This window comes from Mucilaginibacter sp. Bleaf8, assembly GCF_018390515.1.
In the GTDB taxonomy this organism is placed as follows: Bacteria; Bacteroidota; Bacteroidia; order Sphingobacteriales; family Sphingobacteriaceae; genus Mucilaginibacter.
In genome coordinates, this window is sequence record NZ_JAHBBK010000001.1 from 346,030 (window position 1) to 807,402 (window position 461,373).

The 461,373-nt window shown below is 43.1% G+C and carries 412 protein-coding genes, 4 tRNA genes, 2 other RNA genes and 3 riboswitches (2 of these 421 cut by a window edge); of the genes, 195 read left to right on the plus strand and 223 right to left on the minus strand.

All coding sequences use genetic code 11. From position 1 onward, the window contains the following. Nucleotides 1–612 carry the 5' portion of an HAD family hydrolase gene (locus KHS38_RS01420; protein ID WP_213486323.1) on the minus strand. It extends 33 nt beyond the left edge of the window, so the window shows 612 of its 645 coding nt (coding positions 1–612); the start codon lies at nucleotides 610–612; the stop codon falls past the left edge of the window. A gap of 159 nt (nucleotides 613–771) precedes the next feature. On the opposite strand from KHS38_RS01420, the gene KHS38_RS01425 reads away from it, so the two are divergent. Next, nucleotides 772–2,001, plus strand: a complete 1,230-nt coding sequence (locus tag KHS38_RS01425) for a metallophosphoesterase (protein WP_213486325.1) — start codon at nucleotides 772–774, stop codon at nucleotides 1,999–2,001. Between the two features lie 56 nt (nucleotides 2,002–2,057). On the opposite strand, the gene KHS38_RS01430 is transcribed toward KHS38_RS01425, so the two are convergent. The 9 genes from KHS38_RS01430 to spt form a co-directional block, all read right to left on the minus strand. Then, a complete protein-coding gene (locus KHS38_RS01430) occupies nucleotides 2,058–2,789 on the minus strand; it encodes a hypothetical protein (protein ID WP_213486327.1) in 732 nt (243 codons plus the stop codon). Nucleotides 2,790–2,894: 105 nt separating this feature from the next. Continuing rightward, nucleotides 2,895–3,833: a phosphatase PAP2 family protein gene (locus KHS38_RS01435; protein WP_213486329.1), complete on the minus strand. Its 939-nt coding sequence runs from the start codon at nucleotides 3,831–3,833 to the stop codon at nucleotides 2,895–2,897. A gap of 3 nt (nucleotides 3,834–3,836) precedes the next feature. Then, a complete protein-coding gene (locus KHS38_RS01440; protein ID WP_213486331.1) occupies nucleotides 3,837–4,460 on the minus strand; it encodes a sterol desaturase family protein in 624 nt (207 codons plus the stop codon). 6 nt (nucleotides 4,461–4,466) lie between these two features. Then, nucleotides 4,467–5,057 (minus strand): DUF4833 domain-containing protein, encoded by a 591-nt coding sequence (locus KHS38_RS01445; protein ID WP_213486333.1) that lies wholly within the window; start codon nucleotides 5,055–5,057, stop codon nucleotides 4,467–4,469. Further along, nucleotides 5,057–5,797, minus strand: a complete 741-nt coding sequence (locus KHS38_RS01450) for a CDP-alcohol phosphatidyltransferase family protein (protein ID WP_249665243.1) — start codon at nucleotides 5,795–5,797, stop codon at nucleotides 5,057–5,059. The genes KHS38_RS01445 and KHS38_RS01450 overlap by 1 nt, the downstream gene beginning before the upstream one ends. Nucleotides 5,798–5,819: 22 nt before the next feature. After that, complete coding sequence (locus KHS38_RS01455) at nucleotides 5,820–8,372, minus strand: DUF5686 and carboxypeptidase-like regulatory domain-containing protein (RefSeq protein ID WP_249665244.1); 2,553 nt, start codon at nucleotides 8,370–8,372, stop codon at nucleotides 5,820–5,822. Between the two features lie 280 nt (nucleotides 8,373–8,652). Then, on the minus strand, nucleotides 8,653–9,978 hold the full coding sequence (locus KHS38_RS01460; RefSeq protein ID WP_249665245.1) for an inositol-3-phosphate synthase: 1,326 nt from the start codon (nucleotides 9,976–9,978) through the stop codon (nucleotides 8,653–8,655). Nucleotides 9,979–10,184: 206 nt separating this feature from the next. After that, nucleotides 10,185–11,306: a GNAT family N-acetyltransferase gene (locus KHS38_RS01465; protein WP_213486335.1), complete on the minus strand. Its 1,122-nt coding sequence runs from the start codon at nucleotides 11,304–11,306 to the stop codon at nucleotides 10,185–10,187. Then, complete coding sequence (spt, locus tag KHS38_RS01470; RefSeq protein ID WP_213486337.1) at nucleotides 11,303–12,508, minus strand: serine palmitoyltransferase; 1,206 nt, start codon at nucleotides 12,506–12,508, stop codon at nucleotides 11,303–11,305. Before spt ends, KHS38_RS01465 begins: the two co-directional genes overlap by 4 nt. Nucleotides 12,509–12,834: 326 nt before the next feature. On the opposite strand from spt, the gene KHS38_RS01475 reads away from it, so the two are divergent. The 5 genes from KHS38_RS01475 to KHS38_RS01495 all read left to right on the plus strand — a co-directional run bounded on the left by KHS38_RS01475 (nucleotide 12,835) and on the right by KHS38_RS01495 (nucleotide 20,401). Continuing rightward, a complete protein-coding gene (locus KHS38_RS01475) occupies nucleotides 12,835–14,286 on the plus strand; it encodes a TolC family protein (protein WP_213486338.1) in 1,452 nt (483 codons plus the stop codon). A 16-nt stretch (nucleotides 14,287–14,302) separates the two neighbouring features. Further along, nucleotides 14,303–15,511: an efflux RND transporter periplasmic adaptor subunit gene (locus KHS38_RS01480; RefSeq protein ID WP_213486340.1), complete on the plus strand. Its 1,209-nt coding sequence runs from the start codon at nucleotides 14,303–14,305 to the stop codon at nucleotides 15,509–15,511. Between the two features lie 41 nt (nucleotides 15,512–15,552). Then, nucleotides 15,553–18,732: an efflux RND transporter permease subunit gene (locus tag KHS38_RS01485; RefSeq protein ID WP_213486342.1), complete on the plus strand. Its 3,180-nt coding sequence runs from the start codon at nucleotides 15,553–15,555 to the stop codon at nucleotides 18,730–18,732. 353 nt (nucleotides 18,733–19,085) lie between these two features. Then, nucleotides 19,086–19,673, plus strand: coding sequence for a hypothetical protein (locus tag KHS38_RS01490; RefSeq protein WP_213486344.1), 588 nt, complete (start codon nucleotides 19,086–19,088; stop codon nucleotides 19,671–19,673). Nucleotides 19,674–19,867: 194 nt separating this feature from the next. After that, nucleotides 19,868–20,401 carry a hypothetical protein gene (locus KHS38_RS01495; RefSeq protein ID WP_213486346.1) on the plus strand — a complete coding sequence of 178 codons (534 nt, stop codon included), beginning with the start codon at nucleotides 19,868–19,870 and terminating at the stop codon, nucleotides 20,399–20,401. A gap of 45 nt (nucleotides 20,402–20,446) precedes the next feature. Here the strand turns inward: KHS38_RS01495 and KHS38_RS01500 are convergent, their stop codons facing one another. Beyond that, entirely contained in the window at nucleotides 20,447–21,640 is a 1,194-nt protein-coding gene (locus tag KHS38_RS01500) for a pyridoxal phosphate-dependent aminotransferase (protein WP_213486347.1), read from the minus strand. An 88-nt stretch (nucleotides 21,641–21,728) separates the two neighbouring features. Between KHS38_RS01500 and KHS38_RS01505 the strand changes: the two genes are divergently transcribed. Genes KHS38_RS01505 through KHS38_RS01520 form a run of 4 tightly spaced genes read left to right on the plus strand, consistent with a single transcriptional unit; the run spans nucleotide 21,729 to nucleotide 25,028 of the window. Beyond that, nucleotides 21,729–22,706: a cation diffusion facilitator family transporter gene (locus tag KHS38_RS01505; RefSeq protein WP_249665246.1), complete on the plus strand. Its 978-nt coding sequence runs from the start codon at nucleotides 21,729–21,731 to the stop codon at nucleotides 22,704–22,706. Continuing rightward, nucleotides 22,706–23,146 carry an NUDIX domain-containing protein gene (locus KHS38_RS01510; RefSeq protein WP_213486351.1) on the plus strand — a complete coding sequence of 147 codons (441 nt, stop codon included), beginning with the start codon at nucleotides 22,706–22,708 and terminating at the stop codon, nucleotides 23,144–23,146. The genes KHS38_RS01505 and KHS38_RS01510 overlap by 1 nt, the downstream gene beginning before the upstream one ends. Next, nucleotides 23,143–24,408: an adenosylmethionine--8-amino-7-oxononanoate transaminase gene (gene bioA / locus KHS38_RS01515; protein ID WP_213486353.1), complete on the plus strand. Its 1,266-nt coding sequence runs from the start codon at nucleotides 23,143–23,145 to the stop codon at nucleotides 24,406–24,408. The genes KHS38_RS01510 and bioA overlap by 4 nt, the downstream gene beginning before the upstream one ends. Nucleotides 24,409–24,410: 2 nt before the next feature. After that, a complete protein-coding gene (locus KHS38_RS01520; RefSeq protein WP_213486354.1) occupies nucleotides 24,411–25,028 on the plus strand; it encodes a hypothetical protein in 618 nt (205 codons plus the stop codon). 78 nt (nucleotides 25,029–25,106) lie between these two features. Here KHS38_RS01520 and KHS38_RS01525 read toward each other — a convergent pair whose 3' ends face one another. From KHS38_RS01525 to KHS38_RS01535, 3 genes are all read right to left on the minus strand, one after another. Continuing rightward, nucleotides 25,107–25,751 (minus strand): DUF4412 domain-containing protein, encoded by a 645-nt coding sequence (locus tag KHS38_RS01525; protein WP_213486356.1) that lies wholly within the window; start codon nucleotides 25,749–25,751, stop codon nucleotides 25,107–25,109. Between the two features lie 48 nt (nucleotides 25,752–25,799). Further along, entirely contained in the window at nucleotides 25,800–27,905 is a 2,106-nt protein-coding gene (locus KHS38_RS01530; RefSeq protein ID WP_213486358.1) for a ComEC/Rec2 family competence protein, read from the minus strand. Between the two features lie 79 nt (nucleotides 27,906–27,984). After that, entirely contained in the window at nucleotides 27,985–28,320 is a 336-nt protein-coding gene (locus tag KHS38_RS01535) for a MerR family transcriptional regulator (protein ID WP_213486359.1), read from the minus strand. A gap of 98 nt (nucleotides 28,321–28,418) precedes the next feature. On the opposite strand from KHS38_RS01535, the gene KHS38_RS01540 reads away from it, so the two are divergent. Next, nucleotides 28,419–29,402, plus strand: a complete 984-nt coding sequence (locus tag KHS38_RS01540) for a D-alanine--D-alanine ligase (RefSeq protein ID WP_213486361.1) — start codon at nucleotides 28,419–28,421, stop codon at nucleotides 29,400–29,402. 65 nt (nucleotides 29,403–29,467) lie between these two features. On the opposite strand, the gene KHS38_RS01545 is transcribed toward KHS38_RS01540, so the two are convergent. Then, nucleotides 29,468–29,887, minus strand: coding sequence for an acyl-CoA thioesterase (locus KHS38_RS01545; protein ID WP_213486363.1), 420 nt, complete (start codon nucleotides 29,885–29,887; stop codon nucleotides 29,468–29,470). A 111-nt stretch (nucleotides 29,888–29,998) separates the two neighbouring features. Between KHS38_RS01545 and KHS38_RS01550 the strand changes: the two genes are divergently transcribed. The 7 genes from KHS38_RS01550 (at nucleotide 29,999) to KHS38_RS01580 (ending at nucleotide 37,040) form a co-directional block, all read left to right on the plus strand. Further along, nucleotides 29,999–30,952 carry an adenylyltransferase/cytidyltransferase family protein gene (locus tag KHS38_RS01550; protein ID WP_213486365.1) on the plus strand — a complete coding sequence of 318 codons (954 nt, stop codon included), beginning with the start codon at nucleotides 29,999–30,001 and terminating at the stop codon, nucleotides 30,950–30,952. Nucleotides 30,953–31,052: 100 nt separating this feature from the next. Continuing rightward, nucleotides 31,053–31,331, plus strand: coding sequence for a 30S ribosomal protein S15 (gene rpsO / locus KHS38_RS01555; protein ID WP_213486367.1), 279 nt, complete (start codon nucleotides 31,053–31,055; stop codon nucleotides 31,329–31,331). A 123-nt stretch (nucleotides 31,332–31,454) separates the two neighbouring features. After that, entirely contained in the window at nucleotides 31,455–33,611 is a 2,157-nt protein-coding gene (gene pnp, locus KHS38_RS01560; protein ID WP_213486368.1) for a polyribonucleotide nucleotidyltransferase, read from the plus strand. A 175-nt stretch (nucleotides 33,612–33,786) separates the two neighbouring features. After that, complete coding sequence (locus tag KHS38_RS01565) at nucleotides 33,787–34,065, plus strand: hypothetical protein (protein ID WP_213486370.1); 279 nt, start codon at nucleotides 33,787–33,789, stop codon at nucleotides 34,063–34,065. Nucleotides 34,066–34,143: 78 nt separating this feature from the next. Continuing rightward, nucleotides 34,144–34,809, plus strand: a complete 666-nt coding sequence (gene rpe / locus KHS38_RS01570) for a ribulose-phosphate 3-epimerase (RefSeq protein ID WP_213486372.1) — start codon at nucleotides 34,144–34,146, stop codon at nucleotides 34,807–34,809. 138 nt (nucleotides 34,810–34,947) lie between these two features. Further along, nucleotides 34,948–36,015, plus strand: a complete 1,068-nt coding sequence (gene serC, locus KHS38_RS01575; RefSeq protein WP_213486373.1) for a 3-phosphoserine/phosphohydroxythreonine transaminase — start codon at nucleotides 34,948–34,950, stop codon at nucleotides 36,013–36,015. 74 nt (nucleotides 36,016–36,089) lie between these two features. Continuing rightward, nucleotides 36,090–37,040, plus strand: coding sequence for a D-2-hydroxyacid dehydrogenase (locus tag KHS38_RS01580; RefSeq protein ID WP_213486375.1), 951 nt, complete (start codon nucleotides 36,090–36,092; stop codon nucleotides 37,038–37,040). 91 nt (nucleotides 37,041–37,131) lie between these two features. Here KHS38_RS01580 and KHS38_RS01585 read toward each other — a convergent pair whose 3' ends face one another. From KHS38_RS01585 to KHS38_RS01600, 4 genes are all read right to left on the minus strand, one after another. Continuing rightward, complete coding sequence (locus tag KHS38_RS01585; RefSeq protein ID WP_213486377.1) at nucleotides 37,132–38,526, minus strand: MBL fold metallo-hydrolase; 1,395 nt, start codon at nucleotides 38,524–38,526, stop codon at nucleotides 37,132–37,134. A gap of 82 nt (nucleotides 38,527–38,608) precedes the next feature. Beyond that, nucleotides 38,609–40,471, minus strand: a complete 1,863-nt coding sequence (locus KHS38_RS01590) for an ABC transporter ATP-binding protein (RefSeq protein WP_213486379.1) — start codon at nucleotides 40,469–40,471, stop codon at nucleotides 38,609–38,611. Between the two features lie 25 nt (nucleotides 40,472–40,496). Continuing rightward, nucleotides 40,497–41,018: a hypothetical protein gene (locus KHS38_RS01595; RefSeq protein WP_213486380.1), complete on the minus strand. Its 522-nt coding sequence runs from the start codon at nucleotides 41,016–41,018 to the stop codon at nucleotides 40,497–40,499. A 15-nt stretch (nucleotides 41,019–41,033) separates the two neighbouring features. Further along, a complete protein-coding gene (locus KHS38_RS01600; protein WP_213486382.1) occupies nucleotides 41,034–41,810 on the minus strand; it encodes an SAM hydrolase/SAM-dependent halogenase family protein in 777 nt (258 codons plus the stop codon). Nucleotides 41,811–41,912: 102 nt separating this feature from the next. Between KHS38_RS01600 and KHS38_RS01605 the strand changes: the two genes are divergently transcribed. The 4 genes from KHS38_RS01605 to KHS38_RS01620 all read left to right on the plus strand — a co-directional run bounded on the left by KHS38_RS01605 (nucleotide 41,913) and on the right by KHS38_RS01620 (nucleotide 45,346). After that, nucleotides 41,913–42,878 (plus strand): PhoH family protein, encoded by a 966-nt coding sequence (locus KHS38_RS01605; RefSeq protein WP_213486383.1) that lies wholly within the window; start codon nucleotides 41,913–41,915, stop codon nucleotides 42,876–42,878. 145 nt (nucleotides 42,879–43,023) lie between these two features. Beyond that, complete coding sequence (locus KHS38_RS01610; RefSeq protein ID WP_213486384.1) at nucleotides 43,024–43,968, plus strand: phosphoribosylaminoimidazolesuccinocarboxamide synthase; 945 nt, start codon at nucleotides 43,024–43,026, stop codon at nucleotides 43,966–43,968. A 51-nt stretch (nucleotides 43,969–44,019) separates the two neighbouring features. Then, complete coding sequence (locus KHS38_RS01615; RefSeq protein WP_213486385.1) at nucleotides 44,020–44,397, plus strand: STAS domain-containing protein; 378 nt, start codon at nucleotides 44,020–44,022, stop codon at nucleotides 44,395–44,397. Between the two features lie 22 nt (nucleotides 44,398–44,419). Then, complete coding sequence (locus KHS38_RS01620; RefSeq protein WP_213486386.1) at nucleotides 44,420–45,346, plus strand: ribonuclease Z; 927 nt, start codon at nucleotides 44,420–44,422, stop codon at nucleotides 45,344–45,346. Here the strand turns inward: KHS38_RS01620 and KHS38_RS01625 are convergent. Next, the gene (locus KHS38_RS01625; protein ID WP_213486387.1) at nucleotides 45,343–46,290 is read right to left on the minus strand and encodes an MlaD family protein; all 948 of its coding nucleotides are present in this window, start codon (nucleotides 46,288–46,290) and stop codon (nucleotides 45,343–45,345) included. The two genes, KHS38_RS01620 and KHS38_RS01625, sit on opposite strands and share 4 nt — an antisense overlap. Before the next feature lie 22 nt (nucleotides 46,291–46,312). Continuing rightward, nucleotides 46,313–47,263, minus strand: coding sequence for an N-acetylmuramoyl-L-alanine amidase family protein (locus KHS38_RS01630; protein ID WP_213486388.1), 951 nt, complete (start codon nucleotides 47,261–47,263; stop codon nucleotides 46,313–46,315). 53 nt (nucleotides 47,264–47,316) lie between these two features. Between KHS38_RS01630 and KHS38_RS01635 the strand changes: the two genes are divergently transcribed. From KHS38_RS01635 to KHS38_RS01645, 3 genes are all read left to right on the plus strand, one after another. Further along, a complete protein-coding gene (locus KHS38_RS01635) occupies nucleotides 47,317–49,986 on the plus strand; it encodes a putative LPS assembly protein LptD (protein ID WP_349627904.1) in 2,670 nt (889 codons plus the stop codon). Then, a complete protein-coding gene (locus KHS38_RS01640) occupies nucleotides 49,987–51,228 on the plus strand; it encodes a competence/damage-inducible protein A (protein ID WP_213486390.1) in 1,242 nt (413 codons plus the stop codon). Nucleotides 51,229–51,296: 68 nt separating this feature from the next. After that, nucleotides 51,297–52,664, plus strand: a complete 1,368-nt coding sequence (locus KHS38_RS01645) for a dihydrolipoamide acetyltransferase family protein (protein ID WP_213486391.1) — start codon at nucleotides 51,297–51,299, stop codon at nucleotides 52,662–52,664. Between the two features lie 16 nt (nucleotides 52,665–52,680). Here the strand turns inward: KHS38_RS01645 and KHS38_RS01650 are convergent, their stop codons facing one another. The 7 genes from KHS38_RS01650 to KHS38_RS01680 form a co-directional block, all read right to left on the minus strand. Continuing rightward, a complete protein-coding gene (locus tag KHS38_RS01650) occupies nucleotides 52,681–53,475 on the minus strand; it encodes a polysaccharide deacetylase family protein (RefSeq protein ID WP_213486392.1) in 795 nt (264 codons plus the stop codon). Then, a complete protein-coding gene (locus tag KHS38_RS01655) occupies nucleotides 53,456–54,409 on the minus strand; it encodes a glycosyltransferase family 2 protein (protein ID WP_213486395.1) in 954 nt (317 codons plus the stop codon). The genes KHS38_RS01650 and KHS38_RS01655 overlap by 20 nt, the downstream gene beginning before the upstream one ends. Continuing rightward, nucleotides 54,409–55,575, minus strand: a complete 1,167-nt coding sequence (locus tag KHS38_RS01660) for a glycosyltransferase family 87 protein (protein ID WP_213486397.1) — start codon at nucleotides 55,573–55,575, stop codon at nucleotides 54,409–54,411. The genes KHS38_RS01655 and KHS38_RS01660 overlap by 1 nt, the downstream gene beginning before the upstream one ends. Nucleotides 55,576–55,730: 155 nt before the next feature. Beyond that, nucleotides 55,731–56,942 (minus strand): homoserine dehydrogenase, encoded by a 1,212-nt coding sequence (locus KHS38_RS01665; RefSeq protein ID WP_213486399.1) that lies wholly within the window; start codon nucleotides 56,940–56,942, stop codon nucleotides 55,731–55,733. Further along, nucleotides 56,939–57,997 carry a homoserine O-acetyltransferase family protein gene (locus KHS38_RS01670; RefSeq protein ID WP_213486401.1) on the minus strand — a complete coding sequence of 353 codons (1,059 nt, stop codon included), beginning with the start codon at nucleotides 57,995–57,997 and terminating at the stop codon, nucleotides 56,939–56,941. The genes KHS38_RS01665 and KHS38_RS01670 overlap by 4 nt, the downstream gene beginning before the upstream one ends. Before the next feature lie 89 nt (nucleotides 57,998–58,086). Beyond that, nucleotides 58,087–59,412, minus strand: coding sequence for an O-acetylhomoserine aminocarboxypropyltransferase/cysteine synthase family protein (locus KHS38_RS01675; protein WP_213486403.1), 1,326 nt, complete (start codon nucleotides 59,410–59,412; stop codon nucleotides 58,087–58,089). A gap of 233 nt (nucleotides 59,413–59,645) precedes the next feature. Beyond that, a riboswitch (SAM riboswitch) is annotated at nucleotides 59,646–59,761 on the minus strand. Nucleotides 59,762–59,866: 105 nt separating this feature from the next. After that, on the minus strand, nucleotides 59,867–60,988 hold the full coding sequence (locus tag KHS38_RS01680; protein ID WP_213486405.1) for a trans-sulfuration enzyme family protein: 1,122 nt from the start codon (nucleotides 60,986–60,988) through the stop codon (nucleotides 59,867–59,869). Nucleotides 60,989–61,230: 242 nt separating this feature from the next. On the opposite strand from KHS38_RS01680, the gene mqnE reads away from it, so the two are divergent. The 13 genes from mqnE to KHS38_RS01745 all read left to right on the plus strand — a co-directional run bounded on the left by mqnE (nucleotide 61,231) and on the right by KHS38_RS01745 (nucleotide 76,061). Beyond that, entirely contained in the window at nucleotides 61,231–62,424 is a 1,194-nt protein-coding gene (gene mqnE / locus KHS38_RS01685; RefSeq protein ID WP_213486407.1) for an aminofutalosine synthase MqnE, read from the plus strand. Between the two features lie 20 nt (nucleotides 62,425–62,444). Beyond that, on the plus strand, nucleotides 62,445–63,065 hold the full coding sequence (locus KHS38_RS01690; RefSeq protein WP_213486409.1) for a histidine phosphatase family protein: 621 nt from the start codon (nucleotides 62,445–62,447) through the stop codon (nucleotides 63,063–63,065). Between the two features lie 2 nt (nucleotides 63,066–63,067). Continuing rightward, on the plus strand, nucleotides 63,068–63,811 hold the full coding sequence (locus KHS38_RS01695) for a menaquinone biosynthetic enzyme MqnA/MqnD family protein (protein WP_213486411.1): 744 nt from the start codon (nucleotides 63,068–63,070) through the stop codon (nucleotides 63,809–63,811). Between the two features lie 303 nt (nucleotides 63,812–64,114). After that, nucleotides 64,115–64,615, plus strand: a complete 501-nt coding sequence (locus tag KHS38_RS01700) for a hypothetical protein (protein WP_213486413.1) — start codon at nucleotides 64,115–64,117, stop codon at nucleotides 64,613–64,615. A 152-nt stretch (nucleotides 64,616–64,767) separates the two neighbouring features. Further along, complete coding sequence (locus tag KHS38_RS01705) at nucleotides 64,768–66,963, plus strand: bifunctional alpha,alpha-trehalose-phosphate synthase (UDP-forming)/trehalose-phosphatase (protein WP_213486415.1); 2,196 nt, start codon at nucleotides 64,768–64,770, stop codon at nucleotides 66,961–66,963. Nucleotides 66,964–67,087: 124 nt separating this feature from the next. Continuing rightward, nucleotides 67,088–67,723: a peroxiredoxin gene (locus tag KHS38_RS01710; RefSeq protein ID WP_213486418.1), complete on the plus strand. Its 636-nt coding sequence runs from the start codon at nucleotides 67,088–67,090 to the stop codon at nucleotides 67,721–67,723. Nucleotides 67,724–67,858: 135 nt separating this feature from the next. Then, nucleotides 67,859–68,056: a cold-shock protein gene (locus tag KHS38_RS01715; protein WP_213486419.1), complete on the plus strand. Its 198-nt coding sequence runs from the start codon at nucleotides 67,859–67,861 to the stop codon at nucleotides 68,054–68,056. 85 nt (nucleotides 68,057–68,141) lie between these two features. Next, complete coding sequence (locus KHS38_RS01720; RefSeq protein ID WP_213486426.1) at nucleotides 68,142–69,425, plus strand: MFS transporter; 1,284 nt, start codon at nucleotides 68,142–68,144, stop codon at nucleotides 69,423–69,425. Between the two features lie 45 nt (nucleotides 69,426–69,470). Further along, nucleotides 69,471–70,382 carry an oxygen-dependent coproporphyrinogen oxidase gene (gene hemF / locus KHS38_RS01725; RefSeq protein WP_213486428.1) on the plus strand — a complete coding sequence of 304 codons (912 nt, stop codon included), beginning with the start codon at nucleotides 69,471–69,473 and terminating at the stop codon, nucleotides 70,380–70,382. A 146-nt stretch (nucleotides 70,383–70,528) separates the two neighbouring features. Then, nucleotides 70,529–70,933, plus strand: coding sequence for a hypothetical protein (locus KHS38_RS01730; RefSeq protein ID WP_213486434.1), 405 nt, complete (start codon nucleotides 70,529–70,531; stop codon nucleotides 70,931–70,933). Nucleotides 70,934–71,110: 177 nt separating this feature from the next. After that, nucleotides 71,111–73,681, plus strand: coding sequence for a DNA gyrase subunit A (gyrA, locus tag KHS38_RS01735; RefSeq protein WP_213486435.1), 2,571 nt, complete (start codon nucleotides 71,111–71,113; stop codon nucleotides 73,679–73,681). Between the two features lie 3 nt (nucleotides 73,682–73,684). Beyond that, a complete protein-coding gene (locus tag KHS38_RS01740; protein WP_213486437.1) occupies nucleotides 73,685–74,803 on the plus strand; it encodes a tetratricopeptide repeat protein in 1,119 nt (372 codons plus the stop codon). A gap of 7 nt (nucleotides 74,804–74,810) precedes the next feature. Beyond that, the gene (locus tag KHS38_RS01745) at nucleotides 74,811–76,061 is read left to right on the plus strand and encodes a tetratricopeptide repeat protein (RefSeq protein WP_213486438.1); all 1,251 of its coding nucleotides are present in this window, start codon (nucleotides 74,811–74,813) and stop codon (nucleotides 76,059–76,061) included. Between the two features lie 185 nt (nucleotides 76,062–76,246). Here the strand turns inward: KHS38_RS01745 and KHS38_RS01750 are convergent, their stop codons facing one another. Together KHS38_RS01750 and KHS38_RS01755 are read right to left on the minus strand one after the other, a co-directional pair. Beyond that, the gene (locus KHS38_RS01750; protein ID WP_213486440.1) at nucleotides 76,247–76,777 is read right to left on the minus strand and encodes a DUF4142 domain-containing protein; all 531 of its coding nucleotides are present in this window, start codon (nucleotides 76,775–76,777) and stop codon (nucleotides 76,247–76,249) included. A gap of 104 nt (nucleotides 76,778–76,881) precedes the next feature. After that, nucleotides 76,882–79,479 carry a phosphoenolpyruvate carboxylase gene (locus KHS38_RS01755; protein ID WP_213486442.1) on the minus strand — a complete coding sequence of 866 codons (2,598 nt, stop codon included), beginning with the start codon at nucleotides 79,477–79,479 and terminating at the stop codon, nucleotides 76,882–76,884. A 156-nt stretch (nucleotides 79,480–79,635) separates the two neighbouring features. On the opposite strand from KHS38_RS01755, the gene KHS38_RS01760 reads away from it, so the two are divergent. After that, on the plus strand, nucleotides 79,636–81,816 hold the full coding sequence (locus KHS38_RS01760) for an FUSC family protein (protein WP_213486444.1): 2,181 nt from the start codon (nucleotides 79,636–79,638) through the stop codon (nucleotides 81,814–81,816). Nucleotides 81,817–81,818: 2 nt separating this feature from the next. Here the strand turns inward: KHS38_RS01760 and KHS38_RS01765 are convergent, their stop codons facing one another. The 4 genes from KHS38_RS01765 to KHS38_RS01780 all read right to left on the minus strand — a co-directional run bounded on the left by KHS38_RS01765 (nucleotide 81,819) and on the right by KHS38_RS01780 (nucleotide 86,476). Beyond that, nucleotides 81,819–83,018, minus strand: coding sequence for a tetratricopeptide repeat protein (locus tag KHS38_RS01765; RefSeq protein ID WP_213486445.1), 1,200 nt, complete (start codon nucleotides 83,016–83,018; stop codon nucleotides 81,819–81,821). A gap of 4 nt (nucleotides 83,019–83,022) precedes the next feature. Then, nucleotides 83,023–84,309: an ATP-binding protein gene (locus KHS38_RS01770; RefSeq protein WP_213486448.1), complete on the minus strand. Its 1,287-nt coding sequence runs from the start codon at nucleotides 84,307–84,309 to the stop codon at nucleotides 83,023–83,025. A gap of 122 nt (nucleotides 84,310–84,431) precedes the next feature. Continuing rightward, nucleotides 84,432–85,187 (minus strand): TIGR03915 family putative DNA repair protein, encoded by a 756-nt coding sequence (locus KHS38_RS01775; protein ID WP_213486449.1) that lies wholly within the window; start codon nucleotides 85,185–85,187, stop codon nucleotides 84,432–84,434. A 2-nt stretch (nucleotides 85,188–85,189) separates the two neighbouring features. Next, nucleotides 85,190–86,476, minus strand: coding sequence for a putative DNA modification/repair radical SAM protein (locus KHS38_RS01780; RefSeq protein WP_249665247.1), 1,287 nt, complete (start codon nucleotides 86,474–86,476; stop codon nucleotides 85,190–85,192). 64 nt (nucleotides 86,477–86,540) lie between these two features. On the opposite strand from KHS38_RS01780, the gene KHS38_RS01785 reads away from it, so the two are divergent. Beyond that, a complete protein-coding gene (locus tag KHS38_RS01785) occupies nucleotides 86,541–86,954 on the plus strand; it encodes an organic hydroperoxide resistance protein (RefSeq protein ID WP_213486451.1) in 414 nt (137 codons plus the stop codon). A gap of 89 nt (nucleotides 86,955–87,043) precedes the next feature. Here KHS38_RS01785 and bioB read toward each other — a convergent pair whose 3' ends face one another. The 6 genes from bioB to ribD all read right to left on the minus strand — a co-directional run bounded on the left by bioB (nucleotide 87,044) and on the right by ribD (nucleotide 92,437). Continuing rightward, nucleotides 87,044–88,054 (minus strand): biotin synthase BioB, encoded by a 1,011-nt coding sequence (gene bioB / locus KHS38_RS01790; RefSeq protein WP_213486453.1) that lies wholly within the window; start codon nucleotides 88,052–88,054, stop codon nucleotides 87,044–87,046. Nucleotides 88,055–88,084: 30 nt separating this feature from the next. Then, entirely contained in the window at nucleotides 88,085–89,434 is a 1,350-nt protein-coding gene (mgtE, locus tag KHS38_RS01795; protein WP_213486459.1) for a magnesium transporter, read from the minus strand. Between the two features lie 95 nt (nucleotides 89,435–89,529). Further along, nucleotides 89,530–89,808, minus strand: coding sequence for a hypothetical protein (locus KHS38_RS01800; RefSeq protein ID WP_213486460.1), 279 nt, complete (start codon nucleotides 89,806–89,808; stop codon nucleotides 89,530–89,532). Nucleotides 89,809–89,902: 94 nt separating this feature from the next. Next, a complete protein-coding gene (locus KHS38_RS01805) occupies nucleotides 89,903–90,517 on the minus strand; it encodes an IMPACT family protein (RefSeq protein WP_213486462.1) in 615 nt (204 codons plus the stop codon). Continuing rightward, nucleotides 90,507–91,382: an EamA family transporter gene (locus KHS38_RS01810; RefSeq protein ID WP_213486464.1), complete on the minus strand. Its 876-nt coding sequence runs from the start codon at nucleotides 91,380–91,382 to the stop codon at nucleotides 90,507–90,509. The genes KHS38_RS01805 and KHS38_RS01810 overlap by 11 nt, the downstream gene beginning before the upstream one ends. Then, nucleotides 91,382–92,437: a bifunctional diaminohydroxyphosphoribosylaminopyrimidine deaminase/5-amino-6-(5-phosphoribosylamino)uracil reductase RibD gene (ribD, locus tag KHS38_RS01815; protein WP_213486466.1), complete on the minus strand. Its 1,056-nt coding sequence runs from the start codon at nucleotides 92,435–92,437 to the stop codon at nucleotides 91,382–91,384. The genes KHS38_RS01810 and ribD overlap by 1 nt, the downstream gene beginning before the upstream one ends. Before the next feature lie 34 nt (nucleotides 92,438–92,471). Here ribD and prmC point away from each other — a divergent pair, with 34 nt between their 5' ends. Then, on the plus strand, nucleotides 92,472–93,338 hold the full coding sequence (prmC, locus tag KHS38_RS01820) for a peptide chain release factor N(5)-glutamine methyltransferase (protein WP_213486467.1): 867 nt from the start codon (nucleotides 92,472–92,474) through the stop codon (nucleotides 93,336–93,338). A gap of 5 nt (nucleotides 93,339–93,343) precedes the next feature. On the opposite strand, the gene xerD is transcribed toward prmC, so the two are convergent. Next, nucleotides 93,344–94,243 carry a site-specific tyrosine recombinase XerD gene (xerD, locus tag KHS38_RS01825; RefSeq protein ID WP_213486469.1) on the minus strand — a complete coding sequence of 300 codons (900 nt, stop codon included), beginning with the start codon at nucleotides 94,241–94,243 and terminating at the stop codon, nucleotides 93,344–93,346. A gap of 39 nt (nucleotides 94,244–94,282) precedes the next feature. Here xerD and aroQ point away from each other — a divergent pair, with 39 nt between their 5' ends. Then, nucleotides 94,283–94,702 carry a type II 3-dehydroquinate dehydratase gene (gene aroQ, locus KHS38_RS01830; RefSeq protein ID WP_213488160.1) on the plus strand — a complete coding sequence of 140 codons (420 nt, stop codon included), beginning with the start codon at nucleotides 94,283–94,285 and terminating at the stop codon, nucleotides 94,700–94,702. Between the two features lie 70 nt (nucleotides 94,703–94,772). Further along, nucleotides 94,773–97,250, plus strand: coding sequence for a mechanosensitive ion channel family protein (locus tag KHS38_RS01835; protein WP_213486475.1), 2,478 nt, complete (start codon nucleotides 94,773–94,775; stop codon nucleotides 97,248–97,250). Here the strand turns inward: KHS38_RS01835 and KHS38_RS01840 are convergent. Beyond that, nucleotides 97,219–98,280 (minus strand): glycosyltransferase family 2 protein, encoded by a 1,062-nt coding sequence (locus KHS38_RS01840; protein WP_213486476.1) that lies wholly within the window; start codon nucleotides 98,278–98,280, stop codon nucleotides 97,219–97,221. The genes KHS38_RS01835 and KHS38_RS01840 overlap by 32 nt on opposite strands. Continuing rightward, nucleotides 98,277–99,164, minus strand: a complete 888-nt coding sequence (locus KHS38_RS01845; RefSeq protein ID WP_213486477.1) for a lysophospholipid acyltransferase family protein — start codon at nucleotides 99,162–99,164, stop codon at nucleotides 98,277–98,279. Before KHS38_RS01845 ends, KHS38_RS01840 begins: the two co-directional genes overlap by 4 nt. 42 nt (nucleotides 99,165–99,206) lie before the next feature. Between KHS38_RS01845 and KHS38_RS01850 the strand changes: the two genes are divergently transcribed. Together KHS38_RS01850 and corA are read left to right on the plus strand one after the other, a co-directional pair. Beyond that, complete coding sequence (locus tag KHS38_RS01850; RefSeq protein WP_213486479.1) at nucleotides 99,207–99,815, plus strand: WbqC family protein; 609 nt, start codon at nucleotides 99,207–99,209, stop codon at nucleotides 99,813–99,815. Next, nucleotides 99,816–100,943: a magnesium/cobalt transporter CorA gene (gene corA, locus KHS38_RS01855; RefSeq protein WP_213486481.1), complete on the plus strand. Its 1,128-nt coding sequence runs from the start codon at nucleotides 99,816–99,818 to the stop codon at nucleotides 100,941–100,943. It begins immediately after the preceding gene. Between the two features lie 19 nt (nucleotides 100,944–100,962). Here the strand turns inward: corA and KHS38_RS01860 are convergent, their stop codons facing one another. Both KHS38_RS01860 and KHS38_RS01865 read right to left on the minus strand, forming a co-directional pair. Next, on the minus strand, nucleotides 100,963–101,202 hold the full coding sequence (locus KHS38_RS01860; protein ID WP_349627905.1) for a DUF3820 family protein: 240 nt from the start codon (nucleotides 101,200–101,202) through the stop codon (nucleotides 100,963–100,965). Nucleotides 101,203–101,227: 25 nt separating this feature from the next. After that, entirely contained in the window at nucleotides 101,228–102,163 is a 936-nt protein-coding gene (locus KHS38_RS01865; RefSeq protein WP_213486488.1) for an MBL fold metallo-hydrolase, read from the minus strand. Between the two features lie 440 nt (nucleotides 102,164–102,603). Between KHS38_RS01865 and KHS38_RS01870 the strand changes: the two genes are divergently transcribed. Both KHS38_RS01870 and KHS38_RS01875 read left to right on the plus strand, forming a co-directional pair. Next, nucleotides 102,604–102,858 carry a hypothetical protein gene (locus KHS38_RS01870; RefSeq protein ID WP_213486490.1) on the plus strand — a complete coding sequence of 85 codons (255 nt, stop codon included), beginning with the start codon at nucleotides 102,604–102,606 and terminating at the stop codon, nucleotides 102,856–102,858. Next, on the plus strand, nucleotides 102,858–103,808 hold the full coding sequence (locus KHS38_RS01875) for an aldo/keto reductase (RefSeq protein WP_213486492.1): 951 nt from the start codon (nucleotides 102,858–102,860) through the stop codon (nucleotides 103,806–103,808). The genes KHS38_RS01870 and KHS38_RS01875 overlap by 1 nt, the downstream gene beginning before the upstream one ends. 75 nt (nucleotides 103,809–103,883) lie before the next feature. On the opposite strand, the gene KHS38_RS01880 is transcribed toward KHS38_RS01875, so the two are convergent. After that, nucleotides 103,884–104,672 (minus strand): hypothetical protein, encoded by a 789-nt coding sequence (locus KHS38_RS01880; RefSeq protein ID WP_213486494.1) that lies wholly within the window; start codon nucleotides 104,670–104,672, stop codon nucleotides 103,884–103,886. A 196-nt stretch (nucleotides 104,673–104,868) separates the two neighbouring features. Between KHS38_RS01880 and KHS38_RS01885 the strand changes: the two genes are divergently transcribed. Both KHS38_RS01885 and KHS38_RS01890 read left to right on the plus strand, forming a co-directional pair. Beyond that, nucleotides 104,869–106,164: a PQQ-dependent sugar dehydrogenase gene (locus KHS38_RS01885; protein WP_213486496.1), complete on the plus strand. Its 1,296-nt coding sequence runs from the start codon at nucleotides 104,869–104,871 to the stop codon at nucleotides 106,162–106,164. A 96-nt stretch (nucleotides 106,165–106,260) separates the two neighbouring features. Beyond that, entirely contained in the window at nucleotides 106,261–106,608 is a 348-nt protein-coding gene (locus tag KHS38_RS01890; protein ID WP_249665248.1) for a c-type cytochrome, read from the plus strand. 29 nt (nucleotides 106,609–106,637) lie between these two features. Here the strand turns inward: KHS38_RS01890 and KHS38_RS01895 are convergent, their stop codons facing one another. The 5 genes from KHS38_RS01895 to KHS38_RS01915 form a co-directional block, all read right to left on the minus strand. Next, on the minus strand, nucleotides 106,638–107,159 hold the full coding sequence (locus KHS38_RS01895) for a hypothetical protein (RefSeq protein ID WP_213486500.1): 522 nt from the start codon (nucleotides 107,157–107,159) through the stop codon (nucleotides 106,638–106,640). 326 nt (nucleotides 107,160–107,485) lie between these two features. Then, nucleotides 107,486–107,779 carry a hypothetical protein gene (locus KHS38_RS01900; RefSeq protein ID WP_213486502.1) on the minus strand — a complete coding sequence of 98 codons (294 nt, stop codon included), beginning with the start codon at nucleotides 107,777–107,779 and terminating at the stop codon, nucleotides 107,486–107,488. 44 nt (nucleotides 107,780–107,823) lie between these two features. After that, nucleotides 107,824–108,573, minus strand: coding sequence for an ABC transporter ATP-binding protein (locus KHS38_RS01905; RefSeq protein WP_213486504.1), 750 nt, complete (start codon nucleotides 108,571–108,573; stop codon nucleotides 107,824–107,826). Next, on the minus strand, nucleotides 108,566–109,366 hold the full coding sequence (locus KHS38_RS01910; RefSeq protein ID WP_249665249.1) for an ABC transporter permease subunit: 801 nt from the start codon (nucleotides 109,364–109,366) through the stop codon (nucleotides 108,566–108,568). The genes KHS38_RS01905 and KHS38_RS01910 overlap by 8 nt, the downstream gene beginning before the upstream one ends. Before the next feature lie 71 nt (nucleotides 109,367–109,437). Continuing rightward, nucleotides 109,438–110,409 (minus strand): ABC transporter substrate-binding protein, encoded by a 972-nt coding sequence (locus KHS38_RS01915; RefSeq protein ID WP_213486508.1) that lies wholly within the window; start codon nucleotides 110,407–110,409, stop codon nucleotides 109,438–109,440. Nucleotides 110,410–110,500: 91 nt separating this feature from the next. Here KHS38_RS01915 and KHS38_RS01920 point away from each other — a divergent pair, with 91 nt between their 5' ends. From KHS38_RS01920 to KHS38_RS01930, 3 genes are all read left to right on the plus strand, one after another. Further along, nucleotides 110,501–111,643 carry a methionine aminotransferase gene (locus KHS38_RS01920; RefSeq protein ID WP_213486510.1) on the plus strand — a complete coding sequence of 381 codons (1,143 nt, stop codon included), beginning with the start codon at nucleotides 110,501–110,503 and terminating at the stop codon, nucleotides 111,641–111,643. Nucleotides 111,644–111,694: 51 nt separating this feature from the next. Beyond that, nucleotides 111,695–112,477 (plus strand): amidohydrolase, encoded by a 783-nt coding sequence (locus tag KHS38_RS01925; protein ID WP_213486511.1) that lies wholly within the window; start codon nucleotides 111,695–111,697, stop codon nucleotides 112,475–112,477. A gap of 164 nt (nucleotides 112,478–112,641) precedes the next feature. Beyond that, nucleotides 112,642–115,680, plus strand: a complete 3,039-nt coding sequence (locus KHS38_RS01930; protein ID WP_213486512.1) for a GH92 family glycosyl hydrolase — start codon at nucleotides 112,642–112,644, stop codon at nucleotides 115,678–115,680. 27 nt (nucleotides 115,681–115,707) lie between these two features. On the opposite strand, the gene KHS38_RS01935 is transcribed toward KHS38_RS01930, so the two are convergent. Next, nucleotides 115,708–116,589 carry a polyphosphate kinase 2 family protein gene (locus tag KHS38_RS01935; RefSeq protein WP_213486513.1) on the minus strand — a complete coding sequence of 294 codons (882 nt, stop codon included), beginning with the start codon at nucleotides 116,587–116,589 and terminating at the stop codon, nucleotides 115,708–115,710. Between the two features lie 102 nt (nucleotides 116,590–116,691). Between KHS38_RS01935 and KHS38_RS01940 the strand changes: the two genes are divergently transcribed. From KHS38_RS01940 to KHS38_RS01950, 3 genes are all read left to right on the plus strand, one after another. Beyond that, a complete protein-coding gene (locus tag KHS38_RS01940; protein WP_213486514.1) occupies nucleotides 116,692–119,046 on the plus strand; it encodes a penicillin-binding protein 1A in 2,355 nt (784 codons plus the stop codon). Between the two features lie 64 nt (nucleotides 119,047–119,110). After that, complete coding sequence (locus KHS38_RS01945) at nucleotides 119,111–122,311, plus strand: DPP IV N-terminal domain-containing protein (protein WP_213486515.1); 3,201 nt, start codon at nucleotides 119,111–119,113, stop codon at nucleotides 122,309–122,311. A gap of 109 nt (nucleotides 122,312–122,420) precedes the next feature. Then, nucleotides 122,421–123,047 carry a fasciclin domain-containing protein gene (locus KHS38_RS01950; protein ID WP_213486516.1) on the plus strand — a complete coding sequence of 209 codons (627 nt, stop codon included), beginning with the start codon at nucleotides 122,421–122,423 and terminating at the stop codon, nucleotides 123,045–123,047. 207 nt (nucleotides 123,048–123,254) lie between these two features. Here KHS38_RS01950 and KHS38_RS01955 read toward each other — a convergent pair whose 3' ends face one another. After that, nucleotides 123,255–123,611 carry a GIY-YIG nuclease family protein gene (locus KHS38_RS01955; RefSeq protein WP_213486518.1) on the minus strand — a complete coding sequence of 119 codons (357 nt, stop codon included), beginning with the start codon at nucleotides 123,609–123,611 and terminating at the stop codon, nucleotides 123,255–123,257. An 85-nt stretch (nucleotides 123,612–123,696) separates the two neighbouring features. Here KHS38_RS01955 and KHS38_RS01960 point away from each other — a divergent pair, with 85 nt between their 5' ends. From KHS38_RS01960 to bioD, 4 genes are all read left to right on the plus strand, one after another. Beyond that, nucleotides 123,697–124,473 (plus strand): XRE family transcriptional regulator, encoded by a 777-nt coding sequence (locus tag KHS38_RS01960; protein WP_213486520.1) that lies wholly within the window; start codon nucleotides 123,697–123,699, stop codon nucleotides 124,471–124,473. A gap of 62 nt (nucleotides 124,474–124,535) precedes the next feature. Then, nucleotides 124,536–124,913: a DUF4890 domain-containing protein gene (locus KHS38_RS01965; RefSeq protein ID WP_213486522.1), complete on the plus strand. Its 378-nt coding sequence runs from the start codon at nucleotides 124,536–124,538 to the stop codon at nucleotides 124,911–124,913. A gap of 8 nt (nucleotides 124,914–124,921) precedes the next feature. After that, entirely contained in the window at nucleotides 124,922–126,088 is a 1,167-nt protein-coding gene (locus KHS38_RS01970) for an aminotransferase class I/II-fold pyridoxal phosphate-dependent enzyme (RefSeq protein WP_213486524.1), read from the plus strand. After that, the gene (gene bioD / locus KHS38_RS01975; protein WP_213486526.1) at nucleotides 126,078–126,695 is read left to right on the plus strand and encodes a dethiobiotin synthase; all 618 of its coding nucleotides are present in this window, start codon (nucleotides 126,078–126,080) and stop codon (nucleotides 126,693–126,695) included. Before KHS38_RS01970 ends, bioD begins: the two co-directional genes overlap by 11 nt. 57 nt (nucleotides 126,696–126,752) lie before the next feature. Here bioD and argS read toward each other — a convergent pair whose 3' ends face one another. Beyond that, nucleotides 126,753–128,519, minus strand: a complete 1,767-nt coding sequence (gene argS / locus KHS38_RS01980; RefSeq protein WP_213486528.1) for an arginine--tRNA ligase — start codon at nucleotides 128,517–128,519, stop codon at nucleotides 126,753–126,755. An 87-nt stretch (nucleotides 128,520–128,606) separates the two neighbouring features. Here argS and KHS38_RS01985 point away from each other — a divergent pair, with 87 nt between their 5' ends. From KHS38_RS01985 to KHS38_RS02010, 6 genes are all read left to right on the plus strand, one after another. Continuing rightward, the gene (locus KHS38_RS01985) at nucleotides 128,607–130,052 is read left to right on the plus strand and encodes an arginine deiminase family protein (protein WP_213486530.1); all 1,446 of its coding nucleotides are present in this window, start codon (nucleotides 128,607–128,609) and stop codon (nucleotides 130,050–130,052) included. Nucleotides 130,053–130,113: 61 nt separating this feature from the next. Then, nucleotides 130,114–131,028: a citrulline utilization hydrolase CtlX gene (gene ctlX / locus KHS38_RS01990; RefSeq protein ID WP_249665250.1), complete on the plus strand. Its 915-nt coding sequence runs from the start codon at nucleotides 130,114–130,116 to the stop codon at nucleotides 131,026–131,028. A 209-nt stretch (nucleotides 131,029–131,237) separates the two neighbouring features. Continuing rightward, nucleotides 131,238–132,632 carry an arginine decarboxylase gene (locus tag KHS38_RS01995; RefSeq protein WP_213486532.1) on the plus strand — a complete coding sequence of 465 codons (1,395 nt, stop codon included), beginning with the start codon at nucleotides 131,238–131,240 and terminating at the stop codon, nucleotides 132,630–132,632. Between the two features lie 65 nt (nucleotides 132,633–132,697). Then, complete coding sequence (locus KHS38_RS02000) at nucleotides 132,698–133,549, plus strand: AraC family transcriptional regulator (RefSeq protein ID WP_213486534.1); 852 nt, start codon at nucleotides 132,698–132,700, stop codon at nucleotides 133,547–133,549. Between the two features lie 79 nt (nucleotides 133,550–133,628). Next, the gene (locus tag KHS38_RS02005) at nucleotides 133,629–134,342 is read left to right on the plus strand and encodes a siderophore-interacting protein (RefSeq protein WP_213486536.1); all 714 of its coding nucleotides are present in this window, start codon (nucleotides 133,629–133,631) and stop codon (nucleotides 134,340–134,342) included. A 16-nt stretch (nucleotides 134,343–134,358) separates the two neighbouring features. Next, nucleotides 134,359–134,652, plus strand: a complete 294-nt coding sequence (locus tag KHS38_RS02010) for a DUF3861 domain-containing protein (RefSeq protein ID WP_213486538.1) — start codon at nucleotides 134,359–134,361, stop codon at nucleotides 134,650–134,652. A gap of 43 nt (nucleotides 134,653–134,695) precedes the next feature. On the opposite strand, the gene KHS38_RS02015 is transcribed toward KHS38_RS02010, so the two are convergent. Continuing rightward, a complete protein-coding gene (locus tag KHS38_RS02015) occupies nucleotides 134,696–135,418 on the minus strand; it encodes an RluA family pseudouridine synthase (RefSeq protein ID WP_213486540.1) in 723 nt (240 codons plus the stop codon). A 138-nt stretch (nucleotides 135,419–135,556) separates the two neighbouring features. Here KHS38_RS02015 and KHS38_RS02020 point away from each other — a divergent pair, with 138 nt between their 5' ends. Beyond that, on the plus strand, nucleotides 135,557–135,922 hold the full coding sequence (locus tag KHS38_RS02020) for a hypothetical protein (protein ID WP_213486542.1): 366 nt from the start codon (nucleotides 135,557–135,559) through the stop codon (nucleotides 135,920–135,922). Nucleotides 135,923–135,994: 72 nt separating this feature from the next. Here KHS38_RS02020 and KHS38_RS02025 read toward each other — a convergent pair whose 3' ends face one another. The 6 genes from KHS38_RS02025 to KHS38_RS02050 form a co-directional block, all read right to left on the minus strand. Beyond that, nucleotides 135,995–136,684: a response regulator transcription factor gene (locus KHS38_RS02025; protein ID WP_213486544.1), complete on the minus strand. Its 690-nt coding sequence runs from the start codon at nucleotides 136,682–136,684 to the stop codon at nucleotides 135,995–135,997. A gap of 87 nt (nucleotides 136,685–136,771) precedes the next feature. Beyond that, complete coding sequence (locus tag KHS38_RS02030) at nucleotides 136,772–137,890, minus strand: TlpA disulfide reductase family protein (RefSeq protein ID WP_213486546.1); 1,119 nt, start codon at nucleotides 137,888–137,890, stop codon at nucleotides 136,772–136,774. Next, nucleotides 137,890–139,359, minus strand: a complete 1,470-nt coding sequence (gene gatB / locus KHS38_RS02035) for an Asp-tRNA(Asn)/Glu-tRNA(Gln) amidotransferase subunit GatB (protein ID WP_213486547.1) — start codon at nucleotides 139,357–139,359, stop codon at nucleotides 137,890–137,892. The genes KHS38_RS02030 and gatB overlap by 1 nt, the downstream gene beginning before the upstream one ends. A 229-nt stretch (nucleotides 139,360–139,588) precedes the next feature. Further along, nucleotides 139,589–142,258: an alanine--tRNA ligase gene (gene alaS, locus KHS38_RS02040; RefSeq protein WP_213486549.1), complete on the minus strand. Its 2,670-nt coding sequence runs from the start codon at nucleotides 142,256–142,258 to the stop codon at nucleotides 139,589–139,591. 148 nt (nucleotides 142,259–142,406) lie between these two features. Further along, nucleotides 142,407–142,994, minus strand: coding sequence for a DUF6580 family putative transport protein (locus KHS38_RS02045; RefSeq protein WP_213486551.1), 588 nt, complete (start codon nucleotides 142,992–142,994; stop codon nucleotides 142,407–142,409). 35 nt (nucleotides 142,995–143,029) lie between these two features. After that, on the minus strand, nucleotides 143,030–144,922 hold the full coding sequence (locus KHS38_RS02050) for a TonB-dependent receptor plug domain-containing protein (RefSeq protein ID WP_213486553.1): 1,893 nt from the start codon (nucleotides 144,920–144,922) through the stop codon (nucleotides 143,030–143,032). A 112-nt stretch (nucleotides 144,923–145,034) separates the two neighbouring features. After that, nucleotides 145,035–145,228: riboswitch (cobalamin riboswitch) on the minus strand. 124 nt (nucleotides 145,229–145,352) lie between these two features. Between KHS38_RS02050 and KHS38_RS02055 the strand changes: the two genes are divergently transcribed. Further along, entirely contained in the window at nucleotides 145,353–146,111 is a 759-nt protein-coding gene (locus tag KHS38_RS02055; RefSeq protein ID WP_213486555.1) for an SRPBCC family protein, read from the plus strand. A gap of 139 nt (nucleotides 146,112–146,250) precedes the next feature. On the opposite strand, the gene KHS38_RS02060 is transcribed toward KHS38_RS02055, so the two are convergent. Next, nucleotides 146,251–147,105 (minus strand): pirin family protein, encoded by an 855-nt coding sequence (locus KHS38_RS02060; protein WP_213486567.1) that lies wholly within the window; start codon nucleotides 147,103–147,105, stop codon nucleotides 146,251–146,253. Between the two features lie 157 nt (nucleotides 147,106–147,262). On the opposite strand from KHS38_RS02060, the gene KHS38_RS02065 reads away from it, so the two are divergent. The 3 genes from KHS38_RS02065 (at nucleotide 147,263) to KHS38_RS02075 (ending at nucleotide 151,673) form a co-directional block, all read left to right on the plus strand. Further along, a complete protein-coding gene (locus KHS38_RS02065) occupies nucleotides 147,263–149,587 on the plus strand; it encodes a TonB-dependent receptor (protein ID WP_213486568.1) in 2,325 nt (774 codons plus the stop codon). Between the two features lie 9 nt (nucleotides 149,588–149,596). Further along, nucleotides 149,597–150,412: a DUF4249 domain-containing protein gene (locus KHS38_RS02070; RefSeq protein ID WP_213486569.1), complete on the plus strand. Its 816-nt coding sequence runs from the start codon at nucleotides 149,597–149,599 to the stop codon at nucleotides 150,410–150,412. Between the two features lie 103 nt (nucleotides 150,413–150,515). Continuing rightward, the gene (locus tag KHS38_RS02075; RefSeq protein ID WP_213486570.1) at nucleotides 150,516–151,673 is read left to right on the plus strand and encodes an MFS transporter; all 1,158 of its coding nucleotides are present in this window, start codon (nucleotides 150,516–150,518) and stop codon (nucleotides 151,671–151,673) included. Here the strand turns inward: KHS38_RS02075 and KHS38_RS02080 are convergent. Both KHS38_RS02080 and KHS38_RS02085 read right to left on the minus strand, forming a co-directional pair. Further along, nucleotides 151,670–151,948 (minus strand): hypothetical protein, encoded by a 279-nt coding sequence (locus tag KHS38_RS02080; protein WP_213486571.1) that lies wholly within the window; start codon nucleotides 151,946–151,948, stop codon nucleotides 151,670–151,672. The genes KHS38_RS02075 and KHS38_RS02080 overlap by 4 nt on opposite strands. A gap of 144 nt (nucleotides 151,949–152,092) precedes the next feature. Next, nucleotides 152,093–153,274 (minus strand): aldose epimerase family protein, encoded by a 1,182-nt coding sequence (locus KHS38_RS02085; protein ID WP_249665251.1) that lies wholly within the window; start codon nucleotides 153,272–153,274, stop codon nucleotides 152,093–152,095. A gap of 355 nt (nucleotides 153,275–153,629) precedes the next feature. Here KHS38_RS02085 and KHS38_RS02090 point away from each other — a divergent pair, with 355 nt between their 5' ends. The 4 genes from KHS38_RS02090 to KHS38_RS02105 all read left to right on the plus strand — a co-directional run bounded on the left by KHS38_RS02090 (nucleotide 153,630) and on the right by KHS38_RS02105 (nucleotide 157,053). After that, nucleotides 153,630–154,439, plus strand: a complete 810-nt coding sequence (locus KHS38_RS02090; protein ID WP_213486572.1) for an MlaE family ABC transporter permease — start codon at nucleotides 153,630–153,632, stop codon at nucleotides 154,437–154,439. Between the two features lie 10 nt (nucleotides 154,440–154,449). Further along, entirely contained in the window at nucleotides 154,450–155,223 is a 774-nt protein-coding gene (locus tag KHS38_RS02095) for an ABC transporter ATP-binding protein (RefSeq protein WP_213486573.1), read from the plus strand. A gap of 2 nt (nucleotides 155,224–155,225) precedes the next feature. Beyond that, nucleotides 155,226–156,221, plus strand: a complete 996-nt coding sequence (locus KHS38_RS02100) for an MlaD family protein (RefSeq protein ID WP_213486575.1) — start codon at nucleotides 155,226–155,228, stop codon at nucleotides 156,219–156,221. 64 nt (nucleotides 156,222–156,285) lie between these two features. Beyond that, nucleotides 156,286–157,053: an SDR family NAD(P)-dependent oxidoreductase gene (locus KHS38_RS02105; protein WP_213486576.1), complete on the plus strand. Its 768-nt coding sequence runs from the start codon at nucleotides 156,286–156,288 to the stop codon at nucleotides 157,051–157,053. Here KHS38_RS02105 and KHS38_RS02110 read toward each other — a convergent pair whose 3' ends face one another. After that, nucleotides 157,054–158,991 carry a RecQ family ATP-dependent DNA helicase gene (locus KHS38_RS02110; RefSeq protein WP_349627906.1) on the minus strand — a complete coding sequence of 646 codons (1,938 nt, stop codon included), beginning with the start codon at nucleotides 158,989–158,991 and terminating at the stop codon, nucleotides 157,054–157,056. It lies immediately after the preceding gene. A 198-nt stretch (nucleotides 158,992–159,189) separates the two neighbouring features. On the opposite strand from KHS38_RS02110, the gene KHS38_RS02115 reads away from it, so the two are divergent. The 8 genes from KHS38_RS02115 (at nucleotide 159,190) to KHS38_RS02150 (ending at nucleotide 164,073) form a co-directional block, all read left to right on the plus strand. Beyond that, nucleotides 159,190–159,987: a PASTA domain-containing protein gene (locus KHS38_RS02115; protein ID WP_213486578.1), complete on the plus strand. Its 798-nt coding sequence runs from the start codon at nucleotides 159,190–159,192 to the stop codon at nucleotides 159,985–159,987. After that, entirely contained in the window at nucleotides 159,962–160,282 is a 321-nt protein-coding gene (locus tag KHS38_RS02120) for a rhodanese-like domain-containing protein (protein WP_213486580.1), read from the plus strand. Before KHS38_RS02115 ends, KHS38_RS02120 begins: the two co-directional genes overlap by 26 nt. A 17-nt stretch (nucleotides 160,283–160,299) precedes the next feature. Further along, complete coding sequence (gene mltG, locus KHS38_RS02125) at nucleotides 160,300–161,355, plus strand: endolytic transglycosylase MltG (RefSeq protein ID WP_213486581.1); 1,056 nt, start codon at nucleotides 160,300–160,302, stop codon at nucleotides 161,353–161,355. After that, nucleotides 161,355–161,762 (plus strand): acyl-CoA thioesterase, encoded by a 408-nt coding sequence (locus tag KHS38_RS02130; RefSeq protein WP_213486583.1) that lies wholly within the window; start codon nucleotides 161,355–161,357, stop codon nucleotides 161,760–161,762. The genes mltG and KHS38_RS02130 overlap by 1 nt, the downstream gene beginning before the upstream one ends. Before the next feature lie 9 nt (nucleotides 161,763–161,771). Beyond that, nucleotides 161,772–162,749, plus strand: coding sequence for a YihY/virulence factor BrkB family protein (locus KHS38_RS02135; RefSeq protein WP_213486590.1), 978 nt, complete (start codon nucleotides 161,772–161,774; stop codon nucleotides 162,747–162,749). A gap of 105 nt (nucleotides 162,750–162,854) precedes the next feature. Continuing rightward, nucleotides 162,855–162,942: transfer RNA gene (locus KHS38_RS02140), tRNA-Ser, on the plus strand. 306 nt (nucleotides 162,943–163,248) lie between these two features. Beyond that, nucleotides 163,249–163,443: a cold-shock protein gene (locus KHS38_RS02145; RefSeq protein WP_213486596.1), complete on the plus strand. Its 195-nt coding sequence runs from the start codon at nucleotides 163,249–163,251 to the stop codon at nucleotides 163,441–163,443. Between the two features lie 174 nt (nucleotides 163,444–163,617). Continuing rightward, nucleotides 163,618–164,073, plus strand: a complete 456-nt coding sequence (locus tag KHS38_RS02150; RefSeq protein ID WP_213486598.1) for a cold-shock protein — start codon at nucleotides 163,618–163,620, stop codon at nucleotides 164,071–164,073. A 307-nt stretch (nucleotides 164,074–164,380) separates the two neighbouring features. Here the strand turns inward: KHS38_RS02150 and KHS38_RS02155 are convergent, their stop codons facing one another. Beyond that, on the minus strand, nucleotides 164,381–164,620 hold the full coding sequence (locus KHS38_RS02155; protein ID WP_213486600.1) for a hypothetical protein: 240 nt from the start codon (nucleotides 164,618–164,620) through the stop codon (nucleotides 164,381–164,383). 386 nt (nucleotides 164,621–165,006) lie between these two features. Here KHS38_RS02155 and KHS38_RS02160 point away from each other — a divergent pair, with 386 nt between their 5' ends. Next, nucleotides 165,007–165,168 (plus strand): hypothetical protein, encoded by a 162-nt coding sequence (locus KHS38_RS02160; protein ID WP_213486602.1) that lies wholly within the window; start codon nucleotides 165,007–165,009, stop codon nucleotides 165,166–165,168. Nucleotides 165,169–165,449: 281 nt separating this feature from the next. Here the strand turns inward: KHS38_RS02160 and KHS38_RS02165 are convergent, their stop codons facing one another. The 8 genes from KHS38_RS02165 to KHS38_RS02200 all read right to left on the minus strand — a co-directional run bounded on the left by KHS38_RS02165 (nucleotide 165,450) and on the right by KHS38_RS02200 (nucleotide 178,538). Further along, complete coding sequence (locus tag KHS38_RS02165; RefSeq protein ID WP_213486604.1) at nucleotides 165,450–166,445, minus strand: LamG domain-containing protein; 996 nt, start codon at nucleotides 166,443–166,445, stop codon at nucleotides 165,450–165,452. 83 nt (nucleotides 166,446–166,528) lie between these two features. Continuing rightward, nucleotides 166,529–167,989 (minus strand): RagB/SusD family nutrient uptake outer membrane protein, encoded by a 1,461-nt coding sequence (locus tag KHS38_RS02170; RefSeq protein ID WP_213486611.1) that lies wholly within the window; start codon nucleotides 167,987–167,989, stop codon nucleotides 166,529–166,531. A gap of 3 nt (nucleotides 167,990–167,992) precedes the next feature. Beyond that, nucleotides 167,993–171,184 (minus strand): SusC/RagA family TonB-linked outer membrane protein, encoded by a 3,192-nt coding sequence (locus KHS38_RS02175; RefSeq protein WP_213486613.1) that lies wholly within the window; start codon nucleotides 171,182–171,184, stop codon nucleotides 167,993–167,995. Between the two features lie 200 nt (nucleotides 171,185–171,384). Next, nucleotides 171,385–172,794, minus strand: coding sequence for an efflux transporter outer membrane subunit (locus KHS38_RS02180; protein WP_213486614.1), 1,410 nt, complete (start codon nucleotides 172,792–172,794; stop codon nucleotides 171,385–171,387). Between the two features lie 39 nt (nucleotides 172,795–172,833). Continuing rightward, a complete protein-coding gene (locus KHS38_RS02185; protein WP_213486616.1) occupies nucleotides 172,834–175,989 on the minus strand; it encodes an efflux RND transporter permease subunit in 3,156 nt (1,051 codons plus the stop codon). A 69-nt stretch (nucleotides 175,990–176,058) separates the two neighbouring features. After that, on the minus strand, nucleotides 176,059–177,231 hold the full coding sequence (locus KHS38_RS02190) for an efflux RND transporter periplasmic adaptor subunit (protein WP_213486618.1): 1,173 nt from the start codon (nucleotides 177,229–177,231) through the stop codon (nucleotides 176,059–176,061). A gap of 96 nt (nucleotides 177,232–177,327) precedes the next feature. Beyond that, nucleotides 177,328–177,915 (minus strand): TetR/AcrR family transcriptional regulator, encoded by a 588-nt coding sequence (locus KHS38_RS02195; RefSeq protein ID WP_213486620.1) that lies wholly within the window; start codon nucleotides 177,913–177,915, stop codon nucleotides 177,328–177,330. Nucleotides 177,916–178,100: 185 nt separating this feature from the next. Then, nucleotides 178,101–178,538, minus strand: a complete 438-nt coding sequence (locus tag KHS38_RS02200; RefSeq protein WP_213486621.1) for a DoxX family protein — start codon at nucleotides 178,536–178,538, stop codon at nucleotides 178,101–178,103. 178 nt (nucleotides 178,539–178,716) lie between these two features. Between KHS38_RS02200 and xseA the strand changes: the two genes are divergently transcribed. Next, entirely contained in the window at nucleotides 178,717–180,141 is a 1,425-nt protein-coding gene (xseA, locus tag KHS38_RS02205; RefSeq protein WP_213486623.1) for an exodeoxyribonuclease VII large subunit, read from the plus strand. Then, nucleotides 180,134–180,340 carry an exodeoxyribonuclease VII small subunit gene (xseB, locus tag KHS38_RS02210; protein WP_213486624.1) on the plus strand — a complete coding sequence of 69 codons (207 nt, stop codon included), beginning with the start codon at nucleotides 180,134–180,136 and terminating at the stop codon, nucleotides 180,338–180,340. Before xseA ends, xseB begins: the two co-directional genes overlap by 8 nt. Nucleotides 180,341–180,346: 6 nt before the next feature. Here xseB and KHS38_RS02215 read toward each other — a convergent pair whose 3' ends face one another. Together KHS38_RS02215 and xth are read right to left on the minus strand one after the other, a co-directional pair. Next, nucleotides 180,347–183,766 (minus strand): DEAD/DEAH box helicase, encoded by a 3,420-nt coding sequence (locus KHS38_RS02215; RefSeq protein ID WP_349627907.1) that lies wholly within the window; start codon nucleotides 183,764–183,766, stop codon nucleotides 180,347–180,349. Between the two features lie 37 nt (nucleotides 183,767–183,803). Further along, complete coding sequence (gene xth, locus KHS38_RS02220) at nucleotides 183,804–184,577, minus strand: exodeoxyribonuclease III (protein WP_213486626.1); 774 nt, start codon at nucleotides 184,575–184,577, stop codon at nucleotides 183,804–183,806. A gap of 101 nt (nucleotides 184,578–184,678) precedes the next feature. On the opposite strand from xth, the gene KHS38_RS02225 reads away from it, so the two are divergent. Together KHS38_RS02225 and KHS38_RS02230 are read left to right on the plus strand one after the other, a co-directional pair. Then, nucleotides 184,679–185,206 (plus strand): 2'-5' RNA ligase family protein, encoded by a 528-nt coding sequence (locus KHS38_RS02225; RefSeq protein ID WP_213486627.1) that lies wholly within the window; start codon nucleotides 184,679–184,681, stop codon nucleotides 185,204–185,206. A gap of 157 nt (nucleotides 185,207–185,363) precedes the next feature. Beyond that, entirely contained in the window at nucleotides 185,364–186,371 is a 1,008-nt protein-coding gene (locus KHS38_RS02230; RefSeq protein ID WP_213486629.1) for an SDR family oxidoreductase, read from the plus strand. Between the two features lie 63 nt (nucleotides 186,372–186,434). On the opposite strand, the gene KHS38_RS02235 is transcribed toward KHS38_RS02230, so the two are convergent. From KHS38_RS02235 to KHS38_RS02275, 9 genes are all read right to left on the minus strand, one after another. Beyond that, nucleotides 186,435–186,509, minus strand: a tRNA-Cys gene (locus tag KHS38_RS02235). A gap of 13 nt (nucleotides 186,510–186,522) precedes the next feature. After that, nucleotides 186,523–187,104 (minus strand): peroxiredoxin family protein, encoded by a 582-nt coding sequence (locus KHS38_RS02240; protein ID WP_213486630.1) that lies wholly within the window; start codon nucleotides 187,102–187,104, stop codon nucleotides 186,523–186,525. Between the two features lie 18 nt (nucleotides 187,105–187,122). After that, complete coding sequence (locus KHS38_RS02245; RefSeq protein WP_213486634.1) at nucleotides 187,123–188,259, minus strand: cysteine desulfurase family protein; 1,137 nt, start codon at nucleotides 188,257–188,259, stop codon at nucleotides 187,123–187,125. Between the two features lie 91 nt (nucleotides 188,260–188,350). Beyond that, nucleotides 188,351–188,470, minus strand: a riboswitch (SAM riboswitch). Between the two features lie 80 nt (nucleotides 188,471–188,550). Further along, nucleotides 188,551–189,045, minus strand: coding sequence for a hypothetical protein (locus KHS38_RS02250; protein WP_213486636.1), 495 nt, complete (start codon nucleotides 189,043–189,045; stop codon nucleotides 188,551–188,553). Continuing rightward, the gene (gene xrtN, locus KHS38_RS02255; protein ID WP_213486638.1) at nucleotides 189,035–190,399 is read right to left on the minus strand and encodes an exosortase N; all 1,365 of its coding nucleotides are present in this window, start codon (nucleotides 190,397–190,399) and stop codon (nucleotides 189,035–189,037) included. The genes KHS38_RS02250 and xrtN overlap by 11 nt, the downstream gene beginning before the upstream one ends. Beyond that, a complete protein-coding gene (locus KHS38_RS02260; RefSeq protein ID WP_213486644.1) occupies nucleotides 190,389–192,905 on the minus strand; it encodes an XrtN-dependent VIT domain-containing protein in 2,517 nt (838 codons plus the stop codon). Before KHS38_RS02260 ends, xrtN begins: the two co-directional genes overlap by 11 nt. Before the next feature lie 43 nt (nucleotides 192,906–192,948). After that, on the minus strand, nucleotides 192,949–193,251 hold the full coding sequence (locus KHS38_RS02265; protein WP_213486646.1) for a winged helix-turn-helix domain-containing protein: 303 nt from the start codon (nucleotides 193,249–193,251) through the stop codon (nucleotides 192,949–192,951). Then, nucleotides 193,235–193,855, minus strand: a complete 621-nt coding sequence (locus KHS38_RS02270; protein WP_213486647.1) for a hypothetical protein — start codon at nucleotides 193,853–193,855, stop codon at nucleotides 193,235–193,237. The genes KHS38_RS02265 and KHS38_RS02270 overlap by 17 nt, the downstream gene beginning before the upstream one ends. 67 nt (nucleotides 193,856–193,922) lie before the next feature. Then, entirely contained in the window at nucleotides 193,923–194,642 is a 720-nt protein-coding gene (locus KHS38_RS02275) for a DUF92 domain-containing protein (protein WP_213486649.1), read from the minus strand. A 78-nt stretch (nucleotides 194,643–194,720) separates the two neighbouring features. On the opposite strand from KHS38_RS02275, the gene KHS38_RS02280 reads away from it, so the two are divergent. Together KHS38_RS02280 and KHS38_RS02285 are read left to right on the plus strand one after the other, a co-directional pair. Next, nucleotides 194,721–195,413, plus strand: a complete 693-nt coding sequence (locus KHS38_RS02280) for a class I SAM-dependent methyltransferase (RefSeq protein ID WP_213486651.1) — start codon at nucleotides 194,721–194,723, stop codon at nucleotides 195,411–195,413. Nucleotides 195,414–195,526: 113 nt separating this feature from the next. Then, nucleotides 195,527–197,962 (plus strand): S9 family peptidase, encoded by a 2,436-nt coding sequence (locus KHS38_RS02285; protein ID WP_213486652.1) that lies wholly within the window; start codon nucleotides 195,527–195,529, stop codon nucleotides 197,960–197,962. 61 nt (nucleotides 197,963–198,023) lie between these two features. On the opposite strand, the gene KHS38_RS02290 is transcribed toward KHS38_RS02285, so the two are convergent. Beyond that, nucleotides 198,024–198,992, minus strand: coding sequence for an SMP-30/gluconolactonase/LRE family protein (locus KHS38_RS02290; protein WP_249665253.1), 969 nt, complete (start codon nucleotides 198,990–198,992; stop codon nucleotides 198,024–198,026). Between the two features lie 73 nt (nucleotides 198,993–199,065). Here KHS38_RS02290 and KHS38_RS02295 point away from each other — a divergent pair, with 73 nt between their 5' ends. The 3 genes from KHS38_RS02295 (at nucleotide 199,066) to KHS38_RS02305 (ending at nucleotide 202,245) form a co-directional block, all read left to right on the plus strand. Beyond that, a complete protein-coding gene (locus tag KHS38_RS02295) occupies nucleotides 199,066–199,527 on the plus strand; it encodes a DUF4268 domain-containing protein (RefSeq protein WP_213486654.1) in 462 nt (153 codons plus the stop codon). A 131-nt stretch (nucleotides 199,528–199,658) separates the two neighbouring features. After that, nucleotides 199,659–200,624, plus strand: coding sequence for a glycosyltransferase family 2 protein (locus tag KHS38_RS02300; protein WP_213486655.1), 966 nt, complete (start codon nucleotides 199,659–199,661; stop codon nucleotides 200,622–200,624). A 19-nt stretch (nucleotides 200,625–200,643) separates the two neighbouring features. Beyond that, nucleotides 200,644–202,245 (plus strand): ArnT family glycosyltransferase, encoded by a 1,602-nt coding sequence (locus KHS38_RS02305; protein ID WP_213486657.1) that lies wholly within the window; start codon nucleotides 200,644–200,646, stop codon nucleotides 202,243–202,245. Between the two features lie 41 nt (nucleotides 202,246–202,286). On the opposite strand, the gene KHS38_RS02310 is transcribed toward KHS38_RS02305, so the two are convergent. After that, nucleotides 202,287–202,496: a hypothetical protein gene (locus KHS38_RS02310; protein ID WP_213486659.1), complete on the minus strand. Its 210-nt coding sequence runs from the start codon at nucleotides 202,494–202,496 to the stop codon at nucleotides 202,287–202,289. A 225-nt stretch (nucleotides 202,497–202,721) separates the two neighbouring features. On the opposite strand from KHS38_RS02310, the gene KHS38_RS02315 reads away from it, so the two are divergent. The 5 genes from KHS38_RS02315 to KHS38_RS02335 all read left to right on the plus strand — a co-directional run bounded on the left by KHS38_RS02315 (nucleotide 202,722) and on the right by KHS38_RS02335 (nucleotide 206,390). After that, a complete protein-coding gene (locus tag KHS38_RS02315) occupies nucleotides 202,722–203,189 on the plus strand; it encodes a GNAT family N-acetyltransferase (protein WP_213486661.1) in 468 nt (155 codons plus the stop codon). Nucleotides 203,190–203,194: 5 nt separating this feature from the next. Then, on the plus strand, nucleotides 203,195–203,818 hold the full coding sequence (locus KHS38_RS02320; RefSeq protein ID WP_213486663.1) for an RNA-binding domain-containing protein: 624 nt from the start codon (nucleotides 203,195–203,197) through the stop codon (nucleotides 203,816–203,818). Between the two features lie 54 nt (nucleotides 203,819–203,872). After that, the gene (locus KHS38_RS02325) at nucleotides 203,873–205,228 is read left to right on the plus strand and encodes an MATE family efflux transporter (RefSeq protein WP_213486668.1); all 1,356 of its coding nucleotides are present in this window, start codon (nucleotides 203,873–203,875) and stop codon (nucleotides 205,226–205,228) included. Nucleotides 205,229–205,293: 65 nt separating this feature from the next. After that, nucleotides 205,294–206,205, plus strand: a complete 912-nt coding sequence (locus KHS38_RS02330) for an L-dopachrome tautomerase-related protein (protein ID WP_213486670.1) — start codon at nucleotides 205,294–205,296, stop codon at nucleotides 206,203–206,205. After that, nucleotides 206,202–206,390, plus strand: a complete 189-nt coding sequence (locus KHS38_RS02335; protein ID WP_213486672.1) for a hypothetical protein — start codon at nucleotides 206,202–206,204, stop codon at nucleotides 206,388–206,390. The genes KHS38_RS02330 and KHS38_RS02335 overlap by 4 nt, the downstream gene beginning before the upstream one ends. A 76-nt stretch (nucleotides 206,391–206,466) precedes the next feature. Here the strand turns inward: KHS38_RS02335 and rplT are convergent, their stop codons facing one another. The 7 genes from rplT to KHS38_RS02370 form a co-directional block, all read right to left on the minus strand. Next, complete coding sequence (gene rplT / locus KHS38_RS02340) at nucleotides 206,467–206,811, minus strand: 50S ribosomal protein L20 (protein ID WP_213486674.1); 345 nt, start codon at nucleotides 206,809–206,811, stop codon at nucleotides 206,467–206,469. 78 nt (nucleotides 206,812–206,889) lie between these two features. Continuing rightward, nucleotides 206,890–207,090, minus strand: coding sequence for a 50S ribosomal protein L35 (gene rpmI / locus KHS38_RS02345; protein WP_213486676.1), 201 nt, complete (start codon nucleotides 207,088–207,090; stop codon nucleotides 206,890–206,892). 74 nt (nucleotides 207,091–207,164) lie between these two features. Continuing rightward, complete coding sequence (gene infC / locus KHS38_RS02350) at nucleotides 207,165–207,734, minus strand: translation initiation factor IF-3 (RefSeq protein WP_213486678.1); 570 nt, start codon at nucleotides 207,732–207,734, stop codon at nucleotides 207,165–207,167. 1 nt (nucleotide 207,735) lies between these two features. Then, nucleotides 207,736–209,661 (minus strand): threonine--tRNA ligase, encoded by a 1,926-nt coding sequence (gene thrS / locus KHS38_RS02355; protein WP_213486679.1) that lies wholly within the window; start codon nucleotides 209,659–209,661, stop codon nucleotides 207,736–207,738. Nucleotides 209,662–210,075: 414 nt separating this feature from the next. Next, nucleotides 210,076–210,804, minus strand: coding sequence for a (Fe-S)-binding protein (locus tag KHS38_RS02360; protein ID WP_213486681.1), 729 nt, complete (start codon nucleotides 210,802–210,804; stop codon nucleotides 210,076–210,078). A gap of 15 nt (nucleotides 210,805–210,819) precedes the next feature. Further along, the gene (locus KHS38_RS02365) at nucleotides 210,820–212,142 is read right to left on the minus strand and encodes an MFS transporter (RefSeq protein WP_213486683.1); all 1,323 of its coding nucleotides are present in this window, start codon (nucleotides 212,140–212,142) and stop codon (nucleotides 210,820–210,822) included. Nucleotides 212,143–212,303: 161 nt separating this feature from the next. Further along, nucleotides 212,304–213,185, minus strand: a complete 882-nt coding sequence (locus KHS38_RS02370; protein ID WP_213486685.1) for an SDR family oxidoreductase — start codon at nucleotides 213,183–213,185, stop codon at nucleotides 212,304–212,306. Nucleotides 213,186–213,415: 230 nt separating this feature from the next. On the opposite strand from KHS38_RS02370, the gene KHS38_RS02375 reads away from it, so the two are divergent. Further along, complete coding sequence (locus KHS38_RS02375) at nucleotides 213,416–214,996, plus strand: ATP-binding protein (protein ID WP_213486687.1); 1,581 nt, start codon at nucleotides 213,416–213,418, stop codon at nucleotides 214,994–214,996. A 13-nt stretch (nucleotides 214,997–215,009) separates the two neighbouring features. After that, entirely contained in the window at nucleotides 215,010–215,432 is a 423-nt protein-coding gene (locus tag KHS38_RS02380; RefSeq protein WP_213486689.1) for a secondary thiamine-phosphate synthase enzyme YjbQ, read from the plus strand. A gap of 8 nt (nucleotides 215,433–215,440) precedes the next feature. On the opposite strand, the gene KHS38_RS02385 is transcribed toward KHS38_RS02380, so the two are convergent. The 3 genes from KHS38_RS02385 to KHS38_RS02395 are packed head-to-tail and all read right to left on the minus strand — an operon-like array spanning nucleotide 215,441 to nucleotide 217,346. Continuing rightward, complete coding sequence (locus tag KHS38_RS02385) at nucleotides 215,441–215,743, minus strand: GNAT family N-acetyltransferase (protein WP_213486690.1); 303 nt, start codon at nucleotides 215,741–215,743, stop codon at nucleotides 215,441–215,443. Nucleotides 215,744–215,768: 25 nt separating this feature from the next. Further along, nucleotides 215,769–216,407, minus strand: coding sequence for an alpha/beta hydrolase (locus KHS38_RS02390; RefSeq protein ID WP_213486692.1), 639 nt, complete (start codon nucleotides 216,405–216,407; stop codon nucleotides 215,769–215,771). Nucleotides 216,408–216,410: 3 nt separating this feature from the next. Beyond that, entirely contained in the window at nucleotides 216,411–217,346 is a 936-nt protein-coding gene (locus tag KHS38_RS02395; protein WP_213486693.1) for a ring-cleaving dioxygenase, read from the minus strand. Between the two features lie 280 nt (nucleotides 217,347–217,626). Between KHS38_RS02395 and KHS38_RS02400 the strand changes: the two genes are divergently transcribed. The 4 genes from KHS38_RS02400 (at nucleotide 217,627) to KHS38_RS02415 (ending at nucleotide 221,998) form a co-directional block, all read left to right on the plus strand. Further along, the gene (locus KHS38_RS02400) at nucleotides 217,627–219,522 is read left to right on the plus strand and encodes a glycoside hydrolase (RefSeq protein WP_213486695.1); all 1,896 of its coding nucleotides are present in this window, start codon (nucleotides 217,627–217,629) and stop codon (nucleotides 219,520–219,522) included. A 51-nt stretch (nucleotides 219,523–219,573) separates the two neighbouring features. Next, nucleotides 219,574–219,798, plus strand: coding sequence for a hypothetical protein (locus KHS38_RS02405; RefSeq protein ID WP_213486697.1), 225 nt, complete (start codon nucleotides 219,574–219,576; stop codon nucleotides 219,796–219,798). Between the two features lie 333 nt (nucleotides 219,799–220,131). Then, nucleotides 220,132–221,631: an MFS transporter gene (locus tag KHS38_RS02410; RefSeq protein WP_213486699.1), complete on the plus strand. Its 1,500-nt coding sequence runs from the start codon at nucleotides 220,132–220,134 to the stop codon at nucleotides 221,629–221,631. Nucleotides 221,632–221,788: 157 nt separating this feature from the next. Continuing rightward, nucleotides 221,789–221,998 (plus strand): hypothetical protein, encoded by a 210-nt coding sequence (locus KHS38_RS02415; RefSeq protein ID WP_213486701.1) that lies wholly within the window; start codon nucleotides 221,789–221,791, stop codon nucleotides 221,996–221,998. Between the two features lie 137 nt (nucleotides 221,999–222,135). Here the strand turns inward: KHS38_RS02415 and KHS38_RS02420 are convergent, their stop codons facing one another. Then, nucleotides 222,136–222,846, minus strand: coding sequence for a PAS domain S-box protein (locus tag KHS38_RS02420; protein ID WP_213486703.1), 711 nt, complete (start codon nucleotides 222,844–222,846; stop codon nucleotides 222,136–222,138). A 338-nt stretch (nucleotides 222,847–223,184) separates the two neighbouring features. Between KHS38_RS02420 and KHS38_RS02425 the strand changes: the two genes are divergently transcribed. The 4 genes from KHS38_RS02425 to KHS38_RS02440 are packed head-to-tail and all read left to right on the plus strand — an operon-like array spanning nucleotide 223,185 to nucleotide 225,821. Then, nucleotides 223,185–223,709: a hypothetical protein gene (locus KHS38_RS02425; protein WP_213486704.1), complete on the plus strand. Its 525-nt coding sequence runs from the start codon at nucleotides 223,185–223,187 to the stop codon at nucleotides 223,707–223,709. Next, entirely contained in the window at nucleotides 223,709–224,380 is a 672-nt protein-coding gene (locus KHS38_RS02430) for a hypothetical protein (protein WP_213486706.1), read from the plus strand. Before KHS38_RS02425 ends, KHS38_RS02430 begins: the two co-directional genes overlap by 1 nt. Further along, nucleotides 224,361–225,164, plus strand: coding sequence for a sensor histidine kinase (locus KHS38_RS02435; protein WP_213486708.1), 804 nt, complete (start codon nucleotides 224,361–224,363; stop codon nucleotides 225,162–225,164). The genes KHS38_RS02430 and KHS38_RS02435 overlap by 20 nt, the downstream gene beginning before the upstream one ends. A gap of 3 nt (nucleotides 225,165–225,167) precedes the next feature. Next, entirely contained in the window at nucleotides 225,168–225,821 is a 654-nt protein-coding gene (locus KHS38_RS02440; protein ID WP_213486709.1) for a response regulator transcription factor, read from the plus strand. A gap of 6 nt (nucleotides 225,822–225,827) precedes the next feature. Here KHS38_RS02440 and queD read toward each other — a convergent pair whose 3' ends face one another. After that, nucleotides 225,828–226,181 (minus strand): 6-carboxytetrahydropterin synthase QueD, encoded by a 354-nt coding sequence (gene queD, locus KHS38_RS02445; protein ID WP_213486711.1) that lies wholly within the window; start codon nucleotides 226,179–226,181, stop codon nucleotides 225,828–225,830. Between the two features lie 208 nt (nucleotides 226,182–226,389). On the opposite strand from queD, the gene hemA reads away from it, so the two are divergent. Further along, complete coding sequence (gene hemA, locus KHS38_RS02450; RefSeq protein ID WP_213486713.1) at nucleotides 226,390–227,628, plus strand: glutamyl-tRNA reductase; 1,239 nt, start codon at nucleotides 226,390–226,392, stop codon at nucleotides 227,626–227,628. 27 nt (nucleotides 227,629–227,655) lie between these two features. Here hemA and KHS38_RS02455 read toward each other — a convergent pair whose 3' ends face one another. From KHS38_RS02455 to KHS38_RS02540, 18 genes are all read right to left on the minus strand, one after another. Further along, on the minus strand, nucleotides 227,656–228,429 hold the full coding sequence (locus KHS38_RS02455; protein WP_213486714.1) for a 3-keto-disaccharide hydrolase: 774 nt from the start codon (nucleotides 228,427–228,429) through the stop codon (nucleotides 227,656–227,658). 23 nt (nucleotides 228,430–228,452) lie between these two features. After that, the gene (locus KHS38_RS02460; protein ID WP_249665254.1) at nucleotides 228,453–229,328 is read right to left on the minus strand and encodes a sugar phosphate isomerase/epimerase family protein; all 876 of its coding nucleotides are present in this window, start codon (nucleotides 229,326–229,328) and stop codon (nucleotides 228,453–228,455) included. A gap of 16 nt (nucleotides 229,329–229,344) precedes the next feature. Then, nucleotides 229,345–230,235: a hydroxypyruvate isomerase family protein gene (locus tag KHS38_RS02465; protein WP_213486716.1), complete on the minus strand. Its 891-nt coding sequence runs from the start codon at nucleotides 230,233–230,235 to the stop codon at nucleotides 229,345–229,347. 5 nt (nucleotides 230,236–230,240) lie between these two features. Beyond that, nucleotides 230,241–231,494 carry a nucleoside permease gene (locus KHS38_RS02470; protein WP_213486718.1) on the minus strand — a complete coding sequence of 418 codons (1,254 nt, stop codon included), beginning with the start codon at nucleotides 231,492–231,494 and terminating at the stop codon, nucleotides 230,241–230,243. Nucleotides 231,495–231,516: 22 nt separating this feature from the next. Continuing rightward, nucleotides 231,517–231,951, minus strand: coding sequence for a c-type cytochrome (locus KHS38_RS02475; protein ID WP_213486720.1), 435 nt, complete (start codon nucleotides 231,949–231,951; stop codon nucleotides 231,517–231,519). 21 nt (nucleotides 231,952–231,972) lie between these two features. Then, nucleotides 231,973–233,025: a sugar phosphate isomerase/epimerase family protein gene (locus tag KHS38_RS02480; protein WP_213486722.1), complete on the minus strand. Its 1,053-nt coding sequence runs from the start codon at nucleotides 233,023–233,025 to the stop codon at nucleotides 231,973–231,975. Between the two features lie 8 nt (nucleotides 233,026–233,033). Further along, a complete protein-coding gene (locus tag KHS38_RS02485; RefSeq protein ID WP_249665255.1) occupies nucleotides 233,034–234,185 on the minus strand; it encodes a Gfo/Idh/MocA family protein in 1,152 nt (383 codons plus the stop codon). 14 nt (nucleotides 234,186–234,199) lie between these two features. Beyond that, on the minus strand, nucleotides 234,200–234,769 hold the full coding sequence (locus KHS38_RS02490) for a gluconate 2-dehydrogenase subunit 3 family protein (RefSeq protein ID WP_213486728.1): 570 nt from the start codon (nucleotides 234,767–234,769) through the stop codon (nucleotides 234,200–234,202). 44 nt (nucleotides 234,770–234,813) lie between these two features. Next, complete coding sequence (locus KHS38_RS02495) at nucleotides 234,814–236,262, minus strand: Gfo/Idh/MocA family protein (protein ID WP_213486730.1); 1,449 nt, start codon at nucleotides 236,260–236,262, stop codon at nucleotides 234,814–234,816. 27 nt (nucleotides 236,263–236,289) lie between these two features. Next, nucleotides 236,290–237,969 carry a GMC oxidoreductase gene (locus tag KHS38_RS02500; protein WP_213486732.1) on the minus strand — a complete coding sequence of 560 codons (1,680 nt, stop codon included), beginning with the start codon at nucleotides 237,967–237,969 and terminating at the stop codon, nucleotides 236,290–236,292. 222 nt (nucleotides 237,970–238,191) lie between these two features. Beyond that, nucleotides 238,192–240,597, minus strand: coding sequence for a glycoside hydrolase family 31 protein (locus KHS38_RS02505; protein ID WP_213486737.1), 2,406 nt, complete (start codon nucleotides 240,595–240,597; stop codon nucleotides 238,192–238,194). A gap of 73 nt (nucleotides 240,598–240,670) precedes the next feature. Continuing rightward, a complete protein-coding gene (locus KHS38_RS02510) occupies nucleotides 240,671–243,070 on the minus strand; it encodes a glycosyl hydrolase family 95 catalytic domain-containing protein (protein WP_213486738.1) in 2,400 nt (799 codons plus the stop codon). Between the two features lie 6 nt (nucleotides 243,071–243,076). Then, complete coding sequence (gene galB, locus KHS38_RS02515) at nucleotides 243,077–245,500, minus strand: beta-galactosidase GalB (RefSeq protein ID WP_213486739.1); 2,424 nt, start codon at nucleotides 245,498–245,500, stop codon at nucleotides 243,077–243,079. Between the two features lie 53 nt (nucleotides 245,501–245,553). Beyond that, entirely contained in the window at nucleotides 245,554–246,375 is an 822-nt protein-coding gene (locus tag KHS38_RS02520; protein WP_213486740.1) for a hypothetical protein, read from the minus strand. Nucleotides 246,376–246,395: 20 nt separating this feature from the next. Continuing rightward, a complete protein-coding gene (locus tag KHS38_RS02525; RefSeq protein WP_213486741.1) occupies nucleotides 246,396–247,955 on the minus strand; it encodes a RagB/SusD family nutrient uptake outer membrane protein in 1,560 nt (519 codons plus the stop codon). Between the two features lie 13 nt (nucleotides 247,956–247,968). Continuing rightward, complete coding sequence (locus tag KHS38_RS02530; RefSeq protein ID WP_213486742.1) at nucleotides 247,969–251,058, minus strand: SusC/RagA family TonB-linked outer membrane protein; 3,090 nt, start codon at nucleotides 251,056–251,058, stop codon at nucleotides 247,969–247,971. Between the two features lie 387 nt (nucleotides 251,059–251,445). After that, nucleotides 251,446–255,516 carry a hybrid sensor histidine kinase/response regulator gene (locus tag KHS38_RS02535; RefSeq protein ID WP_249665256.1) on the minus strand — a complete coding sequence of 1,357 codons (4,071 nt, stop codon included), beginning with the start codon at nucleotides 255,514–255,516 and terminating at the stop codon, nucleotides 251,446–251,448. Between the two features lie 248 nt (nucleotides 255,517–255,764). Continuing rightward, on the minus strand, nucleotides 255,765–256,406 hold the full coding sequence (locus KHS38_RS02540) for a redoxin domain-containing protein (protein WP_213486744.1): 642 nt from the start codon (nucleotides 256,404–256,406) through the stop codon (nucleotides 255,765–255,767). Nucleotides 256,407–256,858: 452 nt separating this feature from the next. On the opposite strand from KHS38_RS02540, the gene KHS38_RS02545 reads away from it, so the two are divergent. Continuing rightward, complete coding sequence (locus KHS38_RS02545) at nucleotides 256,859–258,673, plus strand: glycoside hydrolase family 15 protein (RefSeq protein ID WP_213486747.1); 1,815 nt, start codon at nucleotides 256,859–256,861, stop codon at nucleotides 258,671–258,673. Nucleotides 258,674–258,747: 74 nt separating this feature from the next. On the opposite strand, the gene KHS38_RS02550 is transcribed toward KHS38_RS02545, so the two are convergent. Together KHS38_RS02550 and KHS38_RS02555 are read right to left on the minus strand one after the other, a co-directional pair. Then, nucleotides 258,748–260,538, minus strand: coding sequence for a DUF885 domain-containing protein (locus KHS38_RS02550; RefSeq protein WP_213486749.1), 1,791 nt, complete (start codon nucleotides 260,536–260,538; stop codon nucleotides 258,748–258,750). A 53-nt stretch (nucleotides 260,539–260,591) separates the two neighbouring features. Continuing rightward, nucleotides 260,592–261,059, minus strand: coding sequence for a DinB family protein (locus KHS38_RS02555; protein ID WP_213486751.1), 468 nt, complete (start codon nucleotides 261,057–261,059; stop codon nucleotides 260,592–260,594). 419 nt (nucleotides 261,060–261,478) lie between these two features. Between KHS38_RS02555 and KHS38_RS02560 the strand changes: the two genes are divergently transcribed. The 7 genes from KHS38_RS02560 to KHS38_RS02590 all read left to right on the plus strand — a co-directional run bounded on the left by KHS38_RS02560 (nucleotide 261,479) and on the right by KHS38_RS02590 (nucleotide 268,955). Next, nucleotides 261,479–263,581: a glycoside hydrolase family 97 protein gene (locus tag KHS38_RS02560; protein ID WP_213486753.1), complete on the plus strand. Its 2,103-nt coding sequence runs from the start codon at nucleotides 261,479–261,481 to the stop codon at nucleotides 263,579–263,581. A gap of 108 nt (nucleotides 263,582–263,689) precedes the next feature. Next, on the plus strand, nucleotides 263,690–264,376 hold the full coding sequence (locus KHS38_RS02565; RefSeq protein ID WP_213486755.1) for an NUDIX hydrolase: 687 nt from the start codon (nucleotides 263,690–263,692) through the stop codon (nucleotides 264,374–264,376). Between the two features lie 71 nt (nucleotides 264,377–264,447). Next, nucleotides 264,448–265,341: an NUDIX domain-containing protein gene (locus KHS38_RS02570; protein ID WP_213486757.1), complete on the plus strand. Its 894-nt coding sequence runs from the start codon at nucleotides 264,448–264,450 to the stop codon at nucleotides 265,339–265,341. 8 nt (nucleotides 265,342–265,349) lie between these two features. Then, a complete protein-coding gene (locus KHS38_RS02575) occupies nucleotides 265,350–266,768 on the plus strand; it encodes a nicotinate phosphoribosyltransferase (RefSeq protein ID WP_213486759.1) in 1,419 nt (472 codons plus the stop codon). Nucleotides 266,769–266,778: 10 nt separating this feature from the next. Next, entirely contained in the window at nucleotides 266,779–267,684 is a 906-nt protein-coding gene (locus tag KHS38_RS02580; RefSeq protein WP_213486761.1) for a ribose-phosphate diphosphokinase, read from the plus strand. A 46-nt stretch (nucleotides 267,685–267,730) separates the two neighbouring features. Next, nucleotides 267,731–268,381, plus strand: coding sequence for a hypothetical protein (locus KHS38_RS02585; protein WP_213486763.1), 651 nt, complete (start codon nucleotides 267,731–267,733; stop codon nucleotides 268,379–268,381). 85 nt (nucleotides 268,382–268,466) lie between these two features. Then, nucleotides 268,467–268,955, plus strand: coding sequence for a GNAT family N-acetyltransferase (locus KHS38_RS02590; protein ID WP_213486765.1), 489 nt, complete (start codon nucleotides 268,467–268,469; stop codon nucleotides 268,953–268,955). Between the two features lie 40 nt (nucleotides 268,956–268,995). On the opposite strand, the gene KHS38_RS02595 is transcribed toward KHS38_RS02590, so the two are convergent. The 4 genes from KHS38_RS02595 to KHS38_RS02610 all read right to left on the minus strand — a co-directional run bounded on the left by KHS38_RS02595 (nucleotide 268,996) and on the right by KHS38_RS02610 (nucleotide 270,977). Beyond that, nucleotides 268,996–269,247 (minus strand): hypothetical protein, encoded by a 252-nt coding sequence (locus tag KHS38_RS02595; RefSeq protein WP_213486767.1) that lies wholly within the window; start codon nucleotides 269,245–269,247, stop codon nucleotides 268,996–268,998. 85 nt (nucleotides 269,248–269,332) lie between these two features. Continuing rightward, entirely contained in the window at nucleotides 269,333–270,250 is a 918-nt protein-coding gene (locus KHS38_RS02600; RefSeq protein WP_213486768.1) for a bestrophin family protein, read from the minus strand. 145 nt (nucleotides 270,251–270,395) lie between these two features. Further along, a tRNA-Phe gene (locus KHS38_RS02605) sits at nucleotides 270,396–270,468 on the minus strand. 424 nt (nucleotides 270,469–270,892) lie between these two features. Then, nucleotides 270,893–270,977 (minus strand) — tRNA-Ser (locus KHS38_RS02610). 236 nt (nucleotides 270,978–271,213) lie between these two features. Between KHS38_RS02610 and KHS38_RS02615 the strand changes: the two genes are divergently transcribed. From KHS38_RS02615 to KHS38_RS02635, 5 genes are all read left to right on the plus strand, one after another. After that, on the plus strand, nucleotides 271,214–271,783 hold the full coding sequence (locus tag KHS38_RS02615) for a PhnA domain-containing protein (RefSeq protein ID WP_213486770.1): 570 nt from the start codon (nucleotides 271,214–271,216) through the stop codon (nucleotides 271,781–271,783). Between the two features lie 690 nt (nucleotides 271,784–272,473). Next, nucleotides 272,474–273,556 (plus strand): efflux RND transporter periplasmic adaptor subunit, encoded by a 1,083-nt coding sequence (locus KHS38_RS02620; protein ID WP_213486772.1) that lies wholly within the window; start codon nucleotides 272,474–272,476, stop codon nucleotides 273,554–273,556. A gap of 25 nt (nucleotides 273,557–273,581) precedes the next feature. After that, nucleotides 273,582–276,749 (plus strand): efflux RND transporter permease subunit, encoded by a 3,168-nt coding sequence (locus KHS38_RS02625; RefSeq protein WP_213486774.1) that lies wholly within the window; start codon nucleotides 273,582–273,584, stop codon nucleotides 276,747–276,749. Next, nucleotides 276,742–278,175 carry a TolC family protein gene (locus tag KHS38_RS02630; protein ID WP_213486776.1) on the plus strand — a complete coding sequence of 478 codons (1,434 nt, stop codon included), beginning with the start codon at nucleotides 276,742–276,744 and terminating at the stop codon, nucleotides 278,173–278,175. The genes KHS38_RS02625 and KHS38_RS02630 overlap by 8 nt, the downstream gene beginning before the upstream one ends. Before the next feature lie 198 nt (nucleotides 278,176–278,373). After that, on the plus strand, nucleotides 278,374–279,654 hold the full coding sequence (locus tag KHS38_RS02635) for an ATP-binding protein (RefSeq protein WP_213486778.1): 1,281 nt from the start codon (nucleotides 278,374–278,376) through the stop codon (nucleotides 279,652–279,654). Nucleotides 279,655–279,959: 305 nt separating this feature from the next. Here KHS38_RS02635 and KHS38_RS02640 read toward each other — a convergent pair whose 3' ends face one another. From KHS38_RS02640 to dinB, 3 genes are all read right to left on the minus strand, one after another. Continuing rightward, on the minus strand, nucleotides 279,960–280,955 hold the full coding sequence (locus tag KHS38_RS02640) for an SDR family oxidoreductase (protein WP_213486779.1): 996 nt from the start codon (nucleotides 280,953–280,955) through the stop codon (nucleotides 279,960–279,962). Between the two features lie 165 nt (nucleotides 280,956–281,120). Beyond that, nucleotides 281,121–282,002, minus strand: coding sequence for a manganese catalase family protein (locus KHS38_RS02645; protein WP_213486780.1), 882 nt, complete (start codon nucleotides 282,000–282,002; stop codon nucleotides 281,121–281,123). Nucleotides 282,003–282,214: 212 nt separating this feature from the next. Beyond that, nucleotides 282,215–283,396: a DNA polymerase IV gene (dinB, locus tag KHS38_RS02650; protein WP_213486783.1), complete on the minus strand. Its 1,182-nt coding sequence runs from the start codon at nucleotides 283,394–283,396 to the stop codon at nucleotides 282,215–282,217. 61 nt (nucleotides 283,397–283,457) lie between these two features. Here dinB and KHS38_RS02655 point away from each other — a divergent pair, with 61 nt between their 5' ends. From KHS38_RS02655 to KHS38_RS02670, 4 genes are all read left to right on the plus strand, one after another. After that, on the plus strand, nucleotides 283,458–283,997 hold the full coding sequence (locus KHS38_RS02655; protein ID WP_213486784.1) for a 2'-5' RNA ligase family protein: 540 nt from the start codon (nucleotides 283,458–283,460) through the stop codon (nucleotides 283,995–283,997). Nucleotides 283,998–284,156: 159 nt separating this feature from the next. Then, an RNA gene (ffs, locus tag KHS38_RS02660) (signal recognition particle sRNA small type) lies at nucleotides 284,157–284,255 on the plus strand. 171 nt (nucleotides 284,256–284,426) lie between these two features. After that, nucleotides 284,427–284,708, plus strand: a complete 282-nt coding sequence (locus tag KHS38_RS02665) for a GNAT family N-acetyltransferase (protein WP_213486786.1) — start codon at nucleotides 284,427–284,429, stop codon at nucleotides 284,706–284,708. Nucleotides 284,709–284,729: 21 nt separating this feature from the next. Further along, nucleotides 284,730–285,722: a YpdA family putative bacillithiol disulfide reductase gene (locus KHS38_RS02670; RefSeq protein WP_213486788.1), complete on the plus strand. Its 993-nt coding sequence runs from the start codon at nucleotides 284,730–284,732 to the stop codon at nucleotides 285,720–285,722. A 9-nt stretch (nucleotides 285,723–285,731) separates the two neighbouring features. On the opposite strand, the gene KHS38_RS02675 is transcribed toward KHS38_RS02670, so the two are convergent. The 7 genes from KHS38_RS02675 to msrC form a co-directional block, all read right to left on the minus strand. Further along, nucleotides 285,732–286,634 (minus strand): histone deacetylase family protein, encoded by a 903-nt coding sequence (locus tag KHS38_RS02675; RefSeq protein ID WP_213486793.1) that lies wholly within the window; start codon nucleotides 286,632–286,634, stop codon nucleotides 285,732–285,734. Nucleotides 286,635–286,651: 17 nt separating this feature from the next. Further along, nucleotides 286,652–287,509, minus strand: a complete 858-nt coding sequence (locus KHS38_RS02680; RefSeq protein WP_213486795.1) for a bestrophin family protein — start codon at nucleotides 287,507–287,509, stop codon at nucleotides 286,652–286,654. A 5-nt stretch (nucleotides 287,510–287,514) separates the two neighbouring features. Next, nucleotides 287,515–288,792: a kynureninase gene (gene kynU, locus KHS38_RS02685; protein WP_213486797.1), complete on the minus strand. Its 1,278-nt coding sequence runs from the start codon at nucleotides 288,790–288,792 to the stop codon at nucleotides 287,515–287,517. Between the two features lie 43 nt (nucleotides 288,793–288,835). Then, a complete protein-coding gene (locus KHS38_RS02690; RefSeq protein WP_213486798.1) occupies nucleotides 288,836–289,342 on the minus strand; it encodes a pyridoxamine 5'-phosphate oxidase family protein in 507 nt (168 codons plus the stop codon). Nucleotides 289,343–289,403: 61 nt separating this feature from the next. Beyond that, on the minus strand, nucleotides 289,404–290,006 hold the full coding sequence (locus KHS38_RS02695; RefSeq protein WP_213486800.1) for a DNA-3-methyladenine glycosylase: 603 nt from the start codon (nucleotides 290,004–290,006) through the stop codon (nucleotides 289,404–289,406). After that, complete coding sequence (locus tag KHS38_RS02700) at nucleotides 289,993–290,652, minus strand: alpha/beta hydrolase (protein ID WP_213486802.1); 660 nt, start codon at nucleotides 290,650–290,652, stop codon at nucleotides 289,993–289,995. Before KHS38_RS02700 ends, KHS38_RS02695 begins: the two co-directional genes overlap by 14 nt. Beyond that, complete coding sequence (gene msrC / locus KHS38_RS02705; RefSeq protein ID WP_213486804.1) at nucleotides 290,652–291,128, minus strand: free L-methionine (R)-S-oxide reductase MsrC; 477 nt, start codon at nucleotides 291,126–291,128, stop codon at nucleotides 290,652–290,654. Before msrC ends, KHS38_RS02700 begins: the two co-directional genes overlap by 1 nt. Before the next feature lie 79 nt (nucleotides 291,129–291,207). On the opposite strand from msrC, the gene KHS38_RS02710 reads away from it, so the two are divergent. Then, nucleotides 291,208–291,909: a DUF3291 domain-containing protein gene (locus KHS38_RS02710; RefSeq protein ID WP_213486806.1), complete on the plus strand. Its 702-nt coding sequence runs from the start codon at nucleotides 291,208–291,210 to the stop codon at nucleotides 291,907–291,909. A gap of 5 nt (nucleotides 291,910–291,914) precedes the next feature. Further along, the gene (locus KHS38_RS02715) at nucleotides 291,915–292,163 is read left to right on the plus strand and encodes a hypothetical protein (RefSeq protein ID WP_213486813.1); all 249 of its coding nucleotides are present in this window, start codon (nucleotides 291,915–291,917) and stop codon (nucleotides 292,161–292,163) included. On the opposite strand, the gene KHS38_RS02720 is transcribed toward KHS38_RS02715, so the two are convergent. From KHS38_RS02720 to KHS38_RS02735, 4 genes are all read right to left on the minus strand, one after another. Further along, a complete protein-coding gene (locus KHS38_RS02720) occupies nucleotides 292,164–293,030 on the minus strand; it encodes a DMT family transporter (RefSeq protein WP_213486814.1) in 867 nt (288 codons plus the stop codon). A 91-nt stretch (nucleotides 293,031–293,121) separates the two neighbouring features. Next, nucleotides 293,122–294,720: an MFS transporter gene (locus tag KHS38_RS02725; RefSeq protein ID WP_213486815.1), complete on the minus strand. Its 1,599-nt coding sequence runs from the start codon at nucleotides 294,718–294,720 to the stop codon at nucleotides 293,122–293,124. Beyond that, entirely contained in the window at nucleotides 294,710–295,792 is a 1,083-nt protein-coding gene (locus KHS38_RS02730; RefSeq protein WP_213486817.1) for an HlyD family secretion protein, read from the minus strand. The genes KHS38_RS02725 and KHS38_RS02730 overlap by 11 nt, the downstream gene beginning before the upstream one ends. Before the next feature lie 4 nt (nucleotides 295,793–295,796). Further along, nucleotides 295,797–297,086, minus strand: a complete 1,290-nt coding sequence (locus KHS38_RS02735) for a TolC family protein (protein ID WP_249665257.1) — start codon at nucleotides 297,084–297,086, stop codon at nucleotides 295,797–295,799. Between the two features lie 145 nt (nucleotides 297,087–297,231). Between KHS38_RS02735 and KHS38_RS02740 the strand changes: the two genes are divergently transcribed. Then, nucleotides 297,232–298,044 (plus strand): helix-turn-helix domain-containing protein, encoded by an 813-nt coding sequence (locus KHS38_RS02740; protein ID WP_213486819.1) that lies wholly within the window; start codon nucleotides 297,232–297,234, stop codon nucleotides 298,042–298,044. A 65-nt stretch (nucleotides 298,045–298,109) separates the two neighbouring features. Here KHS38_RS02740 and glgB read toward each other — a convergent pair whose 3' ends face one another. From glgB to KHS38_RS02755, 3 genes are read right to left on the minus strand one after another with little or no spacing between them, the layout of a single operon-like run. Next, nucleotides 298,110–300,068, minus strand: coding sequence for a 1,4-alpha-glucan branching protein GlgB (gene glgB / locus KHS38_RS02745; RefSeq protein WP_213486820.1), 1,959 nt, complete (start codon nucleotides 300,066–300,068; stop codon nucleotides 298,110–298,112). A gap of 7 nt (nucleotides 300,069–300,075) precedes the next feature. Further along, complete coding sequence (gene treS / locus KHS38_RS02750) at nucleotides 300,076–303,417, minus strand: maltose alpha-D-glucosyltransferase (protein ID WP_213486824.1); 3,342 nt, start codon at nucleotides 303,415–303,417, stop codon at nucleotides 300,076–300,078. Between the two features lie 3 nt (nucleotides 303,418–303,420). After that, nucleotides 303,421–305,373 carry an alpha-1,4-glucan--maltose-1-phosphate maltosyltransferase gene (locus KHS38_RS02755; RefSeq protein ID WP_213486825.1) on the minus strand — a complete coding sequence of 651 codons (1,953 nt, stop codon included), beginning with the start codon at nucleotides 305,371–305,373 and terminating at the stop codon, nucleotides 303,421–303,423. Between the two features lie 248 nt (nucleotides 305,374–305,621). Between KHS38_RS02755 and KHS38_RS02760 the strand changes: the two genes are divergently transcribed. The 8 genes from KHS38_RS02760 (at nucleotide 305,622) to hemN (ending at nucleotide 312,887) form a co-directional block, all read left to right on the plus strand. Further along, nucleotides 305,622–306,473: an SDR family NAD(P)-dependent oxidoreductase gene (locus tag KHS38_RS02760; protein ID WP_213486826.1), complete on the plus strand. Its 852-nt coding sequence runs from the start codon at nucleotides 305,622–305,624 to the stop codon at nucleotides 306,471–306,473. Next, nucleotides 306,463–306,711: an Atu4866 domain-containing protein gene (locus tag KHS38_RS02765; protein ID WP_213486827.1), complete on the plus strand. Its 249-nt coding sequence runs from the start codon at nucleotides 306,463–306,465 to the stop codon at nucleotides 306,709–306,711. The genes KHS38_RS02760 and KHS38_RS02765 overlap by 11 nt, the downstream gene beginning before the upstream one ends. Before the next feature lie 38 nt (nucleotides 306,712–306,749). Next, nucleotides 306,750–306,959, plus strand: coding sequence for a hypothetical protein (locus KHS38_RS02770; RefSeq protein WP_213486829.1), 210 nt, complete (start codon nucleotides 306,750–306,752; stop codon nucleotides 306,957–306,959). A 71-nt stretch (nucleotides 306,960–307,030) separates the two neighbouring features. Continuing rightward, a complete protein-coding gene (locus KHS38_RS02775) occupies nucleotides 307,031–307,930 on the plus strand; it encodes a helix-turn-helix domain-containing protein (RefSeq protein ID WP_213486831.1) in 900 nt (299 codons plus the stop codon). A gap of 219 nt (nucleotides 307,931–308,149) precedes the next feature. After that, a complete protein-coding gene (locus KHS38_RS02780; protein ID WP_213486832.1) occupies nucleotides 308,150–309,340 on the plus strand; it encodes a PAS domain-containing sensor histidine kinase in 1,191 nt (396 codons plus the stop codon). Then, nucleotides 309,337–310,389 carry a response regulator gene (locus tag KHS38_RS02785; protein ID WP_213486834.1) on the plus strand — a complete coding sequence of 351 codons (1,053 nt, stop codon included), beginning with the start codon at nucleotides 309,337–309,339 and terminating at the stop codon, nucleotides 310,387–310,389. Before KHS38_RS02780 ends, KHS38_RS02785 begins: the two co-directional genes overlap by 4 nt. 87 nt (nucleotides 310,390–310,476) lie before the next feature. Continuing rightward, nucleotides 310,477–311,508: a 2-hydroxyacid dehydrogenase gene (locus tag KHS38_RS02790; protein ID WP_213486836.1), complete on the plus strand. Its 1,032-nt coding sequence runs from the start codon at nucleotides 310,477–310,479 to the stop codon at nucleotides 311,506–311,508. A gap of 11 nt (nucleotides 311,509–311,519) precedes the next feature. After that, nucleotides 311,520–312,887: an oxygen-independent coproporphyrinogen III oxidase gene (gene hemN / locus KHS38_RS02795; protein WP_213486838.1), complete on the plus strand. Its 1,368-nt coding sequence runs from the start codon at nucleotides 311,520–311,522 to the stop codon at nucleotides 312,885–312,887. A 339-nt stretch (nucleotides 312,888–313,226) separates the two neighbouring features. On the opposite strand, the gene KHS38_RS02800 is transcribed toward hemN, so the two are convergent. After that, on the minus strand, nucleotides 313,227–315,023 hold the full coding sequence (locus KHS38_RS02800) for a hypothetical protein (protein ID WP_213486839.1): 1,797 nt from the start codon (nucleotides 315,021–315,023) through the stop codon (nucleotides 313,227–313,229). 72 nt (nucleotides 315,024–315,095) lie between these two features. Beyond that, on the minus strand, nucleotides 315,096–315,449 hold the full coding sequence (locus KHS38_RS02805) for a hypothetical protein (RefSeq protein ID WP_213486840.1): 354 nt from the start codon (nucleotides 315,447–315,449) through the stop codon (nucleotides 315,096–315,098). A 137-nt stretch (nucleotides 315,450–315,586) separates the two neighbouring features. Between KHS38_RS02805 and glgP the strand changes: the two genes are divergently transcribed. Then, a complete protein-coding gene (gene glgP / locus KHS38_RS02810; protein ID WP_213486843.1) occupies nucleotides 315,587–317,239 on the plus strand; it encodes an alpha-glucan family phosphorylase in 1,653 nt (550 codons plus the stop codon). Nucleotides 317,240–317,253: 14 nt separating this feature from the next. On the opposite strand, the gene KHS38_RS02815 is transcribed toward glgP, so the two are convergent. From KHS38_RS02815 to KHS38_RS02850, 8 genes are all read right to left on the minus strand, one after another. Next, nucleotides 317,254–317,940 (minus strand): sulfite exporter TauE/SafE family protein, encoded by a 687-nt coding sequence (locus KHS38_RS02815; RefSeq protein WP_213486850.1) that lies wholly within the window; start codon nucleotides 317,938–317,940, stop codon nucleotides 317,254–317,256. Further along, nucleotides 317,937–318,359, minus strand: coding sequence for a FixH family protein (locus KHS38_RS02820; protein ID WP_213486852.1), 423 nt, complete (start codon nucleotides 318,357–318,359; stop codon nucleotides 317,937–317,939). The genes KHS38_RS02815 and KHS38_RS02820 overlap by 4 nt, the downstream gene beginning before the upstream one ends. 10 nt (nucleotides 318,360–318,369) lie before the next feature. Then, nucleotides 318,370–319,752 (minus strand): cytochrome c oxidase accessory protein CcoG, encoded by a 1,383-nt coding sequence (ccoG, locus tag KHS38_RS02825; RefSeq protein WP_213486854.1) that lies wholly within the window; start codon nucleotides 319,750–319,752, stop codon nucleotides 318,370–318,372. A gap of 37 nt (nucleotides 319,753–319,789) precedes the next feature. Beyond that, nucleotides 319,790–320,701, minus strand: coding sequence for a cbb3-type cytochrome c oxidase N-terminal domain-containing protein (locus KHS38_RS02830; protein ID WP_213486856.1), 912 nt, complete (start codon nucleotides 320,699–320,701; stop codon nucleotides 319,790–319,792). After that, nucleotides 320,701–320,889: a hypothetical protein gene (locus KHS38_RS02835; protein WP_213486857.1), complete on the minus strand. Its 189-nt coding sequence runs from the start codon at nucleotides 320,887–320,889 to the stop codon at nucleotides 320,701–320,703. Before KHS38_RS02835 ends, KHS38_RS02830 begins: the two co-directional genes overlap by 1 nt. A 2-nt stretch (nucleotides 320,890–320,891) precedes the next feature. Continuing rightward, nucleotides 320,892–323,024 (minus strand): cytochrome-c oxidase, cbb3-type subunit I, encoded by a 2,133-nt coding sequence (ccoN, locus tag KHS38_RS02840; RefSeq protein WP_213486859.1) that lies wholly within the window; start codon nucleotides 323,022–323,024, stop codon nucleotides 320,892–320,894. Between the two features lie 97 nt (nucleotides 323,025–323,121). Next, complete coding sequence (gene ccoS / locus KHS38_RS02845; protein ID WP_213486862.1) at nucleotides 323,122–323,283, minus strand: cbb3-type cytochrome oxidase assembly protein CcoS; 162 nt, start codon at nucleotides 323,281–323,283, stop codon at nucleotides 323,122–323,124. Then, the gene (locus tag KHS38_RS02850; protein WP_213486864.1) at nucleotides 323,280–325,667 is read right to left on the minus strand and encodes a heavy metal translocating P-type ATPase; all 2,388 of its coding nucleotides are present in this window, start codon (nucleotides 325,665–325,667) and stop codon (nucleotides 323,280–323,282) included. The genes ccoS and KHS38_RS02850 overlap by 4 nt, the downstream gene beginning before the upstream one ends. A 259-nt stretch (nucleotides 325,668–325,926) precedes the next feature. Here KHS38_RS02850 and KHS38_RS02855 point away from each other — a divergent pair, with 259 nt between their 5' ends. The 3 genes from KHS38_RS02855 to KHS38_RS02865 all read left to right on the plus strand — a co-directional run bounded on the left by KHS38_RS02855 (nucleotide 325,927) and on the right by KHS38_RS02865 (nucleotide 328,095). Next, complete coding sequence (locus KHS38_RS02855) at nucleotides 325,927–326,142, plus strand: hypothetical protein (protein WP_213486866.1); 216 nt, start codon at nucleotides 325,927–325,929, stop codon at nucleotides 326,140–326,142. A gap of 49 nt (nucleotides 326,143–326,191) precedes the next feature. After that, nucleotides 326,192–326,582: RNase P RNA component class A (gene rnpB, locus KHS38_RS02860), an RNA gene on the plus strand. A 127-nt stretch (nucleotides 326,583–326,709) separates the two neighbouring features. After that, entirely contained in the window at nucleotides 326,710–328,095 is a 1,386-nt protein-coding gene (locus KHS38_RS02865; RefSeq protein ID WP_213486868.1) for a sigma-54-dependent transcriptional regulator, read from the plus strand. A gap of 69 nt (nucleotides 328,096–328,164) precedes the next feature. On the opposite strand, the gene KHS38_RS02870 is transcribed toward KHS38_RS02865, so the two are convergent. Next, nucleotides 328,165–328,878: a hypothetical protein gene (locus KHS38_RS02870; protein ID WP_213486870.1), complete on the minus strand. Its 714-nt coding sequence runs from the start codon at nucleotides 328,876–328,878 to the stop codon at nucleotides 328,165–328,167. Nucleotides 328,879–329,121: 243 nt separating this feature from the next. Between KHS38_RS02870 and KHS38_RS02875 the strand changes: the two genes are divergently transcribed. The 3 genes from KHS38_RS02875 (at nucleotide 329,122) to KHS38_RS02885 (ending at nucleotide 331,505) form a co-directional block, all read left to right on the plus strand. Beyond that, nucleotides 329,122–330,405 (plus strand): DNA polymerase Y family protein, encoded by a 1,284-nt coding sequence (locus KHS38_RS02875; RefSeq protein ID WP_213486871.1) that lies wholly within the window; start codon nucleotides 329,122–329,124, stop codon nucleotides 330,403–330,405. Between the two features lie 5 nt (nucleotides 330,406–330,410). Beyond that, nucleotides 330,411–331,040 (plus strand): hypothetical protein, encoded by a 630-nt coding sequence (locus KHS38_RS02880; RefSeq protein ID WP_213486873.1) that lies wholly within the window; start codon nucleotides 330,411–330,413, stop codon nucleotides 331,038–331,040. A 165-nt stretch (nucleotides 331,041–331,205) separates the two neighbouring features. Then, the gene (locus KHS38_RS02885; protein WP_213486875.1) at nucleotides 331,206–331,505 is read left to right on the plus strand and encodes a GIY-YIG nuclease family protein; all 300 of its coding nucleotides are present in this window, start codon (nucleotides 331,206–331,208) and stop codon (nucleotides 331,503–331,505) included. A 75-nt stretch (nucleotides 331,506–331,580) separates the two neighbouring features. Here the strand turns inward: KHS38_RS02885 and KHS38_RS02890 are convergent, their stop codons facing one another. Both KHS38_RS02890 and KHS38_RS02895 read right to left on the minus strand, forming a co-directional pair. Then, nucleotides 331,581–331,892, minus strand: coding sequence for a hypothetical protein (locus KHS38_RS02890; RefSeq protein ID WP_213486877.1), 312 nt, complete (start codon nucleotides 331,890–331,892; stop codon nucleotides 331,581–331,583). 27 nt (nucleotides 331,893–331,919) lie between these two features. Further along, nucleotides 331,920–332,804, minus strand: coding sequence for a fructosamine kinase family protein (locus KHS38_RS02895; protein ID WP_213486879.1), 885 nt, complete (start codon nucleotides 332,802–332,804; stop codon nucleotides 331,920–331,922). A gap of 71 nt (nucleotides 332,805–332,875) precedes the next feature. Here KHS38_RS02895 and lepA point away from each other — a divergent pair, with 71 nt between their 5' ends. Both lepA and KHS38_RS02905 read left to right on the plus strand, forming a co-directional pair. Further along, nucleotides 332,876–334,663: a translation elongation factor 4 gene (lepA, locus tag KHS38_RS02900; protein ID WP_213486881.1), complete on the plus strand. Its 1,788-nt coding sequence runs from the start codon at nucleotides 332,876–332,878 to the stop codon at nucleotides 334,661–334,663. 73 nt (nucleotides 334,664–334,736) lie between these two features. Beyond that, nucleotides 334,737–335,633 carry a bifunctional 5,10-methylenetetrahydrofolate dehydrogenase/5,10-methenyltetrahydrofolate cyclohydrolase gene (locus KHS38_RS02905; protein ID WP_213486883.1) on the plus strand — a complete coding sequence of 299 codons (897 nt, stop codon included), beginning with the start codon at nucleotides 334,737–334,739 and terminating at the stop codon, nucleotides 335,631–335,633. Nucleotides 335,634–335,693: 60 nt separating this feature from the next. Here the strand turns inward: KHS38_RS02905 and KHS38_RS02910 are convergent, their stop codons facing one another. Genes KHS38_RS02910 through KHS38_RS02920 form a run of 3 tightly spaced genes read right to left on the minus strand, consistent with a single transcriptional unit; the run spans nucleotide 335,694 to nucleotide 337,280 of the window. Beyond that, nucleotides 335,694–336,170: an OsmC family protein gene (locus KHS38_RS02910; RefSeq protein ID WP_213486885.1), complete on the minus strand. Its 477-nt coding sequence runs from the start codon at nucleotides 336,168–336,170 to the stop codon at nucleotides 335,694–335,696. A 7-nt stretch (nucleotides 336,171–336,177) separates the two neighbouring features. Beyond that, nucleotides 336,178–336,516, minus strand: coding sequence for a Rieske (2Fe-2S) protein (locus tag KHS38_RS02915; RefSeq protein ID WP_213486886.1), 339 nt, complete (start codon nucleotides 336,514–336,516; stop codon nucleotides 336,178–336,180). Continuing rightward, the gene (locus tag KHS38_RS02920; protein ID WP_213486888.1) at nucleotides 336,516–337,280 is read right to left on the minus strand and encodes a hypothetical protein; all 765 of its coding nucleotides are present in this window, start codon (nucleotides 337,278–337,280) and stop codon (nucleotides 336,516–336,518) included. The genes KHS38_RS02915 and KHS38_RS02920 overlap by 1 nt, the downstream gene beginning before the upstream one ends. Nucleotides 337,281–337,381: 101 nt before the next feature. On the opposite strand from KHS38_RS02920, the gene KHS38_RS02925 reads away from it, so the two are divergent. Then, nucleotides 337,382–338,005, plus strand: a complete 624-nt coding sequence (locus KHS38_RS02925) for a 7-carboxy-7-deazaguanine synthase QueE (RefSeq protein ID WP_213486890.1) — start codon at nucleotides 337,382–337,384, stop codon at nucleotides 338,003–338,005. 34 nt (nucleotides 338,006–338,039) lie between these two features. Continuing rightward, nucleotides 338,040–339,938 carry an OmpA family protein gene (locus KHS38_RS02930; RefSeq protein WP_213486892.1) on the plus strand — a complete coding sequence of 633 codons (1,899 nt, stop codon included), beginning with the start codon at nucleotides 338,040–338,042 and terminating at the stop codon, nucleotides 339,936–339,938. A 74-nt stretch (nucleotides 339,939–340,012) separates the two neighbouring features. Here KHS38_RS02930 and recQ read toward each other — a convergent pair whose 3' ends face one another. Continuing rightward, nucleotides 340,013–342,205 carry a DNA helicase RecQ gene (recQ, locus tag KHS38_RS02935; RefSeq protein ID WP_213488169.1) on the minus strand — a complete coding sequence of 731 codons (2,193 nt, stop codon included), beginning with the start codon at nucleotides 342,203–342,205 and terminating at the stop codon, nucleotides 340,013–340,015. Nucleotides 342,206–342,454: 249 nt separating this feature from the next. On the opposite strand from recQ, the gene KHS38_RS02940 reads away from it, so the two are divergent. Then, complete coding sequence (locus KHS38_RS02940) at nucleotides 342,455–343,540, plus strand: mannose-1-phosphate guanylyltransferase (RefSeq protein WP_213486894.1); 1,086 nt, start codon at nucleotides 342,455–342,457, stop codon at nucleotides 343,538–343,540. 62 nt (nucleotides 343,541–343,602) lie between these two features. On the opposite strand, the gene rlmB is transcribed toward KHS38_RS02940, so the two are convergent. Then, the gene (gene rlmB / locus KHS38_RS02945) at nucleotides 343,603–344,376 is read right to left on the minus strand and encodes a 23S rRNA (guanosine(2251)-2'-O)-methyltransferase RlmB (protein ID WP_213486896.1); all 774 of its coding nucleotides are present in this window, start codon (nucleotides 344,374–344,376) and stop codon (nucleotides 343,603–343,605) included. A gap of 193 nt (nucleotides 344,377–344,569) precedes the next feature. On the opposite strand from rlmB, the gene dnaB reads away from it, so the two are divergent. Then, nucleotides 344,570–346,132, plus strand: coding sequence for a replicative DNA helicase (gene dnaB / locus KHS38_RS02950; RefSeq protein ID WP_213486898.1), 1,563 nt, complete (start codon nucleotides 344,570–344,572; stop codon nucleotides 346,130–346,132). A gap of 3 nt (nucleotides 346,133–346,135) precedes the next feature. Here dnaB and chrA read toward each other — a convergent pair whose 3' ends face one another. Together chrA and KHS38_RS02960 are read right to left on the minus strand one after the other, a co-directional pair. After that, nucleotides 346,136–347,335 carry a chromate efflux transporter gene (gene chrA / locus KHS38_RS02955; RefSeq protein ID WP_213486905.1) on the minus strand — a complete coding sequence of 400 codons (1,200 nt, stop codon included), beginning with the start codon at nucleotides 347,333–347,335 and terminating at the stop codon, nucleotides 346,136–346,138. Nucleotides 347,336–347,374: 39 nt separating this feature from the next. Beyond that, complete coding sequence (locus KHS38_RS02960; RefSeq protein WP_213486907.1) at nucleotides 347,375–347,719, minus strand: tetratricopeptide repeat protein; 345 nt, start codon at nucleotides 347,717–347,719, stop codon at nucleotides 347,375–347,377. Nucleotides 347,720–348,021: 302 nt separating this feature from the next. Here KHS38_RS02960 and KHS38_RS02965 point away from each other — a divergent pair, with 302 nt between their 5' ends. From KHS38_RS02965 to KHS38_RS02975, 3 genes are all read left to right on the plus strand, one after another. Next, complete coding sequence (locus KHS38_RS02965; RefSeq protein ID WP_213486911.1) at nucleotides 348,022–348,621, plus strand: bifunctional nuclease family protein; 600 nt, start codon at nucleotides 348,022–348,024, stop codon at nucleotides 348,619–348,621. A gap of 200 nt (nucleotides 348,622–348,821) precedes the next feature. Then, nucleotides 348,822–350,081, plus strand: a complete 1,260-nt coding sequence (locus tag KHS38_RS02970; protein ID WP_213486912.1) for a nucleoside permease — start codon at nucleotides 348,822–348,824, stop codon at nucleotides 350,079–350,081. Nucleotides 350,082–350,169: 88 nt separating this feature from the next. Further along, nucleotides 350,170–351,225 (plus strand): DUF3667 domain-containing protein, encoded by a 1,056-nt coding sequence (locus tag KHS38_RS02975; protein ID WP_213486913.1) that lies wholly within the window; start codon nucleotides 350,170–350,172, stop codon nucleotides 351,223–351,225. A gap of 71 nt (nucleotides 351,226–351,296) precedes the next feature. Here KHS38_RS02975 and KHS38_RS02980 read toward each other — a convergent pair whose 3' ends face one another. The 9 genes from KHS38_RS02980 to KHS38_RS03020 form a co-directional block, all read right to left on the minus strand. Continuing rightward, nucleotides 351,297–352,463: a zinc-dependent alcohol dehydrogenase gene (locus tag KHS38_RS02980; protein WP_213486914.1), complete on the minus strand. Its 1,167-nt coding sequence runs from the start codon at nucleotides 352,461–352,463 to the stop codon at nucleotides 351,297–351,299. A gap of 169 nt (nucleotides 352,464–352,632) precedes the next feature. Beyond that, entirely contained in the window at nucleotides 352,633–353,235 is a 603-nt protein-coding gene (locus KHS38_RS02985; protein WP_213486916.1) for a porin family protein, read from the minus strand. Nucleotides 353,236–353,322: 87 nt separating this feature from the next. Beyond that, a complete protein-coding gene (locus KHS38_RS02990; RefSeq protein ID WP_249665259.1) occupies nucleotides 353,323–354,816 on the minus strand; it encodes a TolC family protein in 1,494 nt (497 codons plus the stop codon). Further along, on the minus strand, nucleotides 354,758–355,435 hold the full coding sequence (locus KHS38_RS02995; RefSeq protein ID WP_213486918.1) for an ABC transporter ATP-binding protein: 678 nt from the start codon (nucleotides 355,433–355,435) through the stop codon (nucleotides 354,758–354,760). The genes KHS38_RS02990 and KHS38_RS02995 overlap by 59 nt, the downstream gene beginning before the upstream one ends. Before the next feature lie 244 nt (nucleotides 355,436–355,679). After that, nucleotides 355,680–358,103: an ABC transporter permease gene (locus KHS38_RS03000; protein ID WP_213486920.1), complete on the minus strand. Its 2,424-nt coding sequence runs from the start codon at nucleotides 358,101–358,103 to the stop codon at nucleotides 355,680–355,682. A 49-nt stretch (nucleotides 358,104–358,152) separates the two neighbouring features. After that, nucleotides 358,153–358,416, minus strand: coding sequence for an ABC transporter permease (locus KHS38_RS03005; RefSeq protein ID WP_213486922.1), 264 nt, complete (start codon nucleotides 358,414–358,416; stop codon nucleotides 358,153–358,155). Nucleotides 358,417–358,450: 34 nt separating this feature from the next. Further along, nucleotides 358,451–358,960, minus strand: a complete 510-nt coding sequence (locus KHS38_RS03010; protein ID WP_213486924.1) for a hypothetical protein — start codon at nucleotides 358,958–358,960, stop codon at nucleotides 358,451–358,453. Nucleotides 358,961–358,993: 33 nt separating this feature from the next. Then, nucleotides 358,994–359,671, minus strand: coding sequence for an ABC transporter ATP-binding protein (locus tag KHS38_RS03015; RefSeq protein ID WP_213486926.1), 678 nt, complete (start codon nucleotides 359,669–359,671; stop codon nucleotides 358,994–358,996). 130 nt (nucleotides 359,672–359,801) lie between these two features. After that, entirely contained in the window at nucleotides 359,802–361,055 is a 1,254-nt protein-coding gene (locus KHS38_RS03020) for an efflux RND transporter periplasmic adaptor subunit (protein WP_213486928.1), read from the minus strand. 308 nt (nucleotides 361,056–361,363) lie between these two features. Between KHS38_RS03020 and KHS38_RS03025 the strand changes: the two genes are divergently transcribed. The 4 genes from KHS38_RS03025 to KHS38_RS03040 all read left to right on the plus strand — a co-directional run bounded on the left by KHS38_RS03025 (nucleotide 361,364) and on the right by KHS38_RS03040 (nucleotide 366,800). Next, on the plus strand, nucleotides 361,364–362,719 hold the full coding sequence (locus KHS38_RS03025; protein WP_213486930.1) for a sigma-54-dependent transcriptional regulator: 1,356 nt from the start codon (nucleotides 361,364–361,366) through the stop codon (nucleotides 362,717–362,719). Continuing rightward, nucleotides 362,709–364,055: a sensor histidine kinase gene (locus KHS38_RS03030; RefSeq protein ID WP_213486932.1), complete on the plus strand. Its 1,347-nt coding sequence runs from the start codon at nucleotides 362,709–362,711 to the stop codon at nucleotides 364,053–364,055. Before KHS38_RS03025 ends, KHS38_RS03030 begins: the two co-directional genes overlap by 11 nt. A 146-nt stretch (nucleotides 364,056–364,201) precedes the next feature. Continuing rightward, nucleotides 364,202–366,088 (plus strand): molecular chaperone HtpG, encoded by a 1,887-nt coding sequence (htpG, locus tag KHS38_RS03035; RefSeq protein WP_213486934.1) that lies wholly within the window; start codon nucleotides 364,202–364,204, stop codon nucleotides 366,086–366,088. A 151-nt stretch (nucleotides 366,089–366,239) separates the two neighbouring features. Next, nucleotides 366,240–366,800 (plus strand): DUF4251 domain-containing protein, encoded by a 561-nt coding sequence (locus tag KHS38_RS03040; protein ID WP_213486936.1) that lies wholly within the window; start codon nucleotides 366,240–366,242, stop codon nucleotides 366,798–366,800. 102 nt (nucleotides 366,801–366,902) lie between these two features. Here KHS38_RS03040 and KHS38_RS03045 read toward each other — a convergent pair whose 3' ends face one another. The 8 genes from KHS38_RS03045 to KHS38_RS03080 form a co-directional block, all read right to left on the minus strand. Continuing rightward, entirely contained in the window at nucleotides 366,903–367,484 is a 582-nt protein-coding gene (locus KHS38_RS03045; RefSeq protein WP_213486938.1) for a Maf family protein, read from the minus strand. 92 nt (nucleotides 367,485–367,576) lie between these two features. Beyond that, nucleotides 367,577–368,089 (minus strand): KdsC family phosphatase, encoded by a 513-nt coding sequence (locus KHS38_RS03050; protein ID WP_213486940.1) that lies wholly within the window; start codon nucleotides 368,087–368,089, stop codon nucleotides 367,577–367,579. Between the two features lie 66 nt (nucleotides 368,090–368,155). Further along, nucleotides 368,156–368,401, minus strand: a complete 246-nt coding sequence (gene iscX, locus KHS38_RS03055) for a Fe-S cluster assembly protein IscX (RefSeq protein ID WP_213486942.1) — start codon at nucleotides 368,399–368,401, stop codon at nucleotides 368,156–368,158. Nucleotides 368,402–368,495: 94 nt separating this feature from the next. Beyond that, nucleotides 368,496–368,828 carry a 2Fe-2S iron-sulfur cluster-binding protein gene (locus tag KHS38_RS03060; protein ID WP_213486945.1) on the minus strand — a complete coding sequence of 111 codons (333 nt, stop codon included), beginning with the start codon at nucleotides 368,826–368,828 and terminating at the stop codon, nucleotides 368,496–368,498. Between the two features lie 19 nt (nucleotides 368,829–368,847). Then, complete coding sequence (locus KHS38_RS03065; protein ID WP_213486946.1) at nucleotides 368,848–369,630, minus strand: Rossmann-like and DUF2520 domain-containing protein; 783 nt, start codon at nucleotides 369,628–369,630, stop codon at nucleotides 368,848–368,850. Nucleotides 369,631–369,632: 2 nt separating this feature from the next. Beyond that, the gene (locus tag KHS38_RS03070; RefSeq protein WP_249665260.1) at nucleotides 369,633–370,322 is read right to left on the minus strand and encodes a phytanoyl-CoA dioxygenase family protein; all 690 of its coding nucleotides are present in this window, start codon (nucleotides 370,320–370,322) and stop codon (nucleotides 369,633–369,635) included. A 38-nt stretch (nucleotides 370,323–370,360) separates the two neighbouring features. Further along, the gene (gene ccsA, locus KHS38_RS03075; RefSeq protein WP_213486948.1) at nucleotides 370,361–372,826 is read right to left on the minus strand and encodes a cytochrome c biogenesis protein CcsA; all 2,466 of its coding nucleotides are present in this window, start codon (nucleotides 372,824–372,826) and stop codon (nucleotides 370,361–370,363) included. A gap of 16 nt (nucleotides 372,827–372,842) precedes the next feature. Further along, nucleotides 372,843–373,253: a cytochrome c maturation protein CcmE domain-containing protein gene (locus tag KHS38_RS03080; RefSeq protein WP_213486950.1), complete on the minus strand. Its 411-nt coding sequence runs from the start codon at nucleotides 373,251–373,253 to the stop codon at nucleotides 372,843–372,845. Nucleotides 373,254–373,442: 189 nt separating this feature from the next. On the opposite strand from KHS38_RS03080, the gene KHS38_RS03085 reads away from it, so the two are divergent. Further along, on the plus strand, nucleotides 373,443–373,991 hold the full coding sequence (locus tag KHS38_RS03085) for a TIGR02594 family protein (RefSeq protein ID WP_213486952.1): 549 nt from the start codon (nucleotides 373,443–373,445) through the stop codon (nucleotides 373,989–373,991). A 131-nt stretch (nucleotides 373,992–374,122) separates the two neighbouring features. Here the strand turns inward: KHS38_RS03085 and KHS38_RS03090 are convergent, their stop codons facing one another. The 13 genes from KHS38_RS03090 to KHS38_RS03150 form a co-directional block, all read right to left on the minus strand. Next, nucleotides 374,123–375,556 (minus strand): Glu/Leu/Phe/Val family dehydrogenase, encoded by a 1,434-nt coding sequence (locus tag KHS38_RS03090; protein WP_213486954.1) that lies wholly within the window; start codon nucleotides 375,554–375,556, stop codon nucleotides 374,123–374,125. Between the two features lie 93 nt (nucleotides 375,557–375,649). Further along, nucleotides 375,650–375,850: a CcmD family protein gene (locus KHS38_RS03095; protein WP_213486956.1), complete on the minus strand. Its 201-nt coding sequence runs from the start codon at nucleotides 375,848–375,850 to the stop codon at nucleotides 375,650–375,652. Between the two features lie 8 nt (nucleotides 375,851–375,858). After that, nucleotides 375,859–376,530 (minus strand): cytochrome c biogenesis protein CcsA, encoded by a 672-nt coding sequence (gene ccsA, locus KHS38_RS03100; RefSeq protein ID WP_249665321.1) that lies wholly within the window; start codon nucleotides 376,528–376,530, stop codon nucleotides 375,859–375,861. 180 nt (nucleotides 376,531–376,710) lie between these two features. Then, nucleotides 376,711–377,898, minus strand: coding sequence for a carboxypeptidase-like regulatory domain-containing protein (locus KHS38_RS03105; protein WP_213486959.1), 1,188 nt, complete (start codon nucleotides 377,896–377,898; stop codon nucleotides 376,711–376,713). A 48-nt stretch (nucleotides 377,899–377,946) separates the two neighbouring features. Next, complete coding sequence (locus tag KHS38_RS03110; protein WP_213486960.1) at nucleotides 377,947–378,630, minus strand: heme exporter protein CcmB; 684 nt, start codon at nucleotides 378,628–378,630, stop codon at nucleotides 377,947–377,949. Nucleotides 378,631–378,717: 87 nt separating this feature from the next. Next, nucleotides 378,718–380,655: a hybrid sensor histidine kinase/response regulator gene (locus KHS38_RS03115; protein WP_213486962.1), complete on the minus strand. Its 1,938-nt coding sequence runs from the start codon at nucleotides 380,653–380,655 to the stop codon at nucleotides 378,718–378,720. 31 nt (nucleotides 380,656–380,686) lie between these two features. Next, nucleotides 380,687–381,274, minus strand: a complete 588-nt coding sequence (locus tag KHS38_RS03120; protein WP_213486965.1) for a chemotaxis protein CheB — start codon at nucleotides 381,272–381,274, stop codon at nucleotides 380,687–380,689. Next, nucleotides 381,264–382,097, minus strand: a complete 834-nt coding sequence (locus tag KHS38_RS03125; protein WP_213486967.1) for a CheR family methyltransferase — start codon at nucleotides 382,095–382,097, stop codon at nucleotides 381,264–381,266. Before KHS38_RS03125 ends, KHS38_RS03120 begins: the two co-directional genes overlap by 11 nt. Nucleotides 382,098–382,101: 4 nt before the next feature. Further along, nucleotides 382,102–385,566 carry a response regulator gene (locus KHS38_RS03130; protein ID WP_213486969.1) on the minus strand — a complete coding sequence of 1,155 codons (3,465 nt, stop codon included), beginning with the start codon at nucleotides 385,564–385,566 and terminating at the stop codon, nucleotides 382,102–382,104. Between the two features lie 320 nt (nucleotides 385,567–385,886). Further along, nucleotides 385,887–386,297, minus strand: a complete 411-nt coding sequence (locus KHS38_RS03135) for a hypothetical protein (RefSeq protein ID WP_213486971.1) — start codon at nucleotides 386,295–386,297, stop codon at nucleotides 385,887–385,889. Between the two features lie 8 nt (nucleotides 386,298–386,305). Further along, nucleotides 386,306–386,635 (minus strand): gliding motility protein GldC, encoded by a 330-nt coding sequence (gene gldC / locus KHS38_RS03140; RefSeq protein WP_213486973.1) that lies wholly within the window; start codon nucleotides 386,633–386,635, stop codon nucleotides 386,306–386,308. A gap of 13 nt (nucleotides 386,636–386,648) precedes the next feature. Beyond that, the gene (locus tag KHS38_RS03145) at nucleotides 386,649–386,918 is read right to left on the minus strand and encodes a hypothetical protein (RefSeq protein ID WP_213486975.1); all 270 of its coding nucleotides are present in this window, start codon (nucleotides 386,916–386,918) and stop codon (nucleotides 386,649–386,651) included. A gap of 3 nt (nucleotides 386,919–386,921) precedes the next feature. Further along, nucleotides 386,922–388,265 carry a DEAD/DEAH box helicase gene (locus KHS38_RS03150; protein ID WP_213486977.1) on the minus strand — a complete coding sequence of 448 codons (1,344 nt, stop codon included), beginning with the start codon at nucleotides 388,263–388,265 and terminating at the stop codon, nucleotides 386,922–386,924. A 153-nt stretch (nucleotides 388,266–388,418) separates the two neighbouring features. Between KHS38_RS03150 and KHS38_RS03155 the strand changes: the two genes are divergently transcribed. Further along, nucleotides 388,419–389,753 (plus strand): dihydroorotase, encoded by a 1,335-nt coding sequence (locus KHS38_RS03155; protein ID WP_213486979.1) that lies wholly within the window; start codon nucleotides 388,419–388,421, stop codon nucleotides 389,751–389,753. Between the two features lie 27 nt (nucleotides 389,754–389,780). Here the strand turns inward: KHS38_RS03155 and KHS38_RS03160 are convergent, their stop codons facing one another. Continuing rightward, nucleotides 389,781–392,609, minus strand: a complete 2,829-nt coding sequence (locus tag KHS38_RS03160) for a TolB-like translocation protein (protein WP_213486981.1) — start codon at nucleotides 392,607–392,609, stop codon at nucleotides 389,781–389,783. A gap of 113 nt (nucleotides 392,610–392,722) precedes the next feature. Here KHS38_RS03160 and hscA point away from each other — a divergent pair, with 113 nt between their 5' ends. Then, a complete protein-coding gene (gene hscA / locus KHS38_RS03165; protein ID WP_213486984.1) occupies nucleotides 392,723–394,579 on the plus strand; it encodes a Fe-S protein assembly chaperone HscA in 1,857 nt (618 codons plus the stop codon). A 30-nt stretch (nucleotides 394,580–394,609) separates the two neighbouring features. On the opposite strand, the gene KHS38_RS03170 is transcribed toward hscA, so the two are convergent. After that, nucleotides 394,610–394,906, minus strand: coding sequence for a hypothetical protein (locus KHS38_RS03170; protein ID WP_213486986.1), 297 nt, complete (start codon nucleotides 394,904–394,906; stop codon nucleotides 394,610–394,612). A 93-nt stretch (nucleotides 394,907–394,999) separates the two neighbouring features. On the opposite strand from KHS38_RS03170, the gene KHS38_RS03175 reads away from it, so the two are divergent. Next, on the plus strand, nucleotides 395,000–396,148 hold the full coding sequence (locus KHS38_RS03175; protein WP_213486988.1) for a tetratricopeptide repeat protein: 1,149 nt from the start codon (nucleotides 395,000–395,002) through the stop codon (nucleotides 396,146–396,148). Here the strand turns inward: KHS38_RS03175 and KHS38_RS03180 are convergent. Next, nucleotides 396,145–396,729: a riboflavin synthase gene (locus tag KHS38_RS03180; protein WP_213486990.1), complete on the minus strand. Its 585-nt coding sequence runs from the start codon at nucleotides 396,727–396,729 to the stop codon at nucleotides 396,145–396,147. The two genes, KHS38_RS03175 and KHS38_RS03180, sit on opposite strands and share 4 nt — an antisense overlap. A gap of 167 nt (nucleotides 396,730–396,896) precedes the next feature. After that, the gene (locus KHS38_RS03185; protein WP_213486992.1) at nucleotides 396,897–398,516 is read right to left on the minus strand and encodes a carboxylesterase/lipase family protein; all 1,620 of its coding nucleotides are present in this window, start codon (nucleotides 398,514–398,516) and stop codon (nucleotides 396,897–396,899) included. Between the two features lie 377 nt (nucleotides 398,517–398,893). Between KHS38_RS03185 and KHS38_RS03190 the strand changes: the two genes are divergently transcribed. Next, nucleotides 398,894–400,429 carry a SulP family inorganic anion transporter gene (locus tag KHS38_RS03190; protein ID WP_213486994.1) on the plus strand — a complete coding sequence of 512 codons (1,536 nt, stop codon included), beginning with the start codon at nucleotides 398,894–398,896 and terminating at the stop codon, nucleotides 400,427–400,429. Nucleotides 400,430–400,462: 33 nt separating this feature from the next. After that, nucleotides 400,463–400,933, plus strand: coding sequence for an NUDIX hydrolase (locus KHS38_RS03195; RefSeq protein WP_213486996.1), 471 nt, complete (start codon nucleotides 400,463–400,465; stop codon nucleotides 400,931–400,933). 21 nt (nucleotides 400,934–400,954) lie between these two features. Here the strand turns inward: KHS38_RS03195 and KHS38_RS03200 are convergent, their stop codons facing one another. Continuing rightward, entirely contained in the window at nucleotides 400,955–401,374 is a 420-nt protein-coding gene (locus KHS38_RS03200) for a c-type cytochrome (protein WP_213486998.1), read from the minus strand. Between the two features lie 162 nt (nucleotides 401,375–401,536). Then, complete coding sequence (locus tag KHS38_RS03205; RefSeq protein WP_213486999.1) at nucleotides 401,537–402,379, minus strand: SDR family NAD(P)-dependent oxidoreductase; 843 nt, start codon at nucleotides 402,377–402,379, stop codon at nucleotides 401,537–401,539. A gap of 261 nt (nucleotides 402,380–402,640) precedes the next feature. Here KHS38_RS03205 and KHS38_RS03210 point away from each other — a divergent pair, with 261 nt between their 5' ends. Together KHS38_RS03210 and KHS38_RS03215 are read left to right on the plus strand one after the other, a co-directional pair. Next, on the plus strand, nucleotides 402,641–403,003 hold the full coding sequence (locus KHS38_RS03210) for a BlaI/MecI/CopY family transcriptional regulator (protein WP_213487000.1): 363 nt from the start codon (nucleotides 402,641–402,643) through the stop codon (nucleotides 403,001–403,003). A 5-nt stretch (nucleotides 403,004–403,008) separates the two neighbouring features. Further along, nucleotides 403,009–404,613 (plus strand): M56 family metallopeptidase, encoded by a 1,605-nt coding sequence (locus KHS38_RS03215; RefSeq protein WP_213487001.1) that lies wholly within the window; start codon nucleotides 403,009–403,011, stop codon nucleotides 404,611–404,613. A 25-nt stretch (nucleotides 404,614–404,638) separates the two neighbouring features. Here the strand turns inward: KHS38_RS03215 and KHS38_RS03220 are convergent, their stop codons facing one another. Continuing rightward, entirely contained in the window at nucleotides 404,639–405,724 is a 1,086-nt protein-coding gene (locus tag KHS38_RS03220; RefSeq protein ID WP_213487002.1) for a DNA topoisomerase IB, read from the minus strand. Between the two features lie 110 nt (nucleotides 405,725–405,834). Here KHS38_RS03220 and KHS38_RS03225 point away from each other — a divergent pair, with 110 nt between their 5' ends. Beyond that, nucleotides 405,835–406,863: an aldo/keto reductase gene (locus tag KHS38_RS03225; protein ID WP_213487007.1), complete on the plus strand. Its 1,029-nt coding sequence runs from the start codon at nucleotides 405,835–405,837 to the stop codon at nucleotides 406,861–406,863. 48 nt (nucleotides 406,864–406,911) lie between these two features. Here the strand turns inward: KHS38_RS03225 and KHS38_RS03230 are convergent, their stop codons facing one another. Next, on the minus strand, nucleotides 406,912–407,928 hold the full coding sequence (locus KHS38_RS03230) for a threonine aldolase family protein (protein WP_249665261.1): 1,017 nt from the start codon (nucleotides 407,926–407,928) through the stop codon (nucleotides 406,912–406,914). A 51-nt stretch (nucleotides 407,929–407,979) separates the two neighbouring features. Here KHS38_RS03230 and KHS38_RS03235 point away from each other — a divergent pair, with 51 nt between their 5' ends. Both KHS38_RS03235 and KHS38_RS03240 read left to right on the plus strand, forming a co-directional pair. Further along, entirely contained in the window at nucleotides 407,980–408,630 is a 651-nt protein-coding gene (locus tag KHS38_RS03235; RefSeq protein WP_213487009.1) for a hypothetical protein, read from the plus strand. 56 nt (nucleotides 408,631–408,686) lie between these two features. Further along, nucleotides 408,687–409,373, plus strand: coding sequence for a hypothetical protein (locus KHS38_RS03240; RefSeq protein ID WP_213487011.1), 687 nt, complete (start codon nucleotides 408,687–408,689; stop codon nucleotides 409,371–409,373). A gap of 19 nt (nucleotides 409,374–409,392) precedes the next feature. On the opposite strand, the gene KHS38_RS03245 is transcribed toward KHS38_RS03240, so the two are convergent. Beyond that, the gene (locus KHS38_RS03245) at nucleotides 409,393–410,607 is read right to left on the minus strand and encodes a glycosyltransferase family 87 protein (protein WP_213487019.1); all 1,215 of its coding nucleotides are present in this window, start codon (nucleotides 410,605–410,607) and stop codon (nucleotides 409,393–409,395) included. A 50-nt stretch (nucleotides 410,608–410,657) separates the two neighbouring features. Next, nucleotides 410,658–411,872: a BaiN/RdsA family NAD(P)/FAD-dependent oxidoreductase gene (locus KHS38_RS03250; RefSeq protein WP_213487021.1), complete on the minus strand. Its 1,215-nt coding sequence runs from the start codon at nucleotides 411,870–411,872 to the stop codon at nucleotides 410,658–410,660. Between KHS38_RS03250 and KHS38_RS03255 the strand changes: the two genes are divergently transcribed. Further along, nucleotides 411,871–412,479 carry an NADH-quinone oxidoreductase subunit A gene (locus tag KHS38_RS03255; RefSeq protein WP_213487023.1) on the plus strand — a complete coding sequence of 203 codons (609 nt, stop codon included), beginning with the start codon at nucleotides 411,871–411,873 and terminating at the stop codon, nucleotides 412,477–412,479. The two genes, KHS38_RS03250 and KHS38_RS03255, sit on opposite strands and share 2 nt — an antisense overlap. Further along, a complete protein-coding gene (locus KHS38_RS03260; RefSeq protein WP_213487024.1) occupies nucleotides 412,476–412,958 on the plus strand; it encodes an NADH-quinone oxidoreductase subunit B in 483 nt (160 codons plus the stop codon). The genes KHS38_RS03255 and KHS38_RS03260 overlap by 4 nt, the downstream gene beginning before the upstream one ends. A 9-nt stretch (nucleotides 412,959–412,967) precedes the next feature. On the opposite strand, the gene KHS38_RS03265 is transcribed toward KHS38_RS03260, so the two are convergent. Both KHS38_RS03265 and KHS38_RS03270 read right to left on the minus strand, forming a co-directional pair. After that, entirely contained in the window at nucleotides 412,968–413,882 is a 915-nt protein-coding gene (locus tag KHS38_RS03265) for an alpha/beta hydrolase fold domain-containing protein (RefSeq protein ID WP_213487025.1), read from the minus strand. 124 nt (nucleotides 413,883–414,006) lie between these two features. Further along, nucleotides 414,007–415,467 carry an NADP-dependent isocitrate dehydrogenase gene (locus KHS38_RS03270; RefSeq protein ID WP_213487027.1) on the minus strand — a complete coding sequence of 487 codons (1,461 nt, stop codon included), beginning with the start codon at nucleotides 415,465–415,467 and terminating at the stop codon, nucleotides 414,007–414,009. A gap of 120 nt (nucleotides 415,468–415,587) precedes the next feature. Here KHS38_RS03270 and KHS38_RS03275 point away from each other — a divergent pair, with 120 nt between their 5' ends. Together KHS38_RS03275 and purE are read left to right on the plus strand one after the other, a co-directional pair. Beyond that, nucleotides 415,588–416,727: a 5-(carboxyamino)imidazole ribonucleotide synthase gene (locus KHS38_RS03275; RefSeq protein WP_213487029.1), complete on the plus strand. Its 1,140-nt coding sequence runs from the start codon at nucleotides 415,588–415,590 to the stop codon at nucleotides 416,725–416,727. 100 nt (nucleotides 416,728–416,827) lie between these two features. Beyond that, nucleotides 416,828–417,346 carry a 5-(carboxyamino)imidazole ribonucleotide mutase gene (purE, locus tag KHS38_RS03280; RefSeq protein ID WP_213487031.1) on the plus strand — a complete coding sequence of 173 codons (519 nt, stop codon included), beginning with the start codon at nucleotides 416,828–416,830 and terminating at the stop codon, nucleotides 417,344–417,346. A 91-nt stretch (nucleotides 417,347–417,437) separates the two neighbouring features. Here purE and KHS38_RS03285 read toward each other — a convergent pair whose 3' ends face one another. After that, a complete protein-coding gene (locus KHS38_RS03285; RefSeq protein ID WP_213487033.1) occupies nucleotides 417,438–418,001 on the minus strand; it encodes a YqgE/AlgH family protein in 564 nt (187 codons plus the stop codon). A 117-nt stretch (nucleotides 418,002–418,118) separates the two neighbouring features. Here KHS38_RS03285 and pdxH point away from each other — a divergent pair, with 117 nt between their 5' ends. Genes pdxH through KHS38_RS03300 form a run of 3 tightly spaced genes read left to right on the plus strand, consistent with a single transcriptional unit; the run spans nucleotide 418,119 to nucleotide 420,477 of the window. Beyond that, complete coding sequence (pdxH, locus tag KHS38_RS03290; RefSeq protein WP_213487035.1) at nucleotides 418,119–418,766, plus strand: pyridoxamine 5'-phosphate oxidase; 648 nt, start codon at nucleotides 418,119–418,121, stop codon at nucleotides 418,764–418,766. After that, a complete protein-coding gene (locus KHS38_RS03295; RefSeq protein ID WP_213487037.1) occupies nucleotides 418,763–419,290 on the plus strand; it encodes an NADH-quinone oxidoreductase subunit C in 528 nt (175 codons plus the stop codon). The genes pdxH and KHS38_RS03295 overlap by 4 nt, the downstream gene beginning before the upstream one ends. 2 nt (nucleotides 419,291–419,292) lie before the next feature. Then, nucleotides 419,293–420,477 carry an NADH-quinone oxidoreductase subunit D gene (locus tag KHS38_RS03300; protein WP_213487039.1) on the plus strand — a complete coding sequence of 395 codons (1,185 nt, stop codon included), beginning with the start codon at nucleotides 419,293–419,295 and terminating at the stop codon, nucleotides 420,475–420,477. A gap of 149 nt (nucleotides 420,478–420,626) precedes the next feature. Here KHS38_RS03300 and KHS38_RS03305 read toward each other — a convergent pair whose 3' ends face one another. Together KHS38_RS03305 and KHS38_RS03310 are read right to left on the minus strand one after the other, a co-directional pair. Next, nucleotides 420,627–421,733, minus strand: coding sequence for a S1 family peptidase (locus KHS38_RS03305; protein WP_213487041.1), 1,107 nt, complete (start codon nucleotides 421,731–421,733; stop codon nucleotides 420,627–420,629). Between the two features lie 17 nt (nucleotides 421,734–421,750). Continuing rightward, complete coding sequence (locus tag KHS38_RS03310; protein WP_213487043.1) at nucleotides 421,751–422,317, minus strand: RNA polymerase sigma factor; 567 nt, start codon at nucleotides 422,315–422,317, stop codon at nucleotides 421,751–421,753. Between the two features lie 124 nt (nucleotides 422,318–422,441). On the opposite strand from KHS38_RS03310, the gene KHS38_RS03315 reads away from it, so the two are divergent. From KHS38_RS03315 to KHS38_RS03330, 4 genes are all read left to right on the plus strand, one after another. Beyond that, complete coding sequence (locus KHS38_RS03315) at nucleotides 422,442–422,633, plus strand: hypothetical protein (RefSeq protein WP_213487045.1); 192 nt, start codon at nucleotides 422,442–422,444, stop codon at nucleotides 422,631–422,633. Nucleotides 422,634–422,666: 33 nt separating this feature from the next. Further along, nucleotides 422,667–422,882: a hypothetical protein gene (locus KHS38_RS03320; RefSeq protein WP_213487047.1), complete on the plus strand. Its 216-nt coding sequence runs from the start codon at nucleotides 422,667–422,669 to the stop codon at nucleotides 422,880–422,882. Between the two features lie 53 nt (nucleotides 422,883–422,935). After that, on the plus strand, nucleotides 422,936–423,217 hold the full coding sequence (locus tag KHS38_RS03325; protein WP_213487049.1) for a hypothetical protein: 282 nt from the start codon (nucleotides 422,936–422,938) through the stop codon (nucleotides 423,215–423,217). 119 nt (nucleotides 423,218–423,336) lie between these two features. Continuing rightward, a complete protein-coding gene (locus KHS38_RS03330) occupies nucleotides 423,337–423,558 on the plus strand; it encodes a hypothetical protein (protein ID WP_213487051.1) in 222 nt (73 codons plus the stop codon). Nucleotides 423,559–423,629: 71 nt separating this feature from the next. Here KHS38_RS03330 and KHS38_RS03335 read toward each other — a convergent pair whose 3' ends face one another. The 4 genes from KHS38_RS03335 to KHS38_RS03350 all read right to left on the minus strand — a co-directional run bounded on the left by KHS38_RS03335 (nucleotide 423,630) and on the right by KHS38_RS03350 (nucleotide 425,425). Next, nucleotides 423,630–423,941 (minus strand): hypothetical protein, encoded by a 312-nt coding sequence (locus tag KHS38_RS03335; RefSeq protein WP_213487053.1) that lies wholly within the window; start codon nucleotides 423,939–423,941, stop codon nucleotides 423,630–423,632. A gap of 166 nt (nucleotides 423,942–424,107) precedes the next feature. Continuing rightward, nucleotides 424,108–424,572 carry a PA2169 family four-helix-bundle protein gene (locus KHS38_RS03340; RefSeq protein ID WP_213487055.1) on the minus strand — a complete coding sequence of 155 codons (465 nt, stop codon included), beginning with the start codon at nucleotides 424,570–424,572 and terminating at the stop codon, nucleotides 424,108–424,110. A 75-nt stretch (nucleotides 424,573–424,647) separates the two neighbouring features. Further along, nucleotides 424,648–424,821, minus strand: coding sequence for a hypothetical protein (locus tag KHS38_RS03345; RefSeq protein WP_213487058.1), 174 nt, complete (start codon nucleotides 424,819–424,821; stop codon nucleotides 424,648–424,650). Between the two features lie 118 nt (nucleotides 424,822–424,939). After that, nucleotides 424,940–425,425 (minus strand): hypothetical protein, encoded by a 486-nt coding sequence (locus KHS38_RS03350; protein ID WP_213487060.1) that lies wholly within the window; start codon nucleotides 425,423–425,425, stop codon nucleotides 424,940–424,942. A 121-nt stretch (nucleotides 425,426–425,546) separates the two neighbouring features. On the opposite strand from KHS38_RS03350, the gene KHS38_RS03355 reads away from it, so the two are divergent. Together KHS38_RS03355 and mqnC are read left to right on the plus strand one after the other, a co-directional pair. Further along, a complete protein-coding gene (locus KHS38_RS03355) occupies nucleotides 425,547–427,016 on the plus strand; it encodes an ATP-binding cassette domain-containing protein (RefSeq protein WP_249665262.1) in 1,470 nt (489 codons plus the stop codon). A gap of 83 nt (nucleotides 427,017–427,099) precedes the next feature. Then, nucleotides 427,100–428,224 carry a cyclic dehypoxanthinyl futalosine synthase gene (mqnC, locus tag KHS38_RS03360; RefSeq protein ID WP_213487063.1) on the plus strand — a complete coding sequence of 375 codons (1,125 nt, stop codon included), beginning with the start codon at nucleotides 427,100–427,102 and terminating at the stop codon, nucleotides 428,222–428,224. A gap of 66 nt (nucleotides 428,225–428,290) precedes the next feature. Here mqnC and KHS38_RS03365 read toward each other — a convergent pair whose 3' ends face one another. Further along, nucleotides 428,291–429,121, minus strand: coding sequence for a ferritin-like domain-containing protein (locus KHS38_RS03365; protein WP_213487065.1), 831 nt, complete (start codon nucleotides 429,119–429,121; stop codon nucleotides 428,291–428,293). Between the two features lie 24 nt (nucleotides 429,122–429,145). Continuing rightward, nucleotides 429,146–429,838: a ferritin-like domain-containing protein gene (locus tag KHS38_RS03370; protein ID WP_213487067.1), complete on the minus strand. Its 693-nt coding sequence runs from the start codon at nucleotides 429,836–429,838 to the stop codon at nucleotides 429,146–429,148. Nucleotides 429,839–429,954: 116 nt separating this feature from the next. On the opposite strand from KHS38_RS03370, the gene scpB reads away from it, so the two are divergent. The 3 genes from scpB to KHS38_RS03385 all read left to right on the plus strand — a co-directional run bounded on the left by scpB (nucleotide 429,955) and on the right by KHS38_RS03385 (nucleotide 432,031). Continuing rightward, nucleotides 429,955–430,515: an SMC-Scp complex subunit ScpB gene (gene scpB, locus KHS38_RS03375; RefSeq protein ID WP_213487073.1), complete on the plus strand. Its 561-nt coding sequence runs from the start codon at nucleotides 429,955–429,957 to the stop codon at nucleotides 430,513–430,515. Between the two features lie 130 nt (nucleotides 430,516–430,645). Then, nucleotides 430,646–430,837, plus strand: a complete 192-nt coding sequence (locus tag KHS38_RS03380) for a hypothetical protein (RefSeq protein WP_213487074.1) — start codon at nucleotides 430,646–430,648, stop codon at nucleotides 430,835–430,837. 72 nt (nucleotides 430,838–430,909) lie between these two features. Continuing rightward, nucleotides 430,910–432,031, plus strand: a complete 1,122-nt coding sequence (locus tag KHS38_RS03385) for a GNAT family N-acetyltransferase (protein ID WP_213488174.1) — start codon at nucleotides 430,910–430,912, stop codon at nucleotides 432,029–432,031. A 41-nt stretch (nucleotides 432,032–432,072) separates the two neighbouring features. Here the strand turns inward: KHS38_RS03385 and KHS38_RS03390 are convergent, their stop codons facing one another. Further along, nucleotides 432,073–432,414, minus strand: coding sequence for a helix-turn-helix domain-containing protein (locus tag KHS38_RS03390; RefSeq protein WP_213487076.1), 342 nt, complete (start codon nucleotides 432,412–432,414; stop codon nucleotides 432,073–432,075). 65 nt (nucleotides 432,415–432,479) lie between these two features. Continuing rightward, entirely contained in the window at nucleotides 432,480–433,844 is a 1,365-nt protein-coding gene (locus KHS38_RS03395; protein WP_213487078.1) for a UDP-N-acetylmuramate--L-alanine ligase, read from the minus strand. A 196-nt stretch (nucleotides 433,845–434,040) separates the two neighbouring features. On the opposite strand from KHS38_RS03395, the gene KHS38_RS03400 reads away from it, so the two are divergent. Together KHS38_RS03400 and KHS38_RS03405 are read left to right on the plus strand one after the other, a co-directional pair. Beyond that, nucleotides 434,041–434,448, plus strand: a complete 408-nt coding sequence (locus KHS38_RS03400; protein ID WP_213487080.1) for an RrF2 family transcriptional regulator — start codon at nucleotides 434,041–434,043, stop codon at nucleotides 434,446–434,448. A 44-nt stretch (nucleotides 434,449–434,492) separates the two neighbouring features. Further along, complete coding sequence (locus KHS38_RS03405; RefSeq protein ID WP_213487081.1) at nucleotides 434,493–435,137, plus strand: NAD(P)-dependent oxidoreductase; 645 nt, start codon at nucleotides 434,493–434,495, stop codon at nucleotides 435,135–435,137. 88 nt (nucleotides 435,138–435,225) lie between these two features. On the opposite strand, the gene prmA is transcribed toward KHS38_RS03405, so the two are convergent. The 4 genes from prmA to KHS38_RS03425 form a co-directional block, all read right to left on the minus strand. Further along, nucleotides 435,226–436,065 (minus strand): 50S ribosomal protein L11 methyltransferase, encoded by an 840-nt coding sequence (gene prmA, locus KHS38_RS03410; RefSeq protein WP_213487082.1) that lies wholly within the window; start codon nucleotides 436,063–436,065, stop codon nucleotides 435,226–435,228. 81 nt (nucleotides 436,066–436,146) lie between these two features. Continuing rightward, complete coding sequence (tpiA, locus tag KHS38_RS03415) at nucleotides 436,147–436,911, minus strand: triose-phosphate isomerase (protein WP_213487083.1); 765 nt, start codon at nucleotides 436,909–436,911, stop codon at nucleotides 436,147–436,149. Between the two features lie 5 nt (nucleotides 436,912–436,916). Then, a complete protein-coding gene (locus tag KHS38_RS03420) occupies nucleotides 436,917–438,101 on the minus strand; it encodes a GlmU family protein (protein WP_213487084.1) in 1,185 nt (394 codons plus the stop codon). Between the two features lie 68 nt (nucleotides 438,102–438,169). Then, nucleotides 438,170–438,418, minus strand: coding sequence for a type B 50S ribosomal protein L31 (locus KHS38_RS03425; protein ID WP_213487085.1), 249 nt, complete (start codon nucleotides 438,416–438,418; stop codon nucleotides 438,170–438,172). Between the two features lie 358 nt (nucleotides 438,419–438,776). Between KHS38_RS03425 and KHS38_RS03430 the strand changes: the two genes are divergently transcribed. The 4 genes from KHS38_RS03430 (at nucleotide 438,777) to KHS38_RS03445 (ending at nucleotide 443,147) form a co-directional block, all read left to right on the plus strand. Next, nucleotides 438,777–439,988 (plus strand): IscS subfamily cysteine desulfurase, encoded by a 1,212-nt coding sequence (locus KHS38_RS03430; protein WP_213487087.1) that lies wholly within the window; start codon nucleotides 438,777–438,779, stop codon nucleotides 439,986–439,988. A gap of 134 nt (nucleotides 439,989–440,122) precedes the next feature. After that, nucleotides 440,123–440,536, plus strand: coding sequence for a Fe-S cluster assembly scaffold IscU (iscU, locus tag KHS38_RS03435; protein ID WP_169609941.1), 414 nt, complete (start codon nucleotides 440,123–440,125; stop codon nucleotides 440,534–440,536). A 162-nt stretch (nucleotides 440,537–440,698) separates the two neighbouring features. Next, the gene (locus KHS38_RS03440) at nucleotides 440,699–441,025 is read left to right on the plus strand and encodes a HesB/IscA family protein (RefSeq protein ID WP_213487089.1); all 327 of its coding nucleotides are present in this window, start codon (nucleotides 440,699–440,701) and stop codon (nucleotides 441,023–441,025) included. A 208-nt stretch (nucleotides 441,026–441,233) separates the two neighbouring features. Further along, the gene (locus KHS38_RS03445; RefSeq protein ID WP_213487090.1) at nucleotides 441,234–443,147 is read left to right on the plus strand and encodes an AMP-dependent synthetase/ligase; all 1,914 of its coding nucleotides are present in this window, start codon (nucleotides 441,234–441,236) and stop codon (nucleotides 443,145–443,147) included. A gap of 104 nt (nucleotides 443,148–443,251) precedes the next feature. On the opposite strand, the gene KHS38_RS03450 is transcribed toward KHS38_RS03445, so the two are convergent. After that, a complete protein-coding gene (locus tag KHS38_RS03450) occupies nucleotides 443,252–443,605 on the minus strand; it encodes a hypothetical protein (protein WP_213487091.1) in 354 nt (117 codons plus the stop codon). A gap of 176 nt (nucleotides 443,606–443,781) precedes the next feature. Here KHS38_RS03450 and lysS point away from each other — a divergent pair, with 176 nt between their 5' ends. After that, the gene (gene lysS, locus KHS38_RS03455; RefSeq protein WP_213487092.1) at nucleotides 443,782–445,506 is read left to right on the plus strand and encodes a lysine--tRNA ligase; all 1,725 of its coding nucleotides are present in this window, start codon (nucleotides 443,782–443,784) and stop codon (nucleotides 445,504–445,506) included. Nucleotides 445,507–445,577: 71 nt separating this feature from the next. Here the strand turns inward: lysS and mutS are convergent, their stop codons facing one another. Further along, nucleotides 445,578–448,193: a DNA mismatch repair protein MutS gene (mutS, locus tag KHS38_RS03460; protein WP_213487093.1), complete on the minus strand. Its 2,616-nt coding sequence runs from the start codon at nucleotides 448,191–448,193 to the stop codon at nucleotides 445,578–445,580. Between the two features lie 289 nt (nucleotides 448,194–448,482). Here mutS and KHS38_RS03465 point away from each other — a divergent pair, with 289 nt between their 5' ends. After that, a complete protein-coding gene (locus KHS38_RS03465) occupies nucleotides 448,483–448,992 on the plus strand; it encodes a DinB family protein (RefSeq protein WP_213487094.1) in 510 nt (169 codons plus the stop codon). Between the two features lie 113 nt (nucleotides 448,993–449,105). Here KHS38_RS03465 and KHS38_RS03470 read toward each other — a convergent pair whose 3' ends face one another. Beyond that, nucleotides 449,106–450,389 (minus strand): MFS transporter, encoded by a 1,284-nt coding sequence (locus KHS38_RS03470; protein ID WP_213487095.1) that lies wholly within the window; start codon nucleotides 450,387–450,389, stop codon nucleotides 449,106–449,108. Between the two features lie 383 nt (nucleotides 450,390–450,772). Here KHS38_RS03470 and rpsA point away from each other — a divergent pair, with 383 nt between their 5' ends. The 3 genes from rpsA to KHS38_RS03485 all read left to right on the plus strand — a co-directional run bounded on the left by rpsA (nucleotide 450,773) and on the right by KHS38_RS03485 (nucleotide 454,545). Next, complete coding sequence (rpsA, locus tag KHS38_RS03475; protein WP_213487097.1) at nucleotides 450,773–452,719, plus strand: 30S ribosomal protein S1; 1,947 nt, start codon at nucleotides 450,773–450,775, stop codon at nucleotides 452,717–452,719. A 282-nt stretch (nucleotides 452,720–453,001) separates the two neighbouring features. Continuing rightward, complete coding sequence (pyrR, locus tag KHS38_RS03480) at nucleotides 453,002–453,544, plus strand: bifunctional pyr operon transcriptional regulator/uracil phosphoribosyltransferase PyrR (protein WP_213487099.1); 543 nt, start codon at nucleotides 453,002–453,004, stop codon at nucleotides 453,542–453,544. 74 nt (nucleotides 453,545–453,618) lie between these two features. Next, complete coding sequence (locus KHS38_RS03485; protein WP_213487101.1) at nucleotides 453,619–454,545, plus strand: aspartate carbamoyltransferase catalytic subunit; 927 nt, start codon at nucleotides 453,619–453,621, stop codon at nucleotides 454,543–454,545. Nucleotides 454,546–454,705: 160 nt separating this feature from the next. Here the strand turns inward: KHS38_RS03485 and KHS38_RS03490 are convergent, their stop codons facing one another. Genes KHS38_RS03490 through KHS38_RS03500 form a run of 3 tightly spaced genes read right to left on the minus strand, consistent with a single transcriptional unit; the run spans nucleotide 454,706 to nucleotide 460,617 of the window. Then, nucleotides 454,706–455,860 (minus strand): efflux RND transporter periplasmic adaptor subunit, encoded by a 1,155-nt coding sequence (locus KHS38_RS03490; RefSeq protein WP_213487103.1) that lies wholly within the window; start codon nucleotides 455,858–455,860, stop codon nucleotides 454,706–454,708. A gap of 52 nt (nucleotides 455,861–455,912) precedes the next feature. After that, the gene (locus KHS38_RS03495; protein ID WP_213487105.1) at nucleotides 455,913–459,176 is read right to left on the minus strand and encodes an efflux RND transporter permease subunit; all 3,264 of its coding nucleotides are present in this window, start codon (nucleotides 459,174–459,176) and stop codon (nucleotides 455,913–455,915) included. A 25-nt stretch (nucleotides 459,177–459,201) separates the two neighbouring features. Continuing rightward, nucleotides 459,202–460,617, minus strand: a complete 1,416-nt coding sequence (locus KHS38_RS03500; RefSeq protein ID WP_213487107.1) for a TolC family protein — start codon at nucleotides 460,615–460,617, stop codon at nucleotides 459,202–459,204. Between the two features lie 90 nt (nucleotides 460,618–460,707). Here KHS38_RS03500 and KHS38_RS03505 point away from each other — a divergent pair, with 90 nt between their 5' ends. Next, nucleotides 460,708–461,373 carry the 5' portion of a LysR family transcriptional regulator gene (locus tag KHS38_RS03505; RefSeq protein ID WP_213487109.1) on the plus strand. The gene runs 261 nt beyond the window's last position, so 666 of the gene's 927 nt are visible here — the first part of the coding sequence; it begins with the start codon at nucleotides 460,708–460,710; its stop codon lies beyond the right edge, outside the window.

Sequence of the window (461,373 nt, forward strand, 5' to 3'; positions counted from 1 at the left end):
AATGTCTGCTATCTGGCTGCCGTCTGTTTTGCCGAAGCCATAAGCAGCATATATCATCGGAACGCCCGCTTTGGTGCTTGAATCAAGGTCACCTTGCGTATCACCAACATATACGGGGTTTTGTAAGTTGTGGTCCTTTATAATGTCTATAATATTTAAGTATTTAGGCTGAGTTTTAGTACCATAGCACTGGTGGCCTGCGAAAGTGCTTTCCAGATTATTAAGGGTTAGAAATAACTCGATATAACCACATTGGCAGTTGCTTACAACAAACAATTTATAGCGGCTGGCCAAGTCTTGTAAGGTAGCCTTCAGATCAGGGTACAGTTCGCCACCGTAAGCGTTCAGCATCTCCAATTCGTACTTAGCGCAATGGGATTTAAATTCCTCACGCACCTCAGGAGTGAGGTAAGGAAAGAGTTTTTCAAATATGGCGTCGTAGGCCATACCGGCTATGCCGCGCACATCGTCGGCGGTAATATCGTTGGTAATATAATCAACTTCGTTTTTTGCTTTTTGCCACGCGTTGGCTACGGTCACAGTTGAGTCCCAAAGCGTGCCGTCAAGATCAAATATAATGCTGTCGAATTTATGTTTCAGGTCTTGTTGCATATGTCTGTTTTACAGCGGCAAAAGTAAAATATTATTTAACCAGGAGGTGTTTCAATTCAATAAAGTGACAGCCCTGCAACAAAATTGCACTTCTGTAGTTTTAAATTGCACACCTCACTCAATCTGTACTTTATGCGCCACGGTGGTATATTTAAATTTATGCTGATACTTATGGGTATCAGTTTTTTGCTTGATTGGTATGTTTATCATGGATTAAAAACCTTAGTTACTGATAAAAGCACGCTGACCAAAAATATTGTATTGTGGGGATACCTTCTTATTTCCATCATTGTAACACTTTTATTATTCACAGTAACTTCGGGATCGGTGAGTACACGAGGCATGTCGCCACGTGATATGTGGATCCTGAGTATTTTTCTTGGGCTGCTGGTAACCAAAGTTGTATTCGTACAGGTATTATTTATAGGTGATATCAGCAGGCTAATCATAGGTGCCGTCAATCTTTTAAGGGATAAGCCAGGAGTGGAGGGCTACATACCTGGCCGGAGGAAGTTTGTGAGTACAACAGCACTTGCGTTAGCAGCAGTTCCATTTGGTTCGTTTTTGTATGCGATATTTAAAGGCAAATACGATTATAAGGTACACCGTCAAACTTTGTATTTTGAGGACCTTCCGGAAGCTTTCGATGGCTTTACCATCACACAATTATCTGATATACATTCGGGCAGCTTTGACAATGCTGATGCCGTTGCTAAGGGTATTAAACTGGCTAATGACCAGAAGTCAGATCTTTTTGTTTTCACCGGCGATTTAGTAAATAACGGCGCGTGGGAGATAGAACCATATATTCATCTGTTCAGTCAGCTTAAAGCGCCCTATGGCCAGTTCTCTATTTTAGGAAATCATGATTATGGTGATTACATTGAATGGAATAGCCGACAGGAAAAGGCCGCTAATTTAGATAAGCTAAAAACGCATCACAAAGATTTAGGTTACCGGTTGTTATTAGACGAAAATGTGGAACTTACTAAAGACGGGCAAAAAATCGTCCTAATTGGTGTACAAAACTGGGGAAGGGGTTTTATCCAAGTCGGTGACCTCGACAAGGCATTAAAGGGAGTTGAACACAATGATTTCAAAGTACTGTTATCTCATGATCCTACACACTGGGAAGACGTTATAAGATATCATCCAAGTAATATTCATATAACTTTATCAGGCCATACACATGGTGCACAGTTTGGCGTTGAAACTGATTCTGTTCGTTGGAGCCCGGTAAAATACCGGTATCTGGATTGGGCTGGACTGGCATCACAAAATAATCGCTATCTGTATGTCAATAGAGGGTTTGGCTTTTTGGCCTTCTCTGGCAGGTTAGGCATATGGCCCGAGATTACCGTTATAACATTAAAGAAGAAATTGGCATAAATAAAAAAAGCTACCCTAAATAAGGTAGCTTTTTCTGTTTAATATATCTATTATTATTAAAGAGATACGATAGCAGGTTCAGCAGTAATTTGGGTGTTGCTTACTGAATAGAATTTCTTTTTGCTAGTTGGAGACTTACTTTTCTTAACTGCTGGCTTAGCTAAGGTAACAGTTGGATAGGCGCTGGCCTTAAGTAAGTTATTGTTAATAAATATATTCTCATCATCGGCTACCTTAGTAGATGCATATAATCGTGTAAAAGCTGGTTTTATTTTGGTGTCCTGCTCTAACAAATTGTTTAATACGGTTAAACGCAAGGCTTCTTTCAAATCCTTTTTAGCCAGATTATAATCTTTTATATCCATTTTAATGCCTGCCAAATCAACCAAAGTAGAAATGATGTATTTGGTATCCTTCTGCTGGCGAGCCAGGTAATTGGCTTGTAAAACAAACCATTTTGCTTGTGCGAATTTGTTTTGTGAACGGTATGCCTTAGCTAAGTCGCTATAGCTGTTTCTTAAACCTGTAGTATCTGATATTTTAGAATATAAGTGCAGCGCCAGCATTGTGTAGTTAATGGCGTTCTCTGAATAAATGCGCTTGGTGTACCGGTTAGGGGCGCTATCAAAATTCATGTAGCAACCGGCAAGCCTGGTATAAATATCAGCTTTGGCCGAATCGATAGTAGTAACCTGCAGCTTTTGTTTCAGGCTGTCAATTGAATCAGCATAGGCGAAATTTAAAAAGCTGATAGCGAATAATATATAAAGTGTAGCTGTTTTTTTCATATACAAAGCTGTACTTAATATGTACTTCTCTGTTAAAACAAATAGCGTGCCGTTTACTTAAAGTAATTCTTTAAGTATCAAAGTCGGGCAAAAATGATTAATTATTTAGCGGATGATAGCTTCGTATCGGAGCAATGCTTCGCGTAAAAAGCGCCACTTGGTACTTAGGTAGTTGAATAACAGAATACCTATAGCAGCGCAGGTAATGCCGGCCATTACATCCATCACATAATGATGGCTGGTATAAACCGCAGCAAACCAAATTCCCACCATCACAATAGCGAAAAACGCATTAATTAAACCAAGGCGGTTTTTGATGCCGTAGTAAAATACAATAAGCGGGTAACTGGAATGAAGCGAGGGCATAGCCGCAAATACATTTGAGCCTTTAGCGTAAATAGACTTAAACACAGTTACCCCAAAAAATGCATCAAAGCGAGCTAAGCCTGCAGTATTGCCCGGGGTATGCGCATGAAAGGTAAAGCCATTAAAATGTACATACCATGGCGGTGCTGCCGGATAGGTATAGTACACCACAAACCCTAACAGATTGACCAGCACAAACGTAAGCGAGAAACGCAAAAACTGATTACGGTTGGTAAAAAATAAATAAGCAGCAAAGGCTAATGGAACAGGTATCCAGCATAGATAAAAGATACCGGTCAGTACATCCAAAAAGGACAGGTGATGTATCCACCAGTACTCATTAGGCGTCAATAAGAGATTACCGCTCTTAATGCCGAACAGGTGCTTTTCGGTGTTATAAAGGTCTGCAATATGTACCGGATTATAATTGTAATTTGGAAATGCCTTCATGTAATCGAAGATGATCCAGTATACAATGAATATGGAAAACCCCAGTATAAACTTACGGGTGATGCCTGAGGAGAAATAAAGAGAACAGAATATGCCTACCAGTACCAGTTGATCTGATTTGTAGCCCACCAAAAAGTACGAAACAATCAGGTATGCAACAGAAACCAGAACAACCGTTAGTGCAGATTTTAAAGTAACTGGCGTGCCTTTACTGAGGGCGATGCTCATTGGTTACTTCTTATTTAGAAAATCGGAATTGAATACTTTATCCCAGATAGGAGAGCTTACACCATAACCCTTGGAAGGATCGGAGTAGTGATGCAACATATGGTGCTGTTTAATTCTTTTCCATAAACCTCCTTTAAAATTAAAGTGGTGAATGGCATAATGCGTCATATCATACACCAGGTAACCCAACAAAAAGCCAGGGAAGAAGGCGTAGATATAAGTGGCCGGTAATACCGCATTAAAAGCAATATATAAAATCAAAGCCATTGGTATGCTGGCCGATGGCGGCATAACCAGGCGCTTTGCATCACTTGGGTAATCATGATGTACACCATGAAAAATGAAGTGTATGCGCAATGCCCATTCCGCTTTGGGCACAAAGTGAAATACATAGCGATGCAGTATGTATTCAGCAAAAGTCCAAAAAAGTAAACCAGCTGCAAACATACCGGCAACACCAGCGATAGTCAAAGTACTTTTGGCAACAGCGAGATAAACCAGGTAACTGATTATCGGCACATATACAAATAAAGGAACAGTAAAATGGACTTTAGACAGGGCCTCCAAAAGATCACTCTTAAACATCCTTACGGATTCTTTGGAGTTTGAAACATAATTCTTTTTCATCACTAATCAGGGTTTGAAACGTTCAACAACTTCTTTATTTGTTGTCGGGTCAGTTCCTTTTATTTCCACAAAACGTACATTGGGAACCCAGAACGATCCTCCTTCAATTCTAACAAAAATACGGTTAATTATTATTTGCTTCTGTGAAATTGTTGCGAAGATATGATATTTTCCGTCGTTACCCTTCATCAAGGTAAGCGGTAATTTTTTGTATGACACAAATCTGATATCATACCGGCCATTACCCAGGCTTTTTGACGTTAAACCGTAGGCAAACTTGCGCTGAATAAAACCTAACTCTTCATGTTTGCCGTTCTCAGTGTACCTGATCCAGTAGGGATGTATCGGTTCATCTTCATCAGGCAGGCCGTTGTTATCCAGTTTTAATTCGTATACTATGGTATTTGCGTTAGGTGTGCGTTGCACGTAAAATAACCTGCTTACATTAGCAGGCAACGCCGGATAAGGGTTACCTGGTAACTGGTAGAAGTTTTTAACCGTATCAGCAGGCGCATTGGCATTCACCGTATTTGCTGCTGACGCATTAAAGCTTAAAGTAAGTAAAAGTGCTAAGCCAGCTAAGGGCATCAATTTCATTAGTTGGAATTATTTTTTGTTTCAGATGCAGAAAGAGATTTTTTTGCATCCATGAGGCGATTAAAAGCTGTGATATTGGTTAATACGGCCAGTATGGTAATTGGTACTGTAAAAAGCGACATGGTTTCAAACACATGAAACGGAATACCGGGAATGTACAGCTTGTAATTTCCACCGATATAATTAGACGAAATGCCACACAGCAACGCACATAGGCCAATGGTAACTACGCGTTCCGGGCGCTGCATCAAACCACCTTTACATTCAACTCCCAAGCCTTCGGCACGGGCGCGCACATAGCTTACCATCATGGAACCGATTAAAGCTATAAATGCAAAAATTGAGCTTAAAAAGTAGTGTTGCGCAACCAGGTAATAACAGATGCCTAAAAACATGATGAGCTCGCTATAGCGATCCAATACGGAATCATACAGAGCGCCGAATACCGATTTCATGTTACCTAAGCGGGCCACCTGTCCATCAAGCATGTCGAACAAGCCAGCAAACAAAATTAAACCGCCAGCCCAGGCCACAGATGAAAGGTCGCCGCGTTGCTTGTCTTCGGCTCCAAAAATGAAAATGATTGCAACACCAACGTTCAGCATAAAGCCAATAGAGGTAACTGCATTGGGTGTAAGCCCGATTTTGATCAACAGTTTTACAAACGGGTCGATCACTTTATAAATTCCTAACTGCAAACTGGTGCGTAAAGATGTAGTTTGCTGCGCCATTTTTTCCATGTGTTTAAGGGTACAAAAGTAATTAAAAAACAAAACTTACCCGAGTGCGGACACCCCATTCTGCAACATTCGGGTGGTCCAGATAATTAAAGCGTCTTACGAGGTCGACCCGTAGTACTTTAAAAATATTTTCGATACCTACACTACCTTCCACATAAGGCTTGTTACCTAATGCGTAGGTGATAGGATCTCCATTCAACTCTTTCGGAAAGTCATATAACGAAGGGTGTAAATCGGGATTATTTTCATCACGGATACCACCCCAAAGTGCTTTTACAGATAACGTTTCACGCCATTTCAGTTTCTTGAATAACGGAATACGATTAAAGAAATAACCGTTAAAGTGCTGGTCTACATTAATGCTTGCATAGTGATCGCTCACAAACTCCAGGAAGTTCATCAGATTGTATGACAACAAATCGTAAGCATAGGTTTGGTTAGCACGATGAATAGTTAGCAGTGGATAGGGGACGCTGCCAAAAATGTTTCCACCTTCGGCTGTGATGTCCACAAAGCCCAATTGCTTTAAAGTGGTGTGCTTATAGACATTAAGCATCAGGTTCTGATAGCTATTCTCGCCACCTAAAACATTTTTTAAGCCGGCTGTATAGTTCAAAGTAATAACCGGGTACTTGGTATAAAACTGTACACGGTATATCTTACCCTGATAAAACTCTTCATGCGGAGCATAACGCAGTTGTACGGTAGCTTGCGTGGTCGTCAGATTGTCGATTACGTTCGGTGCGTTATTAACCTGATTAATAAAATATAATGAACCGGCAGGCGATTGTGTCCACTTTCTGAAACCTAAGGTGTAAGAGAAATGGCTGGGAAACTCGTGCACATAATCAATCCTGTAAAAGTCATTATACAGGTATTTATCATTATTGCCACGCTTAAAGGAAAGCAGGAAATTGTCTTCGCGTACAAACTGCAGTTCCTGACCAGGAATCCGGGTATCGCGCTGGAAACTCGCTCGAATATATTCTTGCGGAAAACGATATATCTGTTTGTCTTTTAAAGAATAAGTGCCGCTGAAAAACATCTTCCATTTCTCGTCCTTAAATCCGTAAGCGCCGTAAGTTTCAAACATCAAACGCTTACTGAACTGTGGCGTCGTGCGTCCACCTAAACGCAACCTGAAACCTTCAATAGGGTTGAAGCTATAAAAGGTGTTAGCCGGTCCCAATTCAATCGGTCCGAAGCCTTTGTAGCCAGCTAACAATAAAGACGCAATATCAATTGTGCGCTTGAATGATTTCATGCGCGACAAACTATCCACGTTAGCGTAAACCTTTGATTGTGCCTGGTTAAGTGTATCCAGGCGGTTTTCCTGCCAGAACTTTTCACTGCGGTGCTTTACCTCTTCCGATGCAATGGCCAGTTCGCCCTCATAAGTAGTGTCAGGACGGGGCTGATTTACCTTATAACTTTTAAAGGTAACTGTGCGCTGCCCAAATACACCGCCTTTTTTATTTTTTGAGATCCCAAAATCGGCAAGGGTATTATTACGGCTTAGATGAAATCGCCCGTCTGGATTTTGCTCAAACTCCAGGTTAATATTTAATTCTTTAACCCAGTTTAAATTGATCTTACGATTCAGGGTCAGATCGGCCTTTTGTACGGCATAGTTTCCGTCCAGCGTAATAAATATGCTGCCCTCGTACAACATATCGTATACGTTGCGGGGGGTGAAGCTAAGTTCGACGAGCTTTGTGTTGTTAAAAACTATCGTGTCTGTAATAAAGAATTTATAAACGTTAGGGGCATTATCGGAGATGGGACTCAAAAATTCGTTGGTGAATAATACGGCACTATTAGCGTAAATATCAACATCGGCATATAAGTGCTTAAAGTAAACACCAATGCCTTCGCTGTCGACAAATGATCCGAAGTTTACGCCCTTTTCGCCTAATACCGTCGTTTTTTTCTTCTCAGGACTTTTGCGATAATAAACCTGCGAAAGTTTTTCATTTAAATAAATCGGTAACAGATTCTTGCCCGGAACGGTGGTCGTGTCGCGGTTATCTAACAGGAATTTATATTTCCTGAAAAATTTCTTGTCTGCAATGGTAGCTGAAACATTCATGAGCGACAAGGCCATGCGCTCATACTGCCTGTATTCTACAAAATTATAGCTTTCCGGACGGTTCTTTTCCTTATTGGCTATTACTTTACGAATAAGTTCAACAGCCGGGTTATCCTTATTCGTGTATCTCTTTTTTTTGGATGAGCGTACCAGAACATCGCTAAGCTGCCTGTTATCGGGTGCAAGGCGAATGGTTACTTCTTGTTCTACACCCGGCTTTACCGTTATTGTAGCAGCCTTATAGCCAACAAAGCTGGCTTGTACCTGCGTATAAGGTTTATCGCCACGTAGGGTAAAACGTCCGTTTGCATCAGTACTGATACCAATTGAACTTCCCGGAAACCCCACAGATACATAGGGCAGCGGTTGCCTGTTTGATGCATCAGTAACGGTGCCGCTAACAATTGTGTTTTGGGCCGATGCCAAAGTGGCATACAGCATAACCAGTATCAGGGCAAGGATGGTTCTAATAGGATTGAAGTACATAATGTTATAAGGCCGGTAACAAATGTTAACTAAGCAATTTAATGTATTTGTTAATATTTTGCACTTTATGCTGTAAATATTGCAATGTAAGACAAATATGTCTGTAAAATGTTACACTTTAACCTGCTATTTACCATCACCTCAAAATTAAGAAAAAAGCCTTAGGAGATATATCTTTCTAAAGTCAAAACCGCTGCCAATCAACGGCTTTTCAAATACAAGTCATAAAAAAAGGCCGTCAAAGATTAACGGCCTTTCTCTTTTGATATTATAAATGGGCTTACAGCACATCTACTAAGTCCTGGTAGTAATCCAGTCCTAAGTGAGTGATTAAATCTTCACCCATCATGTGGCGTAATGTGTTTTGCAGTTTCATCAATTGCTTGAATATATCGTGCTCCGGACGCAGACCTTGTGCTGTTTGAGGCGATTTCAGGTAGAATGATAACCATTCTTGAATACCGCTCATTCCGGCACGTTTAGCCAGGTCGCTAAACAAAGCCAAATCCAAAGCAACCGGTGCAGCTAAGATTGAGTCGCGGCACAGGAAGTTGATTTTGATTTGCATAGGGTAACCTAACCAGCCGAAGATATCAATGTTATCCCAGCTCTCTTTGTTATCACCATGAGGAGGGTAGTAGTTGATACGAACTTTGTGGTAAAGCTCACCGTACAATTCAGGGCTGATTTCCGGTTGGAAGATTTCTTCCAGTACGCTTAATTTAGATACTTCTTTAGTTTTAAAGTTATCCGGATCATCCAATACATAACCATCACGGTTACCTAAAATGTTGGTTGAGAACCATCCCTTAACACCCAGAGCGCGAGCTGCTAAACCAGGTGCAACGATTGTTTTCATTAAAGTTTGGCCTGTTTTAAAGTCTTTACCGGCAATTGGGGTTTCAGTCAGTTTTGACAGCTCAACCATTGCTGGAATATCAACGGTTAAGTTTGGAGCACCGTTAACAAAAGGAACGCCTAATTTTAAAGCAGCATAAGCATAAAGCATGCTTGGCGCAATGCGTTTATCATCAGCTTCTAAGGCAGCCTCAAATGCAGCAAGTGTTTGGTGAATGTCTGACTCCTCGAAGTAAACTTCGGTAGAACCACACCATAATACAACAACACGATCCAAGCCATTTGCTTCCTGGAAGTTTTTGATGTCTTCCATCAACTCATTAGCCATTTCTAAACGTGTACCTGCTTTAACGTGGGTGCCGTCCAAATTTTTAGCGTAATCTTTATCAAAAGCAGCTTTCATCGGCACAATGCCTTCCAGCTCAGCTTTTACAGAGTTTAATAAGCCTGGTTCCAAAACTTTGGCAGTCATGGCAGCTTCGTAAACGTTATCAGAGTACACATCCCATCCGCCAAAAACGATATCGTTTAATTGAGCCAGAGGAACAAAGTCTTTAATTTTAGGGTAGCGGTTTTCGGTTCTTTTACCTAAACGAATGTTACCCATTTGTGTAAGGGCGCCAATAGGTTGTGATAAGCCTTTGTTAACGGCTTCAACACCAGCAATAAGAGTAGTGGCTACAGCACCTAATCCAGGAATCAGGATACCCAGCTTACCATTAGCAGGTTTAACGTTATTTTCCATCATTCTTTTGTTTTCAAATTATAATAGACAGCGTGACTGTTTATTTTTTTTAATGTTGATTTTATCTGTATTTTATAACAGACTTATAATTTGCTTGCGCCAAAGTTACACCAATAAGTGAATATTATATATGACTTTTATCATTTGTTAATCATTTGATTAAATTTTGACAAAAGTGTCAAATTGGTGAATAACTTAGCTTTGAAGGTTTATATTTCCTTCTCGTAAATACGATAGGTTTTGTAAGGATCGCCTCCAATGGCTTCTATAGCTTTATTCACCATGTCGTTATGCTCAAGGGTCCAGGAAGCTTCTGCATAATCATAATCCTTGCGGCGATATTCCTTTATAATTGTACCATATAAACATGCCTCGATACCAAGCTTACGGTAACCTTCAATTACGCCTAATAACATAATACGAATGCCTCTTACCTTCTTTTTGTTGAACAGTAATTTGAAGATACCGGTAGGGAAGAGTCTTCCCTTTTTTATGGTGCGTAAAATTTGGTTGATATCGGGAATTGCAACCCCAAAGCCAACTATCTTGCCATCTTGTTCAGCAACATAAGCGAAGTCGGGATCCAATATCAGCTTTAAGTCTTTAGCAACGTAGTCGAACTCATTATCCGTCATTGGGAAAAAGCCCATGTTTTTATCCCAGGCATGGTTATATACCTCGCGCAGCTTATTAGCCTCTTCTTTAAAATTTTTAAGGTTTATTTTACGGATAACTATATTGCTGTTACGTTGCAGGCGATCCTTCAACTTATCAAGCAGTTGCAATGATTTGTCATTATAGTTCTGACCTTTCCAGCTCCAGGCAAGCAAATCAACCTGTTTATGTAAACCGTAGTTTTCAAACAGTGATATATAATACTCCGGATTATAGGGCATCATCACAACCGGCGGGCTATCAAAACCTTTAACTAATAAGCCACAGGTTTCGTTAGTTGATGGGTTAGTAGGCCCAACGAGTTTATTGGCGCCTTTCTCTTTCAGCCACTTTACAGCACTGTCAAAAAGCAAGTTTGCAACTTTCTGATCATTCACACAGTCAAAAAAACCAAAAAAGCCATCATTGGCTTGGTTAAATTTATTGTGGTTATTGTTTAGGATAGCTGCTATACGGCCAACGATCTTGTTATTATCGTTATAAGCTAAAAAGCACTGTAAAGAAGAATGCTCAAAAAACGGATGCTTACTTAGCAAATCTTTTTGAGCAATGTGCAGTTCTGGTACGTAATTGGAATCGCCGTTGTGTAAATCGTGCGGAAAGTCTATAAAGGCGGCAAGCTCCTTTTTGGAACTTACCGCAACTATTTTGATCATATTTTTTCTTTAACGGTGCTTACACCTACTTCTTTGAATACTCTCGATATTTTGTCCACAGCTTCATCAATCTGCGCGAAAGTATGCGTGGCCATGAGAGAGAAACGTAACAGTGACGAATCTGAAGGAACAGCCGGTGATACAACAGGATTTACGAATACGCCATTATCCTGAAGTAATTTAGTTACCATAAAGGTTTTATCGTTATCACGGATGTAGATCGGCAGGATAGGGCTTTCGGTTGGTCCTAAATCAAATCCTTCGTCAGTTAAAAGCTTCATGGCATAATTGGTATTATCCCAAAGCTTTTCAATGCGTTCAGGCTCAGATTCAATGATATCTAAAGCTGCAATAACACTTGCAACAGATCCCGGTGGCATACTAGCACTAAACATTAATGAACGTGCGCGGTGTTTCAGGTAATCGATAGTTTCGGCATCTGCAGCAATAAAACCACCTAAAGAAGCGAACGACTTACTGAAGGTACCCATAATCAAGTCAACATCTTCTGTCATGTTGAAGTGAGAAGCAGTACCGCCGCCTTTATAGCCAATTACACCTAAACTGTGTGCATCATCAACCATAATATTAGCGCCATATTGCTCAGCCAGTACAGCAACTTCAGGTAACTTTACGATGTCACCTTCCATGCTGAATATACCATCAACAGCAATCACTTTTGCAGCTTCTTCGGGCAGCAGGCTCAGTTTGCGTTCCAAATCCTGCATATCATTGTGCGCATACTTAATTACACGTGAAAAAGACAGGCGGCTACCGTCAATGATAGAAGCATGGTCATATTCGTCAAGTATCAGGTAGTCGTTACGGCCGGTGATGCATGATAAAACACCTAAGTTAACCTGAAAGCCGGTGCTGAATAAAACAGCGGCCTCTTTACCTACATAAGCAGCCAGGCGATTTTCAAGTTCGATATGGATGTCCAGTGTCCCGTTCAAGAATCTTGAACCTGCACACCCTGTACCATATTTATCAATTGCTTTTTTTGAAGCTTCTTTAATTGTAGGATGGTTAGTTAAACCCAAATAGGAATTGGAGCCAAACATCAATACCCGTTGGCCGTCAATAATTACTTCAGTATCCTGTGCTGATTCAATGGGCCTGAAAAAAGGGTAAACCCCTTTGTCTCTGGCCGCCTTTGCATCGGTGAACTGAGCAATTTTATCATGTAATTTTTTACGCATGTATTAACCCTGCTTAAATTTTTTGTAAAAATACTATCAATAGCTTAATAACTTATACTTGATATGTAAAATTTTTAAATATTGTCGATTAACCCAATATTATCTATCCGGCAAATTAATCAAAAATTTTTATTATTCGCTATCATCAAATTCTAATTTTTTTAAACAAAATGCTTCTTAGGTGTGTTAGTGCCAACTTTGTGTAAAAATCTTATTCGTTTTATACCTGTCTGCCCAATTGTTCCCATATTGCGCAACATCTAATTTTCTAATAAAAAACTAATGTCGTATAACGGCGTTTTGTTAGCGCGAGCACACACTGCAATATGAAAAAACACTATGTTCTTATAATTATCTCATTATTTAGTTTTCCATTAATCGGTTTGAGCCAAAATAGCCGCGATAGTTTAACACAACTGCTAACGTTGCGGCAATGTGTTGAATTTGCGCTGAGAAATCAGCCCGCTGTAAGACAGGCTACCATAGATGAGGACATTAACGAACGAGATATTCGCATTAGCTTATCGGCATGGTTGCCGCAAATCAATTCTACTGCAAGTTACCAGCGCTATCTGCAACGTACCACCTCAGTCGCAGGCGGAACAGGTACCGGAAATAACGGTGCCGGAACAGGAAATAACACTGGAGCAGGCAGCGGAACAGGCGCAGGAAACAATCCGGGTAATGGTGCAGGTACTAACCCCGGTACTATACCGAGCACAGGTTCACAACAATCGGTACTGGCATTAGCAAACAATGTTTCTTCCATTGGTGCACAGGCTTCACAGGTTATTTATAATAATGATGTAAATCTGGCATCAAGGGCGTCCAAATATTCCCGACAGTATTATAAGCAGAATACGCTGAGTACCCAGATCGATGTAGTATCTGACGTAAGCAAGGCCTTTTTTGATGTATTATTGTCACAACGCCAGCTGGAAATCATCAACGAAGACATCAGTCGTTTACAGCGCAACCAAAAGGATGCCTTATCGAGGTACCAAGCTGGGGTAGTTGATAAGACCGATTACAGGCAAGCCACCATTGCTCTTAATAACTCGTTGGCAAGCCGCAAACAATTGCAGGAAGCAGTAAACAGCCGGATATCTTACTTGAAACAGGTAATGGGCTATTTTCCGCAAAGGCCGTTACAGCTTTCTTACGATTCTACCCGCTATGAAACAGAGGCGGTAATTGACACCAACCAAGCTTTGGATGTAAATAACCGTATTGAATACCGATTGCTTGAAACCCAAAAATCGTTACAGAATTTAAACGTTACCTATTATAAATACGGTTTCCTGCCATCGCTTTCGGCCGTGGGTTCATACAATATGTTGTATTTTAACGAGAAGTTTTCGAACCTATACAGAGATGCGTTTCCAACATCATTTGTAGGTCTCAGTTTAAATATTCCCATTTTCCAGGGAACGCGGCGTTTACAAAACCTGAGCAAGGCGAGGCTGCAGGTGAAAAGAGCCGATTTGGATCTGATCAATACCCGTAACGCCATTAATACAGAATACACACAGGCCTTAGCCAGTTATAAGAGTAATTATACCAACTGGCAGTTTCTGAAACAGAATGTTGAACTGGCCAAGGATGTATATAATGTAGTAAGCCTGCAATACAGAGAGGGAATAAAAACATACTTGGACTTAATTGTAGCACAAACCGACCTGCGAACAGCGCAACTGAATTACTACAATGCATTGTTCCAGCTTTTATCCAGCAAAATAGATTTACAAAGATCATTAGGCACCTTACCGGTAAGGTAACAAACACACTTAAACCATGAAAAAACGATACATATTTTCGGCAGTTCCATTAATGGCCTTATTATGGACGGCCTGCAAAAATAAGGATAATCAAAATGCTGCGGCAGCAGCGGCACAGGCTGCAACACCGGTTAATATTGCCGAAGCACATACCGAGGCTGCAACCTATTATGATAAATATCAGGCAACAGTTGTTGCCTTGAACAGCGTAGAGCTGCGCCCGCAGGTTTCGGGCTATATTACCGGCATCTTCTTTAAAGAGGGCGAAGTAGTGCAAAAGGGTAAACCGCTTTATGAAATTGATCGCCGCAAATACCTGGCTTCATACGAACAGGCTCGCGCTAATTTAGTTAGTGCGCAGGCTAACCTGGTAAGAGCCCAAAAAGATGCCGACCGCTACAGCTTTTTGCTAAAGCAAGACGCTGTTGCCCGTCAAACTTACGATCAGGCGGTGGCTACACTGGCCACTAACCAGAGTCAGGTTTCGGTTGCACGGGCAGCGATCTTATCTGCACAAACGGATTTGTCTTATTCGATTATCAAGGCACCATTTACGGGGCGTATAGGTATATCTCAGGTTCGTTTAGGCGCGCAGGTATCACCGGGCACAACTTTGCTTAACACTATATCTACAGAAAACCCGATTGCGGTTGATGTAGTGATCAACGAGCAGGATATGGACCGCTTTTACCGTTTACAACGTAAATATACGGACACTACTTTCCGTCTGCAGATCAACGGCAGTACCGACTATCCCTATAAAGGAAAAGTTTTTGCGATTGACCGGGGCGTAAACAACCAAACCGGTACAGTTAAGGTTCGTATCCAGTTCCCTAACCCTAAAGATGAATTACGTGACGGTATGAGCGGTGTATTAAATGTACTGAATGCCGAGTCGGGCAGCCGTGTGCAAATTCCATACAAAGCGGTTACCGAGCAAATGGGTGAGTACTTTGTATTTGTCGCGCAGGACACGATTGCCAGGCAACGTAAAATAAACTTAGGTCCGCGCATCGGTGCCAATATCGTTGTGGTAAACGGATTGGAATCGGGCGAGAAAGTAATTACCGAAGGTTTTCAACGCCTGCGCGACGGCGGTAAAATTACACTGGGCCCGCCTGCTCAGCAAGGTGCAGCCGGTAAGCCAGCTGCAAACGGACAGCAGGCAACAAGTTCAGCCGGTCAGCCCGCCGAAAAGCCGACACAAGGTCAGCAAGGCAAATAAAAGATCAGGCACAGATTATATTATAGTATAATAAAGCAGTAATGATTGCAGATGTATTTATAAAAAGGCCGGTAACCGCTATCGTCGTATCCATTGTGATTGTGGTGGTGGGGATACTTGCCATACAAAGTTTAGCGATAGGGCAATACCCCGATATTACACCACCTACCGTACAGGTAACCGGTAACTACACCGGTGCCGATGCCTTAACCGTTGAGCAAACGGTAGCCACACCGGTTGAGGTGCAGGTAAACGGTACACCAGGCATGACCTACCTGCAAAGTAACAGTACCGGCAACGGCCAAATGAGCATGACGGTTAACTTTGAAGTGGGTACCGATATCAATATTGCCGCACTCGATGTACAGAACCGGGTAAGTATAGCCCAGCCAACTTTACCGCAGGAGGTACAGCGTTTGGGCTTAACTGTTCGTAAACGCAACCCCAGTATTTTGATGCTGGTGGCCATGTACTCGCCAAAGGGAACGCATGATGTTACGTTTGTAGATAACTATACCAACGTATTTATTCGCGATGCGTTATTGCGTACCAAAGGTGTGGGCGACGTATTTACCCGTGCCGACGATTTTAGTATGCGTATCTGGCTGAAGCCGGATAAACTGGCCTCATTAGGCATGACGGCAGCTGATGTAACCAGTGCACTGCAAGAACAAAACGTGCAGGTTGCTGCAGGTACCGTAGGTGCGCCGCCGCAAGTGAACGGACAAACTTTTGAGTATACCGTACTAACTAAAGGCCGTTTAGTAAAACCCGAAGAGTTTGAAAACATAATTGTGCGTACCCGCCCGCAAACCGGCGACGTTGTACATTTAAAAGATGTGGCCCGTGTGCAGTTAGGTAAGTTCAACTATTCGGGTAACTCCTTTGTAGATGGCAAGCGTGCATCATACCTGCTGATTTATCAGGCACCAAACAGTAACTCGCTTGAAACCGCAGAGGGTGTATATGCCACCATGGATCAGTTGAAGAAAACTTTCCCGGCAGATATTGATTATGTGGTTCCATTTGAGTCTGTAACCGTTGTAAAAGTATCGGTAGAGGAGGTAATCCATACACTGGTAGAAGCATTGCTATTGGTAGTAATTGTGGTATTCCTATTCTTACAGAGCTGGCGCGCTACGCTGATTCCAATTCTGGCTATTCCTGTTTCTATTATCGGTACCTTCATTTTCTTTATTCCATTAGGCTTTACCATCAACACCTTAACCCTGTTCGGATTTGTGTTGGCCATCGGTATTGTGGTGGATGATGCGATTGTGGTGGTAGAGGCGGTGCAGCATTATATGGAAGAGGAAGATATGTCGCCGCGGGAAGCAACCGAGCACGCCATGCGCGATATTTCCGCACCGGTAATTGCTATTGCATTAATCTTGGCCGCGGTGTTTGTGCCGGTTGGTTTTGTGCCGGGCATTGTAGGGCGCTTGTATCAGCAGTTTGCGATAACTATTGCTATCTCGGTATTGATTTCGGCTTTTGTGGCCTTGTCATTAACACCTGCATTATGTACGCTTATCTTGCGTCCGCATAAAATAGATGAGAAATCCACTAACTGGCTGGACCGGTTCTTTTATCACTTCAACAATTGGTTTGGCCGGGTAACGGGGCGTTACCGTAACGGAGTAGATAAGAGCATTAAGCACAGCAAGTTTGTAGTGCTTGCGTTAGTCCTCATCATAGTGGCCACCGTATTTATGTTCAAGAGCAAGCCATCCGGTTTCTTGCCTGTTGAGGATGAGGGTCGTATCTATGTTACTTATGATTTACCTGAAGGCTCGGCAACTGAACGAACAGTGCGGGTGTTAAACCAAATGATGCACACGTTGGATAGCGTTCCGGGTATTGGTCATTATGCGGCGTTGGGCGGTTTGAACGCAATTAACTTTGCCACAAAGTCAAATAGTGCTACCATATTTGTTCAGTTAAAGCCTTGGGATGAGCGTAAAGGCGAGGGGGAAGACGCAACATCTATCGTTGCTACATTACAAGCACGCTTAGCTAAATATAAGGAAGCTAACGTGGTAGTAATCCAACCACCGGCAATCCCGGGTTTGGGTAACACCGCAGGTTTCTCTTTCATTCTGGAAGAAAAGCAGGCTGGGGGTGATATCAAAAACTTTGAAAGTGTATTGCAAAATTTTGTAGGCGCAGTTAACCAACGACCTGAAATTGCCAGAGCATTTTCTTTCTTCACTGCCCGCACGCCAGCCTATCAACTGGTAGTAGATCGTGAAAAAGCCAAGCGACTGGGTGTACAGGTATCGGACATTAATAATGCACTGCAAACTTATCTGGGTAGTGCCTACATCAATGACTTTACCATTTACGGGCGTAATTTCCGCGTGGTAGCACAGGCAGATACAAACTATCGTACCAGCATTCAAAACCTGGGGCAGTACTTTGTACGTAACCAGGCAGGAGCGATGGTGCCATTGAGTACGCTAACCACGCACAAAATCATCGAGAATGCGCCTTTGATCTCGCACTACAACCTGTTCCGTTCGGCAGAGATAAACGGTAGTACCAAACCGGGCTTTAGTAGCGGTGATGCTATTACCGCCCTGCAAGAGGTAGCAGCTAAAACTTTGCCTGAAGGTTATGGATACGAATTCTCTGGTCTGAGTCGCGAGGAGATTTTGTCGGGTTCAAAAACCGTGTACATATTTGCCTTGTCTATCGGCTTCGTATTCTTGTTCCTGGCGGCTTTGTACGAGAGCTGGTCTGTACCATTCTCAGTATTACTCGCCGTGCCATTGGGTGCTTTCGGTGCGATATTATTCCTGATCTTCCTGCCAAAGCTGGCCAACAACGTGTACGCCCAGATTGGTTTGATCACGTTGATTGGTCTATCAGCCAAGAATGCGATTTTGATTGTGGAGTTTGCCAAGGAGCGGGTAGATAGCGGCTACGATCTGGAAGAGGCCACGCTCGAAGCCGTTAGGCTGCGTTTGCGACCAATCATCATGACATCGCTTGCATTTATATTAGGTGTATTGCCTTTAGTATTTGCATCAGGTGCAGGTGCGCAGGCTCGTCAAACTATCGGATGGACGGTGTTTGGCGGTATGTTGGCAGCAACATCACTTGCTATATTTATTGTGCCGGTGCTTTTTTACGGCATTACCAAGTTTGCTTATGGCAAGCAAAAGCTTGCCGAACTGCAAAAACAAAGGCAGGATAAAGACAAGCTTCCGGAAGTTTAAACAAAAAAGGCACCTGTTAGGTGCCTTTTTTGTTTACTTACCCTGACACTTTTGTATGCTGGTTGTTACATTGTCCATAATAACTGACATCGTTTTCATATGAGTTTGGCATACTGGCATAAGTGAGCTGTGTTAATAATATCTTAACATTAGGGGATAGTGAACAGCGTTTATAAGTACTGAAACTCAATAAAATAGTCAGTAATAACCTATAACTTCAGCTTATAACTGCCGAAAGTGCAATCATCATAGAAAAGTAATATGCCAATAGCAGGGGTGCCAATGGCAAAGTATTTGTTCAAGTGTCGGTGTTACTAAACAAATAAGTATTCACTAAAATCTTAAAAACGATTATGAAACACATTTCGAAAATTATAGCTGTAGCATCATTTGCCGTAGCAACTATGTTCGCTTCAAACGTTAAAGCACAATCTACAACTCCTCCAAATGCATGGAGGTTTGGTATCGGTATCGAAGGTGGTGTACCAACTGGTAACGCTCATGATATCTCTAATGCGATGTTGGGTGGTACTGCAAGATTACAATACGGTGTGGCTAATAATGTTGCATTAACCCTTACTTCTGGTTATTACAATATGTTTGGAAAAGACGCTGTGAAACTTCCAGGCGACAATAATGACTATAAATTCAAATCACTTGGCATGGTTCCTCTAAAAGCAGGTATCAAAGCTTATGCTGGTGGCGGATTTTATTTTTCAGCTGAAGTAGGTGCAGGCTTCGAAACTTCTGGCTTTGGCGATGTGAAAAACGATCCAATTCCAGAGGAGGCTTACAAGAAAAATACAAAGTTAATTTTAGCTCCGGGCTTAGGTTATTCATGGTCTAATGTTGATTTAGGCGTTCGTTATGAAAACTTCTCAGGACAAAGCAATAACTACGGTATGGTTGCTGCCCGTTTAGCTTACGGTTTTAAACTGTAATTTAATATAAATAAAACATAAAAAGGCCCTTTGCTATGCGAAGGGCCTTTTTATGTTTATAGAATATAATTATTTCTCAATAATATTTACAATTGTGAAATAAAAGTTAAATTTTATTGCCTTTTTTATATATTATTGCTTTAATCCAATCATATTTAATACATTAGCCTTATCAAATAATGCCTTGTCTATATATGAAAAAAGTTATTGCAAGCCTGGTAATTGTTATGGCTGTATTCGCTGCTACAAGCGTTAAAGCCCAATTCGGTCGTTCAACAGACAGATATGCAGAAACCGACTGGCATGCCAGTATTGGTTTGGAAGGTCAGTATCTTAACAAAAGCCCTTTTAACGGTGGTTTTGGACTGAGTGGTAAAGTACAGTATGATATTAATACGAATGTGTCTTTAACCGGCTCAATTGGATATCTTCGGCTTTTAAATAAGACCAGTGACGATCGTACGCCTGATGTGGGCTTAATTCCGATTAAAGGCGGAGCAAAAGCGTTCATTACCCCTCAGGTGTATGTAGGTGCCGAATTAGGTGGTGCATTTGCCAGCCCTGGTATTTTCAGAAACTACGCTACCAAAAAAGCTATTTTACTTTCACCAAGTATAGGTTATGAGATGGGCCATTTTGATGGTACCTTGCGCTATGAGTTGATGGCTTGGGGCGGGCAGTACCTGAATACTTTAGGCCTGCGTTTAGCTTACCAGTTTGATTTGTAGAGGAAGAGAATAAGAACTTTATAACTTGAAAGCCTTAAACCAGTGCTATTGCAACTGGTTTAAGGCTTTTTTAATGCGTTTCATTGCCTCGGTAAGCTTGTCCTCAGCAGCGGCATATGATAAACGCATCGATTTCGGATCACCAAATGATCCACCGCCAACAACGGCTACGTGCGCATCTTGCAGTAAATATAAAGCCAACTCGTCAGCATCTGTAATAGTGCGGCCGTTATAGCTTTTTCCAAAAAATGAAGTTACATCCGGGAAAAAGTAGAATGCACCATCAGGTAAATTCACTTTTAGGCCTTCAATTTCTTTTAGCAGGTTGTAAACCAAATCACGACGGCGTTTAAACGCATCACGCATTTCCAATACCGATTCTAAACCGCCGTTGTAAGCCGCGGTTCCGGCACGTTGTGTAATGGAACAAGTACCTGAAGTGATCTGACCTTGCATTTTATCGAAAGCAACAGCCAGTTCTTTTGCCGATGCGGTATAACCAATACGCCAGCCCGTCATCGCATAGGCTTTTGAAAAGCCGTTGATGATAACCACGCGGTCTTTAATAGCAGGGAATTGTGCGATAGATTCATGACGATCTACATAGTTGATGTGCTCGTAAATCTCGTCGGACAGGATGTATACATGTGGGTGGCGTTCAAACACTTTTGCCAAACCTTCCAGTTCTGCTTTGTTGTAAACGCTGCCTGTCGGGTTTGATGGTGATGAGAACATGAACAGTTTTGTGTTTGGCGTTATAGCTGCCTCTAACTGTTCAGGGGTAATTTTAAAGTTTTGCTCAACGGAAGTATCAATAAAAACGCTTTTACCTTCGGCCAGCTTAACTACTTCCGAATACGACACCCAGTAAGGCGTAGGGATAATCACCTCTTCACCCGGATTTACCAAGCACAATACTGCATTGGCAATAGCCTGTTTTGCACCGGTTGACACAACAATCTCGCTTGCATCGTAATCCAAACCATTTTCATCCTTCAACTTATTAACGATTGCTTTACGCAGATCAGGGTACCCTGCAACAGGTGTATAGTAGGTAAAGTTATCATCCATAGCCTGTTTAGCAGCTTCCTTAATGTGCTCAGGGGTATGAAAGTCAGGCTCGCCAAAGCTAAGGCTGATTACATCAACGCCCTGGGCGGCCAGTTCGCGGCCTAATTTGGCCATTTTAATGGTCTGTGATTCAGACAAGTTGTTAATTCTGTCGCTTAGTACACTCATGATTATTATTCAAGTTCGAGCAAATATAGAAAATAACTTTTCTGCTACTTGCTGTGTTATTACTAAATTTGAACCTCATTTTTACACCTTGCAACAGAAAAGAAATATCATCATTATAGCGCTTGTAGTAAGTGTTGTATTAATGCTGGCCAAATTCAGCGCTTATTTTATTACCGCATCCAACTTTGTACTCACTGATGCCGCCGAAAGCATTGTTAATGTAGTAGCAAGTTCATTCGCATTTTTCAGCATCTACCTGGCTTCACGACCTAAAGACGAAAACCATCCGTATGGGCACGGCAAAATCGAGTTCTTCTCGGTTTTTATTGAAGGGGCCTTAATTTCCATTGCAGGATTAGGCATCCTTATCAAATCGGTTTACAGTTTATTTCACCCGACCACCATTCGCGATTTGCTGACCGGTGCTATCATTATTGGCGTAACAGGTGCGATTAACGGCGCGTTGGGTTATTACATGATTTATAAAGGCAAGGCGCTTAAATCTATCACACTGGAGGCTGATGGCCGTCACCTCCTTACAGATATGGTAACCAGTGGTGGCCTAGTGCTCGGCTTGTTGCTCATTCACTTTACCGACCGGGCTTGGCTCGATAGCGTTTTGTCAATAGCGGTAGGCTTATACATAACCTACAGCGGCTACAAGCTAATACGTACCTCGGTGGCTGGCTTGATGGATGAGGCCGATTTTTCGGTTGTGAACGATGTAATTAAGGTACTGAACGAGGAACGTAAAGAAGAATGGATTGATATCCATAATTTGCGTGCACAAAAGTACGGCCATGAGTTGCATATTGATTGTCACATGACGCTGCCAAATTATTTTGACTTGAACCGTGTGCACGAAGAAGTAGCTTTGGTTGATAAGCTGATCAATGAAAAGGCTGGTATTAAAACCGAACTCTTTATACACACCGATCCGTGTTTGCCGCAATGCTGTCATTATTGCAGTATGCCGAATTGCCCCATACGCAGTGAGGCCAAGCGCGTTGATATTGAGTGGACAATGGAGAAAATCACCCGTAACAAAAAACACTTTGAGCAGTAATGAAGATATTTAATGTAAGAGTGTATGGCCTGCTTATTAACGATAACCAGCAAATTTTGCTGAGCGATGAACAGGAGTATGGCCAGCGCTTTACTAAATTTCCGGGTGGTGGCTTGGAATATGGAGAAGGTTTGATTGACGGCCTGAAGCGGGAGTTTCTGGAAGAGTGTAACTTGCCTATCGAAATAACTGACCACTTTTATACAACCGACTTTTTTGTAAAATCGGCTTTTAATGATTCGCAAATCGTCAGCGTTTATTATAAGGTGAGGCCATTAGCACCAATCGGCTTTGTTACCAAGGAGCAACCATTCGACTTTGATGGTACACAAGAGCCGTTGCAGGCATTTAGGTGGAAGAAACTGACTGACCTGCAACCGCAGGACGTTACCTTTCCGATAGACCAATACGTGATCGACCTGATAAGAAAAGAAATATGACTTTAACCGAAAGAGACCAGAAAGTAATCTGGCATCCCTATACCCAAATGCTAACAGCAGCCCCACCCGTAGGAATTGTGAGGGGAGAAGGCGCCTGTGTGTATGACGAGAACAACAAATGCTATATAGATGCCGTGTCATCATGGTGGGTAAACATCCATGGCCATGCACATCCATATATTGCAGCCAAGGTAGCCGAACAGCTTAAAACTTTAGAACATGTAATTTTTGCCGGCTTTACCCATCAACCAGCTGTAGAGCTGGCTGAACGCCTATTGGCCATATTGCCGGATAACCAGCAGAAGGTATTCTATTCGGACAACGGCTCAACAGCGGTTGAAGTAGCGCTTAAAATGTGCCTGCAGTACTGGAACAATAAAGAGCAGCCGCGTACCAAAATACTGGCATTCAATAACGCTTATCATGGTGATACCTTTGGTGCCATGGCGGTAAGCGGGCGTAGCGCCTTTACGGCGGCATTTGAAAGCCTGCTGTTTGAGGTGGAATTTATTGACCTGCCCAGTGCCGGCAACATTGAACAACTGAAAAACCATATCTCCAGTCTAAAATCAACGTTAGCGTGTTTTATTTTTGAGCCGCTTGTGCAAGGCTCGGCCGGTATGCTGATGTACGAGGCTGAATACCTGGATCAGTTAGTGCAGCACTGTAAGCAAGAAGGCGTGTTTACCATTGCCGATGAGGTTTTTACAGGCTTTGGCCGCACGGGTAAGCGCTTTGCCAGCTATCATTTGCAGCCGCAACCTGACATTATGTGCTTTTCTAAAGGCTTAACCGGTGGTACCATGGCTTTGGGTATTACTACTTGTACGCAGCAAATTTATGATGCTTTCCTGTCCGGCGATAAGTTGAAAACGCTTTTTCATGGGCATTCCTTTACGGCTAATCCCATTGCCTGTGCAGCGGCCCTGGCCAGCATGGATTTGTTTTTATCACCCGAAACAGAAGGAAATATTAACCGTATTATTGAAAGCCACCAGGAATTTGCTGAACAAATTAAAACGCATCCCCGAGTAAAGGAAGTAAGGCAAACCGGTACCATCATTGCAATGGAGTGGGAAACAGGCGCAGATACTTCGTACTTTAGTAACTTACGCGATACGTTGTATAATTACTTTTTAGACGCCGGAATAATTTTAAGGCCGTTAGGTAACATCATATATATTTTACCACCTTATTGCATTACCAACGATCAACTCCAGTATATTTACCGCACCATAACCCAGGCTTTGGAAACAATATAACTATGGAATTAAAAGAACTTTTTGCTGCAATAGTGGATGATGATGTATTGCATGCGCGCTGGCTGAACACGCTTTCGTTAATGGAAAATACCGGCGCTCGTAAAATATCGGCAAGCGAAGATCCTGCTACCGTTACCTATATTATATTAAAGCATGCTGCCGAAGAGCACCGCCATGCTTTTTATCTGAAAAAGCAGATTGAAAAGATAGAAGCTGTTGATTGCCCAACCTATGCACCGGAATACTTGTTGGCAGCTAATCATAGCAAGCGTTATTTAAATCAGCTGGATATTGATGTATGCCGTTACTTAAAATCAAAATTAGATTTACAAGGTAGAGAGTTGCGCTTTGCCGCCTATCTGCTGGTTACTTATGCTATTGAGGTAAGGGCCGATGAGTTGTATCCGGTATACCAGGATGTACTTACCGAAGCTGGCAGCAAGATCAATGTGAAGTCCATCATCTTGGAAGAAGAGGGGCATTTAGAGGAAATGATCAACCAGCTGCAACAGTTTTCGGACGACTGGCAGGTGCATGCTGAAAAAGCCGTGGCCATAGAAACGCGCTTGTTCAACGAGTGGGTAAATAGTGTACGTGTGGAAATTCAAACAGCTGCCTGATAGGTAGCGGTTCTATAAAGCAAAACAGGCTGTTTCAGTAATTGAAACAGCCTGTTCTGTATAATGGCAGTGCAAAAACTATCTGCCGCCGCCCATAGCTTTCAAATCACTTAATGAAATTTTATCGAAACCTGCAGGGATACCAAAAGTACCGGCAGCAACTTTCGAACCGTCAATTGCTTTCAACGTGTTGGTTACTTCCTGTCCGTTTTGTAGTGCGGTGAACTGCACAGGGTAACCACCCGCCTTACCATACAATCTTTCGGCAGAACCCAGAGGGGCTTTAAAGTCAGTAGTTACCCAGGTATCGTATGACTTACCACTTTTCGGATCTTTGGCAATTACTTTTTTGCAATTGAAACCATTGATCTGCTTGGTTTCGTTGGTAGGTGTAAAAGTCAGCTCAGGTAACTGAGATTGAATTTCTTCAACTTCTGCCGGGGTAGCTACAGCTGCCTTTTTGATGTTAGCAACAGGCACATCCACAAGTACTGCAAAGTAATCGGTTTTGCTATTATTTAACAATTTTATAGTAGCCGGGCCTTGCTGGGTTACTGTAAGGCTTGAATCGCCTTTAAAGTAAGAAGTTGCTTCTACCTGCATACCACCAACACTGGCTGTATAAACAGCTTTACCTTCCGAATAAACTTTTTGCGCGCTGGCGCTCATTGCAGTTGCCGATAAAGCAATGCCAAATGCTACAGTTAAAAATTTAGTATTCATGTTTAATTATGTTCAATTAATATTAGTTGCCTTAAAGTTATAAACTTTTTAGTTAGATACAACAGTAAGCGCTTTGTTACGCTTCAGGGTAAAATATTTTATTCCTTTAGCATCGGCTTGCTTAGTCAGGCTGTCAATACGTTGCCTGGAGTTGTTAGCATCAATAATCAAAGTATCAAAACGAAAATTTTTGCTTAAGAAAGCAAGGTTTGTATGAGGGCTTCCCGTTACGAATAGATAATTGACTTGAAGTTTGTGATTTAGTTTAACCTCATCAATATGCTTATCAACTATAAGCAAGCGTTTGTTCCGAAACTGTACAAGATTCCTTTGCTTACGTACAAACGCAGTGCTTAGGTTTTCTCTCAAGCCCAAGACCCTGGTAGTATCAACTTGCAAACTGTCCAAACCGGGTTGTACACTGTATTGGTAATGCTTTTCGGTGGCTGTTAAATCTGTTATCACCACCGCCTCGGCTCCATTTTTAAATACGATACCCGTATGTTTCTTCAAGTTCAAAAATACCATTTCGTTTCCTGAGCGCTTAACTATAACCTTGAAAGCAAAGCTGATACATAATATCGAAATTAATGTAAATGCGCCAAGCAATTTCCACTGCCTTTTGCCAACGAAAGAGGCAACTACTAAACCAAGCAATAAGTATAGCAAACCGTGCTCAATAGGCGTGAGCCATAACTTACCTATACTGGCTGCAGGTAAATGCTCCAGGTATATCAAACCCTTGTTCATCAGCAGGATTGCATGCTGTAGTAACCATCCCAATGCAACACCTATATAAGGTACTTTATAAAGCATCAATAAGCTGATGCCACAAGCCATTATGAATTCGGAAGGAATGATAATAAAGAGGTTACTTATCAAAAAGTAAAGCGGAAACTGATGAAAGTAATAGGTGCTAAGCGGAAAGGTAATTAACTGGGCAGCTATAGATGCCGAGCACCAGAACCATAATTTAGTTAGCCATTTATTATCTGTTTGTATCTGTTTTATCAATAGTGGGTGTATTACAACTAAGCCAAAAACAGCAAGGTAAGATAGTTGGAAACCCACATCTGTTAGCAACAACGGATTATAAAGCAAAAGAATAAAAGCTGATATGGATAGTATATTCAAGGTGTGTGCCTGGCTGTTGGCTGCTTTTCCGATAATAACAAAACTGATCATTAATGCGGCGCGGCAAACAGCTGGTGAAAATCCGGTAAGCAATGCATAGCCCCATATTAATAAAATGGATAGCGTTGTGCCAAACCATTTGCCGTAAGCTTGCCGTTTAACAGGGGCTAACAGCAATGAAATAAACCAGAAAATAATGGCTACGTGCGCCCCTGATACCGATAACACATGTATGGTTCCGGTTTTAGAATAAGCTGCTAATACATCCGGACTCAAATCAGCTTTGTAACCAAGTATGAGCGTAGATGCAACTGCTGCCGCTTGGGTATCTGAAAGGCAGGTTTTGAAAACTGTGACCATTTGCTGCCGCAGATGCAGCGCGTAGGCAACTATTGCATTGCCCTGATTGTGCCTCACAATTACCGCTTGCTTGCTAACAATAAAGCTTTGCTGGTAAATATTTTGATGAGCGAGGTATTGCTTATAATTAAATTCAGCCGGGTTAAAAGGAGGATCTACCGCTTTGTAGTTGGCCGGTATCAGCAACAAGTCGCCATAATCAGCTGGTCGGCTATTACTGTCGGCAACAATAGTCAGCAACAATTTACCGGAAACCGGCTTTGCTTTATGGCGATCGATACATTTAATAACTTCGGCAGTGTATCTAAAAAACTGCTTGCTCTGTTTTGGCTCAGATGAAACTTTGACAAGCAGGTAATCAGCCTTCTGTTTGGAAAAGTGGTTGGCTCTATTAATTTGTATGTTTTGCACCAAACAAAGCCAGCCTGCTAAGGCAAGGGTAACGTGCAATAACCATCCGCCTAAGGTTGGGAAGCGATATATCTTAAGTTTATTGTAGAGAAAATACAGACTTATGGATACCGTTGCTGAACAGATAAAGCCATAAGTCAAAAAGGAAGCAACTCCTTCATTATGAAAATACAACCCAAGCACTATACCTGCTATGAAAGGCAGTAGTAAGATCAGAGCTGGAATTTCACTTTTGCGAATGAAGTGCATGCAGGTTTGGTTGTTGATATGCGCCGGAACAAATATGGCGGCATAAACTTACCATTTCCTGCGAAATGTTTGAACCCGATTATAGTTCATCACGAACCTCAAGTAGGAATTTTTTCAGATTTTCTAATGCGTTGATTACCGTCTGCTGAGATTTAGACTGATCTACATTGTTTCTTAAATGATCCTTGGCGCCTTGAATGGTATATCCCTTGTCTCGTATCAGGTGAAATATAATCTTCAGGTTTTCAATATCTTCCGGTGTAAAGTAGCGGTTACCCTTTTTGTTTTTCTTGGGCTGTAGTATATCAAATTCTTTCTCGTAATACCGTATCAGGGAATGGTTTACGTCGAACATGGCCGTTACTTCGCCCATGGTATAATACATCTTACTGATTTCGCGCTCTTTAAATGGCATAAGGCAAAGTTAAACTTTATTATGAAAGTAGATAAACGCTTTTGTGTTTTGAATGGTTTTAGTTCAACAGGAAAGCAAAATATTTATATTTGGCATGTATGACGAAGAAAAACATCGCCCTTTTGGCCGGCGGTTATACCGGCGAATATGAAGTATCCATCAACAGCTCTAAAAATATAGCAGCTAATCTGGATGCCGACTTATATAATGTATACACCATCCTCATCACGCGCGACCACTGGTTTCATCAGGCCGACGGTGAACATGTTGAGGTTGATAAAAACGATTTTAGCCTGACGCTTAACGGAATTAAGCTCAAGTTTGATATGGCTTTCATAACCGTACATGGCACACCTGGCGAGGATGGCAAACTGCAAGGCTATTTCGACATGCTGGGCATCCCGTACAATACCTGCGATGCTACTACTTCGGCCATCACCATGAATAAAGCTTATACCAAATCATTGGTTAAGAGTATCCATAATTTACACACAGCTAATTCATTACGTTTGTTAAAAAAGGACCTGCATGATGTAAGTACCATTGCATCGGCGCTGCAATTTCCTTTATTTGTAAAACCGAACAACGGTGGCAGCAGTGTGGGTATGAGCAAGGTGCACAATGTAGCTGCTTTGCCTGCCGCTTTAGACAAAGCTTTTCATGAAGATGAGCAGATTTTGGTTGAAGAGTTTATTAGCGGGCGCGAGTTCAGTATAGGTATCGCCAGACTTAAAGGTCAGTTAGTGGTACTGCCGGCTACCGAGATTATCAGCTCCAAGGAGTTTTTCGATTACGAAGCTAAATATACCCCCGGTGTAACCCAAGAAATTACGCCTGCGGATCTAACCGCTGAGCAGAATGAAGTGATCAGTAGCATTGTAAAAGAAGTATACCTGCGCCTGAATTGCCGCGGCATGGTTCGTGTTGACTTTATTTTACAGCAAGACACCGGCAAATTTTATTTTATAGAAATCAACACCACGCCGGGCCAATCAGCCAATAGCTTGATACCACAACAGGTAAGAGCAGCAGGCATGGATGTAAAAACTTTTTACGGCGAAATTATAGAGGGCGCTTTTTAGTAAATTAGAAGTACAGCGTCAAAAATATATTTTATGCTATATTCTTGACGCTGTATTTGCTATTGCTATTTCTGGTAATGTGCAACAATATCTTCCGGAATCCGGGCACCACGACCGGTTTTCATGTCAATCATCGTGTAATCAAACCAACCATCACAACACACCTTTTTAGTAGCTTTATTGGTGATAGTAAATGCTACACGGCAACCTTTGTCGTCAATAGTTTCGATGCCGGTACGCACTAAAAAATAATCGCCCATAACCAAAGGGCGCTTATAATCTACATGAGCGGTGCGCACTACCCAGCCAAAACCACGTTCCATGAATTTTTCCATCGCCATGCCATAGCAGGTATCCATCTGCTCATAACGGGCAGCCAGCACGTAATCAAAATACTTGCTGTTGTGCACGTGCCGAAACATGTCAATATCGTCGGGCCTTACACGGTGTTCGGTTTCAAAAGTGCTGTATTTTGGTTTTTCCATAGCGCAAATATATAGTTAAGTAATTTTGCCGCTTAATGTTTAGCTTCTCCATCGCTTTTTGGTGTTAAGATTAATGTATACCTTGCGGTATCTTAAACTTAAATGTTTAACATGAACTTATCTGCTATCCGGGTCAGGCTAACTGCACTTGGCATACCTAATGAAGTGTATGACCGTTATAACGAGCCGCATCGTTTTTACCACAGCAATGATCACCTGAATGATTTATTTCAGCAAGTTGCCGATCGGCAACTTGCTGACCATGACGCGTTATTACTAGCGGCTGTTTATCACGATGTAATTTACGACCCCAAATCATCCACCAACGAAGAGGATTCGGCTAGCTACTTCAACGATAATTACGCAGCTGATACAAATTTGAAGGCTGAAGTTTCACAGATCATATTGGATACTAAAACCCATCAGCCATCGTCTGAACTTTCTGCTGTTTTTTGTGAGCTTGATCTGAATATCTTGCGCCAGCCTTTTGATAAGCTAATCGCTTATGAGCATCAGATTTTTAAAGAATTTCAGTTTGTAGATTATAAAACCTATCAGGCCAAAAGGGTAGAGGTGCTGCAACAATTACGTAATACAGTCGATAACCCGGCGCTTGATATATTGATAGCGTATGTACAACATCGCCAGCCTAATATTGCTGTATACCCCGGTAGCTTTAATCCGTTTCATAAAGGCCATTATAACATACTGCAAAAGGCCGAGCGTATTTTTGATAAAGTAATTATTGCACGTGGCGTAAACCTGGCAAAAGAGCAATCAAATCATAACTTACCCGCAGCTTTGCAATACCACCAAGTTGAAAGCTATAGCACTTTGCTCACTGATTTTGTGGAACAATTAGGCTACCCGGTAACCATTATACGTGGTTTGCGCAATGGTACAGATTTGCAATACGAGCTAAACCAATACCGTTATTTGCAGGATTTGAGCAACTCGGCCATCAATATCGTGTCTATATTTTGTGATAGGGAATATGAGCATATATCCAGCACGGGCATTCGCCAACTGGCAGCTTATGGGCATGCCGAACAATATTTGCTGTAGTATGAATTGCGGTTAATTAAGCGTTTTGTTATGCCAATGCTTTTAATTATATTTGTGCGTTAATTAACAAAATTATTTAAGCTTTAATATTATTCAAGTAATGTATTTAAGTAAAGAAGCGAAATCTGAAATTTTCGCACAACATGGTGGCGCAGCTACCAACACAGGTTCGGCAGAAGGCCAAATTGCCTTATTTACTACCCGTATTGCACACTTAACCGGGCATTTGAAAAAAAACAAAAAAGATTTTGCCACTCAGTTATCACTGCAAAAATTAGTAGGTAAACGTCGTGCTTTATTAGCTTACCTGTACAAAAAAGATATTGCAAGATACCGTGCTATCATCAAAGCTCTTCAGCTGAGAGATATCATCAAATAATGCTTTACGATTTTTGAAAAAAAGCTATCCCTATTGTGGATAGCTTTTTTATTTTTGAAAGAAAATTTCACAATAAAACAGGTGCGCTCCCGAAGATGAAAAGCGCATCATATACAACAAACAATGAGTTACAATGCAATTAAAAAGGTAATCGATTTAGGTGACGGCCGCACCATTGAGATCGAAACCGGAAAACTGGCCAAACAGGCCGATGGCTCTGTAGTAGTAAAAATGGGCGACACCATGTTACTGGCTACTGTAGTATCTGCCCCCGAAGCAAAAGAAGGTATTGACTTTTTACCGCTATCGGTTGATTATCAAGAAAAGTATGCGGCTACAGGCCGTATTCCCGGCGGCTTTTTACGCCGCGAAGCACGTTTATCAGACTATGAAATTTTAATTTCACGTTTGGTTGACCGTGCATTACGCCCGTTATTTCCAGAGGATTATCATGCTGATACCCAGGTGATGATTTCATTAATTTCGGCTGATAAGAACATTATGCCGGATGCTTTAGCCGGCTTAGCAGCTTCGGCAGCGTTATCTGTTTCAGATATTCCTTTCAATGGTCCAATTTCAGAAGTACGTGTTGCCAAGATCGATGGTCAGTTGGTAATCAATCCAACACTGAGTGATTTGGAGCGTGCTACCTTAGAATTTATCGTAGCCGGTTCTGAAAACGACATCAACATGGTTGAAGGTGAAGCAGACGAAATTCAGGAAGAGGAAATGGTTGAGGCTTTAAAGTTTGCGCATGCTGCTATTAAAGACCATTGCCGTATACAAAGAGAACTGACTGAAGCTGTCGGCAAAACTCAAAAACGTGTTTACTCACACGAGCATAGCAACGAAGAGTTGAAAAAACAGGTTTATGCTGCAACTTATGACAAAGTATACGAAGTAGCTAAATCAGGTTCATCTAAACATGAGCGTCACGAAAAGCTGAAAGAAGCACGTGATGCCTTTATTGCTACTTTAGGTTTAGAGATTGACGATGTAACAAAAAGCCTTGCCAAAAAATACTTCCACGATGTTGAGTACGATGCCGTACGCAACCTTATTCTGGACGAAGGCAAGCGTTTAGATGGTCGTCAGTTAACTCAGGTTCGTCCTATCTGGAGCGAAATTGATTACCTGCCTGCGGCACACGGATCTGCTGTATTTACCCGTGGCGAAACGCAATCATTAACCAGCGTTACCTTAGGTGGTAAAGATGATGAGCAAATGATTGACGGTGCATTCATCAACGGTTACAGCAAATTCATTCTGCATTACAATTTCCCTGGTTTCTCAACCGGCGAGGTTCGTCCTAACCGTGGTCCGGGCCGTCGTGAAGTTGGCCATGGTAACCTGGCTATGCGTTCATTGAAAAAAGTATTACCTCCGGAGGATGAGAATCCATATACTATCCGTGTGGTATCTGATATTTTAGAATCGAATGGTTCTTCATCAATGGCTACCGTATGTGCGGGTACCTTAGCGCTGTTGGATGCTGGTGTTAAATTAAAATCACCTGTATCTGGTATTGCAATGGGCTTAATTACTAACGAGGAAACCGGTAAATATGCGGTATTGTCAGACATTCTGGGTGATGAAGATCACTTGGGTGATATGGACTTTAAAGTAACCGGTACAACTAAAGGTATTATTGCCTGCCAGATGGACTTGAAAATCAATGGCCTGTCATACGAAGTATTAGCTGAGGCTTTGATGCAAGCAAAAGAAGGTCGCTTACACATCCTGGGCGAGATGGCTAAAACCATCAGTGCACCTCGTGAAGACTATAAACCATTTGCGCCACGTATCGTTACCCTGAAAATTGATAAAGAATTTATCGGTGCAGTTATCGGTCCCGGTGGTAAAATCATTCAGGAGATGCAACGCGAAACCGGTGCTACCATCAATATCGAAGAAAAAGACAACCAAGGTATTGTTCAGGTATTTGCTGACAACAAAGCAGCAATTGATGCAGCGGTATCACGTATCCGTGCCATTGCTGCCAAACCAGAAGTAGGCGAAACTTACGAAGGTAAAGTAAGATCAATCATGCCTTTTGGTGCCTTTGTTGAGATTATGCCAGGTAAAGACGGCTTACTGCACATTTCAGAGATTGACCACCGCCGCATCGAAACGATGGATGGTGTATTTGAAGTAGGTGAGATGGTAACTGTAAAATTGCTGGATATCGACAAGCAAGGCAAGTTAAAATTATCACGCAAGGCATTATTGCCAAAGCCACCTAAGCCAGACGCTCCTAAAAAAGAAGAGAATCAAGCTTAAGGCATAAAGACCTTAGTCTTTAAACCCTATACCTAAAATTAAATCAAAAAGGTATAGGGTTTTTTCATTTATTTCGTTTAATTTGTAAACCTGAAAAACAAGCTGTTGATTGAATCCGAGTTTTAAATGAATATTCAAGAAACATTAGATATCTAAGCTCGATCCTATTGAAAAAATGACATCTGCTACCAATAGTGATCCTTTGGATTTCTTGAGTAACAGTGTTCCTGGCAGTTCGCCGGGTGGGCCACAGGCCGATTTAATACAACTGTTACTTTACGAAATTATTAGGGTCAAAGAACTTATAAAGTACTACGAATCCATTCCCAATGGCGCAGGCCAGTTGGGCGCATCTATACTGCAGGAACTTGTTTCAGAAGCTTACCAATCATTGGTGAACTATGATACCATCCTGATGAAAAAGTATTATGACCTGTTGCTTAATTGCGACTGATACCCTCACTTTGCCTTTTTCACAACCTATTTTTTGTTTAACAACTCATGTATTGCTATTCTGCCTATATTTGAAGGCATGAAGCACTTGATTGCACCTTCTATTCTTGCAGCTGACTTTGCCAACCTGCAGCGCGATATAGAAATGATAAATGAGAGTCAGGCCGACTGGATACACGTTGATATTATGGACGGCCTGTTTGTTCCGAACATATCTTTTGGCTTTCCAGTTGTTGAGGCCGTTAAAAAGAATGCTACCAAACCTCTGGATGTACATTTGATGATCAATGATCCGGATCGTTATTTGCAGGCGTTTAAAAACGCCGGTGCCGATAACATTACCGTACATTACGAAGCCTGCACCCACCTGCACCGTACCATACATGCCATTAAGGATATGGATTGCCTGGCCGGCGTTGCACTTAACCCGCATACACCTGTAGCTTTACTGGAAGATATAATTGCCGATGTTGATTTGGTTTTAATTATGTCAGTTAATCCCGGCTTTGGCGGGCAACGCTTTATTGCCAATACCTACCGTAAAATTGTTCAGCTAAAACAAATGGCTGCATCTGCCAATCCAACCCTGCATATTGAAGTGGATGGGGGCGTTGGCTCTGCTAATGCGGCACAACTAATTGCTGCTGGTGCCAATGTGCTGGTAGCCGGTAATTCTGTTTTTGCAGCCGAAGATCCAACGGGCGCTATTGCCGCACTTAAAAGAGCAAATGAGTCTGTGGCATAATTTGGTCCATACCGCAGAATTCCACATAAGGTTATTTACAAAATCTTAACATAAGCTACTAAGTTAATAGAGTAAATTTTTAACTTCGGCCTGTTGCAAATCAGCAACGCTTAGTTATCTATATTTATTTAAAATAATATGAAACATAACTTTGGTGCCGGCCCCGGCATCTTACCTCACGAAGTATTAAAGCAGGCTTCACAAGCTGTGGTTGATTTCAATGGAAGCGGATTGTCAATTCTGGAAATATCGCATCGCTCTGCTGACTTTGAAGCTGTACTTGCTGAGGCCGTTAAGCTGGTAAAGGAACTGCTTGAAGTTCCGGAGGGTTACTCTGTACTATTTTTACAGGGTGGTGCAAGCACGCAGTTTGCCATGGTACCTTATAACCTGCTGCCTGATGGCGGCAAAGCGGCTTATCTGGAGTCGGGTGTATGGGCAAACAAAGCTATTAAGGAAGCTAAATACTTTGGTACACCAGAGATAGTGGCCACATCCAAAGAAAGTAATTTCACCTATATTCCAAAAGACTATACCGTACCTGCTGATGCAGCGTATTTTCATATTACCTCAAATAACACCATCTACGGTACACAATTGCATGAGTTCAAGCCATCACCCGTGCCAATGATTGCAGATATGTCTTCTGATATATTTAGCCGTAAGTTTAACGTGGCCGATTTTGGTTTAATATATGCAGGCGCGCAAAAAAATATGGGCCCTGCAGGTGTAACCCTGATTATTGTTAAAGACGAGATACTGGGCAAAATTGACCGCAAAATTCCATCCATGTTCAATTATCAAACATTGATAGGCGGGGGCTCTATGTATAATACGCCACCAGTGTTTGCTATCTATGTATCTATGCTTACCATGAACTGGTTGAAAGCAAAAGGTGGCGTAGCCGCTATTGAAGAAGAGAACAATGCAAAGGCAGCCATGCTATACCGCGAGATAGACCGCAATCCACTATTTAAAGGTGTTGCTGCGACCGAAGATCGCTCAAAGATGAATGTATGCTTTGTAGTGAACAATCCGGACCATGAAAAACCATTCCTGAAATTGTGTGATGATAAAGGAATTGTGGGTGTAAAAGGGCACCGTAGCGTTGGTGGTTTCAGAGCATCAATTTACAATGCCTTGCCATCTACAAGCATTCATGTGCTTATTGATGCGATGCAGGAATTTGCAGAAAAGAACAAATAATATGAGATGCTGGATGACTACAATTATATAGCATCATTCAGCATTTTATTTTGCTACTATATAACCCTTCACTAATGATAAAACTATTAGCTAATGATGGTATTGATCCGGTTGGCAAGCAAATGCTTGAACAAGCTGGCTTTATAGTTGATACCACCCACATACCACAAGAGCAACTACCGGAAAAATTAAAAGAGTACGATGCCATTACCGTACGCAGCGCTACTAAGGTACGCAAGCCATTGATCGATGCTTGCCCTAATTTAAAGCTTATTGGTCGTGGCGGTGTTGGCGTAGATAATATAGATGTGGCTTATGCTGTCGAAAAAGGCATAGCCGTACACAATACGCCTGCTGCATCCTCAGCATCTGTAGCGGAATTAGTTTTTGGTCATTTATTTACAGGCGTGCGATTTTTAGCAGATAGCAATCGCAAAATGCCTGTTGACGGCGCTGTTAAATTTAATGACTTGAAAAAGGCATACGCAAAAGGAACTGAACTGCGGGGCAAAACATTAGGCATATTAGGTTTCGGCCGCATTGGCCGGGAGTTAGCTAAAATTGCTTATGGTGTTGGCATGGAAGTTTTAGCTTTTGACCCAACGCCAACCGTAACTGAGCTTGAATTAGTTTTAGGTGGAGGTGTAAAGGTAATGGTACCGGTTAAATATGTGAGCAAAGAAGAGCTGATTTCTCAAAGTGATTTCATTTCTTTGCACGTGCCATTCAGCGACAAGCCGATTATTGGCGCGGATGAATTCACCGCGATGAAAAGCGGCGCCGGACTGGTAAATTGTTCGCGTGGTGGTACTGTAGATGAGGATGCATTGATTGAGGCACTTAACAGTGGCCACTTAAGCTTCGCTGGCTTAGACGTATTTGACAACGAACCTACGCCTCGAACAGATCTATTACAACATCCTAAAGTATCTCTTACGCCTCACATAGGTGCATCAACCAACGAAGCGCAGGAACGTATAGGGGTGGAGCTGGCAAGCTTGATCATAAATCACTTTAACAAATAATAAGTACTGCGAGTAAATACAAAGGCCCGTAAAATATTTTACGGGCCTTTGTATTTACTCGCAATTTACGTGCTTGTCAGGGGCATAAACTTTATAGGTTATAAGCTACACCTTTCTCCGGTATAGTTACCTGATAGCGGTCTTGCTCTAATGCATCGGCCAGGGCCTGCATACTTTCGGTTTCGCCATGCACTAAAAACACGCGTTTCAGCTTGTCGGCTGGGTTTTGTTTTACCGTATTTACTAAATCCTCGTGGTCGCCGTGCGCGCTGAATAGGTCTGTCTTTTTGATAGTGGCGTATACAGCCAACTCGCGATCTTTGATGTGCACAATGGGATCGCCACGTAATAACCGATAACCTAAGGTGCCTTTAGCACAATACCCGATAAACAAGATGGTACAGTAATAATTCTGTATGTTATTGTATAAGTGATCCTGTATACGGCCACCTTCCAGCATACCGGCAGAAGATATGATGATGCATGGCTCGAAGTAGTTCGATATCTGGCGGCTATCTTTTAGATTTTCTATATACGTCAAATTCTCAAACTCAAACTCATCGCCTTTAGCTTTATAAAAGTCCTGTGCGTCATCGTTCAATAGCTCATGATATTTACGGAACACCTGTGTAGATGCGTTAGCCATTGGGCTATCCACAAACACTTTCACAGGTGGCAGTAGGCCGCTGCTAAATATTTTGTTTAGCGAAAAAACCAATGCTTGCGTACGCCCGATACTGAATGCCGGTATAATTAAACGGCCCGACTCTTTGATACAGGCTTTCTCTATCGTTTCAATCAGTACCTGTTCAACGGTTTGATCTTTAGTATGGAAGCGGCCACCGTAGGTTGATTCTGATACCAGATAGTCAACCTGAGGCAATGGTTGCGGATCGTTTAGCACCGGGTAATTGAAACGGCCTACATCGCCGGTAAAACCAATTGTTTTTTCCGCACCATGGTCATTCACTTTCAGTATTGCGGCAGCTGCTCCCAGCAGGTGGCCAACAGGGATAAAGGTAAGTTCCACATCGCCATTCAGCCTGAAAGGCTTGTTGAAGCCAATGGTTACCATACGTTCCATAGTATCCATCACGTGCTTTTGCAAGTACAACGGTTGCTGTTGATGGTGATGCTTTTTACCGCCGCGGTGCTTACGACGCTTATCCTGCTTACTCATGAAAATGCTTACCGAGTCCATCAGTAAAAGCTCGGTTAATTCGGCTGTAGGCGGGGTACACAAAATTTGCCCGTCGAAGCCCATACGTATAAGCGTAGGTAAATTACCAGAGTGGTCTATATGTGCATGCGTCAATATAACCACATCAATTTCTGATGGATTAAAGGGAAACTCTTCGTTGGCTTGTATGCTGCGGTCTTTTTCATAATCCAATCCGCAATCAACTAAAATCTTATACTGGTCAACCTCCAGCAAATGCATGCTGCCGGTAACCTGACGGGCTGCCCCGTGTATAGTTAATTTCATTTTTGTATGTAAAGTAAATGCCTGATAAGGTTTATGCATCCCTATCAGGCATAATCTATAATCGTTAAAACGAATAATTTGTTTATTCGGCTACCGCTGATGGGGCTTTTTCGCCTGCAACACTGCTCTCAAACTGTAAATGGCTCAGGTAGCGATACAAGCCCTGCTCATGAGTAATCAGTTCTTCGTGCGTGCCGCTTTCCACAATTCGTCCTTTTTCAAGTACTACTATCTTATCAGCCTCGCGTATGGTTGATAAACGGTGAGCGATGATGATAGAAGTACGGCCTTTCATCAACTCTTCCAATGCTTCCTGAACCAAACGCTCTGACTCAGAATCCAGCGATGATGTGGCCTCGTCTAAAATCAGTATCGCAGGGTTTTTCAACAACGCACGTGCAATGGCAATACGCTGGCGCTGGCCGCCAGACAATTTAACGCCGCGTTCGCCCACCACAGTATCATAACCTTCAGGAAAACCTATGATAAACTGGTGTGCATTGGCACGTTTAGCAGCTTGTATAACCTCTTCACTGGTTGCATTACGCTTGCCGTAAGCAATGTTTTCTAATATTGTACCGCCAAAAAGCAAAACATCCTGCGGAACAATTGCCACCTGGTTACGGATATCCGTAAGCGCATACTCGCTGGCTGCTTTACCATCAAACAGCATTGCGCCGCTCTGCGGATGGTAAAATTGTAATACCAACGATGCCATGGTTGATTTACCGGAGCCACTTGGCCCAACGATAGCCACCCGTTGCCCTGCCTGCGCTTCAAAAGATACATCTTTCAAAACCTCAATTTCAGGGCGGGAAGGGTAGTGGAAGTTTATATTGTTAAACGACAAATTGCCGTGTATTTGTTGTTTGATGGCATTTTCGCTTTCATTGATCGACACCTCTTCACCTTGTTCAGCCAATATTTCCAAAACTCGTTCGCTGGCGCCTACAGCCTTTTGCACGTTGGCATACAGGTCTGGAAAGCTACCCATTGCAGCGCCAACAAAGATAGAGTACATAATGAAGGTGGTTAGATCACCGGTATGCATCTCGCCGTTACTAACCAGAACCGATCCGTACCAAATAACGCCTACAAACGTACCGAACATACAGAAAACAATAAAAGAAGCGAATACGCCACGAAACTTGGCGCCACGTACGGCAATGTTTACTACATCACGCAGGTTTTTGTCATAACGACCAGCCTCAAACGCCTCATTCACGAAAGCCTTCACGTTGGCAATGCCCTGTAATGTTTCTTCTACAATGGTGTTTGATTCCGCCAGCTTATCCTGCGCCTGGCGCGATAGGTTACGGATGAAACGCCCAAATACTACTGCGAAGGCTATCAGTACCGGCAGTATTGCCAAAACAGCTAAGGTTAACTTAATAGATACGATAACAAGTAATACAACACCGCCAATCATCAACACCAGTTGTCTTATTACTTCGGCAAAAGTGGTGGTAAGGGTATCCTGTATCTGCGAAAGGTCGGCCGAGATACGGCTGTTCAACTCACCAACACGGCGGTTGGCGAAAAAGTTCATAGGCAGGGTAACCAGTTTAAAATAGGTATCGCGTCTGATATCTGCCAACGATTTTTCGGCTACCTGTACAAACCATACCACTCTAAAGAATGATACACAGGCCTGTGCAAATAACAGGATAAAACCCGCAATGGCAATGGAATTTAAACTGCGTGGTAAAAATTTGTATTTATATATGCCTTGTGCTGCATCTATAAGTGCACCAAGTATGGCCGGAAATACCAGCGCCACCAGGCTTGATAAAAAAAGGAAAAGTAAACCGGCAATAAATTTGCCTTGATAAGGTTTAATATAACTAAGCAGCCTGCTAACGTTTTGCAGACTCTGTTTGTTTAATTTAGCTTTTGGTAGTTCTTTCTCTGCTGCGTTCCCACTATTCAATCGTGCTCTTGCCATAGTATTTCAATAGTAATGGGTAAATTTACGCTTTAGTAGTTCGTTTTCGGGTAATGAGTAGTAAAATTGACGTTACTATGAGAACGGCGATGATAATCAGGTAGATATTTTTCGATTTTCCCTGTGCATTCTCTGTTTCATTAAGCTGATCAACTAATTTTTCGTTTTGTGAACGCAATTGGTTAATAGTAGTGGCAAAATTACGGTTGCTGCTTTGGGCCTCGTTTACTTTAGTTTGTACCTGTTGCTGCTCAAAAGCACGATAATCTAACAATATCTTTAATTGCTTGAAGATGCCGTTATCCGTATTGATGATATCCATCAGTATTTCGTTTGACCTTCGGATATCTTTTTTGGTTTGCATCCCAAATATCCCAGTGCGTTCCTCAAGGCTCTGATCATACTGATCAAATTTGGTTTCACGCTGGGTAAGCATGCTGTTAATCTTTTTACGCTGCAGTTCATACGCCAACGAATCCGTCCTGACTTGTGCTTCGGCCTGCCAGAATACAATACAGTATAGTAATCCAATAGTCAATCTTTTCATAAGCTTATCAGGTTGTTATTGAAAGTCGATGATAACGCTATCACCCAAATTTAATCCCAGCAAGCCACTGGCGTTACCCTTGTTAATAGCTATCTCCAAGTGGTCGCTAATGCCGAACATGCACAACTTTTCGCCTTCGGGCACTTCGTTGTAATGCCAGCTTAGGTGGGTAATAGTTTCGTTTCGCTTAAAGTAGAGCACAAACTTGCGCCCCTGCTGTATGCGGTTAAAAAAGTCTTTAGTGATATTGGTTATCACATTCTGGAACGAGTCAATATAGATCACCATACCCCGTATCTGGTCACGCTCAAACACAGGTTGCAGGGTAGTGCGCTTTTCAATATGATCTACCGGTACCCCAATTTCCCTAATATCACCGCCGTTAGCTAAGTGGCAAGCAGCTTTTACAAAAATATCGGCCAGCGGAAAATGTAAAAACTTTAAGTCCTGCATAATGTTAATTTCCATTATTGCCTCGGGCTCATCATTGAATATTAAAGAGAATATGCCATTATCGGCACCTACAAAGTAGTGATTGCGGTAGCGTATAGCCAAAAAACGGTTTTCTTCGCTATATACCGTGTCAATACCAATCAGGTGAACGGTATCGTCGGGGAAATAATAAAAACTGTTCTTTAAAATAAAAGCAGCTTGCTGAATGTTAAAAGCAGGAACGGTATGGGTAATATCAACTATATTCACTGCAGGCATCATCTTTAAAATGCTGCCTTTCAGGGCAGCCTGGTAGATGTCTTTATCGCCTAAATCAGTGGTTAAAGTTATTATAGCCATTAGTTTTTTGTAATATTTATTACTAATCTTGTATAAGCATTAGCAAGGTGCAAATATCAGCTTTTAACCAGAAATAATCTGTAACTAAAAAATCATTTACTGTTGAACGAACTAAAAATTTCAATTGAACAGGTTAACCCTGCGGTTTTGTGGGGACCCAACAATGATCATTTTGAGATCATTAAAAAGCAATATCCCAAACTTAAATTAGTGGCCAGAGGGAGTGAGGTGAAGGTATTGGGCGATGAGCAGGAACTGACTGTTTTTAACGATAAGTTTAGCCAGTTGCTTCAACACGTTGAAAAATTTGACAATCTGAACATAACTGACCTGGAGAGAATATTTGGCGCCAAAAAAGTAACGTCGGCACTTCCGGCAGAGCAACCAGCCAATGACAAATCTACCACCGGGGAAGTAATTGTATTTGGCCATAACGGTGTTATGGTTAAGGCACGCACTGCCAACCAGCGCCGCATGGTAACCAGTATCAATACAAACGACGTTTTGTTTGCCATTGGCCCGGCCGGTACCGGCAAAACCTATACAGCTGTTGCTTTGGCTGTTAGGGCACTAAAAAACAAAGAGATAAAGCGTATCATATTAACCCGGCCGGCTGTTGAAGCGGGAGAGAACCTCGGCTTTTTGCCGGGAGATCTGAAAGAGAAAATTGATCCGTATCTGCGCCCGTTGTATGACGCACTGGATGATATGATACCTCCTGACAAGCTAAAAACTTATCTGGAAAATCGTACTATTGAAGTTGCCCCATTAGCATTTATGCGTGGCCGTACGCTGGATAACTGTTTCGTGATATTAGACGAGGCGCAAAATGCGACCGATATGCAGTTAAAAATGTTTTTAACCCGTATGGGCCCAACTGCGAAGTTCATCGTTACCGGTGATGTTACGCAGATTGACCTGCCTAAAAAGCAACAGTCAGGCTTACATACCGCCTTGCGCATCCTGACTGATATTAAGGGCATCGACATTGTTTACTTGAGCGGTGAGGATGTTGTTCGCCATAAATTGGTGAAACGCATATTGGAAGCTTACGGCGATATCCAGTAGTATTTGAACTTCATTAAGCCTAATCAGAAATCAAGATGAGAAAGATATTCCGTTTTGATTTCTGATTTTTTATTTTTGGAGCTATTATCATTCAACTTTTTTCAACCCGACTTTAAAAGTCTACACATTTTTCTGATACAGCTACATGAGCGCTATAAAACAAACACAGTTTAATTTTCCGGGCCAAACAGCTTTTTACAAGGGCAAAGTTCGTGATGTATACACTATTGAGGATAAGTACCTGGTAATGGTTGTATCTGACCGTATATCTGCTTTTGATGTTGTGCTGCCTGAACCTATTCCATACAAAGGGCAAGTACTTAATCAAATTGCAGCAACATTTCTAAAAGCTACCAGCGATATTGTGCCCAACTGGGTAGTGAGTGTACCCGACCCAAGTGTGACCATTGGTAAAATGTGTGAGCCGTTTAAAGTTGAGATGGTTATACGTGGTTACCTGGCTGGCCATGCCTGGCGTGAATATAGTTCCGGTAAACGTACGCTTTGTGGCGTTACCATGCCCGAAGGCTTAAAAGAGAACGACAAGCTGCCTGAACCTATTATTACACCAACTACCAAAGCAGCAGTAGGCCATGATGAGGATATATCGAAAGAAGACATCTTGGCAAAAGGCATTGTTGATGCTGCTGATTACGAACAGATGGAGAATTATACACGTGCCCTGTATCAGCGTGGTACTGAAATAGCTGCACAACGCGGATTGATATTGGTGGATACCAAATATGAATTTGGCAAAGCTGATGGTACGATTTACCTGATAGACGAAATTCATACCCCCGATTCGTCACGTTATTTTTACAGTGATGGTTATGCGGAGCGCCAGCAAAGCGGAGAAGCGCAGAAACAGCTGTCGAAAGAGTTTGTAAGAAAATGGCTGATAGAAAATGGCTTTCAAGGTAAAGATGGCCAGCATATACCAGAAATGACGCCCGAAATAGTTAATTCTATCTCAGAACGTTATATAGAGTTATATGAACAAATTACTGGCGAGGTTTTTGTTAAATCAGATAATGACAATATCTTACAACGTGTAGAAAGTGCTGTAAAAGAAGCTTTAACGAAGTTGTAATTTTAGTAATCCATAAAATAATTTTATCTTAGCTCTATAATTTTTATAAGAATGAAATTTACCGTCGATAAGCATGAAAAATATGTTTTGATCAGATTAAATGAGTCAAAACTAAATTCATTGATTACTCCGCAATTAAAATCCGAATTGATATTAGTGAACGCTGAGGGACAAAGAAATATAATTTTGGATTTGTGCCAGGTAAAGTTTGCTGATTCGTCGGGTTTAAGCAGTTTGTTGGTTGGCCACCGTTTATGTAAAAATGCGGAAGGCAGCTTTATCTTAACTTGCTTAAATGAAGCAGTTGCCCGTTTAATCAATATCTCTCAACTTGATAATGTACTTACTGTTGTGCCAACTACAGAAGAAGCTATTGACCATATATTTATGGAAGAGATAGAAAAAGAGCTAAAGAAAGAAGCAAAATAAACATTTTGTATGTTTACCTATTATGAAATTTGAGGTAACCATACTCGGCAGCAGTTCTGCCACCCCTATATTTAATCGAAATCCTACAGCACAGGTGCTTAATTTAAACGAGCGCCTGTACTTGATTGATTGCAGCGAAGGCACCCAGCTGCAAATGCTGCGTTATGATATTAAAGCCAGCCGTATCGATCATATCTTTATAAGCCATTTACATGGCGACCATTATCTTGGTTTAGTAGGCTTACTCTCATCCATGCATTTAAATGGCCGTACCAAACCCCTTAAATTGTTTGGCCCGGCTCCATTGCGCGAAATCATAGAGGTTCAGTTTAAATACTCCGAAACCAAGCTTAACTACCCGATTGAATATATCGCCACAAACCCATCTGTTCCCGAAGTAATATTTGAGAATCAGGATGTGGTGGTAGAAACTATTCCATTAGACCATCGTATTGCTACTACAGGCTTTTTGTTTAAGCAAAAGAAACGCTTGAGGAAGCTTATCAAAGCTAAAATAGAAGAGTTGCGCATACCTGTTGAGTTGTATACAGCCTTAAAAAAAGGGGCGTCTTATTCGACACCCGATGGCAAGTTTTATCCAAATGATCAATTAACGGTTGAGCCGGATCGGCCTCGTTGTTATGCTTATTGTTCTGATACCTTGTACAACGAAAGGTACTTTGAACAAATAGGCCATGCAGATTTGCTTTATCACGAGGCCACCTTTTTGCATAATATGTTAGATAGGGCTAACGTAACCCATCATACCACAGCATGGCAGGCAGGGCAGGTAGCTGCTATTACACAAGCAAAAAGCTTGTTGATTGGCCATTTTTCGGCCCGTTATAAGAGTTTGATTGAATTGTTAGATGAGGCAAAAAGTGTCTTCCCTGAAACCGAACTGGCTATCGAGGGAAGAACTTATACTGTCGGTCAGGATATGGTTTAGTCACCTTTCCTGCCAAAAACAGAGAAGCTTACGTAACGTTTAGGATGCGCTTTCAGGTCAATAAACAAGTTGTTAAGATTGGCCGAAGCTGCATTCAGATTCTTATACATCTGATCGTCGTTCAATAACATTCCCAATGAGCCTTGTCCGCTATTAATACGGTTAACTGTCGACTGCAAGTCGCTCATTGCTTTGTTTGCGCTTGCTAAAGTACCACTTAGATTAGAGTTAGCAACGTCGGCGCTAATGCGCTCAAAGTTTGCGGTTGTGGTATTTAATCTGACCGTACTTGCACGAAGGTTTGATGTTAGTGCCTCTGAGTTAGCCATTATTCTGTCTATGTGGCCTGTTTGTGAGCCAACTAAGTGATCGATCTTTTTAGTGGTACCTTCCAGCGTTTGCAAAGAGTTGGCAATACTGACAAAACTACGATCAACATTCTTTCTGAATTCAGGGTTAAGTATTTTATTTACCGAACTTAATGTAGAATCCATACGAGCAATCAGATCTTCCGCTTTGCGCTGTACCGGTTGCAAGCTTTCAGCCAGGCTACCTTGAATGTCAGCACGTAATGTATCCTGATCCTCGGCAAATTCCCGGCTATTACCTAGTTCAAACACAATCGCTTTGCTACCCAAAAGGTCGGTACTTTCCAGGCGGGCCAATGTGTTCGATGGGATATCGTACTTCGGATCAATCTTTAACTCTACCACGGTATAGCCGCTTGCTATCTGTAATTGCATTTTTGAAACGTGGCCGATAGGGAAGCCGTTAACCAATACCGGCTTTGAAAGCGTAAGGCCATCAACATTCTGGTATATAGCATAGAATTTTTTTGAGCCAGAGAACACGTCGTTACCCTTCAGGTAACTGTAGCCCAATATAAGTATGGTAATACCCACAACAGTTAGAATGCCAATTTTAGTTTCGTTTGATATTTTCAAGGTAATGCAATTTTAGTTTTAACTATTGTGCTGTTTGCTCCAATTCTCTTTTGTATTGTTTTACAGCACGTATTATAGAGTTTACAATTTCTGTTTGGCCCGAATCAGAGTTTAAATACTCTTCTTCTTGTGAATTATTTATAAATCCGGTTTCAATTAGTACTGCAGGCATACCGCTGTTTGCCAAAACGTGTAAGCTTTGTTCTTTTACACCATTGCTATACCGACCGTCGGTCTCGGTAAACTCGTTATTCATCAGGTTGGCCAGATGAATACTTTGTTTACGATACTTGTCGCGATAAGCGTTAAGCACCATAGCAGTAGTTGGATCATCGCTGTCGGTATAGTAATCTTTATAATTCTTTTCCTGCAGGATGGATGCATTTTCACGTATTGCTTCCAACTGTTCGCCTGTACGTTTAAAACCGTATACCAGTAATAAAACTCCTTTTCCAGAACGGTTAGGGATGGAAACTGTTTTGTAAACTGGTACTTTTTTGCCATGGCGGCCTTTGTTATAGTCTACAATTACCCGTTCGTGTGCGCTGGCTAAAGAGTTACAGTGAATGGATAAAAAGATATTACCCTTCGCCTTGTTAGCAAACTCGGCCCGTTTATGAAGCTCTATAAACTCGTCATGGTCACGGGTAATAAGCACATTTACATCTTTTAATTCTTTTTGCATGGCCTTCTGCAATTTAAGTCCTATAGCCAGCGTTACATTCTTTTCCATTGAAAAAGAGCCGTAAGCACCGGGGTCATGTCCACCATGCCCTGGGTCAATCACAATTGTTCTTAGTCTGAATCCGGGACCGGACGTTGAATCTCTTTTTATAGGATCATCAGTTTGAAACGAATAATTTATGAAGCAAACAAACAATGCAAGGAATCCGTAAATCAGTCTTTCTAAAGCCTTATTTTTCATTATTTTTGAAGCGCCGTTAATAAGTTTATCTGCAAAAATACTATTCATATTTAATTTTGAAATTTATCAGGTTCTTTTTTCTATCAGGCATAGTTTTGATAGTGAGTATAATAGCACTGGCCGGCAATCGCAGTTATATAAAGCCAGCACACGTTATCGATACAATTATAAAGCTGGACACGGCTAAAGACAAAAAAGTTTTGAAACCGGTACTAAAAAACCGGAAGGGTAAAGCCGCACCCCAAACTGCTGTAAATGATACGACTCCGAAAAAGAAAGAAGGTTTACAGTCGGAAGTAAAAGGTGTTGCCGATGACTCGACTTATACGGATGCCGAGAACAATATCCTGTATTATTTCGGCCGTGCCAGGGTTACTTATGAAGATTTTGAACTGGATGCTGATTATATTCGTGTTGATTATAAAAAGCATTTAATTTTTGCGAGTGGCCGGGTTGATCCTAAAACCCATCGCTATGTGGGTAAGCCCATTGCAAAACAGGGTAGCCAAAGCCCCATAATGGCTGACTCTATGTACTATAACTACCAGACCAAGCGGGCAAAGTCTTTCAACACCTCAACCGAGCAGGATGGTAATTACATTACAGGTGGTCAGGCTAAAAAACTGAATGAAACTGAAGTTGCCTATCGTAATATTTTATTTAGCACGTGTAATTTACCCTATCCCGAAACGCACTTTGGTGTGGTAATCACAAAAGGTATTGGCGAAAAAAGGCGTATCATATCAGGCCCGGCATACCTTGAAATTGAAGGTATACCCTTACCAATAGGTGTCCCGTTTGGTTTCTTTCCTAAACCTGAGCAACGTGCATCCGGAGTTATTTTGCCAAGTTTTGGTGAAGATGCTAAGCTGGGTTTTTATTTGCGGAACTTTGGTTATTACTTCGGTATCAACGATAATATCGATTTAACTACACAAGCTACTATTTATTCAAAAGGCGCATATGAGATTAATGCCATATCCCGGTATTTAAAACGCTATAATTACCAGGGTAGCTTTGCATTTAATTATGGTTCACATAACTATGGTTTAGAAGGCGATCCGGCACAAAAAGACTTCAATATACAGTGGCAGCATAGTCAGGATGCCAACGCTCATCCAGGTAGTACATTCAGTGCTTCGGTCAACGTGGCAACCGGTACCTTTTATCAAAACAACCCGGCTACCACCGGTTACAATTTGCAGTCACTCACGCGAAATAACTTAAGTTCATCCATTGCTTATGGCCGTACGTTTAATGTAGGTACCACAACCATGAACTTTACCGCCAGTGCCGAGCATCGTCAGGATATCACTAATAAAACGGTATCACTCCAGTTGCCTGTATTTACCTTGAGTGCGAGCTCATTCAGTCCTTTCGACTCCCGTGATAGACTTGGCGAACAAAAATGGTATGAGAAGATTACGTTAGGCTATACTTTACGTGGTACTAATACCTTAACAGATATCAAAGAATCCGAGCTTTTTAAGAGTAACACCTTAACCAAGCGCTTGCAAAACGGTTTTGAGCATAATATACCTGTTAGCGTAAATTTTAATTTACTAAAGTACTTCAACTTTAACGCAGGTGGTACTTATCGTGAGGTTTGGTATTTTCAATCCAGAAGGCAGTTTTTTGATAGGGGAAGTATTCGCAATACACCTAAATTGATTACTGACACCGTAGCTGGTTTTACTCGCGGTTCACAGTATAATTTAAGTACCGGCATCAATACCAAAGTTTATAACACGATTGCATTTAAGCACGGCAACCTGAAAGCGATTCGCCACGTCATGACGCCGTCGCTTTCATTCAGCTATACGCCTGATTTTGGTGATCCAAGATATGGCTACTATCGCACGGTAACCAGTGATGCCGTAGTGCCTTACCCGGTTACATCGTCAACCTACTCTATATTTGATGGATCGCCTTTTGGTGGCCCGAGCAGGGGCAAGTCTGCCGGTATTGGCTTAACTGTTGATAACACGATTGAAGCTAAACTGAAAGCTAAAAGCACGGATACAACCGGCGCCGACCGTAAGATAACCATCTTACAGGGTTTGTCTTTTTCAACTTTTTACAATTTTGCAGCCGACTCTTTCAGACTTAGCCCAATAGGCTTCAACGCACACACAGCGATATTTAATCAGAAAGTTAGCATTAGCTTGAACGGAACTTTTGATCCGTATGTTACCTATGCGCGTGATTCAATTTCTAATGGCTTGGTTAGGCGCTATGCACAGCGGGTTAACCGGTACTTTTTTCAGGAAGGTCGTGCGCCATTGCTGAGCAATTTATCTTTCTCTACCAGCTTCTCGTTGAATTCATCAACCATGAAAAAACGCAACAATGCTCAGCTGAATAACCTGCAAAATTTGGATCCCGTACAGTCAAATCGTTTATCCATGATAAATAATGATCCGGCCGCTTATGTTGACTTCAGTATTCCTTATAACGTTAGTGTGAATTTCAACTACAGTTATTTTAATACGGGCATCCAACCTGATTTTCAAAGTACCCTGAGTTTAAGCGGCGACGTAAATATTACCCCAAAATGGAAGGTACAATATACGTCGGGGTATGACTTGAAGAACAAAGCGCTTAGCCCAACCCAGTTTAACATTTATAGGGATTTGCATTGCTGGGATTTATCTTTTGGATGGTTGCCATTTGGTTATTACAAATCATTCAATGTTACCTTGCGGGTGAAAGCATCTATTTTACAGGATTTAAAACTTTCTAAGCGAAGCGATTATTATAACAATTTCTAAATGCTTGCAGAAATTATAACCATAGGCGACGAGATACTAATAGGCCAGATTGTTGATACCAACTCGGCCTGGATGGCACAACAACTAAACAGTGCCGGTATCCGTGTAAAACAAATATCCTCCGTGTCTGACGATCGTCAGCACATCTTAACAGCACTGGCCGAAGCGGCTACGCGTGTTGATATTGTTTTGATTACCGGCGGGTTGGGTCCAACTAAAGACGACATCACTAAAAAAACACTGGCTGATTATTTTGGTGCAGAGATGGTTGAAGATGCCGGCGCATTGGAAAATGTGCAACGCATTTTTGCCCGTTATAACCGTCCCTTACTTGAGGTGAATAAACAGCAGGCTCTGATACCGGCCAACTGCGAGGTTGTACCTAATAATAACGGTACTGCCCCAGGCATGTGGTTTAATCATGATGGAAAAATATATGTTTCTATGCCTGGCGTACCCTTCGAAATGATGTACATGTTTAGTGACCAGGTGCTGCCGAAATTGAAAGCTACATTTAAGCTACCGGCCATTGTGCACAAAACAATCTTGACGGTAGGAGAAGGAGAATCATTTCTGGCGGAAAGAATTGCCGATATAGAAGATGCTTTACCGTCATACATTAAGCTTGCTTATCTACCTAAACTGGGTCAGGTACGTTTGCGATTGAGTGGCTACGGTGACAACGAAGCCAAATTGACTGATGAAATAAGCCACTATGCGGCACAGATTATAGACCGGGTACGAAATGTGGTTGCAGCTACGGATGACATACCACTCGAAAAATCTATATTAAATAAACTAACCACCACTCACAAAACTCTATCGGTGGCGGAAAGCTGTACGGGCGGCTATATTGCGCATCTGTTTACCCAGCATGCCGGCTCATCACAAGCCTTTTTAGGTGGGGCGGTATCTTACTCCTACGAACTAAAAGAAAGTATTTTAGGTGTGCAAAACGAAACCTTATGGCAACATGGCGCCGTAAGCGAAGAAACAGCGACCGAAATGGTAAAAGGGGCCTTGCTAAACTTTAAATCCGATTATGCCATCGCGGTAACCGGCATAGCTGGTCCGGGTGGCGGAACCGAAGAAAAGCCTGTTGGTACGGTTTGGATAGCCGTTGCCTCATCCAGTAATTTGGTGGTACGAAAGTTTACCTTTGGCAATAAGCGACAGCAAAATATAGAACGCACAGCCATTGCGGCCTTAGGAATGTTGAATACTTTACTGGCCTCGGTCTAAAAATTCAACCAAGAAATAAGTAAGTTTGGGCCATTACACTTTATTTATAAAAACTGTATTGAATTAATATGGCAAGATATCAGCTGTTGCTGCCTAAGATGGGCGAAAGTGTTGCTGAAGCAACGGTGATTAACTGGTTGAAAAATCCAGGGGATTACATAGAAGCCGATGATGCCGTGGTGGAGATTGCGACTGACAAAGTGGATTCTGAAGTACCATCGCCGGTAAGCGGCAAACTCGTTGAGCAGCTTTTTCAAAAAGATGAGGTAGTACAGGTAGGTGATCCTATAGCTATTATTGAAACTGATAATGCGCAGAATGAAGAGGTCCCTGTAGCTGCTACACCTGAAGAAAAATCAACTACCGAAAAAGAGCCTGAAGCACAGGCGGCCGAGCCAACCAATGTTCCCGGAATGGAGCAGTTGCAACAGCGTCCCGCTCCAGAAGTGCAGTCTGCTGTAAATAACTCGTCAGTACGCTTTTACTCGCCACTTGTTCGCAATATCGCCAACCAAGAGGGTATTAACGTCACAGAATTAGATGCCATTCCCGGCACAGGTGCAGATGGACGCTTAACGAAAGATGATCTTTTAACTTATCTGAATAACAGACAAAAATCGAGTACTATTCCAAATACTGTTGAGGCGAAGCAGGAGACGTCAGCACCGAAGCAGCCTACGGCAGCACAACAGCCTGCATTTACGGCACCGGCTGTATCGATATCCGGTAGTGACGAGATCATTGAGATGGACCGGATGCGTAAGCTGATAGCCGATCATATGATCATGAGCAGGCAAACGTCTGCCCACGTAACTTCATTTGTTGAGGCTGATGTAACCAACCTGGTACTATGGCGCGAAAGAAACAAAAGTAAGTTTGAGAAGCGGGAAGGTGAGAAGATCACTTACACACCGATATTTATAGAAGCCGTGGCAAAGGCAATTGCTGATATGCCGATGGTGAATGTTTCTGTGAAAGGAACGCAAATTATTAAAAAGAAAAACATCAACATTGGCATGGCAACGGCCCTGCCTAATGGTAATTTGATTGTTCCGGTTATTAAACATGCAGATACGCTGAACCTGGTTGGTTTGGTTAAGGCTGTTAATGATCTGGCTATCCGGGCCCGTCAAAACAAGCTCCGCCCTGACGAGACGCAGGAGGGTACCTTTACTATTACTAATATTGCTGCTTTTGGCAATGTAATGGGAACACCTATTATTAACCAGCCACAGGTAGCCATTTTGGCTATAGGTGCAATTAAAAAGAAACCAGCGGTTCTGGAAACACCAACCGGCGACGTCATTGCTATTCGCCATATGATGTTCTTATCTTTATCATATGACCATCGCGTAGTAGATGGCTCCTTGGGTGGCATGTTCCTGAAACGTGTAGCTGATTACCTGGAAGCCTGGGATATTAATCGTGAAGTATAAAAGCAAAAAGCCGGACTTAAGTCCGGCTTTTTGCTTTTATTATGTTATCGACAAAGTCAATCGTTCGGGTAAACTGATAGCCTTTAGCTTGGCTCCAAGTTATAAATTCAGTCAATCTTTTAATAAATGCATCGCCGGTATTTCGCGTTACATACCCCGGAAAGCCAAAACGCTCAGGCTGGTTCAGATCTGTAAATTCCCAAGGGTGGAAGTACAAATTCAGGTAACCATCTTTACTATGCGTAGCGCTGCTTAATAGCTTGATCAAACGCATTGGCAGGTTATGAAAGCTTAACCAAAACAATGGAAAACGTATTACTGGAGACACCGAAGAAGGTAACTGTAATACATTCTCATTGTAAAACCATGTACGGGGTTTGCTGAAATTATTATATCTACCGGGTAACCACGTTGGGTTGATAGACGAATTATATATATAGCCAGCCCGTTCAATTTCTTTTTCGTCTACCGGCATCATGCGCGCCATGCGGTAACCCTTTACCTCTACGCCGGTAAGTTCCTGTAACTTCAATCTGGATTGCAACAAATGCTCCGGTTTAAAATCTGAGTGGTAATAACCATGCGAAGCCAGTTCATGGCCTTCATCAACAATTTGCTTGATTATGTCTTGCTTGTGCTGAGCATAATTGGCTGTACAGTAAAATGTAGCTTTTACACTGGCTTTTCTGAGACTCTGTAAAATACTTAATGTACCTGCTGTAGAAATTGCCAACTGTTCATCAAAGGGTAGGCTTTTGCCGTATTCGAACGGCATATCAAACTCTTCTATATCAAAACTTAATAAAATCATTATTTACCCTTTGTAAGTTAGTGGAACGGATAATATAATTAGGCCGTTGTTTGGATTGCATAAACAACTTTCCAAGGTACATCCCGATAATACCCAGTACCATAAGCTGTATACCGCCAAAAAAAACGATGGTTGCAAGTATGGACGTCCAGCCAGACACTACATGACCAGTAAAATAGCTGATCAAAATATACGGAATGTATAAAGTGGCCAGCAAAGAAAAGAATAACCCGATGCCCGTTGCCATGTATAAGGGTCTTACACTAAAAGCGGTGATTCCCTGAACAGCAAACTTGACCATCTTTTTAAGGTTGTACTTGCTTTTACCAGAAAACCGGGCATCGCACTGGTAAGAAATTGCATACTGACGGAACCCCAACCATTTAATTAATCCACGGATAAACAAGCCGCTCTCATTCAAACTGCTTAATACATTAGCCACCTTGCGGTCAATAAGCCTGAAATCTGCAGTTCCCTTTTCTAACTTGGTATCAGAAAGGGAATTGATCATCTTATAAAAGAGGTCAGAGGTTTTGGTTTTGAATATCGTAGCCTCGTCTTGGTATTCACGCAAGGTATACACCACATCGTAACCTTCTTCCCACTTTTCCAGAAACTGGGTGATCATGTCGGGTGGGTGCTGCATGTCACTGTCCATGCTGATGATACAATCGCCGTCAGCATAATCATATCCGGCTTTTAGTGCATTTTGGTGCCCAAAGTTGCGCGACAGTTCCAGGTAGTACAGGTTCGGGTCGATATCACCAATTGATTGTAGCTTCCGCAACGTACCGTCTGAACTGCCATCGTCAATAAAAATCACCTCATATTCATAGGGTGTTGCTTTAAGTACCTGTATCAGGCGCATTGCCAGTACTTCAATATTACCTTCTTCATTGAAAGAAGGTATCACGACAGAAACTTTTCTTCTCATTACACGGCCTTATAGGAAGGTTGCTGGTTAAAATTACGCGTCAAGCTTTCAAATACAATCTTAATCCAAATCAGTAAGCATGGTAATGCCTTTAAAGCGTAAGGTTTAACATACTGTTTGTTTATGAACTTAGGAAAGAGGTCTGAAGGTGAAAGGCTCGTTAATATCAGAGCAAATACCAACAATGCTATTTCCAGATTAGTAACGGGCTTTGCCAGGTTCAGAAACCAAATGGCTACACCAACAAATGCTATTATGTAAGTGGGCGACTCAGATCCGGTGCTGAATATTACTGTAAAAATTAGTGTAGATGCTAAAATTAGTAATTGGTATGTTGTATTGTTGAAGCTTTTTACATTTAAATACGAGCATGCAAAAAGAAATACGCCCGGCACAAGCACTAATAAGTTTGACAGCTGTTGGTAATTAAATATGCGCCTGATCATGCCCATAACGCTAATATCTTGCATATACGAAACTGCATTAAGCGAGTTTTTTTCAACCAGGCTTGCATACCAGTCGTAATAGCTCTGCAAAACAAATGACGGTGAAGAGAACAGCATAGGCAGCGCAAAAAGAACAACGCCCCATATAACTAACCACTTAATGAATTGGATCTTATCTTTTACAAAGAAGAAAAATGCCAAACCTACAATACCATAAAGCTTAATGTAGGTGCCGGCAACTATGGCTAATGCAGCCCAGATACTTTTCTCTTTTTTGATAAAGATAAAGCTTAGCAATATCAACGCAGCCATTGAAGGGTTAAACTGCACGCTGTAAGACGCAGTCATGAGTTCATGTGCGCAAATAAGCAGCATGGCAACACGGCTCTGTATATTAAAAGGCAACATCATAATGGCCTTATACAAAACCCATGAATTCAGCAGCACCCACAAAACAACGGCTATGGCATCCGGAAAAAGCGTAAATGGTGCAATAACTATTGCAAACAGCGGCCCATAGTGATTACTATCTTCGAAATGCTGCGGCTGGGGTGTATATAAATTATACTGATGAATGAGATCAATAAAAGTATATTTATATATAAGGTAGTTGTTGATATGATGATTAAGTACTTGCTTTATTACTGCAAATAAGCTTAAGCCAAACCATAATAAGGTTACGAAAATACGATTGGTAAATAGCTTAGTGAACTTCAACATCAATAGCGCATGCGTCAATTACCTACAAATATAACAATCTCTTTACAATATACCGTTGAGGCCTAAGGCTACACCTAAAGTATTTATCTTTTAAACAGCAAAAGGCTCCAAGAGCCTTTTGCTATTAGTTATTATCGTATCTAACTTCAAGCTTATTATGCTGTAGCTAAGCTTACACCGGTAAGCTGATCGGCGAAGGCTACAAATGCCTTGCTCTCTGCTATGCGTTGCTGCTGGGCAATTAAATTCTGCAAATTCACTTTTCCGGTAACAAATTTAAAGTCGCCCGAATAGAAGCGTTCGTAGATATGTAAGAATTTAAGATCGTCAACCAACTGCTCATCTTCATAACGCAGGTAGATTTTTAGCTCCACATCGTTAGTGAAGTTCAGGTTATATTTTTGATGCGCTTTTTTGTACTCATAAGCGTAGCCATAACGCAGTGCGGCGATATCTGACAACACGGCCGACCCGGTAGGATGGCCTCCAGCTCCTTTACCGAAGAAGAATTGCTGATCGGCAAAGGCTGCCTGTACCGTAACGCCGTTATACTCGTATTCAACGTTGTATAAAAATTCAGATTCGTTGACAAATTTAGGTAGCACGAACAAGGTAACATGCTGGGCATCCAGCTCTTTGGCAACCGGAACTAACTTAATTTTCAGGCCCTTTTCGCGTGCGTACTGTAAATCATAAGCGGATAAATTCTGGATACCAATATTCAGAACATCCTCCGGGTTTACAATAATGCCATAAGCATGGGCTGCAGCAATAATTAGTTTAAACTTAGCGTCAAAGCCGCCTACGTCCATAGTAGGATCTGTTTCGGCAAAACCTAAATCTTGGGCCTGCTTTAACGCTGTGGCATAATCCATGTTTTCCAGGAAGCCTTTTGATAGAATATAGTTAGAGGAACCGTTGAAGATACCGCTGATGGAGTGCAACAACTCATTGTCATAATACTCTTCGAGATTGCGAATAATAGGAATACTACCACATACAGCGCCCTCATATAAAAGTGAGGTACCATGCTCATGCTGTAAATCCAATAACTCCTGCAAATGCAGGGCTATCATCTTTTTACTGGCCGAAACTACATTTTTGCCAGACTTTAATGCGGTTGATACGATCTCAAAAGCAGCTTCCGTATCATTAATCAGCTCAACAATGGTGTTGATTTCTGGGTTATTCAGCAGTTCATCTTTGTCTGTAGTGAAAATCTCCGGGGCTAACGAACGGATTTTGCCCGGATTTTTGATTGCTATTTTTTTGATTTCAAGGTTGAGGTTCTTGGTTTTGATGATGTCGTACAATCCCTGTCCAACTACACCAAAGCCGAATAAACCAATGTTTAGTTTAGTGCTCATTCAGAAAATTTTTGTAATTCGGTATTATGTATAGGCGTATCTGCGTTTAAAAAAGAGAAGATGATTCGGGTAAGTATACCGGTTTCAATCAAAAAACCGTCATGACCGTAAATTGAATCAAATTCGGCATAATCAGCATTTGGAATATGGCTGTACAGATATTGCTGTTCGTTGATTGGAAACAACATATCAGAGGTAATGCCAATCACCAGCGTACGTGCTTTAATTTTTGCGAGCGCTTTTTCAGCATCGCCACGGTTACGGCCAACATGGTGCGAGTCCATGGCTTTGGTTAAGTACCAATAGCTGTAAGCGTTAAATCGCTTAACTAACTTTTCGCCCTGGTAGCTTTGGTAAGATGCTGCCCGGTAATTATCTGTAATAGTTTCGTCGGTTTCTTTTTGTGTTTTGTTATAAGCGCTATAGCCACGGTAAGAAAGCAAAGCCATACTACGTGCTGCTTTTAAGCCGGCACTACCGCCATCGGGTGTGTTTTCGTAAAAGCTTGCATCTGCACTGAGGGCAAGCCTTTGAGATTCATTGAGGGCTATTCCCCAAGGCGAATGGAACGCATTGGTGGCAATCAGTATTAACTGTTCAATACGCTCGGGCTGTTGTATTGCCCATTCCAAAGCCTGCTGCCCACCCAGTGATCCGCCAATTAGCAGACTGATGTGCTCAATGCCTAAGTGATTGGCCAGAAGTTGGTGCGCATTGGCCATATCACGTATGGTACACACCGGAAAGTCGAGATAATACGGCTGGCCTGTAATGGGGTTAGTATTTAATGGATTGGTTGTGCCGTAAGGCGAACTCAGCACGTTAGCACATATTATATAATGTTCCTGCGGATTAATAAGGCTACCCTCACCGGCAAAGCCTTTCCACCAGTCAAACACATCGGAGTTTGCTGTGAGTGCATGGCATACCCACACCACATTGTTTTTATCTTCATTAAGATGGCCATAAGTATGATAGCCGATTTGCAGTTCCTTTAACTGCTCGCCGGATTCAAGTTCAAATAAGCCGTCGTATGTAAACGTTTTTGTATGCATCCTAAAATTCAAAGCGCCCCGCACTTAAAAAGCCGCGGGGGCTTTATCACTATTTAAACAAATTAACCTAAAAAGAAAAGTTCGGAAGATTATGATGACGACAGTTCCAGATCCTTCACCTTAGCAAAGGCCTGTTCAAAATCACCCTTGATGTCATCAATGTGCTCAATACCAACAGCAACACGTAGCAGGGTAGGTGTTACGCCGGCCGCCAATTGCTCCACCTCTGATAGTTGTTGGTGTGTAGTTGCAGAAGGCTGGATAATCAATGTCTTGGCATCGCCCACGTTGGCTAAATGACTTACCATTTGCAAGTTATCTATAAAGCTACCGGCGTTCAGCTTATCACCTTTAAGTTCGAATGACAGCACGGCTCCAAAACCGTTCTTAAGATATTTTTTGGCAAGACTGTGGTGTGGCGATGATGCCAGGCCCGGATAGTTCACTTTAGCAACTTGTGGATGTTGCTCCAACCAGGTAGCCAGTTCCAATGCATTATCTACATGCCGTTGTACGCGTAGTGAAAGCGTTTCCAGGCCTTGTATCAACAAGAAGGAATTGAATGGCGACTGAGAAGAACCAAAATCGCGCAAACCTTCAACTCTGGCTCTGATGATATATTGAATATTACCGAACGGACCATTAACGCCAAATACATCTGAGAACACCAGGCCATGATATCCCTCAGCCGGTTCGGTGAATTGTGGAAACTTGCCGTTTCCCCAATTGTAGTTACCGCCATCTACAATAACGCCGCCAATGCTGGTGCCGTGCCCACCTATCCACTTCGTGGCTGATTCAACAACTACGTTTGCACCGTGTTGCAGCGGACGGAAAAGATAACCACCTGCGCCGAAAGTGTTATCTACAATAAGAGGCAGATCATGTTTCCTGGCCAAAGCAGCAATTTTTTCAAAATCCGGAATATTAAAACCCGGATTACCTATGGTTTCAAGATAAATGGCTTTCGTCTTTTCGTCAATCAATGGTTCAAAGCTTTCCGCTTCATCATTAGCAGCAAACTTTACATTGATGCCCAGGCGTTTAAAGGCAACTTTGAATTGATTGTAAGTACCGCCATACAAAAATGGGGAGCTTACAAAGTTGTCACCAGCCTGTAGTATATTATTTAATGCGATGAATTGCGCAGCCTGACCGGATGAGGTAGCCAGTGCTGCAACACCACCTTCCAATGCAGCAATCCGCTTTTCAAACACATCGGTAGTTGGATTCATGATGCGGGTGTATATATTGCCAAACTCTTTCAAGGCAAACAAATTGGCGCCATGTTCTGCATTGTTAAATACATACGAAGTGGTTTGATATAACGGAACCGCTCTTGAACCGGTAGTTGGGTCAACTTCCTGACCGGCGTGCAGCTGCAGGGTTTCAAACTTTAGGGGTGGTGTTGACATAATTATAGTGTTTAAATAAGGTTGTATTTAGTTTGATAGTCAAGTTATTATTAATTGGGCTTAGTATTACCCAATCTGGCCAATGCGCTTAGAGAGTGAGCGGACGCTTGTTTGAATTTAGCAGCAACACATGCACATACAACTAAGCGTAGTGCTAATGGAAGAAGCGTTACCTGTTGAGGTACAAACAAAAGATGGCTGAGTAAAAATAACTACTTGTGTCATGGTTGTTAAATTTATATTCCCCGGTTATAATATTTCTCCGGGACAGGAATTGGCACCTTCTCCAACCGTAGGAGGGTTGCCAGCGGGTCAGGGAGCCTGATCTCTCGCCGCTTCTTTATAAATCAAAACCTTGTGAGGGGTATTTGATTAAGGTATGTTGCTACCTTGTTTTATGCCAACAAAGATAGAGTGCTTAAAAAGGAAAATGCAAGTATTTTTTTAAAAAACTTTATATCATATTGATTGCCTGAGATATATCTGCTATCAAGTCATCAATATGTTCAAGTCCAACAGATACGCGCAAAAGGTTTTGAGGCGTTTTTGTATCAGGCCCTTCATTCGATGCGCGGTGTTCAATCAGGCTTTCAACTCCACCTAAACTGGTAGCGTGCGTAAATAATTGCGTACGTGATGCTATTTGCATTGCTGTTTCTTTATCGCCTTTTACCACAAAGGAAAGCATACCGCCGAAATTCAGCATCTGCTCTTTGGCCAGTTGGTGTTGCGGGTGTGATAGCAAACCAGGGTATAACACGCGCTCAACCTGTGGTTGCTGTTCTAAAAACTCGGCCAGTTGCATGGCATTTTGCACGTGCCCGCGTATACGGTAGGGTAAGGTTTTTATACTACGCACCAGCCAGTAGCAATCGGTTGGTGATGGTATTGCGCCGCCCATCTGCTGCACCTGACGTATTTTTTCCCACCATTCATTTTTCGCGGCCGTAATTAACGCACCACCGGTTAAGTCGCTATGGCCACCTAAATATTTGGTAGTGGAGTGCATTACGATATCTGCGCCCAAGCTTATGGGCTGCTGACCGATAGGAGATGCAAAGGTGTTGTCACAAACTACTTTTATTTTATGCTGCTGCGCTACCCCGACAACTTTTTTGATGTCTGTAAGTTTGAGCAGCGGGTTGGATGGTGTTTCAACCCATATTAAACCGGTTGACGGCTTGATGTGATCTCTTAATACCTGCTCATCGTTGATGTCAATAAAATCAAATTTTAATATACCTTTAAAAAGGGTCTTCAATTGATTGCGCAGCCCATGATACATATCATCCGGGGCTATAATATGAGTGCCAGGCTCGAGTGATTGAAACACGCTCATACCGGCGGCATTGCCTGAAGAAAAGGCTGCTGCATCGGCACCGCCTTCCAAAACTGCCAACACGCGTTCCAGCATATGGCGGTTCGGATTGTCAGACCGGCTGTAAATGTAGCTTTTGGAATAGCCACCATCAGCATCGCGCTCAAAAGTGGTAGACAATACCAGCGGCTGGATTACAGCTTTTGATGCTTCGTCTGTATGATTGGCGGCATGAATAGCCAGTGTTTCTATCTTCATTACTATTAAAATTGGCGTTACAACCGGTGGTAAAAATACATATTGACAACAAAAAGCAATATGATTATATGAAATAAGTGAGCCATCACCTTATAGCCTAATTTTGGTCTTTAATTTTACTGCTTCGGTACATGCAGTTTAGTACCATCAACGCTGTAGTGTAAGTAGATGGTTGTATTTGTTACACACAGGTGATATGGTATAGGCGCTATTATATTACTTTTGCAAAAAAAAGTAATTTAATGAACGCTGAACAATCAATACAAGTGTTATTAAATGACGCTCACCTTTCTGCCGATCTTAAAAATATCGCCCAAAAAGTTTTAAACCGCGAGCGCATCAGTTTTGATGAAGGCGTACTGCTGTTTGAAAAAGGCGAGTTAAGTTATCTCGGTGTTTTAGCGAATTATATCCGCGAGCAGCGCCATGGCGATAAAACTTATTTTAATCGCAATTTCCATATCGAGCCTACCAATCTGTGTGTGTACGATTGTAAATTCTGTTCTTACTCGAGGCTGATTAAACAGCGCTCGGAAGGATGGGAGTATACCATGCAGGATATGCTGGATATTATAACCAAGTACGACAATGAACCGGTTACCGAGGTGCATATTGTAGGTGGCGTGTTGCCCCAGTACGATATGCCTTTTTATCAGGAGCTTTTTAGCCAGATTAAGGCACACCGCCCCGAGCTGCATGTAAAGGCACTTACGCCGGTTGAATATCATTACATTTTTAAAAAGGCTAAAGTTGATTATGCTACCGGCATGCGCCTGATGAAAGAGGCCGGGCTGGAATCGATGCCCGGCGGAGGCGCCGAGATCTTTCATCCGGAGGTACGCGATCAGATTGCTAAAGACAAATGCACGGCCGACCAGTGGCTGCAAATTCATGAAGAGTGGCACAAGTTAGGGATGCGCTCAAATGCAACCATGCTGTATGGACATATTGAAGCGTACTGGCACCGAGTTGATCATATGGAACGTTTGCGCCAGTTACAGGATCGTACCGGTGGTTTTCAAACCTTTATTCCGCTTAAATTCCGCAATAAAGACAACCAGATGTCGCACGTTAAAGAGGCATCGGTGATTGAGGATTTGCGCAACTATGCCATAGCGCGTATTTACCTGGATAATTTTGACCACATCAAGGCCTATTGGGCTATGATTAGTCGCACCACGGCGCAGCTTTCGCTCAACTTCGGTGTTGATGATATTGATGGTACACTTGATGATACGACGAAGATTTATACCATGGCGGGTGCTGAGGAACAGCGTCCGGCTATGAGTACTAAAGAGCTGGTTGAACTGATTAAACAAGTTGGCAGGCATCCGATTGAGCGTGACACATTATACAATGTAGTTACCGATTATATGGACTACCAGTTTGAGGAAGAGGTTAAACCACAATTTTACAAGTTGCCGGTTATAAATTAACGCAACTGTTTAAATCAAAAATGATTTTAAAGACTTTATATATAGTTCGCCACGGCCAAACCGACCTGAACAAACAGGGCATAGTGCAGGGCCGTGGCATGAATACCGATTTGAACGACGAAGGCCGCAAGCAGGCTCAGCTATTTTTTGATGCCTACAAAAATGTACCATTCGATAAAATTTACATTTCGGAGCTCAAACGTACACAACAAAGCATACAGCCATTTATTGATTTAGGTATTTCCTATGAAAAGCTGTCCGGCCTTGATGAGTTAGCCTGGGGCATACACGAAGGGCAACGCAGTACACCCGAAACTAAATCCGCATTTTTAAAACTGATGCGCGACTGGACCAGCGGCCGGTTGGACAGTAAGTTTGAGAATGGCGAAAGCCCCAACGAGGTATTGGAGCGGCAAAAAGGAGCGCTTGCTACCATCATGAGTCACCCGGAAGAACAAAACGTGCTTATATGTATGCATGGCAGGGCAATGCGTTTGTTCTTGTGCCTGCTTACCAACCAGTCGCTTGTTAAAATGGAAACCTTCCCACATCAAAATCTGGTTTTATATAAAGTTACTTACGATGGCAGTCAATTTAACATTGCCGAGTTTAATAATTCCATCCACCTACAAGTACACTGATCTTGAATAAAATAAGAATATCGGCTGTTAGTTATACTAACACCAAACCTTTTTTATACGGTATTGAACATACCGACATTATCAATAAAATTGAACTAAGTCTTGACAACCCTTCAGATTGCGCCCAAAAGCTGATTGACGATCAGGTGGATATCGGCTTAATTCCGGTTGCGGCAACGCTAAACTTGCCTGAATGGCAAATCGTATCTGATTATTGTATAGGGGCGGTTGCTGCTGTAAATTCCGTATTTATATTCAGTAATTGTGATATCCACGAAGTAAAATATCTACAGCTCGACCCACAGTCGCGCTCGTCTAATAACTTGGCCAAAGTCCTGTTAAAGAATTATTGGAAGCTAAGTCCCGAGCAGATCACCGGCGCTGAAGATTACGCCCAATCACAAGATCCGCATACAGCATTTGTACAAATAGGCGACCGGACCTTTGGCAAAACAGGGCAATATAAATATGTATATGACCTGGCCGAAGAATGGATAAAGTTCACAGGGCTGCCATTTACCTTCGCAGCATGGATTGCAAATAAACCTATACCACAGGAGTTTATTGATGAATTTAATCAGTCGCTGCAATACGGCCTTGACCACCGGAGCGAACTGTTCCAAGAAATGCCAATGCGCAATGATTTCGATCTAAAAGATTATTTAATGCATAGGATAGATTATCCGTTAACTGAACCTAAAAAGAAAGCGCTTTATTTATTTCTTGATTACATTAAGCAGCTTTAGGCATTACAAAAAGAATAAATGGCGTGACATAGTGTAAATACAACACTATGTCATTTTTGTGTCATTAATATTATAGAACTTACAATTCGGAAGCAGTTCAAATGTTATTAACGCAAAGGAATAGCGTTAATTTTAAGAAATTTCAAACAACTGGGCGCTTTTGCTAGTACTTTATTAACTTATCAATCTTTGCAACCGGTTGTTATGAAAAGTTTATAAAAATGTCCGATAATTTTATGAATTTTCATTTTTGACTTACTTTTGTTGTGTAATCAAAAACGATCACAACTTAGTTTTAAAGATATGAAAAAGTTAATATTTTCCCTGGCAGCCTCATTATTAATTAGCGCAAGCACTTTTGCTTACGAAGGTGGTAAAAAAGAAGACGATGCTAATAAAGTATCGTACAGTGTAAAAAATGAATTTGATGCAACCTTCGGTGGTGTTGAAGATGTAGTTTGGACAGTAACTGCAGATTTCCAGAAAGCGGAGTTTTCAATGGATGATGTTAAAACTACTGCTTATTATAACAACAAAGGCGAGTACTTAGGATATACTCAGTTAGTAAGCATGAAAGCTTTACCAACTTCGGCACGCAAAGAAATTGCTGCTAAATACAAAGGTTACGGTGTTAATGAGATCATCAAATTCCGCACTGGTGATTCAAACGGTTCTTCACTTTCACGTTTAGCTGTAGGTGGTACGTTTGATGAAGTATCTTACTTTGTTAGCTTAGAAAAAGAAGGTCAAAAAGCTTTAGTGCGTGTTACTCCTTACTCTTCATTAGAAGTTGTAAATAACTAATCAAATCACTGTTAACAAATAATACCGAAAGGCTGCATTACAAAATGCGGCCTTTTTTGTTTTACATCTGCCTGCGTTCTAATTCTTAAAAAGAATAATTTAAAACAACACCTCCCGTTTGCGGCTTTATAGGTAAAGCACTTTATACTATTATGCCAAAAACAATTATTGTTTCAAACCGGCTGCCTGTAAAGATTCAGGAGAATGAAGGGCAGTATCAGCTACTGCCAAGTGAAGGCGGACTGGCTACAGGTTTAGGTTCCATCTACAAACAGGGCGACAATGTATGGATAGGCTGGCCCGGTCAGGCTATTGACGATGATAAGAAAAAACAGGTTGCCGAACAGCTTAAAGAATTAAGCCTGGTTCCGGTATATCTTACTACTGATGATATTGAAGAATATTATGAGGGATTCTCCAATTCGGTACTGTGGCCTGTATTTCATTATTATGCATCTACCTATACTACTTACAAACCGTCCAACTGGGAATATTATCGTTTAGTAAACGAATGCTTTAAAGATGCGGTACTAAGCGTTGCTGAGCCTAACGACACCATTTGGATACATGATTATCAATTATTGCTTTTGCCGGAGCTCATCAGGCGGGAGCGCCCGGATGTATCTATTGGGTTCTTTTTACATATCCCGTTTCCATCGCATGAAATGTTCAGGCTCATCCCTTGGCGCGCAGAGCTTCTTAACGGGATGCTGGGTGCCGATTTGGTTGGCTTCCATACCTTTGATGATGTAAGGCACTTCCTGAGTTCGGTTTCGCGCATCCTTCCTACACCTATATCGTCTAACATTATTACCTGTCAGGAACGCTATGTGGTTGCTGAAGCTTTCCCGATGGGAATTGATGATAAAAAGTATGAGGAGATGGCCCGTAGCGAAGACGTAGCCCTGCAAATACAGCAAATCAAGGAAACATTTAAGGAAACTAAAATCATACTTTCGGTAGATCGCCTGGATTATAGCAAAGGTATTTTACAACGCCTGCAGGCATTGGAACTATTACTGCAAGATAACCCCGAATACATAGGTAAAATTACTTTGTATATGGTAGTGGTGCCATCGCGCGACAAGGTGCCGCAATACATGGAGCTGCGCAACCAGATTGATAAGAAGGTTGGCAATATCAACGCCCTATACAGAACGCTGGACTGGGCGCCTGTCAATTACTTTTATCGCTCGGTGCCGTTTGAAACACTTGCTTCCCTTTACGCAAGTGCCGATGTTTGCCTGGTATCGCCCATGCGCGATGGCATGAACCTGGTAAGTAAGGAATATGTAGCCAGCAGGGTAAATGACGATGGCGTACTCATATTAAGCGAAATGGCAGGTGCATCGCGCGAGCTGATTGATGCCATACTGGTAAACCCCAACAATGTAATTCAGGTAAAAGATGCCATTATACAGGCATTGAACATGCCGCTCGAAGAGCAAAACACACGCATGCGGCAAATGCGCCAAATTGTGAGCAAGTTCAACGTATCGCACTGGGTTAAAATCTTTATGGATAGGCTGGACGAAGTAAAATTCATGCAGCGGTCTTTACAAACCCGCCATGTGGGAGGGGCAACACAGCAATCTATCATTAATCGTTACCGTAACACTAATAAACGATTGATATTCCTTGACTATGACGGTACACTGGTTGACTTTAAGCCAAACGTAAACCAAGCCACACCTGATGCAGAATTGTATGAAATATTGAACGACTTGCTGGCCGATCCAGCAAACCACCTGGTATTAATTAGCGGCCGTAAGCACGAAAATTTGGGCGATTGGTTTGGCAACACGAATATTTACCTTATAGCAGAGCATGGTGCCTGGTTTAAGCAACCCGGCATGGAATGGCATAAAGTAGGAGGGCTGTCCACCAACTGGAAACCGGAGATCTCTGATATCCTTGAAAAATATATCGACCGCACGCCCGGATCTTTCATCGAGGAGAAAACCTACTCCCTGGTATGGCATTACCGTAAGGCACAAAATGGTTTAGGTGAATTAAGGGCTAATGAATTGATGAATACCCTTAAATTTTTAGCTACAGACAAAGGATTACAATTGCTGCCGGGCGATAAAGTTGTTGAAGTTAAAAACATGGAGATTAATAAAGGTAAAGCTGCCCTTACACTGGTCGACGAAAGTGATTACGACTTTATTATGGCCCTGGGTGATGACTTAACAGACGAAGACACATTCAAAGCACTGCCAGATAGCGCAACCACTATTAAAGTAGGCACGGGTGCATCAGCAGCTAAATTCTTTTTGCGTAACCCGGATGAGGTTCGGAGTTTATTGAAAGCACTGGCGGTTAGTACAACGGTTAATCAGGAATAAAGAGTTAAAAAGGTGTCAGACCATTGTTAAGTTATAAATATATTATCTATAGGATTTGTAGATTTTAAAACATATCCTTTTATTTGGTACAATTCAGTTTAGTATTTAATTAAATAAAAATATCATGAGCTTACGATTAGGCGATAAAGCCCCCAATTTTAAGGCACAAACCTCTGAAGGTGAAATTGATTTCTATAAATTTTTAGGCGACAGCTGGGGCGTATTATTTTCGCACCCTGCCGATTATACACCCGTTTGCACAACCGAATTAGGACGCACCGCTGCATTAAAAGACGAGTTTGCAAAACGGAATGTTAAAGTGGCGGCATTAAGTGTCGATTCGGTTGAATCGCACAAAGGTTGGATAAGCGATATAAACGAAACCCAGGATGTTGAGGTTAATTTTCCAATCATTGCCGACGAGAACCGGGAAATTTCTGAGGCCTATGATATGATTCACCCTAATGCCTCTATGACGGCAACAGTGCGCTCATTGTTCATCATAGCGCCCGATAAAACCATTAAATTGATTATTACCTATCCGGCATCAACCGGACGTAATTTTCAGGAGATTTTGCGCGTGATAGATTCACTACAGTTAACCGCTAATTACAGCGTATCAACGCCGGCCGATTGGAAAGAGGGCGACCAAGTAGTCATATCACCCGCTATAAAAAGCGAAGATATACCGGCAAAATTTCCGAAAGGACACGTAGAGGTAAAGCCGTATCTGCGTTTAACCCCGCAGCCCAATAAATAAAAATATTATTTTTAGATAAATTTATATATTTGAAAAAATTCATTTAATTTGCTTTTACCTTTCTGAATTATAATCATTTACACTTTCAGTTTGGCATAAAATCTAAATCTTAATAAACATATACGATACTATAATATGAAAACTGGAAAAGTAAAATGGTTTAATACACAGAAAGGATACGGCTTTATCGTTACTGAAGAAGGAAAAGATCTTTTTGTACACTTTAAAGATATCGAAGGCGGCGTAAATGCACTACAAGATAATGATAGTGTTGAATACGAGGTTGAAGAAGGCAGAAAAGGCCCGCAAGCCATAAAAGTGAAAAAAATATAATTCAAAAAATTTATCATATTTAAAGCCTCTGTTTTCGCAGAGGCTTTTTTTGTGCATATTAGTAAAACGTTAAATCTAAATTTTAATGAACGACATAGCAGCTAAGTCTAACAAGAGCGTAATCTTTTTGGTAATCGTGGCATCATTGGGCTACTTTGTTGACATCTATGATCTGCTGATCTTTTCCATAGTGCGTGTAAAAAGCCTTCACGACATAGGTGTAACGGATAGCGAAATTCGCACTAAAGGTGAATTTATTATCAATATGCAGATGCTGGGATTGCTTTTGGGCGGCTTACTGTGGGGGATTATTGGTGATAAGTACGGCCGTATACGGGTACTGTTCGGTTCTATCTTATTATATTCAATAGCAAACTTTGCTAATGGCCTGGTTACAAATTATCATACCTACGCAATAGTAAGATTTATAGCCGGTATAGGTTTAGCAGGTGAGTTAGGTGCAGGCATAACGCTGGTAAGCGAAACCATGAGCAAGAAAAACAGGGGTTACGGAACCATGATCGTAGCCGTAGTTGGCTTGTTTGGCGCCGTATTGGCCAATCTGGTTTCCAAATACGGATGGCAAAATGCCTACTTTATAGGTGGTGGTTTGGGTGTATTGCTATTGTTGTTACGTATGGGTACGTTTGAATCGGGCATGTTTAAGCAGGCTGCAGAAAGCGAGGTATCCAGAGGCAACTTTATGATCCTGTTTACCAGTAAGGCGCGCCTGGTGAAGTACTTATGTTGTATACTCATTGGGATGCCTTTGTGGTTTGTGGTAGGAATTCTGGTAAGCCAGGCCCCCGAAATCGGTAAAGAGCTGCATGCCGCTCAGCCTTTAAGTGCAGGCACTGGTATCATGTTTACGTACATTGGTATTTCAATCGGCGATATATTTGCCGGCTTGTTTGCACAATTAACCAAATCCAGAAGGTTAACCATGCTGGTGTTTCAATTGCTATCCGTAGTTAGCGTAATATTATACCTGAATGCTCACGGCATAACAGACACTCAATTCACCTGGCTGTGTTTATTTATTGGCTTTTCTGTTGGCTATTGGGCTACATTTGTTACTATTGCTTCCGAGCAATTTGGCACAAATATCCGCTCAACTGTTACTACTACAGTACCGAACTTTGTAAGAGGCGCGCTGATTCCTATAACCGTTTTGTTCGAAATGTTTGTAAAGTACTTTGCAGAACATGGCTACAAAGAGACCAGCCTGATTTACAGTGCCTACATTATGATGGCTATTGTAACAGTTGTAGCGCTGCTTGCTTTAGGCTTTTTGAAAGAAACCTTCAGCAAAGATTTAAATTATTTGGAAGAAGAGGCCGAAGCAAGCAATGCCACTATCGCTTCTTAAAAATCGGATTACGCTAAATGCTGGCATTTGTGCATCTTTGCAAGGATGATTAGCAAAGAACAAATAAGCGCCGACTATCAAACTATTCAGGATGAAATTTGCCAGAGCCTGGAGCTGCTGGATGGCAAAGCACGTTTTGAAGAAGAAATATGGGAACGTGATGGCGGCGGCGGCGGTCGCACCCGCGTTATTCAGAATGGGAATATACTTGAGAAGGGTGGCGTAAATTTTTCGGCTGTGCATGGCCGTTTGCCCGAGGCCGTTAAAAAAGCCTTTAAGGTTGAGCAGGATGACTTTTTTGCTACAGGGGTATCTATCGTTATACACCCTAATCATCCACTGGTACCTATCATTCACATGAATATCCGGTATTTTGAAATGCCATCTTCATTCGATACCGATCAGCCACTGCGCTGGTTTGGTGGAGGTATTGATTTAACGCCGCATTATGTATACGAAGAGGATGCACGTTTTTTTCATGGTAACTTAAAGGACGTATGCGACCGGTACAACCAGGATTTCTACCACCGCTTTAAAGCGTGGGCCGATGATTATTTTTTCATTAAGCACCGTCAGGAAACCCGTGGTATTGGTGGTATATTTTATGATCGCCTAACCGCTACTGAAGACGTATCCTGGAATGATATCTTTGAGTTTTCGAAATCAGTGGGCCGCACCTTTGCACCGGTGTATACTGAATTAGTTAACCGCCATCGCCACGAAACATTTACAGAACAGCAGCAACAGTGGCAGTATGCCCGCAGAAGCCGTTATGCAGAGTTTAACCTGGTATATGATGCCGGTACAAAATTCGGTTTGGAAACTAACGGACGAATTGAATCCATCCTGATGAGCTTACCACCAACGGCCAAATGGCTTTACAACCACACCCCGGAAGCTGGCAGTGAAGAGGAAAAAACACAATCGCTGCTAATAAAAGGCATTAACTGGGTATAGGCATACAGGTTGCTTTTTTTTCATACAATCCCAATTCTCGTCTATTTTAACAGACGAGGGCTGGGATTTTTTCGCTAATAGCGCATCCAGTGTTCCATAGCGAACAAAAACTTTCACATTACCTCAAAACACATTAAATTGCCGCCATGAATCGTGGTAAATATAGCGGGCTATTTGTGGCCGGCATAATAGCGCTATCAGGTTGTACAGGCAAAAGCTCGCTGCAAGGAACCTGGCAATATAGCGGCGGTATCTACAATGGTAAGAAAGAAGGTGGTACCGAAGGGTACAACCTACAGCGTACTTACAAAGAAAAAAGCTTTGAAGCTTTTATGCTTGAGGAGGGTACTGAGGCACAGAAGTTTCAGGCGGGCAACTATGAGTTAAAAGGTGATAGTTGTTTTGAAACAGAAACCTATAGTGCGCAAGCAACTAAACTATCCGGCGTAACTTTGCGCTATGCCTACAAAATCAAGAACGACACACTGATACTTAATGGCAAATTGCCTACCGGAATGGTGGTAGAGGAGTACTGGAAAAAACTCAAATAGCTTGCCTGAAAAGACAATATTTTTCCTTTTAGATTATTGCTGCTATCTAAGTGCTTTACCGGCCGTAATGTTGGTAAAAAACCCGGTATTATGCCTTTATTTTCGTATATTCGCAGGTTAAATTAGATGTCGACCTAAGATATTTGAGCAAATTTTTTCTACAAAAAATTCTAATTGATGGCTGAAGATAATTCACAACAAACCAACAGAATAATTCCTATAAATATTGATGAAGAAATGCGATCGGCTTACATTGATTATTCAATGTCGGTTATCGTATCACGTGCTTTGCCGGATGTGCGCGACGGTTTGAAACCCGTACACAGACGTGTGTTGTTTGGCATGCTCGACCTTGGTCTGAATAATAACAAGCCCTTCAAAAAGTCTGCACGTATTGTGGGCGAGGTGATGGGTAAGTATCACCCGCATGGCGACTCATCCGTATATGATACCATGGTACGTATGGCCCAGGATTGGAGCTTGCGGTATCCGCTGGTAGACGGACAAGGCAATTACGGTTCGCTTGATGGTGACAGCCCGGCGGCAATGCGTTATACAGAGGCTCGCCTGCAAAAAATTGCCGAAGAGATGCTGGCCGATATCAATAAAGACACCATTGACTATCAGCTGAACTTTGATGACTCGTTGGAAGAACCAACGGTTTTACCGTCCAAAATCCCGAACCTGCTGGTAAACGGTGCGTCGGGTATTGCGGTAGGTATGGCTACCAATATGGCGCCGCATAATCTTACAGAGGTTATTAATGCTACTATTGCTTATATAGATAACCGCGAAATTGAGATCAGCGAATTGATGCAGCACATCAAAGGCCCTGATTTCCCAACCGGTGGTATTATTTATGGTTTTGAAGGTGCCCGCGAAGCTTTTGAAACAGGCCGTGGCCGCATTGTGATGCGTGCCCGTGCCGAAATTGAAACCTACAATGGCGACCGCGAACGTATAGTTGTAACCGAAATTCCTTACCAGATCAACAAAGCGCAAATGATTGAGCGTACCGCTGATATGGTGAATGATAAGAAAATTGAAGGTATATCAACCATACGGGATGAATCAAGCCGTGAAGGTATACGTGTGGTATATGAGATCAAGCGCGATGCCAATGCATCTATTGTTTTAAACAATCTTTACAAATACACTTCACTGCAAACTTCTTTCAGCATTAACAATATTGCGCTGGTAAAAGGCCGCCCGATGTTGCTGAACCTGAAAGATATGATCTTTTACTTTGTGGAGCACCGCCAGGAAGTAATTGTACGTCGTACACGCTATGAACTGGCAGAAGCTGAAAAACGTGCTCATATTCTTGAAGGTTTATTAATTGCACTGGATCACTTAGACGAAGTCATTCAACTGATCCGTAGTTCGGCTACTCCTGAAGAGGCCCGCGACGGTTTGATGACCCGCTTTGGTTTAAGCGAAATTCAGGCCCGTGCAATTCTTGATATGACCCTGCGCCGTTTAACCGGACTGGAGCGTGATAAAATCAAAGAAGAGTATGCGGAGCTGATGAAGCAAATCGACTACTTAAAATCTATCCTGGCCGACGAGAGCCTCCAAATGCAGATTGTTAAGAACGAGCTGCTGGAGGTATACGAAAAATACGGTGATGAGCGTAAAACCGAAATGGTTCACTCAACTGCCGAGATGATGACCGAAGATTTCATCGAAGATGAAGACGTGGTTATTACTATCTCGCATGAAGGTTACATCAAACGTACACCGCTTACGGAGTACCGCCGCCAGGGCCGTGGTGGTAAAGGAGCCTTAGGCAGCAACAGTCGCGATGATGACTTTATTGAGCACCTGCTGGTAGCATCAAACCACAATTATATGCTGTTCTTCACCGAGGCCGGCCGTTGTTTCTGGCTACGTGTGTTTGAAATTCCGGAAGGTACCCGCACCTCAAAAGGTCGTGCTATTCAGAACATCATTAACATTCCAAAAGAGGAGAAAATTAAAGCATACATCAAAGTTGTTAATTTGAAAGATCAGGAGTATCTGGAAAACAACTTTATTATTATGTGTACCACCAAGGGTACCATCAAAAAAACCTCACTGGAAGCTTATTCTCGTCCGCGCTCAAACGGTATTAATGCGATCAATATCAATGATGGTGATTCATTGTTAGAAGCTACACTTACTACAGGCAATAGCGAGATAGTAATGGCATTGAAGTCAGGTAGGGCTATTCGCTTTAACGAGTCAACTGTAAGACCAATGGGCCGTACCGCAACCGGTGTACGCGGCATCACCCTTGAAGACGAAAAAGATGAGGTTGTAGGCATGATTGCCATCAATGATCCGGAAACTACGGTGTTGGTTGTATCAGAAAAAGGTTACGGTAAACGTACCGATATTGAAGACTACCGTGTAACTAACCGTGGCGGCAAAGGTGTTAAAACCATCAACGTTACTGAAAAAACAGGAAAACTTGTTGCCATAAAAGATGTTACTGATACTGATGATCTGATGATCATTAATCGCTCAGGTATCATCATCCGCATTGCCATGAATGAATTGCGGATAATGGGACGTGCAACACAGGGTGTACGTTTGATATCGCTTAAGGAAGGTGATGAGATTGCCTCAGTAGCCAAAATTGAGCATAGCGAAGAGGAAGAATTAGAACAAAAGCTGGAAGAAAATGGCATAACAGAAACTGAAGATACGGAGGATAACACCTCTGTAGAAGGCACTGATACACCTGCCAGCGAAGAAAATGAATAATATATGCTAAGCCGTAAAATACTCGTATTTAGTTTTTTACTGCTGTTTACCGCACCTTTAGCATTCGGCCAGTCCGAAGCGTTAAAGTCTGTGGTAAACAGCTTGGCTTTTTATCGGCAAAAAGGGGAGCTGCGCTACCTCAGCAGTGCAAAAAAGTCGGTAGATAGTTTGATCGTAACCAAGTCAGACTCATCCAATCTTGAAAAGAACATTTACAAGGCAATCGTTTACTCCAGCATTGCTTTTGTTGATTCTACCAATCAGCTCAATAATCCGCCTGATTTTGTGGCCAAAACGACCAAGCTGGTTGATGCTTTGGGAGAAAAGAAGAAGATTTACAAATACCCCACCGAACTCGACTTTTGTAAAAGGTGCTTATCAAACGTATATATAAGATTAGGTTTTATCAGCATACGGAGCATGGAGTTTGCCACAGCTGTAGATAACTTCAAAAAAGCACAATCTTACACACCCACCTTTGCACCACTAAACGCATACATTGCCTATGCTAACAGCAAAAACGGCAACTTGCAGGAAGCAGTAAAGTATTATAATACTTTGCTAACGGCTGACAGTACCCGCACAGAATATGTGTTGGCAACCGCCAACATATATAAAACGATGGGAGATACCGCTAAAGCGCTGAACGTATTGCAGAAAGGTCGGAGATTTTTGCCTACTGAGAAAAGCCTTTTGCTGGAAGAAGCCAATATTTACAGCAATAGGGGAGACTACCGCGCTTTAGAACCTATGCTGGTGAAACTACTGGATGAGAACCAAGCCAATGCCGACGTGGCTTTTGTTGCAGCCAATTGTTATGATCATTTAAAGCAGTATGACAGGGCTGAGTCTTTGTATTTACGAGCTATTGAGCTAAATAACAGCGCCTATGATCCGGTTTTAAACCTCGGTTTACTATATTTAAAACAAAGTACAGTGAGAAATAACCATGACGATGTGCAGAAAAATCTGGAAAGAGCTGCACTTTGGCTGCAAAAGGCATATGAAATGTCGCCAAAAAACGTTATACCATTACAGCTACTGCAACAGGTTTATGCCAAAACAGGCAACGAACTTCAGTTACAGAAGATAAATGATAAATTGCAACAGTTAAACAATTAAGTAATCTATGAAAATTAAATTTTTGATAACAGGTGCCTTGAGTTTAGCATCTGTCACGGTATTCGCTCAAAAAGGCGAGTTAGACAATGCACAGAAAGAGTTTGGTTCATATGAAACTGCCAGAGGCCAGCAAGCCCTTGCAAGCGTGGCTAAAACCAGTATCACCAATGCCAAAACATCAATCGACAAGGCTGCTGCTAACGAAAAAACAGCAACCATGCCTCGTACATACGCTTTAAAAGCCGCAATTTACGGAGCTATGGCGTATCAGGATACTGTAGTAAGCACATCAGCCCCGTTATATACAGCAGGTGTTGAGGCCCTACAAAAAGCAAAAGAGGCAGACAAAAGCGGCGAGTTCAAAAGCTTGACCGATGCAGCTAATCAATACTTAGGCGTTTATTCTTTAAACAAAGGTGTTAGAGAATTTCAAGGTAAGCAATTTGAAGATGCATACAAATCATTTGATTTTTACCGCAGCATAAACCCTGAAGATACAACAGCAATTTTATACACTGGCTTAGCAGCAGTTAATACCAAAAACTATCCGGTTGCTATAAACAACTACAAAAAGCTGCTTACCACTAAATACAGCAAAAACGAAGGTGTATATGGTGATTTATCCAGCATTTATCTGGAAACCAAAGATACCACCAACGCTTTAAGTACTTTAACCGAAGGTGTAAGCAAATACCCAAGCAGTGCAGCATTACGTTCAAGAGAAATTGAACTTGGTCTTACTATGGGTAAGCAAGCCGAGATTCTGGACAAAATTCAGGGTGCGATTGCTAATGATCCTAAAAACAAATTTTTGTACTACTATGCAGGTATTGCTTATGTAGGATCTGCTAACGGCGTAGATAAAAAGCTAAAGCAGACTAAAGCTGCCACAGAGGTTGCATCATTGCAAAAACAAAAAAATGACAACTTGGCCAAAGCTACCGATATGTTCAAAAAGTCTTTAGAGATTGATCCGAACTATGCGCCGGCAGCAGTTAGCTTAAGTGACGCGCTAATTACACCAATTGTTGATGAGTTTAATGCTGCAAATAAATTGCCAACTAGTAAAGCAAAAGAATATGCAGCAGCTATGGCCAAAGTTAACACGCAGCTGGATGCAATTAAGCCACAATTGTTAAAAGCTGTTGAGCTTGATCCAAAATCAGCAAGTGCTTTAACTAACTTAAGAAACTATTATCTGGTAAAAAAGGATAATGTTAAAGCTACTGAACTAAGCAAAAAGATCAACGCATTATAATAAGTAAGGCCCTCATAGTAGGGCCTTAATAAAAGAATTCTTACTTTACATAATGTTAATTATATGAAACATATTACAAGGCATGAAGAGATGAGTTTATATTTTTATTCTAAATAACTTCAAAATAAAAACGGCCTTGCAGATTATGCAAGGCCGTTTTTATTTGATCAAGATTAACCTGTTTATTATAAACTTGAATCTAAAGTTTTTGCATGTTCTAAATGCATCTTCAATACCGGTAAATTTTTCTCGGCATAATCGCGTACCGGTTTATTTTTAGATTGTGTGATATCGTAATACAATTGTACCGCTTCACTATGATCTTTAACCATCATGTCCATATATGCCTTATCAAAAGCCGGACCTGATAGTTTAGCAACGCTGTCAAGCGCGGCTTGGTGCATTGGTGATACTTGGGTTGATGGCACTGCATATTTATCAGCAGCAAGCTTATTAAGTTCTGCACTTGATTTGGTATGATCAGTAATCATCATTTTCGCAAACTCAACAACCTTGGGGTTGGTTGACTTTGACTGCGCTACGTTTGCAGCCTTAATTTCAGTTAATCCTGCCTCGCTGGCTTTTTTTATGAAATTCAGGCTCATGTCATCAACCAAGGTTTTTTCATTATAATTTTTGGCTCTACGGTTGTCGTTGCAGGCAACTGCAGCGAAGCAAAACAAGGCTATAGCGCCTGCATGATAAATTCTTTTCATTGTAAACTAATAAAGTTAAGCAGATGTATTATTTTTTAACAAATAAATGGCAAACTGGTTTACAATGCTTAAAAAAATCCACAAGCGCTATTGGTATCAAAGCGTTAGGCTAAATTACGCCCTGCGTTTACAATGCCATAAACCGTTCTTATAACTAACTTGCCGTAAGCATTTTTCTGTTCCTCGTTTTCTGTTTCTTTCATGCGCTGCAAGGCATAGTGTTGTGTAACTACCAAAGGCAAAACAATACGCTCTCGCATTGCAATAGAGCGTTTTTCAACCGGATAATCGTCCATTAGCTCCTTACAGCCGGTTAGCTCCAATAACAGCGACTTGGTCAGCTCGTATTCCTGCTTTAATAACTGCCAGAATTCACCGTAACGTTCGTCGTGCTCCAAATGTGCCGTCACCCGGAAATCAGATTTAGACATCGACATCATACAGTTGTCTATCATCGTTTTAAAGAAGCCCGACGCCAGGTACAAATCTCTAACTTCATCCCACTTTCCTTCTTGTTTCATTTTATTTAGTGCCGTACCTACGCCATAAAAACCGGGTACGTTTTGCTTAAGCTGGCTCCAGGCAGTTACAAAGCTAATGGCACGCAAATCTTCCAACTTTAGTGGTGCTCCGGCATTACGTTTGGTTGGCCGGCTACTAATATTGATGTTTGATAATAGCTTAAGCGGGCTCATGTTTTCCAGATAGTCCGTAAACGTATCATGATGGCGCAGATCCATAAACAATTTATAACTGGCATCAGCCATTTCAGAAATTAACTGTTTGTGATTGCTATCCAGTAAATCTCTATGATCCGGGTGCAATGCTGACGTAATTCCCGCATTCACTAACTGCTCGATGTTATATTTTGCTGTTTCAATCGAGCCGTATTGTGAACTAACGGTTTGCCCTTGAATAGTTAACTGAATATGGTCATTTGCAATCTCTTTACCCATTGCTGCGTAAAAGCGGTGTGTTTTACCGCCGCCGCGTGCCGGTGGGCCTCCCCTCCCATCAAAAAATGCCAGTTCAATATCATATTTCTTGGTTATGGCTGTAAGTTCAATTTTAGCCTGATAAATTGACCAGTTGGCCATCAGGTAACCACCATCTTTGGTACTGTCAGAAAAGCCCAGCATAATCATTTGCTTGTTGCCACGACGCTTCAGGTGTTCTTTATATACCGGATGCGTGTAAAGCTTTTCCATTACGCCTGCTGCATTCTTCAAGTCGTTCACCGTTTCAAAAAGCGGCATAAAATCTATGGTCAGGCTCTCTTTTTTCCATCCTGTCCATAAAAATAAGTTCATAAGTTGTAAGATGTCTGAAGCTTCCTGGCAGTTGCTAATAATGAAACGCTGGCAACCTTTTTCACCATTTTCTTGTTGAATCTGATGTATCAGCCTTATGGTACTCAGCGTATCATTGATCATTGCGTCCGATGTACAGGTGTCATTATCTGAGCAAACGAAATCTACTTCATTGAAAGGTATCGCTTTCAGCTTCTCGTCTTCACTTAATTGTTCATAAGCTTCCGCTGTTAAAACGGTATTTATCTGTGGTTGCTGCAACCCATAGCTATAAACGCTCCGCAATACCCGGCTATCCTGACGAATATCTAGTGTTGCGAAGTAACAACCATAAAGTTTTATTTTCAGAGAAAGGTCATCCACCAAATCAACAAATATATTATCATGATCTTGCGCCAGTACTTCCCGTATAGATTTGAGAAGATCCAAAAGTTCATTTTGTAAATCTTTGGGCTGGGCTTCGGGATTAAAGGCATTTTGGTACAGCATGTTTTCCAGCTGTTGCATTGGCTCTTCCACCCCTCTAAACGTTACCCGGCGTTTTAATGATTTAAAATCCCGGTAATAGCACCTGAAAACAATTTGCCTTAGCGTAGCTGCAACAGTTTTGGTATCTTCTGTTTTCACATTCGGATTTCCATCCCGATCACCGCCCGGCCAAAATCCCAGTTCTAGAACTTGGTTTATATCGTCAATAACACCAAATTCATCATCCAGACGCGTACGAATGCCTGCTAATGCATGGTAGAAGATATTTTCCAGAAACCAAATCAAACTCACGGCCTCATCAACCGGCGTAGGTTTAGTTTTATTGAAAAACGGCGTTTTACCCAACTGCTGCAACAATACATTCACCGCATTGATATCATTGTGTTTTAGGGCTTCAATTAAGTCTGTCATGATACCCAGCACTGTTCCTGGATAGAACTGCGTAGGATGCGCTGTCAGAACCAAACGGAGCGAAAAGTTCTTCAGTTTTTCAATTACTCGTCTACGCAAATCATCGCTTCCGGCAGCCTGCTGTATAAGGCTCTGCAGGCCTCCGCTATCGTCAGACCGGGTGAGCTTACCGAAAGATGAATCTTCGATAGCGTCAAAAAGCACCACCTGGCGCTCTATATACTGAATAAAACGAAATAAGCGATTAATCTGCTCCTGCTCATCCACATTAGGCACATGCTCTTCAAAAAATGATTTAATAATTTCGGTCGGAGACTTTAGCAGCGTAGTAGCTTTTTCACAATGGGAAGCAAAAAATGGCAGCAGTATACCAGTATCTTTTACCTGATAAAACGGCAGCGTTAAAAATAAACTGTTATAAAGCTCAAACCGGGTAACTACTTCCTGATTAAAAACAGCTTCCCGGTGGCGGGCATTTTGTGGTGATGGCATAGTAGAGTATATCAATCAATCGTATAAGTACATGATTCGGGGCTCAAAATACACACATTCATGTTAAATATTCAAACTCTAAGCATAAATAATAGTTTATGCCTTGTAGATACATTATGTATTTTTACAGCATCATAAACTTACCCGATATTCTACATGCCAATTCAACCCCGCGAAATCAAAAGCTTTTTTTTTAGCCAGTATTTTTCTGACGGGTTACGTATTACTTTCGGCATTTTACTGCCGGGCTTAGTATTTGCACAGTTAGGCATGCTGGAGTTAGGTATCACCCTGTCATTAGGTGCTATTTGTATTTGCGTTACCGACAATCCAGGTCCGGTTATTCATAAGCGTAACGCTATGGCCGTCAGTAACCTGATTGTATTTCTGGTAGCCGTGCTAACCGGCCTGATACGGTTTAACCTGATTGCACTTGGTGCTGAAGTGGTGGTCTTATCTTTCCTATTTTCTATGTTCATCGTTTACGGCAACCGTGCAGCATCTGTAGGTACTGCCGGTGTATTAGCTATGATATTCACGATGGATAAAGCGGTTACGCCAGCTGAGGTTTTGCCCTACAGTGCTACTATACTTGCTGGCGGGTTGTGGTATATGCTGATGAGCCTGGTGTTTTTTGGTATACGTCCTTACCGTGCAGCACAGCAGGCTATTGGCGAAAACATAGAAGATGTAGCTGATTTTTTGCGTATAAAGGCGAACTTTTATCTGACTGAAACTAATATTGATGATAACTACCGTCTTTTGGTTTCCAAGCAGATACTGGTAAGCCAGCATCAGGATGCGGTAAGAGAACTGCTTTTCAAGAGCCGTCAGATTGTTAAAGAATCTACCAATTACAGCCGGATGCTGGTACTCACATTTGTTGATCTGGTAGATTTATTTGAGCAAATTATGGCAACCCACTATGATTATGCTTACATACGTGAACAATTTGGCGCTACAGGCATATTAGATCATATTGGCCGGTTGCTGCACCGCATGGCCGATGAATTGGGTAATGTTGGTTATGCTGTTCTATCAAACTCTTACTACAAAACCACCGAAAAATTCGAGCCGGAGCTTGAGGAACTGAAAGCTAAGATTGATGAATTAGGCAAATCAGAACAGATAAGCAACCTCGTGCTTAAAAAGGTATTGGTTAACCTACGCGATTTAAATAAGAAAATAAACAGCATTAATTATTACCACAACTCCCGTTCTTCAAAGCAACTGCTCGAAAATCCGTATCAGGTGGAGTATGATAAATTTGTAGGGCATCAGGACTTTAGTCCGAACGTTTTGGTTGATAACCTAAATCTAAAATCAAGTACCTTCAAATACTCTTTAAGAGTTGCTATTGTTTGTCTGTTAGGTTTCATCATCACAAAAAGCTCACTACTAATGCAGCTTGTAAGCGACATAATGGGGCGCAAGCTGGCTTTTGGCCACCATAGCTATTGGGTGTTGCTTACTATCATTGTTATTTTAAAACCTGGTTTCAGTTTGTCAAAGCAGCGCAACTATCAGCGTTTGGTGGGAACTATTATAGGTGGCGTTATCGGTGTTTTGATTTTGCTTTATGTGAAAAGCAGCGTTGCACAATTTATCATCATGACGTTTTTAATGGTTGGTGCTTATAGTTTTCAGCGGGTAAACTATATTGTGATGGTAATTTTAATGACACCTTACGTATTGATTTTGTTTCGCTTTTTGGGCGTGGGCGGACTGGATATTGCCGAGGAACGTATTGCAGATACAGCTTTAGGATCTATCATTGCTTTTGCGGCTACTTACCTTATTTTCCCGACCTGGGAATCGGAACAGTTACGCGAGAACTTACGAGATGTAATTACAGCCAACGTTAACTATTTGGTTAAAATAGCCGATAACATAAGTGGTAAAACGGTTAGCGTAACAGAATATAAACTGGCCCGTAAAGATGTATATATCAAGTCGGCCAACCTGTCGGCTGCGTTTGAACGCATGACGTCTGAACCAAAAAGTAAGCAACGCAAAAGCAAAGACGTGCACAAGTTTGTGGTACTTAATCATATCCTGTCATCATACATTGCTACGATAGCTTCCGGCCTATCAGGTAAAGAGTTACATAAATCGAGCTTGGATAATTTAAAGCTAGTAAAGCGCAGTATTGCTGTTTTGAACGAAGGTGCCAAAAAGTTAGGCGGTGTACCCATCGACTATACGGCCGAAAGAAACGGCAGCGAAGAAATCACTAAGGAACCGTCACCGGATGACAATTTGCTAAAAGAGCAACTTGGACTTATACACAAAATGAGCAACGACATTGCAAAAACTGCAGAGAGCTTTATTTATTAAGCTTATCGCTTTAACAGTACCACCGTCCAGCTAAATATCACTGCCGACAACAACAAAATCATCTCAGCCGGTCCGGTAGACCTATGTGCAATATAAGTTAGATATAACGCTACTATGCCAGAACCTAAAAACAAACAGGCAAACAAGGCCAAAACACCACGCTTTGTTGTTTTAACTACATCCCGGAAAAGGTATACCGGAATAACAGTTAAGAACAGGGAAAAGGCAATCACATAAAAAACGCTATTTACAGTAAACCCTGTTATCAACGCAATGGTGGCCAATAACATAATGCCAATATTGATTTGCGTGAACTTGTTTTTATCAGGAGGCATCAAGTAACGGCCATATTTATCAAAATATAACACCATGTCGCTAACCGGACCGGTAAACCATGTCCACAAAATCAGAATCAGGTACAAGGGAAATAAGAATGGAACCAGGCGGATAACCACGTATATTCCTAAAAATAGTCCGAACCTGAATTTAGCGCCTTTCTCTTCCATCCAGTAAGAGAATTGCAGGAGCTTTCTGTAAAAGAAATTGGTAGCTTTAATGGCCTGTACCATGCCCGCCCGAGCGTAATCAAATTCAGGATCAATACTCAATGCAACTGCAAAATGCTCTTTAGCTTTTTTAACATCGCCCAGCCGCAAGTAATAGTACCCAGTATTGGCTTGTGTAAGTTCACTTTCAGGATCATCGGCCAGCATATTTTCCAGCCTGTTAAAAGCTTCCTCGGCACGGCCGCTCTTGGTTTGAGCCATCGATAGCATATTGTTGCACATCGTGTTTTCCGGGTCAAGGTCTAACCCTTCCGTAGCATACGTTATAGCTTCGTCGTATCTGCCCAAGTCTATATACATAGCCGATTTTAAGCCGAAGTAACCGGCTTGGTATGGGTTTAAGCCTATAGCCTCGTCAATACGTTTTTCAGCAAGCTTGTACTCGTCGCGTTGTACGGCTAAACGTGCGTCGAGGTAATATAAAAAGTCATTCTCCGGATTTAAACCCAAACCTGTGTTGACTGCAATTTGTGCCCGTTTGTAATCCTTTTGTTTCAAATAGGCAGATGCCTGCAAACTATACAATTCGTCGGAATCTGGAAATTCAGCAAGTGCGGATGCAATCTTTTCAAGTGCCAAGTCAATCTTATCGCGCTCAATGAGTGCCTGTATACGATTATAAAGCTGATAATCCATTGGCCTACAGGTTCAGATAGCTTTTAATATCGTCGTAAATGCCCGATGTATTGGAATACAAAGCATAATTGCGTGCCGTGTTAAACCATTCTTTGGTAGATGGCCGCACTTTTTTAACGGCATCCAGTATATCATTCATCACCAGTTTCTCGATTTTGCCCGACCGCATAGATTTCCGCAATTTGTCTTCCACGGCTAAATCAACCAGCAACTTCAAATCTGCACCGCTGAAACCATCTGTTTTTTGTGCGATCTTCTGATAATCCATTGCCTCAGCAGGCTTGCTTTGCAGCATTAACTGCAAAATAATGGTACGGGCAGCTAAGTCTGGTGGCGGAACAAAGATGATGCGATCAAACCGGCCAGGCCGTAAAAAAGCCGAATCAATATGCCAGGGCGAGTTAGTAGCGCCTAATATTAACAGGCCTTCATTTTGCTCGTTGATGCCGTCTAATTCTTTTAAAAACTGATTGATCAGATTACGGCCTGCCGATTGTTTTAAATCGCTGCGCTTACTTCCCAATGCATCGATCTCATCAAAAAACATCACGCAGGGATTATTTTTGCGGGCGATCTCAAATTTTTCGTGCAGGTTCTTTTCACTGTTGCCCACCCACATATCCAGTATTTCTTCAATACCTACCGCCATAAATTTAGACGAAATTTCGCCTGCAGTAGCTCGGGATAAGTAAGTTTTGCCGCAACCCGGCGGACCATACATCAATATGCCACCACCGGCTTTTTTGCCAAAGGCCTTAAATAAATCCGGATTAGCAAGCGGTTCGATGATCTTGATGCGAATCTCATCCTTAATATCGTCCATACCTCCAACCTGAGAGAAGTTGATATCCGGCTTTTCGAGGAAGACATCCGGCTCATATTCATTTACCTCGAAAGATGGTATTTTAAGTTGCCGTTCAATTTCTGCATCATGCCACTCGGGATATTTTACTATATAGGCCTGATATTGTGCAATTGCATCTTCTGTATGGCCGGAACTAATAAGCAGTTGCAGGTAAGTAGACAATAACTCAGGCTCGTGATTATGGCCCAGCAATTCCTCACATATAATAATACCTGTAGAGTAGTTATTTAGCTTGAGATAACATTGAGCCAGTAATAGTTTTGTATCATCAGCGTTTTCGAAAGACAAGGCCCTATTAAGATGCTCTTTTGCCTTTTCAAAATCATTAATGGCAAAATATCCTTTGGCCACCTGCTTTCTTAAAATCACATTATCAGGGGTAATTTCAAGCGCTTTTTCCAGTTCTGCTAAAAGCTCTCTGTTCATTTTTATCAAGTTGATGTATACAAACAGCCATTGGCTGTTTACACATGGGCTAAGATATTAAAAATACATGAACCCAAAATAAACAGAGAAGCCCCGGAACAAGGTTGTTACATGTACCAAATTTAAAACTTTTCGGTAAGGTGCCGCCAATAACGTTTGGGTATATGGCGCATGTGGAGCTTAGTATTTTTACGCGCCGGAATATTAACGCTTTTGAAATAATTTTGCCATAAGCGCTGGTATAAGCCTTCATTCTCGCTAAAAGCAGATATAACGTTTGAGGGACTGGAAGTCGAAAAATCAAGCGCTATGCATTGTACATCGTGTAGGTCATAATAAAGGCCATAGTTACGCTTCAAATCGTAAATGATCCACTTCTGATCGGTATACCGGTCTTTAAAATGGCGGCTTAGTAAAGGCAGCACGTTAAAATCGGGCTCAATAGCGGAATAAAAGGTGGTATCGGCCAGTTCCTGAAAACGTATAAAAGCCTCCATCCTATGCTTTTCGCGGCGCACCATGCGCACCATTTCCGATAAGCGCAGTACATATTTATTGCCATAATCTTCTTCCACATTATGTGGCGAATCAAACACATAGCGGATGTAGCCTACCAACATACTGTCCTCATCGTCCATATCGGCTAGGTGTGCTATATATAAACGCTTCATGCCCTCGTTCGATAGTTTTTGCTGTAAACCTTTCAGCACCCGGGCAGCCCGGTTACTGTCCGTATATATTTGCAGCACATCTTCAAATAAAGCAGTGCTTAACCACTCTCCTTTCCGGATTTTCACATAGCTCAGTTTACGCTCATAGATCTCGAAAACTGCCGTTAAAAGGCCCTCAAATGTACCGTCATATATCAAAGTAGTCATGGCTAAAACAGGTTAAGTTGTGTGGTTGCGGCTTTAATGTATTTGCTTTGCGATTGGGAAAGGATGTATTGCTTAATGGCAGTGCCTGTCAAATCGCGCCTTTCAAAACTATTACTGTTACAAGTGATAAAGTATTTGGCACGATTTACCGCTATACCGATTTTTTTAAGCTGCTCCCAGTTAAGCTTACCAAACATACGTGCGCTCACAATTTTTTGGGCTGATTGTACGCCAATGCCGGGCACACGAAGTATCAACTGCAAGTCGGCTTTATTAATATCAATTGGGAACGCTTGCAAATTGCGCAATGCCCAGCCTAATTTGGGGTCAATATCTAAATCCAGATGTGGATTATGCTGATCAACAATCTCACTCACATGAAAGCCGTAAAAGCGCATGAGCCAATCGGCCTGGTACAAGCGGTTTTCGCGTACCATGGGCACACTGGTATTGAGCGCAGGTAAGCGGCTATCGCTTAAAACGGGCACATAACCCGAATAGTAAACACGCTTTAAATTGAAATTCTTGTAAAAGTGGTTAGCCGTATACAATATTTGCTGGTCATTCTCGGGCGTGGCGCCAATAATTACCTGCGTACTTTGCCCGGCGGGTGCAAACTGGGGTGCTTTTTTAAACAGCGCTTTTTCTTCGGTTCGCTGTATAATCTCTTTTTTCAAAAAGTTCATCGGCTGTATCATGTCCTGGCGGTTCTTGTCGGGTGCCAGCAGCTTCAGCCCTTCTTCTGTCGGCATCTCCAGGTTTACGCTCAGTCGGTCGGCATATAAGCCGGCTTCACGCATCAGCTCATCACTGGCACCGGGAATAGATTTGAGGTGGATGTAGCCATTGAACTTATGCTCGGTACGTAATTTTTTGGCAATGCGTACCAACCTTTCCATCGTATAATCGGCATTGTAAAAAATACCTGAACTTAAAAACAAGCCCTCTATATAATTGCGCCGGTAAAAATTGATGGTCAGATCAACTACCTCCTGCACGGTAAAGGCCGCTCGTTTAATGTCGTTACTTTTACGCGACACGCAATAAGCACAATCAAAAATACAGTGGTTGGTCAACAAAATTTTAAGCAGCGATACACATCTGCCGTCTTCTGTATAAGTATGGCAAATGCCATTACTGGCATTACCCAACCCCTTATTTTCGTTTTTACGCTTGCTTCCACTTGATGCACAGGATACATCATACTTAGCAGCATCAGCTAAAATATTCAGTTTTTCGGTTATACGATCTGCATTCATACCAATCAAAAATACTAATATTTTTAGCATATTAGATATGGTAAGAAAAAAACTTTACAACCTGCAATTGGTTTAAAGCTAAAACTAAGTGATTATGGAAAAAGTATACACGGCGGTTGTAACTGCCAAAGGCGGCCGCGATGGTCATATCCAATCTTCTGATAGTGTGGTTGACCTTGATTTAAGAAAGCCGAAAGAAATGGGTGGAGAAGGTGGCAGCTATACCAACCCCGAACAGTTGTTTGCCGGTGCTTATGGCGCCTGTTATTTAGGCGCTTTAGGATCAGTTGCTAAATTAGAGGGTACCGATGTAAGCGAAGCCACTGCCGAAGTACATGTAAGCTTTAATAAAGATGGTAATGCTTATGCGTTATCAGCCGAACTGCATGTGCACATACCGGGTCAAAGCTTGGAAGATACGCAGAAACTGGCTGATAAAGCCCATCGAGCATGTCCATATTCCAAGGCGGTTAGAGGCAATATTGATGTAAAAGTAGTTGCTGTGTAAATGGCCGGGACAAGAAATGCTACAGCATATGTATAAAGTTTTCACTGCGAAATAGCTTTACTCCGCAGTGAAAACAAATGCTTTTTTAATTATATTTCTGCAACTACTTCCTGTACCGCTGCTTTTTGATTAGGGCGACCGTCTTTAAACGCAGCCTTTGGTTTTAAACCTAACAGCTCAAACATAGCCATATCAGTATCAAAATCAGGGTTTGGTGTAGTTAATAATTTTTCGCCTGCAAATATAGAGCTGGCACCAGCCATAAAACACAAGGCTTGCTCAACCATACTCATCTCGGTACGGCCTGCAGATAAACGCACAGCAGTTTTAGGCATAATGATACGTGCTGTAGAAATCATGCGCACCATATCCCATACAGATACACGCGGCTGATCGGCCAGTGGCGTACCTTGCACAGGCACCAAAGCGTTCACCGGAACAGATTCTGGATGCTTAGGTAAGTTAGACAGTGTTTTCAGCATCGAGATGCGATCTTCCACCGTTTCACCTAAACCGATAATGCCGCCGCTGCAAACGGTAATCTTAGCTTTACGCACGTTTTCTAAAGTCTGTAAGCGCTCGTCATAGGTACGGGTGGTGATGATGCGTTTGTAATCTTCTTCCGATGTATCGAGGTTATGGTTGTAAGCGTACAAACCGGCATCGGCCAGGCGTTGCGCCTGATGCTCGTTCAGCATACCCAGGGTACAGCAAACTTCCATGTCCAGCTCGTTTACAGCCTTTACCATTTCAATTACTTTATCAAAGTCGCGGTTGTCGCGCACTTCGCGCCAGGCGGCCCCCATGCACAAGCGTGATGCACCGCCTGCTTTTGCTTTTTGGGCAGCGGCAACAACTTCTTCTTTAGGTAAAATGGCGTGCACATTTACACCGGTTTGGTAACGGGCTGCCTGCGGGCAATAAGCGCAATCTTCAGGGCAACCGCCGGTTTTAACTGAGATTAATGAGCTAATCTGCACTTCGGCATGGTTATGATTTTCGCGGTGTACGGTTGCTGCACGGTAAATCAGGTCCAGTAGCGGAGTATGATATATTTCTGAAATTTCTTCCTTGGTCCAGTCGTGTCTTACTTCAGTCATACGTGTGTTTAATGTTAAGAAGTGCCAAATTTATAATAAAAGCTTTGAAGCTAACCATAGCGGCAGCAAAAAGCCTATACAATCCGTAAAAGTAGTGATAATAATAGATGATGCAACCGCCGGATCAATACCTACCCGTTTAAGCAGCATCGGGATGGATGCACCGGTTAAACCTGCAATAATAAGATTGCCTGTCATGGCCAAAAACATCACCAAACCCAACATCGGGTTGGCATCATAAAAATAAGCTACTGCAAATACAATGGCTCCGCTGGTAGCGCCATTAATCATGCCTACCAAAAATTCTTTCAGTATGGTAATGTAAGCTTGATTATCTGTCAGGTCGGTTAACGATATACGCCTTACGGTAACGGCTAAGGCCTGCGTAGCGGCATTACCGCCCATGCCCGCAATAATTACAATATAGGCAGCAACAATAGGCAGCCTCTTAGCTGTATCATCAAAACTGCGTATTACAGATGCAGCCAAAAAGGCTGTACCCAAGTTGATTATAAGCCAAGGCAAACGGCTTTTAACGGCATCTTGCCAGGTTCCGCTCAATTGTTCGTCTTCCGATACGCCCGAAATTTTTAAGATATCTTCGGTATTTTCCTCTTCCAATACGTCAATAATATCGTCAACCGTGATGCGGCCCAGCAGTTTCATGCTGGTATCTACAACCGGAATACTGGTTAGGTTATATTGTGATATCAGCTTGGCAACTTCTTCCTGATCCAGGTCTGCGTTTACATATACAAAATCTGTTTTGATCAGGTCCTGAACGCGTAATTGCTTTTTAGCTTTAATCAGATCCTTGATAGAGAGTATGCCCTGCAATACATCCTGTTCGTTAACTGCGTAAAGCGTATAAAATTCCTCCATTTGTTCCGACTGGTGGATGATCTCTTCTATCGCTTCATTTTTGGTCAGCGTAACGTTCACCTTAATCAGTTCGGTGTTCATCAACCCGCCAGCCGTATCTTCCTGGTAGGTCATCAGGTTTCGGATGTTGCTGGCATCCTCATGGCCTATCTCATCTAAAATCTCCTGCTGATCGCTTTCATCCAGTTGTGAAATGATGTCAGTGGCATCATCATAATCCAGCTCTTTTACAATCTCGGTACGTCTTTCTTTACCAAGATTTACCAGCAATTCTTCGGGATGGCTCTCTTCGTCCATTTCCGAGATCACTTCTGAAGCTATTTCAGTAGGAAGGATATTGATGATAAGCTCACGCTCTTCTGGACCAAGCCGGTCGAAAAGAATAGCAATCTCTGAGGCATGATACTGACTGAGAACCTGTTGCACTTCTGCCTCTGTACTTTCCAAGGCAGCCTTAACACGCAAAAGGTCTGATTTATCAATATCAAAAGACGACATACACGCCCAAGTTAACAAAATATGGCCAATAGGGCAATAAAAAAGGGCAATATTGCTATTGCCCTTCCTTTAATCTTTGGTATAAGTGTTGTTCGTTAAGCTACTTTCTGAAGTTTATAAGAAGTATTATCGTGATTTATAACTAACTGATTTTGGTCGATAGACTCGATCATGATCTTACGCTCGCCCAAACGGTCATAGTTATGAATCAATAAATACAGACTTTCCTCATTTTTAATTAAACGAAATGGTGATACGATAGTACCCGCCGGCTTGGTTTCCTTAAAAAAGCTGATTTTCAAAAGATGCTTAACAAAATCAAACTCGAATCTTTTCTCGTCTTCGAGATAGATTCCAATAGGTAATCCGCTCATGTTTTTATTAGGTTAGAAGATGTAAATGTTGTATACTAAGTTAACGCATTGCATCATTAAAAGCAAGTTTTTTGCTTATTAATTTTTTATGCAATCAGCCGCCGATATAATATTGAATATGGATATTACTAATACCTTCAAAACGGCCAATTGTTTGATTAACTTTAGATTTCCTGATAGCAATTTTTAAAGCGCAGCGCAAATCTGCTGTCTGCTCCAAAACTTGCAGGTCTTCTTCTTTAATGATGCGCATTACATCATTCATTTGCGGGTACTCAAAGGTGAGTGTATAAACGTCGGTAATCACTTTCTCAATCGTACCAGCCTCGGTCAGTACCTGTTCGGTTGCTGTTTTATAAGCATTAATAAGCCCCGGCACACCAAGTAACTTACCGCCAAAGTATCGAACAACCACAACCAGCGTATCCGTCACGTTTTTAGATAGCAGAACATTCAGCATGGGTCGCCCTGCTGTACCGGACGGCTCGCCATCATCATTCACTTTAAAAACCGTACGATCAGGCCCCAGGCGCACTGCCCAGCAATGATGGTTAGCTTTGGGATGTATGGCCTTTAACTGAGCTACTAAAGGTTTAACATCAGTTTCGGTCCGTATCTGGTAAGCGTAAGCTATAAATTTACTGCCCCTGTCGCTAAATAGCGATTCGGCGTTTTGCTTTATAGTAAGATAGGTATCGTCAAACAGCATAAAATGAGGAATAAGCAATCAGCACTATAGCTAAAATGGCCAATACGATACCGGCAATGTTTAACCTGCTGAGTTTTTCTTTAAAGATTGAAGCGCCTATGATCGTACCGGCAGTAATTACACCAATGTTCATGGCGGTAAATACGGTGCCGGGGTTCTGGGCCAGGCTTTGGTGAGCTTTCAGATAAAACAGGATGTTCCCAAAATTGGCTAAACCGAGTATCCATCCAAAGAAAATATAACGGAAATAAAAGCGCCGCTTTTTAATGAATACTTGGTATAATAATCCCAAAAAGGCAACAGCAAAAGAAATGATATAGACAACAAGTAGCGATGTGGTATAAGGCGTGGTTTTGTTCAGCGCCATTTGCTTAAACAGGATATCAATAAAGCCAAAACCTAAAAATACAGCAATCAGATAAACCCAATAGTTTTTGTTTCGGCTTTCACTATAGCTTTGCTGCTTTTGCCAGGGTATCAGGCATGCAATAGCGCCAAAACCCAAAACGATGCCTATTATCTTAAAAATGTTTGCCGTATCATGAAACCACAAAAAAGCTGCAGAAAGAGAAATAAGCAATGATAATCGCTGGGCTACATCAGTGCGTACAATACCGGCCATCCTGACGGATACCGCCATTATAAAAAATATACCTGGCAGCAATATGCCTAACGAAGTATAAACCAAATTAGGCTCATAACTTATCTTGGAAACATCGGGCTTAAGCAATAGCCAGGTAAGTAAAGCAGCTATGGAATAATTCCAGGTGATGGCCTGCACAACATTAATTTGATAACGGCGAGCCAACTTTAAAATCACCGAAACCAGAACGCTGCAGCAAACGCTCAAAAAAATGTATATCATTAAATTGACGGTTGGTTATAAATAATTTGTAAACGATCTTCTTCCACCATAAACTCCTCCAGGTGCTCTCCGCGGCAAACAGGTGCGTTTATTCCTTTTTTAAGCAATGACTTTCCGGTAAAAATCCGCGCCTCATCCCATAAATCAGCTTCAATAAACTGCGTAAGGGTATTTGCACCGCCCTCAATAATTACCGACTGGATATCCTGCAGGTATAACTGATATATGATGTATTGCGGCACATAATAATTAAAGTCTTCAAGCGCAATGTATTTGATCTTGTCTTCTATATCGGTTTTAATCTCGTTGAATACCAGTGTTTCGACACTATTATCAAACAGATGCAAACTTTTATCCAGCTCCAACCTGCGGTCAATAACCACACGCTTCGGCGCTTGGCCCTGCCAGTAACGTACGTTGAGCTGTGGATTATCAATTTGAGCCGTATTTTTGCCTACTAATATAGCATCCTCTTCGGTTCGCCATTTATGCACCAAACGGCGTGATGCTTTACCGGTAATCCAAAACTGGGAGTTATCATCGGGCGCAAAAAAGCCATCGGCTGTTTGTGCCCACTTCAGTATAATATAAGGGCGCTGGTACATTATGCGGGTGAAGAAGCGTTTATTTAACGCCCTGCACTCCTGCTCTAACACGCCTACTATAATTTTAATTCCTACCTGCTGCAACTTTTCAATGCCCTTTCCATCAACCTGGTTAAAAGGATCGCGGCAGCCTACAACCACCTCGGGTATACGATGCTGGATGATCAGATCAGCACAGGGCGGCGTTTTACCGTAATGTGCACATGGTTCAAGCGACACATATATGGTAGCTTGTTGCAGCAAGGCTTCGGCCTCCGGATAGTTTTGCAATACCTGGTTCACGGCATTCACTTCGGCATGTGGCTGGCCGTATTTGCGGTGGTAGCCCTCGCCTATTATTTTGTTATTATGCACAATAACAGCGCCTACCATTGGGTTCGGGCTTACATAACCAGCGCCTAATTGTGCCAGCTGTAAGCAACGCCGCATATAAAATTCGTGTTGTGCCATGCTACAAAAGTAGCTTTTTATGTTTCTTTGTTACATGAAAACGGTTAAAGAAGTGTACGACAGTTATCGGCAGGATTTACAAGCGCTTTATGACAGTAATGAAATTACTGCACTAACGGAATTAGTGTTAAGCGAATTAACCGGATTTTCGAGAGCCAAACTAAAAGCCTTCCCCGAGGTGGATTTGGCCGGAGATCAGCAAACATCGGTAACCCATATACTGTCAGAGCTGAAAACGGGTAAGCCTATCCAGTATATATTGGGGTTTACTGAATTTTACGGATTGAAGTTTTCAGTAAATCCATCGGTATTGATACCCCGCCCTGAAACTGAAGAATTAGTGGATTGGATTGTAAATACTATACCAAATACTTCCTTAACTGACACAAAAATTCTGGATGTTGGTACGGGTAGTGGTTGTATTGCTATTTCGTTAGCGAAAACAATAAATGGCTCAATTGTGACTGCAATGGATATTTCGGTAACGGCCTTACAAACTGCTCGTGAAAATGCCATTGCCAATGGAGCTAATGTTACTTTTATTGAAGCTGATGTGTTAAATGAACAAACGATAAATATGATTGAGCCCAACCAATCTGTTATTGTAAGTAACCCACCATATGTTACCCCTTTGGATAAGGAGCATATGCATACTAACGTTACCGACTTTGAGCCACATACTGCCTTATTTGTACCGCAGGAAGATCCGCTGCTTTTTTATAATACAATTGCTGATTTAGCAATTGCCAGACTTAGTAAATCGGGATTGCTGTTTTTTGAAATTAATGAAGCTTATGGTCAAGCAACAGTTGAGATGTTATCAGGTAAAGGATTTACTGACATTGAATTACGCAAAGATATGTTCGGTAAGGACCGTATGATTAAAGCTTTGTGGCCATAATCATCCTAACTGCGGGGATGGTATTGAATAATGGTGCTTTTCAGATAATCGCGATCTAAATGCGTATATATTTCGGTAGTGGTAATACTTTCATGTCCTAACATTTCCTGCACGGCACGCAGGTCGGCCCCGCCCTCGATAAGATGGGTAGCAAAGGAATGCCTGAAAGTGTGCGGACTAATCTTCTTTTTCAACCCAATTGTTTCAGCCAGTTGTTTAATCACCATGAAAATAAACACCCTGGTAAGCCGGCTGCCACGCCTGTTCAAAAACACAAAATCTTCTTCTCCTTTTTTTACAGGCACATGCACGCGTACATAATCCAGCCACTGCTGCAATGCTTTTATTGCCGATGCGCCAATGGGCACCAATCGCTCCTTGTTGCCCTTGCCAGTTACTTTTATAAATTCAATTTCCAGATATAAGTTGGATAATTTAAGTTCGGTTAATTCTGATACGCGCAAGCCGCAGCTGTACAGCATTTCAAGTATGGCTTTATTGCGCACGCCATCCGGTCGCGATAAGTCAATGGCTGCAATTAGGCGGTTAATATCTTCATAGCTCAACGTATCCGGCAATTTGCGCTGCAGCTTGGGTGCTTCTAACAGCTCAGATGGATCGGCTTTTATCTCATCTTCAATCAATAGATATTTAAAAAAAGCTTTTATTCCTGATAGTATCCGCGCCTGCGAAGACGGGATCATACCCAGCTCATTTAGCCATACAATAAACAGCCGTAACTGATTTAGATTGACTGTATTCGGCTTTATCAAATCAGGCTGTATTTCAGCATATTGCCTTAGCTTATCTATATCCCTGCTATAGGCTTCAATTGAGTTTTCAGAAAGTGACTTTTCAAGTTTTAAATACTGCTGAAAACCTTTAATTGCCGACTGCCAATCCACGCCTTTTTACTTTAATGTTTTATGCCTAAGTTTGAGCTGATGAAGATACAGATTATTAACGGCCCAAACTTAAATTTGCTGGGTGTAAGAGAAAAATCTATTTACGGCAGCGCCGATTTTAATACCTATTTCAACACGCTAAAGGAGCGTTATCCAGACCACGAATTAACCTACTTTCAAAGTAACAAAGAAGGTGAATTGATTGATAAGCTTCATGAAATTGGTTTTGATTATGACGGCATCGTATTGAATGCCGGCGCTTACACGCACACCTCAATTGCCATTGCCGATGCTATAGCTGCTATCACTACGCCGGTTATCGAGGTGCATATATCAAACGTATACCGTCGCGAAAGTTTCAGGCACAAATCGATGCTGGCAGCTAATTGCAAAGGGGTGATTGCCGGCTTTGGTTTAGACTCGTACCGCCTGGCGCTCGAAAACTTTATCAATCTGTAAAACATATTGACGCTCAGTACGCTTTAATGCTGGTTATTATCGTTTAGTTGACAAACAATTGTTTTTACCGATGCTCAAAATCTTCAGGATTGCCTTAGCCTGCCTGCTGCTATTAGCAGTACTTCCGTTCAACGATGCAGCCGCCCAAAAGAAGAAAAAGTCGTCGCGCACCGTTGCCGACTCCTTACGGCAGGCCATGCTGCGTCGTGATTCGATGATGCGGTATTACAAAACATCAGATACATCGACCAATAACCAGCTACAAAAAATTGAGTACTACACCGAGTCGTTCAACCAGATAGCCAATACGCTTAACCGGGGTTTGGATACAGTTGAAATAAGCACCCAACTGCCGCGGGTTGAACGTGCTGTTAAATTGATCCGCAACCTTATATCGAAAGATCGTTCCGGTACGCTCCGCTATTTATATGCCATACGGGATATATTAAGCCACCGTCAGGATGATTTGGATGTATGGCAGGATCAGTTAGCGGATATAAACTCCAAGCTGATAGATGTACACAGCAATTTGGTACAGATACATAAAGACTCGGTTTTCAAAGTTTTTCCGACTGACAGTACATTAATGATCAGCTTTCTGGAGCAACGATCAGCACTGATACAGAAGGGACATAAGCTGGACTCGATTAACAAAAAGTCGCTTTTGCGGGTAGGCTTATTACAAAACAGGGTAACATCTGCCTATATATCCATCATCGATCAAAAAGAGCTTATTAATAAAAAGATCCGGGATTTTAGCATTAATGCTTTAAGTTGCGAGTACGGCTATATCTGGAATATGAAAAGCAGCGGAAACACTTTTAAAGCTGCCTTTGATCGCACCATAAGCGTAAATACCAAGTTGTTTAATCTGTTAAACGGCCAGGCACTTACCCATGTTTTGGGTTTACTTTTATTTGTCGGGCTATTTGCATGGATTTATTTCAATCGCCGTCGTGTACAGGCCGTACATGAACAGCAGGACGATGTGATGATACAAGCCGTGTATGCCGCTCGCTTTCCACTTGCTTCAGCGTTATTACTCACTTCTCTCATCGTTCCGTTCTTTTACGAACATCCGCCCGTGGTATTTCTGGAACTGATATTTTTAATCTCGATAGTATCTACGTTGATATTGGTTAAACGTACCTGCCCTTCCGCACCGTTTAATTATTTGCTTAAGCTTTTTGTGATAACGCTTTTGCTTAGTGTAAGTAATTTATTTATCGAAATATCAAGCACTGATCGCATAATTGTTTTGTTGTTAGCCGCTTTAACCGTTTGGTTTAGCTATCAATTCATCCGGCATATCAAAATCAGCCATGAGCAGTATGTACCTCATGCACGCAAAGCTTTATGGTTACTGATTATCCTCGAAACCTTATCAGTTATATTTAACATTTCGGGCCGTTTTAGCCTGGCCAAAGTTATTGGTGTAACTGCGTTATATAATTTCTGGCTGGCCCTATGCCTTTATTACTTTGTTCAAATTTTGGTTCAGAGCCTATTTTTACAATTAGAGGCTAATAAATCTGATAGCAACAATATCAGCTCCTATCTTGATTTTAAACTACTACAAGGAAAGTTCAAAAGTATTTTGAATATAGTGGCCTGTGTAATGTGGTTCATCACACTGCTGCAAAATTTAAGTATCGAGGAAAACTTCTTCGATTTTATCGGCAACTTCCTTAATCAGTCACGCGCTTTAGGTGGTACGCTGTTTACGTTCGGCAGTATCCTGATTTTTGTTGGTGTAATATGGCTGTCGTCTGTACTGGCCCGCATAATTAGTTACATCTATGATTTTGCCGAGCAGCATAAGGCACGTACTGGTAACACTGCTCGTAAAACCAAAACTTCGCTTTTACTTATCCGTATCGGCATATTCAGCGTTGGCTTCCTGTTGGCTGTTGGTGCTTCCGGCTTTCCGCTCGATAAAATAACCATTATCATCAGTGCCTTGGGCGTGGGCGTAGGTTTTGGTTTGCAAAATATCGTCAACAACCTAGTATCCGGATTAATATTAGCTTTTGAAAAGCCGGTGCAGGTTGGCGATGTAATTGAAGTGGCTAACCGTTCGGGAACAATCAAAGAAATAGGTATCCGTTCAAGTAAAATCGCTACCGGTAACGGTGCCGAAATTATCATTCCCAACGGCGATCTAATTTCGCAACACGTCATCAACTGGACACTGAGTGATAACAACCGCCAGGTTGAGTTGAATATCAATGTAGCTTACGGCTGTGACATTGACCACGTAAAAAACTTGCTGCGTGATTTATTAAGCAACCGCGATGATATTATGATCAACCCGGCTCCGGTTGTTTACCTTAACAACCTTTCATCAAGCTCGGTTGAATTCAAGGTATTCTTTTGGGCAGCTGATATCAGCATGTGGCAACAACTAAAGAGCCGGGTATTATCGGCCGTTTACAAGCAGTTCGAGATTGAGGGTATCGAATTACCTAAAAATAGCCCCGATGTGAAAGTATACTTGCCCAACAGCACTAACGATGCTAAAAAAAATCCTCCTGCTTCAAATCAGTAAAATGAGTTTTCTTTTTGGCAAAAAAATCGACAACAATGCTGCCTTTATATATCCCGGTGAGGTTTGCCTTGCGGGAAGAACTTCCTGAAGGTATGTTCTTGTTCTTTGAACCGTGCTTGGTTTTGCCGCTAAACAAATTACGTACAAAGCTTTGGTGAGCCTTACTTACGGCCCAGGCATCTTTTCGTTTTCCTTCATTCAAAAAGCGGAACAAAGCCAACAAATCCATCCAGAAGCGGAGTGTTATGATGCGTGCGGCTTTGCCTGCTGGTAAATTATTTTGCAACAGCAGTAAATTATTTCTAAAGTTAAGGTACGTCTTAAACGGATTCTCGGCATTTAACGTACCACCACCCACATGATATACGGTTGATTGTGCGCAGTACATTACTTTAAGCCCCATGTTTTTCAGTCGCCAGCACAGGTCAATTTCTTCCATGTGTGCAAAAAAGCGCTCATCAAAACCACCGGATTGTTTCCAGTATTTACTTTTAATAAACAGCGCAGCGCCGGTTGCCCAAAATATCTCGCCCGATTGATTATATTGCCCTTTGTCCTCCTCAATTTCATAAAACATGCGGCCCCGGCAAAACGGATAACCCAGGCGGTCAATAAAACCGCCGGCAGCACCGGCATGTTCAAATGCTTCCTTTTGGTTATACGCCCTGATTTTAGGCGCAGCAGCAGCCATCAGATCATCACTTTGCAGCAATTCAATTATTGGTTCAATCCAGTTCGGCGTAACTTCAATATCAGAATTAAGCAGAACAAAGTAATCAGCTTCCACTTGTTCAAGCACACGGTTGTAACCGCCGGTAAAGCCGTAATTCTGATCGTTAATAATCAATTTCACCTTATCGGGATAAACGCTTTGCAGGTATTCCACCGAGTTATCCGTTGAGCCATTATCGCCCACTATCACTTCAAAATTGGACCAGGTAGAGGCTAATACAGAGGGTAAAAACTTTTGCAGATAGTTAAGGCCGTTCCAGTTTAAAATTACGACAGCTACTTTAGGTACATTACTCATTTATTCATATCCTCCGGCTTGAATTTCCACCTGCGGTGCGACCATAGCCAGTACGGCGGGTCATTTTTAATTACGTTTTCCAAATATTGCACGTGGGCGTTGGTAATCTCGTATTCAGTTGTAGTTTTAGCGTTATCAAACAGGGGTACCCATTGGCAATGATAATGTCCCCTTCTTATTCGGCGTATGTCACCAAACACCACGGCGCTATCTGTAAGTCGCGCTAGCTTTTCTACACCTAAAAAAACAGCTGTAGGCTGATTTAAGAAGTTAGTAAAATAGTTAATTTCGCTTCGTGATGGTGTTTGGTCAGCAGCCAATATACATACTGTTAATTCGTTACGATATTCCACCAACTTACGCATAATGCTTTTCATGGGTATTAGTGTATTCCCAAAACGGGATCGCATTCTTTTAAAATAGTCGTCAAAATCAGGATTTGATAGTGGCTTATATACCACTATACGTTTTTTATGTGTAAGCAGGCTAAAAAGCATAGAGCCCATTTCCCAATTACCATAATGACCAACAACGCCAATTACGCTTTTCCCCCGTGCAAAGGCAGCTCCTACCACCTCGTTAAATCCATCCGTGGCAAAATGCTTGTTCAATTCTTTTTCAGATATACTACGTAGCTTAATCGTTTCAACAAACAAATCAGCCAGGTGCAGGAAATACTTTTTTTCAATTGACTTGCGCTCGGCATCGCTTTTTTCTGGAAAGGCATTGCGCAGATTTTGCTGCACAACTTTGCGGCGATAACCGGTTACATAATACAGCAGCACAAACAATACATCGGCTATGCGGTACAAAATAAAAAAAGGAAGCAACGAAACAAGGTACAGTAAACCTGTGCCCAGCATTGAAAACCCTTTCCTAATCATTACTTTTGCAAAATTTTAAAGCCACAAACATAATTATATAAGATGGAAAAAGGTGCTTTACTGCCTATGTTTTATTTGCCTCCTGTTGAGTACTTTACTATACTCAATAAAAACAAACCGGATATATGGATTGAAAAGGAAGAGCATTTCCCGAAACAAACCTACCGTAACCGTGCGCATATCTATTCGCCAGATGGCTTGCTGCAGTTAGTAGTACCTGTTGTAAAAGGCTCAAAAGTACACACCAAGGTAAAGGATGTAAAAATCAGTTATGATTTTGACTGGCAGCGTTTGCATTGGATGAGCTTACAATCCTGCTACCGCCGCTCCGCTTATTTTGAGTATTACGAGGATGACTTTGTGAAATTTTATGAAGACAAACCGGCTTATCTGTTCGACTACAATGAGCAGCTACTGACCATGATACTCAAATTCTTAAAGCTACCGGTTACGTTAGCCTACACACAGGAGTACCATGCACAGTATGAACAGTTGGCAGATTACCGTGGTAAAATTCATTCTAAAAAAGAGTCGGACTTTGAACAAAAAACCTACTTTCAGGTTTTTGAAGAGCGTAATGGCTTCCTAAAAAACCTCAGCATTGTTGACTTGCTGTTTAACCAGGGGCCACAATCGGTTAATTACCTTTAAATGAGTAATCCTCAAAAGAAAAAACTACATAAGTTGAACCGGCGTTTGCCGAATGTGGGTGAACGCCCCGGTACTATCAACGTTCCCGAAGGTGCACTCAAACCACACATCCATATGTTCTCCTACAATGCCAAAGAGGTAGTTGCATCAAAAGGAGAAACTATAAAAACGGTATTTGAGCAGATGGATGCCTGCCGTGATCATTTTCACTGGATTAAGATCAATGGCTTGGGTGATGCAAAGCTGATTGAGGCTATCGGGCAGCGCATGGGCATAAATGATTTGGTGCTGGAGGATATCATGAACGTGCACCAGCGCCCCAAATTTGATGAGTATGACGATTATCTGTTTGTGACCGGCAGGCTTATTAACTTAAATGATGAACATGAGTACCTGAACACCCAGTTTTCGGCACTGATTAAAGATAATTTGATCATCACCTTTGAGGAGTTTTATGATGATAACTTTGAAGCCGTAAAAAACCGCTTAAAAGCCGGTAAGGGCGCCATACGTAGTGCCGGGCCGGGCTACATCTGCTATGCTTTGATGGATACTATTATTGACAGGTACTTTGTAGTGCTTAATCAAATTGGCGACAAACTGGAGAACATTGAAGACCGCCTGTACGAAAGTGCCGATAAGAGCATTATGTATGAAACCCAGCAGCTTAAGCGCTTGCTTATTATGCTGCGGCGTGCCAGCTGGCCCGAACGTGACAAGATCAATGACATGATTCGTTCTGAAAGCGCGCTCATTAACCATGAGGTAAAAACATATCTGCGTGATGTTTACGATCACTGTATACAGATCATAGATTTAATTGAAAGTTACAAGGAGATAAGCGCCAATAACATCGACCTGTATCTATCGATGGTAAGTAACCGCATGAACGAAATCATGAAGGTGCTCACTATCATCTCAGTTATATTTATTCCGCTCACCTTTGTGGCTGGTGTTTACGGAATGAACTTTGCCCCCACCAATCCCTACACCAACAAACCCTTGCCGGGTAACATGCCCGAGCTTTACCAGCCGCATGGATACATTTACTGCATGGCTATTATGGCTCTGATAGGAATTGGCCAACTTATATTTTTTTGGCGTAAAGGCTGGTTCAAAAAGCTGTAAGGTTTGGAAGAAAAATTAATTACTTGTCGTTTACGGCATTCTTCACAGCATACAATATTGACTGCATACCATTAATCTTTATTTCATAAACGGTAGCCAGCATCATGCCCAGTTTACCCGCCGGCCACCCTTTGGAACACATCCATTCCAGGTAAGATACCGGCAGGTCGCAAAGCAGTGTGCCTTTGTATTTGCCGAAAGGCATGTGCATTTTCACAATATCAATAAGTATGCGAGAGTCGGGTGTTGCTTTTTCCACCCGACAAAGCTAAGATAAATACGGCTTATTTAACCAAGGCACGGGTAACTGCAAAACCAGCTAATGCGCCAGCTAAGCCTACAAGCACTTTAAACTTAGTGCTTGAGCGGAACGGTGGCACATAATAGGTACCTGTTTCATCTGCCTGGGTTGAATGGCCAACATAGCGGCCGCTGTTTGGCATGGCTACCTTATCAAAGTTATCGGCCAGTTTGCGCAATTCGGCCTGTAATTCACGGCCACGCACTACCGGGCCATGCCCGGCGGCGGCTATACGAGGCTGCAAGTCGGCCAATTTACGTACAGATTCTTTAGCGGCTTTCCAATCAGTGGTCATGTAGGCCGGTGGACCCGAAAGGCGCTTGATGTTGTTGAGCAGAAATAAAGCTGATTCTGCCTTCGTTGTGGCAAAAGCGTCGCCTGCAATTAGGGTTGTATTGAGCGGTAAAAACAATGATACATGACCGGGAGCATGTCCAGGTGTATGTACAACCTTCCACTCAGGCAATTCCGGTATGCCTTCTTCTATATTAATAGTCTTTACCTTAGCGTCAATATTAAGCGGCTTTTTGCGAAAAAAAGGCGACATCAAGCTCATTAAGCCGCGGCCAACCGTTGGGTCTGCCGGTGCGTAAGATGACTTGCCGGTAAGATATGGTATTTCCAGCTCGTGGGCATAAACGGGTACATCCCAACGTTTCAGCAATTCCTCTAATGCACCGGTATGATCAGAGTGCGCATGCGTTAAAATGATGGCAGAAGGTTTGGCTCCGGCACCAAAAATAGATTCGGCAAAAGCGATAATTTTATCAGCAGAACCCTGCACACCGGCATCAACCAATACCCAGCCTTTCGGGAAACCGCGGCGATTGGCAACAATGTATACGTTAACAAAAAATATGCGCATACCCCATACGCCTTGCGCTACCTGGAAGTATTTAACGTTGTTATTAAAATTCATATCAGATGTAGTAGATGTTATAATTATTTCGTAAACATCAACTACATGTTAAAAGTTTTAACTCAACCAATATAGCTTTATCTAACAATATGCAACTAATTGAATTCAAGCCGCATACCTGTTCCAATTTAAAGCTGGTACAAAGTGGAACAAACCGGTACACTCCGGTACAAGTGGTACACTTTGGTACACCTAAAATGCCGTTTGCAGCACCTAGAGGCCGTTCAAAAAAAGTGGTACAGTGTGGAACACCCGGAACAGTTTGGTACAGGTATATATACGCATAACATAATCCTGTCAGTACCGCTGCATGGATTTATGATCTGCCCCAGATTGCAAAGAGTCATTCTTGTAGTAATCTGTAACGCATGCAAAACATTTTCATCCCCGCTGTTATTTAGTAATGAAACAGAGGTCTTACACTTCAAATTTAAAATATCATGCAACAACCTATTGAAGCTATACTTACCGGATCGGACAGCCAGATTGAAGGCGAAGTTAAAGCAATTACGCACGACGAATATAACCCGGCTTATGAGTTCACCTCTTATGACGGATCACTGCACCTGATTATTGCACGTAATGCCGAAGGACATTGGACACGCGTTGCCGGATCAGAACCTTATTTTTCCGGCTGGGTGGATGAACTGGTGGAACAGATTAATTTTTCGCAACAACAAAACACAATGATTTAATGGAAAAGAGAAGTTTGGGAAATTCGGGCATCAGTATCGATCCCTTTGTGTTTGGTGGTAATGTGTTTGGCTGGACGATTGATGAAACTACGTCTTTCCAACTTCTGGATGCTTACGTAGATTCGGGTTTAGATTGTATCGATACGGCCGACGTATACTCTGCCTGGGTGCCAGGCAATAAAGGCGGCGAATCGGAAACCATTATCGGCAACTGGCTCATAAAAACAGGCAAGCGCGATAAAGTGATTTTGGCTACCAAAGTTGGCAGCCCTATGGGTGAAGGCAAGGAGTGCTTATCTAAAGCATACATCGTACAGGCGGTTGAAGATTCACTGCGTCGTTTACAAACAGACTATATTGATCTGTATCAATCGCACCGCGATGATGCCAACACACCATTACAGGAAACCCTGGAAGCTTATGCACAGCTCATTAATCAGGGCAAAGTTAGAGCTATTGGTGCATCCAATTATTCAGCCGGGCGATTGAAAGAATCTTTAAAGTTAAGCGCTGATTATGGCTTGCCCGTTTATAACACGTTACAACCCGAATACAATTTATATGATCGTGAAGGCTACGAGAAAGAGCTTGAGCCCCTTTGCCGTGAAAACAACATTGGCGTAATCACCTACTTTTCGCTGGCAAGCGGATTTTTAAGCGGTAAATACCGTAGCGAAGAAGATTTAAGTAAAAGCAAACGCGGCAACGGAATTAAAAAATATTTAAATGAACGAGGCCACCGCATACTAAGTGCTTTAGATCAAATTTCACAAGAATATAATGCAACTCCAGCCGCAGTAGCCTTAGCCTGGGTAATTGCACGGCCGGGTATAACAGCCCCTATTGCAAGCGCTACCAGTGTTGAGCAGTTGAATGAACTCACCAAAGCTGTACAGCTTAACCTGAGCCAGGAAGCCGTAGACACCTTGACACAGGCCAGCAGCTATTAAGCCTCTGCAAACATAAAAGGGCCGCTTTAAAAAGCGGCCCTTTTTACGTTAATATATCGGGGGATCTGCAAAATACTAAAACATCATGCGGTTTGCGCGGCCGGTGGGGCCATTGTTCGTGAAGCGCTGTTGGCTGTTATCACCGCGGTTCGGCTGGTTGTTTGACGGACGATTGTAGCCACCCTGTCCATTACCAAACCCACCCCGGCCCTGGTTGCCATTTTCTGGCCTTCCGTAATTGCCCCGGCCATTGTCCCGGTTATAGTTATCAGAGCGGTCAAAGCCACCTCTACCACGGTTATCATTGTCTGGCCTGTTATAATCGCCTCTGCCCCTGTCGCTGTTATTCCAGTTGCCACGATTTGGGTAATTGCGCATGTCCGGGCGATTATAATACCCACCCCGGCCTCTGTCGTTGTTCGAGTCGTAAGGTGATTGCGGGTAGCCATTGAACCTGCCACGGTTACCACCTTGCGGCATACGGTATGCATACCCACGGTTGCTGTTGCGGTCAAACCCGCCAAACCTTGAGCGGTAATAATCGTGATTTCTGAAAGGACGCTCAGCACGCACCTCATAGTGGCGCACGTTGCGCCAGTTATAATCCCTGTAGGCGCCCGGCAGGCATGGTGCCGAAATCCACTCATCACCGTCCATGTAGTAATATACATTTTCGGGTACGCTGTAATAAGCTTCTACATCGGGCATGTAATAAAAGTCATCATAAACCACGGCGGCCGGCTTATGAAGTTGTACTGATACCGGGCCTATGTTAAAACCAACACTCACCCCTACCTGCGCCTCTGCATTTTTGTACATCAAACTGCCTGCGGCTAATATCATGGTTACGAATAACTTTCTCATATCTGGTTAATTTGTAATTATGACGATAGTTTCTAAACAAGGTTTAATGCAGTATATGAACATTGTTAGACGCAGGTCTTGTCGTTTTCCTATCACATTCCGTAATCAATAACCGATTGTAACAAATGCATCATACGCACAGTAATAATTTCTTTCTGACAATAGAAATGCGTTAATTTAAATCTCAAACACAATTATGAGAACCAAGCTTATTTTTTCATCTTTCCTGCCATTAATCGCCGCAGCCGGCATGATATGGTATGGCGCTCATGTGCGCTCACATGATGCAAGTACAGTAACGCCCGATGCTGATAACGCCGGACTAAAACTACCCGACGGGTTTGGTGCTTTAAAGGCTGCTGATAACTTGGGGCGCGCCCGCCATCTGGCTGTAACTTCCGCAGGTGATATTTATGTAAAGCTTAACAGGGCCGTTGATGGTAAGGGTATTTTATACCTGCATGATGACAACGGCGATGGCAAAATGGACCAGACTCAAGGCTTTGGAAATTACCCGGGTACGGGTATGTATATTAAGAACGATTATCTGTATGCATCATCCAATACCGACGTGTACCGTTATAAATTGGATGCTAACCAAAAGGTTGTTAACCAAAACGCACCCGAAAATATTGTAACCGGCCTGATTAACCGACGCCAGCATGAATCAAAATCACTGGTGTTGGATAATGAAGGTAATGTTTATGTGAATGTAGGCGCTTACTCCAACTCCTGCCAGCAGCAGGATCGTACCAAGGGATCTTTGGGTCGGGAAGGCTGCCCTATTTTGGACTCGGCGGGTGGTATATGGCAATTTAAAGCCAATAAGATTAAGCAAACTTATGGCGACGGCGTACGCTATGCCACCGGTTTGCGCAACGTGGTTGGGTTAGACTGGAACCAGCAAAACAACCAGTTGTTTGTCATGCAGCATGGCCGCGACCAACTGCACGATTTATTCCCCGATCTGTATACCGTGCAGCAATCATCCATTTACCCGGCTGAATGTATGTATGCGATAAAGAAAGGCGACAATGCAGGCTGGCCATACATTTATTACGATCAGGATCAGCATAAAAAGATAGTAGCACCAGAATATGGCGGTGATAGTAAAAAAGAAGGATCGAATAAATTTATTGATCCGGCTGCAGCTTATCCCGGCCACATGGCGCCTAATGGCTTGCTGTTCTATACAGGCAGCATGTTTCCTGAGCGTTATAAAAATGGTGCTTTCATTGCGTTTCATGGTTCATGGAATCGAGCCCCCGAACCGCAGGCTGGTTTCTTTGTGGTGTTTCAGCCGTTTAAAGATGGAAAGCCATTTGGTAAGTGGGAAGTCTTTGCCGATGGTTTTGCCGGTTCAGCAGCAAACGTAACATCAGGCCGGGCCGAGCATCGCCCATGCGGACTGGCACAGGGGCCTGATGGTTCATTATATGTGAGTGATGACAACAAAGGCACTATTTACCGCATTGTATACAACAAAAAGTAACTCATGAAATATCCTCACATTTGGCTTGTTTGTGTTATAATTTGCTTGTTTAGCCATTATGCATCAGCACAAAAAAAGCCGGTAAAAAAAGGTCCTATGTCTGCTGGCTCTGCTGCAGCCATTGCTAACGGCAAAGCTATTTACACGCAAAACTGCCTTACCTGCCACCAGGCTGATGGTGCCGGTGTGCAAAATATGAATCCGCCACTAATTAAGACTACCTATGTTTTGGGTGATAAAACACGGTTAATAAAGATTGTACTGAACGGCTTTAATGAAGACGTGGAAATTAATGGCGAGACCTACTCTAACGCTATGCCGTCATTTGCGCATTTAACCAACCAGCAAATTGCCGATGTACTCACTTACGTCCGAAACAACTTTGGCAACAAAGCAGCAACGGTTACCGTTGCTGATGTAAACAAAATTAGACCAGTTAAATAAATAAAAAAAGGAGCTTAAAGCTCCTTTTTTTATTCCTGCATACTATATAAAACCTTGCTGCTGCGCTGCATTTTAAGCTTAACCCGTTCAAGGTTTTCATCAATCTCACTTATCTGGGTTTTTTCGACAGCTATGGCAAACGCTTCCTGATAGCAATGCCTTGCCTGCAATAAGTTCCTGTTTTTTTCGGCATGTAAACCGAGTGTGTTCCAGATCACGGCACCGTCAACACCGGGTGTTGACAGCGCTTGCTCGGTAATTTGGGGCAGCACTTTTTCCATCTTTAAAAAAGATAATAAGTGCAAATAATGCTCATATACATCCGGAAACCTGGAATCAAGCTCAATGCAGGTTTTGAAATTATAACCCGCTGCCTGGTAGTCTTTCATCTCGTAATAATAGATCATCCCCAAATGATAGTAGGCTTTGGCATATGATGGGTCGGCAGCTATAATTTCATTGAGTAATTGCAGGCTCTTAGGCGTTTCGCCATACCAGTACTCTTCTACAGCATGCAGGTACTTCTCTTCTATAGAATAATAAATATCCATGATTAACAATATATTTCACACGGTCACCTTACGGTTAGCCGCTTAATTCAACTAATAAGATTGGAGGTGATATTGCTGCCATACAGCAATGTTTTAAATAACCAGAAAGGCTATATAAAGACAATACCCTTCTGCAACAAGCCTAAAGGCTGTTTAGAAAACGTGCAGCTATGTTTAAGGGTAAGCATTTTATTAAAGTTTATGCAAATATAGCAAAACTTTAATAAAATGCTCTTTATCAGTAAGAAGTGAAATTTTGTTAAAGTAAGTGATGCCGGGTTAGTAACATTTATTACTCGGATATCTTAATTAAATAAAAGCCAGCATTAGCTTGCCATGCCCAGGCTGCTTAAGCTATCTGTGGCTTGTGCAGCTTGTACAATAGGTATGTTTACATTAACGCCTTCAATTACGTAGTGGTTTTTAAGTTCTTTTTCGCTTACAATAATGCTGAAATCAGTAAACTTAACGCCATTTTCGAAAGGATAAACCGTATAACCACGTTTGTTTGGATCATAGCTGCCGAGTTCAAAAACTTCCTCGTATTTAATACTCTTGATCTTAGCGCCTTGTACTAATTGATATGCGTCTTTAATGGGTGCAAATAGATTGTTTTTCATGGTACAACCACTTATACAATTACTTTGCCACTATTTAAAGTTAATTAACCAAAAAGTTCAAATAAATCATTTTGCGTTAAAATTAATTTTTCTTCACGGCTATAATCCTTCAAAATCTGGCCTTCGCTCATAAAAAGCAACCTGTTTCCATAATTAAAGGCATCTTTTAGGTTATGAGTGATTAAAATAGCAGTCAGTTTGAAGGTTTTAATCAACTCTTCTGCCGTACGCATCACCAAATCGGCCGAACGCGGGTCCAAAGCAGCAGTCGGCTCGTCCAAAAGCAGCACGCGGCACTCATCCATTACACTCATCAGCAAGGTTAAAGCCTGCCTTTGCCCGCCGGACAATGTTCCCATTGCCTGCTGCACTTTATTTTCAAGGCCCATCCCCAATACCGCAATTTTATCCTGTACCTGTTTTTTGAAAGCTTCAGTGGTGCCAATTCGTAAACTTTTAGGCCGTGTACGCAAAGCGGCAAGCCTGAAGTTATCTAATATACTTAAGTCGGGCGCGGTGCCGCTAAGCGGGTTTTGAAATACCCGGGCTATCCACTCGCTGCGGCGGTAATCAGGTAACCGGGTTACCACTTGGCCATCCAGCTTGATATCACCACTGCTGGCCATCGTATTACCTGCAATAAGATTAAGCAAAGTACTTTTACCCGATCCGTTGCTGCCTACAATTACGACATATTGCTGTGCCGCAATATGCAGGTTAAGTTGGCGAATAGCGGTAACTTCATTAGCCTTGCCACGGTTAAATATCTTGGTAACGTTATTTACTTCAATCATACCTATTCAAAAGCTTTAAGCGCGGCAGACTTACAATAATCAATACAAATATAGCAGTCACAGCTTTCAGCATATTGGCATCTACCCCCAAAGCCAAGGTAAGAGCCAGGACCATCTGGAAAATAATTGCCCCCAATAGCACCAGCATCAGGCTCGTCCATACGGATGTTATTTGCAACCAATTAATTAAGCTTTCGGCAATTATCACTGAACCAAGTCCGGTGATAACAATACCAATCCCCATGCTGATATCGGCATAACCTTGCTGCTGGGTAATAAAAAAACCGCTTAAGGCTGTTAAAGCGTTGGCCAGGGCTAGGCCGATGATCTTCATACGGTCGGTATTTACGCCCAGCGCCCTGATCATGGTTTCACTGTTGCCGGTAGCACGCATGGCAATGCCAAAATCTGTTTTTAGCAAATACCCAATTAGTGCAGTCAGCACCGCAACAACGCCTAATAATACAATCAGCGTATTTAAGTTTAGGTCAGTTACAAAGGTAATGGCAGAATATAACGAGGCCGTACCAATTAAAGGGATATTTGACCGGCCTGCAACCACAAGGTTAACGGAGTACAAAGCCGTCATGACCAATATACCCGAAAGCAGCGCATTAATTTTAAGTTTGGTATGAATCACACCAGTTAAAGCCCCTGCTACAGCGCCAGCCACAACGGAAGCTATTAATGTAGTGTATAAAGATTGCTGATGGGTAAGCATTACTGCTGTAACCATACTACCTAAAGTATAACTGCCGTCTGTGGTGATATCCGGAATATTAAAGATCTTCATGGAAATATATATCCCCAATGCAATTCCCGAAAAGCATAATCCCTGCAGCAGAGCTGTTAAATAGAAATCCATTATTTTACAGCTTCAAAATTTGCAGGAACGTTGATACTGTATCTTCTTGCAGCATCCGGATTATAAACACGTTTGCGTATCTTCACCATCTCAGGTTTCAGGCCGTCGGTTTTATGCGTTTTTAAGTACTGCGCCGCCTGTAAACCCGATTGGTAACCCCATTGGTAAATATCGGCACCAAACGCCGCCACTGCACCGCGCTGCACCAAGCCGGCTTCGCTGGTAAAAATCGGTATGTTTTTTTGGTTGCAGCTTTTCAGGATGGTTTCAAAAGCGGCAAATACGGTATTATCGGGATTGGCAAAAAATGCATCAATATTTTTATTAAGCAATGATTGCGTAACCAGCTGTGCATCGGCTGATGTATTTAACGGCAATGCCTCAATGGTAATGTTTAGCTTACCGGCAAGTTGCTTAATGCGCTCCAGCGCATCGGCCGATTGCGGTTCTGACTGATTGTAGATCATACCCACCACCAGTTTACCACTTTTAGGCTTCAGCAATTTAGGTATCAGGCTAAATGAGGTATCTATATAATTTAAGTCCTCAACAGTACCAAATAGGTTTGGCTGGGCTTTGCCTTGTGCATCAACCAGGTGTGCACGCTGCGGTGTTGGTGATACCATCATGAAAATAGGTATGGTTTTGGTTTTTTGTGCCGCAGTTACTGACGATAATGTGGTACTGGTGGCCAGCAAATCAACCGGCTCGGCTACATAATAATTTACAATCTGCGTGAGCGTAGGTATGCTACCCTGCGCATTTCTGTATTCAATCTTAAGGTTATTCTTTTTTTCGCTGAAACCTTCTTTAGCTAAAGCATCAATAAAACCGGTTTTGGCTTGTGATACCGTGGCATCTTCAAAAGCCTCTACAACGCCCACAACAGGCACATTATTTTTATGCGATGACTGGCAGGCCGTAAACGCGCAGGCACTGATAAGCAGATACAGACGGTTGATGTACTTCATTGCACTAAAGTAAGCATAGTTATAAATAACGTGGCAATAGTTTAGCCTCCGCGCCGATTTTTTACCTTGTTTTAACTAATTTAGCCCCCGCATGATACCTGTGTCTAAACTTCCGCAAACCGGAACAACTATTTTTACGGTGATGTCGGCCCTGGCAAACGAGGTCGGCGCTATCAATTTATCACAAGGCTTTCCCGATTATGAATGCCCTGCTGAATTGGTTGAACTGGTAAATACCGCCATGAAAAATGGCCATAACCAATATGCCCCTATGGCTGGGTTACTGGCATTGCGCGAGCGCATTGCCAATAAAACTGAAAAGTTATACGGTGCGGTTTACAATCCGGAAACCGAGATCACCATCACTGCCGGCGGCACGCAGGCAATTTTTACTGCCATTAGTGCAACTATTCATCCTAATGATGAAGTGATTGTATTTGAGCCTGCCTATGATTGCTATGCGCCTGCCATTAAACTGATGGGTGGAACGGTGAAATCACTGGCACTGGAGCCGCCTGATTACCGCATACCCTGGGAAATGGTGAAGCGATTAATCAGTGCGCATACGCGGATGATCATCCTCAACTCGCCGCACAACCCCAGCGCTACCATACTGCACGAAGAGGATATAGAGCAGCTGAGTGCAATAGTGAAGAACCGCGACATACTTATATTAAGCGATGAGGTTTATGAACATCTGATTTACGACGGACAGACCCATCGTAGTATGGCCCGCTACCCCGAGTTGCAGCAACGCAGTTTTATTGTTGCCTCATTTGGCAAGCTGTTTCATAGCACGGGTTGGAAGCTGGGATATTGTATGGCTCCTGCCGCTTTCATGAACGAATTCAGGAAGATACACCAGTATATGGTGTTCAGCGTAAACACACCTATGCAGGTAGCAATTGCAGAGTTTTTGAAACAAGAAGATTATTACCTGAACCTGTCCAAGTTTTTTGAGGAGAAACGCGATTATTTTAGGCAAGGCATGGCGCAAACTAAGTTTGAGCTGCTACCCTGCTCGGGTTCCTATTTTCAATCCGTGAGCTATCGCAACATTACGGATGAGAAAGATACAGACTTTGCCATACGCTTAACCAAAGAGTTTGGTGTTGCATCAATACCTACATCTGCTTTTTATAACAAAGGCATTGATCATCACGTATTAAGATTCTGCTTTGCTAAGAAAGCAGAGACGCTTGACAGAGCCATTGAAAAATTATTAAAAATATAATTGCCGTTCCTGACGTTATAACCCTTTTATAACCTTTTAAGCCGTTTCATTATGGAAAACTTAAAAATTACCACATTTCAGGGCTACCTGTTTTGGGAAAATATTGACAAAAACCTGCAAAATATTGCTTTGCGTTTATCCTCGTCCGTACGAACCAAAACGGATCTTATTATATTGCCCGAGATGTTCAATACCGGCTTTACCATGAATGTGGAGCACCTGGCCGAACCGATGAACGGCAAAACCATGCAGTGGATGGAAGCTACGGCTCAAAAGTACAACTGCGTAATAACCGGTAGCCTGGCAATAAAAGACAACGACAAATATTACAACCGCCTGATTTGGATGCGGCCTGACGGCAGTTATGAGTGTTATGATAAACGCCACCTGTTTGCCTTGGGTAAAGAACACACCATATACTCTCCGGGAAACAAGAAGCTTTTGGTTGAACTGAATGGCTGGAAAATTTGCCCCATGATTTGTTACGACCTTCGTTTCCCGGTATGGATACGCAATGTAGAGCCGCAATATGATCTGCTGCTTATTGTAGCTAACTGGCCGGAGCGCCGCGCTTTGCACTGGCGTACACTTATACCCGCGCGTGCTGTGGAGAACCAGGCCTATGTAATAGGCGTTAACCGTGTTGGTCATGATGGCAACGAAGTGTACCACTCCGGCGACTCGACCTGTATTGATCCAATGGGCAACGTTGTGTATTACAAACGCGATGAAGAAGATGTATATACCTTTACTATCAATGCTGAAGAATTGATCAAAACCCGGCGTGCGCTGCCATTCCTTAAAGATATGGACAGCTTCCACATCAATGAATAGTTAACAACTAAATATTCATGATAAAGCCCGATAGGCAACAACCAAATGTTTGCCTATCGGGCTTCTTAGTTTAAGACGTTGCCTTGTTGCCCAATGGCATCCTATTGAAAGTACAGGTTAAATTGGTTACTTTGCGTTGCTAACCAAAACAGGTAATTTTCTGCATGCATCTACATAAAAACTTCTCTTGCTGGGCGTCATTTTGCCTTTTATGGGCAACGCTTGCCTTACCGGCTTCTGCACAAAAAAAGAAAGATAAAGATTATACCCCACTGGTAAATCCATTTATTGGCACTGGTGGACACGGACATACTTACCCGGGCGCTGTTGTTCCTTACGGCATGGTACAGCTAAGTCCGGATACACGGCTGGAAGGCTGGGATGGCTCGTCGGGTTACCATTATAGCGATACAACGGTGTATGGTTTTTCGCATACGCATTTGAGCGGAACCGGCGTGGCCGATTACTGCGACATCCTGTTCATGCCAACCACCGGTCAGCCTCAATTAAAAAACACGGAGTATCGCTCAGGATTTAAAAAAGTAAATGAAAGTGCATCGCCCGGTTATTACAAAACGGTATTAAGCAAGTATAACATCCGGGCAGAACTATCTGCAACTACCCGATCTGGTATACATCAATATACATACCCATCTGTTGATCAGGGAAATATCATAATTGATCTACAGCATCGCGATAAGGTAATCAGCTCTTGGATTGAAGTAGTTAATGATCATGAAATACGGGGTATGCGTCAGTCTAACGGCTGGGCTAAAGATCAGTACGTATATTTTTATGCCAAGTTTTCGAAGCCGTTTAAAAGTTATGGCATCGCTGTAAATAATGTGGTTCAGCAAGGAGCAAAACGGGCTGACGGGCAAAATGTAAAGATGTACGTGCAGTTTAGCAAACCGAATGAAGTGTTGGCGAAGGTTGGCATATCATCAGTAAGTACCGAGGGGGCGCTTAAAAACCTGGATGCTGAAATACCTGACTTTGACTTTAAAAAAGTACAGAAACAGGCGAAAGCTTTATGGAACAAAGAGCTGAATAAAATTGATGTAGAAGGAGGCGGCCCGCCTGTACAGCAACAGAATGCCGGTTATGGCTATGGTGGCGGCAGGCCACAGCCAAAAACCAAACTACCACCGCCAACCGACTATTCAAAAGTTAAACAAACCATATTTTACACCTCTTTATACCACTGCATGCTGGCCCCCAACGTTTACAATGACGTAGACGGGCAGTACCGTGGCATGGACGGAAAGATTCATACCGCAACCGGATTCAACTATTACACAGTATTTTCTCTTTGGGATACCTTCCGCGCGGAGCATCCTTTGCTGGAACTGATTGATCGAAAGCGTACGCTCGACTTTGTAAAGTCATTTTTAGCCATGTATGATGAAGGCGGCTTATTGCCCGTTTGGCCGCTGGCATCCAGCGAAACGTTTTGCATGATAGGCAATCACTCTATCCCCGTTATTGTGGATGCATATGCAAAAGGCATACGCGATTTTGACGCTGAAAAAGCCTTTACCGCTATGAAAGCGGCAGTAAACCGTAACCAGTTTGGCTTGGACAGCTACCGCACCTTTGGCGCTGTGCTGGCCGATACGGAACACGAATCGGTTTCTAAAACGCTGGAGTACGCTTATGACGACTGGTGCATTGCCCAAATGGCTAAAATGCTGAACAAACCGTCTGACTATGCAACCTACATAAAGCGCGCACAGTATTGGAAAAACGTTTACAATGCCGAAACCGGTTTTATGCAGGCCCGTGTCAACGGCAGTTGGTACAGCCCTTTTAAGCCTACCGATATCAACAGCAACTATACAGAAGGTAACTCCTGGCAACACAGCTTTTTTGTACCGCAGGATGTTGACGGATTGATTGCCAGCATGGGTGGCAAAGATGAGTTTGAAGCTAAGCTGGATACACTGTTTACCACTACCGCAAAACTTACCGGCAGAGAGGTATCCGACGTTACCGGCTTGATTGGCCAATATGCGCATGGTAACGAACCGAGCCATCATATTGCTTACCTGTACAACTTCACCAATAACCCGGGTAAAACACAGCAGCGGTTGAGTAACATTCTACTGGGGCAATATAGTAACAAGCCAGACGGGCTGGCTGGTAATGAAGACTGTGGACAAATGTCGGCCTGGTATGTAATGAGCGCGCTGGGCTTTTATAACATTGCCCCCGGCCAACAGCAATTTCAAATAGGTATACCGCAGTTTGAGAAAGCTACTATCAACCTCGAAAACGGTAAAAAGTTCACCATCACCAATTCGGGCGTGGGTGTCAGCTTGACTAATGTTCACCTACAGGGTATGGATCTTAACAAAAAGCCATACAACAAGTTAACGCTTAATTATGATGATATTAATAATGGTGGACAGTTTGATGTCTACACGGGCAGGTTGCCCAATCAGCTCTTTTTACAAAGCTTAGAAAGATCTTCATCACAAATTACTGATTCGCTTATTATTTCAAACCCCTACTTCAGCAACGTAAGCCGTACATTTAAGCAACCCGTCTCCGTAGAAATCAAACATCCTGATAAGGATGCTAAGCTTTACTACACCCTGGATGGTAGTACGCCAACAACGGCTTCATCCCTTTATAGCAAACCCATCAGCATACAGCAAACTACCACACTAAAGGCGATTGCTGTAAAGAATGGAAAAAGCAGTTTAGTAAACACTGGAACTTTTACCAGAATACGTACAGATATTCGGATAACCGAACTGAGTAAATATCAGCCAAATTATGCTGCACAAGGTCAGCAAGGTTTAATTGATGGCCTTACTGGTAGTAGCAATTGGCGCACCGGTAACTGGCAGGGCTTTCAAGGCAACGATTTGGAAGCGGTGATTGACTTAGGCGTACTCAAACCCGTTCAGCAGGTTAGCTTAGGTACCTTGCAGGATGTAGGTTCATGGATCGTATTTCCAAGACAGGTGCAATACCTCGTATCAAACGATGGCAAAAATTACCGACTGGTTGCTACTGTAGATACCAAGGTAAACGTAGATAACCTAACGGCGCAGACACAAAGCTTTGATGCTAACTTAAATACCAAAGCCCGGTATATCAAAGTTGTAGCTAAACAGTATGGCCCGTTGCCCGATTGGCATGAAAGTAAAGGAAACCCCTCCTATATCTTTGCGGATGAAATTACGGTTAAATAGCCTAATGGCTATTTAACCGTAAAAATGTTAATCCTCGCTCAGCAGCATACGTTTTATTTCGGCCAGCCGCTCCTTTTCCTCTTCAGGCAAAACCGGGTATTGCATATCCAGGCCTTTTAAGGTTTCATGTATAATGGTTGAAATAGCAATGCGGGTAAACCATTTTTTATCAGCAGGTAAAATATACCATGGTGCGTCTTCGGTAGCAGTTTCGGCAATAGCTTCTTCATAAGCCTCCATATATTGCTTCCAGTGCTTGCGTTCCTGTATATCCGCTGCCGAGAACTTCCAGTTTTTTTCCTCATCATCTATACGCGCCAAAAAGCGCTCTTTTTGCTCGTCCTTGGATACGTGTAAAAAGAATTTGATTACAGTAATACCATTACGGGTTAAGTGCTTTTCAAAATCGCGAATGCTGTCGTAACGATGTTTCCAGAACTTTTCGTCAAGATCATCTGCGCTGCTGATACCTGGTAAATTCTCTTTCAGCACATATTCGGGATGCACCTTGGTAACCAATACATTTTCATAATGCGAGCGGTTGTGTATGCCTATGCGGCCACGCTCTGGCAATGCCTTGTAATGCCGCCATAAAAAGTCGTGATCCAATTCTTCAGAACTGGGCTGCTTAAAACTATACACCTGGCAACCCTGTGGGTTAAGACCTGAAAAGGTGTGTTTAATAGCGCTGTCTTTTCCGGCCGCATCCATCGCCTGAAAAATTATGAGCAAGCCGTGGCGATTATCGGCATATAATTTACTGTGCAGTTCACTTGTTTTTTCAATAAGTTCATCAAGTATCTGTGCTGCATCTTCTTTTTTATAACCTAAAGTCTCCTTAGTATCAAAGTCTTTCAGCGAAATTTTGGCGTCGGTGGTAATTTTAAATTTGTTGGTTATATTTTCCATAGATAAAATAGCTTTGTACTTAGTTAACTTAAAATTTACTGAATAGATTTTCGTTATTGATATTTATATCAACTACCGATATATTTTTCACATATTTATCCAATGTTTAAACGTATCCGAAATCCCTTTCTGCGTTACTTTGTTATTTTCATCTACTTTGTAATTATCCTGTTCTGTTCCATAGAGTTAAACTTATTCAACCTGTTTGGCTACTCCCCCGACCTGAATGATATCAGAAACCCGGTGATGTCCGTTGCTTCAGAAGTTTATACTGCTGATGGCAAGCTTTTAGCCAAGTTTTATAAAGAAAACCGCTCGCCGGTCGACTTAAAAAAAATATCACCTAACTTGGTTAATGCCTTAGTTGCAACTGAAGACGTACGTTTTTACAAGCATCATGGTGTCGATTACTATTCATTTTTTACCAGTTTGGCTTCTACTGCCAAAGGTGATAAGCGTGGTGGCAGTACCATTACACAGCAGTTGGCTAAAAACCTTTTTAACACGCGTAAGCGCAAATCGCAGGGCTTTGTAAGGCACATACCTGTGTTCCGTACGGTGGTTTACAAGCTGAAGGAGTGGCTTACTGCTTATAAAATTGAGCACGTATACAATAAGCAGCAAATCTTAACCCTATACTTTAATACGGTGCCTTTTGGCAACAACAGTTTCGGTATCAAAACCGCAACATTGAAGTATTTCAATAAAACACCGGATGCTGTTAGCCCTGCCGAGGCGGCTATGCTGATTGGCATGCTGAAAGCTACCTCTACTTACAATCCCATCCGTAACCCCGAGCGCACACTTGAGCGCCGTAATGTGGTGTTGAGCCAGATGAATAAATACAAGTTTTTAGCAGATGCTGATTACAAAGCTAATTTGCAGCAACCCATCAAACTTGATTTGAGCTATGTTGAAGAAGATGCCCAGGGCGATTCTTACCTGCGCCGAGCCGTAGAAAAATGGCTGGCTAAGTGGCTTAAAGAAAATGATTATGACCTTTATGAGGACGGCCTGAAGATTTATACAACTATTGATTCCAAATTACAGCAATACGCCGAAGAAGCTGTAGCCGAAAAAATGAAAATGCTGCAGCGAAGGTTCAATAACATCTGGCGTGGCAAAACACCCTGGCGCGATTCAAAGGGTAACGAGATCGTTGATTTTATTCCTAAAGCCGAACAACGCTTGCCTGTTTACAAGATATTGGAGAAGAAGTACAACGGTGATACCGCAAAAATTGAGGCTTATTTCAATACGAAGAAGCGCATGAAAGTATTTACCTGGAATGGCGAGCAGGATACTACATTTTCGAGTGTCGACTCTATTAAGTATTATGCTAAAATTCTGAATACGGGAATGATGTCCATTGAGCCGGCATCAGGTAAAATAAAAGTTTGGGTGGGCGGTATAGATCATAAATACTTTAAATACGATCACGTAAATCAGGCCAAACGTCAAGCCGGTTCCACATTCAAGCCGTTTGCGTATGTTACGGCCATTGACAATGGCTTTACACCTTGCGATAAATTTACCGACAAGCGTGTGTCTATCAGTTACATGGAAGATGGTAAACAGGAAGTATGGGAACCAAACAACGCTGATTTCCATTTTTCATACCGCGAAATGTCGTTACGCTGGGCCATGGGCAAATCTGTAAACTCCATTACGGCACAAATTACCCAGGAAGTAGGTTGGGATAAAGTAGTTGAGTACGCCCACAAATGCGGCATCGAAAGCCCGCTTAAGTCGGTACCTTCAGTGTCATTAGGTTCGAATGACGTATCGGTGTACGAGATGGTGCGTGCTTACAGTACGTTCCTGAACAAAGGTGAGCGCATTGACCCGCTGTTGGTTACACGTATTACCGACCATGACAATAAAGTTTTAGAAGAATTTGAATTAAAAACAACCAAGGTACTGAGCGAGGAAACAGCCTGGCTGATGCTTTATATGTTCCGCGGTGGTATGGAAGAACCGGGAGGCACCTCACAAGCCTTATGGGAATTCCCCGGGCTTTGGAAAAAGGCCAGCAACCAGATAGGTGGCAAAACCGGCACTTCATCCGATTATGTGGACGGCTGGTATATGGGTATCACCAAAGACCTAGTAACCGGTGTTTGGGTTGGTGCCGATGACCGCAGCGTGCACTTCAACTCTTCAGAAAGTGGCGAGGGCTCACACACCGCCTTGCCTATTTTCGGTGCCTTTATGGAAAAGGTATATGCCGATCCAAAATCGGGTTTTGCACCGGGGCCATTTCCTAAGCCCTGGGTCAAAATCACAAAAGAATATATGTGTGCATCGCCACGTATATCGGTTGATACTTCGTCATCCTCAACAGACAGTTTGTCAACGTCAGGCGACTCTACCACAACAGCGCCGGCAGAACCATCAGAACAGCCTCAGCCCGAGCCGCAGCCGCAATCGCCACCCGATAGTGGTGATGAGAATTAATAAAATGTTCTAACTATATTTATAAAAAGCAAAAGCCAAAAACCACATTCACCTTATAAGCTATATGAGCAAATATTACTTTACATTAAGTAAAGCCCTGGTGATCATTACCTGTGCTATTAGCGCATTATTAATAAATACCCGTGCTCAGGCCCAATATTTCGGGCAAAATAAAGTGCGTTACAAAAGCCTGAAATTTAAGGTTTACAAAACGCCCCACTTTGAAATATACTATTATCTGAAAAACGACAGCCTGCTTAAGCGATTTGGGCAGGAAAGTGAGCTGTGGTACACGTTACACCAGCAGGTTTTCAGGGATACCTTCAAGCGCCCCAACCCTATTATATTATATGCCGATCATCCAGATTTTCAGCAAACAACCGCCATTGATGGCGATATTGGCGTAGGTACCGGCGGGGTTACCGAGGGTTTGAAGAACCGTGTGGTGATGCCTATTATGGAAACCAACCAGACAACCCGCCACGTGCTGGGTCACGAGCTGGTACATGCGTTTCAGTACCATATGCTATTGGTAAATGACACTGCCAGCTTAGGCAACATCAACAACCTGCCGCTTTGGATGATTGAAGGTATGGCAGAGTACCTCTCTTTAGGCAAGAAAGATGCTTACACAGCCATGTGGATGCGCGATGCTTACCTGAATAAAGACATTCCTACTATACGTGATTTGACAGAAAGCACCAAATACTTCCCTTACCGTTATGGCGAGGCTTTCTGGTCATATCTGGGTTCTACTTATGGCGATACTATCATTGTACCATTCTTTAAAAATACCGCAAGGTTTGGTTTGGAATATGGTATCAGGCGCACATTTGGGTACGACGACAAAACACTGTCCAACCTGTGGAAAAATTCAATTATATCCACTTACCAGCCCTTCTTAAAAGATACGTCACAGGTGCCTGCCGGGCGTCGTTTGATAGACAGCAAAAACGGTGGCGAAATGAACGTAGCGCCAGCAATTAGTCCGGATGGTAAGTATCTGGCGTTCTTGTCCGAAAAAGACCTGTTTTCTATTGACCTGTTTTTGGCTGATGCAAAAACCGGGCGAGTCATCAAAAGGCTAACGAGTAAAACATCCAATACACATATTGACGAATTCAACTTTATTGAGTCTACAGGTGCATGGTCGCCCGATAGCCGGAAATTTGCATTCAGTGTATTTAGTGGTGGCCGAAACCGCCTGATGGTGGTTGAGGTACCGACCGGCAGAGTTCTAAATAACTTAGCGATGGGTGATGCTGAGCAATTCAGTAACCTCACCTGGTCGCCCGATGGATCGCAAATTGCCTTTCAGGGACTTTCAAATGGTTACAGCGATTTGTTTTTATACAGCTTCAGTACCAAAAAGCTTACCCAGCTCACTAACGATAAATATTCCGATTACCAGCCAAGCTTTTCGCGCGACGGTAAAAAGATTGTTTTTTCAAGTGATCGTACTACTTATGATGTGTCGTTATCTCAAAGCATATCATTTAATTTAGCCGAGCTGGATCTGGCTACAGGGAAAGTTACCAATATTAAGGTGTTTGATGGCGCCAATAACCTGAACCCTCAGTATTCGGCAGACGGTACGCAGATCTACTTCCTGTCAAACCGAGATGGTTTCCGTAACTTGTACAGGTATAACCGCAGTTCGGGTGTTGTAGAGCAGATGACGGAGTTATTTACCGGTATTAGTGGTATCACCGAATTTTCGCCGGCATTAAGTGTATCGGCAAACGATGATATCTTGTACTCTTACTACCGTTCTCAAAAATATGCTTTGTACAATGCTAAAGCATCGGAATTTAAACCCAAAGTAGTATCAGGTACCGAAACCAACTTTAATGCAGCCATGCTACCGCCGCCCGGTGCCGTTGGTGTCGATCTCATTAACACCAACCTGAACAATTTCCTGGCCTACCAACGCATCCCGGCTGATTCCATTCGTAACATCCCCTACCGCCCACAGTTCAAAATGGATTATCTGGCAAGTAGTGGTGTAGGTGTTGGCGTGAGCAGTTATTACGGAGCCGGTTTAGCCAGTGGCGTTCAAGGCGTATTCAGTGATATTTTGGGCCGTAACCAAATTTATGCGGGCGCGGCGGTAAACGGCGAGATTTATGATTTCGGCGCACAGGTACTCTACATCAATCAGCGTGGCCGATGGAGCTTTGGCGGTGGCCTATCGCACATACCTTACCAATACGGCACTTACGGTAGCAGATTAACTTCCATACAAAACAACGGAGCAGAAACGCCGGTATTAGAACAGTATACCGACATTATCCGCAGCTTCGAAACGTCAGGGCGTTTGCTGGCTTACTACCCTTTCTCAAAATCAACTCGTATCGAATTCGGAACAGGGGCATCACGTTACGCTTACCGTGTGCAACGTTACAGCGACTATTACCAATATACCGCTCAGGATAATCAGATATTTCCAAGTGCATACTTAGGCAGCGATAGGCATACGGTATCGCGCAGCGACTACCGCGACCAGACAGGTATTGATTTAAGATCGTTTGGCATCTTCAGCGTTAACACAGCTTTAGTTGGTGATAACTCTTATTTTGGTATCGCTGCACCGCTAAGCGGTTTCCGTTACCGGCTGGATGCGCAGTATAATATGGGTACATTTAACTTCTTTAGTCCAACAATTGATTTGAGAAGATATGTGCGCTTAAAACCTGTTACGCTTGCAGGCCGCTTGTACAGTGTTGGACGTTTTGGCGATACGCAGAATGCATTGTACCCTATGTTTATCGGTTATCCGTTCCTGGTACGTGGTTATGAATATAGCAGCTTTTACAACAACAGCAGCAGCGGATCAAAAGACAATATCATTATTGACCAGCTGTCGGGTAATCGTATCGCGGTTGCCAACTTCGAAGTTCGTTTGCCTTTTACCGGTCCCGAAAAGCTGGCGCAGATCAAATCAAAATTTTTATTTTCGGATCTGAACTTCTTCTTTGATGCTGGTTTGGCCTGGAATAAAGGTGATAAAATTGAGTTTAAAAAGAACCCGACTCTGTTGCGTACCGATGGCGCGCTTGATAATAATGGTCAGCCTGTAGTTGACGAAAAAGGCAATCAGCAAACAACGTCTGTATACTCTCGCATCCCGGTAACCAGTGCAGGTGTATCGTTACGGGTGAATTTATTTGGCTATATCATTTTGGAGCCTTATTTAGCTGTGCCTTTTACACGCAGCGATGTAAAAAAGCCGGTGTTCGGATTTAATTTTGCGCCAGGTTGGTAAACAGCGAAAATCCATAACCAAAAAAAGCGACCATAACCGGTCGCTTTTTTTGTGCAATGCAAACACCTAAAGCTGTAATGAGTTTAGTAGTTTAGCTGCATTTATATACATGAAAAAATTATTGCTATTACTTTTTGCATTAGCCGGCTTACAAATGGCATACGCGCAAAACCCTGCAACGCCTCGCGGGTCCTCCTACCAGGATACTGTACGCTCACAGACTTATGTGAAAAATCAGGAAAAGATGATTGATGGTACCGTGATGAATTCGGTGATGGACATCTATGAAAACTTGAGCCGGTCAAAAAAGCACACGATTATGATAGAATGTATGCGTTCGGCCACTTTGGTTGGTACATTTAAAAGCCGCGGGCCACTTACTTTCTTTTTACCAAATGATAGCGCTTTCCTGAAAAAGTTTACCAGATCACGGTTAGATACCCTTTTGAAGCCAGCACATAAATATGAACTGGCCAACATTATAACCTATCATGCCGTAGCAGGCAGATACACAGCTAAAGATATAGGCAAGCAAATAAAAAACGGAAATGGCGAGGCTTCATTCCTGACGTTATCAGGCAGTAAGCTCATTGTACGCATTGACAACAACCGCAACATTGTATTGTACGATGAAACCGGTAGTCAAAGCGTTGTTGGCCAATTTGACGTAATACAAAACAACGGCATTATACATGGTATAACGACCGTTTTGATACCCAAAGATAAGGCGCTATAATGTAACCGACTTACAGGTCTCTATATTTTCCCTGTTTGCAAGGCATAGACGAATTTGCAACACATACCTATACAACGCCTTTAGAGTGGTAAGTAATTCCCTTTGTATACAGAGTTTGAATTATGTAAGCTATATGCCAGTGTTGAAGCCCACCCGGCCAATACAGCTGGTCGTTAACACCGCTTAAACACTACTCTGACTTACCAACTAAAGAGCAATGCCGCGGCGACGTGTAGCAACAGACGGGCGCATGTATGGACGGGTACGCATGCCATTTTCAAAATTAAGTCCCGGCGTAAGGTCTATCCAGTTTGGATTAACCGAACGTATCATCTTTTCCTTTTGTAAGCGTGTAAATGTGCTCACAAATTTAAAGCGCTCCATAGCCTGCTCTTCTGAATTGATCTCTTCAAAATATACCAGCCTGCTCAACTGCTGCGACTGGTCGAAGAATAAAGTAGGCATCTCCTTATAAAATTCCACAGTTTTCATCATATCAGAGCAAAGTCCAACATGTAAGTTATTGCGGTTTCTGTCGGTAATGATATAAATGAACTGTTTCATAATGATAATAAATTTTGCTGAATTAAAATTTCTTACTAATTTTATGAGCATAAAGTTACTAACAAAATTAGCAATTCCAAATTTTATGTCAATAATTTCATCAAATATTAAATTTCTCAGAAAGAAGAAAGGCCTAACCCAACAGCAGTTTGCTGATGAAATAGGCATAAAAAGGTCGCTGGTTGGCGCTTATGAAGAAGACAGAGCCGATCCGAAATATGAATTGCTAAAAAAAATAGCATTGTATTTTGAGATTAGTGTGGATGATTTTATAAACGAAACCATTAATGAGAAATGGGCCCCTAAGCCTAAAGGCAATCCGGCTAACTTAAGAGTACTTAGTATATCGGTAGATAAAGAAGATAACGAAAATATAGAAATGGTACCGGTTAAAGCCAGCGCCGGTTACTTAAACGGTTATGCCGATCCTGAATATGTAGCTGCATTGCCTAAGTTTTACCTGCCTATGTTTAAGCAGGGCACTTACCGCGCCTTTGAAATTAAAGGCGACTCGATGCTGCCCCTACCATCAGGAAGCGTAATTATAGGTGAGTACGTAGAGAACTGGGCCGACGTTAAAGCCGGTGATACCTATGTTGTGGTATCAAAAACAGAAGGTGTTGTTTATAAAAGGGCCGGTAACAAGTATAAAGAGAACCGTAGTTTAAAGCTAATTTCTGATAACCCGGTTTATGAGCCTTACGAGATAAGCAACGAAGATATACTGGAAATATGGAAAGCCAAGGCTTACCTGTCAACCCAACTACCGGAACCTGCACCTGCGCCAACCATGGAGAACTTGACCAGTATGATGGCCTCTATGCAAAAATCGATAGCCAAATTGCAGCAAGGCAACAATTAAGTTACATGATTGTAATTAAACGGTAAGCCATTAACTTTATCAAAACACTTAAACAACAAACAATGAAAAAGATTTTGATGATGTGCTGCTTGCTGTTGGCAATCAGTGCGGTAAGCTTTGCTCAAGGCGGTATGAGAAGAAGCCCGGAAGAGCAGGCCAAACAATTGAAAGAGCAACTGAAATTAACGGATGATCAGACTGCTAAAATTACTACCATTTTACAGACTCAGGCCAAATCGCGCGACAGCATTTTTAATGCGGCCAATGGTGACCGCCAGGCCATGATGCAGGCTATGCGCCCGCTGATGGAATCAACCAATACCAAAATTCAGGCGGTATTGACTGACGAGCAAAAGGCAGCTTACAAAAAATGGATGGAAGAAAGACGTGAAAGAATGCGCCAAAACCAGGGCGGCGGCGCTCCGCCATCTCAAAAGTAATTTTTATTATGAAGCGGCTAAATGCCGCTTTTTTTATTTTTGTTCAAATTATAATATTGGATCCGCATTATTACATACAGCAAAAGTTGGATAGCCGTCGGGCAGAGGGCCTGTATCGCCAATTGCGCCGCCAAAATCAACTGATTGATTTTTGTTCGAATGACTACCTCGGCTTTACCCGTTCGACCACGTTGAACCAAATGGTAGAACATGAAATGCAGCGCCTTGCTCCTGCTGCAAACGGTTCTGCAGGTTCCCGCTTATTGGCCGGTAACACCGCTTACGCGGAGGAACTGGAACAGTGGATAGCCAGTTACCATTCAAGTGAAACTGCGTTACTGTTCAACTCCGGCTATGATGCCAACGTTGGTCTTTTCTCATCCCTTCCGCAACGTGGCGACACAGTAATACACGATGAGCTGATCCATGCATCCATCATTGACGGCACCAGATTGAGCCATGCCAATCGCTACAGTTTTAAGCATAATGATCTCGATGCGTTGGAAGCCAAACTCAAAACAGCGAAAGGACACTGCTATGTAGCCGTAGAAAGCGTATACTCTATGGATGGCGACTTAGCACCGTTACAACAAATGGTTACTTTGGTAAACCAATATAATGCAAGCCTGATTGTAGATGAAGCACATGCTATTGGCGTATTCGGTAAAGGATCAATTAATCAGTTAGGCTTGCAAAATGAAGTTTTTGCGCGTGTAGTTACATTTGGTAAAGCCATGGGCTGTCACGGCGCCGCTGTATTAGGGAGCGATCTGCTCAGCCAATATTTAATAAACTTTGCGCGGTCTTTTATTTATACCACTGCTGCACCTCTGCACCAGCTGGCTACCATCCGGATGGCTTACAAGTTGTTGGAACAGTCAGGTAGTATAGTTGATCAAGTGCATGCTAATATTGCCTTATACAACAGTTCCATGGCTGAGCATCTATCATCAACAAACGTTAGCGCTATCCAGACTCTACCATTAGGCAGCAACAAAAAGGCTATTGAAGCTGCTGCATATTTGCAACAAAATGGTTTTGACGTACGGCCTATTTTGAGCCCTACTGTTGCAGCCGGTACCGAGCGAATTAGAGTTTGCCTGCATAGCTTTAATACGGCAGAAGAAATACAACAACTAACACAACATATAAATACACAATTGAATGCCTGCTAATACACCTATTTTTGTAACCGGAATTGGAACAGATGTCGGCAAAACAGTAGCTTCGGCTATTCTGGTCGAACATTTAAAGGCCGATTACTGGAAACCTGTGCAGTCCGGCGATTTGGATAACAGCGATACGATGAAAGTGCAGCGACTGATTACCAACACAGTCACGCGTTTTCATCCCGAAGCGTACCGCTTAACGCAACCTTTTTCGCCCCATAAATCTGCCGATTTGGACAGAACCGAAATTGAACTTGACAAAATTATTTTGCCAGAGACAGATAATCAATTACTGATTGAAGGAGCCGGTGGATTGATGGTACCATTAAATGATAAAGCTTTTATCATCGATTTAATTGAACATCTTGGCGCTGAGGCTATTTTGGTAGTAAAACACTATTTGGGCAGCATTAACCATACCCTGTTATCAATGGAATTGCTAAAAAAGCGAAATATCAAAATAAGGGCCTTGGTGCTTAACGGTGATGGGGATGCCTATTCGGAAGATATTATAAATACTTATATGCCCATCGGTAAAATAGTTCGAATTCCTGCTTTAGCCAGCGTTGATAAAGCCACCGTACTGAAATATAGCGGCCTTATTGAATTTTGATAAAAAGCCCCGATTCAAATTGAATCGGGGCTTATATCTTATACCGAACTATCGGTTTTACATTCTTTCTGGCACCTCAATACCCAGCAAACGCATGCCTTTCGCAATCACCTGAGCTGCTGCTGCTGACAACTGTAACCGGAATTTTTTGATATCCTCAGTTTCTGCCTGCAGTATTGATTTTTCATGATAGAACTTGTTATACACCTTGGCAAGCTCATAGATGTAATTGGCAACAGCTGCCGGGTTGAACTCTTTAGCTGCTATGCTTACTATGTTGGTGTATTCTGTCAACTGTATGATCAGATCCCGCTCTACAGCGTCTAATGTATCAACTCCATTTGCTGAATTATAATCCACACCAGCCCTGCTCAAAACAGATTTAATACGTGCATGCGTATATTGGATAAACGGCCCGGTATGCCCTTGAAAATCCACCGACTCGTTAGGATCAAACAGTAAACGTTTCTTTGGATCTACTTTTAGTAAAAAGTACTTTAATGCTCCCATACCAATAATATGATATAAGTGCTGCTTATCTTCAATGTTGAATCCGTCAACTTTACCCAAGGCTTCGGTCTGTTCCTTAGCAGTGCTTTCCATTTCAGAGATCAGGTCGTCGGCATCTACCACCGTGCCCTCGCGCGATTTCATCTTACCCGAAGGCAAGTCAACCATACCGTATGATAGATGGAATAAACCTTTAGCCCAGGTCTTGCCCAGCTTTTCCAGAATCAGGAACAACACTTTAAAGTGATAATCCTGCTCGTTACCTACCACGTAAATAGACTCGTCCATGCCAAAGTCGTTGTACTTCAATTGGGCCGTACCTAAATCTTGAGTGATATATACCGACGTACCATCGGCACGTAAAACCAGTTTCTGATCAAGCCCATCCTCGGTCAAATCAATCCATACCGAACCATCTTCTTTTTTAAAGAAAATGCCCTTGGCCAGTCCTTCTTCAATTATATCTTTACCTAATAAGTAGGTGTTTGATTCGTAATAAAATTTATCAAAATCAACGCCTAACTTTTTGTAAGTGTCAGCAAAGCCGTCGTACACCCAGCCATTCATTGTTTTCCACAAGCTGATCACTTCCTCATCACCAGCCTCCCATTTTTGCAGCATTTGCTGGGCCTCTAAAATCAGCGGCGCTGTTTTTTTGGCTTCTTCTTCGGTTTTACCTGCTGCTTTAAGTTCGTCAATCTGTTTCTTATACTCTTTATCAAATATCACATAATATTTACCTACCAAATGGTCGCCCTTTAAGCCGGCAGACTGCGGGGTTTCGCCGTTGCCAAACTTTTGCCAGGCCAGCATGGATTTGCAAATGTGTATACCACGGTCGTTAACAAGGTTGGCTTTGATTACCTCGTAACCGGCTGCTTCCAAAATAGCGGCAACCGAATAACCCAATAGGTTGTTGCGCACGTGGCCCAGGTGTAAAGGCTTATTAGTATTGGGTGATGAATACTCAACCATTACCTTTTTACCGTTAGCAGGCAATATGCCGAAGTTCTCGGCCAAAACCTGCGTTTGGTACACATTAAGCCAGTAAGTATCGGCTATGGAGATATTTAGAAAACCTTTTATAACGTTAAAACCAGCAACCTCAGCTACATTAGCTTTCAGGTACTCGCCTATCTGCTCGCCGGTTTGTTCGGGCGACTTGCGTGAAAAGCGGGTGAACGGAAAAGTAACTATGGTAACCTGACCTTCAAACTCTTTACGGGTTTGCTGCAGGTTTACGTCTTGCGGGGTAATATCTGTTTGGTATAAGGCTTTAACCGCCTCTATGGCAGCTTTAATAATAAAATCCATTCGCCAAAATTAATAAAATGCGCTTAACCTGCGGGTATTATTATATTGATTAATTCTGAATACATTTGAATCTTATTATAATATCCTATGACATTACAGAATGCTAAGCTGAAATTAGATGTCACATCAGAAATTGGTACGTTACGTGCGCTGCTCATACATAGCCCTGATAGCGGATTGGGAAAGGTAGTCCCTTCAAAAGCACAGGATTGGCTTTTTGAAGATTTAGTGCATCTGGATACCATGCGAAAAAACGAATACGACTACTACATAAAGCTGCTTTTATATTTTTTAGATCCTGACAAGATAAAAGGTAAGCTGGTTTTGGTTGACGCACCTGCCGCCGACCGCAACTTCTATAAGCCCGATAGTGCCGACTTTTATGCGTCTGATAAAGTAATTGAACTGCAAACCCTGCTGGCCGATATTTTAGAGGACGATGCCATCCGTAAAAAATTAACCGCCTCAGTATGTGCTATTGAAGGCTGTAGTTACCGACTGCAACAACAGCTGATTGATATGGCTCCTGTTGAACTGGCCAAAGTGTTTATTTCAGGCGCTTTGCATAAGGATGAGATGATATTCGCTCCCATACCTAACCTCATTTTTTCGAGGGATATAGGTATTACCATCAACAAACACATTCTGTTGAACAAACCCGCTAAAAAAGCCCGCTCACGCGAAACCTTACTCGCACGATATATATTATTTAACCACCCATTGTTTGCTGCCTATCGCGATAATATTTTGGAGCTTTCGGAGACTGTACAACACTTTTTACGCCCCGGGGAAAACCACGACGAAAAAACTACCCTGGAAGGTGGCGATGTAATGGTGGTAAGTGCCGATCATGTGATTATAGGTTGTAGTGAACGCACTTCTATCAGCGGCGCCAATGAGGCCATTAAGCTGTTGTTTCAGAATAATGTGGTTAATAAGGTAACTGTGCTTAAAATTCCCCACAAGCGCGATTACATGCATATTGATACCGTATTTACCCAGGTGAAGCGCAATATGTGGGTGTTGCTGGGATCGCTGGCCATTGCCGAGGCACCCACGCCTGAACCAGAACCGATCAGTTGGTTTGCAGATAAAAAACTGAAAGACAAGCCAGAGATTGTTCAGTTTATCAAAGGGCAGACAAAACCCAATACTTTCGATTGCATAGAAGATTTACTGACCGACATCAGTACGAACGATCTAAATTCGACCGAGAAAGTTGAGTTTGTGTACTCGGGCAACAATCAGTTTCCGTTTGACGCACGCGAGCAGTGGACCGACTCATGTAATTTATTGGCCTTGAAAGAAGGTGTTGTTTTAGGATATGACCGTAACGACCACACGGTTGATGCTTTTAAAGCAAAAGGCTTTAGTGTGATACATGTAACTGAGTTGCTGCTGAAATTCGAGAACGATGAAATTAATCCGCAGCAAATGGAAAACACACTAATCCTGATGCCATCGTCTGAATTGTCAAGAGCCCGAGGTGGTTTCCATTGTATGAGCCTGCCACTATTGCGCGATAGGATATAATACGGTTAACAGTCAAACAATATCTTCCATTTCCGGATTTTATAGCAATAGAAATAAAATTATGAGTCAGTCTACCTCAAACATATTAATGGTCCGTCCGGCTGCGTTTGGTTATAATGAGCAAACGGCTGAAAGCAATACATTTCAAAATAATACCTCGCTGGAGCAGGCGCATACCAAAGCTTTAGAAGAGTTTGATGCTTTTGTGCAATTGCTGGAAGCGCACGGCATCAACGTAACGGTAATGAAAGATACTGAACAGCCAGTTAAACCTGATGCCGTATTTCCGAATAACTGGGTAACTTTTCATGAAACGGGCGATGTGATACTTTACCCCATGCAAGCCGAAAACCGTCGGTTTGAACGCCGCGAGGATATTGTACGCAAGCTGGAAGACCGTTTTAAGGTGAATCACATCATTGACCTGAGCCGGTTTGAACTGCAAAACAAGTTTTTAGAAGGTACCGGCAGCATGGTGCTCGACAGGGAAAACAAACTTGCTTATGCCTGCCTATCACCCCGCACAGATGTCGAGGTTTTGCAAAGCTTTTGTGAATACGCAGGCTACACACCTGTAACCTTTACAGCGGTAGATGCTCAGCAGCAAGCTATTTATCACACCAATGTGATGATGTGCATAGGCACCGGGTATGCTATAATAGGTTTAGATAGCATAGCGAATAAAGCTGAAAAAGAACAGGTTGAGCAGTCATTGAAAAATACAAATAAGGAAATCATCGCTTTAGGCAATGAGCAGTTGAAACACTTTGCCGGTAACATGCTGGAGGTACAAAATGACCAGGGCAATAAATATCTTGTGATGTCAAAAAGCGCCTATGATAGTTTACAACCCGGGCAGGTTGCTACAATAGAAAAATATGCAAAGCCGCTATTTGCCGACATAGCAACCATTGAAACGATTGGCGGCGGCAGTGCACGCTGCATGTTGGCCGAAGTGCACCTACCTGCTTTGTAGTTGATTAAACTTGAGTATGGTTGATCACTGGTTTTATGTTATGAACAATCTAATACAATCCATCAATGATCAACCATCAGCCAGGAACTTTAGCCACCTTTAACCGTTTGAAAATAAATTACATTACAGCGATAAAATTGTGGGAAACTTTAGGCTTGTTTTAATCAAAAAAATTACATTTTTGCGGAAAATCTGAGGACAAAAAAAGAATGCAAAGCTACCAGGAATTTCTGGACCTGAGTGTGGGTTTTCCGCAGGAGGGCTTCGAAATCATAGACGATGAATTATACTTTCACGATCTGAACTTAATGGAGATGATTGAAACGTATGGTACCCCCCTGCGTTTTACTTATGTACCCATTATATCTAAAAAAATACAGCAGGCTAAGCTGATGTTTCAGCAGGCGATAGTTAAGAACAACTATCGCGGCAGCTACAAATATTGCTATTGCACCAAAAGCTCGCACTTTAAGCACGTAGTTGAAGAAGCGCTGAAAAATGATATCCACCTGGAAACATCATCAGCCTTTGATATGCCCATGCTTGATGCGCTGGAGAAGAAAGGCGTAGTAAGCAAAGAAATTACGGTAATATGTAATGGCTTTAAAACTTACCAGTACAAGCAATACATTATTGATATGCTGCACGATGGTTTTAAAAACATCATTCCGGTACTGGATAACAAAGAAGAGTTCAACATCTATGATGATGAGATTGAGCTTGACACGCCTTGTAACTTAGGTATCCGTATTGCATCGGAAGAACAGCCCGACTCGCAATTTTATACCTCACGTTTGGGTATCCGTATGGAAGACGTGATCGACTTTTATAACAGCAAAATCGAAAAGAACCCCTACTTTAAAGTAAAACTGTTACACTTCTTCATCAACTCTGGTATTTCGGATACACCGTATTACTGGAACGAACTGGAGAAATACGTGACTTTATACTGTAAGTTCAAGAAAGTAAACCCGGATCTGGATACGTTGGATATTGGTGGCGGTATGCCATTTAAAGATTCACTGGTATTTGATTTTGATTACGAATACATGGTTAACGAGATCGTTAAGCGTATCAAAGAAATTTGTGCTGAAAACGATGTTGAAGAACCAGATATTATTACCGAGTTTGGTAAATACACCTGTGCAGAAGCATCCGGCATATTGTACAAAGTATTAGGTCGTAAACAGCAGAATGACCGTGAAAAATGGTTGATGCTGGACGGATCGTTTATCACCAACCTGCCTGATGTTTGGGCGTTGAACCAAAAATACATCTTGTTACCGGTTAACAACTGGGACTCCGAATATGAGCGTGTAAACTTAGGTGGTATTACCTGCGACGGACAAGATTATTACAACCAAGAAGCGCACATGAACAGTGTGTACATGCCTAAAACTCGTAAGGTGCAGTACCTGGGCTTTTTCCATACCGGTGCCTACCAGGAAGTATTGAGCGGCTATGGTGGTATACACCACTGCCTGCTGCCGTCACCTAAACACGTACTGGTACGCCGTAACCGCGATGAAACCTTTAATTACGAAGTTTTTGGCGAAGAGCAAAATAGTAAACAGGTGTTAAAAATATTAGGTTACACCGCATAAAACACAAAGCCCTCAAAAAGAGGGCTTTTTTGTTTGCTGTCAATTTTCAACCTTTGTAACCACCAATGAACCACATTCCTGTACATAAGCTAAACAGCAGTGCCGATATCGGTTTAGAAATTCACCGTACAAACGATGCCAGACTAAAAAAGCAAGGTGGTATTTTGGGCGCTCATCGCGACGATCATTATATTTTCTTCCTTATAGAGTCCGGCGAAGTAGCTTTCATGGTAGATTTTAGCGAAGTAACAATAACCGGACAATCAATTTACTATGTTTTGCCAGGCCAGGTGCATCATGGTACCTGGAGCGAAAACACACGCGGTTGGTTTATAGCGGTTGATACAGCGCTAATTCCAAAGGAGCTGCGCCCGGCATTTGAAAATCGCTTGTTATTGCAACAGCCTTATCAACTGGATGATGCCTTATTAGGCAAATTTCAAAGCCTGCTTCAACTTACGTACGAACACTATCAATCAGATAATAACGGAGCGTTTTACGTGAGCATACTGCATTCTTTATTGAATTCTTTTCTGGCAATGGTTGCCTGTGGTTATTGTAATGAAAAAACGGTTGTAAAAAACCACTCTCGCCCCGTAGAAATTGCCTATGAGTTCAAGCGGCTACTGAGCCAAAATGTACAACAGGTAAAAAGCCCATCAGCTTATGCAGAACTGCTCAATATATCAGAGTCCTACTTAAATGAGGCTCTCAAAAAAGTAACAGGTTTTTCGGTTACCTACTGGATATTGCAGGAAGTAATGCTGGAAGCCAAGCGGTTATTGTATTATAGCCAACTTAATGTAAAAGAGATTGCCCACCATTTAGGTTATGATGATCATACGTACTTTTCCCGGCTATTTAAAAAAGCAAATCAGGTAACGCCGCTTGCTTTCAAAGAGCTTTACCGTAAATAGTCCAACCTATACCCCAATTAATCTATTTTAACCAGCGGTAATTACCGGTTTCTTTGCAGTATCAAATAATCTTACTGCAATGAGCACAAACTTATTTCATCAATTAAAGAAAAAAGCGTCGGGCCTTATTGATAATAAACTCTCTAAAACGGGTACCGTTTTAGATGTGAGAAAATGGGGACCGTCTGCCATCATAGAAATAGACCTGCACTTACCCGCCACCACGATGGACGATTGGCATGAGGTACCTTACATGAAATGCAAGGTTGCCGATTTGACTTACCGCGATTATACCCCATCGGGCTGGGATGTGGATACCCAAACCTGCACTATCATTGTAGATGCAGGCCACAACGGGCCCGGAAGCCGCTGGGCACAACAATTGAAAAAAGGCGATACCATCTCTTACCTGGGCACTAACAGCACCCGTCAAACACCGGTCAATACATCATCTGTAATATGCCTGGGCGATGAGAGCAGTATTGGCCACATGCTGGCCATGCAACAGTTGTCAAAACCTGTGAGCCGTTTTTCGGGCGCGGTAGTGATAAATGACGAAGAGGGACGTAAACTATTTAAGGAGTATTTCAACTCCCCTTTACAACCTATTGCCCGTAATGATGTACATGGCCATCACTCACTGATGGAGTGGTTGCTGCAACAGTCATATAACCTCGAAAATACGATATTTTACCTGGTAGGTAACAGTACGATGGTTAGTGGCTTGCGTAAGGTATTGAAACAGCAAGGCTTCAATTCAAACCAGATTAAAGCACAGGGCTTTTGGTCTTAACACAGGGCGATAGCACATGAATAAAAAAGCAAATAGATATAAAATAACACTTGAACAGTTAGCGCTTGCTAATGGCGACCCGGGCACCGCAGCTCCCATACAGTTCGAATTCGATAATCATGACGAAATATTTAGCATTATTGAAAAGATCAATGCCAAGAACTTATTTGAGCAACAGGGCCAAGCAACAGAGTTTGCTGTAGGATTAAAACTGTTTAGTGAAGTAATGATCAAAAACAGAACGAACCCTTTGTTTGAAGAATTGCAACCGGCATTTAAAGCTTTTATGCAAAAATTAAAAGCGAGCTAATAAAAGCAAAAGCCACTTCTATTGGAAGTGGCTTTTGCTTTTATTAACTATCAAATTTATCTAACAGCTTCACCAGCGTCTCAAAATCCTTGGGATAAGGCGCATGGATAGTTACCTCCTTCTCTTCACTCACTTTAAAAGTAACTTCATAAGCATGTAGTGCAAAACGTTTCATAATCGGCAACTCTTCCTGGTCTTTCCCTAAATGATACTTTCGCTTCAATTGAGACAGGAAAACAGGTTTGCCCTTATACATCTCATCACCGGCAATTGATGCCCGTTGCGTAGCTAAGTGGATACGGATCTGGTGCATGCGACCAGTTACCGGGCGGCACTCAACCAGTGTATAATGTTTAAAGTATTTTAGCGATTGAAACCATGTTTCGGCACGTTTACCCTCCTGCCGGCTAATGGAAACCGTACCCTTACCAGTATTTAAGATAGGTAAATCAACCAGCAGATCTTCAAACACATGTGTACCTTCAATTACCGCGTGGTACACTTTCTTTACCTGCCGGCGTTCAAACTGCATGGATACCAGGCGATACGCCTCGGGGTTCTTAGCAATAATTAATGCGCCGGATGTTTCTTTATCCAAACGATGGCATATCTGAGCATCATCCGAATATGCCTTTGCCAAGCGCAACATATTTATTTCACTGCCTTCTCCCCGTTCGTCCAAAGTGCTGATGAAAGCCGGTTTGTTAACCACAAACAGGTTCTCGTCTTCATACAAAATCAGGTCGGCAATTTTTGGAATCTTCATATTTACTTAATAGCCTGCAAAAATACGGTAATTCTGTTAAAACAGTGTATCGCTTATGTCAGTCGTTTACCCATTAGCTTAACATTATGAAACATATCGGTAGAGAGTAATGTTAAAATAAAAACAAACTTGATGGATATGAGCGGTAAATCAGCCAGGCCCGTAAGAACGAAGGAGGAAGCTTTGTTTGAAAAGGTTAAAAATGCGATCAGCGATATATGGGAAAATACCACCGATAAGGTGGAAGAACTAAAAGATAAAGCAGAAGAGAAAATTGATGATCTGAAAAGTAGCATCACCGAAAAAAAGAGCTCTGTAACTGATGCTACAGGCAATACTAAAGCAACCAAGGTAAAGTCGCCAAGCTCGGCCAAGCCAAAAGCGAAGGTTGCCAATGAAGCATCAAGTATGTTAAAGCATCCTAAAACAGAAGGCGCTGCATTGAAAAAGGCCGCAAAAAAAAAAGCCGGCTGTTACATCAGCCACTACCAAAAAGAAAGCTAACTCCAGCAGGTAAACGCTGGTTATTGATAAAAGAAAAGGCGCTGTTTGTATCAGCGCCTTTTTTATGTGTTATTAAGCTTCAAATTTATAACCTACACCTTTAACCGTAGTTACATATTTTTCGCCAAGCTTTTCACGCAGCTTGCGTATGTGTACGTCAATAGTACGGTTGGTTACCACTACAGAGTCTTCCCAAATGTTTTTCAGGATCACCTCACGGGTATAAACCTTGCCTGGTTTTGATGCCAGAAGATATAATAGCTCAAACTCTTTTTTGGCTAATACAACCTTGCCACCGTTCTGGTAAACCAGATAAGTCTCGCGGTCAATCACCAAATCGTCAACCTCCAATTTGTTGTCTGATACTTCATCAGGCGTATTATTACGGCGAAGGATAGCGTTGATACGGCTTACCAAAGCACGTGGTTTAATTGGTTTGGCAATGTAATCATCGGCGCCAACATTAAAGCCGGCAATTTCAGAGTACTCTTCGCTTCGTGCAGTTAAAAATACCATAAAGGTATTTTTGAATTCAGGCATGGTGCGCATAATACGGCAGGCTTCAATACCATCCATTTTAGGCATCATAATATCCAGCACAATCAATTCCGGCGACACTTTCTTGGCCTCGGCAACAGCTTCCTGTCCGTTATTAGCAGTATATACCTGATAACCTTCTTTTTTTAAGTTATACTCGATGAGCTCTAAAATATCGGGCTCATCATCTACGATCAAAATTTTTTGTTTAGCAGTAGTGCTCATCAGGTCGAATTTTGGTATAAAGGTAACAGCGTAAAAAAAGAAAATGGTTAATGCAATATTAATAAATTGTTAAAACTTAATATTGGATTAAAGTTTAGCAAATGTTTTATTTAAAAAGTCTTCTAAATCTTTGCCTGTTATGTTCTTTGCAATTATTTTACCCTGAGGATCAATGATGAAGTTTGACGGGATAGCCTCTATCTGGAACAGCCGCTCGGTAGGCCCGTCAAAGTTTTTCAGATCCGATGCATGTTGCCAGGTCAAATTGTCGGCGGCAATTGCACTTTGCCATTTAGCTTTATCCTCATCAAGCGAAATACCTAAAATATTTAACCCTTTGTCTTTGTACTGGTTATATAAACGTACCACATTTGGATTCTCGTTGCGGCATGGAACGCACCACGAAGCCCAGAAATCCAACATCACATATTTGCCTTTATAATCCGATAACTTGATTTGTTTACCGTCCAAACTGCCAATGGTAAAATCAGGCGCTGCATGACCTACAGAAATCGGCTTAACCTTTTCCATCTGCTTTACAAAGCGCTGAACGGATGTGTTATCTTTAAAATCATTTTTAATTTCATTAGCATAGGTAACCAGTTGTTGCTCATACTCACGCTGATCAAGCGACATAGCAGCATAAAATGCAGCCAACGACTTTCTGTTTTCGTTCAGGAACTTCAAAACCACCTTGCTGTAATCACCCATCATCGCTTTGATCTGCGGTTGGTAAGCCATCATCAGCGAATCCTGATTTTTTACGTACTGGGCTTTTTGTTGGATTTCATCAGAGATTTTGGTACTACGCTCCATAAATTTATTGCTGAGCGAGTTAAACTCCTTTATCTTGTCCGACTCATCAGAACCTTCAATCTGGTAAGTATGCCCCTGATCTTTCAAGTCGGTTTCAAAATCAATTTCCTGACCGTTCTGGGCAATAAAATCAAATATCACGCCGCCCGCCCGTAACTTAAACAGGTTGGCAGATGGCGACTGCCTTTTGAATTTAAATTTACCATCCTCACTTAGCGTAGTGGAATCTACAATGCTGATCTGTGTACTATCTGCTTGTAACAGATATACTTTTTTAGCCTGCTCAGGATTTTTTATAGTGCCTGAAATTGTAAATGATTTATTGTCTTTACAGGCAGATAGAGCTGCTACAGCTAACAGTGCTGCTGTAAACAGATTTTTATTGTTCATTATTTATTGTTTAATGCTTCTATTAATAACTGATTTGTTTTTTGCGGGTCGATTTTACCCTTTGAGCGTTTCATGATTTCGCCCATAAACAGGCCTAAAACGCCTTTTTTGCCCTTTTGATATTCCTTTACTTTGTCCGGAAACTTTGCTAACGCATCTTGTATAAACTGAGCAAGCTCGTCCTGATTGTCGCTGATCAGCAGGTTCAAATCAACTGCCAGTTCTTCAGCCGTCTTACCTGGATTATGCAGTAGTGCTGGGAAAAGCTTCTGCGATGCTACGGTATGGTTTATTTTTCCGCTATCAACTAAGTTAATCAAGGCAGCAAAACGCTCCGGCGATGGCCCGTCTTGCTCCACATTATGGTGGTGCTCGTTCAGATAAGATTTTAAAGGCCCCATTAACCAATGCGCAGCCGATTTATGATTATGCGTATAGCTAACCAGCTTTTCAAAGTACAAAGCCAATTCATGTTCGGCTACAATTACAGATGCATCATAGTCGGTAAGGCCATAGCGTTCCACAAACTTTTGATGTAACTGGTGAGGTAATGCTGGCATACTCCGGCGTAACTGCTCAACGTATTCCTCAGTAAGCGTCAACGGTTGCAGGTCGGGCTCGGGGAAATAGCGGTAGTCATTAGCCATTTCCTTGCTACGCAATACGGATGTTTCGCCGGTATTGGCATCAAAGTTTAGCGTATTCTGGTCGATATAACCACCAGCTTCGATGATATTTACCTGACGGTTGAACTCGTGTTCAATAGCCCGCTGCACATTTCGGATTGAATTCAGGTTTTTCACCTCACAACGGTTACCAAACCTGGTTTCTCCTTTCAGGCGCACAGAAATATTGGCATCGCAACGCATACTGCCCTCTTCCATGTTACCATCGCATATACTCAGGTAGCGCAGTATTTTACGCATTTCGGTAAGGTACTGACCTGCTTCTTCACTGCTTCGAATATCCGGTTCGGATACAATTTCAATCAAAGGAACGCCGGCACGGTTCAGGTCAATTAATGAATGCGTATCATGCTGATCGTGCATACTCTTGCCTGCATCCTCTTCCATATGGATGTGATGTATGGCTATATCTTTAGTGGTACCGTTGCTCAATTTAACCGTAACATGCCCGCCTATACAAATGGGCTCCTGATCTTGAGTTATCTGATACCCTTTTGGTAAATCAGCATAGAAATAATTTTTGCGGGCGAAGTTGTTGTACAAATTGATGCGGCAATTGCAGGCAAGCCCCATCTTTACAGCATACTCAACCGCTCTTTTATTCAAAAACGGCAACGTACCGGGATGCCCTAAAGACACCATGCTGATATGCTCGTTTGGCCCGGCGCCGAAGGCTGCGGAATCCGAAGAAAAAACTTTGCTCTGTGTTGACAGTTGTGCGTGTACCTCCAAACCTACAACAAGCTCATACTTTTCGTATGCTTCGATATTCGTATTTGTCATTACAATTAAAAAGGCAACTACAGTTACCCCGATTATGGCAAATATAAAGGTATTGCCGACACATCAAGGAATTATCGGCATAAACTTTGGCCAATCAACAATAACACAGATCAGGGAAGATGGACGGAAGCGTGGAAAGTTTATTTGTATATGGCGAGTTATAATAAATTTTAGAAGCAAAAAGGACGTCTGCAACCAGACGTCCTTTTATTTTTCAGTAATTGCTTAGTTAAGCAACATAACTTTTAGCCTTGGCAAGTGCTCTTTCCAAGCCGGCTACATCTTTACCGCCAGCCGTAGCAAAGAATGGCTGGCCGCCACCGCCACCTTGTATTTCCTTAGCCAGTTCACGCACAATGGTGCCGGCATTCAGGCCTTTGTCTTTAACCAAGTTCTCGGCAATCATCACCGTCAGGTTTGGTTTACCATCAATGTTTGCTGCCAGTACCAGGAACAGGTCACTAACTATATCTTTTAACTGATAGGCTAATGTTTTGATAGCATCAGCGTTTGGTAATTCTACTTGTTGTGCAATAAAGTGGATACCATTCACCAGTTCTGCCTTTTGTGCCAGCTCGGTTTTTAATCCGGCTGCTTTTTCCTGCACCGATTTTTCAATTTCTTTTTTCAGCCTGTTATTTTCTTCCAATAAGCTTTCAATACTTTTTGAAATATCTTTCGGATTTTTAAGCAGTTCTTTTAACTGTTGCACCAATTGGTTTTGCTCGTTAATAAAGCTTTCGGCAGCAACACCCGTGATGGCTTCAATACGACGAACTCCGGCAGCAACCGCACTTTCTGATACTATTTTGAAGTAACCGATTTGCCCGGTTGCTTTGATATGTGTACCGCCGCAAAGCTCTTTCGAGAATGTATCATCAAAAGTGATCACACGTACAAAATCACCATACTTTTCGCCAAACAACGCGGTTACACCACCGCTGATAGCTTCCTGATAAGGTACATTACGTTCTTCTTTAAGACCAATGTTTTCACGAACCTTTTGATTAACGATGGCTTCAATTTGAGCCAGCTCCTCATCAGTAACTTTGCTGAAATGTGAAAAGTCGAAACGCAAGTTATCGGCATTTACTAACGAGCCTTTTTGGTTCACATGGCTACCCAATACCTGTTTTAAAGCTGCATGCAGTAAGTGCGTAGCAGAGTGATTGTTCTCTACACTTAAACGGCGCTCCGGATCTACATAGGCAGTTAAAGCGTCGTTTATTGCTTCCGGTAACATATCGGTAAAATGAACAATTAAACCATTCTCCTTTTTTGTATCGGTTACCGGTATAATTTCCCCATCCGGGAAAATCAAATCACCGGTATCGCCAACCTGGCCTCCGCTCTCTGCATAAAACGGCGTTTTATCCAGCACAAGCTGGTATTGTTCTTTGCCTTTAGCTTTTACCTTGCGGTATTTCACCACATGGGCTACAGTTTCGGTTTCATCGTAACCGGTAAATTCTACACTGTCATCTTCCCGCAGCACAACCCAGTCGCCGGTATCAATTGCCGTGGCAGCGCGTGAGCGGTTTTTCTGTTGCTGCAACTCCTGTTCAAAACCGGCCATATCCACCGTCAGACCGTTTTCACGGGCCATTAGTTCGGTCAGATCAATCGGAAAACCGAAAGTATCATACAGCTCAAAAGCAAAGTCACCGGCAATAGAGCCTGTTGTTGCTTCGTTCAGCTCTCCGGTAGTATTGATAAAGCTATTGATATGATTATCAAATAACTGAATGCCTTTTTCTAAAGTTCTTAAAAAAGAGTTTTCTTCTTCTAAAATTACCTTTTGTACAAAATCTTTCTGGCTGTACAATTCATCAAATACACCTTTAAACTGCTCGGCCAGTAAAGGCACCAGCTGGTTGAAGAAAGGTTCTTTAAAACCTAAATATTGGTAAGCATAGCGTACAGCACGACGCAGTATACGACGGATTACATAACCCGCTTTGTTGTTTGACGGTAACTGCCCATCGGCAATAGCAAAGCTTATGGCGCGAATATGATCGGCCATTACGCGCATAGCTACGGCCTCATTCCAACCCTCTGTTCCAGGGGTTGCCTCAGCGTTGTAAACTTTACCGCTTTTTTCAGATAAAAACTGAATCATGGGCTGGAAAACATCGGTATCGTAGTTTGATGTTTTACCTTGCAACACTCGCACCAAACGCTCAAAGCCCATACCGGTATCCACATGGCGGGCCGGTAATGGCTGCAATGAACCGTCTTTTAAGCGGTTGAATTGCATAAAGACGTTGTTCCAGATTTCAATCACGTTCGGGTCGTCAGCGTTTACTAACGTAGCACCGCTTACAGCAGCTCTTTCTTCATCGCTACGACCATCGAAATGGATCTCAGAGCAAGGGCCGCAGGGGCCGGTTTCGCCCATTTCCCAAAAATTATCCTTTTTGTTGCCAGGCAAAATATGATCTTCACTTACGTATTGCTTCCATAAATCATATGCTTCCTGATCTTTGGCTAAACCTTCTTTCTCGTCTCCCTCAAAATAGGTAACGTACAGGCGGTCGGCAGGCAGGTTATATACCTCGGTCAATAATTCCCAGCTCCAGGCAATGGCTTCTTTTTTGAAGTAATCGCCAAAGCTCCAATTGCCCAGCATCTCGAACATAGTATGGTGATAGGTATCAATACCTACCTCTTCCAAATCGTTATGTTTGCCCGATACCCGCAGGCAGCGTTGTGTATCGGTAACGCGCGGGTATTTGGCTACAGCTTCGCCCAAAAACAAATCCTTAAACTGGTTCATACCCGCATTGGTAAACATCAATGTCGGGTCGTTTTTTACCACAATGGGTGCTGAAGGAACAATGGTATGTCCTTTAGACGCAAAAAAGTCCAGAAAAGCCTGGCGTATCTGTTGAGCTGTCATTTTAATTATAAAATAGGTGTGCAAAGATAGAATTTTTTGATTTACCGATACTGCAAGATTACGCCCCGCATAACATAAACTGAGTAACCATTAAACAAGAAAGCCGCTGTATGATTTACAGCGGCTTTCAACATTTTTATTTTAAAAACTATGCAGATACCGGCTCGCTCGCTTTTACCGCAGACCGAGAATGTAACCAGGCATAACCGCCAAACAGTATCGCACCGAATATCGCATCAGCCAAAAGCATGTTACGCTCAAATGGTAATGCCATTATTAATGATTCGCCGTAACCAATTATACCTTTATCGTATAAGTTACTGTTAAGCCAGGGGCTAATGTCAGTAAGCAGCCAATGCACTACAACGCTTGCCAGCGATGCCATTAACACGCTGGTAACATTGACGTTTTTGATCATGCCACCAATAAACACCATAATTATCAAGCTGGCATATAACCATAGCGAGTATGTATTGAACCAAACAAGCTTAGAAAAATACAGGTAGTTGATAAAAATATCGGTAACAAACAGGGTGATAACAGGCAATAAGCCGGCTTTCCATTTATCGGCAAAGTAAGCGCCGCCAAAAATGGCCAACGCGCCCATAGGCGTTAAGTTACTTAGCGCAGGGTAAGTATAGCTTACATAGCGCATGGCAGCAGTTGATATCACAGCGGCAACAACGGCCAGCAGCCATGCCGGAATGCTCAGATTTATTTTTTTTAATGATGACATATTGCGGTATCTTACAGATACAAATTTACTAAAAATTAGCGGATTGAATAGCTTAAACCTGCGTTAAAGTTGGTACCCAAAGCGGTATAACCATACAACTCGGCATATTTTGCATTGAAGATATTTTTAACATCGGCAAAAACTTTCAGTCGGCGGTTAAGGAAACCGTATTCAGCATAGGCATCAACCAGGTTGTAGCTTTTAAGCACTTGTATAGAACTTGCATAACTAACCGGATCAGAGTAAACATCGTTACGCTTACTGTAATAACGATAGTTTAAGCTAACAAATGCTTGCGGTGTAAGTTGATAACCTGCAAAAATGCCAACCGTATTTTTAGGACGGCGTATCAAGTAGTTTTCTTTTACATCTGCTTTTACCGTGTTACCATGTAAATAAGTGTAATAACCTCGCAGATTTAACTTACTTAAATTAACAGACGACTCCAACTCCACGCCTTCGGCATTTTGTTCGTCTCTGTTAATGTAACCGTTAGCACCGTAGGCAATTTGATTGTTAATTTTGCGGTTATAATAATCGGCCCTGAAATTGAATATAGTACCAAATACATTATCAGAACTAAAACCGGCTTCGTAGCCGTGTGACGTTTCTGGTTTTAAATCGGGATTAGCACCGTACGGGCCATATAAGGCTGACAGATCAGGCGCTTTAAACGATGATGATACGGTTCCGAACAGACGTAGTTTGCCATTTTCAATCAGGTTTACTGACTGTGTTACCGAGTAGGTTGCCGCGCCACCGAAAAGATTATGACTATACAAGCGACCGCCAGCCTCTAAGTTAATTACGGCGTGTGGATCCGTAAAAAAAAGTGACCCGTATGCACCGAATAAGTTAACATGCTTATCCGTTTCGTTACTACCGCCCGAATTGGCCGCCGAATAACGATTATCTATCCCGGCAAGAATTTTAACGTAATCGCCCAACTGGTGATTTACATACATATCGGCAAAATGTACGCGGCCCAAATAGATGCTGCCGTATGATTGCAGGTAATTACGGTTGATGTTCTCGTAATTGTAATTCAGGTTTATTGCGCCTTTATCTAGTCGGTAAAGCACATTGGTACCGGTATTGAGGTTACGACTAAAATAGGTGTTAGCTGCATCCACAAAACCTTGGCTATCAAACTTACCGTTGTTGTAGAAATATCTGAAGAACGGATTGATGCTTAAACGTGAATCTACTTTATAGCCTAACCGCACGTTTAAAGCATCCTGTATAAAGCCATCTTTATCAAACGGCACGGTATTACCTGCCGGTTCCGCGGCTTCGGAAACACCTTTGGTACGGAAATGAGTAAAGTTTATATCATAGCTAAAGTCATTAATTTTTTGATTGATTCCGATTGAACCTTTATAAGTATTATAGCTGCCTGCTGTAGAAAGTGCATTTACGTTAATTTGATTGGTGGCATTCTTTTTTGTTACAATGTTGATTACGCCGGCCACCGCATCCGAGCCGTACAACGTTGATTGCCCGCCCTTCATAATTTCAATATGATCAATCTGGTCGATAGGCAAAAGGCGCAGGTCGTACACATCACCAATGGCAGTAGGATCAGTAACTAAAATGCCATCCAGCAAAATAAGAGTGTAACGTGTTTCGGCGCCGCGCAAAAACAGGCCTTTATTTAAGCCCGGATTGCTGGTAGCGCCGTTCACTACAACGTTTGCCTGCTCATTTAGCAACTCTGGTAACGTTTTGCCTGCACTACGCTCAATTTGCTGGCGGGTAATAACGGTGACTACCTTGCCGGTTTGCGATTGTTTTTGGTTGATTTTGGTAGCACTGATAGCTACGTCTTGCAGTACACGGGTGGTGTCCTGCGCATGGGCGGCTATACCGAATAGCGCCAACTGTGCAAGCCCCAGGCCTGCAACAGCTTTGATTTTGTTTTTTTTCATGTTGTTGTGAGAGATATCTCCTCACAGCATACCGAAAATGAAGTACGTTACGAATGAAAACACACTGATCTAAAGGCATTCACATTCAAGCTTCAATCCCCGAAAGCTATGAATTTATATAATGCTTATGGCAGGTATTCTGGCTTACTCCCCTAATCCGCCTTCCCGTGCGATATACGGCACAGTGGCTTTAGAATGGACTGTGGTATACAGAGCTTACAGCTGCGGGACAGCTCCGGATTTACACCGGATTCCCTTTTAATCCTATAACAACACGTTACAGGAACCAAAAAGCGGTGCAAAAGTAATAGATGCATTTACAAATACAACATCAGTTGTTTAAATAGAGTGTTTAAGGCAATATTTTTTAACTAAAAGCAAACTATAAACCTGTAACAGCTGTTGAGACAATACCTATAAAAACAATATTATGGCAACTACAGCATTAGAAGAAACTACATTTTTTAAAGGTCCGGAAGAACATGGTGCCACCAATTTGGAATGGCCAGAACGCTATGTATCCATAGCAGCAGGCGTTAAAATAGGCCTGTCCGGATTAACACATATATTTAAAAGTCCGTTTACCAGTATATTGAAGATTGGTGCAGGTGGCTACCTGTTAAACCGTGGTATTACCGGCCATTGCGAATTATATACCCGCTTAGGCAAAAACAGTACAGAGCCTGTAAACGTAAACATCCGTTCGTCATTCACCATCAACAAACCGCGTCAGGATGTGTATGAGTTTTGGCGTAATCTAAGTAACCTGCCACTGTTTATGAAACACCTGGAAAGCGTTGAAGAAATTGATGAAAAACGCTCACACTGGGTATTGAAATTGCCAGCCAACGTAGCTACCGTAAGCTGGGATGCAGAGATAGTGAATGATGAACCGGGCGCAGCTATTGGCTGGAGCTCACTGCCGGGATCAACTATTGATAACGCCGGTAAAGTAAGGTTTAAAGATAGCGTAGATGGCAAAGGTACCATCGTGGATGTGGTAATTAGCTACACCCCTCCTGCCGGTGGCGTTGGCACAGCCCTTGGCCATGTGCTTAACCCTGTGTTTAAAAGAATGGTTGATGAAGACGTGCGCAACTTTAAACAGTACATGGATGTAGAATCATCGGAAAACACCTTAGCAGGTACCGGTGCTGATCGGATTAATCATAACAGCGCTGTATTATAATTTATAACAACACAGCTAAAACAAAAAGAGCGGCCTTTGATCAAAGGCCGCTTTTTTTGTTTTACAAGTTTCAAGTACTAAAGCTTCGGTCAATAAATAGAACATTAATTGATATGGCCCAATAAAGCGAAAAACTTAGTTATTCGTCCCATGTACCAAACTTCCCCATGCGGTAATCCTGATATGCTTCCATAATTTCTTGCTGTGTATTCATTACAAATGGCCCTTGTGATACCACCGGTTCATTAAACGGTTGGGCATGTCCTAACAACAAAATGCTATCGTTTGCAGCGGTAATGGTTAATTTATCGTCATCGTTATTAAACTCAGCCAAATGCAGGGATCTGACTGCGGTGCCATTCACATTCAGCTCACCGCTAATTACATAAAAGAAAACGTTATGTTGTGCGGGTATATCTATAGTCACCTCTGCGCCAGGCTTAAAGTAAACAGTACTCAAAAATATCCCGGTTGACGATTCAAACGCTCCCTGCACATTTTGCATTTCGCCTGATATGAGGTTAACGGTCACCTTCCCTTCATTTAAACTGAGACTGGGAATCTCTTCCTTCTGTTTGCCAATGTAAAAAGGGTCAGCCATCTTTAATTTGGCAGGCAAATTAACCCACAGCTGTAAAATTTCGAGCGGGCCGCCAGCTTGTTTAAACTCGTCCGAAGATATTTCGGCATGGATCAGTCCGCGACCGGCACGCATCCACTGTATACCGCCAGCCTTAATTACGCTTTCATGTCCACTGCTGTCTTTATGTGAAATATCGCCTTCCAGTATAAAGGTTACCGTTTCCATACCCCGGTGCGGGTGCGGACCAAAAGGTAACCCGTGGTTATTGGCCTGGTAAACCTGCGGACCATGATGGTTCAGGAACAAAAACGGATCTATATAGTCAATATACTGGGTAGGCAGCGCACGGTAAGTTACCAGATCATCAATAGGTGAATATACGGCCTGATGTATTTTTTTAATAGTTCTCATATAATATATCGTTACACAAATTTAAATAGGTAATTAGACAAGAATGTTTTCGCTAAGTAAATAAATGTTTAAACACATATTCTCACCACAGTATTTATAGCTTTAAATCTGGGCTGATTGGTTTAAATATTTAACTTTGAAGGCATAACAAGCCTTAATGAAGTTAAAACTCCTATTACTGCTCCTGTCGTTATTTACTTTTTCGGCCTTTGCGCAGAAGCGCTATACGATAAGCGGCACCATACGTGATGCTGCCACTGGCGAAACACTCATCGGAGCTTCCGTAAAGATCCAGGGGGCCAATGGTCAGGCCGGAACCGCTACTAATACTTACGGTTTTTATTCGCTAACCGCTGCCGAGGGTACCTACACCTTAACCATTACCTACGTAAATTATCAAAACGTTAGCAGGGCCATCTCGTTAACCCAAAGCCTTCAACTTAACCAGGAAATGAAGCCCGGTGCTGAACTGAATGAAGTGGTTGTGCGCGCTTCCGACCGCAAAAATGAGAATGTGCGCAGCCCGCAAATGGGTGTTAACCGGTTAGACATGAAACTACTGGATAACGTGCCCGTTTTATTTGGCGAGAAAGACGTTTTAAAAACCATACAGCTCTTACCAGGGGTAAAATCGGGCGGCGAAGGCACTACCGGCTTCTTTGTGCGTGGCGGCGCAGCCGATCAGAACCTCATTTTGCTCGACGAGGCTACGGTTTACAACTCATCACACTTGCTTGGCTTTTTCTCTACCTTTAATGCCGATGCGATTAAAGATGTAAACCTTTACAAAGGCGGTATGCCTGCCCAGTATGGTGGACGTTTATCCTCGGTACTGGATGTAACCATGAACGACGGCAACAACAAGCAGTTTGGCGTACAAGGCGGCTTAGGCTTAATTGCTTCGCGCATTAAAGTGGAAGGCCCGCTGGTAAAAGACAAAAGCTCTTTTATGATCAGTGCGCGACGCACTTACATCGACTTACTATTGAAGGCATCGCCCGATTCATCTTTAAAAGGAAATACGCTGAATTTTTACGATCTGAATGCCAAGTTCAACTACAAATTCAATGATCGCAACACGATATATGCATCCGGCTATTTTGGGCAGGATAATATAGGCATTAAAAACCTGTTTGATAACGACTGGGGTAATACAACGGCTACAGTTAGATTTAACCACATATTTAATAATAAGCTCTTTTCAAACACTTCCCTGATTTATAACAAGTACAACTTTACAGTGAAGCTTTTGCGCGATGCCGGCAATTTTGGCATTACATCACTAATACGCGATTACAACCTGAAAGAAGACCTGCAGTATTTTAGTAATAACCATACCATCCGCTTTGGTGTGCAGGGTACACATCACCGCATAGCTCCTTCCGAAGTATCGGCTGACGAAAATTCCAGCTACAATACACAATCAATTGAAAACCGTTACGGTGCGGAACTTTCAGGTTATGTATCAGACGAGTGGAACCTGAACAACAGGCTTACCTTGCTTTACGGGGTTCGCCTGAGTTCTTTCTTTTTGTTAGGGCCCGGCACCTTCAACACTTATAATACCGGTGGCGATGTGATTTCTACCCAGCAATATGGTAGCGGCAAAGTGGCAAGGAGCTACTTCAATCCCGAGCCACGCTTTTCGGCAAGTTACACGATTAATGAACAAAACTCGGTTAAGGCTTCATACAACCGCAACACCCAAAACATACATATCTTATCTAACTTCAATTCCGGCTCGCCTACCGACCAGTATGTAATGAGCAGTAATAACATCAAGCCGGAAATTGCGGACCAAGTAGCCTTGGGTTATTTCCGTAATGAACAGGATAATACTTATGAACTATCAGGCGAAGTTTATTACAAATGGCTGCAACGGCAGATAGAATACAAAAATGGCGCGCGTCTTATCGCCAATGCCGAAGTTGAATCGGAGCTGTTATTCGGTTCTGGTCGTGCTTACGGGTTGGAAGTATACGCCAAGAAACGTACCGGCCGGTTAACCGGATGGATCAGCTACACCCTTTCGCGCACGGAGCGCAAGTTTGCCGGGTTAAACAATGGCAATTACTTTCCGGCGAGATATGACCGTACACATGATGTAGCGCTTGTTGGTATCTATAAACTGAATAACCGATGGACGTTCTCTGCCAATTACATTTACAATACCGGCAACGCCGTAACTTACCCTGCCGGCAAATACCAGATAGGCGGCTTAACCACGTTCTACTACACCGAACGTAATGCCAACCGCATGCCCTATACAAGTCGGCTGGATTTAAGTGCTACTCTTGAAGGAAAAAACACCGGTAGCAGGTTCCATTCAAGCTGGTCGTTTGGCTTGTATAATGCGCTCAATCGCAAAAATCCATATTCAATCGATTTTCAGGATGTACCCGGTGATCCTACCCGTACAGAGGCTGTACAAACCTCGCTGTTCGGTGTAATTCCATCCATTACCTGGAACTTTAAATTCTAATTGCAAGGTATGAGTATCACAAAATATTACCTCGTTATACTGGCCGTTGGTTTCATTGCCTCACTAAGCGCCTGCCAGAAAGTGATTGATGTTAAAGCAAACACATCACCGTCACAAATAGTGATTGAGGGCGACCTAACTGATGTACGGGGCATACAATACATCAAAATCAATCAATCTGTAGCTTATACTGAAACTAATACTTATCCAGCGGTAACCGGTGCTGATGTGAGGATAACCGACAACCTGGGTAATACCTGGAAGTTTAGCGAAACACAACCGGGCTTATATGCCTTTAATAACCTGCGTGGCATTGCCGGACGTACTTATACACTCAATGTAAAGAACGGCGAGCAGTCGTACATTGCGGTATCCGCGATGCCTGCACGCGTACCCCTGGATTCTATTCACATACGAGACATCACATTTGGCAATGACACTCATAAAATCATTGTAGCATATTATAACGATCCGAAAGATATAGCCAACCAGTACCGTTATGTAATGCGCATTAACGGTGTACTAAGCAGAAGCATTTATGCTGATGATGACCGACTAACCAATGGTAACGCTATTCAGGAAAACCTGTACCCGCAAAACGACGACAATGATTTTTTAGACATTAATCCGGGTGATCAGATTGAAGTGGAGATGCAGTGCATTGACAAGGATGTTTTCAAATATTGGTATACTTTACGCCAGCAATACCGCGGTGGCCCCGGCGGCGGTACAGCACCGGGCAATCCGCCATCCAACATCAGCAACCATGCTTTGGGTTATTTTAGTGCACATACAACGCAAACCAAAAAGATCATAGCTAAATAAGCTACTTAGTGTCACGATTACAATTATGTTTTCATGAACGCTGTATTTAGGGTACTTTTGCGCCACATCACATATACTGCTATACAGTATCAAATCGGCGCTTATGATCGAACAAAAGACTACACTACCCTATTCAAGAAATATTCTGCGTATAGCGGTGGGTGCCATATTTTTCTTACCCGGATTGATATTTGCCAGCTGGGCATCACGTATAGCTACCATTCAGCAAAACCTGAAACTTACTGACGCGGGCCTCGGTGGCCTACTTTTTTGTATACCTGTAGGTTTGATGCTGTCCTTAAGTGTTGCAGGCTGGCTGGTAAACCGGATCGGTAGCCGCAGGCTTTCCATGTTTTCGCTGATATTATACTCCGTAGCCCTGATCGGCCTTGGCGCAGCGCCTAACTTGCCTATACTCATTGCCTGCTTGCTATGTTACGGTTTTGCCAGCAACCTGGCTAATATTGCAGTGAACACACAAGCAGTTGCCATCGAAAAATTGTATGATACGCCCATTATGGCTTCTTTCCACGGCCTGTGGAGCCTGGCCGGCTTTGCAGGTGCCGGTATCGGAACGTTTATGATAGGCAATGATATTGTTCCTTTTTACCACTTTAGCCTGGTTGCTGTACTGGTAATTATCGGACTGCTTGTTAGCTGGCGGTTTTTATTGGATGACCAGTCGCCTGCCAAAAGCGGACCGGCGTTTGTACTGCCTGACCGGGCTTTGATTAAGCTGGGCATCATATCATTCTGCTCATTGATTTGTGAAGGTGCAATGTTTGATTGGAGCGTGATTTATTTCAAAAAAGTGGTACATGCACATAATGCCTGGATTGCTGCCGGATATACCTGCGCCATGGGTGCAATGGCTTTGGGCCGCTTTATTGCCGACAGCTTTGCTGCCAGCTACGGTATTAAAAAAACCTTACAGGTAAGCGGTATACTAACGGCAATGGGTATGCTGATAGCAATTTTATTTCCATCATTAATTGTAGCCATGTTTGGCTTTGTGTTGGTTGGAGCTGGTGTTTCTTCTGTAGTACCTATGGTTTACAGTGAGGCCGGTCGGTCAAAAACCATGTCGCCGGGTATGGCATTAGCAGCGGTGGCCACCATTGGCTTTGTCGGCTTTTTAGTTGGGCCACCGGTAATTGGCTTTTTATCGCAAGCGTTTAACCTGCGTATTGCACTTTTGCTGGTTGTTGGTATGGGCGTTTGCGTTACCTTACTCTCAACCAGAGCCCGCATTAACTCTTAGTCGTTGCGGGCAGTGTTCAAATCTGCGTCGGTTGGATTGAGGATGTATTCGTTATGCTCATGACCATTTTGCAAAACGAACTTCAAGCGCTCTTTTGGAACGGTAATATCTAATGACATTGCAGCAATAACCTCTGGTAAATTCTCAAGCACACTGGTTACCCGTGTATCATCCGACAATTCAATTAAAATATCCTCTCCTATAGCGCTGATATTCCAATTTTTAATTTGTGCGCTACTTAGTAAATCGATCCATTTTTGTTGATAAGCATTCATGCTATTAAAAAGGCGTAATCTAGCAAAAGGTTTTTAATTGCTTTGCCAAATGTATACCGGCCAATAATTGTCAACCTATTTAATAATAGAAAAGGCCGGCTCCATGAGGAACCGGCCTTTTCGATGAAATATTTAAAAATTTCTTTATTTAACCGAGAACTTATAAATGGTTGTTGTTTTGTAAGTCTGGCCCGGCTTTAACTCGGTAGTCGGGAAAGACGGCTTGTTCGGTGAATCCGGAAAATGCTGGGTTTCCAGGCAGAACGCAGTGCGTTTATCATCCTTAACGCCGCCTTTGAATTTGTTATCACCTTTCATAAAATTGCCCGAATAAAACTGTACGCCTGGCTCATCAGTGAATACTTCCATAACAATACCGCTCATGTTGCCCTGTACATTAATTACCGGTGTTTGCAGCGTGTGCTTGTTCAAAACAAAGTTATGGTCATAACCCTTGCCGCTTTTCAATTGCAGGTCGCCTTCTTCAATACGTGAACCAATTTCGGTAGGTTTTCTGAAATCAAATGGTGTATTTTCAACCGGAGCAATTTTACCGGTAGGAATTAACTTGTCATCTACCGGTGTATAGCTATCGGCATCAATCTTCAATACATGCTTCAAGATATCACCCGATCCGCAACCATTTAAATTAAAGTAGGCGTGGTTGGTTAAATTTAATACGGTGTTTTTATCGGTAGTTGCTTCGTAATCTATTTTTACTGAGTTATCATCACCCAGTGTATAAAGTACTTTCACATTCAATTTGCCCGGAAAGCCCTGCTCACCATCTTCTGACACACAGTTAAGTTGCAGCGTATGGTCATCAACCTGTTTGGCATCCCATACTTTTACATCAAACCCTTCTTTACCGCCGTGTAAGGTATTGGGGCCGTCGTTTGCCGCCAGTTTATACTCTTTACCGTCTAACGTAAATTTAGCATTGCCAATACGGTTGCCGTAACGGCCTATCAAGGCATTGTAGTAGTTGCTTTTACCTGCTTCAAAACCATCAACACTGTCAAAACCACCAACAACGTCGGTCATTTTACCTTTACTATCCGGCACTAAAATGCTCACAAAGCGGCCGCCAAAGTTGGTAATGGCAACTTGTACGCCTTTGGTATTTTTAAGTACAAATAATTTGGTTTGTTTCCCGTCAACGGTTTTTTCAAAATTTGCTGCAGGTGGTATGGTAACCTGCCCATTTGCAGTACTGTCTGTCATGCTGGTGTTTGTTTTGTTGGTAGATTGATTGCAGGCTGTAACTGATAACATGCCGGCTGCAAGCATAGCTGCGTAAAAGGTTTTGCTGGTTATATTTTTCATAATGGTTATTGGTTCTGTGATATGTACACGCGGTGGCTAAAATGTGTAAAATAACTAACTAATACAAGCAATAAAGTAAGCCCAGAATTTATTCAAGCTCATAAGATATACGAGCGGAGTTTTCTTAAGCTGAATAAGTTCTTTAGTCTTGTTAGTAAAGATGCCTAACGCCAAAAAGTTTGCTAAACAAACAACAATGTTACAGGCAAGCTGTTAGGTACATGGTTAATTAAACTTTGGTATAGATATTATTTACCCCCTGTGTTTTTACAAAGCGCTTACAAACGGGCAGGCATAAGTTTTAAGTAATGTACCCATTAGTAAATTTTATGCTGTAATTTTACCCGCTCAATTAATGGATACAAAAAATAGCACATCAGTTCTGGCAGCGAATGCCAAACCGCCTGCCTCCAGGCGATTTGCCAAATTTTTTACAGACGTTTATGATGTCTACCGCTTCATAGTTCGTTTTTTTAAAGAGGCATTCGTTCCGCCATATGAATTCAAAGAACTGATTAAGCAATGTTATGAAATTGGGGTTCGCTCCTTTCTGCTAATTAGTGTTACCGGCTTTATTGTTGGTTTAATTTTTACTAAGCAATCGCGCCCATCGTTACTCCAGTTCGGGGCTACATCATGGATACCATCCCTGGTGTCGATCGCAATTATGCGTGCATTGGCGCCGCTGGTTACAGCATTGATCAGTGCCGGCCGTGTGGGCTCAAGCATCGGTGCCGAAATTGGTTCCATGCGCGTAACGGAGCAGATTGATGCTATGGAAGTTTCCGGCACCAAGCCGTTCAATTACCTGGTATGTGTACGCGTGCTGGCTACCACCATCACCATACCAATTTTGGCTATATATAATGGTTTAGTTGCCATGCTGGGCGGCTACCTCAATGTAGCTGTAAACGAGGGCACGAGTTTCAGCACTTATGTGCAGCAATTTTTCCAGCCCTTAGGGTTTATCGACTTTGAATCATCTATAATCAAATCCATGGTATTTGGTTTTACCATCGGAATTGTAGGCTCTTATAAAGGTTGGAATTCATCAAGCGGTACAGCTGGTGTAGGTAAAGCCGCAAACTCTGCGGTGGTTACGGCTATGTTCCTGGTATTTATAGAAGAAGTAATTATTGTACAGATAACCGGCTGGTTCCGTTAGTTTTTAATTTATGGAGCAAAACAAACACGAAATAGATTACAGCGAAAAGGTTATCAGTATCAAGGGCCTCGAAAAGTCGTTTGGTGATTACCATGTATTACGTGGTATTGACCTTGACTTGTACAAAGGCGAAAACCTGGTGGTACTAGGCCGGTCAGGTACAGGTAAATCTGTATTGATAAAAATCATATCCGGCCTGCTCAAAGCCGATCGTGGCGACGTAAATGTGCTGGGCCAGGATGTAGTTAATATAACTACAGAAGACTTACAGGAACTGCGTAGACGCATAGGGTTTTCTTTCCAGAACAGCGCCCTATACGATAGTATGACGGTACGTAAAAACCTCGAGTTTCCACTGGTGCGTAACCGCAAAAACCTGCGCCGCAAAGAAATAGACGAAATGGTTGAACGTGTGCTTGATGCCGTTGGTTTAAAGCAAACTATTAACCAAATGCCAGCTGAGTTATCAGGAGGGCAACGCAAGCGTATTGGTATTGCCCGTACCTTGATATTGCGTCCGGAAATCATGCTTTATGATGAACCAACCGCCGGATTAGATCCCATCACATGTATTGAAATAAACAATCTGATCAACCGTGTTCAGGAAAATTTCAATACATCGTCCATCATTATCACGCACGATCTTACCTGCGCCAAAGCAACCGGCGACCGCGTAGCCATGCTGCTCGACGGGCAGTTTCAGCGTCAGGGAAAATTTGATGAAGTTTTTGCTACCGATGATGAGCGGGTTAAACAATTTTACAACTACAACTTTATACAGTAATAATGGATTCAGGAGAAAATAAACGTGCATTGTGGGTGGGCCTTTTTATCAGTATCGGCCTTGTCATATTAATTATAGGCATATTCACTTTAGGCAACCAGCAAAAAAGTTTTGTGAAAGGCCTGCATCTTAAAGCCCGTTTCACTAATGTATCGGGTTTAATTAAAGGAAATAACGTGTGGTTTTCGGGCGTTAAAGTGGGTACCATTAAAAACATCACATTCACCGGTATCAATCAGGTTGATGTAGAGTTCAATATCGATCAAAGCATTCAACAGTACGTACACCGTAATGCATTGGCAACTATTGGCTCGGAAGGCTTTATCGGTAATAAAACAATTAACATCGAAGGCGGCACGCCCGATGCACCGGTTGTGCAGAATGGCGATTCTTTAAGTACACGTGGCATATTATCAACTGATGATATTATGAAAACACTGCAAAAGAATAATGAGAACCTATTGTCCATCACCAGCGATTTTAAAGTACTGAGCAAAAATATGGTTGAGGGCAAAGGCTTAGCCGGCGCATTGCTTGCCGATTCAAGCCTGGCTATGCGTTTCAGAGCTGTTGTTGCAAACCTGCAAACTACTACCGCCAGCACAAACCAAATGGCTATCGAATTAAACCGTTTCGGTCGTAAAATGAATACCAAAGGCGGCCTGGCCGACAAGATGCTGACCGATACTGCAGTGTTTGCCAAATTGCAACAATCAGCCAACCAATTGCAGGAGGCTACAGCCAAAGCCGGCGTTTTAACAGATAACCTGAACCGTGCCAGTGGTAAATTAAATACTACCGACAACGCAATTGGTGTGTTGCTAAATGACCAACCTACCGCAAATCAATTGAAAAGCACACTTGACTATCTAAATCAAAGTTCAATCAAGTTGAATGATGATCTCGAGGCTGCTCAACATAATTTCTTATTGCGCGGATTTTTCAAGAAGCGTAAAAAAGAACAGAAAAAAGCGCAAGAGGCAACTAACAAAAATTAAGCTTAACAAAAAAAGGCCGGACTCATTCACTTGATCCGGCCTTTTTTATATTCCCTTAGTCTGTATGGTTATTGATTTTAGCGGCAAGAATGTACTGATTACCGGCGGATCGCGTGGCATAGGCAAAGCTTGCGCAAAGCTGTTTGCATCGCTAAATGCTACGGTAATTATAACCTACAAGAGTAATAAGGTTGAGGCTGAGCAAACACTATCCGAATTAGGTACACAAAACCAGCATAGCGCATGGCAGTTAGATCAGTCGAATGCTGCAGCTATAGAGCTATTTTATAAGGAACTGCTTCAAAAGTATTCCTGCTTGGATGTACTGATTAATAATGCAGGCGTTTTCGTGGATCATAAAATTGCAGAAGTAAGCTACGCCGACTGGCAACAAAGCTGGAACGAAACAATCGGCACGAATCTTACAGGCGTAGCTAATATGTGCTACTTTGCATCAAAGCAAATGATTGCACAAGGTGGAGGCAAAATAATCAACGTATCCTCACGCGGCGCATTTCGCGGCGAGCCCGACGCCCCTGCCTATGGCGCAAGCAAGGCCGGCTTAAATGCCATGAGTCAATCATTGGCATTAGCATTAGCGCCGCACAACATCAGCGTTCATATCATAGCTCCGGGCTTTGTACAAACCGACATGACCGCTGACCTATTGAACAGCCCTGCAGGTGAAGCCATAAAATCACAAAGCCCCTTCAACCGCGTAGCCGAACCTGAAGAGCTGGCCCGACTGGCGGTGGTATATGCCTCATCAGGATTCGAATTTACCAGCGGTGGTATTATCGATTTGAACGGTGCATCCTATCTCAGAAGCTAATCACACGTAAAACTTGTCGCCACTGGTTTTTATACGACCGCTATCCAGCAACATCCTGATTACAGTAAGGCGTTCTGATTTTTGGCCATGCTTTAGTGAAGTAACTAACTGATCAAGACTAACCGGTTCCTGGTTCAGCAACTCCATAATTTCTTCCGCTATGTTTTCATTCAGTTGAGCCGCATTTTTTTGACGCTTTTCCTGTAAACATACATCGCATACACCGCATTTAGGTGCGCCTGTTTCACCAAAGTAAGCTAACAGCATCTGGCTGCGGCATTGTTGCTGGCAGGCATACGTTAGCATGGCTTCCATCTTTTGCTGGTATACCGACTTACGGTTTTCCAGATAGCGTTTATCCAGTATCAGGTGATCGGATGTTACACGAGCCTTTAGATAGGTAACCTGTGGTTTATCCGTTTGCGGCAAATAGCTTAATACACCAGCCTGTTGCAGTTGCTGTAAAGCATCGGTCACTTGTTGTACACTTAAATTGGTACGGCGTGCTAAATCAAATTCGCGCAGGCGCACATAGTTGTCAAACGCACCACCGTAAGATCGCAGTAGTGTTTTGATAAATGGATCCCAAGCTGCGTTTTGTATCTGGAACTTGTACAAATCTTCATTATATACCTCAAAACGAAAACGCGATGGCAGGAATACACTTTCATTGAAAGCCAGGTGTTCTGCTTGTTCCAAAAACTTCAATGCATTTAGTGTTTTCAATGCGTCAAGCTTAAACCGGCTGCAAAAATCGGCCAGATCCAAATCAAAGCTTAACCCCTCGCCTGCTCCATATGCTAATTGAAAATAATTGGCCAGATAGTGGTAAGCCTGCTTTATTTCATCTACTGATGGAAAACTGGATTCAAATTTCTTTTCCTGCTTTAGTTTATCCGCTGCACTATATAATAAAACCGCATAAGCCTTTTGTTCATCACGACCTGCACGACCAGCTTCCTGATAATAAGCTTCCAGGCTTTCGGGCACATCCTTATGAATTACAAAACGTACATCGGGTTTGTCTATGCCCATTCCAAATGCATTGGTGGCCACCATAATGCGGATATGATTACTTTTCCACTGCTCCTGCTTAGCCGAGCGTAAATCGCCGGTTAAACCGGCGTGATAATAGTCGGCTGCCATGTCATGGTCGGTAAAATACTTTGCTATATCGACCGTTTCTTTACGGCTGCGCACATAAACAATACCTGTTCCTTTAACGCCCCTTGCTATATCCAGCATTTTGCGCAGTTTGTTTTCTTCATGCTGTACCAGATAGCTGATATTGTGGCGCTCAAAACTCTGCTGGTAAACATTTGGAGCTGTAAATAGTAGTTTTTGTTGTATGTCTTCCTTTACATCAGTTGTAGCTGTCGCCGTTAGGGCTAGTACAGGTACTTTAGGATGGAGTTCGCGCAAATCGGCAATGTGCAGGTAAGGCGGCCTGAAATCATACCCCCACTGCGATATACAATGCGCTTCATCAACCGCAATGAGATTTACCTTCATGTATTTGATTCGCTCGCGTACCAAATCTGATTGTAAACGCTCGGGCGAGAGATACAAGAACTTTACCGGCCCGTATATACAATTATCCAACGCAATATCCACTTCCCGTTTACCCATGCCAGATACGATAGCAATAGCCTGTATACCCTTGCTTTTCAAATTGTCTACCTGATCTTTCATCAGGGCAATTAATGGGGAAATGACTAAACAAATCCCTTCCATAGCCATTGCAGGCACTTGGTAGCATACCGACTTGCCCCCGCCAGTGGGTAGTAAGGCCAGTGTATCCCGTCCTTGCAGCACCGATTCAATAATCTCCTGCTGCAAGGGCCGGAAAGCTTCGTGCTTCCAATAATGCTTAAGTATCTGCTGTATGGTCATGTACGCGGTAACAATATTAATGTATTTAAGCGCATTTAACAGCATATTGTTTAAATGACGTTGGTATATAACTGGTTTTTAGGGTAATATACAATCGTAACGTACGGATACTAAACTCTTGAAGCTAATTGTTAATTTTGCAGCTTGTGTAAATGTGTTTGAACTGGCTTACAAATTTCTGTTTCAGAAATATTAAGTATGTTTGATAGCTGATTGCCTTTTAAAATTTGATTGCCCACACAGATGAGTAAATTCTGGACATATTTAAAAACCAAAGACTTTCGTAATAACTTTTTAGCCGCCGTTGGTTCGGTACTGGCCGTAATATTAATTGCTTATTTGAGTTTAGGTTATTATACCCGCCACGGATCTGGCGTACCTGTACCTAAATTAAAAGGACTTTCTATTGACCAGGCACGCGCCATAATGGAACAGCAGGGCTTTCGTTACCAGGTTGATTCCGTTTATGTGCAGGATCAGGCTCCGGGTACTATCATTGAGCAGGACCCTGACGCTGGTACCAATGTAAAGGAAGGCCGTACCATTTACTTAACCATGGTAACAACAGAAGCTCCTGAAGTATCTTTACCAGAGTTGGATCAAAGTACCTACCGCGAAGCCGTTGCTATTCTGTCAAACAACGGATTGAAGGTTGGCGACACCACTTACCGCTCTGACATTGCCCGTGACCGGATACTTGAAGTAACTTTTGGTGGTCAGATCATCAAAACCGGATTTAAATTACCTAAAGGATCAAAAGTTAATTTAGTGTTGGGCGATGGTGCCGGTGCAAATGAAGTTGATATACCCGACTTGTTAAACCAGGATCTGGATGCTGCGCGCTTTGCTATTCGCGGTGCCGGCTTAACGGTAGGGTCCATTACCTATGAGGGAAGTATTACCGACTCGACAAACGTAGTAGTGGTATCACAGTTCCCGATGCCTACCGACTCAACCAGCAAAACCAGTATAGGCACGCGTATTAATTTAACCGTTTCACAAGGTAAAAAAACGGATGAACCTCAGCCCGAGCAACCCTGATATCAGCGCAAGGGAGCTGCAACAACGGTTGCAACTCCCTGAACAATTACGCATTCTTGATGTAAGAGAGCCGATCGAATATCATACTCATAACATTGGCGGCTTAAATATTCCGTTAAATAAGCTCGCCGAATCAGGCGTTAAATTACCATGGAACATTGATGAAGAAATAATTGTTATATGCAAGGCCGGATTAAGAAGTGAAACGGCGCAATCCATTTTACAGCAAAATGGTTATGAGAATGTAAGAAACTTAACTGGCGGCTTGCTGGCCTTACGCAGAATACAAGAATAAACATACATTTACCTGTCATGAATCAACAATCGCAATCACCTGGCGGTACTTTCAAAAAGTTCATTATCGCACTGGTGGTAATCGTTATCCTCGCATTGGGTATTACCGGTGTTGTATATTACCTGCGCTATTTTGGCGCCAACGTAACCGACAAACAAGAATATCTATACATCCATACCGATGCAGGCTATAACGAAGTGTACGCCAACATACGTGAGCAAGGCATAGTAAAAGATACCACCACCTTTAACTGGGCCGCACACAACATGAACTACGTAAACCGCGTAAAGCCCGGTAAATACAAACTAAAATCGGGCATGAGCAACCGTGCGCTGATCAACATGCTAAAGTCGGGTGCGCAGGAAGCGGTGAAACTGTCATTTCATAATCTGCGCCTGAAAACCCAATTTGCCGGGTCTGTAGCCAAGCAGTTGGAGCCCGATTCTATCGCTATCATCAGCCTGTTGGATTCTACAAAGTTTATCGAGAAATACGGCTTCAATACCGAAAACATATATGCCATGTTTATTCCCAATACTTACCAGATGTATTGGAATACAACAAGCGAAAAGTTCTTTAAGCGTATGTACGGCGAATATGAAAAGTTTTGGACCGCAGAGCGCAAGCAAAAAGCCCAGGCACTTAACTTATCGCCCATACAGGTTTCCATACTGGCATCCATTGTTGATGCAGAAGCACTGCATGATGATGAAATGCCTATGATTGCCGGCTTGTACCTGAACCGGCTTAAGCGTGGCATTAAGCTGGAAGCCGACCCGACTGTAATTTTTGCTACCGGCGATTTTACCATCAAACGGGTATTGAATAAATATTTAAACACACCATCACCTTACAATACCTATCGTAATACCGGCCTGCCCCCTGGCCCTATTATGATGCCATCCGTTAATGCCATTAATTCGGTGTTGAATTACAAAAAGCACGATTACATTTACATGTGTGCTAAAGAAGATTTTTCGGGTTATCATAACTATGCAAGCAACGTGGCCGATCACCTGGCTAATGCACGCCGTTTCCAACAAGCACTTAACGAAAGGGGTATCAAAAGATAATGTTTCAATATACCACCAAATTACGTGTCCGCTACGGCGAAACCGACCAGATGGGCTATATGTACTATGGCAACTATGCCGAGTTTTTTGAGGTTGGCCGTGTAGAAATGTTACGCAGCACGGGGCTGACCTACCGATGGATGGAAGAAACAGGTATTATGATGCCGGTACTCGAAATGAAATGCCGTTACCTGAAACCGGCTTTGTACGATGAAGAGATCAGCGTCAGGGTTACAATTGAAAAAATGCCGGGTGTTAAAATTCATTTTAAGTACGAATTGTTTAACGAGAAAGAAGAACTGATACACGTTGGTGAAACGCTGCTGGCATTCATTAACATGAAAACCGGCAGGCCAAGTTTAGCCCCTCAAGAATTTTTAGACCAACTAAAGCCATATTTTGAGTAAATTTGGTGGATGGAATGGCTGCACCGCGTACTGCTGAGGTTGGGATTATACAGGAGCTTTATTGAATGGACCAAGCGGGTTATACTGCCCGGCTTCCGTCCGCTGCCATTGTATACCATTGCTGCTTTCTTTTTAGGCGAATTAAAAAAAAGTTCGCTGGTAAACCGCGCTTCATCGCTGGCCTATAACTTTATGCTGGCGTTATTTCCGGCCACCATCTTTTTATTTACACTAATACCTTTCGTGCCTATATCTCATTTTCAGGACAAGCTACTGGATCTGTTATCTGTAATACTGCCGGGCAACGCCTTTTCAGCATTGAAGAGTACCATGTTTGACATCGTGAAAAATCAGAACGGCAAGTTGTTGTCCTTTGGTTTCGCATCGGCTCTCTACTTTGCATCTAATGGCGTATATAACCTGATGCAGGCATTTAATAAATCATCATTAATTGTTGAAAGCCGCAGCTGGTTAAAACGTCGCCTGATATCAGTAGTGCTAACCGTAGTTATCAGTTTTTCTTTACTATTAGCCATCGGCATTTTAGTTGCCGGGCAAGCGGTAATTAACTTCTTACAATCGCGCATGTTCTCGACCTGGCATTTATGGCTATATCTCATTGCGCTATCCCGCTGGATCATTGTAGTACTTATCTTCTTTGTGGTTGTATCCACATTATACCGTTATGGCCCAGCGCACAAGCGCAGATGGAAGTTTATCAGTCCGGGTTCAATGCTGGCTACAACCTTAGCCGTACTTACATCTTTAGGGTTTACTTACTACATCAATCACTTTTCTTCCTACAATAAAATATATGGTTCGATAGGAACTTTGATTGTTATGATGATTTGGTTATACATCAATTCACTTATAATTTTGATAGGATTTGAACTCAATGCAAGCGTCGACTTGTCTAAAAGGAGCATCAAAATTGTAAAACCGAGGGTTAACAGCTTCCGCACTCACCAGCAACAACGGGCTCATTAGTGTATTTTAGCCTGATTATCAGCACCTTTCAAATACTGTGCCGACTTTGTAAAAAAAGTGAAATTAAAATTTGGCAATTCAGCACGGATTTGTACTTTTGTCCCCGGAGAGTTGGCAGAGTGGTCGATTGCGGCAGTCTTGAAAACTGTTGACTGTAACAGGTCCTGGGGTTCGAATCCCTAACTCTCCGCCAAAAAAATTTTCATCAGAAAAAAGCCTGCTTTGTAAATTGCAGGCTTTCTTTTTACATCCAATGTTCTCTTCATTTGTCAGGCCCATCGCTAAAAGACAATGGCGAAAATTGAATTCTCGCTTAACTAAGCTAAAATGAACATAACATAGTTCCAGCTTAATAGAAAAATGAATGCCGAACGAATTATGCTTTCACTATCAAGTGATCTTAGGCTCTGCTTGATATTAACAGGAAAATAAATATCTATAGCAATAAGTAAAATGCCGAATTTATTGCTTACCTTGCATACTTAGTAAATAAATTATAATGCAAAAAGAAGGAACAGTGAAGTTTTTCAATACCGAAAAAGGTTTTGGATTTATCTCACAGAGTGAAAACAGAAATGATGTTTTTGTACACTCAACTGGCCTCATTGACCCTATTCGTGAAAATGATTTGGTAACATTCGATGTGGAAGAAGGAAAAAAGGGTCTTGACGCAATAAATGTAAAATTAGCTTAACACACTATACCAATTTATTGTAAAGCATTCCCTTCTTTTATGGGAATGCTTTTTTGTTATTTAAATTTACTGATTCACTTGTATAGCGGTGCAAAATAAGAAGCCTTGCTACACATACAATTAAAAAGGCTTGAACCAATTGTAAGATGGTTCTCAAAAACAAATAAATAATCTATGGGTAGATCAACCGAAACATTTAGTAAAAAAGAAAACGAAAAGAAAAGGCTTAAAAAGCAAAGAGACAAAAAAGAAAGAGCCGAAGAACGCAAGGCTAATTCTGATAAGGGCAAAAGTCTGGAAGACATGATGGCTTACGTAGATCACAATGGTAACATCACTTCTACGCCACCTGACCCTACAAAAAGAAAGAATGTCCAGTCGGAAGATATTCAGCTTGGTGTACCAAAGCAAGAAGACCGTCCTGTTGAAACCGTTAGAAATGGAACAGTTGCATTTTTTAACGAATCAAAAGGTTATGGCTTTATCCGCGATCTGCAATCACAAGAAAGTATTTTTGTGCATGTAAACGGAATTGTAGAGCAAATTAAGGAAAACGACAAAGTAACCTTTGAAGTGGAGAAGACGCCAAAAGGGCTAAATGCTATAAAAGTAAAAAAAGCAGCTAAGTAAGCTTAAGCAATTGCTTGTACTGTTAAGAAAGTTTGTTCAGTTTCTTAACAGTACAAATGCAATATTGATATATATCTTGCTTTCGGGTCAAGTAAAAAACAAAGAGCGCTGTTGACATCCACAGCGCTCTTTTTAATTAGCGCACGACGTTTATGTATGTGTGTGCTATATTGAAGTACTCACTATTTATCTGCCCGTTACGATTAATTAAAAAACGTAACAGAGAATAATAAATGACTCTTTCACATAAAGTAAGCGATCCGCTCAATGGCGGGTCGTTTACTCTATAGACTCTAATATTATAATCTTAGTCATTATCGTCAACACCGCGCGTATTCTGTGTGTTTGAATTGCCGTCGCCTAAATCAACATCTAATTGATCCTCGTGGCCGTCATAGCCTATCATGGTATCTTCCATAGCTATTTTATACCCCTCCTCCTCTTTTTGTTTATGGCTCTCAATATTTGGATTAGTAGTATTTGTATCTGCTGCATTTCCCTCTGTCGGTTTCAAAAATCCGTTTTCTTTCTTCTGTTGATTTTCCATCGCTCTGTCTATTAATTGGTATAAAAATTATAATTAGTACATAAGGTTAATCTCCCTACCATACTTCATGTTAACTTATAGTTAAAACAATACATAGCTAAATGGTTTGAACTTTTTTGGAATAATCAAACTGTTCTAAAAAGCATAAGTCAATTCCTAATTATCATACAAATTAACTAGTAGAATTCAACAACGCACCCCGCCTCTCGACAAAGAAAAACGATATTCATAACTGCAATCATCATTGGTAACACACATTAAATCAACATCATACCAACTGAAATTTTCACCTTATAGTAGCAATTTTGTATGTGTAAACCCATCGGGAATTAACAGCTAAACTGCACTTAATTTTTAATTGGCACGATAATGGTTTAATCTTAAACATGAAAATAGTACATCTGAACATCAATTCAATATCAAAAGATACTAAGAAAGATATCATAGTACTTTTTGAAAGACAAAAGCGCGAACTTAAAGCTGTATATAACCGTTTCAAAGCTCAGGCGACGTTACCTGAAGCTCCCTTTACCGGTTTGATAGCTTAACTATATATTCCTCCAAGTGAGAAAGGCGCTTGTATGAGCGCCTCATAAATATTGTATGACTTGTTCATACTGATGGTTCCACTGTTATTCGTGAGATAACATTTGCATTCCTTGAGTCTATTCTTAGACACAATTAAGTGCTACAATGCATGTCGACTTTATAGACAGCAGTACTGTCAAGAGTCGATGGATTATTACTATATCCCCCAACAACTTCTATCCCCCAACAACTTCGTTCACTAGCACTGCTACCTTTTAGCAACTTCTGAATTCAGCATACCTTAATCAGGTTTCTCATTGTTATAGATACTCGTTACTTCAGTTGTGGAAAGCACCTTATTATAATAACGAATATCATCTAATGCTCCTTTAAAATAAGAGCCGCTATAGAAGTAATTAGGATTACTTGTATCTGTAAAATTGAACTGATCTTTGGGTAACTGCTGACCTATCGCCAAATTTACGGGTGCGGCAAGTTTCGCTGCGGTACCGGCCAAACTTTCTGTTTTTACCTGTACACCGTCTACATAAAAAGTTATAGCCCCATTGCCTACCGTAACTACGGCATGATGCCATTCGCCGGTAACCATCTTACCCGGATTGCTGTCTTTATCAAAAGTTGCAGCAGGTGTTTTCAAGGTCATAAATAAAAAATTATCTGCCTGCAACTGGAACTTAAAACCATTCCAACGATTAAGCGACATAATGTAATTATCGCCAAACTGTTCTTTTGGCTTAATCCACATGCTAATGCTCAGCATATCAGGATTTAGGGCGGTTTTATATGGCACTTCAATATAAGCCCCATTGGACAACTCATAAGCGCGATTATCTTGGCCAAAACGATCGGTAGTGAGCACGGGCAATGTGCCGCCGTCGGTATGATTGCCTTCTGTGCCTATAATGCCTGACATCAGTATGCCATCATTATGATTAGCGGTTGCATCTTGTGCGTTGCCATTGAACAACCATTTAGCAATTAAATTCTGCGAAGCTACCTCAGCAATTTGCCGGGCATTGAAAGCGGAAATTGCCCGGCGTAAACTAGCATAAGCATTATTAACCTCCTGCTGGGTAAACTGTCCATTGTTTACTGATGCAGCCATATCAACCGCCTGTTTCAGATCAGCTCGTGCTTGTTTTGGATACTGGCCTATATCCCGACCTTCCGGTGCTTGTGCGTAAACCTGAGTTATAGAATCGGTTAGCCGTTTAAGCTCCTGCTTATTGGCGTTATAATCAGCTTCCTGCTTATCTTTTTTACAGGAAGCCATCATTGCACAAATAGCAGGCACTATTGCGAAATATCGATATGATGTATATATACGTTTACGAATCATTACTGTGCGTTATTAAATACTTACAATCCGCCGTTGGTATTCCGCTCCGTTTGCGGAATTGGAAAAAAGCGATTTTGTGCGAAACTGAAATTTGGGGCGCCTGGCTTAATAGCAGCTTCGGCATATGCTTGACCATAGCGCATGACATCAAAATACCGTTGAAATTCCAAAGCCAGTTCAGACCTGCGCTCACGCCGTATAATATCCCGCAATTGGGCCTGGTCTGTTACTGTTATATCTGCCAGTAAACCTGCAGGTGCGGTACCATCATAATTGGTTCGGGCACGCTGCCTTACTTTGTTTAATGGCGCAAGCGCAGCTGTGCTCTGGCCGGATTCGTTCAACGCCTCTGCTTTTATCAACAAGATATCGGCAAAGCGGATAGCCTCATAATTAAGGTTTGCATCGTTTTTGGTGGTTGACGGTACTTCACTTAAAGGCTGCACATGTTTTTTGGATAAATAACCAGTAGACGACCATGAGGCATCAAAATCAGAATCAAAATAAGGCTGACCGGCACGAGCGATGGTACGATCCAATCTGGGGTCACCGGGTTCAAAATTATCAACAAGATTTTGGGTTGGATAATACACGCCTGCTCCATTCAAAGCCCGGGGTGCAAACCAGTAATTCAATGAATTGCCCTGCAACGGCTGTGCACTACGCACATGCCATACCGAAAAAATTGCTTCACTATTATTCTTGGCCGACGCATTGAAATTGTCACCGTAATCAGCGGTTAGCTGGTAACCTAACGCCTCAACCTGATCAGCATATTTTACCGCGTCTGCATACTTTTTCTGGAACAGGGCAGTTTTAGCCATTAAAGCCAGCGCGGCGCCTTTTGTGGCACGCCCGGCATCGTTACCAGCCTGCCACTTGTCAGGCAATCCGGCTACCGCTTCGGTCAGGTCTTTTTCTATTTGAGCATAAACTTGCGCCTGTGGCGATAGCGGCATGGCTGCATCCGCAGCAGTTGTTACTTTTAGGCGTAAAGGTATGTTGCCATAAAAGTTGGTTAACAAAAAGTAATAGTAAGCTCTCAAGAATTTTACTTCTGCCAGCGATTGCTTTTTAACCTCATCAGACACGCGGGTGTTACTTGCATTTAAACCATCCGTTACTACATTGCAACGGTTAATGCCATCATAATAACGTGCCCATAACGCTTGTACAGCAGCATTGCCCGGTAAAATGTTATAAAGATCTACACTGGTATAGTCGGCCTGCTCACCGGCGTTCCCTCCTATTATTACATCATCTGTAGCAACATCCCCCAGTACCCATAGGGGGTTAGCTGACGCATCGGTAAAGGTTAACGGTATATATGCGGCATTCACCGCGGTTTTGGTGGTTGCATCATTACTGAATAAATCTTCATTTGAATAATATCCAAGCGCCGGTTCGTCTAAAAACTTTTTGCAGCCCGTGCCCAGCAGCAGGCAGGCAAACAACGGCGTTATTATATAGTTAATTCTCATTATTTAAAAATTCACGTTAACCCCTAATGTATAAATGCGTGCTGAGGGATAAGTACCCCAATCAATCCCCACGGCTCTTACGCCGTCACCCTGTGCGTTACTGCTGGTGTAAATCTCCGGGTCCAGGCCGGTATACTTAGTGATAGTAAACAAATTTTGAGCACTTACATATATCCGCATAGACGACATCTTTAATTTTGATAGCAAGTTGCTGCTGAAGTTGTAACCTAACTGCACATTCTTTAAACGCAGGTAAGATCCATCCTCAAGAAATCGTGTGGAAGGGCGGCGGTTGTTAGTTGACGATGCCGACTCCCAGGTAAGGCGCGGAAACTCATTCGTACTCCCATCCCCATTCCAGCTACCTGTTGCCACGCGCTCAGTAATATTAAACGCACGGTAAAAGCCCTCATTATCGGTACGTATCTGGTTATAGATTTTGTTCCCTTTCGCTCCTTGAAAAAACAAGCTTAGATCGAACTGTTTGAATGCTACATTGCCCGTAAAGCCATAGGTAAGTTTAGGTATAGGGCTGCCTGCAATCACACGGTCATTCTCATTAATCACCCCATCGCCATTGCTATCTGTATATTTTACATCGCCGGGTTTTATACCTTCGCCCTGGTAGGCATGCGTAAATATGTCGAGCTGGTTTTGAAACACACCTTCCATAGGCAATAGGTAAAAAGCGCCTATCGGCCGACCGACCGTGGTAAGTGTAGCATAATACTCATTATCTATACGGCCACCCACAATTGGCGAACCAGCCAACGATAACACTTTATTACTAAGTGTGGCCAAGTTACCCGATACGTCGAAACGCCAGTTTTGAGATAATGCTTTGCGGTACGAAACCTGCAATTCCAAACCTTTGTTGCGCACCTTGCCTGCGTTTATATAGGGGCTGGCACCTCCCCCGGCACTTGGTGGTAACGGGTTGGCGAACAAAATATCCGAGTTATCGCGGATAAAGTAGTCGGCTGAGAATTGCAGATCATTATTGAGGAATGATGCATCCAAACCAAAATTTGTTTGTGTGCTGGTTTCCCATTTAATATTGCTGTTACCTCTTGCCGTAAGCGAGTTACCAATTACCGGCGTACCGCCAAACGGGTAAAAACCTACAAATGAGTTAAGCGTGGTATAGGCATAATTACTGATTTCCTGATTACCAGTTTGCCCAATGCTGGCTCTAAGTTTTAATAACGAAAGCCACTTTACATCTTTCAAAAAGTTTTCTCTGTCCAAACGCCAGCCAACCGATCCGGCATAAAAGTTACCATAACGGCTGTTGGGCGCCAAACGTGACGAACCGTCACGACGAACAGTAAAGCTGGCCAGGTACTTTTCGGCATACTGGTAATCAACACGACCAAACAACGAGAACAGCGCCCAGCGCGACTCGTTTTCACCGTTTTGCTGCACGCCTATGCCATTATCTAAGTATTGGAAATTTGGATCTTGGTTTGGAAAGATGGACCGCGAAGCCGATAAGCCGTTTGTGCGACTCTTGATAGCCTCACTACCTGCCAATATGGTAAATACGTTATCCTTGTTGATGTTGAAGTTATAGGTGAGTGTGTTGGTCCAGTTGTAATCAAACTGATTGGCATTTGAACGAGCCAAGCTTCCTGGTGAGTTGATAGCCCGGTCGCTCCCCCAAATCTTGAAGAACTGTTTAAAGTCGGTGATAACCAGATTGCCACCAAATGTTGATCTGAACTTTAAACCTTTTAAGATGTTAGCTTCGGCGTATACATTGCCTATTACGCCGTAAGCGTTATAGTTTCTATCAAAATTATCGGCATAACCAACCGGATTTAAGCCATCACCAAAAAACGCCGGGTTTTCGGGTAGATCAACATAATCACCATTGGATTTGAATACTGGTGTTGCCGGTGTGCGAAACAAAGCATATCGCATTACACTTGCACCCTGATTACCCGCGCCAAAGCCATCGCCTGAGGAACCAACCTGACGGGTTTTGGAGTAAGATAAATTGATGTTGGTACCAACCGTAAATATTTTTGAAAGCGTACTGTTAACACCCGTGCGCAGGTTTAAACGGTCGAATGCACTGTTTTTTATCAATCCATCCTGCTTAAAATAATTTGCCGAAACAATATAGTTACTACTTTCACTACCACCATTTACCGATAGGCTGGTGTTGTTGATAATAGCAGGTTTTAATACCTCCTTTTGCCAGTTCACATCCGGTAAGGTGCTTGCAAGGCTGGCCGGTATCTGTTCGCGCCCATCGGCCGCAGCAGCCGTGTTAAATGCAGTTACATATTGCTGCGTGTTGGCCATCTTGATCAGATCACCGTGTGTTTGCACGCCGGTGTACTGGTTGATGCTGAAACGCGCTGGGCCGCTACGGCCTTTTTTGGTTGTCACAACCACAACCCCGTTAGATGCACGGGCACCATAAATAGATGCCGACGATGCGTCTTTCAAGATATTGATGCTTTCGATATCCGAGGGTGCAATCTGGTTAATGCCTGATGGCGTAGGCACACCATCAATTACATACAAGGGGTTATTGTTATTGATAGTACCCACACCACGTACACGTACGGCTATACCTTCGCCAGGAGCACCGGTAGCTTGCGTTACAGAAACGCCGGCGGCTTTACCCTGCAGTAGCTGGTCTACACCACCAACCGGCATATTATCTATATCTGATGACCTTATTTGAGCTACAGCACCAGTTAGGTCTTTCTTCTGCTGAGCTGAATAACCGGTAACCACAACTTCGTTGAGAGAGCGGCTGGACGGTGCCAAGGTAACCGTGATGCTTTTTGAAGAGCCCGGCCTTACTGTTTGTGTAACATATCCTAAATAGCTTACCTGTAAAATGCTGTTGGCTTTTGGCAAACGTATGGTAAAGCGACCATCTGCACCTGATGTAACGCCACTTCGCGTTCCGCTGATGCGGATGTTTGCTCCGGGAACGGGTTGCCCCTTTTCATCTTTTACAATGCCTTGTACACCGTCAGCTTTTGAGGTATCCGGCTTTGGCGCTACCGCGGTTGGCGGCGGTGGACTAACGGTTGCCGTTGGCACCGTGTCTTTCTGAGGTTGCTTGGGTATGGTATCAGGACTTTGCTGAGCATTAACTTTTACTGACGATAATATTAATACAGTTGAAACGGCAACAAACGGTACATACTTTTTAAAAAGTAAAAACTTCATAGGCAATAACAAGGCAGGTGAATCAACTCGTAAACAACAATCCACCCATCTTGTTTTAACTTTTCTTTAAATATGTTATAACTATTTAGAAAACACGGCCTATTTTATGAGACATTCATATAATTATTATCAGCAATATCTTTAAACAAAAAAGGCGCTTAGTTAACACTAAGCGCCTTTTTTATAATCCCAGAAACTGTTTATTTCCAACCCCCGCCTAACGAGCGATAGAGATTAACTACTGCTTGTAGTTCTTGCAAACGGTCATTTACGCTGCTGAGTTTAGCAGACAATAAACTTTGCTCTGAAGTTAGTACGTCGGTATAGTTGGTTGATGAACTATAACGTAATAACTCTTTGGTGTAATCAACTGCTTTTTCTAAAGCCTTGAGCTGGTTAGCACGGGTGTTTTGCTTTTCAACAGCAGTTTGGTAGGCATACAAGGCATTCGAAACCTCGCCACCGGCAGTAAGTAGTGACTGCTGGAAGCTATAGTAAGCCTCTAATTGTTGCGCTTGTGTGGTTCTTAAACGCGCTTTGTTTTGGCCACGGTTAAAGATAGGTTGAGTTAAGCCTGCCACTGCGTTATAGAAAATGGAGTTATCAAACAAGTTACGTATACGTAATGATGATACCCCACCCTGCGCCGTAATGGTTAGCGATGGATAAAAGTAAGCACGCGCCAGATTAGTATTCTCAAATGCACTTCTGAAAGCAAACTCGGCCTGTTGTACATCCGGTCTGTTTTTTAGTAATTGAGATGGTACTCCCATTTGTAAATTATCAAAGGGCTTTTGCTCTTCTAATGATGTACGCTTGATTGTGCCTGGTGCCCTTGCCAGTAAAATGCTCAAAGCGTTCTCCGTTTCGCGTATATTCCTTTTCAAATCGGGTATGGTCACTTCCGCCGCGTAGCGGTTCGCCTCACTTTGTACAACGGCAGCACCAGTCACTATAGCACTTTCTTTAAGCGCCTTCATGGTCTCTACGTCGGAGATACGGTTTTTAAGCGTTTGCTCTGTAATAGCCAGCTGCTGATCCAGCGCCAACAAATTGTAGTAGTTGTTGGCTATATTGGCAATTAGTTGGGTTTGCACAGCTCTTTTGGCAGCATCGCTTTGCAGCAAGCCAGCCAAAGCCTGTCTTTTAGCACTACTTAACTTTCCCCAAATATCAGCTTCCCAGCTTGTGTTCAGGAATATCTGATAGGTGGTTGTTTTCAGGTTAAACGAGTTTGCAAACTCAGGCGGAAAGTTCAGGCCAGCGGCTGATTGCTTTGCCCGTGTTGCAGTAGCATTACCGCCCAAGCTCGGCAAGAATGCCGCACGGCTTAATTGTAAATTAGCCTGAGCCTCGTTGATACGCTGCACGGCAGTTTTCAAATCCAGGTTTTGGCTAATGCCTTCCCGGATAAGGCCTTGCAGCACAGTGTCGCTAAACAACGTACTTACCGGCAAATTGGCAATGCTGGCCGTATCTGTTATCGTAGTATCGCGGTACAGGTTATTGGTATTAACCGCAGGCCGCTCATACTTTTTGGTTACACATGAAGCAAGTACCGACACTGCCGCCAGCGCCGTAATTACTTGCTTGTTATATCTGTTAATCATTTTAAACTCTTGTCAAAATTGTGAATACTGTTTATCCTATTATTCAACTTGGGCAGCGTTCGCCTCGGCAATAACAGGCTCAGGCTTGGCGCCTATGCGCTCCTGTAATGCCTGGAAGATGACGAACAAGGCCGGAATAACAAATACGCCGAATATTGTACCGATCAGCATACCGCCTACCGCACCAGTGCCAATTGAACGGTTACCTGCTGCACCGGCACCGGTTGCCAGCATCAGCGGAACCAGACCAAAGATAAATGCAAATGAGGTCATCAAAATCGGTCTTAAACGAGCTACAGCGCCATCAATAGCGGCTTGCACAATACTCTCGCCGGCACGGCGACGTAAAACGGCAAACTCCACAATCAAAATCGCATTCTTAGCCAGCAAACCAATAAGCATGATGAGCGTGATTTGCAGATAAATGTTGTTTTCCACACCAAATATTTTGGCGAATAAAAATGCACCAGCCAAACCAATTGGCAATGATAACAATACGGCAAACGGTAAAATGTAGCTTTCGTACTGTGCACTTAACAGGAAGTAAACGAATACCAAACACAGCATAAAGATGAATATGGTTTGGCTACCACCTGCAATCTCCTCACGGGTAAGGCCCGAAAATTCATATCCATAACCGGCAGGCAAAGTCTGCGCTGCAACTTCCTGAATTGCCCTGATAGCGTCGCCTGAGCTGTAGCCTGGCTTAGGTGCACCTGTAACGGAAATAGAGGTAAACAAATTGAAACGGTTTATTGATTCCGGACCGTAGGTTTTGGTCAGAGTAACAAACTCAGATATTGGTGCCATAACACCATTGTTGGTTCGTACAAATATACCGTTCATGCTTTCAGGCGTACCTCTGTAACTGGCATCAGCCTGTATCATTACGCGGTATTGCTTACCAAATTCGTTAAAGTTTGATGCGTATAAACCACCGTAATAACCTTGTAATGTTCCCAAAACAGAGCTTACTGATACATTAGCCTCTTTACATTTAGCAACGTTCACATCTACTTTATACTGAGGGAAGTTGGTGTTGAAGAAGGTAGTACCGTATTGAATTTCCGGACGCTGGTTTAAAGCACCCAGGAATTTCCCATTTACTTCGGTAAATTTCTGGATAGAACCACCAGTTTTATCCTGAACCTGGAATTCGAAACCACTGCTGTTACCAAAGCCTTGTAATGATGGTGGTACAAAGAATAGCACACGTGCACCTTTGATGCCGCCCGTCATGCCAAACAATTTGCCTGTAACGGCATTTACATCGTGCTCCGCTCCCTTGCGCTCATCCCACGGTTTAAGTTTGATGAAGACGGCTGCATAAGAACCACCTGCGCCGCTCAATATACCCTGACCTGCAATACGCGTAGCCGATTCAACCTCGGGCAAACTTTTAGCCATGGCAGAAACCTGGTTGGCTATCTGTGTAGTACGCTCCAAAGATGACGATGGAGGTAAGGACACGTCGCCAATGATAAAGCCCTGATCTTCGTTTGGTACGAAAGCGCTTGGTGTTGTTTTGAGCAGGAACCAGAATAACACAGCAAACACCGCAATACCAGCAACGGCAATCCATTTTTTGGCAGCTAAAAAGCTTACCGACTTTTTGTATTTACCCGTTAGTGCATCAAAACCAGTATTGAAGGCAGAGTAAAAGCGTTGTAAAAAGCCGGTTTTGTGATGCTCACCTTCCGGGTGCGGTTTTAATAACAGCGCACATAAGGCCGGGCTCAAGGTTAAAGCGTTTACAGCTGAAATCAAGATTGATATAGCCAGCGTTAAACCAAACTGCTTGTAGAATACACCTGTTGAGCCTGTAATGAACGATACCGGAATAAATACCGCAGCCATAACCAATGTAATAGATATAATAGCGCTGCTAATCTCGCTCATGGCCTCAACCGTAGCGGTTTTGGCCGATTGTGCACCATGATCAAGTTTGGCGTGTACCGCCTCAACCACCACGATGGCATCATCCACCACAATACCGATGGCCAGTACTAATGCAAACAGGGTAAGCAGGTTGATGGTAAAGCCAAACACTTGCAGGAAGAAGAATGTACCTACGATAGCCACTGGCACAGCAATAGCCGGAATCAGGGTTGAGCGGAAATCCTGCAAGAAAATGAATACCACAATAAACACCAGGATAAATGCTTCAACCAGTGTATGAATTACCTTTTCGATAGAAACATCGAGAAACTCATTGGCACTGAAGATAGCGATAGGCTTTACCCCCGGAGGAAAGGTTTTTGCAGAAGCTGCAATTGTTTCCTCACACTGTTTAATCATTTCGTGGGCGTTTGAACCGGCGGTTTGATACACTGCAATTGCTATGGAGGGGTTACCGTTGGTTTCGGAATTACTTGCGTAACTAAGGGAACCTAACTCAACCTTGGCAATATCACGCAGACGCAAAATCTGTCCGTTGGTAGCCGAGCGGATTACGATGTTCTCGAACTCGCCTGGTGTTTTTAAACGTCCTTTGTATTTCAAAACATACTCGAACGACTGATTACTGTTCTCGCCAATTTTACCTGGTGCTGCTTCTATGTTCTGCTCTGCTAAAGCGGCATTAACATCGTCAGGAATTAATCCGTAAGTAGCCATTACATCCGGTTTAAGCCAGATGCGCATAGAGTAATCCTGCTGACCGAAAACGCTGGCATCACCTACACCGTTAATACGTTTTAATTGCGGCAGCAAGTTGATGTTGGCATAGTTCTGCAAAAAGGTTTGATCGTATGATTTGTTGGTACTCGAAATAGCGAATACCATAACCATACTACTTTGCTGTTTAGCAGTGGTTACACCAGCCTTGGTAACCTCGGCAGGCAATAAGGGCGTAGCTTTAGATACCCTGTTCTGCACATTTACCGCTGCCAGATCGGGGTTAGTACCCAGCTTAAAGTATACCGTTATTGTAGCGCTACCATTGTTACTGGCAGTTGAAGTCATGTAGGTCATGTTCTCCACGCCGTTAATCTGTTCCTCAAGCGGAACAATAACGCTGTTCATAACCACATCAGCGTTGGCACCCTGGTATGATGCAGAAACCACAACCGTAGGCGGCGCAATTTCGGGATACTCTGATATTGGCAGCGATGTGAGCCCCAGTATACCCAGTATCACTATAATAACCGATATCACCGTTGATAATACCGGTCTTTCTATAAATTTACGTAACATAATTAAGATTTATGTTGAGCAGTTACTGCATCACTGTTTTCAGCAAGCATGAACTGTACATATGAAAAATTACTTTAAATCCTGGTAAACTTTGTCTTCACCCTGCATGTCAGGTTTAATGGTCATGCCATCCTGCATGTTGGATGTACCTTCAAGCACAACGGTGTCACCTGCTTTTAAACCGCTGGTTACCACAAAGTATTGGCCCGATGCTAAGTCCATGATTTGAATTTCGGTACTTTTAACCGCGCCTTTAGCATCAACCACGTATACGAAGCGTTTACCCTGCAGCTCATAAGTTGATTTTTGCGGCACCAGAATAACATTTTCTAAAGACTGTGGGATACGTATAGTTGCACTGCCACCGCTCCTGATAAGGCGCATTGGGTTGGGGAACGTAGCACGGAAACTGGCCGAACCGGTTTCGGTATTTATTAAACCACTTATGGTTTCTACGCGGCCCTTTTCAGGATAATTGCTACCATCTGATAATATTAATGATACCTGTGGCAGTTTAGCTAACTTAGCTTCAAGCGTTTTACCTTCATAATGTCTTGAGAACTCAAGCAGCTGCTTTTCATTTAACGAGAAATAGGCATATACATTACCGATATTTGAAACGGTGGTTAACGGCTGCGTTGTGCTGCTGTTTACCAAGCTTCCCAATTTGTAAGGGATAGTACCTACCACACCGTTTACCGGGCTGGTTACTGAAGCATAACCCAGGTTGGTTCTTGCATTGGCCAAATTAGCGTTGGCTTGTACCAAAGCGGCTTTACGTGCCTGCAATGTGTATTGAGCTGATTCCAGTTCGTAGTGGCTGATGATATCTTTCTCTACCAGTGGTTTAGCTTTATTTACCTGCAGTTGCGCTGCACTTACATCGGCTTTTGCACTGGCTACTGCTGCCGCTGCATTGTTAATATCCTGGGTATACTGAGGAGCGCTGATATGAAACAGCAACTGGCCTTTTTTAACCACGCTGCCTTCATCAATATAGATACGATCAATGTAGCCATCAATTTTTGGCCGGATCTCGATGTTTTGTTGTCCTTGCAATGTTGCAGGGTAATCGCTGTTTAAGGTTGTGTTTTTAGCTTCTATTTTAAATACCGGAAAGCTTTGTACCGGTGGTGGCCCGCCGGCAGCGGCTGCACCGCCCTGATTTTGCTTATTGCCGCATGACGACAATAACAGCATAGCCGATCCAAAGCCTGCTAATAGTTTTGCTGTAGTTTTCATGAATTTGTTGATATGCAATGTGTTGATGTGATGATGCATGGTTGATTATGTAAGGTAACTTACTGATGTATACCTGCTGTTAAACAGGCATGAATTTTACTTGAATATCATTTCGCAGATGAGCTTCTTCCGCTCGTTGATCATATCTGTATAGCCCGAGTCACTAAAATTGAACATTTCCTTAAACAGAGGCGCCATAATGAGCGGATAAACCATGAGCGAAAACAGATTCATCAGAAAATGTACTGGGTTCATGGGCTTTATATGTCCGGCATCCATCTCTGTCTGTATCTGCGCCAAAAAGCTCTTTATTTTCTGAGGCTTACTTTCGTCATGTATACGGCAACTATCATTCAGTATCTCCGTTACTAGAAACGTTTCCTGATATGGAAATGCGACAGCCTCTGTTAAAAAAACATCAATCAGGTTTTCAATCTTTTTCTTGAACGGCAAATCAGACTCCATAACGGTGTCTAATCTTGCATTTAGGCCTTGCATGGCTTCTTTAAAAACCTGCTGAATCAGAATATCTTTTGAACGAAAATAGTAATGCAGCAACGTACGGTTTACACCTGCAGCATCTGCAATATCTTGTGTAGTTGCATGAAGCTTGCCTTCTGCAAAAAAGATCCGTTTGGCTGTATCTTTTATTAACTGTTCGGTACCTGTATCTCTTAATGCCATTTGTTTGACAAAAATGTTAAACAAAATTGAAAACAGCAAGAATGATAAGCAAGTACTTATTTTATTGACAATTTAATGAAAGTATTAAATAAATTTTAAACAGCTGAACGTTTTTTGTTAGAAAATAAAAAGGCGGCTTTGTTACAAATTAACAAAGCCGCCTTACAATAAATTTCTGCAACCTATCAGGCTACTGCTTCGCTTTTTTGTTCAACTGACAGCACGCCGTTGCCTTCAATCAAAAAACAAACAAGCCCTAATAGCACGGAAACCGATAGCCAGTACTCCGAATATGGCTTTAGATAGCTTTGCTGTACATTCACAAACAGCACAGCTACCAAAAGTACCGGCAAGTTCAGCAAGCAAAACAAACGCGTGTACGAGCCAATGGCTATAAAAAAGCCACCGGCAATGTGAAGAATAATAATTAAATGGGCCAAAATACTGATACATACTGCTGTACCCAGCATGCTATCCATCATTAATTTGGTAAAAGCACCAAGGTTGGCTGCAAAGGCGAGTCCCTTCCAGATCAACACAATACCTAAAGCTATCCTGAAATAGTCTAACCACTTAGGGTGATGACAATCGCCCCAGTGCTGAATTTTGGTGAGCAACTTCATAAGAAATTTATAATTTGGTTATTATAAATTTACGAAGATAGAGTCTGAAAAAACCAACAATATTTAGAAAATATTTTCATGCCATATTGAGGTCATCTTCCCATTTAAACCAAGTTTACATCTTCTACGCTGAGAGTTCATGAAGGCTAATTCGTAAATTTGAGTTTTAAAGAAACGTTTGAGTACTGCACCCCAATTTCGCTTATCTGAACTGGCCGGCATTGTAGCCGGTGTAATGGACCAAGTATTTTCTGGCCGTGCATTTTGGGTAATTGCTGATGTAACGAGCCATAGTTACAGGGCAGGCAAAAACCATCACTATTTTGATCTGGTTGAGAAAGATTCGCAAAGCAGTACTATCATCGCCCGCTTTTCGGCACGTGCGTGGACGGATGGCGCAGAACAGATAGCCACTTTTGAACAGAGCACCGGTCAACGGTTTACAAATGATATTAATGTGCTTGCCTTAGTAAGCCTGCAGTATCACCCGGCTTTTGGCTTACAGCTGATACTGCACGATATTGATACCAATTTCACACTCGGCACACTCGAAAAGCAAAAGCAAGCTACTTTGCAGCGCCTGCTTACCGACAATGCAGAGCATGTACGCTTAAAAGACGGCACCTATGTTACCTTTAATCAGGAGCTGGAACTGCCCAGAGTTGTACAGCGTATAGCTGTTATCTCATCAAGCTCATCGGCAGGGTATGAAGACTTTGTGCATACGCTTAAGCATAACCCGTATGGGTACACATTTAAAACTGACCCATATTTTACCGTGGTGCAAGGCGAAAATAACGCACAGTTTATTGTAGAAAAGCTGATTGAAATATTTCATTCCGGTAAACCTTATGATGCGGTGATCATCATTCGGGGTGGTGGCGCACAAACAGATTTGCTTCTTTTTGAGCAGTATGCCATAGGCAGGGCCATTGCCCGCTTCCCTATTCCTGTTATTACAGGTATAGGTCACCACAAAAATGAAACGGTTGCCGACCTGATGGCGCATACTTCTGTAAAAACGCCTACAAAAGCAGCTGAGTTTATTATAGCAAGAAACCGGGATTTTTATGATGAAATAATTTCACTCGAAAAAAGCATCATTATCCACTCACAACAACTGCTTGCCGATCGTAATCAAGGGTTAGCCCAACTCAATACCGGTTTAATCAATGCTGTTAAAGACACTTTAAATGATCAGCAGCAGGCACTGGCATTAAAAAATCAGCAGATTGCATTGGATAGCCAAGCATTGCTATTCAAGCACCGGACCAGCTTACACATGCTGGCAGGCAACATAACCGGCCGCCCGGAAATGCTATTGTATCAAAAGAAATGCGATTTAGCTTATGCCTTGCAAAGCATTAAAATATGCAGCAAGCACCGAGTTAAAAGTGAAGAGCTGTCTATTAACAGGTTTGAAGCCAGTATACGGATGCTGCAACCAGAGAACATACTAAAGAAGGGCTTTGCTATTTTGAGCCATAATGGTAAGCTATTGCACAGTGCAGAAAACATTGAAATTGGAAACGTGGTTGATATAAAACTTGCCGATCAAACCTTATCAGCCCAAGTTATTAGTAAAAACGAAAACTATGAATGAAACCTTAACATACGAACAGGCCTACGAGGAGTTGGCCGAAATTGCGGAAGCCCTGGAGTCGGAAACTATTTCGGTTGATGAACTGGCAGAGAAAGTAAAGCGGGCCTCCTACCTGGTTACTTTATGTAAAAGCAAATTGCAAAGTACGGAAGCCGAAGTAAACCACATCATTAACCAAATGGAGCAGAACAGCAAGTAGTTGATCTTACTGCGTCTGATCTTCTGGTAAATTTTCATGATTAAGCAGTTGCAGCAAGTCCTCTTTATTGAGCGACCGGATAACTGAGGCATCCGTTCGAATAAGATCATTGGCCAGATCCCGTTTGGTTTGCTGCATAACCATCATCTTCTCCTCTACTGTGCCCGGACAGATTAAACGTACAGCTACAATGTTTTTATCCTGACCTATACGGTGACAGCGGTCAATGGCCTGGTTTTCAACAGCCGGATTCCACCATGGGTCAACCAGGTAAACATAGTCAGCCTCGGTTAAGTTGAGGCCTGTTCCACCAGCTTTTAGGCTGATCAGGAATACGCGTATGTTATCATTGGTTTGAAAAGCATTTACCACGCCCTCTCGGTTTCGGGTTTGGCCGGTAAGGTAGCTGTATCCTATCCCCCGTTTAATTAACTCAGCCTTAATCAGATCGAGCATAGTTACGAACTGTGAAAACACGAGTATTTTATGGTGCGCCTGTTTACCTTCAATCTGCTCCAGCAGCATGTCAATTTTGGCAGACGCATCGCCCGGCATTTTTTCTCCTTTAATCAGCAATGGTGAATTGCAAATTTGTCGCAACCTGGTTAAACCCTTCAGCACGTTCATTGAGCTTTTCTTGAGCACATCGCCTGTTGTTGCCGAAATGTATTCCCGGAATTCTTTCTCGTAAGCATCGTATATTTTGCGCTGTTGCGGCTTCATTTCGCAATAAAGCACCATATCTGTTTTCTCCGGAAGCTCTGTAGCCACCTGCTGTTTTGTACGCCTTAGTATAAATGGCTTAATTTTTTCCTGCAACTCTGCCGTGCGTTTGTTGCTCTTAAAGCTATCAATCGGTGAAGAATAAATGTCCTTAAAATACTGCTTACTGCCCAGCAAACCCGGACAGGCAAACGAAAGCTGCGCATACAAATCAAAAGTGTTGTTCTCAACAGGTGTACCTGTAATCACGATCTTATTTCGCGAGTTTAGCAGGCGCACCGCTTTGTAGCGTTGCGATTCTGGATTTTTAATGTTCTGGGATTCATCCAGAAAGATGTAATTAAAATTATAGTCTTTTAGAAAGTTTACGTCAGAAAGTAAGGTACCATAAGTAGTCAGCACCACTTCATATTTGTCGAAATCAGCAACCTGCTTGGTACGCTCAGATCCGTACAGGGTACAAACTTTTAATGAGGGTGCAAACTTTTCAACCTCTTGCTGCCAGTTAAAAATTAATGATGTTGGTACAATCAGTAAATTGGTATTATGGCTAACTTTATGACGCTGCAATAAAATAAAGGCAAGTATCTGAATAGATTTACCCAAACCCATGTCGTCTGCCAAACAGCCACCGAAATTAAAATTATCCAGAAAGTTAAGCCAGTTTAAGCCCTGCCGCTGGTATGGGCGCAATTCGCCACACAAATCAGGTGGAACAGCCACGTGTTGTATGGCATCAAAATTTGCCAGCTTGTTTCTGTAAATATTTAGTTCATCCTGCACGCCGTCATCAAGCTGTTCGGCGTCATATAACTGCTCAATAGCTGTGAAATTTATCTTTGGGATACGAATGGTATGTTCGTCGGCTATTTCACCAGCATTGAAGTATTTACTGAATTTTTCGATCCACTCGGCTGGTAAAATTCCCAGTGTGCCGTCATCCAGCTGTATGTACTTACTCTTGTTTTTTACCGCCCGATAAATTTTCTTGAGTGCAGCCCTCGTACGGCCAAACCGTACACCTACTTCGGTATTAAACCAGTTAATACCGCTTAATACTTTAATGCTGATTTTGACTTTGTGCGGGTTTAATTTATTCCCCTCCAGTTCGTTAAAACCTAATATGGTAATATGATGATTGCGCCACTCCTCAAACACGTTTAAAAACCAATCTTCATCTAAAAAGAACTTTTTGTGCAGGTAAAAGTATTGCAGGTCGCTCTCCAACTGTTCCTCTAAGTGAGGGTGCTGCCGGATGAGCAGCGATGTAAAATCATCCTCCTCGGCCTCATTGCGATAAACCATGAATTCTCTTCCGCGCTCGTCGGTACTATAAATTTGCCTTTTAGTGCGTATGGATATTTCAACCTCACCGTAGCGCATCACCGGTATCAACATTACATGTGCGCCAAAGTCCGATAGATAAATGATCTTCTCTGCCTGCCCGGTAAAACCTTGCTGCTCCAGCTGACTTTGGCTGGCCGGTTTGATATGCCTGTACTCTACCTTAATCTTGTCTTCTAACTTAGAAAGTACCTGCGTTTTAAACTCCGGAAATTTTGATTGGTGGATGAGCAAATTGTCGGGCTTTTTGGCAAACAGTTCAATAACGTTTATAACTTGTAAGCTATCAACTAAATATAGCACTTTATCATACTTAACAAAGTAGGTAAAACACAGCTGAACATCTTTGAGCAATACAACCTTGCCGCTTATTTTAACGCTACCCGAAACCTCATAAAACTGATTTTGAAGTGTAACAGTCAGTTTTAAATCACCTGGTAAAACCTTAACAACAGTAGGCTCAATGGAAGCAGCGGTTACCTTATCAGATACATCACTATTATGATAAAAGAAACTGTAGCCTAACGGATTTTTTGTGATAGCACGCAAAGCTGCAATGTCCGTTTCACTTCGCTTAATATTGAGATGGTTCTGAAACTGGTTTACACCTGTAAAAAATCTTAGCTGCCCGTGATCTTCTGTTTGCCAAACCTTATCTAATGGCGGCACCAAAGTAAGCGGATTTTTAATTTTTCCATCTTTGGTGGATTTTGCCTGGTACAGCTCAACAAACAGGTATTTATAGTATTTATACTGTTTAATTACCACACAATTGATGATATCTGTATTGTGATCGTCTGTTGCTATTGGCAAAGCCTCGGGTACAATCATTTCTCTGAATGATGTAAGGCTTTCTTTTGTAACAGGCAATAGTGCTGGTGATTTGGGGGCGATAACAAGGCTACTGTTTGTTATGCTGATACTGAAGAAATCATCAAGATTCTTTTCATGCTGTAAACCGTAATCAACAGCAAACTTCCGCAGCTTGTCATGACGTAACCGGTAATCATAAAACGCCCGGTAATCATCCTTCCTGATTATGGCTGTTAGCACTAGGGCCTGATGCTCGCATAGGTTACCGGCAACGGCCTTGCATTGGCAGGATATATGTAATTGTGTTGCCTGCTGTACCAATGTTACGGTAGGGAAGCCAGTAATCAGCGTACTGCTGAACGCGCCCTGGTTAATCTCCAAAAACAGCGGCTTTATTTGTTGCCAGCTCTTGCTGTCAGCATCATAATTACCACTGGTATAACGGGCAATCAGCATTTCTGATAACTGTGCAACAGTTATATTGCTGAAGACAAGACTATGTTGTGCTTCCTCATTCCCCGCCCGCATTATTACCTTATTACTCACCTAACAGCTGCAAATAAATTACCGTTACTGCTTTTTATCAATCAGCAATCTCAATCCACACCGGACCATGATCGCTTGACTTTTCCCAGCCGCGTACATGCCGATCAACACCGGCCGCAGTTAAACGGCCATCTAATTCGGGGCTCAGTAAAAAATGGTCAATCCGTAAGCCGGCGTTGCGGCCATAAGCGTTGCGGAAGTAGTCCCAAAATGTATAAATCGTTTCGTCGGGATATAGCTTGCGGACAGCATCCGTCCAACCTTGCGCAAGCAACTTTTCAAATGCAGCGCGCGTTTCCGGGCGAAACAATGCATCCTCTACCCAACGTTCCGGCTTATATACGTCGCCTTCGGTAGGTATAACATTATAATCACCGGCAAGTACGGTTGGCTTATTTTGAGCCAGTAAACCCGCAGCATGCTTTTGCAACCGTTCCATCCACTGTAGCTTGTAATCATATTTAGGGCCGGGTGCCGGATTACCGTTAGGCAAGTACAGGCAACCTATGGTAACGCCGTTGATGATAGCCTCGAGGTATCTGCTTTGTGTATCCTCTTCATCTCCGGGTAAACCCCTGCCAGTTTCCTGAATTTCATGACCGCGTGATAAGATTGCCACACCGTTCCAGCTTTTTTGACCATGCCAGATAGCATTATAACCTGCCTCCTGAATGACATCTACCGGGAACTTTTCCTGCGGTGCTTTTAACTCCTGCAGGCAAACCACATCGGGCTTGGTTTCATCCAGCCAACGAAGTAAAATGGGTAAACGGGCACCGATGCTATTAACGTTATAGGTGGCTATTCTCATATGCTATGTAATTACAAACAGAGGTTAAAAGTGCAGCTTTTATCAAATTTATACAACTGTTTGCTCACAAAATTGCTTATTTATTTAGCAAACAGAAAAGAATGAAGTTTTTTGCAGGAATCATTCCGCCCCAAGACATCGCCGACAGCATTTTGGCCATACAACGCCCGTACGGTGACAACAGGCTCGAACCACACATAACATTAAGGCCTCCCGTAACACCGGCAGATACCAACAAATGGCTATCCGCAGTTACCAATATCGCTGCCAACTACCAGCCGTTTCAGATTCAGCTAAGTGGTACGGGCCGTTTTGGCAAAGGTGTGTTGTTTATCAGTATAGAGTCTGCTCCATTGCATGAGCTGCATACCGCACTTGTGCCGGCACTTGAATTATTTGAACCAACTTCAACAGCACATAAGTTTGAGCAGTATCATCCACATATGACCCTAGGAAGGGCTTGGTGCGGCTTCACGCCGGATGCCTTCCGGCAAATGCAAGCACTGGCTGATGATTATATGGCATCGGGCTCGATTACCTTTGAGGCAACGCACATACGTATTTATCAAAAGCCAGATGATCAGGGGCGCTTTCAGCCTTATCGGGATATACCATTAGGCCGGGTATGAGTTGATTGTTTAGAGTGTGACATCATCACACCTAAAAACAAAACTTATGTTGGCATACGTCAAATTAAAGTTAAATAAATTAACATGAAGTAAAATAGGCAAAACCAATTAGGTAAGCGCAGGTTTTAATAGTAGACATTAAAATACTATTTGAATCATGACTGATAAAGATAAAATGAACCGGCGAATGGTAATTGGCGGCTTAGGTGCAGGCTTAGCAGCTGCAACCGTGTCGCCTGTTTTTGCTGCCGGCGATACATTAAACCCCAATGATATGACAGCACCTGGATTGCAAGACCCAACAACAAAATATCCCAAACCACCTTTTAAAGGTCAGTCCCAACCGTGGCCGGGGCTGGCCAGCCAAATGGACCCAAAGCCCGATCATGGCGAAACCAGTTATAAAGGTTCGGGCCGATTAAAGGGGCGCAAGGCACTGATTACCGGCGGCGACTCAGGTATGGGCCGTGCAGCGGCCATTGCTTATGCACGTGAGGGTGCCGATGTGGCAATTAACTATTACCCTACCGAAGAACAAGATGCCCGCGAGGTGATTGCGTTGATAAAAGCGGAAGGTCGGAAAGCTGTTGCTATTCCGGGCGACTTGCGCGACGAAGCTTTTTGCAAGCATTTGGTTGAAGAAGCGGTGCGCGGTTTAGGTGGCTTGGACATTGTGGTGAGCAATGCTGCACGCCAGCAAGCCCGCCAGTCAATCCTGGATATTACCAGCGAAGATTTTGATGCCACTATGAAAACCAATATCTATGCCCCCTTCTGGATTATAAAGGCAACCCTACCACACCTGCAGCCAGGATCAGCAATTATTGGTACCACATCTGAGCAGGCTTACGATCCTTCACCTGATTTGTATGATTATGCCCAAACCAAGGCAGCAACCATGAACTACGTAAAATCGTTAGCTAAACAGCTTGGCTCTAAAGGAATACGTGTAAATGGTGTTGCACCGGGGCCAATATGGACACCATTGCAGGTAAGCGGTGGCGCTACCCAGGAAAAGCTGAAAAGCTTTGGTGGTCAAACACCGATGGGCCGTCCGGGGCAACCGGTGGAATTGGCTTCCATTTATGTGCAATTGGCGGCAAGTGATGCCAGCTATGCTACGGGCCAGGTTTATGGTGCCGCAGGTGGTGCCGGCCAGCCGTAAATTGAAGGATGAAATACTACTAACTAAAAAAGGTGTATCCAAAATGGGTACACCTTTTTTTATTGGAGGCGTGAGGACGGATTCGAACCGCCGTACAAGGTTTTGCAGACCCCTACCTAACCACTCGGCCACTCCGCCTTATTATAGATTGTTACAGCGATGCTGTACCTTTTTGATTAGCCAGCTGGTCAATCACCTTAAGCATTCCGGCAAACTCCTTTTTGTCGTACAAGCGAGTGAGGTAAGCTATATTTCCGTTTTGGTCAATCACCACATTACGTGTTACGCCACTTTTCTTATCGGCAAACCTGCCGAATATTTCCGCACTCGGATCAAGTGCTAACGGATAAGTAATCTCCATATCTTTATGGAACTTTTGTACCTTCGGTAGCGGCTCATCTCTATCTACTCCTATCAAAACTACATTCTTGCTTTGATAAGCTTTCCAAACATCATTTTCCAGATGCGGCATTTCCTTCCGGCAAACACTGCACCAGCTTGCTGTAAACTGTAAAACCACCACTTTGCCCCGCAGTTCCTTCAAGGATGTTTTTTCTCCGTTTTGCAGCACCAATTCAAAATCGTCAGGGGCCTTGTCGCCTACTTTTACCAAATAACCGCGATCATCAGCAGTTGTGTCTTTAGTTGTGTTGTTATTGACCTGTGCACGTAAAGTATGAGAGCTGATACCCAGTATAACAGTAAGTGATAGGACAGTTAAAAGCTTTTTCATGAACATATATTTAATGCATTAAGCGGCAACACTCTGATAAATTTGCTGCAATACTCCAATAACCAAATCAATCTCGGCTTTGGTATTAAACTTACTAAAAGAGAACCGGATGTGTTGTTTATCCTCATCGGCACCTAAGGCTTGCAGCACATGCGAGGCCGAACCGGTTGAACAAGCACTACCGCCTGAAACGGAAATTTGCTGTTCGTCCAAACATCGCAGCAAACCTGGCTCATTATGCAGTGCCGGGAAAGCTACGCTTAAAACCGTATATAAACTTTTTTCAGCATTGGCAGAATTAGCGTTGAAGCTTACCTCAGGCACCTCATCAAGCAAACGTTCAATTAAATAATTTTTGAGGTTTTGGATTTGCTGCTGATGCTCATCTAAATGGGCGTAGGCAAGTTGTAAAGCTTGGGTTAAACCTATGATGCCATGTATATTTTCAGTACCGGCACGCAGCCTACCCTCCTGTCCGCCTCCATGAATCAGGCGGCTAAGTTTCACACCTTTACGGCAAAAAAGAAAGCCAATGCCTTTGGGGCCATGAAATTTATGCGCCGATGCAGCTAAAAAGTGCACCTTCAACTTCTGCAAATCATGGCGGTAATGACCTATGGTTTGCACGGTATCTGTATGGAAAAGGGCATTATATTTTTCACAAAGCTCACCAATAACCTCAATATCATTCAAATTACCAACCTCGTTATTGGCATGCATTACCGAAACCAAACTGCGGCTGTGTGATTGAAGTAAAAGCTCGAGGTGTGCTAAATCAAGGTTGCCCTTTTCATCGTGCTCGATAAAGCTAAGCTTGATGTGTCCTTTCGCCTGCAAATCAATCAACGTATGTAATACGGCATGATGCTCAAAACGGGTGGTAATAACGTGCGAAACGCCTTCAGCATACACGGCAGAAAGTATAGCTGTATTATCGGCTTCAGTGCCTCCCGAAGTAAATATAATCTCTTGCGGGGATGCGTTCAATAAACCTGCTATTGTGGCCCTGCAATCTTCAATTGCCTGACGTGCCTGCCGGCCCTGCTCATGGTGCGATGAAGGATTACCGTAATGGTTCAGCAAATAAGGCGTCATAGCATCGAATACTTCTTTATCTAAGGGTGTGGTTGCTGCATTGTCAAGGTAAATTCTCATGGCTAAAATTTTTTAAATAAATGATTAAATGAATTTACTTATGCCAGAGAGACTGCCGGGCAAGCCAGCTTTACAAGTTGGTTAACTTGTTATCTTATCTTCCTCCTGTGTTTATGTACAAGAGCAGGAATTAGCACCTTTCACCAGCTTAAAGCTGGCATAGGTTGCTAAGACTTCGCAGGGCCTTTCCCTCAGTCTTTCTGGATAAGTATAAAAAGAACGTTCACTAAACAGCATCAAATATAAAACTATAATCTATAAAATCTATATATTTTGTAGATTATTTTTAATTTATTTAGCCGCCGTTAAAAGCTCCAGCTTTTTTGTATCACGATAACTTAAATACAAAGGAATCATGCATAGCGCACCAAACGAACAATCAACCAACCGCCAGTAAAAAGGGATATTACGGATGGGTCCGACGATGAAGGCTAAAGGAAAAATAAGTACACTGGCTATCATACCGAATTGTATCACCCAAATGTTCCGAACAGGATCTTTATACGGCCCAACATAAACTATAGCTATTACAATATGCGCAAATGCTAACCAATCGGTTCCATAACTAAGATACGGGTATAGCTCATTGGTGTTATGTATGGCTATATATATGGTATGAACCCAATTTGAAATAAAGCTATCACCTGCAGGGAGGTGTTTGAGCCAAAAGGCCAGTTCAGTTTCAATTGGAAAGGCCGTTACGCCACTAATAACTAAGCCAAAAATGATGATCGCGATATTGATTCTTATGCGCCTGTACAGGCGTTGTGTTTGATTAGTTTCCATAGAATTGTAAATTGAAAATATTTTTAACCAGCAGCTGTTTTACTGCTGTGCGTAATGTAGTTTGGTTGGCTGTATTAACGTTGATCAGGTAAAACAACTTGTCGTTTTTTAAAGCCTGCCAGCGCCAATGCAATTGGTCTACGCTTCTTGAAGTACCATCATCAAACCACCAGGCTGTGTAAATGCGGTCATGCCCTTTTTCAAGCACGCCGGTGTATATATCTACGCCGTCAACTTTTTCCTTCTTAACACTTTTGAACCGGTAGCCGCTACCTACCCAACAAACTGTCGGGTCGTGTTCGGGAGCATAAAAAGCTGTTGGTTTTAGATACACAAGTGCGCTTGCATTATGTAGCTTGAGGATGCCACCCGGCAAGACACTCTTTTGGTAGCCTGCAACTTGTATGCTTGTTTGTGCCGGACGATAAACCGTATCTACCGTTGTTCGGTGATAAGCTGCACATGTAAATGCAATAAGTAAGCAGAAATGCAATAGCGGATATAACAAACCGACAGACTTCTGCTGGCTAACAGCAGCAGCAATGCCATCGCTTCCAAAACGGCGAATCGCCAACTGGATGATATATAATATTGGCATTAAAACATATAGTGTTAAACAAAGCAGTCCTATGGCATCATGCATAACCGTATCTGGCATCGCTTTGAAAAGCACCAGCATAAGTATCCTTAAAAAGTTGGATACGATGTTTAGCGCTATGGTCATGATCGTAAGCAGTAAAAGATGGATGAACCCCAAGGCCTTGCCCAGCTTATGCTGATAAATAGCGATCACCAGAAAACAGATGAGCAACGATGTAACCAGCATATTTAAACCTGCGCAAGCCGGGTCGACTGCAAATTCATACCCGTCAACAGCTATTTGATTACCAACTGCCAGTGCCGTTTTGCCGCATGCTTTCAATACATTTGCCGCCTGCTCGCTTAACCATAAGCGTACAGGCAATTCAAATAAACGGGTAATATGCTTACACACCGGCGAAACAAGCAGAATCAGAAATAAAATTACCGGATTAACTTTACCCCAACTGCTTTCAACAAGTAACAGTACTGCAAGCAGCATGGCCGTAAACAACGCTGTTTTTACTGGCAACAATATAGCCAGTATCACAGCTACTATAGCCGGTATCAAATAACGTACGGACCGCTCTCCTCTGTACCTTAGCACTATTACCGGTATAATAGCGAGTGCCAGGTACACATTCCAATCCCATGCAAAATAACCAGGAACTAACCATACCGCAGAGCCTGCGTAAAACAGCCCGATTAATGCTGCAAGCCACGCCTGTGATAACGATTTTGCATGGGTATTACCCATTAATAAATCAGGCAGCATAATTACGTATTGCGGGTTTAAACATGCTATAAGCTATTACCAAGGCGGTTAATATAATCAGCATCCATTCTTTAGGTTCGGGCACAGCTCCGGATGATTTCATGGAGGCATTTTTCAGGCTGTTCTTATTCTCATCAATACCAAATCTTTCATAATCCTTTTGGCTCTCCAGCACAATCATGCTCGATACTGGACTAACGATATAACCTCTTTCTGCCTCGGCTATCAGCTCCGGGCGAATAAGATTCTTGTTGAAGTAATCAGCCCCGGCTTTTTTCATAATGTCATTGTAAGTAAACAATCGCATCAAGTGATCTGGCGCTGTATTTCCGGTCTTCTTATTTTTTGTTTGCTGTATCATTAAACCAGCATGCTCAATTACCACGGTAGAGTCATTCTCCTGCACACCAGCAAACTGTTGTGATTTTAGTCGGGTGGTTAAATCAGTGATCGTACCCTGCTCGTAGTTAAGTACCCGCAACTCTTTTAGCGCTTTCAGATATGGCGTGGTTTCTGTACCCAAATTAAAAATTCGGATTTGCTTAGGCTCTTTTAAATAATGAGTCAGACTTTTAGAGAATTCGCTGTCATTCAAATCTTGTAAACCTGGTGATGCACCATTGTTTTTGGTGATGAGCAAAGCATCTTCGGGATGTGCAATTTCAAATACGGGAAACAAACTAAAGTTCTGTGCAGTGGCTATCTCATAAACATCCTGTGCATTGTTATTATCAATACCAACGAGCGAACCTGAATAGGCATAAACTCTTTTACCTTTCAGTAAGTTAAGTAAAGTAAGATATTCCTGTTTAGACCATGAAGCATTCAAATCCAGGTAAACCGATTGCGGGTTGAATTGCGTTGCATGGGGCTGATAAGCTTTTAGCTGATAAGTGGTATCTGCAAAAGTAAAACCCGTAGTAGCCAGCTGTGGTGCAAAGCAGGATAGCTCCCAATAAGGCTTAAAATCGCGGTTAAGCTGGTACACACCAAGGTTCACCTGCTTTGCCCCCTCCGGCAGTTTAATGCCACCAGGCTTATTACCATCATAACTGATCTGCAGGGTTTCGACTGCATTCTTTGCAGTTGGCCCGTCGAAATAACTGTTTTCGTAAAACAAACTACCGTTTTGGTAGCGCAGCGGACTGGTAATGCCTATACGGAATAAGCGATTTTCTTGTGGTGTGCATGGAAATACCCTAACCGTAACAGTGTTTCCTTCCTGCCAGTGTACCACGGATGGATCGTGCACTTCTACGCCCACTACCGTTTTGTAGGCAGAATCAGCCTTAGCCTGTGTAGTTAACCGCGACTTTTCCTCATGCCCGTTAATCCATAATGATAAGGAACTAACCACTGATCCTTCCGGCATATGGAAGGTATAAATTGCTTCTTCCTGATTCCACGCTCCCTCAGCAATGTTATGTACCGTTAGGCTTTTCTCGGTATATGCCATGCGGTATTGTGGGTATAATTTCACATTGCTTACCACACTTGAAGTTTGCAGGTGATCGCCCGTCCAAAGGCGATCCTGTGCATGGTGGCGTGCGTCATACATGGATTTCAAAATATTTATGCGCGCTTTTCGATCCAGATTAGGTTCGCTGAAAAGCAAGCTGGCGATAACCACCAACGGGTCGTGCACCTTACGCTCATCGAAAGATTGTGATGGCAAACCGGCAAAGAAAAAGTCGCCCTGCGGATTGGCTTCTTGGTAAACCAGGCCGGCTTTCAGGATACGTTCATTAATAGCTGTTTTTTCAACCCCCTGGCTTACCGCCACCCAGGCAGGTAGCTTACCATCATTGAGGGTGGCTTGGTTCATTAATAAATCAATCTTTTGGTTGCTTTTATTCCACATAATCAGGAACACCATTAAGGCAATAAGCGGTGCCGTAAAACCGGCCCCGAATAGGCAAAGTACAGCCCGATCTTCCCTACCAACCCGAATCAGTAATATGATACTTAGAACTGCTAAAAAAGCTGGAATAAATGTGTGCAGCGATATACCTAAACCAATAATAGCAACTACACTTAGAGCATACAGCGGAACAAGGTAGATGGCATAATAAACAAACAGCAAGCAGGCAGCACCCAAAAAGAAGTACACCATATTCTGTAAATACTTCGGCATAGCTGCACTGAACGCCGCCAGCAAAAAAGTAACTGACGAGATAACAATCCAAACGCAAAGCCAGTCGGCCGAGTCGTTGAAAACATTCATTTGCCGGTTCAAAGCAAATGCACTTATAAACCACAACATCAATAAAATTGCAGTATGCGATAGTTTAGCCTTTGAAAGCCGCCATCCGGAATACCATACCGTATCTATAAATAAGGTAACTAAATAGGTTATGGAAAACAGGTAGTTCAAAAAGAATATACCTGTGCTTACTCTTGTGGCTGTGTTAAGCGATACACAAAAAACAATGGCAGACAGACTGGTAAGTACCAAACCCCACCTGGTGAGTTTGTCTTGAAATAAGGTTTTGACGAATGTGTTCATATTTTAAAAGTACTTTGTATTTCAAAGTTATTGGATAAAAAAATTATGGCTTTTGTTGTTTTATTAAATTTTCGAGTGCTTCGAGGTGTTTTTTAAACGCTGAGATGCCTTTATCAGATGCCAGATAACGGGTATTGGGCTTTCTGCCCAAAAAAGATTTGTTCACCGTAATATACTCCTCCTTTTCCAAAGCCTTTAAGTGCGATGCCAGGTTGCCATCGGTCACCTCAAGCAAATCTTTCAGAGAATTGAAGTCATAGCTTTCGTTCGCCACCAAAACGCTCATAATTTGCAGGCGTATGCGGTTTTCAAAAGCCTTATCAAAATTATTAAGCGATATTTTCACGGTCGTATTTAAAATGCATAATGGTACCGTACACAATGTGCAGTACACCAAAGCCCATAGCCCAAAACATTAATCCAAAGCCCGGCATTGCGGCGGCAATTAAGCCAAGTATAATATCACATATACCCAGCCATTTCACATCACCAAAAGTATGCTGGCTGGCGGCCACCAGCGCCAGGCCATAAAATATAAGACAGGTAGCAGCGATAACACCGTAATGCCCCTGCCAAATTAAAATCATGGCAAAAGCACCTCCGGTAAACAATGGCAAACTGCCGCTAACCAGCAGCGCCCTACTGGTAGGGTTCCAGATAGTTTGCCTTTTACGACGCGCCTTACGTACGGTTAACAACAGGCCCGTACCTACCGATAAAACAAGTACACCACAAGCTACAGCTAAAAGCTGCCAGGTAAGCCATTCATTATAGTCGCGTACATAGGGATCAAAATCGCCATACAGCAACTTATAACCAATAGCCGCCCCTATTAATGCATAAATGCCAGCCATAACGCCCGATAAACCACTGAGGGAAATGAACTTAGTTGACCGCTCCATCATATTTTTGATAGAGCTTATTTCGGCATAAACGTCTTTGTGTTCCATTTAAAGTACTTTGCAATTCAAAGTAAAGTAAAAGAACTCGTGCTACCAAATTAATTTCGAATTTTATTTACCAATCATTGCTCAGCAAATAGATCACAAAGGCTGCTGCGCCTGCTATCAATGTATTCAAAAAGTTTACGGTATCGTTTTTAATTACGTGATGCCTTTCTAAAGCAGCACCCAACACGGAATCGGCTAAGTTGCCGATAGTACCGCAAACAATCAGCCAGCCGAAATATGGCCAGCCAAATTTCAAACAATAAATAAACGCAATAATAGCACTGCCTGCAACGCCTATCAACGTACCTTCCAGGCTAACTACGCCGTCTAAACCACGCTGGTCTTTACGCAGGGTAAGTATATTATAAAAATTTTTACCATAAATGGTTCCTAACTCTGACGACAAGGTATCGGCCGTAGCCGAACAAAAGCTTGCCGCAATTACAACCTGCAAAGCAGGCTGATATGCAGGGTAAAGTAAGCAAATCGCTCCTGCTAACGCCCCCACCCCGGCATTGGCCAGTACCTGACTTGCTTTGCGTTGGCCATTGTTAACCTCCGCAGCATTCAATTGCACTTTCTTTGCAACATTCCAGGTGGTAGCTACGGTGCCTAATATAAAAAAGCCAGCCATCATCCATATCCCGGTAAAGCCAGCCCCGGTGTATACCAGCAATCCGACAACACCGCCGGTTATTGCAGCCATGAGGGTAAGCTTTTTTAACAAGACACTTAATACCATACCCGTTAGCAGTACACTTATAACAATATAATCGTTTAATGACATCCGCTTATTTTAATGCCAAAGATAGGTTTTGAACCGGATGCAAACCTTTACTCCCACGGCTTTTGTTAATTTTGCACTATGAAAGATATTTTGGGCGAAGCGGTACATAACTATCACTTTAATAATACGCCGGGCAAGCTGTGGATACACAATACTTACGGCCCCAAGGAGCCAATGCCGGTGGAAGCTTACTTTAGAGAAGAGGATGACATGCCCGACCTGGAATGGGTTGCCCTGAATGAATGCCGTGGGCAAGTGCTCGATGTAGGTGCAGGCGCAGGCAGCCATGCCTTAATATTGCAGGAACGCGGCTTTGAGGTAATGGCTTTAGATATCTCTGCAAATTCAGTTGAAGTGATGAAACTACGCGGTGTTAAGCAAGCGGTTCAAGCGGATATTTTCACCTACTCCGGCCATCAATTTGATACCATTTTATTGTTGATGAACGGCATCGGTCTGGCTGGCACGCTAAGCGGATTAACGCAACTGCTTCAGCACCTGAAAACATTACTGCAACCAGGCGGCCAGTTGCTGTTCGACTCGTCGGACGTCGCTTATCTATATGAGGGTAAGGTGCCTGCAGGCGAACCTTACTATGGCGAGATCAGCTATCAGTATGAATACAAGAATCAAAAAACGGAGTGGTTTAAGTGGTTATACATTGACGAAAAAAGGTTAACTGCGATAGTTGAAGCTGATGGTTGGGACATGGACGTTTTGTATGAAGATGAACATGGCCAGTATCTGACCAGATTGACGTTAAAGAAATAAAGCCGGGTGCTATTAACTGTGTAAAAAAGTTATGGATTTTAAATGTACTCCATGCTTTCGCTTAATTTATCTGTACTTTTCCATGCATAATATTTTAATTAAACCCTTTGTGCATGAAAAGAACTTTACTTTGTACACTGCTATTAGCAACCGGCGTGTATGTTAAGGCGCAGGATGCGGTAAGCTACCAAATGCCCCCCAAAGCTATAGCAGATTTGCTTTTGGCCAAGCCAACCCCAAGCATTACTATTGACGCTAAAGGTGAATGGATGCTGATAAGCGAACGCAATTCCCTACCCTCGGTTGAAGAACTGGCGCGCCCGGAATTGCGAATTGCGGGTATGCGCATCAACCCAAACAATTTTGCGCCCAGCCGCCAGGTTATATCTTTTAGTAGTTTAAGCCTAAAGAATGTTAAAACAGGAAAAACGTTTATTATAACTGGTTTGCCCGGCGTACTCAATGCCACCAACATTAGCTGGAGCCCCGACGAAAGCAAGGTGGTTTTCACCCAGACCAATGCTAAAAGTGTTGACCTGTACCAGATAAATGTGCTTACGCACAAAGCAACCAGGTTAAATAAACTACCACTCAACATGGTGCTCGGCGGCGACATTAGCTGGGTAGACAATTCGACCTTATTGTATAAGGTTATCACCAAAGCAGCCACAATGGCACCGGCAAAGCCGCTTACGCCAACCGGACCGGTAGTACAGCAAAACTTAGGTAAATCGGCACCAAGTGTTACTTATCAGGATATGATCAAAACGCCTTATGACGAAAAGCTTTTTGAATTTTATGCTACATCACAGCTGGTTATCAATAAAAGCGGCGTTGAAATGCCTGTAGGTAAACCTGCCATTTATGCTTCTGCACAGGTTTCGCCTGATAAAAAATATATTTTGGAACGCACCCTGCATAAGCCTTTCTCCTACCTGGTGCCAGCACAAGGTTTTCCATCTACCGTATTGATTGCAGACATTTCAGGAAAAGCGGTGAAGAACGTAGCGGAATTACCATCTACTGAAGTAAAACCCTCGGGTTATGACAACATTCAAAATGTGCCGCGTGGTTTTGACTGGCGCGACGACGAAGCGGCTACTGTTACCTATGCCATGCCTTTGGATAGCGGCCTGATCCGTAAAAAAGTAGCGTATCATGATGCGGTGTATGCTTTGAGCGCACCGTTCACCGGTGAGGCAAAAGAATTGTTCAAAACAGAACAGCGTTTCCGTAACATACAATGGGGTAATGCTGAAATTGCCTTGGTAAGCGAAGGCTTACGCTCAAAACAAAGCACCAGGGTGAGCCGGTTTAATTCCACCACAGGTAAACTGGAAACTTTGTGGGAGCGCAACCAAACAGATGTTTACGGTAACCTGGGCGAACCGGTAACTGAACGCAACAAGTTTGGCCGTAGCGTTATTATGCCTATCCGAAACGGCAGCAAAATACTGATGAACAACCAGGTGGGCTCTTCACCAAAAGGCGACCTGCCATTTTTGGCTACGTTTGATTTGAACAGCAAAAAAAGCGAGATCATCTGGCGTTCGCAGGAAGGTCAGTTTGAGTACGTTTATGATGTGCTTGACCCTGTAAAGTTAGTTTTGGTTACCCGCCGCGAAACGCAAACCCAGGTGCCCAACTACTTTATAAAAAATTTGGTACTTAGAATTGGCGACCAGCAAATTACCAGCTTTACCAACCCTTACCCACAAATGGAGGGCGTATCCAAAACCAAAATCCAGTACAAACGCTCGGACGGTGTAGATATGACCGGTGATCTATATTTGCCTAAAGGCTACAACAAAGAGAAAGACGGCCCGTTGCCTGTGCTAATCTGGGCCTACCCTGCCGAGTTCAATTCAGCTAATGACGCGGCACAGATACGCGGTTCTAAAGATCGCTTCATTACCATTAATCCAGGCGGTCCGGTATTTTTTGTTACGCAGGGCTATGCGGTATTAGATAATGCATCAATGCCGATTGTTGCCAAGGATGGCAAACAACCAAATGATACCTTTATAGCGCAACTGGAGATGAATGCTAAAGCAGCTATTGATAAACTTGCCGACTTAGGCGTGGGCGACCGCAACCGCGTTGCCGTTGGTGGCCATAGCTATGGCTCTTTCATGACAGCCAATCTGTTGGCACACACTAAGCTGTTTAAAGCCGGCCTTGCCGAAAGCGGTGCTTACAACCGTACGCTTACACCTTTTGGTTTCCAGAACGAAGAACGCACTTATTGGGAAGCACCCAAGCTGTATTATGAAATGAGTCCGTTCAGTTATGCCGACAAAATTAAAACGCCGTTGCTGCTGATTCATGGCGATGCCGATGATAATACCGGTACCTACCCTATCAATAGTGAGCGTTTGTTTGCAGCCATTAAGGGCTTAGGCGGTACAGTACGCTTTGTATACTTACCTTACGAGGCGCATGGCTATCGCGCCAAAGAAAACCTGCTGCACAAATTGTGGGAACAAAATCAATGGCTGGATAAATATGTAAAAAATGCCAAGCCACAAACGGCTGCACAAGCTGATTGATTTTAGCAAATTTCCTTAATCATGAAAAAGCCCTGATAAATTATACATCAGGGCTTTTTTGCTATTTCTGGGCGCCTTTCACTTTCATTTGAAACGTGTATATAGCTTTGGATGCGGTAATGAAGAGCATATCTTTATTTTTTCCACCAAAACACACGTTACCAGTCCACGGCTCGTTGATGGCAATTAAACCGATCTGTTGGCCTTTAGGGTTGTATATGTAAACACCACTTTTACCGGTCAGATATACGTTTCCCTCGCTATCTAAGGTCATACCGTCCGAGCCATTTTCGGTAAAAAGCTGCTGGTTGCCAAGCACGCCGTTTTTTACAATATCAAATTTATAGGTTTTGCCATCGCCTATATCAGCAACAAAGAGGTGCTTGCCATCCGGTGTACCAATGATGCCGTTAGGTTTCTTTAAATTATCGGTCACTACAAAGGCCTGGCTTTTTCCCGGTGCCAGGTAATACACTTTTTCTCCGGTAATATCAGGTCGGGCACCATTCCAGTAATCACGTACATATAAAGGATCGGTAAAATAAATCCCACCTTTGGCATCAACCCACAAATCATTAGGTCCGTTAAAATGACGGCCGCCAAAATCTTTCAAAATAACCTTCACCTTTTTATCGGGGCTGATTGACCACATCTGGTTATGCTCGTCGGCACAAGTAATCAAATTACCTTTCTTATCAAAAAACATCCCGTTTGATCGCCCGGCTTGCTCCAAAAATAAAGACAGCTTTCCATTGATGTCATACTTCCATATATGGTTATTGGGCTGATCGGTAAAATACACATTACCTTCTTTATCAGGAGCCGGCCCTTCGGTAAATTCGAATTGCTTACTGACTAATTGCGGTTGAGTGCCCTTTTCAAATAAGTTGGCGGTAGTATAAGTGCTGTCGGTAGTTGGATGTTCTGATGATGACATGGACGAAACATTAAGCGTGTTACCAGCTACAGATGAAACACTGTAGGCTGATATTAATAATGCTGCGCCAAGAATTTTGTTTATAGATAGCATGTTATTTAGTTTTGTGCAAAAGTGAAAATTATTTGCCTTAAACAAACAGATATATGTTCGCTTTTATGATAACATGTATTCAAAAGATCAGGCCTCACAAATAAAACAATCATTCTGGACTACCTTCGGGCAGTACATCGCTCCGCAATTATCGGCCGACGGTTTAAAAATCAACTGGGTTAATTACAAAACCGGCATTAAGCATTTGAGCTTTCGTATGCAAACTACCAATCGTGCTGCATCGATAGCAATTGAGATTAGCCACCCCGACGCTGGTATCCAGGAACTGTTTTTTGAACAATTCAAAGAACTGAAGTTTGTGCTGCACGATACCCTGCAAGAAGAATGGGAATGGGAACTGCACACTACCGATGAGTACGGCAAAACCGTTAGCCGCATTTTTAAAGATTTGCCGCAAGCGAGTATATTTAACCGCGATGACTGGCCGAAACTGATCTCGTTCTTCAAACCACGCATAATTGCGCTGGATGAATTTTGGAGCACAGCCAAGTATAGCTTTGATGCACTTAAATGATGCATGGAGCGCTCCTTTACTCCCTTCAGTACTTTAATTTCATGTCAGAGCGCGGCTCGACTAAAAACTGTCATTTAGTATAATGGCTAAAATAGCTATCTTTGCCGGCTCATAGCTAAATATACAGATATATGCCCGAATTATCAGTTGTCATAACTGTACTCAACGAACGTGAAAACATTAAGCCTTTGATTGAAGAAATAAGGAAGGCATTATCGCTTATTGACTATGAAGTTGTTTTTGTAGATGACGGCTCGGACGATGGCACTCAGCAAGAAATTGTTAGCCATGCCGATGATCGGATTAAACTGGTTGAGCTTCGTAAAAACTATGGGCAAAGTACAGCCATGACGGCTGGTATTGACCATACCACCGGCGAATACGTGGCACTGCTTGATGGTGACCTGCAAAACGACCCGAATGACATCCCCTTTATGCTGAAAAAGCTAAAAGATGAGGATTGGGACGTAGTTGCCGGTAACCGTAAAAACCGCCAGGATGGTATGGTGCTACGTAAAATTCCAAGTAAGATCGCTAATGCACTTATCCGCCGCATGACGGGTGTATACATTAAAGACTACGGTTGTACCCTCAAAATTTTCAGACGCGAGATAGCCGAAAACTTAGGTTTATATGGTGAGTTACACCGCTTTATTCCTGTTTTGGCTAAACTTCAAGGTGCACGCATTACACAGGTAGATGTAACGCACCATGCGCGCAAATTCGGTAAATCAAAATACGGTATCAACCGTACCTTCAAGGTAATCAGCGATCTGATCTTGATGGTATTTTTCCGTAAGTACATCCAAAAGCCGATGCACTTATTTGGTAGCGTAGGTTTTGTTGCCTTCTTTTTAGGTGTGCTTATCAATATGTACCTGCTCATACTTAAGCTTCTCGGTCATGATATTGGCGGTAAGCCTTTATTAATTTTGGGATTGATATTCTTATTGGGCGGCGTGCAGTTAATTACATTAGGTATTTTGGCCGAAGTAAATGTGCGTACTTACTTTGAATCTCAGAATAAAAAAACTTACCAGGTACGTAAAGTGTATTCAGGTAAACTGGTTATGAAGCCGGCAAACATTACAGCATAACTAATGTTTTGAGAGCTGCATGGGCACCTATCTTTCTAAACTGTTTATTGCAGCAGACCGCAGACTGGTTTTCCTGTTTTTCCTGTGCACTGTTACCTTCTTTCTAAACTTAGGTAAAGCGCCTATCTATATATTGGATGAGGCCAAAAATGCACAATGCGCCCGCGAAATGCTGGAGCGACGCGACTGGATTGTGCCCACTTTTAATCAGGCACTACGGTTTGATAAGCCTCCGCTGCATTACTTTTTTATGTCGGCGGCTTATGGCGCTTTGGGCGTAAACGCATTCGCTGCCCGCTTCTTCTCTGCTATCTGTGGAATTTTTGTGGTTTTGCTTACCTATCGTTTTGCAGCTAAGCACATCAATAAGCAAGTAGGCTTTTTAAGCGGGTTAATTTTACTCGCCTCGTGGCAAACGGGTTTAGAAATGCGCATGGCTGTTCCCGACCCTTACCTTATTTTGCTCCTGATGCTGGCGTTATACAAGTTTTATGACTTTTATAATTCATCCTATACGAAAACGAGTCGGCTTATAACCTTCTATATCGTTTTAGGATTTGCCGCGTTGGCCAAAGGTCCCGTGGCACTGCTGTTAACCCTGCTTATTGTAATTATATTTCTTGCTATACAAAGGCAAATTAATTTCCAGGTACTTAAAAAATGCAAACCGATATATGGGTTGCTAATCATTTCGGCAATTAGCCTGCCTTGGTTTTATTTGGTACATGAGCACACCAACGGTATCTGGACGCGGGAATTTTTATACACCCAAAACATCGGCAGGTACGTACATCCTAAAGAAGGGCACGGCGGCTTTTTTTTAAAGACTGTTTTGTTTATGATAGTAGGCCTACTGCCTGCAACAATATTCTTATTTGAAGCTATCAAACCTTTATGGCGCAAGGCTAAAACAAGCCCATTGTTTCGTTTCTCATTTGTTGTAATTCTTGTAATAACTGTATTTTTCACACTGTCACGAACTAAGTTACCTAATTACGCTATGCCCTGTTATCCTTTTTTAAGTATACTGTTGGCTTATTACTTATGGCAGCTTTGTGAATCGAACAAACTCATTCGCATACAAGCCATTATCATATTCATTATAAGCATTGCTGTACCCACAGCTTTGTATTTGCTTACACAAAAAGACGTTACCTTAAAGCAATTACCGGGCATATGGAAACCTTTCCTGTTACTGCCTGCCGGCATTCTGATTGCGTTAGTATATCAGTTTAGTACTAAAAGCTACAGAACCAAAGCTTCTATCTACATTACTTTTATCTGCTTTATTATAACAGGCTGGCAATTGCACGCTTATGCTTATCCGAAAGTATATGCGCAAAACCCGGTTAAAAAGATTTTGCAATTGCAACCGGTAACCGAACCACTGGTATCATACCGTATGTATAACGCGGCATTTAACTTTGCCCTGAAGCAACCAGTGAAAAGAATAGAACAGACAGACAGCTTAATGGCTTATATAAAAACGCACCCTAAAGCGGTGATTATTACAAGAGAAAAATATATTCATGAACTTGACAGCCTGCCATTCAAAGTGGAGCATGAATTTAAAGATATATTCGAATCGCATACCAACTATGTGATTTCGCTTATAAAGTAAAAAAGCTCAATCTTTAAAGATTGAGCTTTTTTATTTCCCCGTTATTTTTGTGGCGGGTTAGTTTTGGTTGTATCTGTTTTAGCAGATGTATCTCTCGTTGCTGAGGTGTCAGTTGTTGTCGTTGTAGCGGCCGAATCCGTTACTACGGTGCTGTCGCCGCTGCCGCTGGCTGCTTTTTCAGAGCTGCATCCCGCCGCTACTGAACCGATAATTGCCGCCATAAAGGCCAGACCTAAAATGTGCTTTTTCATGGTATCTGAGTTTAAGTGTTTCTTCTTGAACATCAAATAAGCTGATATTGTTCTATTTAGCTACCATTTTAGCTATTTTAAGCGTATTGGTTCCAAATGAACCCGTAAACTTGCACATACCTCAAGCTACATTTACACGTTACTATTAGGTAAAAGTTCAATTACCGATAAGCTTTTTGTGCCTGATGCCCTTATATTCGCAATCCGGCCTCAACACGCTTTGCCATGAAAATAATAATGAATACAGATGCATTCCTGAAAAAGGGCTTTGAGATATCGACAGACAATAGTAAGCTGGACATTAATTTGGTTTATGACTTTCTGATCAACGAATCATACTGGGCAACGGGCATGTCTGCCGAGAGGTTAAATAAGGCCATTCAAAATTCATTATGTTTTGGTATCTATCACGATAAGCAGCAATGCGGTTTTGCACGGGTGGTAACCGATATGGCTACTTTCGCTTACCTATGCGATGTATTTGTATTAAAAAATTACCGTGGTATGGGATTATCTAAGTGGTTGATACAAACTATTCGTGAACATCCGGAGTTAAAAGGATTGAGACGTTGGTCGTTGGCCACTGCAGATGCACATGGCCTTTACGAGCAATTCGGATTTAAAGTGATTAACAGACCCGAGCGATGGATGGAGATTTTCACCCCTTACACTACAACAGCAGACGCACTGTGAATAAAATGAGTATCAGAAAGCTGATTATGGAGGGCGAAGGTGTTTCACTGGATTTTAAAAACCGGATAACCAGCTGCGAAAAGATCGCTAAAACAATGGTTTCTTTTGCTAACAACAAAGGCGGCCGCTTACTGATAGGCGTTGCTGATGATGGCACCATAAAAGGGGTAAAATCGGAAGACGAAGAGCGCTATATGATTAACCGTGCTGCACACTTTTTTGCGCGCCCGGCATTGGAACCGGCTTTCGAAGAAATTTACTTTGATGACAAGCTGGTGCTGATGGTTGAAATTGAGGAAAGCGACACTAAGCCCCATTATGCTTTGGGCGATGATGGCAAATGGTGGGTGTATATACGTGTTAAAGACAAGAGTGTGCTGGCAAGCAAAATTGTTGTTGATGTTCTGAAACGATCAGACAGGAACGAAGGTGTGCTGATCGAATACTCATCCAAGGAAAAAGCGCTGCTTGAATATCTGGAGCAACACGAGCGCATTACCGTTAAGCAATACTGTGATTTGCTCAACCTGAGTCGCCGCAGGGCTCAGCGGATTTTGGTTAATCTTGTGTTATCTGGTGTAATACGGGTTCATACCACCGAGAAAGAAGAGTTTTATACGGCCAGTTAGGCAATCCGTAGCAAATACCTTACCTTTGTAGCCCTCCTATTTAAAAGGATTGCTATGAATCAGCTCTATCAAAAATACAAACCACATTACAACGCCAATTTGAAGCTGGCTATACCCGTGGTCATATCCCAATTGGGCCACACACTGGTTCAACTATCTGACAGCATTATAGTGGGCCACTTTGCAGGTACAATTTCACTGGCTGCTGTATCACTGGTTAACAGTATTTTTGTAATAGGCATGGTGCTGGGTTTAGGTATTAGCTACGGTATCACGCCTTTAATAGCACAGCACAATGGCAAGGGCAACTTTGCAGAGTGCGGTAGGTTGTTATCCAACAGTTTTTTCCTGAACATTATAAGCGGCGTTTTGCTTTTTGTATTGATCTACTTCGGATCCAATTTACTAATGGATCAGTTAGATCAAACACCTGCGGTGGTAAAAGAAGCTAAGCCATTTATGCTGTTGCTCTCCTTATCCATTATTCCGATGCTGATGTTTAGCACATTTAAACAATTTGCCGAAGGATTGGGCTTCACTAAGCAGGCCATGATGATCTCTATCTGGGGCAATATTTTAAACATCTGCCTGGGTATCATCTTTGTAAAAGGCATGTTTGGTATTGCACCTATGGGCATACGTGGCGTGGGCTATAGTACTTTAATTGACCGTACGTTGATGGCAATTGTAATGGGTACTTATGTGTTCCGGTCGGCAAATTTCAAAAAGTATCTGCAAAACTTTGTATTAACGGCTATTGATAAAGTGCGGTGTATGCAACTATTACGCATTGGCGCTCCAATATCCTTGCAATACGCTTTCGAGATCAGCGCCTTCAGTGCAGCTGCAATTTTAATGGGGCAATTGGGTTCGGTGCAACAAGCCGCTCACCAAGTTGCTATCAGTATGGCGTCGTTAACTTATATGATGGCAAGCGGCGTATCAGCAGCGGCCGCTATCAAGTCAGGGAATCATTTTGGCGCAAAAAACTACCAGGAGCTACGGGCGTCTGCAATGGCGAGCTATCACATCATCATCCTTTTTATGATGTTTACGGCCCTGCTTTTTGTAGTATGTAACCAATGGCTACCATGGATCGTTACCTCAGATAAAAGTGTAATAGAAGTAGCATCCCACCTGTTGATCATCGCTGCGGTATTCCAGCTGTTTGATGGAACGCAGGTAATAGGGCTGGGTATTTTGCGCGGTATGGGCGATGTGAATGTGCCTACGTTTATCACATTTTTGGCCTATTGGGTTATTGGCTTGCCATTGGGCTACTTACTTGGTATACATTTGCATTTCGGTCCTAATGGTATATGGTATGGTTTGGTAGCCGGCTTAGGCGTAGCATCCATATTGTTATATCTCCGTTTTAATAAAAATACAGAAAAGCATTTGGCTGCATAGCGCGCTTACGTCAAACAAGCAGACAGCTTATAAACAATTCTTTAAGTCGGCGGGTTAGTATGGTTATGAAACACATACTAACCCGATTATTTGCCGCAGCTGGTATTGCTGCCTGTATGGCAACAGTCTCCAACTTAACTTATGCACAGCAGCCTAAATTACAGCAGGTTTATGCTGATAATACTTACCAGTTTACCGGCGTAGCGGTATCAGCCAAAAACCGGTTGTTTGTTACTTATCCGCTGTGGTCAAAAACTTACAAATATGCCGTGGTGGAAGTTATGCCGAATGGTACAGCCAAGCCTTTCCCAGACGCAGCCATGAACAGTTGGAAGACCGGTGAAGATGGTAGCAACAAATGGGTATGTGTGCAAACTGCTTATGTTGATGCTGACGATTATCTATACATTGTAGATCCCGCAGCACCAATGTTGAACAAAGTAGTTGGTAACAGCGCCAAAGTGGTCAAATTTAATTTAAAGACTAACAAGATTGAACGCACCTACCGCTTTACCGGAACAATTGACCAAAGCAGCTACCTGAATGACATACGTGTAGATACCAAGAAGCAGGTAGCTTATTTAACCAATTCGGGAACAGGCGGTATTGTAATACTGGATTTAAAGTCGGGCAAATCCCGCCAAGCATTGCAAAACCACAAATCGGTACACTCTGATTCCAACTTTAAGTTTGTAATTGATGGTAAAGAGTTTAAGAAGCAAGGCCAACCAATGAAGTTCAGCTCTGACGGTATTGCGTTAACGCCTGATGGTAGCTGGCTATATTACAAGCCACTTACAGATAAAAAGCTTTACCGAATTACTACCAGTGCCTTATTGGATGAAAAACTTAGCCCGCAGCAGTTAGCCGGCAAGGTACAGGATTTAGGCAATGTAGCGGTTACCGATGGTATGATCTTCGACAAGCAAGGTAACTTATACCTGGGTGATATGATTACTACCGGATGCTGCGCATGACACCAGATTTAAAAGTTTCTGTATGGTTTAAAGATATGAATCTGATTTGGCCGGATACTTATTCTATATCTAAAGACGGCTATATGTACCTTACCACTTCGCAAATCAACAAGCAGCCCAACTACAATAATGGCGTTAACAAGCGTACTTCACCGTATAAAGTGTTTAAAGTAAAACTTCCTTAAAAGAACTAAGGTGTTATATAAACAGAAAAGGCCTGCTCAAACGAGCGGGCCTTTTCTGTTAGTTTTATAATACAGCTTATTTTACTGCATCAACCACAGCTTGGAAAGCTTCTGGATGGTTCATAGCTAAATCAGCCAAAACTTTACGGTTTAAACCGATTTCGCTTGCATTTAGCTTACCCATTAATTGAGAGTAAGATATACCATGCTGGCGTGCACCTGCATTGATACGCTGAATCCACAAAGCGCGGAACTCTCTCTTTTTAGTTTTACGGTCGCGGTAAGCGTACTGTAAGCCTTTTTCAACTGTGTTTTTAGCAATGGTGTAAACCTTGCTGCGTGAACCATAGTAACCTTTTGCAAGGTTCATGATTTTTTTTCTACGTCTTCTGGACGCTACTGCGTTAACTGAACGTGGCATTTTTTTGCTTTTTTGGTAGTGAGTGCTCCGCTAAACGGGGTCTTTGGTACTCGAAAACCTGGTTAAAAAATTAATGAATTACTTTCCGATACAAAGCATACGTTTCACGTTACCCATGTCAGCATCAGCTACTAAGCTGGTTTGACCTAAGGCACGTTTACGCTTAGTCGACATCTTGGTTAAGATGTGGCTTTTGTATGCGTTTTTTCTGGCAATTTTACCGGTTCCAGTAAGCTTGAAGCGCTTTTTAGCACTGGAATTGGTCTTCATTTTTGGCATAACACTTATTAATTTAATTTCTACGCTTCAACAGCGTATTATCTTTATCCAGCTTTATAGGCTGTGATGTTGTCTTATTTTTTAGCTGCCTTAGGGCCAACAATCAGGAACATACGTTTACCTTCCAATTTTGGTAACTGCTCAACTTTACCAACTTCTTCCAAAGCCTGAGCAAAACGTAATAGTAAAATTTCCCCCTGCTCTTTATAAACAATAGCACGGCCTTTAAAATGCACGTAGGCTCTAACCTTCTCACCTGCTTCCAGGAAGCTCATTGCATGCTTTAGCTTAAAGTTAAAGTCATGATCATCCGTGTTAGGTCCGAAACGAATCTCTTTAATGATCGTTTGCTTAGCGTTGTTTTTAATCTCTTTCAGCTTTTTCTTTTGCTCGTAGATAAACTTGTTATAGTCAATCACACGGCAAACGGGAGGAACTGCGTTCGGAGATATTTCAACCAGATCCAGCTCCTGCTCTTGCGCTATTGCCAACGCTTCGCGGGTTGGATAAACACCCTGCTCCACATTATCGCCCACAAGGCGAACCTCTGGAGCTTTGATGAAGTTATTAATATTGTGCTCTGCTTCCTTTTTCTTGAAAGGAGGCCGTGGCCCTCTGTTGAAATTCGGTCTACCTAATGCCAAGTTATACTGTTATTTCTTTTAGTAACTGTTGTTTAAATTCTTCAATGCTGATGGTACCTAAATCACCAACGCCATGTTTACGAACAGAAATCGTGCCATCAGCAGCTTCTTTTTCGCCAACAATCAGCATATATGGGATTTTTTTGATTTCAGCATCACGTATCTTACGCCCTATCTTCTCATCTCTGAAATCAATCAGCCCGCGAATATCGGAATTATTCAGCTCATTTGAAAGTTTTTTTGCATAATCTTCATACTTTTCAGAGATAGGCAAAATCACATATTGCTCAGGTGATAACCACAATGGGAAATTACCGGCGCAATGCTCAATCAATACAGCAACAAACCGCTCCAGTGAACCAAATGGTGCACGGTGAATCATCACAGGGCGGTGCTTTTGGTTGTCGCTTCCGGTGTATTCCAGCTCAAAGCGTTCTGGCAGGTTGTAATCTACCTGGATTGTACCCAATTGCCACTTTCTGCCTAAAGCATCTTTTACCATAAAATCGAGCTTTGGACCATAAAAGGCAGCCTCGCCATATTCAATGATGGTAGGTAATGCTTTTTCGGTTGCAGCTTCAATAATCGCGCTTTCTGCTAACTGCCAGTTTTCTTCGGTACCAATGTACTTGGTCTTGTTTTCCGGATCGCGCAGGGAAACCTGTGCAGTATAATCTTCAAAGCCTAAAGCTGAGAACACATATAACACCAGGTCGATCACTTTCTTGAACTCTTCCTTCACCTGATCGGGACGGCAAAACAAGTGCGCATCATCCTGTGTAAAGCCACGAACACGGGTAAGGCCGTGCAGCTCGCCGCTTTGCTCATAACGATAAACGGTACCGAACTCTGCAAAACGCACCGGCAGGTCTTTGTATGAACGGGGCTTCGTTTTATAAATTTCGCAATGGTGCGGGCAGTTCATAGGTTTTAAAAAGAACTCCTCACCTTCCTGCGGTGTTTGTATAGGCTGGAAACTATCTTTACCATACTTTTCATAATGCCCGGAGGTTACATACAGGTTTTTATGACCGATGTGCGGAGTAATCACCTGCTCGTATCCGGCCTTTGCCTGTGCGCGCTGTAAAAAATTCACTAAACGCTCGCGCAGAGCTGTACCTTTTGGCAACCAAAGCGGCAAGCCCATACCTACTTTTTCGGAGAACGCAAAAAGCTCCAGCTCTTTACCTAATTTACGGTGATCGCGTTTCTTTGCCTCTTCAATAACTTTCAGGTAATCTGTCAGTTCGCTTTGCTTAGGGAAAGTAACACCGTAGATACGGGTAAGCTGCTTACGGCTTTCATCACCACGCCAGTATGCACCGGCAACGCTCATCAGTTTCACAGCTTTTACAAAGCCGGTGTTCGGAATATGCGGACCGCGGCACAAGTCGGTAAATTCGCCTTGTGTGTAAAAAGTGATTGAACCATCTGGCAAATCTTTAATCAGGTCGAGTTTGTACTCGTCGCCTTTCGCAGTAAAGTATTCTGTAGCTTCCGCTTTGCTCACCGGCTTACGAATGTAATCTTGTTTGGCTTTCGCCAGCTCAATCATTTTATCTTCAATCTGTTTAAAGTCATCTGAAGAAAAAATGCGGTCGCCAAAATCTACATCATAATAAAAGCCGGTTTCGATAGCCGGACCGATACCGAATTTTGTACCCGGATACAAGGCTTCAAGCGCCTCGGCCATTAAGTGTGCTGATGAGTGCCAGAAAGTTGATTTACCATCGGCATCATTCCAGGTAAGCAGCTTTACAGCCGCATCCTGTTCAATTGCCCTGTTGGCATCCCAAACATGGCCATCAACTTCGGCCGCTAATACGTTACGTGCTAAGCCCTCAGAAATGGATTGGGCAATTTGCATAGAGGTAGTTCCTTTTTCGTACTGACGAACGGAACCATCAGGAAGTGTAATGTTAATCATCTACAACTATGATTTCTAAGTTAAAAAATGTGTTAAAACAGCAATCACCTACAAAAGTGATTATATTTTGATGCTGCAAAAATAGAATTAAACGTTTATTGCGCAAGTATAATACTTAACTGATATATAAATATAACAAAAAAGCGCCTCAATATTAAGGCGCTTTACTTTTGTGTATGATAAGATTTAGGATAATATTATGTAGGATATGCCTAAATATAAATACTTATAATCAGCAAACTAACATATACAGCACTACTGAATACCTAAGATATAGTAGACGATAAGCCGGTAGATTTTAACGTGAAGCATGATGACAGTTTTATATAGAGCAAAGATATACCTAATTTTATAGTAGCAAAATAAATAACCGTTATTTAATATAAATTAACACAAATTTAACTAGCACATCATTTATACATTTCCCCAGCCATTTGCCAGCACATCGGCGATGTGCATTGTTTTGATAGGCAACTTCTCTTTATCAATATAGTTTTGCAAATGCAGTAAGCAGGAAGCATCTGTTGATATAATATAATCGGCACCGGCAGCCAACGCGTTATCTACCTTTTGCTGGGCCATAGCACTCGAAATAGCATCGAACTTTACAGCAAATGTACCGCCGAAACCACAGCAGGTTTCATTGTCTTTCAATTCCACTAAATCCAGTCCATATACTTTTGAAAGCAAGCGGCGGGGCTCTTCCTTGATCTTGCATTCACGCAAGCCGCTGCAACTGTCATGATAAACGGCGCGCCCCTCCAATTCGGCTCCAAAATGGTCGAATTGCATAATATTTATTAAAAAGTCGGACAGCTCATAGATGTTGGCTTGTATGGCACGGCATTTATTATGCGCCATAGTATTGGTAAATAGATCATTATAATAATTACGCACCATACCAGTACAAGATGCCGAGGGCGACACAATAACATCCTCTTCCGAAAAATCATTCAAAAACTTACTGCCTACAGCTTTGGCATCATCCCAAAAACCAGCATTAAATGCCGGCTGCCCGCAACAGGTTTGCCCCGGATTATAACTTACCACACAGCCTGCCTTTTGCAACACCTTCACGGTATTAAAAGCAGTATCGGGAAACAACTGATCAATAAAACAGGGAACAAATAACTCAATCTTCATGTGCTGTACTCAAAATTAAACGGCGCTAAGTTCCGAAACTTCGGCCTGCTTTTTTTGTTTGCCCAGCAACGAAAAAAGCAAAACCAGTCCCAGTATAAAAAATATAGTTAGCACCAGCGCCGAGTTGCGCATACTATGCGTAAGCGACTCTACAAAGCCAAATGTAAACAATCCGATTACAATTGCCAGCTTTTCGGTTACATCATAAAAGCTAAAATAAGCTGCAGTATCGGTAATATTCTCCGGTAAAAATTTGGAATACGTTGAGCGCGACAGCGATTGAATGCCCCCCATTACCAAACCCACCACTACAGCCACCAAGTAAAACTGCGTTGCCGTTTGTGTAAAATAGGCAGCTATGCAAACACCTATCCAAATAAATACTACCCCGATAAGCACTTTGATGTTTCCGTATATAGACGACAGCTTTGACATAAGTGCAGCACCGCCAATAGCTACTAACTGGATTATTAAAATAGTAGCTATCAATTGTGTATCCTTCAGGTGAAGCTCTTTGGCAGCAAAGCCGGTTGCCACCAGCATAACCGTTTGTACGCCCATGGAGTAAAAAAAGAATGCCGTCAAATAACGTTGCAAAAACGGCATGGATTTCATATTGCGCCATACTCGGCCTAATTCTTTAAAGCCACCACTTATTACATTTTGCTGAACTTTTGTTTGATTTGGTTCGCCCTTTGGCAATTTAAAAAAGGGAATCTGCGCAAAGCCCAACCACCACAAGCCTACCAATAAAAAAGACAATCGGGCAGGCAAACTTGGATCAGTTATACCAAATGTATCCGGACTTAACACAAAGACAAAACATATGATTTGCAGTAATACACTGCCTATATAACCGTAAGTAAACCCTTTGGCACTAACACCATCCTGCCTGTCTATCGAAGCAATTTGAGGCAGGTATGAATTATAAAATACTGCACCACTGCAATAGCCAATAGCGGCTAATGCAAAGCAAACCATGCCAAGCGTAAGCGTATCCAGCTTAAAGAAAAAAAGACCACAGCAAGCCAAGCCGCCAAGCCAAGTGAACAGCTGCATGTAGCTTTTTTTGTTCCCTTTATAGTCGGCAACAGAGGTAAGTATTGGCAGCAGTAAAACCACTACCATGTAGGCAGCTGCAATTACATAATCAAGTAAGGCTGTGTTTACAAAACGGTGCCCCAAAAAGGTTACCATATCCTTATTGTCTTTGGTGATGGTAATAGCCGTATAATAAGCGGGAAATATGGTGGATGTAATAACCAGGTTATAAGCTGAATTGGCCCAATCAAACATGGCCCAGGCTTGTATAGTTTTCGGATTGTTTTTGCTATCCATGATATGGGCTAAGTTAGACAATTACTCGTGATTGTTACAAACACCCTTATTATTAGCTTTTATATCCACCAAAGGCCCATCAAAATATTTTAGGTTCGTCAACAAAAAAGGCGCTTCTAAAATATAGAGCGCCTTTTCATGTCATCAATTAAGGATAATGCTTAAATAGTCGGTGATCCACCAGTTACCTGGATAGTGGCACCAGTCATATAGCTCGAATCTTCAGAAGCTAATAATACATAGCTTGCCGCCAGTTCTGCCGGTTGGCCTGCACGTTTTAATGGTACATCCTGACCGAATGATTTCACTTCTTCCGGACTCATGGTGGATGGTATAAGCGGTGTCCATATAGGGCCCGGTGCTACGCAGTTAACACGTATGCCTTTTTCGGCCCAAAGCTGCGCCATGCTCGATGTAAAGTTTTGTATTGCTCCTTTGGTAGCAGCATAGGCAACCAAAGTTGGGCGTGGCTTATATGCATTTACCGATGTGGTGTTAATTACGGTGCTACCTGGTTTCAAGTGTTGTTCTGCCTTTTTGCACAGATAAAACATTGGGTAAATGTTAGTTTTAAAAGTACGATCCCACTCCTCAGTTGATACTTCCTGTAATGATTCTCTTGACATCTGGAATGCAGCATTGTTCACCAGAATATTTATCTCGCCAAATTCTGAGATTGCCGTATCAATTATGTTCTGACAGTGTTCCTCTTCCCGGATGTCACCAGAAACCAGCACCGCTTTACGGCCAGCTTTTTCAACGTACTTCGCTGTTTCGCGGGCATCTTCATGTTCGTCCAGGTAAGAGATCAGCACGTCGGCTCCTTCCCGTGCAAAGGCAATTGCTACCGCCCTGCCAATGCCCGAATCGCCACCGGTAATAATTGCCTTGCGCCCATTCAGCTTACCACTGCCTTTATAAGAGGTTTCGCCATGGTCTGCTTTCGGCTCCAGCTCGGCTTCTGTACCCGGTATATCCTGTTGCTGTTCGGGCAACTCTTCATTCGTGTATTTCTTTGTTGGGTCTTGATTCGTTTCTGACATGTTCCCTGTTCTTAATAGTTAATAAATTAAATCACTCTTAGTATTAACAGATTTAAAACAAATGGTTTACACTTTTTGAGAATAGTTGGACATTTGAAAGAGTTAAGCGGTTTCACAAACATTATATCACAACAGCTGTATATCCGCTAATACTTGACAACAAAAGCTGCCGTTTACGTTAATACTATATATTTTATATTTGCGCCGACATTACCATATCACTCCAAGCCATGCTACCAGAAGGAAACGATCACGAGCTTAATATTTATGCAACGGGCGAAATGGCCGACCGGATTCGTTCGCATGCATGGGCATCAAGCCCGGTTGGTCCTGTTTCTGCATGGCCGCTCAACCTGCTCAATAGCGTAAACCTCATTCTGGATTCCGGTTTCCCGATGCTGATCTGGTGGGGATCCGAAAAGATCCAGTTTTACAATGATGCTTACAGGCAAATACTTGGTTCCGGGCCTGGTGGTAAGCATCCCAAAACATTAGGCCAAAAAGGCGAAACCGCCTGGATTGAGGTTTGGCCGGTTATTGGTCCGCTTATAGATAAGGTATTTGAAACCGGCAAAGCGGTATACCAGGAAGATGTATTGATTCCTATTTATCGCAACGGCCAGCTGGATGACGTGTATTGGACATTTAGCTACAACCCAATCAGAGGTGTTGGCGGCAAAACCGAGGGTATATTAGTGGTTTGTAATGAAACCACACACAAGTACCAGTTGATGCAGGAAAATGAACAGCGATTACAGCACATCTTGGATACCATGGCTGAAGGTGTGGTGATGACAAATAACGACGGCAAAGTGGTATATGCCAATCGCATGGCGCGAAAAATAATGGGCTACTCTGATGAAGAAATAAAAGCCCGTACTTATAATGATAGCAAGTGGCAAAACCAACGCATCAGCGGCGAACCACTACCCTATGATGAGCACCCTGTTGCTATAACGTTGGCTACTAAGAAGCCGGTTTACGATGAGGAAATAGCAATCCATCCGCCAAATGGCGAACGCTTTTATGTATCCATAAGCGCTGCACCGCAATTTGATGCAGCAGGCCAGTTAACCGGATGTATAGCTACCTTTACTGATGTTACCAATCGGGTTAAGCTGATGCAGCAAAAAGATGATTTCATCAGCGTTGCCAGCCACGAGCTAAAAACACCAATCACCAGCCTCAAAGCCAGTTTGCAATTGATGGATAAAATGAAAGACCATCCATCAAAAGAAATGCTGCCTAAACTTATTATGCAGTCACGCAAAAGCATACAACGTGTAAGCACACTGATAGACGACCTGTTAAATGTAAGCCGTTTTCAGCAGGCAGAAGTAAATCTTAATAAAACCACTTTTGTTTTATCGCAGCTGCTCAACACGATTTGTAACCCTATCAGCATTATTGGTAAACAAAAAGTGAAAATTACGGGCGACTTGAACTTGAAAGTGCATGCTGATGAGCACCGTATTGATCAGGTGGTTACCAATCTGGTGAATAATGCTTTAAAGTATGCGCCCGAGTCGTTAGCCATTACCCTATCCATTGAGCAGGTTGGCAACATGGCCAAGGTTTGCGTTATTGATTACGGGCCGGGCATACCACAGGAAAAGACTCCGCATTTATTTGGCCGTTATTACCGTGCCGAAGGTTCGGGCAGCCATGTATCGGGCCTGGGGCTTGGTCTTTATATCAGTGCCGAAATCATTAAACGACACGGTGGCGAAATTGGTGTGAAAAGCGAGTTAGGTAGGGGCAGTACATTTTGGTTTACCTTGCCTATTGACGGTAACGAAATCGTTAAATAATTAGCATAGTGATATGAGGTTTATGCAGCAACAACTACAGCTTAGGGCAAGGTCAAGAGGCTTTCATTTGATAACAACTGAGATATTACAGGCTTTGCCGCAATTAAGTGAATTTAAAATGGGCATGTGCCAAATATTCATTCAGCATACATCGGCCTCGCTTACCATCAATGAAAATGCAGACCCAACGGTGCGTAAAGATTTTGAGATGTACTTTAGCAAAGCCGTACCGGAAAATGATCCTGATTATTTGCATGATGACGAAGGCCCGGACGATATGCCTGCTCACTTGAAAGCTGCTATGCTGGGCACTTCTGTACTCATTCCTGTGCGCAATGGCCGGCTGGCTTTAGGTACATGGCAGGGTATTTACCTGTGTGAGCATCGCAATTATGGCGGCAATCGCAACATCATGATTACCGCCTGGGGCGAATGAAGTATGCACTAATCAGTTGTAGGTTGTTCAATAAGTAAACGATTCCATTCGGGATGGCGTTTCAGAAACAGCTGCACGTAGCTACATAAAGGTACAAGTATCAGATGGTTTGCTTCAAGGTAGTTTAGCGTTTTTTCAACAATAGCTTCGGCAACACCCTTCCCTTTCAACGCCACATGCACTTCCGTATGTATCAAATACACCTTATTGCCTTTTTGTTTGTAATCAATAAAAGCACGATACCCATCTACAAACAACTCGAATTTATGAACAGGCTGATTATTGATCAGCTCAAGATTTTCATACTTCATAATAAAACAATGTTTTAACGCTTAATCACAAATTAGCCTGCTTAACAAAAATTAATTCATTTGCCAGCTTGATCTCATCATAGGTGATGGTATGAGGCCGTCCGGCATATACTTTAAGGGTTACCTCTGCTCCTTGCGCTTGCAAAGCTGCTACGCTTTCTTCTACCCTGCTCAGCGGCACGTGTGCATCCGGGTCGCCAGTGGTAATGAGTAACGGTGTACCGGATAGGTTTCCGTTATAACGGCTCATATCTAATTGCTTGCCAATTAAGCCACCTGTAAAAGCTACCGCACCGGCATAGCGTTGTGCATGACGGGCAATAAACTCCAGCGTTAAACATGCTCCTTGCGAAAATCCGGCAAAGTAGATTTGTTCGGCAGCAATGCCATCTGCAATAGCTTCATCAACTGTTTCCTTGATCGTTTGCAAAGCCGAATCGAGCGCAGGCTGGTTTTGTACATCCGGTGCCATAAAGCTGTACGGATACCAGCTTTGGTTACTTGCCTGTGGTGCATACAGTGCCATATCGCCCGCGTTTAATTCCTGAGCCAGACTCAGAATATTCTGAGCCGTTCCGCCACGACCATGAATCAGTATTAACGTAGCCTTAGCTTCATGAGCCGGTTTCCCGGCTTTAAAGATTTGTTTTTGATGTGTATACATGGTTTAAGCCAATTTAGGTAAAGTAGTTTCCAAACTACTACGGTACTCTTCATATTGCGGAGGCAACATCAAGCCACTACCTAATCTCTCAACAGGTTCATCTACGGCAAAGCCAGGATTATCGGTAGCCAATTCAAACAGAACACCGCCTGGTTCACGGAAGTATAAAGAGTAAAAATAATTACGGTCTATTTTGTCTGTAATGTTCAAACCTAATGCCGCTATTTTTTCCCTGTACTGCATTAATGCCTCTTCATTTTTTACCCTGAATGCCACGTGATGTACCGAACCGCCTGCTACATGCCCGGGTTTTTCACCGGGCACTTCCACTAAATCGATGATGTTGGCGTTTTCAACCGTATCCGTTACGAAGCGGTAGCGGTTAACGTGCTGCTCCAGCAAGCGATAGCCAAATACACTGGTTAAAATATCGGCTGTGGGTTGCAATTTGTTGGTAGTAATTGTTACGTTATAAAAACCACGTGTTGCGTTTTCTGCTGTTATTTCTTCTGTTTCCCAAGGCAGGCGTACATCTGCTGTTTCTGATGCTATCAGCTCAAGCTTTAATCCGTCGGGATCCAAAAACGTTAAGTAAGGCCTGCCAAACTTTTCGGCCACTTTATTATAAACCACGTTATGCTTTTCAAACCGGTTCAGCCAAAAATCGAAGCTGTTCTCCGGAACAGAGTAACCTATTTCCGTTGCCTGGCGGGAACCTCTGCGACCAGTCATGATATTTTGCCAGGGAAAGAAGGTAAGTATGGTACCGGGAGTACCTTCTTTATCGCCATAATACAGGTGATAGGTTTCCGGGTCATCAAAGTTCACTGTTTTTTTAACCAGACGAAGGCCTAATATTTTAGTATAAAAATTATAGTTGCGTTGGGCATTGCCGGCAATGGCCGTGATATGATGTATGCCGTTTACTGTATTTTCCATGATTATAATGTTTAGTTGTTTTATGTAATTGTTGATTGATTACATCACAAAGGTAAAGTGACGGCGGCCCGCAAAACTTAATGTATGATAAGAAATGCAATTTACAGTTTGTACAGGCTAATAGCTGGACAAACATGGTAGACATTTAACAAACTATAGTATTTAATTGCCGTTGAAATACTTGGTAGTGCAAAATTTTTAACTTCGTGATGGCTACAGGCCAGGGAATTTTATGAGAAGAATATTTACCTTTTTGTTAAGTATAGTATTGTATACCAGTATGGCATTCGGACAAGTTGAGGTGGCACCATGGGGAAACATAACCGGCATACGCAATCATGGTCAGTTATACCGGTTCGAAACCAGCTTACAATATATCAAAAATGATGGCAAGCAAACCCTTGCAACCGACAGGGAAAGACAACGACCTAAATATCGCCGCAACGGTGCTGCTCAAATTATCAACACCAATCTGGATAGCTTATATTTTGAAGAAACCATCAACAATGCAGGCGATGGCCAGGCCACAGTTAAGCTCTCGTTAACCTCGCATGCCGACACCAACCTGACTGGGGCATATTTTGTGGTTACACTCCCCTATGTGCCTAATAACGATACTCTCCAGTTAATTGGCGGTAAAACGATCGACCTGACTGCATTAACCACTAAACCGGTGCAAGAGACAGCCAGCATTGCAGCACAAGGCATTGAGTTTACATCACCAGGGCTAAAACTCAAGATAGCCAACAACGGCACTGATGATATTATTATACGCAAGGATTGGATCTATGGCATTGAAAAGACCCTTGTTTACTTCCCTGTTTCTACAAAAAGCATAAAAAAGTATGAATCCATAAGCAAAACTTACTACCTACAGGCATCTGGTCCGATAGATACAGATCCCGTTCATTTGAGCCTGAATACAGCACAACAGGGCCGCAAGTTTGATGGGTTTGGTGGAAACTTCCGCTTGCAAAACCCGGTTACAGATCCGCAGGTGATTGACTATAGTTTGGCTAACCTGCGCGTAGCATGGGCTCGTGCCGAAATGCCCTGGCGCTTGTGGCAACCCGACTTGAGCATTGATCCAATTAAAGAAGCAAAAGCCGGAAGGTTGGCTCCGCAGGTTGCACAAGCTATGCAAATGGTACAGCGGTTGGGCAAGTTGAATATACCTGTCATACTATCTGCCTGGTACGCACCGGATTGGGCAATTGTTGGCAAGGCCAACCTACAGCCCGTAAATGGCATCTGGGGAAACCCGCTTAATCCTGAGCAAATGCAGCGCATCTACCAATCCATAACCGATTACATTCTTTACCTGAAAGATGCATATGGCGTAGAAGCCGCATTCTTTTCGTTCAACGAATCGGATTTGGGTATCAATATACGGATGACGGCGCAGGAACATGCTGATTTTATTAAAGGGCTGGGCGCTTATTTCGCATCTAAAAAATTAAAAACCAAGTTATTGTTAGGCGATAATTCGGATGCCACAACCTTCAACTTTTTAAGCGCAGCAATGGCTGATGCAGAAGCGCGTAAATATATTGGTGCTATATCCTTCCACTCCTGGCGTGGATGGGATGACGCTACCCTGCAAAAGTGGGCCGATGCAGCTACACAATTGCAGGTGCCCCTGGTAGTTGGCGAAGGTAGTATTGATGCATCTGCCTGGCAGTACCCAGCTATTTTTATGGAACCAACCTACGCACGCGAAGAAATTAACTTGTACACCCGCCTGCTTGCTATATGCCAGCCGGTATCCATACTACAGTGGCAGCTTACTGCCGATTACTCGCCGCTTGCCGGGGGTGGTATTTTTGGCGACAATGGTACACTACGGCCTACACAACGTTTTTGGAACCTCAAACAACTTGCCTCTACGCCAGCCGGATTGTATGCAATGCCCATTACTTGGGATCAGGAAGATGTATCCGTAGCGGCGTTAGGTGATAATAGCAAAGGTATTTATACCATACACATGGTAAATAACGGCGCAAGCCGTAAAGTGGTGCTCAACGGCTTACCGGCTAAAGTACAAGCACTGCGTTTATATATCACTAATCAGCAGCAGTCCTTCCAAAATATGGGGCTACAAAAAGTGGCGGGCGGTAAATTGGACTTTGACCTTCCCGCAGAAGGCTATCTTACCCTCGTCAGCGAAACGCGTTAAGTAAAAACATTTTACAGCTAAATAAAGTATTACCTATACTTTATTTAGCTTATGAGAAAGTATACGGGCGTAATCCTGATTTTGATTGGAATTATCATCATCATATGGTCGAGGTTAACATACAACGATAGCGAAAAGCTGATTGACGGGAACGCCGTGCAAAATTACGCTACCCGCCAGCGCTCAATCAACTGGCCTCCATATTTAGGTGGTATACTTGTCATCGCCGGCATCATGGTTTCGGTAACCGGTAAAAAGGATCATACGATTAAATAAGTAGTTATCAACTTTATACAGATAATAAAACCCAATTTAAAATCTGGCTGTTGCACCTTTTATATTAAATTGAATGGGGAATTTTAACTGCATTACTTCCCCATTCTGTCTCACTATCTCCACATAAATAATCTGATCTTTTCGCATTAAATCGCGTACAAAAGTTTATATGGCCTCCTTTATTGGTTAAAGGGCATATTAAATCTTTGATTAAATCATTAAACCATTCGGCAATGTTTTTGTCTGATATCATCCAAAGAATGGTAACTTTGCCGTCCCCTAACTATTAATTTAAACTATTGATTAAGCCTGCCTTAGTGGGCGCTTTATATAATGACTTTACGCCCATCAAAACAACTTACCGAAAACCAGGTAAAGCGCGGCTTAAACCTGGTTTTGGCCGATGGCCTTACCTCCGAAGCGATGGTGGTATTTACCAGCGGCACATTTTTAACAGCTATGGCTGTTAACTTGGGGGCTTCTAACTTTCAGTTGGGCCTTTTTGCTGCGTTACCTACTTTTACCACTGTATTTCAATTGTTTTCGATATGGATGGTACGGCACTTCAATAACCGCCGTGTTATAACAGCGCTGTTTAATTTTTTGGCGCGTGTACCTATTCTGGTTATCGGTTTACTGCCATTTCTTTTTACAAAAGGTACCAGCATACAGATTTTGCTGCTGATGCTTTTCTTTCAGCATGTGTTTGGTGACATTGCCGGTGCAAGCTGGAATTCATGGATGAAAGATTTGGTACCCGGAGAAAAGCTAGGTAGCTTCTTTTCTCGCCGCAGCCGCATGGGGCAGATACTGAATGTAACGCTGAGCTTAACCACGGCGCTTTGTATAGATTATATTAAGCAGCACTACCCACAGCAAGAGATTTTAACTTATAATATTCTGTTTTTGATTGGCGGTGCGCTGGGGTTGGCAAGCGTTGGCTTTTTGTTACGTACGCCAGAACCTGAGTCGAGAAAAATTGACGATAAGTTATTTACATTAATCAGCAAGCCGTTAAAAGACAAAAACTTTAAAACGTTACTGGTATTTAACTCATTCTGGGCTTTTGCCTTAAATCTGGCCACGCCGTTCTTTGCGGTTTATATGCTTAAAACTATCGGCATATCTTTATCCTATATTATTGCGCTGGGCATTTTAGGTCAAATAAGCGGGATTATATCGCTAAAGCTTTGGGGTAAATACTCCGATTGGTTCAGCAACAAAACTATCTTACGCATTTGTGCGCCATTGTACATAGGCTGCATACTCATGTTTGCGCTAACCAACATGCCTGGCTCCCATGTGCTGACTTTAGCGCTGTTAACCGGTATTCACATTATCAGTGGTATATCTACTGCCGGTATAAACCTGGCATTAAACAACATAGGCATTAAACTGGCGCCTAATGATGAGGCCATTGCTTACATATCAGCCAAGAACATGCTGGTAGCTTTTTTTTCTACTATAGCCCCTATGCTTGGCGGATTAATGGCTGATTATTTTGCCAACCACCAGTTTACCTGGAACCTGCAGCTTAAAGACGCTGCTGACACCAATAACCTCACTTTGCTTGATTTGCAGGGCTGGAATTACTTCTTTATTATCGGCGGCTTACTGGCCATGCTTTCTTTACGGTTTTTGAATAAGATTAAAGAAGATGGGGAAGTAGATAAAGACAAAGTTGTGGTGCATATGCATATGCGTTTCAGACACCGCTTGCGTAAAAAAGTGGGCGATGAACTTACCGATGGCATTTATCATCCGCGCCGCCGGGTAATTAAAATGATCAAAAAACGTCGCCAGCAAAGAGCGGCTGGAGATAAAAAGGTTTAAAAGCGCCTTGAATAAGCTAAATACTATAAGAGTAAGAAGAGAAACTTCATTTTAGCAATCAACAAATCGCTTTTCGATAAATTGTTAATTAAAATTTAAAATAAGGGTAACCTCATTTTTATATTAGTGTATTAGCTTTATAAAAATGAGATTTCCTATGAATTCAACATTAGAAATAACCGACAACGAATTTTTAATAAAACTGGATCGTAAAAAGTTTAACGTATCCTTTGTACGCAACTTATTAAAAATGGTAGAATTTACCAGCCCTTCTGAAGATAGTTTTGCCATAGCTGATCGCTATTATACATCTAATAGCTATTCATCATCAGAACCTGATTACTTCAGTAATTTAGACGAGAAATAGCCTGACTTAATTTAAGCAGGCGGACTGATTGCGGTTGGGTATGTGAATGATTTTTATGACCTATACGGACGCGAACTATATTTCATACGAATAGCCGTCTCCAGCTCTACCCATCTGCAACTTAAACCACGGTCAATTTACCGGCCTGTGTGTAAGATTTGGGTCAGGTCTGCAATTACCTTATCAAGATTACTGGCGCATACTGACAGAGCATCCAGCAAGGCATCGTACTCATGATCATTCACTTTCATGCCTTGCAGAAGCTCAGTCAAACCTTTGATGTTGGCAACAGGCGCAGGCAAGTTCCGGGAAACGATGTAAGTACATTGCTGCTCCATATTTTTGTTGTGCTTTGTTAAGTCTGCTGATGCAATACCGTGATGAATTCTGCCGCTTGCTTCTGAGAATCGCTTCGTTTGCACACTTATACCCTTTTGAGTATCTGGATTTAAATATCCATTAACAACTTCTACATTTCTTATAAGTGTAGCAAATCCGATAAGATTATCCCCATCATTTACAGGAGTAAACTCCACCTGCACTTCATATAGTGATTTATTCTTCCTTTCAAGAACGTCCTTCTTTTCATACTTTCCATTCTTCAAAGCCTGATCCAGACACTGCATTAAATATTGGTCTGAATTTAGTTCTTTATATAGCACAGACACCTGCTTGCCAATAACTTCCTCTTCACGATACCCGCTTATATATTCAACTCCGTGGTTCCAACTTAAAATGTAGCCGTTTACGTCAATTAAAAAAATGGCCCTGTCTTTTACATCATTCACCAGCAAATGGAAAAGCTTATCATTAAAGTTTGGATTTAGCGGGGTATGGTCGGTAGTCACTTGTTTGCGTATTTGTTGATTATTAAATAGAGATTGACACCACAAAGGAACAGTAAAATTAAACTGAGTAATAGCGATAAACTACTGATGGATGTAATTGCGTAGTTCTACGCAATTATATGCAGATACATGACTACCGTGATTGAAGCATTAAAGGCTGCATAAATTAGAAAAACATCTAAATCACTAAAATGCGTAGAAGTACTTAATATATGAGTTAGGTGTTTTTACTGTTGAAGGTAATATTTACTATTTGCTTACTTTGCAGTGTTGTTAATCAAGTAAGTTAATTAAATACTAAACCTTGTCACATACTTTATTACTAATCCTAAACAATAATGAGTTCAGAAACTTCACTATCATTACAATTTCCGAGGCTTAAGTATGATGTACAAGAAATACAAAGAAAGCTGGATAGTTATCCGCAGCTTGACGGTTTTGTATTTTTACCATCGTTCGAAAACACGGTTGATTATGGTTCAGCTATCTTGCTGAAAGCATACATTCATGGAAACTCCAAAGGCAGCACACTGGGTTATCATGAATCCTACTACGATTGGGAAAACCCCGATACACTTACGCCTTACGCCAATTACGATCTAATGGCTGATGCGCCACTAATTTTGACTACCAATATTATCTCTAAAACAGATATACTGACTTTGATAACCAACGAAACGGAGACTGTCGAAACCTTAACTTTTACGCCAGTTATTAACCAATACAGCCAGTTATATTATGAGGTATGGCCTGCAAAAATCATTAATGGGGATTATGTTTTTCTGCCTATACCTGGTGTGAATGGTGCAATCCGCACCAATCCATCTCCTCCTGCCACTATTGACTCTATGGACGAAAATTAGTGAGTAAGATTTGGACATTAATATTTGACTGGGCTGAGGTATGGGCGTTGCTCATACCTTTAGCTGTTTTATTACGTTTTGGTAAACAGCCGCCTATCAACAAGTATATTATTGTCTACATCTCGATTTCATTGCCCATCAATCTACTTATCGATCTAACCTGGAAGCTGCGCACTATACTGCCAGCCAATCTGAATTCAAACAATTACCTGTATAACTTAAATGCTATAATTACATTCATCCTATTCACCCTCTTTTTCCAGAAGCTCAGGCAGCCGTTTATGCAGGTTGTTAAAAGTATTATACCAATAGTATTTGTTGTCTTTCTGATTGTAAATTTCGGATTCTATGAAAAGTTTTTTGATTACTGGAAATTCAGCAGCAGGCTTTTGGCAATAGAGGCCGGTTTACTTCTGTTTGATTGCTTACTCTACTACTTTAATAAAGTAAAGGATGAAAATGAAACCCTGAACGTACACCAGTCTGAATTCTGGATTGTAACAGGTTTGGGCATTTATGTAGCTGTGAACTTTTTTATCTTCCTATTATATAATGAACTTACCCGGTTGGCTTCACCATTTGCTGTACAAATCTGGAACGTTCATAACATTTCATACATTGTATTTAACCTTTTTATAGCGAGAGGCCTATATGAATCCGGACGTAAATAACATAAAGCTTTTATTGGTTGTTGGCGTAGCTGTAATGCTGCTGCTGTTTGTAAGCTTTTTGCTCATCTTTATTTTTACACAACGCAGCAAGTACCAGTACAGGCAGCATTTACAACAAATGCGTGAAGCACAGCAAAATCAACTCATTGAAGCTGCTGTGCGAAGTGAAGAATCGGAACGGCACCGCATTGCAGAAGAACTGCATGATGAAGTTGGCGCGCTACTTTCTGCTACGAAACTGCACCTACATGCCTTAAAGCCCGACGAACATTCAAAAGCCAGTTCCTTTTATTCAAAAGTAAAAGAGTTGCTGGATGACTCTATACATAAAGTGAGAGGTATTTCACATAGCTTACATTCAAGCATTTTACAGGAGTTTGGACTCAATGAGGCTATCAGGCACTTTGCTGCAAAATTATCTCATGACGATGTGATGGAAAGCACAGTAAGCCTTGATGACAGCTATATAACTACAAACCCGCCGAATGATATCAGTATTTATAGAATTTTGCAGGAATTGACTAACAACATTATTAAACACGGGCAACCGCAAAAAATACACATACGCTCCGTTTACAAAAGTAACGTGCTGCAGATCACGGTAACGCACAATGGCATCGGCCTTACACAAGAGCAGTTCGAAGACCTGAGATATAAAAAGAACGGCCTTGGCTTAAAAAACATTCAGAACAGAATAATTTTATTAAAAGGTAACATTGAATTTTCACACAAACGGCAGGAAGGTTGTTATTATATTGATATTTTTGTGCCTCAAAAGGCATAATTAATGAACAAAATAAAGGTTGCAATTGCTGATGATCACACCATATTTCGTGACGGTTTAAAAATTGGCTTATCCCGCGACGAGCGCTTAGATGTGGTTTTAGAAGCGCAAGATGGCAATCAGTTACTGCAAGGCATGGAAAGCATTGTGCCGGATGTAATTTTGATGGACTTAAAAATGCCTGGAATGGACGGCATGGAAGCCACCAATGAAGTAAAAAAGAAGTACAAAGACGTAAAGGTATTGATTGTAACTATGTATGATGACGACAAGTTCATTATACACCTGATGGAAAACGGAGCAAACGGTTACCTGCTAAAAAATGCTGACCCCGACGAAATTCTACAGGCTATATATGCAGTACATGAAAACGATGTGTATTTCAATGATCTGGTAAGTAAAGCCCTGCTCAAAAAGCTGATTACCAAAGGCAACGTTAAGCCTACTTTTAAACAAAACATTGAACTTACCGAGCGCGAACTGGAGGTACTAAACCTAATTTGCGAAGAACAGACTGCTGCCGAAATTGGCGCAAAAATATTTTTGAGTCCGCGCTCAGTGGAAGGTATACGTCAGCGGTTAATCGAAAAAGTTGGCGTACGTAATACTGCCGGCCTGGTAATGTTTGCCGTAAAGAATGGCATTGTTAAAGCCTGATGCTTATTAACCTTCATAGATAACACCTGATGTTGGTGTTTCCTTCAGCTCAATTTTTCTGAGTCCTGGCAGTTGAACATGAATTTTGTCCCATATCCACTTGGACAATAGTTCAGCGGTAGGGTTTTCCAGGCCATCTATATTGTTTAAAAAGGCATGGTCAAGCTGATCAATAACCGGCTTCACGGCTGCTTTTAGATCTGTAAAATCCATAATCCAGCCTTCTTTGTCCTGTAAATCACCTGTCACAAATACCGTTAGGTGGTAAGTATGCCCATGAATCTGTTTACACTTATGGCCCTCAGGTACATGTGGTAAATAGTGAGCGGCATCGAATACAAATTGCTTATATATAGTCATGCATTTAAGAGTGTTTGTGACATTACGCTTGGATAACATCATGAATTAATCGCAAATAACACATTCTTAAATAGCATAAAATATGAGCAACGTCACTAAATTCTATGAAAAGGCGGTGATAACAGTCCCGTAAAAAAGTGATGGATATCAGCTTTTTGGCGCAAACATTTGGAGAAATTTACGGCAGATTTAAACGGATTGATAAGCAATGAACCGATCGAGTGCTAAGCAACAGGCTAACCTGTCGAAGTTTTTCGTTATTGGTATTAGTTATAAAAAAGCTGATACTGCATGCAGAGGATTATTTTCTATCAACAACGACCAATACGAGCAAATTCTTCAGCTGGCTCCTTATTGGAATGTAAATGAGCTTTTCATTCTATCTACGTGTAACCGCACTGAAATTTACGGCTTCGCAGAAAATGCTGCGCTGTTAATAGATTTATTATGCTCTCAAACCGAAGGATCTGCAGAACGCTTCGCTTCCATTGCTTACCAAAGGAGAGGGATTGATGCTGTTAATCATCTCTTTAATGTTGGAGCAGGTTTAGATTCCCAGATTTTGGGTGACTATGAGATTGTTGGACAATTAAAGTTGGCTGTAAAATTCGCTAAAGAACGCGGCTTTGTAGGTGGCTTTATGGAGAGACTATTTAACACGGTACTACAGTCATCTAAAGCCATAAAAAACAGCACGAAGCTAAGCAGTGGTACCGTATCTGCATCATTTGCAGCAATACAGTATATTAAGCAGTATGTGCCATCAGTACTTGATAAAAAGATCATCCTGGTAGGCACTGGCAAAATCGGCATAAATACCTGTAAAAATCTAGTCGACTACTTAAACGCCAAACATATTACCCTCATCAATCGCACGGAAGAAAGAGCAGTTGAGTTGGCCAGGGAACTTAATTTACAGTACGCACCAATGAACGAATTGGCTGTTCAAGTTATAGCGGCCGAGATAATTATTGTTGCAACCAACGCTGAGCAACCTACTGTAACGACTAAGATGCTGGAAGGTGAAAATCACAAACTTGTGATTGACTTGTCGGTACCTTGCAATGTAGAAGCAAGCGCAAGTTTACTACCAAATTTGAAACTCGTAAATATTGATAGCTTGTCTAAACTACAGGATGCAACCCTGCATGATCGTGAAGCGGATGTGCCCATTGCTAAAGATATAATCGGGCAACACATTGAAAAATTCATGAATTGGCATAACCGGCGTATGCACACACAGGATTTAAGTGCCATCAAAGAGTTATTGCACGACATTTATATACAACAATTGGTCGATGCAGGTGCAACCGAAGAATTTGATCTAATTGCAGAAATACAAATCCAAGGAATAATTAAAGAAACTGTACATAAAATGAATAAAAGCAACCACGGGGGTTGCTTTTACCTTGAGGCAATTAATAACTTTATTAATGCCTGCGCTTAAAATCTAATACTGTAAAGAGGACCGATATTAGAGTTCTCTTATCCAAATATTTCTAAAGCTTATCGGCTCGCTCGGGTCGCCGTGTGCCTGCAGCTTTATAGGCGCTGCACCATGTTGCTGACGGTAACCTGGTTCGCCAATGTATTGTGTAGGGCCTTTCAGTGTAATATCATTTTGCACCAGTACGCCATTAAACATTACGGTTACCCTGGCTGCTGATTTTACCGAACCGTCGGTGTTAAACTCGGGTGCAGTCCATATCACATCATAACTTTGCCATTCGCCCGGCTTACGGGTTGGGTTTGCCAACGGCGCAAATTGTTTGTAGATACTGCCGGCCATACCATTTACATAAGTTTTGTTATTGTATGAATCAAGCACCTGCAGTTCATAGCCAGCATCGCCTTTACCAATTGATGCTAAAAAAATGCCGCTGTTACCTCTGCCTTGGCCAGTTCCTGAAATTCCAGCAGGTATTTGCCACTCGATATGCAGCTGATAGTTTTTGAACGCTCGTTTGGTTTCGATATTACCTGCGTTCTTTTTTACAGTCAAAACGTTGTTTGCTACCGTCCACTGTGCTGGTTTATTCCGGTCCTCGGTCGTTACCCATTCATTCAGGTTTTTTCCATCAAATAATATCACAGCATCCGACGGTGGCTCCACAACTACGTTTTTTGCAGTTACCACCTTGGGTATGGGTTCCCATACTTCAGTATCCTCGGGCTTTGTTTTTTGCTGAGCCTGGGCCATATAAAAGCAGCTTAATAATATTGCAGTACTTAAAACTTTTGATTTCATTATAATTAGATTTTGGAGTGTAGTTACACGTGTAAAACATTTTTCATGTAGCTACAGCTTTTTGTGATACTGGTGTACGGATCTATCTTGAAGTTTTCTTGTTCCATAATAAAGTGCTGCACACCCGCTTGTTTTGCTTTAGCAACAATGGTTTGATAGTCGATGCTGCCGTTGCCTACTTCGGTGTTCAGGTCATGATTCTCTTTATCCATATCCTTTACATGTACCATAGCAAACCGGCCGGGGTGCTCATTAAATAAAGCAACAGGATCTTTTCCTGCACGCACAACCCAATACAGATCCAACTCAAATTGTACCAGCTTAGGATCGGCCTCTTTAAGCAGAACGTCATATAAGGTTACACCATCAACCGGCATAAACTCAAAGTTGTGATTATGGTAAGCGGTTTTTAAACCAGCCTGCTTACATAATTCGGCTACTTTATTCACATTTTCCGATACCTTCTTCAAGTCATCAGCCGATTTCCGGAACCTGTCATTTATGTAAGGAATGGTATAATAACGCTGACCTACAGTATTAGCAACTTCAATATGTAATTTTACTTCATCCCAGTTATTGCCCGCTAAAATGCTGTCAAATGCATAGTGTCCGCTTGGCGTGGTTAAACCGTTCGAACCAAGCAGAGCCTTGAACTCTTTGGGTTTCAAACCCCAAAAGCCATGATCTTTTGAATAACCGAAGGTTTCTACCTCCCGATAACCCGCTCCGGCCACCTTGGCAATAACGCTTTTTACATCTTTCGGTAATTGTTCCCTTAAAGTAAAAAGCTGTAAACCTACACCTTTGGTGCCTTTGGCACTTAACAGCTTAGGTGCTAATACGGCAGTTGCCGAAAGCATGCCTGCCTGTACTAAAAATTTTCTTCTCGTCGTCATCATTCACAGTTCGTTTTGGTTATACATCGCAAATACGGATAGCTTTTTGTAAAGATGCCAGTTTATCGGCTTGCTTAGGAATAAACTCCTGGGCTATGTAGCCTTTAAATCCTGTCGCAACAATAGACCTCATAATTGCCGGATAGTTTAGTTCCTGTGTATCATCAATTTCATTCCGGCCGGGTACACCAGCTGTGTGATAATGCGCGATGTACTGGTGGTAATCTGTGATGTTTCGGATCACATCACCTTCATCAATTTGCATATGATAAATATCATACAACAACTTAAAATTCTCAGAGCCTAAGCGCTTGGCCAACTCTGCTCCCCACCATGTACGATCGCAGTGGTAATCCTTGTGGTTTACTTTGCTATTCAGCAGTTCCATCACCAACACAACTTTATGTTTTTCGGCTAACGGCATCAGTTGTTTTAGCCCAGCAACACAGTTGCTCCAGCCTTCTTCATCACTCATACCACGACGACTGCCACTAAAGCAAATCAGGTTAGTATACCCGGCTTTGGCTACCAGCGGAATCATCTCCGAATAATTTTTGATAAGCGTTTCATGGAAGCGCTTGTCGTTAAAACCATCCGTCAAATTAATTTCGGCACCGTTGCACATAGTAGAATGCAAGCCGTGCTTTTTGAGCGTCGGCCAATCCTTGGGCCCTACCAAATCTATTCCTTTAATACCTATTTGCTTGGCAGCGATGCATAGCTCTTCAACAGAAAGCTGCCCGAAGCACCAGCGGCATACGGAATGATTAATGTTACCTTTGAGGGGCTGGGGCACCTCATTACAACTTGCTAATACATTTAAAGGCGATGCAACCATACCTGAAGCTGTTATGGCAGCAGTACCTGCCAGTATATTTTTTATTGCGTTGCGTCGGTTATGTTTAGGCATAGCTATTATACTTCTACTAAAACATTGTCGGCACCGGTAGCGTCCAAATCTGGCTTTGTTTCAACATGGTTACGGTCTTTAAATAGCAGTAAAAATGCCAGCAATACAAAAGCGGCAATACCGGCTGGTATTAGCCAAATGGTTTGCCAGTTGTGCAGGCCATCAGCCGTTTTCCAGTTATTTACTATCGGCCCTGATATGTAAGAGCCGATAAGCATACCCACCCCGTAAGTAGCTAAAGTAATAAAGCCTTGCGCGGCACTTTTAAAGCGCTCGCCTGCCAGGTTATCCGTATAAATCTGGCCGGTTACAAAGAAAAAGTCATAACATATGCCATGCATTACAATGCCAGCAATTAACATCCAATAATTGGCCCCGGTATCGCCGTAGGCAAAAAACACATAGCGTAGCACCCATGCCAGCATACCGAAGGCCAGCATTTTTTTAACACCCAGCCTCACAAAAAACAAAGGCATCAGCGCCATAAATAACAGCTCGGATATTTGCCCTAATGATTGCTTACCGGCTGCAGCGTCAACCTTTACTTCGTTCAGGAACGGATTGGTAAAGTTGTAATAAAATGCCAGTGGCACACAAATAGCAACTGAAGCTAAAAAGAAAACCAGGTAAGACTTATTTTTGAGAAGCCCAATTGATTCCAGGCCGATGATGTCACCAAATGTAGTTTTTTGTCCTTTCTTTACCGGCGGCGTATTAGGTAAAGCAAAGCTGAGTAAACCTAACAATAAAGAAGCAACTGAAGCCATTTGGAAAGTTAAGATCAGACTTCCGCTCTTTTCCCAACCGAGCCAACCGATAGTCAGTCCGGCAACGATCCAACCTGCGGTACCCAATACCCTGATTGGTGGAAACTCCTTACTGGGATTCGTCATCTGCTTGAAAGCTACTGAATTTACCAGCGCCAACGTAGGCATATAAATGATCATGTACAGCAGGATGTTCGGATAAAAGCTGTCGAAATTGGTTAGCGTAGTGGCATACCATAAGGATGCGGCGCCAATTAAGTGCAGTATACCTAATATTTTTTGTGCTGCAAAATACTTATCAGCAATCAAGCCGATAATGAATGGTGCTATAATGGCGCCTAACGACTGTGTGGCGTAAGCTACCCCGTTTTGCACATCAGTCGCGTGCAACGTTTTAGTTAGGTAAGTACCTAAAGTTACAAACCATGCCCCCCAGATAAAAAACTCCAGGAACATCATGGCTGATAATTTTACTCGGGTAATTATGGTCATGGTCGTAACTGATGTTTTATGATTATTTAAGGGTTAGGATATATTTAGCCATTTCTTTGGCATCATTAACAGCTAATGATGGATGCGCGGTCATAGGCACATCACCCCAATTGCCGGCGCCGCCTTTAATAATTTTATCGGCCAGCATATCAATGTCTTTGTCCGAATATTTTTTGGCAACATCGGCATACGCCGGACCAATCAACTTTTCTTTCTCTTTATGGCAGCTCAAGCAATCAGAGCTGGCAATTAATTGCGCCCCTTTTGAGTCCGAAGATACACCGCCTGATTTTTCGGCACCGGTGCTTAAACTGGTATCGTGTTCGGCTTCTGATTGGCGGGCTGCTGCGCCCTGATTAGCAGCACCAGTGCTATCGCCGCTTACCTTATTATCGCTGGAACCACCGCAGGCGGCTAAAAATACAGTTAAAGAAAGTAGAAGAATAGTTTTTTTCATGAGTGAAGTGATATATTATAATTACAAGCCTAATATCTTTTTATTTAGCGATTTATCAATACCTGAAGCCGCAAAATCATCAAAAACTTTATCCGTTACCCGAATAATGTGATCTTTGATGAACTGTGCGCCTTCACGTGCACCGTCTTCCGGATGCTTCAATGCACATTCCCATTCCAGCACGGCCCATCCCGAAAAATCGTATTGCGCCATTTTACTAAATATGGATTTGAAATCAACCTGTCCGTCACCCAGTGAACGGAAGCGGCCGGCCCGGTCAACCCAGTTTTGGTAACCACCGTAAACGCCCTGTCTGCCGGTAGGGTAAAACTCGGCATCTTTAACATGGAACATGCGAATGCGCTCGTGATAGATGTCAATGTATTCCAAATAATCCAGGCACTGTAAGATAAAGTGCGACGGATCATAAAGTAAGCAAGCACGCGGATGCTGGTTCACTTTATCAAGAAACATCTCATAAGTAGTTCCATCATGCAGATCTTCGCCGGCGTGTATCTCATAACAAAGGTCAACGCCGTTTTCATCAAACACATTCAATATCGGTTCCCAGCGGCGTGCCAGTTCAGTAAATGCATCTTCAACTAACCCGGCAGGGCGCTGTGGCCAGGGGTATACCATGGGCCAGGCGAAAGCACCGCTAAAAGTAGCATGTGCATTTAACCCTAAATTTTGGGATGCTTTGGCTGCGTGCTTTAGCTGACTGATAGCCCACTCCGTACGTGCAGCGGGATTATTGCGAACCTGGGTTGGCGCAAAGCCATCAAACAACTCGTTGTAAACAGGATTTACAGCAACCAGCTGCCCTTGCAGGTGGGTTGACAGCTCAGTAATTTCCAAACCATGCTCATTTACAATGCCTTTGATCTCATCTGCATAAGTTTTACTTTCGGCCGCTTTTTGCAGGTCAATAAAACGTGCGTCGGTTGTAGGGATCTGTATTCCTTTAAATCCTAAACCGCTTGCCCACTCACATATTGCCGATAGGCTATTGAATGGTGCTGTATCGCCAATAAATTGTGCCAGAAATAGCGCGGGTCCTTTTATAGTAACCATGGTTGCTGTTAGATGTTAAATGTTGTCCATTTCTGCTCCGAACGTCCGGAAGCAATTACATTCTCGATAAAGGCCATACCCCTTACACCTTCTTCCATTCCCGGATAATCCAGGCACTCAGCTTTAGGCTGTTCACCTGCTATGTCGGCTTTAACAGCCAATGCAAAATTGCGGTATAAATTAGCAAAAGCTTCTAAATAACCTTCGGGATGACCAGCAGGCGTGCGGGTATTATGCGTTGCATACGAACTGGTATAGCCCCCGCCTGTACGCCATATTTCCATCGGCTTATCCAGCCATTTCACCTGAAGCGTGTTAGCGTCTGATTGTTGCCACTCTAAACCGCCATGCTCGCCATAAACGCGAACCTTCACGTTGTTTTCTTCGCCAGCGGCTACCTGGGTAGCGATTAAAACGCCGCTTGCGCCGTTGTTGAACTTTAACAGTACGGCACCGTCATCATCTAATTGCCGGCCTTCAACCACAATATTAATATCTGCACAAAGTTGCGTTACCTGTAAGGCACTTACGTATTCAGCCAGATTAAAGGCATGCGTACCGATATCGCCCATGGCACCTGCAGCTCCGCTTTTAGTCGGATCTGTTCGCCAGCTGGCTTGCTTATTGTCCGATCCTTCTAAGAACGTGCTCAGCCACCCTTGCGGATACTCCACATACACCTTGCGTATTTTTCCCAATTTACCCGATTGCACAATTTGCCGTGCCTCTTTTACCATTGGATAACCCGTGTAGGTATGCGTAAGGCAGAATCGTTTACCAGATGCTTGCTGAATTGTTTGTAATTCCTTTGCCTCGGCCAAGGAGAAAGTCATGGGTTTATCCAGCACCACATGGAAGCCGTTTTGCAGCGCAAGTTTAGTCGGCTCGAAATGCACATGGTTAGGCGTAACGATACTGATCACCTGCACCCGCTCCTGTTGCGGCAGCTGGCTTTCTTTTTCTATCAATTCCTGATAAGAACTGTATACACGGCTCTCGTGCAAGCCTAAAGCCAGGCCACTTGCCTTTGACTTTTCAGCATCGCTGCTGAATGCGCCGCAAACCAGATCATATTCATTATCAATGCGGGCTGCTATGCGATGCACGGCACCAATAAAGGCGCCCTGGCCACCGCCTATCATTCCAAGTTTTAACTTCATGTATTCGTTATAAATTAAACCAAAGCCCAGGCGCGGTCACCTTTTTTATAAGGTATTTCGCCTACATACTTGCCCGGTATAGGCACATAGCGCATGGCTTTAGTGCACCCTACTTCAGATGTAAAGTAGCCCAGCAAAGTAAGTTCCTTCATCATTCTGAAATAATGATTCGGTTCATCAGGCTTCTTAACTTTATTGTATTCCTTTTGCTCGTTATCTAATTGTACTAACAAAGCAGTACGCTGTTTAGCATCGCACGCCATGAATTTTTTTCCGAACTTTTTATCGCAGGCATCATCAAGTTTAGATAACCCCTTAACGAACACTTTCTGATCTTCGGGCGTATAGCAATCGCGCACCATTACGGCCATGAACTGACCAACATTGGCAGCCTTCGCTCCCGGCGTTTTGGTATCAGGTAAAATGGTATCCGCAACTTCATTCATATAGGCCACATGCTCTGCATCAAACAGGTCTTTAACCTGCGTTTCGGCAGGCTTACAACCCGATAGAAAGAACTCGCTGCCGATAACAGCTCCGCCCATTAGCAGGGCAACTCTTTCAATGGCTTCTCTTCTGTTCATATTACTTGGCAGATTAGTCGGTTATGTAATAAGCAGTTAATTGATTACGCTTTAAGGCTCCAGCCCTGGCGGTACTCGCGTTTAACGAATTGGTTAACCTCATCCAGGTTGGTAATACGCATATTATTGTTATCCCAAAGCAGCTTAACGCTACGGCCAGGATAATTAAATCCTTTGCCATCACTTTTTGGTGTGCGCAGGTCATACCCACGTATGGCTAAGTTAGCCATAAGCAAGGCTTCGGTTAACGGTCCGGCTTTTTCGAATGGTGAACTTACCGGCATTTTACCATGCCCGGCAAGCGATGCCTCAATCCACTGCGCATAATGACCATTCATACCACCTTTTACACGTGGTAAGGTTTGCTTAACCTGCACCTGGTTTGTTCTGGAAGTAGGCAGTAATTGCGGGTTAGTACAATACGTGCTGGCAATCATTTTGCCTTTAGTACCGATAAACAGCATACCATTACCACCATCGCCAAATATCTCATTCGGGCCTAATTCTTCAGGGCGCTCAGGTTGGATACCGCCGTCCATCCAATGCACAACCACATCTTTTTGTGTTTTGCTGGTTTTGGGGAAAGTAAGTGTTATGTGGCTTGATGGCGGGCAGCTTTCTGGGAAATAACCGCGTTTAAATTCATCCACATATACACTGCCTACGCTGGCCTGTACGTCTTTTGCATATTGCAAACCTAACACGCTGAATGGTGCTTCGAGCAGGTGACAGCCCATATCGCCTAAGGCGCCGGTACCGTAATCCCACCAGCCACGCCAGTTAAACGGCACTAATTTATCTACATAATCTTTGTAAGGCGCTGTACCCAGCCACAAATCCCAATCCAGTGTTTTTGGCACCTCGGCTTTGTTTGCCGACCATGGAATACCCTGCGGCCATACCGGGCGGTCGGTCCAGCAGTATACGGTATGTACATCACCTATCACGCCGTTATCATACCATTCCATCAACTGGCGCACGCCATCACTCGATGCACCCTGATTACCCATTTGGGTAACCACTTTGTAGCGTTTAGCGGCATCAGTTAGCATGCGGGCTTCGTATATATCATGCGTAAGCGGTTTTTGCACATATACGTGCTTACCCAATTGCATAGCCGCAAGGGTGATGATGGCATGGTTATGATCTGGTGTTGAAACAGAAACGGCATCAAAATGCTTGCCTTCTTTTTCAAACATCTGGCGCCAGTCTTTATAATACTTAGCTTTAGGGAACTTCTTAACAGTATTGGCTGCGCGCTGGTCGTCAACGTCACATAAAAAAGCGATTTCGGCTTTGCCACTGCTATGGAAAGCGGCAATATCGTGCTCTCCTTTACCGCCAACGCCAACAGAGGCAATTGTTAAGCGGTCGCTAGGTGCGATATAGCCTTTACCACCCAATACATATCTGGGCACAATCATAAATCCTGCTGCAGCAACCGAAGCCGATTTAATAAAACTGCGGCGTGTATTTGAAGTCTTCTCAGTCATGGTTGTTTTTACTATGAGTATTTAGGTTTATACATTAAGTTTTTTGGACTCACTCACGGCATGATCAACCGCGCGGGCGGTAAGTGCCATGTAAGTTAAAGATGGGTTTTGACAAGCGGCCGACGTCATGCAGGCACCATCGGTTACAAAAACGTTTTTAGCGTCCCAAACCTGGTTCCATTCATTTAATACTGACGTTTTAGGATCGCGTCCCATACGGGCTGTACCCATTTCGTGTATGCCTCCGCCCAGGTTATAGGTATTGTTAAATGTTTTAACATCCTTTAAACCACCTGCTTCCAGCATTTCTTTAGCATCGTTCATCATGTCAATGCGCATTTTCAGCTCATTGTCTTTAATCTCGGCATCCATGGCCAGTACAGGTAATCCCCACTTATCTTTTTTATCCTTGTCGATATAGCATCGGTTTTCATGATATGGAAGGGTTTCGCCGAATCCGCCTAAGCTCATTGCCCACTTGCCGGGTTCGCTCAACTCATCTTTAAAATCACCGCCAATGCTCATTTCCGGTATATCCCGGCTCCAGGTTTCGCGACCTGCGCGGCCCTGGTAACCATAACCGCGTATATAGTCGCGCTTCTCACCATTTAAATTACGGTACCTTGGAACGTAGATACCATTGGCTCTCCGGCCGAAGTAGTACTTATCCTCATAACCTTCGGCTGTACCAGTAGCACCAATTCTAAAATGGTGATCCATCAGGTTATGGCCCAATTCGCCGCTGCTGCTACCCAAGCCACCTGGCCAGATATCCGTAGCTGAATTCATCAAGATCCACGCTGTATTAAGCGTTGAGGCGTTCAGGAATATGATTTTTGCGTAGTACTCGTAAGTTTTATTGGTTTCCGCATCCAGTACTTCTACCCCTTTTGCTTTTTTGGTGTCTTTGTCATAAATCACCCGGGTTACTATACTAAAAGGGCGCAGCGTTAAATTACCTGTAGCTTGTGCTGCCGGTAAAGTGGCCGACTGGGTGCTGAAATACGCACCGAACATACAGCCCAACCAGCACTTGTTACGGAATTGGCAGTTGGTACGACCTTCGTGCGGAACGGTTATATTTGCCGTACGACCAATAATCATGTGCCTTTCGCCTTTATAATGCTTTTTTAAGCGGGCTGCAACATCCTTTTCAACGATATTCATGTCCATAGGCGGCATAAAATCGCCATCAGGCAAAATAGGAACACCATCGCGGTTGCCGGAAATGCCTGCGAATTTTTCCGCATAGCTATACCAGGGCGCTATATCCTGGTATCGAATAGGCCAATCAACAGCTATGCCGTCTTTGGCGTTCGCCTCAAAATCAGAATTGTGCCAACGATAGGATTGCCTGCCCCAAAGCAGTGAACGACCGCCCACCTGGTAAGCCCTGAACCAATCGAAAGGCTTGTTTTCTACATAGGGGCTTTCTTTTTCGTTAACCCAGTAATTAACATTGGCTTCGTTGAGTACATAGTCTCGCTTAAGCACCGGATGATCGTCAACCATCTGCTGGGTACGTGATCCGCGGTGCTCCAGCTCCCAAGGGGCTTTGCTGGCGGTAACGTAGTCTTTAACATGCTCTACATTGCGGCCGCGCTCCAGCATCAAGGTTTTTAAACCTTTTTGGGTGAGCTCTTTTGCAGCCCATCCGCCGGATATGCCCGAGCCTACCACAATAGCATCATAAGTATTGTTGGCCATAAAATGAGGTAAGTAGTGTTGGTTAGTAAATCGGTTTACTGTGCCAATGTACTCATTTTTTTAATCGAAGCAATAATTTCAATTGTTTTTTAAGCAATCTTTTTGTTACAATTACCATTGTGCATAGAAATATATTTCCGTGCATCTATGTAAACCGAAAGGTCGTATAATATCCGCATTAATGCGGATATTATACGACCTAAATCTATTATAATTATCGAATTATAGCTTCACACTCATCGCTTTTCCGGTATAAGTAACGGTTTTATCAAATGCTGTAGCCGGAACTGAGTCATTACCATGGCCGCTTTTTACTATAACTACGTTAAATTTACGACGGGTTAACATACCAGGAAAATGACCTTTAACTGCAGATATGTTTAGCGTACGCTTAGCGTCGTTCCAACTCATGTCTATAGTTGCATATTGGCCACTCTCGTAATTGTAGGTATCGTTTTCATCTTCATATAATTTAAACTGGCCATTAGCGCCAGGATAGATGCGTAACTCCAAAACATCTGCAGGTTTTTCGGTTGCATATTGCACTACCGGCCCTATAGGCACAATTGAACCTGCTTTGATGTATAAAGGCATGGTTTGTATGGGTGCCGCAGCTATGATGGTTTGCCCGCCCTGCAATTTTTCGCCAGTCCAGAAGTCATACCATGAGGTACCAACGGGCAAGTAAACCTGGCGTGCTTTTTCCTTGCTTTCTGCGCCTGTACCTGTATACAACTGTTCAGTAACAGGATTTACCAAAAAGGCAGGGCCGAACATGTACTGATCGGGAATACCATATACGTTTTTATCTCCCCTAAAGTCAAATGCGAGCGAACGCATTATGGTATAATTATCCAGATGAACTCTTGCATTTAATGAATAAATATAGGGCAGCAAGCGATAACGCAATTCGTCATATTTTAGCAGGATATCTTTGGTGCGGTCATCCCAGTTGTTTGAGAAAAGTGCACGCTCGCCTTTGCCATGTATTCGGAAGATTGGGCAAAAGGTACCAAACTGAAACCAACGGGTAAACAGCTCCCTGTTTTCGGGTAACGACCAATTGGCCGGGGCCCAGTTGTAATGGTACCCACCAATATCTGATGTCCAGAAAGGTATACCCGATACACCGGTATTAATCCCCTGCGGTACCTGCTTTTTGTATGATTCAAAAGTACAAGGAATATCAGATGACCATAATGTAGCCGCATTACGCTGTTGCCCGGCAAATGCCTGCCGCACAAGGAAAAATGCCCGCTTGTTTGGTATATCTGCCCGCCAGCCTTTGTACAAACCCTTGGTATGCTCCAACGAATATGTATTGAAGTAGTCGATACCCTTACCTACAGAAAAATTGGCCTTGCGGCGCTCATCCAGCAACGTACCATTGTCAGGTTCGCATTGGTCAACCCACCAGGCGTCCCAGCCGTACCGCTTAACCAGACTATCACGGGCTTGCTGCCAGTATAGGGCACGTGCTTTGGGATTATGTGCATCGTAATAGGTATCAAAAGTATGGGTTACTACATTGTCCCAGGTTATACTGGTTAAGTAGCCGGCTTTGTCGAGTGCATCGTAATTTGGTGTGCCTTTACCGAAAACCGGCCAGATAGATATCATAGCATGCAAATGCGCCTTGTGCAACTCATCAACCAGCGCCTTGGGATCCGGGTAACGTTCGGGCTTCATTACGTGCGAACCAATGGGCAGCGGATCCCAGTAGTACCAGTCCTGCACAATGGCATCAACAGGAATATTTTTGTTCCGATAATTGTTTTTAACGCCTATAATTTCGTCCTGACTCAAATACCTGTCTTGCGACTGAAACAAGCCCATTGACCATTTCGGATACATCGGTGCTTTCCCGGTAGCTGTACGATATAAGCTGATAATATGATCAAAACCTGGCCCGTAAAAAAAGTAATAGTTGACCTGCTTGCCGCTCTCCGACACATAACTAAATTCTGAATTACTATTCTCAGCTCCATAAAAATTAGAGGCCGAATAGTTATCCCACATCAAACCATAACCTTTAGTTGAAAGCATAACCGGAATTGCACCGGTAAGGTACTTAATGGCCATATCCTGATTGCGGCCTTTGTAGTTGATAGATAAAGAATCGAGCGGATGGCAACCCAAACCGAACAATCCCTCATCAACCGGCGACTGAAACCGGGTAGCACAGCTATAGGTGTTGATACCCGCCACGGTTTGCGCTTCCATGCTTTTGCCTGCCTCGGCAGTAATAACGTGGTTGCTCATATCGGTATAAGTAATGGCATCAGTAGCTTTATCTACCAAAATTTTCAGGCGTGATGTATTGATGGTAATCTTACCATCGGCGTCTGTTATTTTGAAAGCCTGCGCCTTTGCCCACGAATTGTTTACTACTAACGAAGTAAAGTTAGGGAAAGCATTTAAGGCCGTATATTTCACCTGAATAAGGTCAGGCTGGCATACCCTGATCTTCATTAAGCCCTGGGTTAAAACAAAGGTTACACCGTCAGCATCCTTTCTAAAAGACTTCACCGTCGCCTGTGCAGGCCGCACTACAGCCCCTCCCAACAGCAGGGCCAGCATACAAACCGGCACCTTCAGGCGTTTAAGTATTAAGTTTGGAATCAACATATGAATAGAAAAAATATTGGTTCATGAATTAATTATTTCGCGCTGTACTAATTGTTTATTTATATTAAACTTATTACTGTATATCAATACTTAAGCTAATATCCTGTCCGGCCGGCAAACTTAAATTAGTGCCGGATATACGGCTTTTATCTGCTCCACTAATTGTCTTTACTTTTCCCGGCAATTGGAGTCTGATTTTTTGTTTGATTGCGGAGTGCAACACCACATCGATATGATGGTTGCGCCAAACCAGCAACTTAACCTCTACCTGTCCCCGTGCGAGCAAGCCAGAGATACGGCCACTCGGCCACTCACTGGGTAAAGCAGGCAGTAGCCTTAGCACACCTGGCTCGCTATAGCATAACATTTGCGTGATGACGTAAGGTAAACCACCGCTGATATCGGTGTTAAACAACTCGCCTACATTATGATACGATGCCATACTGCTTGACCAGTATTTGCTGCTCAGCCAGTTTACCAACTGTTTAGCCTTCTCAGCTTCACCTAAGTGAGCGCTGGCCAAGGCAAGCTGTACCAAACCGAAAGCCATTTCGCCGCCCCCTTCTTTTATCCGAAATTGCATCCTTTTATCTATTGCCGTTTTAGCAGCCTGCTGCAATTTATTGCTTGCGGCAAAGTCAGGATCTAAATAATCATACAAAGCATACAGGTGCGACGCGTGGCGGTGACTATAATTGTCTTGCAGATTGGGCCAAAGCCATTCACTTAATGCACCATCACTATTCACTTTATAGCTGGGCATTTGGGTAAGCATTCGCTTCCAAAGCACAACCTTGTTTTTGTCGGTATGGAGTTGCCCGGCCGCATCAATACAGCTGCGCAGTAACTGGCGGGCTATCATTGCATCCATCGTGGCGTTGATTACCGCTTGTGAGCTACTATTGGCCGGATTGTTTTCGGGTGAATAAGAAGGATTGAAAATTAGTTTACCATCGGCACCCACTTTCAGAAAGTCTTCATAAAACAGGGCGGCCTCTTTCATGAATGGGTAAGCGCGGTTGGCTAAAAAAGCTTTATCGCCGGTGTATTGGTAATAATCGTAAAAGTAATGGGCCACCCAGCCAGCGCAACCGGTCCACAGCGTAAGGCACCATGTTTTTCCAAAATCACTTTCTACGCCTGCGGTTGTTTCCTGCGCTGGTATATGTATACCGCGGCAATTGTAAAGCAAGCGTGCTTCTTTACGGTAATCGCCAATTAAACACTCATGATAGTTGAAGTACGGCAACATGAGTTCGGGCGTATTTGTGGCCAGCAAACCGCCAATTGCAGTCGGCAGGTTGCCATCATTCGTAAAGCCGCCTGCCCAGGGAGCCGTCCAGGTACCGCTCCATAAGCCTTGCAAATTTGGCGGATTAGTACCCGTACAACTAATGATATTGTATCGGCCTGCGTCAAACACCTTCTCAACCAAAGCTAACAGCATCCGACTTTTGGCAGCCAATAATATTTCCTCCGAATTCAAATTTCGGTCCTGCAGGCTTCCACCTAAATCCAATTGCACACGGTTGAACATACTCCCGTGAATTTGCGCATGTGATGTCAGCAAGGTTTCATAATCGGCCCGTGCAGAAACAAAAGCACTTTTCATTGCTGGTATATTAGAGCTTTGCTTATCATATAAGGGCTTGATATTAATGAGGAGTAAAACTTCATCCGCATTAGTTACCTGTATGCTGCCATTCACCACCTTACTGCTGCCGCCTTTTAACACCAACCGCCCTACCCCTTCGTACCCCTGTACAGCACCGGGATTGGTATTTTTAAAAGTGCTGCTGTAGGTTAGCCATTGTCCTACTGCATCACTGTTCGCACTTTCAATATTATCGTTCACAAACTTCCACTGCTGCCACTCAACAGGGCGGCGTCTGAAAGCTAAAGAGGTATTGATTTTGCCGGTCCCTTTAATAGACAGCACCACCATACTATCCGGTCTGGAAACGAACAGCCTGCGGGTAAACGTGCCGTTATCATCCTGCCAGTTTATAATGGCCTCACCTGTTTCAAAATTTACCGCACGCTGATAGCGTTTTATATTGCCGGCATGTTGTTCAATTTTCAAATCAAACGCCGGGATGAACGGATCGCGTTCATCCGTATAACCTTGCTCTTGGCGCAATGTTTCCGTCAATGATGCAGCCTCGGTAAACTTTCCTTGCAAACTCAATCGCCTGATGGTTTCCAACTTGCTGGCTTGCTCAAAATCCTTACCGCTTTTTTTTAAAGGCAGATAAAGTGAGGCGTGGCTTAAGATTACGGTTTCCTGATGCGGCTGCCCCATTACGAGGGCTCCAATAGTGCCATTGCCGCTTAAAAGTGCCTGCTCCCAGGTAGCCGCGGGCTGCCAGCTGGTGAATCCTCTGGCAGGATGCTTAAAAACGGTATTGTCCTGACCGCTGGCTACCTGCCTTCCAAATAGCAAAAGTAATAGTGCATAAATTGATAATCTCATGTGGCACTATTTGGTTTTGATGGTAATGCTTGCTGGTTGCAAACCAGCAGCACTGGCGGTTAAAACCACATTCCCTGCTTTACCACGTGATTGTATTACGGCCAAACCTACACCATTGAACACGCTGTGCTGCGTACCCTTGAATGACTCCATGCTGGTTTGGCTACCATTATCCATACCGGCAATACTTGCAGCGCCATTAACCTTGAAGCTAACTTTGTGTGCAGCATCGGGTACTAAGTTTCCGTTTTTATCCAGCACATTTACGGTTACGAATGACAGGTCTTTACCATCAGCTTTAATTTGTGACCGGTCGGCTATGAGCTGCAACTTTGCCGGTTTACCTGCCGTGTGCACTTCGCGTGTCAGCACCGTTTTACCGTTTTTGCGGGATATGGCCTTAATGGTTCCCGGCTCGTATTTTACCCGCCACATTACGTGCAGGTCATCACCCTGTTTCTTTTTTATGCCTAACGATTTGCCGTTGAGGTATAGCTCCACCTCATCTGCATTGTTGTAATAAGCCCAAACATCAACTGTTTTGCCGGGCTGCCAGTTCCAATGCGGTAAAATATGCAACACGTTTTTACTGGTCCATTCACTTTGATACATATAGTATACATCTTTCGGGAAACCGGCCAGATCTATAATACCAAAGTAGGAGCTTCGGGATGGCCATTCGTAAGGTGTGGGCTCGCCCAGATAGTCAAATCCGGTCCAGATGTACATACCCGACAGGTGGTCGTACTTCTTCATGATCTTCCAGGTTTCTTCGTGAGTTGATCCCCATGGGGTAGATACATTGTCATAAGCAGAAACGGTGTTATCCGGGTTACCATCCTTTAACTGCTCTTCGGGCTTATGCGGCCAGCGGCGTATACTGTCTGATGGCATATCATACTGTCCGCGAGTTTCCAGGGCTGATGTGGTTTCAGTTGCGATGAACTTTTTACCGGGATACCGCTCATGAAACGAAGCAAAATCCTGATGATGGTAATTGTATCCTATCAAATCAAGTGCATTAGACTTAATGATATTATTGTACGGTTGCGGCTCATTAAGCGCCGAAGTGATAGGCCGATTATCCATACCACGAACAATTGCGGCCAGCTCGCGGGCTATGGGGCGGCCGCTGGTATCGGTCTGGCTGTACTGTTCCATGATCTCGTTACCAATACTCCATATCATAACCGAAGGATGGTTGCGGTCTCGTAGTAACTGATCTTCCAAGTCGCGCTTATGCCATTCATCCCAGTACAGGTGATAATCTTGTTTGGTCTTTGCAATCTTCCACATATCAAAGGCTTCGTCCATTACAATAAAGCCCATCTTGTCGCATAAATCCAGTAGTTCCGGTGCGGGTGGATTATGTGAGGTACGTATACTGTTGCAGCCCATCGCCTTCAATATCTGTAACTGGCGTTCAGCAGCACGTACGTTAAAAGCAGCACCCAAACAGCCCAAATCATGGTGATTACATACGCCCAGAATTTTAAGCGGCTTGCCGTTCAATGAAAAGCCTTTATAAGCATCAAAATTAAAATAACGGATACCCAGCGGGGTGGTATATGTATCTAACACTTTGTTATTTTGCTCAATTTCGGTTACTACTTTGTAGAGATAAGGATTATCAACCGACCACAAATTTGGCTTGGTTACAGTCAACTGCTGATCAGCCATTGCATTTTTACCAGACACTTTGAATCCAACAGACCCGCTACCTGATACGGTTTTTCCGGCGGCGTCTACTATTCGGCTTTTTACAGTTACAGTTTGGCCTGCTCCCGTAGCATTTTTAACATCTACTTTAATGTTAACCGTTGCCTTATCAGCTGAAACAACCGGTGTATTTACGTAAGTTCCCCAATGACCGACAGCTATCTTATTGGTGGTCACCAACCATACGTTACGATAGATACCAGAACCGGAATACCATCGCGAGTTGGGCTGATCGGCATTATCGGCCCTGACAGCGATCACGTTGTTTTGGCCAAATTTCAAATACGGCGTAAGCTCATACTCAAATGAAATATATCCATTAGGACGTTTACCCAGCAAATGGCCATTGATCCAAACCTCGCTATTTCGGTAAACGCCATCAAAATCAATATACACCTGTTTACCTTTTAAGGCTGCGGGCACAGTAAAGGTTTTGCGGTACCAACCTATCCCCCCTGGTAGCGCGCCTCCGCCCGTACCTGCCGGGTGATCCTTACTGAAGCTACCTTCAATGCTCCAATCATGCGGCAAGTTCAAGCTTCGCCATTTCAAGTCATTAAACTTTTCCTGGCTGGCAGCCGGTGCATCACCTAAAAAGAATTTCCAGCTTTGGTCAAAATCCTGCACGCGTGGCTGTTGCTGACCATGAACAATGGATACAGATAAGCCGAATGCCAATAGCGCAGTTAGTATATTTTTAGAATAGGCCATAAACTATTGATGAGGAGAAACCTAAATTAGTCTCTCCTTTTATAAAAAAATGGTTACGGTTTAGGTTTGTAACTGAATACAATATATGCAGGTCCGCCTGCCGCTGCATTGTCGCGTAATACGCCTAACATAAGCTTGTTAGCCGTTAAAGAGAAAATGAAGACATTGGTCCAGTTGCTGGCGTGGCTACGGTAATCTCCACCGAAAAACAAATCGGCACCTGTAAATCTTATTTTCTGGTTTACCAGATCGAGATTAAAGCTCCCCCTTGATGTTACAGGTTTGCTGGATGCATCATAAGTTACTTTGCTATAGTTTGCGCCACCATTCAGGCTGAAGTTCATGTACCCCCAATCTTTATTTTCCATCACCCAGGTGTTACCGGCATAGTCGGGCTGGTATGACCAGTCGTTGCTTGAGCCATTATGCAAAAGGTAGTCGGTACCATACCAGCCAATTGGGCTGCTCATGTCCAATACCCAGGTTTTGCCGGCCGTGCCATTGGTAAGATACGCCCACCGCTGGTCTTTAAAATATTCAGGATCGTTCTGCGATACCTTTACCTGTACAGAATCTGTAACCGGCCCCCCGCCCGATAAGGCAGTATAGCGAATCCAGTACTGACCCGCAAACGGCAGATTAATGGTATCTTTCATTTTATTAGTTGTACCGGTACCATAATCCCAGTAGGCAAGGCTACCGAGCGTTTTGCTTTCGAGCATGATGATGTTATCATACCCCTGCTTTTGTGTTACCGAAAATTTTAGTTCGGACTTCAATACGGGTTCGGGCAAATTCTTCCTGTCTTCCCGTGGGTCGCATGACACCAGCGCAACAGACAAGGCAAAAAACAAAAATATATGTAATGCTTTCATTTTGTTATTAAGTTAATTGGTTACCATCCGGGATTTTGTTTCAAACTACCGTTTGACAAGCTAACCTGCGTTTGCGGAATTTGCAGCAGGCCTTTAGTCTCGGTTCTGAACGATACATCAAAGTCGGCTCCCATACCACTGTTATCTATCGCTTGCTTAGCTACAGGTATACCCTGCCTTAACAAATCCCAGTAGCGCATGCCTTCTAAAGCCAGCTCCAAACGGCGCTCCTGCATAATTAACTGCAAACCGTTGCTACCACCGCTAAGCATTTTGCGATGCTGGATGTCCTGAAAGGCACGATCGCGTATCATGTTGTAGTAATTTTGTGCCTTACTTAAGTCGGCATCCAAATTAAGCTCGGCCCCCATCAGCAACACATCGGCAAAGCGGATGGCAATGTAATCGTAATAGTTATCTATCTGGAAATCGCCGCCTTTGTCTTCGGCCAGCATGCCGACGATGGGTGTATACTTTTTCCAGTAGTAGCCGGTATATTGATACTGATCGCCCTGGCTGAATGCCGTCAGGTTCTCGTCTTCGATTGAGATAATGGAAGCGCCCTTACGTGTGTCACCAGCTTCGTAAGCATTGTACAGTTTGGGGTTTACAGTTGCAGCGCCCCAGCCTTTGTAATATGGCGGTAGCGTCTGGTTACGGATGGCAATATCTACCTGCCAGCGGTTGCCGTTTTGCGAATTCCAGTTACCTAAGCCCTGCCAGGTGTATTTGATTGAAAAAACGGTTTCTTTATTATCCTCTCCAACAAAGCTGGCTTGGGCTGCCTGCCATAAATTCGGAAACTTGTCAACCAAACCGTAACCACTGTTTGTAATTACATCTTCAATAGCGTTGCGCGCATCCTGCCGGGTAACCTCGCCTGTAATTTCCGACTTGGAATAGTAACCGGTGTAGTATAAAAACACACGTCCTAATAGCGACTCGGCAGCCCATTTAGTTGCACGACCATATTCACTCTGCGGAATGGCGCTATAAGCCGTAGCCGGAATATTAGCCGCTGCAAATTTCAAATCCTGTGCTATTTGTTTATAAACATCATCCGGGTTAGCTTGCGGACGATCATATTGCCCCGGCTCAAGAGGTGCATCGAGTAATGGCACGTTACCGAACATGCGTACAAGATCAAAGTAAAAGTAGGCTCTCAAAAATCTTGCTTCGGCTGTATAGCGGTTTTTTAGGGCGGCATTACCGCCAAAATCAATATTGGCAATTTTTTGTAGCAAAGTATTGGCACGGAAAATACCGGTGTAATACTTAGTCCATGCAGCCGCATTCAGGTCGGTATAATTTTGGAAACGGTCCCACTGCCGCCATCCGCCATCGGTGTTGCCACCACCGCCAAAGCAATCGTCAGATGCAATTTCGGAGGTTAAGATAATGTGCCCATAATCGCCCCAGTCCAATACACTATAGGTAGCTACCAGAGCACTAAATGCATCCTGTGGTGTTTTGTAATAGTTAACATCTGTTTGCTGGTCAATCGGCGTTTTATTCAAAAAGTCTTTTCCGCACGAGCTGGCCAGTGTTAGTAAAGCAGCTGCTATGAATATCTTTTTCATTGTTGATTTTCAATTAAAATTTCACACTTAAACCTAAAATGTAAGTACGGGGCTGCGGATAATAGCCCAAATCGGTACCCGAAGCCCAGGTCTGGTCACCATACCCTACCTCCGGGTCTAATCCCGAATATTTGGTGAAGGTGTACAGGTTGGTAGCCGACACGTATAAGCGGAGCTGCTGTAGTGGAAAGCTTGGAGGCAATAACCGCTTAAAATCATATCCCAGGTTTACGCTTTTAATTCGCAGAAAGGCCCCGTTTTCGATATACAAGTCAGAAAAGCGGGCGTAATTTTGGTTAGGCTCATTGTTTAGCGTAACCCTCGGTAAGCGATTAGAAGTGCCTTCGCCATGCCAGCGCTCCAATATATCGGTGGTGTAATTGTTTCGCGGTCTGTCATAAGCCCTTACACCGTTGGCAATCTGGTTACCGCCAACACCATACACGGATACTGCAAAATCAAATCCTTTATACCCCATATTAATGCTGCCTCCGTAGGTGTAATGTGGATTTGGATCGCCAATCTGTGTTTTATCGTTTTGGTCTATCTTGCCGTCGTTGTTCAGATCAATAAAGCGCACATCGCCCGGTACTGCGCCAGGTTGTATAAGTGCACCGCCTTTATTGTAGGATTGAACTTCAGCGTCATTTTGGAAAACACCGTTGGTTTTCAATCCATAGAAGTAACCGATGGGGTGACCAACCTCTGCTCTGTACATCTCGTCCATCCCAACAAAAAACACGTTGGTATTACCGTGAATAATACCTTCGCTGTTAGCAATTTCGGTTACACGGTTTTTGTTGAATGAGATATTACCATTTATGCCGATGTTAAAGTCGCCATATTTATGATTGAATGCCGCTGCAAATTCAACACCTTTGTTGCTCACTGCACCGCCATTAATGTATGGTGCGCCGGTGCCAACAATGGCTGGTATAGGTGCCACCAAAAGCCAGTCCTTAGTGGTTTTGTTGTACCAATCAAAGTTGATGGTAAAGTCGCGGAAAATGGTGGCATCAAAACCAATATCGGTTTGTTCTGATGCTTCCCAACGCAGGTTGGGGTTAGCCAAACGATCGGGCGATGCGCCGATTGCTTTGAGCTCGGTATTGCCAAAATAATAGTCTTTATTTATTGCAGATACCGTTGCCAGGTAAGCAAACGGGTCGATAATGCGGTCGTTACCATTTTTACCCCAGCCTGCACGTATCTTGAAAAAGTCGAGCCATTTTGAACTCTTCATGAAATCCTCGCTGGATATTACCCAGCCACCTGAGAGCGAAGGAAAGTTAGCGTACTTGTTATTTTGACCAAAATGGCTGGAACCATCTCTGCGCAAAATGGCGGTAAACAAGTATTTGTCATTATAGCTATAATTTACCCGGCCAAAGTAGGACTGCAGGGCATACGGTGTACGGTTACTTGACACGCTTGTAGCCGCACCCAAAGTGGTACCGTTAACCAGTTCGGCATGTTCAAAATCGGGTATGGTTAGGTTTTGCTTGGTTGCATAAAACGTGTGGTACGTTTGCTCCATAGTGGTAGTACCCAGCAAAGCACTCACCTTATGCTTGCCAAATAACCGATCGTAAGTCAAAGTATTATCCCAGTTGTAGCTGGTGTTTTTGTCGGTTTGATAGTAGGCGCTATTGTATGCCGTATATACGTTGGTTGCCAGGTTATACAGAGGTGTGAACGAATTGGTAGATGGATACGCCAAATCCAGACTTAATGCCGACCTGAATTTAAAGTACTTTAAGAAGTTGGCTTCTACATAGGCACTGCCCACCAAACGATCTGTTACCCGCTTATTATAGCTCTGGTACTCCATTAGTGCAACCGGGTTTGCTTCTTCATTATTAAATGATGATTTGGCATAGGTACCATCTGCATTGTATACCGGGAATAGCGGACTGGTATTGAATACCCCTCTAAGCGAGTTTGCATAAATATTGCCTACCGATAAACCACGTCTTTTACTATGACTAAATGTAATGTCCTCGCCTATCCTGATAACGTCTTTATACAGTTTGGTGGAGGTGCTCAGGCGATAGGTAATCCGCTCAAATTTTGATTCATCGTTTGGCCCGATGATACCAACCTGCGACTGATAAGAAGCCGATGTGGAGTAAGTAGATTTATCGTTACCGCCCGAAACATTGATGGTATAATTTTGAGTAGGCGCGTTTTCGTTGCGAACGGCATCCTGCCAGTCTGTTCCGGTGCCTAACTGGTTAATCTGACCGGTTGTAAAATACGGCGCCGAGCCGGAGTTGATCGCTGCCTCGTTCATGATAACAGCATACTCTTTGGAATTCAGCATCGGCAGCTTTTTTGCCATATTCTGGATACCGTAATAGCCATCCACACTAACGCGCGACGCACCCGACTTGCCTTTACGTGTGGTGATTAAGATAACGCCGTTTGCTGCCCGAGTACCATAAATAGCTGCCGAAGCAGCGTCTTTAAGTACGTCTACGCTTTCAATGTCGGCGCTGTTCAGGTAAGAAATGTCGGTTGTTTGCACGCCATCAACCACATAAAGCGGATCAGAAGTTCCGGTGGTACCAATGCCACGGATCCTAACTTTTAAAGCCTCGCCGGGCTGGCCCGATGTGGAAGTAATTTGAACGCCTGGTGTTTGGCCCTGCAAGGCTTGTTCAACCTGTAAATTATGGTTTTGGGTTAAGCTTTCGCCGCCCACGTGTACGGTAGCGCCGGTTACCAGTTTTTTTACCTGGGTACCATAGCCAACTACCACCACTTCATTAAGGCCCTTGGATTCTTCAGTAAGAGCTACACGTACAGTGCTCCCCTCTCCAACAGTTAAATTTTTTGGCTGAAAGCCGATAAAAGAAAAGGTAAGCACATCGCCGGTTTTCGCCTCAATACTAAAAGCACCATTAGCGTCTGTTGCGGCACCGGCAGTACCGCCAGATACTCTTACGGCAACGCCCGGCAAGGGTTGAGAATCTGTAGCACTTAATACAGTACCTGTAATTTTCCGTTTACTTTGCGCATACGATGCGGTGTGTACAGCGCTTATGCAAAGTGTAGCAAACAGGAAAACGATCAACTTTAAGAGTCTGACTTTTTTTTCCATTTGTTGAAGCTCAGTTTAGGTAAGTAAATAATTGGTTCATATTACTATAATTGGTATTGTGTAATTAGCTAACTTGGTTAAGCTGAATAAAATTTAATCGATTGCAGCAATGCTGGGCATTAACTTGATTAGACGATGCAATACAAGCAAGCAGCACAATTTGAACGCTTCTTTCAGCTTGGTAAATGATACAATTGGTTTATTTCGCTAATGTATTAGCGGTAGGAAAACGTCAGGGTATGATAATGTTAATGTTTGGGTATCAAAATGTTAACCTATATCAATTCACTGATTAACAATAGTTTATCAAAAGCGCAGAACATATCAAACAAAAAAGCATTGAATATTGCCATTCAATGCTTCTTAAGAAAAACAGTATTTGCTGATTTAAGTCCTGCTGTTGAGATAATCAGATGGAAGCTTATTGAACTCTTTCTTAAAATACTTGGTCATGGCTTTGGGGTTGCCAAAGCCAACTTCATATGCAACTTCAGAAACTGTCAGCTTACTTTTGATCAGCAACTGCTCTGCCCGTTTAAGACGTATGTTTCTGATAAACTCAATGGGCGATTGTCCGGTTAATGCCAGCAATCGTTTATATAAAGCAACCCTGCTCATGTTCATTTCCTGGCTAAGCTTATCAACCGAAAATTCGGTATTCGCTAAGTTAGCTTCCACAACGGCTAATGCTCTTTGCACAAAGCGCTCGTCTGCGTTCAATACTTCAATATCCGACGTTTTTACTTCAACCTGCTTTTGATAGGTTTTGCGGTATGATTGCTGTTGCTGCAACTGATTTTTAATCTTTGAGAGCAGTATCTCGAAATTGAAAGGCTTGGTTACATAATCGTTAGCGCCGCTTTCCAATCCGGCAAGCTGCTGCTCCTCTCCGGTTAGGGCGGTAAGTAAAATTACAGGCGTATGTTGCGTACGTTTATCATGCCGCATTTTTTCCACCAGCTCTATACCATTCATGTAAGGCATGCTGATATCGCTCACTACTATGCATGGGTGCAAAGCCAACGCTTTTTGCCAGCCTTCTTTCCCATTAACAGCTTCAGCAACGGTATAATGCTCCTTCAGGTTGTCTTTCAAATAAAATCTAAAATCCTCATTATCCTCAACAAGCAAAATAAGCGGTTTCTTTCCATCCAGTGGTATAAGTTCTTTTTGTTGCTCCTCTAAAATTTCGTTTTTTGGCACCGAATTGGCGGACGGCTGGTGCGCCAGATTATGAGGCAGATTTATTGCCGGAACAGCTGCCTCAGTCAACAGCAAGGTTAGTGTAAAAGTACTGCCGTAACCAGGCTGGCTATCCACTTTAATACCTCCGCCATGCATACGCACAAATTCTTTTGCAATAGAAAGACCTATACCACTCCCCTGATTTACCAAAGAACCATTAAGATCATTTTGAAAAAAGCGGTCAAAAATCCGGTCAATTTTATCGGCTTCAATACCAATGCCGGTATCGCTTATTTTTATTTCTATCTCGTGCTGCTTTGATGCGTTTAAGTTTGCGGTTGCTACTTCCACGCCGATATGCCCGCTCTGTGGGGTAAACTTAAATGCATTTGAAAGCAGATTAAATAAAATGCGTTCGAGCTTGTCGTGGTCAAAGAAAGTATATAAGCTTTCCTTACCAGATTTAAATGCAAAAGAGATGTCTTTTTTTTCAGCGATATCGGTGAATGAATGAGATATATCATGTATGAACTTAATCACATCGCCGGGAACGAGGTTAAGCTTAAGTTCCTGCACCTCCATTTTCCGAAAGTCGAGCAGTTGGTTTACCAAATTTAATAACCGGCGAGCATTGCGGTGTATCAGTTCCAGGTTATGATGGTTACCGTCCTGCTTAGACTTCAGCATTTTCTCGAGCGGCGTAATAATTAAAGAAAGTGGCGTGCGGAACTCGTGACTTACATTGGTGAAGAATTTTATCTTCATCATGTCTAGTTCGTGCATACGCTGGGCCTCCTGCCTCTCCTGCTGAAGCGCAAAATCAAGCTTCAACTTCTTGATGGATTGGAAACGACTATAAAATAATGCGCCGGCAATAACAACGAAATATAACACGTATGCCAGGGGTGTTCGCCAAAACGGAGGCAATACGGTAACCGTTAGGCTTGTCGGTTTAGTACTCATTACACCAGCCTCGTTAATAGCCTTCACTTTAAATACGTACGTGCCGGGATCGAGATTGGTGTAGGTAGCTTTGCGTGCATTGCTTGCAACTACCTGCCACTGCTTATCAAATCCCTCAAGTTTGTAGGCATATTTGGTTTTATCGGGATTAAAAAAATTAAGGCTGGCAAAAGCAAGCGAAAAAACATTTTCATTATAATGCAAGGTTAAACTTTTGGCTGATGAGATAGCCTGCGAAAGTAACACATGGCTATTTACCGCTTCGCCTACTGCAATGCTATGATTTAGCACCTGAAAGTCGGTTAAAATAGCGCTCGGCAGCTTGCTGCAATTACTGATGTTAGCCGGATTAAAAAGATTAAACCCGTTAGCACCACCAAAAATTAACTCACCGCTTCGAAGTTTGTACGCGGCATTTTCGTTAAACTCACGCCCCTGCAAACCATCGGCCTGACTGTAATTTTTAAATCTAAAATGGTATCCCTGCTGTTTGTTGCCGCTTACAATGATAGATGACAGCCCGTTTGGTGTACTTACCCACATACGATGCTGGTTATCTTCCAGTATAGTTAGTATCGTGTTATCCGGCAAGCCATCAACAGAACACAACCGTGTGAACTTTTCCGTTGCTGGATCAAACACATTTAAGCCATGCCTAGTGCCAACCCAGGTAAGGTGTCGGCTATCTTCAATAATGTTTATTATATTGTTGTTGCTTAAGCTCGTATTATCAGCGGTGCTGGTGTAGTAGCGAAACTTCTTTTTAACCGCATCAAATACATTTACTCCGTTTGAGGTACCCAACCAAATCTTACCCTGATGGTCTCTGTTGATCGTAAAAACATTGTCGGAATTTAATGTGTTGGGCACCCGGGTATTATAATGCGTAAAATGTCTTCTATCCGGACTAAGCAAATCCACACCGCCAGACAAAGTACCTATCCAAAGACTATGGTCCGTATTTTCCATAATTTCCCATACCCGGTCATCTGATAAAGAATTATTGCTTTTATCCTGATGTGTGTAATGCGAAAACCGTTTGCCATCAAACTTATCCAATCCACCTAAATAGGTTCCGATCCATAACTGGTCTTCATGGTCTATGCATAAACTTACGATCACATCATTACTCAGGCTGCTCCTATCAGTACCATGTTTATATACGGTATAAATTCCTGACTTACGGTTAAAGCATAATAAGCCGTTGCCATTAGTACCAATCCAAACATTGCCTGCTTTATCTTCAATAAAACAATTTACATCATTGCCGGGCAAACTGTTTTTATCCGAAAACAAATGGCGGTATAACGGGAACTTGATGATATCTTTATGGTAATAACTTACGCCTTTTTTAAACGTACCTACCCAAATAATACCTTCGGTATCTTTATAAACCTTGGTGATACTATTTTGGCCTATTGTTTTATCATCATCCTCCTTATTGCTTAGGTATCTTACATTGAAATTCTGCTTGTCAACAATATTAATACCGCCATGATCGGTAGCCACCCAAACCAAGCCGTTCTTATCCTGTACAATTCCGGTAACTAAATCATTACTGAGTTTGTGAGTATCCTTACTTAAATGCTTGCTTAAACCCGAAGACGGACTGTAAAAGTCGACACCGTATTCCTCGCTGGCGCAATAAATCCAAAAATCGCCCGCAGCATCTACAAACAATTGGTAATCTTTTGAGGCAGCATTGCCTGCAAATACGTGATAGCTTTTTAGAACTTTCAGATTGCAGTCTATCTCTTCAATAACGCCACTATCATGCATAATCCAGCAGTTGCCTTTAGTGTCTGCAGTAATTGAGGTTACCCGGCCTGTTGCTACATCGCTGACATTATTTTTGCCATAAGTTAGGTGCTTAGTTTTATGGGTTAATGGGTTGTAGCAATACAAACCCTTAATTCCGTTGTTGAACCAATAACATGTATTGGATTTGAACACACTTTGGCAGGTTGCTAAATCTACATTCAGGTGCTCGAAGTAGGCAGTAGCATTTTGCTGGAACCTTTCGGTTAACGGATCATAGATATTGATGCCTTTCTGCGTAAAAACAATCAGCTTATTTTCCGGGCCTTCAACAACACGGCTTACATAATCATCGCCCAGGCTGGAGCTATCATGCGGATGGATTTTATAAACCTCTAACTCGTAACCATCATAACGGTTTAGCCCTGATGCCGTACTAAACCACATAAAACCGCGACTATCCTTAAATATGTCATTAACCTGGTTATGCGATAGCCCCTGGTTGATATTCAATTGCGAGAATTGATACTGCTGATGCTGCCCTTTTGCCATAGGCAATAGCCATAACATAGTGCAGATTAATAAACCTAAACGGCCTAACACAGGGTAACGGTGCAACATAAAGTTACATTCGGGAAAAGGGTTTATAATGGTAAATAGTTGGCCTGGCTTTGCAGACTGTGCAAATTACACTTTTTATGAATACGTGCCAGGCCTGTGGATAATAATATTTAAGCGGCGGTTAATAAAAAAGGCCTGCAAAGATTTGCAAGCCTTTTATGTAAATTATCAAAATACTTTTAAGCCGACTTTCGCTGAACAAAAAATCCGGTTTGTTGCAATAGGGTCGATTCTAAACAAGCTAATGGTAAATTCAGCTCGATACCCGCGTTCGGGTAGTCAAATACTATCTTGCTTTGATCATTAAATGCATACAATGCCGGTAGCGGGATGTTGTTTTCAATACCTGCATACGTATTCCAGGCCGGGCTATGCTCACTATAGATGCCCAATAATTTTGACAGCTCATGGCTTTCATCCTTCAATGTTTCGAACGATAAATTGTGTTCCCGTAAAATCAGGTTCAAAGCATCAGTATCATTAGCCGAATGTACAACCAGCAAATTAGCCTGGTAGGCAGCTAAATCATGCTGTATATTATTTAGCTGTTTCAAATGCTCAATGCCGGCGCTTCCCCACTCAGGGGAGTAAAAGTATAACACTAAGCTCCTATCGGCGTAACGGAACGACAGGTTATAACCATCCAGTGAACCGCGATGCAGAAATGGGTGCTTAGCAGCTATAACACCTGTATGTAAGTTTTCAACACCCGTTCCGGACCCAAGCGGAGTTAACGGCACATAACGGCGGTCGGTGTATTCAAGTTCTGGTGTATATTCTAAAGCGTCGAACGCTGGGAAATTCAAATGTTGGTTAAGCATAACTGTAAGTTTTTAATTTGGTGGATTGATGAATTGCATGAAAATCTCAGGCAAATACAACAATCACGTAAACCGTAAGCAATCCGGTAAAATAAAGCGGACTGATAAACTATAAAATGATTTTTTGATCGTAACATAAATGATACTTAATGGGCTTTATTACGAATGATAGCTTAACAGCAACACATTCGCATTGAAGTGCTCATGTAATTATCTGCTTGCTGAATAATGTCTTGTTTATGTATCATAATGATATAGTTAACTTAAATGCTTTAACAGAGCTCTGAAACAAATATATACAATGTCTATATAATTAGTAGTATTTAATTAAAATTTCTTGATTTTGTTTTTCTAAACGCTTTTCTTTTGCAATCACGCCTTACCGAGGCGTAGAATATACGCCTGCTATGTGATGATGCGGAACAACCTACTACTTTAATTGTTAAGGCAACATGAAACATCAGTTCCGGTCATACGAGCCCATCGAAAATTATGGTATTATAGGCGATTTAAAAACAGTAGCTCTGGTTTCTCTCAACGGCTCTATTGATTTTATGTCGTTCCCAAGGTTCGATTCCCCTACCATCTTCGCGTCCATACTGGATGCTAAACAAGGTGGATTCTTTTCTATTGAGCCACAAATGGGCACCTATAAAAACAAACAGTTATACATTCCCGGAACGGCTGTATTACTGACCCGCTTTTTTTCTGAAATGGGCATAGCCGAAATTATTGACTTTATGCCGCTGGATGCTGATGATAAAGATGCAGTGAGTACCATAGTGAGAAAAGTAAAGGCCGTACGCGGTGATATTACATTCAAGATGCACTGTGCACCACGCTTCAATTATGCCCGAAACGAGCACACTGCTGAAATAAGCGATAACCAAATCATATTTACGGCATTAAACGATGGCAACTCCAAGTTGCGTTTAATTGCTGATGTTCCGCTACAAGTAAACGAAAATGACGGCTATGCAGAGTTTACCGTCAAAGAATCGGGCGTTGTACATATTGTACTCGAATCGGTAGAAGCTGGCAAGGAGGATGCTTTTCACAACATTAATCATTATACCCAAAATACCTATCAGCAAACAATCGGTAACTGGCGCAAGTGGATCAGTAAATCTACTTACAACGGGCGTTGGAGCGAATTGGTCTACCGGTCAGCCATTACCTTAAAGCTGCTTACCTCGCACAAATATGGTTCGGTAGTGGCGGCGGCAACCTTTGGTTTGCCCGAAGCTATAGGCGGCAATCGCAATTGGGACTACCGTTATACTTGGGTTAGGGATGCCGCATTTACCATGTATGCATTTTTGCGTCTGGGATTTTTTGAAGAAGCAACCGAGTTTTTGAACTGGATTTTTGATGTTAGCAAAGACAATCATCTGCAATTAATTTATGCAGTTGATGGTAATACCGACTTGCATGAAAAAGAACTTGACCATTTAGAAGGCTACAAGAACTCTAAACCGGTGAGAGTTGGTAATGCCGCCCGCGACCAGTTACAGGTTGACATTTATGGCGAACTGATTGATACAATTTACATCTACAATAAATCATTCAAGCCAATTACGTATGAGTTTTGGACGGTGGTAAGCCAGTATGTACAAGTGGTTATAGATTCATGGCAAGAACCGGATCATGGCATTTGGGAAATCAGAAACGAAAAGAAAGCCTTTTTGCATACCCGGCTCATGTGCTGGGTAGCTATGGACAGGGCCATAAAAATTGCCGAACACCGGTCTTTCCCATTCCCCGAAACAGAATGGAAAAAAGTACGGGACGATATTTACATGGACATCTACCATAACTTTTGGAATGAAGACATTAAAGCTTGGGTACAATATAAAGGTGCACAAGTGGTTGATGCCAGCGTACTCCTTATGCCTTTGGTACATTTCATATCACCTATTGAACCCAGATGGCTATCAACCATGGAAGTAATTGATGATAAGTTACGACTGGATGTTCTTATTTACCGCTATCACAATGCCATTGAGAAAATTGATGGACTTGACGGAGAAGAAGGTACTTTTAACATGTGTTCGTTTTGGTTTATTGAAGCGTTGGCTAAAGCTGGGCAAATAGAGCGCGCAGTTGAAAACTTTGAGAAAATGCGCGGCTATGCCAACCACTTAGGGCTATTTAGCGAAGAACTGGGCAAGCAGGGCGAACACCTGGGCAACTTCCCGCAGGCATTTACTCATCTCGCGCTAATCAGTGCAGCGCTTGAATTGGATAAACAAATTAGCCGCTTTTAGCCGAAGCATCTAAATAATAGGAAAAGCCGTTGGTTCGTACCAACGGCTTTTTCTTTGTTAAATATTATAACCTCTTATTTTTTCAGTTCGGCTGGTATAAATTCTTTTGTTACGGCCTGGCGAATAAGCGCCGGTGGCAGCAAACCTTGTGATAAGATAAAATCATGAAAGCGCAGTGCACTAAACTTGTTGCCCAACGCCTGTTCGGTATCTTTACGTAAAGCAATCATGCGGGTATAACCATAAAAATAGCTATTGGCTTGGCCCGGTGCTTTAATGGTATACCGTTCAACCTCCTGTTGTGCAAATGCTGGCGATTGTACCACGTCTTTTATTAAAACATCAAGCGCCTGTTGCTGCGTAACGGTTCCTGCCTGTAGTTCAGGATCTAAAAACGCACGTGCGGCACGCAGTAAACGATAGTCCAGTGAAACCAGCTGTCCTTCAAGCGGCATGTAAGGGCGGGTAATGTATTCTGCGTACAAGCCCCAGCCTTCGGCATTGGTGGAGTTGAACGCATAAAGTGATCGGGCCTGGGAAACGCCTTCTTCTACCATTTTATCAAATTGCAGCTCATGGCCCGGACGGGCTTCATGCGCCGTAAGCGTCCATGAGGCTGCATCAAAAGTAAAATCATCGTACTTGCTGGCGCTCTTATCACCTGGCGCCGATGGCATATTTAACGGCAGCACAAATACACCGCGCTGACCGGTATTATTCAAAAATGGTGGCGGTACCATGTGCGGTGCTGGGCTCTGGGCTGTCTCAGCTGCGGATGCCAGACGGATGATAGCGGGCCTGCTGGGCAGCGTTACCAGCTGATGTTCCCGAATGATGTCTTCGATGTCTTTTAAATGGCGTTCGTAAAGCGGTATGATGGAGTCGCCATGCACCTGTTGCTTTTTAAGTTCGCGAATTACGTCCCGGTAATCAGCCGAAGGTAAATTGCGCTGCCTGGCAATTTGCTCGGCTATGGGCTTCATCTCGTTTTGTATCTCGGTGAAAGCAGCATGAGCCATTTGCGCCAGTTGCGCAGGCGGAATATCAACGCCATATCCTTCCAAAGCTAAAGCATACTCTTCGGGCGGCAAACGGAAATCGGTACGGGCCTTGGTGAGTACATGTTCGCGGGTCCACTGATCATAAGCCTGTAGTTGCTTTTTCAGCACACTATAAGCTTGCTCCCAACCTGTTAATTTATACTTGTTACACAGCTCGGCTATGCCATCAACAATACTTGAATTGCGGGATAACTCAACTTCCATTTGCTGCCTTGACGGATAGATCATACCCTTACCAGCAATTTGCTGTGCTACCCGCTCTTGCAAAATAGCAGTAATGGGCCGGTAGCCTTTTTCCAAACCTGCATATTTTTTCATGCGGTTTACAGCCGATGTTCTGCGCAAGGCTGGTGTTTGGTCGTCAAGCAAAGTTTCCAATCCGCCATAAATCATTGGGGCGGCATTCAGGAATGGTACCTGGCGGTGCATTTCAAAATCCTGCTGACGGAAGCCCAATGTAAGGTGGCCGATTAGTATATTCAGATCCTGAGCTACTAATGGATCTTTCTCCGTTTTCAAAGCTGTACGGTAACGTCCTACCAGAACTTCTTCTTCTTTACGATGTGCCAGTTGATTGGCCAGTGTTGGTACAGATACCAGTTTATCATATTCGGCCAAACCCTGTGATGAACCATACTCGGGCGAATACTTCTTATCCAGATCAATAAGCTGTTTCGTATATTGATTGGATTTGTTGATCCATGCTTTATCTGTTTCAGCAGGTTTTGGCTGCAGCTTAGCGGAAAGCGGAGCAGTAGCCAAAACCACGATAAGCGGAATTACAAAACGTATCGTTCTTGTCATCGTGATTGTGTTGTGTTCTTCTTAAGATGATTATGCTCACCTGTTGTTACAAACTACTTGTTTTCGGTAATAACTCTTTTCAGTGCCATTATATACCCCATGTGCAAACCTTCGTGGTACGGCAAAAAGCCAATAGCTTCGTCTATATTATGAATAACAACACCGTAACGGGTTGTCCAGGGCTCGTAATTGCTAAACAAGTTCTCTTTATAGTCGGCTTCGAGCTGGTCTATAGTTGAGAAAAACAGCATCTTAATCTCTTCAAACTCTGCCTGGCTAACCGGGCGTTCAGGTTTTGTATCGGATTTGTAAAGGTTGAAAAATATTTCGTCTACTCTTAATTCAAACCCTGCACGGCGATAGCAAACCCCTTGCTGCGCTGCAACCAGATGACCCAAATTCCAGATAATGTTATTGTTAAAACCGGCAGGTACAGTGTTCAACTGCTCCAACGTTAAACCGTCTACCAGCGTTAATAAATATTCGCGTGTTTTTCGTATAATTTCTATCGGCTTGTTCATGCGGTAAATGTACAGCGGGCATGTTTAATTTCATAAATATAAACAGAATACAAAGTGGTATTAACGAATTAAAATTTTTCAATCGCGGAACTTCGATTTTTCACCTCAGTGTAGCAAACGCAAAGTTAGGATACATGAATTTCGATATATCTTGCTTCACAGAAGTTGCTGCAATTATGACGAAATCACCTGCTCATCAGTACATCCGATGCACATTAAGTAGTAGGCCAAGCACCATATATCCCTCAAATGGCTTAAAAAAAATAGAGATTAAATTTACCCAAATAATTATGAGACAACGATATAGGAATTAACAAAACTAATTATCTTTATATTTTCATTAAACATGTGGTATAATAAATGTTATATCAGCAGCTTTGTATTCCAAAGAAAAATCAATTAACCAATTATTACATTCTATGCGCAAATCTTTATTTACCATGCTGCTGGTAACCCTGTGTGCAGTGGTGGTAAAAGCACAGTCCATCACATCGCCGGACAAGAACCTGACGCTGACATTTGAGCTACAGGCCAACGGCGTGCCCACGTACAAACTATCGTACAAAAAAAAGCCGGTTATTAAAACCAGCAAACTGGGTCTGGAAACCAAAGACGTTCCACCCTTTATGGACGGCTTTACTGTCAGCAAAACAGAAACCAGTAATTTTGATGAAACCTGGAATCCGGTTTGGGGCGAACAAAAATCTATTCGCAACCATTATAACGAGTTGCTGGTAACCTTAACCCAAAAAGCGGTTAAAGACCGTTTTATCCGCATCCGTTTCCGCGTGTTTAACGATGGTTTGGGTTTCCGTTATGAATTCCCTTCACAACCCAACCTTAACTATTTTATTATCAAAGAAGAGCATACACAGTTTGCCCTGGCCGACGATCATAAAGCTTTCTGGTTGCCTGGCGATTTTGATACTCAAGAGTACGAAACCGTTACCTCTAAGTTATCAGAAGTTCGCGGTAAAATGAAATCGGCAGTTACGCCTAACGTGAGTCAGACTACCTTTTCGCCTACCGGTTTGCAAACCCCATTGATGATGAAGAGCCAGGATGGTTTGTACATTAACATTCATGAGGCTGCACTGGTTGATTACTCTTGCATGTCATTAAACCTGGATGACAAGAATTACACTTTGGAATCATTCCTGACACCAGATGCCATTGGCGATAAAGGTTACATGCAGGCTCCTACACAGTCGCCTTGGCGCACCGTTATCGTAAGCGATAAAGCTGGCGATGTACTGATGTCGAAACTGGTATACAACTTGAACGAGCCGACCAAATATAAAGACGTATCATGGATTAAACCTGTAAAATACGTAGGTGTATGGTGGGAAATGATTACCGGTAAAAGTACTTGGGCCTATACAGATTTAGAAAGCGTACAGTTAGGTGTAACTGATTATACTAAAGTTAAACCGAACGGCAAACACGGCGCAACTACCGAAAACGTGAAGAAGTATATCGACTTTGCTGCCAAAAACGGTTTCGATGCTGTACTGGTTGAAGGCTGGAACCAGGGCTGGGAAGACTGGTTTGGCAAAACCAAAGATTATGTTTTTGACTTTGTGACTCCGTATCCTGATTTTGACGTCAAAGAACTGCACCGTTACGCGGCATCAAAAGGTGTAAAAATTATTATGCACCATGAAACATCAGGATCAGTACGTAACTATGAGCGCCATTTGGATACGGCATACAAATTTATGGTTGAGAATGGCTACAACGCTGTAAAAAGCGGCTATGTTGGTCAGATCATTCCACGTGGCGAACACCACTATGGTCAGTGGCTGGTTAACCATTATATGTATGCTATTAAAAAAGCAGGCGACTATAAAATTATGGTTAATGCGCACGAAGCTATTCGCCCTACCGGCCTGGCGCGTACGTATCCAAACCTGATTGGCAATGAAGCAGCCCGTGGTACTGAGTATGAATCATTTGGTGGCAATACGCCAGACCATACTACCATATTGCCGTTCACGCGTTTAATAGGTGGCCCGATGGACTATACCCCAGGCATATTCCAAACCCGCATCAGTGCCTATAATCCGGCAAACAACTCATTCGTTCACACAACGCTTACCAAGCAGCTTGCCCTGTATGTAACCATGTACAGCCCGCTGCAAATGGCTGCCGATTTGCCTGAAACCTATGAAAAGTTTTCGGACGCATTTCAGTTTATTAAAGATGTTGCGGTAGATTGGGACGATAGCTATGTGTTGGAAGCCGAGCCAGGCGATTACATTTCTATTGCCCGTAAAGCTAAAGGCAAAAATGAGTGGTATGTGGGTAGTATAACCGATGAGAATGCCCGGGTAGCAACCATCAAGTTTAATTATTTGCCAAAAGGCAAAACTTATGAAGCTACTATTTATGCCGATGGCAAAGATGCCAGCTTTGACAAAAACCCGCAAAGCTATACCATCCGTAAAATGAAAGTGACATCCAAAACTGTTTTAAAACAGCAGGTGGCACCTGGTGGTGGCTTTGCAATTAGTGTAAAATAACACCATAAAGTATTTATAATTAATAAAGAAGGGCGTACTATAATTTAGTACGCCCTTCTTTGTTTAAACAATTATAGCGTGCTAACTGCTTATTTATAATTTTGCTTTATGCCAGTTAATCAAAACATCAAAGTAGCCGTAGATGCAGTTGTATTTGGCTATACATCTAAAGAAGGCTTATCAGTACTGCTCATCAAACGCAAAATTGATCCCTTTCAAAATACGTGGGCTTTGCCCGGAGGGTTGGTTAACGATGATGAAACACTGGAGGAAGCTGTTCAGCGTGAGCTTAAGGAAGAAACCGGCGTAAGTATCAACTATCTGGAACAGCTATACAGCTTTGGTAACCCAAACCGCGATCCGCGTAATCGTGTTATATCAATTACTTACTACGGTTTGGTAAAGCCCGATGCTTTTGACATACACGCAGCTACCGACGCAAGTGATGTTGCCTGGTTCAACATTAAACACCTGCCCCCACTGGCGTTTGATCATAAAGAAATTATTACAGTAGCCCATACCCGCTTAAAAGGTAAAATGCAGTATGAGCCCGTAGGCTTTGAATTACTGGATGAAAAGTTTCCATTTTCTGAATTAGAGAAGCTTTACATGGCTGTATTAGACCGCCCTATTGATCGCCGCAACTTCAAAAAGAAAATCACCAGGTTTGGCTTTTTGGAGGAAACAACTGAAAAACAAGCTTTGACAGGCGCTGGTCGCCCAGGCAACCTTTACCGCTTCAACGAGGTCAAGTACTTTCAGTTGAAGAAAGAAGGCATAACTTTCGAGATTTAGAAAAAAAGTAAAAAATAATTTGCGTATTAATTACGCTTAACTATATTTGCGTATATAAAACGCAAATACATATGACAACCGCAGTAATTATAGCTCGTTTCCAAACACCATACCTGCATGAGGGTCATCAAAAACTGATTGAACAGGTAAGTACCAAACATACTAAGCTCATTATTTTATTGGGTGTAAGCCCGATAAAGGGCAGTAGAAAAAATCCGTATGATTACTATACTCGCGAGCGGATGCTTAAGAAAGACTATCCGGATGTTATTGTATTGCCTGTGAGTGATCATCCCAGTGACAAGGCATGGTCTGAAAATCTGGACAATTTGCTTACAAGCGTATTCCCTAATGAAGAATTTTGGCTGTATGGCAGTCGTGATAGCTTTATCCCCTACTACTCCGGCAAATTGCAAACAGTAGAGCTACCCAGCCACGGTGATTACAATGCCACGCAACTGCGCGAACAGTATGCTGACAAAGTTTTCGATTCGAAAGATTTCAGGGCCGGAATATTGTATGCCTATCATAACCAATACACCAAAGTTTACCCGACTGTTGATGTAGCTGTATTTCGTCATAATAAAACCGAGATATTACTCGGCAAAAAATCCATAAACAACAAATGGCGGCTAATTGGTGGTTTTGCCGACCCCGAAGATGAGAGCTTTGAACATGCGGCCATGCGCGAACTTACAGAAGAGTGTGGCTTATTGAAAACTAGTTGCATGGTTTATGAAACATCTGCCCATGTTAACGATTGGCGCTACCGTAACGAAGCTGACAAGATTATTACGCTTCTTTTCAGTTGCGATTATGAAACCGGCGAACCAATTGCACAGGATGATATTGCAGATTTACAATGGTTTGACCTACAGCATTTGCCTCAAATGATTGCTGATGGCTTAACCAGCCCAGAGCATACGGCGTTGCTAAATTCTTTGATTAACAAATACCTTAAATAATACTAGCCATGAAAAGAGAAAACTTTGTACTGTTGGCTGATGCCTATAAATATGCACACCACAAATTATACTATCCGGGTACAACTCAAATTTACAGCTACCTGGAAAGCCGGGGCGGCCTGTTTAATGAAACAATGTTTTTCGGTTTACAGTATTACCTGAAAGCATACCTGCAAGGCCCGGCTTTTACACAGGCTGATCTTGATGAGGCAGACGGCTTTTTACAGCAGGTTTTTGGTCGTAACGATGTGTTTGATAAAAGTAGATTTCAGTACATACTGGATAAGTATGAGGGCTACCTTCCTGTGAGGATCAAAGCTGTTGCCGAAGGCACGTCCGTACCGAATGGTAATGTGCTCATGACGATTGAAAACACGGATCCCGAATGTTACTGGCTAACCAATTTTTTGGAAACCCTGCTGATGCAGATCTGGTATCCTTGTACCGTTGCAACCTTAAGTAGCCAGATCAAAAAAGTGGTTTATCAGTACTACCATGAAACTGCCACCGAGGGTGCCGAAGCAGGAATTGATTTTGTGCTGAACGATTTTGGTTATCGAGGTGTAAGCAGTATGGAAAGCGCCGGTTTAGGTGGTGCAGCCCACCTGGTTAACTTTAGCGGAAGCGATAATCTGGCCGGCTCACGCATGGCTATGCAATATTATGACGCGCAAAAAGTATATGGCCTGAGCATCCCTGCAACCGAACATAGCATTTGCACATTACTCGGCCGCGAAGGCGAACTGGAAATTTTCAGGCACGTATTAAGAAGTTTCCCCACCGGAACAGTTGCCTGCGTATCTGACAGTTATAATATTTTCAAAGCCTGTTCTGAATACTGGGGCGAAGAATTAAAGAACGAAATTTTAAACCGCCAGGGCACACTCGTAATACGGCCAGATAGTGGTGATCCGGTGATGACGTTGCTCGCCATTTTCGAGATATTGTTTGATAAATTTGGCTATACAGTAAACAGCAAAGGCTTTAAAGTGTTGCCACCACAATTAAGAGTAATTCAGGGCGATGGTGTAAACTACGAAGCTATTATCGGTTTGTACTATGCTTTAAAAACCAACGGTATAGGTGCAGAAAACCTTGTGCTGGGTATGGGTGGTGCCTTGCTGCAAAAAGTTGATCGTGATACCCAAAAGTTTGCTTTAAAATGCAGTGCTGCAGTTATTAATGGTAACGAAGTAAACGTTATAAAAAGCCCTACAGAAATTGATGCGAACGGACAGATTGTTGAAAGCTTTAAAAAAAGTAAGTCAGGCCGGTTAAAATTAGTTAAAATTGACGGTCACTACAAAACAGTTAATCAGGATGAGCTACCACATGTGGCCGATGAGTTACATACTGTGTTTGAAAATGGCCACATCCTAAGGAACTTTACTTTTGACGAAGTGAAGCTAAACGCAAATAACATTTAAGAAGATTGCTATGAAGAAGATACTTTTTTGCATTAAAGAATATGAGTACTTAGCCGATAGAGTACTGGCGGCAGGTAATTACGAAAAAGGCGAGTTGGAAATAAGTTATTTTACCGATGGCGAGCGTTACCAACGTATTGTTTCTGTTGTGGAAGGGCGCGATGTTGTGCTACTTGGTGGTACAGTAAGCGATCAGGCCACATTGGAACTGTTCGATCTGGCTTCATCATTAGTGAGCTACGGGGCTAACTCCCTGACGCTCGTGGTACCTTATTACGGTTATTCAACGATGGAACGTGCGGTTTTACCCCGTGAAGTGGTTACCGCTAAAACCAGGGCCCGTTTGCTTTCGGCTATTCCTCGCAGTCACAAAGGCAATAAAATATACTTATTTGACCTGCACTCCGAAGGCACGCAATATTATTTTGAACAGGAACTGTACCCTGTACACGTATACTGCAAAGACATCGTAATTGAAGCCGCAAAACATTATGGGGGCGACAACTTTGTAATGGCCAGTACCGATGCTGGCCGGGCTAAGTGGGTAGAATCATTAGCGAATGACATGGGCGTTAATGCTGCTTTTATACTGAAACGCCGTTTAAAGGGCGACCATACCGAAGTTACCGCCATTAATGCGGATGTAGCCGGTAAAAAGGTGATAATCTATGACGACATGATCCGTTCTGGCGGCAGTATCATCAATGCGGCTAAAACCTATAGCGAGGCAGGCGCTGCCGACATATACGTAATCACCACCCACGGGTTGTTTGTGAATGATGGTATTGAAAAGCTTAAAAGTTGCGGACATATTAAAAAGCTAATTTGTACCGATTCGCATGTAAACACCCAACATATTGCAGATGAATTTGTTGAGGTAAGAAGTTTAGCTAATTTAATTGCTGAATCTGTTTAATCGGATGCAGTTTTAGACAATCATTATTATCACATCTTACTCATCAATGAAAAACCTCAACCTGTTAAAAACCGGTGCTTGCTGCACAGTGTGGCTACTATTATTATGTGCTTGCAATAGTAAATCCAAGCAAGCTGCTACCAACGAAAAAAGTACTCAGCAAAACGCAACTACACTATCGCCTGCAGACCAATACAATGAAGTTAAAACCTGGCTTGATGATTTTAAAAACTTCCGGACGGCTGTTTATCAGAATGATGTTAGCAAAATCAAAACCTACTTCAGCTTTCCGGTAAATACCGACACCACCCAAATATGGGAGGCTGTTTATGAGAATGTGGATGAAGCGAAAAGACCGGAAACCTTCCCTAACACTTTTACTGAAGCGGATTTTGAAAAGCATTACAAAAAGTTGTTTACCAATGCTTTTGTAAAAAGTATACTCAAAGTAAAGAGCGAACTCCTTTTCAAAAAAGGAGAGTACACTACGCCAATGATTACCTCGGGCAAGGAAAATTTTTCGATGGTTGCGAACTATGATAAAGCTACTGAGACGCTTCAACTAAGCGTAACTTACCCTGGCGGCACTGATGAGCAGGGAAATTATGTGAGTGAAGGAGAATATGCTACCATTTACTTTTTTAAAATAGAAAGCAACAGGCATTTAAGATTTGATAAGATATTGTTTGCTGGCTAGTACTATAGGCTAAAAAGCGTTGTTGAATTTGAATAATGAGTAATATCATTATTTTAGCGCCGATACAAAAGCACGTACCTACTTAATGACAAATTATACCATTCGCCCGGTTGAAGAAAGAGATAATAAAATCATTGCTTCGGTTATTCGTACCGTACTTTCGGAATTTGGTGTAAACAAACCGGGAACTGTGTACACAGACCCTACAACCGACGATCTGTATTCTTTATTTAAGCAGCCTCAATCGGCTTACTGGGTGGTGGAAATGAACGGAGTTATTGTTGGCGGTGCAGGTATCTATCCTACTGATGGCCTTCCTGAGGGATATTGCGAAATGGTGAAACTGTATTTGCTTCCCCAAACACGTGGTTTAGGAATTGGCAAAGCACTTATCCAGCAATGTTTTATTAAAGCCGCACAACTTGGGTTTAAATACGTATACCTGGAAAGTATGCCCGAACTTTCGGGCGCTATCTCTCTTTATAGAAAGATGGGCTTTCAGCATTTAACCGCCCCGCTGGGCAACTCCGGGCACTTTGCCTGCGATATTTGGATGGTTAAAGCGCTGAATTAGCTTTTCTTAATAGACCTCTCTCCTAGGTAGCTTATAGCAATTAGGCTTGCTCGGCTTCTTGTGCGTGCTGGAGAATTGTAGCGCTTAATAAAGATTCCAAATGCCTATAAGGTTCGGGGCAGGCTTCTTTTAATGCTATACGGAATACACCTTCATTATTGATCTGCATGTGAAAGCGCACTTTCTGCCCATCATGATCTACATAAACCTGGAATAGCTGTGGGCGTTGAATATTCATTGTATTAAAATCGAAACTTACACCTTCAACCTCGGCAGAAAAACTTTTTAGCATAGAGGCAAAATTAACCTTTTTAGATGATTTCCAGAATGCATAAAGTCTATGGAAAAGAATTTCTGCAAAAATGATCGGCGCTGACTTAATCTAACAAATATGGTTTATGTGATAGCGATTCGGGCTTCGGCTTGTCTGCCATCTCCAGGAGTGTTGCCTCGATCATGTGGCTCATTCCATTTAATGCTAGGTCGTTTGGAGCTGTTCCAAACGGCTCCTCTATCTCATCTGCAATCGCTTCAAGTGCTACAAACGTATAGGCAATAAAAATTACAATCAGCGGCGTGAACCAGCCTAAGCTATCCACAAAACCGAAGGGCAGCAAAAAGCAATATAGGTACACGGTACGATGCAGTAGTACGCGGTAGGTATAGGGTATAGGTGTAGAAGCTATACGTTCACATCCACCCACAATGTTCGAAAGCTCGTTCAAATTACCGTCGAAAGCGGCTTGCACGATGGTATCTATTTTATTATCTGCCTTAGCGGCCTGCAACCACCGTCCCATTTCTCGTATCAAAATAATAGGCTTGTATTTTACTTGCTTTAGGCGGTTAGCCAAAGTTAATGGCAAATGCTTTTCCATATCAGCCTGCGCATCTGTATATCTAAGCTGGTGTTTTAATGCATAGGTAAAAGCAATCAGATATTGGATAAAATCATCAAGTTCTCTGCTTTTTGCCTCGTACGTTGTTAAAGTTAGTGCCTGCCGTGCCAACGATCGGGTTGTGTTCAACAACGCTCCCCATAGTCGCCGCCCTTCCCAAAAGCGATCATAACTGGCATTATTGCGAAAGCCTAAAAACAAGGCCAGTGCAATGCCAAAAAGCGTAAACGGAGCCGGGTTGAGCGGTACCTTATAACTAAATAAAGTTCCTTTTAAGTAAACGATAGCTATAGAAATAACCAATAGTATAAGCAGCTGCGGTAGTACCTGGGGTAGCACGGAGCCCCGCCAAACAAACAGCATTCTAAACCAGTTTTCTTTCTCGCGCTGAATCATCCTGATGACTTTTGTTATTGGCAATGAATGTACCTATTTTAGGTGAATACAGTGTATTGACACAGCTGATTGGCCTCCCTTGCCTCCGAAAATATAGACAACAAAAAAGCCACTTTAAGAATAAAGTGGCTTTTTATTTTGACTGTGGTATCAGCTGGAATCGAACCAGCGACACAAGGATTTTCAGTCCTTTGCTCTACCAACTGAGCTATGATACCTCCGTTTGTGGGCACAAAGGTAGCGTAATTTTTAATATCTAAAAGTTTTTCAGAAAAATTATATTGATGGACGGACTTAATTTAGAATAATTTGTAAAAATTTTAAATTTTAGAATACCTATATACTTGATTAACAATGGGCTATTATTTCCCAGCTATACTACACTACTATATAAAAACTATTGAATGTTACTTTATCCAATTGCTATGCTTCTACACTGCCTTGAGCTAATATGGCTTGCTATGGTGATCCGTTAATCAAAACACCCTTTTTTGGATAGCATAGCCCGTGCGGGGATAAAAGCGATTAGCCACGTGGTAACCTCTCCTATTTGTGATTTATAATTAGCACTAAGTAGAGATATGAGATATCGGCTTATAACAAAAAAGGCGCTGTAAATTATACAGCGCCTTTTTGCTTTAGCGGAGAGTTAGGGATTCGAACCCCAGGACCTGTTACAGTCAACAGTTTTCAAGACTGCCGCAATCGACCACTCTGCCAACTCTCCGGGGACAAAAGTAGAAATATTGCCCTTATTTATTAAATAAATATTAATAAACGCACACTCATTATTGATAATCAGGCAGAAAAAATTTCATATCATCATTTTGAAAGACATATTATACTTGCTTTGCTGACTCTTCTGGGCAAATGAATGGGAATTATGGTGAGCAGCCTTACCTACTTAACATTTCTTACCATAAGATTTATTGAAAGGTGTACATTTGCGCCTTATTAAATTTTATGCAGTCATTGAATGAGCGAAGCAACAATTGTTGCGAATTGTGCAAATTAGCCGGAGAACTTTCTGTTTATACCGTAAAACCCGAAAACCATCAGGATAACGAGATTCTAATATGCGCAAGCTGCCTCAGTGAATTGCAAAAAGGAACACAGACCAACAGCCAGTACTGGCGCTTTTTAACGGAAACCATGTGGAGCGAAATACCAGCCGTACAGGTAATGGCCTGGCGCGTACTTTCTGTTCTGAAAAATGAAACGTGGGCGGCCGACAGTTTAGATATGCTTTACATGGATGACGAAACGCTTAACTGGGCAAAAGCCGGATTAGATGATATAGATAGCGCACCTGCCGAAGTTCATAAAGACAGTTTGGGTGCCGAGTTGCAAAATGGAGACACCGTAGTACTAACCCGCTCGCTGGACGTAAAAGGTAGTTCGCTAAATGCAAAGATGGGCACCGTTGTTAAAAACATTCGCTTGGTGGCTGATAATACAGACCAGGTTGAGGGCAAAATAGACGGGCAGCTAATTGTGATACTTACCAAATACCTGCGTAAGCAGAAAAGCTAATTCGCCAAAAAACATTATTTGTATCACTATAGCCATTATTTTACAATTTTTATATAATCGCCATAATTAAATTATTATAATTTTGGCGCAGGGATGAAAGGCTTTATTAGATTTTTTCTTTCGTTATGTATACTTCTGTTGAGTGGGCAAGGCTTAATGCGTGCCCAGGCCCAGCAGATTCATAGTTCCTATTCGTCTTATTCCCAACAACCACAAACCGTAAAAAAATCCGATGCAGCGAAGTTGAGTTCCGCACTCAATAGCTCTCGTCTGATTTATAAATCCGCTCCATCGGCATCAAAAAAGCGAGCCTATAAAGTTTGCACTACTGATAGTGATGACGAGGATGACGAAGCAAGCTCACTAAAAAAACAACATACGGGCAATATCTTTATTGCCTCTTTCCAAAGCTTTAAGGCCTTCCCCGGGTACTTATTCATCTTTGCACAAAAGTGCTTACTTCCTGCTAAGCATTTCTCCCTTCGCTCCCTACAACGAATTATTATCCTTCGTGTGATCAGAATATGATCTAAAGCAGCAGGGCCTATTACTATGGTCGGCAAACTAATCCTGCATTTTATTTATGCCTGCCTTAACAGCACCAGCTGAGGGCGTGTGCACGTCTGTTGAATTATTCTAACCCATCAATAATTAATTCACTCATTTCTTATTGCTTAAACGCAAATCACTATGAAGAAACTCCTCATGTTTATGAGCTTGTGCGCCATTGTGTGCTATACAAGCTGCAAGTCCAAACAAGCAGAAAAAGAAGAAACTACCAAGTTTTCTGTTACGAGTCCGGTAAAAATGGACACCTCTGTTACCAAAGAGTACGTATCACAAATACGTTCTGTACGCAACATTGAGATCAGGGCACAGGAAAGAGGCTACCTGCAAAAGATTTTTGTAGATGAAGGCCAGTTTGTAAAAGCAGGGCAGCTCCTGTTTAAAATTATGCCCAAAGTTTATGAAGCCGAAATGCAAAAAGCACAGGCCGAAGCCGAGGTAGCTGCTATTGAGGTACAAAACACCAAGCCTCTTGCCGAACGGAACGTAGTATCTAAAAATGAACTGGCTATGGCCAATGCCAAATTAAATAAAGCAAAAGCAGAACTGGCACTGGCTAAGGTTCATGTTGGCTTTACGGACATAAGAGCGCCCTTTGACGGTATCATTGACCGCCTGCCCTTAAAGTTAGGCAGCTTGGTTGATGAAGGTGAACTGCTAACCAGCCTGAGCGACAACAGCCAGATGTTTGCTTACTTCAACGTTTCTGAACCGGAATACCTGAGCTATGAGGAAAGTGTTAAAAGCAAGGGCAAGGTAAACGTAAACCTGTTAATGGCCAACAATGAGGTGTTCAAATCGCCGGGCGTTGTTGAAACCATCGAGAGTGAGTTTAACAATGAAACCGGCAACATCGCTTTCCGGGCCAAGTTCCCTAACCCCGACCGCTTATTGCGCCATGGAGAAACCGGCAAGGTGCTAATGTCTGTTGCACTGAAAGATGCCATCATCATTCCGCAAAAAGCCACTTATGAAATTCAGGATAAAAAGTATGTTTTTGTTGTGGACAAAAACAACGTGGTTAAATCAAGAGAAATAACCATCGGTGCCGAAATGCCAGACCTGTACGTGATAAGCAATGGCCTATCCGCCGATGAGAAGATATTGCTTGAAGGTGTACAGAAAGTAAGAGATAACGATAAAATCACTTACGATTATGAGGAGCCTAAAGAAGTAATTTCTCACCTGAGATTAAAAGCAGAATAGTTTAAGGATATTTAAAATAATGTAAATGTTTAGTAATTTCATTAAAAGGCCTGTCCTTTCTATCATCATATCCCTGATGATCGTTTTTCTGGGGATATTGGGCATAACACAGCTTCCGATTACACAATTCCCGGCTATATCGCCGCCAACCGTAAAGGTAACGGCCGAGTATCCTGGTGCCAACGGTGAATTGCTGGTTAAAACCGTTATTATCCCGCTTGAAAGAGCTATCAATGGTGTTCCGGGCATGAAGTACATGACCTCGGATGCAACCAACACCGGTGAGGCCAACATCCAAATTATATTTGATTTGGGTACCGATCCCAATCAGGCCGCTGTTAACGTGCAAAACCGCATTGCATCGGTAGTAAATAAGTTGCCGCCACTGGTAATACGCGAAGGCTTGCTAACCAGTTTGGAGCAGCCGGCGATGCTGATGTATGTGAACTTATACAGCAAGGATAAAAACACTGATGAACGCTTTTTATACAACTATGCCGACATCAACGTATTACCCGAAGTAAGACGCTTAAGGGGTGTGGGTAACGCACGTATACTGGGTACCCGCGAATACTCTATGCGTATATGGCTGAAACCTGACCGCATGCTGGCCTACAAAATTTCGGCCGAAGAGGTGATGAAGGCTTTGGGCGAGCAGAGCTTGGAGGCATCGCCGGGTAAAACGGGCGAAAGCTCCGGTAAGCGTTCTCAGGCTTTCGAGTACACGTTGAAATACTCTGGCAGGTTTAGCACCAAAGAAGAGTATGAAAAAATTATTCTCCGGTCTAACAAAAACGGTGAATTGCTCCGGCTAAAAGATGTAGCTGATATTGAATTCGGTAGCTTGTTTTATGATATTTATTCTAACCTCAACGGCAAACCGTCAGCAGCTATCACACTGAAACAGCAGTATGGCAGTAATGCCAGTCAGGTAATTGAAGAAGTGAAGGCCAAGCTGGAAGAAATCAAGAAAACCTCCTTCCCTCCCGGTATGGATTATGAGATCAGCTACGACGTATCTAAATTCCTGGATGCCTCAATCGAAAAAGTGTTGCACACTTTAGTTGAAGCCTTTATACTGGTAGGTATTGTGGTGTTCCTGTTCCTGGGCGACTGGCGCTCTACCTTGATACCGGCACTAGCAGTACCGGTTTCATTGATCGGTACATTCATCTTTATGCAGCTTTTCGGGCTTACGCTTAACCTTATTACCTTGTTTGCGCTGGTACTGGCCATTGGTATTGTGGTGGATAATGCCATTGTGGTAATTGAGGCCGTGCATGCCAAGATGGAAGAAGATCACTTGTCGCCATACATGGCTACCAAAAGCGTTGTTCACGAAATCAGCGGAGCTATCATTGCCATTACCTTCATTATGGCGGCGGTATTTATTCCGGTGGCATTCATGTCGGGTCCGGTGGGTGTATTTTACAGGCAGTTTTCTATTACCATGGTTACCGCCATTATTCTTTCGGGTGTGGTAGCGCTAACGCTTACACCAGCGCTTTGTGCAATCATTCTGAAAAACAATCATGGCAAGCCTAAAAAGCAAACTGTTGTCACTCGTTTTCTGGATAGTTTTAACCGCGGGTTCGAAAAGCTGACGGGCCGTTATACCGGTTTGCTGCGTTCCATTGTTAACCGCAGGATTGTAACCTGGGGTATGCTGATCGCTTTTTGTGCCGGCACCTGGTTACTAAGCAGCACTACGCCTACGGGCTTTATTCCGAACGAAGATCAGGGCATGATCTACGCGGTTATACAAGCGCCGCCAGGCTCATCATTGGAAAGAACCAATGAGATTTCAGAAAGATTGCAAAAGATTGCCGAGCATGTGGAAGGCATACAATCGGTATCGGCGTTGGCAGGTTACGAGGTGCTTACCGAAGGGACAGGTTCCAATGCAGGTACGTGTTTGATAAACCTGAAAGACTGGACCGAGCGCAAACAATCGGCGGAGGAGATAATCCGTGAGCTGGAAGAAAAAGCCAAGGACATTCCCGGCGCTACTGTTGAATTTTTCCAACCACCGGCTGTACCTGGTTACGGTGCCGCAGGCGGTTTCGACTTGCGTTTGCTGGATAAAACCGGCGACGGTAACTACAAAAAGTTTGAGGCTATTAACAAAGATTTTGTGAACGCCCTGAGCAAACGTAAAGAACTCACTGCTCTGTTCAGCTTTTACAGCGCCAGCTATCCGCAATATATGATCAAGATTGATAATGATATTGCCATGCAGAAAGGCGTTACCATATCTAACGTGATGACTACCCTTTCAACGCTGCTTGGTAGTAACTACGAAACCAGCTTTATTCGTTACGGCCGTTTATACAAAGTAATGGTACAGGCCGGTCCTGAATATCGTGCCGAGCCTAAAGACGTACTAAAGCTGTATGTAAAAAACGAAAGCGGCGATATGGTTCCAATCTCCGACTTTGTAAAAATGGAGAAATACTATGGGCTGAATGAGATTACCCGTTACAATATGTTCACCTCCTCGTCTATCAAAGGTTCGCCGGCTCCAGGATACAGTAGTGGCGAGGCCCTTGAAGCCATTAAGGAAGTAGCACAAAAAACGCTGCCAAGAGGATATGGTATTGACTGGGGCGGTATGTCAAAAGACGAAGAGGGCCGCGGTAACGAAGCTGCGGTTATCTTCATTATCTGTCTGGCATTCGTGTACATGATTTTGGCCGCACAATACGAAAGCTTTGTACTGCCCCTTGCCGTTATTCTCTCCCTCCCTGCCGGTATTTTCGGCGCATTTTTATTGGTAAAAGTAATGGGCCTCGAAAACAATATTTACGCACAGGTAGGTATGGTGATGCTGATTGGTTTGCTGGGTAAAAATGCGGTGCTTATTGTTGAGTTTGCAGTTCAGAAACACCGCGCGGGCGAACAGCTGCTTACTGCAGCCATTGAAGGTGCCCGAACACGTTTCCGCCCCATTTTGATGACCTCATTTGCCTTTATTGCCGGTTTGATTCCGTTGGTATTTGCCACTGGCCCAGGTGCTATTGGTAACCGTACAATCGGTTCGGCATCGGCAGGCGGTATGTTGATCGGTACCATTTTCGGGGTAATTATCATCCCGGGCCTGTATTACATTTTTGGTAAAATAGCCGAGAAACGCAAGCTTATCAGAGATGAAGAAGAAAATCCGTTAACAGAAGAAGTAGAACATAATGTTTAAAAACAGCATAAATAAGTACATTGGCATAGGTTGTATAACCTTATCCTTTGCCGCTTGTAAAATTCCTGCACTGGTAGGCAGAAACGAAAATAAAACAGTACCTGCGAGTTTCAATAACTCGCAGGATACGACCAACACAGCACAGGTAAAATGGAAGGACTACTTCACCGATCCTGATTTGGCTAATTTGATAGACACAGCTTTAAAAAATAACCAGGAGCTGAATATTACCTTACACGAGATTGAAATAGCCCAAAACGAAATAAGGGCACGCAAAGGTGAGTACTTACCGTTTGTAAGTGTAAAAGCCGGTGCAGGTATTGATAAGGTAGCCCGCTACACCAACATTGGCGCACTTGAGAAAAACATCGAAATTAAGCCCGGCAAAGAAATGCCCGATCCCCTGCCCGACTATTTGCTGACAGCCAGCGCCAACTGGGAGGTAGACATATGGCATAAGTTACACAACGCTAAAAAGGCTGCAGTAACCCGATACCTTTCATCCGTTGAAGGGAAAAACTTTGTGATTACCAATCTGATTGCCGAAATAGCTAATTCCTATTACGAGCTACTGGCTTTAGACAACCAGCTGGCTATCGTAAAACAAAACATTGCTATTCAGAGCAACGCACTGGAGATAGTTAAACTGCAAAAACAAGCTACGCGTGTTACCGAGCTGGCCGTACGCAAATTTGAAGCAGAGGTGTTAAAAACCAAAAGCATGCAGTACAGCATCCAGCAAAATATCACCGAAACTGAGAACAGAATTAATTTTTTGCTTGGCCGCTATCCGCAACCTATTCCCCGTAACGATGACAGCTTTGGCAAACTCGTACCTGCATCAGTACATGCGGGTATACCCGCCCAACTGCTGGCTAATCGCCCTGACATCAAGCAGGCTGAGCTGGATTTAGCCGCAGCTAAACTGGACGTAAAAGTGGCTAAAGCACAATTTTATCCCTCGTTAGGTATTTCGGCATCTATTGGCTACCAAGCATTTAACCCATCTTACCTGGTGAGAACTCCGGAATCGCTCCTGTACTCATTGGGTGGCGATTTGGTAGCTCCGTTGGTAAATAAAAATGCGATTAAGGCAGCATACTACGGTGCTAATGCAAAGCAAATACAAGCCGTTTATAATTATGAGCGTACGGTTTTGAATGCTTACATTGAAGTAGCCAACCAGTTAGCTAAAATTGATAACCTGGAGAAGAGTTACGATCTTAAATCGAAACAGGTACGGGCACTTACCCAGTCCATTGACATTTCTAACGACCTGTTTAGATCGGCCCGGGCCGATTATATGGAAGTGCTGATGACACAACGCGACGCACTGGAATCAAAATTTGAATTGATTGAAACCAAAATGCAACAAATGAATGCAATGGTCAATATCTACCATGCATTAGGCGGCGGCTGGAATTAATTTTTTCTTCGGCGAATAAGTAAACGCTATATTAATTTGTACCGTAAGGCAAGTCTTTTATTCAAAGACTTGCCTTTTTGATAAAAAGGCTATGCCTAACAGCAGTTGCTGTATAAATAATATTTGAAACTTATTTTCATAAACCGACATACCCTACTTACTTTTGACCGCATACTAATTGATCACTAACCGGCAGATATGCGCCTGATTTTCTTTTGGACAAAACTTATTGGTTCAAAAACTGAATACTCTCTGGAAGCCAGAATTTTTCACGCCGTTTGTATTTTACTTATTGCAGGCATAGGCGTAAACGTTGTTTCTTCTTATTTGATGGGCATATCAGAGCTGGTAGTTCTATTATCAGCGGTAGTATTCATTGCCGGTGCATTTTTTTACGTATCAAAAGTTAAGCGTAAACTAAATGCCTCAATAATTGCCTTTCAGATATTCGTGCAATTTGCACTGGCGTTCAATTACTATTTTAATTCAGGTATCAATGGCCCTACATTTACCATATTCCTGCTTTCATTTCTGGTTACTGTAACCATTATACCCGAAAAGCAATACTGGATATGGCTGCCTGTAAACATCATTCTGATGCTTTCGCTTATTGGCCTCGAGTACATTTACCCGAGTTGGATCACGGTAACTTACCAAGACCGTGAAAGCCGCTTTTTCGACTTTGCATTGTCGTACGTTATAATTGCTGCATTCACGCTGCTGGTTGCATCCTATATCCGCAAATCTTACAACGAGCAGCGCAAAGAATTATCGTTAAGAGCGGCTACGCTTGAGATTACGAATACAACAAAGAACAAGCTGCTATCTGTTTTAGCTCATGACCTTAAGGAACCGTTAGCCTCTATACAAGGTTACCTCGAACTACTATCAGCTTATGAGCTGGAAGATGCGGAACGTAAAGAAATTGAGAACAGTTTATTACACAAAACTAAAGACGCATCACTTATGCTGGCTAATCTGCTCTCCTGGGCGAAGGGCCAGATGGAAAGCCTGAAGGTAAATTTGCTGGAACTGCCGCTCTTGCAAACGTTGTTACCTGTAATATCATCGCTAAAGAATGTAACCGCAGAAAAAGGCATTGATTTAATCATCAATATCGACGAAGGTATTATCGTGCTGGCCGACCGAGATATGCTGCAACTGGTAATAAGAAACCTGTTGACTAATGCAATCAAGTTTACACATCGCGGCGGCAGCATCAGGCTGCAGGCCGACTGTGAATCTGACTGCTGTGTTATATCGGTTACAGATAGCGGCATTGGCATACCCAAAGATAAATTCGACTCCATTTTTTCACTGAACGCAAAATCAACGTTCGGCACCGCTCAAGAAAAAGGTACCGGTCTGGGATTAACGTTGTGCCGAGAATTTACTGAGCTACAAGGCGGCAAAATTTACTTTGAAAGTAAGGAAGGCAATGGAAGTAAATTTTCTGTGGCCATGCAATTATCTCATTAATTCTTTGCGCATCAATTGTAGCCAGGCACAGGTTATCTATTGAATCACTAAAGGCTGTAAGCTTATTAAATGTTAATGAAGCGCTAAACAAATTGCCTACATGCTTTGCTAAAGACAATATATGCAAAAATGAAACTGCACATACTGACGATATATTAGTAATCGTTAGTATGCGCAGTTCTACAATATATATTATATCAGATGTCGAAATCAATCCGTTCTTTTTGCCCGCAAGCTAGTTGACAACTAAACAGTCACCTTTACACCAACCTATTCTGCTCATGCGTTGCTATCAACCTTAAAAGCTATTTAAGCAACTTACGGAGTACTAACGCCGTACCTGCTACAATACCTATTACGCCAGCAGCCCGAGCAACATTTTTGTTAGTCACCTTTTTATTGGTATACCCGCCCGATATTTGATTATGGCTGCCAGTAGGCTCAAAAATACTTCCGTTGGTAACAGGTGCAGGCTCGGCATTTTTTAGATACGTTCGCATAAACTTGGTTGCGGCCCAACGTGTAAGCTTCGGCGATAGCCACTGGCCAAATTTGGCTAAATAAGCAGCGCTGCCAAGCGTAACAGCCCCTTTTGGGTTTTGAGCTAATGATACTATAGTATGGGCTACCTTATAGGTTGGCACTACCGGTGGTGCGGGCTTCAGTAACTTACCAGTATAGTTAGCTGCATGACTCGGCCCTGGCGTATCAACAAATCCGGGAAACACATCACAGATATGAATATCCGGACAATCAATTAACTCTGCACGCAAAGCTTCGGAGTAACCACGCAGGCCAAATTTACTGGCTGTGTATGAAACCCCGTACGGAAATGCTACCCAGCCGCCAACAGAATTCATATTGATGATAATACCATGCTTTTGCTTTTTGAAATGCGGTATTGCGGCATGTGCGCCATTGATATATCCCATTAAATTGGTTCGAATAACCTGCTCATGCACCTCAATGGGCACAGTTTCAAATTCACCTAATGCGCCGATACCAGCAATGTTGACCCACACATCCAGGCTGCCACCAAAAATACAGGCATCTTTAGCTAACTTCTTTACTGCCTCGGCATCTGTTACATCAGTTACCACAGCAACAGCCTTACCACCCAAACGGTCGCACAAATCAACCATCTCGTCCAGCACGTCTTTTTGGCGTGCAGCCAGCACCAGCTTGGCACCATGCCGGGCAAACTCCAGCGCGGTAGCCCGTCCTATACCACTGGTAGCACCAGCAATAACAATTGTTTTTTTACACAAAGGTGAGTCGGTAAAGTATTTTGAAGCAGTCATATAAATTTTAATGCAGTATGTCAGATATATACAACCCCTCATTAAACTAAAAGTTTAAAAAAAGACTTTTACAGATTTAACACTGATTGGTATTTCTTCTCGAAATTATATATCAACAAAAAAGCCGGCTGCCCGATTAAGACAGCCGGCTTTTTATTACAGGCCTTATGGTAAAATGGTATCTTTAATGTTTTCAATGATACCTTTATCCATACCACCGGTCATTTGCTCGGCTTGAGCATGACCTTGCGGATCTGGCGGGGCCAGTTGAGGCTCTTGTCCCAAAGGCTGTGCTTTTACATATTTAAACTCCCCTTTTCCATCAATTGACGGACCGCTTGCCCAACGTGCTTCAGGTATTTCTAAACCTTCAATGTTGGTGGTTACAAATGAGTAGGCAAATTCATTTACCTGCTGGCTTTCAGGGAAAGTATTTGGAATTGGCAGGTTGTTTTTCACGCCGCCTAAATCTTCAAGCACGGCCAACCACTGGTTTTGGTGCATGGTATCGCGGGCTATCAAAAATGCCAGCATGTCTTTCATGCCCGGATCATCAGTAAGCTCCCATAAACGAGTGGCCAGTACACGGCCGCTTGATTCGGCATTTACGTTACAGTACATATCCGCTGCAATGTTACCGGTACCTACTACCCATGATCCATTGAATGGAACACCGTTTGCATCAACAGCCATGGCCGATAAGCCCGATGAAAGCACATGGCGAGGATCCATACCGCCTAAAATGCTACCTACAATAGGATTCTCACCAGCTATTTTATCTTTCAGCTCCATAGTTGCACCTTCCAGGTTCAGTGCAACTGCAGTACTTAACATTTCAATGTGTGAAATTTCTTCGGTACCGGTATCCAATAGCATGTCACGATATTTGTTTGGACCGCGTGATCCCCATGCCTGGAACAGGTACTGCAAGCAAACTCTGATTTCGCCTTCAATACCACCGATAGCTTGTTGTAATAGTTTTGCAAACGCCGGGTTTGGTTTCTCTACACGTACCTCGTACTGTAGTTTCTTGTCGTGATAAAACATAACTTAATTGGTTAATTTGATTTTAAATAGTTGCTTAATTAATTATTTATCATCGGCAATTATGAATGACAAGCTATTACTTATATTACAGCATATCACCTTTGTATCTTCAAATATGAAAAGCCATTGTTTCTAAATGCTTTTACACAACCAACCGCCTTACCACAACAATGTTTTAACTATAGATAAAATTTATAATCTTTAAGGTATACCTACTTATTAAAAAAGGGATTAAAATTTCGCTGGTTTATTTCCATACCGGCAGCACGGCATACCGTTTTATTACCATATTTAAAGTTAATGGCATCCATTGCCTTGTAAAGCTTTATCTGCTCTTCGTTGTCCTCAAATAAATTGATCTGGTAACTGCCCGAGCACAATTGGCTCAGCTTTACACCAATCAGCCTTATTGGCCGGTGCTGGTTCCAGGCCCGTTTAAGTAAGTTTTTGATGCCGGGGATGAGAATGTGCTCAGCAGATGTAAAAGAAATCTTTTCTTGCAGCGTGTGCGTTTCAAAGTTGGCATAGCGAATTTTTATTGCCAGGCAGGAAGCGAGCTTGTTTTCGCTACGTAGTTTAAAAGCCAGCTCCTCGGTCATCGAAACCAATATTGTTTCAAGTGTGCGTCGATCGGCTGTATCCGTACCGAATGTATGTTCAGTTGAAATGGATTTACGTTCACTGTGTGGGATAATCTCGCTATCGTCAATACCATTTGCTTTTTCCAAAATGTGTTTTCCGGATTTACCGAACAAGCTTTCTAAAAAACGCACGTTCACCTTTTGCAGATCTGCAATTTTCTCAATGCCGTATTGGTATAACTTTTCGCAAGCCTTTTCGCCCAGCATAGGAATTTTACTGATATTGAATGGTGCCATAAATTCCTTTTCAGTTCCATGCTTCACAAACAGCTGCCCGTTGGGCTTTGCCTGGTTGGTAGCCATTTTAGCAACCGTTTTACATGATGCCATACCAAACGAAATAGGCAAGCCGGTTTCATGCGTAATGCGCTGGCGCAGATCAGTAGCCATCTGGTAGGGATCATAATAGCGGTCCATACCGGTTAAGTCAATATAAAACTCGTCGACTGACGTTTTCTGGTATAAGGGAACTGCGTCATGGATTATTTGCGTTACCTCCCGGGATGCCTGTGAGTAACGACCATGCGTACCGCGTATTACAATAGCCTGCGGGCAAAGCCGGAGCGCCTGGCGGGTAGGCATAGCTGAGTGTACGCCAAACTTGCGTGCCTCATAACTACATGAAGCAACAACGCCTCTGTCTTCAGAGCCGCCAATAATTACCGGCTTACCAATTAGCGAAGGATTGAACTTCCGCTCAACGGATACAAAGAAGGAATCGAGGTCGATATGTACGATATATCTTTTTAGCATAGCCTAACAAAAATCAAAAAACAGATTGACAATTACTAATATTATTAGCATTTTCGTTTATATGAATTATGCCGATTACCTGTTTCTGCTCCCGCCTAATGAACATATTAAAGAAAAGATCGCCCAATACAAGCAATTTGCCGGCAACGTGATTGGGAGCTATCCGGGAATGAATGCTACAGCGCACATTTCTGTTATGCACTTATATCGCCAGAAACCCTACTTCATCAAGCCGTTTATGGAAACGATCAGGCATGGCGTAGTTGGTACTCCAGCCATTATTTTACATGTTGATGGTTTTCAGTTTTTTACGCATAAGGATGAAACCATGACAATTTACGCGGCTATTAAGCCAACCTATCAAACGGATAACTGGTTTAGTGGCCTGAAAAAGAAGTTGAAAGTCGGTAATCAACCATTTACACCCCACCTCACCATCCTGAAAACTATACCGATAGATAGTTTTTATAAAGTATGGCCTCTTTTTAAATCCCAAACTTACCAGGATAAATTCACAGTGAATCGATTATTTGTACTGGAAAAAGATAGCTTGAATAAGCAAGACAGATGGAAAATCCACGACGAAATTGCATTTCGGTAGATGTTTAGGCTTACTGTACTCACGATAATGTTGGTTAAAACAAGGCTAAGTGATTGTTAAATCACTTAGCCTAATAATTTTTCTTATTGCTTATCAGTACTTTAGTTATTTGTTTAACATTTGTTTACACACACTTCAACTTTTTTCTATCTTTGTGACGGGTAAGTCTTTTACGACCAGCTCCTCTTGAACTCCCCCAGGGTGGGAACGCAGCAAGGGTAGAGAGTTGAGCGGTGCGATAAGAGTAGCTTACCCATTTTTATTTTCTCTTTTTTAGGTTAACTCCTCACCCAAGCCTCCTTTAATACTTTTCTTTCATTTTGCATTTTAATTTTACTATCGTTATGTTAAGCTTTTGTAATAAAGTTATGCCCCGGCTAATCAATTCTGCATTTGTGATGTTATTTTTTCAAATTAGCACACTGACATATGCAGGTAAAACAAGAAATTGACGGAGACGAAGGTATATTTTACCTGGAGCAGCATGGTAAACGTTTGGGCGAAATGCGCTATACCATAATGCCCGATAAGCAAATGGATATTTACCATACCGAGGTTGACCCCGAATTGCAGGGACAACACATGGGCGAAAAGCTGGTTGAAGCCGGTGTAAATTATGCACGTGAAAATGATATCAAGATTTCACCATCATGTAGCTTTGCACGTGTTACCTTCGCCCGCAACAAACAATATCAGGACGTATTGGCCTGATTAAAACTACGAACTATCAGAATGCTGGATATCATCATTATTGGCGGAGGCCCTATCGGTTTAGCTTGTGCATTGCAAGCGCAAAAAGCAGGGTTTAACTTTGTAATACTCGAAAAGGGAACGCTGGTAAATTCATTATACAACTACCCTACCACCATGACCTTTTTCTCTACTTCAGAGAAACTGGAGATAGGCGGTTTCCCTTTTGCAACTACGCACCCCAAACCCAACCGGGCCGATGCCTTAGAATATTATCGCCGCGTAGCGCTATCGCAAAACCTGCCGCTCAAATTATTTGAGGAAGTGACCGAAGTAACGCGTTCGGATGGTAAATACCACGTTGCTACCACTAAAGGTATTTACGAGGCCAAGTATGTTATCGTTGCTACGGGCTTTTATGATATTTGTGTAAACCTCGACATCCCCGGCGAAGACCTGCCTAAGGTAAGGCACTACTATCAGGATCCGCATTTCTATACCTTACAAAAGGTTGTAGTGGTTGGGGCCAGCAATTCGTCAGTAGATGTTGCTCTTGAGACGTACCGTAAGGGTGCCGAGGTAACGATGGTGGTCAGAGGTAATGAAATTGGTACGCGGGTAAAATATTGGGTACGGCCTGATATTGTAAACCGTATTAAGGAAGGCACTATTAAAGCTTACTTTAACTCCAGCCTTAAAGCTATACGTGAATATGAAGTAGATATTGAAACGCCCGATGGCATAGTAACCATACCCAATGATTATGTGATGGCCATGACCGGGTATAAACCGAACTTCGACTTTTTAAGCAAAATAGGTATCCGCCTTTCGGAAGACGGCAAGTACATACCAACCTACAACGCAAACACTATGGAAACAAACCTACCGGGCGTTTACCTTGCCGGCGTGGTGGTTGGTGGCATGGACACGCATTTGTGGTTTATTGAAAACTCACGCATCCATGCCGAAATGATATTGCAAGACATTGTAAATAAGGAAAATCAGCGCAATGCTTATTTGCGTTATGACGATTAATTCCGCTAATTAAAAATAAAGGTCGATCGCCGTGCGATAGGTGTTGCAATGCGCTTCTACAATATCCCGTATTTGTGGCGAATAGCCGCCGCCCATGCTTACCTGCACCGGCACGCCTGCCTGCTTGCATTGTTGCAACACAAAACGGTCGCGGGCTTTGCAGGCTTCTTTACTCAGGTTAAGTTTGCCCAATTTGTCTGATGCCAATACATCCACACCTGATAAGTAAAAGATGAAATCGGGCTGCTGCTGTTTAATCAACCCAGGCACCGTTTCTTCAACTATGGCCAAAAATTCAGTATCGGTCATACCATCCGGCAGTGGTATATCCAAATCTGACTTTTCTTTTCGGTAAGGAAAATTATTGGCCCCGTGCATGGAAAAAGTGAATACGCTTTGCTCCCGTTCAAATATTTGCGCAGTTCCATTTCCCTGATGTACATCCAAATCAATGATCAGAATCGATTTTGCCAGCCCGTGTTTCAACAGGTAATTGGCTGCAATTGCCTGATCGTTCAGCATACAAAATCCTTCGCCCCAGTTACTGCCTGCGTGGTGTGTACCGCCAGCCACGTTAAAGGCTATACCATACTCAAAAGCATAATGGCAACCATCTATAGTGCCTTGCGCAATCCGAATTTCACGTTCAACCAACCGGGCCGTTAGCGGAAAGCCTATACGTCGCTGTTCTTTAGGTGAAAGTGTCAGATCTCGAAGCTGCTCCCAATAACTTTGATCGTGGGTCCACAAAATCACTTCTTCGTCAACCGGTTCAGGCGAAAAAATATTATCCTGACTAATAACACCTTCATGCAGTAACTGTGCGGGTATTAGTTCATATTTAAGCATCGGAAAGCGATGCCCTTCGGGCAACGGATGGGCGTATATGGGATCAAAAGCGATTTTCAGCATGTAAGAGATGTAAAAGATCAGGCTTCTAAAATTTCGCCGACGTGTTTTTTGATATTGGTGCTAATCTGGTCGAGCGGCAAGTCGTTTGCATCCAGACCAAAGGGATCTTCAATTTCCTCTGCAATCAGCTCCATGCTGGCCAGCACATACAACACAAAGGCAATGATGGGCACAATATAATAATGCAAATCAAACGACCAGGTTAAGGGCAGCGTCATCACAAAAAAGAAAATGAACTTTTTAATAAAGACACCATAATTGTACGGAATAGGCGTATTGCGTATACGCTCACAAGCCCCGCAGATATCGGTGAATGAGGTAAGCTCTGCATTGATGCTAAGCAACTGCTCCATGTTAATTTTTCCTGCCTTACTTAGGTCAAATGCACGCTGAATCATTAAGGAGGCAACCTGATTAGGCAAATGTTTGCCCTGCACCAAAGGCAACTTGGTTTCGTAATCTACATGATGCAGGTTGCGCAAATGATTTTTGAGAACGGCAGCATACAGTGGTATAGCGTCATTAAAGAAAGCTACATCAGCTTCGCCGCACAAATGCTTGACCTTAATAGCCAGATTGCGGCTGTTGTTCACCAAACTTCCCCACAGCTTGCGCCCTTCCCACCAACGGTCATAAGCAGAATTGATGCGAAAGGCCAATAGTAGGGACAACACAAAGCCGAGCGTTTGATGCACTACATTGGTTTTATGTATCACATTGCTTTCGGCCACATGCAGGTGGTCTATCATAATGTATGTGACTACGGCAGCATAAATACCAACGCCTATAATGAGCGGAAACAGCGCACGCAGGGTATCCGATTTGTGAAAGCGGAACAAGAAGGTAAACCAGTCTTTAGGATTGTAGGTAATCATAGCGTTTATTTTACTGCTTCAGCCAAAGCTTGTGCAGCTTCAAATACATCTGTGAACGAGTTATATAATGGAACCGGGCTTAGCCTGATTACATCCGGTTCGCGCCAGTCGCCAATCACCCCACGGCTTACCAAATGATCGAATATCTTCTTGCCGTTATGCTTACAAATTACCGACAGTTGGCAGCCCCGGCCCTGCTGGTTATGTGGTGTAATAATTCTAAACAGATCGTCACCTTGCTGCGCGTTAATCTCTTGAATCAAAAATTCGAGATAAGCGGTAAGCAGCAAGCTTTTTTGCCTTAATGCCGGTATACTACCCGCCTGTTCAAATATATCCAGCGCTGCTTTATGGGCAGCCATCAGCAATATTGGGCTGGTGCTTACCTGCCAACCCTCGGCGCCAAATTCCGGTTTAAAACCAGGCGTCATCCGGAAACGGGTATCATTGTGATAACCCCACCAACCGGCAAAGCGGTTAAGCTCAGCATCATGAAAGTGCTTTTCATGAACAAATATGCCGCTTATACCACCCGGACCAGAGTTCATATATTTATAAGAACACCAGGTTGCAAAATCAACGCCCCAATCGTGCAAGTTCAACGGTACATTCCCGGCGGCATGGGCCAAATCAAACCCCACATAGGCACCTGCCTGGTGCCCTGCATGAGCTATTGCTTTTAAATCAAAAAACTGACCGGTATAATAATTGATGCCGCTAAAAAGCACCAATGCCAGTACATCCGAATTGCGATTGATGGCATCGGTAATATCTTCGGTGTGTAAAGTACTTTCACCGGCACGCGGATGTATTTCAATAATGGCATCATCCGGCGCAAAACCATGGTAACGCACCTGGCTTTCCACCGCGTACTGGTCTGACGGGAAAGCACCGGCTTCCATTAATATTTTATACCTTTTCTTTGTTGGTTGGTAAAAGCTCACCATCAATAAATGCAGGTTTACGGTAAGCGAGTTCATTACCGTAACCTCTTGCGGCAAGGCACCTACTATTCGCGCAAGGGGCGCTTTTAATTGCTGATGATAAGTTAGCCAGGGCTGCTCTGGTTCAAACCAGCCTTCTACAGCATAATCCTGCCAAACTTTTAGCTGGCCGGCAATGTGCTGCGCTGAAGATTTAGGCTGCAAGCCTAATGAGTTGCCACATAAATAAACAGCATCTTTACCCTGATGCTGTGGTATCAGAAAAAGCTGGCGAAACAGCCATAATGGATCTTTTTCATCCAGTTGGCGGGCAAAGGCCGGTGTATTCTCAAAATTCATTAGTCAATATTACAAAAAAGGCAGCTTTAAAAGCTGCCTTTACTTATAATTCGACTTTGTCGTGTTCACCTTCTTCAAACTTTTTGCCTGTAATTTGTGATTGTATCCACTTGAACACAATGGCTACGGTACCTGCACTGTTATCCCAATACTCCGCATCCGACACATCTACACGCAGCAGTGTAAGGTTCATATCATCTAACCCTTCCGGAAAGAAGGATTGAATGAACGGATCCCACAACTCCTTCATTTTAATCCGGTTATCAACAATCTGGGCAACGCCGTTAATGCTGATATAGGTAGATGCCGAAGCATTGCTGTATGTAACGTTAACTTTATTATCGATAGAAATCTCTGCTACTTTTGGGGTAAATTCTTTAGTAAAGAACCACAAGCTGCCATCTACATCCAGCTGTGCCGTGCCCATTGGCCGGCTATGAAAACCGCCATCGGTAGTAAAGGTGGTTAGCATGGCTGTTTTAGATTTATCAATCATGCCGCGCAGCTTCTCAATATTTTCCAGTTTCTTTAAGTCGTTTTCGTAATCCATGGCTTATGTTATATTGCTGATTAGTTATATAACCCATAAAAACCGATTTTGATTGAACTTTTTAACGATTGGGCTTGCTTACGTACACGTTGCCCTTAACGTAAAAGCGGTAAGGCAGCAAAGCATCCTCTTTGGCATAAGCGACACCAATGCGAGGTACAGCAGCTATGGCATCATCGGCAAAGGTAAGCCCCAGGTCTTCTATCCAAAGCTCATCACTTTGTAAACTGATTCCGTTTAGCTTGCGGGTAATGCCCATTGCTTTGCCCACCGAACCCGGGCCAGCAGTGATATTGGGCTTTACCACAGCCATGTTACGCCGGTAAAGCATTTCATCAATACCCACTGTAGGATTAATGGCACGGATCAGCACGGCATGGGGTTGGCCATCAACAGAAGTTACAATATTGAGCATTTCATGAATGCCATAGCATAAGTAAACGTAAGCAATACCACCCTGGTGATACATGGTTTCGGTACGGGTTGTGCGCCTGTTGCCGTACGCGTGCGACGCTTTATCAATTACACCGTTGTAAGCCTCGGTTTCTACAATATACCCCCCGGTAACCACACCATTGATGCGTGTAAATAAATATTTACCAAGTAAATCGCGGCTTACTTCTACTACGTTGCTATTTAGATAATATTCTTCAGGCAGTTTCATTTTTAAGAATGGATTGCAGGATAGCACTTACCTGCTCACCTTTTTTATATGCCATATCGTGCGTTCCGCCTTGTATAATATGATCTGCATCGCAAATGTTTTTATGCGAAAAGATAAAATCGCGCGTGCCGATGATATGATGTATCTTGCAGCTGAGGGGTTTGGGTTGCCAGCGCAATACGGCGTGCATGGCCCATTTCATAAACCGGGGCGAAGTACCAGCCAGCATGCTTTTAAACAAAGCCCATTCCTGCCGGGTCATCTGCTCGAACAAAGGTTTGATGAGCGCCCCCATTGAAGTGTAAAAACCGATAGGCAATATTTTATAAACGGGTAGCCGCCTGAACAAAGCGAAGTACCACGGAATTTCATTAATCGACTTAATGCTGGATATTATAACCGCTTTATGCAGCGGTATCATGCTGCTAATCTCTACCGTCAGGATACCACCTAAAGATACGCCGATAATGCTCGAACCCGGCGTAATATGGTAAGTCTCAATTAACTTTTTGGCGTAAGTAGTTATCGAGTCGTTCTGTTCCGACTCAATCCAGTCTACATGAATAAATTCATAACCGGGCAGTTGAATTTTATCAAACAAGCGCCTATCGGCACCGAGCCCTGATATCAGAAAAAGTTTCTCCATTAGAACTGAATGAGTTTTACCAACTCTTCTAGGTACTGTGCGTCAATCTCGTCAAACTGGTCTAACTCCTCGCTGTCTACATCCAGTACACCACAAACAACGCCATCTTTAAATAACGGCACAACAATCTCTGAACGTGAAAGTGAGCTGCAGGCAATATGGCCGGGAAATGCTTCCACATCGGGCACAATCAAGGTTTTTTGCTGCTGCCATGCCGAGCCGCAAACGCCCCTGCCTAAGCCAATGCGTGTACAAGCCACCGGACCCTGAAATGGCCCCAGTACCAGTTCATTACCTTTTACCAGGTAAAAGCCCACCCAAAACCATTTAAACTGTTCTTTTAATGCAGCAGCCATGTTAGCCAAGTTTGCTGTTAAATCGGGTTCGCCGGTAATCAGCGCTTCAATCTGGGGCTGCAGTGATTGGTATTGTGCAGCTTTATCGGTGGTATGCAGTATTTTTAAGTCTTCGGCCATGGCAGCAAATGTAAATACGTTTGCTAAAAACTAAATAAGGCAAATCTCATATTTAATGTTTTATTTCGCTTTTGTAAACATGATTGTCAGTTTAACCATAGTCCGCTACCGTAAATCGCTCATTCCTTTTGCCTTACTGGCTATGGCTGTACATAGGCTTCCATTATCCCTGCAAAAAGGCTGCAGCTTTTGGAAATTATTGGGCTGTGGCAAGCGAGGCAGCTTTGATTTAACGCCCGACTGGCAGCAATGGGGCGTACTGGCAACCTGGAACAGCCGCGATGATTTTGACCAATTCTACCAAAAATCATTTATAAAAAGCTGGTGGAAAAAGCTGACTACAGAAAGCTGGACCATATTGGCTGAGCCACTGCAAGCGCATGGCCTATGGGATGGTGAAGAACCTTTTGGAAAGCCTGAAAAAACAGATTATATAGGGCCGGTTGCAGTTTTGACCCGGGCAACTATCCGGCTTAACCGTTTAAAGAATTTTTGGTCGCATGTAGATCAGGCTGCCCGGATGATGGCTACTTCGAAAGGTTTCGTTACCTCAGTAGGGATTGGTGAAGCACCGGTTTACCGGCAGGCCACATTTTCGGTTTGGGAAAGTTTAGAGGATGTAAAAAACTTTGCCTACCGCTCGCCCGAACATGCGGAGGTTATTAAAAAAACAAGAAGCGAGAACTGGTACAGCGAAGAGCTGTTTGCACGTTTTAAACCTATTGCAGCCTGGGGCACTTTGAACGGTGCCGACCCACTGCAAGGAAGAATTAAGTTTTAAAAGTTATGAGAGTAATTGCCGAAATACCCCACGCCGAATTCAAGGTATCTATCCTGAGCATGAACAATAAGTTTATCATCAAGATAGAACAAGGCGCTTTGGAGCAAACTTATAAAATACCGGATATGGATTTGACCGACGGTATAAACAGCGTTTTCGAAATACTGGATGAAGAGTTTTACAAAACCGTTGCCACACGCTTTGCCGACATGCGCAAAGATTTTAAAGACGCGTATTACCGTTATAATTATTAATCAGGCTAACTTTACTTTTCTGCGCGAATACATAAGGCCGGTAATTACCAGCAGTGCCCCTATTACACCATAAACCGTTACATGTTCATGCAATATGGTAACGGCCATTATGTATCCCAGCACCGGAGTTAAAAACATCCAGGTGCCGGCCTTTACCGGGTCTTTATGCAGCAGGTTGAGCCATAATCCGTAAGCTACAACCGAAACCGGTATAACCAGCCACAGGAATGACAGCCAGAAATTAAGATCGGCCGTCAGGTAGTTATGCTTGCTGTTTATGAGTAAGATAGGCGCCATCAGTAAACCGCCCAGGGTAATTTGCCAGGTATTGACCGCCATTTTGGGTAACGACAGGTTGAATTTGGAAAAACAGATGCTGCCTGCAGATATAGAGGTAAGGCCCAGCACCAAAGCGATAAGTCCTTTTAAGGTTGCATGGCTATTTTCCAGGTTGGGTTTGGCAGCTAATATCAGTCCGGACAGGCAAAGCACAATACCTATCCATTGATGCATAGACGGCTTCTTCTTCAAAAACAAGGCTGAAAGTAAAATTAAAATCAGCGGGTTGGCTGCCGATACGAGGCTGATTAATCCGGCAGAAACAGTTTCGATTGCAATCAGGTAACCGGTCATGTATACCGTAATATTCAGAATTCCCAATATGAGCAGCTTACCCATTTCTGAGCGGTTTGGAAAACGTACCTGTCCCCTTTTAATTACATAGGTATAGGTTAACAATATTACCGCTACCAAAGCAAAGCGCAGTACCGAAAGCAAAAACGGATCAACAGATCTTATGGCAAACTTGGTAGCAACAGTAGCGGAAGCCCAGAACAGGGCAAAAAATAAACCTTCGGCAATATCCATAATAACAAATGCGGCTCAGTTGAAACTGAGCCGCAAAGTAACGATAATAAGCGCTATAATATTAAGCGGTTTGTTAAGCCGGTATCATATCTTAATATGATGCTGGAGCCGGTTGGTTGGCTCTTACATTCACAATGGTACGGTTGATGTAAGGGTACAATGCGATAATAAGAATAACGATGACCAGTATCCAGCTGATTAAGTAATAATAATCCATCGCATACCGCAGCTGCGCCTGTGCGGCTACCGAGCGATTCACCAACCCATTTGCCAAGCGCGCGGCCTGATCGGGCGGCATGCCCCTGCCAATTAGCAGCTGGCGGTAAGAGGTTACCCTTTGTATAAAAATAGGATTGGCTTCAGATAGCTCCTGTTGAAAACGATTGAAGTGCGTGCTGCCTTTCTCTAACTGAAAATAATTAATAAGTGCGATGCTGCTGCAAAAGCCCGTAAACCTGAAAAACACCCCGGTAGCCGAGGCTGCACCACCTAAATGCATAGGCACAGATGATACCATGAAAACGATGAGCGGTGTCATGAGCAAACCGGCACCCAGCCCTTGCACCATGAGCGGGATGATGTAAGTTTCGGCATTGGCTTGCGACGCAAACAAAAACCGCATCCACAAATGGAACAGCAGCAGCAGCACAAAGCCATATAACCATACCAGACGCATCGGCTTTTTCATCACAACCAGGCGCGACGATACAATTACGCCCAGTACGATACCCGCCATATTGGCAAGCAAAATATAACCTAAATGTATAGGGTCCATCCCCATAGCACTGGCAAAGTAGCCAGATGTTATATTGAACGCCCCGCGGCAGATATATAGGATAAATACCAGAAATGCGCCGATAACGTAATTTTTATACTTGAAAACCTCTAATGATAAGTATGGCCGTTTCAATTTTGCCTGCCTTACCACATGCAGCGCAAGCAACAACACAATAGCCACTACGCTTACAGCAATGCGGGTATCGTGCAACCAGTAATATTGCTGCCCGTATATAAGCACATAGCCAATAAGGCATAATGCAAGCGCATAAATAATAAAGCTGGCCCAATCAACCTGGTATAAAGGAAACTTACGGTTTAGCCGCACGTTGTTCATAATTAAAAACAACAGCAGGGTACCCGGCAAGTAAAAGAAGATAATGCCTTTGTACAACACGTTAAAATCATAATCGTCCAGTATAGGCGCTGTGAGTAACGTTGTCAAGGGAGAAATCATCAGCAAAATACAGTAAAATACCGAGTAGCCAATTTCACGCGCACGTTCTCCATGCAGCCTGTTAAATATGAGTGTAATGCAAATGCTGGTTGATGCACAATTGGCCATGCCCTGTATAAACCGGAATATAAAAAGCTCGTGCAAATTATGCGTGGTGTAGCAAATGTAGGAAGTAATAATCTGCACAATAGTACTGATAATCAAATACTCTCTTACCGCAATAAAGATGAAGAAACGCCGCTCCAACGCAAAAAAGCTGGCTACGGCAGCATAAAATATTACCATGGAGTATTGTACATCGGCGGGTTCAATGCCGTAGTAGCCCGCTGCAGATGCACCGTTTGCGGTAGATAGCCCAAACAATGCCATTGAGGGTATCACTACCATCAAAATAACGCCCCTAATTAACCACTCGGGAGCCCATGTTTTAAATACCGGTGTCGGCTTACTGTCCATTTTCTCCCTGCTCTTTCCGCACTATTACATTCGCATTCATACCCGCACGCAGTGGGTCTATCACCGCTGTGCTTTCGGTAAGCCGGATACGTACCGGTATGCGCTGTACAATTTTCACAAAGTTGCCGGTTGAGTTATCGGGCGGCAGTAACGAGAAGCGTGAACCGGTAGCCGGCGAAAGCGAAATGATGGTTCCTTTAAACTTACGCCCCGGATAAGCGTCCGTTTCAATTTCGGCAGCTTGGCCGATGCGCATATGGCGTACCTGGGTTTCTTTAAAATTAGCTATGACCCATTTACCGGCCTCCTGGTCTACAATGAAAGCCAGCGTTTGCCCTGCCTGTATGGCTTGGCCTTGCTGTATAGTGCGGCGGCCCATTTTACCGTTGTACGGTGCGGTAATGATGGTATAGCCAACATCCAGTTTGTGACGATTTACAACAGCCTGGCGTCTTTTAACCTCCGCCTCCAAAACTGCTCTTTGCACACGTGTATCATTTACGCGTGATAAGGATGTCTGATAGTTTTCAACCGCCGACTGGTATTCTGACCGAGCTACGTTCAAGGCAGTCTCTACATTTTCCAGCTGTTGTTGGGTAGCAGATTCCGCTTCATACAAGCGCTTGTAGCGTGCATATTCTTGCTGCTGATGCCACAAGCGGGCTTTAGCTGCCGCTATTTGCGATTGCGTTACCTGCGATGCATTGGCTGTGGTTTGCACATTACTTGCTAAAGCTTTTAACTGAGCATGGGCATTTGTAAGCGCTGCCTCGGCCTCGGCCTGTTGCAATTCATATTCGCTGTTGTCAATAACAATCAGCGTATCTCCTTTTTTAACGTCCTGGTTTTCTTCATAACGTATTTCGCGTATGTAACCGCTCACGCGTGAGGTAATCGGGTTAATATATTCTTCAACCTGTGCATCGTTGGTTTCTTCGTACAGGTACAACTGCCATAAAGATATGGCTCCCCATACAGCCAGTGCTACCAGTATAGCGCCGGCTATCCAGGCGCTGATGCGGGTAATCAGTTTATCGGTACGGGTGTATTGATTAGAGGTGGTGGTACTCATAAAATTAAAGGTTGCCTATAACTTTTTGTAATTGATAATATTGCATTTGCGCCGCTATTTTTGCAGCAGCCAAATCAAATTGCGTTTGCAGCACTTCGGTATTCGATTGCAGCAAATCGGTAACGAGTGAGAGTTGATTGAAATAAGTATTGTTTACAATACGGGCATTTTCGGATGCTTGGCGTATGTTGGTTTGTGCTACCGTAATACGATCAAGCGCTTCCTTATAGCGCAGATAGGCCTCATTCACCTGCTGCCTGATGGCATCTTCTGTATCCTTATGTTCCAGCTCCTGCTTTTCGTATTCCAATTCAGACGCTTTTACTTTGTGCTTGTTATGATAAAAAGCTGAGATGGGAAAGCTGGCCCGCACGCCTGTCATCCCCAAGCCGTACAAGGTACCCTCGTACGGATAAAATTGTATTTGCGGATATGTATAAGCGTAATTGGCAAACAAGCCCAGCTTAGGCGACACGTTGGCCTTCACATCCTTTAGTTGCAAACGGCGCAACTCGGTTTCCTGCGCAGATACCTTGCTTTGATGCGAATTACGCTCCGCCTGTAACAGATAATCTTCATAGGATTGCAAAGTTAAAGCTGTGCTATCTTTTTGTGTTAAAGGCGTAACCAAGGTCTGATCTGGCTGACCGATCAGGATGTTGAGCTTTTGATTGGCAATGGCTATATCGTTTTCAATTTGCTCCAGTGTAAGTTTTTGCCTGGATAGCTGCAATTCGGCACGTAAGGCGTCACTTTTTAACACCACGCCGTTTTTTTGCAATACGCGTATACGGTCGAGCTGCTTCTGCTGCTCAGCAATATTAGCCTGCATCAGGCCCTTGAAAGTCATGGCGCGGCGTAGTTCCAAAAAATATTGCGCTGCACGAAATTTGATTTCTGATACGGTTAGCTTTTTCTGCTCTTCGCGCAGGCGGCGTACCGTTTCCTGCTCCTCAATTTTAAGATTGGTTTTGTTACCGTTATAAATATTCAGATAAGCATCACCGCCAACCCGGTAATAAGTATGCAGCACCGGAAACTGCGACGGGCTATTAAGCAAGCCGTTTTTATATAAAGCCAGGTTACTTACATAGGCGTACTCACCGGTTGCGTTAATTTCGGGCAGGCGTTCTGCTTTGGCATCCTTAATATCTTCTTCGCTGCTGCGAACGCTCAGCTGCTGCATTTGTATGCTTTTATTGTACTGCTCGGCCCGGTTCCAAATCTCTTGCAGGGTAAGCTGTACCGGTGCCCCCGCGGCTGGCTGCTGCTGCGCCCGGGCTGCCGTAACCATACCGGCCGTGGCTAATATGATTAATATATATTTAAGTGAATAATACATAAAAAATAATGCACAAAATTACCATTATAGGCTGTGTGTAATTTTATTTAACTTGCCGAAAATTTGATGATTCCGGCCAAGGCATTATCAGCTGAATATGAAAGAAGAGAGCCTAAAACTTATAGATAAACACCCTGATTCGGTATATGTTCTGCACGAAAAAGTAGAAAGGAAGTTTTCGGTACACAGCCATAAAAAGGGGCAACTTACTTATGTACAGGGCGGTATTACTTATGTACATATGGAAGAAAAAACATATGTGATACCATCCAGGCACTATATATGGATACCTTCAAACCTTAAACACTGGCTGCAAGTGGGGCACTCGGCTACTGCTATTCGAAACCTATACTTTTATAGTATGGATGACGAGAGCAACCCATTCTATACCCGTATGGGTATTTATCCGGTAAATACGCTGTTGTATGAAATGATTGTGTTCACGGAGCAATGGAATGGCGATATCAAACCAAATGACAAAGCCTTTGCCTTTGTGGCAGCTATAAAAAATATATTGCCTTTACTGGGTGATAAAAATCTGCCTATCGTTTTACCTACAACAACCAACGAAAGGATAAGACCGGTATTGTTATACCTGCGCGACCATGCCGCATTGCCCTTATCCCTGCAAAGCGTAAGTGAAAAATTTGGTTTTAGTGAGCGCACACTATCACGGTTGTTCCAGTCAACCCTGAGTATTTCCTTTTTACAATATTTGAAGCAGTTGCGCATGGTTAAAGCGGTGGAAATGATGCTACAATCAGACATGACCTTGAGTCAGATTGCATTTGCTACGGGATATAATAGCCTTTCTGCTTTCAGCAACACATTTTATCAGCTTACACAAATGCGGCCATCGGAATTTGAGCAGGCGGTAATAGCTTCACCGAAACCGCGCCCGGTGAAATAACAGTTATTAAATGAGTATAATAAAAGAGAAGGTCCTTACCGTTTGGCAAGGACCTTCTCTTTTTGTTAATCAAAATCCCTCATGTACTTTAACACCACCAGCCCTAAAGGTGGCAGGGTTAAGGATACAGAATGCGTTTTGCCATGCATCGGAATTGGATAGGCTTCGATATCTGAACCATTCAGTACATCGCTACCACCGTATTTAAGATCGTCTGAATTGAGCACCTCGGTGTAGTAACCCATTTGCGGCACACCAATACGGTAATTCTCGCGAACAACAGGTGTGAAGTTGCCAATAAACAGCAGTTTTTCATCATCGCTATTTCCTTTACGTATCCAGGAAATAACACTGTTGGTACTATCACTTACATCTATCCATTCAAAACCCTCGGGTGAAAAATTCTGCTCGTATAATGCCGGATAGTTCTGAGAGAGCTTATTCAGATCAGTGAGCAGCTTTTGAATACCCTTATGGTCGGGCTGGTCGCTTTCGTGCCAGTCCAAACTATAATCGTGCTGCCACTCATGGTGCTGGGCAAATTCGCCACCCATAAATATCATTTTGGCACCGGGGTGGCCAAACATGTAGCTGTACAGCAACCGCAAATTGGCAAACTGCTGCCAGCGGTCGCCGGGCATTTTGTCGATCAGGGAATGTTTACCGTAAACAATCTCATCATGAGAAAGTGGTAGTACAAACTTTTCGGTAAAGGCATATACCAGGCTAAAGGTTAACTGCCCGTGATGATACCCCCTATAGATAGGCGGATTGGCAAAATAATCGAGCGTATCATGCATCCATCCCATCATCCATTTCATATCAAAACCCAAGCCACCGGCATTGGAAGGTGCGGTTACACCCGGCCAGGCGGTCGACTCCTCGGCTACGGTAAAAGCATCCGGGTGATGCGTGTGTACGGCATCGTTAAATTCTTTCAAGAAGCTGATCGCTTCCAGGTTCTCACGGCCGCCATACTCGTTCGGGATCCACTCTCCTTCTTTACGCGAATAATCGAGATATAACATAGAAGCTACAGCATCGACACGCAAACCATCAATGTGGTATTTATCGAGCCAGTAAAGCGCATTCGAAATTAAAAATGCCCTTACTTCGTTACGGCAGAAGTTAAAAATCAAGCTTTTCCAATCAGGATGAAAACCCTTGCGTGGGTCTGCATACTCATACAAATGCGTACCATCAAAGTATCCCAGGCCATGCTCATCGGTAGGAAAATGCGAGGGAACCCAGTCGAGTATTACCCCTATCCCAGCCTGATGAAGCTGATCAACCAGGTACATAAAATCCTGCGGCGTGCCGAAACGGCTGGATGGTGCAAAATACCCGGTAAGCTGGTATCCCCATGAACCGTAAAACGGATGCTCCATTACGGGCATAAACTCTACGTGAGTAAAACCCATTTCTTTACAGTAACCGGTTAAATCAGCTGCCAGTTCGCGGTAGGTCATAAAACGGCTCTCGCCATTTTCTATAACCCGTCGCCAGGAACCAACGTGCATTTCATAGATTGAAATTGGCTTTTTAAGCGGACTTACCTTCTGGCGGTCGTTCATCCAGTTTTGGTCGGCCCAGGTATAGTTTAAGTCGGCAGTAAAGGTTGCAGTCTGCGGTGCCTCTTCCCAACGGTAAGCATAAGGGTCACCCTTTTCTACTTGGTACCCATTTTGGCCTTCGATAAAATACTTATACACTTCGCCACCTGCAACGTTTGGAATAAAAGCTTCCCAAATACCGGAATGGTCCCAGCGCACACTAAGCGGGTGGCTTTGCCGTTGCCAGCCATTGAAGTTTCCAATTACAGATACATAGCTGGCATTGGGTGCCCAAACAGCAAAGTAAGTGCCTTGCTGCCCGTGGTGCTCTACCTGGTGTGCGCCCAGTTTGTTATACAAGCGGTAATGCTTACCGGCCTTAAAAAGTTCAATATCAAAATCTGAAAACAGGGAGAACCACGGTGTGGTCTCCTGCGATTGTGCGGTATCTGCTATTTCGTGTGCTTCCATATGTTGATTATTGAGCTTTCTCTACTCTGTTTTTCATTACAATTGATTTGATACCGCGTATTGGCACCACCACCCATGCCGGGCGGTTGTTCAGCTCATAATTAAGCTCGTAAACCGCTTTTTGCAGCAGGAAGGTTTGCAGCAGTATTTCCAGATCTTCGGTACTTTTCGGCACAAAAGATGAATCCTTCACCGTTTCGAGGTATGACTGCATAAAGAATCCTGACATGTAATGGTACCATTGCTCCACGTGCGGAATCAGTTTTTCAATATCTTCCACACGTATCTGGTTATCCAGGAACAAGCTGCCGTAAGCCGCATAATGGAACGAACGAATCATACCCGCCACATCGCGCAGTGGTGAATATTTTAAACGGCGTTCGCTGTAGCTGCGTGCCGGCTCGCCTTCAAAATCCAGAATCTGGAAGTCTTTTCCGGTGAACAATACCTGCCCCAAATGATAGTCGCCGTGGATACGGATCTTGGTTACATCGATCTTACGGCTGTATATCTTTTTAAGGATGCTTAAGATCTCATCCTTCATGCCCAGAATTTCCTCTGCTTCTTTCCGTACTTCGTCTGGAAGCTTTTTAATCGTCCGGTTCAAAGTTTGGAATGCTACCCGTACCAGCGATTGTAATGATGAGAACAACGAGCGTTGGTAGTGAAGTGAATAATCCTCGGGCTTAAAGGCCGGATTTTCATGTTCGGAACCTAATGCCAGGTGCATTTCGCCGGTACGCTCGCCTAACAGGCGTACCAGTTCGGCTACCGTTGCATCCAGTTTTTCTTTAACGCCTTCAGGAACCTGCTCATAAGCTACCGGCTCGGTTAAGCTGCCAATCAGGGCGGTTGATACTACATTATCCGTATCGGTTGATGACAAAAGGTTATCGTTAAAATCATCCAGACGGCTTAGCATATACTCCCAACCATCACTGTTGGCTTTAACCATTTCCTGCATCATGCCCAGTACCATAGTTTGGTTACCAAACTGCCACTCAATGGCACCAACAAAGCCCGGTGTGTTTTGGAAACCAGCTTCCCTGGTCAGGAACTGGCTAATCTCCATATCGGGATTAATGGCGCGGTCAACCTTACGGTAAAGCTTCAGATAATAAGCGCCATCGTAAGTGATGGATGTATTACTTTGCTCTGCCGAAAGCATTTTAACTTTCGTATCCGGATTTTCGGCAAGGTGGGTTTTAAGCTCACGGTTGCCGGTAAACACCAATTCGCTATTGATTTGCGGTACACTGTGGTGATGCGCCATGTTGTTGATAATAGCCTGTTGAAAATCCAGACCATAAATAGCATCGTACAATATACCATCAACCCCTTCAAGCTTAACCTGGGCTATTACCGACTGCGGGCAACCTTCCTGCAACTTGCTGGCCTGCTCGTTCGTAGCAAATGCAACAGGCAACTGGTACATATCCGGTAAACCGTCGCGGTAAGTAACTTCAAGCAGTAAAATGTAGGCGCTATTTTCTTGCAGCGGTACTTTTGCAAAATCAACCACGCGCACAGTTTCCATACCACGGGCCTTGCCGCCAAACCAGCGCAGGCGCATCATATAATCCGGTAAAATGTCGTTACCTAATTGCTCAACTACATCCCGGCTTAACAGGTCTCTCCAGCGCGAAAGCTCAATGGTACGCAGACGCTGCTCGTTTTCCATGTCGGTTTGTACATTTTCGAGCACGAATATCTGGCTGCCATACCCACCTAAGCTGATGAAATAAGGTGCATCCTCTTTTACTGCAGGGAAACGGTTGCGGCTTTGAATCTCAACAGGCACGTAACCTTTGAAAGCATTCAAATCCAACTCTACCGGCTGGGTGAAGCGCGAAAGATTAACCACGATTAACATGGTCTGATCTTCGTAAGTACGTGTAAACGATAATACTTTCGAGTTTTCGCTCTGAATGAACTTCATGTCGCCACGGCTAAATGCCTTGTACTTTTTACGGGTAGCGATGATCCGTTTCATCCACCACAGCAGCGAAGAGGTGTTGCGCGATTGCAGTTCAACGTTTACCGATTCATAATGAAACTGCGGATCCAGGATCAACGGTAAATACAAACGCTGCGGATTGGCTTGCGAGAAACCGGCATTTCGGCCCGAGTCCCACTGCATAGGCGTGCGCACACCGTCGCGGTCGCCCAGGTAAAAGTTATCGCCCATACCTATCTCATCGCCGTAATACAGCACAGGCGTACCAGGAAGCGAGAACAGCAATATATTCAGTAATTCTATTTTACGACGGTTGTTTTCCAGCAATGGCGCCAAGCGGTGACGAATGCCCAGGTTAATCCTTGCCTTTGGATCTTTTACATATACTTTATACATGTAATCGCGTTCCTCATCGGTCACCATTTCAAGCGTCAGCTCATCGTGGTTACGCAAAAACATTGCCCATTGGCAGGTTGCGGGAATTTCGGGCGTCTGGTCAAAAATATCGGTGATCGGATATTTATCCTCCATTTGCAATGCCATGAACATACGCGGCATTACCGGGAAGTGATAGTTCATCTGGCACTCATCGCCATCGCCAAAGTATGCGGCCGAATCTTCGGGCCACATGTTGGCCTCGGCCAGCAATAAGGTTCCGGGATAGTTCTCGTCCACATACTTACGCAGTTTTTTCAAATAGTCGTGCGTTTCGGGCAGGTTTTCGCAGTTGGTACCGTCGCGCTCAAACAGGTAAGGTACAGCATCCAGTCGGAAACCATCCACACCCATTTTTAACCAGTAATCTAAAATCTTGAATACTTCCTGTTGTACCAGCGGATTATCATAATTTAAATCAGGCTGGTGATGGAAAAAGCGGTGCCAGTAATATTGTTTTGCAACCGGATCCCAAGTCCAGTTAGAGAGCTCATAATCCTGAAAGATAATACGGGCATCTTTGAACTGGGTAGGGTCATCGGTCCACACATAATAGTTTCGCTTATCTGACCCCTTCGGTGCTTTACGCGCACGCTGAAACCAGGGATGCTGATCGGAGGTGTGGTTGATAACCAGCTCGGTAATTACTTTAAGGCCGCGTTTGTGTGCCTCTTTCATAAAGGCTTTAAACTGGCGTATGTCACCATATGATGGGTTGATGTTGTAATAATCGGCAATATCGTACCCGTCATCTTTTAAAGGCGACGGATAAAAAGGCAACAGCCAGATAGCCGTCACACCCAAATCCTGCAGGTAATCCAGCTTTTCCATCAGGCCCTTAAAATCGCCTATACCATCGCAGTTACCATCAGCAAAGGCTTTGATATGGAGCTCGTAAATAACGGCATCCTTATACCAGTGTAATTTATCGTCTATTTGATTTATATCTTGAGGCATGGTTTATAATTGTTTTTCTACTTTAAAAATGTGTGCAGGCATTTGATAAGGGTTCAGTTCCACATAGTTAAACTCTCCCCAACGGTATTTGCTGCCGCTTAATAAATCTTTTACCACATAGGTGTCGGCATAATCCAGTCCGAGCTTTGGCATTGGTACTTTTACCTGTGCCGCCTGGGTATTAAAAAAATCGAGGTTTACAACCACAATGAGGCTGTTCCCTGTATCTTCATCAGTTTTTACATAACTGATGACTTGATCATTGGTAGTTTCTGCAAATTCGATATTCCAGGTTGATTGCAGTGCCGGGTTCTCTTTACGTATGCGGTTTACACGGGTAATGATCTCGCCTATGCGGGTGTAGGCGTTCCAATCCCAGTGCTTAATTTCATACTTTTCGTTATCAACGTATTCTTCTTTGGTGCCATGCGGCGTATTGATGCCAAACTCATACACCGGGCCATACAAGCCGTAGTTGGATGATAGCGTAGCCGCTAATATCAACCGGGTAATGTGCGCATTTTCGCCACCTTGTATCAACGCCGGCGGTAGGATGTCGGGCGTGTTAGGCCAAAAATTTGGTCGATAGAAATAGCGCATTTCGGTACGGGTTAGTTCCGTCATGTACTGCTCCAGCTCCTGTTTGGTATTGCGCCAGGTGAAATAGCTATACGATTGATTGAAGCCTGCCTTGCCCAAACGTTCCATTACGCGCGGACGGGTAAAGGCTTCGGCCAGGAAAATTACTTCAGGCGTTTTAGCTCGCACCTCGCCTATCATCCACTGCCAAAAGCGGAAAGCCTTGGTATGTGGGTTATCTATACGGAACACGCGAATACCGGCATCAACCCAATAGTCGATTACGCTCTTCAATTCCTGCCATAGGTTTTCCCAATCGTCAGTTTCGAAGTTGAACGGTAAAATATCTTCATATTTTTTGGGCGGATTCTCGGCATACTGTACCGTACCATCCGGCCGCCAAATGAACCACTGCGGGTTTGATTTTACGTACGGATGGTCGGGCGCGCACTGGTAAGCGACATCCATAGCTATCTCAATGCCACACTTTTCAGCTTCTTTAATCAGCGTCTTAAAATCATCCAGTGTGCCCAGTTCAGGATGAATAGCTTTGTGCCCCCCTAAACGGTTACCAATTGCCCACGGTGATCCCGGATCGCCGGGCTCGGTGGTTAAGGAGTTGTTACGGCCCTTTCGGTTCTTTTCACCAATAGGATGTATAGGCGGAAAATACAAGGTATCAAAACCCATTTTAGCCACACGCGGCAATAATCTAACTACATCATTGAAGGTACCGTGCTTACCCGGTTCGCTGGCAGTTGAGCGCGGAAACAGCTCGTACCAGGTACTGTAAGCCGCTTTTTTGCGCTCTACCTCTAAAGTAAATATTGTTGGATAAACGGTTACCAACTCGGGATGACGGTGCCTGTACATGATACTGGCTATCTCATCGCTCAAGGCAAGGGTAACGTTCTCTTCGGGGTTGGAGGTTTTGTTTAACTGATTGGCCCAGCCCTGCAGTTGCTTCTGGCTTTCGGGCATCGCTGCGGCGGCCTCCTTGAGCAGGTTTGCACCTATCTGCAACTCCACACCGATGTCCTGACCGGCAGCGTATTTCTTTTTCAGGCCTTTTTTCCAGTTGGTATAATGGTCTTCCCACCCTTCAATTCGAAACTCGTAAAAGCCCATCTTTTCGGCTTTGAAAGTTACTTGCCAATGGTCGTTCAGCATAAACTGCATGGGCAGCTCGGTCCATTGCTTATCGCTGCTGTGCTTAATAAAAGCACTGGCAGCAATTTCATCGTGCCCATCGCCAAATACGTCTGCCGATAAGGTTATGGTTTCATTAATCACTGCTTTTGCCGGAAACAGGCCCCCCTCTACACTCGGGGATACATTGGTAATGATAACGCGTCTGTTGCCACCTGGTTGAATCATTAACTTAGCTTTTATAAATAGTTAGTAAGGCTGAACAATTAATTGTGAAATAAGCACAAGGCATTTCGTAAAAGTTAACCACCGTATGGCTATAAAAGTTTAAACGAAGTGTAAATAAAGGAGCTGAATTATCTACCATCTACGCTCAAAACTTAGATTGTTTGAATTTTGCAAGTATCAGCTTGATATATGCAAACGGTGCCCCTACCCGTCAGGCTACCTTTGTATCAACAAAAAAGATAAGCATTATGAGTAACAACAAAGTTTGGTTAGTAACAGGAGCCTCAAAAGGTTTGGGCCTAACCCTCGTAAAACAATTATTAAATGAAGGCCACCAGGTAGCAGCCACCTCACGTAACCTGGATGATTTGAGTAAGGCGGTAAATTACACCGGCAACGAGTTTTTACCATTGGCTGTTGACCTGAAATCGGAAGAAAGCGTAGCAGAGGCAATCAAAAAAACGGTGGATTGGTTCGGGAAAATTGATGTAGTAGTTAACAATGCTGGCTATGGCCAGGCAGGCGGACTGGAAGAGTTAAGCGATGAAGAAGCCCGCGGCAACTTTGAAGTTAACGTTTTCGGCTCATTAAACATCATCCGCCACGCGTTGCCACATTTGCGCTCGCAAAAATCCGGGCATATATTTAATATAGCCTCAATTGGCGGCTTTACTGGTGCATTTCCTGCCTTTGGTATTTACTGTGCCACCAAGTTTGCAGTTGCCGGCTTTACAGAGTCATTAGCAACAGAAGTTGCGCCTTTCGGTATCAAAGCAACCGTGGTTTATCCGGGATATTTCCGTACTAATTTCCTCACTTCTGATTCTCTGGGCTTGCCTAAAAACCCAATAGCAGCTTACCAAAATGTGCGGGAAGTACAACAGGCGCATGAAAACGCTATTAATGGCAACCAGCCAGGAGACCCGGAAAAGGCCATACAGGTAATTATGCAAATGGCTGCAGAACCAGAAGCCCCGGTACACTTGTTTTTAGGTCAGGATGCTTATGATCTGGCTTACCAGAAAATGGAAGTCATTAAAAACGACCTGGAAAAATGGAAACCGGTGATTACTTCAACAGGGTTTGATCATGCCGGCTAATACAGATTACACCGGCATGTGGGTAACCAGCGATGGTTACATACGCCATGAACTTTTGCCCAACGGACGGTATGATGAGGCGCGAGGCAACCGCCAAAGCGCCTATCAGGGCCGTTACACCATAACGGGCAATCATATTGATTATATAGATGATACCGGCTTTACCGCCGATGGAGACTTTCGGGATGGTATACTTTACCACGCCGGGATGATCCTGTACCGGGATACCGGAGATTAGATACGAATAATTATAAACCTTTTACTCTTTCAAAACTTATGAAAACGTTATTCATTTGCATAAATGCCGGTTACCTGCCAGTACAGGCAAAAGTAATAAGTGGCAAATCATGTACAGGAACGGGCAACGCCCAATGGTACATTGAAGCAGATATAAAACCAGTATATGACAACGATAACATTCAGCCAATTGAGCCAAAGCTTGGTATGCCTGATGATTTTATGTACCACATGGCTATATCAGGCTGACTGAACTTTTTCAGAATTTTTAATGTAATTTTATCATACACCTGAGCATTTAATTTTAGCCGACACACACTATGGCAAACGCTGAAACCTTAGAAGAATTTTACCAAAGAAAATTCAACCATATTCCCGAAAACCTGGGTCAGGACATTGGCCATTTTAATGTTTTTGATATGGAAGATTGTCACCGGCATATTCAACAACCTATACAGTATGCCCGCCGCGACTTTTATAAAGTGAGCCTTATGAAAGGTGAATACGTATTCCATTATGCAGATAAAAGCATTAAGGTATCGGGCAACACGCTGATATTTTTTAACCCCAATGTGCCTTACACGGTCGAAACACTATCGGGCAGTAATGGCTACTTCTGCATATTTAAAGAGGCTTTTTTTACCGAAAATTTGCGCGGCAACATTAAAGACCTGCCTATGTTTGCCATTGGCAGCAAACCTGCATATATGCTTACTGATGAGCAATACCAGCGCATAGCACAAATATTTCTGAAGATGGTAGATGAAATCAACTCAGAGTACATCTTTAAATATGACCTTATCCGGAGCTATGTAACCGAGCTGATTCACTCCGCCCTGAAACTGCAACCGTCCGAATTGCTGCACCAGCATACGGATGCCAATGCACGCATTACATCAGTATTTTCAGAATTGCTGGAACGGCAATTTCCTATTGAATCAACCGCGCAGCAGTTTACGCTCCGCTCGGCTAAAGATTTTGCCGACAAGCTTGCCGTGCACGTAAACCACCTTAACCGTGCTATTAAAGAAACCACGGGCAAAACTACCACCCACCATATAGCCGAACGCCTGACCACCGAAGCTAAAGTGCTGCTTAAACGCACCAACTGGAATATATCCGAAATCAGCTATTGCCTGGGTTTCGAGGAACCATCACACTTTAACAACTTCTTTAAAAAGCATACCTCTTTTTCACCATCAGCTTACCGGGCGGCATAAGCCGCACCGGTAAGCTGATTTATTCGCTATAAATATCTATATAGCAATATCTTACACAGACTTAATCCACGTCAGGAACATATAAAGACAAGAGCCTTTTAAAAAATATCTGTATAAAATAAGTGATGCTTATCACTTATTTGTTTAATTCGCAACAACATTAATTAGTGTCTGTTGTCAGATATTTGTTTCATTATATTGCTTTATTATTCCTGAAGCATGGAAAATGCTGCTTTGTTAAATGCTATTATAGATAATGCCATCGACGGTATTATCACCATCAATGAAAGGGGTATCATGGAAACCATCAATCCCTCTGCCTGCAAACTTTTCGGCTATGAGCCGGATGAAGTGATAGGCAAAAATATCTCCATACTAATGCCTCCGCCCGACCAAATCCGGCACGATGAATACATTGAGCGTTACCAGCGTACGGGCCGCGCACATATTATTGGTATTGGTCGTGAGGTGCAGGGATTGCGCAAGGATGGCTCCGTGTTCCCATTCAGATTAGGCGTGAGCGAGGTGCAGTATTCGGGCCGTAAAATATATACCGGCTTTATACACGATTTGAGTCGCGAAAAAGAAGCCGAAGACCGCCTGAAAGAATATGCCGGTCAGTTGGAGGAACAGGTTGCTGAACGTACCCAATCCTTACGCGAAACAGTGGATGCGCTACAGCATGCAAAAGAAGAAGTAAGCCAGTCGCTCGAGAAAGAAAAGGAATTGAGCCAGCTTAAAAGCAGGTTCGTGTCCATGGCTTCACATGAATTCCGTACACCATTGAGCTCCATTCAATTATCGGCAGTTTTGATTGAGAAGTATGCACAGCAATTCCAGAGTGCTAACATTGCAAAGCATATTGGTAAAATCAAAAATTCGGTAGGCAATTTGACCGGTATCTTGAACGATTTCTTATCATTAGAAAGATTGGAAGCAGGCAAAACCGAAGCTGTGTTTACACAGTTCAACGTTGTAAAATTCGCTGAGGAGATTACAGAAGAAATGCAGCTGATTGCCAAGCAAAACCAGCACATTATTTATCAGCATACAGGCACGGCCAGTATGGTTACGCTCGATCAATCATTGCTAAAAAACTGTATCATCAACCTCATCAGCAACGCCATCAAATATTCGGGCGAGAACACCTTTATTGAGTTCAATACCGAACTAACGCCCGACAATCTGATCATTGTAGTTAAAGATAATGGCATTGGCATACCCGACAGTGATCAGAAACACCTGTTTGAGGCTTTTTTCAGAGCACATAACACCGGTAACATTCCGGGTACCGGCTTAGGTTTAAATATCGTAACCCGCTATGCCGGATTGATGAACGGTAACATTAAATTTGAAAGTAAAGTTAACCAGGGCACTTCATTCACTATATCATTTCCTATCACAGCATGAAAACTAAGATCCTGATTATTGAAGACAATAACGATATCCGCGAAAGCACAGCCGAAATTTTAGAATTAACCGGCTACGAGGTTAAAGAAGCCAGCAACGGTAAAATCGGTGTCGAAATAGCACAGCAATACAAGCCTGATTTAATCTTATGCGATATTATGATGCCCGAACTGGATGGTTATGGTGTTTTGTACCTACTCAACAAAAATCCCGAAACGGCGGCTATTCCATTTATATTCCTTACAGCTAAGGCAGAGCGTGTAGATTTTAGAAAAGGTATGGAAATGGGTGCAGATGACTATCTGACCAAACCTTTTGACGATATAGAACTGCTGAACGCTATTGAAAGCCGGCTGGGTAAAAAAGAAAAGCAACAAGCATTCTACAGCAAATCACTGCAAAACCTGGAAAGCCTGGCAGCCACTTCGGCTAACGGCATGGAGGAGTTAAAATCGTTAGTGGCAAGCAGAAAGATAAGGCAGATCAAGAAGAAGCAGATTTTGTATTATGATGGCGACCAGCCGCAGGGTATTTACCTGGTGCTGGAAGGTAGCATAAAAACCATTAAGCTGGCCGAAGATGGTCGTGAACTGATGACCGGCTTATTTAAAGCTGATGATTATTTAGGCGTTACAGCCCTGCTACTGGATGAAAACTTTAGTGAAACGGCCGAAGCAACCGAAGATTCATCGATATGCCTGCTACCTAAGGATAGCATTTTGAATTTAGTTAACCGCTACCCCGATGTGGGTAACCAGTTCATTAAAATATTATCCAACAATGTTCGCGAAAAAGAAGAGCAGCTGATGGAACTGGCTTACCATTCCGTGCGCAAGCGCCTGGCGCAAACGCTTATACGGCTAAGCAAACAATCGGCCGACCCTATGCAATATAAAGCATCTCGTGAGGAACTGGCATCGATGGCTGGCATAGCTACCGAGACGGTAAGCCGTACGCTAACCGATTTTAAAGACGAAGGCCTGATTGAGAAAAAAGGCAGCCATATACAAATTCTGGACATTAACCGGCTCATAAAAATGAAAAACTGACGAAGATCACTTTTTGCGCTGACTACCCTCATGGTGCAGCGCTATGGATGAAGGTATTTTTGTATTGAATTAAATGCCTTCTGACAAATGAAAGTGGTAGCTTACAGTATAAAGTCGTTCGAGAAAGAATTTTTGGCGAAGGCCAATCAAAAGAAACATGATATAACGCTTATATCCAACCCATTGGGCCCCGAAACCGCTTTCTATGCCGAAGGCAAAGATGCGGTGGTGGTTTTTACCAATGATAATGTGTCAGCACCAGTGGTGCACCAGCTGGCCGATATGGGCATCAAATACATCGCTACCCGCTCTGCAGGTACCGATCATATAGATAAACAGGCCGCTGCCGAGCGCGGCATTAAACTGGCCAATGTACCGGTATACTCGCCGCAAGCCATTGCCGAGCATACCGTTGCGCTGGCCTTATCATTAAGCCGCCAGGTTGTTAAAGCCGAGGAACATAGCCTGCACTTTGATTTCAGGCAGGATGAGCTGATTGGTTTCAACTTTCACGGCAAAACCGTAGGCTTGGTTGGTTTAGGCCATATCGGGCAGGCTACAGCTGCTATTTTTAATGGCTTGGGTTGCAAAGTAATCGGTTATGATGCCTTTTTAACCGAGAGCCTGCCTAGTATTGAAATGGTTTCGTTTGCAGAGTTACTCATGCAATCAGATATCATTTCCTTACACGCCCCGCTCACTACAGATACGCATCATCTTATCAATGCATCATCCCTGGCGCTGATGAAAGACGGCGTTATGCTGTTGAATACCTCGCGCGGTGGTTTGCTGAACACCCGCGATGTGATACACGGGTTGAATACTGGCAAAGTAGGTTACCTGGGTATAGACGTTTATGAGAATGAGAAAGGCTTATTTTTTGAAGATCATGAGCATGACGAGGTGAAAGACACTTTACTGATGGATTTAATGCAGCACCCAAATGTGCTGGTTACACCACACCAGGCCTACCTTACCAAGGAAGCGTTACAGCAAATTGCCGATCAAACCATCAAAAACCTGGATTTATGGCAACTGAAAAAATGTGTAGGTAATGCCTGTGTATGTTCAAAAAACTGCCGTGTGGTAGAAGCTGAAAAAGCAGTTGTTAAATCTTAATCCCTCCTGTTATGCAACTCACCGAAAAATTAATTGATAAATACCATGTAGCTGCTCCGCGTTATACCAGCTACCCTACGGTGCCCTATTGGGATGCCGATTCTTTTAATGCTGAGGATTGGAAAGAGTCTGTTAAACTATCTTTCCGCGAAAGCAACGCTACAGATGGCATCAGCCTGTATGTACACCTGCCTTATTGCGAAAGCTTGTGCACTTACTGCGGCTGCAATACCCGCATTACTAAAAACCATACGGTTGAACAGCCTTACATACAAACGGTATTAAAAGAATGGGCTATATACCGGGATATGTTTCAAGAAAAGCCGGTCATCCGCGAAATACATTTAGGCGGCGGTACACCAACATTTTTCAGCCCTGAGAATCTTGATATGCTCATCAACGGATTGTTGGCCGAAGCCTTAGTACATCCAGAGGCAGAGTTTAGCTTTGAGGCGCATCCCGGTAACACTTCTGAAGCCCACCTGCAGGCGCTGTATAACTTAGGTTTCAAAAGATTAAGCTTAGGTATTCAGGATTTTGATCCAAAGGTGCAGTTTATTATTAACCGTATCCAAACCTTTGAACAGGTTAAAACCGTTACAGAGCAGGCACGGCAAATTGGCTATACTTCGGTAAACTTCGATTTAATTTATGGCTTGCCGCTGCAAACCATGGAAGGTATGGTTGATACTATACGTATGGTATCAGAACTAATGCCCGATCGTATTGCTTTCTACAGCTATGCACATGTGCCATGGATTAAGCCCGGTCAGCGCCATTTTACCGAAAAAGACTTACCCGATGCTTATGCCAAACGTAATTTGTACGAAACCGGCAGGCGCTTATTTACTGCATTAGGCTATAAAGAGATTGGCATGGATCACTTTGCCTTACCTACAGATAGCTTATACCAAGCCGAACTAAACGGCACACTGCACCGTAACTTTATGGGCTATACGCATCAGTATACCCAATTAATGATCGGGCTGGGTGTATCTTCTATCAGCGATACCTGGTATGCTTTTGCCCAGAATGTAAAGAAAGTTGAAGAGTATATTGAAATTGTGAACCAGGGGGAGCTGCCTGTATTTAAAGGCCACGTATTAACCGAGGAAGATTTAATTATACGCAAGCACATACTTAATATTATGTGCAAAGGCGAAACGCACTGGAACCATCACCTGCAACCCTGCCTGAGCCTGTGCGACGGCCTGGACCGCATGGAAGCCTTAGCCGATGACGGATTAGTGGAACTGAATTCATGGCAGCTTACCGTAACGCCATTAGGCAAGCGCTTTTTACGCAACATATGTATGGCGCTGGATGCCCGCCTCTGGGTTGATAAACCGGCAACCCAGCTATTTAGCATGGCCGGATAAAGCTAAGTTTAGTTTGTTTGTTGAAAGTTGCCCGTTTTAAATAAACGGGCACAAAAAAGCGGTTCCTGAACCGCAAATGGCCGGAAGAGATTCCGGCCATTTTTATGTTTTGAATAAATCTGCTATCAGTGCTTTGGGAATGAAACCTGAGAGCTGTTTAGGGTGATGGGATGATTATAAATCACTACGGTATCTTATTGTTTATCAACCATTAAAATAACAAACAATTACAATAAAACAAGTTAAATAAGTAGTCATTAGACGGACAGCAGCCGGTGCCTAAATAAAAAGAGTCGGAAGATTAATCTTCCGACTCTTTTTGTTTGGTGTTACTTACCATCAGGCTGGTATTAAACCGCTGGCCAGGGCCTCTAAGTGAGTTTCGGCCACAATAAGCTCCTTGTACATCTTGTTTAAATAGTCTTGGGTTTGATTATGTATCTGCGGCAACAGGCCTTTGTAGTAATTGATACCATCCTGTAGCTGTGCTCTGAACTTCACCAAATACTTTTCCTTTTTATCGCTCCATCCTTTCAGGTGGTTGCTGATATCTTTACGCAGATAGTCAATATACAGGTTTAGCTCATTAATAAACAGATTCGGGCGCTGTACGCCTTCCAGTAAATTTACCTGCCCGTAAATGTGTTTAACCATTTCCTCAAGCGAATAAGTTCTGGTAAAGTAGGCCAGATTCGGGCCGGGACAAACAGCTACGGCAGCACTTTCACGCGGCTTAAGCATATCGTTTTTAATATAGGCCGATGCGCACAGGCCCTCGCACAAACAGATCTTCTCGGTTATGGTTGCAAACTGCTCCTTATACTCTTCGGCAGGCAACGCTAATGCGTCCAGCTGTTTAATTTTATGATTCTGGTACTCACGGGACGCAGTGCATATGGGCTGCTCGGTAAACTCCGTGTTGGTGCACAAATACTTTTTGGTACAAGGGCTGCCTGGCCTCCCCTTTTCAATTCGCTGCAGGCGCTGATCTTGAATGGTACTGCTTTTAAAATTGTTGAACAATACACCTAAAGGCGACGCAGCACTTACATAATAATCATCTTCGGTAGCGGCAGCTAAATGCTGAAGCGTACCTTCGTCCACATTGGTAGTTTCGGGCACCAGCAAAAACGGGCTCCCCCAGCCGGTTGCGTCAAGCTCATAATGCTCCAGTAAAAAGCGATCTTCTGGCGCGGTTCCGATGCCGCCCTGCACACTGATGCGTTGTGGCGGTGTAGCTGTGCATGCTATACCTTTGTCGGTTAACGCTGCACTGTACATTTTAAACAGCTCCTGTACCATATCCTGGCGCTTTTGCTTAAACTCTTCCAGTATCGGGCCCAGCAACAAGCCGTCCGTGGCAAATGCATGCCCGCCACAATTCAGGCCCGACTCGATACGGAACTCAGACACCCACAAACCTTTCTTCGCCAAAAACTTTGCCTGGATTAATGCCGACCGGTAATCGCTAACCTTCAAAACCACCTTTTTACGGAGATTGCCGTTTGCATTAGGGAAAAAGTCGGGAAACTTTTCCAGATAACTGTACAACTTCGGATTCATTCCGGCTGAAAGGATAATAGAAGAGTTTAACTTGCTTAGCGCAAAGCCCCGTAACGCAGCAAGCGCATCCGTATTTTCATCGCCGGTGTATTGCCCTTCCTCATCAAAGTTCATTTTGTCCACTTTGGACATGATATTTACATCGATAGCTCCTTTCTGCAGATGCTGGCGTAGCAGTTCCTGAAAAATTTGCTTACCCGCCTCGTCTGGATATTCCTGCATCAGTTCGTAACCTTGCCTTAAGGTTGATGATGGCGGCAGCAAATCGAAATACCTGTCCAGATCGGTTTGCTGATCAAACGGCATACGTTTAAGTTGTTCAACCTGCTCATCAACCAAATCATTCAGCAAATTCAGGTAGGCTGTAATACGACGAGCGCGGCTATCTGGCGCACCTTTGTAAATCGGAACAAATTCTAAACCTTGCTTTTCGGCATGGTACTTACGCATGCGTTCCAGCAATTCGTCGTCAACAATAGATACGGTGGAGGCAATTCCATACCGTGCTACTTTCAAAGGTGTATCAACTGAAAAAGCAAGGCCCAGTACGGGAATGTGAAATGTATGGCTCATAAAAAATGATGTAAAGTATAATCAAAAAAAAAGCGGCTTGTTAAACCGCTTCTTTATCAAAAGTTTAAATTATCAGAGTACAGCGATTAAAACCATCAGTACGTGTATAGCAATGCTGGCAAAGAAGAACAGCAGTGTGCTGCGTATACCTGCGCCACCCATGTTGGCAATCAGGTTGGTAAAAAAGCAGCCCATGGTGATGGCCAGCACTACTATCGGTGCATCAAAGTAATACATTAACGCTGCCGGAACAGGTAAAAAGAATACGCCATGCACCAGCAGGTTGATAAAAAACCATAAAGTGCGGTTATTTTTTTGACTATCTGCAAATTGTGTAAACTTGTTCCACAGATTTATATTATTATAGGTGTCAGCATGATCTTCAACGGTCCATGTTGCGGGAGCTATAGTTTTTAGAGTTGCCATGATGTTTAATGTTTTGTTTGTTTCTTATGATACAAAGATGCCTGTATTTGCCAACGCGGCACATGATACGCATCAGGTCAAAAAATGATCTTAAGCACAATTTTAATTTCACCTTTTAGATACGATTGCACTACCTTATGATCTCACAAAAAGAAGTATTCAGCTACGAAATCAACCCACAGTACAACACCCCGGTAGCTTATTTTTCGATGGAGTTTGCCATTGATCAGGCACTGAAAATTTACAGCGGCGGTTTAGGATTTTTGGCCGGCTCGCACCTGCGCAGTGCTTATGAACTAAAGCAGAATTTAATTGGCGTTGGCATACTATGGAAATATGGCTATTATGACCAGGCTCGTGAAGCCAACGCGCTGATGAAGCCAACTTTCATCGAAAAAGACTACGCTTTTTTACAGGATACCGGCATTGTATTTACCGTACCAGTGCATGATGCACCAGTGCATGTAAAAGCCTACCTGCTTAAACCCGACACCTTTGGTTCGGCACCGTTATTTTTGCTGAGCACCGATATCCCGGAAAACGATTTTATATCGCGCACCATTACTCACCGCCTTTACGATCCTAACGAGGCTACCCGCATTGCGCAAAGCATTATACTGGGTACCGGCGGCGCCATATTGTTAGACCAAATAGGTTTAACACCCGAAGTTTACCACATGAATGAAGGGCATTCGGTATCGCTTAACTTTTACCTGCATTCCAAATTCAAAAACCTCGACGAGATAAAGAAACGGGTTGTATTTACTACGCATACGCCCGAAATGGCCGGCAACGAAGAACATCGTTACAGCTTACTGAAAGAGATGTCTTTCTTCCACCACCTGCAGGAGCATGAGGTAAAATCGCTACTGGGTATGGATGGCGACAACTTTAACTACACCCTGGGCGCACTCAAATTTGCCCGCAAGGCCAACGGCGTATCCAAATTACATGGCGAAGTTGCCCGTGATATGTGGAGTAGCAACGCCGGAGTTTGCGAAATAACTTCCATCACCAATGCCCAAAATAAACGGTACTGGAAAGATACCGTATTAGACGAAGCCATTGCCACCGGCGATGACGCTACCATTATTCGTCGCAAAAAAGAAATGAAGCGGGACTTGTTTAAACTTGTGGCCGACCAAACCGGTAAGCTGTTTGACGAAAATGTACTGACCATTGTGTGGGCGCGCCGATTTGCAGGTTACAAACGTGCCGATTTGATGATGTACGATTGGGAACGCTTTTTAAAATTACTGGCCAATACCGAAAAGCCAGTACAGGTAATATGGGCCGGTAAACCTTACCCCGAAGATTTTGGCGCCATAGGGCTATTTAACCAGATCATTAGCAAGGCCAAGCCGTTTGCTAACTGTGCGGTGCTCACAGGCTATGAACTGGGCTTATCTGCATTGCTCAAAAAAGGATCGGATGTTTGGCTAAACAACCCGCGCATGTACCGCGAAGCATCGGGCACCAGCGGCATGACGGCGGCTATAAACGGCAGCATCAACCTGTCGCTGCCCGATGGCTGGATACCTGAATTTTTACGTGACCAAGAAAATGGCTTTGTGATACAACCGGCTGATGACAATCTATCACAAAATGATAAAGACCGGCAAGAGAATATTAACCTGATGGACAAATTAGAAAACACCATATTGCCCATTTACTACAGCAACCAGGCGCAATGGCTGCAGATTTTGAAAACAGCAGCTCAGGAAGTGGTACCTGCGTTTGAGTCGGGCCGGATGGCTGATGAATACTATAACGTAATGTACAAGCAGTAAAATAAAAACGGCGTTTATTTACAAACGCCGTTTACCATATTTTGTGAAGGGCTCAGGTACGGAATATCCAGACTGAGCCCTCTTAGTACAAACCAAAGGCCCAGGCATATCATAAAGTAAGGCACTATGTTATTGAATTTGCGCCGCATAACAGGTCCTGCAAAACCCGAGCTAATGGTAGCTGCCAGCATTAATGGTAAAGTACCTACGCCAAACCAAAACATATATTGTGCTGAACCTAAAACCGTACTGGTGTTTACCGCGCCTATCAAGGCCAGATAAACAAAGCCACAGGGTAAAAACCCATTGAGCATACCTATTGCCAAATGCCCTGCATGGCGGGTTAAAGCATATCCCAGCAAACGATTAAACGGTGCCAGCAGTTTGGCAGCCAGCTGACCTTTGGTAACGGATAACTTAAATATACGGGTAGCTGCCGCCAAAAGAATGAACACCCCACTTAGTATACTTACCCACTGTTGCAAACCCGACAGCCATAACTGCTTACCAATTAAGCCGGTTAGCAACCCTAACAAGGTATAGCTTATGGTACGGCCAAAGTTATATACCAGCTTGTCCCACACCAGCATCCATTTACCACCGCCGGCAACCGGCACTGCAAAAGCCAACGGGCCGCACATGCCAACGCAGTGAATGCTACCAAACAACCCAATAAAAAAAGCTATTTCGTTATTGCTCATTGCAAGTAAACTTCCTGTTCGTACAAATACTCTTTTTGGCGACTTGCCCACTCAAAGTGTAGCTGCCACTGCCCTGATGAAAGTTGTGAAAGCGGTATGCGCATTGCATTTTCGGCATCGGTTGCGATGCTGAAGCTTTTGTCCATGCTACGGTCAGCTGATCGTCTGAACTTCAGTACGCCATCGGCGGGCTCAGTAAATTTAACGATCATCTCGCCGCTGGCAAAGGTGATCAGCGGTTGTGCTTTATCACTCACTACCTGCTTCTCGCGCGCGTAGTCCTGATCGAAAGACAGGCCCTTTTCATAGTATTGTTTATCATAATCGTCTGTAGGGCGACTAAACATATACACGCCCATTCCAATAATGAACAGCATAAAAGTAGCCATACCAGCAACAAGTGATTTTCCCCAGTTCATATGTTTAATCTTAGTTAATCGGTCCGATAAAAGTGGTGCTGGTACTGCCTAGTACTTTGTTGCCCTGTACCACATTTAATTTTATGTCGGTTTTTGCACTGTGAATGTGACTGGCCGGAACCATCAGGAAGAAGGTTATCTTAGCCGACTCTTCTTTGGCCAATGTACCCGGCGTTTGTATAAATTTGATTTTGATAGAAGGATCGTCGGCCACTAATTGAATATGCTGTGCCTGGTTTGTTTTATTAATCAGATCGGCATTGTAAATGTTGCTGATATAACCTCCCGGCTGTTCCTGATACAGCAGCCCTGCCGACCGCAGCACGGTCAAATCAATATCACTGCGTTGATAAACGAAGTAGGTAAGCACACCGAATAAAATTACCATTACGCTGGTGTAACCGGCCATACGGGCGGTAAATGCCGGTTTGGTCTTTTTCTCTATCGTATCTTCAGAATAAAAGCCAATGAGGTTAATCTCACGGTTTATTTTTTCCATTACCTGGTTGCAGGCATCAATGCAGGCTGTGCAGTTGATACATTCCAGCTGGGGCCCTTTACGGATATCAATGCCGGTTGGGCATACATCCACACACAAGCCACAGTCTACACAATCGCCTTTAGGTGTATCGGTTTCTTTTTTTGACCGCTTGCCACGAGGTTCACCGCGAAGGTAATTGTAGGCAACCATGAGCGTGTGCTTGTCGGTAAGTACACCTTGCAGGCGGCCATAAGGGCATATCACCGTGCATACAATTTCACGTACCTGACTGTATACTAAATAAAAAATCAGGGTAAATATCCAAATACTGATAAAGCCTGATATGTGCTGTGTTACCGGTTCGGTAATAATCTTGAATAAGCTTTCGCTACCTATGATATAAGCTAAGAAGGTGTTTGCAATAATGAATGACAAGATGATGAAAGCCACATGTTTGCCTGTTTTTTTCGCAATCTTTTCATTCGTCCACGGGCCGGCATCGAGCTTTTTACGCTGCTTGGCATCACCTTCAATCCATATCTCGATTTTGCGGAAAACCATTTCCATAAATATGGTTTGCGGACACATCCACCCGCAAAAAATACGGCCAAAAGCAATGGTAAACAACACAATACCCACCACAAAAGCCAGCATACCAAGCACAAACAAAAAAAAATCCTGCGGCCAAAACACCTGCCCCATCACCACAAAGCGACGCTCTATAACATTGAATAAGAAAATGGGATTGCCGTTTATACGCAGATAAGGGCCAGCAAAAAACAGGATGAGGTAAAGGTAGCTGAGCCAGGTACGGTACCTGTACAGCTTACCTTTACGAACAAGCGGATACATCCATTTACGCTTTCCGGTCCCTTCTTCAATATCCAACTTGTTCGCTTCAGATAACATCATAACTCAATTCACTACTTACTTATAAACATTGGTTAACTTATGGCTTAACCACCATTGCTGTTTTCGCTGCCGCACTTGCAGCGGCATCATCTACTTCTTTTTCACCTTGTGGTTCTTTTGCACCCGGCGGGTTGGTTCCGTGCAATGACTTGATGTAGCTGGATACATCGGCTATTTGCTTAGGTGTTAACTGCTTTTCCCAGGTAGGCATACCTTTGGCAGTTACACCGTATTTAATGGTTTTAAACACATCGTTTATTTTGCCGCCGTGCAGCCAGAAATCATCAGTGAGGTTAGGGCCTACCACCCCTTGCGCCTTATCGCCGTGGCAAGGCATACAGCTTGCTTTGAATACCGCCTGGCCAGAAGCCAATGCAGCAGGATCGGTTGACAAGGTTACGGTACTTTCGTCAACCCGGTTAGCCGCTTTTGCCAGATAAGCTTCTTTTTCTTTGGCTGCGATCTTCATCTCGGTCACATACTCCTGATCCTGCAGCTGACCGATGCCAAACACGTGATAACCTAAAAAGTAAGCTACAGCAAATACAATGCTCACATAAAACAAGCCCATAAACCACGCCGGAGTTGGGTTGTCCAGTTCCTGAATACCATCGTATTCGTGCTCAATCAATATTGATTTTTCTTCCGATAATGGTTTAAGTGAAAGCAGCTTGTTAATTACTTCGGCTTTTGGCTTTTTCACTTTGGCAGCTTTCTCCTCGGCTTGCAGTTCGGCATATTGCTCTGGAGTAAGCAGGGCTTTGGTAAGCACCCGGAATGCTTTCAGCAATACCAGCATAGCTACAATCAGTAATAGCAGCATCACCATTATGGCACCGTAACCGATGTAGTTTTTAATATCATCGGGTATCAGGCTATCATCGGCTGCCAATGCCGGCTGCAGCATTGCTACAGCCAGGCACAACAGGGTTATTTTTTTCAGATTCATCAGGATAAGGTACTATCGGGTTTAACAAAACTATCTTGCAAAGGCATATCGCTCATGTAGTCATTATACTCCTTGCGCGAGCGGATAAGCATAATAGTTACTACGATAAAGAATAGTAAGAATATGGCCAGTGAGGTGATCAGGTAAACCTGGTTACCTGATATGTTTTCTGTAAACTGCTTAAACATAATTATTGGTTGTTATTAGCTGTTTTATTGGCTTTGATGTCGGTTCCCAAACGTTGCAGGTAAGCAATAATGGCAACAATCTCTTTATTAGGTTTTACTTTAATATGGTCTTTAGCCAGGTTATCGGCAATGCCTTGTGCCTGTTTATTCAGATCGCCATTAGCTTTTTGCCCGTATCCTGTCGGATATGGTACACCCAGTTTGCGCATAGCATCAATCTTGGCAGCCGTGGTGGTGGTATCCAGTTCCTGTGAAATCAGCCAGTCATAGTTTGGCATAATACTGCCCGGAGACATCAGCCTCGGATCCATCATGTGGTTATAGTGCCAGACGTTACCATATTTACCACCTTCGCGTTGCAGGTCTGGACCGGTACGTTTTGAGCCCCACAGGAATGGGTGATCGTACACAAACTCACCGGCTTTACTGTACTCGCCGTAACGCTCGGTTTCGGAACGGAACGGACGCACGGTTTGAGAGTGACAGCCCATGCAACCTTCGCGGATGTAAATATCGCGACCTTGTAGTTCAAGCGGTGTATAAGGTTTTACGCTGGCAATAGTTGGCACGTTTGATGAGATGGTAAACGTAGGCATCAGCTCTACAAAAGTACCGATCAAGATTACGAGTAAGGCAAACACCATCAGGCGGATAGGTTTACGCTCAATCACTTTATGCCATACGTCGGTACTTTGTTTTACATAAACTGGCTCCAGCGGTAAAGCTTCAGCAGCCTCATTGCTTACCAGGCTACCTTGTATCATGGTTTTAGCCAGGTTGTAAGCCATTACAATAGCACCTACCAAATACAAGCCACCACCAACTGAACGCATTACGTGCATTGGAATGATACGTATGGTGGTTTCCAAAAAGCTTGGATATTTCAGCATACCTTCGGCTGTAAACTCTTTCAGCATCAAACCCTGGGTAAAACCAGCCCAGTACATCGGGATAGCATAGAACAGGATACCCAGCGTACCGATCCAAAAGTGGAAAGCGGCCATTTTTTTAGAATACAGGTTAGTTTTGTATATGCGGGGTATCAACCAGTACAGAATGGCAAACGTTAAGAAACCATTCCAGCCCAAGGCGCCAACGTGTACGTGTGCAACAATCCAGTCGGTAAAGTGGCCAATAGCGTTCACTTGTTTTAGTGACAACATCGGGCCTTCAAAAGTGGCCATACCGTAGGCGGTTAAACCAACCACCATAAATTTAAGCACTACATCATCACGCACTTTATCCCAGGCACCGCGCAGGGTAAGCAAACCATTGATCATACCGCCCCAGCTTGGTGCGATAAGCATAATAGAGAATACCACACCTAATGACTGTGCCCAGCTTGGCAAAGTAGTATACAACAAGTGGTGTGGGCCAGCCCAGATGTAAATAAAGATCAGCGCCCAAAAGTGCAGGATACTTAATTTGTAAGAATACACCGGGCGGTTGGCCATTTTAGGTAGAAAGTAATACATCATACCCAGGTATGGCGTAGTTAAAAAGAACGCAACCGCATTGTGGCCATACCACCACTGTACCAGTGCATCTTGCACACCGGCAAACAGGTAGTAGCTTTTTAAGCCTGAGATAGGCAACTCGAAAGAGTTTACTATGTGCAGTACCGCAATGGTAACAAACGTAGCAATGTAAAACCAGATAGCCACATATAAGTGACGCTCGCGACGTTTGAAGATAGTACCGAACATATTCACACCAAACACTACCCAGATTAAGGTAATGGCAATATCAATCGGCCATTCCAACTCGGCATATTCGTGTGAGGTAGTGAAGCCTAAGGGCAAGGTAATTACAGCCGATAGGATAATAAGCTGCCAGCCCCAGAAGTGGATTTTGCTAAGCGCATCGCTAAACATACGGGCTTTAAGCAAGCGCTGTAACGAGTAGTAAACGCCCATAAAGATGGCATTGCCCACAAAGGCGAAAATCACAGCATTGGTGTGCAGCGGCCTGATGCGGCCAAAGGTGGTGTACTGGTTGCCCAGGTTGGCACCGGGCTTGTACAGCTGAATGGCAACCAATAGTCCCACCGTCATGCCTATTATTCCCCAGACGATGGTGGCTATCCCGAAGTTGCGCACAATTTTGTTATCGTAGTAAAATTTTTCGGGTTGCATAAATTAATCAGTTGGTTATTTCTTTTTAGATATAGCAAAAGTAGCCCCGCTACCTTGCTGACAGAATGATGACCGTTTGCCTAAAAGCTGACTTTCGTCACTTTTTGGTTTCTTCGGCGGGTTGATCGTCTAACAGTATGCGCACAGACGGCGTGTACAGGTCATCGTGCTGGCCGTGGCGCTGCGCCCAGAAAAACGCGCCCAGAAAAACGAGCGCCAGTATAATACTGCACCCGATCAGGAAATAAATAATACTCATAATAACTTTCTTTTTTTAGCGGCTACATGTGTAGCAATACTGGTAAATGATATAATTGTGGCGGTACTGAGCGGCATCAAAATAGCCGCGAACAATGGCGACAGGTTGCCGGTTACCGCATAACTTAACCCAATCAGATTATAGGTAAGCGATATCAGGAACGAGATGTGGATGATGTTGACCGTATCTTTAGAGAACCGGAAAAACGCCGGCAGCTTACAAAGTGACTTACCGTCGAGTATGGCATCGCTGCCTGGTGAAAAGTTATTGACATCGTCGGTAATAGCCACACCCAGGTCGCTTTGCTTTAAGGCTCCCGAATCATTGAGACCATCCCCTATCATCATCACTTTACGATCAGCCAGTTGGAGTGATTTAACGAAGTCGAGCTTTTCCTGTGGCGACTTTTTAAAGTGCATGTAACCATCTTCGCCAAAAAATTCAGCCATTGCCTTGCGCTCATGATCTTGATCGCCGGAGAGCAGGTAAAACTTGTATTGCGGTTTAAGGCCAAATATTTCTTTCAAGCCGTTGCGGAAACTTTGTTTGAAGATGAAGGCGCCGCAGTAATTATCATCAATCATGATGTGAACCTCGGTACCTGCATTAACATCCACGCCTTTGTGCATAAAAGAAGCGCTGCCGATTTTAACCTGATGGCCGTTTACCCAGGCAGATATACCTTTACCGGGTATTTCCTGATAAGAGCTAATGTTTAATCTTGGCTGCTCGCCCATTACCTGGCAAATTTGACGACTAAGCGGGTGGCTAGAATTGCTGCAAAGGCTGTAAATGATCTGCTTTTCTAAGTCTGTAAATTCGGCATGCTTGGCGATAGCATTGATGCCGCCACCTGTGGTAATGGTTCCGGTTTTATCTAATACAATTGTATTGATGCGGGCTAATTGCTCTACCACCGCAGTATTTTTCAGATAAAAGAAATTACGGTCGAATATGCTCAACGCAGCCGACATGGTGAATGGCGTGCTCAGCGCCAGTGCACATGGGCAGGCCACAATCAATACGGCCGTAAAGGCTGACAGGCCACGGGCCAGATCAGTAGATATCCAGAAAAACAAAGAACCGAATGCTACGAGCAATAATACAATACTAAAGTATTTACTTACCGTTTCGCTGAACGTGCGCATGCGGTTATCCTGCTGGCGGGTAAAGGCTTCGTTGTTCCACAATTGGGTAAGGTAACTTTGTGATACCGGTTTGATGACTTCCAGCTCAAGGGCCTCGCCGGTTTGGCGGCCACCGGCATAAACTACCTCGCCCAGCGTTTTGCTTACCGGTACCGATTCGCCGGTAACAAAGCTAAAATCAATCAGTGCCTCACCTTGCAATAAAATGGCATCAGCCGGAATAATTTCGTTGTGGCGGATGCGGATACGCTGCCCAACTTTTAGTTCTGATAATGGCAACGGCCTTTCTTTTCCTTCTTCCATCACCTGCACGGCCACCGGGAAGAATGAGCGATAATCCCGCTCAAACGAGATATGATAGTAGGTTTTGCGCTGAACGAATTTGCCCACTAATAAGAAGAACACCAAGCCGCAAAGTGTGTCGGCAAAGCCAGGGCCGGTATGTAACAGTATTTCGGCCAGTGTGCGAATGAATAACACCGCAATACCTAAAGCCAGGGGAAAATCAATATTAAGCACCTTATTGCGCAGGTTGTTCCAGGCCGACACGAAATACTCGGTACCTCCAGAAAAAACAACCGGCAACGAGAAAAGGATATTTAGCCATCCAAAAAACTGACGAAAAGTTTGCTCGTATTCCGACAACCCCAAATATTCTGGAAAGCTGATGAGCATTACGTTGCCAAAGCAAAAACCAGCAACAGCAATTTTACGCACCAGGTTATCTTTTTGACCGGTAACCTGCTTTTTAACCACATCCTGCAAGCTGATCAATGGCTCATAACCAATATCAAACAGCAACTCCACAAGTTGACGCAAGTTCATACCATCATTGCTGAAACGTACGTTGATTTGCTTTTTCAAAAAATCAATACGGCTGTAGTAGATGGCAGGGTTAATACGGTTAAGCTGCTCTAAAAGCCAGATGCAGGAGCTGCAATGTATATAAGGTATATATAAGGTAACTACGGTTATCTTATCGTCGGTATAATCAATCAGATCATTGACGATCTTGGGTTCGTCCAAATACTCGAAACGCTTATCAATGCGAGCCCGGTTAGCGCCCGGATGATCGTTGTAAGTATAATAATTGCACAAGCCGCTTTGTGACAGCACCTGGTAGACACCGCGGCAGCCTACGCAGCAAAAGCTTTTCTGATCAAACTCGTAATGCCCCTCGGTACAATCGTTACCGCAGTGGTAACAAGTAGATTGGGTAATGGTATCAATAGCCATATGGGTAAATTAACTATGTACCAAAAGTGAGCATTATCACACCCGTGCGGAATGATGCCGGTTTGCCTCAAAAGTGATTAATATCACATTTAGGCCAATACACACTTAATTAAGCAATAGGCGCGTCCGTAATCGACGATAAGTTTGTTGGATAAAAATAAACCCTAATGCCGCAAGTCATTTACTTTCCTGACAATGATCACTCGAAAAACCCTTAGCTGAATGGACCTTTACAACAGATTAACGAACACGTATCGCCATGCCATACTTCAAACATTTTAAAGGAAAATATAACCAGATCAATCATACTACACCCTGTGCTCAGTCTTCACAATTGGCAGCCTTGCAGGACTTTGGCTACCGTACATACCCTGCCGACAATGAGGAGAAGGATGTGCTCAATAGTACAGAAGACCAAGGCGAACAAGTGAACTTAAACACACTGACAATAGAACTTACCGAAGTCATTAGCTGATAATACAGGTAAACCCACCCGCAATCCGGCTATTTTCATTACCTTTGTAATTGCAAAACGTTCTATCGCTGCCCGATTATTCGGGCGGAGGAAAGTCCGGGCAACATAGAGCATCCTGCTTCCTAACGGGAAGGCGCCTCTTATACAGCGGGTGACAGCAAGTGCCACAGAGAATATACCGCCATGCCTTGTGCGTGGTAAGGGTGAAAACGTGAGGTAAGAGCTCACGGCTGGTATAGGCGACTATGCCTGCGGTAAACCTCAGGAGTTGAAAGACCAAATAGGTCCTGAATTAAGAAGTTGCTCGCTTCTGTGTGTGGCTTCGGCCGCACGGTCAGGATGGGTAGGTTGCTGGAGGTAGCCGGCAACGGCTGCCCAAGATTAATGATAGAAACTGCCGCAAGGCAGCACAGAACCCGGCTTACAGATTTGCTGCTGTATTTAACCCTTTTCGGATTATTCCTTAAAGGGTTATTTTGTAATAAATCGGCTAAGTGTTTGTTTTTCTATACAACATACCTATATTAGCACGCGAAAAACATTACTACCTCTTTTTTGACGAAAAACATGGCAAAAATTTTAATTATTGATGATGAGCGGGCAATCCGCAACACGCTGCGTGAAATTCTGGAATATGAAGATTACGTAGTTGAAGATGTTGACAATGGTATAGACGGGTTACAGATGATCGGTAAAACCGATTACGACTTGGTACTATGCGACATCAAAATGAACCGGATGGACGGTATGGAAGTACTGACCGAAGGTTTAGCCATCAAACCCGATCTTCCGTTTATCATGATATCCGGCCACGGTACGGTTGAAACCGCCGTTGAGGCCAGCAAAAAAGGTGCATTTGATTTTATATCAAAACCACCTGATCTGAACCGCCTGCTGATTACCGTTCGCAACGCGCTGGATCGTGGCAGCTTGGTAACCGAGGCTAAAGTATTAAAACGTAAAGTATCGAAAGTTCGCCCGATACTGGGTAACTCGCAGGGTATTTTAAAGATCAAGGAAACTATTGATCGGGTGGCTCCTACTGATGCCCGTGTGCTGGTAACCGGCGCAAATGGTAGCGGTAAAGAGCTGGTTGCCCGCTGGTTGCATGAAAAATCAAACCGTTCAAATGCCCCTATTATTGAGGTAAACTGTGCGGCCATCCCTTCTGAATTGATTGAAAGTGAATTGTTCGGTCACGAAAAAGGCTCCTTTACATCAGCAGTAAAACAGCGTATTGGCAAGTTTGAACAAGCTAATGGCGGCACCCTGTTTTTGGATGAGATTGGCGACATGAGCCACTCTGCACAAGCTAAAGTATTACGTGCTTTGCAAGAGAGCCGCATTACCCGTGTGGGTGGTGAAAAAGAAATTGAGGTAGATGTACGCGTAGTAGCGGCAACTAACAAAGATCTGCTGAAAGAAATTGAGGACGGTAACTTCCGGATGGACTTGTACCACCGCCTGAGCGTTATTTTGATTCACGTACCGCCGCTGGCCGACCGCCGCGAAGATATCCCATTGCTTACCCAAAGCTTTTTGGAAGAAATTTGCAACGAGTATGGCATGCCTACCAAAAAGATAAGTGATGCTGCCCTGGACGCGCTGAAAAGCCTGCCATGGTCTGGTAACATCCGTGAGCTGCGCAACATGATTGAGCGCTTGATAATTTTGAGCGACAAGATTATCACCGATAATGACGTGAAGATATTTGCCAACCCATCGGCCCCGATAACGGTTACTGCCGGCGCTACCGCCACAGCAGCTCCGCAAACGGACTTCGACCAGTTCAAAAATTTCCAGGAGTATAAGGATTATGCCGAGCGTGAGTATATCAAATTCAAGCTGGAGAAAAATGGCTGGAACGTATCCAAAACAGCTGATGATATTGACATACAGCGAAGCCATTTATATAGTAAAATCGAGAAATTCGGATTAAAAAGGGGCGAGTAATCACCCCTTTTTTATTGCAACCATAAAAGGAATCGGCATGCTATTTCTTATTCAAATTCCTTTTTATATTTAAATAAGCCAAGTAACAATCAAGCGAACGTAACCTTTATCAATCGTTTTTGGTTGCTCCTGCTCACCAAAAACTACGGCTTTAGCAAACTTTGCTTCAAGTAGATAAGTACCATTCTTTAATTTCGTAAAGTTGGTAATTTCAAATCTAGCATCCTTGAGTTTATCTTGAGTAATTGTTGTAGGCCTTCCTAGTGATTCATCACTAAAGCTTTTGCCATAACCTCTTATGGTTAAAGTTATGCCATCAGTTCCATTTTCCCGCTGATGATCTAATGCAAAGTTCCGCTCCCCTGGTTCAAAAAAAGCATCTCTGTCAATCGGGTAATAAAGCAAGCCCTCTTTTTTAGCATTAGCTTTATTATATACTTTATAGAAGCCAAGACTTAAAGTGATATCAGTTTTATCCCCTGAAAAGGAAAACTCTCTGCCGAAGTACACTAAGTCCTTAGGACCGGATATATAATACTGGTATCCATTTACAATGGAGTCAACTTTGCATTTTGCATCTGTATTACTATTTTTTCGCACATAGATATTGTTAAAGGTGTACGTATTTCCATCAATAACTAAAGAAGCAGAATCTGTCGCCATTTCCATCGGATCAATTTTCTCAGGCTCTTTAGGCTGCGGTATGTTTCTGTCTTTTTTGCAGGAAGCAAATAGTGCCAGTGTTAGCATCAAAATAAGCGAATAAGGTTTTAGATTTTTCATGGTCCAAAATAACCATTATTAATTAATAGATAAGTATGAACTTTTTGTTAACACAGATAAGTATAAAAATGCAATATTTCAATTGCCTTAAAATCAGAGATAGATAATGATCTATTCCACATTGTAACATAAGCGCTTATTTGTAAGAGCCACACCACTATACTTAAATATTGGCCGTTTAAAGTTACCAACAATCCCCTTTCGCTCATTGTTATTGCTAATATTATTAGCATTTTTGAAATCATGAACCAAAACTCACTACAAGTACAAACCGAAGCACGCGTGCTTTTTGTAGACATGGACAGCTTTTTTGCGCGATGTGAACAACAGGTAAACTACTGGCTTCGGCATCGGCCGGTAGGTGTTTGCGTGTACACGGGGCAGTTTGGCTGTGTGATATCGCTGTCAAAAGAAGCTAAGGCAGCCGGACTGAAAGCTGGCATGCGGCTGAATGAAGCCATGCGGGTATGCCCCGATCTGGTTCCGGTGGAAAGTAACCCGGCGCGGTACAGGGAATTTCATACCAAAATTATTGCAGTGCTTAAAAGCTACTGCCAGGATGTAGTTCCTAAAAGTATCGACGAAGCCATTATTAACCTTACCAACTATCAGCATATGTACCCCGACCCTGTTGATATAAGGCACAAAATAAAAAGAGATATTTTGCAAAAAGTGGGCGACTGGCTTACCTGTTCGGTTGGCGTGGCACCCAATGCCTTTCTGGCTAAGCTGGCCTCCAAGCTGGGCAAAAAACATCGGGACGGACTGGTGGTAATTACGCCGCAGAATATTGACCAGATGCTGAGCTCCCTTAAACTGGGCGACCTGCCCGGCATCGGCGCCAACATGGCCTACCGGCTGGAACGCGGTGGCATACGCACGCCGCTTGAAATGCGTTACGCCGATCCGCAACGATTAAAGGCCTTGTTTAAGAGTATTGAAGGCGTATACTGGCATTACCGCCTCAATTTTGTTGAAACCAATATTGTGTCGCACGATTACCGGGGCATGCAGGCCCAGCGACAAATATCCGGCGAAAAGCGACAAAGCATGGCCTATGTAGAGCAGCTGTTCATGACGCTGTGCCTCACGCTCGAAAAGCGTATGGTAAAGCACAAATTCTATTGTAAGGCTATTGGCTTTACGGCCAAGTATACCGATGGCACCCGCTGGGATGATGGTTTTACCATCACCACGCCCATACAAGATGCCGTAAGCCTGATGCGCATGATACGCCTACGGATCGAAAAGTTTGAGCAAACCACCGGGTCGGCCCCGGTACTCAATACCCAAATTAACGGCCTGCGCGTGGCCGTAACCAACTTTGTAGAAAACGGCGACATGCTGTACAGCCTTTTTGAGGATATGGACCGCAAAGAAACCGCCCTGAAAGCCATGCACGAAATCAAAGACAAGTTCGGCCCCGATAAACTCGTCCACGCAATGGAACTAACCGATACTCAAGTGGTGAAAGATGTGATTGGTTTTGGATCTGTAAAAGATTTGAGTGATTTGGATTATATGTGAGGGAAATGAGAAGTTATGGATTGCCTCAAATGGAACTTTGCTTTGTTATGGAAATGACAAAACGTATCCGAAATATTGATAAAAACAACTGGATTTTACCCACTAAGCCATTTTGTAAATTAGTATCTTTTAATAGAAGTTATGATGAGAATACTGGAAACTACAAATTGCAGAAACTTACTAAGCTTGTAGAAAAGCTGCATCCTGTTGAATTGGCATCAAGTGAATTCACTATTAATGAAAATAATATTGTTAGTTCTATAAAGAACTACGAAAGTTTACTTTTTATTAGAGATACAATCCGTCAACTTTTTAACATCAGACAGTATGATAATTTTGATGAAACTATTTATTTAAAAAAGTTTGATTCTTACATATCGCTATACAGCGATATAAACAATGTCACCAAGAAAGCTGCATTAATTTGGACAACCAAATATCTAAAACTTTATCAGAGGCTTTATATTTCTAATAAGCATTGGGAGGCTATTCCTAAATATAGACTTGCAGAAACGTGGGAATTAAAAGGACAGTTAAAACAGATTGATTTAGAAAGCACCATATTTAAAGCTCAGCATAATTCAACAAATAAGTTTCCGAAACATTTGTTCGATGGAGCAACTGATAAAAGATAAAACTATGATATTAATTTGATACCTTAGTCATGCTAAACTTGTTTCAGCACTTCTCATGCAATTCTCAACGTCAAGTAGTTAAACGTTCAACCTGTCCTGATGGATGCTGAAACAAGTTCAGCATGACTGAAACGACACCACGATTATTTCAATTTATACGTCGAAATGCTATTTAAACAGGGGCATATTTACATTCTCAGCAACAAGTATCGTACAACCTTTTACATCGGGGTAACTGCTGATTTAAGAACCCGTATCTATCAACATCTGAATGGAGAAGGTTCGGCTTTTGTTAAAAGATATGCTTTGACTGAATTGGTGTATACTGAATACTTTGAGCGCATTACAGACGCGATAGATCGTGAAAAGCAACTTAAGCGCTGGCATCGCGACTGGAAAATTAACCTCATTCAATCTGTAAACCCCGACATGCGGGATTTGAAGCAGGAACTTGACTTGATTTAACCCATTCTACTCCTTCGCTACCGTAAGCGTCCCACTTGTGGTTGTACCGCTTACAATAGCCTCATGGCGTATTTACTATTTACCAGCCAAACTCCTTTTCATTAAATATTCCGGGTTGTTATAAGTAGTGCCGCTAACTTCACGATGATGTACATGCACAACTTCCCATCCCAAGCTCGACATATAGTTCAAGGCATCAACAATGGTGTAATAACTACTCACTTTTTGGGTGTGAGCAACAAGCGCTTCATTGTCGTTAATGATAGAAGCATTTTCTTTACCAAAATCAACTTCAATTTCGAGTTTGGTACTTAAAAACTTTCCGCTCACTTTAAGTATGCAGTATTGTACCGGGGTGTAACCCGCATTATTTATAAGTTCGTTCATCTTATATAAAAGGTTTAGTTCGTAAACTTAAACATATTGTTGCAATCCCTCTCTTACCTGCCCTAAATATCCGGTACCAAATAAGTTTAAGTGTAACAGCAGCGGATACAGGTTCCACAGATCGGTGCGCAATTGCCAGTTAGGCGCCAAAGGGTATGCCTCATGGTAAGCCTCGTAAAATTCACGTGCAAAGCCGCCGAATAGCGTGGTCATGGCCAAATCAAATTCACGATGACCATAGCTCACGGCCGGGTCAATCAGGTAAGGAATGCCGTTGGTGCCAATGATATAATTACCTCCCCAAAGATCGCCATGAATAAGGGCCGGCTGCTCTTCGGCAAACAACTCGGGCAAGCGCAGGTATAGTTTTTCAAAGTTTTGCACGTCTTGCGAGTTGAGCAGGTGCTTATCAACACCCAGCTTTACCATGGACTGCAGGCGCTCAGCAACAAAGAACGCTGACCAGTTAGCATGCTGCCGGTTGCTTTGCGGCAATGAGCCCATATAGTTATTGGCAGTAAAACCAAAGTGATTGGCTGTATGCCGGTGCATGGCGGCCAGTTGCCGGCCCAACTGTTGCGAGGCTTGCGGGGTAGCGCGTTGCGCATCAATCCACTCCAGCAACAAAAAACTATGGTCGTCAAAATCGCCATGCAAAATAACGTTTGGTACGGCAATAGTTTGCGTGTTTCGGATAGTGGCCAGCCCTTCGGCTTCTAACCGGAACATGCCTGGGTATGCGCTTTTGCTGTTTACCTTCAGCATAAAATCACCGTTATCGGTGTGCACGCACCATGCCGAATTGATGCTGCCGCCACTTACCGGGCTGACGGACCGTATAGTAACCGGTTGATTAAAATCGCCGGTTAAACGGCTTTGTAGCTGCGTGATGAAAGGCTTTTGCAAAGGCATGTTTCCAAATTAGCGAAATCGTTTGCAGCATAGCAAATTATCCGCCTAAAAAGTTATTTTTGCGTTTTGAAATGAAGCACATTCGTAACTTTTGTATCATCGCACACATCGACCACGGTAAAAGTACCCTGGCCGACCGTTTGCTGGAATATACCAAAACCATCACCCAGCGCGAAGCGCAGGCCCAATTGCTCGACGATATGGACCTGGAGCGCGAGCGCGGTATTACCATTAAGAGCCACGCCATCCAGATGGATTACAAGCTGGACGGGCAGGATTATGTTCTAAACCTGATTGACACGCCTGGCCACGTAGACTTTTCGTACGAGGTATCCCGTTCTATTGCTGCCTGCGAGGGCGCATTGCTTATTGTGGATGCATCGCAGGGTATACAGGCGCAAACCATATCCAACCTGTATCTGGCGCTGGAGAATGATCTGGAAATCATCCCCGTACTCAACAAAATGGACTTGCCCGGCGCTATGCCCGAGGAGGTAAAAGACCAGATTGTTGACCTGATTGGCTGCAAGCGCGAAGAAATTCTGGCTGCTTCGGGTAAAACCGGTATGGGTATCGAAGATATTTTACGTGCTATCATTGAGCGCGTTCCGGCCCCGGTTGGCGAGCCGGAAGCACCGCTACAGGCGCTGATTTTCGACTCGGTATTTAACTCCTTCCGTGGTATTATCGCTTACTTTAAAGTTGTAAATGGCGAGATACGCAAGAATACAAAAGTGAAATTTATGGCCACCGGCCGCGAATACTTCGCCGATGAGGTGGGTACCCTGAAATTAAACCAGGTACCTAAAGAAGTTATCAAGACCGGCGACGTAGGTTACATTATATCAGGCATTAAAGAAGCGCGTGAGGTAAAGGTAGGTGATACCATTACACTGGTTGAACGCCCTGCTGCCGAAGGTATACAAGGTTTTGAGGAAGTGAAGCCGATGGTATTTGCCGGTATTTACCCGGTTGATACGGAGGATTACGAAGAGCTGCGCGAATCAATGGCCAAGCTGCAATTGAACGATGCTTCACTGGTTTTTGAACCGGAATCATCAGCAGCGCTGGGCTTTGGTTTCCGATGCGGTTTCCTGGGCATGCTGCACATGGAAATTATCCAGGAGCGTCTGGAGCGCGAGTTCGATATGACGGTAATTACCACCGTTCCCAACGTATCGTACATTGCCTACACGACCAAAGGTGAGGAACTGATTGTAAACAACCCATCAGACCTTCCCGATCCAAGTAAAATGGAGTACGTGGAAGAGCCTTATATTAAAGCCAACATCATTACCAAGGCAGAATTTGTAGGCCCGGTAATGTCATTGTGTATCCAAAAACGCGGGGTAATCGTAAACCAATCGTACTTAACAGCCGACCGTGTGGAGCTTATCTTCGAGATGCCGATGGGCGAGATCGTTTTCGACTTTTATGATAAGCTCAAAACCATCTCTAAAGGTTACGCCTCATTCGATTATACGCAAATTGGCTACCGCCAGTCTGACTTGGTTCGTTTGGATATCAAGCTGAACGGCGAGCCGGTGGATGCATTATCATCCCTGATTCACCGCAGTAACTCTTATGACTTTGGTAAAAAGATCTGCGAAAAGCTGAAAGAGCTTTTACCACGCCAGCAGTTTGAGATTGCCATTCAGGCTTCTATTGGCGCCAAGGTTATTGCCCGCGAAAACGTGCGTGCCCTGCGTAAAGATGTTACGGCTAAATGTTATGGTGGCGATATTTCGCGTAAACGTAAACTGTTGGAAAAACAGAAAAAAGGTAAGAAACGAATGCGCCAGGTGGGTAACGTAGAAATACCGCAATCCGCTTTCATGGCCGTATTGAAATTAGACTAACTGTACACATACAGAAAAAGACAACACGAACAATGTTGTCTTTTTCTTTTTAAAATCCATACTATAATTACACATGCAATTACTCGACGGAAAGTACGTATCTGAAAAATTAAAAGTTGAAATAGCCGAAGAGGCTGCACAATACCTGGCGCAAACCGGACGCAAGCCACATCTTGTGGCTGTACTGGTTGGCCATGATGGTGGCAGCGAAACCTACGTTGCCAGCAAAATGCGCAACTGCGAAAAGGTAGGCTTCAAATCGAGTTTAGTAAGATACGAAGACAGCGTAACCGAAGAAGAATTACTGCAAAAGGTAGCCGACCTGAATGCCGACCCGGATATTGACGGCATTATTGTTCAGTTGCCCCTGCCCAAACATATCGACCCGGAGAAAGTAACCGAAAAGATTGACCATCGCAAAGATGTGGATGGCTTCCACCCTATCAATTTGGGCCGCATGCAGCGCAACCTGCCATCATTCATCCCGGCTACCCCTTACGGCATTACTTTGATGCTGAAAGAATACGGTGTTGAAACCGCCGGTAAACACTGCGTGGTGGTTGGCCGCAGCAATATCGTAGGCTCGCCGATGAGCATTTTGATGGCTCGCAACACACAGCCGGGCAACTGTACCGTTACCATCTGCCATAGCCGCACACCGGACATCAAAAAGTTTACACTGGATGCTGACATTTTGATTGTAGCTATAGGTAAAAAGAACTTTATTACAGCCGACATGGTGAAAGAGGGTGCCGTTATCATTGACGTAGGTATGAACCGAGAAACGTCGACCACAACCAAATCAGGCTTCAAACTGTATGGCGATGTGGATTTTGAAAACGTAGCCCCTAAAGCCTCATGGATTACCCCGGTACCGGGCGGCGTTGGATTAATGACGATTATAGGCCTGTTAAAAAACACCTTAGCTTCTGCCAACCGTCAGGTATATCCTGATTTAAAAACAGTATAAAGCTATTTTCTCAAACTAAAAAAAGCATGCGTTTTCCAACGCATGCTTTTTTTATTATATCTACTCTCCTGCTATTTTGCAGATAGCCACGTGCCTTACCGGAAAGTTAACTGAATTGGCTATGAAGCACATTTTGTTAGCCTTGGCATGAAGGGCCATTGCTTTATCGGCCATATTGTGGTCAGTTATGGTAACCATGGGATTTAAGGTTACTTCTGTAAAGCGGCCACTACCATCCGGCATTTCAACCATGGTGCCGTTTGCACGGTCAACATAGTCAACCACCATCACGCCAGCCTCTGCACACAAGTGCAGGTACCAAAGCATATGGCAGGCCGATAGCGAAGCTACCAGCAAATCTTCCGGGTTATGTCTGGATGGATCGCCCATAAACTGAGGGTCGGACGAACCGGCTATATCAGGCTTACCGGCGATGCTAATTTGATAACTACGTTGATATGATTTGTAATTACTTGTTCCGGTTCCATTATTACCCGTCCACTGGGTTGTCAAGGTATACTGATGTTCCTTATTCATCTTGTATCTAATGAAAGATGCGTTTTATCTTTTCCCAAAGCGAATTTATTTCAACATAAATACCATCATCACGACTATCAACCGGATAAACGCTTACATAATCATTTTGGCCGGGGCTACCTCTGCCGGTCAATAAATCATAAGAATAGCGATGATACGGACATACAAGTTTCCCTTGCTCACACCAGCCGGCACTTAAATCTGCACCGGCATGTGGGCATTTGGCACTTACAGCATGTAACGCCCCCTCATTATTAATTAAGCAAACAGTTTGCGATCCGGCTTTTACTTTCTTTATGAAAGATTCATCATTCTGTAACGGCGACGCCACTTTGTACCACGCCATTAAAAATCGATTTTCAGATTCATTAGAGTAGGGTTTTTCATCACATCATCCATATTGGTTTGTAATGTTACCTGCCTGCGATCGGCCGAGAGTACGGCTTTGGGGTTGTTTATCTTTTTAACCGGCTTGGCAAAGCGTAGCACCACCTTATAGGGCATATCAATAAGCATGGCGCGGGCCATGGCAAAGGTAGATTGGGTTTTCTTTAAAAAAGCATTAAACTTTTTCAGGTCAATGATACGATAGAATTTGTTTGGTGTAATTTGATATGAGTAGCAATCCTGTCCGGCAATTAGCTGCTGCACATCTACGCTTTTAAATGTTTTATCTGCTTTTTGCGACGCACTAATCTGCTGGTTGCCAGCCATTTTGGATAAACGTTGCAGGTAGCCTTCCAATTCCTCCGGTGATTTGGCCTCATGATCGATGCTTACCTTCATTTGGCTGCGTTTCAGGTTCATCAGGATAGACAGGTTACTGCTTTTGGCCATAGCGGCTTCTTCGGCCGTCATGCGGGCCTGCGCACTGTCTGGAAGCGCGCTATAGAAGTTCATGGAAGTATCTTTTTTGATGGAGAACTGCGGCGTATTCGTTAAGGAATCAGACATCAGATTCATGAGCACCGATACGGCCCGGCTCATATCAAAACGGTAACTAACAGTGCAGGCGCCATTGGCTTTGAACGTATATTGCTCTACCATATCCACACAGGATGAGCAACATAACGATAAGCTTATTATAATCAAAAAGTAAACTTTTTTCATAACGCTCATTTGCAAGTAATTATACGAATTAAATAAGAGTTTATAAAGCGTTATTTTAACTTACCACTGCACGTAATTGCTTATCTTTGCCGATTAATTTTATGGCACATAATATACCAGAGGATGGCTCTCTTCTTCCGTTGATGGAGGAGTTTTATACTATTCAGGGCGAAGGCTACAACAGCGGCAAAGCAGCTTATTTTATAAGGCTGGGTGGTTGCGATGTAGGCTGCCACTGGTGCGATGTTAAAGAAAGCTGGGATGCCGAGCTACACCCGCTTACTCAAACGGATACGATTGTTGAGCATGCCATGCGCTATCCATCAAAAAATGTGGTGGTTACCGGCGGGGAGCCATTGATCTACAATCTGGATTATCTTACCTCTCAGCTGCATCAAAACGGGATCAAAACCTTTATCGAAACCTCGGGTGCTTATCCGCTTTCGGGCCAATGGGACTGGATCTGTTTGTCGCCTAAAAAATTCAAAGCTCCTATGCCTGACGTTGCCGCTTTTGCTCACGAACTGAAGGTGATCGTATTTAACAAGTCGGATTTTGCCTGGGCCGAAGAGCATGCTAAGCGGGTATCGCCAGCATGTAAATTATTCTTGCAACCCGAGTGGTCAAAATCGAAAGAAATGATGCCGCTTATTGTAGATTATGTAATGAACAACCCGCAGTGGGAAATGTCGTTACAAACGCATAAGTACATGAATATTCCATAATATATTCTAATTTAGTGCTTTATTACCTTGAAAAATGAGGCGCTGTCTTCTACTTTTACTAACCACCTGGGCCGTTGTGGCCAGCGGGCAAAACAAACCCTACAACACTACAAGCAACTCGGCCATTACCTATTATAAAAAAGCGAACGCCAGTATTGACAGGCGCGACTATCAGGGTGCCGCAGCATTACTGGAACAAGCCCTTGAGGCCGATTCAAATTTTACTGATGCACATGCCCAACTGGCCGATTTGCTGAAAATGCAGATGCAGTACAAGCCAGCCATTGCACACTACCGTAAAGCCATTCTACTTAACCCGGATTTTACCCGGGCCATATATCTAAAGCTTGGGGAAACTGAGATCAATACAGCTGACTATACCCAGGCGAAATTACACCTTGAAAAGTACCTTACCTACCCGGGTATTACCAGCGAGAACCGGTTCTATGCCCGCAAACTTATTGCCGACTGTAACTTTGCCACTACCGCGTTGCAACATCCGGTACCATTTAAGCCAGTCAACCTCGGGCCTGAGATCAATACAGCCAATGATGAATATTTGCCGGTATCAACCGCAGATGAGGCTACGCTGATTTTTACCCGCAAGGTTAATAACAACGAGGATTTTTATAAAAGCCAAAAGCTTAGTAATAAGTGGACTAACGCTGTTTACCTAAGCCAGCAGATTAACACCGTTGAGTATAACGAAGGTGCACAATCAATTTCTCAGGATGGCAAATACTTATTTTTTACAGGCTGTAACCGGCCCGACGGGCAAGGGCGATGCGATATTTATGTTACCCAAAAGAAAGGTGAAGACTGGAGCAAACCATTCAATTTAAGCTCACCTATAAACGGACCTGGCTGGGAATCACAACCGTCTATCAGTGCTGATGGGCATACGCTTTATTTTGTGAGTAACCGTCCGGGCGGTTACGGCGGCTATGATATATGGAAATGCCAGGTGACCGAGAAAGGCTGGTCGCAACCAGAAAATCTGGGGCCTAATATCAACACACCGTACGATGAACAATCGCCCTACATTCACCCCGATGATAGCACTTTATACTTCTGCTCAAACGGCTGGCCGGGTATGGGCAATAAAGATTTGTTTGTGAGCAGGCTTGAGGCAAATGGCAAATGGCAGAAACCGGAGAACCTGGGCTATCCCATCAATACCAGTGGCGACGAAAACGGACTTACTATTACAGCCAACGGCAGCTATGCTTTTTTTGCATCTAACACATTGAACGGCATGGGTGGCTTTGATATTTACACTTTTGAATTGCCCGAAAAGATGCGCCCGCATGTGGTAATTTATGTAAAGGGCAATGTCACCGATGCGGTAACATTGCGCCCGGTTGATGCCAATGTGGAGATTACCGATTTGCTCTTGAACAAACCTGTTTATCAAAATAGCACTACCCTGCCCAAAGGCGACTTTCTGGCAACTTTACCTGTTGGGCGCAATTATGGTTTGACAATATCTAAAAACGGGTACCTCTTTTACTCCGAAAACTTTTCGCTTATTGGCCATGAACCGAAGAAAGATTACGAGATCAACGTAAACCTACAGCCCATTGAGGTAGGTAAAAAAGCCATCCTGAAAAACATCTTTTTTGATAGCAATAAATACAGCCTTAAGCCTGAGTCGGAATCGGCATTACATAAACTGATTGAATTTTTGGGCATGAACGCCACCGTACGCATAGAGATATCCGGACATACCGACAATGCAGGCAACGATAAAATAAACCAGACACTTTCCGAAAATCGTGCAAAAGCTGTTTATGATTACTTAATAAGCCATGGTATAGGGGCCGCTAAATTGGTATACAAAGGCTACGGCAAGCTACAACCTGTTGCAACTAACGCCACAGCCGAAGGACGTAGCCAAAACCGTCGTACTGAATTTAAAATCATTGCTAAGTAAACAACTGAGTAAGGGTCATAATAAAAAAGGGAACTTCTTGATTGAAGTTCCCTTTTTTATTAGTGCTTATTTTATTAGTTTCCTAATTCAGACATGAATTTGATACGCATCAGCTGTATCTCTTCGCGGGTGTAATCGTTTACACCTAAGTCAACCAAGGCATCATCAATGGAGTCAACCTCAGCAGAGCGGAAATAGTCATAAACTTCTTCCTGCTTGTCTTCATCAATCACCTCATCTATGTAGTAGTTCAGATTCAGTTTAGTACCCGAGTTTACGATTGATTCCACCTCACGCAAAATCTCTTCATAAGTAAGACCTTTGGAGGCTGCAATATCTTCCAGATCCAAGTGACGATCGATGTTCTGAATGATATATACTTTCAGCGCAGATTTGTTGGCAGCGCTTTTAATCACCAGATCAATCGGGCGGTCAATATCATTATCCTCTACATACTTCTTGATCAGTTCGATGAATGGCGCACCAAACTTAGCCGCCTTACCGGCACCAACGCCGGATATTTGTTTCAATTCGTCGGTACTAACCGGATAATGCGTACACATCTCCTCCAGTGATGGATCCTGGAACACAACAAACGGCGGCAAATTCTTTTGCTTAGCAATTTTCTTGCGCAAGTCTTTCAGCATTTGCAACAATTGGGTATCCAATGCGCCGCCACCTTGTTTCGGACCGTCTTCACCATCTTCGTCATCAGTAGCCTCAATCGGTTTGTTCAATACAAAACGAATGCTGTAAGGATTGTCTATAAACTCATGCCCTTTTGCAGTCATGTGCAACAGGCCATAGTTATCAATATCTTTTGATAAGAAGTTATCTAACAGGGCTTGGCGTAACAATGATTTCCACACGTTTTCGCCATCCTCTTTACCCGAACCAAACACCTCTAATTGGTGATGACCATAGTGGTGTACGTTTGGATTATCCTGCCCCATAAGCACGCTCACAACATGATGATCGTCAAACTTTTCGCCCAATAGTTTGATAAGGCTTAACGCGCGGTGCAGTTGGGCCTCGCCGTCAAAAAACTGGCGTTGTGATGCGCAATTATCGCACATGCAGTTACAATCAGTTGCATCGTAATCCTCACCAAAATAGTGTAGTATCTGTTTACGTCGACATGCTGATGATTCGGCATAATCAATCACCTCTTTTAAAATCTGGGTACCAATTTCGCGCTCAGACACAGGCTTATCCTTCATGAATTTCTGCAGCTTGTCCACATCTTTTTCAGAGTAGAAAGCTACGCAGATACCCTCGCCGCCATCACGTCCGGCACGTCCGGTTTCCTGGTAATAACCTTCCATGCTTTTAGGCACATCGTGGTGTATTACGTATCGTACATCCGGTTTATCTATACCCATACCGAAAGCAATCGTAGCTACAATTACTTCGGCATCTTCCATCAAAAACTTATCCTGCGTATCGGCACGTACCTTGGCATCCAGCCCGGCGTGGTAAGGCAGGGCCTTAATTCCATTCAGGTTAAGCGCCTCAGCAACCTCTTCCACCTTTTTGCGGCTCAGGCAATATACAATACCTGATTTGCCCTGGTGTTGCTTAATAAACCTGATGATTTCTTTAAGCACGTTACGCTTTGCGCGAACCTCATAATACAGGTTGGCCCGGTTGAACGATGATTTGAAAACCGTTGCATTGTTCATTTGCAGGTTTTTCTGAATATCGTGCTGCACCTTAGGCGTAGCTGTAGCAGTTAAGGCAATAATGGGAATATTTTCACCAAGGTTGCTTATAACCTGGCGTATTTTGCGATACTCAGGCCTGAAATCATGCCCCCATTCGGAGATACAGTGCGCTTCATCAACCGCAACGAATGAAAGCTTGTTTAAGCGTAAAAAATCGATATTATCCTGTTTGGTTAATGACTCGGGCGCTACATACAGCAACTTAGTTTTGCCGCTCAGCACATCATCTTTTACCTTGATGGTTTCGGCTTTGGTTAAAGATGAATTTAAGAAATGCGCCACACTGTCGGAATTGCAAAATGCGCGGAGCTGATCTACCTGATTTTTCATCAGGGCAATTAAAGGAGAGATTACAATGGCGGTGCCTTCGGTCATTAAGGCCGGCAGCTGGTAGCACATTGATTTTCCACCGCCGGTTGGCATGATAACAAACGTATCGTTGCCGGCTAATATGTTGGTGATAATCGCCTCTTGTTCACCCTTAAAATTATCAAATCCGAAAAAATTTTGCAGGTTATCAAAGAGCGATTTTTTTATCTCAATCATTTTCTTTTAAGGGGACTATGTAAGTACAGATTTCAAAGTTCAAAATAACAAAATTTTTTAGAAACCCGCGAAAATGTTAACAAATTATTATAGTATTATGATTTTTAATGTTAACATAGCAGTTATGCTGTTAAGTTCGATCTTTGTATGAATATAACTAAATATTGGGATTTATTATTATCGGAATAAGCTTTTTTTTTCACAAATTTGACCGCATTATTGCAAGATACATCTAACTACATTAATATGAATAAAAACTATTATGCCATAATCATGGCTGGGGGTATCGGTAGCCGCTTCTGGCCAATTAGCCGCACCTCTCATCCTAAACAATTCATTGACATTTTAGGTACCGGAAAAACGCTGATTCAAAATACATATGATCGCTTTTTGAAAATTTGCCCGGCAGAAAACATATATGTAGTTACCAACGAAAACTATACCGACCTGATTAAAGCGCAGCTGCCGGCCATGACCGACTCGCAGATTCTTACCGAGCCGGTTATGCGTAATACTGCACCTTGCGTTGCCTATGGCTGCTTTAAAATAGAAAGCCTTAACCCTGATGCTGTAATTGTGGTTGCCCCGTCTGATCACCTGATTTTAGATGAGGCCGGCTTTGTAGAAAGCATTAACCAATCGCTTGCTACAGCGCAAAAAAACAAGTGCCTGATTACACTGGGCATTATGCCATCCAGACCTGACACCGGTTATGGTTACATTCAGTATACCGACCAGGTGATTGATGGCAAGTTCCATAAAGTAAAAACATTTACAGAGAAGCCTACACTGGAAATTGCCAAAACATTCATCCAAAGCGGCGACTTTTTGTGGAATGCAGGCATCTTTGTATGGTCGGCCCAGGCAATTACCGACGCTTACGAAAAGCACCTGCCGGATATGTTCGAGATATTTGCGGAAGCCCGTAGCGTTTACAATGGCGAAGACGAGCGTACGCATGTTAACGCTGCCTACCAGCGCTGTACCAATATATCGATAGACTACGGTATTATGGAAAAAGCCGAGAACGTATATGTGTTGCCATCAGAATTTGGCTGGTCTGACTTAGGAACCTGGGCTTCCATTTACCAGTTGGCAGAGAAAGACTATGTAGGCAATGCAGTAATTCCGTCAGAAAAAGTAATCATGTACGATTCATCGAACTGTATGGTTAACGTACCGGATGAAAAACTGGTGGTTTTACAAGGCCTGCATGATTACATCGTGGTAGAGTCGAATAATACTTTGCTGATTTGCCCGCGCGATCAGGAACAAAATGTAAAACAAGTGGTTGCCGATGTAAAACAGAAATTCGGCACAAAATATATCTAAGACCTACTCTGTAGCAATTAAAAAAGCCCCGACCTAAAAGATCGGGGCTTTTTAGTTGCTTGTTATTTGGATGCTGGCGTACGCTGCCTTACGGCTTCATATAATATAATGCCAGCCGATACAGAAACGTTAAGCGATTCTATTTCACCATACATCGGAATTTTAGCCAGGTAATCGGCCGTGCGGATCAATTCGTTACGGATACCGTCTTCCTCCGATCCCATCACAATAGCGGTTGGCACGGTATAATCGGGCTTATAAATATAATCTTGTGTTTTTTCGGTACAACAAACCACCTGCAGGCCCGACTCCTGTAAAAACCTGACGGTTTGCACAAAGTTATCATGACGACATACCGGAATTTTATACAAGGCACCTGCAGAAGTTTTAATCCCATCGGCATTGATTTGAGCCGAACCTTTAGCCGGGATAACGATTGCATGCACACCGGCACATTCAGCCGTACGGGCAATAGCGCCCATGTTGCGCACATCCGTTATGCTATCCAGTACCAGTATAAGGGGCACCTCTCCTTTTTCAAACACCTCGGGTATAATATTTTCTATTTTTTGATAAATGATAGGCGATATTACAGCCACCGCACCCTGGTGGTTTTTCGGCGTCATGCGGTTCAATTTTTCAACCGGTACGTATTGCGGCGTGAGCTGGTATTCGGTAATTATGGTTTTCAGCTCGTGGAACAAGCCACCGGTTAACCCGCGCTGTATATAAAGCGACTCGATCTCTTTACCTGATGCAATGGCCTCAATGATAGCCCTGATACCAAAAACAAACTGATTATTATCCCTACGGGGCTTAAAGTTACCTCCTGACATCTTTTTGAATTAAGGCAACAAAAGTAAGTATATTATTTAGCTTGTGGTATACTGTATGCCAGTTATCCAAAAACCAGATCACATCGCATATAAAATACATATCTAATTAACCTTCAATACTTTAAGTTATAAACATCAATGTGGAGGATTTTTTCACATAGTAAGCAGCCTTTTTGCCTATTTTTGTTGAGCTATGATTTTCGATAACAGTAACAGAGCTAATAGTGATCGCCGGGTTAAGAATTTTGCCAATACCGTGAGTACATTAGGCAAATTACCACCGCAGGCCCGTGATTTGGAAGAGGCCGTTTTAGGCGCTTTGATGCTGGAACGCGACGCGCTATCAGCCGTAATTGACGTTTTAAAACCTGAAGTTTTTTATGTGGAAAGCCACCAAAAAATCTTCAATGCTATCCGTACCTTATTTGAAAACACCTCGCCGGTTGATATCCTGACGGTAACCGCCCAGCTGCGTAAGCAGGGCGAGCTGGAAATGGTTGGCGGCGCTTACTACATAACGCAACTAACCGAGCGCGTGGCCTCGGCTGCGAATATTGAATATCATGCCCGTATCATTATCCAAAAGTTTATTCAGCGCGAATTGATCCGTATATCTACGGATGTAATTACAAGCGCTTATGAGGATACCAGCGACGTACTGGAAATGCTGGACAGGGCAGAAAAAAACCTGTTTGATATCGCCCAGAACAACCTGCGTCGCGACTCGCGCAAGATGGATGATATTGTAAAAGAATCATTAAACGAAATTGAAAAGCTACGCGAAAAAACCGACGGCTTAACCGGTGTAGGCTCCGGCTTTACCGACCTGGACCGCATGACTTCGGGCTGGCAAAAATCCGATCTTGTAATTATTGCGGCTCGTCCGGCGATGGGTAAAACCGCATTCGTATTAACGTGTGCACGTAATGCGGCTGTAGATTTTAACAAGCCGGTGGTAGTGTTCTCACTCGAGATGTCATCCGTACAGTTAGTGAATCGTTTGATATCGGGCGAAGCCGAAATTGAGCAGGAGAAGATACGTAAAGGTAAAATGGAGGAATGGGAATGGCAACAGCTCCACTCCAAAATTGGCCGGCTGGAACAGGCTCCTATCATCATTGACGATACGCCGGGTTTGAACATCTTTGAATTTCGCGCTAAGTGCCGCCGCTTAAAATCACAGTACGATATTCAGATGATTATCATCGATTACCTGCAGCTCATGTCGGGCAAAACAGATGGCAAAGGTGGCGGTAACCGTGAGCAGGAAATTGGTAGCATTTCGCGTTCATTGAAAACGGTGGCCAAAGAATTGAACGTACCGGTAATTGCACTTTCGCAGTTGAGCCGTGCAGTAGAAAACCGCCCCGGTGGTTCAAAAAAACCGATGCTGTCCGATTTACGTGAATCTGGTTCTATTGAGCAGGATGCGGATATGGTACTGTTTCTGTACCGCCCGGAATATTACGGTTTGGAGTACGATGAAGACAACAACCCTACCAAAGGCGTTGGCGAGGTTATTATTGCCAAGCACCGTAACGGTGAAACCGGCACCGTGCGCTTACGCTTTATTGGTAAGTACGTAAAATTTGCCGACTTAGAGCAAAACATGGACTACATGCCACCTGGAGGCGGCAGTGGCGGACATGACGCCTTTAGCGGACTTGCACCATCAGCCGGATTTGACAGCAATCCGGGCAACATCATCATCCGCCCGTCCCGTATGGACGATATGGATGACGAAGCACCATTCTAAGAACTAAAAAATCAATCCTAATACAACGCCGATGATGATAATTATCGGCGTTTTTAGTTTGGTGAAGTATAGTAACGAAAACGCCCCTGCCATAATGCCGTAGGCTAAAAGGTTAGCGCCAAAAGGCTTGATCAATAAGATGAGTGCCGTTACCATGAAACCGACAGCCACAGCATTAATGCCGCTCAACGAATTTTTGATACGGGCGATTTTTTTCAAATCCTCCCAAAAAGGCACTATGAACAGGATAAGTATTAGCCCCGGCAAATTGATTCCTATAACGGCTACAATGCTGCCTATGATTTGTCCGCCTAAGCCATAGCCCTGATTGCCCAGGCTTATTGCACCTACAAAAGAGGTGAATGAAAAGGTTGGTCCGGGCAATGCCTGTTGCAGGGCATAGCCCGATAAGAATTCGGAGTTGGTTAGGTAATGTTTTAATTCAACAAACTCAGTATACATCAGCGGCACCAGCACCTGGCCTCCGCCAAAAATTAAAATCCCGTTACGGTAAAAGTTCTCAAACAAACGTACCGGCAAACTGAAAGGCGATGTGCGATTAATAACTGCGCCCAGTGCGGCAAAAAACAACAGGATACCTATAAAGTACCCTACCTTTTTTGGATTTACGTTTGAGAATAGCTTCACCCGCAAGTCATCCTCAACCGGCTGGGTTTCAAGAGCCGATGAAATGATGCCACCCAGCAAAATGAGCAATGGAAATGCATATGGGTTTTGCAGTATCAGCGTGGCAATTAACGAACCTGCCGCCAGCACCTTACTTACTTGCGATTTTAAAAACTTTTGGCCGAAGGTAAAGGCTGCGTAAGCTACTATACCAACGGCAGCTGGTTGTATAAAACGTAGCACCTGATCAACCCTGCCGCTTGCCGCAAAGGTTCTATAAAATATAGCCGCCAGGCACATTACTACGGCCGATGGTAAAATCCAGATCAAGAAAGTAAGTATAGCCAGCTTTAACCCACCAACTTTCCAGGCCACACCAACCAGTGTTTGGGTTGATGATGGCCCCGGCAAAACCTGCGAGAGTGCGTTGAGTTCCATCAGCTCTTCTTCGGTAATATAATGGCGTTTTTCAACAAATTCGCGCAGCAAAATTGCTACGTGAGCCTGCGGCCCACCAAAGGTGGTGAACGCGTATATGAGCGCATCACGCAAAAAAAGCAGCTGTCTCTTTCTCAATGGATAAGAATTTTATGCACCTGTAGCAGTTGCCTTCACTTAATAATCATCATCGTCATCATCAAAAAGGCCGCTTGCCTGGTTGTAGGCCGATTGCAATTCGGAATAAGCATGGTTATCGCGCTTTTCGCGGGTAATCTGCATACCTTTTTGATAGGTAGCAATGGCCTCGTCCTTACGGTTAAGTGTTTCGTATAATTTACCCAGGTGATAGTAAGTACCGGTGTAGCCGGGATGCTCGTTTACCAGCTTTTCATAATAATATAATGCCTTATCGGTTTCACTAAGGCGCAAATATTCTGTAGCCAGCGCGTATTGTAAAAATTCGTCGTTAGGCTCATTTTCTAAAAATTCCAGCAATTTTTGTAACCGGTTTGCCTGCATTTTTAACTGTGTTTTTTTTGATTAATTTTGTGCAGTCCAATTACATGCGGCTGCAACATGGGTGCAAATGTACTGTTTGTATGTAAACCCGCCTACAAACAAAGCAGCTTATTGCTTTAAAATGCTAGAGCAGGACAAAAATAGATTTAAAAGTATGCACTTAAACGCAACAAAGGGCACGGTGCTGGGTTTATTGAATAATTAAAATACTTGCAAGATACATTTAGCGTATCCTAACCGATTACGGCACGAATAATGCCGTTAATCTTAAAACAATAAGGTTTGTTGTGATGGGTAATAACATGAAAAAAATCAAGCTCGACATTGTAGGCTTATCTTACAGCCAAACACAATCGGGCGCATATGCTTTGGTTTTGGGCGAAGTGAGCGGACGCCGCAGGCTGCCCATCATCATTGGCAGTTTTGAGGCGCAGGCCATTGCTATTGAAATTGAAAAAATGACGCCAAGCCGCCCGCTTACCCATGATTTGTTTAAAAGCTTTGCGCAAGCTTACCATATCACCATTCAGGAAGTAATTATTTACAATCTGGTTGATGGAATTTTTTATGCCAAACTGATCTGCTCGGATGGTAAAAAGAATGTGGAAATCGATGCACGCACTTCTGATGCTATTGCAATGGCTGTACGTTTTGATTGTCCTATATATACCCACGAGTTTATACTTTCAACTGCGGGTATTGTGATTGAAGGTAATGATTTTGTATACCTTGAAAATATTGGCGAGGCTGCTGAAGACAAACCGGCAGCATCAGGTGCGGCTAATTATGCCTCGTTGAGTGAGGACGAACTGAAAGCCAAATTACAGGAAGCCCTTACAGAAGAAGCTTATGAAAAGGCAGCCAAAATACGTGACGAATTAAACAAACGTAAGGCATCTTAACCTTTTCAGTTTCCCTGAACGCATTAATGATATACCCTATCTTAAAATTATGAATCTGATATAAACAGAGCAGCTCCCGGGGGCTGCTCTTGTATTATTACGTAATGCTGAGATAGCGTTTTCTAATCCCGCATTATTTCCCTAATTTTCGTCTTTTAATTTAACATTGATTATAACTTGTTTTTAAAAACGGGCACTTTATGAATATTAAGTTTCGCTTGATTCTGATGAATTTTTTGCAATTTTTTATTTGGGGAGCGTGGCTACTCACAATTGCAACTTATTGGTTTCAGAATAAGCATTGGTCTAGCGCACAGTTTTCGGCTATTTTCTCTACAATGGGTATTTCATCTATTTTTATGCCTGCTCTAATCGGCATTCTGTCTGACCGCTTTATTAATGCCGAAAAGCTGTATGGCATCTTGCATATTTTAGGTTCACTGGTGCTGTTCAGTTTACCTTTAGTTACAAATCCCGCCACATTCTTCTGGGTTATGCTGTTAAATATGTTATTTTACATGCCTACCCTTTCACTATCTATTACTGTTGCTTACTCAGCCTTTAAACAGTGCAACCTCGATGTAGTAAGAGATTACCCACCTATCCGTATATGGGGAACTATAGGCTTTATTGCTGCGCTATGGACTGTTAGCTTAACCCATAACGAAACATCTGCCAATCAGTTCTACATTGCATCAGCTGTATCATTGGGTTTGGGCCTGTATGCCTTTACCTTACCTAAAGCCCCACCATTGTTAGGTAAAAACGACAATCAATCGTTAGGAAACCGACTTGGACTAAATGCATTTGCTTTATTTAAGCAGCCCAAGTTTGCTATCTTCTTCATGTTTTCAATGTTGCTGGGTGCAGCGCTACAATTAACCAATGCCTACGGTGATACGTTTTTACACGACTTTGCTAAAATAGATAAATACAAAAGCTCAATAGCAGTTGAATACCCTGCTATTATCATGTCCATTTCTCAAATATCTGAAACCTTATTTATTCTGGCTATTCCGTTCTTTTTACGCAAGTTTGGCATTAAATACGTCATGTTGTTCAGCATGGTGGCCTGGGTATTACGGTTTGGTTTATTTGCTTTTGGCGATCCGGCAGGTGGCCTATGGATGATTGTTCTTTCATGCATTGTTTATGGCATGGCTTTCGACTTTTTTAATATATCCGGCTCCTTATTCGTTGAAACGCAAACTACGCCTGCTATTCGTGGAAGTGCACAAGGTTTGTTTATGATGATGGTAAACGGTTTTGGTGCCATGTTCGGCAGCATTGCCAGTGGCTTCCTGATTGACAATTTCTTCACCTTTTCCGATAAGAGCAAGGATTGGCATAACATCTGGCTTTGCTTTGCAGCCTACGCACTGGTAATAGCTTTGGTATTTCCGTTTGTATTCCGTTATAAACGAAACGCAGCTTTAGAAAATGCTATAAAGCACGCTTAAAAATTTATATATTTCAGATGATTTAACTTCTGCCAGGGTGATTCAAATCCTGGCAGATTCCTTAACACAATTTATTCAACCTTAGTGAATGAAAAAGCACTACCGTCACGAAAATGATTGTTTGAACTGCGGAACCGAATTAGGTGGTAAGTTTTGCCACCATTGCGGCCAGGAAAATTTGCAGATCAAAGAAAGCTTTGGCCACATGCTTAACCATGCCGTAAGCGATTACTTCCATTTTGACCATCAATTTTTCCACACCCTGCGGCCGCTGTTCCTGAAACCGGGCAAGCTTACCAACGAATACATGGCAGGCAGACGGGCGCAGTACCTGCACCCGGTAAAGATGTATATCTTCATCAGTCTTGTGTATTTCCTGTTATTGTTTAAAGTTTCGCATTCCGCTGATGCAGTTCAGATTGAAGGTAACAGCGAGTTTTCTACCGAGCAGCAAAAAGAAATCAACGAAGCAATTGCCGTTAACCCAATGTTGTCTGCCAAGCAAAAGCAATCTATACAGCAAACCATTGAGAGCAAGCAAAAAGACAAGAAAGTTAAAAATGACGAAGGCGGCACTTTAGACCACGTGATAGACGGCGATGGTAAAGCGCCGAAAACATACGAAAGCTATCTGGAACAACAAAAAAAGCTATCAGCCAAAGACCGTGATGGCTGGATACAACGTATGGCTGTAAAGAAAGCTTACGCCTGGAGCAAAAAAGGTAAAAGCTCGGAAGAAATAAAAGAAGCTTTTTGGGAAGCGCTTTTACATAACATTCCTAAAATGATGTTTATTATGTTGCCGCTTTTTGCGCTGCTGCTTAAACTGGCGTTTTATAAAAATAAAAAGTTTTATGTAGAGCACTTAATTTACAGTATACACCTGCATTGCTTCCTGTTTCTGTTTTTAGCTGCACTAATGCTTTTGCAGATGGCGCTGCCAGAAGGTTTTATGGAAGGACTTATCATACTATTTGCTATAGGGGTAATTGGCTGGTATGTGTTCCGTTCACTTAAAACAGTATACCATCGCAGCAGTATCCGTACCTTCACTAAAATGTCATTTGTTACACTCACATACGCTATCGTATTTATGATAGGATTTATCACAGTGCTTGCTATTACGGTAGCAACCGGCGCGTAAACTATACAAGTAGTAGTAAACAAAAAGGCGCTATGTATAATACATAGCGCCTTTTTGTTGGTTAATTGGAGTTACATGCCATGTGGTTTCAGTACCACTTTTACACATTCGTCTTGTTTATTTTTAAAGATATCGAACGCATGTGCAACTTCACTTAGCGGAAGCTTATGTGAAATGATATCATCCAGCACTACCTTTTCCTGCTTTACCAGCTCAATCAGGTGATCAATATAGTTTAGCACCGGTGCCTGGCCTTGTTTGATGGTGATACCCTTATCAAACATCCGGTGTACCGGGAAGTTATCATAAGGCGTGCCGTAAACGCCTACCACGGTTACTGTACCACCCCGGCGCACTGCTTTAAAACAGTTTTCGAGTACTTTGGAACTGCCTTTTTCAAAGTTAAGCGTTGCTTTCAGCTTTTCGAGCATGTTACGTTCAGCTTCAAAACCCACCGCGTCTACACATACATCCGCGCCGCGGCCACCTGTCATCTCACGGATGGCTTCGATCGGATCAACCTTATTCGGGTTAATGGTATCTACTTTATTTACTTCTTTAGCTCGCTTTAAACGATAATCCAACGGGTCAATAGCAATCACGCGGCTTGCACCGTTGATCCAGGCTGCTTTCTGCGCCATCAGCCCCACCGGGCCCGAGCCGAAAATTGCCACAACTTCGCCACCTTTTAATTGCGCCCAGTCAATAGCCGACCATCCTGTCGGGAAAATATCGGTTAAGAACAACACTTGCTCATCGGTCATGTTATCAGGCACAATGCGCGGACTCACATCAGCGTAAGGTACACGTACGTACTCGGCTTGCCCGCCGCTGTAACCGCCATACAGGTCGGTATAACCAAACAGTGCACCACCTTTTTGGTCGAGCAAATCACCGTTAGGGCCATAGTGCTCATGATTGGAATTTTCACAGTGCGGACTTGCACCATGCGTACAGAAAAAGCAATGGCCACAGGCGATAGGGAAAGGTACTACTACGCGGTCGCCCCGTTTCAGGTTCTTTACCGCCGGACCAACCTCTTCTACTACTCCCATAAACTCATGACCCATAATAAGGTCTTTTGCTTGCGGGATGCCCCCATCGTAAATATGTAAATCAGATCCACAAATTGCGGTTGAGGTTACTTTCAAAATAACGTCACTACCTTCTTCAATCTTCGGATCTTCCACGGTATCATAGCTGATATCGCCGGGTTTGTGAAATACTGCTGCTTTCATGATAGATTTTAATTTTGATATGTGTTAGTATCAGTCACTAAAAATCCAACAAAGGCAAATCATTATAGTTTCAGTTAAATTCCATTATCTGTTTAAACGTGCAAATAAGAAAGGCCTCTTGCGCAATTGCACAAGAGGCCTTTCTTATTTAGCTAATTAAGCTTGCAGCTTATAGCGCAAATAAGCGGTAACCCAGAGTAAGATTAAACATATTGATGCGTGTTTTATCGCCCACATCGTTGCTTACTTTATTTAAACCCAGCTCATAACGTAAATCAAGCGATACCCGTTGAATATCCAGGCCTGCACCAAACTGCCAGGCATAATTGGCGTCTTTATAGCGCAAGTGGGTGGCGTTACCAACCTGAGTACCAAAATTCTGATCCTGATCTTTATTTATGGCAAAAGACAATAGCGGACCGGTATTTAAGCGGCCACCAAAGCCCAACGCACCAAATTTGGTACCTACTAACAGCGGTACATCAATACTGGTAAACTTAGCGCGGTTAACTGCGCCGTCGCTGCCTTTAATATCTACATTTTTACCGGTAATGTATAGCTCTGGTTGAAAGTGTACACCAGCACCGCCTATTCTTGCCCAAAAACCAGCCAAGTAACCGGCACGGCTATCACTGCTCAGTGTATTATCGGTTGAAAACTGTGATAGATTGACACCAGCTTTTGCACCAAATTGAAAGGTAGGTAACAATTGTGCCGATGCGGAACCTGCCGTTAGCAGGCTTAATGCCAAAAGGTAAAATAGTTTTTTCATAAGTATTCAAGTGTATAGGCCTAACAACGCAATTTAAATTTTGTGCGGTTTGTTAGTGACTTTCCGCTGCAAAGTAAGCTAACACTACTATAACGACAAGCGCCCCTGATAGTAATCCAATATTTTGGTACGGATGTAGTAATCGTACCGTGCGTTGATCAGGTTGTTATTGGCCCTATCCAAGTTGTTTTTGGCTACAATATAATCTACCGAGTTGAGCACACCGGAGTTAAAGCGAATTTCGGCCGTACGAAAAGACTCCTGAAAGGCAGCTACCTGTTCTGTCGAAATCTGGTACCGCTCGTAAGCGGTGGTCATGTTCAGGTAAGCCTGTTCAACATCCTGCCTAAGCTTTATACGGGTACTCTCCTCTACGTACTTTGCCTCCTGCAAATCAATTTTGGCTAAAGCCACCCGGTTACGGCTTTGAAACGCATTCAAAATCGGAATTTGTAAACCAAGATTAACCTGGGTGTTGTAGTTATTTTTGAACTGGCTCATATAGCCAATCTTTTCATTTCTATAAATACGATCTGTAGCGTATACGGCCTGGTTACCCGAAGGTGTTTTGATGTAAGATCCGGTATTCACTTCTGCTGAATCAATAAGCGTTGAACGCTGGGCGGCGCTCGAATAGCGCGTGGCAATACCGCCGCTAAGCGCTAATATAGGTAACAGGCTTCCTTTTGCTGCTTTTACCTGCCTTTCGGCACTTTGCCTGCGCAAGCTGGCTGCTTTTACATAAGGTAAATCTTGCAGCGCAATGTCAAATACTTGGTTAGGTGTAGCTGTGTATTTACCGGGCACCTCGCTGGCTGTAAGCCGTTGCAAGGTTATGGAACGGCTGTAAGGCACATTCATTATTTGCAACAAATTAAGCTTGGATGCCTCAAGCGAGTTACGGGCGCTGATAACATTGATCTGATCGGTAGCATACTGGCCTTTTACATCATAATAATCTGATGGTTTTACTGCGCCGTTTTTGTTAAGTACTTCCAGCCGTTGCAACTGCTGGCGCGATACTTCGGCCTGGTTTTTAGCTTGTATCATTAAATCCGAGTTGCTGATGGCTTGCAGGTAGGTAGTAATTACATTTAATGTAATATCATTTTTTGCCTGCTGGAAATCCATTTGCCCGGCCTGGTAGGCTAAAGCGGTGCGCTTGATACTGTTTTGAATAGATAAGCCGTTAAAAAGTACCAAGCTCGCATTGGCGCTATAATCGGCCGATGTGATGCTCTGATTAAGATAAGTATTGGTAAACGGATCTAAACCACGACCATTACTTAAGCCATGATTAACCGTGCCGTTTAATGTAGGCAGCAAATTTGCCCGCTGCTGCTGCCAGTATATACGGCTTCGCTCCATCTCAAACTCGCTCTTCTTAACATCCAGATTATTACGTACGGCAATATCAATACATTGTTGTAAGCTGTAAACCGAATCGGTTTGCGCAAATACCTTGTTGCCGGTTAGTATGGCAATCAAAATGGCGATAGGATAAAAATAACGCATAGCCATATCAGATAAGGGTTGATGATGCGATTTTACCATCCAGAAGCTCGATAATGCGCGAACCATACTGGGCGTTCTTTTCTGAGTGTGTAACCTGGATAATCGTTACACCATCCTCTTTGTTCAGCTTACTGAAAAGCTCCATGATCTCCTCGCCCTGCTTTGAGTTCAGGTTGCCGGTAGGCTCATCGGCCAAAAGCAACTTAGGTTTGCCAATCAGGGCACGTGCAACGCCTACTAATTGCTGTTGTCCGCCCGAAAGCTGCGAAGGGAACAGGTCTTTTTTACCCACGATATTAAAGCGATCCAGTATATCGGCAACCAGTGCTTTGCGCTCGCTGCTTTTTACATTTTGGTAGATAAGCGGCGTTTCGATGTTTTCATAAACGGTAAGCTCATCTATCAGGTGATAAGCCTGAAATACAAAACCTATATTCTGCTTGTATAATGCCGACCGCTGTTTTTCTTTTAGCTGATGTACTGCTTCACCAAGCAGGTAATGGTACCCTTCGGATGGCTCATCAAGCATCCCAATGATATTCAGCAAAGTGGACTTGCCTGAGCCTGATGGGCCCATAATAGATATAAATTCGCCTTTGTCTACATCCAGATCGATGCGATTAAGTACGTATGTTTTGCTGCCGCCAGCTTGATAATATTTGGATATTTGCTTTAGTGATAGCATATAGGATTGTTTAAGTTGCCCCGATGAAATTTTAGAATAATATCTGTGTTAATACCCTACCACTATTCAAATGCATACCAATGTAATAACAAATTATATGTCAACAACTTACAACAAATCATACACACTAAACTTGTCCGTTTGCGAAACAAGGTTGTGCGGTTTTGATACACCGTATGCACAAAAAAACCGGTAAGCTATTGCTTACCGGCGCGAATTTAGTTTAGGTATTTAATAACTGTATTTACTCGCTGCGTAAACTTTTAACCGGGTTGGCCACCGCGGCTTTTATAGCCTGGAAACTGATGGTGATAAAGGCAACCAGCATGGCCAGTAAGGCCGCGGCGGCAAACACCCACCATTGCAGGTGAATGCGGTAAGCAAAGCCCTGCAACCAACGGTCCATAAGCCACCATGCAACCGGGAAAGCAATAAAAGCCGCAAGCAGTACCAGCTTCACAAAATCGCCCGAAAGCATGAACACAATGCGTGTCACACTGGCACCTAACACCTTGCGTATACCAATTTCTTTATTGCGCTGCATCACAATCATGATTGAAATAGCCAATAAGCCAATGCACGATATAATGATGGCAATAATGGCCCCACTTACAAATATTCCCGACAAACGCTTTTCGCCCTGATACTGCCGTTCTGTATTTTCATTCAGCCACGAGCCTCTGAACTCTGTGTTAGTAAACTCCGCATGCCAGCTTTTCTGTATGCGATCAAATGTTTGTACCAAACTAGCCGGCTTTACCTTTACATACACGTAATTAATGGAATACTCTGGATTCATCGTCAGCGTCAACGGTTCAATTTCTTCGTGCAACGACCGGAAGTTGTAATTTTTTACAATGCCAATAATCTGGGCCGGCTTCTTGTCGTCATTCATTGGCAGGAAGGAACCTACCAGATTTTTGCCCCCTAACTTAGCCGCCATCGCCTCGTTAATCACAATAGCCGTGGTATCGCCGCTGTATGTCCGCGAAAAATCGCGTCCCTCAAGCAGTTTGATATCCATCGTTTGTAGATAATCGTAATCTACACGCTCAATATGCGTACGTATTTCATGCCCTTTGTAATTAAAGCCTTGTATTGAGGTCCGCATAGAGCCATCGGTGCCCCGTCCCATATTATTGTATGCGCCGCTTACCGATAGCACAGCCGGATCGTTGCCGAGTTTGTTACGCATTATTTGTAATACGTTGGAGCCAACCTCATTATAGCCTGTTGGGATACTTAAAACCTCCATTTTATTATAGCCCAGCGGCTTACTTTGAAGATAGTGAATTTGCTGCCAGGTAATGATGGTGCAAATAGTAAGCAAAGTTGACAATGAGAATTGCACCACTAATAAACTGTTGCGCAATTTACCCGGCTTGGCAGCTACCATATTACCCTTCAGTACGCTAACCGTTTTATACCGAATCATGATCAATGCGGGGTAAAAGCCGGCAATAACAGTAATAAGGGCAAACAGCATTATACAGCCCGATAACTGAGCCGGCTGCAATAACATACCGATAGTTATATGGCTTCTGAAGATGGCCTTAAATGTCGGCATAGTCAATCCGGCTAAAAGCACGCCAAGCATAGTAGCACCCAGGCAAACCATTACGGTTTCTATCCAGAATTGCGTTAGTAGCTGCCATTTACCTGCACCCAAAGTTTTACGTACGCCCACCTCGCGCGAACGGGTAAACGCCCGGGCTATGGACAGGTTGATGAAGTTGATACATGCTATAATGAGAATAAAACAACCAACAATGAGTAAGCTGATCACGTAAATTTTGCTTACCGGGCTGCCTTCCGTACCGCCCATGTTTACGCTGAAGTGATTATTGGCAAATGGAGCCAAATGCAGGGAGAACACATTACCATCCGCATCCGGTTTTGCACCATCGCTTTTCAATGCTTCGATAGATCTGGTGAAGTGCTTTTTGGTAAACGGCTGCATCCGCCGGGTAAAGGTTGACGGATCAAAATCTTCTTTCATCTGCACAAAAACCAGATGGGTCCAGTTATCCCACTGGTTAATGTTGTCCTTATAAATAGAATTGTTTTCGAAGCGGATGAGCATATCAAACAGTATCCCCGAATTACTAGGTATGCTTTTAGCAACTCCGGTAACCATAAAGCTGGCAGGCTTATCTTCTATCTTCAATAAGATAGTTTTACCTATCGGCTCTTGGTTACCAAAAATTGATTTGGCCGCTTCTTCTGTAAGTACCACGTTATTAAGCCCAGATAATACGTTACTGCTATTCCCTTTAGCCAGCGGGAAGGTGAACATCTTCAAAAAGTCTTCGTCAACATAATGTGCATCCAAGTCCAGTTCTTTATTGGCATAACGTACTACCACGCCGCTATTTGCCGAGCGGCTTACATACTTCACTTCCGGATATTCGGCCTTTAAAGCCGGCAAGAAAGGAACCGGCATCGATGTACTGGCATCATCGCCCTGCGGACGATGAGATACGCTGTAAACCTGATAAATATCTTTCAGGTTGGTATGAAAACGATCATACGAAAACTCATAATGAACAGTAAGAAAAAGCAAGGTGCAGCAAGCAATGGCTACCGATAACCCCACCACGTTCATGGCGTTAAATATTCTGCCTTTCCAAAGATTGCGCCAGGCAGTTTTAATGTAGTTTTTTAACATAAAGCATTTGATGTTTACTAATTAAACAATTGATCAGAACACTATTGGCTTACTCGCTTCGTAAGCTTTTAACCGGGTTGGCTAAAGCCGCCTTGATGGCTTGATAGCTAACGGTGAGCAATGCAATTAAAATCGTTGCTATTGCCGCCACCAAAAACACCGGTAAACCCAGCTTTATGCGATACTCATAGCCTTTTAACCATTCACTCATGGCATACCAGGCAACCGGCACTGCAACGATAAATGCTATAATTACCAAAATCAGGAAATCGCGTGAGAGTAAAGCCGTGATGCGCAATACCGATGCCCCCAATACCTTGCGTACGCTAATTCAAAAAAATAGCCGTTTATTTTGTACCCGGGTTAACATGCTCGCTGATGCCCAGCGAGTCGGTAATGTGCTTGATTAGTGCATTCTTTTTCTGGCTGCTCATTCCTTGTACGTTCCATGTGCGGTCGTAATTAAAAGCTTTACCTTGTTTGCTACCGCTAAAGCTGAGGTGGAGCGTCTTCCCATTATCGTTGATAGAAGAATGGTAATCATCGTGGTTGCCCGTGGTGGAACTACTTATAGGTGTCGGCGGCGTAGGCGGAGCAGGTGGCTTGGGCGCATCTGCAACCCCGAGCGAGTCGGTAATGCGTTTAACCAGTGCATCCTTATCAGTTTTGCTCCACCCTTTCACATCGAAACTCTTGTTGTAGCTAACGGCCTTGTCACCTGATGTTCCATGTATGTCAATACGCAATGTAACGCCGTCATCATGAATGCTTTTATGCAGCTCCTGATGTACGCGCTTTTGTGCGGCGGCTGTATATAGGCAGCCCAAAAGCAATATGATTGTGAAAAGGTTTTTCATGATTATCGATTTAATGTTATGTGTTTGAAGTGCTTACATCATTATGTTTTCCATCACGGTTTGGCCATCCAACAGGCGTACAATGCGATGGCTGTAGCGGGCATCATGTTCGGAGTGCGTTACCATGATAATAGTTGTTCCCTGCTCGTTCAGATCGGTTAGCAGCTCCATTACTTCGTTGCCATTACTGCTGTCCAGGTTACCGGTAGGCTCATCGGCCAGTATAAGCTTAGGTTTGTTTACCACGGCACGTGCAATAGCTACACGCTGTTGCTGGCCGCCCGATAACTGCTGCGGATAGTGGTTGCGGCGGTGCATAATCTGCATCTTAGTAAGCACTTCCTCTACCCGGCTTTTGCGCTCTGATGTACTAACGCCGGTATAAATGAGTGGCAGTTCTACATTCTCAAATACTGTAAGCTCATCAATCAGGTTAAAGCTCTGAAATACAAAACCTATATTATGCTTGCGCAGATCGGCCCGCTTGCGTTCGTTAAAATGAGCCACTTCTGTACCGTTAAACAGGTAGCTACCTCCGTCCGGATCATCAAGCAAGCCAAGTATATTCAGCAGCGTTGATTTACCACAGCCAGATGGGCCCATTATGGCTACAAACTCACCGGTTTTAATTTCAAAATTCAGTTTATTCAGGGCAATCGTTTCTACCTCTTCGGTACGGTAAAACTTTTCAAGGTTTGTTATCTGTATCATTAGGCCTCCTTACCCCTCCGAATTACCGGGCGGGCTTTTATTGTTTTAATTGTGATTGTTCGTTATTTTCTATCTATATCGTTTGCGCGTTATCGCGCTCTGCTTTACACTCCTCAGTTATACTTCAATATTACTGCTTCAGCACCAGCTCTTGCATATCTCCGTAATTATCATAGCTGGATGTAACCACCTTATCGCCCGGTTTTAAGCCCTGCATTACTTCGTAATAGTCGGGGTTTTGGCGTCCCAGTTGCACATCAACACGATAGGCGGTCTTGCCATCATCGCTTAACTTGTAAACCCAGTTTCCGCCTGTTTGCTGGTAAAAGCCGCCCTTGGGTACCAGCAAGGCCTGCGTTTCATCGCTCAATGCCAGGCGTATCTGTAAGGTTTGGCCACGGCGAATATCTTTTGGCATGGGGCCGTCAAACTGCATATCTACCTGGAACCTGCCGTTGTTTACCTGGGTGTATACCTTTTTTATTTTGAGCTTGTAGGTTTTATCAGCCAGGATAAAATCTGCCATCAAACCGTTGAAAACACGGGTAATGTAATGCTCATCAATATCTGCCCGCACTTTAAAACCCGATAGTACATCCAGTTGTCCTAAGCGCTCGCCTTTATTCTTATTCTGGCCAATCTCGGCATCCATGGAAGTTAGCTGCCCATCAACCGGCGCCCTTACTACCAGGTCTCCTACCTTTTTGCGCATCAGGTCTAATGTTGATTTCATATGTGCGTACGATTCTTTCGATTGCGAATTTTGCTGCTGAGTGGAAGTCGAGTCCTGATTCAGTATCTGGGTTGTAAGACGCTTTCTGCGCTGTGCATACTGATAATCATTCTCTGCTTTTTGAAACTCCTGCAAACCAATAGCTTTTTGGTCGTACAGCTTTTTATCCAGCTCGTAAATACGCCTGGCCTCTTTCAGGCTACTTTCCACCTCTGCCATCTGGTTTAGCTTGCTGATGGTGTTCTGGCGCGAGTTGTCATGTGATATCTGCATCTGCGTAAGTACGTTGAACACTGCCGTTTCCTGATTAGCCAGATTTAACTCCAAATCGGTATTAGATAACTTCAGTATGGGGTCGCCTTTTTTCATGGTGGCGCCATCTTCAACAAACAGTTTTTCAACCCGGCCACCTTCTACTGCATCAAGGTATATGGTAGTAACAGGTAAAACGGTTCCGTTAACCGGTATAAACTCCTGAAAAGGGCCTTTTTTTACTTCGCTGATGGTAATGCGCTCTACATCCACATTTAACTTGCTTTTGCCGGATGTTAAATATACACTGCCAGCTACCAATGCTACCACGGCGGCAATACCGCCAATAGTCATCAGCCTTTTGCTGTTCCATTTTTTTTGCTGTATAACTCTGTCCACGTGTAAATATAATTTGCAATAACATATATAAAGCTTGTGCCACACATTAAAACCTTAACTTACAGCATATTACAGCATTGTCTTATACAAAGCCGTACGCTTGCATTACAACAAGTGTTCGCTTACGATACAGTTGCTTACACAAGTTAAATACAGCATTTAACTGATGTACAATTACTTAGTTGTATGGATACTGAATTGCTATTGTAAGGACATGTTAGCTGGTTAGTAAGGAAAGCTGATGTAACCAGAGATATTTTATACTTTTAGAAATCATAGGTAACTTAACTTTATACAACTGAACCCACATGATACTTAAAAAAGCAACTGTACTGGTTGTTGACGACGATACGGACGTATTAACGGCGGTGAAACTGCTGCTTAAAACAGAAGTTCGTGAAATAATTACCGAAAAAAATCCCGAGAACATCAACTCGTTGCTTACCCGCAATGCAGTTGATTTGGTATTGCTGGATATGAACTTTAACAGCGCTATCAATACAGGTAACGAAGGCATATACTGGCTTCGCAAAATTAAAGAGTGGAAACCTAATATTTGCGTAATTATGATTACTGCTTACGGCGATATTGACCTAGCCGTACGCTCGCTGAAAGAAGGTGCTAACGACTTTGTGGTGAAACCCTGGCATAACGAAAAGCTGATTGAAACCATCACCGATTTACTGGATAAAAAGGAAGCCCCTAAGCAAGCAAAAGTTAGCGTAAAAAGCACGGCCGGCACTACGGCCATTTTGGGCGACGATGAGGTAATGCAGGATATCTTTTATAAGGTAAATAAAATTGCACCTACCGATGCGAACATACTCATACTGGGCGAAAACGGCACAGGGAAAGATTTGATGGCCAAGGCTATTCATGAACGGTCACTGCGCGCAAACAAGCCGTTTGTGAAGGTTGATGTAGGAGCACTAACCGATACATTATTTGAGAGCGAGTTGTTTGGTCACAAAAAAGGTGCCTTTACCGATGCACGCGAAGACCGCATGGGTCGTTTTGAGGAAGCACACGGCGGTACCTTGTTTTTAGATGAGATTGGCAATATCAGTCTGCAGCAACAGGCTAAGCTGCTAACTGTATTACAAAACCGGCAGGTAACCCGTTTGGGCACCAATAAACCGGTTGATATTGACATACGGTTAATTTGCGCCACCAACGTACCGCTAATGGAACTGGCAAACGAAAATCGTTTTCGCAAGGATTTGATATACCGTATAAATACGGTGGAGATTACCATGCCCCCATTACGCAAGCGTAATAACGACATCATATTGCTGGCCCGCCATTTTGCGCAGCTATATGCAACCAAGTACACAAAATCAGCCATTGATTTTGATCATACCGCTGTACAAAAGCTAAAGCAATACAACTTTCCGGGCAACGTGCGCGAGCTACAATATACCATTGAACGAGCCGTAATTATGGCTGATGCACCTGTGCTGGGCGCAGATGATCTGCTGTTTTCATCATTGGAAAAATCAGTTACGGAAACGCCTGATATGGATAACGTGCCTTTAAGCACAATGGAAAAGAACGCCATTTTGAAGGTGATTGATAAGCATAACGGCAACATAACCCGCGCCGCCAAAGAACTGGGCCTCACCCGAACTGCTTTATACCGCCGATTGAACAAGTATGAGATTTAAACAATATGAGTGGTGGCTAACTATAAAAGTATTGCTGCTATCAGCATTATTAGCGGCTGCTGCTTATTTTTTTATTAAAGCACAATATGCATTTGATATAGCGCTTTTACCTTTCATTATTTACCTGATTGCAAACCTGATACAATATTTAAAGAAAATACAAAAAGAGGTTGCCGAGTTTGCTGAGGCGGTTAAGTACCGCGATTTTTCCAGGCATTATGCTATCAAAACTGCTCCGGCAAGCGTGCAACAGTTAAGAGCAGGCTTTAATGAAATTAACGAAACCTACCAAACCATACGCCGCGAGCGCGAAACGCAGTATCACTACCTGCAAAATATTTTGGAACTGGTGGGTACAGGCATCCTTTCTTACGAGCAAAACGGTGGCGACACCGGCTGGATCAACGATGCTTGTAAACAATTGCTGGGCATTCCTTACCTGCGCAGCATTCATGCATTGGAGCTGCGCGATGCGGCACTGTATCACGAGATCATCAATCTTAAAGTGGGCGATAGTAAGGTGGTTTCTATTAACAGAGATCAACAGGTTATTAAAGTGCTCCTGACGGCAAGCATCATCCGCAATGAAGGCAAAATATACAAGCTGGTGGCTTTTCAGAACGTCAGCAATGCCATGGACGAGTCGGAATCAAACGCATGGCAAAAACTGCTGAACGTAATGACGCATGAGATCATGAACTCCGTTGCCCCTATCTCTTCCCTGGCAGATACTCTGAAAAACCGGCTGCAACAACCACAGATTGCCAACAGTGCCGTGAGTGCGGAGCTGGAAGACCTGGAACTGGGCATTGATACCATTAAGCGCCGCAGCGACGGCTTGCTGAAGTTTACCCAAAGCTACCGCAGCCTCAATAAAATCACTAAGCTGGAGCTTGAGAAAATCCTGGTTTATGATCTGTTCGAAAACCTGAACACGTTGATGCTGCCCACCCTCGAAAAGAAAAATATCGAGTTGGATATTGTGCTAAAAGATTTCAATCTTGCTATTGAGGCTGACATTAATTTGCTGGAGCAAGTAATGATTAACCTGTTGGTTAATGCAATTGAAGCGGTTAAAGACCAGGATGAGCCGCAAATAACCCTATCGGCCGAAGTGTTGCCCAGCCATAAAGCTGTACTAAAAATAGCAGACAACGGGATAGGCATGCCGCCCGAACTGCTCGACAAAATTTTCATCCCCTTTTTTAGTACCCGTAAAACAGGCAGTGGTATTGGCCTAAGCCTATGTAAACAAATTATGCTGATGCACAAGGGCAATATACAGGTACACTCAGTTGAAGGTAAAGGAACCGTGTTTACTTTGCAATTTAATTAGTTTTATGCGCTAAATGACAGGCCAGGCAGTTTTCTTACTACAAGCAAACATGCTTTCGCTGACAATTTGACAAGGTTTTTGCCTTTGGAACATGGCTTGATAAACAAGGTTCAGCAACTAAACACTAAATCCAAAAAACTACGCATATGCAAGAAAAAGGAACTATTTCGATCCACACCGAAAACATATTCCCTATCATCAAAAAATTCCTGTATTCTGATAATGAAATATTTCTGCGCGAGCTGGTATCCAACGCGGTTGATGCTACGCAAAAAATCAAACGCCTAGCATCACTCGGCCAGTATAATGGCGAATTGGGCAAGTTACAGGTAGAGGTAGCTTTTGATGAAACTGCCAAAACCATCACCATATCAGACAATGGTATCGGTATGACGGCTGATGAGATTAAGAAATACATCAACCAGATTGCTTTCTCGGGCGCTACCGAGTTCATGGAAAAATTCAAAGAAGCTAAAGACGCTAACGAGATCATTGGTCGCTTTGGTTTGGGCTTCTACTCTGCCTTTATGGTGGCCGATAAGGTAGAAATTCAGACGCTGTCTTACCAGGAAGGTTCTGAGCCGGCACGTTGGATTTGTGACGGCAGCACCGAATTTGAAATTAGTGAAGGCACCCGCACCACCCGCGGTACCGACATTGTTTTATACGTAAACAGCGAATCGGAAGAATTTGTGAGCCAGTATAAGCTGCAGGAAATTCTGGACAAATACGCTAAGTTTTTACCGGTCCCTATCAAGTTTGGTACTAAAACCGAGCAGGAGCCCGATGGCGAAGATGAAGAAGGTAAACCGAAATACTTATCAGTTGAGGTTGATAATATCATTAATGATACCAACCCGATCTGGACAAAATCACCTTCTGAACTGAAAGACGAAGATTATTTAAACTTCTACAAAGAGTTATATCCATTCTCGGAAGACCCACTGTTCTGGATTCATTTGAATGTGGATTATCCCTTCAACCTGACCGGCGTGCTGTACTTCCCGAAAGTGAAGAACGATTTCGAATTTCAGCGCAACAAAATTAAATTATTCTCCCGCCAGGTATTTATTACCGACGAAGTAAAAGATATAGTTCCTGAGTTTTTAATGCTGCTGCATGGTGTAATCGATTCGCCGGACATTCCGCTGAACGTATCGCGTAGCTTCTTGCAGGCCGATAGCAACGTAAAAAAGATCAACACTTATATTACTAAGAAAGTAGCTGATAAATTAAGTGAGTTGTTTAAAGCCGACCGCAAGGCTTATGAAGAAAAATGGTCGGACATTGGCTTGTTCGTAAAATACGGTTTCTTGAGCGATGATAAATTCTACGAAAAGGCTAAAGACTTTACTTTGTTAACCAACACCGCTAAAGAAAACTTTACGCTAACGGAATACAAAGAAAAGGTTGAGCCTGTACAAACAGATAAAGACGGCCAGCTGGTATACCTTTATACCAACGATCCGGCTAAGCAAGATGCGTTCATCCAATCGGCCACAAAAAAAGGTTACGATGTATTGCTGATGAATTCGCCTATTGACAACCACTTTGTTGGCCACCTGGAGCAAAAGCTGGAAAAGACCTCATTGAAACGTGTGGATGCCGATGTGGCAGACAAGCTGATTAAAAAAGATGATGCACCTGAAACTGTTTTAACGGAAGAACAACGCAACCAGGTAAAAGCAGTTTTCGAGAAAGCGATTACTAAACCAGGCTTTAAAGTAGAGCTGGAAAGCTTAAATCCGGAGGAATTGCCGGTAACCGTGACCATGGACGAGTTTATGCGCCGGATGAAAGATATGGCGGCTATGGGCGGCGGCGGTATGGGCTTTTACGGTAACCTGCCCGATAACTATAAAGTGGTAGTAAACGGCAACCATAAACTAATTAGCCGCATTATTGAAACAACCGACGAAAGCGCGCAGGCACAATTAGCCAAACAAGCGTTTGACTTGGCCCTGCTTTCACAAGGTTTATTAACCGGTGCAGAGCTGACCGAGTTTGTTAACCGCAGCGTTAGCCTGATTTAATTCATTTAAACATATAAAGCAAAAAAAAGCTACTCGAAAGGGCAGCTTTTTTTGCTTTATAACTATTTGAACGTTAAACAATTTGCCTTTTATTTAGTCTTATAATTCTATAACCAGTTATACGTTAGTTAAAACAGTAAAACACATTAGAATGAAAACGTTTAAATATTTAATACTCTTCATAGGCTTGTCTATTTTTACCAGTGCAGCCTGGGCGCAGGATAGTACAAAGACAGCGCGCAAAGCCGCCAAAGCAGCAGATATAAAAAAGCTATTGGAAGCTAAGCGTTTTGTATTCCAGGCGCAGTATGCAAACCCGCTTGGTGGTGGTGTAACCTCGCTTAATGGCAGGCTAATTAACATTACCCCTAATATTGGAGGCAGCAGCGGGCATGTGTATTTGAATTACAATTATGCCGTGAAGGTACGCCCCGATTCGGTGATTGCTTACCTGCCCTACTTTGGCCGTACCACATTCGATCCGCCAATTAACTCATCCGAAGGTGGCGTAAAATTCACTTCAACCAAATTTGGTTATGATGTTAAGCAGGGTAAAAAAGGAAACACCATCATCACTATCACCCCGCAGGATGCCGGATATTTCCGCAAAATGGTCTTTACTGTTTCATCCGAAGGCAGCACCTCGCTACAAATGACTATCACCAACCGTAATGCTATATCGTACGATGGTTATATAGCCGAAAAAGATTGAGGTAATCTGTACTTGTCTAAGAAATAGTAGCAAATAATTAAAGCGTTTCTCCATGCAAGTAGGATACTAAAAATATCACTGCATAGAGAAACGCTTTAATTTTTATAAGTTTTTCAGTCTGATGAGTTGCTGATAAACTTTTTCGGTAGGAAGGCCAACGACGTTGGTGTATGACCCATTAATGCGTTCGATGGCCGTAACGCCAACCCATTCCTGAATACCATAAGCGCCGGCTTTATCCATAGGCTTATATTTTTCTACATAGGTAGTAATTTCTTCGTCGGTCAGCTTACGGAAAAACACCTCCGATACATCGAAGAACTTATTGTACTCGCCTTTATAAAAAATGCATACGCCGGTAACTACACGATGCACCCGGCCCGACAACAGCTTCAACATTTCAACAGCATGTTCAGCCGACTCGGGCTTGCCCAATATCAGGTCATCAATACAAACAATCGTATCAGCTGTTAATACTGCCTCATCGGTGATGCTACCGTCATAAGCTTTTGCTTTCTTTTCGGCAATGTATACAGCTACTTCTTCCGGAGTTAAGCCTTCAGGATAAGATTCATCAACCTCTTTAAGCACCAATTTGAAATCAATATCCATCTGCTGCAACAATTGCTGCCTGCGCGGTGATTTAGAAGCCAGGATAATCGGTGGAATGATATTGGTTTTCATAGAAAAGATATTGATTGCTTCATTCGTATGTTTGGTTTCGGTGATTGACCGTTCAGATAAATTAACGTATACCAAATCGATGGATTAAACGGCTACCAGCTATAAGCCTCGGCTCCCATCCATTTGCCCTGAATTTTGAGCGTCTTCTCAATAACGTCCCGGGCCGCGCCTTTGCCGCCACCCAAGTGCGAAATATACTCACTTACGGCTCGTATTTCTTCAGCAGCATCAGCGGGGCATACTGGTAAACCTACCAGTTTCATCACTTCCAAATCGGGTATGTCATCGCCCATGTACATTACGTTCATGGGGCTAATGCCACGCTCGTTGATATAAACTTTGAAGGTATCGGTTTTGACACTGCATCCAAGATAGATATCCTGTATACCCAGGCTGTTCAGGCGGTGTATAGCAATTTTGGACCGGCTGCCCGATATGGCGCATACATTGTAACCCAGCTTTACGGCCAGTTGCAATGCATAACCGTCTTTAATGTTAAATGACCGGGTTTGCTCTCCCTGCTCATTTACATATACCGAACCATCGGTCAGTACCCCGTCCACATCAAATATGAACGTAGTGATATCTTTAAACTTATTAAACAAGGCTTTGTAAATATTTTAACAAATTATACAATTTTAAGAAATTCACTTAACAAAACCTATGCTTCACTATTGGTTGTCGCGCCACTCATATACCCATGCAGATTGGATTTGCTCCAAATGACCTTCATTGGCTTCTTCGCGCTTGCCGGCAAAATCGGGTAAACTCAATACCCACTCCAGCAAATCGGTAAAGCGAATGCGGTATATTTTTGATTCGTCAAAATCATCGCCAAACTTTTCATAAAGGCCCATGGCAATATCTTCGTAATCGTTCCAGTGAATGGGTAACGCAAATTTGTTATCGTTGCTCATAATTTTTGTTGTGAGTAATTGGTTGCATGTACTTACAAAGCGGCGTTTAATGATACTGCTTAAGTCTACTTCACAACCAACATATATCTTGCTATTAGTGTCCTAAAAATTGAGATTGATCGGGCAAGGTTACTTCAATGTCGCCGTCAATAATTACGCACTGGCATCCCAGGCGAGAGTTAATGCGCGGGTTAACAGCACGATCAATAAAGTCTTCTTCTTTATCTGATATTTCCTGAATATGATCCATGCCTTTAGTAACATAGATATGGCAGGTACTGCAACCGCATACGCCGCCACAGTTGTGTTGTAACTCGATACCGTTTTCCAGGCACACATCCAATACCGATTCGCCTTCGGCAATCGGTAACTCTACCGGCTCATGGCCTGCCTCCTCAAAGCTTATTTTAACTTTAAAAATGTCCATTTTGGCAAAAGTAACAAAATTACTCAAAGCTATGTCCGTCTGCTCCCATTTTGATGATTGCCTGACTTAACATTTCATACAACTGCACTAACGCCGTGTTGTTACCTAATAACGCCAGGTGGGCGTCCATAGTTTTTACATCATTGCGAATAGCCGGACCGGTTTGTACCGCTTGTGGTAATTGTTCTTGTACTTTCTCCGCGGTCTCCATTATCAACGGGCGCACCAAATCAAAATCTAAGTTATGTTGTGCCAGTAACTGTTGGGCTACATAGTACAAATAATTGGGGAAGTTGCAGGCAAAAACGGCCGACAGGTGTAATACCTTACGCTGATCGGAACTTACATGAAAAACCTTATCACTGATGCTTTGAGCCAACTCGATAAGTTGTTCGGTGATTTCAGCATTTGCACCCTCAATACATAAAGGCACATTTTTGAAATCCACTTCCTTTGCTTTGCTGAATGTTTGAAGCGGGTAAAATACGCCGGCTTGCGCTGTATATTTTAAAATTGTTTGCAACGGTGTTGCACCAGAGGTATGCACTATCAATTTTTTACGTATTGCTAACTCGGCTGCTACACTTTCAATCGCATCATCTTTTATGCTGATAATAAAAATGTCAGCATCATCAGTTATTTGCTGTAAATTATTAATTGCTTCGGCTTCAACTTGCTTAGCCAGCAGTTCTGCATTATGGTGATTCAGGCTATATACTTGCTTTATCTGATGACCTGCTTGTTTGAAAGCTGTAGCCAAATGCGTAGCTACATTGCCAGAGCCAATGAAGATGATTTTCATACTCAGTTCAATTGATTAAGTTCCGACCATTGTAACCCTTCAGGTAACTCTGCTTTGCTAAATTCAATATGTATTACTCGCCGGCGCTTATTGCCGGTGGTACGGTTTGAAGCATGTAAAAGCAATGGGCGCATAATCATAATGCCGCCTTTCGGAACTGTACAAATATCTTCTGTCTCGTGGCTCCAGTCAATCGTCTCGGGGCGGTAAATACCTTTAGCATGCGAGCCGGGGATTACTTTCAGAGCACCATTCGTTTCGTCAGTATCATCTAAATGGATCCGGACTGTGAAGTTTTGCTGTAATATAGATAAGGGAGGTTGCACGGCAAACTGGTTTTGCTTCACAGTCCACGGACCAAAGCCAGGCTGCTCCACCCGCCTATCTACAGATATAGTCAAATCTTGATGGTAAGAGACAAACCAATTCGATTTTTCGGGCTTATCGAAGTAGATTGATTTGACTAAAAAATAGCCATTACCAAAAAGCTGGTTGATAATATTTTGCAGCTTTTTAGTTAATGCCATCGCTTTTGCATCCGGTACTTCTTTTAAAAACTGGCGAATGGCAAATAAGTCGTCCGTTTTGCGGAACGTTGCTTTCGAAGTATCAACAGCTTCAATAGTACTTATGATTGCATCAACCTCTGCAAACGAAAAAACGTCATGAATAACGGTGTATCCGTTATTCATGACGTTTTGTTTATGCGAAACTAAATCGGTCATTGTTCTTAAACCACTTTCAGTTCTTTATTCCTTCTAAAGATTGACATCAGGAAGCCAATCACCATGATGATAGTACCTGCCCAGAAGAAATTGATATAAGGAAACTCAATAGCGCGCATTACAATGTATGGTTTGCGGCTTTCAGGTTGCTGATACAAGGTTATCTCAAACTTATTGTTTTGCGGAATGATCTTAGTAAAGCGTACTTTTAAACCAATATCATCTACCTTCTTAGCGAAGTCATATGCATTGCCATCTTTAATCATAAACACTGGCTCTGCGCTATAGTTGCGCCCATGTGATACAATTTGCAATGTTGCACCCAGCATTACATCGTTCTTACCCATTGGGATGTTTTGCACTTTAGGCGAACGGTTAAGTCCGCTTAATACAATATAACCCTCGCGGAAACGGATGGTATCGCCCAGGCTTGCTTCCTGCACAATTGGCGGATCATATTTCTTTGCGTCCTCAGCCGGGTTATGCTGCTCATCACCGCCCATAGCATCCGCTTCTTGCATCTCATCCTTTATAGGTGCAGCCGATACGTGGGTATACAAGTCATGGAACAGGTAGTGCTTGGTATCCGGAGATGAAACCAGCCCCATTTTGGCATTGGCCTGAGAGTTCGGTTTTAAAATAAAGCTTTCGGTAAGCTTACCCGCCTCATCAAACTTTTGATACTGCACTTTAAAGTAATGATTTGGCGCAACAATAGAGTCGCCTATGTAGGTTACTTTATAACCGCCCATATCAACAGGCTGGTATTTATAAAGCATAATGTTTTCTTTTACATCGGCTACTTTATCAAATCCTTGCACCTCAATAACGCCGGTACTGTTGTTTGATACGACTTTGCTGGTACCAGCAGCAATTAAAGCACCCACCAGTAACAAACCAAAGCCAATGTGCGCTACGGCAGATCCGGCCAGCTTGAATTTGCCTTTAAATGCATCGGCCAGTACTTTGGCATTGGCAACAACGCCATATATAGCACCGAACATGGCCAGCGTAAACACAAATTTCAGTTTATACACGCCTGTTACATAAACAACCAGTGCGGTAAGCAAAGCCGAGAAAAGCAAGTATACACCTGTAGTAATGAAGAAACGGGTGGTATCGGTTTTTTTATATTTCAAGAACTGCGTAAAGCCTAAGAACAGGGTAACCACAAAGGCAAAGCCAGCCTGAAAAACATTATACAACTGTATTGGATTGGTTGGCGGTGCAATATGCGTTTTAAACATAGCATTCCAAACCGGGATAGAGGTTACTACTACCAATTGCAGGCATGACAAGCCCAAAAATGCCGAGCCTACAAACATCCAGAATTCACGTGAGTAAGTTTCTTCTTCTTTTCTAGTAACAGGTAATTCTTTGCGGCGCCATACTAATAATGTAATGGTGATAATAAGGAAAATCACTACATCAAACACCAAGTGCCAGAACATACCTAAATCGGTAAAAGCATGCACTGATGTTTCGCCTAAAATACCACTACGGGTAAGGAACGAAGCATACAATACCAGCACAAAACTGAACAGCGTTAAAAAGGTAGCTGTAAAATAAGAATGACCTGTGTTTTTAAACACGATAAGTACGTGTACTGCAGCAACCAATACCAGCCATGGAATCACCGAAGCATTTTCAACCGGGTCCCAGTTCCAGAAACCGCCAAAGTTAAGCGACTCATAAGCCCAGAAAGACCCCATGATAATACCGGTACCCAGTACCATAATGGCGAACAAGCCGTATGATATAGCTGGTGCTACCCACTCGGTATAACGTTTTTGCCACAAGCCGGCTACGGCATAAGCAAACGGAATAATCATGGATGCAAAACCCAGGAACAGCGTTGGCGGGTGGATAACCATCCAGTAATTTTGCAGCAATGGATTTAAGCCGTTACCATCTTTGATGTATTGCAAATAATCCGGGCGGCTAAAGATTGGCGCTTGCAAGGCCTCGCGAAGTAAAATGAACGGCGAGCTACCTACACGTTCGCCAAAGATTACCACACCTAAAAGCATGGATGATATCAGCGTTTGCGATAGCATAACCACCGTCATTACCGGGTTTTCCCACGAGCGGGCTTTCCAAACCAATACGTTACCTAATACCGCTTGCCAGAAAGTCCAAAGCCAAAAACTTCCTTCCTGACCTTCCCAGTAGCTGGAAATGATATAGTAAACCGGCAGCTTGCGCGATGAGTGCGCCCAGGCATAATGATATTCAAATAGCGTATTGTAAATAATATAGAAAAGGCAGCAGCCAATACCTACAACCGAAATAGTATTGATGTAAAAACCAATACGGCCCAGCCTTTGCCAGGATTTATCGAGCTTATTGGTTTGTGTAGTTGCAAAAAAGTAACTGATGGTTGAAAGCAGTGCTGTACCGAACGAAAGTATGACAAATAACTGCCCTAAGTGCCCCGGTAAAAGGTGCTCCCCTTTAAAAACTGTATCCATTAAAAAACTATTATTGTTATAAGCTGGCTTGCTTAGCGTTAGCCTCGGTGACTTCTACTTTATCTTCGGTGTATTTTGATGGACATTTCATCAAAATTTTTGATGCATGAAATTCATTGCCACGCATTGCACCGGTTAAAACAATCTGCTCAGAGCGTTCAAAGTCTTGCGGTTTGGTACCGGTAAATACCACTTTACACTCCTCGCCTTTGTTATCTTTCATGTAAAAAGAAAAGTAGTTGGCATCTTTAGTAGCATCATAATACAGGGGCTTCTGCTTGTTTAAATGGCCTACAATATGCAGTTCCGACTGCGTTTTTTCCGCATCCTTAAACGAACCGTAAGTACTTGAATTAGAATATGTACTAATGATAACGGCTATAGCAACAGCTATAACGATAATACCTAAAATAGCGCTTTTTTTCATGAAGTTCTACGTGCTGTAAATCAGCATACAAAAATACAAAACGTAGCGCTAAATAGATTTATTACAACGTTTATATATTATTTAGAATTATTCTTGATAATATTTTAAAACAAGCCGCCTACAATTATACTTAATCTGATATACAGATCATTAAATCCGATCATCTTCCATAACCATAGAACCAAGATTATGGCGAACAACAAACTACCCGGCAAATACGAATGGCTTGCAAAAGAAACAGGCCCAAAAATACTGCTCGAAGCACTAAAGCATTACGGCGTATTGGAAAAGCCGGGAAAAGGCAGCAACTCTACCATCATGACCTGGGCTAAAGAAGTAGGCGTATCAGGCTGGTATACGGATGATGATATACCTTGGTGTGGCCTTTTTGTAGGCATTTGCGCCAGGCGTATCGGGTACCCGCAACCCAGTGCCGAGTTATTGGCAGCCGCCAGTTGGGCGCACTGGGGTACGCCGGTATCAAAGGGCAATGAATGCCTGGCCGATGTATTGGTGTTTATCCGGCCGGGCGGCGGGCATGTGGGCTTTTATGTTGGCGAAAACCAGGACAATTTTTTAGTATACGGCGGCAATCAATCAAACGCCGTAGGCTTCGCCTGGATTGCCAAGACCCGCATGGTTGCCTGCCGCAGAACGCCCTGGAAAATTGCGCAACCATCCAATGTCCGGAAAGTACATTTAACGTTTGACGGCAAACTATCCACTAATGAGGCGTGATTAAAAGAATTAGAAGTTAAGTCAGGATTATACAATCGTAACTTAGAAACGCAAAAGCCCTTACTCGATAACAAGTAAGGGCTTTAATTTAAATCTCAACTTCTGATATTAAAGTCTTGATTTTTAATTTATCACGGCCAAACACCTAAGTTTTGGTAGCTAACAGCAATTTTATTGATAGCACCCACAAATGCAGCAGTACGCAAGGTGTCGATGCCTGGCGTGTTCACATAGGTTTGACGTATTTCGTGGTAAGAACGGATCATGGTATCTTCCAAACCGGAATTTACCAGTTCCAGCTCTGATGCTCCTTTGATAATGGTTGAACGCTGTTGCGGCGTTAACGCCACACCGGTAATACCTTCTACCATATTTACCAGATTCAGGTTTGAGTTTTCTTCAAAACGACGGTTCATGCGGCCAAAGGATACGTGCGACAGGTTTTTTAACCACTCAAAATAAGATACGGTTACACCACCGGCGTTAGCATACATATCCGGAACGATGATGCCACCCATTTCGTAGAAAATAGCTTCAGCTTCTGGCGTAGTTGGTCCGTTAGCACCCTCTACAATGATTTTAGCTTGCAGATTACGCACATTTTCAACAGTGATTTGGTTTTCAAGCGCTGCCGGTACCAAAATATCACAAGGCTGCTCTAAACCTTCTGATGAACGTTCAAAGTTTTGCGCTCCAGGGAAATTTAAAATAGAGCCAGTTGATTTACGGTGCTGAAATACAGCCTCTACATCTAAACCTTCGGCATTATAAATAGCACCTTCGTATTCGCACAGGCCAACAATTACAGCGCCAAACTCAGCTAAAAATTTAGCTGAATAATAACCTACGTTACCTAAGCCCTGTACAATAACGCGTTTGCCAGCCAAACCCGGCATTAAGCCTAAACGCTGCATGTCCTCACCGATGTTTACACATTCGCGGGCTGCAATGGCCACACCACGACCAGTAGCCTCACGGCGACCGGCAATACCATGCAAGGCAATTGGCTTACCGGTTACGCAACCCAAAGCATCGCCTTGGCCCGGATTCATGGTGGCATAAGTATCAGCAATCCAGCTCATCTCGCGCTCGCCTGATCCATAATCAGGTGCAGGCACGTCAATGCTGGGGCCTAAAAAATTCTTTTTTGTTAACTCTACCGTATAACGGCGGGTTATATTTTCCAGTTCTTGTACAGTATAGTTTTTCGGCGTGATTTTGATACCACCCTTAGCACCGCCAAAAGGAACATTAACAATGGCACATTTGTAAGTCATTAAGGCGGCCAACGCCATTACTTCATCCTCATTAACCATTTCGCTGTAACGAATACCGCCCTTGGTTGGCGACTGGTGATGCGAGTGCTCCACCCGCCAGGCATCAATTACTTCAAAACCATTGCCTTTACGTATCGGGAAGCGGAAGCGGTAAACGCTGTTACATGATTTGATTTGATCGAGCAAACCGGCATCATGCTTGGTGAATTGCGCTGCATGGTCAAAGTTTTTACACACATCGGCAAAAAAATGTGTCTCCTGACTATCAGTGGCTACTATGTGATCCATAATTATGTATATAAGTATATAATTGGTAAAATTGAGTTTATGTTTTAGTAAACAACGGCTTAATCAATAAGTTGGATTTCCCTGTACCGATTATCAGTCCTCGCGTTCAACCTTTTTAAGGCGGCGATCTATCGAAAACAAATACACTGCTAAACCTGCAAACACGATAGCAATGGTTCCAATAACCACATAGATTTTACCCGAGCTGCGTAACTGATCGGCCATGTCAACCGGTTGAGCATGTACGCAAACAAAACAGAACAGCAATAAGGCTAAACTAACAAGCTTCTTCATTATCTAAATTACAGGGAAAGTTTTTTGTTTTCGATTAAACGGATACGGTAGCGTAAAGTTGCTATCCAGATGGCGATAAATATCCACCCGATACAAGCCGGATAAAATACGGCTCGCATGGTATTATCCATGTCGTACTTACCAAATGCAGGATTACCGCCGTTACCCGGGTGTAAGGAATCCGTCATGCGTGGCAGAATGAACAGCAATACCACCATTACCGGGAAGGCAAAAATATTGTAGATGGCAGATATACGTGCGCGTTTTTGTTCCTCGTCAATAGAGTTGCGTAATACCAAATAAGCGCAGTACAATAAAAAGGCAATAGCCGCACTGTTTTGTTTTGGATCATTGCTCCAGAACTCGCCCCAGGTAAATCGCGCCCAAAGCATACCGCTCAGCAAGCCTAATATATAAAATACCACACCCGTATTTACACACTCAATGGCTACCAGATCATCCTGCTCTTTGCCGCTGCTCAGATATTTAATGCTATAAACTACGGATATACCGAATACGACAAACATAGCCATCCACATAGGTACGTGGAAGTATACGTTGCGTATGGTTTCGTGCAGAATAGGCAATACAGGTACGGGAAGTAGTAAGCCCGCAATTATTGTATAAAATATCAGCAATACTGCTGCAATTTTCCACCAGGACTGATATATAAATTTCATCATAAATTGAACGCGCAAAAGTAATACAAATTACAGCAAACCGCTATGCTTAGCAAGCATTTTATGATTATGCTAACGCTAAGATGCACTGGTTAAAATAGATAAAGTAATAGTGCTTTCAGATTGCTATAGCTTTAATGAATAAACATAACGATTGAAACCGCTATTGTGTAGACTTGATCATTTTACCTCGTTCGGATCGTAATCAACAGGTAGCAGCTCGGCAATCTTGTTTTTAGACCATGTACCCTCAAACAGCGTGCTCTGCCCTGAGATTACGATACCGTTCCTGTCAAACAAAGCATAGGGCTTGTATAATGTAATTACGCTGGTTTCATAATTTGGCATATCGAGCGGGCGGTAGATATCCTTAAACTCCATCTCCTCCCGCTTTTTGGTGTATATCACATACAAATAATTAGGGAAAGTAATAGCAAATAGGCCGGGCTCGTCCGTTCTGCGTACAACATCCGGCACACCCAATGGCTGCCTTTCCAAATCTTCGATATACCTGGATTGGTTAGCCTGGTTTGCCCAGTAATTCATGGAATCGCGGTTGATGTTACGAAAGTAATTTAGCTTTGTGCGTATTACTTCTTCATTGGCCCGCTTCGGGTTGGGCTTGCGCAGCAAACGCATCATCATGAAACTATCATCACTAAAACGGCCACTAATTAATGACCGGAAGAAGTGCATGCTCGATCCATAGTAAATATTCTGCCGCCTTTGCTCCCACAGCTTTTTTTGTGCCGCCGAACCATGCAATTCCTGATACAAGATCTTTCCTTCCCAGGAAATAATGTTGCTAATGCCATCTACCCGGAATGATTTAAGCAGAAATTTTATCTGGTAGCCTAATGCTTTGTTCTCGATGTTAATGAAGTCGTAAGAGGAGGCTTCCAGCAGGTCTTTGCTTTTGCGGTAGATGACGTTAACATCATGTGGATTCAGGATTTTACACTGTTTGGCATTGGCCGAGCTGCCTAAAAAGCTTTTTACAAACATTTCGTAATTACGCTTCCAGTTGGCACCGTCGGTAATTACCACGTCGTGCAGTTCGGTTACGCGGGGCATCATTTCGGCAGTGATGGTTAAGGGCTGGGCGCCTACCAAAATATTTTGCTGAAAGTCTTCGAACCCAACAGAGGTCACGACCAGCTCATACTGGCCCGGCTTTACACCGGTTAATGTAAAGGTACCATCTTCGCGGGTAGTGGTGCCAAACGTAGCGTTACTTAAAAATACGCTGGCCCCGGCCATAGGTGTTTTGGTATTCAAACGTACCACTTTACCGGTTATGGTGCCGGTTTGCGCCCACGCCGTTACCGTAAACAGCAGGGTAAATAAGAGCACTATTTGAAAGCGCATTCTAAAGTATTGATAAGAAAGACTTATATAATTTTAATGCCATTACAATTAATCACGCCACAGGTATGGAAAAAGCAGCAGCGATACACCGATAACCATTATATTAATGGTAGCCAATATACCAAAGTTACCATAAGTAAAGCTGCGATCTACCCCGTCCATAGCACTTTTACTTACTTTAACCAGCAGCAGTATAACCGGAATAATGACAGGAAAACTAAGTATAGCCATTAAGGTACCGCCATTACCTGCCTTTGCAGCTATGGCCGATACCATAGTAAATGTTGTTGCAAACGTAACACTGCCAACCAGCACGGATAAAAAATAAAACCATGCATCCCCTACCGTATTGTTAAAGAACAGCACATATACAATAAGGGCCAGCACGCTTAGCAAAGTCATAAGCAGTGCATTATATATTGTTTTGGATAGAATGACGGCTTGCGGACTGGCTATGGTATAATAATAAAGCAGACGACTACGGCTCTCCTGCAAAAAGCTCTTGGCTATTGCGTTAACGGCCGCAAACAGGATGATGATCCAGAATAAGACATTCCAAACCACGGGATAACTGTTACTGGTATTAAACCCGGGCGACAGGTTAAAGGATATATAGCAAACAAACACGGTGGAAACAATGTAGAGCAATACCCCGTTGAAGGCATATTTAGAACGCCATTCGAGCAATATTTCTTTTTTAAGCAGGTAGCCGGTTTGGCGCAAAATATCCATCAAGGCAAATATAGGAAATATTAAATTCGGCTGGCAAAGGGCAAGACAACGACCAAAGTAACAGCAACAAGCCTGCTGTTATAAACCTCAGGCTTGTTCTATATTCAGCAAACGCTGTATTTTTTCATGCAGTTCGTAAGGCTGGAATGGCTTGGCCAATACATCATTCATACCAGCAGATAATGCCTGCTGTTGTTCGTGATCAAAACTTGCCGCTGACAGGGAAATAATCGGCACGCTCCTTTTCGGCTCTTCAAAATCCAGGCGGATACATTTTGCGGCTTGGTAACCATTCATCTCGGGCATGTGCGTATCCATCAGTATAAGATCATAATTATGATTCTGCAGTTTCTCGATGGCCTTACGCCCGTTATCTACAACATCAAAAGCTACATCCCAATCTTTTAATATTTTGGACAGCATAAATTGGTTTACCAAATTATCCTCCGCCACCAAAACTTTTATATCGCCGAAAGGCTCCAGCTTGGATACCAAACGATCTGCATTTCTTTTCTCTTGCTGTGGCGCATCTACCAGGGTGTACCAGTTGGTAAAGTTGAATGTGCTGCCATTGCCTAACTGGCTGCTTACCGTTAGCTCGCCGCCTTTCAATTCAATCAGTTTTTTTACAATAGCCAAGCCCAAACCGGTACCTCCATACTTAGCACTGGTATCATCTTCGGCCTGCTCGAACGAATCGAATATCATGGACAAACGGTCTGCTGGAATACCAATACCGCTATCGGCCACACTAAATTTGAGCTTTACGGTATTGTTTAACTTTTGCATTACCGAAAGCTGCAGCCGTACAAAACCGCGGTCCGTGAACTTGATAGCATTGCTGAGCAAGTTCATCAGTATCTGGTTTAAGCGCAACGAATCAAACAGGATATGCACCGGCACATCGGGGGCAATATCCATAATAAGTTCAATGTTCTTTTCGTCGGCTTTGTATTTCAACAGATCATAAACAGCCTTAACTGTTTTGTGGATATTATTTGGCGCTCGGACGATACTGAATTTACCAGCTTCAATTTTTGATATATCCAGTACGTCATTAATAACACCTAATAATGATTGCGATGAAACTTCCAGCAAATCCACAACGTTTGCCTGCTGGCTATCCAAATCTGTTTTGCGTAATATATTGGTTAAGCCAATAATACCGTTTACCGGCGTGCGCAACTCATGGCTCATGTTAGCCAAAAAACTCTCCTTTACCTTTTTTGCATATTCGGCCGCTTCTTTTGATTTGATCAATTGCGCCTGAAAGCTCTTTTGAGGTGAGATATCACTAATGTTGATGAACAACGTTTTGTTACGATACGTAAACCGGCATTCTACCCAGATGGTTCTCTTATCAAAGGTTTCGAACTGGTATTCGGCAACTGCGAACTTCAGGTTGTTGTTGGCAATTTCAGATAGCTTTTTGCGGAACGCTGTGCGGTCGCCATCAATGGCCAAATCTACGATGCTGCTATCCACAACCTCGTCGGGCTTGTAGCCCAGTATTTTTTCAACAGCAGGATTTATAGATTGTATGCGCAGGGTTTGTGCGTCAACCGTTGTTATGATGTCAGCAGAATTTTTAACTACGATAGCATAGTTCTGCAGGTCTTCATTCTTTTCTTTTATTTCTCTTTGCGTGCGGGCCAGTTGTATAAAGGCATCCACTTTAGCTGAGGTAATAAACGGATCGAGCGGCTTGTATAGGTAATCAACAGCGCCTGCCCCAAACCCCTTTACAGCGTATTTTGACTCTTTAGAAATAGCAGTAACAAATATGATGAGAATATCTTTTGTACGCGGATTGGTTTTCAGCATTTCTGCTAATTCAAAACCATCAATACCAGGCATTTGCACATCAATCAGGGCAATGCTTATATTGTTTTCCCACGCAATACGCAGGGCATCATTTGGAGAAGTTGTGGACAAGATTTGAATATCGTTGCGCTTAAGCAAAGCTTCAAGTGCAATGATGTTTTCCTCCCTGTCGTCAACTATTAGAATATTCAAGGCATCCATACTGTGACGGCTAAAATTAAATAAAATAGCGTTAGGTACGCAATAAATCAAAAATCTCTTCCGTACCCAATACGTAATCTGCTGCATTAAGTTGTATAGCAGCATTAGGCATTTCGGGCATTTCTGCATCGCCGGGATGCTGTGCAATTGTTAATGCGCCTTGCTTGCGCAATTGCAGCAACCCTTCTGCACCATCCTGGTTTGCTCCGGAAAAGAGAATAGCCGTACAGTTTTCCCGGAATACATCGGCAGCGCTCTGAAAAGTAACATCAATTGATGGCTTGGAATACCACACAGCTTCAGAAACATCCAAGCTAAACTGCTTTTCGTTTTCTATCAGTGTATGATAGTTGGCGGGCGCAATGTATATCGCGTTGGCTTTAATTTCGTCCTTATCGCTTATTTCGCGCAGGTACATACGACTGTTTTCAGAAAACAGTTTTTCGATTTCACTAAAAAAATTCTTTTTGCGGTGAATTACAATGATAACCGTTTTTTCGAAGTCAGGCTTAAAACTTTTTACGGCACGAAAAAGCAGCTTAAATGAACCGGCCGAGCCAGCCATCAGCAGCACCTTCGAGTGATGCCAGCGTTCGATTATATCTGCATTAAGCGCCAATTTTTTGGTATATATTTTCCTTTGAACTGATTACCTTAAACCGCTTGCGGAACGAGTCTGACCGGATGGCTTCTTTACTGCCAAGGCACAGGAAACCCAACGGGCATAAGCTCCGGTAAAATAAATCCAGAATTTTTTCCTGCAATTCAGAATCAAAATAGATGAACACATTGCGGCAGCTAATCAACTGGAATTCGTTAAATACACTGTCGGAAATTAAATTATGTACCGAGAACAGTGTATTTTGCCGAAGCTCTGCATGTATGGTTGCCGCATCATACAACATGGTAAAGTGGTCGGTAATGGTGCCTGGCAATCCGGAGTACTGATAATTTTCGGCATACGACTTTATTTTACGCAAGCTGTAAATACCGCGTTTGGCTTCCCTCAGCACTTCCGTATTTACATCAGTTCCGTAAATGAACGATTTTTTACGCAAACCTGCTTCTTGTAAAAGAATAGCCAGCGAGTACACTTCCTCACCTGTTGAGCACCCGGCGCTCCATATTTTGATATGCTGAAAGGTAGACAGGTAAGGTAACACCTGCTGGTTAAGGGCCTTATAAAAAAGCGGATCCCGGAACATCTCGGTTACGTTGACCGTAATCTCTTCCAAAAAATACTGAAAAAAATCAGGTTCGTTAACCAGCATATATTTCAGGTCAACAAAGTTCAGCTTTTTGAGCTGCATTACCCTTGCCAGCCTGCGTTTAAACGAAGCTTTAGAATAACCCGAAAAATCAAATCCATGGATTTTTTTTATCAGATTAATCAATTCATCTAATTGTACTACCGTTATACCTTCTGCTTCAATACCATTCATGCTATTAGTTCTCCAACCACAACTGCATTAAGGCGATTAAGCGGTCCATGTCTATAGGCTTTGTGATATAATCGTTAGCTCCCGCTGCCAAACATTTCTCGCGATCTTCTTTCATCGCTTTAGCTGTTAAGGCAATTACAGGCAACTTAGCCCATTTGTTTTGCTTACGTATTTGGCGGGTAGCCTCGTAACCATCCATTTTAGGCATCATTATATCCATCAGCACAATATCAATACCTTCAGTAGCTTCGAGCTTGTCAAGCGCTTCATCGCCGTCATTTGCAATTTCAACCTGCAAATCGTATCCCTGCAAGGCGCTGCTCAATGCGAAAATATTACGCATATCGTCATCTACAATAAGCACTTTCTTACCCTTCAGCATTTCTTTCCCTTTACTTTGCGGCATTGGCTTAGGCGCTGCTACCGGCACAGTTGCAGATTGAACCGGTGCAGGCATACCACTGATTTTGTGCAGGAACAGGTTTACCTCATCAATCAATCTGTCGGCAGATTTGGTTGATTTCATTACCATGGCGTTGGCATATTGCATCAGGCGGTTAACCGATGTTTTATCCAGCTCCATAGCCGTGTTTACAATAACAGGCAATTCTGCAAATCGATCAATGGCCTTTACCTTATCCAGCAAATCAAGCCCGGATATATCAGGCAAATTTAGATCCAAGATTACGCATTGGTAATCATTCTCATGCAGCATTCTGAATGCCTCATCGCCGGTAAAGGCCTGGTCAACTGCTATTCCCTGCTTTTGCATCAGGTCTTTCAAGGCCTGGCTTTGGGCTTCATGATCCTCAACCAACAGTATCTGCTTAAACTTTACACCGCTTTGCTTCATCATGTCAGTAAACAGCTTATCCAGCGTTTCAGTGTTAATAGGTTTTTTCATGAAACTGATTGCACCTTCACGACGCAGCTTGCTGGCTGCAGCCTCACCTGCCGACATCATGTGAACTGGAATATGTGCAGTTTCAGCATCCTGCTTCAGTTCTTTCAATATCTGCCAGCCATCCTTGCCAGGCAGCATAATGTCCAAAATTACGGCATCAGGCTGGTTTTCTTTAATCGCATCAACAGCGGTGGTACCATCATGCACCATTACAGCCTGGTAGCCATGGTCATGAGCGTAATCTTGTAGGATATCTGCAAAGTTGCGGTCATCCTCTACAATCACTACCAATGGTTCCTGCCTTCCCGGGCGGGTAGGTTTTACTTCAGCAGCCGGCTGCAGGAAGTTGTTTGCCGGTGCAAATGATTCTACTGTTGGCAGCACAGGCTCATCTTTTGTGTCGGTGCTTACCGCTTGTGCCACAAGCGGAATGGTAAGGATAAATTCGCTGCCCTGGCCCAGTTCACTCTTCAGCGTAATTTCGCCACCCAGTAAATGTGCCAGCTCTCGGCTAATGGATAAGCCCAAGCCGGTACCACCGTATTTACGGCTGGTAGACCCATCGGCTTGCTGGAATGCCTCAAAGATAACGCGCTGCTTTTCAGGAGCGATACCAATACCTGAGTCTTTTATGCTGAAGCTGATGGTATCTTGTCTTAAACCCGGTTTAGCACTAACAGATATAGCTCCACCCTCTGGCGTAAACTTAAACGCGTTTGAAAGCATGTTTTTGATCACCTGCTCAACACGTTGCTTATCGGTAAAGATATATTCAGGTACACCAATGGCCGAGTTAGTGAAGTTGATGCCCTTATTGCGTGCCACCTCGCCAAACAGCATATCCATATCGCGAAGTATCTCGGCTACGCCGATATCTTCATTCTGGATTTCCAGCTTGCCTGATTCAATTTTTGATAAGTCGAGTATATCATTGATGAGCGTAAGCAGATCATTACCTGCATTGAAAATTACGCTGGCATATTTAATCTGGTCTTCGCTCAGGTTATCAGTTTTGTTGTCTTTAAGTATACGAGCCAGTACCAGGATGCTGTTAAGTGGGGTACGCAGCTCGTGACTCATGTTGGCCAAAAACTCGGATTTATACTTACCGGTAGTTTCCAGTTCGTTTACTTTCAGGTCGATAGCATGACGTGCTTCCTCAATAGCCTGGTTCTTTTCTTCCAGCAAGCTGGCTTTTTCTTCAAGCTCGGCATTGATAGTACGCAGTTCTTCCTGCTGTACACGCAGCTCTTCTTCTGATGCCTGCAGCATTTCGGTTTTGTTGAGCAACTCCTCGTTAGTTACCCGCATTTCTTCTTGCTGCGCTTCCAGTTCCTCGGCCTGTTGCTGTACCTCTTCCAGCAAATCGTGCATAATGGTACGGGCTTGTGCTGTATTTACAGCTATGCCAATATCATCAGCCGCCGCCAGAATGTAATCATGATCGCGTTCCTGCAGTTTATCCTGGAAAGCTATTTCCATAACGCCCATCAGCTTTTTATCAAAGAAGAAGGGTACAATCAGGATTTCCGCAAGCTCATGGCTTACAATCGAAGTTTCCAATTGCAGCTTATCATTCAGTTTACCTTTAATAGTAGCTGCTTTCTCGTCACGTGCTACCTGGCCCAGCCACCCTTCTGATAATTTGATTTTATTTTTAACTGTGCCTAAATCGTGAAATGCATAGTAAGAGTACAAATCAAGCACTTCCGCTTCCGGATCAAACAGGTACAACGTACCGGTAAGGGCGTTTGTGTATTGACATACCTCGGCAAGCACATTGGCAGTAAGCTCTTTTTCGCTTTGCTGCCCCTGCATTTTCTCGTTCAGGTTACCTATACCTGTTAGCAGCCAGTTTTTGTTCTCGTTTTCACTTAAAACCTTTTCAAGGTCAATATTGGCTTGCTTAATTTCCTCTTCTATGCGTTTTTGTTGTGTAAATGTTTTTTGTATGTAAACAAACAGTACAATAATAATAATCAGAAAAATAGCCGAACCGATAACGATAGTTGCAATGGTTGTGCTTGCTGCCTGTTGCGTACGGGCCTGGCCGGCCTTAACAGACTGGTTCTCTACAGAATTGATGCGAGCAAGTACTACCCGTATCCTATCCATTACAGCCTTGCCATTCAATATCATGTTATGCTGAACCATATAATCCAGACCCAACTGTGCGCGCTGTTCGATATTGTTTTTCAATATCTGCAATTGGCTATCACTTAAAGCCGAAAGGTCGGTTACATTATTTTGCTGAACAGGATCATTAGCAGTCAAATCCTCCAAATGGCGCAAAGCCTGGCCAACTTTAGGAACGGCACGGTTGTAGGGCTCTAAAAATTTATCTTTGTTGGTAGCTACATAACCCCGCATACCCGTTTCGGCATCAATCAGGTTTTGCAGCACATCACGCGATAGCTGAATAATCTGCTGGCTATGCTCTACTTCTTTTTGGTTATTTTGAAGTTGATTGATGCTTTGGTAAGACAAAATGCCTACGGCAAAAACCAGTACAATAGATAAGGCAAAGCCTAATAGAACCTGGTTACGGAATGATAATTTAAGCATGTTAACGGGTAGAAACTTTATTCGCTCACGCTATGCTGTGAAAGCGTAATACTACAAGAACCAAAACTAATAAATATATCGTTATATTGAAAACTAACAGGGTATTCCGGTAAGTTTTAAACACACGTTATACGAAACAAATAGCTGCGAGAATAGTGACAATTATCTAGCAGGTTGCTTAGCTCTATGCCTGTTTTGGTTCAGGATAAAGGAAGTAATTGTCTTATATAAGGCATTGCAAGCCGCCCCATTGAATGGGCAGCCTGCAGTTATGTTAGTTTGTGTAGAAAAAATCATAATATAAAGGCTTTACAAAACCTTTATACGTTTGTATCGGTAATCTGTTTTTTTGGAGTTGAAAATACGCTTACCAGCGGACCGGCAAAAAGCAGATACCATCCCCATTTAAACTTAATTAACTTGGTCAAAGAACCAGCCAGCCCTTTAAAAGGTATAAAACTAAAAGAACTGTTCACCTTCATAATGGCAGCGATATATACCAGTACCACCAATACAAATGACAGCCAGGCTGCTATGCGAGCTACCGGATATTGTTTGAGTACGATACCAACTACACCTACTATGGCTATCAGCAATACTACCATCCCGTAAGGCTTATTCAGGTCGTATAAATCCCAGTTCATGAGGCCAAAAGGGCGCAGCAGCGGGCACCAGGTGGCTGCTATAAGCAGCACAAACCCGGCAAAACAAATGAAAGCTTTAGGTTGCATAAAATATTTTAACGGGTAATTTCCATTTTTTCGGCAAAATGGGCGCAGTAGTCGCGCAAGTCTTCCACAATGTTCTTTTCGCCGGTGGCGCGTAAAAAGCTATCACCCATAGTTTGCAGCGTCTCAAAAAAGAATTTCTTCATCTCATCAACCGGCATATCTTTTGTCCACAGGTCAATACGCAGGGTGTTTTTATAGTTATGATCCCATAGCGCCAGCATGAAAGATTTCACAGGCAGGGCTTCTTGTGTTTTAGAGTCGGTTGATTCCCAGGTAATGTTTTGCGGTACGTTATTATCGTCCAAATCAACTATCAGTTTTATTTCGGCTCTTTTCATTTTATCTGTTTAATTACTTTACTAATAAATATATAATACCGGTGATGGCCAGGAAACTAAACTCCACGGTCCACAGTGTTTTTTTCTGAGGAAAGAAATTGCGAAAAATACCATCTAACAGAAAAGTAGATAGCGCAAAAAACAGGAATATGATCGCAATCGTCCCTGTCCAGTTGGCCAGTTCGCGCCCTGTTATGGCTATGGGTTTATAAATCCAGGTGATGAGTGCCAGCACAACAAAAAATAAAGCGGCAAAGTTTAACGGCGTTACTCTAAGTTTCATGAATTACTTTTTTCGGATGGATTTACCGCGGGTAGTTTTAGGCTTGCCATATTTTGCTGCCAGCTTTTGACTATGGCCCACAGGTTTCTTTTTCTCGGCCCGCTCTTTTTTCTCGTGAAAAGCACCTTTAAAATCGGGATCTTCCCGGCGTTTCTGCATGTCAATTTCACGTGCCTGCTCCTGCCGCTCTTCGTACGGCGTTGCTTCAACAAAAACCTCGGTCGGCAGCTCCTTTAACGGTATATATTGGCGAATCAGCTTCTCAATCTTTTCGATATAATACTCTTCTGCCGGGTTGCAGAAAGTAATGGCAACACCTGTATTGAATGCCCTGCCTGTACGACCGATACGGTGTACATAATCCTCGATCACGATAGGCACGTCAAAATTAATAACGTGGCTCACATCACTCACATCCAGACCGCGCGCGGCCACATCAGTAGCCACCAAAATCTTCACTTCATCATTCTTAAACGCATTGATGGAGTTGATGCGGGTATTTTGCCCTTTGTTTGCATGCAGTACCTTTACCTGATTTTCGTCGTATTTACGCACCAAAAACTTGTAAACATCTTCGGCAGCAAAACGCGTTTTACAGAATATGATCAGCTTGGTAATATCTTCCGATTTATCCAGCAGATTTTTAAGCAAGTTGATTTTTGTCTTGATATTCGGTACGTGATATAAATTTTGTGTAACCGTTTGCGCCGGCGTAGCCTGTGGTGTAACTTCAATTACAGTCGGGAATTCCAGGAAGTTGCCCGATAGTAGCTGTACCTTATCAGACATGGTAGCCGAGAAAAGCAGGTTCTGGCGTTTGCGCGGAACAACCTCCAGTATGCGGTTAATCTGCGGCATAAAGCCCATATCCATCATCTTATCCGCCTCATCCAATACCAAAACCTGTAGTGGTTTGGGATGAATATGACCAGCCAGATAAATATCCAAAAAGCGGCCCGGCGTAGCTACAATAATATCTACACCTTTTTGTATAATTTCAATTTGCGTTTTGGGGCCTAAACCGCCGTAAAGTGTTACAACCCGCAGGTCGGTATAAATAGCAAAACTTTTAATGTTCTCTTCTATTTGCAATGCCAGTTCGCGTGTAGGGGCTAAAATCAAAGCCCGTGCATCGTCACCCTGTGCATACTTTAGCTTCATAAGTATGGGTAACACGTAGGCAGCGGTTTTACCGGTACCTGTTTGGGCAATGCCCATTACATCCTGCCCGTTTAGAATAGGCGGTATCGCTTTTTGCTGTATCAGCGTAGCTTCCGTGTAACCGGCGTCGGCAATCGCATTCAATATTTGCCGGTTAAACTTAAAATCATCAAAGGGTACTGCCATAGGCGGCAAAGATACGTTTTAGTTGGGAGTTATAGAAGCCATGACCCGGTAGCTAAGCTGGCTTTCAATAACCTGCCTGTCAAATTTTAAGCAGAAAATACTTTTTTCATCTTAATTCTTGATTGTTGATTAAGGGCTATAATTTTACACGCTATGGCATCCATCCTTATTAAATCAGCAACCATTGTAAACGAAAACCGGCAGTTTACCGGTGATGTATTGATTAAAGACGGCATTATTGACCGGATTGACACTAGCATCAATACCAATGCCGATCAGGAAATAAACGCCGAAGGCTTGCACTTGCTGCCGGGCTGTATTGACGACCAGGTACATTTTCGTGAACCCGGCTTAACGCATAAAGCCGAAATTTATACAGAATCAAGAGCAGCCGTTGCCGGCGGGATCACTTCCTTTATGGAAATGCCCAATACGGTTCCTAATACATTAACCCAGCAACTTTTAGCTGATAAATATGCCATAGGCGCGCAACGCTCGTTAGCCAACTACTCTTTTTTCATGGGCGCATCAAACGATAACCTCGACGAGGTATTGCGTACGGATATCAGGAACGTTTGCGGTATTAAAGTGTTCATGGGATCATCAACAGGTAACATGCTGGTGGATAACCCGCGTACGCTCGAAAACCTGTTCTCACAATCGCCCATGCTAATTGCCACGCATTGTGAGGACGAGCAGACGATACAAAATAACCTGGCTCATTATAAAGATTTGCTGGGTGATGCCATTACGATTGATTACCACCCAAAAATTCGTACTGAAGAAGCCTGCTACCTGTCATCATCCATGGCGGTTGAACTGGCCAAAAAGCATGGTGCCCGTTTGCATATCCTGCATATCTCAACAGCGAAAGAAACTGCGCTTTTCGATAATAATATCCCATTAAAGGATAAAAAGATTACGGCCGAAGCCTGCGTACATCACCTGTGGTTTACGGATGCTGATTATGCTACTAAAGGCAACCTTATTAAATGGAACCCGGCAGTAAAATCTGCGCACGACCGCGACGGTATACTGCAAGCCGTATTGGATGGCCGCATTGATGTAATTGCTACCGACCATGCACCTCACACCACCGATGAAAAAGCGCAACCTTACTTACAGGCCCCATCGGGTGGCCCCTTGGTGCAGCATGCCCTGCCTGCTTTGCTGGAACTGTACCATCAGCAGAAAATGACCATGGAGCAGATTGCCGAAAAAATGGCACACAATGTGGCTACCTGTTTCCAGATAGAAAAACGCGGCTTTGTACGCGAGGGCTACTGGGCCGACCTGGTGCTGGTAAACCTAAACCAACCCTGGCAAGTTGCAAAGCCTAACGTTTTATATAAGTGCGGTTGGAGCCCGTTTGAGGGCACTACTTTCCATTCGGCTATTACCCATACCATTGTATCGGGCCATTTGGCTTATGAGCAAGGCACGTTCAATGAGCAGCAATTGGGCAAGCGCTTAACTTTTGAGCGATAGATAGATAATACACTACCGTTAAGCATTTTAGAAAATGCTTAACGGTAAAATTAGGGTAACCCGGTTTTGCCCGTTACCACCAAATATGTCCCGATCAAGCAAATGGGTATACCGCAGGCCAAAGGTGATCGGGTTTTCATTGAACCACTTGGTATCGAAATATAACTCTCCGCCTACTGATCTAAAATCAGCTTTAAACACGGTGCCATTCGTATAAAAATCCCGCCCATGTGTGTAATCATAAAACACGGCACCACGCAAGCGCAACAGGTAAATCAGGTTAGCCACGCCCGCATCGGGATAGGCAATCGGAAAATGGTAGCTTACTCCTACTTTGCTTAAACGATATAAGTTATCGGCAGTATACCCGCGCGAAAACGAAAGCTGATTGGAAAAGAAACTATAGTTACGATCTCGTTGCTGGTAAGCTGCATTCACTACAAAATTGTGATTAACGGATAGGCTGGGAAAATAAAATGTTCCGGAGGCCAAAAACTGGTTGGCCTGTAAACTATTGATGGTGTTCCTGAAATTTACGGTTATGATTTGTGCCAGGTGCGGATAGATATTCTGCACCGGTTTAGCTATCTGGTTACTGAAGGTTACACTGTTGGTTAAATATGTATTATCCGGAATTACGGCATTAAACAGAGGCGCTACATCAGTAACGGTGTACGAAACACTGCTTCGCAAATTTATGCTGGTGAAATGACGGCCCCTGCTTAAATTAAGTGGCAACTGCAAACCCGCCTGTATATTCGTTTCATTCCAGTTAGCTTCTAAGATACTGTTGTTTGATCCTAAAAAATATTTACGCCTATCCATCGTACAGCTTACCTCGCCAAACAGGTAAGGGAATAAAGCGCCATAGGTGCTTGTAAAACTCAACTGCTTATAGCCCTCGTTACGATTGTAGTTAAACGCCAGTTCGCTTTGCAGCGTGTTCAAAATATTTTCGCCGGTTAAAGCAAAGGTATAGTCGGGATCATCGAAATACGGGATAAGGCTGTGGAAGTTGAATGGATGCGTAAACTTCGGGTACTTTTTTACAATATATTCCTTGGGCTCAACCTGCGTTGAAATGCCCGCGGCGGTATCATTCTGTAACGACGCAATATTAAAATTTTGCAGCAGCGGACCTTCGGCAACCGGATTTAATTGAACGGTGGCTTTTTCTACATTATGTACTTCGTTACCAAAAGCGCTTACACTCATCCACGCCAACCGGTTGTTACTTACCGCAGGCTGGTATGCGCCTATGCTGCTTTTCAAAGAGTCGTGCTGCAATTGAAACAGTTTGCGGCTTTTGACTGCCAGTGCATAAAGCTGATCCTCTTTCCCGGTAGTGGCAGTAAAATATACGGTATCACGGTACACAACCGGAAAGGCTTTAGGTGCAATATTCGGTGTGGTCAGATATTCATTACGGCCGGTTTGGCGATCAACCAGTGCAATGGCCATCTTGCCCGACGGCTGCCTGACAGCAGCAATCAGCTGATTGTCGGCATAAAACTTCGGATAAGTATAGAATACGTGATCGGGATTAGGCACAGATTCAACAACCCGGCCTGTAGCAGCATCTAAAATCAATAGTTCATATTTGCCCGAAGGCGGCACATTGACTACAACCAACTGCTTACCATCGGCACTAAAGGCTGGTGAAAAGTATTTGGTTTTGGTAGTGAGCCGGCGCTGCAAGCCGCTTTTTATATCGATTACTTTCAGTTCGTTGTAATCTCGATATCCCCAGCGTATATCTGGCCTATTGGCAGCATAAACAATTTGCCCGTCATGATAGTCAAAGTAGCTGTCATTTACGATATCGCTCAAACGAATGTTCTGCTCCACCCCATTTTTACGCAATACGAAAACCGGCCGGTGCTGATAGCTGGTTTTACGGTAAATTAGTGTGCTGTCATCTATGTACGCCGGGAACTCACGGCTGGCTATATAATGCTGGGTTGCAGGATAATTACGCTGCTTTTTAACCTGTGCAGAAGAAACAGTTTGTTGCTTAAAATAGCCGAAAGCTTCCTTTTGAAAAGCTCCAAACTGTTGCCCTGTATGTTTTTTAAAAGATTGCTGAAAAGGGTAAAACAGCGATTTATAGGCAGCGGCATCATGGGTAACACCGCGCCAAACTTCGGCACCAAATTTATCACGCCCATACGATACGAGCATGTAGCCCATGGGGTACCAATCGGGCACGTAGTCGCGGTACGATCCGTCGCGCAGCTTCATCCAGCTATAATCCTTACCAGCCGCCCACAACGAACGATAGCCGTTGAAAAACCAGGGCAAACGCCCACGGCCCTGACCGGTAGTCAAGGTTTCGTTAAAAACCGCATCCCCTTCACTAAACCAATTGGGTATTGCCAGCGAATAGGCTACGGCCTGTCCGCCCTCGCCAAAAATGATGTGTAGCAGGCGGGTTAATCCTACATCAAAATTGTTTACTTGCTGCACATGGCGGTATTCATGCACGGCCAATTGTTCGGCTATGGGTAAGCTGCCCAATGCAAAGCTGTTTTGCATTGGGCTTACATAAAACTCGCTCCGGAACGGGGCCAGCCCTACATAACCGTTGGTGGTAAGTGTTTGGTTCTGCACCACCACATTGATTAGCTTTTGCCGCCTGCCAATAGTTGGCATTACGGGTTTGTTGATCTGCTGTATAATGGCTGCTACCCTTTTGCCTGTTGAATCCAGCCCGGCCGGGAAAATAATGCGGGCCTCGGGTGTGGTAATTTGCCGCCATTTTACCGAGGGCGGATTACCGCCAAACGTTTGTGCTTTGGCAGCGCCCGTTGCTAACAATAATATCGCAGAAAGGTATAGTACCGGCCGTTTCATCATTGCTGTGAAATTATACAGAAATACTGATTAAACCAATGTTGCGGTCAATTCACAAAAGCATGACACTGCATTAGTTAAAACCTGCTACATTTGCCCCTTGTTAATTACATATTATGGCTAAAGTTTCCATCAATCTGGCTACCGGTTCACTGCAAAAGGAAGAAATTATTGTAGGTATTGATTTAGGCACTACCAATTCATTGGTGGCTTTCATCAATCCTGATAAAAACCCCCAGGTTATTAATGATGCCGGCAAAGGCGTATTGGTACCATCGGTAGTGCATTTTGACCAAACCGGCGGTATTACCGTAGGCAACGAAGCTAAAAATTATCTGATTACCGACCCGCAGAACACCATTTTTTCGGTTAAACGTTTGCTGGGCCGCTCTTATGCAGATATCGAGAACTATAAAAACTTATTCTCTTACAAAGTAATTGACGATAATACCGAGAGCCTGGTTAAGGTTAAGGTGGGCGACCGCTTTTATACCCCTATTGAACTATCCGGCTTGATATTAAAAGAGCTGAAAGAGCGTGCGGAGCATGCATTAAAAACGCCGGTAACACGTGCTGTAATTACTGTACCTGCTTACTTCAACGACTCGCAGCGCCAGGCGACCCGCGATGCCGGTAAACTTGCCGGACTGGATGTGCTACGTATTGTTAACGAACCAACCGCTGCAAGTTTGGCTTACGGCATAGGTTTAAACCAGGAAGAGACAAAAACGATTGCTGTTTACGATTTAGGCGGCGGTACATTTGATGTTTCTATACTGCAAATACAAAATGGTATTTTCGAGGTACTATCAACCAATGGTGATACTTTTTTGGGCGGTGATGATTTTGACCGTGCCATTTTCGAATACTGGGTACAACAGAACAACCTGAACGCAGCCGAACTGGCCGAAAACCGCGAACTAACCCAGGAGCTGCGCTTAAAAGCAGAAGAGGCCAAAAAATCATTTTCCCACCAAAGTATTTTCAATGAAAAAGTAGGCGATATCTGGTGCACTATTGACCGCGATACTTTTGAACAGCTAATACTGGCTAAGGTAGAACAAACTATTAACGCCTGCACCAACGCACTGAAAGATGCAGGCTTAACCGTTGAGCAGATTGATGAAGTAGTAATGGTAGGCGGCTCAACCCGCACAGCACTGGTAAAACGCAAGGTGGCCGAATTTTTTAAGCGCCCGGTACACGATGATATAAACCCGGATGAGGTAGTTGCTTTAGGCGCTGCTATACAGGCCGATATATTGGCAGGCAACCGTAAAGATATTTTACTGCTGGATGTTACCGCCCTATCATTAGGCATTGAAACTATGGGCGGCCTGATGGATGTAATTATTCCGCGTAACTCAAAAGTACCCACCAAAGCCGGCAGGCAATATACAACCTCGGTTGACGGGCAGGTGAATATGAAAATCTCGGTTTACCAAGGCGAACGCGACTTGGTGAAAGAAAACCGTAAGCTGGCAGAGTTTGATTTGAAAGGCATACCGGCTATGCCGGCTGGCTTGCCAAAAGTAGACATCAACTTTTTGCTGAACGCCGATGGCATTTTGAAAGTGCAGGCTATTGAACTGCGCTCTAATACCAAACAAGAGGTGGAAGTAAAACCAGCCTATGGTATTACTGATGAGCAGGTAGAACAAATGCTGATGGATAGCATAACCTATGCGCAAGACGATGTGCAACAACGCATGTTGATTGAAGCCCGTACCGAAGGTGAACAGATGGTTTATACAGCCGAACGCTTTTTAGAGAAAAATAACGCCTATCTGAGTATTCCAGAAATTACCGAAACGCAAAAATATATCCAGGCTTTGAAAGATTCGCTCACCAGCGGTGATAAAGACCTGATATTAAAAAAGGTTGACGAACTAAACGACTATACCCGCCCGTTTGCCGAGCGCGTGATGGACATGGCCATCAGCCAGGCCATGAAAGGGAAAAGCATAGAATAAAAAAAAGCCCTCTATTAAGAGGGCCTTTTTTTATTGAGACAGTTTGTCTATAGCTTCCTGCTCTTTTAATTCCTGTATGTGATTTTGATTGCTGTACGTATTTGTTTGACCTGCAAAATCTTCCAATATCGAAGCAATAGTATCCAAATTATCGGCAATGCGCTGATGCATGTCTGGTAAATCTTTCTCCAGGCGCTTATCGCCTAAATCAATATTATCTACTTCAATTTTTCCAATCTTTTGCACTATAGCTTGCTGACTATTCTTTAAATCTTCTAACTCATGGACAATTTTTTCCATTAGCTCAAACTTCCTGATCTTATCCATAATTATTTGATTCGTCAAATTATATAACTAAATTTTTCGTTAAAAGTTTGATTTAACATTTTAAACTAATAACTTAGTTCAAAATCAAAATTTATGAAATTATTAGGTTTAGTACTGTTTATGCTGCTTTGCTTCACCTACTGCTTTTCGCAGGCGCCCAATCAAATTGATAATGCTTTACTGCTTGATTATTACCAAAACCAGCGGTTTATAGAAGCAGCCGATTACTTGAAGAAAATATATCCTGAACCTGTTACCGACGGTAAAGCGCTATCGCAGTTGGCTTATACCTCGCAAATGGCTGGCCGGCTTACCGATGCTGAGATTTACTATCAGCGCATTTATAGCATGGATACCACCAGTCAATCGGCCTTGATTAGCATGGCCGGTATCAATATGCGCCGAGGTAATATCACCAAGGCCGAACCCTACTACCTGCAACTCATCGCCAAAGACACAACCAACTTTTTAGTATACAAGCAACTGGCCAACATCCGTCGCCAAAAGTATGATATTATGGGTTATGTGAACTATTTGGTGAGGGCCAACAAATTGAATCCGCAGGATGCAGATGTTGCATCAGACTTGAGCGACCAGTATCTGGATCTCAAACAAATTACTTTAGCGCAAAAGGTTTTGGATAGCGCTATTGTTAAAGATCCCGAAAACATCATATTGCTGCAAAGCCTTATTAAGCTTACTCATGCACAAAAAAAGTGGCCCGAGACGATAAAAGCCGGAACTATGCTGCTTGCCATGGGCGACAACAGCTTCCCTACCCTCAACAAGTTAGGACAAGCTTACTACCAACTCAAAAACTATGAGTGTGCATTGGAAAGCTACTACTCCCTCGAAAACAACCAGCACAATGAAACCTCCTTTTATTTTATGGGAATGAGTTACAAGGCACTCAAAAATCATAAAAAGGCGATCGAATACCTGGAAAAAGCCATAGCCGATGGCATCTCGCCAGCTATTGACAGTTATTACGGGGAAATGGCTGGTAGCTACCAAGATACCCGTCAGCATAAAAAAGCATTATGGGCATATCAAAAAGGCCTTCAGTTTAATGAAAGCCCTTTGATATATTACTCGCTTGCGCTGTTGTATGATGATGATTTGAAAGACAAAGCCAACGCCATGCGGTATTACAAAAAGTACTTAGCCACCAATCCGCCGGTAAAGCAGCAGGAACTGGTTGCTTATTGCAAAAGCCGCCTTGCCATGCTTAAACGCAATTAACGCTGCATTAACCTTGCTACGTATTTGCCTATTATATCAAACTCCAGGTTTACCACCGAGCCTTCGCGTACATTTTGCAGGTTGGTATGCTCATAAGTATAAGGGATGATGGCTACAGAAAAACTGTTGGCATTTGAATTGACTACCGTTAGGCTGATACCGTTGATGCAAATCGACCCTTTTTCGACAGTTACGTTGCCTCTGCCTGCATCATACTCAAAGGTATATTCCCAGCTGCCATCCAGTGCTTTGTAAGCGGTGCAGATAGCGGTCTGGTCTACGTGGCCCTGAACAATATGCCCGTCAAGGCGGGCATTCATTTGCATGCAGCGCTCCAGATTCACCAAATCACCGGTTTTAAGGTGACCGATGTTTGATTTGTTCAGTGTTTCTTCAATAGCAGTAACCGTATGCGTATCGCCGTGTACCGCTACAACAGTTAAGCAAACACCATTGTGCGCAACCGACTGGTCTATTTTCAATTCTGCTGATATGGCTGATTGTACTGTAATGTGCAGGTTGCCCTGATCTTGTTTAAGTTCGGTTACAGTACCTAAGGTTTCGATAATTCCGGTAAACATAATACTTTGGTACGCCCCACTGGCGCATGTGATTTACTGCCAAAACTAACTATAATAGCCGGATGATTTATCAGCACAGTATCAAAACAACAAAGCGGGATACAAAAGCCGTTGCCCCTTTAACTGGCAAACCACTTTTATATCCCGCTGTAAAAAAACTTTGTTTTCTACTTGGTATAAATCTTATCTAAAAACAGATACCGGTCATCATGATAGGCCAGCTCGGGCTTGGTATCCACGCCGATATTCATGTAAGGTACATCGCTTGATCTGCCTACAGGCAACCACTTGGGTAAACCCACTTTGTTAGGGTCGCCGGTTTTGATGAAGTTGGCAAAATAGTGCAGCATCATGTCCGACACTTTATAATCTTCATCCGTCCAGGCGTAAACCGCGTTGGTGGATAAGTTGCCCATAGCATATTCAATTTCAAATGCATGCGGTGCGCCAACCGAGGCTGGCGGTTTGCTTGCTGTGCTGTTTCCATTTTTGGTGATACCACCGGCTAAGCCGGCCGTTGCACCGGCAAACTGTGGTGTCATAGGCGGTTTGGATTTAGAGAACAGATAACGGTAAACCGGGCGGCCACTGGTTTTACTATGCAGATCGAGCCATTTCCAAGTACTGTAAACAATAAAGCGATCACTGGCTAATGCGGTGGCCGATTGCACTACTTCATCCTGCGTATTGCCGGGGTAAAGCTTTAACACCTGATCGGCCTGGTCGGCGTACAATTGCTTAATCTTATTGGTATAATTTTCGGGTGTTGGTGCATCGGCACCCATTAGTGCCTGGAAGGGCATCTCGGCAGAGTTCCAACCAGCTAATAACGAAACCCGTGCTTGTTCGCCCGCGGCAAAAATATCGGTTACCTGCTTTGGTAAAAAGTACCCATCAACAGTGGCAACGGTTTTGAATGCGCCGGGTTGTGCAGCCAAGTCTAAAAGCTGTTCGGCCGGTATAGCACGCAGTGAAGCCAACGTGGTTGCATTAGCCTTCTGACCAAAAGCAACACCATTTTGCTCGCCTTGCGCTAATGGTACGGCTGCTAAAGTTGGATTGATCATGGCCCCGCTTTCGCCAATAGCCCCTGCAATTATATTTTTAGATAAAGGCGAAGCCATTTGTGCCGATACCGATATAGAACCAGCCGACTCGCCCGCAATAGTAACCCGTTTCGGGTCGCCGCCAAATGCTGCAATATTTTGCTGCACCCAGCGCAGGGCGGCATTCTGGTCGAGCAAGCCATAGTTACCTGATGCATGGTTAGGCGATTCTTTGGTCAGTTCGGGGTGAGCCAAAAAACCGAATACGCCTAAACGGTAATTCACGGTGATGGTAACAATGCCTTGTTTAGCCATCTTCTCCCCATCGTAACGCGGTTCGGAACCATCGCCGGCAATATAACCGCCGCCGTAAAAGTAAACCAATACCGGTAGTTTTTCCTTAAATGTTTTGGCAGGTGTCCATACATTCAGGTACAAACAATCCTCGCTCATGCCCGATGAACGGAAATTCATATCGCCAAATACCTTTTTTTGCATGGCATTATTGCCAAAATGATCGGCTTTGCGTACATCGGTCCAGTTATCAGCCGGTTGGGGTTCGCGCCAACGCAAATCGCCCACCGGCGGCTTTGCAAACGGAACACCTTTGAAACTTTTAATGCCCGACGCTTCGGCAGTGCCCTCCAACATGCCGTTGGCTACCCGCACTCTGGCAACTTGGGCGCTCATTACTAATGGCACAAATTGAATGGCAATCAATATAGTATGAAATAGCTTCATTGATAACAGTATTAAGTATGGAAGTTCTGTATGGTTAGTAAACGTTAATAATGGAGTACAATTATAGATATTGAGGGCAGACGATCAAATTTATTATCACAAAATAAATAAAAACGTTACACAGCATTTGGATACCTGAGTTTAAAGCTAATCTTGATTTTTTTATCTTTGCCGCATCAAAATGAAAAGCACCATTTACAATAGCCCGGTTACACCACCCTGAATGCCGTTTTGTAAACGCAATGATAGTTAAGGTTTAGCCCCCTGATATCTATGCATTTGTTGTGCTCAACTTTCCTTTTTAAATTATTCTGTAAACGGCTGTTTACGGGCGTTATTAACTTACATCAGTTCGATACTGATGCCATTACTTTATTATGCCGAACGCTTTACGCTTATTCGACTTTTCACAAAAAATCAATTATAAAAATGAAATACTGGCCGGACTTACCGTTGCCATGACTATGATGCCCGAGTCATTATCGTTTGCCATATTAGCCGGTTTCCCGCCGCTAACAGGTTTATATGCCGCTTTTATTATGGGCCTGGTTACTGCCATACTTGGTGGCCGGCCCGGACTCGTATCCGGCGGTGCGGGTGCTACTGTTGTGTTATTAATTGCGCTGATGAAACAACATGGCATCGAATATGTGTTTGGCGCCGTTGCCCTTGCAGGTGTTATTCAGATAATGGTAGGCGTGTTTAAGCTGGGCAAATTCATCAGGCTGGTACCACAACCGGTAATGTATGGCTTTGTGAATGGTTTGGCGGTTATCATTTTTACGGCACAGTTAGAGCAATTCAAAACTAAGGTTGGCAACGAGCAGGTTTGGCTTAGCGGAACGCCATTGCTGATTATGGGTGGTTTAGTGGCACTAACCATTGCTATTGTGCTTTTACTCCCGCGAATTACCAAAGCTGTTCCGCCATCGCTGGTGGCAATTATTGCCGTGTTTTTGATTGTATTCGGTTTTGGCATACCAACCAAAACAGTAAGGGATATCGCAGCTGTTAGCCGCGGCTTCCCTCCGTTCCACATCCCGCAAATACCATTTACATGGGATACCCTGCAAATCATCTTTCCCTATGCGCTGATCATGGCCGGCGTAGGTCTTACCGAAGGTTTACTGACGCTTAATTTAGTAGACGAAATGACTGCAACCCGTGGCAACAGTAACCGCGAATGTGTGGCCCAGGGAACAGCCAACATCTTGAATGGCTTTTTTACCGGCATGGGCGGCTGCCCCATGATTGCTCAAACACTGGTTAATTTATCTGCCGGTGCAAGGGCCCGCCTGTCGGGCATCATTGCTGCGCTAACCATATTGATGATCATACTTTTCGGCGCTCCTGTAATTGAGCGCGTACCAATGGCTGCCTTAACCGGTGTGATGATTATGGTGGCCATTGGCACTTTTGAATGGATGAGTTTCAAAGTCATCAACAAAATGCCAAAGGCTGATATTTTTGTGGGTATACTGGTGGCGGTTATCACGGTTTGGTTGCACAACCTGGCGCTGGCGGTACTTATAGGCGTCGTTATATCGGCACTGGTATTTGCCTGGGAAAGCGCTAAACGCATCCGCGCGCGCAAGTATTTGGACGAGCATGGGATAAAACATTATGAGATATATGGGCCGTTGTTTTTTGGATCGATAACAGCATTCAATGAAAAGTTTGATGTAGCTGCCGACCCAGCCGAGGTCATCATTGATTTTAAAGAAAGCCGCATTGCCGATATGTCGGCTATTGAAGCATTGAATAAACTAACCGAACGCTACCATCAAACCGGCAAGAAATTATATTTAAAACACCTTAGTGAGGATTGCCGACTGCTGCTCAAAAATGCAGATGCGGTGATTGAGGTAAATGTGATGGAAGATCCGACCTATCGGGTAGCTACCGACCGTTAAAACTTTGCTTGTTTAATTGCTGTATTATACATTATGCCCAGACAAAGCGCCGGTATCTTACTCTACAGAATACAAAACAATCAAACGGAGGTGTTTTTGGTACACCCGGGTGGCCCATACTTTTTAAATAAGGACTTGGGTGCATGGAGTATACCTAAAGGTGAATACCCGGATGATGAGGAGCCGCTTACCGCCGCCCGCCGTGAGTTTGCCGAAGAAACAGGACAAACCGTGAACGGGACATTTCTGCCGCTACCCGCTATAAAGCAAAAAGGCGGCAAAGTAGTACAAGCCTGGGCTGTTGAGGGCAACATTGATCCGGAAACCGTTGTAAGCAACACGTTCAGGATGGAGTACCCTTACAAGTCGGGTAAATGGATTACCGTACCTGAGGTAGATAAAGCCGCCTGGTTTGATTTAGAAACGGCTAAGGCTAAAATAAACGCAGCCCAGGCGGCACTGGTTACTGCTCTGGAGCAAGTACTGAATACCAATGCAGGCTGAGCTGCTATATTAAAATATTATTTACTGAGCAGGAGCTGCCTGTGGCGCTGGTGTTTGAGGCTGCTGGCGTGCACCTTCGGGACGAGGCGTATGTGCCGGCTTTACTTCCAAATGTGCTACCCCGCGGTGGCAAGTATTGCAATTTACATTCAATTCCATTACGCGGCCTATTGAATCTTTACCTGCTTTAAAATATTTTTTGTTGATATCGGCCGTCATGCGGTACATCTGGCGGGCCATGCTTTTTTCAGGCTTGGTATCTAATGCCCAGTCCATTTTTTTAGTATCCTCGTTGCGGGCATGGCAAAAGCCACAACGTACGCCTAAGGCAGCATTCCACTCCTCCATCACATCGTGTAACTGATGTTCTGAAATGTTTTTAGGTAATACTTTCAAGTTTTTAAATTGATGTTCTTCTGCCTGTTGCTGAGTTTGTTGCATCGATGTTGTTGACACGAAAACGACAACACCCAACAGGGCAGTTGTGAGAAGGGCTTTTTTACCGAATAGCATATATTTAGGGTGTTTGAATAAGTAAATATATGCAACAACATCAAAATGTCATAAATATGTCACCAGCTTTGCAGCAAAGAATCACAAATGTTACAAATATGGCGCAATCAGTTGCTCGCTTATTTGCCAAAGCTTATTACGTGCTGATGCGTTTTGAGCGGCCAAGTTAGTTTTAGCCACCTGCTGCTTTTTAAAGTATTGTCCGTTAAGCTTGGGACTAATTTTTACCTGCGAAGCTAAATAAATTGATGTTTGTGCTCCCTGCTGCGGTGTAATCATGAAAGGCTTCCCCAGCCACATCAGTACTTTGCCCAAACCGCCAAGCTCACTGCCAAAGCCAGTCTTAACCACACCTGGATGCAAGGCATACGCCGTAATACCTTTGGGGCCAAAACGCTCGGCTAATGATTTGGCAAACCATATATTAGACAGCTTGGCTAAAGCGTAAGCACCAAATGCGGAATACTCTTTAAATTGCACATCATTAAGCATCAGCACCTTACCCATCTTGTGCGCCTCAGAGCTGACGTTGATAACACGTGCCTGCCCTTTCTCGAGCAGGGGCATTAAGCTTAAGGTTAATAGAAAATGGCCAACATGATTCATGGCAAAAGTTAGCTCGATACCATCTTTACTCTCCTGCCTGTGCGCATTGATGCCACCTGCATTATTGATAAGGGTATTAATTGCAAACAGCTTGCCCTTCAGCTGATCGGCCGCATCTTTTACACTTTGCAAATCGGCCAGGTCGCAATGCACTACAAAAATGCTGCGATTACCGGTTTGTTGTACAAGTTCTTTTTTAAGCTGCTCACCTTTCTCCGTATTACGCACCAGCAAGTATAAGGCATGGTCTTTTTGCGCCAGCGCTAAAGCTGTTTCTTTACCAATACCTGATGTTGCTCCTGTTATTACGGTTGTTCTGAAAGGCATAATGCAAATTAATGAGATTAATGGGTTACTAAGTTATTGAGTTGAATCAGCTTTTTTAAGTAAATGTTTTATTATGACGAATAATTCATATTTAATACCGGAATTATTTAAGAATCCAGCAATTTAGAAACAACACGTCTGACACACTTTATCTATAAAAGCGTTCGGCAATAAACAACGACTAACTTCTCTTTAAAATATTTCATAATAACACTTGACATTGTTACGAAACATTCGTAGATTTACGAAAACATCGTAGATATGGAAAAATTAACAATACAAGAAGAAGAAGCCATGCAGGTTGTATGGAATAGCAACGGCGGGTTTATTAAAGATTTTTTAGATGTTATGCCCGAGCCTAAGCCGCCCTACACCACACTGGCATCCACTATTAAAAATCTGGAACGCAAAAAGTACCTGACTGCAGAAAAAATAGGCAACACCTACCGATACATGCCTGCCGTAAAGCAGGAAGAATATAAAAAAGGCTTTTTAAGCGGTGTAGTAAACAGTTATTTCCAGAGCTCCTATAAAGAGCTGGTCACATTTTTTGCCCGCGATAAAAAGATCAGTGCCGAAGAACTGAAGGAGATTATCAACATGATTGAGAACCCTAAAAATTAAAAGCCATGCCAGCTTTACTCATCTATCTGCTAAAAGTGAACATAGCCCTGGTGTTGTTTTGTATTGGCTATTATACCATTTTAAGGCAGCTCACTTTTTACACTTTAAACAGAGTTTATTTAATAGTGGCTATTCTTTTTTCAAGCATCTACCCATGTATTAATTTATGGAGCCTGTTCGGACATCAGGAAATAGCTCAGCCCATTCAGCGCATAGTAATTATACTCAATTCCCAGCAAGCTGAATTAATCCAGCCGGATACGCAGGCGGCGTACTTGAACTGGCTGATTATAATTTATTGGCTGGGTATGGGCATTATGAGTTTGCGTTTGCTGATTCATCTTTTCTCACTGGTCAGGCTACACCGTAACTCCAAGCTTACACGCATGGAGCAACAGCCTATACGTATCATAACAGAAAGTACCAACCCTTTCTCCTTCTGGCAAAGCATTTACCTGAACCCAAGGCAACACAAGCAGGAAGAGCTGCCCGCCATAATTGCGCATGAGCAGGTGCATATTAAGCAATGGCATACTTTAGATATTTTACTAAGTGAACTAAGCATTGTTTTTTATTGGTTTAACCCCGGTGTATGGCTGATAAAAAAAGCAGTTAGCGAAAATCTGGAATTCATAACAGACCGGCGAGTACTACAGCAAGGCACTGACGCCAAAAGTTACCAATACAGCTTATTATACACCAGCCTGAACACCTCCCCCAACGCCATAGGTAACCATTTTAACATATCAACTATTAAAAAACGAATAATTATGATGAACGCAAAAAGATCTTCCACATTCAGCCTTACCAGGTATGGCTTTATTTTACCGGCAATAGTGCTGCTATCGGCCGCATTTGGCACATCAAAGGCTGCACTTTTAGAGGGAGCAAAGGCTAAAGTCAACTTGCTAACTCAATTTACATCAACGGAATCAGCTAAAGGTATCAAAACTAATCCACCCACAGCTTTAACGGAGCATACAAAAAAGGCGCAAACAGATACAACTAAAGTATCGGTAAGGGTAATTAAATTCAATGATAATACCGACTCGGTATTATACATCGTTAATGGAAAACCGGCCAGCAACCTGGTATTAACAAAAATTAAACCCGCCAATATTCAAAGGATGGATGTTATTAAACCACCTCAATCGGTCGAATTGTTTGGCAAAAGCGGTAGCAAAGGCGTAATTTCCCTTATTACTAAAGATGGGGTAAACTTACCATCCGCTTTACAGCTTCAACGAAAGCTTAAAACATTGCCCAATTCTAACACTTCAAAAGCTATTGAGGTGGTAACCCTAAAATTCCCTGATACTACCAGTCAAGTAACACATAGTAAAAATTCGTCTGGTACGTTCGTTGTTACAGGCAATGCTGATACCACAAAGCAACTACGCATACAATTAAGAGAGCCAAACAAAGGTCCTAAACCCTTAATAGTGATTGACGGTGTAATTAAAGAACACGCAGAGATAGAAAGCTTGAATCCTGATGATATTAAGAGTATAAATGTATTGAAAGATGCATCAGCCACTACCCCTTACGGCGAAAAAGGCAAAAACGGTGTGATTGAAATTACTACTAAAAACGGTAAAAAAGATAATTAACCTCCTCCTTACTCACAAATAAAGATCAGCTGGCTTCGGCCAGCTTTTCTTTTTCCAGTATTTCAAGCAATGCCTTCTCTGCCGTATTTAGTTCCGATGCTTTAATGTCTTTATCTTCATCCAGGTTCTGGATATACTTAAACAAGGTACCCTCCTCATAGCTTTTGATAACCGTAGGGTGCACGTAATACTTTTTACAAACCGTACGGGTGTTGCCCAGCGTTAGCGCCACCTCATCCAGCACGCTGATGATGTTCTTTTTGCATTGGGTTTGATTGTCGAATTCACCGGCCTCTTTAAAAGCATACAGCGCACTTACACTACCGGCCCATGTTCTGAAATCTTTGGCGGTAAAGTCTTCGCCGGTTATTTGTTTTAAGTAGTCGTTCACATCGCCCGAATCAATGGTACAGCGTTTACCATCACCATCATAATATTGAAACAGCTCTTTACCCGGTATATCTCTGCACTGTTTTACCAGTCGGGCCAGCTTTTTACTTTGCAGGTCTATCTTGTGATAAACGCCTTTTTTACCTTTAAATTCAAAATTTATTTTTGAACCATCCACATGTACATGCTTGTTCAGCATGGTGGTTAGGCCATAAGAACCATACAGCTTTTTGTAAGACTCGTTACCAATACGAATACTGGTCAGCTCCATTAACCGCACAACTAAGGCAAGCACTTTATCATGGTCAAGTTTATGCCGCTGCAAATCCTTATCCACCTGTTCACGTATGGCAGGTAAGTGCGCAGCGAAAGCCTGCAACCGGTGATATTTGGACTGATTGCGGATCTTGTTCCAATCGGCATGGTAGCGGTATTGTTTGCGGCCCGCCACGTCAACGCCTGTAAATTGCAAATGGCTGTTTTCATGAGGCGATATCCATATTTTAGTGTAAGCAGGCGGTATCACCATTTTGTTGAAGCGCTGTATCAGCTCCTTATCGCGCACTAATTCCCCATCCGGACTATAATAGCTATAGCCCTTACCCGAGGCCTTGCGCGTGTAACCCGGCGTAGTATCCGATACATAACGCAGTCCGGCTGCTTTTGCAGTAATTTTAGGATCGCGGCCAATTTTTTCGAGTTTTTTGAGGAGGCGGTTCATAATGTAAGCTTTAACAAGAATGCCAATATTAAGTTTTACTATCTACTGACCATCAATCACGAACAAAGCCCCCTACCTCACAGTTGTTTAATTGATTAAACAAACACAACATGAAATACAACTTTTTAGGTAATACCGGCCTTGTGGTTTCTGAGATATGCTTTGGTACTATGACCTTTGGCGGCAAAGGCTATTGGGAAGCTATTGGCCAGATTCAGCAGCAGGAGGTTAATGAATTGATGAAGACCGTAGTAGACTCGGGCATCAATTTTATTGACACAGCGAATGTATACTCGTTCGGCGAATCGGAAAAGTTATTGGGGCAATCCATTAAAGACTTAGGCCTGAAGCGCGAAGAGCTGGTTATTGCTACCAAAGTTCGTGGCCGCATGGGCGAAGGTCCGAACAATGTTGGCCTGTCACGATACCACATCTTTCAATCCGTAAATGAAAGCTTACAGCGCTTACAGATGGATCATATCGATATTCTATACGTGCATGGCGTTGATCCAAAAACACCAATTGAGGAAATCGTGAGATCATTAAACGACATTGTACTTAGCGGCAAAGTACGCTATGTAGCCGTTTGCAACTGGCCGGCCTGGATGGTAATGAAAGGTATCGGCATTGCCGAAAAGCATGGCTGGAACAAGTTTGCCGGCCTGCAATACTTTTACTCATTAGCAGGCCGTGATATTGAACGGGAGATATTGCCGCTTGCTGCAGAAGAGAATCTAGCCGTGATGCCATGGAGCCCGTTGGCAGGAGGTTTTTTATCAGGTAAATACACCCGTAACAATGAAAAAGCCGGCGATTCGCGCCGCGATGAGTTCGACTTCCCACCTATCAATAAAGATAAAACTTATGATATAATTGATGTAATTGCGGAGATTGGGAAGCAGCACAACGCCTCGCCTGCCGGCATAGCGCTGGCATGGGTACGTCAGCAAAAAGGCATTACCAGCACCATAATCGGTGCTAAACGCCCTGAGCAATTGCAAGACAACATCAACTCTACCAGTATTGAGCTATCTGCAGAAGACCTGAAACGTATAGATGAGGTTAGCGCCCTACCCAAAGAATACCCGGGCTGGATGGTTGAACGCCAATCGCAAGACAGAAATATTAATAAAGGATAAACATAGGAAGGTTCATGGCAGATAGGCTATGAACCTTCGTTTACTTATTTAAAGACTCTTCAATACACCTACCACATACTCAACCTGCTCGGGGCGCACATCCAGGTGGGTTACAAAGCGAATACGTTTGGCATCGGTACAACCAGCTTTAATACCCTTTTCTGCTAATTTGGCAACGATAGCATCAGCCGGGCCTTCTGTATCAAACAGCACCAGATTGGTCTCAACCGGTACAATATCAGTTACCCACGAGCATTTACTTAACTCATCGGCCATAATTTGCGCATGCTGATGGTCAATATTCAACCGCTCCACATGGTGGTCCAAGGCGTAAATGCCCGCAGCCGCCAAGAAGCCAGCCTGGCGCCAGCCACCGCCTAACACCTTACGTATGCGGCGCGCATAAGTAATAGTTTCCTTATCGGCCAGTAATACTGACCCTACCGGTGTACCTAATCCTTTAGACAAGCAAACGGAAATGCCATCAAAATACTTACCATAATCAACCGTTTTATCCCCTGTGCGCACAAGGGCGTTAAATACGCGTGCACCATCTAAGTGCAGCTTTAAACTATGGCGCTGGCAAAGTTCGGCTATAGGTGCAATTTGCTCAAGGGTATAGCATTTACCGCCGCCTTTGTTTACGGTATTTTCGAGCACCACCAAACTGGTATTCGGGTAATGAATGTTGCCACGGGCGTTAATCTCCGGCTCAATCATTTCCGCAGTCAAAATCCCACGCTCCCCATTCAGCAATCGCGTTGATACTGCTGAATTAAACGCAATGCCGCCGCCCTCATAACGGTACACATGCGCAGTTTGGTCGGCAATCAGTTCATCAAGCGGCTGGGTGAAGCATTTGATGGCTATCTGATTTGTCATCGTGCCCGAAGGGCAAAACAAACCGGCCTCCATGCCAAACATCGCAGCAGCTTTGGCTTCCAGTTCATTCACGGTTTCATCTTCGCCATATACATCATCCCCCACTTTAGCGCTCCACATAGCTTCGAGCATGCCGGGCGTGGGTTTGGTTACAGTATCACTGCGCAAGTCAACGGTCATCATATTTTCTGTAGTGTTTTATAATCGTAGTTTTGCATCAAATATCTAAATCTTATGCGGTCATTTTTACTGTTATTGTGTATTTTCAGTGTTACATTTTCGGCTAAAGCGCAGCTGTTTAGTAAAAGCTGGCAGCAAGGATATTATTGTGATGCTTCAGGGCACAAATTCAGCGGACTATTGCATCATGCCCAGCCCGAAGCTTCTGTATTTAAAAAGAGAGGCGACTATATAACTTTCAAAGCCGATCAGAACACTAAACAAGTAAAAATACATTCCGATTCCATCAGCGCATTTGTTATCGGAGCGGATAGCTTTACGGTATCGCATCTTAAACCGTTAGAAAAATTTCCATTTTTACAGGTTGTCATTAACCGCCCGGTTAAACTTTTTTTCTCAGGCATTACGCCAAGTGTAATACCCATAGTGGGCGGGCCGGCATTGGCTATTGCAGGTAGTGCCATAGCCGGCGTTGCAATTAGCGCTCCCGGCAACTCTGCTTATTACTTTGGCTCTGATCCGGATAATCTGATGTTATTGACAAACAAAAACTTCATTGAAGTTATGACGCTGGTGATGGCTGACAAGCCAGACGTGGTAGAAAAAGTCAAAAATAAAGCCTTTAAGTACCGCACCTTACCTGACTTATTAATGTATTACCAAACGGGAGTTATGCCGAAAAAGCAAAATGATGACATTTATTAAAGGCAATAGAGCTACCTTCAATAAGTAAATCCAGTTAATAACGTTATAGTGTTGAAATGAAATACAAGTTTTTATTACTGATTCCTTTTTTAACGATTTGTCATATCGCATCTGCCCAAAAATGGCAGCCGGGTTATTTTTATGACACCAAAGGCAATAAAGTAACCGGGCTGATTCAAAGCAACCCATCGGGCAAAGGCCCTATAAAAACCGAAGGCTTTATAGTTTACAAAGACAGCGAAAAAGCAAACGAAGTTAAGTTAAGCGCAAGTGATATCAGATACTACGTGGCCGGTAAAGACAGCTTTGTGGTTGCCCATGCCCCTCAAAATGAAACTTGGTCACGTCATGAAATTGATTTTGTGAGAGTTGAGTTAGACGAGCCCTTGAAACTTTATGTATACGGTGGCGGCAGTAAAGGCAGCGGTGGCTTTAAAATACGCCCGGATGTTGGCTTTGGTATTGGCGGTGGCAGTTTTGGTGGCTATGGTGGCGGCGGTGTAGGTATATCTTTGGGCAACGGCGGTGGTGGTTCATCGCGCACAGTATATTATTTTGGTGCTACGCCGGCCGAGATGAACCAGGTAACACCGCAAAACTTTGTTGATGTGATGAGCGACATTATGGCCGACGAACCCCTGGCGTTAGAAGCTATCCAAACCGGCAAATACCGCCTGGAAAAAATGCCGCAGCTCATCAACTATTATCGCCAGCTAAAAGCACACAACAAACCGAACAACTAAGCTATTACTTTTCTAAGTATTAAGCCGGTAGCAGGATATGTTCCTCGGGTTCACTTACTTTACCATCGTCTGATTTACGTTCGCTTTTATCAGCAAAACTTTTGAATAGCATCTCGTAAACCAGCATTCCCCACACAATAATATAGGGCCATACTTTAACCGCATAGCGGCTAAAGTATGGTTTACGTATTGATGAAGGTACCGCATCGGTTGATATAAGCGCAGCTACTACAGCAATCAATATAAAAAAAGTGACGGTATTTTTGCTGAATGGTTGCGGCTGTAAAACGAGGTACAATATAGCGCCTGCTGTAGCTATGATGTAGGTCGGCGGCTCGGATCCGGTGCTGAATATAACTACGGTAATAAGAGCTGCAGCCAGTGCATACAATCTGAATTTTAGATATTGATATTGTTTAAATCTTAATAAGCTCAAGCCCAAACACAAAGCGGCACCAATTAAGAATGGCAGATTAGGCACATTCAAGCTATCGGTTACCCTTCGCAGTACGCCCATAACTGATAAATCCTGGGCGGAAAACAGCGTCATGTTCTGCAGGTTTTTGGTATGCAGCGCTTCCCACCAATCAGCATAAGATTGCACAATAAAATGCGGACTGGATAGCAGCATAGGTAACACAAACCATACCCCGCTCCAGATTACGCACCAGGTTATGAATGTCTTTTTCCGCTTGGAAAATACAAAGAACATTAATCCGGCTACAGGGTATAATTTAATCAGGGTACCCAATACAATAAATAATGTAGCCCACTCCTCCCGCTTCTTCTCAACCAAAACAAAGCTGAATATCAAAAACGCGGCAATGATGGGATTAAATTGTATAGCATGCTGTGCATTGGCAAACTCAATACTACAGCATAAAAGCAGCAACACTTTCGATTTATTATTTACTGGCAGCAAGTTAATGGCCCAGATGAAAACAAGTGCATTAGCTACATTCCACAACAAAAAGCCCCATGCAACAGGCAAAACGGCAAATGGCGCTACCACCACACTAAATGCCGGACCATAATGATTGGTATCAAAGTATTGGCTGGGATATGATGCATATAAATTTGTTTGAATACGTGTGTGATGATAAACCTGCTCAAAAATACTGTAGTTATTATATCGATTACCAAAGTATTTAAACTGCCAGCAATAAACACTCACCAGCGCATATAACAGGCACACCCAGGTGTAACTGCTTAAATAGGGGAACTTTTTAAACATCGTAACAAGAATGTTACGAATTTACATCGAAGAAGTATGATTCGCAAATATTAAATATTATTTGCAATAACAAACCCACTGGCCCATGCCCACTGAAAGTTATAACCGCCCAGCCATCCGGTTACATCCACGCATTCACCGCCAAAAAACAGTCCGGGTACTTTTTTAGCTTCTAAAGTTTTGGATGATAGCTCCTTAGTACTTACACCGCCACGCATTACTTCGGCTTTATCGTATCCTTTATCCCCGGCGGGTTTAACCTTAAACTGATGTATGAGGTTGCTTATTTGTTCTAAGTCGGCCTTAGATAAGGAGGCTAAGTTTTTAGATAGCGGCAAGTATCCTGACAAGGCCTCGGCAAACTTGCGGGCGTATAAACCGGCCAGTAAATTTAGCAGTGTCTTTTTAGGGTTGGTAAGCCGTTCTTCGGTAATCACTTCCACAATATTTTGTTGCGGCAGCATATCCATAAAAAACTCCTGCCCTGCCTTCCAGTAAGAGGATAATTGTAAAATGGCAGGCCCGCTTAATCCCCAATGCGTAAATAAGATATTCTCCTCAAAGCTGATCTCATCATTCCAAACCCGGCAAAAAATACTGTTACCAGATAGCTGCTCATACCAGGGCAAATCTTTACCGGTGATGGTAAGCGGTACCAGGGCTGGCATTGGTTTAATTACCTCCAGGCCAAACTGGCGGGCAATTCGTAAACCAAAATCGGTAGCACCCAGCTTTTGCACGGGCAGCCCGCCTGTTGCTATTACCAGTTTGGGCGTGCTTATGCGCTCCGTTCTACCATTTTGCTCATAGGTAATTGTAAAACTCTCCCCCGTATGTTCAACCGCTTTAACATCGGTGTTAAGCCAAATAGGTTGATCCAAATCGGCACACAAGCCCGTGAAAACATCTACAATATCTTTCGCCTTATTGGTTGTCGGAAAAAGTTGCCCTAAGGTTTTCTCCTGCCCTTCTATACCGTAGGTTTCAAAAAAACCGATGGTATCTTCAACCGTCCACTGTGAGAAGGCCGATTTGCAGAAATGAGGATTAGCCGAAATAAACTGCTGTGCCGAAGTATGCAGGTTGGTATAATTACACCGCCCGCCACCACTAATGAGTATCTTGGCTCCTGCACGATTGTTTTTTTCGAGAACAAGCGTACGCTTGCCTAAAAATCCGGCTTGCACGGCGCACATTAAACCGCATGCACCAGCACCGATTATAATGGCATCAAATTGGGTTTGTTTTGTTAAATTTGCACACATGAACGAGGTTTCGCAAATATCGGAATTTGGAAAGATATTTATCTTCCTGGTAGCGGGGTTTCTTTTGGTTGGGTTAACTTTGTTTTTAAATAAAATATTAGCCCCCAATAAACCGAACTATGAGAAGCTGACCTCGTACGAGTGCGGCGAGGAACCCGTAGGTAGCGCATGGATGCCTTTTAATACCCGCTTTTACATTATTGCACTCATTTTTTTGCTGTTTGATGTAGAAATGGTATTTATTTTTCCTTGGGCTACCGTATATGCCGATTCGAAATTGATAGCCACCGACTCGCGCTGGGGTGTGTTTACACTGATAGAAATGTTTGTATTTGCCGGTATCCTGATTCTGGGACTGGTATATGTATGGTGTAAAGGCGACCTGGAATACATCAAGCCGAAGCAGGTGCTACCAACTGTGGATGTAAAAGTGCCGTTATCGTTGTATGATAAACTCAATTTGGAACAAAGCAACTACACCGTAAAAACTTTTGCTGCCGAACATAAAGCAGCCCCCGAACCTGCAATTCCCGTGACTGATACTACCGCTCCTGCCACCGCTAAAAAGCCTATGTTTAAACCATCATTTAAAAAACCCAACCCATGAACCAGGAATCAATGAATGAAACAGGCGGCGTAGTGGTAACTAAGTTGAACGACCTGCTTAACTGGGCCCGGATGTCATCCCTGTGGCCGCTTAGCTTTGGTATTGCCTGCTGCGCCATCGAAATGATGGGTATGTATGCCTCCACTTATGATGTGGATCGTTTTGGCGTTTTCCCGCGCCCATCGGCACGCCAGGCAGATGTGATTATCATAGCAGGTACCGTTACTTTTAAAATGGCTGAGCGCATTAAACGCTTGTATGAACAAATGCCCGAGCCCAGATATGTGATCTCGATGGGGTCGTGCTCTAACTGCGGCGGGCCTTACTGGCAGCATGGTTATCATGTGGTAAAAGGTGTTGACCGGGTGATACCAGTTGATGTATATGTGCAAGGTTGTCCGCCAAGACCAGAAGCACTGATTGGTGCGATATTAGAATTGCAGAAAAAAATTGAAGGCGAGCAACTCATTACCGTCTAATAGCTATCATTACTTGTTAATCAATTCCACTACCTGCCTGAAAGCCAGCCTGGCTTCGGGCATCGGGAATAGTATCCAGTCGTGGATCATGTGCTCATATTCATAAAAGTTTATTGCCACGTTTTGCTCGTCCGCAAGTCCTTTTAATTTATGGGCATCAGGATTTAATATATCATCAGTACCTGTAAATAAGCTGATCGGCGCTAAGTTTTGTAATGGCCCATATAGCGGGCTTACCAAATAGTCGGTCATCTCCCTATCGCCGGCATGCATGCGTCCCAGCTTACTATCGCCGGTTACGGAGAGCAAGGGGTCGCGCTTATCTACTTCTTTCATTTCCGGATTGGTCATGGAAACATCCAGCCACGGCGAAAGCAAAATGATTTTAGATGGTTGCGGCACTTGCTCCATGCTAAATTTTTGCGCCAGCGATAAAGCCAGATTTCCGCCTGCCGAATCGCCCATTAAAATAATCTCGGCTCCGTTTGCTTTGATTAGTGCATTCTTATATACCTTCTCTCCCATGCTTATACGCTCCTTGTAGCTGTAGTCAGGCAGCAAGGGATAATCTGGAGCAATCACCGTACAGCGGGCCTGTTTAACCAGTTGCGTAATCAATTTCCAGTGGTATATGGAAAAATTAAGCACATATGCACCGCCATGAAAAAACAGCACATGCTTTTTGGTATTAACGCCTGTAGGTTTCAGGGTGAAAACATTGCGCCCTTCCACCTTCTGAGTTGTAACGCCTATTCCTTCGAGCAAGTGTGCCGGTGGCGTGGGCTTATTAGCTTTCTCAATCCGGTCAGAAAAACTTGGGTTGTTAAGTTGTTTCTTTAACCTTGCCAACCTTAAAACCAGCCGCAGCAAACGGCTTCGTAAACTTTGGCCTTTATGATGAAAATCAACTGCTTTTTTTTGCATACCCATAATCATATAGAATAACACTCAACCTGTTAAAGTTTAAAAAAACAACAGGTATACATCATAAAAAAGGGCTGCCTATTACAGACAGCCCTAAACATATTAAATATATAATCCAGTTCTATTATTGACCTTGCGCTAAAGAGTAGCCCAGCTTATCGCCGAACTTCATCAGGAATTCCACAGAACAAACTTTAACTGCGTCTGATACTTCCGATGCAATGTTAAAGATATCCTTTTGGCTCAACTCCACACCTTCTGTTTTTTCAAGACGAATACGGAACTGGTTAACCAGCTCGGTATAAACCGATCCGGTTGGCCAAACCTGTGTACCACGGTTTGAGATCATAATCAGATCAAACTTTTCGTTCAGCTTGCTTTTTGCTATCTCGGCAATTTCAGCAGGCTGCAGTTCTGATTCGATAAAGATATCCGCACCTAAGATTTCTTCTTTGATACCTGATTCTGTAACCGTGATTTTATTTTGAGTTGGACGGAAATCAACATTAGTTTTGCACTCAAAATTTGGCTGAGAGAACGCGCCACCGCTTGATGGATGCTTACCTAAATTAGCGATAATGCACTGTGCAAACTCGGTCGTATTAACCGATTTGGTTGAACGGTCGCCAAAATCGCCGGTGTGTACACCTTTTTCCAAAGTGTAAAGCAACGCATTTTCAATAGTAGCAGCGTTGGCGGTAAAGCCCATATAACGCAGCATTGATATGCCTGATAATAACAAGGCGGTTGGGTTAGCAATGTTACGGCCAGCAATATCCGGTGCAGTACCATGTACAGCTTCGAAAATAGAAATATTATCCCCAATGTTAGCTGATGGTGCAAATCCTAAACCACCAACTAAACCAGCACACAGGTCAGATACGATATCGCCTTGCAGGTTAGTTAATACGATGGCTTGGAACATTTCTGGGTGGCTAACCAGTTTCATACAAAGGTCATCCACAATAATATCAGATGCCTGAATGTCTGGATAACCTTTAGCTACTTCGTAAAAAGTTTCCAAAAACAAACCGTCGGTCAGTTTCATGATGTTGGCTTTGTGACCGCAAGCCAGTTTTTTCAAACCCTTGCGGCGAGCCATCTCAAACGCATAACGAATTACCTGAGCCGATCCCGGACGGGTAATGATACGACGGCCTACGGCTACGTCATTCGTAAGCATATGCTCAATACCACCATAAGTATCCTCAATATTTTCACGAATGATAGTAAGGTTGATAGGAATACCGGCTTTAGAAAAAACGGTTTGTACACCATTCAGTGTTCTGAAATCCCGCTGGTTGGCGTAGGTATTCCAAACTTTACGGGCAGTTACGTTGATACTTTTAACGCCTTTTCCTTTAGGGGTTTCCATCGGACCTTTGAACAGGATACCCAAGTTTTCGATGGTTTGCATGGCGGCATCGGTCATACCGGTAGAGTGGCCTGCATCGAAATAGGATTTACCCATTTCTACAAATTCATACGCCAGAGGTACTTCGTTAGCCTCAAAAATATTTAAAACGGCCTCCATTATTTCCGGGCCGATTCCGTCGCCTTTAGCTACAGCTATTTTTGTCTTCATCAGGAAAAGTCTTATTTATTAAATAACGCGCCAAATATACGGCTTAATGTGGCAACATCATATCATATAAATTGATTTAGGCTTTTTGAAAGTTTTGCGCTAAAATTGTATTGTCAAATTATGAAAGCATTTTACGGAGATTTAAGATTAGGAATTTTAGGCGGCGGACAGTTAGGACGCATGCTGATACAACAGGCCATTAATTATAATGTAACCATTAAAGTGCTTGATCCTGACCGCGAAGCACCTTGCCGCAAGCTGTGCGAAGAGTTTGTTGTGGGTTCGCTGAGCGATTACGAAACTGTTTATAACTTTGGTAAAAAGGTAGACCTCCTTACCATTGAAATTGAAAAAGTAAACGTTGATGCGCTGGAGCAACTGGAAAAAGAAGGCGTAATTGTTTACCCGCAGCCACGCGTTATCCGGTTGATACAGGATAAAGGCTTGCAAAAGCAGTTCTTTAAAGAGAATGATATTCCTACTGCTGAGTTTCAGATCATATCATCGCCGCAACAATTAAGGCAGAGCCTTATCCCATTCCCTTACATTCAAAAGTTGCGCCGCGATGGCTACGATGGCAAGGGTGTATACAAGGTGGTAGACGATTCTTACCTGGAAAATGCCTTTACCGAGCCAAGCCTTATTGAACGCTGGGTTGATTTTGAAAAAGAAATTGCGGTGATTGTTGCCCGTAATGAAAACGGCGAGGTAAAAACCTTCCCGTTGGTTGAAATGGAGTTTAACCCGCAAGCCAACCTCGTGGAATTTTTGATATCTCCCTCGGCCTTATCGTTCGATATACAGCAGGAAGCCGTAGATATCGCCCGTAAAATAGCCGACAGCCTAAAAATTGTGGGCTTGCTGGCGGTTGAAATGTTTGTTGACAAAAACGGCCAAGTACTGGTAAACGAGCTGGCCCCCCGCCCACATAACAGCGGTCATCAAACTATCGAAAGCAATATCGTGTCGCAGTTTGAACAGCACCTGCGTGCCATATTTAACCAACCACTGGGCGATACGGCAAGTACTACTAACGCCGTTATGGTAAACGTACTGGGCGAACCGGGTTACGAAGGCCCCGCAATTTATCAGGGCATCGAAAAAATATTGAAATGCTCTGGCGTTTACGTTCACTTATATGGCAAAGCCTTAACCAAACCCTTCCGCAAGATGGGCCACGTTACCATTGTGGATATTGACCGAGAGAAAGCCATAGAAAAAGCAAGATATGTGCAAAGCACCCTTAAGGTGATCAGCTAAATTTACAGAACATCATTATTGCAAAATTGAAATGCATGATGTAGTATCTATTTAAGCATCGGCATTTGAACTTTACAATAATATTTACCAAAAAATCCAGATGAATCAAACCAAAATTGGCATCATTATGGGCAGCAAGTCTGACCTGAACATTATGAATGATGCTGCTAATATTTTAAAGGAATTAGGCGTAGCTTATGAGATCACTGTAGTATCGGCACACCGTACGCCTGACCGTTTATTTGAGTACGCCAAAGCGGCCGCCAACCGTGGGCTTAAAGTAATCATTGCAGGAGCCGGTGGTGCTGCTCACTTACCAGGTATGGTAGCGTCATTAACTCACCTTCCTGTAATAGGTGTACCGGTAAAGTCAAGCAATTCAATTGATGGCTGGGATTCGGTTTTATCCATTCTGCAAATGCCTAATGGTATTCCCGTAGCTACTGTTGCGTTAAATGCTGCAAAAAATGCCGGCTTACTGGCGGCACAAATATTAGCAACAGCCGATGAGCAAATCGCTCAAAACCTAATAAACTACAAAGAACAACTGGCCGAAAAAGTACAGGAATCGGCACTGGAAATGAAAAACGAAGGTTATCCTTCTGAATACGACAAGTAGTTTAAGTTGTGTGTTGTAAGTTATATGTTTGAACTATCTGTTTTCCCAGAATTACATTCACAGATAACTTACAACACACAACTTAAACTTTCTAATTCAGCATCGGATTCTCCGGGAAGTTGGCAATGTGAGCATAGCGTTGGCCCAGGCTTATCACCACCTCACGCCACAGGTTTTGCTCATCATGCGTAAACAATATTTCGGGATTGAAATTATTAGCTACAATCCAGGTATTCTCGGCAATCTCAGCGTCTAATTGACCGGGTGTCCAGCCTGAGTAACCGGCAAAAAAGCGTATCTCGTCTTCCTTCAGCTGGTAATCTGATACCAGGCGCTTTACCTGCTCATAATCACCTCCCCAAAAAATACCGTCCCATATTTCAATGCCGCCTTCAATCTTGTCAGGGCAGCGATGTATAAAATGCAAAGTGTTGTTGGCTACAGGGCCACCTACATAAACCGGCATCTCGGAGTATGAGGTATCGGGCAGTACATCACCCAGCATGTACTCGCTCAGGTGATTTAAAACATATCCTAAAGTGCCTTCCTCCGAGTGCTCTGTTAAAAAAATAACCGAACGCTTAAAGTTCGGGTCCATCATAAATGGCTCTGATATCAGCAATCGGCCTGCGGCAGGTGAAATTGAACTTAGCATAGTATTATTTTGTAATGTAACATACAGGTTAAAAATATGTTCATTTGAATGTATTAAGTACAGTTAACGCTAACATTTAGCTTATATTACTGCAAGCAATTTGTAAGTTTGCAACAAATGGATCAACAGGATATACAAAACTTAAGGCAGGACTACCGCGCAGCTACTTTATCGGAAGCTGAAACTGCCGGTGACCCGATACAACAATTTGAAAAGTGGTTTAATGAAGCCGTTAACGCGCAGATTTATGAGCCTAACGCCATGACCTTTTCAACCGCTACAAACAATGGCCGCCCGTCGGCACGGGTGCTGTTATTAAAAGGCTTTGGCCCCGAAGGCTTTACCTTTTTCACCAACTATATGAGCCGCAAAGGCAGAGAGCTGGCCAGAAACCCATGGGCTGCCATGACCTTTTTTTGGGGACCGATGGAAAGGCAAATACGCATAGAAGGCACCATCGAGAAACTGAGCAAAGAGCAATCAGAACAATATTTTCACTCACGCCCTAAGGGCAGCCAGGTTGGTGCTTTGGTATCTCCGCAAAGCCAGGAAATTGCCGACCGTAGCGTGCTTGAAAGCAAGCAGCAACAGCTGGAAGCCGAATATGCTGACAAAGAAGTACCTAAACCAGCTTATTGGGGTGGCTATATATTAAAGCCGCAATTGGTAGAGTTTTGGCAAGGCCGTTCAAGCCGTTTGCATGATCGTATTCTTTACAAAAAGTCGGACAAAAACAACTGGAAAAAAGTAAGATTAGCGCCATGATTTTTGAGGAAATCAAACAATTACTGGCCAATAAATTTGGTGAGGATGTTATTGTTGGTGAAGAAACCGGCGGTATGCAACCTGCTTTAATTATTGCTCCCGAACGCATTGCCGACGTATGCCTCGAGCTTCGCGACAATGAGGCTACTTATTTTGATTTCCTTTCGTGCCTGTCGGGCGTGGATTACGGTACATCGGCCAATCGCTTTGGCGTGGTTTATCACCTGACATCTATCCCCTACCAAACACAATTAGTACTAAAAATAAGTAAGGAGCATGGCCGGAGTACGGATGATTTGCCAGTTTTCCCGACAGTATCCAACGTATACCGCACGGCCGACTGGCACGAACGTGAAGCGTATGACCTGTTAGGTATCTTTTTTGAAGGGCATGCAGACCTGAGAAGAATATTGTTACCTGACGATTGGGAGGGCTTTCCGGTAAGAAAAGATTATAAAGCGGCAGCGTACTACAAGGGTATTGCGATAGAATATCCGCCTCAAGACAAATTCACATCTGATTAGTTATGCAAAACGACGCACTTGAGAGATATTACAAAAAGATAGCGGAGGCTGCTACGCAGGATATGATACTCAATATGGGGCCGCAGCATCCTTCAACCCATGGCGTTTTACGTTTGGAGCTGATTACGGATGGTGAGATCATTAAAGAAGTAATACCACATGCCGGCTACCTGCACCGCTGCTTTGAAAAGCATGCAGAGTCGCTTACGTACCAACAAACCATTCCGTTTGTTGATCGTATGGACTACCTATCTTCCATGACCAATGCACACATTTGGGTTATGGGTGTAGAAAAGATGTTGGGTATTGATAAAGAAATTCCAAAACGGGTTGAATATATACGCGTGCTGGTTTCGGAATTAAATCGCATAGCATCGCACTTAATTTCTATCGGCACGTATGGTATTGATATTGGCGCTTTTACGCCTTTTTTGTGGTGCTTTCGCGATCGTGAGCATATCTTAAACATGCTGGAGTGGGCGTCGGGCTCGCGTTTATTGTACAATTACATTTGGATTGGTGGTTTATTTTATGACCTGCCTGTTGGCTTTGAAGAACGTTGCCGCGAGTTTGTAGAGTATTTCAAACCTAAAATGGTTGAACTTAACGAACTGCTTACCAACAACCAGATCTTCGTAAGCCGTACTGCCAACGTGGGTATTTTGCCGCTGGATGTAGCGATTAATTATGGCTGCTCGGGCCCTATGTTGCGCGGATCGGGCTTGAAGTGGGATTTGCGCCGTATAGATAATTATTCGGTTTACCCTGAAATAGATTTTGATATACCTGAAGGTAAGGGCCAAATGGGTAGTGTGGGCGATTGTTGGGACCGCAACAAAGTGCGCGTTGATGAGATAGGCGAATCGCTAAAAATCATTGAACAATGCCTTGACCGGCTGCAAAAGGAGCTGAAACGTACGCCTGACTTTGATCCGCGCGCCAAACTGCCCCGTAAAATTATCCCGAAAGCACAAGACTTTTACATGCGTGGTGAGGGCTCAAAGGGTGAGTTAGGTTACTACTTTATTGCCGATGGCAAATCAGAGATACCTTTCCGTGCCAAGGCACGTGGCCCAAGCTTTAACAACCTGCAAGTGATCGGCGAGATTGGTAAAGGTATCATGATCGCAGATCTCATCGCCATTATCGGCTCAATCGACTTTGTATTGGGTGAGTTAGACCGATAAGGTGATGATATAAAATTCAGTAAACACTAATGCCGATTCAATTTCACTTTTCAAAAGCTTAAATAAAAACAAAAGCCTTCCGAAATTCGGAAGGCTTTGTCATTTGTATATATAAATAGAGGGTTGAATTTACACTCGTCTTTAATCTATCAATTATACACTTTTACCATAAACACATAGTTTTCCAGCTTTTTAATTTGCTGTTGGCGGCTTAGGTTTGATAATGCATTTTTACCTTTCAGGTTAATGTTATGTGCCGTACTGTCGGCATTTACGCTTTGTGCGGCCTTAAATAAATACGCTGATTTTACTGCAAAAGCAGCACTTTCGGTTTGCGTTTGTTTACCGCTGATGATACCAATTACATTGCCCTTGCCATCCAGCAACGGACCGCCGCTATTGCCCGGATAAACAGGTAATGACACCTGATAAGCCGTAGTATCGCCGTTGTTGCCGGTTGCCGAACTTAAGTAACCTTTGCCATAGTAAAAATCATCGCGCGGATAACCCAAGGTATATACGTCCTCACCCACATCGCTTTTCGATTTTTTAAAGGTGTAAGGTATAGCACCTAAACCGGTAAACGTGGTATCATCTATTTTAAGAATAGCAATATCATGTGTGGGCTCTGTATAAATAAGCTTAGTATGGTAAGCATCGCCTGAGGCGTTTTGAACATATAATGAATCGGCATCTTTTACCACATGATAGTTGGTAACAATATATCCGTTTGAGGTTAAAGCAAAGCCGGTACCGGTAAACTTGCTTGGCGTTACAATACGGCCGTTACTTTCAATGTGATTCATCAGCACATTGGTAGTACGTTTTACATTTTCGGTAGTTTGCTTTACCTTCTCCACCTCGCGTCGCAGCTCGGTGTAGTTAGACGTACCTTTGTTAAAATAGCCGGTAGAATACAGCGTAGCCAGCATGGCAAATATGGCTACAGATGCCGCAACAGATATTTTGGAGTGATGGTTGCGCCACATACGCACAACCCAGCTTGGGTGTACAGTAAGCTCCTCGGCCAGCGCATGCACGTCAATTTCCTGGTGTATGGCATTCAGGCGTTTTTCCAGCTCAACACGCTCACCATATTGCTTCAGCAGGTTTGTAAACTGCTGGTGCTCCACAACGCGGCTGTCAATAGCAGCATTTTCACGGCGCATGGTTTCAAAACGCAGCCTCTCCTCTTCGTTAAGCTCCCCGCTGAGGTAACGTTCAATTAATTCGGTCAATTGATGATCAGTACTCATTTTGTCTCTTTCTCCTGTTACTGCTGAAAAAATAATTTTTTAAGCCGTTGCAGGCATTTATATTTCTGAGTTTTGGCATTATCCGCATTGGTGTATCCAAACCGTTCGCAGATATCCTGCATAGAATGGTTATGGATGTAAAAGTCTTCAATTATTGTTTTACAAGGCTCGCCAAGCAATTTTAAAGCACCTTCCATTTTCGAGAACTGAATGTCACGCTCTGTATGATGATCTGTATCATCCTCAACCAATACATGGTTTTCAAAGTCCTTAATGTCGCCACCGTAGCGGCTCATCTGGTTCAGCCTTTTAAGCCAGAGCTTGCGGCATACCGAATACAAAAATGTTTTCAGTTTGCTGCTCAATTCAAAATTGCCGGCTTTTACTTTATTATAAAGAACAATAATCGCTTCCTGGTAAATATCCTTTGCATCGTCAGCGGTTCCGTTGTTATTAATAATTAATTGCAATACCATCGGAAAATAAGCAACATATACACGCTTCAAAATATTTTCCGAATTATTAAGTATTCCTAAAACAACCTCACTATCTGTTGGTGCTGAACTGTTTAACGCTTTACTCACTATTTAATACTGTTTATGCGAAATTGTAACCCATTATTGATAAAAAAAAATTAAAACGTAAATAAAAAATAATGGGTTACTTTTTAAACTACGAGTGGATTAATAAGAAATTAAACTACAAACTATGAAAAACATTGTAAAGCTAATGAGTATTGCAGCTGTAGTTGCAACCTTTACTGCCTGCCAGGGAAACGGCAATGGCAACCGTGGAACCATGGACTCCGTTGCCACCCGCACCGATAGCAACGGCTCATCTACCACAGTGGACACCATGCCTCGTACAGATACCGCCATGGCCGACACTGGCAAAAAATAACAATCATTTATTTATATCAATTAACTGAAAATCATGAAAAACATCGTAAAAATCGCTATTGTAGCTGTAGCAGCTATCAGCTTTGCATCTTGTGACGCCAAAAAATCTGATTCAGTATCAGATTCAACCGCCATTGCTTCTGACTCAACCACCACGCTTACTTCGGGCGATACTACCAAAAACATGGATAGCATGCGTGCCGACAGTAATAGCATGCAGGCTGATACCAGCACCAGCAAGCCTGAGTAATTGTTATCATTTTTATTAGCTCATCCTACATATCATTAATTCATTTTATAAACATGAAAAACTATTTTAAAGCTGGTTTAGTACTCATTGCAGCCGCATCATTTGCAGCCTGTAATGGTGATGGCAACAAAGCTATAACCGATTCGACCTCGGTTGATTCATCAACTTCTGTGAAAACCACCATTGATACCGTGGCCCATACAGACAGCTCACAGATGGATACTACCATGAAAGCCGATACATCAGCTATGGGCAGCAGCACGACTACTGATACAGCTTCAAAGACAGTGACTAAAAAAACTGTTGTTAAAAAATCAACAACTAAACAGCAGTAAATCAATCACTTTTATAGCATTTAAAAGTTTTTTTAATTTTTTTTCAAAAACCCGGGTTACCTTTTCAATATACCGGTATTAAAGAGAAACTATTAATCACTTATTAAAAGGAATTAACAATGAAAAATGCATTCAAATTCGGTTTCGTAGCTTTAGCTATCTCTATGTCAATGGTTGCCTGCAAAGGTTCTGGTTCATCTAACGGTGGTGATTCAACTGCTGATACTACTGTTTCAACTACCACTACTACTACTGATTCAGTTAAAACTGATTCAACTGGTGCTGCTACTGACACTGCTGCTGCTTCAACTACTACTACCGATACTACTAAAAAAATGTAATATCGCTGTTACAGCAAATAAAAAAGCCCTGATATTTTATCAGGGCTTTTTTATTTGCTGTAACTTTTATTTTATAGTTTAGTTTTCAGCGAGTCTTGGTGAGCTTCACCGGCTGTATCAGTTTTAGCAGCGGTTGAGGCAGGGGTTTCCATAGTGGTTTTGCTGCTTGCTCTACCTTTTATCATGGTAGTACCGCCAGATGCGCTGTTATCTACTACAGTAGCACCACCTAACTCAGTTGTGGTTTTTGAAGTATCTATCGGATTGGGAGCCTCGATATTTTTAACTGAATCAACAGCATCTTTGCTTGAATTACCAGCGTCGCAGGCTTGCAACAGTGACGCACTGCCGGCCAGCATCATTATAAAAATTACTTTTTTCATTAAAGCTTTTGTTTGGTGACTTTTTGTTTATTAACAGCTGTAAATGCTTTGTTCTTATTGACGGGCTAATATACGAATAAGATATAGGCTGTTGACGCGTAAAAGCAAAAAAGGCACCCTGAAACGAATCAGCATGCCCTTTTTGATAGGATGTAAGCAGTAGTGATTACGACTCTTGTTTAGCCAGATCACGCAATTGCTTCACCTTATCATGTGCCGCTTTCAAATTAACCTCTTGGTTGGTTAATATTTCTTTAATGTAAGCAGGCAAATGCTCCTCTGCCAAAGCCGATTTGTAAGCTTTCTGAGTTGCATCTTCGCCAAACTCACATTCTTCCAGCACGCTTTTTGTTGTATGGCCGGTAAAGAAAGTTTTTAAATTAATCCAGGTACGGTGTATATCTCCGCTGGTTGAGGTGGTATTCTCAATGTCGCGCGCAAACGCCTGCACCTCGGTAGCCAGTGCCAGTTTAAACTGATGGCTGTCGCCAATAAAGCTGGTAAACAGTTGTTTCAGTTCGGTTTGCTCTTCTGGCGTTTCTTTGATAGCACGCTCATAGCCTTGTATCCGGTCGTTGTGAATCTTAATCAGATCATTTAATGTTTCAACGGTATTTTGCGTAGTTTCCATAGATATTTTTATTGGTATCGGTTAACAATCAATTACTAAACTAATCCGCCTGGCAAATATCCAGGCGGCGTATATTTATGAGCGACCGCCCCCTCTGAACATATTAATAATCCAGATGATAACGAATATCACAACAACAACAGCGATGATACCCACTACAAAGCCGGCTTTAAATATACCTTTGATAGCCTCACAGCTACTTAACGTAGTAACCAGCAGGGCCAATGCGAATAAATGGACTTTTTTCATGAATAGATGTTTTTAAGGTAGATAGATAATGTATTATAAACTGCTTACATAAAGTTTAAATCACTTTTTTTGTTTTAAAGATTATGTCTTGCAGATAATTTTTTATTTAGATATCGAATTACAAAAAGTCCTCAACCTTTTGTTTTACCTGCTCGCCTTTGCTGGCTGTTGATTTTTCGAGCAGCTTAGCTACGGCTGATGATACCAACCCTCCGGCAAAATAATATAAAACCGACAGCAACTGGGTTTCAGCAGTTCGGTTACTATGCTTTTTGTTGAGGCCCATTGGTCCGGGTAAAAGCACTGCACCAAGGCCAGCCGCCAAACCAAGCGCCGATCCTTTAAGCCAGGTTTTGTTTTTGCCCACTCCGGCCAAACTGTAATAAACGCCATTGCTGAAAATATCGCCAGCCATAGTTATATAATACAATTTATCTTCCTGGGGTGACGCAACACCGGCTTTCTGCAAAATCTTGGTGATCGATTCCATACCCAGTAAATCCATACGCGGAGCATTTTCATCTCTACGCTTTATATATTGGTGCAGGGCGGTAATAGCACATGCTGCAGTAAAACCGCCTGCTATAGCATTCAAAAGTTTCATATAGTTACTTTCATTAGTTCTTTACTTAAAATGCTTAAATCATTCAATTTGTTCGATGCCTGTTAATAATATGTGTCTTTTTTCGTTGTACTTGATACATTTGCTTTTACACATCACTGCCATGCCACTGTTATCTATCAAAAATGCCATTGTCAAACAAGGCGGAAATATCATACTGAAAGACATAAGCTTTACACTAAGACCTGGTGAAAACTGGGCTTTAACGGGCGCTAGCGGTTCTGGTAAAACGGCTTTGTTACACACCATAACCGGCCGCTTGCCTATAAATGGCGGCACTATTGAGCGCAATTTAGAAGCTGGCATCATCAAACCCAGGCACAAACCCATTGCTTTGGTTGATGCTAAGCATCATTTCCGAAATTCTTCGAACACTACCGATTTTTATTATCAACAGCGCTATAACGCTTCTGAATCGGATGAAGGCCAAACCGTAAGACAGCATTTAACCGAATTAAGCGATACAAGCCGATTGATAGCTTTTTGGACGATTGAGAAAGTGGTTGACCGCCTAATGCTGGATCACTTGCTCGACAAGCAGCTTATCAAACTATCCAACGGTGAAACTAAACGGCTGATGCTGGCAGCGGCCATTGTAAAAAACCCGGTACTACTACTTTTAGACAACCCGCTTACCGGGCTGGATATACAAACCCGTGCATTTTTTACCCGCCTCATAGATGAAATTATTGTTTCGGGTATTACTGTTATCATGACCGCCAGCACACCTGAGCTGCCCGCCGGTATTACCCAGATTGCCCATTTAGAAAACGGCAGCATAGCAGGTACCTACCCTATCCGTGAATTTGTGTGGCCGCAAAAAGAAGCAGATCAAACGCCTGCAATTAACGAAGCACTGATTAACGATTTGGTAAACCGAACGCCTGCGCCTGTCTTTCAAGATATTGTGAAGATGAAGGATGTAACGGTGAAATATGGCGACAATTTAATTTTAGACAACGTAAACTGGCATATTAAACCCGGCGACCACTGCGCATTGCTTGGTCCTAACGGTGCCGGAAAATCTACTTTGTTGAGTTTGATTAATGGCGATAATCCGCAAGCCTATGCTAACGATATTGTTTTATTTGACCGTAAACGCGGCAGCGGCGAAAGCATATGGGATATAAAAAATAAAACAGGTTATGTATCTCCCGAACTATACCAATATTTTCCGGCGGATAGCTCGGGGTTGCAGGTAATCGAATCTGGATTTTATGATACGCTGGGGCTCTTCAGGCCCAGCCAACCATCTAGGCAGGCGCTGGCTATGCAGTGGATGGAGGTTCTTGAAATCAAGCCCTATGCCCGGCAGCTACTCAAAAACATGCCCGCAAGTGCCCAACGTTTGTGCTTACTGGCACGTGCATTGGTTAAGAACCCGGCATTGCTTATTTTGGATGAGCCCTGTCAGGGAATGGACGAGCATCAGCGCCTGCAATTCAAGAACATGATAGATACCATTTGCCGCGTTAGTTCAGTAACCTTAATTTACGTAACCCATTATCAGCAAGAAATACCCAACTGCGTAGATAAGGTATTGAAGCTGGATAAAGGAATTGTGGTAAGTTAATCCGTTCATCAACACATTATCATATTCATTGCGGATGCCTGTTGCCACGCTTAATTTAACTATTTACCTGTATCTTTGCCTGTATGAACACTGCTGATTTACTGCAACGCGCGCTTCAGTTCGACTTTTTAAGTATTGAAGAAGGCGTTTACCTGTATCACAATGCTCCTACTGCAGAGCTGATGTATGTAGCCAACGAGCTGCGCAAGATACAGGTGCCGCATGGTAAGGTTACCTGGCAGATTGACCGTAACGTAAACACTACCAACGTATGTATTGCAAACTGTAAGTTTTGCAACTTTTTCAGACGGCCGGGCCACGAGGAAAGCTACATTACCGATATCGAAACCTACAAGCAAAAGATTGAAGAAACCTTTAAATATGGCGGTGATCAGTTGCTGCTGCAAGGCGGCCACCACCCAGATTTAGGATTATCATTTTATACTGATTTATTTAAGAAGTTAAAAGAGCTTTATCCAACGCTCAAGTTGCACTCGCTTGGTCCGCCCGAAATTGCGCACGTAGCCAAGCTCGAAAACATGAGCCATATTGACGTATTAAGGGCCATGAAAGAATCTGGTTTAGATTCTTTACCTGGCGCTGGTGCCGAGATTTTGAACGACCGGGTGCGCCGCTTAATATCAAAAGGCAAATGCGGCGGCAAAGAGTGGCTGGATGTAATGCGTGCCGCTCACCAAATAAACTTGCCAACATCGGCTACGATGATGTTTGGCCATGTGGAAACTATTCAGGAGCGGTTTGAGCACTTGGTGTGGATACGCCAGGTACAATCAGAAAAACCAGAAGGACATCATGGTTTTATCGCCTTTATTCCATGGCCTTTTCAGGATGACGGTACGCTTTTGCGCAAAGTACGCGGTATTACCAACAACGTTACCGGCGATGAGTATATCCGCATGATTGCGCTTAGCCGCATAATGCTGCCCAACATTAAAAACATCCAGGCATCATGGCTAACGGTCGGCAAGCAGGTAGCACAAATATGTCTGCACGCCGGCGCCAATGATTTTGGCTCCATTATGATTGAGGAAAACGTGGTATCGGCAGCAGGTGCACCGCACCGGTTTACTGCAAAAGGAATTCAAAATTCAATTGCAGAAGCCGGCTTTGAGCCCCAACTGCGTAATCAAAAATACGAATGGCGGGAGCTACCCGTACAGATTGAAGAACAGGTTATCAATTATTAGTGATAGCTATAAAATAGAAAAGGGCTTTGCAAATGCAAAGCCCTTTTCTATTATACATGATCTTGCTTACTTAGCTAAGAATAATTTAACAATGTTTGTTACATTTTCCTTAGTGTTTGGCTCGTCATAAGCTTCAGTTACCATGTTAGCAGTAGCATTACCTGATGCACCTGGTAAGGTGGTTAAGTTAACGCCGCCTTGAGTTACATTATCTTCACCGGCATATACAAGCGCAACCGGAGCCGCTGGAATACCACTGGTTACACCAGTAATCCAAGGCTTAACCGCTACACCTCTTCTTTGTCTTAAATAACGTAAGTGAGCTGCATGGCGACCTTCCACCGAGTGGATATTTAAGGCTGCTGTTAAAATAGCCGGAGCACTCATCAAGGCAGGTGCCTGTCCTTTGTAAGCTCTAACACCATTATCCTCAAAAGCTTGAGCTAATGCCAGGAAGGTATCATAACCAACACTGTCATTTCTGGTTAAATCGGCAAAGGTACCGCCTGCTGTATAATCAAATTTAGGCTCAGAAATTGCGGCACTACCTAAGTTTTGCAGCAAAAACTTCTTGTGGTTGTTTTCATCAACGCGAATCAATTCAATACCCGGACGATCGCCTGAAGGAATATTTGAACGTTGACCATAGGTATTGTAATATGTAGATTCTAAATATTCAGCGGTAAGTGCAAAATTCAACACTTCAATGACTTGTGGTGAAAGTGCCTGTCCGTAAGCTTTTTTTACCAGTGTGCTGAATACAAATGGCATAGCAGCAACGGCCACTTTTGAACCAAAGCTGGTAATATTTTTAATGGCATCGCGGCGCGGACTAATTCTGTCTGCAAATTCCGGATCTGCCTGATTTATCTCATCAAATAAGTTCAGTAAGTTCATAATGTTGTTGTTTTAGATAGGTGATTAATAAATGCCTAAAGATGGTGCTGCAATTTTTTTACCAGTAAGGAAAGTGTTTGCAATTGGCACAACTTCCTGAGGCGTTTTAGATTTTTCTAAGCTGGTGTTGGCAATATCAACAATCGTGTTATCAACAAAAGAGTTGAATTGCAACAGGTTACGCACAGTGGCTGCATGGCGGGCTTCAACAGAAACAATTTTACCAGCCAAGGTTAGGTAATCTGCTGACTTAATCATAGCACCTGCACCGTTATAAGCAGCTACACCCAAATCTTCAAACGCTTTAGCAGCAGAAAGCACACTGTTACGATTGTTAAAATCGATAGAGCTAAAATTTGGTGTTAAAGCTGGAATTGCACTTGAACTTAATGCCGCTTTGAATAATTCGCGGTGAGAAATCTCGTGATCACGAATGTCAGTCAGTAATGCTCTTTCCTCTGATGAAATATTAGCATAAAAATTTGCTGCGACCTGGGTATAAAAAGCTGCCTCTAATTGCTCAAGCGCATAAGCATAGTTTAAGATAGCGATGTCACCTGATCCCAAATCCACGTGGTCGTCATCCACGTATTCTCTTTTTTTGCATGAAGCAGCGGTTGCTACCACACCAGCGGCCATAGCCCCTGCACTGGCGAATTTCAAAAACGACCTTCTGGCCATTTGTCCACCCACAACGTTTTCTTGTGATGTTTTCATAGATAAATTGTAATTGTTTTGAAAATAGATTTACTATTGATTAATTTACTACAATCTACGGAGTTGTAAGTTTCTTAGTTTTTAACTTTGTTACTCCATTAAGCTATATTTGCTAAATGCCAGAGATTGAACAACATATCGAAGCTTTAATTTTTGCTTCTGAACAGGGTATCCGGGTAGAAGAAATTATATTTTGCCTGCAGGCTGCGCTGGGTACAGACATAGACGAAGAGGCAGTTTCAAACCATATAAGTAGCATTACTTCACGCTATCAAAATCCGGATTTAGCTATTGAACTAATCAAAATAAACAACGGTTACCAGTTCCTGACTAAAAAAGCGCATCACACCGTCATCAGCCAGTTGCAGTTGCAACGATCAAAAAAGAAGCTGAGCCAGGCAGCACTCGAAACATTGGCTATCATCGCCTACCGCCAACCTGTTACTAAGCTTGAGGTTGAACAGATTCGGGGTGTTAACTGCGACTACTCTATCCAGAAGCTTATGGAGAAGGAGCTGATTACGATATCGGGTAAGGCCGACACGGTTGGCAGACCCCTTTTGTATGCAACCAGCCATTTATTTGCTGATTATATGGGCATCAACAACATTAAAGATTTGCCACGCATAAGTGAGGTAGACGCATCTGCAAGCACCATTGGGCAGCAACAAGATTAATTTTTTGCTTTTTTTTACCGAAGCCGATTTTTAGTTATTTTTGAGATATCAAAGCCAAGCGCTATTGATTTCTTAAATTTAAACTAACACAATCAAGAAAATTAATTAACCCATTTAAGCAATATTCGTTATGCAAACGCCCAAAAAAACTGCAAATAAGAACATCGCTTCAAAGAACATTGCCCCTAAAAAAACAGAACAAACTGATCTTAAAACAAAAAAGAGTTTTGATGACGATGACGACGACGATGAGTATGGTGCGCCGTTAGAAGACCTTGACTACAGCGACATTGATCGTTATAATGACGAAGACGATTATTAATTATAAAAATTAAACAAAGTGAATAAACCCTGCCCCTAAATAAAGCAGGGTTTATTCATGAAAAACTACCTGATGACCATAACTGAGGTTACCAATAAAGCCACCCGCAAAGCATTTTTAGATACAGCCCGTTACATATACCGTAATGACCCTAATTGGATTTGCCCGCTTGACAATGACGTTGAAGCGGTTTTTGATCCACAAAAAAACGTATTTCATCAATTTGGCAAAGTTACCCGCTGGATACTGACCGATGATGCCGGCCAACCGGCTGGCCGGGTTGCTGCTTTTATCAATAATAAGAAAGCTCATAATAATCCGCAGCCTACCGGTGGTATGGGTTTTTTTGAGTGTATTGATGATGAGAAAGCCGCCTTTATGCTTTTTGATACAGCTAAAAACTGGCTGGCACAAAATGGCATGCAGGCAATGGATGGCCCAATCAACTTTGGCGAGAATGATACTTTTTGGGGATTGCTGATTGAAGGTTTCGTACCACAATCGTACGGCATGAACTATAATCCGCCGTATTATAAAAAGTTTTTTGATGATTATGGCTTTGTAACGCAGTATGAGCAAATTACAAATCACGTAGATGCACATAAGCCTTTTCCGGAACGCTTTACCAAAATAGCCAAATGGGTAATGCAAAAACCAGGGTATGAATTTAAGCACCTGGATGCATCAAAAATAGATCAGTTTGCTGCCGACTTTATGGAAATTTATAATGATGCCTGGCAGCATTTCGAAAACTTTGTACCTATACAACGGGCTACTATTTTGGAAACTTTCCGCAAAATGAAAGCCATTATGGACCCCAACCTTATTTGGTTTGCCTATGTAAATGGCGAGCCAGCTGCATTTGTAGTTATACTACCGGATGCCAACCAAATGATCAAAACTTTGAACGGCAAGCTTGATCTGATTGGCAAACTGAAATTTTTGTACCGCCGCTGGAAAGGTGTAAACCGGATGCGTGCTGTGGTAATGGGTACTAAAATCAAGTTTCAGAAACACGGGCTTGAATCGGCCATGTTCATCAAGGTTAAAGAGTATGTATTGCCACTTAACCGTTATGACGAGATGGAACTATCGTGGGTTGGCGACTTTAATGATAAAATGCTGGCATTGCATGAGGCAATGGGCGGCACCTTCGGCAAAAAGCACGCTACCATGCGCTATATATTCAAATAGCAAAAAGCCCGGCTTGTATAAAAAGCCGGGCTTTTAATTTATCAGGCAGTTGCTTTGCTTTGGCGCAACTCCTCAAACAGTTCAATTACTTTTTTCTGAAGGTCAATTACTTCCGTCTCCCTATCCATCAACTTCTTATTGACACTTTCCAGTTCGTTAACGTACTTTTGCTCATACTCGGCATCATTAAACGTGAGCAGCTGTACCACAGACATTTCAAACAGGTTTGCAATTTGTTCTAATCTCGAAAGGTTAATGTCTGTAATACCGGTTTCGATTTTAGAAAAAGCAGGTATGGAGATGTCCAGCCGCTTAGCTACATCTTCCTGGCTCCAGCCTTTTTGGTGTCTTAGTAATCTGATCTTTTTGCCAAGTGTTTTCATCGTTAATCAAGGATAAGGATTGCGCAATAGTTAATAAAGTTACAATAATTCTTCTATATCAAAATTTAATTAACGGTATTTAACATTTCGGTTGCTAATACCGACAAATTGATTGCCCCAAAGTTACCAGAACTCATCAACAAAACATTCTTATTTGTTGTATTTTCTTTTTCAAGTTCTGCTTTAAGCTTTTCAGGGCTATCAAAATATATTAAATCCGTTCTTTTAAAAGCATCTTTAACGGCAGCCTCATCGTAAGGTTGCAATCGTTTTTGCTCGAATGTTTTAGCATCAATAAACACGATGGCCTTGTCAGCCTCGTCCATACAGCCCGCATACTCACTTAAAAAGTTTTTGTCCAAGCTGCTAAAGGTATGCAGTTCAATACAAGCCAACAGTTCTCTGTCCGGAAACTGTGCTTTTACTGCTTGTATGGTAGCTTTTAGCTTTGATGGCGAATGGGCAAAATCTTTGTAAATGTTGCTACGCTCATTTTTCCCCAGCAATTCCAGTCGCCTCGCTGCACCTTTAAAGGTGGTCATGCTGGTATAAAAAGCATCGGCGTCTATATTTAATTGGCTGCATACGGAGCGGGCAGCTTCCATGTTCAGTAAGTTATGCTCGCCAAATACTTGCAAAGGATAACGGTTACCCTCACTCGTAATGGTTGTTACCCCCTGCTCTACCTCAAACTTTGGTAAGCCGTATGGCTGCTTTTTAACCGGCGAATGGTTATTGCTTATCATCTGCTGCAGCACCGCATCATTTTGCGCATAGTACACAACGCCTTCAGGCTGTACAGTTTGCACAAAAACCTCAAATTGCTCAATGTAATTTTCAAACGTCGGGAACACGTTGATGTGATCCCACGCAATGCCGCTTATTACTGCAACATGGGCCTTATACAAGTGAAACTTAGGCCGTCTGTCAATAGCCGACGACAGGTACTCGTCCCCTTCTATTACAATTACAGGTGCATCGCTAAGTTGCACCATGGTATCAAAACCTTCCAGCTGTGCACCTACCAGGTAATCAAACTTTTGACCGGCATGCTGCAGCGCATGCAGTATCATGGATGTGATAGTGGTTTTACCGTGGCTACCGCCTATTACCACACGCAGCTTATCTTTCGATTGTTCGTATATATACTCGGGGTACGAGTAAATTTTGATACCGAGTTCCTGTGCTTTCAGTAGTTCAGGATTATCAGCACGGGCATGCATGCCTAAAATTACGGCATCTAAATCGGTAGTAATTTTTTCGGGATACCAGCCATTTTGCGGCGGCAAAATTCCGTGCCTGTTCAGACGCGAAATAGACGGCTCAAATAATACATCATCTGAACCTGAAACCTGGAATCCCTTTTTATGTAAGGCGATGGCCAAGTTGTGCATTGCGCTTCCACCAATAGCAATAAAGTGTACCCTCATTTAAAAAAATTAGCATTAAAGCAATAGTCTGCAAATAAACGCAAAACTGTTGATACATCAAAAATGTGTTTTGCCTAAGACGATGTAATGAGCCGTTATGCTACACATATTTGTAAATTAAATGTAATTAAGTACGAATTCGTTAAAAATCTAACTCATTATTTGCACCTTTGTACTGTAATAAAAATAGTTACAGATGAACGGACGATTCCAGATAGCGGTACACATCATGACCTTGCTTACCGTAAGCGAAGGCGAACAGCTATCGTCCGACTATATTGCAGGCAGTATAAACGCCAATGCAGCGTTAATTAGAAAAGAACTAAGTAACCTGCGCAAGCACAATCTGGTAAGCAGCAAAGAGGGTAAAGCAGGCGGCTATACATTGGCCAAGCCAGCGCAACAAATTACTATGGCACAAATTTACCAGGCGGTAAAACAGGATAGCATTTTAGGCGAAGCCCGCAATGCTCCTAACCCAGCCTGCGCGGTAGGTAAAAACATCAATAAACATATGGCCGCTATTAATACAGGTATCGATGACCTGATTAATAAAAAGTTGGGCATGCAGTCGTTGGCCGACTTTAGTAAACAATTTCAATAATATATTTTTTAACATAAACTGTAACAAACTAAATTACATTAATTATGAAGATAGCAATCATAGGAGCAACTGGCTTTGTTGGCCCACATGTAGTAACCGAAGCATTGAACCGCGGTCAGGAAGTAACCGCCTTTGCCCGTAACCCTGAAAAACTGGAGATAAGCCATGAAAAATTAATCAAACAGGCTGTCGATGTTTATAATACGGAAATACTGGCCCAGCTACTGATAGGCCACGATGCCGTAATCAGTACATTTAACGCCGGCTGGACTAACCCTGATCTTTATAACGACTTTCTGAAAGGCTCGCGTTCTATTCAGCAAGCTGTTAAGCAAGCTGGCATTAGCCGATTTATTGTAGTTGGCGGTGCCGGCAGTCTGGAAATTAAGCCCGGTGTGCAATTGGTAGATACAGCGGAGTTCCCGGCCGACTACAAACCAGGCGCAACTGCTGCCCGTGATTATTTGAACGAGCTGCGCCAGGAACAAGAATTGGACTGGACCTTTTTAAGCCCTGCTATTAACCTGCATCCGGGTGAGCGTACAGGCAAATTCCGCTTGGGTACGGATCAACCTGTGTTTAACGAACACGGTAAAAATGATATATCTGTTAAAGATTTAGCCGTTGCCTTGATCAACGAACTGGAAAACAATCAATTCGTTAAAAGGAGATTTACGCTGGGCTACTAATCTACCCAAAACTATTAAAAGCAAAATGCCATCCGTTAAAACAGGATGGCATTTTGTATAACTGTTGAATAAGCTATGAAGAACTTGCTTACTGTTTTACAAAGCGTGCCGCAACCCAATTATTATTGGTTTTATGACTGTTGTAAACCATACCATGTTTAGCCGCTTCTTCACGTATAATATCTAAGTCCGGCGATTCGTAAAAACCACTAAAGTAGATTTCTCCGCCTGGCTTTAACACCTCGCCGTAGCGCGCCATCTGGTCGAGCAGAATATTACGGTTAATGTTAGCAAGAATCACATCATATTGCTCATCTGGTATATCCTCTTTCGAGCCGCAAATAGTCTGAACACCTGGCACATGGTTCAGTTCTGTATTTTCGATAGTGCTTTTGTAACAAAGCATATCGTAATCTATAGCCGTTAAATCGGTAGCTCCCAGTTTGGCAGCCAAAATGGCCAGAATACCAGTGCCGCAACCCATGTCCAGCACCTTCTTGCCTTTCCAATCATGCTCAAGCATGGTTTGCATCATTTGGCTGGTAGTATCGTGATGGCCGGTACCAAAAGCCATTTTCGGATCAATCACAATCTCGTAAGGGAACTCCGGCTTTGGCTCATGGAAAGTTGCCCTTACATATACCTGTGTGCCTATAGTGATGGGCTGAAAATTGCTTTCCCAAACCTCATTCCAATTCTTTTCTGGTATAAGATTGATCTCGTAGGAAAAGTTGAACTGCTCATGATAAAGGGCCAGTGCATCTTCAACTACATCCCGGTCAAAATCATTGGAAGGAATATAAGCTTTAAAGCCAAAATCGGTTTCCTCAAACGTATCAAAGCCCAGGCCTGACAGCTCATTAATTAACAAATCCTGCTGATAGTCCTGATCGGATACAACGGTAAAAAGCAGCTCGTAGTAATTCATTTTATGGAGTATAAAGTAGCAGGCATCAGGTATAAAGCGTATTTAACATACGTTTTGTACCTGATGCCTGCACTAATGATATTAATTAAACACCTTAACGATGTCTAAAAAGTCGCGGGATTTTAAAGAAGCGCCACCAATCAGGCCGCCATCAATGTCTGGCTGGGCAAACAGTTCAGGTGCATTTTTAGGATTGCAGCTGCCGCCATATAAAATGGTGGTATTGTCGGCCACTTCCTGGCTGTAATTATTTGCGATCTCTTCGCGGATAAATGCATGAATTTCCTGAGCCTGCTCGGAAGTAGCAGTTTTACCTGTACCAATAGCCCAAACAGGTTCATAAGCAAGCACCAACTGACTGAACTGCTCGGTTGACAGACTGAATACACCTTCTTTCAACTGGGTTCTGATCACATCAAAATGTTGCTCAGCTTCACGCTCATCTAAAGTTTCGCCAATACAGAAAATTGGTTTTAAACCATTCTTTAAAGCAGTTTCGGTTTTTACAGCCAGCAACTGGTTATCTTCACCAAAATACTGACGGCGCTCCGAGTGGCCCAGAATAACGTATTCAGCACCTACCGATTTTACCATTTTGGCAGATACCTCGCCAGTGTAAGCGCCTGATTCATTCTGGTGAATGTTTTGCGCACCAACAGCAACTTTATCATACCCTTTTGCCATTTGCACCAGGCTATGCAGGTGAATAAAAGGTGAGCAAACCACCGCTTGCTGCGAGCCGGTTATCTCATCTTTAACCATATTGGTAATTTCTGAAAACAGGGATAAACCTTCGTTATAATCCAGGTTCATTTTCCAGTTACCGGCAACTATCTTTTTTCTCATGATTGTTAATTAAATCTTCTGTATGATTGGGTTAAATTAAAAACATCTTGCAACAACTGGCGTTCCGTGGCATCCAGCTCCTTGTTTCGGCGGCTGTAAACCAGCGTTACCGTTTCAAATACTTTTTCAAGCTTGTATTCTTCAAATCCTTGGGCACCTCCCCAGGCAAAATCGGGCACAAAATTACGGGGAAAGCCCGCACCAAATACATTGGCGCTTACGCCCACCACTGTACCTGTATTAAACATGGTATTGATACCGCATTTAGCATGGTCGGCCATAATTAAACCGCAAAACTGCAGACCGGTTTTACGGAAGTGCTGGGTGGTGTAATCCCAAAGCTTTACTTCTGCATAATTATTTTTCAGGTTTGAGTTATTGGAATCGGCACCGATGTTGCACCATTCGCCCAGCACCGAATTGCCTAAGTAACCTTCGTGCCCTTTTGATGAATGGCCCCAAATTACGGCATTGTTGATTTCGCCCCCAACACGGCAACGAGGCCCGATAGTAGTTGCGCCATAAATTTTGGCCCCCATCTTTATCTGCGAATCGTTGCACAAAGCCAAACCACCGCGAACGTGGGTACCCTCCCACACCTCAGTGTTATTACCCAAGTATATTGGCCCGTTCTTGGTATTAAAGGTAGAGCATTCGGCTACGGCATCTTCTTCCGCAAAAAAGTCGTTACCAATAATGGCATTGGTTGAGCTAATGCCGGCACTCGTACGGCCCTTCGTTAGCAATTGAAAATCGCGGCGCAGCTCAATATCGTTCTTTTTAAAGATATCTTCAGGGTAACGGATGGCTACCAGAGCCGCTTCATAGTTTATAATTCGGTCAAATGATTGCGTGTAGCTGAAAGCTTTAGCATCGCTCTCATTCAGCTTAACAGCCAGCAACTGATTATAGCGCATTAGCGCTTCGCCAGTTTGCAACTTATCAATGGCCTCAAGTAAATTATCATCCGGGCAAATTCCCCCATTAATAAACAGGTTTTGCTGCTCGATCCGTATCGGGAATTTTGCTTGCAGGTAAGCTTGTGTATGATAGGAATAAGACGTATCGAGATGCTTAGCCCACTTCTCGGCTATGGTAAGTATACCAATCCGGAGGTTGGCCACCGGGCGGGTATAAGTTAAAGGCAACAGGGTTTGATGTGCGTTATCGTCAAATAGAATAATTGCCATAGATGGGCAAAAATAAAAAAAGTCCCGGCCAATGAGCCGGGACTTTACAAATATTTTGATGCAAACGATTACTTTTTAGCGTAACGGCTGCGGAATTTATCGATACGACCTGCAGTGTCAACCAGTTTCATTTTACCGGTATAGAACGGATGCGAGGTGTGAGAAATCTCTAATTTAATTAATGGATACTCATTACCGTCTTCCCATTTAACGGTTTCGCGAGTTTCGATACATGATTTAGTGATGAAAGAGTAGTCGTTTGACATGTCTTTGAAAACCACTAATCTATAGTTTGAGGGATGCAGGTCTTTTTTCATTTTTAATGTACTTTCCTTTCAAAAGAGGCGCAAATATAGTTATTTACTATTACTTATAAAATACTATTTCAAAAAATTTTATCAATTGTATAATATGACACTGCAAAAATACCAATTAAAACCATGAGGCTTATCTTTATAAAACTTTTATATGTCAACGGTGAGTGGCGATCGGGAAATATTATGCCCCATAAAAAATTTCGATTTTAAAAATATGATATAAATCACTCTTTTTGTAACGTATTAAAAACGACAGTGTAAAATTGCATAAACATGACCGGAAACAGGCCTTTTATAGCGGCTTACACTAACTATAGAGTAAAACTTTACTTATCTTTGTACTGTTAAATCAACGAATATGAATCTTCCGATATATTTAGATAACAATGCAACCACACCTATGGACCCACGGGTGCTGGAAGCTATGATTCCCTACTTTACGCAAAAATTTGGTAATGCGGCAAGCCGTAATCACCATTTTGGCTGGGTGGCCGAAGAAGGTGTTGATTACGCCCGCGAGCAGGTAGCCAAATTAATTGGTGCCAGCGAAAAGGAAATTATATTTACCTCAGGCGCAACCGAGTCAGACAACCTGGCTATTAAAGGTGTGTTTGAAATGTATAAAGACAAAGGTAACCACATCATCACTGCAGTTACCGAACATAAAGCGGTTTTAGACGCTTGTAAACATGTTGAAAAGTTAGGCGGCAAAGTAACCTACCTGCCGGTTAAGGAAGACGGTTTGGTTGATCTGGCTCAATTAGAAGCAGCCATGACACCTGAAACTATCCTGGTTTCGATCATGTACGGCAATAACGAGATCGGCGTAGTTCAGCCTGTTAAAGAAATTGCTGCTATTGCCCATAAGCATGGTGCCCTGTTCATGACAGACGCTACCCAGGCTGTAGGTAAAATCCCGGTAGATGTAAATGCCGATGGTATAGACCTGCTGGCTTTATCAGCTCATAAAATGTATGGCCCTAAAGGTGTAGGTGCTTTATATGTACGCCGTAAAGGACCACGTGTAAAAGTTACTGCTCAAATGGATGGTGGCGGTCATGAGCGCGGTATGCGTTCAGGCACATTGAACGTTCCGGGTATTGTTGGCTTGGGTAAAGCCTGCGAGTTGGCCTACAACGAAATGGCTTCTGAAGCAGCCCGCCTGTCAGCCCTGCGGGATAAACTTCAAAATGCGTTAACCGTGTTGGAAGAAAGCTATGTAAATGGCAACCAGGAACACCGCCTGCCGCATGTAGCTAACATCTCATTCAAATATGTTGAGGGCGAAGGTTTGATGATGGCTATGAAAGATCTGGCTGTATCATCAGGTTCAGCTTGTACTTCAGCTTCTTTAGAGCCTTCTTACGTACTGAAGAGCTTAGGCTTGTCAGATGATTTGGCACACTCTTCTATCCGGTTTGGCTTGGGCCGTTTCACTACCGAAGAGGAAGTTGATTACGCTATCGAAGTAACTAAAAAAGCGGTTACCCACCTGCGCGAACTTTCACCACTTTGGGAAATGTTTAAAGAAGGTATCGACCTGAACTCTATTGAGTGGGCTGAACACTAAGAACTGATTTCGAAATTCGGATGTAAAATTTCGGATTTTAAAATTAGCGCAATGCTATAAATAAAGAATACCGGGTTGCCTGCCCAAAAACAGGCAACTCACAACTGATAACTGACAACAAAATACTTAAAGCTATGGCTTATTCAGATAAAGTAATTGACCATTACACCAACCCGCGCAACGTGGGTACGTTAGACAAAAGCAGTACGCAAGTTGGTACTGGTTTAGTAGGTGCACCTGAGTGTGGCGACGTAATGCGTCTGCAAATTCAGGTAGATGAAAATAATGTGATCACTGATGCTAAATTCAAAACCTTTGGTTGCGGTTCGGCTATCGCTTCTTCATCTCTGGCTACCGAATGGTTAAAAGGCAAAAGCATCGACGAGGCTATCACTATCGATAACATGGACATTGTTGAAGAGCTGGCTCTGCCACCGGTAAAAATTCACTGCTCGGTATTAGCAGAGGACGCTATCAAAGCTGCCATTAACGACTATCGCGTTAAAAACGGCCTGGCTCCTATCGAACTGGAAAAATCACATCATTAATTTGTAAAAACAAAAGCTAAAAGTCCGGATTGCGACAATTTGTCTCATCCGGATTTTTGGCTTTTGTTTTGTTACTATATATTTGCATCAGGTTGTTAAGAATAAGACTAAATAACACAGTCCGCTCTTAATTCCTGATTCTAAATTCTTGATTCTAATACTATGGTAACCGTAACAGATAAAGCAAAAGAAAAAATTGAACACCTGATACAGGACGCACAACTGGATGCTTCTTACTTTTTGCGGGTGTCGGTTCAGGGTGGCGGTTGTTCGGGCTTGTCATACAATCTGGACTTTGATAACGAAGAGAAAAAAGGTGACCAGTTTTTTGAAGACAAAGGTGTACGCATGGCACTGGATATGAAATCTTTCCTGTATCTGGCCGGTACTGAGCTCGATTTTTCTGACGGCTTAAATGGTAAAGGCTTTAACTTCCATAACCCCAACGCCAGCCGTACCTGCGGTTGTGGTGAAAGTTTCTCGGTATAATTTCTATTACAAATATGATATTCAAAGGCGCTTATAAAGCGCCTTTTTTATTGTTTGGCAATTAGATTGTACATTTGCGCCCTAATTTATTAAACGCTAATGTGCAATACCCATGCTTTACTGCAAACAATTAACGCTCAGCGTGCTTTTTGTTTATTATAGTAAATAGCATAAGTTTGTTAATTATAAGCCAAAAAATTTAAACTTGATGACTACTGCCAACAAACCAACCACGGTTCCTGCCTTGATACGCCATGTGGTTGCCCATATACATCCTGATACACATACTTTCCTTTCACACAAAGTAAAAGATAGCTGGGTAGACATCTCCTACCGGGAGGTGATCGAGAAAGTCGATGCTATATCAGCCTGGTTCCTGAACATGGGTATACAAAAAGGCGACCGGCTGGCTCTGGTCATTGAAAATGGCCCGGAATATATTTATTTTGATCAGGCCTTGCAGCAGATTGGCGCCATTAATGCATCCATCTACCCTACCCTTACCGAAGCCGAAACTGAATATATCCTTAACGATTCTGGCGCTAAAGCCATATTGGTAGGCAATCCTTTTTTATTGCGTAAAGTGTTGAAAGTAGCCAACAATTGCTCCTCATTACTCCGCATTATTCCGGTGTTTGACGATTACGAGAAATATACCGAAAAGGTAAAACTCAATGCTGGTGTTATCAGCTTTGATAAATTGATTGAGGAAGGAAGCACGCTTATTACACAATATGCTGGAGCTATTAACGCCTCACGTGAATCCATCCTCCCGTCTGACATTTCTTGCCTTATCTATACATCGGGTACAACAGGTACACCAAAGGGTGTGATGCTTACGCACAGCAATCTTGTGCAAACGGTATGGGCCGGTCTAAAACAGACATCTATTGTAGACAAAAATGATAGCTTCCTGTCATTCCTGCCGCTGTCGCACGTATTTGAGCGCGCAGCTACTTATTATATCTGTTTAGGTGCAGGTTGTAAAATTGCCTTTGCCCAAAGCCTGGAACTGCTGGCCCGTAACATGACCGAAGTTAGGCCAACCATCATGAACTGCGTACCACGCTTGTTGGAACGCATACATGATAAGGCTATGAAAAACGGCACCACGGCAGGTGGTATGAAAACGTCTATCTTTTTGTGGGCGTTTAAAATTGGCAAGCAATACCGCGAAAAGCGTGAGCAGGGTAAAAATCCGGGATTGATACTCAGTCAGCAATACAAGCTGGCAGATAAATTAGTATTCAGTAAAATCAAAGAAAAGACCGGCGGACGCTTAAAGTTCCTTATTTCGGGCGGCGGTGCGCTACCTAAAAACGTAGGCGAATTTTTTGGCAATGTCGGTATACCGGTTTTAGAAGGTTATGGTTTAACCGAAACTACCGGTCCGGTGTGCGTTACCGAATTCGATCGCCAGGTGTATGGTACTGCCGGTCGTATTTTACCCGGTACCGAGATTGCCATTCAAAACATTGATACCCGTAAGATCTATACCATCCAATCGCATGAATCTTTTGATCCTAATTTGATTACAGAAGAAGGCGAAATTATTATGCGTGGTGTAGCGGTAATGAAAGGCTATTGGAACAAGCCCGAAGAAACCGCTACCGCTATTGATGCCGACGGTTGGTTTCACAGCGGTGATATAGGTCGCTTCTACAAAGGCTACCTGCAAATTACCGACCGCCTGAAGAATATGCTGGTTAATGCTTTTGGCAAAAACATATATCCTACTCCGGTCGAAAACACCTATCTCAAAAGTCCTAAAATAGAACAGATATTTTTAGTGGGCGACCGCCGTGAGTATGTAACGGCCATCATTGTTCCGCCAAAAGAACTGCTGCAGGAAACATTTGGGCTGGATGAGGCCTGGTTTGAAAAGCCTGAAGCTTTTGTAGACGACAAGCAGATCATCGACTGGATTAATCAGGACTTACGCAAGTTAAGCAATGAGCTGGCTAAGTTTGAACGTATCAAAAATTTCAAGGTAAAACGCAACCCGTTCAGTATGGAAGAAGGCGAAATGACCGTAACCCTAAAAGCCAAACGCAAAGTGATTGAAAAGAAATACGCTCAAGCTATTGATGAGATGTACATGCAGGAGGTAGATGCTGACTAAGTAGCTGCACCTAAATCTTCATTCAAAAGATTTCCGAAGACAGAATAAAACCCGTCATTGCAAAACAGTGCGGGTTTTATGTCTTAATATTCTTTTGTATGATATTATGAACTGTGAAACTCGTCTATAACCTCAATTACACCAATTATATTTTCATTAAAAGTGTCTAACTCCTCAGCAGGTACCCATAATTCATTGTGTATAATCCCTCCGACATTCTTTACGTCAAATTTTTTTAAGTACTCACTATTTACGTTAAAAGCAGTTACATATCCATAACCATAAGCAGGAACATTCCATTCCTTTGCTATTTGTATAGCATATTCTTTGTTGGTTACTGGGTAAAAAATAGGCTGTTCAGGCAATCGTGGTGGAAAGCGCTTCCATCCAGAATCTTCAATTAATTTCAACTCAACCTGGTTAACAGGCCTGTACAATACGGTTGTTTCCGGAATCATTACTTTATATTTTAAGTCCAATTATAAATAATAAAGCTATTTCAATAGAACATTTAAACAAATACATTTTCACCTCTATATTATATTACTAGTAGCTATAGCTTATAAACTGTTCCGATCTTCATGGCTCACTAAAAATCCATATCTTTGCCTTTTATAAAATACCCTTTTTCATTATGAGTATTGCAGCCTTATCGGAACAGGAAATATTGCGCCGCGAATCGTTACAACAATTGCGTGCGCTGGGCATTAACCCCTATCCTGCCGAAGCCTACCCGGTAAACGCCTGGGCTCAGGACATTATCCAAAACTTTAATACCGATCCCGAAAAATATAAGGAAGTAACCCTGGCTGGCAGAATCATGACCCGTCGTATTATGGGTAATGCTTCTTTTGCCGAAATACAGGATACGACCGGCCGTATTCAGGTTTACATAAAGCGCGACGAGATTTGCCCCGGTGAGGACAAAACTTTATACAATACCGTGTTTAAAAAACTGCTTGATATTGGCGATTACGTAGGTGTTAGAGGTTATGTATTTTTAACCCAAACCGGTGAAATTTCTGTACACGTTCACGAACTGAATGTACTGGCCAAATCGCTAAAACCACTACCCGTAGTTAAGCGCGATGATGACGGCAATATTTATGATGGTTTTACCGATCCTGAGCTGCGCTACCGCCAGCGCTATGTGGATTTAACGGTAAATCCTGAATACAAGCAGATCTTCATCAACCGTTCCAAAGTAATTAACACCATGCGTAATTACTTTAACGGCCAAGGCTGGATGGAAGTGGAAACGCCTATCCTGCAGGCTGTACATGGTGGCGCGGCAGCACGTCCGTTCAACACCCACCACAACACGCTGGATATGCCGCTTTATTTGCGCATTGCCAATGAGTTGTACCTGAAAAGGCTGATCGTAGCCGGATTTGACGGCGTATACGAATTTGGTAAAATGTTCCGTAACGAGGGTATGGACCGTACGCACAACCCGGAGTTTACCGCCATGGAAATCTATGTAGCTTATAAAGACTACATCTGGATGATGGCCATGGTAGAGGAATGTCTGGAAAAAGTTGCGGTTGCAGTACACGGTACCCCGGTGGTAAAGGTAGGCGAACATGAAATTAACTTTGCTGGTCCGTACGAGAAGCTATCTATGTACGATTCTATCCTGAAATATACCGGTATCGACGTATCACAAATGGATGAGGCACAACTGCGCCAAACCTGTCGCGACTTGGCCATTGAGGTTGACCAGACTATGGGCAAAGGCAAACTGATTGATGAGATTTTCAGTGCCAAAGTAGAAGCCAGCCTGATACAGCCAACCTATATTACCGACTACCCTATCGAGATGACGCCGCTCGCCAAAAAGCACCGTACTAAAGATGGCCTGGTAGAACGTTTTGAACTGTTTGTGAACGGCAAAGAGATTGCCAACGCCTACTCTGAACTTAACGACCCTATCGATCAGCGTGAGCGTTTTGAAGAGCAGTTGTTACTGGCGGGTCGTGGCGACGAAGAAGCGATGGCGATGGACGACGACTTTTTACGTGCCCTGGAATATGGTATGCCGCCAACATCGGGCTTAGGTATTGGTATTGACCGTTTGGTGATGCTGATGACCAACCAAAGCACGATTCAGGAAGTATTGTTCTTCCCGCAAATGCGCCCTGAAAAGAAAGCCAAAGTGGTTACTATTGATGACTTTGTAAATATTGGCGTTCCTGCCGAGTGGGTTCCGGTTATCAACAAAATGGGCTTTAACACCGTTGAGGATTTGAAAGCTGCCAACCCTAACAAAGTATTTAACGACTTAGGCGGTATGCGCAAAAAGTTAAAACTGGACTTGCCTATTCCGACTAAAGAAAGCGTAATGGCTTGGTTTGCGTAAGCAACACAAACTTCAAATAATAGCAAAGGGCATCTTTTACGTAAAAGATGCCCTTTTGTCTTGTTAATGATTTATCCCTTGATCAAACGCTGTATTTCGTCCAGCTTCATCAGCGCTTCAACCGGGGTAAGGGTATTTACGTCCAGGTTGTTCAGCATATCACGAATCTTGACCAGCACCGGATCATCAATCGAGAACATTTGCAATTGCATAGCCTGCTTCTGTACTTTTTTGATGCTCTCTTTTATATTCTCGCCACCGGTACGCTCGGCTTCCAGCTTCTTTAATATCTCATTAGCACGGGCTAATACCTTAGGCGGCATACCCGCCAGTTTTGCCACGTGTATACCAAAACTATGCTCGCTGCCACCAGGCACCAACTTACGCAAAAAGATGATCTGGTTACCTATCTCCTTTACGGTAACATTATAGTTTTTAATCCGGTTAAAAGAGTTGCTTAATTCGTTCAACTCATGGTAGTGTGTAGCGAACAGCGTTTTGGCTTTGGCCGATGGGTGATTATGCAGATACTCGGCAATAGCCCAGGCAATGGAAATACCATCATAAGTACTGGTACCCCGGCCAATCTCATCCAATAAGATCAAGCTACGGTTGCTCAGGTTGTTGAGGATGCTGGCCGTTTCGTTCATTTCCACCATAAAGGTCGATTCGCCCGACGATAAGTTGTCTGATGCACCTACACGGGTAAATATCTTATCAACCAAACCAATTTGTGCCTGCTTGGCCGGTACAAAACAACCCATCTGCGCCATCAGTACAATTAAGCCGGTTTGCCGTAACAGGGCCGATTTACCTGCCATGTTGGGGCCGGTAATGATGATAATCTGCTGGCTTTCCGAATCCAAGTAAACATCATTAGTGATGTACTCTTCGCCCAGCGGAAGGTTCTTTTCAATTACCGGATGCCGGCCGCCTTTAATATCCAGCAGTAAACTATCATTAATTTGCGGTTTTACGTAGTAATTCTTTATTGATATGGTAGCAAAATTGAGCAGCACATCCAGGCGGGCTATCAGCTGTGCATTAAGCTGTATGGGTTTAATGTATTCTGCTAAAGCATATACCAAATCATTATACAACTGTGTTTCTAAGGCTAATATTTTTTCTTCCGCACCTAAAATCTGTTCCTCATATTCTTTAAGCTCGGGTGTAATATAGCGCTCGGCGTTAACCAGGGTTTGCTTACGTATCCAGTCGGTAGGCACTTTATCACGGTGCGAATGCGTAACCTCCAGGTAGTAACCAAATACGTTATTGAAAGCCACTTTAAGCGATGGTATGCCTGTTTGCTCTGCTTCACGTTTCTGTATCTCCAACAAGTAACCTTTACCACCGAAAGCTATCTTGCGCAGCCGGTCCAGCTCGTCATGAATACCCTCGGCCATAACGCCGCCCTTTACAAGTTGTACCGGCGGTTCGGCATTCAACTCGCGACCAATTTTTTCGCAGATGTATTCGCACTGGTTAAGCTGACTGCCTATTGCACGCAACGCTTCACTCTTTGCGGCCTCACCTTCACACATCATTTTGATGTTGCCGATGGCTTGTAAAGCTTTACGCAACTGGCAAACCTCGCGCGGATTGGCCTTTTGCAAACCTATCTTACTGATCAGCCTTTCCAAATCGCCCACCTGCCTTATGCAGGCTTGCATTTCATTGCGCAGGTCTTCATGTTCTATCAGGTGCTCCACTACATTCAGGCGGTCATGAATGGGCTTCAACTCTTTCAACGGCATCACTATCCAGCGCCTAAGCAGGCGCGCGCCCATTGGTGAGCAGGTATGATCCAGTACATCAACCAGGGTGAGGGCGTTCTCATTGGCAGAGCCTACCAATTCCAGGTTGCGTATGCTAAAACGGTCGAGCCACAGGTAGCGGTCTTCCTCTATCCTGCTGATGGCGCTGATGTGTTGCAGGTTACGGTGTTCCGTTTCATTAAGGTAATGCAGCGTTACCCCGGCTGCTACAACACCCAAGCTAAGCTTTTCGATACCAAAGCCTTTGAGCGATTTTACGCCGAAATGCTTAAGTAGTGTTTCCTGCGCATAGTCACCGCCATAAGGCCATTCATCAAGTGTATAGGTATAATAGCGATCGCCAAAATGCTCAATAAAATCCTGCTTGCAGCTTTTAGGGTAAATGACTTCGCTCGGGCTGAACGACTGCAGCAGCTTATCTACATAACCAGCGTTGCCCTGTGCTGTCAGGAACTCCCCCGTCGATACATCAATGAGGGCAATACCTATACTGTTTTTTTCGAAGTATAATGATGCCAGGTAATTATTACTTTTTTGCTGCAGGATGTTATCATTCACGGCAACACCAGGTGTAACCAGTTCCGTTACGCCGCGCTTTACAATGGTTTTAGTGGTTTTAGGATCTTCGAGCTGATCACAAATAGCCACGCGCTGACCGGCACGTACCAGTTTGGGCAGGTAGGTTTCGAGCGAGTGGTGCGGAAAACCCGCCAGCTCAATGTGCGAAGCCGAACCATTGGCCCGTTTGGTTAACACAATGCCCAGTATACCAGCCGTTTTCACGGCATCTTCACCAAATGTTTCGTAAAAGTCGCCCACGCGAAACAGCAGTAAGGCACCCGGATATTTGGCCTTAATCTGGTTATACTGCTGCATCAGCGGCGTTTCTTTAGTAGCGGTCTTGCCCAAGCGTTATCCTTTTTTTGTTAAAGGTGTAAATTTAAGCGTTTAACAAGCATTTAAGGGGTTATGTTGAAAATTTACTACCGCGAGAAGTGTGGGGTGCGGAGATTATGGAGTGGAAATAGGCGCAAGATGTATTACCGCCCTCCATTATACAGAACAGGTTTAATTCTATTCAATAGAAGCTTACTATGAAAGTATGGCTACACAAATTTTTGCAATTAGCTTCTTACTGCTGACATAGGGTTGTCACTACGCTGCCTTTTCTTTGCTTCCAGAACAAACAACCAACATTATGCAAACAGCAGATACCATCACTCCGAACAACAGCGTAATAACGCCCGAACAACTTTTTACACACTGGCAGGAACATCGCCGGCTTACCCGTAAAGTTATTGCCGCCTATCCTGATGAGCATTTCTTCACTTACGCCATTGGCGGCATGCGCCCGTTCGCGCATCTGCTTTTGGAAATTACAGATTTGGCCGAAGCTGGTATACAAGGTATTGTAACCGGAAAATGGAAATCTCTGCAGGAACTATCGCACGTGAGTGGCAACCATCCGCAAGATAAAGCGGCTTTCTTGAAATGGTGGGATGAGGTAACGGAATTGATTGATAAGCTGAGCCCGCAGATAGACATCCATCGTTTTTCGGAAAAAATACGCGCTTTTGGAATGTATGAAGGCACCGTATGTAGCACCCTGCTTTATTTAATAGATAATGAAATACATCACCGCGGGCAAGCCTATGTATACCTGCGTTCGCTCGGTATTGAACCACCCGCATTCTGGGATCGTTCATAAACAGAAGCTATATTGTTAGTATAATAATCCCGGATGACGGCTATTCAAAGCCTGCATCCGGGATATTATTTATATAAGGTTCCTAATCTCATATATTGATCACCCTTTTCTCCTCACTCTCCAATCTCCATACGCTTTCCATCCTCGCTCATCACTCTCCCAACTCCAGTTCCTTCAATTTGCTTAGCCGCATCCCGCTTGAACAATATAGCGAACAGAACAGCCGTAACTACACCAGCCAATCCCTCAATAAACAAAATCATACGCGGACTAATATGGTGAGCACCTAAGCCGGCCAGAAAGCTTCCTAGCGGTTGCATACCTAAAAATGCCATTGCGTAATAGCTGATTACACGGCCCCGCATATCGTCGCGTACATTAGTTTGTATATAGGTGTTGGTTCCGGCTATTTGCATCATGGTACCCGCTCCGGCTATCATAATAAACACCAAGGCCAGCCAAAAATTGGCACACCAGGCAAAAACGGCTATGCCCAGGCCAAACAAACCGCAGGCGTAAACCGTAACCTTTCTTATATTTTTGGTTGTTTTAAATCCGGCCATATAAATAGCCCCAATAAGGGAGCCCAGCCCTGAAATACTGTTTAGTGCACTATAAGTAGCTGCATTACCCTTAAATACATCTTTGGCAAACACAGGCATCAGGGTAGTAAAAGGCATTACAAAAAAACTGGTAGAAGCCATCAGCAAAATCATCAATTTAAGGTTGCTGTTTTGTTGCAAATAGCTATAGCCCTGCTGCAGATTTTGCCAAACGCTCTCGGCTGACTTCTTCACATCTATTGGTGGCAGCTTCATGAGCAGCAAAGAAATAATCACGGCAATAAAGCTGAGCGCATTTAGCAAAAAGCAGATTCCCGTGCCTACTGTAGTTAATAGTACGCCTGCTACCGCCGGCCCCAGCAACCGGGCCAGGTTTACCATGGATGAATTAAGTGCAATGGCATTTTGCAAATCTTTTTTATCTTCGATAAGCCGTATCATGAGCGACTGGCGCGAGGGCGTATCAAAAGCATTGATAATACCCAGCACAACATTCAAGGATATAATGGCTGCGAGATTATAGGTATGGGTAAGTACCAAAACGGCCATAATACTGGCCTGTATCATGGCCGCAATTTGAGTGGTAAGCAACACCCGGTAGCGGTTATGCCTGTCGGATATGGCACCGCCGTATGGCGACAATAATAGCGTAGGTATTTGCCCTGCAAAATTGACCACGCCCAGCATAAGTGCCGAATGTGTAGTAGTATACACCAACCAGTTTACCGAGATGCGCTCCATCCAAGTACCGATGAGCGATATAGACTGCCCGGTGAAATAAAGCCGGAAGTTATGGTATTTTAGCGACCGGAACGTGTCTGATAATGCTGCCATAATAATTAAAACTGCAGATATTAAATCTGTTTGCACGAATCTGCATTTGTACAAAGCGCTGCAAATGTGCACAAGCAAAAGCGCTTATGCTACCCTGTATCAGCTTTATTACCTGAAGATTTTACAGGCATGACAATAGCTAACTATCAATAGCTTACCCAACTTAACTGAAGCGTTAGGTTTGATATTATTGTTAATGATTTACACTTACAAAGCTGATTGCAGCTGGACAAAGCATGTACATTACATACAGCCCGGTTTAATAAAAAGCTGCAAAACCGCTTCAAAATCAGCATTTAACAATTTATTTATTTTTATTTACGAAAATTAATTACGTACCTTTGCAGTCCCAATTGTATTGGGAAAAGGAGACAATTTATTTAATGGCAAAAAAACAAGAAGCAGAAAAAGAATTAAAATCTAAAGAGGCTGAACTGGGAACAGTTACAGCGTCAACAGAAAAAGAAACTATTGAGTCAGAAGCTGATTCAATCTCTATTGATGAAATCAAATCTAAGATCGCAGCTAACAGCAATGATTTTGACTGGGATGCTGACGACAAAAAATTTGGTAACTACAGCGATGCTGACCGTGAGAAATTTGAAGCAATGATTGATGGCACTTTCAGCTCTATCAACCAAGGCGAAATCATCACCGGTACTGTAGTAAACATCAACAACAAAGACGTGGTATTGAACATCGGCTTCAAATCTGATGGTATGGTATCATTGTCTGAATTCCGTGATATGCCTGACCTGAAAATCGGCGACGAAGTTGACGTGTTTGTAGAATCTCAGGAAGATGTTAACGGTCAGTTAGTACTTTCTCGCAAACGTGCTAAAACTCAAAAATCATGGGAGCGCATTAATGATGCATTAACTAACGATGAGATCATCACCGGTTTTGTGAAAAGCCGTACTAAAGGTGGTTTGATTGTAGATATAATGGGCGTTGAAGCCTTCTTACCAGGTTCACAAATTGATATTAAGCCTATCCGCGATTACGATATCTATGTGGGCAAAACTATGGAGTTCAAAGTTGTTAAGATCAACCACGAGTTTAAGAACGTAGTGGTATCGCACAAAGTGCTGATCGAAGACGATTTGGAAAACCAAAAAATTGAAATTGTTGCACGCCTTGAAAAAGGTCAGGTACTGGAAGGTACCGTTAAAAACATTACCGACTTCGGTGTATTCATCGACTTGGGTGGCGTTGACGGCTTACTGCACATTACCGATATTTCATGGGGCCGTATCGAGCATCCGAAAGAAGTATTGGCATTGGATCAAAAAATCAACGTTGTTGTGCTTGATTTCGATGACGAGAAAAAACGTATCGCTCTGGGCTTAAAACAATTAACTCCACACCCTTGGCAAAACCTTGATGAGGCTATCCAAGTAGGTTCACACGTTAAAGGTAAAATTGTTACCGTGGCTGATTACGGCGCATTCCTTGAAATCACTCCAGGTGTTGAAGGTTTGATCCACGTATCAGAAATGTCATGGTCACAAAACCTGCGCAACCCTCAGGAATTCCTGAAAGTAGGTGACGAAGTTGAAGCTCAAGTTTTAACTTTAGACCGCGAAGAGCGCAAAATGTCATTAGGTATTAAACAATTAACGCCTGATCCATGGCAAAACGCTGGCGAAAGATACGCTGTTGGTACACAACACGTAGCCACCGTTAAAAACATGACTAACTTCGGTGTGTTTGTTGAACTGGAAGACGGTATTGACGGCCTGATTCACATCTCTGACCTTTCTTGGTCTAAAAAAGTAAATCACCCTAACGAATTCACTAAAGTAGGTGAAAAATTAGACGTGGTTGTTTTAGAGCTGGATATCGAAAACCGCAAACTGAGCTTAGGCCACAAACAACTGGAAGAAAACCCTTGGGATACTTTCGAAACTATCTTCACCGTTGATTCAGTTCATGAAGGTACAGTATTGAAAGTAACTGATAAAGGTGCAGTTGTAGCTTTACCTTACGGTGTTGAAGGCTTTGCGCCTACCAAACACCTGGTGAGAGAAGACGGCAAATCGTTAAAAGCTGACGAAACTGCTGAATTCAAAATCATCGAGTTCGGTAAAGATAACAAACGTATCGTTATCTCTCACTCACGCATCTGGGAAGATCTACGTGCTGAAGCAAGAGTTCAGGACTTTGAGAACCGCAAAAAAGAAGCGAAAGCTGCTAACAGTGCTGTGAAAAAAGTGAAAGAATCAGTTGAAAAATCAACCTTAGGTGATCTGAGCGTATTGGCTCAACTGAAAGAGCAGATGGAAGGTGCTGAAAATCAAGCACGCAAATCTAACGACGAAAACAAATAGTCATTAAATAAATTCCTCTTTTAAAGGCCTGCGCTTTTGCGCAGGCCTTTTTTATTGTCAAAAATTCTTCTTTAAATTGCTGGTCCGAATTAGCCCGTACAAAGGTTACCAAGGAACCTAACCCATACCGTAAGTGGCTGCCTCATAAAACCATATAAAAAAACAAGGAACACGCTCACATGTATTAATACAATATTCACTTTTCAACGCTTACAAAGGTTTTACAAACTACAGGCATGGGTAATGATATTTTTTATACCTTTGCCAAAACCTACCGAAACGATGCAAAACTTAACGTTGCTTGACGGTCAGAAATTTCAGATCACTATACAGCGCCTTTGCCGGCAGCTCATCGAAAACCATAACGATTTTTCGGATTCCGTAATTATTGGCATACAACCCCGGGGCGTTTACCTGGCCCGCCGCGTAGCCGAAGAACTTCAAAAGATACTTAACAAACCCATTATGCAGGGCGACCTGGACATCACCTTTTACCGTGATGACTTCCGCCGCCGCGAAACACCGCTGGTACCCAATCAAACCCGTATTGACTTTATAATTGAAGGCAAGAAAGTGATTTTGATGGATGATGTACTGTGGACCGGTCGTACCATTCGCGCCGCTATGGATGCCATGCTGGCATTTGGCCGCCCCGGCAAGGTAGAACTGCTTACCCTGGTTGATCGTCGCTATTCGCGCCACATACCAGTCATGGCCGATTATGTGGGCATTGAAGTGGATTCTATTGCTTCGCAAAAAGTGGTGGTAAGCTGGAAAGAAACCGATCAGGAAGACAAAATTGTACTGGTATCAGAAAATGCCTGAAACTGAATTTTAGAATTAACGAACTTATATATACTAACTCCGCAATCGAACATTCGATTTCCGAAATATAAACAATGGCAGGGCTAAGCACACGACACTTATTAGGAATTAAAGATTTAAACCGTAATGATATTGAACTGATTTTTGAAACGGCCGACAACTTTAAATCGGTTATTAACCGGCCTATCAAAAAGGTACCTTCGTTGCGGGATGTAACCATTGCCAACGTCTTTTTTGAAAACTCCACCCGTACACGCTTGTCGTTTGAACTGGCCGAGCGCCGCCTGTCGGCCGATACGCTGAACTTTGCGGCTTCCTCATCGTCAGTAAGCAAAGGCGAAACACTGATTGACACGGTAAACAATATCCTGGCCATGAAAGTGGATATGGTGGTAATGCGCCACCCCTATGCTGGTGCCGGCATATTTCTGTCAAAACACGTAAAGGCACAAATTGTAAACGCTGGCGACGGCGCACATGAACACCCTACACAGGCACTGCTGGACGCTTTTTCCATCCGCGAAAAGTATGGCGATGTAGCAGGTAAAAAAGTTGTGATTGTTGGCGACGTATTGCACTCGCGTGTGGCTTTATCCAACATACTTTGCCTTAAGCAATTAGGCGCCGAAGTGATGGTATGCGGCCCTACTACGCTTATCCCAAAATACATTGGCTCATTAGGTGTCAAAGTAGAACACGATTTAATTAAAGCCCTTAACTGGTGCGATGTAGCCAACATGCTACGCATCCAGCTGGAGCGTCAGGATATTAAATACTTCCCTTCCCTGCGCGAGTACAGCATGCTGTACGGCTTAAACAAGCAGATACTGGATAACCTGGATAAAGAAATCACCATCATGCACCCCGGTCCTATCAACCGCGGTGTGGAAATTACCAGCGATGTAGCCGACAGCAAGCAATCTATCATCCTCGATCAGGTAGAAAATGGTGTAGCTGTGCGTATGGCCGTACTGTACCTGCTGGCCGGTCAGGGCGCATAATCTTTATATTGAAACATGGCAAAGGCTTAATGGCATGTGCTTACGTAAGCATACTATTAAGCCTTTTTTGTAGGGTTGGCCCTTTCCACTCTTGAAACAACTGCAAACAAAGAAGGCAACCATTGGGTTGCCTCTCTGTCGTGTAATAGGTTGTTATCGCTTAATCTTTCTTTTCTTCTGCAGCAGTTTCCTTAACTGGTTGCCCATCCCGAATTTCATCTGTTGCAGTCTTAACCAACTTGTCACCGGCATTAAGTTCTTTACTGTAAATTTCTATACCTTCTTTACCTTGCAGGCCTTTTTGTACATCAATCCATTGTGCACGTCTATTGGCATCAATACGGATCACAAACACACGTTCGGTTGATTGCACCACAGCACTGCCGGGCACTACAAATGTGCTGTCTTTTGTTTTAAGTGGAACGCTTACTTCGGCATACATACCGGGCAGTAATTTTTTGCTATTATTTTCCACATCCATTTCCAAACGCTCTGAACGCAGGCGGGCATCGAGCGAACCAGCCATACGCTTGATACGGGCTTTGAAGTTTTGGTTAGGTAATGCTCGCACTGTAAAATCAACTTCACCCTGATTGCTTAATCCGCCGGTATTTATCTCCGGCACGGAAATGATCAAACGGAGTTTCTTTTGCTGTTGTATAACCATTAATGGCAGTGCCGAGCCCTGCCCTGCCGGGCCAACATAAGCCCCCATGCTGGCATTACGTTCAGATACTACGCCATCAAATGGCGCCCTGATTTGCAGATAGGTTAAGTTGGATGCAATTTCCTGGTAGGATGCTTTGGCGGCTTCCAGGTTGGCATAGTCAGCTTTTTTACGGGCTTCGGCCTGGTCAATATCATTCTGGGCAATGGTACCCGGCGTTTTGCTGGTGTTGTATAAACGATCGTAGTTGGCTTTACTGGCCAGATACAATGCCTCCTGCTGGCGTATACGCGCTTTGGCCGAATTGAGCTGAGAATTAATTTCGGGTGCCTCCAGTTGGATAAGCAACTGCCCCTTGCGCACTTCCGACCCAACATCGGCCAGGTACTGCTTTACATAGCTATTAATTTTGGCATACAAGTTTACCTGTTGAAAAGGGGCCAGCTCGCCGGGCACCTGCAGGTTCGACGACAGCTTGCCTTTGGTAAGCGTTACTACTTGTACGGGCGGCACTTCAATATCCTGTTGCTGGCGCTGCGCTTCTTGCTTTTCTTCTTTTTCTTTTTCATCTGAATGGCAGGCCGTGAAACTCAGCGTAGCTGCAGCCAATAATACAGAACAGATATATGTATGATTCAGAACTTTCATTGTTATGGAACTGATGATGGTATGAATGATTATTTATTGCAATTGTTACGATTTAATTTCCTGCCGGCTGTACAACTTTTGCTGTTGATCCGTGATGTGCAGGTACATAGTATTTGCTTTCCTCGTCTTCCGGATCAAGCGATACCGATTGCGTGGTTGTGTTACCTTGCACCCAGGCAAATACCAACGGCAAGATAAGCAGCGATGCGAGGGTGGAAAACAGCAATCCGCCAATAACCGCACGGCCAAGTGGCGAGGTTTGGTCGCCACCTTCGCCCAGGCCAGACGCCATCGGAATCATACCCACAATCATGGCCAAACTGGTCATTAAAATCGGGCGTAAGCGCAGAGCCACTGCCTCGCGGGCTGATTTCAAAGCATCGCCGTTAAACTTGCGCAGTTCTTCGGCATTGGTAATCAGTAATACCGCGTTGGAGATAGACACCCCGACGGACATGATCATCCCCATGTACGATTGCAGGTTCAGGGTAGCGCCGGTAGACATTACCAACAGAAGTGATCCAAAAATTACTGCAGGAACGGTTGACAATACCACAAACGACATTTTAAACGATTGGAAATTAGCTGCCAGCATAAGGTAAATCACCAAAATGGCAATCATTAAGCCCGACTGTAAGCTACCCAGCGTATCGGTAAGGGTTTGCCCTAAACCGCGCGGCTCAATAGTTAACCCGCGGGGCAGTTCGCCTAACGATTTAATTACTTTCTGCACATCATCCGTAGCGGTACCCAGATCCATCTTGTTCAAGTTGGCTGTTACCGAAATAGTTGGGATAGCGCCTATATCATCATTTTCGCCATAAGTGGTATCTACTTTCACATCGGCTACATCTCCTAATACCGGACGTCGCTGATTGGCAGTTACCGGTATCTCGCGTATATCGTTCACACTCGCCATCTGGTATTCGGGTACCTGCACTTGTACGTTATAGCTCAAACCTACTTTTTCATCCAGCCAAACGTTTTTTTCGGTAAAGCGAGACGATGAGGTGGATGCGGTTAACGAGCGGGAGATATCGCCCAGCCCTAACCCTAATTGTGCAGCACGCACACGATCAATATTGATGTTGATAGAGGGGTACTTAAACGACTGGGCTATCTGCACATCGCGCATGTAGTTAATTTGTTTCAGCTTTTCAAGTACTTTGTAAGCATAAACCACATTCTGCTTTTTGTTTTTTCCGGATATAGCCACCTCAACCGGTGTTGGCGAACCCTGACTCAGGATTTTATCCGTCAGCTCAATAGGCTCAAACGATAATTTGACGTTAGGCAGCGCTTTGTGCATACGCGCCCTGAAATCTTCTTTTACATCATCCAGATTACCTTCAAATTCTTCGCTTAGGTTTACCTGCATAACCGCCTCATGCGGGCCGGCCATAAACAGATATATCGGACTGGTTGAAAACTGCGACGGGTGCGCGCCCACAAATGCTGATGTAACGGCTATTTTATCTTTGCCCACCATATCGCCCAGCACTTTCAGCGCTTTTACAGTGATGGCCTCGGTACGCTCCAAACGGGTACCATCGGGCGCACGCAGGCGCACCTGGAAAGTGCCTGAGTTTACTTTAGGTAACACATCGCGGCCTATGGTGGTAAACAGCAACAAAGCTAAACCAATTGCTACCACAGCATAAACGCCTACAATCAGCTTACGGTGCGGCAGCATGCTATCCATCCAGCGGATAAAACGGAACCTGAATTTATCAAATTTTGTTTGCTTACCACCATGATCTTCCATGGCATGTTTAATCATTTCTTCTTTTTCTTCCTCTTCATTGCCTTCATCTTCCAGCGCAAAGTTTTTCTTTTCATGCTCGTTCTTCATGATCCAGTTGGCCATGATGGGCACGAAGGTTTGCGCCAGAAAGTATGAGGTGATCATGGAAAACCCTATAGCCAGCGCCAGCGGCAAGAACAGCGCGCCCGGAATACCCTTCATGGTGAAGGCCGGTGCAAACACTGCCAGGATACAGAACAGAATCAATAATTTCGGGAAAGCAATCTCCTTACAAGCATCCCAGATAGCAAGGGCCTTGGGCTTACCCATATCAAAGTGCTGGTGTATATTTTCGATAGTCACCGTCGATTCATCCACTAAAATTCCGATGGCCAGCGAAAGGCCGCTCAGCGTCATGATATTAATGGTTTGGTGGAACAGCGACAGGAACAATATACCGGATATGATGGATGCCGGAATCGTGAGGATTACGATTAACGCCCCACGTTTATCGCCTAAAAATAACAATACCATTAAACCGGTAAGCACTGCGCCGATGGCGCCTTCTTCGGCCAAACTTTTTACGGCGTTGATTACATATACTGATTGGTCGAACTCGTAAGACAGCTTCACATCCTCTGGCAACAGGCTCTGGAAGCGCGGTATGGCTTTTTTCAGATTCTGAACCACTTCCCAGGTTGATGCGTCGGATGATTTGGTGATAGGCAGGTATACCGAACGTTTGCCGTTAATGAGAGCGTAGCTGCTGGTGATATCCGCACCGTCTTCCACAGTGGCTACGTCACGTAAAAACAAGGTTTGCACACCGTTACGGTATAGCGGTATATTGCCAAAATCGGGAATGGTTTTGATAGAAGTATTGCTTGGCGTTAGATAGTTGTAATCGCCAATGCGCACGTTACCAGCCGGACTGTTTTGGTTGTTCTCTCGCAGGGCGGTTACAATCTGGTCGGGTGTAAGGTTGTGCGAGCGTAGCAGTTGGGGGTCGACCTTAATCACTACCGTACGTGTATTACCACCGAACGGCGCCGGTGCCACTAACCCCGGAATAGAGGTAAACGATGAACGCACGTATACGTTAGCCAGATCGAGTAACTCATTATTGCTGCGCTTAGGACTGCTTAACACCAGTTGCCCCACCGGCAGCGTTGAGGCATCAAACCGCAAAATGAACGGCGGCTGTGTACCGGGCGGAAAAATGGCCTGGGCCCGGTTGGTATAGCCTGTAACCTCCGCGGCGGCCTGGGCCATGTTGGTGCCCTCGTAAAAAGTTAGCTTAATTAATGTTATACCCTGAATGTTACGGGTTTCGATACTTTTAACCCCCGAAACGTACAGCAGCAAATTCACATACTGCTTACCAAAGTACGATTCCATTTGGCTTGGTGTGTAACCGCCATAAGGGTGTGATATGTAAATAACCGGCAGATTAAGATCCGGAAAGATATCGATCTTGATGCTCCGAACGGCGTTAAGACCGAAGAAGAACATCCCGGCCACCAGCACCAGGATGGTGATGGGCCGGCGTAGTGCAAATCTGATTAATCCCATTTATGATAGATAGTATGGAGAATGCTTAAAAATTATTGATAAACAGGTCAAAGTCGCCGGTTGATGCTGCTTTGTAAAGCAGGGCCTGCCAAACGTTATTATACGCTATGTAATTGTTGGTTTCGGCACGATATAGCGTAAACAGCGCCTGTTGCAAATCGGTAATGTTGGCCAGGCCGTTACGATACAAGGTTGTTTTTTGAATATAGGCATCGCTGGCCGCCTTAATTTGCTGCGGTGCTTCTACCGAATTGCGCAAGGCATTATTGATGCGCGTTTCGGCCAGGGCCTGTTGGTTTTGCAATTGCTGGCTTACCTGATTGTACTCATCCTGGTATTGCAGCGAGGTGAACTTTTGCGACTGTACCTGATATTTTGTACGGAACAAACTGGTAAAGTTCCAAACGGTAGCAACGCCAACAAGGTAATTATAGCGGGTTGGATTAATACCACTGGTATAGCTGCTGGTATAAGCAATGGGCTCATTAGTAACCACCGGCTGAAAACCCGACCCCCTGCCCTGAAACACACCAAACAAGCTGAATGTTGGCAAAGCAAAAGTACGCAGATACTTAACTTGCTCGTTGCTTACATTGATGCGGTTGCGATAATATTGTAGCACCGGGTGATTATCCAAATTAACTTTTGATGCCGGATCGGGCGCCGCAGGATTTTTGACTATGAAGGTACTGTCCAAAGCAAAATCCGGCGGCGGTGTGGCTAAACCTAAATACTGGGAAAGCTGATTTACCTGCTCCTGCTCGTTTTGCTGGGCGTTGGTAAGCTGTATGCGTGCGTTGGAGACTTCGGCATTGGCCAGTGATGAATCCACACCAGGGTTTAATCCATTGGTTACACGAGCTACCACCACGCGGCGTATTTCGAGCGTACGGTTCAGGTTATCATTTTGTACCTTAACCAGGCGCTGGGCGGCCAGCAAATTTAAGTAAGCGGCAGCTATCCTTATTTCATGCTGAAATTGCTGCTGACCAAGATCGGCTTTATCCCGGTTTACCACATTCTGCTGCACCTTGATTTTTTCGAGCGCACGCCCAAAGGTGAAAAAGTCCCAATTTACGTTGGTAAGATACAATGCACCAAAAGCTGCATTCCAATTTTGGTTTGGCTGTGCCGGCCCTGACGATGATACTGCCAAACCACGATAGCCGTACAACGGGCCGTTTTGCCCATTGATGGTACCATAATCCTGCTGGGCACTAAAATTCCAGTCGGGCAGGTATTCGGTTTTGGTTTCTTTTAAGTAAGACTGTGAAGCTTTGAGCTGATTTTGCCGCGCCTGTATAGCCGGGTAATTATCTAAGCCTAATTGTATGGCCTCTTTCATTCCCAATTGCTGATTTTGGGTTTGGCTGTGTGCAGGAACAGTTAGTGCAGATATACCGAGGGCAAAAACCGCAGAAATTGAAATTCTGTTAAACATTGGGTTGATTTTTTACCGATAGCAAAAGTAAAGGTAAGGCCTATATGAATTAAATGAATTAAATTTGTGCTACTTATTAGTATTTGTAATATGAATGTTGCACTGCATCATTTTAGGCTGGTTGATACCATATTTAAAGAAGGCACTTTAACCAAGGCTGCGGCTTCTTTGCATCTTACGCAATCGGCATTAAGCCATCAGTTAAAAGAGCTGGAAAGCGCATTGGAAGTGGAGGTTTTTCACCGCCAGGGCAAACGGCTGCACTTGTCCGAAGAGGGCTTTCGTTTTTTAAAGAGCGCGGAACGTATCTTAAACGAAATCAAATCGTTAGAAGAAGATATACACAATTTTAAGAATGGAAAAACGGGCAAGCTAAACATCAGTATGCAGTGCTATACGGCCTATCATTGGCTGCCCGGCATCATCAAGCACTTCAAGACCCAGTGGCCTGATGTGAATATTGAAATCGTGTCGGATGCTACCCGCCGGCCGCTCGAATACCTGTTGCGTGGCGATCTGGATATAGCCATTGTGCGCACACAGATGGTAAACAACAAGATCATTTACGAACCTATTTTTGACGACCGAATTACAATCGTAGTACCCGATGACCACCCCTTTGCCCGGAAAAGTAACATACAAGTTACAGACTTCGAAAACCAGGAGCTGATTTTGCCCTTGTATGACCCCTCTTATCAGGACACGCCGGTGTTTGAAAGCCTGTTGCAGGTGCACCAAGTGAAACTGAAAAATATG

What these genes read in the sequence shown, in the direction of transcription:
- KHS38_RS01835 (WP_213486475.1), top strand. Translation starts at nt 94,773, where the DNA reads ATGCTCAAAATCTTCAGGATTGCCTTAGCCTGCCTGCTGCTATTAGCA.
- KHS38_RS02465 (WP_213486716.1), bottom strand. Translation starts at nt 230,235, where the DNA reads ATGCCTAAACATAACCGACGCAACGCAATAAAAAATATACTGGCAGGT.
- KHS38_RS01655 (WP_213486395.1), bottom strand. Translation starts at nt 54,409, where the DNA reads ATGAGAAGAAAAGTTTCTGTCGTGATACCTTCTTTCAATGAAGAAGGT.
- htpG (WP_213486934.1), top strand. Translation starts at nt 364,202, where the DNA reads ATGCAAGAAAAAGGAACTATTTCGATCCACACCGAAAACATATTCCCT.
- xth (WP_213486626.1), bottom strand. Translation starts at nt 184,577, where the DNA reads ATGAGAATAGCCACCTATAACGTTAATAGCATCGGTGCCCGTTTACCC.
- KHS38_RS01620 (WP_213486386.1), top strand. Translation starts at nt 44,420, where the DNA reads ATGAAATTTGAGGTAACCATACTCGGCAGCAGTTCTGCCACCCCTATA.
- KHS38_RS01905 (WP_213486504.1), bottom strand. Translation starts at nt 108,573, where the DNA reads ATGATTGAAGTAAATAACGTTACCAAGATATTTAACCGTGGCAAGGCT.
- KHS38_RS01745 (WP_213486438.1), top strand. Translation starts at nt 74,811, where the DNA reads ATGAAAATTAAATTTTTGATAACAGGTGCCTTGAGTTTAGCATCTGTC.
- KHS38_RS02835 (WP_213486857.1), bottom strand. Translation starts at nt 320,889, where the DNA reads ATGTTTAAGCAGTTTACAGAAAACATATCAGGTAACCAGGTTTACCTG.
- KHS38_RS02665 (WP_213486786.1), top strand. Translation starts at nt 284,427, where the DNA reads ATGCAGGTAAAACAAGAAATTGACGGAGACGAAGGTATATTTTACCTG.
- KHS38_RS02250 (WP_213486636.1), bottom strand. Translation starts at nt 189,045, where the DNA reads ATGGAAACTAATCAAACACAACGCCTGTACAGGCGCATAAGAATCAAT.
- KHS38_RS02980 (WP_213486914.1), bottom strand. Translation starts at nt 352,463, where the DNA reads ATGAAAGCAGCAGTATTTCACAAACCCGGCGATATCAGCTATGATACC.
- KHS38_RS01690 (WP_213486409.1), top strand. Translation starts at nt 62,445, where the DNA reads ATGATTTTAAAGACTTTATATATAGTTCGCCACGGCCAAACCGACCTG.
- KHS38_RS03095 (WP_213486956.1), bottom strand. Translation starts at nt 375,850, where the DNA reads ATGAAGAAGCTTGTTAGTTTAGCCTTATTGCTGTTCTGTTTTGTTTGC.
- hemN (WP_213486838.1), top strand. Translation starts at nt 311,520, where the DNA reads ATGCAACTCACCGAAAAATTAATTGATAAATACCATGTAGCTGCTCCG.
- KHS38_RS03155 (WP_213486979.1), top strand. Translation starts at nt 388,419, where the DNA reads ATGGCATCCATCCTTATTAAATCAGCAACCATTGTAAACGAAAACCGG.
- KHS38_RS02830 (WP_213486856.1), bottom strand. Translation starts at nt 320,701, where the DNA reads ATGAATCTGAAAAAAATAACCCTGTTGTGCCTGGCTGTAGCAATGCTG.
- KHS38_RS03015 (WP_213486926.1), bottom strand. Translation starts at nt 359,671, where the DNA reads ATGATACAGATAACAAACCTTGAAAAGTTTTACCGTACCGAAGAGGTA.
- KHS38_RS01865 (WP_213486488.1), bottom strand. Translation starts at nt 102,163, where the DNA reads ATGAATTTTAATAACAACGTTAAATACTTCCAGGTAGCGCAAGGCGTA.
- KHS38_RS01950 (WP_213486516.1), top strand. Translation starts at nt 122,421, where the DNA reads ATGAAAAAATTATTGCTATTACTTTTTGCATTAGCCGGCTTACAAATG.
- rplT (WP_213486674.1), bottom strand. Translation starts at nt 206,811, where the DNA reads ATGCCACGTTCAGTTAACGCAGTAGCGTCCAGAAGACGTAGAAAAAAA.
- KHS38_RS02785 (WP_213486834.1), top strand. Translation starts at nt 309,337, where the DNA reads ATGAAAACTAAGATCCTGATTATTGAAGACAATAACGATATCCGCGAA.
- KHS38_RS02730 (WP_213486817.1), bottom strand. Translation starts at nt 295,792, where the DNA reads ATGAGTACCACCACCTCTAATCAATACACCCGTACCGATAAACTGATT.
- KHS38_RS02180 (WP_213486614.1), bottom strand. Translation starts at nt 172,794, where the DNA reads ATGATTAACAGATATAACAAGCAAGTAATTACGGCGCTGGCGGCAGTG.
- KHS38_RS03370 (WP_213487067.1), bottom strand. Translation starts at nt 429,838, where the DNA reads ATGAAAACATCACAAGAAAACGTTGTGGGTGGACAAATGGCCAGAAGG.
- KHS38_RS01880 (WP_213486494.1), bottom strand. Translation starts at nt 104,672, where the DNA reads ATGAGAAAGTTATTCGTAACCATGATATTAGCCGCAGGCAGTTTGATG.
- KHS38_RS01875 (WP_213486492.1), top strand. Translation starts at nt 102,858, where the DNA reads ATGGAAAAGAGAAGTTTGGGAAATTCGGGCATCAGTATCGATCCCTTT.
- KHS38_RS02960 (WP_213486907.1), bottom strand. Translation starts at nt 347,719, where the DNA reads ATGCAGGCAAACCGGTTACAAAAATTGCTGGAATTTTTAGAAAATGAG.
- KHS38_RS02145 (WP_213486596.1), top strand. Translation starts at nt 163,249, where the DNA reads ATGCAAAAAGAAGGAACAGTGAAGTTTTTCAATACCGAAAAAGGTTTT.
- KHS38_RS02630 (WP_213486776.1), top strand. Translation starts at nt 276,742, where the DNA reads ATGTTTAAAAACAGCATAAATAAGTACATTGGCATAGGTTGTATAACC.
- KHS38_RS03235 (WP_213487009.1), top strand. Translation starts at nt 407,980, where the DNA reads ATGCGGTCATTTTTACTGTTATTGTGTATTTTCAGTGTTACATTTTCG.
- KHS38_RS01890 (WP_249665248.1), top strand. Translation starts at nt 106,261, where the DNA reads ATGTCTGCTGGCTCTGCTGCAGCCATTGCTAACGGCAAAGCTATTTAC.
- KHS38_RS01435 (WP_213486329.1), bottom strand. Translation starts at nt 3,833, where the DNA reads ATGAGCATCGCCCTCAGTAAAGGCACGCCAGTTACTTTAAAATCTGCA.
- KHS38_RS03270 (WP_213487027.1), bottom strand. Translation starts at nt 415,467, where the DNA reads ATGAAGACAAAAATAGCTGTAGCTAAAGGCGACGGAATCGGCCCGGAA.
- KHS38_RS02425 (WP_213486704.1), top strand. Translation starts at nt 223,185, where the DNA reads ATGAGTTCAGAAACTTCACTATCATTACAATTTCCGAGGCTTAAGTAT.
- KHS38_RS01660 (WP_213486397.1), bottom strand. Translation starts at nt 55,575, where the DNA reads ATGTTGAAGTTCACTAAGCTATTTACCAATCGTATTTTCGTAACCTTA.
- KHS38_RS03200 (WP_213486998.1), bottom strand. Translation starts at nt 401,374, where the DNA reads ATGCAACAAACTCAGCAACAGGCAGAAGAACATCAATTTAAAAACTTG.
- KHS38_RS02195 (WP_213486620.1), bottom strand. Translation starts at nt 177,915, where the DNA reads ATGGCATTAAGAGATACAGGTACCGAACAGTTAATAAAAGATACAGCC.
- KHS38_RS03045 (WP_213486938.1), bottom strand. Translation starts at nt 367,484, where the DNA reads ATGAAAACCAATATCATTCCACCGATTATCCTGGCTTCTAAATCACCG.
- xseB (WP_213486624.1), top strand. Translation starts at nt 180,134, where the DNA reads ATGAATGAAACCTTAACATACGAACAGGCCTACGAGGAGTTGGCCGAA.
- KHS38_RS03330 (WP_213487051.1), top strand. Translation starts at nt 423,337, where the DNA reads ATGAAAAATGCATTCAAATTCGGTTTCGTAGCTTTAGCTATCTCTATG.
- KHS38_RS02820 (WP_213486852.1), bottom strand. Translation starts at nt 318,359, where the DNA reads ATGAACTGGGGAAAATCACTTGTTGCTGGTATGGCTACTTTTATGCTG.
- KHS38_RS02315 (WP_213486661.1), top strand. Translation starts at nt 202,722, where the DNA reads ATGAAAATAATAATGAATACAGATGCATTCCTGAAAAAGGGCTTTGAG.
- glgB (WP_213486820.1), bottom strand. Translation starts at nt 300,068, where the DNA reads ATGGAAGCACACGAAATAGCAGATACCGCACAATCGCAGGAGACCACA.
- KHS38_RS01845 (WP_213486477.1), bottom strand. Translation starts at nt 99,164, where the DNA reads ATGATTAGGAAAGGGTTTTCAATGCTGGGCACAGGTTTACTGTACCTT.
- KHS38_RS02415 (WP_213486701.1), top strand. Translation starts at nt 221,789, where the DNA reads ATGAATTCAACATTAGAAATAACCGACAACGAATTTTTAATAAAACTG.
- KHS38_RS02790 (WP_213486836.1), top strand. Translation starts at nt 310,477, where the DNA reads ATGAAAGTGGTAGCTTACAGTATAAAGTCGTTCGAGAAAGAATTTTTG.
- KHS38_RS03405 (WP_213487081.1), top strand. Translation starts at nt 434,493, where the DNA reads ATGAAGATAGCAATCATAGGAGCAACTGGCTTTGTTGGCCCACATGTA.
- KHS38_RS02870 (WP_213486870.1), bottom strand. Translation starts at nt 328,878, where the DNA reads ATGAAAAATCTAAAACCTTATTCGCTTATTTTGATGCTAACACTGGCA.
- KHS38_RS03470 (WP_213487095.1), bottom strand. Translation starts at nt 450,389, where the DNA reads ATGGCAGCATTATCAGACACGTTCCGGTCGCTAAAATACCATAACTTC.
- KHS38_RS02815 (WP_213486850.1), bottom strand. Translation starts at nt 317,940, where the DNA reads ATGAGCAATAACGAAATAGCTTTTTTTATTGGGTTGTTTGGTAGCATT.
- ccoG (WP_213486854.1), bottom strand. Translation starts at nt 319,752, where the DNA reads ATGATGTTATCTGAAGCGAACAAGTTGGATATTGAAGAAGGGACCGGA.
- KHS38_RS02075 (WP_213486570.1), top strand. Translation starts at nt 150,516, where the DNA reads ATGATCGAACAAAAGACTACACTACCCTATTCAAGAAATATTCTGCGT.
- KHS38_RS01630 (WP_213486388.1), bottom strand. Translation starts at nt 47,263, where the DNA reads ATGAATAGTATTTTTGCAGATAAACTTATTAACGGCGCTTCAAAAATA.
- KHS38_RS01955 (WP_213486518.1), bottom strand. Translation starts at nt 123,611, where the DNA reads ATGAAACAGTTCATTTATATCATTACCGACAGAAACCGCAATAACTTA.
- KHS38_RS03030 (WP_213486932.1), top strand. Translation starts at nt 362,709, where the DNA reads ATGAGATTTAAACAATATGAGTGGTGGCTAACTATAAAAGTATTGCTG.
- KHS38_RS02115 (WP_213486578.1), top strand. Translation starts at nt 159,190, where the DNA reads ATGAGTAAATTCTGGACATATTTAAAAACCAAAGACTTTCGTAATAAC.
- KHS38_RS01740 (WP_213486437.1), top strand. Translation starts at nt 73,685, where the DNA reads ATGCTAAGCCGTAAAATACTCGTATTTAGTTTTTTACTGCTGTTTACC.
- KHS38_RS02910 (WP_213486885.1), bottom strand. Translation starts at nt 336,170, where the DNA reads ATGAATAAGGAACATCAGTATACCTTGACAACCCAGTGGACGGGTAAT.
- KHS38_RS01490 (WP_213486344.1), top strand. Translation starts at nt 19,086, where the DNA reads ATGAAACACATTTCGAAAATTATAGCTGTAGCATCATTTGCCGTAGCA.
- KHS38_RS01665 (WP_213486399.1), bottom strand. Translation starts at nt 56,942, where the DNA reads ATGAGCACTAAACTAAACATTGGTTTATTCGGCTTTGGTGTAGTTGGA.
- KHS38_RS02285 (WP_213486652.1), top strand. Translation starts at nt 195,527, where the DNA reads ATGAAAAGAACTTTACTTTGTACACTGCTATTAGCAACCGGCGTGTAT.
- KHS38_RS02540 (WP_213486744.1), bottom strand. Translation starts at nt 256,406, where the DNA reads ATGCTTAACCAACATTTGAATTTCCCAGCGTTCGACGCTTTAGAATAT.
- KHS38_RS01510 (WP_213486351.1), top strand. Translation starts at nt 22,706, where the DNA reads ATGAAGATATTTAATGTAAGAGTGTATGGCCTGCTTATTAACGATAAC.
- KHS38_RS02680 (WP_213486795.1), bottom strand. Translation starts at nt 287,509, where the DNA reads ATGATTACCTACAATCCTAAAGACTGGTTTACCTTCTTGTTCCGCTTT.
- KHS38_RS01995 (WP_213486532.1), top strand. Translation starts at nt 131,238, where the DNA reads ATGCAAAGCTACCAGGAATTTCTGGACCTGAGTGTGGGTTTTCCGCAG.
- KHS38_RS02670 (WP_213486788.1), top strand. Translation starts at nt 284,730, where the DNA reads ATGCTGGATATCATCATTATTGGCGGAGGCCCTATCGGTTTAGCTTGT.
- KHS38_RS01545 (WP_213486363.1), bottom strand. Translation starts at nt 29,887, where the DNA reads ATGGAAAAACCAAAATACAGCACTTTTGAAACCGAACACCGTGTAAGG.
- KHS38_RS02175 (WP_213486613.1), bottom strand. Translation starts at nt 171,184, where the DNA reads ATGAAGTTTTTACTTTTTAAAAAGTATGTACCGTTTGTTGCCGTTTCA.
- KHS38_RS01615 (WP_213486385.1), top strand. Translation starts at nt 44,020, where the DNA reads ATGAAATTTACCGTCGATAAGCATGAAAAATATGTTTTGATCAGATTA.
- corA (WP_213486481.1), top strand. Translation starts at nt 99,816, where the DNA reads ATGAGTAATCCTCAAAAGAAAAAACTACATAAGTTGAACCGGCGTTTG.
- KHS38_RS02025 (WP_213486544.1), bottom strand. Translation starts at nt 136,684, where the DNA reads ATGAGCACTACTGCTAAACAAAAAATTTTGATCGTAGATGATGAGCCC.
- KHS38_RS02725 (WP_213486815.1), bottom strand. Translation starts at nt 294,720, where the DNA reads ATGGACAGTAAGCCGACACCGGTATTTAAAACATGGGCTCCCGAGTGG.
- KHS38_RS03325 (WP_213487049.1), top strand. Translation starts at nt 422,936, where the DNA reads ATGAAAAACTATTTTAAAGCTGGTTTAGTACTCATTGCAGCCGCATCA.
- KHS38_RS02615 (WP_213486770.1), top strand. Translation starts at nt 271,214, where the DNA reads ATGCAGTCATTGAATGAGCGAAGCAACAATTGTTGCGAATTGTGCAAA.
- ccoN (WP_213486859.1), bottom strand. Translation starts at nt 323,024, where the DNA reads ATGCAACCCGAAAAATTTTACTACGATAACAAAATTGTGCGCAACTTC.
- KHS38_RS02850 (WP_213486864.1), bottom strand. Translation starts at nt 325,667, where the DNA reads ATGGCTATTGATACCATTACCCAATCTACTTGTTACCACTGCGGTAAC.
- KHS38_RS03365 (WP_213487065.1), bottom strand. Translation starts at nt 429,121, where the DNA reads ATGAACTTACTGAACTTATTTGATGAGATAAATCAGGCAGATCCGGAA.
- KHS38_RS02985 (WP_213486916.1), bottom strand. Translation starts at nt 353,235, where the DNA reads ATGAAAAAACTATTTTACCTTTTGGCATTAAGCCTGCTAACGGCAGGT.
- KHS38_RS03250 (WP_213487021.1), bottom strand. Translation starts at nt 411,872, where the DNA reads ATGTGTGCAAATTTAACAAAACAAACCCAATTTGATGCCATTATAATC.
- KHS38_RS02090 (WP_213486572.1), top strand. Translation starts at nt 153,630, where the DNA reads ATGGATACAAAAAATAGCACATCAGTTCTGGCAGCGAATGCCAAACCG.
- KHS38_RS03230 (WP_249665261.1), bottom strand. Translation starts at nt 407,928, where the DNA reads ATGATGACCGTTGACTTGCGCAGTGATACTGTAACCAAACCCACGCCC.
- KHS38_RS01750 (WP_213486440.1), bottom strand. Translation starts at nt 76,777, where the DNA reads ATGAAAAGAATTTATCATGCAGGCGCTATAGCCTTGTTTTGCTTCGCT.
- hscA (WP_213486984.1), top strand. Translation starts at nt 392,723, where the DNA reads ATGGCTAAAGTTTCCATCAATCTGGCTACCGGTTCACTGCAAAAGGAA.
- KHS38_RS02105 (WP_213486576.1), top strand. Translation starts at nt 156,286, where the DNA reads ATGGTTATTGATTTTAGCGGCAAGAATGTACTGATTACCGGCGGATCG.
- KHS38_RS01535 (WP_213486359.1), bottom strand. Translation starts at nt 28,320, where the DNA reads ATGCCATTTAAAGAGCGCGAAATCAGTAAGATGTATTATACCATGGGC.
- tpiA (WP_213487083.1), bottom strand. Translation starts at nt 436,911, where the DNA reads ATGAGAAAAAAGATAGTTGCCGGTAACTGGAAAATGAACCTGGATTAT.
- KHS38_RS02360 (WP_213486681.1), bottom strand. Translation starts at nt 210,804, where the DNA reads ATGAAGATTGAGTTATTTGTTCCCTGTTTTATTGATCAGTTGTTTCCC.
- KHS38_RS01445 (WP_213486333.1), bottom strand. Translation starts at nt 5,057, where the DNA reads ATGAAATTGATGCCCTTAGCTGGCTTAGCACTTTTACTTACTTTAAGC.
- KHS38_RS01765 (WP_213486445.1), bottom strand. Translation starts at nt 83,018, where the DNA reads ATGGATTATCAGCTTTATAATCGTATACAGGCACTCATTGAGCGCGAT.
- KHS38_RS01460 (WP_249665245.1), bottom strand. Translation starts at nt 9,978, where the DNA reads ATGATGGAAAATAACGTTAAACCTGCTAATGGTAAGCTGGGTATCCTG.
- rpmI (WP_213486676.1), bottom strand. Translation starts at nt 207,090, where the DNA reads ATGCCAAAAATGAAGACCAATTCCAGTGCTAAAAAGCGCTTCAAGCTT.
- KHS38_RS02440 (WP_213486709.1), top strand. Translation starts at nt 225,168, where the DNA reads ATGAACAAAATAAAGGTTGCAATTGCTGATGATCACACCATATTTCGT.
- KHS38_RS03190 (WP_213486994.1), top strand. Translation starts at nt 398,894, where the DNA reads ATGCCGAACGCTTTACGCTTATTCGACTTTTCACAAAAAATCAATTAT.
- KHS38_RS01920 (WP_213486510.1), top strand. Translation starts at nt 110,501, where the DNA reads ATGATACCTGTGTCTAAACTTCCGCAAACCGGAACAACTATTTTTACG.
- KHS38_RS02970 (WP_213486912.1), top strand. Translation starts at nt 348,822, where the DNA reads ATGAATATTAAGTTTCGCTTGATTCTGATGAATTTTTTGCAATTTTTT.
- KHS38_RS02775 (WP_213486831.1), top strand. Translation starts at nt 307,031, where the DNA reads ATGGCAAACGCTGAAACCTTAGAAGAATTTTACCAAAGAAAATTCAAC.
- KHS38_RS03125 (WP_213486967.1), bottom strand. Translation starts at nt 382,097, where the DNA reads ATGAATGGTATTGAAGCAGAAGGTATAACGGTAGTACAATTAGATGAA.
- KHS38_RS03225 (WP_213487007.1), top strand. Translation starts at nt 405,835, where the DNA reads ATGAAATACAACTTTTTAGGTAATACCGGCCTTGTGGTTTCTGAGATA.
- KHS38_RS01840 (WP_213486476.1), bottom strand. Translation starts at nt 98,280, where the DNA reads ATGAGTAATGTACCTAAAGTAGCTGTCGTAATTTTAAACTGGAACGGC.
- KHS38_RS02565 (WP_213486755.1), top strand. Translation starts at nt 263,690, where the DNA reads ATGCCAGTTAATCAAAACATCAAAGTAGCCGTAGATGCAGTTGTATTT.
- KHS38_RS01780 (WP_249665247.1), bottom strand. Translation starts at nt 86,476, where the DNA reads ATGCTAAAAATATTAGTATTTTTGATTGGTATGAATGCAGATCGTATA.
- KHS38_RS01550 (WP_213486365.1), top strand. Translation starts at nt 29,999, where the DNA reads ATGAACTTATCTGCTATCCGGGTCAGGCTAACTGCACTTGGCATACCT.
- KHS38_RS02135 (WP_213486590.1), top strand. Translation starts at nt 161,772, where the DNA reads ATGGAATGGCTGCACCGCGTACTGCTGAGGTTGGGATTATACAGGAGC.
- KHS38_RS02655 (WP_213486784.1), top strand. Translation starts at nt 283,458, where the DNA reads ATGAATTATGCCGATTACCTGTTTCTGCTCCCGCCTAATGAACATATT.
- KHS38_RS03495 (WP_213487105.1), bottom strand. Translation starts at nt 459,176, where the DNA reads ATGGGATTAATCAGATTTGCACTACGCCGGCCCATCACCATCCTGGTG.
- KHS38_RS03025 (WP_213486930.1), top strand. Translation starts at nt 361,364, where the DNA reads ATGATACTTAAAAAAGCAACTGTACTGGTTGTTGACGACGATACGGAC.
- rlmB (WP_213486896.1), bottom strand. Translation starts at nt 344,376, where the DNA reads ATGTCAGGAGGTAACTTTAAGCCCCGTAGGGATAATAATCAGTTTGTT.
- gldC (WP_213486973.1), bottom strand. Translation starts at nt 386,635, where the DNA reads ATGAAAAGAGCCGAAATAAAACTGATAGTTGATTTGGACGATAATAAC.
- KHS38_RS03040 (WP_213486936.1), top strand. Translation starts at nt 366,240, where the DNA reads ATGAAAACGTTTAAATATTTAATACTCTTCATAGGCTTGTCTATTTTT.
- KHS38_RS02915 (WP_213486886.1), bottom strand. Translation starts at nt 336,516, where the DNA reads ATGGCGTGGTACAAAGTGGCGTCGCCGTTACAGAATGATGAATCTTTC.
- KHS38_RS02580 (WP_213486761.1), top strand. Translation starts at nt 266,779, where the DNA reads ATGAAGAAGATACTTTTTTGCATTAAAGAATATGAGTACTTAGCCGAT.
- KHS38_RS02545 (WP_213486747.1), top strand. Translation starts at nt 256,859, where the DNA reads ATGAAACATCAGTTCCGGTCATACGAGCCCATCGAAAATTATGGTATT.
- kynU (WP_213486797.1), bottom strand. Translation starts at nt 288,792, where the DNA reads ATGAATTTTGAGAATACACCGGCCTTTGCCCGCCAACTGGATGAAAAA.
- ccsA (WP_249665321.1), bottom strand. Translation starts at nt 376,530, where the DNA reads ATGAAATTTATATATCAGTCCTGGTGGAAAATTGCAGCAGTATTGCTG.
- KHS38_RS01945 (WP_213486515.1), top strand. Translation starts at nt 119,111, where the DNA reads ATGAGCAAATATTACTTTACATTAAGTAAAGCCCTGGTGATCATTACC.
- KHS38_RS03175 (WP_213486988.1), top strand. Translation starts at nt 395,000, where the DNA reads ATGAAATTATTAGGTTTAGTACTGTTTATGCTGCTTTGCTTCACCTAC.
- KHS38_RS02995 (WP_213486918.1), bottom strand. Translation starts at nt 355,435, where the DNA reads ATGCTATCACTAAAGCAAATATCCAAATATTATCAAGCTGGCGGCAGC.
- ccoS (WP_213486862.1), bottom strand. Translation starts at nt 323,283, where the DNA reads ATGAGTATTATTTATTTCCTGATCGGGTGCAGTATTATACTGGCGCTC.
- KHS38_RS03340 (WP_213487055.1), bottom strand. Translation starts at nt 424,572, where the DNA reads ATGGAAACTACGCAAAATACCGTTGAAACATTAAATGATCTGATTAAG.
- KHS38_RS02150 (WP_213486598.1), top strand. Translation starts at nt 163,618, where the DNA reads ATGGGTAGATCAACCGAAACATTTAGTAAAAAAGAAAACGAAAAGAAA.
- KHS38_RS02500 (WP_213486732.1), bottom strand. Translation starts at nt 237,969, where the DNA reads ATGGCCAACAATACTTATGATGCTATTGTGGTAGGCTCGGGCATATCC.
- KHS38_RS03260 (WP_213487024.1), top strand. Translation starts at nt 412,476, where the DNA reads ATGAACCAGGAATCAATGAATGAAACAGGCGGCGTAGTGGTAACTAAG.
- KHS38_RS02165 (WP_213486604.1), bottom strand. Translation starts at nt 166,445, where the DNA reads ATGATGGCTTCCTGTAAAAAAGATAAGCAGGAAGCTGATTATAACGCC.
- KHS38_RS03305 (WP_213487041.1), bottom strand. Translation starts at nt 421,733, where the DNA reads ATGAGTACTGATCATCAATTGACCGAATTAATTGAACGTTACCTCAGC.
- KHS38_RS02550 (WP_213486749.1), bottom strand. Translation starts at nt 260,538, where the DNA reads ATGACAAGAACGATACGTTTTGTAATTCCGCTTATCGTGGTTTTGGCT.
- KHS38_RS02095 (WP_213486573.1), top strand. Translation starts at nt 154,450, where the DNA reads ATGGAGCAAAACAAACACGAAATAGATTACAGCGAAAAGGTTATCAGT.
- KHS38_RS02475 (WP_213486720.1), bottom strand. Translation starts at nt 231,951, where the DNA reads ATGAAAAAAACTATTCTTCTACTTTCTTTAACTGTATTTTTAGCCGCC.
- KHS38_RS01475 (WP_213486338.1), top strand. Translation starts at nt 12,835, where the DNA reads ATGAAAAAACACTATGTTCTTATAATTATCTCATTATTTAGTTTTCCA.
- KHS38_RS02965 (WP_213486911.1), top strand. Translation starts at nt 348,022, where the DNA reads ATGAAAAAAATCAAGCTCGACATTGTAGGCTTATCTTACAGCCAAACA.
- KHS38_RS02100 (WP_213486575.1), top strand. Translation starts at nt 155,226, where the DNA reads ATGGATTCAGGAGAAAATAAACGTGCATTGTGGGTGGGCCTTTTTATC.
- thrS (WP_213486679.1), bottom strand. Translation starts at nt 209,661, where the DNA reads ATGATTAACATTACACTTCCTGATGGTTCCGTTCGTCAGTACGAAAAA.
- treS (WP_213486824.1), bottom strand. Translation starts at nt 303,417, where the DNA reads ATGCCTCAAGATATAAATCAAATAGACGATAAATTACACTGGTATAAG.
- KHS38_RS02625 (WP_213486774.1), top strand. Translation starts at nt 273,582, where the DNA reads ATGTTTAGTAATTTCATTAAAAGGCCTGTCCTTTCTATCATCATATCC.
- KHS38_RS01940 (WP_213486514.1), top strand. Translation starts at nt 116,692, where the DNA reads ATGTTTAAACGTATCCGAAATCCCTTTCTGCGTTACTTTGTTATTTTC.
- KHS38_RS03115 (WP_213486962.1), bottom strand. Translation starts at nt 380,655, where the DNA reads ATGGATGCCTTGAATATTCTAATAGTTGACGACAGGGAGGAAAACATC.
- KHS38_RS01985 (WP_213486530.1), top strand. Translation starts at nt 128,607, where the DNA reads ATGACATTACAGAATGCTAAGCTGAAATTAGATGTCACATCAGAAATT.
- KHS38_RS03320 (WP_213487047.1), top strand. Translation starts at nt 422,667, where the DNA reads ATGAAAAACATCGTAAAAATCGCTATTGTAGCTGTAGCAGCTATCAGC.
- rpe (WP_213486372.1), top strand. Translation starts at nt 34,144, where the DNA reads ATGAAGCACTTGATTGCACCTTCTATTCTTGCAGCTGACTTTGCCAAC.
- KHS38_RS01730 (WP_213486434.1), top strand. Translation starts at nt 70,529, where the DNA reads ATGAATCGTGGTAAATATAGCGGGCTATTTGTGGCCGGCATAATAGCG.
- KHS38_RS03380 (WP_213487074.1), top strand. Translation starts at nt 430,646, where the DNA reads ATGCAAACGCCCAAAAAAACTGCAAATAAGAACATCGCTTCAAAGAAC.
- KHS38_RS01465 (WP_213486335.1), bottom strand. Translation starts at nt 11,306, where the DNA reads ATGATCAAAATAGTTGCGGTAAGTTCCAAAAAGGAGCTTGCCGCCTTT.
- KHS38_RS03450 (WP_213487091.1), bottom strand. Translation starts at nt 443,605, where the DNA reads ATGATTCCGGAAACAACCGTATTGTACAGGCCTGTTAACCAGGTTGAG.
- KHS38_RS02080 (WP_213486571.1), bottom strand. Translation starts at nt 151,948, where the DNA reads ATGAATGCTTATCAACAAAAATGGATCGATTTACTAAGTAGCGCACAA.
- gyrA (WP_213486435.1), top strand. Translation starts at nt 71,111, where the DNA reads ATGGCTGAAGATAATTCACAACAAACCAACAGAATAATTCCTATAAAT.
- KHS38_RS02800 (WP_213486839.1), bottom strand. Translation starts at nt 315,023, where the DNA reads ATGAGCCATACATTTCACATTCCCGTACTGGGCCTTGCTTTTTCAGTT.
- KHS38_RS02620 (WP_213486772.1), top strand. Translation starts at nt 272,474, where the DNA reads ATGAAGAAACTCCTCATGTTTATGAGCTTGTGCGCCATTGTGTGCTAT.
- pnp (WP_213486368.1), top strand. Translation starts at nt 31,455, where the DNA reads ATGAGTTACAATGCAATTAAAAAGGTAATCGATTTAGGTGACGGCCGC.
- KHS38_RS02925 (WP_213486890.1), top strand. Translation starts at nt 337,382, where the DNA reads ATGGCACATAATATACCAGAGGATGGCTCTCTTCTTCCGTTGATGGAG.
- bioD (WP_213486526.1), top strand. Translation starts at nt 126,078, where the DNA reads ATGCCTGCTAATACACCTATTTTTGTAACCGGAATTGGAACAGATGTC.
- bioA (WP_213486353.1), top strand. Translation starts at nt 23,143, where the DNA reads ATGACTTTAACCGAAAGAGACCAGAAAGTAATCTGGCATCCCTATACC.
- mltG (WP_213486581.1), top strand. Translation starts at nt 160,300, where the DNA reads ATGAATCAACAATCGCAATCACCTGGCGGTACTTTCAAAAAGTTCATT.
- KHS38_RS02765 (WP_213486827.1), top strand. Translation starts at nt 306,463, where the DNA reads ATGCCGGCTAATACAGATTACACCGGCATGTGGGTAACCAGCGATGGT.
- KHS38_RS02405 (WP_213486697.1), top strand. Translation starts at nt 219,574, where the DNA reads ATGAGAAAGTATACGGGCGTAATCCTGATTTTGATTGGAATTATCATC.
- KHS38_RS02020 (WP_213486542.1), top strand. Translation starts at nt 135,557, where the DNA reads ATGAGCGGTAAATCAGCCAGGCCCGTAAGAACGAAGGAGGAAGCTTTG.
- KHS38_RS01775 (WP_213486449.1), bottom strand. Translation starts at nt 85,187, where the DNA reads ATGACTACTTTGATATATGACGGTACATTTGAGGGCCTTTTAACGGCA.
- KHS38_RS02380 (WP_213486689.1), top strand. Translation starts at nt 215,010, where the DNA reads ATGAGGTTTATGCAGCAACAACTACAGCTTAGGGCAAGGTCAAGAGGC.
- KHS38_RS03490 (WP_213487103.1), bottom strand. Translation starts at nt 455,860, where the DNA reads ATGAAAGTTCTGAATCATACATATATCTGTTCTGTATTATTGGCTGCA.
- KHS38_RS02720 (WP_213486814.1), bottom strand. Translation starts at nt 293,030, where the DNA reads ATGGATATTGCCGAAGGTTTATTTTTTGCCCTGTTCTGGGCTTCCGCT.
- KHS38_RS03285 (WP_213487033.1), bottom strand. Translation starts at nt 418,001, where the DNA reads ATGCTAAGTTCAATTTCACCTGCCGCAGGCCGATTGCTGATATCAGAG.
- spt (WP_213486337.1), bottom strand. Translation starts at nt 12,508, where the DNA reads ATGCGTAAAAAATTACATGATAAAATTGCTCAGTTCACCGATGCAAAG.
- KHS38_RS03220 (WP_213487002.1), bottom strand. Translation starts at nt 405,724, where the DNA reads ATGAACCGCCTCCTCAAAAAACTCGAAAAAATTGGCCGCGATCCTAAA.
- KHS38_RS01925 (WP_213486511.1), top strand. Translation starts at nt 111,695, where the DNA reads ATGGAAAACTTAAAAATTACCACATTTCAGGGCTACCTGTTTTGGGAA.
- KHS38_RS02385 (WP_213486690.1), bottom strand. Translation starts at nt 215,743, where the DNA reads ATGAAGTATGAAAATCTTGAGCTGATCAATAATCAGCCTGTTCATAAA.
- hemF (WP_213486428.1), top strand. Translation starts at nt 69,471, where the DNA reads ATGATTAGCAAAGAACAAATAAGCGCCGACTATCAAACTATTCAGGAT.
- KHS38_RS01970 (WP_213486524.1), top strand. Translation starts at nt 124,922, where the DNA reads ATGAAGCGGCTAAATGCCGCTTTTTTTATTTTTGTTCAAATTATAATA.
- glgP (WP_213486843.1), top strand. Translation starts at nt 315,587, where the DNA reads ATGATCTCACAAAAAGAAGTATTCAGCTACGAAATCAACCCACAGTAC.
- KHS38_RS02395 (WP_213486693.1), bottom strand. Translation starts at nt 217,346, where the DNA reads ATGGAAAATACAGTAAACGGCATACATCATATCACGGCCATTGCCGGC.
- KHS38_RS02755 (WP_213486825.1), bottom strand. Translation starts at nt 305,373, where the DNA reads ATGATTCAACCAGGTGGCAACAGACGCGTTATCATTACCAATGTATCC.
- KHS38_RS01530 (WP_213486358.1), bottom strand. Translation starts at nt 27,905, where the DNA reads ATGCACTTCATTCGCAAAAGTGAAATTCCAGCTCTGATCTTACTACTG.
- KHS38_RS01525 (WP_213486356.1), bottom strand. Translation starts at nt 25,751, where the DNA reads ATGAATACTAAATTTTTAACTGTAGCATTTGGCATTGCTTTATCGGCA.
- KHS38_RS02275 (WP_213486649.1), bottom strand. Translation starts at nt 194,642, where the DNA reads ATGTCATTAAACGATTATATTGTTATAAGTGTACTGCTAACGGGTATG.
- KHS38_RS01610 (WP_213486384.1), top strand. Translation starts at nt 43,024, where the DNA reads ATGAGCGCTATAAAACAAACACAGTTTAATTTTCCGGGCCAAACAGCT.
- KHS38_RS01600 (WP_213486382.1), bottom strand. Translation starts at nt 41,810, where the DNA reads ATGGCTATAATAACTTTAACCACTGATTTAGGCGATAAAGACATCTAC.
- KHS38_RS03445 (WP_213487090.1), top strand. Translation starts at nt 441,234, where the DNA reads ATGACTACTGCCAACAAACCAACCACGGTTCCTGCCTTGATACGCCAT.
- KHS38_RS03390 (WP_213487076.1), bottom strand. Translation starts at nt 432,414, where the DNA reads ATGAAAACACTTGGCAAAAAGATCAGATTACTAAGACACCAAAAAGGC.
- KHS38_RS02290 (WP_249665253.1), bottom strand. Translation starts at nt 198,992, where the DNA reads ATGCTATCTATAAACAAAATTCTTGGCGCAGCATTATTAATATCAGCC.
- KHS38_RS01440 (WP_213486331.1), bottom strand. Translation starts at nt 4,460, where the DNA reads ATGAAAAAGAATTATGTTTCAAACTCCAAAGAATCCGTAAGGATGTTT.
- KHS38_RS02365 (WP_213486683.1), bottom strand. Translation starts at nt 212,142, where the DNA reads ATGGATAGCAAAAACAATCCGAAAACTATACAAGCCTGGGCCATGTTT.
- KHS38_RS03215 (WP_213487001.1), top strand. Translation starts at nt 403,009, where the DNA reads ATGCCAGCTTTACTCATCTATCTGCTAAAAGTGAACATAGCCCTGGTG.
- KHS38_RS02525 (WP_213486741.1), bottom strand. Translation starts at nt 247,955, where the DNA reads ATGAAAAAGATATTCATAGCAGCTGCTTTACTAACACTGGCCAGCTCG.
- KHS38_RS02065 (WP_213486568.1), top strand. Translation starts at nt 147,263, where the DNA reads ATGAAGTTAAAACTCCTATTACTGCTCCTGTCGTTATTTACTTTTTCG.
- KHS38_RS02740 (WP_213486819.1), top strand. Translation starts at nt 297,232, where the DNA reads ATGAAAGAAGAGAGCCTAAAACTTATAGATAAACACCCTGATTCGGTA.
- KHS38_RS02805 (WP_213486840.1), bottom strand. Translation starts at nt 315,449, where the DNA reads ATGGCAACTCTAAAAACTATAGCTCCCGCAACATGGACCGTTGAAGAT.
- KHS38_RS02600 (WP_213486768.1), bottom strand. Translation starts at nt 270,250, where the DNA reads ATGATTCAGCGCGAGAAAGAAAACTGGTTTAGAATGCTGTTTGTTTGG.
- KHS38_RS02260 (WP_213486644.1), bottom strand. Translation starts at nt 192,905, where the DNA reads ATGAACACATTCGTCAAAACCTTATTTCAAGACAAACTCACCAGGTGG.
- KHS38_RS02975 (WP_213486913.1), top strand. Translation starts at nt 350,170, where the DNA reads ATGAAAAAGCACTACCGTCACGAAAATGATTGTTTGAACTGCGGAACC.
- KHS38_RS02855 (WP_213486866.1), top strand. Translation starts at nt 325,927, where the DNA reads ATGCCATACTTCAAACATTTTAAAGGAAAATATAACCAGATCAATCAT.
- galB (WP_213486739.1), bottom strand. Translation starts at nt 245,500, where the DNA reads ATGGCCTATTCTAAAAATATACTAACTGCGCTATTGGCATTCGGCTTA.
- KHS38_RS01645 (WP_213486391.1), top strand. Translation starts at nt 51,297, where the DNA reads ATGGCAAGATATCAGCTGTTGCTGCCTAAGATGGGCGAAAGTGTTGCT.
- KHS38_RS02875 (WP_213486871.1), top strand. Translation starts at nt 329,122, where the DNA reads ATGAACCAAAACTCACTACAAGTACAAACCGAAGCACGCGTGCTTTTT.
- KHS38_RS02940 (WP_213486894.1), top strand. Translation starts at nt 342,455, where the DNA reads ATGAATAAAAACTATTATGCCATAATCATGGCTGGGGGTATCGGTAGC.
- KHS38_RS02640 (WP_213486779.1), bottom strand. Translation starts at nt 280,955, where the DNA reads ATGACTGCTTCAAAATACTTTACCGACTCACCTTTGTGTAAAAAAACA.
- KHS38_RS03240 (WP_213487011.1), top strand. Translation starts at nt 408,687, where the DNA reads ATGAAATACAAGTTTTTATTACTGATTCCTTTTTTAACGATTTGTCAT.
- KHS38_RS03110 (WP_213486960.1), bottom strand. Translation starts at nt 378,630, where the DNA reads ATGGATATTTTGCGCCAAACCGGCTACCTGCTTAAAAAAGAAATATTG.
- purE (WP_213487031.1), top strand. Translation starts at nt 416,828, where the DNA reads ATGAATCAAACCAAAATTGGCATCATTATGGGCAGCAAGTCTGACCTG.
- KHS38_RS01910 (WP_249665249.1), bottom strand. Translation starts at nt 109,366, where the DNA reads ATGAAGATCTTTAATATTCCGGATATCACCACAGACGGCAGTTATACT.
- KHS38_RS02050 (WP_213486553.1), bottom strand. Translation starts at nt 144,922, where the DNA reads ATGAAAAAAAACAAAATCAAAGCTGTTGCAGGCCTGGGGCTTGCACAG.
- KHS38_RS01495 (WP_213486346.1), top strand. Translation starts at nt 19,868, where the DNA reads ATGAAAAAAGTTATTGCAAGCCTGGTAATTGTTATGGCTGTATTCGCT.
- KHS38_RS03065 (WP_213486946.1), bottom strand. Translation starts at nt 369,630, where the DNA reads ATGAAAATCATCTTCATTGGCTCTGGCAATGTAGCTACGCATTTGGCT.
- bioB (WP_213486453.1), bottom strand. Translation starts at nt 88,054, where the DNA reads ATGACTGAAGTAAGACACGACTGGACCAAGGAAGAAATTTCAGAAATA.
- KHS38_RS01590 (WP_213486379.1), bottom strand. Translation starts at nt 40,471, where the DNA reads ATGGCAAGAGCACGATTGAATAGTGGGAACGCAGCAGAGAAAGAACTA.
- KHS38_RS01755 (WP_213486442.1), bottom strand. Translation starts at nt 79,479, where the DNA reads ATGCCATCACCACAAAATGCCCGCCACCGGGAAGCTGTTTTTAATCAG.
- KHS38_RS03315 (WP_213487045.1), top strand. Translation starts at nt 422,442, where the DNA reads ATGAAAAACATTGTAAAGCTAATGAGTATTGCAGCTGTAGTTGCAACC.
- KHS38_RS02300 (WP_213486655.1), top strand. Translation starts at nt 199,659, where the DNA reads ATGCCCGAATTATCAGTTGTCATAACTGTACTCAACGAACGTGAAAAC.
- KHS38_RS01900 (WP_213486502.1), bottom strand. Translation starts at nt 107,779, where the DNA reads ATGAAAAACAATCTATTTGCACCCATTAAAGACGCATATCAATTAGTA.
- KHS38_RS02410 (WP_213486699.1), top strand. Translation starts at nt 220,132, where the DNA reads ATGACTTTACGCCCATCAAAACAACTTACCGAAAACCAGGTAAAGCGC.
- KHS38_RS01650 (WP_213486392.1), bottom strand. Translation starts at nt 53,475, where the DNA reads ATGATTTTATTAAGTTTTGATATAGAAGAGTTTGATATGCCGTTCGAA.
- KHS38_RS01500 (WP_213486347.1), bottom strand. Translation starts at nt 21,640, where the DNA reads ATGAGTGTACTAAGCGACAGAATTAACAACTTGTCTGAATCACAGACC.
- KHS38_RS02880 (WP_213486873.1), top strand. Translation starts at nt 330,411, where the DNA reads ATGAGAAGTTATGGATTGCCTCAAATGGAACTTTGCTTTGTTATGGAA.
- prmA (WP_213487082.1), bottom strand. Translation starts at nt 436,065, where the DNA reads ATGAATTACTACGAGCTGCTTTTTACCGTTGTATCCGATCAGGACTAT.
- KHS38_RS03080 (WP_213486950.1), bottom strand. Translation starts at nt 373,253, where the DNA reads ATGAAAAAAAGCGCTATTTTAGGTATTATCGTTATAGCTGTTGCTATA.
- KHS38_RS02085 (WP_249665251.1), bottom strand. Translation starts at nt 153,274, where the DNA reads ATGAAAAATATAACCAGCAAAACCTTTTACGCAGCTATGCTTGCAGCC.
- KHS38_RS02715 (WP_213486813.1), top strand. Translation starts at nt 291,915, where the DNA reads ATGAGAGTAATTGCCGAAATACCCCACGCCGAATTCAAGGTATCTATC.
- KHS38_RS02060 (WP_213486567.1), bottom strand. Translation starts at nt 147,105, where the DNA reads ATGAGAACTATTAAAAAAATACATCAGGCCGTATATTCACCTATTGAT.
- ctlX (WP_249665250.1), top strand. Translation starts at nt 130,114, where the DNA reads ATGAGTCAGTCTACCTCAAACATATTAATGGTCCGTCCGGCTGCGTTT.
- KHS38_RS03385 (WP_213488174.1), top strand. Translation starts at nt 430,910, where the DNA reads ATGACCATAACTGAGGTTACCAATAAAGCCACCCGCAAAGCATTTTTA.
- hemA (WP_213486713.1), top strand. Translation starts at nt 226,390, where the DNA reads ATGAACCGATCGAGTGCTAAGCAACAGGCTAACCTGTCGAAGTTTTTC.
- KHS38_RS02240 (WP_213486630.1), bottom strand. Translation starts at nt 187,104, where the DNA reads ATGAAAAAGCTTTTAACTGTCCTATCACTTACTGTTATACTGGGTATC.
- KHS38_RS02375 (WP_213486687.1), top strand. Translation starts at nt 213,416, where the DNA reads ATGCTACCAGAAGGAAACGATCACGAGCTTAATATTTATGCAACGGGC.
- KHS38_RS02110 (WP_349627906.1), bottom strand. Translation starts at nt 158,991, where the DNA reads ATGCTGTTAAATGCGCTTAAATACATTAATATTGTTACCGCGTACATG.
- KHS38_RS03180 (WP_213486990.1), bottom strand. Translation starts at nt 396,729, where the DNA reads ATGTTTACCGGAATTATCGAAACCTTAGGTACTGTAACCGAACTTAAA.
- gatB (WP_213486547.1), bottom strand. Translation starts at nt 139,359, where the DNA reads ATGACAAATACGAATATCGAAGCATACGAAAAGTATGAGCTTGTTGTA.
- KHS38_RS02455 (WP_213486714.1), bottom strand. Translation starts at nt 228,429, where the DNA reads ATGAAATCAAAAGTTTTAAGTACTGCAATATTATTAAGCTGCTTTTAT.
- KHS38_RS01585 (WP_213486377.1), bottom strand. Translation starts at nt 38,526, where the DNA reads ATGAAATTAACTATACACGGGGCAGCCCGTCAGGTTACCGGCAGCATG.
- KHS38_RS02045 (WP_213486551.1), bottom strand. Translation starts at nt 142,994, where the DNA reads ATGTCATCATTAAAAAAAATAAATCTGAGCATTCCGGCATGGCTGCTG.
- KHS38_RS02245 (WP_213486634.1), bottom strand. Translation starts at nt 188,259, where the DNA reads ATGAGAATTTACCTTGACAATGCAGCAACCACACCCTTAGATAAAGAA.
- serC (WP_213486373.1), top strand. Translation starts at nt 34,948, where the DNA reads ATGAAACATAACTTTGGTGCCGGCCCCGGCATCTTACCTCACGAAGTA.
- KHS38_RS03010 (WP_213486924.1), bottom strand. Translation starts at nt 358,960, where the DNA reads ATGAAAAACCTTTTCACAATCATATTGCTTTTGGGCTGCCTATATACA.
- KHS38_RS03135 (WP_213486971.1), bottom strand. Translation starts at nt 386,297, where the DNA reads ATGCAACCTAAAGCTTTCATTTGTTTTGCCGGGTTTGTGCTGCTTATA.
- KHS38_RS02885 (WP_213486875.1), top strand. Translation starts at nt 331,206, where the DNA reads ATGCTATTTAAACAGGGGCATATTTACATTCTCAGCAACAAGTATCGT.
- msrC (WP_213486804.1), bottom strand. Translation starts at nt 291,128, where the DNA reads ATGGCCGAAGACTTAAAAATACTGCATACCACCGATAAAGCTGCACAA.
- KHS38_RS02160 (WP_213486602.1), top strand. Translation starts at nt 165,007, where the DNA reads ATGAAAATAGTACATCTGAACATCAATTCAATATCAAAAGATACTAAG.
- KHS38_RS03145 (WP_213486975.1), bottom strand. Translation starts at nt 386,918, where the DNA reads ATGAAACTTAGAGTAACGCCGTTAAACTTTGCCGCTTTATTTTTTGTT.
- KHS38_RS01895 (WP_213486500.1), bottom strand. Translation starts at nt 107,159, where the DNA reads ATGGATATTTATTATTCTATAGAAGAGAAGTACCTGCATGCTGTAGAA.
- prmC (WP_213486467.1), top strand. Translation starts at nt 92,472, where the DNA reads ATGAAAACGGTTAAAGAAGTGTACGACAGTTATCGGCAGGATTTACAA.
- KHS38_RS02585 (WP_213486763.1), top strand. Translation starts at nt 267,731, where the DNA reads ATGAAAAACCTCAACCTGTTAAAAACCGGTGCTTGCTGCACAGTGTGG.
- KHS38_RS01455 (WP_249665244.1), bottom strand. Translation starts at nt 8,372, where the DNA reads ATGTACTTCAATCCTATTAGAACCATCCTTGCCCTGATACTGGTTATG.
- KHS38_RS02510 (WP_213486738.1), bottom strand. Translation starts at nt 243,070, where the DNA reads ATGAGATTATCAATTTATGCACTATTACTTTTGCTATTTGGAAGGCAG.
- KHS38_RS01700 (WP_213486413.1), top strand. Translation starts at nt 64,115, where the DNA reads ATGAAAAAGTTAATATTTTCCCTGGCAGCCTCATTATTAATTAGCGCA.
- KHS38_RS01425 (WP_213486325.1), top strand. Translation starts at nt 772, where the DNA reads ATGCTGATACTTATGGGTATCAGTTTTTTGCTTGATTGGTATGTTTAT.
- KHS38_RS02690 (WP_213486798.1), bottom strand. Translation starts at nt 289,342, where the DNA reads ATGGATTACGAAAACGACTTAAAGAAACTGGAAAATATTGAGAAGCTG.
- KHS38_RS02120 (WP_213486580.1), top strand. Translation starts at nt 159,962, where the DNA reads ATGAACCTCAGCCCGAGCAACCCTGATATCAGCGCAAGGGAGCTGCAA.
- KHS38_RS03275 (WP_213487029.1), top strand. Translation starts at nt 415,588, where the DNA reads ATGAAAGCATTTTACGGAGATTTAAGATTAGGAATTTTAGGCGGCGGA.
- KHS38_RS03465 (WP_213487094.1), top strand. Translation starts at nt 448,483, where the DNA reads ATGCAAACAGCAGATACCATCACTCCGAACAACAGCGTAATAACGCCC.
- KHS38_RS03335 (WP_213487053.1), bottom strand. Translation starts at nt 423,941, where the DNA reads ATGAAAAAAGTAATTTTTATAATGATGCTGGCCGGCAGTGCGTCACTG.
- KHS38_RS02590 (WP_213486765.1), top strand. Translation starts at nt 268,467, where the DNA reads ATGACAAATTATACCATTCGCCCGGTTGAAGAAAGAGATAATAAAATC.
- KHS38_RS02760 (WP_213486826.1), top strand. Translation starts at nt 305,622, where the DNA reads ATGAGTAACAACAAAGTTTGGTTAGTAACAGGAGCCTCAAAAGGTTTG.
- KHS38_RS01870 (WP_213486490.1), top strand. Translation starts at nt 102,604, where the DNA reads ATGCAACAACCTATTGAAGCTATACTTACCGGATCGGACAGCCAGATT.
- KHS38_RS02310 (WP_213486659.1), bottom strand. Translation starts at nt 202,496, where the DNA reads ATGAAAAAGCACATTTTAGGTCTGGCCTTTATGGCGGCAATTATCGGT.
- KHS38_RS02130 (WP_213486583.1), top strand. Translation starts at nt 161,355, where the DNA reads ATGTTTCAATATACCACCAAATTACGTGTCCGCTACGGCGAAACCGAC.
- KHS38_RS03355 (WP_249665262.1), top strand. Translation starts at nt 425,547, where the DNA reads ATGCCACTGTTATCTATCAAAAATGCCATTGTCAAACAAGGCGGAAAT.
- KHS38_RS01935 (WP_213486513.1), bottom strand. Translation starts at nt 116,589, where the DNA reads ATGGAAAATATAACCAACAAATTTAAAATTACCACCGACGCCAAAATT.
- KHS38_RS03130 (WP_213486969.1), bottom strand. Translation starts at nt 385,566, where the DNA reads ATGCTTAAATTATCATTCCGTAACCAGGTTCTATTAGGCTTTGCCTTA.
- KHS38_RS01640 (WP_213486390.1), top strand. Translation starts at nt 49,987, where the DNA reads ATGCTTGCAGAAATTATAACCATAGGCGACGAGATACTAATAGGCCAG.
- KHS38_RS03105 (WP_213486959.1), bottom strand. Translation starts at nt 377,898, where the DNA reads ATGCGCTTTCAAATAGTGCTCTTATTTACCCTGCTGTTTACGGTAACG.
- KHS38_RS03345 (WP_213487058.1), bottom strand. Translation starts at nt 424,821, where the DNA reads ATGAAAAAAGTCCATTTATTCGCATTGGCCCTGCTGGTTACTACGTTA.
- KHS38_RS02555 (WP_213486751.1), bottom strand. Translation starts at nt 261,059, where the DNA reads ATGAACAAGCCGATAGAAATTATACGAAAAACACGCGAATATTTATTA.
- ccsA (WP_213486948.1), bottom strand. Translation starts at nt 372,826, where the DNA reads ATGGATACAGTTTTTAAAGGGGAGCACCTTTTACCGGGGCACTTAGGG.
- KHS38_RS03255 (WP_213487023.1), top strand. Translation starts at nt 411,871, where the DNA reads ATGAACGAGGTTTCGCAAATATCGGAATTTGGAAAGATATTTATCTTC.
- KHS38_RS02015 (WP_213486540.1), bottom strand. Translation starts at nt 135,418, where the DNA reads ATGAAGATTCCAAAAATTGCCGACCTGATTTTGTATGAAGACGAGAAC.
- KHS38_RS02595 (WP_213486767.1), bottom strand. Translation starts at nt 269,247, where the DNA reads ATGCTAAAAAGTTTTTCTGCCGAGGTTGAAGGTGTAAGTTTCGATTTT.
- lysS (WP_213487092.1), top strand. Translation starts at nt 443,782, where the DNA reads ATGAGTATTGCAGCCTTATCGGAACAGGAAATATTGCGCCGCGAATCG.
- ribD (WP_213486466.1), bottom strand. Translation starts at nt 92,437, where the DNA reads ATGGCACAACACGAATTTTATATGCGGCGTTGCTTACAGCTGGCACAA.
- KHS38_RS01805 (WP_213486462.1), bottom strand. Translation starts at nt 90,517, where the DNA reads ATGCTGTTTGACGATACCTATCTTACTATAAAGCAAAACGCCGAATCG.
- KHS38_RS02635 (WP_213486778.1), top strand. Translation starts at nt 278,374, where the DNA reads ATGCGCCTGATTTTCTTTTGGACAAAACTTATTGGTTCAAAAACTGAA.
- KHS38_RS02470 (WP_213486718.1), bottom strand. Translation starts at nt 231,494, where the DNA reads ATGACCATAATTACCCGAGTAAAATTATCAGCCATGATGTTCCTGGAG.
- KHS38_RS02560 (WP_213486753.1), top strand. Translation starts at nt 261,479, where the DNA reads ATGCGCAAATCTTTATTTACCATGCTGCTGGTAACCCTGTGTGCAGTG.
- KHS38_RS01705 (WP_213486415.1), top strand. Translation starts at nt 64,768, where the DNA reads ATGCCAAAAACAATTATTGTTTCAAACCGGCTGCCTGTAAAGATTCAG.
- KHS38_RS02575 (WP_213486759.1), top strand. Translation starts at nt 265,350, where the DNA reads ATGAAAAGAGAAAACTTTGTACTGTTGGCTGATGCCTATAAATATGCA.
- KHS38_RS01810 (WP_213486464.1), bottom strand. Translation starts at nt 91,382, where the DNA reads ATGATATACATTTTTTTGAGCGTTTGCTGCAGCGTTCTGGTTTCGGTG.
- KHS38_RS03420 (WP_213487084.1), bottom strand. Translation starts at nt 438,101, where the DNA reads ATGGCAATTATTCTATTTGACGATAACGCACATCAAACCCTGTTGCCT.
- KHS38_RS02710 (WP_213486806.1), top strand. Translation starts at nt 291,208, where the DNA reads ATGATTGTCAGTTTAACCATAGTCCGCTACCGTAAATCGCTCATTCCT.
- KHS38_RS01960 (WP_213486520.1), top strand. Translation starts at nt 123,697, where the DNA reads ATGTCAATAATTTCATCAAATATTAAATTTCTCAGAAAGAAGAAAGGC.
- KHS38_RS02495 (WP_213486730.1), bottom strand. Translation starts at nt 236,262, where the DNA reads ATGACTGAGAAGACTTCAAATACACGCCGCAGTTTTATTAAATCGGCT.
- KHS38_RS02780 (WP_213486832.1), top strand. Translation starts at nt 308,150, where the DNA reads ATGGAAAATGCTGCTTTGTTAAATGCTATTATAGATAATGCCATCGAC.
- KHS38_RS02280 (WP_213486651.1), top strand. Translation starts at nt 194,721, where the DNA reads ATGAAAGATATTTTGGGCGAAGCGGTACATAACTATCACTTTAATAAT.
- aroQ (WP_213488160.1), top strand. Translation starts at nt 94,283, where the DNA reads ATGAAGATACAGATTATTAACGGCCCAAACTTAAATTTGCTGGGTGTA.
- KHS38_RS03090 (WP_213486954.1), bottom strand. Translation starts at nt 375,556, where the DNA reads ATGGATCACATAGTAGCCACTGATAGTCAGGAGACACATTTTTTTGCC.
- lepA (WP_213486881.1), top strand. Translation starts at nt 332,876, where the DNA reads ATGAAGCACATTCGTAACTTTTGTATCATCGCACACATCGACCACGGT.
- KHS38_RS02435 (WP_213486708.1), top strand. Translation starts at nt 224,361, where the DNA reads ATGAATCCGGACGTAAATAACATAAAGCTTTTATTGGTTGTTGGCGTA.
- KHS38_RS01915 (WP_213486508.1), bottom strand. Translation starts at nt 110,409, where the DNA reads ATGAAGTACATCAACCGTCTGTATCTGCTTATCAGTGCCTGCGCGTTT.
- KHS38_RS01675 (WP_213486403.1), bottom strand. Translation starts at nt 59,412, where the DNA reads ATGTCAACACCACCCCTAAAGTTTGAAACCCTGCAGCTGCACGCCGGT.
- KHS38_RS02535 (WP_249665256.1), bottom strand. Translation starts at nt 255,516, where the DNA reads ATGGCAAAAGGGCAGCATCAGCAGTATCAATTCTCGCAATTGAATATC.
- KHS38_RS02170 (WP_213486611.1), bottom strand. Translation starts at nt 167,989, where the DNA reads ATGAGAATTAACTATATAATAACGCCGTTGTTTGCCTGCCTGCTGCTG.
- KHS38_RS01965 (WP_213486522.1), top strand. Translation starts at nt 124,536, where the DNA reads ATGAAAAAGATTTTGATGATGTGCTGCTTGCTGTTGGCAATCAGTGCG.
- rpsA (WP_213487097.1), top strand. Translation starts at nt 450,773, where the DNA reads ATGGCAAAAAAACAAGAAGCAGAAAAAGAATTAAAATCTAAAGAGGCT.
- KHS38_RS02320 (WP_213486663.1), top strand. Translation starts at nt 203,195, where the DNA reads ATGAGTATCAGAAAGCTGATTATGGAGGGCGAAGGTGTTTCACTGGAT.
- KHS38_RS03485 (WP_213487101.1), top strand. Translation starts at nt 453,619, where the DNA reads ATGGCAGGGCTAAGCACACGACACTTATTAGGAATTAAAGATTTAAAC.
- KHS38_RS03440 (WP_213487089.1), top strand. Translation starts at nt 440,699, where the DNA reads ATGGTAACCGTAACAGATAAAGCAAAAGAAAAAATTGAACACCTGATA.
- dinB (WP_213486783.1), bottom strand. Translation starts at nt 283,396, where the DNA reads ATGCTAAAAAGATATATCGTACATATCGACCTCGATTCCTTCTTTGTA.
- KHS38_RS02735 (WP_249665257.1), bottom strand. Translation starts at nt 297,086, where the DNA reads ATGGTTACGGCAGCCCGGGCGCAGCAGCAGCCAGCCGCGGGGGCACCG.
- KHS38_RS02390 (WP_213486692.1), bottom strand. Translation starts at nt 216,407, where the DNA reads ATGTATACACATCAAAAACAAATCTTTAAAGCCGGGAAACCGGCTCAT.
- KHS38_RS03170 (WP_213486986.1), bottom strand. Translation starts at nt 394,906, where the DNA reads ATGGATAAGATCAGGAAGTTTGAGCTAATGGAAAAAATTGTCCATGAG.
- iscX (WP_213486942.1), bottom strand. Translation starts at nt 368,401, where the DNA reads ATGAGCAACGATAACAAATTTGCGTTACCCATTCACTGGAACGATTAC.
- KHS38_RS02770 (WP_213486829.1), top strand. Translation starts at nt 306,750, where the DNA reads ATGAAAACGTTATTCATTTGCATAAATGCCGGTTACCTGCCAGTACAG.
- KHS38_RS02645 (WP_213486780.1), bottom strand. Translation starts at nt 282,002, where the DNA reads ATGTTTTATCACGACAAGAAACTACAGTACGAGGTACGTGTAGAGAAA.
- rpsO (WP_213486367.1), top strand. Translation starts at nt 31,053, where the DNA reads ATGTATTTAAGTAAAGAAGCGAAATCTGAAATTTTCGCACAACATGGT.
- KHS38_RS02200 (WP_213486621.1), bottom strand. Translation starts at nt 178,538, where the DNA reads ATGAAGTTGCTCACCAAAATTCAGCACTGGGGCGATTGTCATCACCCT.
- iscU (WP_169609941.1), top strand. Translation starts at nt 440,123, where the DNA reads ATGGCTTATTCAGATAAAGTAATTGACCATTACACCAACCCGCGCAAC.
- KHS38_RS01430 (WP_213486327.1), bottom strand. Translation starts at nt 2,789, where the DNA reads ATGAAAAAAACAGCTACACTTTATATATTATTCGCTATCAGCTTTTTA.
- KHS38_RS02325 (WP_213486668.1), top strand. Translation starts at nt 203,873, where the DNA reads ATGAATCAGCTCTATCAAAAATACAAACCACATTACAACGCCAATTTG.
- KHS38_RS02330 (WP_213486670.1), top strand. Translation starts at nt 205,294, where the DNA reads ATGAAACACATACTAACCCGATTATTTGCCGCAGCTGGTATTGCTGCC.
- KHS38_RS01885 (WP_213486496.1), top strand. Translation starts at nt 104,869, where the DNA reads ATGAGAACCAAGCTTATTTTTTCATCTTTCCTGCCATTAATCGCCGCA.
- KHS38_RS03085 (WP_213486952.1), top strand. Translation starts at nt 373,443, where the DNA reads ATGGCGAACAACAAACTACCCGGCAAATACGAATGGCTTGCAAAAGAA.
- KHS38_RS01930 (WP_213486512.1), top strand. Translation starts at nt 112,642, where the DNA reads ATGCATCTACATAAAAACTTCTCTTGCTGGGCGTCATTTTGCCTTTTA.
- KHS38_RS02930 (WP_213486892.1), top strand. Translation starts at nt 338,040, where the DNA reads ATGAGGCGCTGTCTTCTACTTTTACTAACCACCTGGGCCGTTGTGGCC.
- KHS38_RS02230 (WP_213486629.1), top strand. Translation starts at nt 185,364, where the DNA reads ATGACTGATAAAGATAAAATGAACCGGCGAATGGTAATTGGCGGCTTA.
- KHS38_RS03500 (WP_213487107.1), bottom strand. Translation starts at nt 460,617, where the DNA reads ATGTTTAACAGAATTTCAATTTCTGCGGTTTTTGCCCTCGGTATATCT.
- KHS38_RS01850 (WP_213486479.1), top strand. Translation starts at nt 99,207, where the DNA reads ATGGAAAAAGGTGCTTTACTGCCTATGTTTTATTTGCCTCCTGTTGAG.
- KHS38_RS02185 (WP_213486616.1), bottom strand. Translation starts at nt 175,989, where the DNA reads ATGTTACGTAAATTTATAGAAAGACCGGTATTATCAACGGTGATATCG.
- KHS38_RS02700 (WP_213486802.1), bottom strand. Translation starts at nt 290,652, where the DNA reads ATGGAGAAACTTTTTCTGATATCAGGGCTCGGTGCCGATAGGCGCTTG.
- KHS38_RS02030 (WP_213486546.1), bottom strand. Translation starts at nt 137,890, where the DNA reads ATGAACAATAAAAATCTGTTTACAGCAGCACTGTTAGCTGTAGCAGCT.
- KHS38_RS02460 (WP_249665254.1), bottom strand. Translation starts at nt 229,328, where the DNA reads ATGATGACGACGAGAAGAAAATTTTTAGTACAGGCAGGCATGCTTTCG.
- KHS38_RS02905 (WP_213486883.1), top strand. Translation starts at nt 334,737, where the DNA reads ATGCAATTACTCGACGGAAAGTACGTATCTGAAAAATTAAAAGTTGAA.
- KHS38_RS03070 (WP_249665260.1), bottom strand. Translation starts at nt 370,322, where the DNA reads ATGAATAACGGATACACCGTTATTCATGACGTTTTTTCGTTTGCAGAG.
- KHS38_RS02990 (WP_249665259.1), bottom strand. Translation starts at nt 354,816, where the DNA reads ATGGTTCGCGCATTATCGAGCTTCTGGATGGTAAAATCGCATCATCAA.
- KHS38_RS01785 (WP_213486451.1), top strand. Translation starts at nt 86,541, where the DNA reads ATGGAAAAAGTATACACGGCGGTTGTAACTGCCAAAGGCGGCCGCGAT.
- KHS38_RS03000 (WP_213486920.1), bottom strand. Translation starts at nt 358,103, where the DNA reads ATGTTAAAAAACTACATTAAAACTGCCTGGCGCAATCTTTGGAAAGGC.
- KHS38_RS01595 (WP_213486380.1), bottom strand. Translation starts at nt 41,018, where the DNA reads ATGAAAAGATTGACTATTGGATTACTATACTGTATTGTATTCTGGCAG.
- KHS38_RS02010 (WP_213486538.1), top strand. Translation starts at nt 134,359, where the DNA reads ATGAATAAAAAAGCAAATAGATATAAAATAACACTTGAACAGTTAGCG.
- KHS38_RS01720 (WP_213486426.1), top strand. Translation starts at nt 68,142, where the DNA reads ATGAACGACATAGCAGCTAAGTCTAACAAGAGCGTAATCTTTTTGGTA.
- KHS38_RS03430 (WP_213487087.1), top strand. Translation starts at nt 438,777, where the DNA reads ATGAATCTTCCGATATATTTAGATAACAATGCAACCACACCTATGGAC.
- pdxH (WP_213487035.1), top strand. Translation starts at nt 418,119, where the DNA reads ATGGATCAACAGGATATACAAAACTTAAGGCAGGACTACCGCGCAGCT.
- KHS38_RS02400 (WP_213486695.1), top strand. Translation starts at nt 217,627, where the DNA reads ATGGCATTCGGACAAGTTGAGGTGGCACCATGGGGAAACATAACCGGC.
- KHS38_RS03400 (WP_213487080.1), top strand. Translation starts at nt 434,041, where the DNA reads ATGAACGGACGATTCCAGATAGCGGTACACATCATGACCTTGCTTACC.
- KHS38_RS03185 (WP_213486992.1), bottom strand. Translation starts at nt 398,516, where the DNA reads ATGAAGCTATTTCATACTATATTGATTGCCATTCAATTTGTGCCATTA.
- pyrR (WP_213487099.1), top strand. Translation starts at nt 453,002, where the DNA reads ATGCAAAACTTAACGTTGCTTGACGGTCAGAAATTTCAGATCACTATA.
- KHS38_RS02865 (WP_213486868.1), top strand. Translation starts at nt 326,710, where the DNA reads ATGGCAAAAATTTTAATTATTGATGATGAGCGGGCAATCCGCAACACG.
- KHS38_RS03265 (WP_213487025.1), bottom strand. Translation starts at nt 413,882, where the DNA reads ATGCAAAAAAAAGCAGTTGATTTTCATCATAAAGGCCAAAGTTTACGA.
- KHS38_RS02190 (WP_213486618.1), bottom strand. Translation starts at nt 177,231, where the DNA reads ATGAAAACTACAGCAAAACTATTAGCAGGCTTTGGATCGGCTATGCTG.
- KHS38_RS01715 (WP_213486419.1), top strand. Translation starts at nt 67,859, where the DNA reads ATGAAAACTGGAAAAGTAAAATGGTTTAATACACAGAAAGGATACGGC.
- KHS38_RS02270 (WP_213486647.1), bottom strand. Translation starts at nt 193,855, where the DNA reads ATGGAACACAAAGACGTTTATGCCGAAATAAGCTCTATCAAAAATATG.
- KHS38_RS01670 (WP_213486401.1), bottom strand. Translation starts at nt 57,997, where the DNA reads ATGCATACAAAAACGTTTACATACGACGGCTTATTTGAACTTGAATCC.
- mqnE (WP_213486407.1), top strand. Translation starts at nt 61,231, where the DNA reads ATGAACGCTGAACAATCAATACAAGTGTTATTAAATGACGCTCACCTT.
- KHS38_RS02155 (WP_213486600.1), bottom strand. Translation starts at nt 164,620, where the DNA reads ATGGAAAATCAACAGAAGAAAGAAAACGGATTTTTGAAACCGACAGAG.
- KHS38_RS03210 (WP_213487000.1), top strand. Translation starts at nt 402,641, where the DNA reads ATGGAAAAATTAACAATACAAGAAGAAGAAGCCATGCAGGTTGTATGG.
- KHS38_RS02895 (WP_213486879.1), bottom strand. Translation starts at nt 332,804, where the DNA reads ATGCCTTTGCAAAAGCCTTTCATCACGCAGCTACAAAGCCGTTTAACC.
- KHS38_RS02055 (WP_213486555.1), top strand. Translation starts at nt 145,353, where the DNA reads ATGGCAACTACAGCATTAGAAGAAACTACATTTTTTAAAGGTCCGGAA.
- KHS38_RS01565 (WP_213486370.1), top strand. Translation starts at nt 33,787, where the DNA reads ATGACATCTGCTACCAATAGTGATCCTTTGGATTTCTTGAGTAACAGT.
- KHS38_RS01520 (WP_213486354.1), top strand. Translation starts at nt 24,411, where the DNA reads ATGGAATTAAAAGAACTTTTTGCTGCAATAGTGGATGATGATGTATTG.
- KHS38_RS02335 (WP_213486672.1), top strand. Translation starts at nt 206,202, where the DNA reads ATGACACCAGATTTAAAAGTTTCTGTATGGTTTAAAGATATGAATCTG.
- KHS38_RS03350 (WP_213487060.1), bottom strand. Translation starts at nt 425,425, where the DNA reads ATGAAACTTTTGAATGCTATAGCAGGCGGTTTTACTGCAGCATGTGCT.
- xrtN (WP_213486638.1), bottom strand. Translation starts at nt 190,399, where the DNA reads ATGCTGCCTGATTTATTAATGGGTAATACCCATGCAAAATCGTTATCA.
- KHS38_RS03395 (WP_213487078.1), bottom strand. Translation starts at nt 433,844, where the DNA reads ATGAGGGTACACTTTATTGCTATTGGTGGAAGCGCAATGCACAACTTG.
- KHS38_RS03295 (WP_213487037.1), top strand. Translation starts at nt 418,763, where the DNA reads ATGATTTTTGAGGAAATCAAACAATTACTGGCCAATAAATTTGGTGAG.
- KHS38_RS02000 (WP_213486534.1), top strand. Translation starts at nt 132,698, where the DNA reads ATGAACCACATTCCTGTACATAAGCTAAACAGCAGTGCCGATATCGGT.
- KHS38_RS02695 (WP_213486800.1), bottom strand. Translation starts at nt 290,006, where the DNA reads ATGAAACTGCCTGAAGAATATTATCTAAATAGCAACGTAGTAGAAGTA.
- KHS38_RS02570 (WP_213486757.1), top strand. Translation starts at nt 264,448, where the DNA reads ATGACAACCGCAGTAATTATAGCTCGTTTCCAAACACCATACCTGCAT.
- KHS38_RS01580 (WP_213486375.1), top strand. Translation starts at nt 36,090, where the DNA reads ATGATAAAACTATTAGCTAATGATGGTATTGATCCGGTTGGCAAGCAA.
- mqnC (WP_213487063.1), top strand. Translation starts at nt 427,100, where the DNA reads ATGAACACTGCTGATTTACTGCAACGCGCGCTTCAGTTCGACTTTTTA.
- KHS38_RS03150 (WP_213486977.1), bottom strand. Translation starts at nt 388,265, where the DNA reads ATGGCAGTACCCTTTGATGATTTTAAGTTTAACCGGCAAATATTGAAT.
- KHS38_RS02490 (WP_213486728.1), bottom strand. Translation starts at nt 234,769, where the DNA reads ATGAACAGAAGAGAAGCCATTGAAAGAGTTGCCCTGCTAATGGGCGGA.
- KHS38_RS02370 (WP_213486685.1), bottom strand. Translation starts at nt 213,185, where the DNA reads ATGTCAGAAACGAATCAAGACCCAACAAAGAAATACACGAATGAAGAG.
- KHS38_RS02485 (WP_249665255.1), bottom strand. Translation starts at nt 234,185, where the DNA reads ATGAAGTTAAAACTTGGAATGATAGGCGGTGGCCAGGGCGCCTTTATT.
- KHS38_RS01540 (WP_213486361.1), top strand. Translation starts at nt 28,419, where the DNA reads ATGACGAAGAAAAACATCGCCCTTTTGGCCGGCGGTTATACCGGCGAA.
- KHS38_RS02890 (WP_213486877.1), bottom strand. Translation starts at nt 331,892, where the DNA reads ATGAACGAACTTATAAATAATGCGGGTTACACCCCGGTACAATACTGC.
- KHS38_RS01485 (WP_213486342.1), top strand. Translation starts at nt 15,553, where the DNA reads ATGATTGCAGATGTATTTATAAAAAGGCCGGTAACCGCTATCGTCGTA.
- KHS38_RS02530 (WP_213486742.1), bottom strand. Translation starts at nt 251,058, where the DNA reads ATGGAAAAAAAAGTCAGACTCTTAAAGTTGATCGTTTTCCTGTTTGCT.
- KHS38_RS02520 (WP_213486740.1), bottom strand. Translation starts at nt 246,375, where the DNA reads ATGAAAGCATTACATATATTTTTGTTTTTTGCCTTGTCTGTTGCGCTG.
- KHS38_RS02225 (WP_213486627.1), top strand. Translation starts at nt 184,679, where the DNA reads ATGAAGTTTTTTGCAGGAATCATTCCGCCCCAAGACATCGCCGACAGC.
- alaS (WP_213486549.1), bottom strand. Translation starts at nt 142,258, where the DNA reads ATGACAGCTCAACAGATACGCCAGGCTTTTCTGGACTTTTTTGCGTCT.
- KHS38_RS02675 (WP_213486793.1), bottom strand. Translation starts at nt 286,634, where the DNA reads ATGCTGAAAATCGCTTTTGATCCCATATACGCCCATCCGTTGCCCGAA.
- KHS38_RS03160 (WP_213486981.1), bottom strand. Translation starts at nt 392,609, where the DNA reads ATGATGAAACGGCCGGTACTATACCTTTCTGCGATATTATTGTTAGCA.
- KHS38_RS01680 (WP_213486405.1), bottom strand. Translation starts at nt 60,988, where the DNA reads ATGAAGATAGAAACACTGGCTATTCATGCCGCCAATCATACAGACGAA.
- KHS38_RS02070 (WP_213486569.1), top strand. Translation starts at nt 149,597, where the DNA reads ATGAGTATCACAAAATATTACCTCGTTATACTGGCCGTTGGTTTCATT.
- KHS38_RS01770 (WP_213486448.1), bottom strand. Translation starts at nt 84,309, where the DNA reads ATGAACAGAGAGCTTTTAGCAGAACTGGAAAAAGCGCTTGAAATTACC.
- queD (WP_213486711.1), bottom strand. Translation starts at nt 226,181, where the DNA reads ATGACTATATATAAGCAATTTGTATTCGATGCCGCTCACTATTTACCA.
- KHS38_RS02295 (WP_213486654.1), top strand. Translation starts at nt 199,066, where the DNA reads ATGTATTCAAAAGATCAGGCCTCACAAATAAAACAATCATTCTGGACT.
- KHS38_RS03300 (WP_213487039.1), top strand. Translation starts at nt 419,293, where the DNA reads ATGCAAAACGACGCACTTGAGAGATATTACAAAAAGATAGCGGAGGCT.
- mgtE (WP_213486459.1), bottom strand. Translation starts at nt 89,434, where the DNA reads ATGTCGTCTTTTGATATTGATAAATCAGACCTTTTGCGTGTTAAGGCT.
- KHS38_RS02505 (WP_213486737.1), bottom strand. Translation starts at nt 240,597, where the DNA reads ATGTTGATTCCAAACTTAATACTTAAACGCCTGAAGGTGCCGGTTTGT.
- scpB (WP_213487073.1), top strand. Translation starts at nt 429,955, where the DNA reads ATGCCAGAGATTGAACAACATATCGAAGCTTTAATTTTTGCTTCTGAA.
- dnaB (WP_213486898.1), top strand. Translation starts at nt 344,570, where the DNA reads ATGATTTTCGATAACAGTAACAGAGCTAATAGTGATCGCCGGGTTAAG.
- KHS38_RS03060 (WP_213486945.1), bottom strand. Translation starts at nt 368,828, where the DNA reads ATGGACATTTTTAAAGTTAAAATAAGCTTTGAGGAGGCAGGCCATGAG.
- KHS38_RS03205 (WP_213486999.1), bottom strand. Translation starts at nt 402,379, where the DNA reads ATGCCTTTCAGAACAACCGTAATAACAGGAGCAACATCAGGTATTGGT.
- KHS38_RS02480 (WP_213486722.1), bottom strand. Translation starts at nt 233,025, where the DNA reads ATGGTTACTATAAAAGGACCCGCGCTATTTCTGGCACAATTTATTGGC.
- KHS38_RS01450 (WP_249665243.1), bottom strand. Translation starts at nt 5,797, where the DNA reads ATGGAAAAAATGGCGCAGCAAACTACATCTTTACGCACCAGTTTGCAG.
- KHS38_RS02305 (WP_213486657.1), top strand. Translation starts at nt 200,644, where the DNA reads ATGGGCACCTATCTTTCTAAACTGTTTATTGCAGCAGACCGCAGACTG.
- KHS38_RS03245 (WP_213487019.1), bottom strand. Translation starts at nt 410,607, where the DNA reads ATGTTTAAAAAGTTCCCCTATTTAAGCAGTTACACCTGGGTGTGCCTG.
- KHS38_RS03195 (WP_213486996.1), top strand. Translation starts at nt 400,463, where the DNA reads ATGCCCAGACAAAGCGCCGGTATCTTACTCTACAGAATACAAAACAAT.
- KHS38_RS01760 (WP_213486444.1), top strand. Translation starts at nt 79,636, where the DNA reads ATGCCAATTCAACCCCGCGAAATCAAAAGCTTTTTTTTTAGCCAGTAT.
- KHS38_RS01710 (WP_213486418.1), top strand. Translation starts at nt 67,088, where the DNA reads ATGAGCTTACGATTAGGCGATAAAGCCCCCAATTTTAAGGCACAAACC.
- KHS38_RS02005 (WP_213486536.1), top strand. Translation starts at nt 133,629, where the DNA reads ATGAGCACAAACTTATTTCATCAATTAAAGAAAAAAGCGTCGGGCCTT.
- KHS38_RS02920 (WP_213486888.1), bottom strand. Translation starts at nt 337,280, where the DNA reads ATGAAAAAAGTTTACTTTTTGATTATAATAAGCTTATCGTTATGTTGC.
- KHS38_RS01480 (WP_213486340.1), top strand. Translation starts at nt 14,303, where the DNA reads ATGAAAAAACGATACATATTTTCGGCAGTTCCATTAATGGCCTTATTA.
- argS (WP_213486528.1), bottom strand. Translation starts at nt 128,519, where the DNA reads ATGGATTTTATTATTAAAGCTGCCATAGAGGCGGTTAAAGCCTTATAC.
- KHS38_RS01800 (WP_213486460.1), bottom strand. Translation starts at nt 89,808, where the DNA reads ATGAGCGGATTACCTATTGGAATCTATCTCGAAGACGAGAAAAGATTC.
- KHS38_RS03425 (WP_213487085.1), bottom strand. Translation starts at nt 438,418, where the DNA reads ATGAAAAAAGACCTGCATCCCTCAAACTATAGATTAGTGGTTTTCAAA.